This is a genomic window from Tunturiibacter gelidiferens, assembly GCF_013410115.1.
GTDB classification, from domain to species: domain Bacteria; phylum Acidobacteriota; class Terriglobia; order Terriglobales; family Acidobacteriaceae; genus Edaphobacter; species Edaphobacter gelidiferens.
In genome coordinates, this window is the sequence record NZ_JACCCV010000001.1 from 2,119,578 (window position 1) to 2,580,950 (window position 461,373).

The 461,373-nt window shown below is 57.0% G+C and carries 357 protein-coding genes, 6 tRNA genes, 1 other RNA gene and 7 pseudogenes (2 of these 371 running past the window's edge); 180 read left to right on the plus strand and 191 right to left on the minus strand.

Features of this window, described 5'->3' with window-relative positions; all coding sequences use genetic code 11:
* Both HDF12_RS09095 and HDF12_RS09100 read right to left on the minus strand, forming a co-directional pair.
* Window positions 1-737, minus strand: partial view of an anti-sigma factor gene (locus HDF12_RS09095; RefSeq protein WP_179582249.1) — the 5' portion only. 163 nt of this gene lie to the left of the window's left edge; 737 of the gene's 900 nt are visible here — the first part of the coding sequence; the start codon lies at window positions 735-737; its stop codon lies off the left edge, out of view.
* Window positions 734-1,300 (minus strand): RNA polymerase sigma factor, encoded by a 567-nt coding sequence (locus HDF12_RS09100; protein WP_179582251.1) that lies wholly within the window; start codon window positions 1,298-1,300, stop codon window positions 734-736. The genes HDF12_RS09095 and HDF12_RS09100 overlap by 4 nt, the downstream gene beginning before the upstream one ends.
* Window positions 1,301-1,536: 236 nt before the next feature.
* Between HDF12_RS09100 and HDF12_RS09105 the strand changes: the two genes are divergently transcribed.
* Window positions 1,537-2,331, plus strand: coding sequence for a TlyA family RNA methyltransferase (locus tag HDF12_RS09105; RefSeq protein ID WP_179582253.1), 795 nt, complete (start codon window positions 1,537-1,539; stop codon window positions 2,329-2,331).
* Window positions 2,332-2,643: 312 nt separating this feature from the next.
* Here HDF12_RS09105 and HDF12_RS09110 read toward each other — a convergent pair whose 3' ends face one another.
* Window positions 2,644-4,884 carry an AsmA family protein gene (locus tag HDF12_RS09110; protein WP_179582255.1) on the minus strand — a complete coding sequence of 747 codons (2,241 nt, stop codon included), beginning with the start codon at window positions 4,882-4,884 and terminating at the stop codon, window positions 2,644-2,646.
* Window positions 4,885-5,202: 318 nt separating this feature from the next.
* Between HDF12_RS09110 and HDF12_RS09115 the strand changes: the two genes are divergently transcribed.
* Complete coding sequence (locus tag HDF12_RS09115; protein WP_179582257.1) at window positions 5,203-6,060, plus strand: NAD(+)/NADH kinase; 858 nt, start codon at window positions 5,203-5,205, stop codon at window positions 6,058-6,060.
* A gap of 352 nt (window positions 6,061-6,412) precedes the next feature.
* Here the strand turns inward: HDF12_RS09115 and HDF12_RS09120 are convergent, their stop codons facing one another.
* Genes HDF12_RS09120 through HDF12_RS09135 form a run of 4 tightly spaced genes read right to left on the minus strand, consistent with a single transcriptional unit; the run spans window position 6,413 to window position 10,898 of the window.
* The gene (locus tag HDF12_RS09120) at window positions 6,413-7,186 is read right to left on the minus strand and encodes an ABC transporter ATP-binding protein (protein ID WP_373563880.1); all 774 of its coding nucleotides are present in this window, start codon (window positions 7,184-7,186) and stop codon (window positions 6,413-6,415) included.
* Between the two features lie 12 nt (window positions 7,187-7,198).
* Window positions 7,199-8,302: an ABC transporter permease gene (locus HDF12_RS09125; RefSeq protein WP_179582261.1), complete on the minus strand. Its 1,104-nt coding sequence runs from the start codon at window positions 8,300-8,302 to the stop codon at window positions 7,199-7,201.
* Window positions 8,302-9,612, minus strand: a complete 1,311-nt coding sequence (locus tag HDF12_RS09130; RefSeq protein ID WP_179582263.1) for an ABC transporter permease — start codon at window positions 9,610-9,612, stop codon at window positions 8,302-8,304. Before HDF12_RS09130 ends, HDF12_RS09125 begins: the two co-directional genes overlap by 1 nt.
* Window positions 9,613-9,623: 11 nt before the next feature.
* Window positions 9,624-10,898 carry a Fe-S-containing protein gene (locus HDF12_RS09135; RefSeq protein ID WP_179582266.1) on the minus strand — a complete coding sequence of 425 codons (1,275 nt, stop codon included), beginning with the start codon at window positions 10,896-10,898 and terminating at the stop codon, window positions 9,624-9,626.
* A 209-nt stretch (window positions 10,899-11,107) separates the two neighbouring features.
* On the opposite strand from HDF12_RS09135, the gene HDF12_RS09140 reads away from it, so the two are divergent.
* Window positions 11,108-11,800: a GNAT family N-acetyltransferase gene (locus HDF12_RS09140; protein WP_179582268.1), complete on the plus strand. Its 693-nt coding sequence runs from the start codon at window positions 11,108-11,110 to the stop codon at window positions 11,798-11,800.
* Window positions 11,801-12,016: 216 nt separating this feature from the next.
* Window positions 12,017-12,418, plus strand: coding sequence for a VanZ family protein (locus HDF12_RS09145; RefSeq protein ID WP_179582270.1), 402 nt, complete (start codon window positions 12,017-12,019; stop codon window positions 12,416-12,418).
* A gap of 80 nt (window positions 12,419-12,498) precedes the next feature.
* On the opposite strand, the gene HDF12_RS09150 is transcribed toward HDF12_RS09145, so the two are convergent.
* Window positions 12,499-12,575, minus strand: a tRNA-Arg gene (locus HDF12_RS09150).
* A 328-nt stretch (window positions 12,576-12,903) separates the two neighbouring features.
* Here HDF12_RS09150 and HDF12_RS09155 point away from each other — a divergent pair.
* From HDF12_RS09155 to HDF12_RS09165, 3 genes are read left to right on the plus strand one after another with little or no spacing between them, the layout of a single operon-like run.
* Window positions 12,904-13,557, plus strand: coding sequence for a (2Fe-2S)-binding protein (locus tag HDF12_RS09155; protein ID WP_246373493.1), 654 nt, complete (start codon window positions 12,904-12,906; stop codon window positions 13,555-13,557).
* Window positions 13,558-13,570: 13 nt separating this feature from the next.
* Window positions 13,571-14,578, plus strand: coding sequence for an FAD binding domain-containing protein (locus HDF12_RS09160; RefSeq protein ID WP_179582272.1), 1,008 nt, complete (start codon window positions 13,571-13,573; stop codon window positions 14,576-14,578).
* Between the two features lie 10 nt (window positions 14,579-14,588).
* A complete protein-coding gene (locus HDF12_RS09165) occupies window positions 14,589-16,841 on the plus strand; it encodes a xanthine dehydrogenase family protein molybdopterin-binding subunit (protein ID WP_179582274.1) in 2,253 nt (750 codons plus the stop codon).
* Window positions 16,842-16,846: 5 nt separating this feature from the next.
* On the opposite strand, the gene HDF12_RS09170 is transcribed toward HDF12_RS09165, so the two are convergent.
* Window positions 16,847-18,052, minus strand: coding sequence for a glycoside hydrolase family 99-like domain-containing protein (locus tag HDF12_RS09170; RefSeq protein ID WP_179582276.1), 1,206 nt, complete (start codon window positions 18,050-18,052; stop codon window positions 16,847-16,849).
* A 1,016-nt stretch (window positions 18,053-19,068) separates the two neighbouring features.
* Between HDF12_RS09170 and HDF12_RS22840 the strand changes: the two are divergent.
* Window positions 19,069-19,425, plus strand: a pseudogene (locus HDF12_RS22840) (recombinase family protein); the annotation flags it as partial.
* Window positions 19,426-20,125: 700 nt separating this feature from the next.
* Here HDF12_RS22840 and HDF12_RS09180 read toward each other — a convergent pair.
* The 3 genes from HDF12_RS09180 to HDF12_RS09190 form a co-directional block, all read right to left on the minus strand.
* Window positions 20,126-20,202, minus strand: a tRNA-Arg gene (locus tag HDF12_RS09180).
* 63 nt (window positions 20,203-20,265) lie between these two features.
* Window positions 20,266-20,550: a hypothetical protein gene (locus tag HDF12_RS09185; RefSeq protein WP_348641560.1), complete on the minus strand. Its 285-nt coding sequence runs from the start codon at window positions 20,548-20,550 to the stop codon at window positions 20,266-20,268.
* Window positions 20,551-20,656: 106 nt separating this feature from the next.
* Window positions 20,657-21,124 (minus strand): TlpA family protein disulfide reductase, encoded by a 468-nt coding sequence (locus HDF12_RS09190; RefSeq protein ID WP_179582278.1) that lies wholly within the window; start codon window positions 21,122-21,124, stop codon window positions 20,657-20,659.
* Between the two features lie 45 nt (window positions 21,125-21,169).
* Here HDF12_RS09190 and HDF12_RS09195 point away from each other — a divergent pair, with 45 nt between their 5' ends.
* From HDF12_RS09195 to truB, 5 genes are read left to right on the plus strand one after another with little or no spacing between them, the layout of a single operon-like run.
* A complete protein-coding gene (locus HDF12_RS09195; RefSeq protein ID WP_179582280.1) occupies window positions 21,170-22,261 on the plus strand; it encodes a glycosyltransferase family 2 protein in 1,092 nt (363 codons plus the stop codon).
* A 55-nt stretch (window positions 22,262-22,316) separates the two neighbouring features.
* Complete coding sequence (locus HDF12_RS09200) at window positions 22,317-22,727, plus strand: 6-pyruvoyl trahydropterin synthase family protein (RefSeq protein WP_179582282.1); 411 nt, start codon at window positions 22,317-22,319, stop codon at window positions 22,725-22,727.
* A complete protein-coding gene (locus tag HDF12_RS09205) occupies window positions 22,724-23,152 on the plus strand; it encodes a 6-carboxytetrahydropterin synthase (RefSeq protein WP_179582284.1) in 429 nt (142 codons plus the stop codon). The genes HDF12_RS09200 and HDF12_RS09205 overlap by 4 nt, the downstream gene beginning before the upstream one ends.
* A 14-nt stretch (window positions 23,153-23,166) precedes the next feature.
* Window positions 23,167-23,775, plus strand: a complete 609-nt coding sequence (gene folE, locus HDF12_RS09210) for a GTP cyclohydrolase I FolE (protein WP_179582286.1) — start codon at window positions 23,167-23,169, stop codon at window positions 23,773-23,775.
* A gap of 19 nt (window positions 23,776-23,794) precedes the next feature.
* The gene (gene truB, locus HDF12_RS09215) at window positions 23,795-24,667 is read left to right on the plus strand and encodes a tRNA pseudouridine(55) synthase TruB (RefSeq protein ID WP_179582288.1); all 873 of its coding nucleotides are present in this window, start codon (window positions 23,795-23,797) and stop codon (window positions 24,665-24,667) included.
* Window positions 24,668-24,669: 2 nt separating this feature from the next.
* Here truB and HDF12_RS09220 read toward each other — a convergent pair whose 3' ends face one another.
* Complete coding sequence (locus tag HDF12_RS09220) at window positions 24,670-25,458, minus strand: arylesterase (protein WP_257025443.1); 789 nt, start codon at window positions 25,456-25,458, stop codon at window positions 24,670-24,672.
* 11 nt (window positions 25,459-25,469) lie between these two features.
* On the opposite strand from HDF12_RS09220, the gene HDF12_RS09225 reads away from it, so the two are divergent.
* The 4 genes from HDF12_RS09225 to HDF12_RS09240 all read left to right on the plus strand — a co-directional run bounded on the left by HDF12_RS09225 (window position 25,470) and on the right by HDF12_RS09240 (window position 31,085).
* Entirely contained in the window at window positions 25,470-26,192 is a 723-nt protein-coding gene (locus HDF12_RS09225) for an ABC transporter ATP-binding protein (RefSeq protein ID WP_179583582.1), read from the plus strand.
* On the plus strand, window positions 26,192-28,774 hold the full coding sequence (locus tag HDF12_RS09230; RefSeq protein WP_179582290.1) for an ABC transporter permease: 2,583 nt from the start codon (window positions 26,192-26,194) through the stop codon (window positions 28,772-28,774). Before HDF12_RS09225 ends, HDF12_RS09230 begins: the two co-directional genes overlap by 1 nt.
* Before the next feature lie 74 nt (window positions 28,775-28,848).
* Window positions 28,849-30,024: a galactokinase gene (gene galK / locus HDF12_RS09235; protein ID WP_179582292.1), complete on the plus strand. Its 1,176-nt coding sequence runs from the start codon at window positions 28,849-28,851 to the stop codon at window positions 30,022-30,024.
* Window positions 30,021-31,085, plus strand: a complete 1,065-nt coding sequence (locus HDF12_RS09240; RefSeq protein WP_179582294.1) for a UDP-glucose--hexose-1-phosphate uridylyltransferase — start codon at window positions 30,021-30,023, stop codon at window positions 31,083-31,085. The genes galK and HDF12_RS09240 overlap by 4 nt, the downstream gene beginning before the upstream one ends.
* Here HDF12_RS09240 and HDF12_RS09245 read toward each other — a convergent pair.
* The 3 genes from HDF12_RS09245 to HDF12_RS09255 form a co-directional block, all read right to left on the minus strand.
* The gene (locus HDF12_RS09245; RefSeq protein WP_179582296.1) at window positions 31,063-31,650 is read right to left on the minus strand and encodes a hypothetical protein; all 588 of its coding nucleotides are present in this window, start codon (window positions 31,648-31,650) and stop codon (window positions 31,063-31,065) included. The two genes, HDF12_RS09240 and HDF12_RS09245, sit on opposite strands and share 23 nt — an antisense overlap.
* A 24-nt stretch (window positions 31,651-31,674) precedes the next feature.
* The gene (locus HDF12_RS09250; protein WP_179582298.1) at window positions 31,675-34,629 is read right to left on the minus strand and encodes a beta strand repeat-containing protein; all 2,955 of its coding nucleotides are present in this window, start codon (window positions 34,627-34,629) and stop codon (window positions 31,675-31,677) included.
* A 264-nt stretch (window positions 34,630-34,893) separates the two neighbouring features.
* Complete coding sequence (locus tag HDF12_RS09255) at window positions 34,894-37,563, minus strand: bifunctional YncE family protein/alkaline phosphatase family protein (RefSeq protein WP_257025444.1); 2,670 nt, start codon at window positions 37,561-37,563, stop codon at window positions 34,894-34,896.
* Between the two features lie 493 nt (window positions 37,564-38,056).
* Between HDF12_RS09255 and HDF12_RS09260 the strand changes: the two genes are divergently transcribed.
* From HDF12_RS09260 to HDF12_RS09270, 3 genes are all read left to right on the plus strand, one after another.
* A complete protein-coding gene (locus HDF12_RS09260; RefSeq protein WP_179582302.1) occupies window positions 38,057-41,773 on the plus strand; it encodes a TonB-dependent receptor in 3,717 nt (1,238 codons plus the stop codon).
* A gap of 536 nt (window positions 41,774-42,309) precedes the next feature.
* Window positions 42,310-43,512, plus strand: a complete 1,203-nt coding sequence (locus tag HDF12_RS09265; RefSeq protein ID WP_179582304.1) for a ferritin family protein — start codon at window positions 42,310-42,312, stop codon at window positions 43,510-43,512.
* A 251-nt stretch (window positions 43,513-43,763) separates the two neighbouring features.
* Window positions 43,764-44,639, plus strand: a complete 876-nt coding sequence (locus HDF12_RS09270) for a dimethylarginine dimethylaminohydrolase family protein (protein ID WP_179582306.1) — start codon at window positions 43,764-43,766, stop codon at window positions 44,637-44,639.
* Window positions 44,640-44,787: 148 nt separating this feature from the next.
* Here the strand turns inward: HDF12_RS09270 and aceB are convergent, their stop codons facing one another.
* The 3 genes from aceB to HDF12_RS09285 form a co-directional block, all read right to left on the minus strand.
* Window positions 44,788-46,383 carry a malate synthase A gene (gene aceB, locus HDF12_RS09275; protein ID WP_179582308.1) on the minus strand — a complete coding sequence of 532 codons (1,596 nt, stop codon included), beginning with the start codon at window positions 46,381-46,383 and terminating at the stop codon, window positions 44,788-44,790.
* A gap of 165 nt (window positions 46,384-46,548) precedes the next feature.
* Complete coding sequence (locus HDF12_RS09280) at window positions 46,549-47,316, minus strand: 2-keto-4-pentenoate hydratase (RefSeq protein ID WP_306458003.1); 768 nt, start codon at window positions 47,314-47,316, stop codon at window positions 46,549-46,551.
* Window positions 47,317-47,643: 327 nt separating this feature from the next.
* Complete coding sequence (locus HDF12_RS09285) at window positions 47,644-50,469, minus strand: PIG-L family deacetylase (protein WP_179582310.1); 2,826 nt, start codon at window positions 50,467-50,469, stop codon at window positions 47,644-47,646.
* A 351-nt stretch (window positions 50,470-50,820) separates the two neighbouring features.
* On the opposite strand from HDF12_RS09285, the gene msrP reads away from it, so the two are divergent.
* The gene (gene msrP / locus HDF12_RS09290) at window positions 50,821-51,813 is read left to right on the plus strand and encodes a protein-methionine-sulfoxide reductase catalytic subunit MsrP (RefSeq protein ID WP_179582312.1); all 993 of its coding nucleotides are present in this window, start codon (window positions 50,821-50,823) and stop codon (window positions 51,811-51,813) included.
* A gap of 151 nt (window positions 51,814-51,964) precedes the next feature.
* Here msrP and HDF12_RS09295 read toward each other — a convergent pair.
* Window positions 51,965-52,705: pseudogene (locus HDF12_RS09295) on the minus strand (YoaK family protein); the annotation flags it as partial.
* A gap of 126 nt (window positions 52,706-52,831) precedes the next feature.
* Between HDF12_RS09295 and HDF12_RS09300 the strand changes: the two are divergent.
* Window positions 52,832-53,542 (plus strand): protein-methionine-sulfoxide reductase heme-binding subunit MsrQ, encoded by a 711-nt coding sequence (locus HDF12_RS09300; RefSeq protein ID WP_179582314.1) that lies wholly within the window; start codon window positions 52,832-52,834, stop codon window positions 53,540-53,542.
* Here the strand turns inward: HDF12_RS09300 and HDF12_RS09305 are convergent.
* Both HDF12_RS09305 and HDF12_RS09310 read right to left on the minus strand, forming a co-directional pair.
* The gene (locus HDF12_RS09305; protein WP_179582316.1) at window positions 53,539-53,769 is read right to left on the minus strand and encodes a hypothetical protein; all 231 of its coding nucleotides are present in this window, start codon (window positions 53,767-53,769) and stop codon (window positions 53,539-53,541) included. The genes HDF12_RS09300 and HDF12_RS09305 overlap by 4 nt on opposite strands.
* Before the next feature lie 906 nt (window positions 53,770-54,675).
* Entirely contained in the window at window positions 54,676-55,197 is a 522-nt protein-coding gene (locus HDF12_RS09310) for a GNAT family N-acetyltransferase (RefSeq protein ID WP_179582318.1), read from the minus strand.
* A 598-nt stretch (window positions 55,198-55,795) separates the two neighbouring features.
* On the opposite strand from HDF12_RS09310, the gene HDF12_RS09315 reads away from it, so the two are divergent.
* Together HDF12_RS09315 and HDF12_RS09320 are read left to right on the plus strand one after the other, a co-directional pair.
* Window positions 55,796-57,919, plus strand: a complete 2,124-nt coding sequence (locus tag HDF12_RS09315; protein ID WP_179582320.1) for a DUF1800 domain-containing protein — start codon at window positions 55,796-55,798, stop codon at window positions 57,917-57,919.
* A gap of 21 nt (window positions 57,920-57,940) precedes the next feature.
* Entirely contained in the window at window positions 57,941-58,531 is a 591-nt protein-coding gene (locus HDF12_RS09320) for a cupin (RefSeq protein ID WP_179582322.1), read from the plus strand.
* Window positions 58,532-58,546: 15 nt separating this feature from the next.
* Here HDF12_RS09320 and pdxH read toward each other — a convergent pair whose 3' ends face one another.
* On the minus strand, window positions 58,547-59,143 hold the full coding sequence (pdxH, locus tag HDF12_RS09325; RefSeq protein WP_179582324.1) for a pyridoxamine 5'-phosphate oxidase: 597 nt from the start codon (window positions 59,141-59,143) through the stop codon (window positions 58,547-58,549).
* Between the two features lie 184 nt (window positions 59,144-59,327).
* Between pdxH and HDF12_RS09330 the strand changes: the two genes are divergently transcribed.
* Window positions 59,328-60,500, plus strand: coding sequence for a DUF2235 domain-containing protein (locus tag HDF12_RS09330; protein ID WP_179582326.1), 1,173 nt, complete (start codon window positions 59,328-59,330; stop codon window positions 60,498-60,500).
* On the opposite strand, the gene HDF12_RS09335 is transcribed toward HDF12_RS09330, so the two are convergent.
* The 4 genes from HDF12_RS09335 to trmD all read right to left on the minus strand — a co-directional run bounded on the left by HDF12_RS09335 (window position 60,497) and on the right by trmD (window position 63,453).
* The gene (locus HDF12_RS09335) at window positions 60,497-61,225 is read right to left on the minus strand and encodes a PIG-L deacetylase family protein (protein WP_373563881.1); all 729 of its coding nucleotides are present in this window, start codon (window positions 61,223-61,225) and stop codon (window positions 60,497-60,499) included. The two genes, HDF12_RS09330 and HDF12_RS09335, sit on opposite strands and share 4 nt — an antisense overlap.
* On the minus strand, window positions 61,216-61,992 hold the full coding sequence (locus tag HDF12_RS09340) for a ribonuclease HII (RefSeq protein ID WP_257025445.1): 777 nt from the start codon (window positions 61,990-61,992) through the stop codon (window positions 61,216-61,218). The genes HDF12_RS09335 and HDF12_RS09340 overlap by 10 nt, the downstream gene beginning before the upstream one ends.
* Window positions 61,993-62,089: 97 nt before the next feature.
* On the minus strand, window positions 62,090-62,449 hold the full coding sequence (rplS, locus tag HDF12_RS09345) for a 50S ribosomal protein L19 (RefSeq protein WP_218892334.1): 360 nt from the start codon (window positions 62,447-62,449) through the stop codon (window positions 62,090-62,092).
* Between the two features lie 179 nt (window positions 62,450-62,628).
* Entirely contained in the window at window positions 62,629-63,453 is an 825-nt protein-coding gene (gene trmD / locus HDF12_RS09350) for a tRNA (guanosine(37)-N1)-methyltransferase TrmD (protein ID WP_179582328.1), read from the minus strand.
* Between the two features lie 177 nt (window positions 63,454-63,630).
* On the opposite strand from trmD, the gene HDF12_RS09355 reads away from it, so the two are divergent.
* Entirely contained in the window at window positions 63,631-64,521 is an 891-nt protein-coding gene (locus HDF12_RS09355; RefSeq protein WP_179582330.1) for a hypothetical protein, read from the plus strand.
* A gap of 35 nt (window positions 64,522-64,556) precedes the next feature.
* On the opposite strand, the gene rimM is transcribed toward HDF12_RS09355, so the two are convergent.
* The 4 genes from rimM to HDF12_RS09375 form a co-directional block, all read right to left on the minus strand.
* A complete protein-coding gene (rimM, locus tag HDF12_RS09360) occupies window positions 64,557-65,162 on the minus strand; it encodes a ribosome maturation factor RimM (RefSeq protein WP_179582332.1) in 606 nt (201 codons plus the stop codon).
* Between the two features lie 54 nt (window positions 65,163-65,216).
* Window positions 65,217-65,516, minus strand: coding sequence for a KH domain-containing protein (locus tag HDF12_RS09365; RefSeq protein ID WP_179582334.1), 300 nt, complete (start codon window positions 65,514-65,516; stop codon window positions 65,217-65,219).
* 289 nt (window positions 65,517-65,805) lie between these two features.
* Window positions 65,806-66,054 carry a 30S ribosomal protein S16 gene (gene rpsP, locus HDF12_RS09370; RefSeq protein ID WP_179582336.1) on the minus strand — a complete coding sequence of 83 codons (249 nt, stop codon included), beginning with the start codon at window positions 66,052-66,054 and terminating at the stop codon, window positions 65,806-65,808.
* Window positions 66,055-66,203: 149 nt separating this feature from the next.
* A complete protein-coding gene (locus HDF12_RS09375) occupies window positions 66,204-67,001 on the minus strand; it encodes an alpha/beta hydrolase (RefSeq protein ID WP_179582338.1) in 798 nt (265 codons plus the stop codon).
* A gap of 144 nt (window positions 67,002-67,145) precedes the next feature.
* Here HDF12_RS09375 and HDF12_RS09380 point away from each other — a divergent pair, with 144 nt between their 5' ends.
* From HDF12_RS09380 to HDF12_RS09390, 3 genes are all read left to right on the plus strand, one after another.
* Window positions 67,146-67,856, plus strand: a complete 711-nt coding sequence (locus HDF12_RS09380) for an esterase family protein (protein ID WP_179582340.1) — start codon at window positions 67,146-67,148, stop codon at window positions 67,854-67,856.
* A 173-nt stretch (window positions 67,857-68,029) separates the two neighbouring features.
* Complete coding sequence (locus tag HDF12_RS09385; protein WP_179582342.1) at window positions 68,030-69,043, plus strand: ATP-grasp domain-containing protein; 1,014 nt, start codon at window positions 68,030-68,032, stop codon at window positions 69,041-69,043.
* A 212-nt stretch (window positions 69,044-69,255) separates the two neighbouring features.
* Window positions 69,256-70,359, plus strand: a complete 1,104-nt coding sequence (locus HDF12_RS09390) for a carboxylate-amine ligase (RefSeq protein ID WP_179582344.1) — start codon at window positions 69,256-69,258, stop codon at window positions 70,357-70,359.
* A 9-nt stretch (window positions 70,360-70,368) separates the two neighbouring features.
* On the opposite strand, the gene solA is transcribed toward HDF12_RS09390, so the two are convergent.
* Window positions 70,369-71,526 carry an N-methyl-L-tryptophan oxidase gene (gene solA, locus HDF12_RS09395; RefSeq protein ID WP_373563882.1) on the minus strand — a complete coding sequence of 386 codons (1,158 nt, stop codon included), beginning with the start codon at window positions 71,524-71,526 and terminating at the stop codon, window positions 70,369-70,371.
* Between the two features lie 480 nt (window positions 71,527-72,006).
* Here solA and HDF12_RS09400 point away from each other — a divergent pair, with 480 nt between their 5' ends.
* Window positions 72,007-73,065, plus strand: a complete 1,059-nt coding sequence (locus HDF12_RS09400; RefSeq protein ID WP_179582346.1) for an aminopeptidase — start codon at window positions 72,007-72,009, stop codon at window positions 73,063-73,065.
* A 51-nt stretch (window positions 73,066-73,116) separates the two neighbouring features.
* On the opposite strand, the gene HDF12_RS09405 is transcribed toward HDF12_RS09400, so the two are convergent.
* From HDF12_RS09405 to serS, 3 genes are read right to left on the minus strand one after another with little or no spacing between them, the layout of a single operon-like run.
* Entirely contained in the window at window positions 73,117-73,821 is a 705-nt protein-coding gene (locus HDF12_RS09405; RefSeq protein ID WP_179582348.1) for a LolA family protein, read from the minus strand.
* Window positions 73,822-73,864: 43 nt separating this feature from the next.
* Window positions 73,865-74,245, minus strand: a complete 381-nt coding sequence (locus HDF12_RS09410; protein WP_179582350.1) for a hypothetical protein — start codon at window positions 74,243-74,245, stop codon at window positions 73,865-73,867.
* Window positions 74,246-74,250: 5 nt separating this feature from the next.
* Complete coding sequence (gene serS, locus HDF12_RS09415) at window positions 74,251-75,579, minus strand: serine--tRNA ligase (RefSeq protein ID WP_179582352.1); 1,329 nt, start codon at window positions 75,577-75,579, stop codon at window positions 74,251-74,253.
* A 533-nt stretch (window positions 75,580-76,112) separates the two neighbouring features.
* Here serS and HDF12_RS09420 point away from each other — a divergent pair.
* The 6 genes from HDF12_RS09420 (at window position 76,113) to HDF12_RS09445 (ending at window position 89,976) form a co-directional block, all read left to right on the plus strand.
* Window positions 76,113-78,632, plus strand: coding sequence for a 3-hydroxyacyl-CoA dehydrogenase/enoyl-CoA hydratase family protein (locus HDF12_RS09420; RefSeq protein ID WP_179582354.1), 2,520 nt, complete (start codon window positions 76,113-76,115; stop codon window positions 78,630-78,632).
* Between the two features lie 95 nt (window positions 78,633-78,727).
* Window positions 78,728-79,906, plus strand: a complete 1,179-nt coding sequence (locus HDF12_RS09425; RefSeq protein WP_179582356.1) for an acetyl-CoA C-acyltransferase — start codon at window positions 78,728-78,730, stop codon at window positions 79,904-79,906.
* Between the two features lie 18 nt (window positions 79,907-79,924).
* On the plus strand, window positions 79,925-80,353 hold the full coding sequence (locus HDF12_RS09430; protein WP_179582358.1) for a hypothetical protein: 429 nt from the start codon (window positions 79,925-79,927) through the stop codon (window positions 80,351-80,353).
* A gap of 41 nt (window positions 80,354-80,394) precedes the next feature.
* A complete protein-coding gene (locus HDF12_RS09435) occupies window positions 80,395-82,215 on the plus strand; it encodes an acyl-CoA dehydrogenase family protein (protein ID WP_179582360.1) in 1,821 nt (606 codons plus the stop codon).
* 322 nt (window positions 82,216-82,537) lie between these two features.
* The gene (locus tag HDF12_RS09440; RefSeq protein ID WP_179582362.1) at window positions 82,538-85,486 is read left to right on the plus strand and encodes a protease pro-enzyme activation domain-containing protein; all 2,949 of its coding nucleotides are present in this window, start codon (window positions 82,538-82,540) and stop codon (window positions 85,484-85,486) included.
* Between the two features lie 206 nt (window positions 85,487-85,692).
* Window positions 85,693-89,976 carry an Ig-like domain repeat protein gene (locus tag HDF12_RS09445; RefSeq protein WP_179582364.1) on the plus strand — a complete coding sequence of 1,428 codons (4,284 nt, stop codon included), beginning with the start codon at window positions 85,693-85,695 and terminating at the stop codon, window positions 89,974-89,976.
* Between the two features lie 33 nt (window positions 89,977-90,009).
* On the opposite strand, the gene ppk1 is transcribed toward HDF12_RS09445, so the two are convergent.
* A complete protein-coding gene (ppk1, locus tag HDF12_RS09450) occupies window positions 90,010-92,175 on the minus strand; it encodes a polyphosphate kinase 1 (protein ID WP_179582366.1) in 2,166 nt (721 codons plus the stop codon).
* Window positions 92,176-92,315: 140 nt separating this feature from the next.
* Here ppk1 and HDF12_RS09455 point away from each other — a divergent pair, with 140 nt between their 5' ends.
* The 4 genes from HDF12_RS09455 to HDF12_RS09470 all read left to right on the plus strand — a co-directional run bounded on the left by HDF12_RS09455 (window position 92,316) and on the right by HDF12_RS09470 (window position 94,236).
* The gene (locus HDF12_RS09455) at window positions 92,316-92,912 is read left to right on the plus strand and encodes an RNA polymerase sigma factor (RefSeq protein WP_257025446.1); all 597 of its coding nucleotides are present in this window, start codon (window positions 92,316-92,318) and stop codon (window positions 92,910-92,912) included.
* A gap of 10 nt (window positions 92,913-92,922) precedes the next feature.
* Entirely contained in the window at window positions 92,923-93,261 is a 339-nt protein-coding gene (locus HDF12_RS09460) for a hypothetical protein (RefSeq protein WP_179582370.1), read from the plus strand.
* Window positions 93,258-93,464: a hypothetical protein gene (locus HDF12_RS09465; RefSeq protein WP_179582372.1), complete on the plus strand. Its 207-nt coding sequence runs from the start codon at window positions 93,258-93,260 to the stop codon at window positions 93,462-93,464. The genes HDF12_RS09460 and HDF12_RS09465 overlap by 4 nt, the downstream gene beginning before the upstream one ends.
* A 436-nt stretch (window positions 93,465-93,900) precedes the next feature.
* The gene (locus tag HDF12_RS09470) at window positions 93,901-94,236 is read left to right on the plus strand and encodes a hypothetical protein (RefSeq protein WP_179582374.1); all 336 of its coding nucleotides are present in this window, start codon (window positions 93,901-93,903) and stop codon (window positions 94,234-94,236) included.
* A gap of 67 nt (window positions 94,237-94,303) precedes the next feature.
* Here the strand turns inward: HDF12_RS09470 and HDF12_RS09475 are convergent, their stop codons facing one another.
* The 5 genes from HDF12_RS09475 to HDF12_RS09495 form a co-directional block, all read right to left on the minus strand.
* A complete protein-coding gene (locus tag HDF12_RS09475) occupies window positions 94,304-95,287 on the minus strand; it encodes a COX15/CtaA family protein (protein ID WP_179582376.1) in 984 nt (327 codons plus the stop codon).
* Between the two features lie 78 nt (window positions 95,288-95,365).
* A complete protein-coding gene (proC, locus tag HDF12_RS09480) occupies window positions 95,366-96,217 on the minus strand; it encodes a pyrroline-5-carboxylate reductase (RefSeq protein ID WP_179582378.1) in 852 nt (283 codons plus the stop codon).
* A gap of 37 nt (window positions 96,218-96,254) precedes the next feature.
* Complete coding sequence (locus HDF12_RS09485) at window positions 96,255-98,060, minus strand: DUF885 domain-containing protein (RefSeq protein ID WP_257025447.1); 1,806 nt, start codon at window positions 98,058-98,060, stop codon at window positions 96,255-96,257.
* 105 nt (window positions 98,061-98,165) lie between these two features.
* Window positions 98,166-99,182 carry a sigma 54-interacting transcriptional regulator gene (locus HDF12_RS09490; RefSeq protein WP_179582380.1) on the minus strand — a complete coding sequence of 339 codons (1,017 nt, stop codon included), beginning with the start codon at window positions 99,180-99,182 and terminating at the stop codon, window positions 98,166-98,168.
* A 117-nt stretch (window positions 99,183-99,299) separates the two neighbouring features.
* Window positions 99,300-99,725: a BrxA/BrxB family bacilliredoxin gene (locus HDF12_RS09495; RefSeq protein ID WP_179582382.1), complete on the minus strand. Its 426-nt coding sequence runs from the start codon at window positions 99,723-99,725 to the stop codon at window positions 99,300-99,302.
* A gap of 229 nt (window positions 99,726-99,954) precedes the next feature.
* On the opposite strand from HDF12_RS09495, the gene HDF12_RS09500 reads away from it, so the two are divergent.
* The gene (locus HDF12_RS09500; RefSeq protein ID WP_257025448.1) at window positions 99,955-101,046 is read left to right on the plus strand and encodes a UDP-N-acetylmuramate dehydrogenase; all 1,092 of its coding nucleotides are present in this window, start codon (window positions 99,955-99,957) and stop codon (window positions 101,044-101,046) included.
* Here HDF12_RS09500 and HDF12_RS09505 read toward each other — a convergent pair whose 3' ends face one another.
* From HDF12_RS09505 to modA, 3 genes are all read right to left on the minus strand, one after another.
* On the minus strand, window positions 101,047-101,766 hold the full coding sequence (locus HDF12_RS09505; protein ID WP_179582384.1) for an ATP-binding cassette domain-containing protein: 720 nt from the start codon (window positions 101,764-101,766) through the stop codon (window positions 101,047-101,049).
* 34 nt (window positions 101,767-101,800) lie between these two features.
* Entirely contained in the window at window positions 101,801-102,487 is a 687-nt protein-coding gene (gene modB, locus HDF12_RS09510) for a molybdate ABC transporter permease subunit (RefSeq protein ID WP_179582386.1), read from the minus strand.
* 93 nt (window positions 102,488-102,580) lie between these two features.
* Window positions 102,581-103,309 carry a molybdate ABC transporter substrate-binding protein gene (gene modA / locus HDF12_RS09515; protein ID WP_353073925.1) on the minus strand — a complete coding sequence of 243 codons (729 nt, stop codon included), beginning with the start codon at window positions 103,307-103,309 and terminating at the stop codon, window positions 102,581-102,583.
* 71 nt (window positions 103,310-103,380) lie between these two features.
* On the opposite strand from modA, the gene thrC reads away from it, so the two are divergent.
* The 7 genes from thrC (at window position 103,381) to HDF12_RS09550 (ending at window position 110,744) form a co-directional block, all read left to right on the plus strand.
* On the plus strand, window positions 103,381-104,769 hold the full coding sequence (thrC, locus tag HDF12_RS09520; protein WP_179582390.1) for a threonine synthase: 1,389 nt from the start codon (window positions 103,381-103,383) through the stop codon (window positions 104,767-104,769).
* Window positions 104,766-105,683: a homoserine kinase gene (thrB, locus tag HDF12_RS09525; protein ID WP_179582392.1), complete on the plus strand. Its 918-nt coding sequence runs from the start codon at window positions 104,766-104,768 to the stop codon at window positions 105,681-105,683. Before thrC ends, thrB begins: the two co-directional genes overlap by 4 nt.
* A 295-nt stretch (window positions 105,684-105,978) precedes the next feature.
* Complete coding sequence (gene trxA / locus HDF12_RS09530) at window positions 105,979-106,311, plus strand: thioredoxin (RefSeq protein WP_179582394.1); 333 nt, start codon at window positions 105,979-105,981, stop codon at window positions 106,309-106,311.
* 226 nt (window positions 106,312-106,537) lie between these two features.
* Complete coding sequence (locus HDF12_RS09535; RefSeq protein WP_179582396.1) at window positions 106,538-107,935, plus strand: hemolysin family protein; 1,398 nt, start codon at window positions 106,538-106,540, stop codon at window positions 107,933-107,935.
* Window positions 107,932-108,888, plus strand: a complete 957-nt coding sequence (locus tag HDF12_RS09540; RefSeq protein WP_348641555.1) for an ABC transporter permease — start codon at window positions 107,932-107,934, stop codon at window positions 108,886-108,888. The genes HDF12_RS09535 and HDF12_RS09540 overlap by 4 nt, the downstream gene beginning before the upstream one ends.
* Window positions 108,889-108,908: 20 nt before the next feature.
* Window positions 108,909-109,583, plus strand: a complete 675-nt coding sequence (locus HDF12_RS09545) for a hypothetical protein (protein ID WP_179582398.1) — start codon at window positions 108,909-108,911, stop codon at window positions 109,581-109,583.
* An 87-nt stretch (window positions 109,584-109,670) separates the two neighbouring features.
* Window positions 109,671-110,744, plus strand: a complete 1,074-nt coding sequence (locus HDF12_RS09550) for an aldo/keto reductase (RefSeq protein WP_179582400.1) — start codon at window positions 109,671-109,673, stop codon at window positions 110,742-110,744.
* Window positions 110,745-110,813: 69 nt separating this feature from the next.
* On the opposite strand, the gene HDF12_RS09555 is transcribed toward HDF12_RS09550, so the two are convergent.
* The 6 genes from HDF12_RS09555 to HDF12_RS09580 form a co-directional block, all read right to left on the minus strand.
* Window positions 110,814-112,085: a choice-of-anchor tandem repeat GloVer-containing protein gene (locus HDF12_RS09555; RefSeq protein WP_218892336.1), complete on the minus strand. Its 1,272-nt coding sequence runs from the start codon at window positions 112,083-112,085 to the stop codon at window positions 110,814-110,816.
* Window positions 112,086-112,343: 258 nt separating this feature from the next.
* Window positions 112,344-113,543, minus strand: a complete 1,200-nt coding sequence (locus tag HDF12_RS09560; protein ID WP_179582404.1) for an amidohydrolase family protein — start codon at window positions 113,541-113,543, stop codon at window positions 112,344-112,346.
* Window positions 113,544-113,561: 18 nt separating this feature from the next.
* Window positions 113,562-114,020, minus strand: coding sequence for a metallophosphoesterase family protein (locus HDF12_RS09565; protein WP_179582406.1), 459 nt, complete (start codon window positions 114,018-114,020; stop codon window positions 113,562-113,564).
* 103 nt (window positions 114,021-114,123) lie between these two features.
* The gene (locus HDF12_RS09570; protein WP_179582408.1) at window positions 114,124-114,603 is read right to left on the minus strand and encodes a hypothetical protein; all 480 of its coding nucleotides are present in this window, start codon (window positions 114,601-114,603) and stop codon (window positions 114,124-114,126) included.
* A gap of 56 nt (window positions 114,604-114,659) precedes the next feature.
* Complete coding sequence (locus HDF12_RS09575; RefSeq protein WP_179583602.1) at window positions 114,660-115,484, minus strand: ABC transporter permease; 825 nt, start codon at window positions 115,482-115,484, stop codon at window positions 114,660-114,662.
* Window positions 115,485-115,608: 124 nt separating this feature from the next.
* Window positions 115,609-115,944: an STAS domain-containing protein gene (locus HDF12_RS09580; protein ID WP_179582410.1), complete on the minus strand. Its 336-nt coding sequence runs from the start codon at window positions 115,942-115,944 to the stop codon at window positions 115,609-115,611.
* Window positions 115,945-116,179: 235 nt separating this feature from the next.
* On the opposite strand from HDF12_RS09580, the gene HDF12_RS09585 reads away from it, so the two are divergent.
* Window positions 116,180-118,030: a mechanosensitive ion channel domain-containing protein gene (locus HDF12_RS09585; protein ID WP_179582412.1), complete on the plus strand. Its 1,851-nt coding sequence runs from the start codon at window positions 116,180-116,182 to the stop codon at window positions 118,028-118,030.
* Between the two features lie 202 nt (window positions 118,031-118,232).
* Window positions 118,233-119,237: an NAD-dependent epimerase/dehydratase family protein gene (locus HDF12_RS09590; protein ID WP_179582414.1), complete on the plus strand. Its 1,005-nt coding sequence runs from the start codon at window positions 118,233-118,235 to the stop codon at window positions 119,235-119,237.
* 85 nt (window positions 119,238-119,322) lie between these two features.
* Here HDF12_RS09590 and HDF12_RS09595 read toward each other — a convergent pair whose 3' ends face one another.
* The 3 genes from HDF12_RS09595 to HDF12_RS09605 all read right to left on the minus strand — a co-directional run bounded on the left by HDF12_RS09595 (window position 119,323) and on the right by HDF12_RS09605 (window position 121,063).
* Window positions 119,323-119,904 (minus strand): TetR/AcrR family transcriptional regulator, encoded by a 582-nt coding sequence (locus HDF12_RS09595; protein ID WP_218892337.1) that lies wholly within the window; start codon window positions 119,902-119,904, stop codon window positions 119,323-119,325.
* Between the two features lie 156 nt (window positions 119,905-120,060).
* Window positions 120,061-120,447: a hypothetical protein gene (locus tag HDF12_RS09600; RefSeq protein WP_179582418.1), complete on the minus strand. Its 387-nt coding sequence runs from the start codon at window positions 120,445-120,447 to the stop codon at window positions 120,061-120,063.
* Window positions 120,448-120,664: 217 nt separating this feature from the next.
* Window positions 120,665-121,063 carry a hypothetical protein gene (locus HDF12_RS09605; RefSeq protein ID WP_218892338.1) on the minus strand — a complete coding sequence of 133 codons (399 nt, stop codon included), beginning with the start codon at window positions 121,061-121,063 and terminating at the stop codon, window positions 120,665-120,667.
* 369 nt (window positions 121,064-121,432) lie between these two features.
* Between HDF12_RS09605 and HDF12_RS09610 the strand changes: the two genes are divergently transcribed.
* The 4 genes from HDF12_RS09610 (at window position 121,433) to HDF12_RS09625 (ending at window position 124,705) form a co-directional block, all read left to right on the plus strand.
* Window positions 121,433-121,999, plus strand: coding sequence for a DinB family protein (locus HDF12_RS09610; RefSeq protein WP_179582421.1), 567 nt, complete (start codon window positions 121,433-121,435; stop codon window positions 121,997-121,999).
* A 269-nt stretch (window positions 122,000-122,268) separates the two neighbouring features.
* Window positions 122,269-123,027, plus strand: coding sequence for a WecB/TagA/CpsF family glycosyltransferase (locus HDF12_RS09615; RefSeq protein ID WP_179582423.1), 759 nt, complete (start codon window positions 122,269-122,271; stop codon window positions 123,025-123,027).
* Between the two features lie 563 nt (window positions 123,028-123,590).
* Entirely contained in the window at window positions 123,591-124,412 is an 822-nt protein-coding gene (locus HDF12_RS09620; protein WP_179582425.1) for a CAP domain-containing protein, read from the plus strand.
* 218 nt (window positions 124,413-124,630) lie between these two features.
* Window positions 124,631-124,705, plus strand: a tRNA-Asn gene (locus HDF12_RS09625).
* A 72-nt stretch (window positions 124,706-124,777) separates the two neighbouring features.
* Here the strand turns inward: HDF12_RS09625 and HDF12_RS09630 are convergent.
* Window positions 124,778-124,957, minus strand: coding sequence for a hypothetical protein (locus HDF12_RS09630; protein WP_179582427.1), 180 nt, complete (start codon window positions 124,955-124,957; stop codon window positions 124,778-124,780).
* 204 nt (window positions 124,958-125,161) lie between these two features.
* Here HDF12_RS09630 and HDF12_RS09635 point away from each other — a divergent pair, with 204 nt between their 5' ends.
* Complete coding sequence (locus HDF12_RS09635) at window positions 125,162-126,880, plus strand: alkaline phosphatase family protein (RefSeq protein WP_179582429.1); 1,719 nt, start codon at window positions 125,162-125,164, stop codon at window positions 126,878-126,880.
* A 327-nt stretch (window positions 126,881-127,207) separates the two neighbouring features.
* Here HDF12_RS09635 and HDF12_RS09640 read toward each other — a convergent pair whose 3' ends face one another.
* Window positions 127,208-128,128 carry a transporter gene (locus HDF12_RS09640; RefSeq protein ID WP_348641653.1) on the minus strand — a complete coding sequence of 307 codons (921 nt, stop codon included), beginning with the start codon at window positions 128,126-128,128 and terminating at the stop codon, window positions 127,208-127,210.
* 147 nt (window positions 128,129-128,275) lie between these two features.
* Window positions 128,276-128,941: a DUF2490 domain-containing protein gene (locus tag HDF12_RS09645; RefSeq protein ID WP_179582431.1), complete on the minus strand. Its 666-nt coding sequence runs from the start codon at window positions 128,939-128,941 to the stop codon at window positions 128,276-128,278.
* 280 nt (window positions 128,942-129,221) lie between these two features.
* Here HDF12_RS09645 and HDF12_RS22305 point away from each other — a divergent pair, with 280 nt between their 5' ends.
* Window positions 129,222-129,347: a hypothetical protein gene (locus HDF12_RS22305; RefSeq protein ID WP_257025450.1), complete on the plus strand. Its 126-nt coding sequence runs from the start codon at window positions 129,222-129,224 to the stop codon at window positions 129,345-129,347.
* A gap of 539 nt (window positions 129,348-129,886) precedes the next feature.
* On the opposite strand, the gene HDF12_RS09650 is transcribed toward HDF12_RS22305, so the two are convergent.
* Entirely contained in the window at window positions 129,887-130,393 is a 507-nt protein-coding gene (locus tag HDF12_RS09650) for a hypothetical protein (RefSeq protein WP_179582433.1), read from the minus strand.
* A 589-nt stretch (window positions 130,394-130,982) separates the two neighbouring features.
* Here HDF12_RS09650 and HDF12_RS09655 point away from each other — a divergent pair.
* Window positions 130,983-131,189: a hypothetical protein gene (locus HDF12_RS09655; RefSeq protein WP_179582435.1), complete on the plus strand. Its 207-nt coding sequence runs from the start codon at window positions 130,983-130,985 to the stop codon at window positions 131,187-131,189.
* A 63-nt stretch (window positions 131,190-131,252) separates the two neighbouring features.
* On the opposite strand, the gene HDF12_RS09660 is transcribed toward HDF12_RS09655, so the two are convergent.
* Entirely contained in the window at window positions 131,253-131,396 is a 144-nt protein-coding gene (locus tag HDF12_RS09660) for a hypothetical protein (protein WP_179582437.1), read from the minus strand.
* Between the two features lie 783 nt (window positions 131,397-132,179).
* Here HDF12_RS09660 and HDF12_RS09665 point away from each other — a divergent pair.
* On the plus strand, window positions 132,180-132,539 hold the full coding sequence (locus HDF12_RS09665) for a hypothetical protein (RefSeq protein WP_179582439.1): 360 nt from the start codon (window positions 132,180-132,182) through the stop codon (window positions 132,537-132,539).
* Window positions 132,540-132,629: 90 nt separating this feature from the next.
* Here HDF12_RS09665 and HDF12_RS09670 read toward each other — a convergent pair whose 3' ends face one another.
* A complete protein-coding gene (locus HDF12_RS09670) occupies window positions 132,630-133,352 on the minus strand; it encodes a DUF4410 domain-containing protein (protein ID WP_179582441.1) in 723 nt (240 codons plus the stop codon).
* Window positions 133,353-133,599: 247 nt separating this feature from the next.
* Between HDF12_RS09670 and HDF12_RS09675 the strand changes: the two genes are divergently transcribed.
* From HDF12_RS09675 to HDF12_RS09705, 7 genes are all read left to right on the plus strand, one after another.
* Window positions 133,600-136,020, plus strand: a complete 2,421-nt coding sequence (locus HDF12_RS09675; RefSeq protein ID WP_179582443.1) for a hypothetical protein — start codon at window positions 133,600-133,602, stop codon at window positions 136,018-136,020.
* Between the two features lie 141 nt (window positions 136,021-136,161).
* A complete protein-coding gene (locus tag HDF12_RS09680) occupies window positions 136,162-136,839 on the plus strand; it encodes a hypothetical protein (protein ID WP_179582445.1) in 678 nt (225 codons plus the stop codon).
* A gap of 65 nt (window positions 136,840-136,904) precedes the next feature.
* The gene (locus HDF12_RS09685) at window positions 136,905-138,263 is read left to right on the plus strand and encodes a TolC family protein (protein WP_179582447.1); all 1,359 of its coding nucleotides are present in this window, start codon (window positions 136,905-136,907) and stop codon (window positions 138,261-138,263) included.
* Window positions 138,264-138,266: 3 nt separating this feature from the next.
* Window positions 138,267-139,403 (plus strand): efflux RND transporter periplasmic adaptor subunit, encoded by a 1,137-nt coding sequence (locus tag HDF12_RS09690; RefSeq protein WP_246374154.1) that lies wholly within the window; start codon window positions 138,267-138,269, stop codon window positions 139,401-139,403.
* A 42-nt stretch (window positions 139,404-139,445) separates the two neighbouring features.
* The gene (locus HDF12_RS09695) at window positions 139,446-143,114 is read left to right on the plus strand and encodes an efflux RND transporter permease subunit (RefSeq protein WP_179582449.1); all 3,669 of its coding nucleotides are present in this window, start codon (window positions 139,446-139,448) and stop codon (window positions 143,112-143,114) included.
* A gap of 722 nt (window positions 143,115-143,836) precedes the next feature.
* Entirely contained in the window at window positions 143,837-144,265 is a 429-nt protein-coding gene (locus HDF12_RS09700) for a hypothetical protein (RefSeq protein WP_179582451.1), read from the plus strand.
* 144 nt (window positions 144,266-144,409) lie between these two features.
* Window positions 144,410-144,895, plus strand: coding sequence for a hypothetical protein (locus HDF12_RS09705; RefSeq protein ID WP_179582453.1), 486 nt, complete (start codon window positions 144,410-144,412; stop codon window positions 144,893-144,895).
* Here the strand turns inward: HDF12_RS09705 and HDF12_RS22845 are convergent.
* Window positions 144,860-145,222 carry a thiamine pyrophosphate-dependent enzyme gene (locus tag HDF12_RS22845; RefSeq protein ID WP_257025453.1) on the minus strand — a complete coding sequence of 121 codons (363 nt, stop codon included), beginning with the start codon at window positions 145,220-145,222 and terminating at the stop codon, window positions 144,860-144,862. The genes HDF12_RS09705 and HDF12_RS22845 overlap by 36 nt on opposite strands.
* 544 nt (window positions 145,223-145,766) lie before the next feature.
* Here HDF12_RS22845 and HDF12_RS09715 point away from each other — a divergent pair.
* Both HDF12_RS09715 and HDF12_RS09720 read left to right on the plus strand, forming a co-directional pair.
* Entirely contained in the window at window positions 145,767-153,902 is an 8,136-nt protein-coding gene (locus HDF12_RS09715; protein ID WP_257025454.1) for a galactose-binding domain-containing protein, read from the plus strand.
* Between the two features lie 1,042 nt (window positions 153,903-154,944).
* Window positions 154,945-155,826: a response regulator gene (locus HDF12_RS09720; protein WP_257025455.1), complete on the plus strand. Its 882-nt coding sequence runs from the start codon at window positions 154,945-154,947 to the stop codon at window positions 155,824-155,826.
* A 793-nt stretch (window positions 155,827-156,619) separates the two neighbouring features.
* On the opposite strand, the gene HDF12_RS09725 is transcribed toward HDF12_RS09720, so the two are convergent.
* Together HDF12_RS09725 and HDF12_RS09730 are read right to left on the minus strand one after the other, a co-directional pair.
* On the minus strand, window positions 156,620-157,342 hold the full coding sequence (locus HDF12_RS09725; RefSeq protein WP_179582455.1) for a prolyl oligopeptidase family serine peptidase: 723 nt from the start codon (window positions 157,340-157,342) through the stop codon (window positions 156,620-156,622).
* 253 nt (window positions 157,343-157,595) lie between these two features.
* Entirely contained in the window at window positions 157,596-158,618 is a 1,023-nt protein-coding gene (locus tag HDF12_RS09730) for a hypothetical protein (protein ID WP_179582457.1), read from the minus strand.
* A 419-nt stretch (window positions 158,619-159,037) separates the two neighbouring features.
* Here HDF12_RS09730 and HDF12_RS09735 point away from each other — a divergent pair, with 419 nt between their 5' ends.
* A complete protein-coding gene (locus HDF12_RS09735; protein WP_179582459.1) occupies window positions 159,038-162,826 on the plus strand; it encodes a hypothetical protein in 3,789 nt (1,262 codons plus the stop codon).
* Between the two features lie 350 nt (window positions 162,827-163,176).
* Here HDF12_RS09735 and HDF12_RS09740 read toward each other — a convergent pair whose 3' ends face one another.
* Window positions 163,177-165,147 (minus strand): right-handed parallel beta-helix repeat-containing protein, encoded by a 1,971-nt coding sequence (locus tag HDF12_RS09740; protein ID WP_179582461.1) that lies wholly within the window; start codon window positions 165,145-165,147, stop codon window positions 163,177-163,179.
* 184 nt (window positions 165,148-165,331) lie between these two features.
* Between HDF12_RS09740 and HDF12_RS09745 the strand changes: the two genes are divergently transcribed.
* Window positions 165,332-166,459, plus strand: a complete 1,128-nt coding sequence (locus HDF12_RS09745) for a serine hydrolase domain-containing protein (protein WP_179582463.1) — start codon at window positions 165,332-165,334, stop codon at window positions 166,457-166,459.
* A gap of 204 nt (window positions 166,460-166,663) precedes the next feature.
* Entirely contained in the window at window positions 166,664-167,674 is a 1,011-nt protein-coding gene (locus HDF12_RS09750) for a hypothetical protein (RefSeq protein ID WP_179582465.1), read from the plus strand.
* A gap of 378 nt (window positions 167,675-168,052) precedes the next feature.
* Here HDF12_RS09750 and HDF12_RS09755 read toward each other — a convergent pair whose 3' ends face one another.
* Both HDF12_RS09755 and HDF12_RS09760 read right to left on the minus strand, forming a co-directional pair.
* Entirely contained in the window at window positions 168,053-168,943 is an 891-nt protein-coding gene (locus HDF12_RS09755; RefSeq protein ID WP_373563883.1) for a hypothetical protein, read from the minus strand.
* A gap of 35 nt (window positions 168,944-168,978) precedes the next feature.
* The gene (locus HDF12_RS09760; protein ID WP_179582467.1) at window positions 168,979-169,722 is read right to left on the minus strand and encodes a hypothetical protein; all 744 of its coding nucleotides are present in this window, start codon (window positions 169,720-169,722) and stop codon (window positions 168,979-168,981) included.
* A gap of 674 nt (window positions 169,723-170,396) precedes the next feature.
* Between HDF12_RS09760 and HDF12_RS09765 the strand changes: the two genes are divergently transcribed.
* The 4 genes and pseudogenes from HDF12_RS09765 (at window position 170,397) to HDF12_RS09780 (ending at window position 173,025) form a co-directional block, all read left to right on the plus strand.
* Window positions 170,397-170,672 (plus strand): hypothetical protein, encoded by a 276-nt coding sequence (locus tag HDF12_RS09765; RefSeq protein ID WP_179582469.1) that lies wholly within the window; start codon window positions 170,397-170,399, stop codon window positions 170,670-170,672.
* Between the two features lie 34 nt (window positions 170,673-170,706).
* Window positions 170,707-171,634 (plus strand): annotated as a pseudogene (locus HDF12_RS09770) (ArdC family protein).
* Window positions 171,634-172,050 (plus strand): DUF6908 domain-containing protein, encoded by a 417-nt coding sequence (locus HDF12_RS09775; RefSeq protein WP_179582471.1) that lies wholly within the window; start codon window positions 171,634-171,636, stop codon window positions 172,048-172,050. The pseudogene HDF12_RS09770 and the gene HDF12_RS09775 overlap by 1 nt, the downstream one beginning before the upstream one ends.
* A gap of 87 nt (window positions 172,051-172,137) precedes the next feature.
* Window positions 172,138-173,025, plus strand: a complete 888-nt coding sequence (locus HDF12_RS09780) for a ParB/RepB/Spo0J family partition protein (protein ID WP_179582473.1) — start codon at window positions 172,138-172,140, stop codon at window positions 173,023-173,025.
* Between the two features lie 394 nt (window positions 173,026-173,419).
* Here the strand turns inward: HDF12_RS09780 and HDF12_RS09785 are convergent, their stop codons facing one another.
* On the minus strand, window positions 173,420-176,848 hold the full coding sequence (locus HDF12_RS09785; RefSeq protein WP_179582475.1) for a TonB-dependent receptor: 3,429 nt from the start codon (window positions 176,846-176,848) through the stop codon (window positions 173,420-173,422).
* A gap of 746 nt (window positions 176,849-177,594) precedes the next feature.
* On the opposite strand from HDF12_RS09785, the gene HDF12_RS09790 reads away from it, so the two are divergent.
* Complete coding sequence (locus tag HDF12_RS09790; RefSeq protein WP_179582477.1) at window positions 177,595-177,861, plus strand: hypothetical protein; 267 nt, start codon at window positions 177,595-177,597, stop codon at window positions 177,859-177,861.
* Between the two features lie 512 nt (window positions 177,862-178,373).
* Here HDF12_RS09790 and HDF12_RS09795 read toward each other — a convergent pair.
* From HDF12_RS09795 to HDF12_RS09805, 3 genes are all read right to left on the minus strand, one after another.
* The gene (locus HDF12_RS09795) at window positions 178,374-179,315 is read right to left on the minus strand and encodes a tyrosine-type recombinase/integrase (RefSeq protein WP_257025458.1); all 942 of its coding nucleotides are present in this window, start codon (window positions 179,313-179,315) and stop codon (window positions 178,374-178,376) included.
* A 366-nt stretch (window positions 179,316-179,681) separates the two neighbouring features.
* Window positions 179,682-179,756, minus strand: a tRNA-Cys gene (locus HDF12_RS09800).
* Window positions 179,757-179,823: 67 nt separating this feature from the next.
* Window positions 179,824-179,898: transfer RNA gene (locus HDF12_RS09805), tRNA-Gly, on the minus strand.
* A 160-nt stretch (window positions 179,899-180,058) separates the two neighbouring features.
* Between HDF12_RS09805 and HDF12_RS09810 the strand changes: the two genes are divergently transcribed.
* Complete coding sequence (locus HDF12_RS09810; protein ID WP_179582479.1) at window positions 180,059-181,513, plus strand: PAS domain-containing sensor histidine kinase; 1,455 nt, start codon at window positions 180,059-180,061, stop codon at window positions 181,511-181,513.
* On the opposite strand, the gene HDF12_RS09815 is transcribed toward HDF12_RS09810, so the two are convergent.
* The 6 genes from HDF12_RS09815 to smc form a co-directional block, all read right to left on the minus strand.
* Window positions 181,488-183,398: a type II secretion system protein GspD gene (locus HDF12_RS09815; RefSeq protein ID WP_179582481.1), complete on the minus strand. Its 1,911-nt coding sequence runs from the start codon at window positions 183,396-183,398 to the stop codon at window positions 181,488-181,490. The genes HDF12_RS09810 and HDF12_RS09815 overlap by 26 nt on opposite strands.
* Before the next feature lie 27 nt (window positions 183,399-183,425).
* Entirely contained in the window at window positions 183,426-183,704 is a 279-nt protein-coding gene (locus HDF12_RS09820) for a helix-turn-helix domain-containing protein (RefSeq protein WP_179582483.1), read from the minus strand.
* A gap of 51 nt (window positions 183,705-183,755) precedes the next feature.
* The gene (locus HDF12_RS09825) at window positions 183,756-184,292 is read right to left on the minus strand and encodes a CvpA family protein (protein ID WP_179582485.1); all 537 of its coding nucleotides are present in this window, start codon (window positions 184,290-184,292) and stop codon (window positions 183,756-183,758) included.
* Between the two features lie 4 nt (window positions 184,293-184,296).
* On the minus strand, window positions 184,297-185,208 hold the full coding sequence (locus HDF12_RS09830) for a phosphoribosylaminoimidazolesuccinocarboxamide synthase (RefSeq protein ID WP_179582487.1): 912 nt from the start codon (window positions 185,206-185,208) through the stop codon (window positions 184,297-184,299).
* Window positions 185,209-185,266: 58 nt separating this feature from the next.
* The gene (locus tag HDF12_RS09835) at window positions 185,267-185,899 is read right to left on the minus strand and encodes a hypothetical protein (protein ID WP_179582489.1); all 633 of its coding nucleotides are present in this window, start codon (window positions 185,897-185,899) and stop codon (window positions 185,267-185,269) included.
* Between the two features lie 167 nt (window positions 185,900-186,066).
* Window positions 186,067-189,954, minus strand: coding sequence for a chromosome segregation protein SMC (smc, locus tag HDF12_RS09840; protein ID WP_179582491.1), 3,888 nt, complete (start codon window positions 189,952-189,954; stop codon window positions 186,067-186,069).
* Window positions 189,955-190,704: 750 nt separating this feature from the next.
* Between smc and HDF12_RS09845 the strand changes: the two genes are divergently transcribed.
* The gene (locus tag HDF12_RS09845; protein ID WP_179582493.1) at window positions 190,705-192,015 is read left to right on the plus strand and encodes a hypothetical protein; all 1,311 of its coding nucleotides are present in this window, start codon (window positions 190,705-190,707) and stop codon (window positions 192,013-192,015) included.
* 109 nt (window positions 192,016-192,124) lie between these two features.
* On the opposite strand, the gene HDF12_RS09850 is transcribed toward HDF12_RS09845, so the two are convergent.
* The gene (locus tag HDF12_RS09850) at window positions 192,125-193,258 is read right to left on the minus strand and encodes a citrate synthase (RefSeq protein ID WP_179582495.1); all 1,134 of its coding nucleotides are present in this window, start codon (window positions 193,256-193,258) and stop codon (window positions 192,125-192,127) included.
* A gap of 117 nt (window positions 193,259-193,375) precedes the next feature.
* Window positions 193,376-194,455, minus strand: coding sequence for an NAD(P)/FAD-dependent oxidoreductase (locus HDF12_RS09855; protein WP_179582497.1), 1,080 nt, complete (start codon window positions 194,453-194,455; stop codon window positions 193,376-193,378).
* Window positions 194,456-194,577: 122 nt separating this feature from the next.
* On the opposite strand from HDF12_RS09855, the gene HDF12_RS09860 reads away from it, so the two are divergent.
* From HDF12_RS09860 to HDF12_RS09880, 6 genes and pseudogenes are all read left to right on the plus strand, one after another.
* Entirely contained in the window at window positions 194,578-195,405 is an 828-nt protein-coding gene (locus tag HDF12_RS09860; protein ID WP_179582499.1) for a TolC family protein, read from the plus strand.
* Window positions 195,406-196,166: 761 nt separating this feature from the next.
* A complete protein-coding gene (locus HDF12_RS09865; RefSeq protein ID WP_179583616.1) occupies window positions 196,167-197,348 on the plus strand; it encodes an acetyl-CoA C-acetyltransferase in 1,182 nt (393 codons plus the stop codon).
* Window positions 197,349-197,536: 188 nt separating this feature from the next.
* Window positions 197,537-197,929: pseudogene (locus tag HDF12_RS22850) on the plus strand (DUF937 domain-containing protein); the annotation flags it as partial.
* Between the two features lie 30 nt (window positions 197,930-197,959).
* A complete protein-coding gene (locus HDF12_RS21985; protein ID WP_218892339.1) occupies window positions 197,960-198,697 on the plus strand; it encodes an OmpA family protein in 738 nt (245 codons plus the stop codon).
* 197 nt (window positions 198,698-198,894) lie between these two features.
* A complete protein-coding gene (locus HDF12_RS09875; protein ID WP_179582501.1) occupies window positions 198,895-199,287 on the plus strand; it encodes a class I SAM-dependent methyltransferase in 393 nt (130 codons plus the stop codon).
* Between the two features lie 57 nt (window positions 199,288-199,344).
* On the plus strand, window positions 199,345-199,593 hold the full coding sequence (locus tag HDF12_RS09880) for a hypothetical protein (RefSeq protein WP_179582502.1): 249 nt from the start codon (window positions 199,345-199,347) through the stop codon (window positions 199,591-199,593).
* A 100-nt stretch (window positions 199,594-199,693) separates the two neighbouring features.
* Here the strand turns inward: HDF12_RS09880 and HDF12_RS09885 are convergent, their stop codons facing one another.
* The gene (locus HDF12_RS09885) at window positions 199,694-201,151 is read right to left on the minus strand and encodes an L-serine ammonia-lyase (RefSeq protein WP_373563913.1); all 1,458 of its coding nucleotides are present in this window, start codon (window positions 201,149-201,151) and stop codon (window positions 199,694-199,696) included.
* 564 nt (window positions 201,152-201,715) lie between these two features.
* On the opposite strand from HDF12_RS09885, the gene HDF12_RS09890 reads away from it, so the two are divergent.
* The 4 genes from HDF12_RS09890 (at window position 201,716) to rho (ending at window position 206,459) form a co-directional block, all read left to right on the plus strand.
* Entirely contained in the window at window positions 201,716-202,420 is a 705-nt protein-coding gene (locus HDF12_RS09890) for a hypothetical protein (protein ID WP_179582505.1), read from the plus strand.
* 322 nt (window positions 202,421-202,742) lie between these two features.
* A complete protein-coding gene (locus HDF12_RS09895; protein ID WP_179582506.1) occupies window positions 202,743-204,335 on the plus strand; it encodes a YifB family Mg chelatase-like AAA ATPase in 1,593 nt (530 codons plus the stop codon).
* A gap of 474 nt (window positions 204,336-204,809) precedes the next feature.
* Window positions 204,810-205,031 carry a DNA-directed RNA polymerase subunit omega gene (locus HDF12_RS09900; protein WP_179582507.1) on the plus strand — a complete coding sequence of 74 codons (222 nt, stop codon included), beginning with the start codon at window positions 204,810-204,812 and terminating at the stop codon, window positions 205,029-205,031.
* A gap of 177 nt (window positions 205,032-205,208) precedes the next feature.
* Window positions 205,209-206,459, plus strand: coding sequence for a transcription termination factor Rho (rho, locus tag HDF12_RS09905; RefSeq protein ID WP_174336882.1), 1,251 nt, complete (start codon window positions 205,209-205,211; stop codon window positions 206,457-206,459).
* A 98-nt stretch (window positions 206,460-206,557) separates the two neighbouring features.
* On the opposite strand, the gene HDF12_RS09910 is transcribed toward rho, so the two are convergent.
* Both HDF12_RS09910 and ribD read right to left on the minus strand, forming a co-directional pair.
* On the minus strand, window positions 206,558-207,217 hold the full coding sequence (locus HDF12_RS09910; RefSeq protein ID WP_179582509.1) for a riboflavin synthase: 660 nt from the start codon (window positions 207,215-207,217) through the stop codon (window positions 206,558-206,560).
* A gap of 4 nt (window positions 207,218-207,221) precedes the next feature.
* Entirely contained in the window at window positions 207,222-208,460 is a 1,239-nt protein-coding gene (ribD, locus tag HDF12_RS09915) for a bifunctional diaminohydroxyphosphoribosylaminopyrimidine deaminase/5-amino-6-(5-phosphoribosylamino)uracil reductase RibD (RefSeq protein ID WP_179582511.1), read from the minus strand.
* Between the two features lie 635 nt (window positions 208,461-209,095).
* Between ribD and HDF12_RS09920 the strand changes: the two genes are divergently transcribed.
* Both HDF12_RS09920 and HDF12_RS09925 read left to right on the plus strand, forming a co-directional pair.
* Complete coding sequence (locus HDF12_RS09920) at window positions 209,096-209,401, plus strand: hypothetical protein (RefSeq protein WP_179582513.1); 306 nt, start codon at window positions 209,096-209,098, stop codon at window positions 209,399-209,401.
* Between the two features lie 146 nt (window positions 209,402-209,547).
* Window positions 209,548-212,244: a beta-glucosidase family protein gene (locus HDF12_RS09925; RefSeq protein ID WP_179582515.1), complete on the plus strand. Its 2,697-nt coding sequence runs from the start codon at window positions 209,548-209,550 to the stop codon at window positions 212,242-212,244.
* Window positions 212,245-212,386: 142 nt separating this feature from the next.
* Here the strand turns inward: HDF12_RS09925 and ftsY are convergent, their stop codons facing one another.
* The gene (ftsY, locus tag HDF12_RS09930) at window positions 212,387-213,388 is read right to left on the minus strand and encodes a signal recognition particle-docking protein FtsY (protein ID WP_179582517.1); all 1,002 of its coding nucleotides are present in this window, start codon (window positions 213,386-213,388) and stop codon (window positions 212,387-212,389) included.
* A gap of 29 nt (window positions 213,389-213,417) precedes the next feature.
* Here ftsY and HDF12_RS09935 point away from each other — a divergent pair, with 29 nt between their 5' ends.
* Entirely contained in the window at window positions 213,418-213,930 is a 513-nt protein-coding gene (locus tag HDF12_RS09935) for a pyridoxamine 5'-phosphate oxidase family protein (protein WP_257025461.1), read from the plus strand.
* Window positions 213,931-214,185: 255 nt separating this feature from the next.
* Here HDF12_RS09935 and HDF12_RS09940 read toward each other — a convergent pair whose 3' ends face one another.
* The 10 genes from HDF12_RS09940 to HDF12_RS09985 form a co-directional block, all read right to left on the minus strand.
* The gene (locus HDF12_RS09940; RefSeq protein ID WP_179582519.1) at window positions 214,186-215,115 is read right to left on the minus strand and encodes a ketopantoate reductase family protein; all 930 of its coding nucleotides are present in this window, start codon (window positions 215,113-215,115) and stop codon (window positions 214,186-214,188) included.
* A gap of 201 nt (window positions 215,116-215,316) precedes the next feature.
* Complete coding sequence (locus HDF12_RS09945) at window positions 215,317-215,523, minus strand: hypothetical protein (RefSeq protein WP_179582521.1); 207 nt, start codon at window positions 215,521-215,523, stop codon at window positions 215,317-215,319.
* Between the two features lie 177 nt (window positions 215,524-215,700).
* Window positions 215,701-216,693 (minus strand): NAD(P)H-dependent glycerol-3-phosphate dehydrogenase, encoded by a 993-nt coding sequence (locus HDF12_RS09950; RefSeq protein WP_179582523.1) that lies wholly within the window; start codon window positions 216,691-216,693, stop codon window positions 215,701-215,703.
* On the minus strand, window positions 216,690-217,301 hold the full coding sequence (gene plsY / locus HDF12_RS09955; protein WP_179582525.1) for a glycerol-3-phosphate 1-O-acyltransferase PlsY: 612 nt from the start codon (window positions 217,299-217,301) through the stop codon (window positions 216,690-216,692). Before plsY ends, HDF12_RS09950 begins: the two co-directional genes overlap by 4 nt.
* A 101-nt stretch (window positions 217,302-217,402) precedes the next feature.
* The gene (locus tag HDF12_RS09960) at window positions 217,403-218,674 is read right to left on the minus strand and encodes a competence/damage-inducible protein A (protein ID WP_179582527.1); all 1,272 of its coding nucleotides are present in this window, start codon (window positions 218,672-218,674) and stop codon (window positions 217,403-217,405) included.
* Between the two features lie 78 nt (window positions 218,675-218,752).
* Entirely contained in the window at window positions 218,753-219,190 is a 438-nt protein-coding gene (locus tag HDF12_RS09965; protein WP_179582529.1) for a cupin domain-containing protein, read from the minus strand.
* A 67-nt stretch (window positions 219,191-219,257) separates the two neighbouring features.
* The gene (locus HDF12_RS09970; RefSeq protein ID WP_179582531.1) at window positions 219,258-221,072 is read right to left on the minus strand and encodes an ATP-binding protein; all 1,815 of its coding nucleotides are present in this window, start codon (window positions 221,070-221,072) and stop codon (window positions 219,258-219,260) included.
* 174 nt (window positions 221,073-221,246) lie between these two features.
* On the minus strand, window positions 221,247-222,320 hold the full coding sequence (locus HDF12_RS09975) for a gluconolaconase (RefSeq protein ID WP_179582533.1): 1,074 nt from the start codon (window positions 222,318-222,320) through the stop codon (window positions 221,247-221,249).
* A 64-nt stretch (window positions 222,321-222,384) separates the two neighbouring features.
* Window positions 222,385-222,894 (minus strand): phosphatidylglycerophosphatase A family protein, encoded by a 510-nt coding sequence (locus HDF12_RS09980; protein ID WP_348641553.1) that lies wholly within the window; start codon window positions 222,892-222,894, stop codon window positions 222,385-222,387.
* Window positions 222,894-223,130 (minus strand): DNA gyrase inhibitor YacG, encoded by a 237-nt coding sequence (locus HDF12_RS09985; RefSeq protein WP_179582537.1) that lies wholly within the window; start codon window positions 223,128-223,130, stop codon window positions 222,894-222,896. Before HDF12_RS09985 ends, HDF12_RS09980 begins: the two co-directional genes overlap by 1 nt.
* A 95-nt stretch (window positions 223,131-223,225) precedes the next feature.
* On the opposite strand from HDF12_RS09985, the gene HDF12_RS09990 reads away from it, so the two are divergent.
* A complete protein-coding gene (locus tag HDF12_RS09990) occupies window positions 223,226-224,032 on the plus strand; it encodes a hypothetical protein (protein ID WP_179582539.1) in 807 nt (268 codons plus the stop codon).
* A gap of 55 nt (window positions 224,033-224,087) precedes the next feature.
* Here HDF12_RS09990 and HDF12_RS09995 read toward each other — a convergent pair whose 3' ends face one another.
* The 4 genes from HDF12_RS09995 to HDF12_RS10010 form a co-directional block, all read right to left on the minus strand.
* Entirely contained in the window at window positions 224,088-225,887 is a 1,800-nt protein-coding gene (locus HDF12_RS09995; RefSeq protein WP_373563914.1) for a MiaB/RimO family radical SAM methylthiotransferase, read from the minus strand.
* Window positions 225,888-226,267: 380 nt separating this feature from the next.
* On the minus strand, window positions 226,268-227,017 hold the full coding sequence (locus tag HDF12_RS10000) for a hypothetical protein (RefSeq protein WP_179582541.1): 750 nt from the start codon (window positions 227,015-227,017) through the stop codon (window positions 226,268-226,270).
* Window positions 227,018-227,212: 195 nt separating this feature from the next.
* Complete coding sequence (locus HDF12_RS10005) at window positions 227,213-228,343, minus strand: serine hydrolase domain-containing protein (RefSeq protein WP_218892341.1); 1,131 nt, start codon at window positions 228,341-228,343, stop codon at window positions 227,213-227,215.
* A 682-nt stretch (window positions 228,344-229,025) separates the two neighbouring features.
* Window positions 229,026-230,486: a GH1 family beta-glucosidase gene (locus tag HDF12_RS10010; protein ID WP_179582543.1), complete on the minus strand. Its 1,461-nt coding sequence runs from the start codon at window positions 230,484-230,486 to the stop codon at window positions 229,026-229,028.
* A gap of 163 nt (window positions 230,487-230,649) precedes the next feature.
* Here HDF12_RS10010 and ffs point away from each other — a divergent pair.
* The 4 genes from ffs (at window position 230,650) to HDF12_RS10030 (ending at window position 233,423) form a co-directional block, all read left to right on the plus strand.
* Window positions 230,650-230,747: signal recognition particle sRNA small type (gene ffs / locus HDF12_RS10015), an RNA gene on the plus strand.
* Window positions 230,748-231,011: 264 nt separating this feature from the next.
* On the plus strand, window positions 231,012-232,028 hold the full coding sequence (locus HDF12_RS10020) for a beta-ketoacyl-ACP synthase III (RefSeq protein ID WP_179582545.1): 1,017 nt from the start codon (window positions 231,012-231,014) through the stop codon (window positions 232,026-232,028).
* A gap of 142 nt (window positions 232,029-232,170) precedes the next feature.
* Window positions 232,171-232,737, plus strand: a complete 567-nt coding sequence (locus HDF12_RS10025; protein ID WP_179582547.1) for a PadR family transcriptional regulator — start codon at window positions 232,171-232,173, stop codon at window positions 232,735-232,737.
* A complete protein-coding gene (locus tag HDF12_RS10030) occupies window positions 232,737-233,423 on the plus strand; it encodes a DUF2306 domain-containing protein (protein WP_179582549.1) in 687 nt (228 codons plus the stop codon). The genes HDF12_RS10025 and HDF12_RS10030 overlap by 1 nt, the downstream gene beginning before the upstream one ends.
* 10 nt (window positions 233,424-233,433) lie before the next feature.
* On the opposite strand, the gene HDF12_RS10035 is transcribed toward HDF12_RS10030, so the two are convergent.
* Both HDF12_RS10035 and HDF12_RS10040 read right to left on the minus strand, forming a co-directional pair.
* Window positions 233,434-234,138 (minus strand): YqaA family protein, encoded by a 705-nt coding sequence (locus HDF12_RS10035; RefSeq protein ID WP_246373481.1) that lies wholly within the window; start codon window positions 234,136-234,138, stop codon window positions 233,434-233,436.
* Between the two features lie 100 nt (window positions 234,139-234,238).
* Window positions 234,239-235,081 (minus strand): menaquinone biosynthesis protein, encoded by an 843-nt coding sequence (locus tag HDF12_RS10040; RefSeq protein WP_179582553.1) that lies wholly within the window; start codon window positions 235,079-235,081, stop codon window positions 234,239-234,241.
* A 60-nt stretch (window positions 235,082-235,141) separates the two neighbouring features.
* Here HDF12_RS10040 and HDF12_RS10045 point away from each other — a divergent pair, with 60 nt between their 5' ends.
* The 4 genes from HDF12_RS10045 to topA all read left to right on the plus strand — a co-directional run bounded on the left by HDF12_RS10045 (window position 235,142) and on the right by topA (window position 240,627).
* On the plus strand, window positions 235,142-235,336 hold the full coding sequence (locus tag HDF12_RS10045; protein WP_179582555.1) for a DUF3565 domain-containing protein: 195 nt from the start codon (window positions 235,142-235,144) through the stop codon (window positions 235,334-235,336).
* 59 nt (window positions 235,337-235,395) lie between these two features.
* Window positions 235,396-236,169: a DoxX family protein gene (locus HDF12_RS10050; RefSeq protein WP_179582557.1), complete on the plus strand. Its 774-nt coding sequence runs from the start codon at window positions 235,396-235,398 to the stop codon at window positions 236,167-236,169.
* A 96-nt stretch (window positions 236,170-236,265) separates the two neighbouring features.
* Entirely contained in the window at window positions 236,266-237,450 is a 1,185-nt protein-coding gene (gene dprA, locus HDF12_RS10055; RefSeq protein ID WP_179582559.1) for a DNA-processing protein DprA, read from the plus strand.
* A 270-nt stretch (window positions 237,451-237,720) separates the two neighbouring features.
* The gene (gene topA / locus HDF12_RS10060) at window positions 237,721-240,627 is read left to right on the plus strand and encodes a type I DNA topoisomerase (protein WP_179582561.1); all 2,907 of its coding nucleotides are present in this window, start codon (window positions 237,721-237,723) and stop codon (window positions 240,625-240,627) included.
* Window positions 240,628-240,721: 94 nt separating this feature from the next.
* Here the strand turns inward: topA and HDF12_RS10065 are convergent, their stop codons facing one another.
* Window positions 240,722-240,991 (minus strand): hypothetical protein, encoded by a 270-nt coding sequence (locus HDF12_RS10065; RefSeq protein ID WP_179582563.1) that lies wholly within the window; start codon window positions 240,989-240,991, stop codon window positions 240,722-240,724.
* Between the two features lie 236 nt (window positions 240,992-241,227).
* Here HDF12_RS10065 and HDF12_RS10070 point away from each other — a divergent pair, with 236 nt between their 5' ends.
* Window positions 241,228-241,512, plus strand: coding sequence for a DUF427 domain-containing protein (locus tag HDF12_RS10070; protein WP_158945193.1), 285 nt, complete (start codon window positions 241,228-241,230; stop codon window positions 241,510-241,512).
* 50 nt (window positions 241,513-241,562) lie between these two features.
* Here the strand turns inward: HDF12_RS10070 and HDF12_RS10075 are convergent, their stop codons facing one another.
* From HDF12_RS10075 to HDF12_RS10145, 14 genes are all read right to left on the minus strand, one after another.
* The gene (locus HDF12_RS10075) at window positions 241,563-243,062 is read right to left on the minus strand and encodes a sensor histidine kinase (RefSeq protein ID WP_179582565.1); all 1,500 of its coding nucleotides are present in this window, start codon (window positions 243,060-243,062) and stop codon (window positions 241,563-241,565) included.
* Between the two features lie 247 nt (window positions 243,063-243,309).
* Window positions 243,310-244,335 carry a ketol-acid reductoisomerase gene (gene ilvC, locus HDF12_RS10080; protein ID WP_179582567.1) on the minus strand — a complete coding sequence of 342 codons (1,026 nt, stop codon included), beginning with the start codon at window positions 244,333-244,335 and terminating at the stop codon, window positions 243,310-243,312.
* A 345-nt stretch (window positions 244,336-244,680) separates the two neighbouring features.
* On the minus strand, window positions 244,681-245,286 hold the full coding sequence (gene ilvN / locus HDF12_RS10085) for an acetolactate synthase small subunit (RefSeq protein ID WP_179582569.1): 606 nt from the start codon (window positions 245,284-245,286) through the stop codon (window positions 244,681-244,683).
* A 14-nt stretch (window positions 245,287-245,300) separates the two neighbouring features.
* Window positions 245,301-245,606 carry a hypothetical protein gene (locus HDF12_RS10090; protein WP_179582571.1) on the minus strand — a complete coding sequence of 102 codons (306 nt, stop codon included), beginning with the start codon at window positions 245,604-245,606 and terminating at the stop codon, window positions 245,301-245,303.
* Window positions 245,607-245,701: 95 nt separating this feature from the next.
* Window positions 245,702-246,241, minus strand: coding sequence for a hypothetical protein (locus HDF12_RS10095; RefSeq protein ID WP_179582574.1), 540 nt, complete (start codon window positions 246,239-246,241; stop codon window positions 245,702-245,704).
* A gap of 276 nt (window positions 246,242-246,517) precedes the next feature.
* A complete protein-coding gene (locus HDF12_RS22310) occupies window positions 246,518-248,398 on the minus strand; it encodes a thiamine pyrophosphate-dependent enzyme (protein WP_257025466.1) in 1,881 nt (626 codons plus the stop codon).
* Entirely contained in the window at window positions 248,388-248,804 is a 417-nt protein-coding gene (locus tag HDF12_RS10110) for a DUF4288 domain-containing protein (RefSeq protein ID WP_179582576.1), read from the minus strand. Before HDF12_RS10110 ends, HDF12_RS22310 begins: the two co-directional genes overlap by 11 nt.
* 99 nt (window positions 248,805-248,903) lie before the next feature.
* Window positions 248,904-250,604, minus strand: a complete 1,701-nt coding sequence (gene ilvD, locus HDF12_RS10115; protein ID WP_179582578.1) for a dihydroxy-acid dehydratase — start codon at window positions 250,602-250,604, stop codon at window positions 248,904-248,906.
* A gap of 134 nt (window positions 250,605-250,738) precedes the next feature.
* Complete coding sequence (leuD, locus tag HDF12_RS10120; protein ID WP_179582579.1) at window positions 250,739-251,377, minus strand: 3-isopropylmalate dehydratase small subunit; 639 nt, start codon at window positions 251,375-251,377, stop codon at window positions 250,739-250,741.
* Window positions 251,378-251,466: 89 nt separating this feature from the next.
* On the minus strand, window positions 251,467-252,903 hold the full coding sequence (gene leuC, locus HDF12_RS10125) for a 3-isopropylmalate dehydratase large subunit (RefSeq protein WP_179582581.1): 1,437 nt from the start codon (window positions 252,901-252,903) through the stop codon (window positions 251,467-251,469).
* On the minus strand, window positions 252,900-253,607 hold the full coding sequence (locus tag HDF12_RS10130) for a hypothetical protein (RefSeq protein WP_257025468.1): 708 nt from the start codon (window positions 253,605-253,607) through the stop codon (window positions 252,900-252,902). The genes leuC and HDF12_RS10130 overlap by 4 nt, the downstream gene beginning before the upstream one ends.
* 11 nt (window positions 253,608-253,618) lie before the next feature.
* The gene (locus tag HDF12_RS10135) at window positions 253,619-253,801 is read right to left on the minus strand and encodes a hypothetical protein (RefSeq protein WP_179582585.1); all 183 of its coding nucleotides are present in this window, start codon (window positions 253,799-253,801) and stop codon (window positions 253,619-253,621) included.
* 5 nt (window positions 253,802-253,806) lie between these two features.
* The gene (gene leuB / locus HDF12_RS10140) at window positions 253,807-254,916 is read right to left on the minus strand and encodes a 3-isopropylmalate dehydrogenase (protein WP_179582587.1); all 1,110 of its coding nucleotides are present in this window, start codon (window positions 254,914-254,916) and stop codon (window positions 253,807-253,809) included.
* A gap of 23 nt (window positions 254,917-254,939) precedes the next feature.
* Entirely contained in the window at window positions 254,940-256,115 is a 1,176-nt protein-coding gene (locus HDF12_RS10145; RefSeq protein WP_179582589.1) for a 2-isopropylmalate synthase, read from the minus strand.
* A 120-nt stretch (window positions 256,116-256,235) separates the two neighbouring features.
* Here HDF12_RS10145 and HDF12_RS10150 point away from each other — a divergent pair, with 120 nt between their 5' ends.
* From HDF12_RS10150 to HDF12_RS10160, 3 genes are all read left to right on the plus strand, one after another.
* Window positions 256,236-257,159 (plus strand): LysR family transcriptional regulator, encoded by a 924-nt coding sequence (locus HDF12_RS10150; protein WP_179582591.1) that lies wholly within the window; start codon window positions 256,236-256,238, stop codon window positions 257,157-257,159.
* A 116-nt stretch (window positions 257,160-257,275) separates the two neighbouring features.
* Complete coding sequence (locus HDF12_RS10155) at window positions 257,276-257,743, plus strand: Spy/CpxP family protein refolding chaperone (protein ID WP_179582593.1); 468 nt, start codon at window positions 257,276-257,278, stop codon at window positions 257,741-257,743.
* 167 nt (window positions 257,744-257,910) lie between these two features.
* Window positions 257,911-258,546 (plus strand): porin family protein, encoded by a 636-nt coding sequence (locus HDF12_RS10160; RefSeq protein WP_257025474.1) that lies wholly within the window; start codon window positions 257,911-257,913, stop codon window positions 258,544-258,546.
* 84 nt (window positions 258,547-258,630) lie between these two features.
* Here the strand turns inward: HDF12_RS10160 and HDF12_RS10165 are convergent, their stop codons facing one another.
* From HDF12_RS10165 to HDF12_RS10180, 4 genes are all read right to left on the minus strand, one after another.
* Window positions 258,631-259,158, minus strand: a complete 528-nt coding sequence (locus HDF12_RS10165) for an outer membrane beta-barrel protein (RefSeq protein ID WP_179582595.1) — start codon at window positions 259,156-259,158, stop codon at window positions 258,631-258,633.
* Window positions 259,159-259,260: 102 nt separating this feature from the next.
* Complete coding sequence (locus HDF12_RS10170) at window positions 259,261-259,803, minus strand: outer membrane beta-barrel protein (protein WP_179582597.1); 543 nt, start codon at window positions 259,801-259,803, stop codon at window positions 259,261-259,263.
* 114 nt (window positions 259,804-259,917) lie between these two features.
* The gene (locus tag HDF12_RS10175) at window positions 259,918-261,792 is read right to left on the minus strand and encodes a hypothetical protein (RefSeq protein ID WP_179582599.1); all 1,875 of its coding nucleotides are present in this window, start codon (window positions 261,790-261,792) and stop codon (window positions 259,918-259,920) included.
* Window positions 261,793-261,883: 91 nt separating this feature from the next.
* The gene (locus HDF12_RS10180; protein WP_179582601.1) at window positions 261,884-262,981 is read right to left on the minus strand and encodes an energy transducer TonB; all 1,098 of its coding nucleotides are present in this window, start codon (window positions 262,979-262,981) and stop codon (window positions 261,884-261,886) included.
* 376 nt (window positions 262,982-263,357) lie between these two features.
* Between HDF12_RS10180 and galE the strand changes: the two genes are divergently transcribed.
* The 3 genes from galE (at window position 263,358) to HDF12_RS10195 (ending at window position 266,599) form a co-directional block, all read left to right on the plus strand.
* Complete coding sequence (gene galE, locus HDF12_RS10185) at window positions 263,358-264,329, plus strand: UDP-glucose 4-epimerase GalE (RefSeq protein ID WP_179582603.1); 972 nt, start codon at window positions 263,358-263,360, stop codon at window positions 264,327-264,329.
* Between the two features lie 81 nt (window positions 264,330-264,410).
* A complete protein-coding gene (locus HDF12_RS10190) occupies window positions 264,411-264,998 on the plus strand; it encodes a DUF421 domain-containing protein (protein WP_179582605.1) in 588 nt (195 codons plus the stop codon).
* A gap of 260 nt (window positions 264,999-265,258) precedes the next feature.
* Window positions 265,259-266,599, plus strand: coding sequence for an amidohydrolase (locus HDF12_RS10195; RefSeq protein WP_179582607.1), 1,341 nt, complete (start codon window positions 265,259-265,261; stop codon window positions 266,597-266,599).
* Between the two features lie 79 nt (window positions 266,600-266,678).
* Here HDF12_RS10195 and HDF12_RS10200 read toward each other — a convergent pair whose 3' ends face one another.
* Complete coding sequence (locus tag HDF12_RS10200; RefSeq protein WP_179582609.1) at window positions 266,679-266,840, minus strand: MFS transporter small subunit; 162 nt, start codon at window positions 266,838-266,840, stop codon at window positions 266,679-266,681.
* Between the two features lie 53 nt (window positions 266,841-266,893).
* Entirely contained in the window at window positions 266,894-268,270 is a 1,377-nt protein-coding gene (locus tag HDF12_RS10205) for an L-lactate MFS transporter (protein WP_179582611.1), read from the minus strand.
* A 206-nt stretch (window positions 268,271-268,476) separates the two neighbouring features.
* Here HDF12_RS10205 and acs point away from each other — a divergent pair, with 206 nt between their 5' ends.
* Window positions 268,477-270,432 (plus strand): acetate--CoA ligase, encoded by a 1,956-nt coding sequence (acs, locus tag HDF12_RS10210; protein ID WP_257025476.1) that lies wholly within the window; start codon window positions 268,477-268,479, stop codon window positions 270,430-270,432.
* 7 nt (window positions 270,433-270,439) lie between these two features.
* On the opposite strand, the gene HDF12_RS10215 is transcribed toward acs, so the two are convergent.
* Together HDF12_RS10215 and HDF12_RS10220 are read right to left on the minus strand one after the other, a co-directional pair.
* Window positions 270,440-272,836, minus strand: a complete 2,397-nt coding sequence (locus HDF12_RS10215) for a PAS domain S-box protein (RefSeq protein ID WP_179582615.1) — start codon at window positions 272,834-272,836, stop codon at window positions 270,440-270,442.
* Window positions 272,837-272,902: 66 nt separating this feature from the next.
* On the minus strand, window positions 272,903-273,475 hold the full coding sequence (locus HDF12_RS10220) for a YybH family protein (RefSeq protein WP_257025477.1): 573 nt from the start codon (window positions 273,473-273,475) through the stop codon (window positions 272,903-272,905).
* Window positions 273,476-273,553: 78 nt separating this feature from the next.
* Between HDF12_RS10220 and HDF12_RS10225 the strand changes: the two genes are divergently transcribed.
* The gene (locus HDF12_RS10225; protein ID WP_179582619.1) at window positions 273,554-274,945 is read left to right on the plus strand and encodes a dicarboxylate/amino acid:cation symporter; all 1,392 of its coding nucleotides are present in this window, start codon (window positions 273,554-273,556) and stop codon (window positions 274,943-274,945) included.
* Between the two features lie 74 nt (window positions 274,946-275,019).
* On the opposite strand, the gene HDF12_RS10230 is transcribed toward HDF12_RS10225, so the two are convergent.
* Complete coding sequence (locus tag HDF12_RS10230) at window positions 275,020-275,379, minus strand: HU family DNA-binding protein (protein ID WP_179582621.1); 360 nt, start codon at window positions 275,377-275,379, stop codon at window positions 275,020-275,022.
* Window positions 275,380-275,630: 251 nt separating this feature from the next.
* Window positions 275,631-276,698: a signal peptide peptidase SppA gene (gene sppA, locus HDF12_RS10235; protein WP_246373476.1), complete on the minus strand. Its 1,068-nt coding sequence runs from the start codon at window positions 276,696-276,698 to the stop codon at window positions 275,631-275,633.
* A 143-nt stretch (window positions 276,699-276,841) separates the two neighbouring features.
* On the opposite strand from sppA, the gene HDF12_RS10240 reads away from it, so the two are divergent.
* On the plus strand, window positions 276,842-277,657 hold the full coding sequence (locus HDF12_RS10240) for a dolichyl-phosphate beta-glucosyltransferase (RefSeq protein ID WP_179582622.1): 816 nt from the start codon (window positions 276,842-276,844) through the stop codon (window positions 277,655-277,657).
* Window positions 277,658-277,868: 211 nt separating this feature from the next.
* Here the strand turns inward: HDF12_RS10240 and HDF12_RS10245 are convergent, their stop codons facing one another.
* The 4 genes from HDF12_RS10245 to HDF12_RS21990 form a co-directional block, all read right to left on the minus strand.
* Entirely contained in the window at window positions 277,869-278,324 is a 456-nt protein-coding gene (locus tag HDF12_RS10245) for a DUF3147 family protein (RefSeq protein WP_179582623.1), read from the minus strand.
* 10 nt (window positions 278,325-278,334) lie between these two features.
* Window positions 278,335-278,667 carry a DUF3147 family protein gene (locus HDF12_RS10250; RefSeq protein WP_218892342.1) on the minus strand — a complete coding sequence of 111 codons (333 nt, stop codon included), beginning with the start codon at window positions 278,665-278,667 and terminating at the stop codon, window positions 278,335-278,337.
* A 32-nt stretch (window positions 278,668-278,699) separates the two neighbouring features.
* The gene (locus HDF12_RS10255; protein WP_179582625.1) at window positions 278,700-279,233 is read right to left on the minus strand and encodes an inorganic diphosphatase; all 534 of its coding nucleotides are present in this window, start codon (window positions 279,231-279,233) and stop codon (window positions 278,700-278,702) included.
* Window positions 279,234-280,168: 935 nt separating this feature from the next.
* On the minus strand, window positions 280,169-280,312 hold the full coding sequence (locus tag HDF12_RS21990; protein WP_218892343.1) for a hypothetical protein: 144 nt from the start codon (window positions 280,310-280,312) through the stop codon (window positions 280,169-280,171).
* On the opposite strand from HDF12_RS21990, the gene HDF12_RS21995 reads away from it, so the two are divergent.
* Window positions 280,312-280,740 carry a DUF1254 domain-containing protein gene (locus HDF12_RS21995; protein WP_218892344.1) on the plus strand — a complete coding sequence of 143 codons (429 nt, stop codon included), beginning with the start codon at window positions 280,312-280,314 and terminating at the stop codon, window positions 280,738-280,740. The genes HDF12_RS21990 and HDF12_RS21995 overlap by 1 nt on opposite strands.
* Complete coding sequence (locus HDF12_RS22855; RefSeq protein WP_218892438.1) at window positions 280,703-280,900, plus strand: DUF1214 domain-containing protein; 198 nt, start codon at window positions 280,703-280,705, stop codon at window positions 280,898-280,900. The genes HDF12_RS21995 and HDF12_RS22855 overlap by 38 nt, the downstream gene beginning before the upstream one ends.
* Before the next feature lie 596 nt (window positions 280,901-281,496).
* On the opposite strand, the gene HDF12_RS10265 is transcribed toward HDF12_RS22855, so the two are convergent.
* Window positions 281,497-284,964: an outer membrane beta-barrel protein gene (locus tag HDF12_RS10265; protein ID WP_257025478.1), complete on the minus strand. Its 3,468-nt coding sequence runs from the start codon at window positions 284,962-284,964 to the stop codon at window positions 281,497-281,499.
* 193 nt (window positions 284,965-285,157) lie between these two features.
* Between HDF12_RS10265 and HDF12_RS10270 the strand changes: the two genes are divergently transcribed.
* Together HDF12_RS10270 and HDF12_RS22860 are read left to right on the plus strand one after the other, a co-directional pair.
* The gene (locus tag HDF12_RS10270) at window positions 285,158-286,603 is read left to right on the plus strand and encodes a sensor histidine kinase (RefSeq protein ID WP_179582627.1); all 1,446 of its coding nucleotides are present in this window, start codon (window positions 285,158-285,160) and stop codon (window positions 286,601-286,603) included.
* Window positions 286,600-287,295, plus strand: a complete 696-nt coding sequence (locus HDF12_RS22860) for a response regulator (RefSeq protein WP_179582628.1) — start codon at window positions 286,600-286,602, stop codon at window positions 287,293-287,295. Before HDF12_RS10270 ends, HDF12_RS22860 begins: the two co-directional genes overlap by 4 nt.
* A gap of 995 nt (window positions 287,296-288,290) precedes the next feature.
* Here HDF12_RS22860 and HDF12_RS10280 read toward each other — a convergent pair.
* Window positions 288,291-288,446, minus strand: coding sequence for a hypothetical protein (locus HDF12_RS10280; protein ID WP_179582630.1), 156 nt, complete (start codon window positions 288,444-288,446; stop codon window positions 288,291-288,293).
* A gap of 105 nt (window positions 288,447-288,551) precedes the next feature.
* Between HDF12_RS10280 and HDF12_RS10285 the strand changes: the two genes are divergently transcribed.
* On the plus strand, window positions 288,552-290,183 hold the full coding sequence (locus HDF12_RS10285) for a rhamnogalacturonidase (protein ID WP_179582632.1): 1,632 nt from the start codon (window positions 288,552-288,554) through the stop codon (window positions 290,181-290,183).
* Between the two features lie 293 nt (window positions 290,184-290,476).
* Here the strand turns inward: HDF12_RS10285 and HDF12_RS10290 are convergent, their stop codons facing one another.
* The 3 genes from HDF12_RS10290 to HDF12_RS10300 all read right to left on the minus strand — a co-directional run bounded on the left by HDF12_RS10290 (window position 290,477) and on the right by HDF12_RS10300 (window position 296,847).
* Window positions 290,477-291,493, minus strand: coding sequence for an MBL fold metallo-hydrolase (locus tag HDF12_RS10290; RefSeq protein ID WP_179582634.1), 1,017 nt, complete (start codon window positions 291,491-291,493; stop codon window positions 290,477-290,479).
* A 124-nt stretch (window positions 291,494-291,617) separates the two neighbouring features.
* Complete coding sequence (locus tag HDF12_RS10295) at window positions 291,618-295,373, minus strand: TonB-dependent receptor (RefSeq protein ID WP_179582636.1); 3,756 nt, start codon at window positions 295,371-295,373, stop codon at window positions 291,618-291,620.
* Window positions 295,374-295,929: 556 nt separating this feature from the next.
* On the minus strand, window positions 295,930-296,847 hold the full coding sequence (locus HDF12_RS10300; RefSeq protein WP_179582638.1) for a LysR family transcriptional regulator: 918 nt from the start codon (window positions 296,845-296,847) through the stop codon (window positions 295,930-295,932).
* A 391-nt stretch (window positions 296,848-297,238) separates the two neighbouring features.
* On the opposite strand from HDF12_RS10300, the gene HDF12_RS10305 reads away from it, so the two are divergent.
* Window positions 297,239-297,976 (plus strand): glutathione peroxidase, encoded by a 738-nt coding sequence (locus tag HDF12_RS10305; protein WP_179582640.1) that lies wholly within the window; start codon window positions 297,239-297,241, stop codon window positions 297,974-297,976.
* 35 nt (window positions 297,977-298,011) lie between these two features.
* Here the strand turns inward: HDF12_RS10305 and atzF are convergent, their stop codons facing one another.
* Genes atzF through HDF12_RS10330 form a run of 5 tightly spaced genes read right to left on the minus strand, consistent with a single transcriptional unit; the run spans window position 298,012 to window position 306,020 of the window.
* Entirely contained in the window at window positions 298,012-299,811 is a 1,800-nt protein-coding gene (atzF, locus tag HDF12_RS10310) for an allophanate hydrolase (protein WP_179582642.1), read from the minus strand.
* Window positions 299,812-299,836: 25 nt separating this feature from the next.
* The gene (gene uca, locus HDF12_RS10315; protein ID WP_179582644.1) at window positions 299,837-303,451 is read right to left on the minus strand and encodes an urea carboxylase; all 3,615 of its coding nucleotides are present in this window, start codon (window positions 303,449-303,451) and stop codon (window positions 299,837-299,839) included.
* A gap of 14 nt (window positions 303,452-303,465) precedes the next feature.
* Window positions 303,466-304,155 carry an urea amidolyase associated protein UAAP2 gene (locus HDF12_RS10320; RefSeq protein ID WP_179582646.1) on the minus strand — a complete coding sequence of 230 codons (690 nt, stop codon included), beginning with the start codon at window positions 304,153-304,155 and terminating at the stop codon, window positions 303,466-303,468.
* A 47-nt stretch (window positions 304,156-304,202) separates the two neighbouring features.
* A complete protein-coding gene (locus HDF12_RS10325) occupies window positions 304,203-304,916 on the minus strand; it encodes an urea amidolyase associated protein UAAP1 (RefSeq protein WP_218892345.1) in 714 nt (237 codons plus the stop codon).
* 60 nt (window positions 304,917-304,976) lie between these two features.
* Window positions 304,977-306,020 carry a Vgb family protein gene (locus HDF12_RS10330; protein ID WP_179582650.1) on the minus strand — a complete coding sequence of 348 codons (1,044 nt, stop codon included), beginning with the start codon at window positions 306,018-306,020 and terminating at the stop codon, window positions 304,977-304,979.
* A gap of 365 nt (window positions 306,021-306,385) precedes the next feature.
* Between HDF12_RS10330 and HDF12_RS10335 the strand changes: the two genes are divergently transcribed.
* The 9 genes from HDF12_RS10335 to HDF12_RS10370 all read left to right on the plus strand — a co-directional run bounded on the left by HDF12_RS10335 (window position 306,386) and on the right by HDF12_RS10370 (window position 317,512).
* Window positions 306,386-307,471, plus strand: a complete 1,086-nt coding sequence (locus tag HDF12_RS10335) for a putative urea ABC transporter substrate-binding protein (RefSeq protein ID WP_179582652.1) — start codon at window positions 306,386-306,388, stop codon at window positions 307,469-307,471.
* 6 nt (window positions 307,472-307,477) lie between these two features.
* Window positions 307,478-308,338 (plus strand): ABC transporter permease, encoded by an 861-nt coding sequence (locus HDF12_RS10340; RefSeq protein ID WP_179582654.1) that lies wholly within the window; start codon window positions 307,478-307,480, stop codon window positions 308,336-308,338.
* Window positions 308,323-309,246, plus strand: coding sequence for an ABC transporter ATP-binding protein (locus tag HDF12_RS10345; RefSeq protein ID WP_179582656.1), 924 nt, complete (start codon window positions 308,323-308,325; stop codon window positions 309,244-309,246). The genes HDF12_RS10340 and HDF12_RS10345 overlap by 16 nt, the downstream gene beginning before the upstream one ends.
* Before the next feature lie 74 nt (window positions 309,247-309,320).
* Window positions 309,321-312,506: a PSD1 and planctomycete cytochrome C domain-containing protein gene (locus HDF12_RS10350; RefSeq protein ID WP_179582658.1), complete on the plus strand. Its 3,186-nt coding sequence runs from the start codon at window positions 309,321-309,323 to the stop codon at window positions 312,504-312,506.
* A 66-nt stretch (window positions 312,507-312,572) separates the two neighbouring features.
* Window positions 312,573-314,051: a DUF1501 domain-containing protein gene (locus HDF12_RS10355; protein ID WP_179582660.1), complete on the plus strand. Its 1,479-nt coding sequence runs from the start codon at window positions 312,573-312,575 to the stop codon at window positions 314,049-314,051.
* 22 nt (window positions 314,052-314,073) lie between these two features.
* Window positions 314,074-314,439, plus strand: coding sequence for a cupredoxin domain-containing protein (locus HDF12_RS10360; RefSeq protein ID WP_179582662.1), 366 nt, complete (start codon window positions 314,074-314,076; stop codon window positions 314,437-314,439).
* Window positions 314,440-314,518: 79 nt separating this feature from the next.
* The gene (locus tag HDF12_RS22865) at window positions 314,519-314,980 is read left to right on the plus strand and encodes a c-type cytochrome (RefSeq protein ID WP_373563885.1); all 462 of its coding nucleotides are present in this window, start codon (window positions 314,519-314,521) and stop codon (window positions 314,978-314,980) included.
* Between the two features lie 553 nt (window positions 314,981-315,533).
* Window positions 315,534-315,668: a hypothetical protein gene (locus HDF12_RS22335; RefSeq protein ID WP_257025479.1), complete on the plus strand. Its 135-nt coding sequence runs from the start codon at window positions 315,534-315,536 to the stop codon at window positions 315,666-315,668.
* Between the two features lie 833 nt (window positions 315,669-316,501).
* Window positions 316,502-317,512, plus strand: a complete 1,011-nt coding sequence (locus tag HDF12_RS10370; RefSeq protein WP_179582664.1) for a LacI family DNA-binding transcriptional regulator — start codon at window positions 316,502-316,504, stop codon at window positions 317,510-317,512.
* Between the two features lie 171 nt (window positions 317,513-317,683).
* Here HDF12_RS10370 and HDF12_RS10375 read toward each other — a convergent pair whose 3' ends face one another.
* Window positions 317,684-320,074, minus strand: a complete 2,391-nt coding sequence (locus HDF12_RS10375; protein WP_179582666.1) for a glycoside hydrolase family 2 protein — start codon at window positions 320,072-320,074, stop codon at window positions 317,684-317,686.
* Window positions 320,075-320,476: 402 nt separating this feature from the next.
* On the opposite strand from HDF12_RS10375, the gene HDF12_RS10380 reads away from it, so the two are divergent.
* On the plus strand, window positions 320,477-322,099 hold the full coding sequence (locus HDF12_RS10380; RefSeq protein ID WP_257025480.1) for a carboxypeptidase regulatory-like domain-containing protein: 1,623 nt from the start codon (window positions 320,477-320,479) through the stop codon (window positions 322,097-322,099).
* Window positions 322,100-322,161: 62 nt separating this feature from the next.
* On the opposite strand, the gene HDF12_RS10385 is transcribed toward HDF12_RS10380, so the two are convergent.
* Window positions 322,162-323,889 (minus strand): CRTAC1 family protein, encoded by a 1,728-nt coding sequence (locus tag HDF12_RS10385; protein WP_257025481.1) that lies wholly within the window; start codon window positions 323,887-323,889, stop codon window positions 322,162-322,164.
* Window positions 323,890-324,003: 114 nt separating this feature from the next.
* Window positions 324,004-327,144, minus strand: a complete 3,141-nt coding sequence (locus HDF12_RS10390) for an FG-GAP-like repeat-containing protein (RefSeq protein ID WP_257025482.1) — start codon at window positions 327,142-327,144, stop codon at window positions 324,004-324,006.
* A 1,006-nt stretch (window positions 327,145-328,150) separates the two neighbouring features.
* Between HDF12_RS10390 and HDF12_RS10395 the strand changes: the two genes are divergently transcribed.
* From HDF12_RS10395 to HDF12_RS10410, 4 genes are all read left to right on the plus strand, one after another.
* Window positions 328,151-331,921, plus strand: coding sequence for a TonB-dependent receptor (locus HDF12_RS10395; RefSeq protein ID WP_179582670.1), 3,771 nt, complete (start codon window positions 328,151-328,153; stop codon window positions 331,919-331,921).
* Window positions 331,922-332,015: 94 nt separating this feature from the next.
* Entirely contained in the window at window positions 332,016-333,461 is a 1,446-nt protein-coding gene (locus tag HDF12_RS10400) for a tetratricopeptide repeat protein (protein WP_179582671.1), read from the plus strand.
* Between the two features lie 208 nt (window positions 333,462-333,669).
* Entirely contained in the window at window positions 333,670-334,725 is a 1,056-nt protein-coding gene (locus HDF12_RS10405) for a hypothetical protein (protein ID WP_257025483.1), read from the plus strand.
* 3 nt (window positions 334,726-334,728) lie between these two features.
* Entirely contained in the window at window positions 334,729-335,934 is a 1,206-nt protein-coding gene (locus HDF12_RS10410) for a hypothetical protein (protein WP_179582674.1), read from the plus strand.
* A gap of 220 nt (window positions 335,935-336,154) precedes the next feature.
* On the opposite strand, the pseudogene HDF12_RS10415 reads toward HDF12_RS10410, so the two are convergent.
* A pseudogene (locus HDF12_RS10415) lies at window positions 336,155-338,545 on the minus strand (outer membrane beta-barrel protein); the annotation flags it as partial.
* Between the two features lie 567 nt (window positions 338,546-339,112).
* Between HDF12_RS10415 and HDF12_RS10420 the strand changes: the two are divergent.
* On the plus strand, window positions 339,113-339,877 hold the full coding sequence (locus HDF12_RS10420) for a tetratricopeptide repeat protein (protein ID WP_179582678.1): 765 nt from the start codon (window positions 339,113-339,115) through the stop codon (window positions 339,875-339,877).
* Between the two features lie 128 nt (window positions 339,878-340,005).
* Here the strand turns inward: HDF12_RS10420 and HDF12_RS10425 are convergent, their stop codons facing one another.
* From HDF12_RS10425 to HDF12_RS10440, 4 genes and pseudogenes are all read right to left on the minus strand, one after another.
* Entirely contained in the window at window positions 340,006-342,225 is a 2,220-nt protein-coding gene (locus HDF12_RS10425; RefSeq protein WP_257025484.1) for a tetratricopeptide repeat protein, read from the minus strand.
* 249 nt (window positions 342,226-342,474) lie between these two features.
* Window positions 342,475-344,310 (minus strand): annotated as a pseudogene (locus HDF12_RS10430) (CRTAC1 family protein).
* A 211-nt stretch (window positions 344,311-344,521) separates the two neighbouring features.
* Complete coding sequence (locus tag HDF12_RS10435) at window positions 344,522-346,069, minus strand: CRTAC1 family protein (protein WP_179582682.1); 1,548 nt, start codon at window positions 346,067-346,069, stop codon at window positions 344,522-344,524.
* A 370-nt stretch (window positions 346,070-346,439) separates the two neighbouring features.
* The gene (locus tag HDF12_RS10440; protein ID WP_179582683.1) at window positions 346,440-348,095 is read right to left on the minus strand and encodes a cytochrome c3 family protein; all 1,656 of its coding nucleotides are present in this window, start codon (window positions 348,093-348,095) and stop codon (window positions 346,440-346,442) included.
* Window positions 348,096-348,264: 169 nt separating this feature from the next.
* Between HDF12_RS10440 and HDF12_RS10445 the strand changes: the two genes are divergently transcribed.
* Window positions 348,265-349,284: a LacI family DNA-binding transcriptional regulator gene (locus HDF12_RS10445; protein WP_179582685.1), complete on the plus strand. Its 1,020-nt coding sequence runs from the start codon at window positions 348,265-348,267 to the stop codon at window positions 349,282-349,284.
* Between the two features lie 123 nt (window positions 349,285-349,407).
* Here the strand turns inward: HDF12_RS10445 and HDF12_RS10450 are convergent, their stop codons facing one another.
* Window positions 349,408-351,096: an alpha-L-fucosidase gene (locus tag HDF12_RS10450; protein WP_179582687.1), complete on the minus strand. Its 1,689-nt coding sequence runs from the start codon at window positions 351,094-351,096 to the stop codon at window positions 349,408-349,410.
* Window positions 351,097-351,118: 22 nt separating this feature from the next.
* Window positions 351,119-351,664: an aldo/keto reductase gene (locus HDF12_RS10455; RefSeq protein ID WP_218892346.1), complete on the minus strand. Its 546-nt coding sequence runs from the start codon at window positions 351,662-351,664 to the stop codon at window positions 351,119-351,121.
* A gap of 160 nt (window positions 351,665-351,824) precedes the next feature.
* On the opposite strand from HDF12_RS10455, the gene HDF12_RS10460 reads away from it, so the two are divergent.
* Window positions 351,825-352,199 (plus strand): L-rhamnose mutarotase, encoded by a 375-nt coding sequence (locus HDF12_RS10460; protein WP_179582691.1) that lies wholly within the window; start codon window positions 351,825-351,827, stop codon window positions 352,197-352,199.
* A gap of 52 nt (window positions 352,200-352,251) precedes the next feature.
* Here the strand turns inward: HDF12_RS10460 and HDF12_RS10465 are convergent, their stop codons facing one another.
* Together HDF12_RS10465 and HDF12_RS10470 are read right to left on the minus strand one after the other, a co-directional pair.
* Window positions 352,252-354,198: an alpha-L-arabinofuranosidase C-terminal domain-containing protein gene (locus HDF12_RS10465; protein WP_373563888.1), complete on the minus strand. Its 1,947-nt coding sequence runs from the start codon at window positions 354,196-354,198 to the stop codon at window positions 352,252-352,254.
* A 336-nt stretch (window positions 354,199-354,534) separates the two neighbouring features.
* Window positions 354,535-355,797: a tagaturonate epimerase family protein gene (locus tag HDF12_RS10470; RefSeq protein WP_179582692.1), complete on the minus strand. Its 1,263-nt coding sequence runs from the start codon at window positions 355,795-355,797 to the stop codon at window positions 354,535-354,537.
* Window positions 355,798-356,214: 417 nt separating this feature from the next.
* Between HDF12_RS10470 and HDF12_RS10475 the strand changes: the two genes are divergently transcribed.
* The 7 genes from HDF12_RS10475 (at window position 356,215) to HDF12_RS10505 (ending at window position 364,023) form a co-directional block, all read left to right on the plus strand.
* Window positions 356,215-357,828, plus strand: coding sequence for a ribulokinase (locus HDF12_RS10475; protein ID WP_179582693.1), 1,614 nt, complete (start codon window positions 356,215-356,217; stop codon window positions 357,826-357,828).
* The gene (locus HDF12_RS10480) at window positions 357,825-359,552 is read left to right on the plus strand and encodes a sodium:solute symporter family protein (RefSeq protein WP_179582695.1); all 1,728 of its coding nucleotides are present in this window, start codon (window positions 357,825-357,827) and stop codon (window positions 359,550-359,552) included. Before HDF12_RS10475 ends, HDF12_RS10480 begins: the two co-directional genes overlap by 4 nt.
* A 31-nt stretch (window positions 359,553-359,583) precedes the next feature.
* Window positions 359,584-359,811 (plus strand): hypothetical protein, encoded by a 228-nt coding sequence (locus HDF12_RS10485; protein ID WP_179582697.1) that lies wholly within the window; start codon window positions 359,584-359,586, stop codon window positions 359,809-359,811.
* A gap of 28 nt (window positions 359,812-359,839) precedes the next feature.
* Entirely contained in the window at window positions 359,840-360,568 is a 729-nt protein-coding gene (locus HDF12_RS10490) for an L-ribulose-5-phosphate 4-epimerase (RefSeq protein WP_179582699.1), read from the plus strand.
* A 131-nt stretch (window positions 360,569-360,699) separates the two neighbouring features.
* Window positions 360,700-362,154 carry an L-arabinose isomerase gene (araA, locus tag HDF12_RS10495; protein WP_179582701.1) on the plus strand — a complete coding sequence of 485 codons (1,455 nt, stop codon included), beginning with the start codon at window positions 360,700-360,702 and terminating at the stop codon, window positions 362,152-362,154.
* A 103-nt stretch (window positions 362,155-362,257) separates the two neighbouring features.
* Window positions 362,258-363,358, plus strand: coding sequence for a LacI family DNA-binding transcriptional regulator (locus HDF12_RS10500; protein ID WP_179582702.1), 1,101 nt, complete (start codon window positions 362,258-362,260; stop codon window positions 363,356-363,358).
* Window positions 363,359-363,564: 206 nt separating this feature from the next.
* Window positions 363,565-364,023, plus strand: coding sequence for a tyrosine-type recombinase/integrase (locus HDF12_RS10505; protein WP_179582704.1), 459 nt, complete (start codon window positions 363,565-363,567; stop codon window positions 364,021-364,023).
* Window positions 364,024-364,243: 220 nt separating this feature from the next.
* On the opposite strand, the gene HDF12_RS10510 is transcribed toward HDF12_RS10505, so the two are convergent.
* Window positions 364,244-364,318, minus strand: a tRNA-Val gene (locus tag HDF12_RS10510).
* A 284-nt stretch (window positions 364,319-364,602) separates the two neighbouring features.
* Here HDF12_RS10510 and HDF12_RS10515 point away from each other — a divergent pair.
* From HDF12_RS10515 to HDF12_RS10530, 4 genes are all read left to right on the plus strand, one after another.
* Entirely contained in the window at window positions 364,603-365,253 is a 651-nt protein-coding gene (locus HDF12_RS10515; RefSeq protein WP_257025485.1) for an RNA polymerase sigma factor, read from the plus strand.
* A gap of 64 nt (window positions 365,254-365,317) precedes the next feature.
* Window positions 365,318-365,821 carry an anti-sigma factor family protein gene (locus HDF12_RS10520; RefSeq protein WP_179582706.1) on the plus strand — a complete coding sequence of 168 codons (504 nt, stop codon included), beginning with the start codon at window positions 365,318-365,320 and terminating at the stop codon, window positions 365,819-365,821.
* Between the two features lie 322 nt (window positions 365,822-366,143).
* On the plus strand, window positions 366,144-366,584 hold the full coding sequence (locus tag HDF12_RS10525) for a DUF3106 domain-containing protein (RefSeq protein WP_179582708.1): 441 nt from the start codon (window positions 366,144-366,146) through the stop codon (window positions 366,582-366,584).
* Between the two features lie 484 nt (window positions 366,585-367,068).
* The gene (locus HDF12_RS10530; RefSeq protein ID WP_179582710.1) at window positions 367,069-368,313 is read left to right on the plus strand and encodes a TlpA disulfide reductase family protein; all 1,245 of its coding nucleotides are present in this window, start codon (window positions 367,069-367,071) and stop codon (window positions 368,311-368,313) included.
* A gap of 234 nt (window positions 368,314-368,547) precedes the next feature.
* On the opposite strand, the gene HDF12_RS10535 is transcribed toward HDF12_RS10530, so the two are convergent.
* The 6 genes from HDF12_RS10535 to HDF12_RS10560 all read right to left on the minus strand — a co-directional run bounded on the left by HDF12_RS10535 (window position 368,548) and on the right by HDF12_RS10560 (window position 375,222).
* Window positions 368,548-369,993 carry an alpha-L-fucosidase gene (locus HDF12_RS10535; protein ID WP_218892347.1) on the minus strand — a complete coding sequence of 482 codons (1,446 nt, stop codon included), beginning with the start codon at window positions 369,991-369,993 and terminating at the stop codon, window positions 368,548-368,550.
* A 142-nt stretch (window positions 369,994-370,135) separates the two neighbouring features.
* Entirely contained in the window at window positions 370,136-371,071 is a 936-nt protein-coding gene (locus tag HDF12_RS10540; RefSeq protein WP_179582713.1) for a proline dehydrogenase family protein, read from the minus strand.
* A gap of 106 nt (window positions 371,072-371,177) precedes the next feature.
* Complete coding sequence (locus HDF12_RS10545) at window positions 371,178-371,720, minus strand: hypothetical protein (protein WP_179582715.1); 543 nt, start codon at window positions 371,718-371,720, stop codon at window positions 371,178-371,180.
* 52 nt (window positions 371,721-371,772) lie between these two features.
* The gene (locus tag HDF12_RS10550) at window positions 371,773-372,315 is read right to left on the minus strand and encodes a hypothetical protein (protein WP_179582717.1); all 543 of its coding nucleotides are present in this window, start codon (window positions 372,313-372,315) and stop codon (window positions 371,773-371,775) included.
* Window positions 372,316-372,594: 279 nt separating this feature from the next.
* The gene (locus HDF12_RS10555; RefSeq protein ID WP_179582719.1) at window positions 372,595-374,394 is read right to left on the minus strand and encodes an amidase; all 1,800 of its coding nucleotides are present in this window, start codon (window positions 374,392-374,394) and stop codon (window positions 372,595-372,597) included.
* 258 nt (window positions 374,395-374,652) lie between these two features.
* On the minus strand, window positions 374,653-375,222 hold the full coding sequence (locus HDF12_RS10560; RefSeq protein WP_179582721.1) for a hypothetical protein: 570 nt from the start codon (window positions 375,220-375,222) through the stop codon (window positions 374,653-374,655).
* A 166-nt stretch (window positions 375,223-375,388) separates the two neighbouring features.
* Here HDF12_RS10560 and HDF12_RS10565 point away from each other — a divergent pair, with 166 nt between their 5' ends.
* Window positions 375,389-375,883: a hypothetical protein gene (locus tag HDF12_RS10565; RefSeq protein ID WP_179582723.1), complete on the plus strand. Its 495-nt coding sequence runs from the start codon at window positions 375,389-375,391 to the stop codon at window positions 375,881-375,883.
* A gap of 52 nt (window positions 375,884-375,935) precedes the next feature.
* On the opposite strand, the gene HDF12_RS10570 is transcribed toward HDF12_RS10565, so the two are convergent.
* The gene (locus tag HDF12_RS10570; protein ID WP_179582725.1) at window positions 375,936-377,282 is read right to left on the minus strand and encodes a zinc dependent phospholipase C family protein; all 1,347 of its coding nucleotides are present in this window, start codon (window positions 377,280-377,282) and stop codon (window positions 375,936-375,938) included.
* Between the two features lie 61 nt (window positions 377,283-377,343).
* On the opposite strand from HDF12_RS10570, the gene HDF12_RS10575 reads away from it, so the two are divergent.
* Together HDF12_RS10575 and HDF12_RS10580 are read left to right on the plus strand one after the other, a co-directional pair.
* Entirely contained in the window at window positions 377,344-377,877 is a 534-nt protein-coding gene (locus HDF12_RS10575) for a TlpA family protein disulfide reductase (protein ID WP_179582727.1), read from the plus strand.
* Between the two features lie 134 nt (window positions 377,878-378,011).
* Window positions 378,012-378,671, plus strand: coding sequence for a cysteine hydrolase family protein (locus HDF12_RS10580; RefSeq protein ID WP_179582729.1), 660 nt, complete (start codon window positions 378,012-378,014; stop codon window positions 378,669-378,671).
* 47 nt (window positions 378,672-378,718) lie between these two features.
* Here HDF12_RS10580 and HDF12_RS10585 read toward each other — a convergent pair.
* A pseudogene (locus HDF12_RS10585) lies at window positions 378,719-379,006 on the minus strand (SRPBCC domain-containing protein); the annotation flags it as partial.
* Window positions 379,007-379,189: 183 nt separating this feature from the next.
* Here HDF12_RS10585 and HDF12_RS10590 point away from each other — a divergent pair.
* The gene (locus HDF12_RS10590) at window positions 379,190-379,510 is read left to right on the plus strand and encodes a helix-turn-helix domain-containing protein (RefSeq protein WP_179582731.1); all 321 of its coding nucleotides are present in this window, start codon (window positions 379,190-379,192) and stop codon (window positions 379,508-379,510) included.
* 2 nt (window positions 379,511-379,512) lie between these two features.
* On the opposite strand, the gene HDF12_RS10595 is transcribed toward HDF12_RS10590, so the two are convergent.
* Both HDF12_RS10595 and HDF12_RS10600 read right to left on the minus strand, forming a co-directional pair.
* Window positions 379,513-380,124, minus strand: coding sequence for a D-sedoheptulose-7-phosphate isomerase (locus HDF12_RS10595; protein ID WP_179582733.1), 612 nt, complete (start codon window positions 380,122-380,124; stop codon window positions 379,513-379,515).
* Between the two features lie 285 nt (window positions 380,125-380,409).
* Window positions 380,410-380,766: a cupin domain-containing protein gene (locus HDF12_RS10600; protein ID WP_179582735.1), complete on the minus strand. Its 357-nt coding sequence runs from the start codon at window positions 380,764-380,766 to the stop codon at window positions 380,410-380,412.
* A 242-nt stretch (window positions 380,767-381,008) separates the two neighbouring features.
* Between HDF12_RS10600 and HDF12_RS10605 the strand changes: the two genes are divergently transcribed.
* The 8 genes from HDF12_RS10605 to HDF12_RS10640 all read left to right on the plus strand — a co-directional run bounded on the left by HDF12_RS10605 (window position 381,009) and on the right by HDF12_RS10640 (window position 392,812).
* The gene (locus HDF12_RS10605; protein WP_179582737.1) at window positions 381,009-382,460 is read left to right on the plus strand and encodes an ammonium transporter; all 1,452 of its coding nucleotides are present in this window, start codon (window positions 381,009-381,011) and stop codon (window positions 382,458-382,460) included.
* 43 nt (window positions 382,461-382,503) lie between these two features.
* A complete protein-coding gene (locus HDF12_RS10610; RefSeq protein WP_158794762.1) occupies window positions 382,504-382,842 on the plus strand; it encodes a P-II family nitrogen regulator in 339 nt (112 codons plus the stop codon).
* A 94-nt stretch (window positions 382,843-382,936) separates the two neighbouring features.
* Window positions 382,937-385,582, plus strand: a complete 2,646-nt coding sequence (gene glnD / locus HDF12_RS10615) for a [protein-PII] uridylyltransferase (protein ID WP_257025487.1) — start codon at window positions 382,937-382,939, stop codon at window positions 385,580-385,582.
* Window positions 385,583-385,745: 163 nt separating this feature from the next.
* The gene (locus HDF12_RS10620) at window positions 385,746-386,363 is read left to right on the plus strand and encodes an NADH-quinone oxidoreductase subunit B (RefSeq protein ID WP_179582739.1); all 618 of its coding nucleotides are present in this window, start codon (window positions 385,746-385,748) and stop codon (window positions 386,361-386,363) included.
* A gap of 224 nt (window positions 386,364-386,587) precedes the next feature.
* Window positions 386,588-388,222 (plus strand): OmpA family protein, encoded by a 1,635-nt coding sequence (locus tag HDF12_RS10625; protein ID WP_179582741.1) that lies wholly within the window; start codon window positions 386,588-386,590, stop codon window positions 388,220-388,222.
* 114 nt (window positions 388,223-388,336) lie between these two features.
* Complete coding sequence (locus tag HDF12_RS10630; RefSeq protein WP_257025489.1) at window positions 388,337-390,367, plus strand: WD40/YVTN/BNR-like repeat-containing protein; 2,031 nt, start codon at window positions 388,337-388,339, stop codon at window positions 390,365-390,367.
* Window positions 390,368-390,405: 38 nt separating this feature from the next.
* Entirely contained in the window at window positions 390,406-391,557 is a 1,152-nt protein-coding gene (mqnE, locus tag HDF12_RS10635; RefSeq protein WP_179582743.1) for an aminofutalosine synthase MqnE, read from the plus strand.
* 622 nt (window positions 391,558-392,179) lie between these two features.
* Complete coding sequence (locus tag HDF12_RS10640; RefSeq protein WP_179582745.1) at window positions 392,180-392,812, plus strand: PEP-CTERM sorting domain-containing protein; 633 nt, start codon at window positions 392,180-392,182, stop codon at window positions 392,810-392,812.
* A 354-nt stretch (window positions 392,813-393,166) separates the two neighbouring features.
* On the opposite strand, the gene HDF12_RS10645 is transcribed toward HDF12_RS10640, so the two are convergent.
* Both HDF12_RS10645 and HDF12_RS10650 read right to left on the minus strand, forming a co-directional pair.
* A complete protein-coding gene (locus HDF12_RS10645; RefSeq protein WP_179582747.1) occupies window positions 393,167-394,378 on the minus strand; it encodes an MFS transporter in 1,212 nt (403 codons plus the stop codon).
* Window positions 394,379-394,385: 7 nt separating this feature from the next.
* Window positions 394,386-395,465: a LacI family DNA-binding transcriptional regulator gene (locus tag HDF12_RS10650; RefSeq protein WP_306458005.1), complete on the minus strand. Its 1,080-nt coding sequence runs from the start codon at window positions 395,463-395,465 to the stop codon at window positions 394,386-394,388.
* 636 nt (window positions 395,466-396,101) lie between these two features.
* Here HDF12_RS10650 and HDF12_RS10655 point away from each other — a divergent pair.
* Together HDF12_RS10655 and HDF12_RS10660 are read left to right on the plus strand one after the other, a co-directional pair.
* Complete coding sequence (locus HDF12_RS10655) at window positions 396,102-399,251, plus strand: TonB-dependent receptor (RefSeq protein ID WP_179582749.1); 3,150 nt, start codon at window positions 396,102-396,104, stop codon at window positions 399,249-399,251.
* 134 nt (window positions 399,252-399,385) lie between these two features.
* Window positions 399,386-399,862 (plus strand): GNAT family N-acetyltransferase, encoded by a 477-nt coding sequence (locus tag HDF12_RS10660; protein ID WP_179582751.1) that lies wholly within the window; start codon window positions 399,386-399,388, stop codon window positions 399,860-399,862.
* Window positions 399,863-399,871: 9 nt separating this feature from the next.
* On the opposite strand, the gene murA is transcribed toward HDF12_RS10660, so the two are convergent.
* Window positions 399,872-401,152, minus strand: a complete 1,281-nt coding sequence (gene murA, locus HDF12_RS10665) for a UDP-N-acetylglucosamine 1-carboxyvinyltransferase (protein ID WP_179582753.1) — start codon at window positions 401,150-401,152, stop codon at window positions 399,872-399,874.
* Between the two features lie 463 nt (window positions 401,153-401,615).
* Here murA and HDF12_RS10670 point away from each other — a divergent pair, with 463 nt between their 5' ends.
* The 3 genes from HDF12_RS10670 to HDF12_RS10680 all read left to right on the plus strand — a co-directional run bounded on the left by HDF12_RS10670 (window position 401,616) and on the right by HDF12_RS10680 (window position 404,582).
* Window positions 401,616-402,353, plus strand: coding sequence for a hypothetical protein (locus HDF12_RS10670; protein WP_179582754.1), 738 nt, complete (start codon window positions 401,616-401,618; stop codon window positions 402,351-402,353).
* A 128-nt stretch (window positions 402,354-402,481) separates the two neighbouring features.
* Window positions 402,482-402,940, plus strand: a complete 459-nt coding sequence (locus HDF12_RS10675; protein WP_179582756.1) for a sortase — start codon at window positions 402,482-402,484, stop codon at window positions 402,938-402,940.
* Between the two features lie 19 nt (window positions 402,941-402,959).
* Window positions 402,960-404,582: a hypothetical protein gene (locus HDF12_RS10680; RefSeq protein ID WP_179582758.1), complete on the plus strand. Its 1,623-nt coding sequence runs from the start codon at window positions 402,960-402,962 to the stop codon at window positions 404,580-404,582.
* Between the two features lie 41 nt (window positions 404,583-404,623).
* Here HDF12_RS10680 and murQ read toward each other — a convergent pair whose 3' ends face one another.
* The gene (murQ, locus tag HDF12_RS10685; RefSeq protein ID WP_179582760.1) at window positions 404,624-405,592 is read right to left on the minus strand and encodes an N-acetylmuramic acid 6-phosphate etherase; all 969 of its coding nucleotides are present in this window, start codon (window positions 405,590-405,592) and stop codon (window positions 404,624-404,626) included.
* 421 nt (window positions 405,593-406,013) lie between these two features.
* Here murQ and lepB point away from each other — a divergent pair, with 421 nt between their 5' ends.
* Window positions 406,014-406,514 carry a signal peptidase I gene (gene lepB / locus HDF12_RS10690; protein ID WP_373563916.1) on the plus strand — a complete coding sequence of 167 codons (501 nt, stop codon included), beginning with the start codon at window positions 406,014-406,016 and terminating at the stop codon, window positions 406,512-406,514.
* 24 nt (window positions 406,515-406,538) lie between these two features.
* Here the strand turns inward: lepB and tpiA are convergent, their stop codons facing one another.
* The 9 genes from tpiA to HDF12_RS10735 form a co-directional block, all read right to left on the minus strand.
* A complete protein-coding gene (gene tpiA, locus HDF12_RS10695; protein ID WP_179582762.1) occupies window positions 406,539-407,300 on the minus strand; it encodes a triose-phosphate isomerase in 762 nt (253 codons plus the stop codon).
* A 99-nt stretch (window positions 407,301-407,399) separates the two neighbouring features.
* Entirely contained in the window at window positions 407,400-408,086 is a 687-nt protein-coding gene (locus HDF12_RS10700) for a hypothetical protein (RefSeq protein WP_179582764.1), read from the minus strand.
* A gap of 11 nt (window positions 408,087-408,097) precedes the next feature.
* Complete coding sequence (locus HDF12_RS10705) at window positions 408,098-409,306, minus strand: phosphoglycerate kinase (protein ID WP_179582766.1); 1,209 nt, start codon at window positions 409,304-409,306, stop codon at window positions 408,098-408,100.
* Window position 409,307: 1 nt separating this feature from the next.
* Window positions 409,308-409,796, minus strand: coding sequence for a hypothetical protein (locus tag HDF12_RS10710; RefSeq protein WP_179582768.1), 489 nt, complete (start codon window positions 409,794-409,796; stop codon window positions 409,308-409,310).
* A 27-nt stretch (window positions 409,797-409,823) separates the two neighbouring features.
* Window positions 409,824-410,198 (minus strand): RidA family protein, encoded by a 375-nt coding sequence (locus HDF12_RS10715; protein ID WP_179582770.1) that lies wholly within the window; start codon window positions 410,196-410,198, stop codon window positions 409,824-409,826.
* Window positions 410,199-410,224: 26 nt separating this feature from the next.
* Window positions 410,225-411,355: an acyltransferase family protein gene (locus tag HDF12_RS10720; RefSeq protein WP_179582772.1), complete on the minus strand. Its 1,131-nt coding sequence runs from the start codon at window positions 411,353-411,355 to the stop codon at window positions 410,225-410,227.
* Window positions 411,356-411,409: 54 nt separating this feature from the next.
* Window positions 411,410-412,051, minus strand: a complete 642-nt coding sequence (locus HDF12_RS10725; RefSeq protein ID WP_179582774.1) for a pyridoxamine 5'-phosphate oxidase family protein — start codon at window positions 412,049-412,051, stop codon at window positions 411,410-411,412.
* Window positions 412,052-412,174: 123 nt separating this feature from the next.
* Window positions 412,175-413,185 carry a type I glyceraldehyde-3-phosphate dehydrogenase gene (gene gap, locus HDF12_RS10730; RefSeq protein ID WP_179582776.1) on the minus strand — a complete coding sequence of 337 codons (1,011 nt, stop codon included), beginning with the start codon at window positions 413,183-413,185 and terminating at the stop codon, window positions 412,175-412,177.
* Window positions 413,186-413,378: 193 nt separating this feature from the next.
* On the minus strand, window positions 413,379-413,612 hold the full coding sequence (locus HDF12_RS10735; RefSeq protein ID WP_179582778.1) for a hypothetical protein: 234 nt from the start codon (window positions 413,610-413,612) through the stop codon (window positions 413,379-413,381).
* A gap of 205 nt (window positions 413,613-413,817) precedes the next feature.
* On the opposite strand from HDF12_RS10735, the gene HDF12_RS10740 reads away from it, so the two are divergent.
* From HDF12_RS10740 to HDF12_RS10765, 6 genes are all read left to right on the plus strand, one after another.
* Entirely contained in the window at window positions 413,818-414,627 is an 810-nt protein-coding gene (locus tag HDF12_RS10740; protein ID WP_179582780.1) for an ATP-binding protein, read from the plus strand.
* Between the two features lie 36 nt (window positions 414,628-414,663).
* On the plus strand, window positions 414,664-415,413 hold the full coding sequence (locus tag HDF12_RS10745; protein WP_179582782.1) for an ATP-binding cassette domain-containing protein: 750 nt from the start codon (window positions 414,664-414,666) through the stop codon (window positions 415,411-415,413).
* Entirely contained in the window at window positions 415,410-416,042 is a 633-nt protein-coding gene (locus HDF12_RS10750; RefSeq protein ID WP_179582784.1) for an ABC transporter permease, read from the plus strand. Before HDF12_RS10745 ends, HDF12_RS10750 begins: the two co-directional genes overlap by 4 nt.
* Window positions 416,042-416,974 (plus strand): glycine betaine ABC transporter substrate-binding protein, encoded by a 933-nt coding sequence (locus HDF12_RS10755; RefSeq protein WP_257025492.1) that lies wholly within the window; start codon window positions 416,042-416,044, stop codon window positions 416,972-416,974. Before HDF12_RS10750 ends, HDF12_RS10755 begins: the two co-directional genes overlap by 1 nt.
* A 62-nt stretch (window positions 416,975-417,036) precedes the next feature.
* Window positions 417,037-417,534 carry a DinB family protein gene (locus HDF12_RS10760; protein ID WP_179582785.1) on the plus strand — a complete coding sequence of 166 codons (498 nt, stop codon included), beginning with the start codon at window positions 417,037-417,039 and terminating at the stop codon, window positions 417,532-417,534.
* 114 nt (window positions 417,535-417,648) lie between these two features.
* Complete coding sequence (locus HDF12_RS10765) at window positions 417,649-418,875, plus strand: DUF3179 domain-containing (seleno)protein (protein WP_179582786.1); 1,227 nt, start codon at window positions 417,649-417,651, stop codon at window positions 418,873-418,875.
* 1 nt (window position 418,876) lies between these two features.
* On the opposite strand, the gene ribA is transcribed toward HDF12_RS10765, so the two are convergent.
* Window positions 418,877-419,515 (minus strand): GTP cyclohydrolase II, encoded by a 639-nt coding sequence (ribA, locus tag HDF12_RS10770; RefSeq protein ID WP_179582787.1) that lies wholly within the window; start codon window positions 419,513-419,515, stop codon window positions 418,877-418,879.
* A 91-nt stretch (window positions 419,516-419,606) separates the two neighbouring features.
* On the opposite strand from ribA, the gene HDF12_RS10775 reads away from it, so the two are divergent.
* Entirely contained in the window at window positions 419,607-421,010 is a 1,404-nt protein-coding gene (locus HDF12_RS10775; RefSeq protein WP_179582788.1) for a sensor histidine kinase, read from the plus strand.
* Here HDF12_RS10775 and bshA read toward each other — a convergent pair.
* The 7 genes from bshA to HDF12_RS10810 form a co-directional block, all read right to left on the minus strand.
* Complete coding sequence (gene bshA, locus HDF12_RS10780) at window positions 420,968-422,119, minus strand: N-acetyl-alpha-D-glucosaminyl L-malate synthase BshA (RefSeq protein ID WP_179582789.1); 1,152 nt, start codon at window positions 422,117-422,119, stop codon at window positions 420,968-420,970. The genes HDF12_RS10775 and bshA overlap by 43 nt on opposite strands.
* Before the next feature lie 113 nt (window positions 422,120-422,232).
* Window positions 422,233-423,102, minus strand: a complete 870-nt coding sequence (locus HDF12_RS10785; RefSeq protein WP_179582790.1) for a ChbG/HpnK family deacetylase — start codon at window positions 423,100-423,102, stop codon at window positions 422,233-422,235.
* A gap of 71 nt (window positions 423,103-423,173) precedes the next feature.
* Window positions 423,174-425,393 carry a beta-glucosidase family protein gene (locus HDF12_RS10790; protein WP_179582792.1) on the minus strand — a complete coding sequence of 740 codons (2,220 nt, stop codon included), beginning with the start codon at window positions 425,391-425,393 and terminating at the stop codon, window positions 423,174-423,176.
* Window positions 425,394-425,581: 188 nt separating this feature from the next.
* Window positions 425,582-426,004: a VOC family protein gene (locus tag HDF12_RS10795; protein WP_179582794.1), complete on the minus strand. Its 423-nt coding sequence runs from the start codon at window positions 426,002-426,004 to the stop codon at window positions 425,582-425,584.
* Between the two features lie 53 nt (window positions 426,005-426,057).
* A complete protein-coding gene (locus tag HDF12_RS10800; RefSeq protein WP_179582796.1) occupies window positions 426,058-426,402 on the minus strand; it encodes a hypothetical protein in 345 nt (114 codons plus the stop codon).
* Window positions 426,403-426,517: 115 nt separating this feature from the next.
* Window positions 426,518-427,984, minus strand: a complete 1,467-nt coding sequence (locus HDF12_RS10805; protein WP_179582798.1) for an ATP-binding protein — start codon at window positions 427,982-427,984, stop codon at window positions 426,518-426,520.
* Between the two features lie 22 nt (window positions 427,985-428,006).
* Window positions 428,007-429,653: an NAD(P)/FAD-dependent oxidoreductase gene (locus HDF12_RS10810; protein ID WP_179582800.1), complete on the minus strand. Its 1,647-nt coding sequence runs from the start codon at window positions 429,651-429,653 to the stop codon at window positions 428,007-428,009.
* 240 nt (window positions 429,654-429,893) lie between these two features.
* Between HDF12_RS10810 and HDF12_RS10815 the strand changes: the two genes are divergently transcribed.
* Complete coding sequence (locus tag HDF12_RS10815) at window positions 429,894-430,550, plus strand: response regulator transcription factor (RefSeq protein ID WP_179582802.1); 657 nt, start codon at window positions 429,894-429,896, stop codon at window positions 430,548-430,550.
* 57 nt (window positions 430,551-430,607) lie between these two features.
* On the opposite strand, the gene HDF12_RS10820 is transcribed toward HDF12_RS10815, so the two are convergent.
* From HDF12_RS10820 to HDF12_RS10830, 3 genes are all read right to left on the minus strand, one after another.
* Window positions 430,608-431,036, minus strand: coding sequence for a hypothetical protein (locus tag HDF12_RS10820; RefSeq protein WP_179582804.1), 429 nt, complete (start codon window positions 431,034-431,036; stop codon window positions 430,608-430,610).
* A gap of 237 nt (window positions 431,037-431,273) precedes the next feature.
* The gene (gene pruA, locus HDF12_RS10825) at window positions 431,274-432,914 is read right to left on the minus strand and encodes an L-glutamate gamma-semialdehyde dehydrogenase (protein WP_179582806.1); all 1,641 of its coding nucleotides are present in this window, start codon (window positions 432,912-432,914) and stop codon (window positions 431,274-431,276) included.
* Window positions 432,915-433,032: 118 nt separating this feature from the next.
* Window positions 433,033-436,599, minus strand: coding sequence for a trifunctional glycoside hydrolase family 18/polysaccharide deacetylase/glycosyltransferase family 2 protein (locus HDF12_RS10830; RefSeq protein WP_179582808.1), 3,567 nt, complete (start codon window positions 436,597-436,599; stop codon window positions 433,033-433,035).
* A gap of 114 nt (window positions 436,600-436,713) precedes the next feature.
* Between HDF12_RS10830 and HDF12_RS10835 the strand changes: the two genes are divergently transcribed.
* The 8 genes from HDF12_RS10835 (at window position 436,714) to HDF12_RS10870 (ending at window position 444,871) form a co-directional block, all read left to right on the plus strand.
* Window positions 436,714-438,114 carry an ArnT family glycosyltransferase gene (locus tag HDF12_RS10835; RefSeq protein WP_218892349.1) on the plus strand — a complete coding sequence of 467 codons (1,401 nt, stop codon included), beginning with the start codon at window positions 436,714-436,716 and terminating at the stop codon, window positions 438,112-438,114.
* Between the two features lie 73 nt (window positions 438,115-438,187).
* Window positions 438,188-439,402 (plus strand): ATP-grasp domain-containing protein, encoded by a 1,215-nt coding sequence (locus HDF12_RS10840; RefSeq protein WP_179582810.1) that lies wholly within the window; start codon window positions 438,188-438,190, stop codon window positions 439,400-439,402.
* Between the two features lie 118 nt (window positions 439,403-439,520).
* A complete protein-coding gene (locus HDF12_RS10845) occupies window positions 439,521-439,847 on the plus strand; it encodes a PilZ domain-containing protein (protein ID WP_353071148.1) in 327 nt (108 codons plus the stop codon).
* Window positions 439,848-439,850: 3 nt separating this feature from the next.
* A complete protein-coding gene (locus HDF12_RS10850; RefSeq protein WP_179582812.1) occupies window positions 439,851-440,636 on the plus strand; it encodes a response regulator transcription factor in 786 nt (261 codons plus the stop codon).
* A 223-nt stretch (window positions 440,637-440,859) separates the two neighbouring features.
* Complete coding sequence (locus HDF12_RS10855; RefSeq protein ID WP_179582814.1) at window positions 440,860-441,642, plus strand: coiled-coil domain-containing protein; 783 nt, start codon at window positions 440,860-440,862, stop codon at window positions 441,640-441,642.
* Between the two features lie 5 nt (window positions 441,643-441,647).
* Entirely contained in the window at window positions 441,648-442,436 is a 789-nt protein-coding gene (locus tag HDF12_RS10860) for a tetratricopeptide repeat protein (protein WP_179582816.1), read from the plus strand.
* A gap of 133 nt (window positions 442,437-442,569) precedes the next feature.
* Complete coding sequence (locus tag HDF12_RS10865; RefSeq protein ID WP_179582818.1) at window positions 442,570-443,688, plus strand: beta propeller repeat protein; 1,119 nt, start codon at window positions 442,570-442,572, stop codon at window positions 443,686-443,688.
* Between the two features lie 415 nt (window positions 443,689-444,103).
* On the plus strand, window positions 444,104-444,871 hold the full coding sequence (locus HDF12_RS10870; RefSeq protein WP_179582820.1) for a phenylalanine 4-monooxygenase: 768 nt from the start codon (window positions 444,104-444,106) through the stop codon (window positions 444,869-444,871).
* A 119-nt stretch (window positions 444,872-444,990) separates the two neighbouring features.
* Here the strand turns inward: HDF12_RS10870 and HDF12_RS10875 are convergent, their stop codons facing one another.
* A complete protein-coding gene (locus HDF12_RS10875) occupies window positions 444,991-445,509 on the minus strand; it encodes a hypothetical protein (RefSeq protein WP_179582822.1) in 519 nt (172 codons plus the stop codon).
* A 487-nt stretch (window positions 445,510-445,996) separates the two neighbouring features.
* Between HDF12_RS10875 and HDF12_RS10880 the strand changes: the two genes are divergently transcribed.
* Window positions 445,997-446,758 carry a PEP-CTERM sorting domain-containing protein gene (locus tag HDF12_RS10880; RefSeq protein WP_179582824.1) on the plus strand — a complete coding sequence of 254 codons (762 nt, stop codon included), beginning with the start codon at window positions 445,997-445,999 and terminating at the stop codon, window positions 446,756-446,758.
* A 27-nt stretch (window positions 446,759-446,785) separates the two neighbouring features.
* On the opposite strand, the gene cobA is transcribed toward HDF12_RS10880, so the two are convergent.
* From cobA to HDF12_RS10905, 5 genes are all read right to left on the minus strand, one after another.
* Complete coding sequence (gene cobA, locus HDF12_RS10885; protein WP_179582826.1) at window positions 446,786-447,514, minus strand: uroporphyrinogen-III C-methyltransferase; 729 nt, start codon at window positions 447,512-447,514, stop codon at window positions 446,786-446,788.
* Window positions 447,511-448,152 carry a precorrin-2 dehydrogenase/sirohydrochlorin ferrochelatase family protein gene (locus tag HDF12_RS10890; protein ID WP_179582828.1) on the minus strand — a complete coding sequence of 214 codons (642 nt, stop codon included), beginning with the start codon at window positions 448,150-448,152 and terminating at the stop codon, window positions 447,511-447,513. Before HDF12_RS10890 ends, cobA begins: the two co-directional genes overlap by 4 nt.
* Window positions 448,153-448,161: 9 nt before the next feature.
* On the minus strand, window positions 448,162-449,886 hold the full coding sequence (locus HDF12_RS10895; protein WP_179582830.1) for a nitrite/sulfite reductase: 1,725 nt from the start codon (window positions 449,884-449,886) through the stop codon (window positions 448,162-448,164).
* A gap of 294 nt (window positions 449,887-450,180) precedes the next feature.
* Entirely contained in the window at window positions 450,181-450,855 is a 675-nt protein-coding gene (phoU, locus tag HDF12_RS10900) for a phosphate signaling complex protein PhoU (RefSeq protein ID WP_179582832.1), read from the minus strand.
* Window positions 450,856-450,970: 115 nt separating this feature from the next.
* Complete coding sequence (locus HDF12_RS10905; protein ID WP_179583648.1) at window positions 450,971-455,095, minus strand: sodium:solute symporter family transporter; 4,125 nt, start codon at window positions 455,093-455,095, stop codon at window positions 450,971-450,973.
* 122 nt (window positions 455,096-455,217) lie between these two features.
* Between HDF12_RS10905 and HDF12_RS10910 the strand changes: the two genes are divergently transcribed.
* Window positions 455,218-456,138: a BadF/BadG/BcrA/BcrD ATPase family protein gene (locus HDF12_RS10910; protein WP_179582834.1), complete on the plus strand. Its 921-nt coding sequence runs from the start codon at window positions 455,218-455,220 to the stop codon at window positions 456,136-456,138.
* A 38-nt stretch (window positions 456,139-456,176) separates the two neighbouring features.
* Here the strand turns inward: HDF12_RS10910 and HDF12_RS10915 are convergent, their stop codons facing one another.
* Entirely contained in the window at window positions 456,177-457,520 is a 1,344-nt protein-coding gene (locus tag HDF12_RS10915) for an Hsp70 family protein (protein ID WP_179582836.1), read from the minus strand.
* A gap of 54 nt (window positions 457,521-457,574) precedes the next feature.
* Window positions 457,575-459,734: a glycoside hydrolase family 20 zincin-like fold domain-containing protein gene (locus tag HDF12_RS10920; protein ID WP_179582838.1), complete on the minus strand. Its 2,160-nt coding sequence runs from the start codon at window positions 459,732-459,734 to the stop codon at window positions 457,575-457,577.
* Between the two features lie 254 nt (window positions 459,735-459,988).
* Between HDF12_RS10920 and HDF12_RS10925 the strand changes: the two genes are divergently transcribed.
* Window positions 459,989-461,373, plus strand: partial view of a hypothetical protein gene (locus HDF12_RS10925; RefSeq protein WP_257025495.1) — the 5' portion only. It continues 475 nt past the right edge of the window; 1,385 of the gene's 1,860 nt are visible here — the first part of the coding sequence; it begins with the start codon at window positions 459,989-459,991; its stop codon lies beyond the right edge, outside the window.

A 461,373-nucleotide genomic window follows, 5' to 3' on the forward strand; every position in this document is an offset into this window, starting at 1 on the left:
GCCGGAATCGGATTCTGACCTTCGCCGGCTGGAATCAGCCAAAGCTCATACGTCTTCGACGGCTGCAGCGGTTGAAGATTCGCCGCCAGGAAGATCAGCGTTCCCTTGCTCGCAACATAGGTTGCTCTGCCTTGCGGAACAGCCGGTGGCGCGCCCTTCACGTTCAGCGTCACTCTCAGCGCGGAGCTGTCGGTGATCGCATCCAGAACCTGGCGCGCCGCCGCCGCATCCGCGGTCAGGTGATCGATCCTGCTGGTCTGCTCGGTCACAGCGCTGCGAAGCGTCTCCCGCTCCTTGTAAAGATCGCCCGCTGCCACGGCCAGACCTGCGGCAACCGCCCAGCCGACCCACGGCAGAACCCCGCCGGCAAACCCGCGCTTCGGCGGTTCTTCCTCAGTCGAGTAAATGCTTCCCGCCCCACGTCCAAACCCTTCGTTCGCAGCAACGCTCCCACTCGAACTGGCAACAGCGGCAGTCTCGGCAGAACGATCGATCGGAATTGCCTTCTTCTCGCGGCCCACCTGCTTCATCAACCGCTCGCGAGAGTCTGCAGACGGCGACTGCATCTCCACCGTATGGGCATACACTGCGAGATCGCCTTGAATCTCGGCCAACTCCCGCCGCGCCTCCCCGGACCGCTCCACATAAGCGGCAATCTCCGCCATCTCTTCCGGGGGAAGGAGCTGCATGGCAAACAACGCAAGATCTTCTGATGTGATACGCCGTGGCTCGCTCATGCTGGGAACGCCTTTCTCAGCGAGGTCAGCGCGCTGCGGATTCTTGTCTTCACTGTCCCGAGTGGATCGCCCGTCATCTCCGCGATCTCAGAGTGCGTCAAGCCATCAAAAAATGCCATCTCCAGCGTCTTCCGCTGCTCCACCGGCAGCAGATTGATCACCGCTCTCGCCTTCTCCATCAAAGAATTTCGTTCAGCTTCGTTCGCCAGGTTGTAGTTCGAAGCCAGCGACATATCGTCGACCGATTCCATCGGGCGCTTCCTGCGCAGTGCATCGATCGACCGATTTCTCGATACCACCGCGAGCCAGCCACCAAGACTTCCGCGAGTTGCAACAAAGCCATCAGGATTACGCCAGATCTGCATGAATATTTCCTGGAGCACGTCCTCCGCCGCGGCCGGGTCTCTGAGGACCCGAAGGGCCACCGAGTACACAACCTTCGAATAGCGGTCGAACAGCGCCGCCATGGCGTACTCGTCCCCCCTCTGCACAAGGCCAAGCAGAACAGAGTCGTCCTGCCCCGAGGGTGGTGGTGAATTCACGAGTCCCGTTTCTCTGTACATAAAACGCACCCACTACAATTGCAGATTGCAAAAAGCGCCAAGTATTTAGGTCCCCTCAGGCAACCCTATGTAACCACAAAGAAGTTACTCTATCTACTGCACACCAGAGCTACTTTACCCGAAAAATCAACCTGCGGCAGACTTCATGCTTCCCGCGTATCGAATATGCAATGTCATTCTCATAAAGAAATTCAGCCGACTTTGTTCGTTCCGATTCAGACAGCAGACCCAACCCGATGAGCAATCCCATCCACCTTCAGCGCAGCAAGTCACCAAAGTCCCGCATCGACAAGCTTCTCGTCGATCACGGCCACGCAGCCTCCCGCGAACGTGCACAAGCTCTCATCCTCGCAGGCCGCGTCCTCGTCGACGAGCAGCGCATTGACAAACCCGGTACTCCTGTCTCCTCCGATGCAGTAATCCGCCTCCTCGGCTCCGACCTCAAATACGTCAGCCGCGGCGGCCTCAAACTCGAGCGTGCCCTCGCCCACTGGTCCATCGACCTCACCAACCTCCCCTGTGTCGACATCGGTGCCTCCACCGGCGGCTTCACCGACTGCATGCTCCAAAACGGCGCACAATCTGTCCTGGCTATCGACACCGGCTACGGCCAGATCGCTCAAAAACTGCGCGACGATCCCCGAGTCACTCTCCGCGAGCGCACCAACGCGCGCCTTCTCACCCCAGGCGAACTCCTCATACCCCACACGCCCACCCCATCCTTCATCGCGATGGACGTCTCCTTCATCTCCGCGACCCTCGTCCTGCCCGCAGTCCTCGCAGCCCTCAGCACTCCCGATCAACCCTGGCAGGGCACCACCATCATCCTCGTCAAGCCCCAGTTCGAAGCCGGTCGTGCCAACATCGGCAAGGGCGGCATCGTCCGCGATCCCGACGCCCGCCAGGCCGCCATCGAGCGCGTCCGCGAGTGTGTCGTCGAGCAGCACGGCACCGCCATCGACCTCATCGACTCTCCCATCCTCGGCATGGAAGGCAACCACGAGTACCTCCTCCACACCCGCTTCCTCTAGCGTTCTTTCGTTGTCATTCCGCATCGAAGCGAAGGAATCCGCCTTTGCCTTCGCCCTTCACCCATCACCCCTTGCCCTTCGCCCCTTGCCGTTGCCTGTTCTTTTGTTTGTCATTCCGCAGCGAAGCGGAGGAATCTGCGGTTGCCCTTGCCGTTGCATGTCCTTCCTATTTGTCATTCCGCAGCGAAGCGAAGGAATCTGCTTTTGCCTTGCCCTTCGCCGTTGCCTGTTCTTTTGCTCGTCATTCCGCAGCGAAGCGAAGGAATCTGCTTTTGCCTTCGCAGATCGCTCTCGCCTGTTGTAGCCAATCGATCAGTGCTTACCGAGCAAACCACCCAACGCATTGCTCAGAGGATCAGCAGCATTCGTTCCCTTCTTCTGCCCCTTCGCGCCGCCAAGCAGACCCTGCGCCGCACCAACTCCCACACCTGTCGCAAGACTCGCAACATTCGGGCTGAACGTAGGATTGCTCGTCGTCCCGCCAATGGCCACAGGAATCCCCGACTTCAGTACACTCCCCGCAATCCCTCCCAGCGCAGCTCCACCTGTACTCCCGCCCGGAATGAACCCAGACAGCGCCCCAGCCAGCCCAGCGGCGGTACCACCTCCAGAGCTGGCCTGCTGCGTCCCGCCTCCGCCAATTGACAAGCCCGTCAGCTTCAGCACCACGTTGTAATTCAACGCGCCCCCGGCACTCACACTCCCCGCGCCAGTCGCCGTCCCCACGCCCGCCACATCCAGGGCGATATTATCCGTCCGAATATTTCCGCCCTCTTCCCGCACATTCATACTCAAAGAACGAATCGTAGTCCCCGATCCGGTAGAAGAAGTAATCCTCCCTCCCGTAAACGACGACAGCGCCTGCAGCTTCGATCCCAGATCAAACCCCGCAAGCTGCGTGTTGTTAATCTTCACCGGACCGCTGATCACAGGAGTCGCCGTCGTCCCCGTCACTGCGAGCGTCGTCGTCACCGTTCCTCCCTGCAGCCGCGAGCCCTGCGGCAGATGCACTCCGAGCGCAGGCAGAAACGCCTCAAGCTCGTTGATCGAAAGCGCGTTGCCAACCACCTTCAGATTAAGCGCCGTTGAAGGTCCACTCATCTCATAGGTGCCCGAGAGATTGATCACCGCGCTACCAATCGTCACCACCGCCTGCTGCACCACGCCGTTCCTCGCCTGCTCATTCTGCGACAGCGTGAACTGCAACTGCACCGGCTTGGCCGACGGAACACCATCCTTCGCCAGCTTGATTCCCGCAACGCTCGCCGCTCCCTGCGCGTTCAACGTCTGCCCATTCGACTGAATCTTTGCTTGCACATCCGCCACGCCGCTAATCCCCGCATCCGGCGGCACCACTCCCGCCGTGCCAATCTCCACATGCTTCAGGTTCACCACCGCATTCAGCGGAGTGCTCGCATTATTCGCCTGATTGAACGGACCAGCCGTACCGTTCGCGCTCACGCTTCCGCCATTCGGCAACTGCCCGCTCAAGCTGAACGGCGAGGCGCTCTTCGGAGACAGATTCGTCACCTGAGCATTCACCTGGCTGTAGACCGCACTACCCTGTTTGCCCGCCGTCGCCAGCGTAATCGTTCCATTCTTCAGCTGCGCATCGTCGACAGAGAGGTTATCGAGCATCGTCGCCCCCTCTGCATTCGGATTTTTAGGCTTCGGCTGCTTCGGCCCATTACTCTGGACCAGCGTCAGCTTCGGAGTATCCACCAGCAGCTTCGTCACATGCATCTGCGTCCCGCTCCACGCCGCATCCAGCACCAGGTTATCTATCGTCCCGGTAACGCCATCGGAAGCGTCCGCAAACCCCGCGGCCAACGGGTCCAGATGTTTGATCTCAAGATGTCCCGAAAAAGGCGTCGCAGACGCATCCTGCTGATTGAACGGCCCCGCCGAACCCTTCAGCTCCACCGTCCCTCCAGCCGGCAAACCAGCCGAAGCCTCAAACGGAAACGACTTCGTAAACGCAAAGTCCTTCACCTTCAAGTTCACATTTTCGTACACACGATTGGGCGCGCTCGCCGCTCCCGTTGTTCCCGGCCCGGCCCCGACGGTAATCCGCCCATTCTCGACGTTCACCTCGCCCACCGTCAGGTTCGGAAACGCCTGCTTCGTCTCCTCACTCTGCGCCGGCTGGCTTCCGGTGCCAATCGTGGAGTAGTTCCAAGTGCCATTCGCCGCGCGCAGCAGCTGAATCTTCGGCGACTGCATCGAAAACCCGCGAATAATCACCTGTTTACTCAGAATCAAAGGAAACAGCTCCACCCCAATCTTCACCGTATCGGCCTGGATGAAGGGCTGCGTGCTGAACCGCGGATCATCGGCAACCACAGTATTCTCCGCCACCAGGCTACCCGTCAGCACCGAAAGATTCACTTTCCCGATCGTCACCTTTCGCCCCAGTGACTTGGTCAACGTCGACTCAATCTTTGCCTTGAAGCTATCCGTGTTGAGGAACAGCGGCACACAAACAGCCGCAAGGACGATCAGCGCCAGAACAGCACCCACCGCAATCAGGATCAACCGTGCCGGTTTTCCCATGCCATCACCTCGTCCGTACCGTATCCAATTGTGATGCCACCGCCAAAATCGATGTTGCACGCCAACTCGAAAGCGGTTCGAGACAGAAGGGAGTGCGGTTCGGAGAGGACCTCCTCTCCCCTCATCCGGCAAAGGTATAGCCGCCGTTTTCCTTCAGAGCTAGAGATTACGTCTCATGGCGAATCGACGCAAACGGACCGGCTCGCAAACTGACCCGCTCGCTGACCCGCTGACTCGCTGACTAGCTGACTGGCCCACCATCTTCGGCGCAGCAATCCTCTACGAAGCATTGCCACCCTACAGTTACACTAAAGATCCATGCTCCAGGCCGCCATTATCTCCAAGCCGCAGAAGCCGGAACTCGCCGGGATCCTCCGCGATCTCATCGCGTGGCTCGAAGCTCGCAACTACCACTACCTTCTCGACCCCGACAGCGCCGCCTACGTCTCGGGCGTCAACCCCATCGCCCGCGTAGACCTCCCCAACCACAAGCCAAACCTGGTCATCGTCCTCGGTGGCGACGGCACCCTCCTCGCGGCGGCCCGCGCCTTCGCCCGCACCACCACCCCCATCCTCAGCGTCAACCTCGGCTCCCTCGGCTTCCTCACCGAGATTCCCCTCTCCGAACTCTACCCCACCCTTGAAGCCTGGTGCGACAACTGCGCCGAAATCGAGGTTCGCAGCATGATGCGAGCCGAGATCATCCGCGACGGCCACATCGTCAAGCAGTGGGACGCCCTCAACGACGTCGTAGTCGCCAAAGGAACCATCGCCCGCATGGGCGACTTCTCCGTCGAGATCGACCAGCAGGCCGTCGCCACCTTCCGCGCCGACGGCATCATCGTCTCCACCCCTACCGGCTCCACCGCATACAACCTCGCCGCCGACGGGCCCATTGTCATGCCCAGCGTCAACGCCATGCTGGTCACCCCCATCTGTCCCCACCTGCTCACCATTCGCCCCATCGTCGTCCCAGGCGACTCCACCGTCAGCGTTGAAGTAGTCGGCGTCCCCAACGAGATCTACCTCACCGTCGACGGCCAGGAAGCAGTCCAGCTCAAGCTCGGCGACCTGGTCCACTGCCAGCGCTCCGAAGCCAGCGTCCGCCTCCTTCGCCACAGCCCCAACGGCCTCTTCAGCGTCCTACGCTCCAAACTCAAATGGGGCGAGCGCTAGCACTTCGTGCGGTATACCCTTCGGGTGGGCCTCCCGATGGTCGGCATCAGGGTCCTTCCTCCGAGCAACGCGAGGACCAGCAGCCATCATTCCAGAAAGAAAAGGTATACAAGTCACGAAGTGACCGCCCTCCGCGCAGGAGGCCCGTCCGGCAGGACACCCGCGCAGCGGGCTCAAAAATAAATTCGAAAAAGATGGCTTATTTTTCAGCGTCCAAAAAGTGACTGCTAAAACACCACATCAGCCACGCAATTCACCACAGTCACACCAGCAAAACACCACATCAAAGCACGTCTTTTCGCCAAAACCCCCAGCAAAAACGCGCATTCACCACAAAAAATAAAAAATCCAGTTACAAACGATCCGTCGCACGGCGCAGGGTGACCATCGGCCCACTGACGGGATGGCAGAATACCTGTCCATGGCTCAGTGCAATCCTTCTCTGCGCCAGTCCAGCCATCTCCGGATCATGCGTCACCATCACGATCGTGTGGCCATTCCGATGCAGATCCTGCAGCAGTTCCGCCACAATCTTCTGATTGGCCGCATCCAGATTCCCCGTAGGCTCATCCGCCAGCAGAATCGGCGGATTATTAATCAGCGCGCGCGCAATACAAACCCGCTGCTGCTCTCCCCCTGACAGCTCACTGGGCAGATGCGAGACCCGGTCGCCCAGCCCAACCCGCACCAGCGCCGCCCGCGCCTCCGTCTCATCCGTCATCGAGTGAAAGTACTGCGCCAGCATTACGTTTTCGAGAGCCGACAGGTAAGGAATCAGATGAAACTGCTGAAAGATAAACCCAATCTTGTCCGCCCGAAATCGATCAAGCTCCGTAGCAGTCATGGATGCCGTATCGATGTTGTCGATCTTCAGCTCGCCAGCCGTGGGCCGGTCGAGGCAGCCAATGAGATTGACCAGCGTACTCTTGCCCGAACCGGAGGGTCCGGTGATGGCGACCCACTCCCCGGCAACGATCGAAAAGGTGGCATCCCCAAGCGCACGCACGACGCCGCCATGCCCGGCGTACTCGCGGGTCACGTGCTTCAGTGCGATGACAGCGCAGTCGTCCCGCGTGCTTCCGGTTGGATCAGCCAGCGGCCCCGTGACTATCTTCGCTTCGCTCACAGTCATATCTTCTCACTCACCTTTCAGCAATGCAGCCGGCTGCAGCCCCCGCAGCACCCGGGCAGGGAACAGCGCTGCCATCGCGGCGATCGCCACATTCAGCAGCAGCACCAGCGGCAGGACCGACGGTCGCGGCCGTGTGGCCGTGTGGAAGTTCCCCTCGCTGATCGCCCATGCTGCTGCAGACCCGACGACGAAGCCCACCGCTACGCCTGCCAGCGCCAGCACCAAAGCCTCCAGCAGGAACATCCCCATCAACTGCATCTGCGATCCGCCCAGCGCCTTCATCAAGGCGAAGTCTCGCCGACGCTCCAGCACGCTCGCTGACAGCGTCGCCAGCACACTCACCGCCACCGTCAGCGCGATCAGCAGCACCGCTCCGTACATCAGCGCGTGGGTGCGATCGACGATCTTCGACTCTCCCTCAACCAGCTGCCGCACGGGCTGCACCTGCATCTCGGGGAAGTCCTGCTGCAGACGCGCTATGGTTGCCTCGACCTTCGTTGCGCCTCCCGGCACCTGCAGTTCAATCACGCTTGGTCCAACTCCGGTCCACGCGGTGAAGGCGGCGAGCGGCATATAGATGCGACTGTCTTCGTCGCCGCCGGTCTTGATCCGTCCTGCTCCGTTCAGCGTAATGGAGTGTCCCGCAAAGGTCAGGGCAACCGCGTGTTCATTCCCAACGAACTGCGCCGCCCTCTGACCAAGCAACGCAGCGTCCGAGGCTGTGGCATCAGGCCATGTCTGCACCTGCCACCACGAATCCAGCCGCCTGACCGCAGCAAAGTCTGTTCCAGCCACGACTACCGGTGTTCCGGTATCGGTCGTCGCCACGGCATAGGCAAACTCTGCTGCCAGCGCATCAGGCCCCGCCGCCTCCTGCACGCGGGCCAGAGCATTGGTGGGCAGAGGCGCAGAAGCCGGAGCAGAGAGGACGATGTTCGCGCCGAAGCTGCGAAACTCCTTATGCAGCTTGGCGTCGAGATCCGCGTAGAGCGTCAGAAGCGCTGTCGCCACACCAGCCGACACTGTCATCGCCACCAGGGCCGAGATGCTTCGCGCTCTGCGATGCACCAGCGACCGCCGCAACATTCCGAAGAGGCTCAGCTTGACCATCAGGCGTCTTCCCTCAGGATCGCCGAAGGCTCCATGCGCAGAGCCGTCCGGATCGACGGCGTACTTCCCGCAATCGCGACCACCAGCGCCAGCGCGACGACAACCGGCAGCAAGACAGGAATCAACACAGCCTCCGCCGCACCACCGTCACCGGCAAAGATCCTCGCGCCGAGCCAAGCGGCAAGCCCCGAACCAAGCAGATAGCCCATGCTCCCCGCGATCAGCGCCAGCAGACCTGCCTCAGCATAGAACAGCAGAGCAATCGAGCCTTTACTCGCCCCGAGAGAACGCATCAACCCAATCTCCCCACGCCTCTCAAGAATCGCCGTCGCCATCGCCGCGCTCACCGCAAACCCCGCAGCCAGCAACGCTGCCGCGCTGATCAGCCACATCAGCCCCGAGATTCGCTTCAGCACATTGCCTTCGCTCTGCTCCACGCGTCTTACTTGCTCCGCCTGCGCTCCGGGAATCGCCTCGCGAATCTGATAGGCAATCGAGTTCGCATAAGGCCTGCAGTACCAGATCTCTCGCTGCTTCGGGGGGAGGGAGTCAGGATCGACCCGCGCAAACGCATCCTCCGGCTTGGTCCGCGCACTTACTTCGACGCGGCGGACAGCATCGTTCGCGCCCACGAAGGCTTGCGCATCGTGGAGCGTAAGCAGAATGCCATTGTCATCTTCGCCGCCCGTCGTGACGATGCCGGCAACGTCTGCGGTCAGTCGGGAAGAGGGCGCGGCCTGCGTCTCTTGCATGACGAAGGTGTCGCCAATCTTGATGTTGAGCTTCTTCGCAAGATTCGTACCAACGACCACACTCCGGCTGTCCGGATTGCTCTGCGGAACAGGCCATGATCCTTCGAGATGCCACCACGGATGCAGGGCCGGCCCTCCAGTCTTCAAACCATTGAAGTCGTGATCGAACCAATATCCGACCGCATTAACGGCAACGAGCGGATCGCCTGCGTTCCGGGCAACCGCCATCTGGGCTGGCAACTCCGGCGAGACGCCAGTGATGTTGTTCGCCCAAAAGATTGTCTTAAGTTTTGCGAGATCACTCTCTTTCAGGTAAGCGCCACCCGAGGCCGGCTTCAGATCCACACCACCCACCTTCACGTCGAGCAGGTCGGCCTTGGGATAGACGATGATGTTGGCTCCGTAGACTGCAAGCTCTTTATGGATTCGATCGCCGATCGTGGTTGCGAGTGCGAGCATCGCCGTCACCGCCGTGGTTCCGAGCAGGATCGCTACGCCGGCCAGCATCTTGCGGCGGCGCTGTCTGCGAAAGCTCTCCATGAGGAGGCGAAAGAACATTTAGTGCTCCCTCATCGTTCGAAGACCGGAGCGAGCGACCGAAGATCCGCAGCCTCAATGATCAGTTGACCGCCACCGACGGTCGACTTCAGCGGGATGGGATTGCAGCCACCCTTCTGCCCCATCGAAGACACGTTCAGAGGCGAAGCGCACATCTTGCAGGTGACTCCCTGATCGCCGATGTAGAACCCAACCGGCCCGCAGATCTGGCAGGCATCCGCGACAGAGACTATGTTTCCGTCGGGCTTTTTGAAGAGCAGAAATCGAATCTCTACGTTCCCGCCCTTGCCGTCGTCAAGGTGAACGCCGTAGCGGTGCAGCTTGTCGTCGTTGACGTCAGCCGTAGGCAGAGTCACCTGGGAACCGACCAGCGTTACGGCAGCGGTTGGAGAGAGTGCGGTCGAACTCTTCGCGTAGATGAACTCTGCTGTCGACAGAAAGATGAAGACGAAGCACGTCGCAACAACGGCGGTCATCCACATCTTCTCGCGCCGCTGGGTCCACTCGGCGCGGCGCTTGTCGGCAGGAGTCGCGTTCGCGTTTAGCACGGGGGGAGTGCGGCGCTTGTACTCCAGAAGCATCATTAACCCCGCTAGCGCGAGCATCGTTACGAAGAAGAAGAGATCGTTGCGGACGATGGGGCCGATGAGACGCATCTCGGTCGGGCTCGACGGCAGCACGCCATTCTCGCTCAGCTCATGCAGACCGCTGACGATCAGCTGGAACGCAACGAAATAAAGGATGACCGTGGTGACGCGGAAAAACCGCTGCAGGTTGATCTTCACGCTGCCCCGAATGAACAGAATGCCGAACACAACGGCAACGGCGACTCCTAACAGTGTTCCGGTAAAGCTCAACAGCTCGGTCGAGTTCAGGGTGACTGCGGAAAGAATCAGAACGGTCTCGACGCCTTCGCGAAGGACCAGCAGAAACACAAAGAAGAACAGCCCCGCCTTCGATACGCCCCCCGCGCCGGTGTACTTGGAGATCTTCTCCTCGATCGAGCCCTTCATCGTGCGGGCCGTCTTATGCATAAACCAGATCATGCTGATGACGAAAGCGGCGGCGCCCAGCATCACCCAGCCCTCGAAGATGTCCGTATTGAACTGGCTCCGGGCAATTACCACTGCCCCCGCGACGCTGGCAGCAATTGCTGAGCCCAGGGCCCAGAAGACAGTCCGCTTCAGCTCCGGCCTTCCGATCTTGGACAGGTAGGCGAAGACGATGCCGACGATCAGCGATGCTTCGACCCCCTCGCGGAGCGTGATGATAAATGCCTGCAACATAACGTCTTTCTCTTCCCTGGCGGCGCTCCGGCAGGCCGGCAACCGCCAGCCCCGAGCCCATCTCCACGAGGTTGGATCAACCCCTCGTTCCACTACCTAGTGTAATGAGGACTAAATTGGTCGTCAATCAAAGCTGCCCGATTATCAGCCGGAATTTCTACCCGCCAGATACTCGAGCCAGACGGTCGAACACCGTATTCTCTATAAGAATGACCGATCTGCCCGAGAGCCTCTTTGCAAATCCGGTGTGGAATGCCCTCCATACGAAGCACCGCCGCTTCGCCCTTTCAGCTGGGGAGGCCTGCCGCTATCCCGCCGACGTCGCTCCCTTTGCAGCCGTAGCTTCGCCGAACGAAGCCGCACTGAAGCAGCTTCACTCTCTCCTGGTACCGGGCGAATCTGTCTGGATTGTGGGCGAAAGCTACCCCCATCTGCCGGAGCTCGTCTTCGAACAAAGGCTCGAGTGTCTCCAGATGGTCCTTCCCGCAGAGATAACATCGCCTGTGCGAACCGTCGAAATCGTCCCACTTACAAACGAAGATGCGCCAGAGATGGTAGCCCTCACCGACCTCGCATTCCCCGGCTTCTTTCGCACCAGAACCTGCGAGATGGGTTCCTACTTCGGGATACGATCTGAAGGCCAACTCATCGCCATGGGCGGCGAGCGTCTCACCCTCGACGGCTACCCGGAGGTCAGCGGAATCTGCACTCACCCCGACCATCGCGGCAAGGGCTACGCCGAAAATCTAATCTGGCAGCTTGTAAGAAACCATCGTCGCGATGGCCTCGTGTCCTGGCTTCACGTCACAGCCACGAACGATCACGCCATTCAGCTCTATCTTCGAATGGGATTCATCGAGGTCCGCAGAGTGATGCTTCACCGCATCTCTCGCAAAGTTTGAAAAGGGTTCAGTTATCGCAGTTTGGGCCAGTAGATTTCGATCGTTCGAGGCTTCACGCAAGCAGCAATTGGGATCGAATACGTCTAAACTTAGGGTTCGGGGGTTTTGCGGGCGAAGTTTGAGCCGCCTGCACACTTGCACTTTCGAAATGTCACAAAAGTCTCATCGACCGTGACACCACCGAATGAGACCATCGATAAATGAGACCATCGATATATGTTGGAAGAACGTAAGCATATGTTGGAAGAACGTAAGCGCCGCTCTACCGTCATCGTTCTGGGTTGCGTCTGGATGGTGATGCTTGCCGTCTTGTCCTTTTTGCCCAACCACGACAAGCTACTGTTACACACGACCGGGCACTACCATCGTTGGGGCCATGTCGTGGCCTTTCTTACCATGACCCTTCTGCTGGTCAGCAGCGTAACTTCCCTGCGGTCTCGAGTTGCTCTGGCCGCGGTCGTAGTGTTCTTCGGATATCTTCTAGAATTTCTGGAGCACGTAATCTACAACAACGCGTTTGAGCGGTCCGACGTGATGATAGACACACTCGGCGTCATCTTTGGACTGATCATCGTGCTGGTCCGCGATGAATACAAACGTCTCCGGCAGTTCGAATAGGGTCAGCAAGCTCTCACGGAAAGATCTTTGGCTGCGGCCCTAACGATTCTGGATTTTGAGATCTGGAATTTGGGATGGAATGGTGCGCCCGGAAGGATTCGAACCTCCGACCCTTTGGTTCGTAGCCAAATGCTCTATCCAACTGAGCTACGGGCGCACATTGCGTGGGTTGCAACCTTTTAAAGATATAGGATTTCGCTCTTTGCGGCAAGCCGAGCATACATCGAAAGTGAGTAACGACAAGTCCTTCCCGAAAAGCAAAGGCCCAGCGAAAGATCGGCCAACGAAGGGGAAAAATGCTGTGAACATGGGGACCCCTGAGAGATTTGATGTGCCGACCCTTGCGTGCTTGAATGACGACCGCTCTTCACCTCGATTCACCGACAGGAAATCAGCAAAAGTCTCCGGAGGTCACGGCAGTTGAGAAGTCGCTATGTATGAAATAATTCCGTACGTTCAAAGAGCGCCGTGTCCGGAGGTGGAACTTGGCCGTCGATGAAAGAGACACAAAAGAACCAACGTCTTCCTTAGGGAAGCTGAGCCGCAGATCGTTTCTGTCGCACATGGGAGCCGCAGGCGTTGCTACCGCCGCGACAGCGGTCACTCCGCTAGTCGTGTCTTCAGCGATAGCTGAGACGCAGGAGAGGACAGTTCATGACGCGCAGGCCATCCCAGGAACGATGCCAGTGACTCTCAAGGTGAACGGCCAGTCATATTCGGTTCAGATTGATCCGCGTGCGACGCTGCTGGACACCTTGCGCGAGACGTTGCATCTCACCGGCACCAAGAAAGGTTGCGACCACGGGCAGTGCGGCGCTTGTACGGTGCACATCAATGGCCGACGCGTGAACAGTTGCCTTACCTTTGCGGGCATGCAGCAAAACGTGGAGATCACCACAATCGAAGGTCTCGGCCAACCCGGTCACCTGCACCCAATGCAGGAGGCTTTCGTGGAGCACGACGGTTTTCAGTGCGGATATTGCACCTCCGGACAGATCATGTCTGCTGTCGCCATGGTGAAGGAGCCGTGGGGAACAGGGGATAGCGATGTGAAGGAGGCGATGAGCGGCAATATCTGCCGTTGCGGAGCGTATCCAAATATCGTTGCGGCAGTTCAGGCAGTTCGGCGAATGGCATAGGAGGAGATCGGCGATGGAACTCTTCGAACTGGTGACGGCCAACACGATTCCAGATGCGGTGAAGGCTCAGGCGAAGTCCTCCACGGCGCAGAATGGCGCAGAGGTGCGATTCATCGCTGGTGGCACCAATCTGATTGACTACATGAAGCTGAACGTCGAGCGGCCGACACGATTGGTGGACATCAACGGTCTGCCGCTTGACCAGATCGAGAAGACTGCAGACGGTGGGCTGAAGATCGGAGCTCTCGCACGAAACTCAGACGTGGCTCAGGATCGAACGGTGAAGGAGCAGTATGCGGTTCTGTCGCAAGCACTGCTGGCTGGTGCGTCTCCGCAGCTGCGCAACATGGCGACGACTGGAGGCAACCTGCTCCAGAAGACGCGCTGCGTCTACTACAGGGATACCGCGACTGCGTGTAACAAGCGTGAACCGGGCTCTGGCTGTTCAGCTATCAGCGGCTACAACCGCATGCTGGCGATCCTGGGGACAAGCGAGCACTGCATCGCGACGAACCCTTCCGACCAGAACGTCGCGCTAATGGCGCTCGATGCCTCAGTCCATATCGAGGGAGTAAAAGGCCAGCGGACCGTGCCGATTGCGGAGTTCTACCTTGTTCCTGGGTCTACCCCGCAGCGTGAGACTGTTTTGGAGCCAGGCGATCTGGTGACGCAAATCACGCTGCCCAAGCTGCCCGTCGGCGCAAAGAGCGTGTACTTGAAGCTGCGTGATCGCGCCTCCTATGAGTTCGCGTTGGCCTCAGCGGCAATAGTGATGAAGCAGGACTCAAGCGGAAAGATCGAATTCATTCGCGTTGCGATGGGCGGGGTTGGAACCAAGCCATGGCGCTCCACGGAAGCTGAAAAGGCGCTTCTCGGAAGGTCTGCGACCTCGTCAACCTTCCTGGCTGCAGCGGACGCGGCAATGCACGGCGCGAAGCCTCAGAGCCAGAACGGATTCAAAGTTGAACTGGCAAAACGCTGCCTGACGCACGCGATGGGACAGGCGAGTCAAAGCGCCTAAGGAGACGACGATGGACCAGGTAACGGAGTCGAAGGTGATTGGCGTTGCGACGCCCCGGATCGATGGACCGCTCAAGGTGAGTGGCTCGGCGATGTACGCCTCGGACTATAACTTTCCGGGCCTGCTCTACGCGTGGCCCGTCTGCGCAACCATCTCGAACGGGACGATGACACACCTGGACACGGTCGGAGCGGAGAAGATGCCCGGCGTTATTGCTGTCTATCATCGGGAGAACATCGGGAAGCTCTACCGAGTACCTCCTTCCACTGGCTTCACGCTCATCATCGATGAGAAGCGCCCCCCGTTTGAGGACGATACGATTCGTTACTACGGCCAGTACGTCGCCGTCGTCGTGGCGCAGACTGTCGAACAGGCGCGGGCCGCCGCCGAGAGTGTGAAGGTGACCTACAACAAAGAGAAGCCGGACACCGGGGAAAAGCTGCTGGGAACCCCGCTGACGACCGACAAGCCTGATGAGAAGAGCAAGCGCGGTGACACGGCTGCCGCGTTGAAGGTCGCGAAGGTGAAGGTGGATGCGGTATACAAGATTCCGGTCGAGACCCACAACCCGATCGAGTTGCATGCTTCGGTAGCAGTCTTCGACGGAAAGAAATATACGCTGTATGAGACCTCGCAGGCAGTTGTGAATCATCGCGATGTGATGGCGCAGATGCTGGGCGTTCCCACCGAGCAGGTACAGGTGATTACCCGATTCCTGGGCTCGGGATTCGGAGGCAAGTTGTGGCCGTGGCCCCATGGATTACTGGCTGCCGCGTGTGCACGCAACCTCGGGCGTCCCGTCAAGCTGGTGGTGAGCCGCCAGATGATGTTCCAGAGCGTCGGCCACAGGCCCGCAATCGACCAGCGAATTCAGCTCGCGGCCGAACCCGATGGCAAGCTAACCGCAGTGCAACAGGATTACGTCAATCACACATCGATGCTTGATGACTACGACGAAGGTTGCGGAGAGATTACGCCGTTCCTCTATAGCACGCCAAACCTGCTGGTGACCGGAGGCCTCGCTCGCCGTAACGTCGGCAACCCAACGGCGATGCGAGGGCCGGGTGCAGTGCCGGGATTGTTCGCGTTGGAATCGGCCATGGATGAGCTGGCGATCGCGCTGAAGATGGACCCGGTGCAGCTGCGCTTGAAGAACGAACCAGCGCTCGACGAGAGCCTGAATATTCCATTTTCTTCCCGTCACATGAAGGAGTGTCTGACGGTTGGGGCGGAGAAGTTCGGCTGGGCGAAGCGCACTCCAGAGATAGGCTCGATGAAGCGCGATGGCCTGACGCTGGGCTGGGGTATGGCCGCATGCTCGTGGCTGGCGGCGCGAATCGAGACTGAGGCGACAGTCGAGCTTCTCCAGGATGGCTCAGCGCGAGTCGCTTGCGGCACGCAGGACATCGGCGGAGGAACCTATACCGTCATGGCTCAGGTCGTTAGTCATGAGACGGGTATTCCGGTTAACCGGATCGATGTCGTACTCGGCGACTCCTCGCTTCCGCCGGGGCCGATCTCGGGCGGCTCCTGGGTCACGGCCTCCATGACGCCGGCAGTGCTTGGAGCAGCCCAGAACGCAGGCAAGGCTCTCTTGCTCGCAGCGATCAAGTCTGATGGGTCGCCGTTCAAGGGCAAGAAGCAGGAGGACCTCGAACTCGTCAACGGAACGGTTCGCCTGAAAGGACAAGGGCAGGACGCAGTGCCAATGGCCGAGATTCTGCGGATCGCCAAGGTCAACTCAGTCTCCGGCACCAATACGTCGGATGGCACCTTCGGAGCCGCTAAGCCAAAGGTTTCGTTCCACTCCTACGGTGCGCAGTTTGCCGAAGTGACGTGGCAACCAGAGATAGCACGCCTTCGTGTCAGTCGTGTCGTAACGGTCATCGACGCTGGACGCATTCTGAATCCGCGGCCGGCTCGCAACCAGATTGAAGGTGCGGTGGTGATGGGTGTCGGTATGGCGCTGTTCGAAGAGACGATGTACGACGCACGCTCGGGTGCTCCGATCAACAACAATCTCGCAGATTACGTCGTAGCCGTGAATGCGGACACGCCGGATATCGATGTCACGTTCCTCGACTATCCGGATTATCAACTCAATGCGCTCGGAGCTCGCGGCGTCGGAGAGATCGGTCTTGCTGGAATCGCCGCAGCGATTACCAATGCGGTCTATCACGCGACCGGTATTCGCGTGCGAGATCTGCCAGTGCGCATCGAGGACTTACTGGTTCCGGCGAGCAAAACCACGCATCTCGCTTGATCGGATCACGCCTTGCTGCCAAAGACTGCGTGGATCTGTTCAAGGTACGCATATCCGTGTTCCTTGTCCGGCTCAAGATAGCTCCCCTCAGTCCATTCGTTCCATGAGTTCACGGTGAGCAGCTTTGTCTTGAGGTCGGGAGAGTCGTCGAGGAACTGTTTTGCCGAGCGAAGGGCATCGCCAAACCGTTGCGGCGTGTTTCCTTGCACTACCGGCATGAAGGGATACGACGATTGGGTATAGATGTCTGATTGACATGCCCGTGGTGAGGAGTCCCATCCCATCGAAACGTTCGGGTAATAGGGTTTTCCCAGCTTGGCGGATGCTGTAGCTCGATAGACTTCGTAAGCGGAAGCGAGATCTTGGTACTCCGAGGCGGGAAAGTTTTTCAGCTGGGCGTGATGGATCCAGACATAGGAAGTAGTGCTGTCGACGTTCAAACGCGCGAGCAGATCCTTCAGGTCTGTCACCTCCGTCTGCCCCGGTAACAGTTGGACACCCCAGGTGACCGCATTAAAATGCAAGTCTCGGAACCCTGCGGCCTTCACCTTATCGCGAAACTGTTGTAGTGCTGCCGCGGCTTTTTCAACACCACCCATTCCGAGCACAAATCGATACAACTCATAGATGGAAAAGTAGGGACACCCATCCACCTTGAGATAGCTGTCCTGGCTGAAGTAGTTCTTGACGATGTGGGTTGTGAGCTTGTCAAACGTGGCAGCCGTGACCTCGCCCGGATACTGAAGGTGTGGCGGAGCCGTCAACTTCGCAGGATGCAAATCGAACCAGTCATGATTGGCCCACATGATGGCGAACTCGACATCTGCGCGGTTGATCGCGTGCAGATAGCCGTCTTCGAGAGCGCCCTGCAAAAAAGGGCCGTCGTTATACCAATACCAATCGAAGATGAAGGCGGAGATTGACGCACGAGCAGCTGCGCTGATCTTTTGTTCAAAGACCTTTGGATCAGACTCATTCCCGTACCCCCATAGCGGAACCTTTGGTTGTTTGTGGCCTGCAAAACGCGGCTTGGCGTCCTTTACCAGTTGCCACTCCGTCCACCCCTTGCCGTGGGCGAGATCATTGCGGGGATCCTGGTGATAGTTGCCGAAGTAGTAAGCGGCGACTACGTACTTCTCGCTCTCTCGATGAGTTCGAGACTGCGCAATCCCGCTCTTCGCAATTGAAAGCGCGATCGCATTTGACGCCATACTCTTCAGAAATCTCCTGCGGCTTTGGGTCGACATCTGAGACACGCTCCATTCGAGGTTGCAGACCATGTAAGACCCCACGCAGCAAGCAGGAGCCGACGATCTAGATTCTCATAACTGAAGGCAATCAACCGGACCGCAGATTTCAAGGTATATTCAGCGGCGCAATACAACATCAGAGCGTGCACAGCACGCTGCGACGATCATCGTCTCAAGGCACAACTGGCACCGATACGAATGTAGCGGTAAGCCTGACCAATTGATATTTGTGGTGCGCCCGAGTTCCGCTAGTTTGAACTCTCTGGCCGAATTGCTGCGTCAAGCTCAACCCCTCTACAGCGAATGTCGTTCAATTCTTAATCACCCACCTGCGAAGGATGAAATCGGACTCCTGCCTCCCTCGGAAGACCTCGCAATTGGCGAAGTTGGGCGCGTAACCAACAAAGACGGCGCTTATATAACCCGTACGATATTAAAGCCCATTCCACGTATCCGGAACAGGATCATGTAAGCGACCCCAGATAATGGGGTATACGATGCTTATGGGTGACGACTGGGTTGCGATAAAGCCACCGAAGAACCTCGAAGAGATGATCGACAGGTGGCTCTCCATCAAGGCGAGTCTGTGGGGTACCGTTTAGTGTGAGATTCGATCATCAAAAACGCATCCGAGAGGTGATGAAACTCAAGCTAACGGACGAGCAGTCCCGCAATCCAACAAATTAGCCGCGATTGAGGGGCATTTTTACATCATGTGGGGACTGTGGGATCGCAACAACCTCATCCGAGCCAACCGCGACGTCAACCTCATCTTTTACGACTATTCCCGGTTTGGCCGCAAGGTGCTTCCTGCGTTGGAGGCGTTTGACCGGCTAGACAAGCTAGGTGTGTTTACCATTGCGGCCAATAATCCGGGCATCGATTGCAGAACAGCGTCCGGTCGAACTGCCAGGCGGGATGAACTCAGTCGCGCAGAGGATTTCAGCGATCAGCATTCCAAGAAGACCTCGGCGCGAATGAAGGCCGCGTTTGAAGACGGACGGTGGTGCAGACCTGCTCCTTTGGGGTACCTCTCCGTCGGTACCAAAACGAAAGGGCAGCCAAATATCGTACCGCTGGAGGGGGAAGCGAATTTAGTGGTGAAAGCGTTTGACCTTGTGCTACTTGGCCATGACCGTCCCTCAGAAATTCTCCGCATGCTCACCGACTTGGGACTGCGGTCGAAGAAGGGAAACAAGCTCACCCTTCACGTATTCCTACAGGTGCTGCGCAACCCCGTCTACATCGGTCAAATGAAGTCTAAGAAGTGGGGGACACGAAAGGGCCTACATGAGCCGCTAGTTAAGGAACAAGTCTTCCGCAATGTGCAATTGATTCTTAAGGGCAAGAAGCCTGTCGTAGCTCCGTACAAGCGGAACCGAGAGGACTTTCCGCTTCGCCGGTTCTTGCGCTGCGGTGAATGCAACAAACCCTTGACCGGCGGGACATCAAGGAGCGAGACAGGGAAGACCTATAACTACTACTCCTGTTACAGCTGTCGCGCTGTGAAGTCGCTGCTTGCGAGTAGGGCGGCAGACGAATTTCTGGAGTTGCTGGGACGACTGCGGGTTGATGCGGCTTTTACTACCGAGTTCGCTGCTGTGCTTGCCCAAGAATGGACGAATATGACGGGCGAGAGTGCCAAGCTTAAGCCCCGGTTACTGGCGCAGTTGAAAGAGCAGCAGGAGTTGCAAGAGAAGCTGGTGGCGGCCTACCTGAGGGGCGACAAAGCCATCATGCCGGTCTTCGAGAGGATGAACGCCAAGTTTGGAGAGGACATCGCCGCCATCGAGAGTCAGATTGCCGAAGCGGACGTGGAAAAGGCCACGTTTCAGGAGTTCCTTGAGTTCTCCAAGTCAATGCTGGTGGACATTCCAATGGCTTGGGCGCACGCCGATCTCGACCAAAAACAAAGAGTTCAAAATGTTCTCTTTCCCGGCGGCTTAAAATACCACCCCGAAAAAGGGATTTTGAACTCGGACAACGACTGCCTATTCAATCAGTTGGAATCGTTTCTGGGTGGAAAAATGAGTATGGTGCGCCCGGAGAGATTCGAACTCCCGACCCTTTGGTTCGAAGCCAAATGCTCTATCCAGCTGAGCTACGGGCGCGCAAAACAGGGAAGTGAACTACAAGAGCATCCTAAAAATACCGGAGAAACAATCCTCTAGCAACTAGGTTGTAACCGCAGGCTCAGCCGGAGGGGGTGGAGTGAACATCGGCATCGTCTCGACGATATCCAGCCCAGCGCGACGCAGCAGCTGATGGATCACCGGCTCGGTCAAACGAGTCGCGTCGTATTCGATTCGCACTGTCTTCTTCGCCTCGTCCAGCGCCATGTGACGCACCCCGTACACCTCGCGCATCTTCGCCATCGCCACAACAGAGGCTTCGGTCGGCGGAACTCCATAGCGGTAAAGAACATCAAGCTGTGTCATGGCTTCGATGATACCAGTCACGCCGTCACCCGTTTCGCCATATCTGCCAGATTTCCCTTTGCGGCCGGTAGGACGAGGATTCAGGGGTAGTCGCTAATTTTGTGAAAACGGAAGGTTTTCAACGGCCTCACATCTTCGAGAGATAGCTGGTGATCTCGGGACTGGTCCATACCTGCGCTCCGATGAACTTCCGTCGCAACACGCCCTGCTTATCGATGATGTAGGTCTCGGGAATCTGCACCGTCCCATAGAGCGCGTTGACCTTCTGCTCCTCGTCGCGAACAGTCAATAGGTCGACATGATGGTCCACCAGAAACCGTTTATACACATCCGGATCCTGATCCATACTCACCGCGACGATCGCCAGCTCCGGCATCTGTTTTTGTAGCGCCAGCAGGCTGGGCAGCTCCTCGATGCAGGGCGCGCACCAGGTCGCCCACAGATTCAGCACCACCACCCGCCCGCGCAGCTTGCTCAAATCGACCGTCCGGGTGCCATCCCCCATCACAAACTGCGGCGCGGGCTTATCGATATTTCCGGGATGGCTGCCGCGGTCGCACCCCACCACCAGCAGCGGTCCCAACACTAAACTCATCAACAATCTACGCACAAGTCACTCCACTTCCTATAATACGAAGTCGTGAGCGACACCGACCCCGCGCAGGAACCGAATTCTACCGAAACACCCGACCTCGAACTCTCGGTCATCATTCCCGCCCGCAACGAGCAGCGCTCGCTGGCCGCCTGTCTGGCTTCTATTCTGAGCCAGTCTGAGCCCGGCTTCCTCCTCGGCCAGCAGTGGGAGTTGATCGTCGTCAACGATGACTCAACCGACAACACCCGCACCATCGCCGCCGAAGCAGCCTCTACCCACGAAGGGGTCCTCGTCTTCGACGCCCCTCCATTAGACCTTAGCGCCAACGGAGGATTCACCGGCAAGACCAACGCCTGCTGGACCGGCGCGCAGGCCGCACGCGGCAGATACCTCCTCTTCACCGACGCAGACACCATCCACCAGACCAACGACATCTCCCGGTCCCTCCGCGAAGCCGACCGCCATGACGCATCTCTGCTCTCCTACTCGCCCCGCCAGATCGTCACCGGCTTCTGGCAGCACGCCGTCATGCCGTTGATCTTCTCCGAACTGGCCTCCGTCTATCCTCCAAAGCAAGTCAACGATCCAGCCAGCCGCCTCGCCGCTGCCAACGGCCAGTTCCTCCTCGTTGAACGCGATGCTTACTTCTCCGTCGGAGGACATCGTGCCGTCGGCAGAAGCGTTCTCGATGACGTCGCCCTCGCCGAAAACATAAAACGTGGCTCTCGGACCATCCGCTTCCGCTACGCCCCCGAAGCCCTCTCCACCCGCATGTACTGGACGACCTCAGAGATGGTCGAAGGCTGGACCAAAAACCTCGCCCTCCTCTTCCCGAAGCCCGTCGCCCTGGCCCTCTGGCGCGTCCTCGACCTTCTTCTCTTCTTCGGCCTGCCCGTTGCGGCGTTTGGCCTCTACTGGCTGCAACCCTGGCAGAGAAACGTTATCCTTCTCATCTGGGTCAGGACGCTGTGGCGCTTCTACTCTCGCGTTGCCCGTTCCAACTTCCCGGCACTAGATATAGCAATCTCCATCCTTGGCGTCCCGTTTTTCGTTTACTTACTTTTGCGCAGCGTGAGCCGTCATCGTTTCAAGAAAATCGTTATCTGGAAGGGACGTAACTACAACACCTCCCCCTAGTTACCATGGTTTGCATCCGCCAATCCCACAAACACGTCTAACCACAGGAATAACGATGATCTTTCTTACTCGCAAAGCCGAATTCTCCTCCGCCCACTTCTACTGGAACGAAGCGTGGTCGCCTGAAGAGAATCAACGCATCTTCGGCAAATGTGCCAATCGCAACGGCCACGGTCACAATTACACCCTCGAGGTCACAGTCGCAGGCTCGGTAGATGCCACCTCCGGCTTCGTCGTCGATCTCAAAGAATTGAAGGACATTCTCGAGCGCGAGGTCGTCAGCGTCTACGATCACCGGCATCTAAACCTCGAAGTTCCCGAGTTCAAAACCGCCATCCCCACGACCGAGAACATTGCTATCGCGATCTGGCAGCGCCTCCACGACAAGATCCCTCACGCAAAGTTGCACCGCGTCCGCGTCTACGAGATGCCGGATCTCTTCGCGGACTACTATGGAGAATCATGAAGGCGCATCTCAATCGCCGCTACCACTTCAGCGCGTCGCATCGCCTTCACACCGAGGCGTACGATGCCGCGAAGAATCGTGCCGTCTTCGGGAAGTGCAATAATCCCCACGGCCACGGCCACAACTACACCGTGCAGGTAACCATGAGCGGTCCGGTCGATCCGTCCACGGGAATGGTCTGCAATCTCGCGGAGCTTGATGCCTTTGCGCAAACAAATCTTCTCGCCCGGTTCGATCACATGAACCTGAATACCATGAATTGCTTTGCGAATATTGTCTCCACGACGGAGAATCTAAGTATCGAGATCTATCGCATCTTTCAACACTTTCCCGCTGCTCATCTGGAGCGGGTTCACGTTGAGGAGACCAGCAACAACTCGTTCGACTACGCCGGCGACGCGACACCAACGCCAGGCACGATGTAAGAAAGGCCCGTCCTATGGCACGCACCTCGGCCACAATTGAACCATCATTACTCGACACCGTTTCGACTCAGGATCTCTACCGCGAACTGCTTCTCCGCATCGGAGAAGATCCCACGCGGGATGGCCTGCTACGTACCCCCGAGCGCATGGAAAAGTCCATGGCGTTTCTCACGCGCGGCTATTCGATGAACGTCACCGACGTCCTCCACGAAGCCCTATTCGACGTCGATTACGACGAGATGGTCATCGTAAAAGATATCGAGTTCTTCTCGCAGTGTGAGCATCACCTTCTCCCCTTCTTCGGCAAAGCTCACATCGCTTACGTCCCAAACGGAAAAGTCATCGGATTGAGCAAGATTCCGCGCCTGGTCGATGTCTTCGCCCGAAGACTGCAGGTGCAGGAGAGGTTGACCCGCCAGATAGGCGAAGCCATCACAGATGCAATTCATCCGCAGGGCGTAGCCGTAATCCTCGAAGCGCAACATCTCTGCATGATGATGCGTGGAGTCGAAAAGCAGCACTCCTCAACCGTCACCTCGGCCATGCTCGGCGTCTTCAAAACGCAGCTCCAGACGCGTAACGAGTTCCTTTCGCTCGTCCGCCGGCAGGGAAACTCGTTCTAGCGGCTAAACTGGAGACTGCATGAATGGTCTCCTTGTACTCGATAAGCCCACCGGCATTACCTCGCATGACGTCGTCGCCATCGTCCGTCGGGCCACTGGCGAAAAGTCTATCGGCCACCTCGGCACGCTGGATCCAATGGCCACCGGCGTCCTCCCCTTGCTCCTTGGAAAATACACACGCCTCGCGCAGTTCTTCGGGCAGGCAGACAAGCACTACACAGGCCACATCCGCTTCGGCTTCGCCACCGACAGCTTCGACGCAGACGGAACGCCGGTGGCTGAGCCACTTCCGCTGCGCCAGACGCTCGAAGAGCTACAGGCACTGAGTCAAAAATTCCGCGGGGAGTTAGACCAGGTCCCCCCAATCTTCTCCGCGAAGAAGATCAACGGAGTCGCTGCCCATAAGCTGGCGCGAGCAGGCGCCGAGGTCGCGGTCAAACCGGCGCGCATCACGATTCACAACTTCGAGCTAACCTCTCTCGAAGGCGACACCGCATCCTTCGTCATGTCAGTCTCCGCCGGCGGCTATGTGCGTTCTGTAGCGCACGAGCTGGGCCAATTAGCGAACTGCGGCGCGCATCTCTCCAGTCTGCGAAGAACCCGTGCCGGAGCATTCTCCCTCAAACACTCGATCACCATCGACCAGCTCAAGACAGCCTCGGTCGCCGAACTTGAGGGGATGCTGCCGCACCCGCGCACGCTGCTCCCCGAGATGCCGTCCGTTACCGTGGACGATCAGCTTGCCGGTCGATTGCGAAACGGAATGCAGGTCAATCTCCCCGATTTCTCGCAGGCACCTCTGGTTAAAGTATTCACTACTCCAACAGATTTATTGGCAATCACGCGCCGTATCGCCGGCACGTTGATGCAACCCATCGTCGTCCTCGGGTAGCTTTATTTTTTCAGCAGAGGCGTCACGAGAGGGAGCACATTCTTCGCGACGATCCGATTCCCCGCGCTCGTTGCGTGGGTCCGATCAGCCTGCATCATGCCGTCCACGCCGAAGACGTCCTTCAAAAGAAAGGGAAGTATCGGCACATGATACTTCGCTGCAAGCGTGGCGTAGGTGTCATTGAACTGCTTGATGTAGTCAGGGCCGTAGTCGGGTGGCAGAGTAATTCCAGCGAGAACGACCTTTGTTCCACTTGCCTTCAGCGTGCCGACAATCTTGTCCAGGTTTGTGCGTGAATCTTCAATGCGAAGACCGCGTAACCCATCATTCCCGCCAAACTCAACCACCACCACCGCAGGATTTAAAGCAAGCACCCTGTCGAGCCGCTCGACGCCGTCCTTGGTCGTATTCCCGCTAATCCCCTCGTTCACGACGCGGTAGTTATATCCTTCCGCGTTCAGATCCGTCTGAAGATAGTCAGGATAGCTCTGCCCGAGGTCCGTTCCGTAGCCTGCAGTCAGGCTGTCCCCGAAGCAAACGATGACCGGCCGCCCATCGTTCGCGGCTGCCGACGAGGGCCGGGAAGCAGGATCTGGAGCCGCGCTTTCGGCAACCGGCTGGCTCGAATCCGTCACCTCAGCCTGTTTCGCTGTCTTATCACCGCGGCAGCCACTCAGCGAAAGCGCCACCAAGAGAGACAAGACCGTTAGAATAGCTACAGATTCTGTTCTCCGCATCTTTACAAAGTAACAAAACCGTTGCCGAAGAAGGAGAGTCCCCGAAGTTGACATACCAAACTCCCATGATCGCTGTGAAAGACCTCCGCAAGTCGATCCGCAACGGCCCCCGAACCGTCGACATCCTCAAAGGACTGGACTTCACAGTTCCGAAAGGTCAGTTCGCCGCAATCATGGGCTCGAGCGGGAGCGGAAAATCCACTCTTCTCGGTCTGCTGGCAGGCCTCGACACTCCGAGCGCGGGCAGTGTTCGACTCAACGGCACCGAGATAAGCTATCTTCCGGAGGACAAGCTCGCCCAGGTCCGCGGAAAAACCATCGGATTCGTCTTTCAGTCCTATCAACTGATCCCAACGCTGACCGCACTGGAAAATGTCCTCCTCCCTCATGAGCTCAACGCCGACACAAAAGAAAGTGGCCTTGAACGCGCACGCGATCTGCTCACCAGCGTTGGCCTCGGAGACCGCATGGACCACTACCCCGTTCAGCTCTCCGGCGGTGAGCAGCAGCGAGTAGCTCTCGCCCGAGCCTTCATCCTCCGCCCCCCCATCGTCCTGGCCGACGAGCCTACAGGAAATCTCGACACAACCAACGGCGCGCATGTGTTGGAGCTTCTGCTAAATCTAAATCGTACTGAAGGCACAACCCTCGTCCTGGTCACGCATGACCCCATGCTTGCGACCTACGCCAACCGCCGCATTACTCTGCGCGATGGGTTGATCATCGCCGACGAGATCAACCCATCGCCGGCCGAGACCTCCCGCGAAGCCGCCTTGACCGAGGGCTGATGGCGACTCTCTCCTATCGTTCCGCCGCGAAGATCGCCGCCCGCGAGATGCACTCGTCCCGCGGAAAGTTTTTCTTCGTCATTCTCTCCGTCGCCATCGGCGTCGCTGCGCTAACTGGAGTACGCGGCTTCTCTTCGTCCTTTCGAAGCACTCTGCTCAATCGAGCCCGCAGCATCATGGCGGCTGACCTCTCCGCCAGGATGTTTCAGCAGCCGACCCCGGACCAGCAAAAAGCCCTCGACGAGATCGCAGCAACCGGCGTCGAGATAACTCCCGTCACAGAGCTGCTCTCGATGGCGTCATCCGCGAAGACACTCGATCCTCTACTCGTATCTCTCAAGTCGGTCGATCCCACAAAGTATCCCTTCTACGGACAAGTCGAACTCAGCCCGTCCGCTCAACTGAAGACCGTACTCAATGCGAACACGGTCGCAGTTGCTGACGACCTCCTCGTGCGCTTGAATGTCAAAATAGGAGATCAGCTGAAGATCGGGACACAGCTCTTTCGCATCGGGTCGGTTGTCGTCAATGAGCCGGATCGTCTCTCGGGCAACTTCGCAGCTGGGCCACGTGTACTCATCTCGCGGGAGGGCCTGGACGCAAGCGGCCTCCTCGCGCCCGGAAGCCACGCCGGACAACGCTATCTCTTCAAAGTTCCTCCGCCCAGTAACGGCGCACCTATCTCCGACAAAGCAGTGGCAGACCTGAAAGCCCGCCTGGAAAAGCTCCTTCCAGAGGCACAAATTATCGACTACCGCGAGACCAACCCAGCACTCACGCAAGGTCTCGATCGTGCCACCAGTTTACTGTCGCTGATGAGTCTCGTGGCCCTGGTCCTTGGCGCCATCGGTGTCGCCATGGCGATGCGAGCTCACCTCCAGCAACGGCTCGACACCATCGCAATCATGAAGTCCCTGGGCGCACGCTCAGGCCAGATCATCAAAATCTATCTTCTGCAGACGCTCCTGCTAGGCCTGGCCGGAGGTCTCCTGGGCGTTGCGCTTGGCGTCGCAGTGCAGCTCAGCTTTCCCCACCTTCTGGCGCGGCTCATCCACGTCGACACCGAGCTTCACGTCCAGCTTCGCACCGTCATCACTGGACTCGCAGCCGGCCTGCTCACGACCCTTCTCTTCACCCTGCCTCCGTTGCTCGACATCCGCGGAGTCCGTCCCATCTTGATTCTGCGCCGGGCAGTGGAAGATAACGACGACCCATTCGTGACCGCAGCCTGGCGCAAGATCACCAAAAATCTCGCGCAGGTCGCAGCCGCGGTGCTCATTCTCGCAGGACTTGCTGCCATCGCCACGACACTAAGCGATTCGCTTGTCGTGGGCGAGGTATTTTCGATTGGCCTGGTAGCCGTTCTTGGAGTTCTATTAGTCGCCTCCGTAGCCGTACTGGCCGGACTCCGCTTCTTCCTCTCCAAAACTCGTCTCCATCTGCCGTCCTCGCTTCGTCACGGACTCGCAAACCTCTATCGTCCGGGCAATCCCTCTGCAGCGTTATTGGCCGCACTCGGGTTAGGCGTGATGCAGATCATGACGGTCTACCTCGTTCAACAGGCCGTAGTCTCGGAGCTCCACGTTTCCGCCGCGCCGAACCTTCCCAACGTCTTCCTGATCGATATCACCAACGAAGAGATCGGCGGGATTCGTACGCTGCTAAAGTCACAGCCCAGCGTCACCGCACCACCGGAGCTCCTTCCCGTCGTCTCATCCCGCATCGTCGACATCGATGGCGTCCCCGCAAACGAAGCGAAGCTGAAGAACTTTCCCAAACGAATGTTGCGATCGATAAACCTTACCTGGTCCGCCGCCTCGCCCCCCGGAACGAAAACGGTGGAAGGGAACTGGTGGCCAACAGACGAAAAGCGTCCTGTAGTCGCCGTCGAAAAACGTCAGGCGGACAGGCTAGGCGTTCATGTCGGCTCGCACATCACCTTCGCCGCGCAAGACACTCAGTTCGTCGCCACGGTCGTCGTTCTCACTAAGTCCGACGGCCAGCACGCTTACTCGCGAGCGGAGTTTATTCTGCCGCAACCTGCCCTCGCAGGTCTGCCGGTCGTCTGGTACGGTGGCGTCCATGCCGATCCAGATCACGTTGGCGAACTGCAGCGCGCACTCTACAACTCCTACCCCACCGTCACCGTGATCAACGTCGCGCAGGCGCTCGAAACCGTACGAGCCGTAGTCCTCCAGATCACCTATGTGATCCAGTTTCTCGCAGCGTTCTCCATCTTCGCCGGCATCATCATTCTCGCCAGCTCGATCGCCGGAACCCGCTATCGCCGCATCCGCGAGGTCGTCGTCCTCAAGACTCTGGGGGCCACTCGAGCGCGTATCGCCTCCGTATTCTCCATCGAATTCGCCGTCCTGGGGCTCGTTGCTGGCATGGTCGGCATACTTTTCGCGAACATCATTGCGCGAGTGCTGCTAACCAGGCTCACCGTAACGTACCACTTCCAATGGTTGTGGACACTCGCCGCACTGCTCGGAACAGCCGCCTTGACGGTCGTAACCGGCTGGGTGGCAAGTCACCGCATCCTGGGCAGAAAGCCGCTGGAAGTCCTCCGCGAAGAGTGACGAAAAAGCCTTACGTGCACGTTCACGATTGTGAGATGATCTTGTCAATAACTTTAGGGATGCAGGTACTGTGAATGAAGACGTACAACGAAGATGCGCTGCGTCTTCATCATCAGCGATTCGGTCACGAGGGCAAGCTCTTCGCTGCTCCTGCGCGAGTCAATCTGATCGGCGAGCACACCGACTACACCGGCGGCCTGGTCATGCCCATGGCGATAAACTTTCGAACCGCCGCCGTCCTCAGTAAGAGAGACGACCAGCGCGCCGTCTTCTACTCGGCAAACTACGAGGAAGAAGCCTCCTTCGAAGTTGCCTCGCTGGAGCGCGCGCCGAAAGGGCATTGGTCCGACTATCCCGCTGGCGTTCTGTGGTCTCTCCAACAGCAAGCCATCAGGGTAAGTGGCTTCAATATGACCCTCGCAGGAGACGTTCCTCTGGGAGCTGGACTAAGCTCCTCTGCCTCCGTCGAAGTGGCGACGGCATTGGCACTCCTGGCCCACGCAGGAGCGGCCCTGCCCCTCGAAAAACTCGCGAACCTCTGCCGTCGCGCCGAAAACGAGTACGTCGGCGCAAAGAGCGGCATCATGGATCAGTTCGTCGTGGCAGGCGCCGTAACGCATCGCGCGATGCTGCTCGACTGCCGCTCTCTCACCTTTGAGCTTCTCCCCTTGCCGGACCAGGTGCGTGTGGTCATCTGCAACTCGATGGTGAAACATGCTGTGGCAACCGGCGAATATGGAGACCGTCGTGATGAGGTCGAGTCTGGTCAGTCGGTCCTGCAGCGCGAGCGGCCGGGTGTGCAGCTGCTGCGGGACGCAACGCTCGAAGATCTTGAAGCCTGCAAAACTAAGATGTCCGCGGCCAGCTTCGCGCGATGCCGGCACATCATCACAGAAAATCAACGGGTATTGGATGCTCGGGAGGCGCTGCTGCGCGACGATATGAAGCGGTTCGGAAGCATCATGGTTGAGGCTCACAAGAGTATGCGCGATGATTTTGCCGCAAGCTGTAAAGAGGTCGATACGTTGGTTGAGATCGCCACGCAGCAGCCAGAGTGCTTCGGGGCTCGTATCACAGGGGGCGGATTTGGAGGATGCACCGTGAATGTCGTCCGGACCGAGGCCGCGGAGCAATTCGTTACCACTTTGAAGAAACAGTACGCAGCAAAGACCGGAATCGAAGCACAGTGTTTTGTGAGTGCTCCCTCCGATGGAGCGCTCGCCATGGCTGCAAACGGCGGTGTCCTGTGATTTCGTTAGCGCAGCAGAACCCTCACCGTCGGTTCAATCCCCTCAAGCGCGAGTGGGTGCTGGTATCTCCGCACCGCACACAACGCCCCTGGCAAGGTCAAACAGAGGCGAAGACCGCTGAGGTCGCACTGACCTACGATCCAACCTGCTATCTCTGTCCGGGAAACGTGCGCGCCGGCGGAGTGCGAACCGACAAGTACACCACCACCTATGTCTTCGAAAACGACTTCGCCGCATTGAAGCCGGACGCTCCGCAATTCTCCAGCGATGAAGGCGGCAAAGGCCTGCTCCTTGCAGAAGGAGAGAGCGGCGTATGCCGCGTCATCTGTTTTTCTCCGCGTCACGACCTCACGCTGGCGAAGATGTCCGTACCCGAAATTTGCTCTGTCGTCGATGTTTGGAGCGAGCAGTACGCAGAGCTGGGCGCACGCGATGACATCCGTTATGTGCAGATCTTTGAAAATCGTGGAGCGATGATGGGAGCCAGCAATCCCCACCCGCATGGGCAGCTCTGGGCGAGCCGCTCTGTCCCGGACGAAGTAGTCTCAGAGCTCGCAGGCCAACGCGAGTACCTCGCAAAGAATCAGGCAGTTCTGTTGTGCGAGTACCAGAAGCTCGAGGAGTCGCTGGGCGAACGCGTCGTGGCGAAGAATGAGAGCTTCCTTGCCGTCGTACCGTTCTGGGCCGTTTGGCCCTTCGAAGTGATGATCCTTCCGCGCCGACACGTCACCACTCTGCAGGAATTCACGGAGACGGAACGGTCAGACTTTGCAGCCATTCTGCATTCCGTCACCACGACGTACGATCAGGTGTTCGATACTCCGTTCCCATACTCCATGGGCCTGCATCCCGCTCCATGCGACGGGGAGCAACATCCTGAGTGGCAGTTTCACGTTCACTTCTACCCACCGCTGCTGCGTTCGGCCACCGTACGAAAGTTCATGGTTGGCTACGAACTGCTAGGTTCTCCGCAAAGGGACCTCACACCCGAATCCGCTGCCACAACCCTTCGTGAGGCGCATCTGCGAACTCTTCCGCTCAGTGGAACCAATGAAAAGTAACTCCTGCGCCCAATAGAATATTGTTCTGGCGATTGTCTGCGGAGTTATCGAAACTGGTCATGTAGTAGTCGGCCTGTATAAGGCGGACAGAAATTCCGAGGGTCAAAGGGAGGTCGATTCCGCCGCCGAGACGACCAGCAAAAGCAGAGGTGCCATCCGCCACGCCAGCCATCCCACCGCCTGCGTGTGCTCCTCCGACCAGCACCTGTGCGAATGGTTCAAGCGCGCGATCACCATGATTCCAGAATCGTGGAAGGCGATAGCGAGCGCCGCCGAGATAGGAAGTCAGGGTAAGCGATCTGCTGGAGGAGAGCGCATTGCTGGTGTGGTCGACACTAAACTCTGCGACTGCGGCCAATCGAGTGCCAAGGTTCCAGGAGGCGGAGATGCCACCGCCATTCAGCGGAAAGCAGCCGCATCCTCCATTCGGAGGCGCGTTTGTGTGCACCCAGTGGTACGTCAAAGCAGCATCTCCGCTATGCGACGATCCCCCAGAGATCGCCTGGGCAAAAGCCGTACCCGCCGTTCCGATGATCCAAAAGCAGACTAGTAAAAACGATCGCATCTCTGGTTTCTCCTCGTCCACACGTTAGTTGGACGGTGCGGTAACAGTGGCTGAGAGGTTGCTGATGACCGTCTGCTCATCGAGAGCACCGGTGGAGGCGCTGAAGTAGAGGTAGGCCACAGGAGGGACAGAGACGCTGCCCGAGAAGGCCTGAGTGCCATCCATCGTCACAGTCATCATTCCTTGCACGATAGAAACGACATAATCGTGCGACACCGTGGCTCCTGCCAGAGCAAGCGGGGCGATGTTTGTGTTGACGTTGAAGTATGGCTTTTCCCACAAAGCGGTCTCGCCCCTGCCAACGCCAATATAAGGAACAGGTGGATCGCCTGGATCGTGATAATCGTCAAAGGCAAGCACAATTCCCGGAATTCCCTCCGCACCTAGTCCGCCTCCCGTAGCTCCAATGCTGTTGGTTGTCGCTCCGAGAGACGGATCGCCCAACACCATCGCGAACCCGTCCGCTGGAGGACTGCTCGAGTTACTCGTCGTGATCGTGAAGCTGAGTTGAATGTCTCCGGTGGAGATCAGATTAGGCCAGACGATCTCGCCTCGCTGACCAAGCACGGCCGCGGACAATTGAATCGCACAGGAAGAATTAGGGGGAAGGGCATTGCCAATCAACTTCCAACTCCCGCAAAGATTGCTGATGCCCGTTAGATCTCCAACAAACAGTGAAGCTGAGTTGCTAGTGACTGCAGCCGAAGATCCATTGCTCACGACAACATAGAAGACCGAGCCGGAATCGGAAGAGACTGTCGAAGCCTGGGTATAGGACGCGCTCGTTGCTCCCGGAATCGCGGAGAAAGTGGCGCCTCCGGGTGCAGCCTCAAACCACTGATAGGTCAGCGGAAGCGCCGAGGTAGCCGTTACTGAGAAGGTAGCCGAATCGCCCGCGTTGACGTAGACATTCGTGGGCTGCTTCGTAATCAGGATCCCACTGCCAATCGCCAGAGTAGCCGTCTCAGATAGCGCCGACCCGTAGCTGTTCGTGACGATGACATAGTAGCCGTCTTGATCATTATTGATCGTGGTCGCGGTCGCCGGAACAGTATAAGTGGACGACGTTGCACCTGACACAGCCGTCCCCGTCACGCTCCCCGCAGGTTTCTGATACCACTGATACGTGAGGGTAGGCGATCCGACTGCAACCACAGTGAGTGTTGGCGTGCTGCCAATCGCCGCGGTCTGGCTCATCGGTTGAGTGATGATCGTGGGTGGATCATTGCCGGGATTGACTGTCAGCGTAGCCGACGTGCTGGTAAGCACGCTTCCGCAGGTATCTGTGACCGTCGCGTAGTATCTGGCGCCGCTCGAACTCGTGTTCAAGACTGGCGACGTGTAGGTGCTGGAAGTAGCCCCGGCGATGGCAACTCCCGTCGAGCCGCCCGGGGCAATCACATACCACTGGTAGCTAAAAGGAGCGTCGCCTGTAGCCGCAACCGAGAAGGTCGCAGTCTGGCCCTGGACGATCGAAAGACTCACTGGATTCGACGTAATCGACGTTCCCACCACGACCTTCGCGGCGTTCGAGGTGACACTGCCCGCGGCATTTGTAACTGTGACTGTATAGCTGCCGACATCCATCGCAACTGCACTGGGGATGAAGTAGCTCGAGCTAGTTGCCCCGGCAATCGGCGATCCGTTGAAGAACCACTGATACGTACTCGCATACAAAGCGACGACAGAAAGAGTTGTCGAGGCGTTGTTGCAAACATTCACGCTCGGCGGTTGCCCGGTGATAACCGGCAAGCTGAGGGTCACTTTGGTGGTAACCGAAACAGAAGGCTCATCGACACTGGTAGCTGTGATCGTATAGGTGCCAAGGGTGTTGGGAGACGTCCATACATTACCGACGAAGCTCCCTGCACTGGCCGTCCATATCAAGCTGTTGGTAGCGCCTCCGGAGGCAGTCGCGGTAAAGGTCTGAGTCCCCGGCGCTATCGTCGAATTCGCAGGAGAGATCGGCGAGATCGTCACATTGGTGGGCGTCACCGTGCACGTTGTCGAAGCGACTGCTCCTCCCGTGCCCGTGACCGAGAGTGTGTACGTCTTGGGAGAGATAAGCAGCGGAGTCGAGTAGGAGTTCCCGCTAATTGCGGACAACGTGATATCGCTACTCCCAACTCCGGCCGATCCGATCACGGCCGTCCCGCCCGAAAAGGTGGGAATCAGAGTTGCAGAGGTGTTGTACGCGGGAGTAGCCGAGTTGCAGGCAAGACTAGTGGCAACAGGGATCGTATTGACGACCGTCAGAGTAGCCGGATTGCTCGTGGCTCCGCCGGCAGCGTTGGTTACAGTCACTGTGAACTGCGAGTTATTGTCGCCGATCACCGTGGCAGGCGTCGTGTAGCTACTCGAAGTAGCGCCGGCGATCACAGTCCCGTTTTTAGACCATTGGTAAGTAAGCGGAGCCGTCCCCGTGGCAGTAACGCTGAACGTCGCAGTCTGGCCCACCTGTACGGTCTGGTTTGCTGGTTGACTAATGACCAGTGGAGCGTTCGGTGGCACGGTTGTAGAACTCGCAGCCACCGTCAGGGTAGCTGGCATGCTGGTCACCGTTCCCCCAGCATTGGTTACAGTCACTGTAAAGACAGAGCCGCTATCGGTGCTCGCCGTCGCCGGGGTGGTGTAGGTGCTCGAAGTGGCTCCGGCGATCGCCGTTCCGTTGTCGAACCATTGATAAGTAAGTGTCCCGGTCCCTGTGGCGGTAACGCTGAACGTAGCGGTCTGTCCGACATTCGTTGTCTGATTTACCGGCTGCTTCGTAATGGTTGGAGGTTGACCGGAGTAGCCGTTCCACCCTCCGCCGCACGCCGTCATCACAATCAGCACGAGCGTCGCAGTCAGAAGCCGGAAACCTCCTGAGCGGGCCTTCATCAACCCGCTGGATCGTCGATCGTCAGGCCAAATAGCGAGGCGCAACTTCGAGAGCGACGAAGCGATAGACAAATTGAGGGATGCGGCTACTTTGAACATCGGGACTCCTGGAAAGGATCACAAACTTTGTCAGCTCGGGCCCATCACCCTCGCAAACAGCTCTCTACGTGCAGGAGAAAAACAAGTGTTCCAGGCCCAACGATCAGCAAAAGGTGAATCTCTAGAAAAGATATCCGCAAACACGCTCAAGTTCTCTACACCTTCCGTGCTACCCGCAGCACACTTCAGCCCCCGCAAGAAATCGACAGAACTGAAAAGTGCCTTCCAATAGGCGCAGGCAGTCCAGTCGCTTCCTCGTCGAAACTAATCGTCGTCGTTCTTCACCTTCTTGGGGCGAGCATTCAGCAGAGCGGGCACTGGGCTGTCACCCATCGCGTCCTTCCACAAGATCACATTCAGCTTTTGGGTATCCGCATGATCTGCATGACGAAAGTCCATCCTCTGAGACGCCTTTGCCCCGGGTGCAGTCTTTGTATTCGCCGTGTAGATCAGCCCACTATCCCGATTTCTGTAATCAGCCGAAAATGCCGCCTGGCCCCCATCTCCGGTAAACAACGACCCTATCATTGAGCTGAAGGCATCATTGTTATTCATCGGCGGCAGACCAAGGAGCGTCTCCATCGTCCGCAGGACACTGACAGTCGAGTAAAAGCGACTATCAACGAACGCTCCTCCACCCGCAGCCCTGGGCGAGTACTTGCTGACCACCAACGCAAGGCTGCGATGCGCATCCACATGATCCGCACCCGCCTGCGCATCGTCTTCCAGAATGAAAAATGACGTGTCGTCCCAAAATGCTGAATGGGATACCGCATCGACTGCGCGGCCGACGGCCAGATCGTTGTCGGCGATGGAAGACTTAGGAGTGGGTCCACCGGGAGTCGTTCCTGCTGTATGGTCATTTGGAAGCCGCAGCAGAATGAAGTTCGGCATGTCATCTTTGCCTGATTCACGGTCCGCAACCCATCTCTCAAAGTGTTTCAGGAAAACATCAACTCGAATCTGATCGGGAATTCTAAGATTGAAGTCTGGCTGCTCCACCGCAAAGTGCCCGACTAGCTCCGGCTTGGTTGCGGTGTTTGTCGCCAGAAGTGGGATCGGCCACGGCCACTTATTCACCCCGCCGCCCCACTCCACCGGCAGAGTTTCCCCCGGCAGGATCGAAGGCTTTTGACACTTTGCTCCCTCCAGCAGCGGGCCTTCCTGAGGACTTGCAGTCTTTTTGGCATCGCAGAATGTGGACGAGATGTACTCTCCGAAGTGGTAGTAACTTTTGCCTTGTCGTGCGAGGTTTCCCCACAGGTATCCACTGTTGGGTTCATTGACATCAGGAATTTTTTGCAGAAGAGGATAACCCTCAGCGACCACGCCTTCGAAGTCGTAGGTTCGCTCATCTCCCCGGTAGCTCTGCTGCCAGGTCTTCTCTAGATAGTCTGTGCCGATACCGGCGGTAGACCACACGTGCCCGTCGCCCGACACCTCACCGGAATCGTAGAAGTTATCCAGCACTCCGAACTGGAGAGCGAGTTTGTGCTGATTCGGTGTGATCTCCGCACCATACATCGTCAGGCTTGAGTCACCGTTGCCGACGGCCTTCCCATTTTGTTTAAGATCTCCTAAGATCTGGTCGTAGGTGCGGTTCTCCTTGATGATGTAGATCACATGCTTGATGCGATCCTGCTGATTACCTGCAAACCGGATCTTTTCTTCGGCCGCCTTCATCCGATTCGACTCGACCACCTCGGCCGTCCACTTAGGGAGGTCTCGCTCTATGGCCTTCGTGTCCAACACGGCGAGAGAACCATAGAGAAGCGTTGCGATGTAGCTGGAAGGGCCCGGCCTGGTGGCACTGGTGCCCTCGGACTGTCGCTGCGGGAAATTGTTCGGTCCCGTCCCCTTTCCTTTGGCGGTCGCGACATAAAGCTTTCCACCGGTGAGTCCGATCGACATCGGCATCCACTCCGTAGGCACAAAGCCTGAGGGTTCGACCATCCCCTCCTTCGCCACCTTCGCCGACAGCTTTCTCGTGTCAAGCACTGCGATTGCGTCGGTGATTGCGTTCGCTACATAGAGCCTTGAACCATCAGGAGACAAAGCCAGTGCCTCAGGCTCTGCTCCGAAGTAGGTCTGGTGCGGCAGTCGAGTGTCGAAGTAACCTTTTACCGCGAAATGGCCGTGATCCACGTCAACAGCCGCAACCGCATCGCGGTTCGCTAGCGCAACGTACATCGTCCGCCCGTCGCCCGACAACTCGAGCGCACAGGGATGAGTTCCGGCTGCCGTCTTACTGTCTGGTTTTAGCAGAGCAAGCTTACGGCCCACCACACCGTTCTTCAGATCCAGTTCGACGACCTCGCTCGCATTCCACAGCGCAATAAACGCGCGGCTTTCATCTTTTGAGACGCTCAGCGCGACAGGATACGTCGAAGGCACCGCATCGTTTTCCGCCAGATCGAACCGTATAAGAATCGCACCCGACGCCGGATCTATCAGCAGTACGTCGTCTGATAGATTGTCTGCCACCAGCAGTTTTTCTGAGCCTGACGAACCTATCACGGCGATCGCAGCCGGAAACGGAACGCCTTTATCCCCGGCCGTGCCGCCAATCAGCATCGTCCTCCGGCCCGCAGCCAACTGCTGCAGCGGGATCTTTATCATCCGTTCCTGTGAAATCTTGCCTGCGTTGAAGCCATAGACCACGACGCCGCTACCGGTATCGCCTTTCTCCGTGCCCAAAGGATCAGTCTCCGATCCCATGCTTGCGTAGATATGCCTGCCATCTCGGCTGAAGGCCAGCCCCGAATAGAGCGTCTGTCTGGCTTTGACCGAAGTCCTGTCGTCAGGAAAGTCTTCCACCACGCCGGTCTGAGTATCCAGCACCGCGAGCGACTGTTTGTATCCAGACTCGAAGGTTCCGTATCCCGCATTGACCGTGACCACAAAGCGCTGATCCGGCGATATGGCCATCGACATTGGCAGTCCATTGAGCCTTTGCGGGCTGCCCGGGACCGGCTGCAGAATCCTTTTGCTCGTGGGGAGATCGATAGCGGGCAAGCCAGATTGTGCTGACATTGAACCGGTCTTCAAGATGAGTGCCATCGTCAATAGGAACGCAGCATACTGTCGAACTGTCATTCTCCCAGCCTAGCAAACTCTTCGTTGATCGAGTGTTACAGCCAATCTCCCGTGTGTAAGAGAATCGGCGGCGTGAACCCGTTGCACCCTTGGCGAAGATCGCGACCAGCGCATCGAAATCAATTCGACCATCTTCCCTTTGCGTCCACCGGATGCTCCGCCAAATAAAAAAATAACGATCTATTGTTCATGGCCCGACACGACCGAGACAGTTGTCAACGTTATTTAACATATGACCGCTAGCTTGATTGAGATCATGGTGCAACCAGAAAAAATACCAACCGTTGCTTCTCGATCATAGATCTGTACCGCTTCCTGAAAGGCAGAGCCAATGATGCTGCGTAGAGCGATGCTTATCGCCCTGTTCCTCCTAGGTGCCCTTGTTCTTCCATGCGCCGACGCGCAACAAACCCTGGGATCCGTATCAGGCGTAATCAGCGACGCGACTGGAGCAGCGATCTCCGGAGCATCTATCGTTCTCGTCAACGATCAAACCGCAGCGAGCCGCACTACTGACACCAACGCACATGGCTCCTACCTGGTGCAAGGTCTGCCAATCGGCATCTACACGGTGACCGTTACAGCGAACGGCTTCGATACGGAAAAACTCACCGGCTTCCTGATCCAGGCAGACCGCACCGCCTCACTTGTCATCCGTCTCAAGCCCGGCCAGGTCTCCTCCACAATTGACGTAGCGGCGACGCCACAACTCGACGCGACGGACACCACCAATGGCTATGTTCTAGACGCCGCATCGATCGAGAAGGTCCCTCTCGGCACCGGTAGCTTCACGCAACTCGCCACGCTCAGCCCAGGCGTTCACGCGGATTTGCTCGCCGATACCGGCACGAACACCGGCCTTGGCAACCAGAACATCTACGCCAACGGCCAGCGCCTCTCCAGCAACACCTTCACCTTCAACGGCGTCGTCACCAACAACCTCTTCAACGGAGCCTCCTCCAGCCAGGTCACCGAGAGCCGCGCCGTTCTCAATACGGGAGAGTCCTTTCAATCCAATGGCGCCATCCGTACCAACACTTCCATCTACGACGCCATCGGCGAAGCCCTTCCCTCGCCGCCACAACAGACCATCGCAGAGGAGCGCGTCAACACCTCCATGTTCGATGCCGCTCAAGGAGCGACCGCCGGAGCACACATCGACGTCACTACTAAGTCCGGCGCCAATGCATTTCATGGCTCTGTCTACGGCAACTGGGAGACGTCTAAGCTGAACGCAAACCCTTTCTTCAACAAACAGGCCGGCCTTCCCACCCCCGATCTTCATCGCTACATCGCGGGTGCTGAATTAGGCGGCCCCATCCGCAAAGATAAACTCTTCTTCTACGGCAGCTATCAGTACACACGCGCCCGCGATCAGCTGAACTCGCTCACCTCCTACTTCACACCGCTCGGCCTCACCGACGATCGCAGCGCCGCCGGACTGCAGGCCGTCGTCATCGCAGCCGGCCTCCCCGCCGGTACCCCCATCGATCCCGTTGCACTCACCTTTCTTCAAGCCAAGCTCCCCGGTGGCCAGTACCTCATCGAATCCCCCGCAACGCCCGGAGCCCAGGTTCAATTCATCGGGCCCGCCTCAAAGTTCCTCGCCGATCAAGCTAACGGCAATGTCGACTACATCGTCTCGAAGAAGGACACCCTCGCCGCCAAATACTACTATCAGCACGATCCAACCGAAAGCCCGTTCTCGAGCGGCCCGCTGCTTGGATTTCCTCAAAAATACAACGCCGGAAGCCAGGTCTTCTCCTTGGAAAACACCGCGGTACTTTCCCCGCGCCTCACCTGGGAGCAGAAGGCGGGCATCGTTCGCATGACCGTAGGAAGCTTCACCGGACAACCCTTCGGTCCCTCCACCCCCGGAATCAATCTCTTCGGTAGCACCCTCTTGCCGGGCATCGCAGTTCGCAACGTAAACGGCTCCCCCGATAACGGTGGCGGAAGAACACTGAACATCGGTCCCACCTCCAACTTCTCCAACACCGGCTTCACACAAAACACCCTCGAATTCACATCAACACTCAACTACGTCGCAGGCAATCACTCATTCTCTTTTGGCGGCAACTACGACTTCACTCAACTCAATATCCTCAATCGCGCCAATCAGGTCGCCACCCTCACCTACGACAACATCGCGAACTTCCTCACCGGCGGACCGCTCAACAACTTCGCCGGTAACTCGGTCTACTTTCAGGGCGCCAGCAATCGCTACTATCGGTCTCCTCAGGTCGGAGCCTACGCGCAGGACCAATGGCGCGCTACACCTCAACTGACAATCACCGTTGGCGTTCGTTACGACTACGATGGCGGCCTCTACGAGAAGTACGGAAACCTCGTCAACTTCAGCCCCAGCCAGTACTCTTATGCCGCTGCCAGCGACACCATCCTCAACAGCGGTCTCATCGTTGCAGGCAACAACAAACAGTTCGCCAGCCCCGGCGCTTCGAAGTCGACGCTCACCAATCGTCAATGGGGAATCGGCCCGCGAATCGGACTCGCTTACAGCGTCAATCCCAGGCTTGTCGTTCGTTCCGGCTTCGGTCTTTACTACGACCGCGGCGAGTTCTTTACCGAGTTCTCTCCCTCTGCCGGCAACGGCTTCAACGGACCCTTCGGCGTTACCCTACAACCGCCTTTTGTGCAGCCCGTCAACTCGCCTGACGGTGCCACCTCGGAAAATCCCTTCGGCACCGTGCGTCCTCCCGTCGACACCAATCCCGCCGACTTCATCAACAATCTGCCCAACCAGAACGCACTTATCAACGGAGCCTCGCCCTACCTGTTCGGCGCGTACGCCGCTAACAATAGCTTGCCTTACACCGAAAACTGGAGCTTGGATATCCAATACCAGATCTCCAGGAACATCGTCGGAACGGTGGGATACACAGGAAACCACGGCGTGCATCAAACCGTCCCTCTACCTTTCAATCAACCGGGAGTCGCCACCCCTCAGTCGCCGGTCAACGGCCAGACCTACAGCTACGGCTTCAATGCAACAGACGCAAATGGCAATACGCTTTTGTCGGAACCCTACAGCACCTCCACCGGCGGCAACACAGACCTACGCGTTCCCTACATCGGATACAGCCCCAACTCGGTCGCTTGGACCACGGTAGGTTGGTCGCACTACGACGCTCTGCTGGCCTCCGTCCGCCAAAATCCATTTCACGGCTTCGAGTACCTTCTCTCTTACACCTGGTCTCACTCCCTCGATGCCTCCAGCGGCTTCGGCCTCTTCTACAACGGCAACGATCCGCGCAACCTGGCCTCGGGCTACGCCTCTTCCGACTACGACCGGACCCACGTCACCAGCTTCAGCTTCAACTATCAAATCCCGGACCTCAAATCTGGCAATCGCTTCTTCGATAAAGCTGGCAGCGGCTGGGGTATCAGCGGCGTCACCACTCTACAGAGCGGCCAACCCTACAACGTCTACGACTTCTCCGGAACCGTCGGAAGCATCTTCTTTTCATCAAATGACTTCCTCACCAACCCCGTTCTTCCATTGGCCCCGGGAGTCAGTCCGAAGCAGGCCCTCACCGGACACAGCGGTGCCTTCGTTAACCCGAACACACCCAACGGAACCTCTTCCAACCTGAACGATGTAGCCTTCAAACCCTTAGCCTTTGCCTATCCCTCGCTGGCACCAGGCCAATCCGGAGTTCCACCGTGCGGACCCACCTCCGCTGGCACCACAGCTTGCGATACCTTCGAGTCCAACTTCGGCACCGGAGGCCGCAACATCTTCCGCGGTGCCTTCCAGAAACGCGCCGATATGTCCTTCTTCAAGGAAACAAGGATCCATGAGCAGTACCGCCTTCGCCTCGCGATGGAAGTATTCAACATCACCAACACGCCCAGCTTCGATACCCCAGGCAACAACTTCAGCGGCGCGACCTTCTCCAACCCGCCTTCGATCACGCCGCTTCCAAACACGGACCCAACCATCTTCTCCAGTCAGGGAGTAGGAGCCATTACCAACCCGATCGGAAGCCCACGGCAGATTCAGTTCTATGGAATCTTCAGCTTCTGACGGCCTCAACCGCAACCGCCAACTTCGACCTCTTCAAGCGCGACTTCACTCCTCTTTGACGATCGCCGGATCAACACTCATCGCACGGCACATCGGCTACCAGGCTGTGTTGATGCCGATGGCCCACGGCCATTCGCGGAGCACCTGCGCTCCAACTCACCTGCTAAGAAGGATCAGCAGACATCAGCAGCGTTATTCTTGGCGTGCGAATTTGCTTCGCGCCCTATCATCCGGTTCGGCTACGGTCCCGGCTACCGAGTTGTGATTCGCGGCTGGCCCGTTCACGGCACTCAAGGTGCTCGATTCTATTAATGCAACTTCCACTGAATCGATCAGAGGAAATGCTCAGAAGAGCCAAACCAATCATTACAGCACCGTAACTCTCCGCATAGTCTCTGCGCTTACCAAATTTTTACTCGAGTCGACACTCTTTTGACTTTGCGCTGACAACAGTGACGAGTAGAACGCCTACTGTCTCGTCACCGGAGTCAGCAGTATTTTCCGGCTCAATAAAGTTCGACCAAAGGAGAAGTGAAATGTCACAATCTGAAACTCTGATCAAGAAATCCGCAAATCGACGCGAGTTCTTGAAAACGGGAATTACGGCGGCAGGCGTAGCGACCATAGGCACAGGCTTGTTGGGCGGTGGAGCATCCGCCTTTGGCCAGGAACATGACGGAGATGGCGATCTCACACAAGGCGACATCGCGATTCTCAGATTCCTGAATGCTCTTGAACAGATCGAAGCCGACCTGTGGATTCAATACTCCGAACTCGGAGGCGTTCAGGACAAGGAAGTCTCCGGAGTCAAGGGAGGGAACCCGCTCTACACGGCTGCCCTCTCTATTCTCGACGGCGATATGGCCCAGTACATCCACGACAACACCGACGATGAGATCAGCCACGCCGCCTTCCTGAAAGCATATCTCGAATCGAAGGGCGCCGAGGCGGTCGACCTCAGCCCCTTTGCCACCATCCCAGGCAGCACTGCGACCGGTTCCACCGGCAAGACACGGCTCACCAATCTGACGCAGCTAACCGTGGACACCAGCTTCTGGTCCAAGTACCGCAGCGTCACCAATCCTGACTTCGATCCCGGCGCACCGTTCGTTCAGGCAGTCCCCAGCCTCAACGTAGGAAAACACACAGCGATTCCAAGAACCGACGCTGACACCGCCGGCAGCTTCATCAGCAGTGACAACACCAAAAGCATCACACCGCACCTCCAGGCAATCGCGTTTACAGCAGGATTCCACTTTGCGTTTATAGAAGCTGGGGGAACCAGCCTCTATCCAACACTGGCCCAGAAGGTCAGCAATCTGGAAGTCCTACGGGTCTTGCTTAGCATCGGCCCCAGCGAGACCATGCACTTCCAAACCTGGCAGGATAAGGCAGGCAATGCGCTCCCATTGACCGACGTCGACAATGGACCAGGTGGAACCGGTGCATCCGTTACCTTTACAACACTCGCTAACGCCCAGGGAGAGACCAATCCCGAGTCCCTCAAAGGCGACACCTTGCAGGCCAACCTCATCATGCCCGAACCAACCCACTTTCTCAGCAAGAAGTTCCCACCCGTTGCAATCGTTCGCCCGACCTCTACAAAAAATAGTGGAGCGGTGGCCTCTCTCCAGGGCTTTGTGGATGACGGGCTCTTCATAGGCCAGAAAAATCCAGAGTTCCTGCGACTGATGTTCCGTCTGGCGGAGGAGGCGGACGAAGCTCGGCGCAGATCTTAAGCGGATAACCTTCTCTCACCCCGGATAGTTGTCCGGGGGCGAGAGAGGGAGCTCATCTCGAAAGCTCTTACACATCTTGCGTCGCTGGACAGAGGTCAAACAGATGTCGCCGCATCGCTTCTTCAGGCCGACTACTCAACCTCTCGAATATTTGTTCCACAAAATGTATCTTTATGCGTCATTGATGCATAATCATTAGTGTTGACGCGGCTTTTGTCATCCTCCATGCTCATCATGGAGAAACATTCAGTATGAGCACGCAGCCAATCGAGATCACCACCCCAGCGATCCTCACCACAATCCGTTCCACCCCGGCAACTTTTTTGATGTGTCCGCCCAGGCTCTACGACGTCAACTACGTCATCAACCCCTGGATGGCGGGCAACGTCCACGCCTCCTCCCGCACTCGCGCAGCCGAGCAGTGGCAGCGCCTCTACGAAGCCGTGAGCACCATCGCGGATGTCCAACTCGTCGAACCCGAACCCGGCTCCCCCGACATGGTCTTCACCGCTAACGCCGGCCTCGAGCGCAACGGCACCGTCGCCATCAGCAGCTTCTTTCACCCTGAGCGCCAGGGCGAAGAGCCGCACTTCCGTCGCTGGTTCGAGCTCGCCGGCTACAAGGTCATCGACACTCCGCGCGCCACGCCGTTCGAAGGCGAGGGCGACGCTCTCTTCTCCACCGACGGCACCCGTCTCTGGGTTGGCTACGGCCCCCGCACCGTCGCCTCCAGCCATCACACTCTACGCAGGATCTGGGGCATCGAGGTCACCTCACTCCACCTCATCGACCCGCGCTTCTACCACCTCGACACCTGCTTTGCTCCCCTCGAAGGCGGCTACGTCATGTACTTTCCCGAAGCCTTCGACCAAGCCTCTCTCGCCAGGATCGAAGCCTACTACCCACTTGAAAAACGGATCATCGTCACCGAGTCAGATGCCGTGTGCTTTGCCTGTAACGCCATCAACGTCGACCGCACCATCATCCTGAACAACATCAGCACCGACCTCCGCCACCAACTCGAATCACGCGGCTTCGACATCATCGAGGTCACTCTCACCGAGTTCCTCAAGGCCGGCGGCGCCGCCAAATGCCTCGTCATGAAACTAAGCCGGTCCGTACTCTAAAGGCATTCGTGCCCGAGCAGATGATCCCGACCAACGGGAGGACCGTAGAGGATCATCTCGCCAAGACCGGTACACACGCCACGAAGTGGCCGCCCCACGCGCAGTGGGCCCGTCCGGCAGGACATATCTTCTAAAGAAGAGCAGGGAACTAAAGCCCCTCCGCCAACACTCTCTCATAAGCCGGCACCGTCAAAAAATCCACAAACTTCTTCGCCCGCACCAGCTCCCCCATCAACTCCGCAGCCCGCACATAGGCCGTGTACCGCTTCGCATCAACGCTCGCCTTGGCATGCTTCAGTTCATCCCCGATTACAGCATCCACCATCTCCACCGTCACCGGCAGCCCATCGTCCATCACTGCCTTATGGTGAACCCACTGCCAAAGCTGAGCCCGGCTTATCTCCGCCGTAGCCGCATCTTCCATCAGATTGAACAGCGGCACGCACCCAATCCCGCGCAGCCAGGCCTCCACATATCCCAATCCAACCGCAACGTTTTGCCGAACCCCCGCCTCCGAGATCGTCCCCTCCGGCACCTGCAGCAGATCCGCAGCCGTAACTTGAAACTCCGGAAGCTGCTTTGAGATCTGATTCGCCTGTGGCATCACGCGGTCGAAAACCTCCAGCGCCACCGGCACGAGCCCCGGATGCGCGACCCACGTTCCATCGTGCCCGTCTGTAGCTTCACGCTCCTTATCGGCCCTCACCTGCGTCAGCGCCCTCTCATTCGCCACCGGATCGCTCTTGATCGGAATAAACGCGCTCATCCCACCCATCGCGCTCACCCCCCGACGATGGCAAGTCTTGATTGCCAGCTTCGAGTAGCTCCGCATGAAGTGCGTCGTCATCGTCACCTGCGCGCGGTCCGGAAGCAGCACGCTTCTATCACCTGCAAACTTTTTGATGAAGCTGAAGATGTAGTCCCACCGCCCGCAGTTCAACCCGGCCGAGTGGTCCTTCAACTCCCACAGAATCTCGTCCATCTCAAACGCAGCCAGAATCGTCTCGATCAGCACAGTCGCCTTGATCGAACCCGCCGGAATCCCCAACTCACCTTCCGCCTTGATAAACACATCGTTCCAGAGCCGCGCCTCCAGATGGCTCTCCATCTTGGGCAGATAAAAGTAAGGTCCCGAACCTCGCGCCAGCAGCTCCTTCGCGTTATGAAACGCATACAAACCAAAATCAAACAGCGATCCCGACATTGGCTCGCCATCCACCATCAGATGTCGTTCCTCGAGGTGCCATCCACGCGCCCGCACAAATAACGCCGCAGGCTTCTCAATCAATTTGTAACTCTTTCCGGTCTTTTCATCGTCAAACGCGATCGTGCGCCGCACCGCATCGCGAAGATTCGTCTGCCCTTCGATCACGTTCTCCCACGTAGGCGTCGTCGAGTCTTCAAAGTCCGCCATGAAGACCTTCGCACCCGAGTTCAGCGCATTGATGATCATCTTCCGATCCACTGGCCCGGTAATCTCGACCCTGCGATCAAGCAAATCCTCAGGCAACGGATCCACCAACCATTCACTCTCGCGAATGTTCTTCGTCTCTTTCAAGAAATCCGGCCGCTCTCCCGCATCCAGCCGCTTCTGCCGCGCCACGCGAGCCTCCAGCAGCTCCTTCCGCTGTTCGTTGAACGTCCTCTGCAACCCCACCACGAACGCCACAGCCTCCGGAGTCAAAATCTCCGCGTACCGCCCCGCCGACGGCGCAACAAACTCAACGCTCTTAGTCGATTTCATCCTTCATCCCTCTAGAAAAGATCTTCCGCACATGCGCAGAGTAAGCTTGTCATTCTGAACGGAGTAGAGTCCCCGCATTTCGTCTTTGCCATTGCTGCCGCTTCTCTCTACGCCGAGGAAATTCTCGGCTGCAATCAAAGGCGGAACACATCCTGCGTCTTCGATCTACTCAAACCGCAGATGAACCTCGCCCGCAACAGAAAACTTTACATTCGCAGTAGATCCCGGAACTGCCGAGGTCACACCGGTCCAGCTTCCCGTCGTCACCCACTGTCCGGCCTTCAATCCACCAGTCCTCGCAGCGCCCTCATTCGCCAGCCACGGCAGCAGACGCATCAGGTCCCCCGAAGTATTCGATCCCGTCCGCTCCACCCTCACCGCACCATCGACCGCAATCATCACATGCTCGGCCTTGAAATCGATCTTCTTCCAATCCGCTACTGCCGGCCCATACACAAACCCGCCATGCATCTGCAGATCCCCAAGCATGGACATCCGCGCCGCCTTCAACGGATCGGCCAGACCACTCTCGATCACCTCGATTGCCGGATGACAGCTCGCAATCGCGGTCGCCACCTCATCCCGGGAATACTGCGTGGCCCTCGGCGGCAGATCTTCACCAATCAAAAACGCGATCTCCGCCTCCAGCCCGCGATACCTCCGCACCCCACCTATCACGGCGCCATCCCGCGCAACCCACGCCAGCGGCATCGGCGCAAACAACGGTTCGGCCTCCGCACTGGGAGCTCCGATCTTCCATCCGCCAATCGCTCCATACGCCTCCGCAATGCGATCCTGCAGCGCATAAGCCTCGTCCATATTCTTCGGCTGCAAAGCCTCCGGCAGATCCTCGATCGGCACTCCGGTTCTCCGCGCATCGAGCAGCAGATCCGCCGCCTCAATCAGCTGTCGTTCTCTCTCGCCAGTCATCATGTCGTCCAGTGTCTCCCAACCAGCCCGCTTCTGTCTCGCCGCCACCCGAGTTGACGCATCGACGCAGATGCCACAGCGTCGGAAAAAATGTTGTCGTCATCCTGATCCTGGGCCTGCCGACTTTGTCTTTCCTGTCCTGAGCAACGCCACGACCTCCGCATGTCGTTCTTTGCTGTTGCATTTGTCTTTCTTGTTGTCATCCCCAAAGGGGATCTGCTGTTGTCTTTCTCTTCTGCTGTTGCCATCGTCTTTGTTCCACAACAAAAAACATCGTCATTGCAACCCAAGTTGTTTACAGGTGCTTGTCGGAGACCTCTACCCAACGGACTAATTCACCGCCGTATTCTTCCCCAGGCTCAACAGATTCGCAAACAATCGATAAGCTCCCGGCACTCCCTCCGGCAGCTCACGATACAGCGCAAGCGCCAAATATACATAAGCGCCTTTGCCCGTCTTCGCCACCAGCAGCCCACCCTTCTGCGGATCCTGTCCCGGATCATGCGTCTCCAGCGGAGCAACATACTGCGAGTCCCACGTCCCCATAAACCCGTGCCCGCGCTCCTCCACCCATCCATCGAAGTCGCGCTCCGTAATCTTGTTCGGCCAACTCAAGACCGGGCTCTCAGGCACCAGCAGCTGCACTGGCGCCCTCTCGTCCACCACCTTTTCAGCATCTCCCAGTGAATACGAGTACGGACCGTAGTCAAAGTTCCCCAGGTTGTACTGCACAATGACCACGCCACCATTCTTCGCATACTGCAACAGCTGCCCATTCGCCGCCGCCAGTCCCGGATGCGCCGCATAAGCTCTCACACCCAGCACCACCACGTCATACCCACTCAACTTCCCACCAGCAACATCGCCCATCGTCAACGTCGTCGCATGCACCCCAAGATTCTCAAGCGACGCCTGCACCTCATCCCCGGTCCCCGGCAGATACCCCACCTTCAATCCCGGAGCCACCTTCACATCCGCCCCTCGCGCCCGATACGTCGCCGGACGATAAAGATTCGCAGGCAGCAAACCCGCATACCCAACCGTCTTGTACCCCTCGCGATATTCTTTGCCTTCATAACTCGCAACCGCAGTCATCGTATAAGCCGTCTCCGCCATCTTCCCCGGAGTCACCACAAACGGCACATCCACCGAATCCCCATCCTTGACCAGCGAAAACTCCGCCTGCTCCGGAGACGCCGTCCACCCCTTCGGCAACTCCAGCTTCACCGTCCCCGTCGCAGTACCCTTCACATTGCTCTTCACCTTCGCCGTTACCATCAGCGTCTTTTCCGTCAGCGGCACCACACCCGCCGACGGCGACACCGCCACCGAGATCGCCGGAGCCACCACCAGCGGCTCATACACCGTTCCCAGCCCCGTCACCCTATGCAGCGTCTGCACCTCCTGCCCCAGCTTCACATCAACCCCGTCGTAGTCCACCGTCACCCACGCCGTCAGAGCAGGCAAGGCAAGCGAAGCATTCCGCATCGCCGGATCTGAAACATCGTAGTAAGCCTGTTCAATCCCCGGCCGCGTAAACGGAGGCCGCGTTACCGCAGCATCCGCAGGCAGCTTTACCTGAAACAGATCCTCAAACGCCAACCCGCTGACAATCGTCTTCTCCCCCGCACCAGCCTTCGCCCCCGAGTCTTCATAAGTAGCGCCCGCACTCGATGCCAACCCCGCAGCCTTCAACGTCACCGGCACCTTGCTCCCGTTCACCACGAGCATCTTCACCGCAAAGCTCTGCCCCGGCACCGCCGTCACAAACGTATCCGCACCATCTCCAAACCGCGCAAACGGCCCCGTCTCCGCCTTCCCCACCACCTGCGCCCGCAGACTCAACCCCAGGGCATGCACAATCGCATCATTGAACTGCATCCGCTTCACCCGCAGCTCATGCAGCAGATCGTACTTCTCCCGCGCGGTCAGCCCGCTCGCCTCCACCTTTGCAATCAACTCATCCGTAGCCTTCAATCCATCGCGCAAAAATGGAGCCGTCCTCTCCGGCGCAGCAATCTTGTAAACCGCCTCCGCCTGCCCCACCAACCCATCGATCTTCCCCAGATCCTGTTTCAAAAAATTACTCTCGCCCGGAGCAAGCGCGCTCATCCCCCCGAGCGAAACATCTACGCTATCAAAGAACCCCTTCTCCTCCTCACCCGTCTTCACCCGCGAAGCATACCGGTGATACGAGACATCGAACCTCCCCGCCGCCGGTATCCCCATCCCGCCGTTCTGAGACTTCTGCAACCCCAGCCCCATCCGCGCAAACTGCAAATAAGTCATCCCCAGCACCGGGCTATACTCGCCCTCCGGCACCGTCACATTCGCCTTCGGAGACTCCGTCGTCCACTCCTTCGTCACATAGTTATAAAACCGTGACGGAGCATACTTTCCCGTCGCATAGTCATACATCCCCTTCGACGTCACAGAAAAAAACGGCTCCCGCGCATAAACCTTCAGCGGACTCCACGGCATCAACCCCGCCGCAATCTGATCCGGAAACACCTTCGGATCACCCGCCGCATCGAACACCTCCTGCGCCATCTCACCCGACACCTGGTGCTGCCCATGCCCATCCGTAATCCCGCCCACAAACACCGCCGTTACCACCAGCGGCCGATACAGCCTCACCGCCCTCACCGCGTCGTACAGCACGCGATCATGCCCCCAGTTCTCCAGCGCCTCTTCCTTCGTCTTCGAGAACCCGAAGTCCACCTCCGTCCCCCACATCTGGTCGATCCCCATATACCGCCCAGCCGCCAGCAGCTCCTGCGTCCTCACTAAGCCCAGCGCATCATCAAAATCGGCAGACATCAAATTCTGTCCACCCTCACCCCGAGTCAGAGTCAGCATCGCCACATGCGCGCCCTGTCCCCGCGCCTCATACGTCAGCATCCCGCCATCCTCATCATCCGGATGCGCCACAATCATCATCAGGCTCGCCCGCGTCCGCAGCTTCACAAGACTCTGCCACAGCGCAGCCGACCCCTCATTGGCCGCAATCTTCTGCACCCCAACCGCTGGCCGTACCTGCTCCCCGGCAAGATTCGCCGTCTCCCGCAGCTCCTGGCAGCTCAAAACCCCACCCGCCACCACCAGCGCCATCACCGAAACCGCAGCCAGACCCGCCACAACCCGTTTAGAAGTCATTACTTTCTAATCTCTCACACCCAACCGCCCCAAATCACGCCAGAAATCCCACCATCCACCACTCAACCCCAGCCGTACATACTATGGGGTAATAAGATCTGAATCTTATTCACTAAAACCGTCATCTCGGCCGAAGCGGTTCACAGTCTCATCGTGAACCGAGCAGTGGATTGCGGCTACAGCTTTCAATTGCAGCGAACCGATCCATGCTGCGGTATCCGTCAAGACCCTGCTATTTCGCCTTTGCTTTCGCTTACTCGACTTACGAGACAGGCGGAGACTACCCTGTAACCCCAACGCACCTTTCGAGTCATACTCAACGTCAGTTATTCGTTCCGAGGGAACCACCCCATGCTTCTCCCCAAATCTCCCAGCCTCGAAGCCACCATCCGATCCTCCGAGATCACCCCCCAGCACGTCTTCGAGCAGCATCAACAGACCCGCCGCCGCTTCCTCACCTCCGCCGCCACCCTCGGCGCCGCCGCCCTCGCCGCCCGCACCATCCCCTCCCTCATCAACCCTCCAACAACGGTGCACGCAGCTGGCGAGCCGCTCAAAACAATCCCCAGCAAGTACACCCTCGACGACCCGCAAACTCCCCTCGCCAAGGCCAGCTCCTACAACAATTTTTACGAGTACGGCACCGACAAATCCGACCCATCCCACGAAGCCTACCGCCTCCAAACCCGCCCCTGGCCCATACAGATCACCGGCATGGTCAAAAAGCCCCAGACCATCAACATCGACGACCTCATCCACTACCGCCCGCTCGAATCGCGCATCTACCGCCACCGCTGTGTCGAAGCCTGGTCCATGATCATCCCCTGGGACGGCTACTCCCTCTCCGAGTTCATCAACTTCTGCCAGCCTCTCCCCAGCGCAAAATACGTCCAGTTCTTCTCCTACAACAACAAAAAAGTCATGCCCGACGAGCCCTCCGGCTACGACTGGCCCTATCGCGAAGGCCTCCGCATGGACGAGGCCATGAACCCTCTCACGCTCCTCACCTTCGGCTGCTACGGCCAGGTCCTGCCTAACCAGAACGGCGCTCCCGTCCGCGTCATCGTCCCCTGGAAGTACGGCTTCAAATCCGCGAAGGCCATCGTCCGCTTCCACTTCACCGACAAGCAGCCCGAGACCACCTGGAACGAAGCCGATGGCCGCGAATATGGCTTCTACTCCAACGTCAATCCAAACTACGACAACGCCCGCTGGTCCCAGGCCCACGAGCGCCGTCTCGACACCAGTCTCCTCCCACGCAACATCCCCACCCTCATGTTCAACGGCTACAGCGACCAGGTAGCCAGCCTCTACGCCGGCATGGACCTCAAAAAATTTTATTGAACTAAGCGGAAGTGCGCCCGGCTCGCGACCAACGGGAGCGCCACGCGAAGCGGTATACAAGTCACGAAGTGACCGCGGCCCGCGCAGGGCGCCCGTCCGGCAGGACACATCCTTAGTCCCTGTTCCTGAAGACAGAGTGTTAAGAAGCACTCCGCTCCCGCACATCGTCCATAATCGGAACAAACGCGAGCATCAGCAGCACTACAGCCAGCGGCAGCGTCGCGGCAAAGCCCATCCGCCTGAATCCCACCGCCCCCACCACGCCGCCGACAAAGAACAATCCCACCAGCGACACCAGCAGCCACAGCTTCTCGAAATCTGCCCGCACCGCGGTAAGCCCCTCATCCTCGCCGCGCCGGTTCCAATACAAAGCCTTCCCCAATTCAATTCCAATGTCTGTCACCATGCCGGTTACATGCGTCGTCCGTATCTCTGCCTGAGAGATCTTCGTGATAATCGCATTCTGGAGCCCCATCGTGAAACAGAGCAGCGCCACCGTCATTGGCACCACAAACCACTCATGCCGAGCCAGATGCCCACCCATCAACCCGAAACACAACAGCAGCCCCGCCTCAAGCATCATCGGCAGCGCATACTCGCTATTCAAATAACGTCTTCGCCCCCAGTTCACCAGAATTGCAGTACACGCCGCGCCCGCCAGGAACGCCAGCAAGGCACTTACTCCCGCCGCCAGCCACCCGAGATCCTGTGCCGCCGTCGCATCCGCCATCGCCGACACGATCCCCGACATATGCGAGGTGTACTGCTTCACCGCCACATATCCCCCGGCATTTGCCGCTCCCGCGATAAAAGCGAGGAAGTGCGCAAGCTGCCGGTTGGCCCTCTGGGTGCGTTCACTTCCCGTCAGTCTGCGAAGATAAGGAACTGGCATCGCACCGTCCGCCTCTATCATCGCAGTTTTTCCTGTCTCGCCCACCAGCCCCCTGACAACTCTGTAACTCAAATCCCACAAACGCGTCCCATTCAACAGCCCGAGCTAAACTAGCCCCAGTCAAAAATGTCCAAGCGCGCCATCATCCTCCTCAAAGTCCTCATACATCTTCTCTGCCTCGCCCCCATCGCATGGCTTTGGCACTTCTTCACCTCAGGCGGCCTCGCCCTCAACGCCGACCCTGTCAACTACATCACCCACTTCACCGGCGACTGGACCCTCTACCTCCTCTTCACCTCTCTCGCCATCACCCCCATCCGCCGCCTCGCCACCAGCCTCGGCTTCCTCATCCGCTTCCGCCGCCTCATCGGCCTCTACGCCTTTTTCTACGCCACCCTCCATCTCGCAACCTACATCTTCCTCTTCTCCGGCTACGACCTCACCACCGCCATCACCGGCCTCCGCACCGGACATCCCGGCGAGCTCGTCACCCAATGGAAGCTCATCTGGCCCCGCATGGTCGACGACGTCCTCAAGCGCCGCTTCATCCAGGTAGGCCTCTTCGCTTGGCTCCTCCTCCTGGCCTTGGCCTGCACCTCACCCGCCTTCATCATGCGCGCCATGGGAGGCAAGAACTGGCAGCGCCTCCATCGCCTCGTCTATCTCGCCGCTATCGCCGGAGTCGTCCACTTCTGGTGGCTCGTAAAAAAAGGCAACAACGCCCCCTGGAAGGTCACCGCAGTCCTGACCCTCCTCCTCCTCGCCCGCGTAGCCTACACCGTGATGAAGCGCCTCAAAAAGCCCACCCCCATCCCCGCCCGCCCCAGCTCCGTCTAGCGCACACAAGCACCAATCGCCGTTTTTAGTTGCGTCGCCGCTGTCTGTTCTTCGCCGTCATCCTGCCCCTGCGCAAAGCCGAATGGGGAAGGAATCTGTAGTTTCTTTTTGCCGTCATCCTGAACGGAGTGAAGGATCTCGACACCTTCCACCCACCGATACCGTCCGAACCTTCCGACCCAAACACTCCAACCGTTGCCGCTCTTCCATCCAAAAAAAATCGTCATCTCGACCGAAGCTGTTCACAGTCTCACCGTGAACAGTGCAGTGGATTGTGGCTACAGCTTTCAATTGCAGCGAACCAATTCATGCTGCGGTATCCGTCAAGACCCCCGTATTTGCCTTTGCCGTTGCTGTTGCCGTTGTCGTTGCCTGTTTTTTGTTTGTCATTCCGCAGCGCAGCGGAGGAATCTGCTGTTGTCGCTGCGGTCGCTGTTGTCGTTGCGGGCGCACCACAAGCCACCATCATCCCACCACAAACTCACCACGAAAAGACCACCATCAAACACCCGTGTAGTGGGCCAGTTTGGAGTAAATGACCGAAGTTGCCGATAATGCGACTTTGTGGGAGAGGTCCTATTTGCCTCTCCAAAATGCGAGGGATGGCTTCTTCGCCCTAGAGCCTTGGCACAAATCGCCCTACAGTTAGGCTTCTGATGAGCGTTATTTGGAACGAGTGCTGCTCGCAAAAACCTTCTCGGCAAGGAATACGCACCCCAATGCCATCAGAAATCCCGGGATGACAAATGCCATTGCACCGATTCCGGTCAAATGAGGCGCAGCCCACGGCATGAGGAATATGAGTGGTAGTTGTAACGCCGCTCCCACACATAGAGCAACCCAAACCACCATCTTCCGTTAAGATCCCAGCGAGCTTTGGCGGCGACTATCAGTGCGATAGTGCAGGCTCCTGTTCCCCAAGCCGCGTTACTATTCGTGTGCTGTTTCGCTATCGAAGAAACGATGACAGCAGCCAAGAAAATCAGCACCATGAACGAAAAAGGATATACATCTTTCTTCTCTTGATTAGCCAATAGCACCTGCCTTACACACAAACTGCCTCCATCATTCTAGTCAGCTAGTAGAAACGGGGTTATAGGTAACTTTGGTTGCCGGGAGTTCAAACTGATCCACTACCAAACACCTGCCCCAATCATCCCAAGATCAACCCACCCATAAGCCACCACAAGCAGCATCACCCCACCCACTTCCATCTCCTTTGAAGCTACTCGCACTCCTCCCGACCGCGTATAGAAGCCCCCGGAAGAGTTGTCTTCAAGCACCCAGGCCACCATGCTCCTGAACCCTCTCTCCTTCAACGACCCAGCCAGCCTCCTCAAAAGAGCCATCCCAACCCCACGCCCCTGCGCATCCTTCAGCAGATAGACAGCAAACAACTCCGCATCAAACCCCTCCACAGGCTCCCGTATCGCACCGCCACCGATAAACCCAACAACGTCGCCGTCCACCTCGGCAACAAACACATCGACATCAAGCGTCAGCCACTCCCGCCACGAGGCCTCGCGCTCCGCCACCTTCAAACTCGCAAGGTAGGCCTCCGGCACAATCCCCGCGTACGTCGTCCTCCAGCTCTCCACATGCACATGGGCAATCGCGCCTGCATCCTCACCCGCCGCCGCGCGAATCTCTGCCATGCGCCCACCATACCGTCCAGCCGCAGCACGATCAAGCCCGCCGGCTGTTGTCGATTTTGTTGTATTCGTAAGTTGCCATTATTTGTTCTTCGTCGTCATCCCGACCCTGAGCGAAGTCGAATGGGAAGAATCCGTAGTCTGTTCTTGCCGTCATCCTGAGTGCATCGAAGGATCCCGAGACCTTCCACCAACCCGTACCGTCCGAACCTTCCAACCCAAACACTCCAGCCGTCGCTGTTCTCCTCAAAACGTTCCAGATCAAAAAAACCTGTCAAGCCCCCAACTCACCAAAACCCGTGCCAATCCAGCAGATTCGCGTGGCGTATCAGTTACCCTCCACTAGCTATACTTGATATTAGGATGAAAGAAGGGAATCGCCGCCACCAAACTTCCCAGCTAACTCCCTGATAACAAGTATTTTGTGCGTAACCCTCTTATTTGCAATATTTTACAGGCAAGCACCACCCGCAAGCCAATGAATCGAAAGATTTTACGCCCAAAATACCCCCAAGGGGGGAGGGGGAGGTACCGCCACCTCTCTCAAGCCCTGGAGCGCAACTTCGAACTCGATGTCAGGTCTAATCAGCCAGAGGCGTCTATGCGAAGGTTCTTACCGATTCTCCTTGCTTTATCCGTCGCCGCGCCAGCCTGCCCGCAAACGCAACCTTCGCCCAAACCCTCCCCCAAGCCCACCAAACCCAAGGCCGCCAACCCGCCCAAATCCGCCCCACTCATCCCCCTCACCCAGCAGGAACGAGCCCAGCAGTTCCTCAACCGCTTCACCTTCGGCCCCCGCCCCGGCGACCTCGAAAAAGTAATCGCCCTCACCCCCGAAAAGTGGTTCGAGCAGCAACTCAACCCCGCTTCCATCCCCGACGCCGCCCTCGACCACCGCCTCGCCGACTACACCACCCTCAACCTCCAGCCCGACCAGGCCCTCCAGCTCTTCCCCGACCACTTCACCATCGCCATCACCGCCGAAGGCAAGCGCCCCTACCCCACCGACCCCCTCCTCCTCGCCATGTACGAGGTTCAGGTCTACAAACTGAACAAGGACATCGACAGTAAAAAGACCAACGCAAAGGGCCAGCTCATCATTCCCCCACCCACCGACGCCGAAGCCGCCGCCCAGAAGAAATCCGACCAGGACACGGCCGCCCGCATCGCCGGAGAGCTCTTCGCCCTCCCTAAAAATCAACGGATGGCCGCGCTGATCAAGCTCTCCGTCCCCGAGCGCATCGCCTTCACCACCTACGTCGCCGGAGACCAAAAAAATCTCTTGCTAGCCGACTTCAACCCCCGCGAGCGCGAGATCTTCAACGGCATGGCTGCGAACATCGGTGCGCCCCACTACATCGTCGATGAGCTATCCCAGGCCAAGATCCTCCGCGCCATCCTCAGCGAGCGCCAACTGCAGGAGGTCATGGACGACTTCTGGTTCAACCACTTCAACATCTTCATCGGCAAAGACTCCGACACCTGGTACACCACCAGCTACGAACGCGACGCCATCCGCAAACACGCCCTCGGCAAGTTCCGCGATCTCCTCCTAGCCACTGCCCAAAGCCCGGCAATGATGGTCTACCTCGACAACTGGCTCTCTATCGGCCCCGACTCCCAGGCCAACGGCGTCAACCCCGCCAACCCCAACTCGAAGAAGGGCAACCACGGCCTCAACGAGAACTACGGTAGGGAAGTCATGGAACTCCACACCGTAGGCGTCAACGGTGGCTACACCCAGGCCGACGTTACCGCACTCGCCGCCATCCTCACCGGCTGGACCGTCGATCGCCCCAACCAGGGTGGCCCCTTCCAGTACGACTACAAAAAACACGAACCCGGCCCCAAGCAATGGCTGAAGCGCACCATCTCCTCAGAGCCTGTCCTACCCAATGCATCTTCAGCGGCGACGCAAGTCGGCATGAAAGAGGGAATCGAAGCTCTCACCGTCCTTGCCGCTGACCCACACACCGCGCACTTCATCAGTTACAAATTAGCTCAGCGCTTCGTCGCCGACGACCCACCACCTGCTCTCGTCGACCGCATGGCCGCCAGCTATCTCGCCACCGACGGAGACATCAAAGCCATCCTCCGCACCCTCGTCCAATCCCCTGAGTTCAACTCGAAGAAGTACTTCCGCAACAAGGTGAAGACTCCGATGGAGTTCGTCGCCTCCGCCTTCCGCACCACCGCCACCGACCCGGCGAACCCAGGCGCCCTAGTCAATACCCTGAAGACGATGGGTATGCCCCTCTACTACGCGCTTCCCCCAACCGGCTACTACATCACCGCCGACCAGTGGATGAACTCCACCGCTCTTGTAGACCGCCTCAACTTCGCCTACTCCCTCACCGGCAGCAAGTTTGCCAATCAAAAGTTCGACTCAGCCCACGTTCTCGCGCTCGGCCTCATGTCTCAACCCGCCAGTTCACCATCTCCACAGATGTCCGAGACCGAAAAATCCAACCGCGCAAAGTTCTCCGAGGCTCTCCTCTCCGCCGAGATCCACAACGGCACCACGAACCAGCCTCCACCCGATGCAGCCGGCCAGGACATAGCCCTCCACGTCCTCGAAGACACGCTCATCGGTAACGACGTCTCCGCCCAGACCAATCAACTCATCCATAAGCAAATCACCGAAATTCCCACTACCAACTCCACCGACACCCTCAACCTGCTGACCGCTCTCGTCATGGGCAGCCCCGAGTTCCAACTCCGCTAACCTCCACGCCATCTCATTCACATGACATCAATTGACCGCAGACAATTCGCGACTGGCTTCGTAGCTGCCAGCTTTGCAACCACCAAAACCTTAGCGTCTGCAATCGAAACTCCGTTGACTGCAATGCCCGAACAGCTTCATCTCAAACCCAACGGCTGGATGCCGAACAGCCAATTGCCCGTCTTGTTATACCGAAAAGCGCTTCCACTAACAGGAGACCTCGCATCTGACATGGAGCGCATCTTCTCCGCCAACGGCTGGCCGCCACAGTGGCGCAACGGCGTCTACTCGTTTCACCATTACCATTCCACAGCACACGAGGTCCTCGGCTTTGCAGCCGGCCACGCCGACCTCGTCCTTGGCGGTGAAGGCAACGCTCCACTCACCGTACACGCCGGCGACGTCCTCGTCCTGCCCACCGGTACCGGCCACTGCCGCATCTCTGCCTCAGATGACTTCCTTGTGATCGGCGCCTATCCGGAGAACGAGCACTGGGACATCTGCCGCACCGCCGCCAGCCCGGAAACACTCGCAAGCATGCGCAAGGTCCGCTTTCCCCACTCCGACCCGCTCACCGGCCCCTCAGGTGCCCTTCCCAGACTCTGGATCTGATCCGTCGCCATCAGCCTAAGGAAACAATCGTTCCTTACGCCAACCCTCCCCGACTTTAGTAAACAGAAATCGGTCGTGCAGGCGTCCTTCCCCATCCTTCCAAAATTCAATTTGCTCCGGCCGGAGTACATAACCTCGCCAGTAAGCCGGTCGCGGAATCTCCCCCGGAAACTCTCGGTCCAACTCCTTCACCCGCTCCACCAGCACCTCCCGAGAGGCCACCACGCGACTCTGTTCGGAAGCCGCGGCACCAAGCTGACTCAGCCGCGACCGGCTATGAAAGTACTCATCCGCATCTTCACTCGACAACTCAGTCACCAAACCCGAGATACGCACCTGCCGCCGCAGCGACTTCCAGTGAAAGCACATCGCCGCACGCGGATTCTCCTTCAACTCCGCACCCTTCTGACTCTCCGCATTAGTGTAGAAGCAGAACCCTTGAGCATCGAACCGTTTCAACAACACCATCCGCACACTCGGCACACCCTCCCGTGTAGCCGTAGCCAGCGCCACCGCATTCGGATCGTTCAACTCATCCCTCTCGGCGTCCTTCATCCACAAGCCAAATAACGCAATTGGGTCGACCGCGTTTTCAACATCGATCTCACTCATCAAAACCTCGCTTCGCCTCAAGTCTACAGATGCAAACGACCATCTGATCGAGCTTTGGCGTGGGTCCCGCTTCAGTTTGCAATGCGTGGAACTTTTCTCTCCCGACCTTGCTCCCGCGAAACAGCTTTCTTTCCCAGCTTCCGGCAAATATGATTCGTCCACCTATTCTCCGAGGAGATCCTTCATGGCGAAGAACATCGTTATCTGCTGCGATGGCACCGGCAACGCGTATGGCGATAACAACTCCAATGTCGTCAAGCTCTACCAAACACTCCTCATCGACGGGAAGCGGCAGGTCGGCTACTATCATCCCGGCGTTGGCACCGAAGGCTCTCCCAACTCAACCAACAGGCTGACCGCCGCACTCTCCATCGTTGCGGGTCTGGCCTTCGGAGCAGGTCTCTTGGGCAATGTCTCCGATGCCTATCGCTACCTGATGGACGTCTACGAACAGGGCGACAACGTCTACCTCTTCGGCTTCAGCAGAGGAGCCTTTACGGCACGCGCCATCGCGGGCGTCCTTCAGATGTTCGGCCTTCTCTGCCCCGGCAACGATGGACTCATCCCCTACGTCGTCAAGATGTACGCGAGACGAAGCCGCAAGGCCGGCGGCATGACCCACACCTTCCACGTCGCCGAAGGCTTCAAAGCGACCTTCTGCCGACCATGCCCTTTACACCTGGTTGGTGTGTGGGACACGGTCAGCTCAGTCGGTTGGATCTGGGATCCCCTGAAGTTGCCGTACACGGGGCGCAACCCCGATATGGCCAATGGCCGCCATGCCATCTCCATCGACGAGCGCCGCTGCTACTTCCGCAATAATCTCTGGGGGGACCCCTTCGACGGCCAGAGCATCAAGCAGGTCTGGTTCGCCGGTGTCCACTCAGACATTGGCGGCTCCTATCCCAGCGCCGAGGCCGGCCTTTCGCAAGTCACGTTGCAGTGGATGCTCTGCGAAGCCATCTCACTCGGTCTGCTGGTCAATCCCAACCAGGCAAATCAGATTCTCGCAGAAGTAACTCCCTCCACTGAGGTGGCTCCGAATCCCGCACAGCGCCAACATAACTCCCTTACGGGGTTTTGGTGGATCCTCGAAATATTTCCTCACTCCTATTACGACGCAGCGACCAAGAAAAAGAGGTGGCGCATCCCTCTCGGCGCTCGCAGAGCGATCCCACCTGGCTCTGTTGTTCACGAAACAGTTTGGCAAAAGCTCGCTGTCGATTCGTCCTATCGCCCGCCCAATCTGCCCAGCGACTGGAGCACGAATCCCGCCTGGAGAAATAATGCGGAGCCTGACAGTCCATTCAACTGCTCGAGCACTGGCTCGCGTGCGGAGAGCGCAGAAGCGAACTAGGTCAATCCCTCGAACAGATCCGTCTGCAACTTGCAAGCCTGCGGCTCAGTCGTAGCCGCCAAGGCGTAGAACTCCTCAGCTCCATATCGCTCGAATATCTCTTTTGTCTTTTCCATCAACGGTGCCTGCGACACATGCTTCCGAAATGCCTCGCTCTTCCGCTCTCGTACAGAGCGGATATCCAGCGTTAGTGTCCAGGGCATCATCATTGCAGGCTGTCGATCGGGCATCAAGAAGTTTGCAGTCACGTAATACAGCCGTTGGGCTTTGTGCGGATGCCCCGCTTTTGGATACCGTTTTGGCTGCCCCGCCCAGTGAAACGCGGCGGTCGTCAGCATAGAAGTCATCATATGATCAGCATGGGTATTCTGGCCGCCGTCACCGCCGAAGGTAATCAAGACATCCGGCTTGAATCGCCGCATTCGTTCCACCAGCCTCTCGGCGGTCTTCGAGAATTCAACAAACTCTAGCTGCGCGTCCTGGTAATCCATCAGTTCACAATGCGTAACGCCCAGCACTTCACACGAGGCGCGAAACTCTTCTCTCCGCATACTCCCGAGCGCCTCTCCGTTCTCAGCGTCGCCTCGATTCGTTGCTGCCTGACCGTCCGTCAAGCAAACCACGTAGGTCTCAACTCCTCGATCCGCTGCCAGCGCCAACGCTCCACCAAAGGCGTAGCACTCATCGTCAGGATGCGCGACCACACACATCAACTTCAAGCCCACTCAGCTTCCTCCAGGCCTGCATCCAGATCGGCATCTTCAAACAGAAGTTCAGCCGACATCGCTTGTTCCAGCTCAGCATCCGGATCGACCCCGCGCACCGGCGCGAAGCTCCTCCTGTGTAGAGCACACGGCCCAATCTCAGCCAACGCCCGTCGATGCTCCGGCGTCCCGTATCCCTTATGCGAAGCCAGTCCGTATCCCGGATGCACAGCGTCCAGTTCACGCATCAACGCATCACGATGCACCTTCGCAATCACCGAAGCGGCGGCAATCGAAAGGCTAAGCGCGTCGCCATAGATCAGCTTCGTTTGCCGACAGGGATGATCGAGCCGCATCGCATCGATCAGCAAATGATCCGGCGCGAGCGTCAATCCCTTCACCGCAGCCAGCATTGCCATCCGTGTAGCTTGGTAGATGTTCACCCGATCGATCGTCTCGGCGTCGACCTCTGCAACACAAAAAGCAAGTGCCATCCCGCGTATCTGCTGGTTGAGAGACTCGCGCTCCTCCCGTGTCATCTGCTTGGAATCTTTCAATCCTGCGTTCGCCAACTCGTCGAGGCACTCCGGCAGAATCACCGCAGCCGCCACCACCGGCCCAAACAGCGCCCCACGCCCCACCTCATCCACCCCGGCGATTCGTTGAAAACCGTAATACCGCAGAGCCTGCTCTGGCGCATCGCTGCAAACAAGCATCTTCAACATGCGCTGCTTTGCGGTAGCAGCAGTCACCGTTCGGGGAGCACGAGTGGAGGGAGTCGAAGCCATGCCTTCAAGGTCGAGTGTAAACCCACCGCGCAAAACTAAGCCACGACCGAAGTCGTGGCTTAGTGTAAAGCTCAGTGGAAAACAGGGAACGAAATGCCTACTTGGCGGCGCGCTCAACCTCACGCAGACGAGCAGCCTTACCGCGCAGACCGCGCAGATAGAACAGCTTCGAACGGCGAACTTCGTAGGAGCGAACCTTCTCGACCTTGTCGACGACCTTGGAGTTGTACGGGAAGATGCGCTCGACGCCCTGACCGAAGCTCATCTTGCGAACAGTGAAAGATCCCTGCGCGCCCTTGCGGCAGGCAATGACCATGCCCTCGAACGCCTGCAGACGCTCTTTCTCGCCTTCACGAATCTTTACTTGAACTCGAACTGTGTCGCCGGGGGCGAACGCGGGTAAATCGGTCCGCTCTAACTTTGCGGCCAGCTTCTGCATAATCGGATGAATGGACATGACACAACTTTCCTATGTTGGACTCGACCTCCAGTGTACACGAAATCTCCGCAAAATGCCTCTAGAATCATCTCCTCCGCCCGGCGGGAGGGCCGCTTTTCTCAGTTCCCTCAACAGGATATACAAGTCACGAAGTGACCGCGCCACGCGTAGTAGGCCCGGCCGGCAGGCCAGATCCCTCAAAAAGATCCTGAATCGCCGCCCCGTAGCTCCGCCAGAATCTCGCGGTCTTCATCCGTAATCTCAATCCTCTCCAACAGGTCCGGACGGTTCTCCAGTGTTTTCTTCAGCGCCATCCTCCTCCTCCATCGTCGGATCACCTCATGATTGCCTCCAGACAGTGCCTCTGGAATCATTGTCCCCATAAAATCCGCTGGCCGCGTGTAGTGCGGGTAGTCCAGCAACCCTCCCGCTCCATAGGTTGACCGTGGTGGCCCACCCGCAGCGTCGGAAAGGTTCAAGACGTCCTCCGCGCCAAAACTTTCAAATCGCGATGAGTCAGGATTCCCCAGAGCCCCCGGCAGCAGTCGAACCACAGCGTCAACAATCACCGCCGCCGCTAACTCCCCGCCCGACAAAACATAGTCGCCAATCGAAATCTCCCGGTCGCAGAGCAGTTCGTTAACCCGCTCATCGACACCCTCATATCTTCCGCACAAAATGACAACCCGTTCCGTTGTCGAAAGCTCCTGCGCCAGCGATTGAGTGAATGGCTGCCCCTGCGCCGACAACAGAATCACGGTCTCTCTGCTCCTGTCCCGTTCAGCCTTCGGAGAGACATTCAGTGATTGCACCGCATCGTAGATCGGCTGCGCCTTCAGCACCATGCCCTCGCCCCCGCCGAACGGCCGGTCGTCCACCGTTCGATGGCGATCGTGCGTGAAGCTGCGCAGGTCATGTATTGCAATCTGCACCAGACCCGTAGTGCGAGCGCGCTTCAGAATCCCGTAATCGAAGGGCCCTGTAAAGAAATCGGGAAAGATCGTAATGATGTCAAAGCGCATAGACGATAAGAGCGGTACAGCCGCTCGTTTTTTGACTCCCAGGTTGCACCATATCACTTGGAAGTTGTGGAATCACGCGACTGATCTCAACGAAGATCTCATCGAGATGATCAGAGGACCTGGGCGCTTCTCCCGCCGTCTTTTCAGGTCATCGCGGCGAGCCGAAAGAGCATCCATATGCTTCAACGAAAACTCGCCGCTCTCCTGATCTTACTGCCGTCGTCTCTCAGCCTCACGGTTACAGCACAGCAACAGACGCCCTCGAATCCCGTTGCGCCCTCGCAACTCGCCCTGGCTCTGCCGGCAACGGCCAGCCTATCGACCGAAGAATTGCATAAGCCAGCCGTCAAATCCTCCAGCGCCGAAGGAGTCATCCGTATCACCCCTACACCCCAGCTCGAAAAAGAGCTCCCATCCCAAAGACCGTTCCGCACGGCAGCCTTTGGGATTAAAGCCAATACGTTAGGAGTCGGCGCAGAACTGGCTACGCCGCTCTTCGGCCGTTTCAATCTCCGCTCCGGCGTCAACTTCTTGGCCTTCGCCTACCCCTTTGGCATCGACGGCGTGAACTACAACGCGAATCTCCACTTCAAATCCTCGCAGAGCACTCTCGATTGGTTCCCCGGTGGTCACGCCTTTCACATTAGCCCAGGCATTCTCTACTCCAAAAACACAGTCTCCTCGACTGCGACGGTCCCTGCCGGCCAGAACTTCACCCTCGGTGACCAGAGCTTCATCAACAGCGTCGGCGATCCGGTCCACGGCAACATGTCGCTCGCGTATCCACGCACTCTGTCCCCCATGCTTCTATTAGGCTTCGGTAACATCCTTCCCCGCAACAGCCGCCGCCTCTCCGTCCCCATGGAGTTCGGGGTCGCCTACACCGGCGCGGCCACCATCAACGTCAATCTCACCGGAACCGCCTGCACCAACGATGGTTGCACCAGCTTCGGCGGCAACTCCGAGGTCCAGGCCAGCCTCACGCAGGAGATTCACAAAATCAACGAAGACCTGAAGAAGGTCCCCGTCTATCCGATCCTCTCGTTAGGAGTGGCCTATCACTTCTAGCTCTCTGCTTTGAACTTTGCGCTGATGCTTCGAACTTAGCTCTCGTCGCCCGAGCTTCGATTGACTTCGACTAAACCATCAGGCAGCTTCATCTCGATGCGTTTCGCCTCTGTATCCACCGCCAGTAAAAACGCCTTCGCAAACGGGATGAGAATCACATCCCCGGCGAGCGACCTCACCTCCAGCAGCGGTGCAGCGTCGGTCAGTCGGCGCGCCCCATCTGCGGTTGTAGCGAATTGAACATCTTCTACAACACCCACCGCCGTTGCTCGGTCATACACCGTACAGCCGATCAACTCGCTGATGTAGACCGAATCGTCATCTAACGGAAGCCGTTCCTCTCGAGGGACGAGCACGTCTAATCCGGCGACCGCCTCAGCATCCGAAATCGTCTCAATACCCGACAACTGCAGTACGACGCGTCCCTGGTTCTTCCCAACGGGCAGCCAGAACGCCACAACCTCTATAGCACGTGCCTCCGACTCCTCCCCTTCAAAGCCCGAGGGCGCGAGAAACACTCTCGTCTGCTCCTCAAACCGCTCGGGGAAGTCGGTAAACAGCTCCGCCAGAACCTCACCCTTGCGACCTTGCGGCCGAAGTAGATGTGCCAACACAATCCAGGCTGGAGTAGTTTGCGTCATAGAGCAAAATCTGAGGAGAAGCAAAAAACCAGATCCTGCAAGCTGCTCTGAGCTTTATGGTGCAGGGGGATGGTCCTCTTCAACGATGTCGAGCGAAAAGCGGTGTTTCAGCTTCATGCTGGCTGCGCTAAGAATCGTGCGCATGGAACGCGCTGTCCGTCCTTGCTTCCCGATCACTTTACCGACATCGCTGGCAGCGACCCGCAAGCGAATCGCGGTGCATTCGCCATCTTCTATGGCCTCGACCGAGACACTGTCCTGGTCGTCTACCAAGGCACGGGCTATCTCTGCTACAAGGTCTGTCATGTTCTTTACAGGGTTGTCCCCTGCAGGAAACTGGGTTGCCTGGGTCATCACACACCTTCTGGGTCTGGGAGTCACGGAGGAACGCTCAAGCTCTTTCCCTTTGTCTCGTCTACTGCGAGATCTTCCAGGAAGTGCTGCAACGAGCGATACACCGGTCGCAGGAAGTCCAGGGCAATAAACCCCGGGCCTTCTGCTTTGCAAGGCCACTGCAGTTCGACTGTGCAATACCAAGGAGTCTACGTGAAACGGTACCAGGACGTGCTTCAAGGAACCTATTGTGTCAGCTATCTTTGGGAACCATTACCTCATGCCCAAAGATAGCATTGACCAGTAACTCCTAGGCTACCGCGACTGCCTCTGCAGGCTTCTGCGCCATCAGCTTACCCACGCGCTCAGACAACTGTGCTCCGTTTCCGGTCCAGTAGTCGATGCGGTCGCGCTTCAAATCAACCGTCGCAGGGTTGGTGCGCGGATTATACGTCCCCACTACTTCGACCGAACGGCCGTTACGGGCGCGGTCCTTCTCGATCACAACGATGCGGTAATGTGGCTGCTTACGCGCTCCAACGCGCGCCAAACGAATCATCAACACGGGCAATGCCTTTCAGAACATTATTGGTTTGGGTGACATAGCCGCGCTGTCGATCCTTCTCGGACAGGGACTTTAGATACATTACCCAACATCTAAGTATGGCTGAAAACGCGCCTTTCCGCAACGAAGAAGCGCAAACTCTCTTACCCTGACGGAAAAAGAAACCGCAGCACATCCCCAAAGCGCTTCGACCAGGCATTTTCATCGTGAACTGCTCCGTCAACCTTCTCATAGATAAGGTCTTTCCCGGGCCGCCAGCCCCGATTCAGCAGCACGCGCTCCAGCATGTCCGTGTCTCGAACATGACGAACCCCCTCCGCCGTCCCTATATCCAGCCAGAGACGAAGCTCAGGCTTCGAGTCCGTTCGTTCGATCACCTGCAAAATGCTGCGCTGATCCCACCACAGCGATGGCGAAATGACCGCCAGCTTGCCGAACACCTCCGGGTACGAAAATCCCAAATACAGAGAGATCAGTCCGCCCAGCGACGACCCGCCCAGCCCGGTATTCTTTCCATCGGTCAAGGTCCGGTAGGAACGGTCAATCAGAGGTTTCAGCTCCTCGACCAGCAACCGCCCATACTTCCGTCCCTCTCCCCCGCCCATCTTCAAGTCACGCGTCGGCGTGTACTCTGCCATCCGGCGAAGTCCTGTATTTGCAACGCCTACCAGGATCACCGGCTCAATCTCCCCGTTCAGGCTCAGCTCGTCAGCCGTCGTATGCGCATTCCAGGTCCGCCCCGCGATGTACGACGTCCGCCCGTCAAACAAATTCTGACCATCGTGCAGATAAAAAACAGGGAAGCGCCGCTCCTCATCCTCCAGATACTGCGGTGGGAGATAGACCGAAATCATCCGGTCGTCCGGCAGAATCTCCGAATGAAACTTACGTACGCTATATCTCGGATTGGAATCCAGTTCGTCTGCGGTATGCTCTGTCATCGCCTCTTCGGGCAAACCGACGGACGCAAGCTCGCGCTCAAGTGGCTTAAGCGCAGAAATTGAATGAGATGGCGATGTTTGTTTCAATGCGAAAGAAGCTGCTCCAATAAACTACGATTGCATCAGACTAGCAGAGGGAGCTCGATGAAGCGCGAATACCACAAATGGTTCTCTCCCTCCCTCGGGCGCGATATGGAACTGCTCGTCTTCGGACACGCAGGGTATCCCGCCGTCGTCTTCCCCACCTCCCAGGGCCGCTTCTACGAGTTTGAAGATCGCCAGATGGTCAGCACCGTGCAAGACAAGCTCGAGCACGGCCACCTCCAGCTCTACTGCGTCGACTCGGTCGATGGCGAAAGCTGGTACAACCGCGACGTCCCACCCCGCTGGCGAATCGCCCGTCAGGCGCAGTACGGCAACTACATCATGAATGAGGTCGTTCCCCTCATTCGCCAGATGAACCAGTACTCCGGCATCGGAACCATCGGCACCAGCTTCGGCGGCTACCACGCCTTGAACATCGCCCTCCGTCACCCCGACGTCTTCACCGGCATGCTCTCCATGAGCGGAGCCTTCGACCCATCCCACTTTCTCCGCGGCTACTACGACGACGACTGCTACTTCAACATCCCCATGCACTACCTCCCCAACATCGGCGACCCTTGGTATCTCGACCGTTACCGCCGTAATAACTACGTTCTCGCAACCGGCGTCCACGACCAGTGCTGGAACGAGAACGAACGCATGGCGCAGATCTTCCGCGCAAAAAACATCCCCTGCCGCCTCGATGTCTGGGGCGACAACACAGGCCACGACTGGCCCTGGTGGCAGAGAATGCTGCAGACCTATCTCTAAAGCCAGGCCTTGATCCCGACCAACGGGAGGAACCAAGCATCAAAACAATCAAGACCGGTATACACGTCACGAAGTGACCGCCCCACGCGCAGTGGGCCCGTCCGGCAGGACATTGCAGGAGAAACGACTCGAGCCGCACCCTAACCAAACCCAAAACCCGTATGGAGGATTCAGTGAAGAAGATCGGTGTTCTGTTCGGAATGGAAAATACCTTTCCCGGCGCATTAGTCGATCGCATCAACGCGATGGAGATCGAAGGCATTCACGCGGAGTTCGTCTGCGTAGGCGGCGTTCGAATGGCCGCGCCCTCGGGCTACGCCGTTATCCTCGACCGCATCTCGCACGACATGCCCTTCTACCGTTCGTTCCTCAAAAACGCGGCTCTCAGCGGCACACAGATCATTAACAATCCCTTCTGGTGGTCCGCCGACGACAAGTTCTTCAACTACGCCCTCGCCTCAAAACTAGGCGTAGCCGTCCCTAAGACTGTTCTCCTTCCGCACAAAAAATTTCCACCACAGATCAACGAGCGCTCCCTACGCAACCTGCAGTTTCCTCTCGACTGGGATGGCATCTTCGACTACGTAGGCTTCCCGGCCTTCCTCAAACCGCACGACGGCGGCGGATGGCGCGATGTCTTCCACGTCCACAATCGCGACGAGTTCTTCTATGCCTACGATCAGACCCGCGACCTCTGCATGACCCTCCAGGCTGCGGTCAACTTCAAGGAGTACTTCCGCTGCTACGTCGTCGGTCAAACTGACGTCCGCATCATGCCCTACGATCCGCGCCGCCCACACGAGCACCGCTACGTCCTCGACCCACCGGAGTACGACAAGAACCTCCTCAAGCGCGTCGAGAAAGACGCCCTCACCCTCTGCAAAGCCCTCGGCTACGACCTCAACACCGTCGAGTTCGCCGTAGAAGACGGCATCCCCTACGCCATCGACTTCATGAACCCCGCACCTGACGCCGACCTTCACGCCGTCGGCAAGGAGAGCTTCGACTGGATCGTCGACAAGGTCGCGAAACTAGCTGTAAAAAAGGCGCAATCCTCCGCCAAAGTGAAAACGGAGATGAACTGGTCCGCGTTCCTCGCCCCCTCGAGGAAAAAAGAGATATCTAAATCAAGCGCCAAATCTGCACCAAAAAAAGCGGTGAAGAAGAAAACAAAAAAAGAGGAATAGCTACAACAAAAAAAAGAATAACCACTACTGGCGCTCCTCAAGAATCGTCATCTCGACCGTAGCAGTTGGACAGTTTTGTTTTTGCCGTTGCCCGTTCTTTTGTTGTCATTCCGCAGCGCAGCGAAGGAATCTGCTGTTGTGCTTGCCTTTGCTTTTCCACCACCCTTGCTTCAAGTGGTACGCTTCTGACTCAATTGAAAGACGGAGAGCATATGCGGCCATCGTTTACGCTAGGCATCGAAGAGGAATACCAGACAGTCGACCCCGAAACACGCGACCTGCGCTCCCACATCGCGACCGAGATGCTCGCCAAGGGCAAGCTTCGTCTCGAAGAGCGCGTCAAGGCCGAGATGCATCAATCCGTCATCGAAGTAGGCACCCGCATCTGCAGCAACATTCAGGTAGCGCAAGAGGATCTCTTCGATCTCCGCCGCAACATGATCGCCCTCGCCGAAGAGCATGACCTCCTCCTCATCGCCGGCGCAACCCATCCCTTCGCCGACTGGCGCGTTCAGGAGATCTACCCCGACCCTCGCTACGCCCAGGTCGTCGAAGACCTCCAACTCGTAGCCCGCGCCAACCTCATCTTCGGCCTCCACGTTCACGTCGGCATCGAAGACCGCGAAGCCGCCATCCGCATCATGAACTCGCTCCGCTACTTCCTCCCCCACATCCTCGCCCTCTCCACCAACTCCCCCTTCTGGCTCGGCATGGAGACCGGCTACAAGAGCTACCGCGCCAAGGTCTTCGAAAACTTTCCCCGTACTAACCTCCCCGACAGCTTCGCCAGCTACTCGGAGTTTGAGAGCTACGTAAACCTACTCATCAAAACCAACTCCATCGACAACGCCAAAAAAATCTGGTGGGACGTCCGCCCACACCCCTTCTTCGACACCGTTGAGGTCCGCATCTGCGACATCCCCCTCCGCGCGCACGAGTCCATCGCCATCGCCGCGCTCATCCAGGCCACCGCCTGCAAGCTCTGGCACCTCCACTCCCGCAACATCGACTATCGTCAGTACTCCCGCGCCCTCCTCATGGAGAACAAGTTCCGCGCCGTCCGCTACGGCCTCGACGGCAAGATGATCGACTTCGGTAAACAGGCCGAGGTCCCCGTCCGCGAGCTCATCCTCGAATATCTCGCCTTCGTCGATGACGTCCTCGACGAACTAGGCAGCCGCACCGAGATCAACTACATCCACACCATGCTCCGCGAAGGCTCAGGAGCCGACCGCCAGCTAAAAGCCTTCCGCGAAACCGGGAACCTGAAATCCGTAGTCGACTACATGGCCGCCGAGACCCGCGCCGGCCTCTAAGATAAGAAACTACCCACGCTTACGGAATCGGGAACCTGAGAAGATGCGGATATCCGTTGAAGTCTCTCGTGTCATTGCGAGGTCGCAAAGAATCTCTCCTACTACGGAAGAAAATTTGAAACCATGACCGGAGAATCCGGCAGCAAGGCTCACCTGCGGATAATTGGGGTGCGTATCGATAATAAAGTGTTCGTCAGGCGTCATCGTATACATGCAGGTCGCCGTGTGAGAGATCTCCCCGTTGAGCGCGGGAATTCTAGTCCCGATAGCAGACCTGATTGCTGATGCATCACGCGGATGGATGCGCCGATCAATTGTCGACGGAGTGCATGTCTCATTACCAGAATGAATCCCCACCTTTGGGCTCCCATTTTCGCTTATTCGCGGAAGGCCATAGAACAACGGAGATCCCTCAGGCTCCCACAGGAAGATCGGGAACACTCCACGATCAAAGTTGGAAGATTCGTAAAGAGGCTTAAGCCAGAACAGCACCCTGCGCGAGACGACGACCGGCATCGCAACGTCTGGTAACAGCTCCGCGAACCACGGACCAACAGAAATCACCAGCGATCTGGCATGGTAAGTCTGCTTTTCTGTCGTAACGCTTATACCGTCACCCTCTTGAGAAGCCGTCCACGAAAGCACTGGTTCTTCGAAACGAAGATCTGCACCGCGCCTGGATGCACCGCGTAGATGCTGTCGGATACATTCCTCGGGCTTGAGGTAGCCTGCCTTCTCTTCGTAGAAAGCGACTTCGTCCTCTGTCAGGGCAAACTGCGGAAAGCGACGGCGCATCTCTTTGGCGTCGAATAGGTCGTGTCCGAGACCGTACTTTGTCGCGCTTCTCAAGCAGCCCGTCACCAGCGTTCCTTTGGTCGGTCCAATAGCAACGCCACCAGTGATGGTCAAGAGGTTCTCGTTGCTTTCCTCTTGCAACTGGTCCCAAAGCTCATATGCCCGTAGAACGAGCGGAACATAGGCAGGGTCTTCGAAGTACGCCTGCCGGATAATGCGCGACTCCCCTTGCGACGACCCCTTATCATGAGCGGGAGTAAAGGCCTCCAGCCCCAACACCTTTGCGCCTCGCTTAGATAGTTGGTATGCCGTGGCGCTTCCCATAGCGCCGAGGCCGACGACGATAACGTCAAATGTGCTTTCCAGCGTCACCCTCCACGGTGCAACAGTTCAAGGATTAAGGGACCAAAGTCTCCTTCTCTAACGATATGTGGTTAGGAGGATCTTTTGCAGGAGCGTTTCCTTTTGGACAAACCTGTCAAGCCCTAAAATCGCAAATCACCGCGCCAGACAAGCAGATTCGCATGGCACAATACCCCACCAAACCCAATATAATTAAAACAGGACCAAAGAGTGCCCCGACCCAGTGTCGGGGTTTTCGTTTTCTACAGGCCAATGAAATGAGGACTTTACAGACAGTAATCGAAAGAAGCATCTGTCTTTTCAAGACTTTGCTTCTAAGTCAATCTAAGTCAAAAAGGAAGTCCAAACCTAAGCCTCAAAGATGGAAGACTTTAGCGCCAAAGTGCCGGGGAGGGGGAGCAGTAGATACCCTCTCAAACTCCTTTTTCTCCTGTAACTCCTCAGTAACAAGCTATCTTAGAAAGAAGTTTTATTCGGAAGGCCGCACCCATGGTTGATCAAGCAACGCAGGCAGCACCAGACCTCCGCACCACCGCCTTCCCCCCTGAGTTCACCCCCGGTGCTCGCAACGCCGTCACTACCTGCCTGCGCATCCAACCCAACGAGAAGGTCACCCTCATCACCGACGAGCGCTGCCTCACCATCGCCGCCTCCCTCGTCGCGGAGCTAGACCAGATCGGCTGCACCTGGAACGCCTTCGTCCTCGAAGCTCTCGCCCCACGCCCCCTTACCGATCTGCCTTCAGCCATCCTCGAAGACATGGAGTCCTCGCAGGTCAGCATCTTTGCCGTCGAAGTCCAGCCCAACGAACTCCACAGTCGTATGCAGATGACCGACGTCGTCAATCGCCGCCGCATGCGCCACGCCCACATGGTCAACATCACCCCCGAGATCATGACCCAGGGTATGCGCGCCGACTTCCTCGCTATCGACCGGCTCTCCCAGGCCGTCCTCGACAAGGTCCGCGCCGCCACTTACGTCCGCGCCACCACCCCCGCCGGCACCGACATTCACGCCCAGCTCAACCCCGACTATCGCTGGTTCAAAACCTCAGGCATCATCAGCACCGAGAAGTGGGGCAACCTCCCCGGCGGCGAATGCTTCACCGCTCCCGGTGAGGTCAACGGCGTCTTCGTCGTCGACGGCGTCGTAGGCGACTTCCTCTGCGCTCGCTACGGCATCCTCCGCGCCCATCCCCTCACGATCAACATCGAAGGCAATCGGATCACTCGTGCCTCCAGCGAGAACAAAGCCCTCGAGCGCGATTTTTGGGCCTACACCCACACCGACGAAAACTCCGACCGAGTGGGCGAGTTTGCCATCGGCACCAACATCGGCGTCGACCGCGTCATCGGCAACATCCTTCAGGACGAAAAATTCCCCGGCATCCACATCGCCTTCGGCGACCCGTACGGCGCCCACACCGGCGCCCCCTGGAAGTCCTCCACCCACATCGACGTAGTAGGCCTCGAGTTCAGCATCTGGCTTGGCGACGCGCAGGGTGAAGAGCAGATCATGCGCGACGGCCAGTTTCTACTCGACGCCTGAGCGGGCTGTACTGAAGGAGTCCGGTCCGCGTTACAGTGCTCCGCGATAACCTCAGTGCGAATCAGTCGTCGTCTTACTGTCAGTCTTTATCTGATAAGGCTTGGTATCTACACCCTGGTTGTATCTGATGTTGGCGTAGACGGCAGTTCGATAGTCATCGGACGGCATGTAGAAGCTTTGTTTCAGAGTAATGCCGCGGACAGGGTCTACCCAGATCGTCATATGCGTGCAATTGTTGCGGACAGACGGATCCTTCGGCACCAGATCCAGCTTAGCGGTCTGCACTCCGTTCAGCATCTCATCCCCTAGATCTGAGATTGCCCATGCTTTGGCCATCTCTCTGCCACTGCCACCGAAGCCAAGCGTGAGAAAGCTCTCCATCTGAGCCTGGTTCCCCTTAGGAGTAATGATGGTCTCGTGGTCGGTGCCAGGGTCAAACAGAGTCAGAATCCCGTTGCGGTATTCAAGAACCTTGATCGAGGGAGACGCAACCTTGGCTCCCATGACGGTCTTCACGCCTTCCTTCTTGAAGTAAATGGTGCCCTTCTGCGTGGTCGTCTGCTGCACAACCTTCTCGTAGAGGTCCCACTGAAAATCCGCCTCAGCCGACTGGAACTTCAGGCTCGCCGCGTCCATCTGACGAAGCACTTCATCCAGGTGGCCAGGCTTCGGCTGCGCAACACCAAAAACTGTGGCGAGACCTGAAACAACAGATGACAGGAAAAGTGATGCAACGATACGACGGAATGTGGTCATAACTCAGGTGCTCCTGGAAGTTGGATGCATTATGTGTCAGAAGTTAACGAAGCACCCAGGCGTTGTAGGCGATGATCTTCCCCTGTGCGTCGTGGACGGCCTCGTACCGCTGGATCGATACCTCGCCAGATATCGGTTCGATCACGCGCAAGATCGCGGCGCGGCGCTCGAGGTCAGTGCTAGCGCCGCTCATATCATCAGCGCGAACCTGGTAGATGAAGCGGCTGCTTCCGCCGGAGGTCCCAGCTTCTCGGACCAGCACCTCGCTCGCATGGAGAGCGATCGTCTCAACGGGTTTGTCCTTGAAGTCAATCAAGCGGGGCGAGACAAACATGAAGACGAGAATGGCTGTCACCATGACGTCATAGTGGAAGCTGCCTCGCTCGTAGGCCCAGAAGATGTAGCTGCGGATCAGTTTGAACATGGTTGTTAGCTCCTGCCTTGCTGCTTGCCGATGACTGTATCGCCGTTCATATACGGAACTAACACGGATGGGATCTTTATCGTTCCGTCAGCCTGCTGGTAGTTCTCCAGAATCGCAAGATAGGTGCGGCCTACGGCTAGTCCGCTGCCATTCAGGGTGTGAAGAAACTCACTCTTCTTTGCTTGGGCCGGGCGGTAACGGATATTTGCCCTACGAGCTTGGAAGGACTCAAAGTTGGAGCAGGACGATATCTCGCGATAGAGCTGTTGACCGGGCAACCACACCTCGAGATCGTAGGTTTTAGCAGCAGAAAAGCCCATGTCGCCCGTGCAGAGCAGCATTCGCCGATAAGGGAGGCCGAGACGCTCAAGCACGGTCTCGGCGTGACGCGTGAGACGTTCATGCTCAGCGTTGGAGTCTTCGGGGCGTACAAATTTGACCAACTCGACCTTCTGGAACTGATGCTGGCGGATCATGCCACGAACATCCTTTCCGTAAGAGCCTGCCTCGGACCGGAAACAAGGGGTGTAGGCGCAGAAGGATATTGGAAGCTGCGATTCTTCGAGCGTCTCATCGCGGAATAGATTCGTGACTGGAACCTCAGCAGTAGGGATGAGCCAATGATCGTTCTCCTGGTAAACACCGGTCTGGTAGGAACCCTTGTCGTCGCAATGGAAGCTATCTTCGGCAAACTTCGGCAGCTGGCCCGTGCCAAAGAGGGACTTAGAGTTGACCATATACGGTGGAAGGACTTCGGTATAGCCGTGCTCGCCAGTGTGAAGGTCAATCATGAAGTTGGCGAGGGCGCGTTCGAGCCGTGCTCCTTGGCCGAAGTGGACAACAAAGCGCGAGCCTGAGATTTTGGCCGCGCGACCAAAATCGAGGATGCCCAGCGCTTCGCCGAGGTCCCAATGAGGTTTTGCGGGGAAGTCGAAGACCGTTTGCTCGCCCCAGACCTTCTCCTGTCGGTTGTCGTCCGCCGATTTGCCGATGGGTACGCTGTCCTGCGGCAGATTGGGGAGGGCTTGCAATATCTCTTTCAATCGCTCGTCGGCAATTGCTGCGGAGTACTCAAGCGACTCTGCTTCAGACTTCAGGGCGCGTGTCTGATCGGACTGTGAGGTTGCATCTACTCCTTCACGTTTGAGCTTTGCGATCTCTTCCGTTAACCTGTTTCTCTGGGCCTTGAGCGTCTCCACTCGAGTGATAGCCTCTCGCCTCTCGCGATCGACTTCGACGAAGTTACCCAGTGCAAGTTCGGGATCTATTCCCCGATTACGCAACTTCTCTTTCACAAGGGCCAAATTAGCCCGAACAAATGCAAGATCAATCATCACGTTACATTTTAGCGTCTTCCCGCTGGAACACGGACCAGCGATGTCTTGCCATACTCGCCCTTTACCTTCAGTTGACTACGAAAGTCGATTTTTTCCGGTTATCTCGGCTCCCCGGCTGCACGCTCACGTAAAGCTGAAGTTGGTTATCGATCAGTTTCGAGCCGGCTACCTCGGATCGCACGGGTTCAGTCTTGTGCTGAAACGAGCATCTACTTCAACTCTTGCCAGCTTTAACTATGCCAATACCAAGACAGCACGGGACACGACACCACTGGAACGGGTTATACAGACAGACGGCAGGGCATCGCAGTCAGGAGTGATGAGATTTGATCCGCAACCTCCTACCTACGACCCAAATGAGCGAAGAAGATTCGCTTCGGCCGTGACAAGTAAAAGGGCTAACGGGCCGCGGGATTGAGTCCTAGAATGAATGAATTAGTGAATCGAGTGGCTATCCACTTGACGGACTGAATGGTCATTCAGTATGCTTCGCATCGTTCGGGTATTCCTGCCCGCCGGAGCCTTTGACCATGCCTTCCAGCACTATCGAAGCACCCACGCCGCAGAGTGCGGCAAAGCCCAGCCAGTCTAGGGAACATAGACAGATCACCAAGGTTGCCGTTCTTGGAGCGGGAACCATGGGTTCGCGTATCGCAGCCCACATCGCCAATGCCGGGTTGCCGGTGGTTCTGCTGGATATCGTTCCGCTGGGTACGGATGCCAGTGCCCCGAAGCAGGAGCGGAACAAGTTTGTCCTGGCGGCCATGGATGGGTTGAAGAAGTCGAAGCCTGCGGCGTTTTATGCGGTCGAGAGCTCCCGGCTGATAGCGATTGGCAACTTCGAGGACGATCTGGCTCTGATCGCGGACTGTGACTGGATCATCGAGGTAGTGGCGGAGAATCTTGAGATCAAGCGGGCTCTGCTGGATAAGGTGCAGCAACATCGCCGTAAGGACACGATCATTACGAGCAATACGAGCGGACTGCCGATTCACAAGATCGTGGAAGGAATGCCGATGGAGTTGCGCCGCCATTGGTTTGGAACGCACTTCTTCAACCCGCCCCGGTACATGCGACTGCTCGAGATTATTCCGACTCCAGACACGGATCCGGCGGATATTGCGGCGGTGGAGCGCTTCTGCGATCTGCGGCTGGGGAAGGCGATTGTTCATTCGCACGATACGCCGAACTTTATTGCGAATCGGATTGGTACGTTCTCGATGGGGAATGCGATTCGCCTAATGCAGGAGCAGGGTCTGTCAATCGAGGAGGTTGATACGTTGACTGGCTCTGCGCTAGGTTGGCCGAAGAGTGGGACTTTTCGACTCGGCGATATGGTCGGCGTGGATGTACTGGCACATGTGGCGACGAACTTTTCCGCGCAGGCCACAAGGATCAAGGACGAGCGTGCCGAGGTGACGCTTGCGCCTTTTATCGGCAAGATGCTGGAGAAGAAGTGGCTTGGAGACAAGACAAAGCAGGGTTTTTATAAAAAGGAAGGCAAAGACGCAGAGGGTCGGGATCTGCGCCATGTTCTGGACTGGCAGACGCTGGACTACAAGCCGAGTATGCGGCCGAAGTTTGCTGCGATCGAGATGGCGAAGAATGTGGAGTCGACTCACGCACGCATCGCGCAGCTGCTGCATGCGGATGCGACGAAGGACAAGGCTGCTGCGTTTTACTGGCCGCTGCTGACGGAGCTGTTTACGTACAGCGCGAACCGGGTGCCGGAGATCGCGGACAATATAGTTGAGATCGATCAGGCTATGAAGACGGGTTTCAACTGGGAGCTTGGCCCATTTGAGATGTTCGATGCTGCGGGTGTGCTCGCCACGACGGAGAAGATGCGCGCTGCTGGTGCGCAGATCTCGGCGAACGTGGAGAAGCTGCTTGCTTGTGCAGAGAAGCGCGGGGAGGCTAATCCAGCGTGGTACAAGGATGATGCTTCGGTCGCTTCGGGGCGGCTCTTTTTCGATTCTGTCAGCGGGGAGTACAAGCCAGTTGTGACAGCGGAGGGAGTGACCTCGCTAGCGGTGATCAAGAAGGCGAACGGAGTGGTGAAGAAGAACCCGGGTGCTTCGGTCATCGATCTGGGTGATGGAGTGGCGGCCATTGAGTTGCACTCCAAGATGAACGCACTGGGCGATGACATCGTCAATCTAATTACACAGACGCTAAAGCCTTCGAGCGAGATCGTAAGCAACTTCGAGGCTTTCGTCATTACGGGTGACTCCACTAATTTTTCGGTCGGTGCGAACCTAATGCAGCTTCTCCTTGGGGTTCAGGAAGAGGAGTGGGATGAGGTGGAGATGGCAGTGCGCGCGTTCCAGAATATGACGCAGGCCATCAAGTTCTGTCCGCGCCCTGTGGTGGTTGCGCCATATGGAATGTGTCTGGGAGGAGGCGTGGAGATTTCGCTTCATGCCGCTGCGCGTCAGCCTCACTCTGAGCTTTATATGGGTCTGGTGGAAGCCGGCGTTGGGCTGATTCCGGGCGGCGGCGGTTGTAAGGAGATGACGATCCGGTCGGTAGAGGCTGGATCGAGCATTCGTCCGGACGCACGCGGCGAGGGCGTCGAGATATTTGAAGCGCTTAAGAAGAACTTCGAGACGATCGCGATGGCGAAAGTTTCGACCAGTGCGGCGGAGGCTCGTTCGTTCGGCTTCTTCAAGCAGTCGGACAACATTACGATGAATCGCGAGCGGCTGCTGACGGATGCGAAGACGAAGGCCCGCGCGATCGCCGATGCTGGCTATAGTGCGCCCGCCCCGCGTACTGACATTGCAGCTCCAGGAGAGAATGCACTGGCTACGCTGAAGCTGGCGGTGTGGACTATGCGGGAGGGGCAGTACATCTCTGATCATGACGCGAAAATTGCGAACTGGGTGGCGTATGCGTTGTGCGGAGGTAAGGTCACACCGGGTACACCGCTTACAGAGCAGTATCTGCTGGACCTTGAGCGTGAAGCTTTCCTATCGCTTTGTGGAGAAAAGAAGACGCAGGAGCGAATTGCGTTCACTTTGAAAACGGGCAAGCCTTTGCGGAATTAGGAGCGGGTTCCTAGCAGTTAGTTCAAGTCAAAAGATACCTTTCATTTACGGTCTTCGGATTAAATTCGGAGACAGAGATCGGGAGTTAGTTGGTTATGAAAGAAGTTATTATTGCCTCCGCTGTTCGCACCGCCGTCGGAAAAGCCCCGCGCGGCACCCTTCGCACCACTCGCCCGGATGATTTGGCCGCCTTTGCGATTAGTGGTGCGTTGGAGCGTATTCCGCAGCTCGACAAGTCGGAGATCGAAGATGTGATCCTGGGCTGCGCCATGCCCGAGGCGGAGCAGGGAATGAATGTGGCGAAGATTGCCAGCTTTCGGGCGGGTTTGCCGATTACTAGTGCCGGGATGACGATCAACCGATACTGCGCGTCAGGTTTGCAGTCGATTGCTCTAGCTGCGGACCGGATTCGTGGCGGGTCGGCGGATTGTATTGTTGCGGGTGGCACGGAGAGCATGTCGTATGTTCCGTTTGGCGGCAACAAGATCTCGGTGAACCCCTGGCTCGTGGAGAACTATCCGGGTTCATACATGTCGATGGGGCTGACGGCCGAGCGGGTGGCGACTCACTATGGAATCACAAGAGAACAGATGGACCAGTTTTCGTATGAGAGTCATCGGAAGGCGCTGGCTGCGATCGGCGGAGGGAAGTTTGAGGACGAGATTGTTTCGGTGACGGTTACAAGTTCTGTTCCGAATGGCAAGAAGGCTAAGATAACTGAGTCGACGTTCAAGCAGGATGAGGGCCCGCGTGCTGATACTTCTCTTGAAGCGCTGGCGAAGTTGAAGCCTGTGTTCCACGCGAAGGGAACGGTGACGGCGGGGAACTCGAGCCAAACCTCGGATGGAGCTGCGGCGGCAGTTGTGATGTCGGCGGACCGTGCCGCTCAGCTTGGCATCAAGCCGATGGGAAAGTTTATTGCGTTCGCTTATGCGGGATGTGACCCGGAGGAGATGGGGATTGGGCCGATCCATGCTATTCCTAAGGTGTTGAAGATGGCGGGGCTTTCGGTTGAGGATATTGATCTGTTCGAGTTGAACGAGGCGTTTGCGGCTCAGTCGCTGGCGGTGTTAAAGGTCCTGGGGATTGATCCGGCGAAGGTGAATGTGAATGGGGGAGCGATCGCGCTTGGGCATCCGCTTGGTTGCACCGGCGCAAAGTTGACCGCCACGCTGCTGCGCGAGATGCCTCGGCGTAACGCGAAGTACGGGATTGTCACAATGTGTGTAGGCGGCGGTATGGGAGCGGCTGGGATCTATGAGGCGATGAGTTAGGCAATGAGTCGAGACTCCATGTCGGATCGAAGTAGCTGGTCAAAGTTGCGGCCCGGCAGCTGTGATGGCTGGCATTCGATTCGAGTAGTGAGTGGATATATCGCACTGGCTGCGGTGTTTGTCGCAGTAGCTTTCTTTATCAAACACCGGCACCATCAAGAGATTCAACAACGCTGGAAGTGCGCCACAGCCATTGTCGAAGAGGTTCGCCCTGAGGTGATCGAGACGGTGAGCAATGCTAAAGGTAGCAGAACGGCGCTGTACGAAGTTTCAATTCTGGCGAAGTATGTTTCGGACGGTGTAGAGCATGAAAGGTGGATTACCGTGGAACAACCGCCGGTATCACTCGCTGAAGCAGAATTGCAGACGTTTCGCTGGAAGGGCCAACATTGTGTCGTTCGATGGAAGGCCGCCGCACCTGAAGATTTGATCGCTGAAGTGGATTAGTTCGCAATTTTGAGCCCAGAAGCTGCAGAAGGAGTAACACCATGGCAACGATGACGACCCCCGACCCGACCACCACTCCCCGGATTGCTGGTGGCAGCTTTCTTATCAGCGATCCGACGCCTGCGGATTGTTTCTTTCCTGAAGATTTTACCGATGAGCATAAGCAGATTGCTGAGACAACCGCGAACTTTGCGGTCAACGAGATTATGCCAGCGTCTGACTCGATTGAGGCAAAGGACTTCTCAGTTACGAAGCGTCTGCTGAAGGAGGCCGCGGAGCTTGGACTCACCGCGATTGATATTCCTGAGGAGTACGGCGGCTTGGAGATGGACAAGGCTACCTCCGCTATCGTCGCGGAGAACATCTCGAAGCAGGCTAGCTTTTCGGTGGCGTTCTCGGCACATACCGGCATCGGGACTCTGCCTCTGGTCTGGTACGGCAACGCGGAGCAGAAGAAGAAGTATCTGCCGAAGATTGCATCGGGTGAGATTGTTTCGGCGTATGCGCTGTCGGAGTCGACGAGCGGTTCGGATGCGGTCAATGCGAAGACGAAGGCGGTGCTCTCTGCGGATGGGCAGACCTACACGCTGAACGGCGAAAAGATGTGGATTTCGAATGCGGGATTTGCTGATCTGTTTACCGTCTTTGCGAAGTGTGCGATTCCCGACGGTCCGGATGCAGGGAAGGAGAAGCTCACGGCGTTTTTGATCGAGCGAGGAACGCCTGGTTTTACGCAGGGGAAAGAGGAGCACAAGCTGGGAATTCGCGGTAGCTCGACGTGTCCGCTGATTCTTAACGACTGTGTGATCCCGGCGGAGAATCTGTTGGGCGAGGTAGGAAAGGGCCACCACATTGCATTCAATATTCTGAATGTCGGGCGTTACAAGTTGGGGAATGCCGCGATTGGTGGCGCGCGGATGGCGTTGAATAATGGGATTAAGTATGCGATTGACCGCAAGGCGTTTGGAAAGTCGATCTCCGAGTTTGGGTTGATTCAGGAGAAGATTGCGAACTGCGCCACTGGCATCTTTGTTGGCGGTGCTGTGTGCTATCGCACGGTGGGGCTGATCGATCGGGCTTTGGCAGGTGTGGACAAGAACGATACGAAGGAGATTCAGAAGCGTATCGAGGACTACGCGGTCGAGTGTTCGATTGTGAAGGTGTGGGCGAGTGAGATGCTGGACATGGTCGTCGACGAGACGCTTCAGATCTTCGCGGGCTATGGCTATGTAGAGGAGTTTCCGGCCGAGCGAGCTTACCGCGATGCTCGAATCAATCGAATCTTCGAGGGAACCAATGAGATCAATCGCCTGATCATTACAGGCTGGCTGATGAAATCTGCCATGAGTGGCAAGCTGGCTCTGATGCCTGCAATCAAGAAGTTGATGGACGAGGTGATGTCAGGGCCGAGCGAGAAAGTGGAGCGCGAAGGGCCGCTGGCTGACGAGCGCAATCTCTTGGCGAATGCAAAAAAGCTGACGCTGTTTGTCGCTGGAGCGGCTACGCAGAAGTATATGGCACAGATCGCAGATGAGCAGGAGGTAATGGGGGCCATCTCGGACATGATCATTGAGGTCTTCGCGATGGAGAGTGCGATTCTACGCGCTGAGAAGATCGCGGCAGGCCAGTCGGCGGAGGCGTCGGTTATGCCTGTTGCGATGGCGCGGATCTATGCTGACAAGGCCATGGCTACGGTCGAGCTGGCAGCGCGGAAGGCAATAGCGGCGGTGGCTGAGGGAGATATGTTTCGGACTCAGCTTACGATTCTTCGCCGCCTGTCCAAACATGACTCCGCCGATACGATCAAGCTGCGCCGGCAGGTGGCTCAGCACGTGCTGAAGGCAGGAAAGTACAGTATTTAGGGGAATGTGATTTTGAAAAAGGACTAGTTGAGCGATCCTCGGCCAGTCCTTTTTTGGTGGGAGTGAGGGACAAAACGATCCGATGTGGAGCCATTGAACATCTGCCAAAGGTTGCGGCTCTAGGTTCCAGCTTTTCTTCCTGAAATGGCACAATCAGAGAGACGAAATAATCTCTTTACATCTGTAAACGCAACATTTCGTTTTATCGTCTGTCTAAGCATGTACCTCACCTCGGTCCCTCTCTGGTTCGTCGGGCCAGTCGATCTCAGTGTGTGGACCAGCAGGCCACCCCGTAACCCGGTAGTAAGGTAGAAGATATCCAATGCGCAGCCGCCTTCTCTCTCATCTGATTGCCCCCATTACCCTCCTTGCCTCCGCGTTTAGCCCTCTTAGCCAGGCTGCAGTCCAGAGCCGAATTGCCAGTGCTGTCGACGGCGGTTCTCGGACCCCTCTGCCCGGCACGATTATGAGCCGGGCGCGGCGCGCTACGGATCTTGGTGCTGCGCCGGCGGACAAGAAGCTCGAGTCGATGTCACTGCGTTTCAGCATGACTTCCGCCCAGCAGGCAGGTCTGAGCCAGTTGCTCGCCGATCAGTTGAACCCCAGTTCGGCGAGTTATCACCAGTGGCTGACTCCGGAGCAGTTTGGGACTCGGTTTGGACTCAGCAGCGCGGATATTGCCAAGGTTTCGACGTGGCTCACCAGTCAGGGCTTAACCATCACCCGGACGGCTCGGAGCTCTACCTTCATCTCTTTTTCAGGCACGGTTGCGCAGGTGCAGCAGGCTTTTGGGACCTCGATTCACAGTCTTTCGCTCAACGGCGAACCGCATATTTCGAATGTCACTGATCCCGTGCTTCCGTCAGCCATCGCCGGGGTGGTGACCTCGATTGTTGGGCTGAATGACTTTAAGGCGAAGCCTCACTCGCGTGCGCGCAATGTCTCCCCGATTGACCCGTCCCAACCGCTTTACACGCAAACTCTGAACGGAGTTACGAGTCACTACATTTCGCCGGCTGATTTTTACACCATCTACGACGAGAATCCTCTGCTTACCGCTTCCACCCCGATTAATGGCACGGGCGTAACGATTGCTGTGATGGGAAATACGGATCTTACCTCAGGCAACGTCCTTCCCGACGCAAATGTTGCGCAATTTCGGTCGGCGGCTGGCCTTCCCACAATCAATCTCAAGCTGCAATCCGCTATTCCTGCCGGCGGCTCTGACGCTGGCGTTTCGGCGAGCGATATCGATGAAGCGCATCTTGATATTGAGTGGTCGAGTGCGGCCGCTCCGGGAGCCACGATTCTTTATGTTTACAGCAGCAGTAACATCTTTGCGGACTCTCTGACTTACTCCATCGACAACAAGGTGGCTCCGATTATCACAATCAGCTATGGCTTGTGCGAGAGCGGTTGGGGTACCGCAATGCTGTCGAGTTACAATAGTTTGCTGGCGCAAGCGAACGCGCAGGGGCAGACCGTAGTCAGTTCATCTGGCGATGCCGGTGCTGCCGACTGCGATGCAGACGGTCTGGCTACTGAGGGGCTTAATGTCGACTTCCCCTCCAGCTCGCCTTATGTCACATCTGCCGGCGGTGCCATGTTCAGTGGAGATGTGAACACCCCTGCGACCTATTGGAGCAGCAGTAATGGAACCAACGGCGGCTCCGCTCAGTTGTACATTCCGGAGCAGCCTTGGAACGAGACAACATCCAGTGCTGGTCTTGGCTTCGGCAACGGAACCGGGGGCGGCGCTGGGGGCGGCGGAGCAAGTGCTTTCTTCTCTAAACCTGCATGGCAGACAGGCGCCGGAGTTCCGAGTGACTCTTCGCGGGATCTTCCTGACATCGCGCTCAACGCTGCGGCTTTGCACGACGGATATCTGGTTTGTAGCTCAGGCGATGGACAAGGCGAGACACCTTGCGTAAACGGCTTCCTTTCCTCCAACGGCGACCCAAACGTGTTTGGAGGGACCTCATTCGTTGCTCCCGTCTTCGCCGGTATCTTGGCTCTGGTAGAACAGAAGACGAATCCGACCGGCGCAACGACGGGCTGGCTCGGCAATGTTGGACCAACTCTCTATGGCTTCTTGAACGGGCCAACTTACAGTAGCGTCTTCCACGACATCATCTCCGGCAACAACTCCGTTCCCTGCACCCAGGGAACACCGAACTGTCCAAACGGTGGATCGATCGGCTTCACCGCAGGGAATACGTACGATCAGGCGACAGGTCTCGGCAGTTTTGATGTAAATGCGCTGGTCACCGGTTGGAGTGGCGTGAAGCCAGTCGGCACGGGCGTCGGCAGCGGGATTGGGACGAGCGTCAGTACAACGGCGCTTACCACCACCGCCTCTCTGTGCGCTGTGTCGGCGGGTACTCTGGCACTCAATGTGACAGTTGCGGGGACTGCTTCGGGTCCAACGCCAACGGGCACAATCCAATTCTTTGTCGACAACGTGGCTGTCGTGGGCGGCACTGCTACTCTGTCGAGTGGAACCGCGAGCTATAGTCTTGTCACCTCCTCGCTTTCTTCTGGGGGCCACAACATCAGCGCGGTTTACTCCGGCGATGGCAACTATGCTGGGTCTAAAGGGACGCTTCTGGGGCCAAACATCAACGCCAGCTTCTACCCGAACGGACCGATCGCGTCAGTCGACATAGTCTCGTCCTCATCTTCCGGCAAGCCCGATTTTTCTTTCGCCCCTGCGACCTGCGGCGCGACGACAACCGTACAACCGGGGGCTACGGCCTCGGGGGTTATCTTCACGATCACACCGGTTAACGGCTTTACGGGTACGGTCAGTCTGACGGCGACCAACAATGATGGAATGGCTGCAACGCCTAGTTTCTCTGTGTCGCCGGTCGCAATCACTACTTCTAGTGGCGTGACCACTTCGTTTGTTGTGGTAGCTTCTGAACCGACGACGGTCGCGAATTCAATCCGACCCGGACTGAAGCCTTCCGGTCGACGTCCCTCGGCTAAGATGCCATGGTATGCGGCTGGTTCTGGAGCTACGCTTGCTGGATTGTGTTTGCTTATGCTGCCGCGTCGCCGTCGTTGGGTCGCTCTGCTTGCTGCTGTGATTAGCATCTCTGCTCTAACAGCGGCTGGCTGCGGATCCAGCACCTCCAACACCGGCGGAGGCGGCGGGACTACTCCTCCTGCTGGGACGACAAATGCCTCTAAGGGCATTTATACGTTTACGGTGACTGCAGTAAGTGGCACTCTGGTGCATAGCACACAGATTTCCTACAACGTACCGTAGACGAAAGTACGTTTAGTCTTTTCCTGCCGCGCCATTGAAGGCGCGGCCTTTTTCCCTTAATAGAACTGTTTCTCCGAATATTCCTATCTTGCTGACTATCTTTCGTTGACGCTCGATGTTGAGCACGACAGAATCAGGCCTGTAGTCCTTGTCACAATTTATCTGCTAAGAATTTTTCTGTTTTCTCAGCAGCAGGAAACGAAAGAATGTTTCGTATCATCCGAAAGCTGCTATTTCTTGTTCCGGCGATTTTGCTGTTGCTCGCCGATTCTGCATCGACGTTCGCGCAGTTGTCGTTTCCTACGCCGCGTTCGAGGATTTTGCAGCCCGTCGAGGAGAGTCGCCGTACGACGCTCGCCGGGAACACTCATCCGATGGCGCGCGCGGAGTTCGACCAGGGCGCGATGGCCGATGCCGCTCCCCTTCGCAGCATGGTTTTGATTCTTCAGCGCGGTCCCGAGCAGGAGGTTGAGCTGCAGCGGTTAATCGATCAACAGCAGGACAGGAACTCCTCGACTTACCATCAGTGGCTCACTCCAGAGAGCTTCGGTGCAACGTTTGGCCCATCCGACCGGGATCTGTCCTCGATTACTACGTGGCTCTCAGGGCACGGCTTCGGCGACGTTCGGGTCAACTCCGGACGAACGCTGATTGAATTCAGCGGAACGGCGGGGATGGTCCGCACAGCGTTTCGCACAAACATGCACAGGTACGTTATTCGGGGCGAACAGCATTTCGCGAACGCATCCGATCCGCAGATTCCACTTGCACTAGCACCCGTGGTGTCAGGCATCGCGTCGCTCAACGACTTTGGACGCAGGCCTGCAAGCCGTAGGGTCGGCAGCTTTCGACACGATGCGGCGGCGAACCTCACGACTCGCCTGCCGGATCAAGCTACGAGCAAAGGTAGGCCTGCCTTCACCATTGCCAGTGGCGCCAATACCCTCTATGGCGTGACTCCGTATGACTTCGCCACAATCTATAACGTGCTGCCGCTGTGGAACGCTAGCACTCCGATTGACGGTACTGGCCAGACGATAGCCATTGTCGGACAGACCGACATCAATCCCGCCGACTTCGTCAACTTTCGCAAGCTCTTCAGCCTTCCGCTTGGCAATACTGCGACACCAACTGGAACTGAATACCTCAACATCATCTACAACGGCCCCAACCCCGGCGTCACTGCGGACGAAGGGGAGGCGGACATCGACACCCAGTGGTCGGCTGCAGTCGCAAAAGGTGCGACCATCGATTACGTTGTTTCGGAGGGAACTGAGGTCACCCAGGGCACCGATTTGTCGGCCATCTACATCGTCGACAATAATCTTGCTCCTGTAATGAGCTACAGCTACGGACAGTGCGAACTTTTTCTAGGGTCTACAGGAAATGCCTTCTATAAGGCGCTCTGGCAACAGGCCGCTGCCCAGGGGATCTCGGTTCTGATCGCCAGCGGCGACTCCGGGGCAGCGGGTTGCGACACGGCAGACGATACCGGAGCGAGCTATGGTCTTGGGGTCAACGGACTTGGCAGCACACCTTATAACATTTCCGTGGGCGGGACTGATTTTTACATGCCCCAGGGCGGGACTGCGTTCTGGAATGGCATCAATAGCTCCACCACCCAGGCCTCGGCGAAAGGCTATATCCCCGAGGTTCCATGGAACGAGAGCTGCACCAATACGGTCTTCGCTACCTCCCGTTTCTTCTCCGGTCAGACTACCGAACAGATCTGTAATACTGGCGTCGCGTTGACGGACGGACTTCTTTCTGTCGTTGGGGGCGGCGGAGGCGCGAGTTCCTGCACTCAGTCCAATGGATCGTCGCCTTTGAGTTGCAAGGGATACTACAGCAAGCCATCCTGGCAGATGGCTGCTGGAGTTCCTTCAGATGGGGTTCGCGATATTCCCGACGTCTCTCTCTTTGCCGGCGCGGGTTTCTTCAACGCGTTCTATGTCGTTTGCCAACAGAGTACGAACGCGGATGGCCGGCCCTGCAACCTCGCCGCTCCGACCTACGACTTTGCAGGTTACGGTGGGACTTCGGTTGCTACTCCCGCGTTTGCCGGCATCCTCTCGCTGATCAACCAGAAGACCGGCAGCCGGCAAGGTAATGCCAACTATGTTCTCTACAATCTTGCCAGCCAGCAGCAAAAAGCTGGAAAGACTTGCAGCGCAATCTCGGGAGTTCCAGCCGCCGGCTGTGTCTTCAACGACATCACGACCGACACCATTGCCATGCCTTGTCTCAAAGGCAGCCCCAACTGCACCGTCACCAACTCAGCCGACCGATATGGCGTGCTGTCGGGGTACAACAGCGGCGCGGGATACGATTTCACTACAGGCCTTGGCAGCGTAAATGCGGCTAACCTCGTCAACAACTGGACGAATGCGAACTTTACAGCCAGCTCAACGACCCTTACGCTCTCACCTTCAACCATTCCCCATGGCAGCCCTGTCTCCGCGGTCGTTAACGTAACCTCCGTTGCAGGAACCCCGACCGGCAACGTTTCAGTCAACGCGCTGACGGCAAACGGCTCGGTTCAGACAGAGACTCTCCAGAATGGCAGCTATAGCGCGCTGCTCAGCAGTTTTCCCGGAGGCTCCTACTCGGTCCAAGCACACTACAGCGGTGATGGAGTCTATGCGCCAAGCGATTCCAATGCAGTCGCGCTCACGGTAAGCCCGGAGGACAGCATGACGAGCCTACAGCCTCTGCTCTACAACCCAGCCAACGGTGCCGTCACGCCGGTGCAGCCTGGCTCTACGTACCCGTATGGAGGATTCTTTCTTATCCGTGCAGAGGTCGCGGGCGTTTCTGGACAGGGACTGGCCACCGGCAACATCATGCTGACCGATTCAGGTCTCGGGCTTGATGGCGGAATTTTTCGACTCAACGCCGCCTCGAATACCGAGGATCAGACACGCTCGCTGAGCCCGGGCACCCACGTATTAACTACGGCTTACTCTGGCGATGCGAGCTTCAATCCCAGCCAATCGCCTCCGTTCGCGTTTACTATCGTCAAAACGCAGACTGATAGCCTGCTTCAAACAAACGCAGGTTATGTGTCCGCGGGCACAACGGTTACACTCACCGCTCAGATCAACGCACTGGGCTTTGCAACGGGTGGACTAGGAGGTTTCGGTGCCGCGGCTCCTGGTGGTACGGTGACCTTCACCGCTGGTGGCCTTACGCTCGGCAATGCAGTTGTCACGCAAAATGCCTATCCCGCATTCACCACAGACTCTGGGCTGGTGAACTTTAGTTTCCCTGCCAGCCAACTCTCAGCTGGCAACAACACCATTACGGCCAGCTATTCGGGCGATATAAACTATCAACCGTCTAGCTCCACCCCGGTCGGCGTCTATGTTACCGCCTCCTCCCTTGGCCTTAGCACTACAGCACTCAGCTTATCGAGCGCGAGCATAGTTCCGGGAGATTCGTTCGTCTTCTCCGCTACCGTCTCTCCTAACAGCCCGCTACCTACCGGCACCGTCGTCTTTCTCAGTGACAACCAGGTCGTCAGCAAGCCGCTGCCACTCTCCTCCGGGACAGTGAGCGCGTCCAGCCAAGTCATTACGATTACTCCGGGCTCGCACCTCATCACCGCGCTTTACTCTGGCGATGCCACACATCAGGCCTCCGTTTCTGCACCGGCGTCCTTCACCATCGGTGCAGCTCTCCCAAGCATCGCTACCATCAGCGTCTCGCCCGCCACCGTCGAACAGGGAGCTGCTGTTACCGTCGCCACTACCATCTCGCCTGCGTCCCCTATCCCCGGCGGTGTGACGCAATTACTACTTGATGGCAATCCCTACGGACAATCCGTTCCACTTACCAGCACTACCACTATCCTCCCTCTTCTTACGAATACGCTCCAGTCCGGGGCTCACGTCCTTCAGGTCAACTACTCCGGCGACAAAAATCATTCCGCCAGTACTTCCGCGGCCGCCACGCTCACCGTTATCGCTCCAAGCGGCACTTTTACTTTGTCTCCTTTGACGTCATCGACCACCATGGCCGAGGGCAAAAGTTCCAATGCGATTACGCTTACTGTCGCTCCAGTCGGCGGCTTTCACTCGGTCATCATGTTTGCGTGCACCGGAGGCCTGCCCGCGGGGGCAACTTGTCTCTTCTCCCCGGCTTCGATTACGCCCACCAATTCCACCCCCCGGACCACGGTGCTCACCATCTCATCTACTGCGTTGTCCAGCCGCACCGTGGAGCCATCGACCTCTCATGACCTGGTGCCGGTTTTGGGCGTAGCCTGCGCAGGTCTGATTGTTTTCATGGTGCCGGGCCGGGGCACTCGTAGGTGGGGTGCCTTCGCTCTGCTTGCGCTCTCCACGCTGGGCGTCCTAAGCGGTTGTGGCAGTGGTGGAGTCGACCCTAATGCTGCGAAACCTCTCTCGACCGGAAGCTATGCAGTCACCGTGAGAGCCACCGGCGGTTCGACCATCCAGACCGCTGCCATCAATTTGACGATTCAATAGCTCAATCCTTATCGCGTTCAGACTTGCGAAGCACTAATGAGTTGTAATCTTTTCATGTTTCGCAGCTTCGGGAACCTTCTCGTCTGCGCCATCGGCTACTCCCATCAGATAGTTTTGTGCACTGAACGGAGCTCCCGTCTTCGGAGCCCTCTCATACTCGCCGTCCGACCGTAGGAGTCTTGCCTTGGTGTTGTCCGCTAGATAGGCGGCCAGAATCTCTTCGCGCAGCCGTTTGTGGAGGTCTGGCTGGGCTACCGGAAATACCACCTCGCATCGTTCGATCAGATTTCGGGGCATCCAGTCGGCGCTTCCGCAGTAGACCTCTTCCTTGCCGCCGTTCGCGAAGCAGAAGATTCGACTGTGTTCGAGAAAGCGTCCGACGATGCTTCGCACCCGAATTCTCTCGCTCACACCCTTGAGGCCGGGCCTTAGGGAACACATTCCGCGAACAATCAGGTCGATCTCGACGCCAGCGTTCGAAGCTGCATATAAGGCCTCTACCGTTCGCCGATCTAGTAGGCCGTTCATCTTGGCGATGATGGATGCAGGGCGACCGGCCTTGGCATGGGCCGCCTCTCTTTCGACGAGCGCGACAAGGCCGTCGGCGAGTGTCAACGGTGCGACCAGGAGAGGCTTATAGGACTCTGACTCGGTTTCAGCGGTGAGGTAATTGAAGACCTTCTGCACCTCGCCCGTTAACTCCGGCTTCGAGGTCAGGAGACTGATATCGGTGTAAAAACGCGCCGTGACAGGATTATAGTTCCCCGTTCCCAAGTGCGCGTACCGTCGCACCACGCCATCGGGATCGCGCCGCACCAAAAGGGACAGCTTGCAGTGGGTCTTCAAACCGAAAATGCCGTGAAATACCCCGACACCTGCGTCCTCCAGTTCTCGTGCCCAGCGGATGTTCGAGTCTTCGTCGAAGCGTGCCATCAATTCCACGACGACAGTCACCTCCTTACTCTGTCCGGCGTCGGTAAGAGCAGTAAAGATAGGCGAGTCTTTGCTTGTGCGATAGAGTGTCTGCTTCATCGAGATCACACTGGGGTCCTGCGCTCCGGCCTCGATAAACTCCTCAACGGTCTTGTACGAATCGAAGGGATGATGCAACATCACATCCCGTTTCCGCAGTTCGTCGAAGATATCGGTGGACTTTGCGCTCAGCTTGAACTCTTTCGCAGCGAATGCTGGATACTTCAGCTGGGGCTGCTTCACTTCGGAATAAAGATTCATCAGGCGCGAAAGATTTACGGGTCCGTCGGTCCTGAAGACCTGCTCCGGCTCGAGCTCGAAGTTGATCCGCAAACGCTCGACCATCTCTTCGACAGCGGAACTTTCAATCTCCATCCGGACGGCATCGCCCTTGCGTCGATTATGTAACTCCGCGCGAACACTTTCCAGAACAGAGCGCGACTCTTCCTCTTGCATATAGAGATTGCTGTTGCGCGTGACTCGAAACGCCGACCGAGACAGTACTTCGTACCCACGAAACATCCGCTCTACTTGAGACTCGACCAGCTCATGCAAAAGGATGAAGTCGCAGCTTCCGTCTGCGCTCTTAAACGGGACCAGTCGCGGGAGGGCGCGAGGTACGGTCACCACGCCCAGAGCCGTCGCAGCCTTCAGGCCACGCCGCTTATGTCTCAGCAGGAGACCTATGCAGAGCGCCTTGTTCAGCACTCGCGGAAAAGGGTGAGAAGGATCGATGGTCACAGGGGTTAACAGAGGATCGACCTCATTGTCGTAGAAATCCAACGCCTGTTTCCGTGCCGCATCGTTCAGCTGACTCCACCGCAGCACACGAATCTTTGCTGCCTGCATCGCTGGTAACAGTTGTTCATTCCAGCACTGGTATTGCGCCATTACGAATAGATGAATTCGCTCCATCAATCCATCCAGACGTTCCTGCGGGGTGAGTCCACCCTCATCTGGTGGCTGCGCGAGATTGTAACCATCCTCGATCCGCTGGAGGAAGCCAGCGACCCTGATCTCCACGAACTCATCCAGGTTGCTCGCAGTGATGGCCAGAAACTTTACTCGCTCCAAAAGTGGATTGGTCTCGTCCTGCGCTTCTTCGAGTACACGCTGGTTGAAACGCATCCAGGACTCGTCGCGGCTGAAAAAAAGATTCTCGACCACCTTCGCGGCGGCTTTTTTGGCACTGGCAGAGCTTCCGGCAGTTCGCTTCGTAGAAGTCATAGAGGTCTAAAAGATTACCGCAATGGTATGAATCCCAAGTATGAAGAACCGAGAAATATCGGCGGTTGCGCCCTCGGTGGTCCTCTCATACCCGCAAACGGACGCAAAACAAAATCCGTGGCCATAAAATATTCAAGCGCTTGATCCGTCTACACCTACAGATGAGTGAGATTCCGGGCAATTGGACAATTATCGAGCAGAACCAGCTCATCTCTCAGGCGCTGGAGAGAGACAGACCCAGGCTGCGAAGCTTCATCCGTAAACATGTCGCCGACACTGGCGAAGCGGAGGACATCCTTCAAGACGTCTTTTATGAACTTCTTGAGGCCTATCGTCTGATGAAGCCCGTAGAGCATGTGACTGCGTGGCTCTTTCGTGTGGCCCGGAATCGGATGATCGATCTCTTCCGTAGAAAAAAGCCCGCCTCGCTCAACAGCCCGGCGTCCGTCGAAGAGGATGGGGACACACTCGAAGACCTGCTTCCTTCGGCCGACGCGGGACCTGAAGCAGCCTATGCAAGGAATTTACTCCTCGATGCGTTGGAAGAAGCTCTTGAAGAGTTGCCGCAAGCGCAGCGAGAGGTATTCATCGCTCATGAATTGCAGGGCCAGAGCTTTAAAGAGATATCCGCCGAAACTGGTCTCAGTGTCAACACTCTGCTTTCGCGCAAGCACTATGCCGTCACGCATCTGCGCCAAAGACTGCAGTTGATCTACGAAGATTTTGCTAAGAAATAAGGAGTCATATATGGGGCATCATCCAGCAATCAAAGTGGTAAAAATCGCATTATTCTCCGTAGTTGCCAGCGCAGCGCTTGGCTTCCTGATCAAGAGCCTGTGGAACGTTCTTATGCCGCCGATCTTTGGATGGCACATGATCACCTTTTGGCAGGGCCTCGGCCTGTTTTTGCTCAGCAAAATTCTGTTCGGAGGCTTTCACCGGCATGGCGGGGGAGGCCGCAATCGTTGGAGACAACGCATGAAAGATCGCTGGGATCACATGACACCCGAGGATCGCGAGAAGTTTCGTAAAGGTGTGCGTTGCGGCCGCGCGCCCTTCGCTTCACACGCGGAGACGCAGATATGAACGAGATCGAAACAAGTCGCATCGACACTGAAGAAGATGCGGAGCCTGGCGGTTTTAGGCAATCCTCTTCCTCGATTTACAGTCGACAGTCCGCCGCCCACTTCAAGGACCGCCTCGGCGAACTCGAGATGGAGAACGCTCGTCTTCATCGCCTGGTCGCAGAGCTTTTGATCAAAAACCAGCAACTCCGCAGACCTGACTAAATGGCAAGAATTCTTCCCTTACCGGTTCCGATCATCTATCCAAGAATCCAGCCAATGCTTGCGTTGGTTTTCCAAGAAAATTTACGCCGTCAGTTCTACTGCGTTTCAGACGTTCACCTTCGGCTTCGAATGTCTGTATAGTTTTAAAGAAGATCGCTTTATGCAGCCGTTCAAGACGGGCCATCTGACCTTCGAACTGATCACCTCTCGAACGTTGCAAATATTCAACAGCGATTTTTCAGCCACCGTGACTCGATCAGCGTGCCTATTCGACACTGCGCGGGCTCTTATACGATTCGCTTCGCTGGGCGGATCCGAGAGCCGGACGCCGTGTCGTTATGAATCGCTTTTCCTGAACCGATACTCTATCCGTAAGGGGGTTTATGTGAACCTCAAAAGGAGAAATATGCACGTTAGAAAACTAGGATTTATCATTTTGGCATCCGCGCTCGCTGTATCCACTTCAGCCAGCTTCGCCCTCGCTCAGGATAGCGCCGGGCACGACCTGAAGGCTGCCGGAACTGACACAAAAGACGCAACCAAAGATACAGGTCACGCTATCGCTACCGGATCCAAAAAGACCGCCACCGGAACGAAGAAGGTCTATCACAAGACCGTCAGCGGGACGAAGACAGCGGCCGATAAAACCGCTGAAGGAACCAAGACCGCAGGTAAGGATATTGGTCACGGCACCAAGGTCGCGGCGAAGGACGCTGCTCACGGAACCGAAAAGGTCGGCGATAAGATCGCAGGCAAGCCAACTCCGCAGTAGCTCCGCTTGCCCAATAGCGCTATCTCTTTGAGCCTCTGTTTCATCGAAGGGGCTCAGAGGTAGCCGTTCAATCGGCGGTGCACGCTCTGCTTGGGGATTGTTGTGGCCACATCACCATAGCTGCAAGCGTCACCAGTGTGACCCAATAGAGATCGGCTCCCAGCAGATGCAGGATCTGCATCCACACTGGCGCCAGCAGCAGAACGTCCGCTAGTCCAAGTGCGAACTGTAAGCAAAGAAAAGATAGCACCAACCCGGCGATGCGACTCGCGCCCGCGCGCCTGGCCTGTCCCGTCAACGAAAGTACGAATGCTGCTGCAATCACTGCGCTGATCGGATGTACACCTCGCAACCGTAAAAGCCAGGGAGAGCCCGCTGCAAAGTCCTGTGTGAACGCCGCCCGCAGAGAGGAAGCAGGGAACAATGTATCTCCCAAAGCTGCAAGCGACCCGCTCACACCGACAACCAGCGTTGCCCCAAGCCCCAGCAATGCCCACAGCTTTCTCGCTCCGCTTACCCTTAACTCAGCCCATCGTTGTCTAGTCCCCAACAGCCGCGCCGTCAGCGTCAATGCGGCGAGAAGTAACAGAGTATTACTCAGATGAATTGAGAGCACAACCACTCGTCCCATCGACTGATTGCCCGTGACATACCCCAACTTGACCAGCAACGCGCCGAGGAACGCTTCGTTCAGCAGTAATACCATAGACGCGACTGCTAGCCCTCGTGCTGCCTGCCCCTTCAGGGTTCCCCGAAACGTCCAGATCAGTAGCCCAACGACAAGAAAAGTCGAACCGCCGGTCATGCACCGATGAGTGAACTCAATGACCGTGTCGATGCGCGGCGACAGCGGAATCACCTGACCATTGCAAAGCGGCCAGTGGTTCCCGCATCCGGCGCCGGAACCTGTAGCCCGCACCAGATCTCCCCAAAGGATCACCAGCACGTTGTAGCCGACCACACCCCAGGCAAACCGCACCAGCGCTCGAGACGCTTCAAGCCTCGTCGTTTTCAAACCGTCCGGCGTCTTTACCGTTCCAGCCGTAGCCATATCATCATTCTACGCAGCTTTGACGCCGCCGTTTCAATCGCGGGTGTCGTGCGCTTTCACGCGAAGAACGAACCAGGACTATCCGTTCGCTAACTCTTTCGCCCGCTGGGTCGCTCGCTTTACAGCCTTGATCAAGGTCACGCGCAGTCCACCCTCCTCGAGTTCCAGAATGCCATCCACCGTGCACCCGGCAGGTGTCGTCACAGCGTCCTTGAGTAGCGCGGGATGGTATCCAGTCTCAAGCACCATCCTCGCCGAACCCAGAGTCGTCTGCGCGGCCAGCAGAGTAGCCACATCGCGCGGTAGCCCTACGTTCACTCCCGCCTCGGCAAGGGCCTCGATGATGATGTAGAGGAACGCGGGCCCAGAACCTGAAAGACCGGTCACCGCATCCATGTGCTTTTCATCGACCACAACAGTCCGGCCAACCGTCTGGAAGATCTTCTGCGCCATTGCCATCTGTTCAGCCGAGACGAACCGCCCGCCGCAGAGCGCCGTAATACCCGCAGCCAGCATCGCCGGAGTGTTTGGCATTGCGCGGATTACAGCAAGTTCGCATCCCGCGCCGTCCTCGATACTGCGCGTCTTTACGGAAGCCGCAAACGACAGCACCGTCTTCTTCGGAGTCAGCGCAGGCCTGATCTCCTCGATCAACGCGGGCACCTGTGTGGGCTTTACTCCAAGCAGAATCACATCTGCCTGTTGCGCTGCGGCAAGGTTGTCGGTCGTTACCTCGACGCCGAACTGCGCCGACAACGCCTGCGCTCGCTCCGCGTGTTGCACTGTGGCAAAGATCTGCTCAGGCGCAAGCAGGTTGTTCTTCAAGAAGGCCTGCAGCAGAATGCCGCCCATCTTTCCTGCGCCCAAAACTGCTACCCGCAGCCCCGGCATCACCGGAGCCGGAACCATCACTTCATAGCTCTCGCTCATCTTCAAAGGCTATCAGACAGCGCTTTTTCCACGCAGCCTACTTTTTCTCTGCGGCGATCCAGGCGTCGACGCGCTGCTCCAGTACGTCCATTGGAAGCGCGCCGGAGTCGAGCACTTGATCATGAAACGCCTTGATATCAAACTTTGGGCCTAGCGCCGTCTTCGCGCGCTCCCTCAACTCGAGGATCTTCAGTTGTCCCATCTTATAGCCCAACGCCTGCGCCGGCCACGCTATGTAGCGATCAACCTCAGCCTGGATATTCGTCTCGTCAATGGCCGAGTGATCGTGAAAGTAATCGACCATCTGCTGCCGCGTCCAGTGCTGCGAGTGCACGCCCGTATCCACGACCAACCGGATTGCGCGCCAGATATCCGCCTCCAGCCGGCCATAGTCGCTGTAGGGGGCCTTGTAGAACCCGACGTCCTTACCAAGCCGCTCGCTGTACAGTCCCCAGCCCTCGGTATAAGCCGTGTAGTAGGTGTACTTTCGAAACTCCGGAATCCCGGTAAGCTCCTGCGCAATCGAGATCTGCAGATGGTGCCCTGGAATGCCCTCGTGATACGACACCGCTTCAACTGGGGCGAGCGAGCGCTCCGCAAAGTTATACTCGTTGACATACACTCGGCCCGGCCTACTTCCATCTGGCGTACCGTTGTCGTAGTAAGCAGCCGATTGATCCTTCTCCATATACGCGGGCACCGGCACAATCTCCAGTGGAGCCTTCGGGAGACGGCCGAACAGCTCCGGCAGCTTCGGCTTCATTCCAGCGATGTATCCCTTGTAGTCATCAATAAGAGCGTCGGCGGAGGCAGGGTGCTCCTTTGGATTGGACTTCAGCGCGGCACTCAAGCTCTTGATATCAGCGAAGCCAAGGCTCTTCACAATCGTCAGCATCTCGGCCTCATCGCGCTTCACCTCGTCGAGCCCTATCTGATGGATCTCAGCGGCGGACTTGCTCAACGTGGTGCTCTGTCGAATCCGAAACGCATAGTAGGCATCTCCGTCCGGCAACGCTGATGCCCCGATCTCCTTGCGCGAGTTTGGAATGTACTCGGCCTTCAGAAATCCGGCAAAGCGTTTGTACGATGGAAATACGTCAGCAGAGATCGCGTCGATCGTCTCCGCTGAAATCCGCTTCTGCTCAGCCGCGCTTACTGTCTTCGGAAATTTCTTAAGAGGCTGCGCAAACGGACTCTCCTCCGCCTTCTGATTCGCCAGCGCTAGAGTCTGCACCAGCACCTTCTCCATCAGATACTGCACCTGCACCCGGCCTTCGTCCGCTCCCAGCTGCATGTTCGTCATGATCTGCGAGAAGGCATTCGGAACTTTTTTGAGCCGCGTAATGTAGTCGTCGTAGTCTTTGACCGAGTCAAATTGAAGCCGGTTCGGAAGCTGCGGAAGCTCGGTGTGAAAGCCGTAGAACTGGTTGACTGGCATCTCCCATTCTTTGAACTTCGCCGCCTCCTGCTCCTCGATCAGTTGACGCAGCATCAGATCTGCCGACAGCTTCTCCTGATCTGTCAGCCCGGTCGTATCGATCTCCGAAAGCTTTCGAATGTATTCGCGTCCGCGTGCCAGCGCAGCGTTCAACGCCTGGGTCGAATAGTCCGTCAATTGATCGTTGTAGCGTTTATCTCCGATCGAGGAAGCAAACTCGGGCGAGCGCTTCAGCCGGTCCTCCCAGATCTGCGTGAAGAGTGTGGATAACGCTTTGCTCTGTCCCGCAATCGAAGTGGCGGTTGACGCCGCAGCCGTCAACTGACCCTGCACCATCTTCGGCGTTACACTCAAACAGCAAACAAGCACCCACCCACCTGCGCGACCCAGCCACAATCTCGTCATATCTGTCCTCAACCTTGACCTTCAGTCTATCGTGGCGAGCGGAGCATCTGCACTCCGTCTGCCGCTTCTACTGAAGCGCTTTTCACAGCAATACCAAGATGAGGTTTATTGCAAAACCGCCGATGCCGAGGCATCCAGCATCCTGTAGAGCGTTGAGCGGCTGATCCCCAGCATCTCCGCCGCGCGCACCTTGTTGCCACCGCAGTCCTTCAGCACGCGAAGTACGTGGTGCTCGACCACATCCTCCAGCCGCAAACTTTCTGTCGTTCCCTCTCTTATGAGCGTTGTCTCTTCAGCCAGCGCGGGAAGATGATGCGATTCGAGTACGTCGCCCTCAACTCGCGATAGGCTGCTCTGCACAATGCCTTTCAGCTCCCGCACATTCCCCGGCCAGTTGTACCTCTGCATGCGTTCCATCGCTTGCTCAGACACAGCGGGCATCTTTTTCTTGTAAAGCGGCGCAAGCTGACACATGAAATGTTTCGTCAGATCCGGAATATCGTCTCTGCGAGCCCGCAGCGGTGGCAGGGTAATCTCCACCGTGGCAAACCGTTGGTAGAGCTCCTGCTGAAATCGTCCGGCAGAAGCTAATATCTTCAGGTTTTCGCTTGTTGCGGCAATCATCCGCAGATCGGACCGGAGGTCGTGCCTGCATGTTTCCTGCTGCTTCTGCGTCGAGTCGAAACGTCGCAGAAGGCGTAGCAGACGAAGCTGTGTCTGCAACGGCATCTCGTGGATTCCATCGAGAAAGAGCGTCCCTCTGTGCGCCATCCTGGTAAGACAACAGATTGCATCGGAGTGGTCCAAGCCCCCATCGTTCTCCTGCAGGCGTCCGGCGACTGCTTCTTCAAGAGCGGCTCCGTGACAGACCACAAACGGGCCGTCGGCAGCGTGGCTCATTCCATGCAGCGCACGAGCCACCTGTTCCTTGCCGGTCCCGGTCTCGCCATGGACCAGCACCGTTCGGAAGTGCGGGCCGATCCGTCGCACCTGCAAACGCAGCCGCCGTATCTCCGCGCTCGAGCCCACAATCTCGAGACCGTTCCCCTCGGGCCATGGCTCTTCGACAAGCCCATGAGAAGGATCAATGAAGATGGAGGAATCAGATCGTGTGATCGACATGGCTGTCTCTTACATCGGCACAATTCGCCTTCCGTTGAGTCCGAAGACACGAAAAAGCCGGAGACCGCTCGATACAGCAGCGAGTCTCCGGCTTTTAGATTTCAACAACTTCCTAGCTTATGCAGTCGTTGGCGCGCAGTAGGTATCGAACGCACGCTGAAGCTCCTGGGCAATCGCCGGAGCGGTCGAGGTCTCGATTGCCGAACGCTGCATCAGGTAAACGAGCTGGCCGTCGCGCAGAATCGCAATCGCCGGCGACGTCGGAGGATGTCCGCCGAAGTAGCTGCGCGCCTTCTCGGTTGCTTCGCGGTCCTGGCCTGCGAACACCGTGACGGAATGATCGGGCTTCGCGCTATGCTGCATCGCCAGACGAACTCCCGGACGCATCTTGCCGGCTGCACAACCGCAGATGGAGTTCACCACCACCATCGTTGTTCCCGGCTTTGCAACTGCTGCATCCACCTCGGCCGCACTGCGGGCCTCCGTCAACCCAGCGCGCGTCAGCTCCTCGCGCATCGGAATCACCATAATCTCTGGATACATAACACTCTCCCTTTAACCCTTTTGCTCGCGGGTAAAAGCCGCGCTTGTTTCGATTCTACGTTCTACTTACGAGCCTTGCACCCCACCCCCGGCAAAAAGTACGCAAAGTATTCGAAACAAAACAGATAGCTCTGGACTTCGAGTGGACCTTTTCACCTGGGAAGGAGCTAGCGCCAAAGCGAACCACCATTTGAAGGTATCAGGTGTGTCAAATCCCAGTAGCCGGGCGATGTTGTACTCTCAAGCGGTGCTGCGTCCCATGATCGACCTCCGCGAGTTCGTTCCGCTTGCCCCCTACACCACGCTTCAGATAGGGGGTCCGGCCCGCTTCTTTATAGAGGCGGCGAGTGAGGATGAGGTGGTAGAGGCAACCTCCTTCGCGCGGGATCGAGGTATGCCGCTGTTCGTTCTGGGCGGCGGAAGCAATGTGCTGATAAGCGATGCTGGATTTGACGGCGTGGTGATGCGGGTTGGCGTACCGATCTCCAGACGGGAGCTGCACGAAGGCGAGAGTGTTCTTCTCGAAGCCGGCGCAGGCGAGAGTTGGGACGATGTTGTGCTCTACGCCGTCGATCGCGGGTATGCCGGCATCGAGTGCCTGGCGGGCATTCCCGGCGATGTCGGCGGCACTCCGGTCCAGAACGTCGGCGCGTACGGGCAGGAGGTTGCCGAAACCATCGTCAAGGTTCGTACCTACGATCTCAAGAGCCAAAACTTTGTGGATCTGGATCACACAGCCTGCCGCTTCGGCTACCGGCGCAGCCTCTTCAACACGGAGCAGCGCGGCCGATACATCGTAACGGCTGTGACCTATAGATTGCGGCCCGGGGGAGAGGCCGCACTGCGGTACGCCGATCTCTCGCGATACTTCGCGGCCACGCTCGAAGCAGGGGAGAAGCCCACGCTTCGCCAGGTTTACAATGCAGTCCGTTCGATCCGCGAGCAGAAGGGAATGCTGGTGGGACAGGGGGGAGCGGATGGGAGAAGCGCCGGCTCGTTCTTCAAGAACCCCGTGGTTCCCTCTGCCGTTGTTTCGCAGGTCGCTCTCGGCGCCGGTTGCAGGCCCGATGAGGTTCCGCAGTATCCGGCGGGTGATGGCATGGTGAAGCTACCTGCGGCGTGGCTCGTGGAGCGGGCCGGGTTTTACAAAGGCTTTGCCATGGGACGGGCAGCAATCTCCTCCCGCCATACCCTCGCTCTGGTGAACCTGGGCGGCGCGAAGGCTGCCGAACTGATTGCACTTCGCGACGCTGTGGTCGAGGGCGTAGAGCGGAAATTTGGTGTTCACCTTGAACAGGAGCCGGTGCAGCCCGGCGAGTGATTACGGCTCGCGAAGCTGCCCGATTAACCGCCGACGTTCCTCCGCCAGCACGTCCGCCGCCGGCCCCTGTTTCACAATCTCTCCCTCCGCGATCCTGATCACTTCAGCTCCAAGCTGAAACGCCTCCCCAACATCGTGTGTCACCGAAAGCACCGGCGTCTTCCACCGCCCCAGGTACTCCCGCAATCCGTCGACAAGTCCATCTCGCATCGCGTAGTCCAGTCCAGAGAATGGCTCATCGAGCAACAACAACGCTGCTCCGGCTCCTTCGTAAGTGATCGCAGAGATTGCTGCGCGTGCGACCGAGACTCTCTGCTTCTCCCCTCCACTCAGATCATGTGGCTTTCGATTCACCAGCTCCCCCAAGCCGAATAAACTGATGACTTCGTCAACAACCTTACTGGCGTCGTCAGGTTTATCTCTCCATCCAATGCCATAAATCGCATTCGACCGCACGGTCAGATTGGGGAAGAGCCGGGCCGTCTGCCCTGCGCTCCTCACCGGTCGAAGGTATGGCGGAACAAACACACCCGAGGCCCGATCCACCAACACACGGTCTCCTCGCACAATCGATCCCGCATCCGGCCGCACAAAGCCGGCAATGGCCCTCAGCAGGGTCGTCTTGCCGCTCCCGGACGGCCCAAACAGCACCGTCCACGGTTTGATCAACGCGAACCTGACATTCAGCGAGACGGTTCCGACCCGATGTTCCATACTCATCGTCAGCACTCGCTCCGGCGATTCACACGGCAGACTATCGGACAATGTCAGCCTGCCTTCCGTCCACCTTCCGCATCGAGGGCAGAAGATAGATTGTCAGCAGCGCCACCGTCGCAAACCCGATCAACACCAGCGCCGTCCGATTCGCAGCCGCATAGTTTCCGTCCTGCACGAGATCGTAGAGCGAAATCGACAACGTCCGCGTCGCCCCAGGGATATTGCCGCCAAGCATCAGCACCACGCCGAACTCGCCCACCGTGTGCGTGAATGTCAGTACTGCGCTCGTCAGCAGGGAAGCGCGCGCCATCGGCAGCACCACCGTCGTGAACACCTTGGTCGGCTTCGCACCCAGCCCCGCCGCCGCCTCGACGAATCCTCGATCCACTGCCTGAAACCCTGCCACCAACGGCTGCACTGCAAACGGCAGACTGTAGAGAATCGACCCCACCAGCAGGCCGCCAAAGCTGAACGCCAAAGGATGCCCAAAGACTCGCATCAAGAGCCTTCCCGGCGCGGTCAGCGGACCCATCGCGATCAACAGATAAAACCCAAGCACCGTCGGAGGCAACACCAACGGCAGAGCCACTATCGACTGCACGAAAGCACGCCCAGCCCCATGTCCTGACGCGATCCACCACGCCAGCGGCAACGCTACCACCAGCAGAATCGCCGTCGTCCCGACTGCCAGCCGCAACGTCAACCAGAGCGCCTCAAAATCCATACAGCGCCAGTCTATGACACTCGAGTCTGCACACTCGAATGCTGTCGACGACCCTTCACCGTTCGTCTCGACGGCTAACCCGCGCTGAACCGCTTACTTCACCGCACCCAAGCCCGACTTGCTCAAACTCCCCTGAACCTCCGAAGACAACATCCAGTCCAGAAAAGCATGTGCCTCTGCCTTTCGGTCCGACTTTGTCATGATCACCGCGCACTGTCGTATCGCCGGATACTGCGAGGTCGGCATCAGCACGTAGGTCCCGATCTCCTTGAAGTGTTCGGTACTAGCCGCCGTCAACGATATCAGCCCCAACTGCGCATTGCCGGACTCCACAAACTGCGCCGTCTGCGAGATATTGTCTCCCACCACAAAGTGCGGGGCTAACTTGTCGTAGAGCTTCATATTTCGCAGCGCCGCGGCCGCCGCGCGCCCATAGGGCGCATGCAACTCGTTCGCGATGGCGATTGTCTTCACTCGCGGATCAGACAGCGTCTCCAGACTAAGCGGCAGCAGGCCGGAGTCTTTCCGGGTCCACAACACCAGCGTGCCCTTCGCGTAAGCCGTTGGTTCGCCCCCATCTGCCAGCCCGGCAATCACAACCTTCTCTGGAAACACATAATCCGCCGCCAGAAAGATATCAAACGGAGCGCCATTCAAAATCTGTGTCACCAGCGTCGACGACGACCCAAAGCTAACCACCAGCTTCACGCCCGTCCCCTTTTCGTACTCCTGCGCCAGCACAGGCATCACCGGCTGCAGATCCGCCGCCGCCGCCACCCGTAGCTCCTTCTGTCCCCAGGCATGCTGACCGCCCAAAACCACGCCCAGACACACAACAAGGCACACCAAGGCCGCAGACGCACTTCGACCTTTACGATAGGCTAGTAGCAACCATGAAAGTAGCAACACATCACCTTAGATGCACCGAATGCACGACCGTCATCGGCAAGGATGAGGTCAGCAGCAACTTTCGCTGCCCGCTCTGCAACGGTCTCTATGAAGTGGTCTACTCGTGGACCAACGCCGCAGCCGGTCCCGACAGCAGACTTCCCAATCCCAGCGCCCTCCGCTGGCTCTGGCAGGAGCGCCGATCGTCTACCATGCCCGTCGACCAATCCGGCGTCTGGCGCTTCCGCGACCTGCTGCCCATTGTCGACGACCTCGAAAAAGTCATTACCCTCCGTGAGGGCAACACGCCTCTCTACGATCTTCCTCGCTGCGCCAAAGCCGCCGGCATCGACTGGCTCCTCGCCAAGCACCAGGGCATGAATCCTACCGGCTCCTTCAAGGACACCGGCATGACCGCGGCCCTCTCCGTCGCCTCCCAACGTGGCTTCGAGTGGGTAGCCTGCGCCTCCACTGGCAACACCTCCGCAGCCATGGCTGCCTATGCCGCCCGCGCTGGCCTCCGCAGCATCGTCTTTATCCCCGAGGGCAAGATCGCCTGGGGCAAGCTCTCGCAGTCGATGGACTACGGCGCTCTTACGATCCAGCTCAAGACTGACTTCGACGGCTGCGTCAAAATTCTCGGCGAACTCGTAAAACAGTTCCCCATCTACCTTCTCAACTCCGTCAACCCGTACCGCCTCGAAGGCCAGAAGACGCCCGCCTTCGAACTCGTCGAACAGATGGAGTGGCAGGTTCCCGAGCACGTCATCGTTCCCGGCGGCAATCTCGCCAACTCTTCAGCCCTGGCCAAAGGCTTCGCCGAGATGCGCGAGCTTGGTCTCATCCCGCGCACTCCCAAGATCAGCATCATTCAGGCCGAAGGCGCCAACCCGCTCTACCGCAGCCTGCAGGAGAACGGCGGCGAAAGCCTTACGCCGGTCGTTGCCAACACCCGCGCCACCGCCATTCGCATCGGCAACCCAGCCTCCTGGCGTAAGGCCGTCAACGCCCTCCGGACCACCGGCGGCTGGTGCGACCAGGTCAGCGAGCAGGAGATCGCCCTCGCCAAGGCCGAGATCGGGGCCGAAGGCGTAGGCTGCGAACCCGCCTCGGCTGTTACCCTCGCCGGCCTCAAAAAGCTCGTAGCCCAGGGAAAGATTTCCACAGAGGAGCGAGTCGTCCTTATCCTCACCGGCCATACCCTCAAAGACTCCGCTTATACCATCGACTATCACCGTAACGAATTGTTCTCAGATGCTGAAAAAGCTCAGCTTAGCCCCGGGGAACAACTCCAGCATGCGGCTCTGCGCAAGCCCCCTATCGTCCTCGACGCCGACCCCAGTCTGGTTCTCCGTACCCTCGAATCCCACATGCATCAGCCTCAACCAGCATGAGTCAAAGCACTGCAAAAAGCCCAGCCAAACCTTACCACCTCCGTTTGCCTGCTACCTCGGCTAATCTGGGGCCCGGGTTTGACGCCCTTGGCCTGGCCATGGCTCTTTACCTCACCATAGACGCCACAGTTGCCGACGCCTTCCAAATCGACGCCACCGGTCGCGACGCCGACCAGTGCGCCAAGCTCGAAGACAATCTCATCTTCACGACCTACATCGACGTTCTGGCCAACGCCGCAATCAGGGCTCCCCGCCTTCACCTCCAGCTCCACAACGAGATCCCTCTCGGAATGGGGTGCGGTTCGAGCGCCTCCGCGCTGCTGGCCGGTGTCTTCCTGGCAAATCACTTTGGCAACCTCGGCTGGTCAGGACAACAAATCCTTGAAGAGGCCTGCCTTCGCGAAGGCCATCCCGATAACGTAGCCGCCTGCTATCTGGGTGGAATGACCGCATCCGCAATGAGTGAAAACTCAGTAACAACAGCGAGTTGTGGAGAAAATATAATCTGGGGGTTGAATTTGACGCTGCCCTCCCACAGCCTCGCCACAAAGAAAGCCCGAGCCCTGCTCCCTGCCACCTACTCCAGGGAAGATGTAGTGGCCAACATTCAGTCAACCGCTCTGCTTGTGGCCGCCTTCGCCCAGGGACGCGGCGATCTCCTCCGTACCGCCATGAAGGACCGCATCCACCAACCCTACCGGATGAAGGCCTGCCCTCTGCTCCCGCTGTTGCTGCCCCTGGCCAGCCATCCGGCGATCCTCGGCGTCGCTCTCAGTGGCGCCGGCCCGTCTGTTCTGATCATCACCCAGGAGGCAAGACCCTCGGTCCTTCCAGACATCATCCGCCAGGCTGCTGGCGACCGATCACTTGAAGTTATTCAGACCACGATCTCTACGGGAGCACTTGAAGCCTGACACCCATCCCTCTCTCGCAAAAGGAATTACAATACGCAAGTAACATATCAGTAATGATCATTTTGTTACCTAAGAGTTCTTTACGAATCGCAAAAAGCCTCGTACTTTAGCCGAGTGGGCAGTTCTGGGGAGGGCTGCTACGCCGCCCGTTGACCTCTTTACAGAGGTCCGGGCGTTTACTCTTTAAGTGGTATTTCGCTCGCTGAAACTCCCGGTTCAAAATTGCATCTACTATAGAGAAGACTGCGCCGCACCGGATGGGTGTAAAAGTGCAGAGCATTCTGGAGGAAGATAAATGGCTGGACAGTTCATCACCGAAGTAAATGATGCAACTTTTGAAAAAGATGTTCTACAGTCGACCGAGCCCGTTCTCGTCGATTTTTGGGCTGCCTGGTGCGGCCCCTGCCGCGCTCTCGCTCCGGTCGTCGACGAGGTTGCCACTCACTATCAGGGCAAGCTCAAAGTCATGAAGATGGACGTCGACTCCAACACTGCGACCCCGATGCGCTATGGCATCCGAGGGATCCCCGCCCTGCTCATCTTCAAGGATGGCAAGGTCGCCGAGCAGATCGTTGGCTTCGTCCCCAAGGACACCATCGACAAGTCCGTGAATAAGGTTCTGGCGTAAGTTTTAAGCAACGCCAAGGGACGGCCCGTTGAGTTCAGCTCGCGGGCCGTTTCGTTTGCCTGGAAAGTGGACAGGCTTGCTACGCGCGAGGCAGTCACTTCGTGAGTGATATACCCCTTCGGTCGGACGCTTCCGGTGGCCGCGATAAGAGATTTTCCGCCGACCAACGGAAGGCCCAGTGCGAAGCCGGTATACACCCCACGAAGTGGGATAAACTCAAGCCTTAATGCTCGAGTGGATGCTCTTCCGCATAATCATGGTGGCCTTTTTCATTCTGGCCAGCAGCTTCTTTGTGGCTGCGGAGTTCGCCCTGGTCAGCGTCCGCGAGACTCGCATCCAGCAACTTATCGCACTGGGCCGTCCCGGCGCCCGCACCGTCCTCAAACTCAAACACTCCATCGACGAGTTTCTTCCCGCAGTCCAGTTGGGCGTTACCGTCGCAGGTCTAGCCTTGGGATGGATCGGTGAGCCCGCCGTCGCCGAGATTATCCTCAACTTCCTTGGCGGTCCGCTCCATCGCGTGCCACCTCATGCTGTCCTCTACGCCCACACCGCGGCAGTCATCCTTGCTTTTTCGCTGATCACCTACTTCGAGGTCCTCCTCGGCGAACTCGTCCCCAAGTCCCTTGCACTGCAACGCACTGAGCGCATTGCCCTGGCCGTAGCCGGTCCCATGGACGTCTTCATCCGCCTCACCCGGCCCATCGTGAAGCTGATGAACTCCTCCGCGGCGCTCGTCCTCCGGCTCTTTCGCGCCCCCCTGCGCGGCGAAGGCGCAGTCCACTCCCCCGAAGAGCTAAAACTCATCGCCACCGCCACCCGCCGCATGGGCCTTCTCCCCGTCTTCCAAGAGGAGATCATCCATCGCGCCATCGAGCTCAACCACGTCACCGTCCGCGAGATCATGACCCCTCGCGGCAGTATCTTCTCTCTCTCCGCGGACCTGCCGCTCCAGCAGGCCTCCGCCCGTATCGTTGAGGAGCAGCACTCCCGCGTCCCCGTCTACGACCCCGCCAGCGGCCCCGAGCACATCATCGGCATCGTCTACTCCAAGGACATCTCGCGCCTCATGCACTTCCGCACCGTCGCTCTCTCGCTCGGCGGCAAAGGCGAGTCAACCCTCACCCTCCGCCAGGTCATGCGCGAGCTCACCGTTGTCCCCGAGACCAAGCTTGCCATCGAGCTCCTCCAGGAGTTCCAGGAGCGCCGCCGCCACATCGCCATCGTCGTCGACGAGTTCGGCTCAACCGTCGGTCTCGTCACCGCCGAAGACGTCCTCGAGCAGATCGTCGGCGAACTCGAAGACGAATTCGATATCAGCAAATCTCCTCTCCTCAGCACCACCGGAGCCATGCTGCTCGATGGCAGCACCACCCTCCGCGACCTCGGCAACCAACTCCACTGGACCTTCCCGCGCGAGCCCGGTGTTGAAACTCTCGCCGGCTTCCTCCTCGCCAACCTTGGCCACATTCCCAGCGTCGGCGAAAGTGTCGAGCATGGCGCCCGTCGCTACGAAGTCGCCGAGATGGCCGGCCGCCGTATCAGCCGTGTCATCGTAGAGGACATTGCTCCCCCGCCCAACCAGATCCAGGACGAAGCCGACAGCAGGGAAGCCATCCAGTGACCCTGAATCGCGCGGCCATCTGGCGACCACTCCGCCGTATCCTCCTCACTCTGCCGGTCCTCTGGGTCGTGGTCTCGGTGGTCTTCCTCCTCATCCACCTTGTCCCCGGCGACCCCATCGTCCAGATGCTCGGCGAAGGTGCCACCGCCTCCGACATCGACGCCCTTCGCCACTCCTACGGCCTCGACGCCCCGCTCACCCAGCAGTATGCCCACTACTGGCACGGCATCCTCCACGCCGATCTCGGGCAGTCCCTCCGCCTCCATGACTCGGTCGTCCACCTCGTTCTACAGCGCTACCCCTACACCTTGGCTCTCACCGCCGCGGCGTTGCTCATCGGCATCGCACTCTCCATCCCCGCCGGCATTGCCTCTGCCCTCCATCGCAACCGCTGGCAGGACCGCACCCTCGGCGTCGTCTCCCTCGTCGGCCTCTCCTTCCCGAACTTCGCCCTCGGCCCCATCCTGATCCTGGTCTTCTCCATCCAGTTCGGCTGGCTTCCCGTCTCCGGAGCAGGCACAGGCGACGCCACCAGTTTCATCCTCCATCTCATCCTTCCCGCGATCACATTAGGCCTGAGTCTCGCCGCCATCCTCACCCGCATGGTTCGCACCGCCATGCTCGAAGAGCTGAGCCAGGACTACATCCGCACCGCCCGCGCCAAAGGCCTCACCCAGAACGCCGTCGTCTACCGCCATGCCCTGCGCAACGCCCTCATCCCTGTTCTGACCGTCATCGGCCTCCAATTTGGCAGCCTTCTTGCGGGTGCGATCGTAACCGAAACAATCTTCAGCTGGCCCGGGATCGGCCGCCTCACCCTCTCCGCCATCTCCAACCGCGACTACGCCTTAGTCCAGGGCTGCATCCTCGCCGTCGGGCTAACTTATGTTGTAGTGAATCTCCTCACTGACATCGCCTACACTATAGCCAACCCGCGCATGCGCGCCCAGTAGCCGCGCCCAGAGAAGGAAGCATGAGACCCAGCCCCCTCGTTCGCTGCACCACTGCCGTTCTGATGACCGTCTTCGTTTCCATCGCCGCTTCGGCGCAGGCCAAATCCGCCGGCTCCGAGCCAGTTCCCCCCATGTTTCGACCCAAGCCCCCGGCCGTTGAGCCGACCATGCCGCCCGCCCACCCCTTTCACGACACCCGCTACGGAGTCACCTTCACCGTCCCCGCGGCCTGGGAGCTCAATCGCAAAGACTCCGAGGTCAGCACCTTCAACCTCGACGCCCGATCCATCGCCCACACCACCCAGATGCGCGCCGTCGCCAGCATCGGCTTCAACCCGCACCCCAACTCCACTTTCAGCGGAGCCTTCTTCTACTTCAGCGTCACCCCACACCTCAGCTCCGCCGAGTGCAGCGCGCAGGCCACCGTGCGCGATCCTCACACCGCCTCCAGCGCCGAGATCGGCGGCATACCGTTCACCCACGGCTACGACGAGCACGGCGGCATCTGCACCGAATCCCGCGACGAGATCTACACCACCGCCCACAACAACGCCTGCTATCGCTTCGACGCCGTCATCAACACCTTCTGCGGCGGCGACGTCAGCGGCGTACAGGACATCTCCCCCCGCGAACTCGACGCCGTCCGCCATCGCATGCAGAAGATCCTCGACTCCGTCCACTTCGACACCAACTAAAGATTTGGCAAAAGTAGCCGGAGGGCGACGCCGTTCCCGGAAGACGCTAAACTGTCCGTGGACAAGGCTTGACCCGAGGACTCCGCGATGAAGAAGAATCTGCCCACTACTCCTGACCGCCGCACCTTTCTTAAAACCGGAGGCGTCGCCGCCGCAGCCCTCCTCACCAAAGGCGCGATCGCCGCGCAGACTCCGCACACCCTGCCGCCTCTGCCGGTCAACGAGCGCACCCGCACCGCGATGCCCACACGCAACCTCGGCAAGACCGGCTACAAGGTAGGCATCTTCTCGCTTGGCGGCCAGGCTGCCTTGGAGAAGCACGACAACTTCGACGTCGCCGTCCCCATCATCGAGCGCTCGCTCGACCTAGGCGTCAACTACATCGACACCTCTTCCATCTACGGCGGCCCCGAGCGATGGAGCGAGCAGTACGTCGGCCGCGTCATGAAGACCCGCCGCAACGAAGCCTTCCTCGCCACCAAGACCAAAGAACGCACCCGCGACGGCTCCCTCCGCATGATCGAGAAGTCCCTCCAACTCCTCAACACCGATCACGTCGACCTCTGGCAGCTCCACGACGTCGGCCTGCCCGAAGACGTTGACGCCATCTTCGCCAAAGGCGGAGCCATGGAAGCCCTCCTCGAGATGCAGGACCAGAAGGTCGTCCGCTACCTCGGCGTCACCGGCCACTACCGGCCCGAAGCCCTCATCGACGCCGTCAACCGCCACAACTTCGACGCCATCCTCATGGCCATGAACGCCGCCGACACCCACATCCACAGCTTCACCGACAAGCTCCTCCCGCTCGTCGTCGAAAAGCAGATGGGCATCATCGGCATGAAGGTCCCCTCGCGCGGCCGTCTCCTCGCCTCCTGGACGCCACCGTCCCTCGACGCTCAACGCCACTCATGGGAGGGCTCCGCCATCGCCCATCGCCCCGGCGTCATGACCATGAAGGACGCGATGAACTTCACACTCTCGCACCCGGTCAGCACCGTCATCATCGGCTGCGACAATATCGCCCAGCTCGAAGAAAACGTAAAGATCGCCCAGAACTTCACGCCCCTCTCCAACTCCCAGATGGCCGCCCTCAACGAACTAGCCGCCCCCGTAGCCGAGCAATCCCTCTTCTTCCGCTTCACCGACCGCAGCAAAGGCTGATGCTCAACAGAGACTTCAAAGAGTGACTTTTCCGGTCCACCATCGACCGGAAAAGTCACTCGTGTCTCGTTAGGGATTAGTCAGCGTAAAAGTGTAAAGAGTGCCGCAACCTATATTTATATTTTGTCCGCAGGACTGATTAGGGGCAGAGAGAGCGCCTCCTCGAGCGGTCGCACCCCAGAAGTTCCCATTCGCATCCACGACGAGTCCGCTGGACGGTAGCGACCCGTCGCCCCCGGAACTCGTGAATGCGTGGAGAACTGTCTCGGTTCCATTGAGATCGAGCTTGAACACCACCCCGCATCCGCCGGAGCATATCGACTTGGCGTCATAGCCTCCCGACTGAGTCGCACCATAGATGCTGTTTCCAATCAGGAGTGGAACCCCAACCGGGCTCGCCCCGTCTGGTCCGCCTGTGAAGGTGTACACGACCGAAAACTTTCCAGTTGTATCGTACTTAAACACGAGGCCGCAGCCACCTGTCTCGTTACATGCCACCAGGCTGGGTCCCGCTTTGGCGCAGCCATCTGCTAACGTACATCCTCCCGCTGAGGCGTAGCCATACAAATTGCCCTGTGGGTCACGAACAAGGTTCGTCGGCGTGGCACCATCAGTTGTGCCATTAAAATAGTGAAGCACCGTCAGCTTGCCGCTCGGAGCCAATTTAAACAACACGCCAGAGCCCGAAGTGTCATTCACATTCGCATGGGTACCGCCGAAGGAAGTAGTCCCGTAGAGATTTCCCTGCGCATCTTGAACAAGAGCGGATTGTGGATTAGACCCTTCGTTTCCGCCAGTAGGGAAGGTGTAAAGAACAGTCTCAGAGCCAGCAGGATTGATCCTGAACACCTCCCCGCAGCCGACGCCAGGGTTGCAGCGACCGTTAGTAACGCCATAAAGGTTTCCGGCCGCATCCTGAATCAGGCCGCCGCTCGGCCAAAACTCCTGCTCAGTAAACGAATGCAGCACATTGATATTGCCTAGCGTATCCAACTTGTAGACTGTCCCAAAATCGCCGTTCGTCTCTCCGTAAAAATTACCTTCCGCATCACGAATGAGGCCGGAGTCAGGAAAATAGATGCTGGGGTTCTGGCCCGTAAAGTCATGCAAAGTGGTAAACCGGCCATGGCCCCACTTATAAAGAACACCGCAACCAGGCCCGGGAGTGCACTCGCCATAATCGGCGCCACCGTAAACCGTCGTTCCGTACACAAACCCTTGGCTGTCCAGAAAAAGCTCTCCGACCGGCTGAGCTCCATTGAAGGTGCCATTGAACTTAAGAGCGACGGTGTATTTAATCTCCGGCGGCGTCTGACAATAGAGGGATGACGCCGCGAACATAACGACACCGATAACTGTCGCAACTGCGGACGGCAATTTGCGCGGATGCTTGCTCCGAGAACTTGCAGATGATACCCCGTTGATCAACATTTGGCCTCTCCAGTGTTTGAAACGCGTTCAGCTTGCGCTAGCTTCTGGGCTGATGTCAAATGCATATTTCTGAATGCTTGATCGCCCACGAACGCAGTCGAAACTCACGTCGACGGCTTCACCGACCGCAGCAAAGGCTGATGTTTTGCTCAAGGGAACCCGCCGCACTTAGCGCGCCGGAGCTGAGGCGATCACTCTTCCGTCGCGAATAGTAAAAAGCACACGCGTGAATGCAAGCGGATCGGTGGCCGGATCGACCGACAACACAGTCAGGTCGCCCGCCATACCGACCGTAATGCGCCCTTCGTGATCGGCCACTCGAAAACGCTGTGCGGGCGCAGTCGTCAACATCCCCAGCACATCCCGGTAAGACAATCCGGCAAGCGCGAGCTGACGATACTCCTCCTTCACGTCATAGTCGGTAAGAAAGCCCGTGTCCGTGCCGAACAGAAGCGGCCCTCCAAGCTGATGAAACCTGAACACAACTGACCGTATCGCCGCGATGTTCGAATCACCGGAAAAAAGCTTGAGCGTCGGAATCATAGCCATATGATGAGCGACCATCTGATGAAGAAGAGCGTCGTCAATCCCTTCAAGTGCCTCTGGGGAATGAGCTAAAACATCCACTCCGCTCTCCATGGCCACGCGAGTCCCCGCAAGATCCGAAGGATGAGCAAAGACAAGCTGGCCGTGCTCGTGACCAGCCGCCGCAGCCGCCGTAGCAATAGCAAGCGGCATAGGGACGATATGTCCGGGAGCTACGATAGAACCGGTAAAGAGCTTCACAATATCCGCACCCGCCGCGATGTTCTTCCGCACATCGGCTGCAGCTTCAGCCGGAGTATCAGGCTGCGGCAGTTGAGCCAGCACCTCCGGCGGCATGTCTTTCACGTAGTAGGGAAGCGCGTGTGGCGGAAAGAGCCCCGCGCCAGCGGTATAAATACGCGGCCCCATCACCTCTCCGGATTCAATGCGACGACGAAGAGCAACGGTGTTGTCCGGAATCGAAGCAGTATCGACAACAGTTGTAAAACCGGAAAGAGTGAGCATCTCCCGCAGCTGTTGCGTCAGCTTGTCGGCAGGCTGGCTGGCCGCGCCCACCCACTTCAGCTCCGTGAAATGAACATGGGTATTCCAGAAGCCTGCAAACACAATGCAGTTCGCGCATTGGAGCGCATCAACGCCCTGAGGAACCGGGACATGTTGACCAACCGAGACAATCTTCCCGCCACGTATCAGGATCGTTGTGTCTGCGACTCGCTCCGCAGTGGGTGACGCGTAAACCGTCGCGCCAACAACCGCGAGGTCCTGAGCACGGAGGCTTTGGGATGAAAGAACCAACATAAGGATTGGGAACATTTTGCGCATGCCCAAACTCTACGTAATTCAACCCACCAAAAGTTCCCGCACACTAGCCTCCACCCCCTCCTCCACCGTCACAAACCCCACCGTAACCGGCAGCGAAAATCTCCGCGGCCCCGCACTCCCTGGATTGAAATAGATCACCCCATCCTTTGCCTCAACCTTGGCCTTATGCGAGTGCCCACTCACCACCATCGCTACCCCCGCCGCCTTAGGGTTGATATCCAGATCGTGCACTGAGTGCACCATATAAAAAAGTTGCCCACCTAACTCCACCACATCGGTCGCAGGCAGCTCCGCACAAGCCCCGGCCAAATCCACATTTCCACGAATCGCCGTCACCGGAGCAATTTCGCGCAGCGCATCGAGGACCGCAACATCCCCCACATCGCCCGCATGCAGAATATGCTCTACCCCACGCAGCGCAGCCAAAGCCTCCGGCCGCATCAATCCATGCGTATCCGAGATCACCCCAATCAACATATCTGCACTCTCTCGAACGCAAAAATTACGTCACCTGGACCGAAGGCGGCCTACTCTGCCGCCGCAGTGGAGAGACCCCCGTATCTTGTCGTGGTCATTGAGTCTAAGCCAGCTTCAGACTCTGCAGCGAGGCGTACTCTTTACTCGCCTTCGGATCGTGGCTCCGGTCAGGATCGATCCGCAGCTCAAGCGTAGTAATCCCGCTCAGGCTCTCCGCGTAGTCCTCAATCTCTTCCGTCGAACCACTCGGACTAAACGTCCACTGCTGTCGCACAATCTCCTTCAACTCGGTCCCCGCACCCGCATACAACGCAAACTCCTGCGACCGCTCTGAAGTCTTATCCACAAAGTGCAGCTGCAGCCGCTTGATCGTCAAGGGCTCATCAAAGTGCAGGCGGATCACCTGCGGACCCGTAGTCGCAGCTCTCCATCCCGTCGTTGCCTTCTTGCCCAGCGCCTGTTCAATCGGGAACTTCTCGTCTTCAGAACTGATCTCGACCCGCGCAATCCTCTCCAGATCACGCCACAGATCGCTGATAGGAGTTGCCGTCGTAGTCGAAGGGGAAACGATACTCTTGCGCATTAGTGTTGCCTCACAGTTCCAAGGCCAAGCATATCCGATAACCCAACCCGCCGCTTTTACAGCCCCGTCCCGAGCTGCGTCCGCGGGTCGAGATAATCCCGCAGCGCATCGCCGATAAAGTTGAACGAGAGCACGCAGAGCATCACCGCCATCGCCGGAAAGAACACCAGATGCGGCGAGTCGAACAGATGCGATCGTGCATCATTCAACATCGAACCCCAGCTCGCTGCCGGCGGCGGAACCCCCAGACCCAGAAAGCTCAGAGTAGCCTCCGCCAACACGGCCCCCGCCATGCCAATCGCCGCCTGCACAATCAGCGGCTGCAGGATGTTTGGCAGAATATGCCGCGTCATGATGCGAAGATCCGTCGCCCCCAGCGCCCTTGCTGCCTCCACAAACTCCCGTTCCTTTACCGCCATTACCTGCGCCCGCACCAGCCGCGCATACCCCACCCACCCCGAGATCGCCAACGCAAGAATCACATTTCCCAGCCCCGGCCCCATAAACGCAACAAAAGCAATCGCCAGCAGAATCCCAGGCAGCGCCAGAAAGGCATTCGTCACATAGATGTTCACCACCGTGTCCGTCCACCCGCCATAAAACCCAGCCAGTCCACCCGCCACCAGCCCCACCCCCAACGACAACCCCACCACACTCACCGCCACCACCAGCGAGATCCTCGCGCCAAACAGCGTCCTCGAGAGAATGTCCCGCCCCAGCTCATCGGTCCCGAACCAATGTGCCGTCGAAGGCCCCATCAGCCGTCCCGTCAGATCCAACTGAGCCGGATCCCACGGCGCCAGCCACGGAGCAAACACCGCGCACACCGCAAACACCACCAGCAGCGTCACACCCACCGCCGCCAGCGGCTGTCTCCGCATCGCCCCCACCAGCGATCGCCCAGGAGCAACCCCGGCGTTTGCAACAGAAGTCTCCACGCCCTAAATCCTACATGCACAATGTCCTGATAAACATCCAGACTCAACCGCCCGCGACACGCGCAACCTAGGACGCGAACAGATTCGTAAGACTCGTAAGTTTCAGCAGCTCCTGGATGCGGGGCGACAAGTTCTGCAGCTTCAACGTGCAGTACCCTTCGTTGATCGCCGAAACCTTCAAACCTACCAGCGTTCCCAGTCCCAGACTATCCAGAAACGTCACCTCTGCCAAGTCGATCACAATCTTTCCGCCCTGAGGAATCAACGGCTTAACGATCTCCTTCACTTCACCAGCGGTCTGGTTGATCAGGCGGCCATGGCAGCGAACCGTCGTTACCTTGACGCCGTTTTCCGTCGAATTTTCTACCGCACAATGAAAAGGAACCTCTGATGTATTCGTCACAATAATCTCCCGGAGAAGCACTACCGAAGCAATGTACCCCTGCGGCCCCTCCAGGATTTGTTAAATTCCCGTTACGACCTGCTTTGCCCGTCCCGTAACCCAATTTTCTTTGCACAAAGACGTCCGGCCGTAACTGCGGCATCTGCAACACATGTCTCCCCAACCCAAAACCCTGCATGCGCAATGACCCTAACGGGGCTTTGAAGCTAACTGAAGGAGCATGTAGGGTTAAACGATGAAGGATCTCCGTCGTCTCGCCATCGCCCTTCCCGCCTCCCTCCTCGTCCTCTGTCTCGCAGCGGCCTGGTGGACGCGCGGCGCCATGGCCCACATGCCCTTCCTCAAAGCCAACGGCAGTCATGCCGGAGCCAACAACCTGGTCGACCAGCGCCCGTGGCAGACAATAGAGTCCCTCGCCCCCCTCGCCGTCTCCGCCGAAGAGCAATCCTTCGCTCACGAGGCTGCCCGTCTGGCCGACCACGAGGTCGATCAGGCCTTCGCTCTCGCCCTTCGCCAAGCGGCGTTCCAGACCCGCACCCTTACCGGCGACGCCCTCGCCCTCCAGGACAAAGTCGCCCAGGTCCAGTCGCTCGTCAAAGAAGATCAGGGCAAAGTGGACGCCCTTACCACCTCCCTCAAACAGCCCAACGGCTCCATCGCCGACTCCGACGACCTCGACGTCGCCAAGGCCCAGCTCCAGCTGGACACTGACGAACTCGCCGACCTCACCGAACAGCTCGCCCGCCTCAGTGGCGACCAGCGTGGTGAGCTGCAACAGGAGCTCACCGCCCGCGAAGCCGCCATGAAGAAGTACGACGCGGCCCAGGGAAACACCGGCGGTCAGATCGCCGTTCTCTCCGCCCGCCGTTACGGTACCCTCTACGGCCGCGTCTCCGCTTGGTTCGATCAGCGCAGCCGCATCGACCTCATCCGCCAGGCCAAAGCCGAGACCGACAACGACATCGTCGCCCTCACTGCAAAACACGCAGACTTCGAAAAGAAAGCCTCAACCGCCGCAGCCAGCATCAACGCATCCAGCATCAACCCATCCACCGCCCAACCCAGCACCGCCCCTCCGCAGGACGCCATAAAGAGCCGTGTAGCCCGCATGGCCCAGGCCCATGCCTTCTCGCAGATGCACAGCATCGTGGAGGACCAGCTCCAGACCCAGCAGCAGCTCTCCGCCGTCTACGGCAAATGGCTCGCGCAGGTCGAGCTTCAGCACTCCATCGTCACTCACCTCGCTCTGCAGTCGCTCTCCCTCATCGCCTTCCTGATTCTTTGCGGCGTCCTCCTCGCCACTTTTGTCGGTCAGCTCATCGACCGCTCCCGTATGGAGCAGCGCCGGCTCCACACCCTCCGCACAATCATCGGCCTCGGCATCCAGTTCGTCACACTGCTGCTCGTCTTACTCGTGATCTTCGGCGCACCCAGCCAGGTCCCCACCATCCTCGGCCTCGGCGCCGCAGGCCTCACCGTCGTCTTTCAGGACTTCATCCTCGCCTTCTTCGGCTGGTTCATCCTCATGGGCAAAAATGGAATCCGCGTCGGCGACTGGGTCGAGATCAACGGCGTAGGCGGCGAGGTCGTCGAGATCGGTCTCTTCCGCACCGCACTCCTCGAGACCGGCAACTGGACCGACAAAGGCCATCCCACCGGACGCCGCGTCACCTTCATCAACAACTTCGCCATCTCGGGTCAGTACTTCAACTTCTCCACCACCGGCCAGTGGATGTGGGACGAGATCACTGTCAACATCCCACCCGGCGTCGACTCTTACAAAACCATCGAAGCCATCCACAACACCGTCCTGAAACAAACCGAACGCGACGCCAAGCTCGCCGAGCAGGAGTGGCAGAGCGCCACGCGCCAGAACGGCCTCAGCCAGTTCAAAGCCACCCCATCGGTCGACATGCGACCCGCAGCCTCCGGCGTCGACATCGTCGTCCGCTACGTCATCCGCGCCGGCGACCGCTTCGATGTCCGCAACCGCCTCTACCAGTCCGTCATCGATCTCCTCCACAAACCAGTAAACACAGCACCCGCGCGATCCACCATCGATCAACGAGAGCTGACGAAAGTCTGATCTCAAATTCAATTCACGCTACCAAAAATTCGAAAAGTCAATCCCTCCCGTTAGGAGTTATTTCTCATATCAACCCCCTATCCCTCCAAGCTATACTTGGCACTTGGAAGCAAAGCGGGAAATGCACTGCCAGAGCGGTCTAACGGATAACCTGAACCACTTCAATAGCTTCTAACCTAAGACCCCAAGGAGTCTCTACCCTATGAAGCTCAAAGGACAGAAAGCAGTCGTCTGCGGTGCCGGTGGATTCATCGGCGGCCACCTCGTTCAAAGCCTCCTCGCCAATGGCGTCGATGTCATCCGCGCCGTCGACATCAAGCCCCTCGACGAGTGGTATCAAGTATCCAAAGGCGTCGAAAGCCTCTCCCTCGACCTCAAGGATAAGGACAGCTGCCTCCAGGCCGCCGCCGGCACCAACGTCGTCTTTCAGCTCGCCGCCGACATGGGTGGCATGGGCTTCATCGAAAACAACAAAGCCCTCTGCATGCTCTCGGTCCTCACCAACACCCACATGCTCATGGCCGCCCGCGAAAAGGGTGTCGAGCGCTTCTTCTACTCCTCCTCCGCCTGCGTCTACAACGGCGAAAAGCAGACCAACCCCGACGTCGTCGCCCTCAAAGAAGAGGACGCATATCCCGCCCTCCCCGAAGACGGCTACGGCTGGGAGAAGCTCTTCTCCGAGCGCATGTGCCGCCACTTCGAAGAGGACTACGGCCTCCAGACCCGCGTAGCCCGCTATCACAACGTCTACGGACCCCTAGGCACCTGGACCGGAGGCCGCGAGAAGGCTCCCGCCGCAGTCTGCCGCAAGGTCATCGAAGCCAAGCACTCCGGCAAGCACGAGATCGAGATCTGGGGCGACGGCAAACAGACCCGCTCCTTCATGTACATCGACGACTGCACCAAGGGCACGCAGATGATCGCCGAAAGCGAGATTCACGAGCCCCTCAACCTCGGCTCCGACGAGCTCGTCACCATCAACCAACTCGTCGACATTGCAGAAGACATCGCCGGCATCAAGCTCAAGCGCAACTACAATCTCAGCGCCCCCAAGGGCGTCAACGGCCGCAACAGCGACAACACCCTCATCCAGGAAAAGATGAACTGGGCACCGTCGATCAGGCTTCGCGACGGCCTTGCAAAGACCTACGCCTGGATCGAAGACGAGATCCTCGCCGCCAAGCCTCTGGCTGCCGCTACAAGGTAATCGTCGAGAACGAAAACAATACGGCCCCCGAAGCGCAACAACACTTCGGGGGCCATATCGTTTCCCTCAAACAAAACGTGAGAGTCTAAATCAGGATCGTCGAATAAAGAATGCGCTTGTAGCGATCCATCGCCACGCGACTCTGTTCTGCTCTCGACTGCAGCAGAGCACCCTCCAGCGACGCATGAATAAAGGTCGCAAGATCCTTCGCATTGGTCGACGGAGGCAGTTCCTTCGCCTTCACCGCGTCTCGCACACAGTCTGCGATCTCCTTCTGCACCTCCGTGAAGAGTTCAGCGAGACGTCGCTGGATCATAGGGCTCTGTTCGCCCGACTCCAGGCTCAGGTTGCCCATCAGGCATCCGTTCAACTCGTCTTTTTTGAGGAGCGATGCGTCCACGTCCTCTACATAAGCCCGGATTCGCGCCAGCGGAGCAAGTTCTTTGTTGTGGAGCGTCTTCCTGATAATCTCCAGCGTCTGCTCGAAGTACAGGTTCAAAATCTCGACCCCGAACGCCTCCTTCGAAGCAAAATGGTTGCTGAACGAGCCCTGCGGAACGCCGGCCGCCCGAACGATATCCCTCACACTGGCCCCTGTAAAGCCGCGTTCGTGCACAACCCGTAGTCCGCTCTCTAAAATCTTGTCCCGATGTGAATGCTTAGCCATGGTCCATCCATTCATAGGTACTCTACCCACCCACATAGAGACCTGTCGATTAGATGGACGGAGGGTAGCTCGCGATTCCGTTCAGTCAAACCGAACACGCGCTTATCAGATCCACTCAACGACCTCAAACCCAGAGGCCATCACATCGTAAGGAACTCAGTTCGTGCGCTGAGCATGCCACTCAGCGTGCCTGCCCCTGATTCCGTAGAGTCCCGACATGGTGTCTCCCTGAATCTGTCCACGGAACGTCAGCACCTCACGGGTGTCTGTACTGAACTCGACGTGATGCACATGGACCCATCCTTGAAGCTTCCCTGACTGATGTGGACCTTTGAAGCGACCCGTCAGAATGCTGCCGTTCTGAGTGATCTGAACGGTCTTCAAGGAGCTCCCGGCCTTATCGATATTGTTGGCGTAGATCGTCCAGTTGCCTGCAACGTTGTCCGGCCGCCCCTGTTGCTCCGGCCCCTGAGCCATTGATAAAACACATAAAGAACTCACCAGAAACAAAACCGCAACCGCAAGCGACCGAAACCTACCCATGACGATCTCCTACATCAAAACTCACAATTTTTACCCAGCGGCTACACAACAATTGGTGCTCGAAATCGATCTGTTGGATGGAGTTTGCGACTCAAGACGTGGACCCTCTCACCATGAGACGCCTATACGATGGTCTACTCTCACAATGCAACTGAGTCAGGAACACGGTTAGTAATGCTTCTGTCAGGGCGGCAGCTGGATATACGGGCCGGATTAGTTAGTGCCTTCGAAGGGCTACAAGCAGTCCCAGAATGGCGATAATAGAACTCAAGATAGGGCTAATGACCGAAACCCAATCTTTGACTGTTGACAGTTTGTTCTTTCCTATCTCTCGTACAAGCCAGCTATATCCCTGATGATTGAGTGGCTTGTAAGAGAGGCCGAAATTTCCGGGTTCCCAATAGCTTTCGGGAATATCAATACCGAGCTGTGTAGCTCTGGCGATTAATGGCATTTGTCGAAACGCCTTCCGTTGATACTGCATTTTGGCCGTGGCTTCGCTAGCCTTCTCGATTCGTGCATCCATTTCCCCCGATGCAATTTCGTCCGGTCCCGCGTCGCCGATCATCAACGTGTATATCTTATTGATCTCTAAATCGAGCTCCTTGACCTTCATCGCGTAAAATTTTGCGAGTAACGCGTTAGCACGTATTGGCACGCTTACTTTCATGCCATGAAGGTTAACATAATCGGCTTTCCGAAGACTCCGCCGGGCCAAGGATGGGGGACGAGGTACCGGGCAGCCGTTTCAATGCGCCGGGAGCCCCATATCTCGATTCTGAGATGTGGGGCATTTCGCGCCTCGCGCCAAACCGTTTTACTCTTCACCTCAAACTGCCTGACGACTCGCAGGCACTGTATCAAAGCGAACTCTTATGGCGACCCCGCCAGGCGAGCGTACGATTTTCGATCACACACTCGGCAACCATTGTATTTTTGGCTAAGATGATTGGACTGCAACGGCAGAACTGCCGGAGGTTCGTAAATGAAGAAGATTCTCATAGCGCTCTTTCTCGCCCTGATCGTCAGCCCACATCAAGCGCATGCACAGGATGACGCGAAGAAACTCACGCCAAAACCACCGGCAAACCCTTCACAGGTATTGTTGGACGCCTGGAACGATGTCGGGCGAAAGTTAACCGCGATGGCAGAAGATTTTCCTGAAGACAAATACGATTTCAAGCCCGTTCCTGTCGAGCGAAGCTTTGCCGAGCAACTGCTCCATGCGGCGAGCGCGAACTACTATTTCATTAACCCACTCCTCGGGAAGAAGGTTCCTGAGGGTGATCCCAAACGGGATCAGTACAAAAGCAAGGCTGAAGTGGTTGCCTTTGTGAAGAAATCCTTTGCAGACGGTGCAGCGCTCCTCAAGCAGAAGGGCGATTCGGGCATGAGCGATCTGATGTTGGACCCCTTCTCCAAGGATCAACAAGTTCGTCTTTCGGATCAGGCTTGGGGTTTCATCGAACACTCGGGCGAACACTACGGCCAGCTCGTCGTCTACTACCGCGTCGCCGGCCTGGTCCCTCCTGAATCACGCCCCAAAAAGTAACCAACCTGTTGCCAACTGGGGAGTGCAAGCTCTGTACTCCTCAGTGGGAGGCCGCGCAGGTCCAGCGCGATGAGACATCCTCGTGGTCGCCCACCAGCTGGGTGCCCCATATCTCGATTTTGAGATGTGGGTATTCGCGCCCTGCGCGAACCGCTTTTCTCTCCGCTTGGAATTAGCTCGTCATCTTCCGGGCCACCCTCGCATGCGTGTAGTGACACGAACTAACAAAGAGCGAGCCCGTCTTCGAATAAGATAGAAGCGAACTATTCATGTCGACAACTCCTCCCACCCACCGTATCCTCGGCATCGACTTCTTCGACGGCTCCGCAAAGGAGGCGATCGACATCATGCGCACCAAAGGCGGCCTCCTCGTCGTCCCCGCAGCCCCGGCCCTCAAAGACCTCGACCGCAGCCCCGACTATCGCGACGCACTCCTCAACGCGGACCTCGCCATCACCGACTCCGCCTTCATGGTCCTCATCTGGAATCGTCTCCAGCCCACTCCCATCAAGCGCCTCTCCGGACTCGAGTATCTCCGCGAACTCCTCCTCGCATCCGACATTCGCGAACCCGGCAACGTCCTCTGGATCATGGCGAGCCCGGTCAGCGCAAAACGCAATCTCGACTGGCTCGCAAGGCAGGGAATCGTCATCCCTCAGGACTATGTCTACATGGCCCCTATGTACGGCAGCGCTCCTATCGACGATCCAGCTCTACTCGAACGCCTCAACCGCCTTCGCCCCCAGCACGTCATCGTCACCATCGGCGGCGGAACCCAGGAGCGCCTAGGCCTCTACCTCAAACGCAACCTCGCCTATCGCCCCGCCATCCACTGCATCGGTGCCGCCATCGCCTTCCTCAGCGGCGATCAGGTCCTCATCCCCGTCTGGGCCGACAAGTACTACCTGGGTTGGCTCTTCCGCTCCTTCGCCGAACCGAAGCGCTACATCCCCCGCTACTGGGACGCTCGCAAGCTCCTCGCCATCATGCTCCGTAACCGCGGCCGCCTCCCCGCACTCAAGTCCTAGACCAACTCCCTAGACCAACTCCCTAGACCAACTCCCTAGACCAACTCCCTAGACCAACCTCCTGTTGTTACAGAGGGTCTTATCTGCTCCTCTCATCGCCATCTGCACACTGAGCGGAGTCGAACGCGAGGAATGCTTTTCCCCCTGTTCGGCAGCTTGAGCAACAAAGAAATCCCGCTCTCCGGGCAAAAACCAATCCCTATCCCATGACTACCCTGATGCGAGTTCCAAAAAGAGATCCCCCGGTCAACAGGTCGAAAATAAACTTGAAAAACATGGCGTGTTTTCTATCTCCATAAAAGACCCCGTCCAGAACACCACGTTCACCACGCAGTCCACCACAACTTCACCACGATTTCACCACCACAAAACAGTCAAAATCTACAAAACCCCCTGCAAAAGTGAGGTTTTACCTCTGCGAATTTTCTAGTACTAAAGTTTGCAACTGCAGGCATCGTTTCCTCACCTTCGCAGCGTCCCAACCGATAGGCAGGGCAGGGGACCTCATGCTAACCATAAAGTTGTATTACCCACCCCGGCACCCCAAACCTAGAATGAGCCTCATGCCGGCCCTCTTCGTAGCGCGCGCCAAGTCTCTGATTTCATTGCAGAAATCTCGCCTGTGCTACTTCTCGTTGGCCGCGTTGCTGCTTTTATCGTCGCGCGCCCTTACTGCCCAAAGCTTCGAATCCTCAGGCAATCTCACCGTAGCCGAGCAGTATCTCCTCGCCGCCGCAAACGAAGACCGCGTCAATCAAGGACTTCAGCCACTCCGCTTCGACCCGGTCCTGGCCGAAGCCTCCGCCATCCACGCCCGCGAGATGGCCGCGCACGCCGAAATCTCCCACCAATTCGATGGCGAGCCCGCACTCGCTGCTCGCGGAGCCAATGCTGGCGCACACTTCAGCCTCATTACAGAAAACGTAGCCGAAGCCCCCACCTCTGTCATCATCCACAATCTCTGGATGCACTCGCCCGGCCACCGCGCCAATCTGCTTGATCCCAACGTAGATTCAATCGGAATCGCCATCGTTACTCGAGATCATCAACTCTACGCAGTAGAAGACTTCGCCAGCAACGTTCAAACTCTGTCGCTCAACCAGCAGGAGCGCACCGTTGCCAGCGTAATCGCACAGTCGGGAATGCACGTTACAGAAACCACCGAAGAAGCTCGTCAGACCTGCACAATGTCCACTGGCTACGCGGGTTCCCGCCAACCTTGGTACATCATGCGTTACACCGCTGGAAGTCTAAATCAGATCCCCAGTCAGCTCAAAAGCAAACTGGCATCCGGCAAATATCATCAGGCCGTCGTCGGAGCCTGTTCCGTAACACGAAACAGCCCCTTCACGGCCTACAATATCGCAGTCCTTCTCTACCCCTGACAACGGAGAGCAGCCAGCACCCGGCTGTCATGAGTGGCTGAGATCGCATCGCGTAGTAGTCTGAGGACGCGTGGGCGTAGGCAGCAGCCCTTTCAAAAACATTTCCCGTGCATCGTAATGCCACTGTGTTGACGCTGGCTCCCAGGTGGCCTTTGACCCCTCTAACCTGATTTGTTATAACTGAGAGAGCGCGTGAGTCCTCCGCGGTCCAAAGACGTTCCTGAGTAGCTCAATGGCAGAGCATTCGGCTGTTAACCGAAGGGTTGTAGGTTCGAGTCCTACCTCAGGAGCCAAAAAATCCAGACTTAGTTCTTCTCTCAAGCACAATCCCACACAACTTCACACACTAAGCGCACACAGTCTTCTTAGGCAGGATCATCTGTACTGAGTGCTGGCTTGCTGTTTTTGCGCCTGCTTCGGCCCAATCGCAGTGTATTCACCGTCGGCCCAGAGACGATCATGAAGCGGCAAGTGGTGACGATCGTTCCCGAGTTAGCGCGCTGTTCCGCGTTGAAGGAATCGAAGCCGAGCTCATCTAGCATCACGATTTAGCGATTTCCATTCCCGGTTTCGGCCGCTGTATCCCGCTTAGTTGCCAATCCGTTATTTCAAGCAGGCACCAAAATTCGCGGGAACTCGGCTCTCTCTTGTCGCCCGCATGCGGTCGCTAAATTAGTTCATCGAATTTTTACACCTCGACAATGTCAGAATCCCAATGACTAGCCAATGATTATCCGCGGAGGATATCAATGAAAAAGTTAGTTGCCTTACTCTCCCTCGCGGCCGCGTGTTCGGCAGTCTCTGCGGCAGCACAAGACCATGACGATGACCATGACCACTTCGGCCGTGACCGCATTAAGCACGTTCTTCTGATCAGCGTCGACGGCATGCATGCCGTCGATTTTGCAAACTGCGCGAAAGGTATTAGCACCGTCAACGGTGGCCAACCTTACTGTCCTGCGCTGGCTGCCCTTGGCAAGACTGGCATCAACTATGTCGCCGCCAGCACCTCAAAGCCCTCCGATTCCTTCCCCGGCCTGACCGCGATCATCACTGGCGGAAGCCCAGCCCTTACGGGCGTTTACTACGACGTCGCGTATTCCCGGAACTACGACGCTCCCGCCAAGACCACCGGTAACGGTCTCGCGGCCGGCTCTTGCACTCCCTACGCCGCCCCGACCGGGACGACCACCGAATATGAAGAAGGCATCGACATCGACCAGAGCAAGGTAAACGGCGGCGCGCCTGGTGCAGCGCTGACTGATGGGGGCCTCGCCTCTATCGATCCCAAGAGACTGGTCCGTGACCCAGGGAAGGGCTGTGCACCCGTCTTTCCGTGGGAGTTCGTCCGCGCAAACAGCATCTTCAGCGTCATTCACAAGGCGGGTGGCTACGCGGCCTGGTCCGACAAGCACCCTGCGTACTCGTCGGTAGCATCTGGCATTGGCCCTAGCGCGCTCGACGACTTCTACGCGCCTGAGATCAACTCGAATGTGATCGGTCTCCCCGGCGTCAAAACCCCTACCGGCGTGTCCTGCTCGACCGTCCTCGATCCAGGCTCGGACGTGTCGGCTTGGACAAACAGCTTCCAGAACATTCAGTGCTACGACACCTTGAAGGTAGACGCGATCCTCAACGAGATCGATGGGAAGAACCACCTCGGCACTAGGAAGACCCAAGTTCCCACCATCTTTGGCTTGAACTTCCAGGCCGTCAGCGTGGGCCAAAAGCTCATTGAGAAGAGCAACGGCGTGACGGGCGGATATCTGGATGCCACTGGCACGCCCAGCGCGGCGTTGCTGGACGAGTTCAAGTTCGTCGACGCCTCGATCGGGGCATTCATCGAGGAGCTAAAGGACAAGGGCCTTTATGATTCGACCCTGATCGTGATCACTGCCAAGCACGGCCAGTCGCCTATCGATCCCAACCGTTATGTCGCTCAACTCAAGGTCGGCACCTCGCCTGCTACCTTGCTCTCCAATGCAGGCTTCATTCCGGACTCTGAATCGACCAACGGCAGCGGCATCGGACCCACGGAAGATGACGTCTCGTTGCTCTGGCTGAAGAGCTCCTCCGACACTGACGCCGGAGTCAAAATCCTCGAAGACAATGCTTCCGCCACCGGAATCGCGCTCGGGCAGCTCTACTATGGCCCGTCACTCGCGATCAACTACAACGGCCCAACCAAGGACCCGCGTTCGCCGGACATCATCGTGACCCCCAACGTCGGCGTTACTTACTCCGGCAGCAGCGCAAAGCAGGAGGAGCACGGCGGGTTCGCCCACGACGACACGAATGTCATCCTCCTGCTCTCTCATTCGTCTTTCGAACCCAGCACGGTCCGCGCCGCAGTGGGCACCGTCCAGGTAGCGCCTACCATCCTCAAAGCTTTGGGTCTCAATCCTTGGGAACTCGATGCCGTTCGCGCGGAGGGAACGAGCGTTCTTCCCGCGGTCCAACTCAAGTAAACCTGTCCGTAAGAGCGGGATCAACGACGGATGCTCCTTCGTGGGGCGTCCGGTTTTTTGCGCCGAAGAACGCCAAAATGGGCGATCAACTCGAGGCCCTGGTGGGAGTCCGAGCCTGGGGTCGCTGCCTCAGTTTGTGAAAAATCCCCGAGTCACTTAGTTCATCTCCTCCTATGTCCAGGAAAACTACGTTCTTTTGGAGAGGGTTGACGTGCAGCTTATTGCCAGGAAGTCCGGGCCGTTCGGTCAAGGCCAACAGCAGCAACCTTTGCAGGAAGATTCCCACGCTATGGGCGTCTCCCCTCCACTCAAATTGAGAGCACCGAGCTATCTAAGTTTCCCGATCCAGGAATACTGCCATGCTGCCGAAACGTTCTGATAATTACCGCCAAACCGAATATAGGTGCCATTGCTATAGCTAACCTTTATTGATTGATGCTTGGTGATGGGCATCGAAAATGTGCCCCCGAGCCGCGAGTTGCTCTCCTTGCTCAGAGAATTTTTTACTCCGCCAATACTAGTCTCCCCGCCAAACCAGTAGTTCCCATCGAGAGATATCCAAAGCCGAGGTTTGATGTCGTAGCTCAAATGTCCTTCAAATGCCCCGATCGGACTCTGCGACTGAGTTCTGGTGCCGGAATAATAAACGTTGCGCGACCAGAAGTCGGAGTTGCTGGTAAAGAACCAGACCCCCGCATATGAATCTAGGACGAGCGCCCGAAATCGCCGGGAATACCCGAGCTCCGGCTTGAAAGACCATCGGTTCGTGCCCCAATTGATGAGCTTGGTCGGATCGTATTGGCCGGTAGGCGGGACCACCTTGACACTGACGCCCAAAAGGGTTTTCTGCTTCCATCGAGAAAACTCCGGAATCGGCATCGCCCGACCACCCATAAGATTCACCGAAAGGCGATAAACCGAATCCAGCAGACCCGAACGATAGAGCCGCAGTCCGGCTCCTGTAACGGTTCCCTCGAAGGTTCCTCGTCCGTAAGGTAACGAGGCGACCGCGTTTGCCGAGCGGCCAAACATACTAAAGGAACGGTAATAGGTGAGGCTCGGAACCTGATACGTTCCCACAGCGCCACTTACCGGAAGCGACCCGTTATAGTTGATAGTCCCGTCATAGAAAGACCAAGTCACGGTAACTACATTCAATTGCGAAGGAGTAATGACATAGGCCCGTGGCGCAAGTTCTTGCGCGCTCACCATGCAGATCCACAGGGTCTGCGCCGCGGCAAGAAACACGAATCTCAAGAATCCTCTACCTCTATTCTCAATTTGCTCCCAGTCCCATGGCGGTGCGGATCTCTGGCACTTCGGCGGACCATGATAACTGTCATGGGCCCTGCCCGGGAATACATCGATTCATTGCAAGTCATTCACAATTTTTATTTACCGCTTCGTGGCAGTGAAATAGAAGTTCGCAATCAGTCCCAGCTGATTCAACTGCTGATTTGGCTTCTTGCCGGTATTGTTCTGATGATCGTAGTAGGGGCTAAGTTCCAGATGGCTTCGGATAGGGAAGGTAGCGCCTAGGTATAACGCTGTGGTGCTCCATTTCTGATATTTGCTCTCGTAGAACTCCTCGGCGCGGAGATAGATTTTTGGGTGATAGGAGTGAACGGCAAGCGACTTTTGCAGTGAAATCCGATTACGGTATCGCCAGTCGTATTCTCCGTTAGTCCAGTCATTGTCGGCGCGACTTCGATCGGAAAGCAACAGACCCCACTGGAGAGGAAAATTGGCCGTGGCGACCAGTTGCAGTCGCTGTACGGTACTAGCGTCCGCCGAGGGAAGAATGCGGTAGCCGGCAGAGAAGATCAGAGCGCGCTTCTCGGCTTCGTCCAGATCGAACGCGGTTACGCTCTTAAGCCTAATCCACGGTTTGAGGTAAAAATCCACGCTGGGGCCCAGTTCAGCCTGGGTTGGGTCGCCACCCTCGCGGGTCTGTTTCGCCTGAAATCTGAGGCACACCAGCGGGTTGATCGAGACAGAGGAATCGATTTCAGGCAGGAACTGGGGGGACTGCGCCGTTGCTAACGAAACCGTTGTGATCAAGATGAAAAGGCCAACGCACGGAAACGAAGGCCATCGGCGCTTTCGATGATCTCTGCTATCGGCCAATACGAATAACATTTGATGTTCCAACAATCTATGACATAGAGAGTATGCACCTCTGCCATCGACCGCAATGAGTAATTTTCCGGATGTACAACTGCTGAGTTCGCGATGTTAGGGTTGACGCAGAAGCCACACCTCCGCAACATGGCGGTAGCCGGCTGGGCGGCTTCTATAAGGTTCGTTCAATACAGTTTGTAGTGCGGGAAGAATGATTGTAATGGATAACCCCTTTACACCTCGCGGCCAGAGCAGAGATCCGATTCTGGAGCATGAGCGCCCCATGGAAGTCGCTGATGATCTTCTCAAAGTCATCCACAGCACCACACGCCTTAGATTCAAGTGACACCCATCAGCCAGACCCAAGCGACGGATTCTTACGATGCGCTTCCCCTTTGTCAACGCGAGTTAATGCGCCACGGTCGCCCCGGCGGTCACAATCTCTCTACTGAGTACGCGATTGGCTTGCGGCCGAGTGCGTGTAAATGCTCACAAAGTCACTCAGCGTTTAAAACTCTCGTGTGATCTTAGGGAGAGCCACAAACATACCCTTTCCGCCACGAACCTCGACGAGACCACGGCGAAAGATAAACCCACCGAAGTCAGCCGCCTCCGAGATCGCCGACGAAACCCTGACCTCAGACCGGCCGCATTACCGTTTATCGGCCTATTCAGAATCTTATACGTCAGTTGGCAGCCTTATTGCCGGCTTAGGTAGCGGCTTTATCAGTTGTCTAAGTTGTTGAGAAGATTATGGAGGCGCGGGTCGGGATCAAACCCATGTTCCGCAGTGGAGCCTCGTAACTTATTGATTCTAAAAACACACAAAACACCCAAAGTGGCATGTTTCGCAGGAAGCTAGCACAAATTAGCACAAAATCGCTTTCACTTCCGAAGCGCGGGTTCTTCCCAGACCCACGCTTCGGCGCGCACCTCATAGCCTAGGTTGTGCGCCCGATTTCTAGGCTGAGCGCATGCTGCTCTCTTAGTAGTAGAGCCGACATCATCTTTTGGGTAGGAGGTTGTGAGGGAGGCGGAGAAGACACGATAGCGTGACCTAACCGAAGGCTGTTGAGGTCCGGTCACGAAGCGAGACAACAGCCAAGATTCAGGCAACCCCTTGGAGTCGCCGGTTTCCTGGAGTGCGATCCGTTCCGGGATTCTTAGGGAGATATAGCGCCGCTTGAATCTCGTCTCCTCATGAGCAATCTTCAGGACCCCTGGTTCATCGATGAAGAGCCGCCGGATGGTGCTTTCGCTCAAACCCCACAGCTGCGCGATCTCAGCCACACAGTAGTGCCTTTCAAGCGCCGTCACGGAGCCCGGCCGGAATTTAGGAGGAGCTTCGAGCGAGGCAAGTTGAGTTCTCTCTGCTGGCAGATAGGTTCCCATCTCTAACTCCAATTCTGGCGGTTATAGACGCGCCGTGTGATAGCTATGCCTTGTCACCCAACCTCTGTACCTTTGATTGTGACGAGCCTGCGATTCTCTCGCCGTCTAGAGTGCGGCCATTTGTAATGAGCCTTATTGGCTAACCGCATTCTTGGACGTGAGTTCATCACAACATCCTGTGAGGCCCGCGGCTTTCTACCAAGCTAGGACTGTCTTGAGATTCCAGCTTATTGACGATTCCGTCCAATACTTTTCAGTTATCAGGTGATATCAAAAAAATATCAGGCAAAGTCTCTGCCGCATTTTCGTGCAGGAACGAAAGAGTTTACCGTTCTCTAGACATACAAATCGTATTTGCCTCAGGTGGTTGAACGATCAAGTTCGCGCATCGGATTGGCGTTGCGCAGCATCTCTCACCAGCAAAAGCAGCGAATGGCGCCAGATTGTGGCTTGTATGATGCTACGCATATGTCTTGAAACCCATTGATCGCTCGTTCTGAACTGGCAAGCCGCTGAAAAGCTGTAGCTCCTGTTTTGCTGTTTTCTCTTGCGACTCCCGTGCTGAGACTTTTCGAGGAGGCTGCTCACTGTGTACAACTTCGTTCCACGCGAGCAAATCGGTGATGCGCTCATCCATCTCCGAGGGCTCTTCCGCGCACTCCCGCTCTCCAGCGAAGAGGACGTTCGCGCGCAAGAGAAGCGAGAGATTCTGACAAAGAACCTACTTTCGAATTTCTCTCGCACCAAGGAACACCCAACCCTCCACGCCGTTCTGGAGGTTGCGGATGCCTTTTAATTGACGCTCGATGGTGCTCACCGACTCTTTGGATACGAGTTGGAGCGCATTCGAGAGTATGACCTAAAGTTGAATGCTGGCCGCACTCACATCATCGAAACCTATCCGTTCGAACGTGATCGCCTGGTGGATCTGCCGTTTCAATGCGGCGGCGACGAGGTTTTTACCAGGAGTTCCACCCTGCAGGATCTTGTTCCGGAGTGGCAAGGGAACGTCCCGATCCGCGCCTTGGAGGATGCGGGTTGGCGGCAGCCGGGTACATTCTATGTGCACGTAGGGACAGAAGATAGTCTGGGCTCCAGCCTGCCGCCGGGCGCAAGCGCTCTTGTGGTGCCTATTGACGAAGTGGAACGAATGCGCCCGAACCCAAGAGCGATTTACTTGCTTCAGTTTGGCAACGGATACCGCTGCAGTCGCTGTGTCGTCACCCGAGGCAAACTCCTATTGTTAGTCTCCGGCCGGAGATACAACGGGCCCCAGGAGTTTGCTTATCCGAAAGACGTCGGATCGCAGGACGAATACGGATGTTCGCGTTGGGCCTTCCGCTGCCGGACTATCCGTTGCTGCGTTCACTTCCAACGTCTGAGCATAGTGCATCGCTGGTCCTGCCCTGGGAGCATCCGTCTATGGATCGGCTGTTTGCGACCAAGCATCGCCGGTTTCGGAGATCGCGGCAGGACCTCCCACGCATTCAGGAGGCAATGGAGTCGATCTTCCACACGAAGCTCAGTGGGAGGACGGAGCGGCGCTATCGGTGGCCACGTCGTCGGTGCCCCATGTCGATGCACTGATCCAACTCTCTGTGACACATCTGACGCGCTACACCGATGCGCTCCGTATGCAACGGCCTATGGCGTCTGATCGGGGAAGGTATTCTCTCGACACGCTTCTCAACACAAGACACCTTGCGGATTTATCAGGAACGTTTCGCAGGCCTCATATACCTGTCCCGCAAGATCGGTGGATGGCACTCCGTAAAGAGTTTGTTGAATGGCCCATGTTGCTGTCGCTAAGGTTTCGCAACTCCGGTCTTTGGACGAAAGAGTCGTCCGACTTCCGCACGGGAGCGCCCTCCAAGGCATCGATCCACCGATCTCTCCGGGCTCACTCATTCTTTTGGAGGAGATCCCCGGCATCCCTGAGATCGAGAGCGATACGACGAAGACCGGTTGGAGTCGTCGCGTCTATGCACTTCGTAAAGGCGCAGATCTACGATGCGGCTACTTGGATCGAAATGACAATCAGTACGTGCTTCTGGCCGGCGCCCACGGGGCCGGGGAGGCGATTTCGGTCCATCAAGATGAATTAAGTCAGCTAAGCTACATCATCGGCGTCGCTGTACCCGTATAACAATCTGGGTTGGCGATCTGTATTTATGGCCAGTTTTCGTGGCCATTACACACGAACGACCTCAGATATCCACTACAGCTCACGATCTCATTAAGTTTGGTTAGCGGTGGTTGGGAGCCCAAGTGATATCGGATTCGGTTGCAGATGCTGTATGACGTCCTTTGAAATTGCTGAGGCGGTACTTTTGACCGTTTTTTCGGGCGCTTTCTTTTCCATGACAAACTTAGCTGCGGCTACATAAGGATTCAGGGTGATTACGGCACCGGCTTTGTTTTTGCTTGCGCCATCTTCAGAAGCTTCGTAAAGCGGCTTCTGGGGGGTCGCCAAATTGCTTAGGGTTACAAATAGCTCCATTGTTGCCTTACCGGATCCAAAGCCAATTATCGCGCGATGAATACGACTCCCTTCATCCACCTGTGTGAACACTCCATGCACCCACGCCCCGGTGGCAGGCTTCAGATCGTTCGCTGCCAATCTTTGCGCCTTGTAGCCGGCCTTTTGGAGATCACTGACGATACTCGTCGACATCGTCTCGACCAGCTTTTTTGCCTGGGCCTCTGGGTCCCGTTGCTCTCTCTTCGAAGGTCTTTCCAGAATTCCGGGTCGCGCTTGACTGATCGCCGATCCCTTATCGACCTGAACATTCTCAGCATCCAGCTCAAAGTCGCTCACGTAGATAGTCATGTCTTTTGTGAAGGAGAACGTTGGCAGCTTCTGCGGTGTAGCAGCGTCTTGTGTCGGTGGAACCTGAGCGACAAGATTGAAAGCCGCGAAGAAGAGGGATAGTGCCAAAAGCCGTCGCATGAATTTCATTGGGGCCTCAAGTTAAAATTGCCAAGATAATTGGCGATACTTCGGGGCCCGGATGCACGTTGTGCTTTGAGAACGCGCCAATTCTACGAGGTTGATCTTTTTTTCTCAATTTTTTTTGGCTCTCTTTTTTCGGTTTTTTACACACAACTTCAAAAAAATGCCATGAACGTGTAAATAATCGGTTTACAATCGTTCACGCACAAAAACGGGCCGGGTTCTACCCACTTCGATCAAAGTAGGCCATTTTTTGAAAGAACTTAAAGGCTATGCAGTTCTTGCGATGATGACCTGCCTGCTAAGCGGGGCAACCTCCGCCGCCATGGCCCAGAAGGTCTCTGCGACAACTAACCACCCCGTCGGTTCTCCAGCTTCTATTCCTTCGTGGCCACGAGTCTTCAACCGCAACGGGTTGCAGCTCGTTGTCTACCAGCCGCAACTCAAAGCCTGGCAGAAATATCGCACGATGGTCGCGGATACGGCGATTTCAGTAACAGACAAAGGGCAAAAACCTGTCCTAGGAGTTATCTCCTGGCGCGCTGATACCCTCGCTAACGTAAGCGCGCAGACAGTCTTCGTAAACGACATCGTAGTGCTCGACGCCCGCTTTCCTTCGCTCAACGCAGCGCAGGAAGCTGAGATGAAGCAGCGTGCCCACCAGCTCTATCCGACCATAACGTTCACTATCGGATTGCCTCGCATGATCGCCAGCCTGGAGAAGGTAAATGAGCCGGTAAGGACGGTTGCTACCAATACGCAGGCGCCTGTGATTCTCGTCTCCACAGCGCCATCGATTGTGCTCCTGGTCGATGGAAAACCGGTATTGGCTCCCATTCAGGGCACGACCTTGGAATACGTCGTCAACACTAACTGGGACCTCTTCTTCGATAAATCTGACTACTACTTACTAAACGGCAAGACCTGGCTCAAAGCGAAAGATCTGCATGGGCCATGGGCGGCAACTGTAAAGCTGCCACCAGACATAGGCAAACTGCCCGCTCATCAGAACTGGGATGACGTTTTGAAAGCCGTGCCGCCAGTCTCCAGCAGTCAAGTTGCACCTCAGGTTTTGTTCACCGAGAAACCGGCTGAGTTGATTGCATTCGTGGGTAAGCCGGTCTACTCGAAGATTCCCGGCACCAGTCTCAGCTATGGGACCAATACAGAGAACAAGGCGTTCGTTCATCAGCCTGACGGTCAGATCTACGTCTTGATCTCCGGACGATGGTTTCGCGCTGCCAGCCTTGCAGGCCCATGGACCTATGCAGGTGACTCACTGCCCGCGGACTTTGCGATGATCCCAAGGAGCAGCCCAGCTCACGATGTGCTTGTCTCCGTGCCGGGAACGCAAGAAGCCAGTGATGCCGTGTTGCTGTCGCAAGTGCCCACAACGGCAGTCGTGAATCGCGCTGCTGCAGAGGCGCAGGTCAAGGTCTCGTATGCTGGGCAGCCTCAGTTCAACAAGATCGAAACCACAACGCTTTATTACGCGGTGAATACGCCTGACAAAGTAATTCGTGTTGGCGATCTCTACTACCTCTGCTTTCAAGGTGTCTGGTTTATCTCCCGGAGTCCTAGTGGCCCATGGAAGACTGCGGATTCAGTGCCGCAGGTCATTTATACGATTCCGCCAAGCTCTCCTATGTACAACGTGAGTTATGTCGTGGTCTCAAACCCGACACCAACGACCGTGCAGACAAGCTACTCGAGCGGCTATCTCGGTGTCTTTGTCATTGGGGCGGCAGTGGGAGCAACTGTCGTGTACGGCACAGGCTACTACTACCCGCCCTATGTTTACTGGGGACCACACCCCATCTACTATCCCTATCCCTATAGCTATGGAGTGGCGGCCGTATACAGTCCCTACACCGGAGCCTATGGCGTAGGGCGGGCCGTGTACGGGCCATATGGTTCAGCTGGTTCAGCAGCCTGGTACAACCCGACCACTGGGACTTATGGACATGCGGTTACAACTCAAAATGCTTATGGCGGCCATACCTACGCCCAGACCTATAACCCATGGACAGGAACTTCGGCCGCGACCTCGCAGGGCCACAATCAATATAGCCAGTGGGGAAGTTCGGTGGTTACCAACGGAGACAACTGGGCCCAGGCACAGCATGTAACCAACAGCAACGGGACGGCAGGATCCTTTCAAACCTCCGAAGGCAGCGCCGGTGCCGGCTATTCGGGTGCTAACGGAAACAGCGGCTTTGTTGCAAAGGATGCGAATAACAACAACGTCTATGCTGGAGCCGATGGCAACGTCTACAAGAAAGACTCCAGCGGAAACTGGAGCAAGTACGACAACGGCGGCTGGACTCCTGTAGATCCGTCCACGGGCGCAAACCAAACTCGGCAGCAGAAGCAGAACTCCACCAGTCCAAATCAGCCTCAGTCTTCAACTCTTGGTTCGCAATCAGGAAACACGCCATCGGCGAGTGGTCGAGGGTCCGATCAGACAAACTCTCGTGGTGCGGGACGAGCCATCCAGAACCAGTCTGGTCAGTTCCCGACACAGACTTCTCCTGGCAGTTCGACCTCGCCCGGCACTATGAGTCAACTGCAGAATGATTCGCGATCTCGCTCGCGCGGCGATCAACTTGAACAAATGCAAAACCGTGGAGGAGCCAGCGGCGGCGCACGTGGCGGTTCGCGCAGGCAACGTTGAGCGGGAGCGAAGTGAAGGAGTCGGCCGTGTCATTCTCCGCCGAATTGCTTGCATTCGTTCAAGAAGGCGGAACAGACTGTACTCCCGCACCTCGGTACTTCTGTTGCTCTTAGTGCACAGAACTTTCAGAAAGCAGGATCTATGAAAAGCCAGCGTAAGGCAATCATTTTCTCCGCCATCCTAATGATGACTTTGATTGTTTCAACTTCAGTATTCGTCAAAGGCCAGAATGAGACTAACCCTGTTAAGGAAAAGTTCCAGGAGGATCTCAAGGCTGCAGTCATGAGTGAAAGCATCACCGTCGCTCAGCTGAAGGAGATAAAGGAGAACCTCGCGATTCTCAAAGAGGCAAAATCCGAAAGACAGCCGGGCGCGCCCGTCGACCTGATGACGCCTTATTCAGCTGTCACCAAAATCAGAGCGACCATGGCTACGGTTAAGGAGCCCGACCGGACCACCCTGCGTCAGGACTTTCAGCTTATGATGGCTACGAAACAACCGGAGCCCTCTGCCGAACCTGATACGCCAGGGAAAAAACTCGGTGAAGATATCTTTGCCGCGGTCATGCATGGAGAACCGACGCCTCCACAGGTGCAGCAGCTTCAGGACAGCCTGAACTCTCTGGAGTCTATCAAGACGAGCGGAGGAAGCATGCTGGAAAAGTTCCGAGCGATGAAGACCGCCAAGTCGCAGATCGAGGCGACGATGAACGCTGGCTCGTTCCGACCGGAGGATAAGCAAGCGGTTCTCGATGACTTAAACAATCTCGGAGGTAGGGGAGGAGGCGGTGGCGGTGGACTGAGGAGACAAGGATTGTAGTCGGATTGCGTGCGGGCTTTGGAGCCCTTCTCAATCGCCGTGTAACCGTGTATCGCCCAATTGCAATGAGACGAGCAACGCGCGCAAGATTCCTCGCCTGCTTCTCTGTCACTCTGGCCTCGTTGTGGAGCGTATCTGGCCTTGGCCAGAGCCCCGTAGAGCAGCCGCAGGAGCTCGCACTCGTTGACGCTATTCAGATCGCATTAGAGAACAACAGGCCAACCCAGATTGCGCGGTTGGACATTGCAAAGTCCGCATGGGAAGTTGCCGAGGCTAAGACCCATCGATTACCCGAAATCAAAACGGAGCTACTTGCTTCAGGAAATATTGACTCTCCCAGCTTCACCTTTCAGAAAGGCATCTTCGGAACGGTAGATAATCAGCCTGTTCCATCCACAGACACAAAGGTTAGCCTCTCAAGCGGGTTGACCGGATACGCCATCGCAACGGTGGCTCAGCCAATCTCGCAGCTATATCAGATACACCTTATGGTTCGAGAGAAAGAGCTCTCCGTCGATCTTGCAGGGGAAAAATATCAGCAGAAGAGGCAGAACACAGTGATAGATGTAAAGCAGGGCTACTACGCGATCGTTCAGTCCGAGAGCGCTCTCGAGGCAGAGCGGTCATTGATAAAGGAATATGAGGAGACCGATAGGGTCACCACGGACTACCTGAAGAAAGAGTCCGTCTTGAAATCCGACAGCCTGCAGATCAAAGCTCAACTGGCCCAGGCGAGACACCAGCTCATCACGCTTAGCGACGATCTGCAAACCCAGAAAGAACACTTTAACGATCTTCTGGGGCGCGATCTCGATATACCTTTTCGCACTCAGCCTGTCCCACCGGCCTCAACCGACGAGATGGATCTGAAAGCTGCCAGAAAGACTGCGCTCGAGCAGCGACCCGAACTCAAGGAGGCAAAGATCAACGTCGAGAAGGCCGGCTACGACCGCAGCCTCGCGAAGGCCGAATATATTCCCGGAATCGGCGCACAGCTCCAATACCTCACTCCGATCAATACACAGATTCTTCCGCAAAACATTCTCACTGTCGGTTTGAAGATGACCTGGGAGCCATACGAATGGGGTCGTCGGAAAGACAATGTAAAAGGAAAGGACATTCAGCTTCAACAGAGTCAATACCAATTGGACCAGACGCGCTCTCAGGTGCTACTAGACGTCGACAACACATTTCGTAAATTGGCCGAGAGCCGTTCAATGCTGGAGGTTGCACAGGCTGCCCGCGACGCTGCGAAGGAGAAGTTGCGCGAAGTTAATGACCAATTCAAGAAGGTCGCCGTGTTGCTGCGCGATGTCCTTAAGCAGGAAGCCGCGGTCGCAAACGCCGATCACGAATACGAAGAGAGCCTGTTAGCGTTTTGGAACGCAAAAGCAGAGTTCGAGAAAGCCCTGGGAGAGGAGTAAGCGATGACTCCCCTTGTCATGCTGCGTGGCCTGAGGACCGCAGCTCTTGTGAGTTCTCTCTCTCTCTTTGTCACCGCATGCAAAAAGGAAACCCCGGCGGCAGCGCCTCTGCTACCCGTGCATACGGCTGTAGTGCAATCAATATCCGCCGACTCCGGTACGAAATACTCCGCTAACATCGTCCCGTACGCGCAGGTGGACCTGTCGTTCAAGTCGAACGGCTACGTAGAGCGCATCCATCAAGTTGAGAATCCAGGCGGCGGCATCAGGAATGTAGATCAGGGCGACCGAATCGCGCAGGGAACAGTGCTTGCCGTGGTCAGCCAGCAGGACTACATCGATAAACTTCAGCAGGCTGAGGCTCAACTGGCGCGTGGCCAAGCCGAACAAGAAAAAGCCAAGCTCAGCTTCGAAAGAGTTTCCTCGCTCTACTCGACGCAAAGCGCTACCAAGCCCGACTACGATTCCGCCAAAGCACAGCTGGACAGCACAAATGCCTCGGTCTCCGGGGCGCACGCACAGGTCAGTGAAGCGAAGGTTGCTCTCGCTTATTGCTCCCTGCGAGCACCTTTCAACGGCTGGCTGGTAAAGCGCAGCGTCGATATGGGAAGCCTCGTTGGCCCAACCACTAACGGCTTCACTCTGGCCGATACCAGCTCAGTGAAGGCAGTCTTCGGTGTACCCGATATCTTCATCAGTCGCGTCAGACTGGGCCAGCATCTGGTCATCTCCACTGACGCACTATCGCACACGGTGGATGGCCGCGTCAGTGCTATTTCTCCGGCTGCCGATCAGAAGAGTCGCGTATTCTCCGTCGAAGTCACAATCCCAAATCCAAAAGACGAGTTGAAGTCTGGCATGATCGCCTCGCTCAGCCTCGATGGCGTGAGACAACAGCAGTCCGCCCTGGCCGTGCCGTTGGCCGCGGTCATCCGGGATCCGGCGCATGCAAATGGCTTTGCCGTCATGATCGCTGATGGCAGTGGAAATCTCGTATCGGCGCGCTTGCAGCCGGTAGACCTCGGGGATACCTCTGGAAACATGATCGTCGTAAAGGGAGGACTCACCTCTGGAGAGAGAGTCATAACTACAGGCGTCACACTGATCAGGAACGGTGACAAGGTCCGCGTCATTCCGTAGTCAGCACATCAGTTGAACTTGAACCAAGGGTGCTCAAATGCTATGAGCCACAAGTCTGAAGCCGAGTACATCGCTCACACACACAACACGGCGCGCTTCTTCGTGGACAACCGACAGCTCTCGCTGGTCATTCTTTTCGCGCTCTGCATGTGGGGCTGGTATAGCTTCCAGCACATGACCAAACGCAAAGACCCGAAGATCCCCGTGCGTGTAGCCGTCGCGTACACACAATGGCCCGGAGCAACTGCGCAGGAGGTCGAACAACTCGTCACTCGACAGGTTGAGCAGACAATGGCGCAGAACTCATTACTCAAGCCGCCATCTGCCTCCGATTTCGGCATTCGCTCTTTCAGCTTTCCGAATCTCTCAATGGTCTACGTTCAACTCGATGACCAAGTGAGTGATCCAAAAAAACAGTTCACCGAAATAAATCTGAAGCTGAATGCGCTCAACAGCAGTTTGCCGCAGGGTGCAGGCCCCATTCAGTTCAACAGCGACTTCGGAGACACCGCAGCTCTAATGCTCACCGTCGCTAGTCCTCCAGCGAATGAGGTCGAGGTCGCTTTGCGGGCGCGATCTGTTCGCAGTGCAATCGTGGAAACGCGTGCCGCTGAGCCACGAAAGTCCGCTCAGCCGAGGGTGACCATCGTCAACGCATTCCCCCTCACTATCTCCGCCTCTTTGATGCGCGACTCTTTCATCTCATTCATCCAGTCCGCTATACAAACCAGAATGATCTCCGATCCCTACTTCTTCGAAGGCAGCGGTTTTATCGGCGTCGATGTCGGCACTCTCCTCACTGACGAAGAACTACGCAGAGGCGGAGACCAATTGGTATTGGAGAAGCTGCACCGCTCCGAAATTCATCCCGATGCGTGGCCCGCCGTCTTCATCCGTAGTCCCGACGATGCCGAGACGCGACTCTCTGCGGTAGCAGGAGACAGATATTCGTATCGCGAGCTCGATGATTTCACCGACCTTATAAGCAGGACCCTGCAGGGGGCCCACGAGGTCGCCAAGATCGAGCGCAAGGGAGTACTACCCGAACAGATCTATCTCGATTACTCGCAGGAGAGGCTGGCGCAATATGGGATGACTCCCTCCAAACTCAAGGACATATTGACCGCTCGCAACACGACGCTGCCAGGCGGCCAACTTGAGGTCGGGCCCGCCAGCATTCAAATCAATCCTTCAGGAAAGTTCACTGACCCGCGTCAAATCGGCGATGTTATCGTCGGATCCTCCTCATCCGCCGCACAGAGCCCCGTCTACCTTCGCGACTTAGTGAATATCTCTCGCGCCTACCAGAGCCCCGCGCGCTATCTGAACTACCTCACATGGGCGGACAAGCAAGGTCACTGGCACCGCAGTCGCGCGATCACCATTGCGGTTCAGGTGAAAGACGGCGAACAGATCGACGCTTTTGGCCGAAGTGTGTCGGACAAACTAGCTGCCGTAAAACAATATTTGCCAGAAGACCTGGTCTTTGCTCGCACCTCCGATCAGCCGTTGCAGGTGAAAGAAAACATCAGCCTCTTCATGGATTCACTCTATGAAGCCGTCGTCCTCGTAGTGCTGGTGTCGTGGATCGGCTTTTGGGAGTGGCGTTCCGCACTGCTAATGGCGATTGCCATTCCCATCACTCTGGCCATGACCTTCGGGGTCCTGTATCTCATTGGTATTGATATCCAGCAAGTTTCGGTAGCCACTCTCATCATCGCGCTCGGGCTGTTGGTCGATGATCCCGTAATAGCTGGCGACTCTATTAAACATGCACTCGCCGAAGGCCATCCGAGCATCATTGCTGCTTGGCTTGGCCCTACCAAGCTTGCCAACGCTATCGTTTACGCAACCGTCACAAATATTGTGGCGTACCTGCCCTTCCTCATGATCACTGGCAGCACTGGCAAATTTCTCTTCAGCCTACCTATCGTCATGACGGTCGCACTGGTCGCATCGCGCTTCGTTTCGATGACTTTTCTCCCCGTGCTCGGGTATTACCTGCTGCGCCCGGAAAAATCGGCCGAGAGATCGTTGGAGGAGCAGCGCAAGCAGGGCTTCTTCGGTGCCTACGCGCGTGTTGCGAAATACTCCATCGAACATCGTTGGAAGTTCTTCTTCTCTTCCCTCTTGTTCCTAGCAGCCGGGATCTTTATCTTTTCGAGGCTTAGCACCTCCTTTTTCCCAGAGGATGTACAGTATTGGTCTTATATCGACGTTTGGTTGCCGAATGATGCGAATATTGGAACTACCAATGCGACCGCACTTAGGGCGGAACAGATCATTCGCGAGCAGGCCGCGCGCTTCACCAAAGAACACGAGCATCAGTTGAAACAGCATGACCTGCTTCGTTATGTCACAACCTTCGTGGGCGGCGGAGGTCCGCGTTTCTGGTTCTCCGCTTCTCCGCAAGGCCAACAGTTGAACTATGCGCAGATTCTGATTGAACTTCGCGACAAAGAGATGACGCCTGAGTTCATAAGGACACTGCAGCCCATACTGACCTCCTCCATTCCGGGAGCGCACTTGGATGCGCGTCAGTTGCTGACAAATCCCATGGATTATCCCATCGAAATTCGCATCTCCAGCACCGCTGACCTGAGCGCGCAACAGGAGATCGAAGACACTCGCAAGCTGCAGGCTGTCGCATCCAAAGTGGAAGACATCTTCCGTTCGATTCCAATTGCGGAGCGCACTCGCAACGAATGGGAACAGCCGAACGCGCAGATCGCCCTTACCATCGATCCGGACCGCGCCAACCTGGCCGGGATCACCAATATGGACGTAGCGAACTCGTCGACCGCAGGAATCAGTGGGTCGACGGTCGGCGTCCTGCAGGAAGGCCAGAAGCAGATTCCGATCGTAGCTCGTCTGCGTATGAATGAGCGCGCACAGCTCTCGGACATTCAGGACCTCTACATCTATGGCTCGCAGGACAACAACAAGATTCAGCTCGCGCAGATTTCGGATATCAACCACGACCTGGTGACTGGGCGCATCGTCCGCCTGGAGCAGTTCCGCACCATCAATGTGCGCAGCTTTCCTATCGCGGGGCATCTGAGTTCCGAAGTCTTGAAAGTCGCCATGCCAAAGTTGCGCGAGCTTGGAGCGTCTCTGCCGCCCGGCTACAAAATCCAGATTGGAGGCGAATACGATAAGACAAAGAATGGCTTCCGCAACCTCGCCATGGTCATGATGATCTCAGTCGCGTTAGTCTTCCTGGCCCTCGTCTTCCAGTTCAAGAACGCCATCAAACCCGTGCTGGTCTTAGCTGCAACCCCCTACGGCATGATCGGCGCCTTCGCCGCGCTATGGATCATGGGTGAACCATTCGGGTTTATGGCGTTTCTTGGCGTCGCAAGCCTTGTCGGCGTCATCGTCAGCCACTCCATCGTTCTCTTCGACTTCATTGAGGAGCGGCGCATTGCCGGAGACGACTTCGAGCTCGCTCTGATCGACGCGGGCATCCTCCGCCTTCGTCCTGTGCTGATAACCGTGTTCGCAACTGTGCTGGCACTTGTGCCCCTAGCGATGCATGGTGGCCCGCTTTGGAAGCCACTCTGCTACGCGCAGATAGGCGGGCTCCTGGTCGCAACCGTGGTTACGAAACTTCAGGTGCCGGTAATGTATGCAATCTTTGTACTCGACCTCAAAATCTTAAAGTGGGACGTGGCCGAGAAGGAATCCGTCGCTCAAACTACCAGTGCCTGACTTCTCCTACAAACTCGCAAGCAATAGTCATAAAATCCCAACTCTCCTTATTCCTATGATGCTGAGCGTTACCGCGCCCTGGCCGTTCTTAGCCAGGAAACTCCAGAATCAGCTGACGCCGCCACACCTTTTATCGAAGAGCCTAAATTCGCGATGAGGATTATTATCGGCGACTGAATCTGATGAGCTCTCGAGCCTTACGAGGCAGAGTCTGAGGAGTTCTGGAGCGCTCAGAACTTTGGCGGTTGCTTCCAAACTGAATCTGAAGCTTGCCGAATTGCTTCTGTTGGTGAATCCGCCGGCGAGTGTAAAGCTAGGAGCTTGCATCGCCAACGATGAAATCTGCTATCCGTTACTGACATTGGTTCTCCACCGCTCGTCCTACTGTTTACAATAGTCAACCAACCCTCTTTCCCGTCCCATCCTGATGTCCGCTACTCCTGCAAAGTCACGTTTTCGGCAAGTTCGCCACGAAGCTTCCGATAACCCCGTTTTGCGGGCACAACGTTATTAGGCTGTGCAATACACTTGCGATCATGGCGTACTCCCGACTTTCGAAGTTAAAGAACCGGCTTCATTCTTCGTGGAAGTGGCTTCTTTCCTTCAGAACAAATGATTGGCAACTGAACGACTACCCGGTAGAAATACGGGAGCAACAGCACAATCGCAGTCCACCCCTCCCAGCTCCGCGCTTTATCTCACACAGGTACGTCGCTCAGATCTTGAACGCGGCGATCACCGGAAGCGGCGACACACCATCGGCTGCCAAAGAGAAACTCAAAGAGAGCTTCGGGACGGTCCGGAACCGACGGCTGGAAGATGGTAAACCCTTAGTGCGTCCGGGAAGGTCATGGCCGGTCGAGTTCGCTTCTCAAGAGCAAGTAAATGAGTATGAGGCGCTGAGCGAGGATTTTATCCATCGCGTTCTAGATTTGGATTGGGCCTGGATTTCAGACCAATCCAGCTTGTGGGACTTCAATGAGGAAGGTGACAACAGCCGACTGAACGCGAAGATTATGGAAGTCTACGGAGTGGACGTGTCAGACATTCAGTCGGGCCGACTCGTGGCCATATTCGAGCGAATCGTGCAATCGCGATCGGAACCGGCCCAATCGATAGGTACGCCTCACCGGAATGCTGAGTCCCGTTAGAGGGTCTCTATTGAGATGCGCCAAAGACTTCCCTGAAAGGGAGCTTAGGCGACTCAGCCGATACACGGGGTGGATTGGTGCAGCTGCGCCATCGGCTCAGGAATTGTTGCAAAATGAATTACTAGGACGAATCGGGAGCACTCAGTGTCTGGAACACCGCCGCCATTGTCGAATCTCGATCCGATATTGCTTGCTTCACGTTGGCTGCGTGGAGACCTGCTCCCTGAGGATGTCCCCCAAATTGCTATCGAACTCATCGAAGCAGGCCGCGAAGAACCATCGATATATCGAGTGGCTGCTGAAGTCAACGTGAACAGCCGGGATGATGTGGAGGCGCTCCTGGGACGAATGTTCGCGGCCCTAGGCGTGGAGTATCCGATGTCGTTAGAAGTCGCTCGGCAGACGGTTGCTCGGCAGATCGCAAAAGAGGTCGTGGCTGGTAGAAGAGATCCTTGGACTGCCGCAATGCGGCTGGACAGAGCCTTTCCTCATTGGGAGACAGAAGACCAGAACATCCTAGACATTTACTGCGCTGCGGATGAAGCCGACTGGAACCCAGGTTATGGACGAAGCGACGCTATATTGAAGCAGGAGTTAATCCAAGCTTTCGAGAGATTGGCTGGCTCCTAGATCTCTAGTGGTCAGATGCTTCCTGAAAGTCACGTTTTGAGCAAGTTCACGTGGCCAGAAGGTTCGGTGCGTCGAACTTGGTGAAAACCCCGTTTTCAAGGAAATCCGTTTCAGCTTAGAGGCTCTGAGCTCCATACTGGAAAAGAGAAAGCCACCGTCTCCTGAAATTGAGAGGACCTTCTCTGATGGGCGAACAAGAGTCGCTGCGATAGCCAGGGTAGAGCGACACCCAGTGTCTGTTGTCCATTGATAGGTATCTGGCGCGAACGGAAGCTGTAAAGGTGACGCACAATGCCTCCAATCATTTGGCGGTAATCTCGAATGCAATACATTGAGTTAGCAAGCTTACTAAAGTAACCTAAACTAAGTCACTAAATAACGCTTGAGTAACACACTTACGGCTTACTTGTGTAATGATCTTCCTTGTTCGAGGTAGCTACGCCCATAGCCAGTCTTCGCCGCATGGGTTCCCTTTATGGATCACAACCCTTTATAAGGACGACCAGTGAGACTGCACGCACGTTGTGTTTGGTTCTTATCTGCTTGGTTTTTTTCCTTCTTTGATTTTTCCCCTACCGCGATTGCGGATGACGCCCCGCCCGCGTCCTCAAACAGAGACGTAACCAAAATAGGAAGAGGCTGCCGCAGTTTCTGCGGCACCGATGGAATAGTCCCGCCTACGGTTGAAGACTGTTACAAACCTGCCATGAAATGAACCGACCCTAGCCGCGCTGCGACTAAGGATGGCGAAATCGCGGATATCCAGCGAGTCGGGTTACGGAATGGCTTCCGTCAAGCTGCCGGACAGGTCGGGGACCTGTATTTTACGGATTCCAAATTGTAGATGAAAGTGTTCAAACAAAGGAGCATCATGTCCGTCCTCGTCTCCTCGCTGCAAAACAAATCCAACACGGAAACACTTGAAGTTCTTGTCGTCGTTGGGCAACTCCGTTCAGAATTCGTCGAAGTGGAACCTGTTGTTCCACGTTCCCTGAAGGGGAGCAGGATGCCCGCGATCGCTGCGATGCTCCTGTTTCTATTCGCAATTCTTAGCCCATGCCTGGCAGGGGCGCAGCAGCAGGTGGAAACCTCGCTGCCGCTCTCGCAGCGATTCACGATCAATCTGGCGGCGGGTGTGCCGGAATACGTCGGAGATGCCTCCTCAACGTCGAATGCGCCGCAGAGCCAATGGTGGTTTGAGAATACAAAAAACTCGACGACGTATTCGACCAGTAGTTTTGTGGAGAGCTCGGACCCAGCCTGGCATCAAGTTGGGCTGCCCTATGATGCGAACATAGCGCGCACCTTTCTCAATCAAGACTCCGGCGGCGGACAGGGATCTCTGAACGGGCAGGAGAACTGGTACCGCCTGCACTTCAAAGTGGATCCAAAGTATGCCGGCCAGAAGTTTCTGCTCAATCTCGAAGGCACGCATACCGGCGTTCAGGTCTTCATCAACGGTACTTTGCTGCAAGGTATCAGCGCCGTCGCTGCCGATGCGCAGGCGACGCACGTCGTCGGTTTTGTTCCTGTTGTCGTTGATCTCACGCCGTACCTGCATACTGACGGTGCCACGGACAACGTGATCGCAGTTGATGTGTCCAGAGGCGATGCGTGGTTTGAGCAGCCTAATTTCTCCGGCGCCTTTCGCTTCGGCCAGGCCATGGCCGGCCTGTTCCGCAATGTCTATTTATATGTAACCAATCCAGTCCATATTCCACTCAATGTGTACTCCAACCAGAAGACCTGGGGCACCTACGTCGGCACGGTCTCCGAGGTTCCTGCTGGGGAAGGGACCGCGACTGCGGCTTCAGCGGTTGTCGAGGTGCAAACGAACGTTGTCAACGAGACAGCATCGACCCAGCAAGTTACCTTGACCACGCAGATTGTCGACGCGAGCGGCAATGTAGTCGTGACAGCACCGCCCATCACGCAATCGGTGTCACCAATGACGTCGAACACATTTCCTTCGACGCCGGCGCCGATGTTCGATCAATTGATCACGGTTACAAATCCAACCTTGTGGTATCCGAATAACTCGACCTACGGCAAGCCGTATATGTACAAGGTCTACCACATCGTCAGCGTGAACGGCGTTGTAGTGGATTCCTTCCAGAGCCCGCTGGGCATCCGTACGATCACTTGGGATGCAAACTTTCCTTACTTCAACGGTCATGCCATGTATCTTTGGGGCGGCGCGAGCCGGTACGACTACCCGGCCCTCGGCTCCTCGGTGCCGGACGAGCAATGGTGGCGCGACATGGCGCAGATTGCGGCCCAGGGCGGTAACATCTGGCGCCCCGGCCACTCCACCAGCAGCGAGGAGATGGTGGAGGCTGCCGACGCCTTCGGCATCATGATCGACCAGCCCAGCGGAGACGGCGAAGGCTATTGGAATGCCTCATCCAATCCAACGGCGGATGACCTTCAGTTGAAGCAGGAGGTGCATCGCGACATGATTGTTCGCGATCGCAGTCATCCTTCGATTCTCGCCTGGGAAGAAGATAACGGCGGAATGAATCAGACGCTGGCCAACGAGCTTGCGACAATAGAGACTTCATGGGACAACATCAATCCGCGCGTGCAATCCGACCGCACCTACTCGCCTTCGTACGCCTACATGGGCGAATGCGACGGTGCTGGCTGCGAGGCTGGGATCAAGGGGCAGAATCCGAATAACCCTGCCTTTGGCGCCGAGTATTGGGACAATATGGGCACCGGCCGCGGTACCCAAACGGGTACGGGTGCCAATACGGTCTACGCCTACGACTACGAACTGGCTTTTGCGGCGCCGTATCTGGACGATTGGCGTCAAGGCAAAGAAGCCAATGCCTTCGGTATGGCGCAGTGGTACTTTGCGGACACTCCAGGCGAGGACAGTCTTTGGGCGGAGTTTCAAAATCAGCCCGCGATGGTTCATCTCGTGCGTTCGCTCGGCTACTCCTCTGTGGATCAAAACCGCTTTCCCCGACTGCTCTACTATATCTATCAAGCTAACTGGGTACCTTACTCGATCCAGCCGGTAGTTCACCTGGGGCACCACTGGAATCGCGCCTACGAGTACACCCCGGGAACCCCAATTCAGGAGAATGCCTTCAGCAACTGCCCCTCGGTTCGCCTCCTGATCAACGGCGTAGCCAAAGATCCGGTTACGGGAGCCGCACTCGCGGATCAGGTTCCCAATCCATGGAACATAAACTCGCACGCAGATCTAAGCCAGAGCAGTACAGTGATTCCTGGCCAGGTTCACTGGATGGTGAACTGGGCTCCGGGCACGGTTACAGCAGAGTGCCTGGACATCAACGGCAACGTGGTTCCGGGCGTGACGCACACGGTGACGACAGCCGGCGCCGAAAACAAGATCGTACTCTCGGTCGTTCCTGAAGTCGTCAAGCCCGACGGCACCAGTTTCAAATGGACCTCGAACGGCTCCGACGCAGCGTTCGTGCAGGCAGAAGTGCAGGACGCAAACGGCAACCTCGTACCAACCGCAGCCGACAACGTCACCTTCACCGTAACCGGACCGGCAATGTACATGGGCGGCACGCAACAACTCGTCGCCGATCCATCATGGACCAACTACTACCAGGATGCATTTTCCGAGGCGCACAGCACGGATATCGGCGGCTTGCCTTACGGATTCTTCCACGCGCCGGGCGACCCTGAGCTTAACTTCGACGGTGGATTGCAGAAGATCGCTCTCCGCAGTACTTTCACTCCTGGAACCGTGACCGTGACGGCAACAGCACCTGGGCTCGCGAGCGCCAGCGTTCAGCTGACCTCTGTAACGCCACCAGCTCCTTCTCAATCGCAGCCGCCGGCGATCATTGTGCCACCTGTAAACACCTCGGTCACAGTCGGTTTTCCTGCAACCTTTACTGTTGCGGCTAGCGGTTCCGGAACGCTCACATACCAATGGTCTGTGGCTGGAAGTGAAGTCGAGGGAGCAACCGGCCCCACCCTCACCACGCCGTCCACCACGCTCGCGCAAAACGGCGAGAGTGTCACAGTAACCATCAGTAGCAACTTCGGCCAGGTCACATCGATCTCCGTCACACTCACAGTGGATCAGGCGGCCCCAGTCGCCATCACCGCGCAACCTGCCCCGCAGACCGCCGTCGTCGGACAGGCTGCAACCTTCACCGTAGGTGCCACCGGTTCGCCTCAGCTCAACTACCAGTGGTTTCAGAATGGTGTGCAGGTCGCAACCGGCCCGCAACCCAGTTACACCACGTCCGTACTTACGTCTGTCGGAACGGCCAGCGTCTATGTCATTGTCAGCAATCCCCTCGGCCAGCTTCAATCGTCGACGGCGACGCTCACAGTCAACGCCCCCACTCCGGTGAGCATCACCACCTCGCCTGCTAGTCAGATCGTTGCGGCCAACCAGCCGGTGCAGTTTACCGCTGTAGTAGCCGGCTCTGCGCCCTACACGTATCAGTGGCAGTTCACTCCCAAGGGAGGCAACGCCACCATCCTTGTCAGCAACACGCAAGCCTCGAACATCATCACCTTCACCATCCCCGCCATGAGTGCCGCCAATGTTGGTGCGTTCACAGTGACGGTCAACAACGCTGCCAACGCTCCCGTCACCAGCGCCGCCGCGCAGTTGACGCTTGCGCCGCCAGGAATCAATCTCGCGTTAGACAAGCTCGCAACCTCCAGCACCTCGCAAAACGCCTGCAACGATATAACGACAACGCCACCTCTCTCCGGCGCAGGCTGCCTCGGAGCGGAGAACGCAGTCGACGGCAACCTCAACACTCGTTGGGGATCGGCGACCGCAGGGGCAGCTCCAACGCCTCCCGTCACAGGTGTCGACCCATCCTGGCTGCAGGTGGATCTAGGTTCGGTGCAGGCCTTCAATACGGTCATCATCAACTGGGAAAATGCATACGCCGCGCAGTACCAGATTCAATACACCAACCAGGATCCAACGACCAACCCAACCTGGAACGTAGCATTCACCAACAACGCCGGAGCAGGTGGAACGGAGACCCTTAACTTCCCAACCGTTCAGGCCCGCTATATCCGGATGTTCGGCACACTGCGTGGCGGGAACTACGGCTACTCGATCTACGAGTTCCAGGTCTACAACGTCGCTCAATGCGGCGGCCCAAACGAGCGCTACACGATCAACACCAGCAACCCCAACTTGGTGCTCGATAACCTGCTAGGTCTCACTTGGACCCGCACCATCCAGACCGACAGCGCAATCGGCTCGCAGTTCACCGGCGTAAGTGCCGCGGCTTATTGCAAGAGCATCAACATGCGCCTCCCCACCGAGCCTGAAGCGCTTGGCATCAGTGGCAACAACAACGCGTCGTGTGCCTTCCCCGGTACGTGGAGCACATGGACCTCAACTGTCGATCCGAATGATGCAAGCGAAACCGCGATCGTCAACTTCGACGGCAGCGCTACAGAGAACGTAACCAACAACTTCCCAGGCGCCACCCTCTGCACTGTGGGCACATCCGCAGCTCAGGCTCCAGCTATCCAAACGCAGCCACAACCCACTACGGTCAACGTAGGACAACAAGCAACCTTCACGGTGGTCGCTACCGGGACACCTGCGCCAACCTACCAGTGGCTCAACAACGGAAATCCCATCACAGGTGCGACCGGTGCTGTTTACATCACGCCACCAACAGTCGCTACCGACAACGGCACCTCCTTCAGTGTCACCGTCTCCAATGGAAGCGGCGACATCACCAGCAACGCTGCTGTACTCACGGTAACGAACAACACAGGCGGAGGCGGTACCGGCGGCAATCCGCCTCCTCCTCCGCCGCCACCTCCGGCCTGCGGCAATGCCACAGCCTGCACCGGCAATGGCAGCGGTCCCGCTCCAGTCGGTTCCAACCTGGCGCTCAACATGACAGCAACCTCCAGCGACAATGAGAGCGAATCTTTCCCGCCGACGAATGGCGTGGATGGCAACTTCAACACGCGCTGGTCGTCTGCCTTCGAGGACAACGAGTGGTTCCAGGTAGATCTCGGCTCGATTCAGCCCATCGGACAAGTCCTCATACGGTGGCAGAGTGCCTTTGGCACGTCTTACCTGATCCAAACCTCCACCGATGGACAAACGTGGGCTACGGCGTTTCAACAAAAGAATGGACAGGGAGGAATCGATAACCTCACCTTCCCAACCGTGAACGCGCGCTATGTGCGGATGCAGGGGCAGACCCGCTCTTCACAGTACGGCTACTCGTTCTGGGAGTTTGAAGTCTACGGGCCTCTCGCGCCGACGATCGTAACCCAACCTATCAACCAAACCGTAGTTGCTGGTGCCACGGCGCAGTTCACCGTCGTGGCGGGCGGTATTGGCCCATTCACATACCAATGGCTTCTCAATGGGGCCAACATCCCTGGTGCGATAAGCGCCACCTATACGACACCTGCTCTTTCGGTGGCGGATAGCGGCAGCTCGTTCAGCGTAGTCGTCAGCAATGGACTCGCTTCGACTACCTCATCGAATGCTCTACTGACGGTCAACGCACCGCCTCAAAACCAGACAGCCGGCATCGCAAACCTGGCGTTGGGCAAACCTGCAACATCCAGTGGCAACGAGAACGCCGGACTTGGCCCGCCCAATGCCGTGGATGGCGATCTCACCACTCGCTGGTCGTCGGCCTTCACCGACAATCAGTGGCTCGAAGTCGACCTCGGCTCTCCAATGACCATCAACAAGGTGGTGATCTATTGGGAGGCTGCCTACGGCAAGGCATACGATATTCAGGTCTCGAACGATGAGCAGACCTGGACCACCGTAGCCACGCAGAACGCAGGCGCCGGTGGTGTGGAGACGCTTACCTTCCCGAGCGTCGTCAACCGCTACATCCGTCTGGTGGGCATCACCAGGGCTACGGCGTATGGCTACTCGCTCTTCGAGTTCCAGGTCTACGGCGCAGATGTCCCGGCAATCCTCACGCAGCCGGCCAACCAGACAGTGAACAGCGGCAGCACCGCAACGTTCAGCGCCACGGTTGGCGGCGACGGCCCCTTCACCTACCAGTGGCTGAGAAATGGCGTCGCCATCCCGGGCGCCACAACAACCAGCTACACCACGCCTTCCGTGATGTCGACGGACAACGGCAGCACCTTCGCCATCGCCGTCACCAACAATAGCGGCACCACCACCTCCACCGCGGCGATCCTGACGGTCAACTCCAGTACGCCTACGGGCACAAACCTGGCGCTCAATCAGCCGGCAACCTCGAGCGGCAACGAGAACGCCGGCCTGGGGCCAGCCAACGCGGTCGATGGCAATGCAACCACTCGCTGGTCTTCGGCCTTCGTGGATCCCTCATGGCTGCAGGTCGACCTGGGCTCCACGAAGACGATTGGGCAGGTCGTAATCCAATGGCAAAACGCCTACGGTAAGGCCTACCAGATTCAGGTCTCGAACGATCAACAGAGCTGGACAACCGTCTACACGCAATCTTCCGGCACCGGTGGAGTGGAAAACATCACCTTCCCACCCGCAAGCGGACGCTACGTTCGTATGTTCGGAACCACTCGCTCGTCACCATACGGCTACTCCATCTATGAGTTCCAGGTCTACGGTGCTGGCAGTGCTCCAACCATCACCACCGAACCCGCTAACCAGACGGCCAACGTCGGCGGAACTGCCACCTTCACGGTCGTCGCCGGTGGCACAGGCCCCTTCACTTACCAGTGGCTAAAGAACAACGCCCCTATAACGGGCGCCGTCTCCGCGAGTTACACCACTCCTGTTCTTGCCGCGACCGACAACGGGAACCAGTACAGCGTCATCGTTGGCAACAGCAGTGGAACTGTCAATTCAACACCTGCGACTCTTACGGTTAACAACTCCGGCTCGGGTTACACCATCTATCCGGGCTTCATCGGAGTCGATCTGAACAACAACACCGGCGGGGTGTGGGCGGACAACCAGGTGTACGTCACTGTTATCGGGATCGATCCCAACACTGGGAAGTTCTCCTATCTGACTCCAGACGGCACGATCGTTGACTTCACCCTCAACGACAGCTCCGCCACCGGTCACCTCACCAAGAACGGTAAGAACTACGGCAACTACTCCTTCAACCTTGCCCAAAGCAAGCTGTTGAAGATTCCTACCTTCATCTCAGCCCGCGCGTACATCTCGCTCGGCCAACCTCTGTACGTTCAGGTCAACGGAGACGGCAACGGCAACGTAACCGGCTACGCAGGCCCTAACCCCCAGAACGCCACCGACCCCAACATCAACACCAACTTCGACTGGTACGAATTCAACAACCAGAACGGTATCTTCATCAACACCACGCAGGTTGACGAGTTCGGCCTGCCCCTACTCCTCGATGTCTGGGGTGCAGGCGGAACATTCCACCAGCAAGTCGGTATTACCGAATCCATCGCACAAATCGATAGTGAGTTCGCCAGTCAGGTCCCGGCGCAATTCCAGCCACCCACAATGTCGAACCTTCGCATCCTCTCGCCGTCCAAGCTCTCCATGGCCTCCGGCGGAGCGAACGCGAACTACTTCGACAGCTACATCGCTGGAGCCTGGAAGTCGTACAATACCACACCGCTCTCGATAACGCTCAACGGTCGAACATTCACAGGCACGTCTTCGGCATCGACACTCACGTTCACCGAGACCAACCCATCCTCATCTCACACTGGCGAAGTCTTCGTCGTGCAACAGCCGTCAACGCAAGATGTGCTCGAATGCGCTGGCACCATGGCCAGCGGGGTTTCAGGTACGACTCCGCAACTCCAAGATGAAAATGCTGTCCAACTGCAGTTGGAAAACCAGATATGCTCGGCGACCAACCGCGGTGTCCTCCTCACCCCAGCCAACTGGGCCAGCGTCTCGGCCTACTACAACGCGTCGTCAGCCAACTTCTACTCGCAGTTCTGGCATAAACACTCAATTGGGGGACTAGCATACGGCTTTTCCTACGACGACAACAACAACCAAAGCACCACAATCACCACACCAAAACCAGAACACATGGCGTTCGGCATAGGGTGGTAGGAAGTCTGGCGAAATGTAGCGTGGCGCCTTCGCAAGCTGCGGGCGTCACGCTGCGACCGCCGATCCATTCTCAACGACGAAAGGTGACGATGATGAGCGGTCCATGCAAGCGAGATAACCTCCGAAGAACACCCAACTGGAAGCGATTACATCTTCCCTCGACGCTCTGAAGGCTTATCACGGGCAAACCGGAAGCGATCCACTTGTTTGTCGTATGACGGGCAAACCGCACCTTACTGCCCGGTGCTCCGACGGAGTCGCCATGCCGCCGCGGATCGCTGGGTTTGGTAATCGAGACCGCTTCGAATAATTGGCAAGATTGGATCGCACGGGGCGGCAGGATAACAGTGCATCCGGAATGCCGCCAGTGACAACATAATGTTGCACTCAGCGGCAGCATTCCATGCAATCTGCAGTTAACGGACAATAGAGCATGCTAAGGATCATTCGGTTTGCGGAGCGTCTAAACTGATCCTGTGCGGGCCCTGTAATGGGATAGCGTGCCCGGCCATAAAGGAGGGGCCAACTATGAACAACCTAAGCAATTTGTGCTTTCGCCCCCATCCTTTGCGCACTCTGTATCCGGGTGGAGCTCTTATCGTTTGAAGATGCGATAGCGTTCTGTCTTGCATCTCGCTTGTATATCTAGAGCTACAACGGAATTATGATCGGCTGCATCCAACAGCGCTGAGATTGCTAGGACTATGAAGCCAAGGGATGCAGTAATCTCTTTCGAGTGTTTGCCGCCTAACTAGCTCCAAGTCACTGAAACGGTCGAGGGCGGAGACATTCGTCACCCGCAGGTGACACGAAATCCCAATGTTGTGACGGAGATGGAAAAGAAATATATGTTCTTCGCAGAACAGGCTAATACCGCGAGAAAGCATATTAGTCGAGGACAGTCTTGCGTTTTCAACGTCTACTATCGGGAGGCTTAATCCCCAGAAGAGACGCTACCCCCGATAAGTCCTTTAGACAACGTATCTCCGGAGCCTTGCGTCTAATTGGGGTGGGAAGTAGAGCAACGATCCCACGGTGAGCGATGCCCCATACGAAAATAGAGCACTCTATCGTAGACGATGAGATATTGGCTACACCAAAAATATTGCTCGTTGATGATGACGAAACCACCCGCGAAATCCTTAGTGCAATTCTTGAAACTAGTGGATTTCAAGTCGTTGTGGCTGCGAATGTCAACGATGCTCTCAGCCTTATAGGCGCTCAGACTTTCGACGTATTGCTAAGCGACCTTCACATGCCCAATCCAGGTGATGGACTAACTGTGGTCAGCGCCATGCGCCATGCTAATCCCAAAGCCGTGACGCTCATCCTCAGTTCGTATCCCGCAATGAAAGAGGCTGCGGAGGCGATTTTGCTACAAGCGGATGGCGTTCTGGTAAAACCGATGGCGGTAGTCATGCTGGTCGATCTAATCAGAGGACGGCTGAAGCAGAGGACAATTCCTGCGCGAGTTATAGCGAGCGTTGCCGATATCCTCGAAGAGGAGACACAATCGACAATCAGTGATTGGCTTCTGCGTGTTGAACTTGAGCCTGACATTATTACTATCCCTTTGGGTTATGACGACCGTACCGCACACCTCCTAGACCTATTCAGTGACCTTGTTTGTCGTCTTCGCTACCCACTACCATTGGGTACGCGTGCCCTGGTGTCCACCGCAGCAGCTCAGCATGGGGTAGACCGACGTAGGCAGGGCTATACGGCAGCGATGATGGTGGAAGAATCGCGAATGGTGCAGGTAAGCATCTTCCATACCTTGCAAAATAATCTGTACAGAGTGAACTTTAGTCTGGTCTTGGTGGGAGTAATGACGATAGCAGACGAGGTAGACTCGCAACTCGCTCAGGCGATGGCGAGCTATGTTTCAGAGTCAAACCTTGACGCTCTACCTGTAGTTGCCTAGCCCCTACACGGTGCATTAAATACGCGCTGTTCAATACAACGCCGCATCACTCTGAGGATTGAGTAATGCGGCGTCTTTTTGCGTTTGGGGAGAGCTACTTGGAACGAGGCTCTGCCTGGGCATTTCTTCAGGACGAATCACGTCCACGCCTACTGTAATGGAACTCGCCGGACTGCTCACAAAAACCAGAGTACCGTGACGATCAACTTTTGCAACAACGCCAGAGCTTCGCCTTACACTATCTTGATTTAAGGAAACACTGTCTCTGAATACTATTCGCAAAGCCTCTGACTCTTCCTCTAAGCAGGATTGCGGCAGGGGCTTTTTTCGTTTCGGGAGAACTATTTCTCATCAGGAATGCGCCAACGGTAGAGTCGGAGTTGCGGTCGCGCGGCTTGTCTCCATTAGGCGACAATGACGGCAAAGGATTCGAGAGTTTCCACGTGAAGGACCCCAACGGCTTGGGTAAGGTACTCTCTCGTCCTGGGCAATCTGTTTGATCCTATCCTCCGTGATGTTCGTCGCCTGTCGCTGGCCAAATGGCGCGTGATACGCGGTGCATATTGCGAGCTCGCCTCCGACTGTAAGCGGCGTTCGTACTGGAGCAGACGGTCATTGGCAGAAAAGTAGTCGATGAGAGCGTCTGCGACAGCTCGATTGTCGAAGCTGGCATAGTTTCCGACAATCTCGGTCGCAGCGGGTAGGCCATCAGAGGAGATGAGCGCTTCCTTCAGTACATTTGTTGCATCTTTTTGGAAGAATAGTCGGAACGACTGGATTCCAACTAGCGACCTCAAGGCGGAATCGTTCCGCTCTTGTCAGAGCGAAGACGGAAGAGACGCCACCGGTCATATTGTTCGCGATCCGCCGGCATTTCTCTTTCGCTCCCCAGCAGCCAAAAGCTGTACCAGTCTAGGTTTCGTTGGAGGCTCTCCAGCCTCGCCTGAGGGTGGTCCGGTTGGTGCTGTTCGTAGGGATAGTAGTACAGCTCAACTGCGCGGCCGAGCCGGTTCAGACCGGTGAATAGCTCATAATTCTGCATTAAATTCAGTGGCGGGGTCTGTTCATTATCGTCAGTGATGCCATAGCCCATCTCTTCCATGAGAAGCGGCGTGTGGATCTTGTCTATATTGAAGGAAATGGAATACCGCAACCAGTTTGGCAGGGTCGCGCCATACGGAGGCCCCCCGTAGATCGTCTCCCATCCGCGAATGGTGCTATCCGAGTGCAGCAGCCAATACTCGCCCAAACTGTATTGAACATTGTCCGCGACCGTTGCCGCACGGTATCGGGTTTTAGAGTGCGAAAGAATAAACTCCGTGTACCATCCGGAGCGGCTGAACCCGATGATGCCAACTTTTTCAGGGTTGACCATCCCGTCTGAGACTAGTTTGGCAACGGCGCTGTCCCAAACATCCATGTGAAACGCCGCTTCTCCTATTCCATCGGGATACCCTTCAGGGGCATTTGCAATCTGGTCTTCGATCGACTCCGATCCATTGCGAATCAAATACATGATTCCCGCGTTTGCGATGGGTTGGGGTGCGAAGGACGGGTAATGGTCTTGGCCGCTATCGCATACGAATTGACCAGTGGTTGGCTTGGTCTGAATCACCAACGGGTATCTCGTGCCGCGGACATAGTGTGGAGGAACGAAGAGAAGTCCCTGGACTGCATAGCCTGTCGACGTTTGCCAATCCAGTTCTACTGCTGGAGCGATCGTCAGGTGCTGAAACTGAGGGTTCAGTATGAATCGACGGATAGCACTTTCATGATCGAACGAATACGAAAACACTTCCGGGGGGGCTTGTCGGCGATTCAACATCACCAACTACATACTTTCCGTTGGTGGTTAATTCGCGTACCAGACCGCGGAGCGGGATATGCGCAGATGACGCATTCTGCCACACACCGTTCTGATAAAGGAAGCGTGAAATCTCGTCATTCTGAGTTTGGACAAAAACCTCGCCAGTGGGACTCCAGAATAGCGGTTGTTGGACAGGGTTGGCCAAATGGACCGCCACCTCCTCCGCTTTTCCACTCGTCACGTCGATTCGAAATAGATGGATGGATCCTCTGTGCTCGCGCTGATCCTGGATCTCCGACTGACTACCCACTGGGGATTGAGCCGACATTAGAAACGATCGGCTGTCCGACGACCAGAGGGGGACTCCGTGATTCCACGGGGTCTCAAATGGAAGAGCCGTTTTGCCCGTTTTCAGGTTATAGAGGACGGTTACGTGCATACCCGGAAAACCGGAGACGACTGTTGCTTGTACGAATTTGCTGACCTTCCAACGCTCTGGTATTCGGCCCGTGTCGACATAGGAGATCAGCAACATCCTTCCGTTTGGCGACAGGCTGAGCCGAAGATACTCCTGGCAATACATGGAGGTGAGCGTTGCGTCTGTGAATGGAGATTGAATGACAGTCCTTTTTGGCAGGGTCCATCTCCCGTCCTGGAGGCGACTCGAGACGAACAAGCTCAGTTTTTGAAATCTTGCTGAGCCGGGACGCTGGAATGGTACTCGATATCCCCGCGAAAGTTCCTCTCTGGTCTGGCTTTTAACCTTGATTGGAGGCAGTTCGGATGGAACAGCGAAGACCAAGATACCGCCGTTGCCATCTATGCTGAACTCTTTGACGCCTTCCTGCGGCTTCGCCAATACTTTACGCTGAGAGGTACGGGTATCAAGTTCAACAATTTCAGAATGGATTCCCTCATTCAGAAGGGCAACGATGTGTCGGCCGTCATCGAGCCAACGCAGTTGCGATATCTTGGATTCGGTCACCAAAAGTCGACCTGGATCGTCAGATTCCGTTGAGAGTTGTTTTATGTAGAGCCGGATATCGTTCTGATTCGTGGAGAGGTTCGGCGACTTTACGAGATAAGCGACTTGAGCTCCGGATGGACTTATTTGAACGGCATGATGGTACGAATCGTCCACGACGTATTGCACCGTGACACAATCGGCCGGTCCTATAGGGCGCGGTGACAGGCTAAAGTCACGTAAAGGAAGGAAGTCTCCTCCCTCGCTCCAGCCGAGATCGCAAATAAGAGCCAATCATCTAACCCGGACAACTTAGGACCGCATCCGTAGCGTGTACGATTTCGTGTGGCGACTTCTTTGAAATTTGGGTCACTCCCGGTTGCTCTTCAGATGAGGGCGAAATTGAGGAATCTGCGCGCTGTGACGAAAGGCTAGAGCAAATGAGATGGATCGACGCGAAGCAACTTTCTACTTGGGCCTCAGAACGTATAGATGCGAGAAGCGCACTCCCTCGCCTTGTGGGGCAGCTCATCCGGGCATCCGTCACTGACGTTACCGCATTCCGTTTTCCATCTGGCGACAGCGCTCAAATCCAAGGGTGGGACGGACAACTCGTCGCGCGACCAGAGGGCGCTTTCAGAACGTACATACCCGAAGGATCATCGGTATGGGAATGGGGAGTTGCCGAGTCGCCGGGAACCAAAGCACAAAGTGACTGGAAAAAACGTAAGAAGGATCCGGGAGACGGAATCAATCAGGCAGAAACCACGTTTGTATTCGTTACACCCCAAACTTGGCCAAAGTCCTCGACCTGGGTTGCCAAGAAGAAAAAAGAAGGATCGCCATGGAAGGATATTCGGATCATTGATGGAGTCGCGCTGGAAGAATGGTGCGAACTTTGTCCAGCCGCCTCCGCTACCTTCGCCCGCGAGAATGGCTTCGCCCCAAAGGAAGATGTACAAGACATTGACGAGTTTTGGGAGAGCTATGCTTCGCACTTCAATCCAAACTTAACCGAAGCGGTTCTTCTTGCTGGCAGAGGCGAGCAGAGTCAAGCACTTCTCCAAACTTTGTCTACGGCCACTGGCATTCATCGGTATAGAGGAGATTCCCTTGATGAGGTGCTAGCGTTTGTCGCGGCCGTAATTCGATCCGCCAGCGATAGCGAGCGCGAATATCTTCGTGCGAGGACGCTCGTTGTTCAATCTGAGAATGCCGCAAGACTGCTGAAGGCAAGACCCAATCTGATCTTTGCGATGCGCGGGGAAGGGGTCAGATACGGCGGGTTACTGGACGATCGCTGCGTCATTGTTCCGATTGGCAGAGACAGCACGAAGCAATCCAGCGCAATCGCTCTGATTCGTCCGTTGGTCCACGAGATGAGCGAGGCACTCTGCACTATGGGAATCGCGGAGGATAAAGCTCTTAAGCTCGCCTATGGATGCGGACGCAGCGTCAGTATTCTTGCTCGCACGATCGCTAGCGCAGATTCCGAGCGTCCCACTTGGCGGAATTCTCGTCATCTGATTCCGGCGTTCTTAGCTGGTGCATGGGATCAATCGTCGGAAGCGGACAAAGCTGCTGTCCTCGCGCTTTCGGGTTTTCCCACCTATGACGACTTAGAAAGTTCTTTACGGGCGTTTCTAGCGTTGCCGGACGCCCCTTTAGAGACAGTAGGGGCGGTCTGGGCAGTGCGCGCACCGGTCGATATGTTCGTTCATGTCGCGCACTTGATCACGAACACAGATTGGGTGCGCCTCAAAGAAACTGCGAAGAAGGTGCTGTCGGAAATCGATCCGTCACTCGAACTGCCACCCGGAGAGCGTGCGTATGCGCGACTCCGAAATAAAGTCCTCACGCATTCATTGTGGCTCCGAGACGGAATTACTACAACGTTGCTAATACTCGCGGCGTTAGGAGTTGAGAACGACACCCTGATTAACGGAGGGTCGCCTCAAGATTTCGTGAATCAACTGGTTGCGGACATCCCGGGCCTGCGCGATGACTATCGCGTCATAGCTAGTCTTTCTGCGCAACTCCCGATGCTAATGGAGGCATCTCCCGTCCCTTTGTTCTCAGCCCTTGAGCATTTGCTTGAGGGCGACGGGATGAAACTCAAGCCGATCTTCCGGGATACCAAGGATCAGAACTGGCTATTCGGAAGCAGCCCTCACACGGGATTGCTCTGGGCTTTAGAGGTTGCTGGCCAAGACCCGCAACTCTTGCCAAGGGCCGCCGACATACTAGCGCGCCTCGCGGAGATTGATCCGGGGGGCACTTACTCGAACCGGCCCCTAAATAGCCTGCGCGCCTTGTTTCTCACCTGGAAGCCGCTTACCAATGCATCGCATGAATTCCGGCTCGCGGTGATCGATACCCTCGTGGCTGCCCATCCAGAAATTGGCTGGAAGCTGCTTCTTGCACTCATGCCGAAAATACTTGACACCGGCGTTCAGTCAGTTAGCCCTCACTTCCGAGATGCGGGCGCTTCAGAGCGTGAAACTCTCACATGGGCAATTCTCTATAAGACAATAACTGCCATCGTGAGCCTAGCGGTGCGACTAGCGGGCACCGACCCAATGCGTTGGGAATCCGTTCTCGACTCGCTGGGCTCCCTATTGCCCTCAGATCGTCAACTCGTTATTGCAGCTTTCTCCAAATCTGTCTCGCTCATGCATGAACAAGACAAACAACGACTGTGGCAACATCTCGCTGACTTTGTCAGGCGACACAAGACGTACGCGGGAGCGGACTGGTCGTTACCCTCGGAGGAGTTGGCGCCTCTTGAAAGGATATTGAAAGAGATTGCCCCGAAGGATTCAGAAATGCAAGACCAGTATTTATTCAAAGAGGTCTTTCCTGATATTCCTGGCGTCGAACCCGAGAACCTCTTAACTCGCACTGAAGAACTGAGAAAAGAGGTCGTTGCACGCATCCTACAAGATGGTGGCGTCGGTCGAGTCATTCAGTTCTCTAGCGATGTAGAAGCGCCTCGCTACGTTGGGGCTGCTTTTGGCTTGGTCGGTCAGGACATGGCGACTGTTATGAATGGCGTCCTGGCGAAGAATGACTCAGGCAAACCGGACTTGGGCTTTTCAGGGGCCGCATCGAGCACAGCCTATCAGAGATTCGGTGAGAATTGGGCTGACCTCATCCGGGCGGAATTCGGACAAGGAAAACTCACCGAAAGTCAGTTACAAGAACTGATTGAGTGGTGGCCTCACAATCGCTTTACATGGGAGTGGATTGCAGGATTCGGCGACGATGCGCGGAAACATTTTTGGGAAAGGAGGCGGGCCTGGGGCATTCAAGCGACCGGAAAAGACTTCGACGATGCGATTGATAACTATCTCGAGGCCGAACGCCCGGAGTTCGTTATCGACGCGCTGTACCAGCGAGCAAATGAGATTTCCACTTCGAATTTAATCAGGCTGCTCGAAGAATTCGAGAAAAGGTTCGCGCAAAATCCGAAGTTACTGAACGACAACGTTCTTGATTTTAAGATGAAGTTCATTTTCAAGGCGCTCCAAAGCCGCGATGACACGTCGCTCGAGGTAGTCGCTGGCTGGGAGTACCGGTACCTACCCTTACTTCGAGAATCGTGGTCTACTTCCGATCCAAACTCCGCGTTAGACCGATACTTAGTCAGAAGCCCAGAGTTTTTTGTTCAGGTAATCTCGCATGTTTTCCGGGGAAAGGCTGATCGCGGCGAGCCCACGGAGGACATTTCGTCACAGATGCGTGCTCGCGCTCGAACTAGTTTGACGCTGCTCGAAAGCTTCACGACCATTCCCGGGGGAGACGGTGCGTCAATTGATCCGCTCGCGCTTGATGCTTGGGTGGAAGAAGCTCGCCGGCTCGCCAAAGCAGCAGACAGGCTCGCAATCGCGGAACAATACATCGGGAAAATGCTCTGCCATGCACTCCCTGATCCAGAAGACAAAGTGTGGCCACATCAGGCAATTCGGGACGGCTTGGAGACATGGAAATCCCATGAAATCGAACGAGGCATCGTTATCGGGAAATTGAATTCGCGAGGCGTGACTAGACGCGCTCCACTCGACGGTGGCAAACAGGAACGTGCTCTTGCAGGTAGCTTGCGCGAGGACGCTTTGAAGGTCAATGCGTGGCCCCGAACCAAACTAATGCTAATCGGACTCGCAGAACATTGGGAACATTCAGCAGAACGCGAAGACCAGCGTGTGGAGGAGATGCGTCTTCGAGAATAGTACTCACACAGATTGAGGAAATTCTTATAACTGGTTGGGGATAAGGGCGTTAGTCACGCATGAAACCTTACCAGCTGACTAGCCTAGATGGAATCCCCAACGGCGCACTGTGCCATCTCGAAGTGTCAACTTCCAGTGGCCGGCCTCCGAGGCCCCACCAGCCGCGAACCCGAAATTCCGGCTTCGATTGCGTCGGCGTGCGCCCGCACGTCAGCCCCTCGTCATCACCCGCACTCGATCACGTCCAGAGGGGAAGACATAACGCTTACGAAGCATGGACGCCCCCGTCATGCTGGTCCGGTTGGGGGGAGGGGTGTGGATATTATCCAACGGCGACTATATGCCCACGGTCAGCGTTTGATTCCATCGGTTGATTTTGAGTCGATTGAGATAGGGCCGGTGGTTGCGCCCTTCATGGTGTTGTTTGAGAGGAAGATGTTGTGTGCGTGGTCTATGACGATTGAGCCACCGAGGTTGGCAATTCCGAGGTTCACAAACGGTAAGCGTGAAAGATTGGTGTTGGTGAACTGGTTGTTGACTACGACGACATCGTTGGCGCGGGTGATGAACAGGCCGGGCCCGCGGAGATTGGTGAAAGTGTTGCTATCGAGGACGAGATTGGCGTGTACCGGAACCTGCGAAGTCACGTTGTTTGCGTCGCCCTGCACGGAGATCATCATGGCACCGTAGGCGGCATCGGGATCTGGCAGTGGTTGAATCTGCGGGATACTGCCGACATTGGAGAAGTGGTTGCCGCGAACGATGACGTTCTGCACGCCGGGACCCTCACTGTCGGGTGCTACGCCGAGGATGAGGCCATGGAGGGTCTGGCCAATGAAGGTATTGTTTTCCAGCAGGCCGAAGGACGACTGAAGCAGGATGCCGCGTGCGCGGTTGTAGAGGTATTTGTTATTGCGGATGACGAAGCGCGCACCGACGTGCGAGAGATCCGAGACCCTGGTTGTGCCTGGGGGTGCCTTGTCTTTCAGGTTGATCTGAAGGCCGGAAGGCGCATGGGAGACGGACTGAAACGGCGTTGTGCCGTGGAAGCCAAGGACGTTGTCGAACCAGCCGATGGGGTCTTCCTTGGCCCAGCCGTAGGGAGCCCAGGAGCCTTCACCGCCGACGGTCCAGTGAAGGAAGTTCTGGCCTGCTTTGGCGGTGCCGCCGATGGCGCCGTGGATGTTGAGGCCGTCGTCGCCCTGGTAGGCGAATGTGCTGTCTTCGATGATGATGTCGCCGACGGTGTCGGCGGCGTGCACGGCATCGGCGGCGCTGGAGATGAGCCGTGCGGCGCTGAGGCGGGTGACGCTGCAATGAGACAGGCGGTAACCATTGCCACCGGAGATCGAGAAGCCCATGAGAGGGCTGGCGTAGACGTTGACCTGCTCGAAGTCGATGTCATGGCCGCCGACGGAGATGGCGCTCATCCAGGGGGCCGCGCCGAAGTGGCGGACGAGAAAGACGTCGCCCACCTGGATGAAGTGGTTGTAGTAGGGGATTTCGAAGGTCTGGTTGCCGACGAAGCGGGTACCAGTGTTGTTGGTGTACTGCTCCTTGTAGAAGGAGGTCAGGGAGAAGTGTGGGTTGGCGGGGTCCGACTTCGCGTCCCAGGGCGTGAGGGCGATGATCTGGGTGGAGGACTCGACGTGGTACTGGGGCGCGATGCGGACGCGCAGGGTGTTGGCCTTGTTGTTGATGGAGACGATGGTGCCGATGGAGGCCATCAGGGTCTTGGGCCAGTCGAGCTTGAAGCGCTTGAAGACGAGCCGCTGGGAGCTCGCGATGCTTACTCCGCCAGACAAAGGCGAGGCAAAGTTAAGCGTGGAGTCCTGGCCGTCGATGATGAGGTCGTTGGCGCCCTTGATGAGGACGTGCGATGCGCCTGCGTGTGTGGGCGCCACAAAGTTGTAGGTGGCTTTGGGGAAGACGACCTGAGCGTAGCCGCCGGAGATGGCCTGGGTGATTGCGGTGGCGAAGTAGTCGTTGGGCGTTTGGGCCGGGGCGATGGGGGCGAGCTTCAGGATTTTGGCTGGGTTGGCCGGGGCGGGGGCTTTGACCAGAACGCGCACTTTGGTTCCGTCGGGGACCTGAAGGTCTTCGACAAAGTCGTGCGGCGCGGCGGTTTCGGTGTTTTTGCGGGAGATGGCGTCGGAAAATAGCGGGCCGAAGGCGTGGATCTTTTTGACTAGGCCCGGGTCGTAGTCGGCGAGTGTGTTCCTGGGGGTGCTGGCGGGAGCGACGGTCTGGCTGACAGCGAGTGCGGTGGTGAGGAGTGCAACAGCGAAGGCTGCGACCATCTTCGTGCTGAACGGGAGCATTCGTGCCTCCGGAGGTGGGGGAAGAAACGAGACCACGGTATCACGGTGGCCTGCCCGATCTCTGTGAACCAATTTGTTTGTCAGTGTAGGCATTTCTGAAGGGCGTAGCTTTTCCATACTAGATTAGAGGGTTAGTTCTCGGCCGCGAAGTCTGATACAAAACTTCTATTGGAGGATTGGCGCTATGAAGCTCTTTCGCGCGCTGACCTATGGGATCGTCTCCCTGACGAGCCTGTCCGTTGCCGCCCAGACTCCCCCTGCAAAGCACATCACCGATAGCGTCGTTCCCGGCGCGGAATGGGTGACAGCCGCACCCGAGTCCGTCGGATATTCAAGCGCCAGGCTGGAGGCCTTGCGTGGCTGGGTGAAGACGCAGGACACGGGTTCCATGATGGTCATCGTCCAGGGTCGGGTAATCTTTTCCTACGGCGACGTCAGCCACACCAGCAAGATCGCCTCCGTCCGCAAAAGCGTGCTCAACATGCTCTATGGCGCTGACGTCTTCAAAGACCAGATCAAAGACGATGCCCTCAACAAAACTGTTAGGCAACTCGGCCTCGACGATAAGGTGCCGTTTCTGCCAATGGAGGAGAACGCGACGCTCATAGAACTGATGGGGTCTCGCTCCGGCATTTACATCCCAACGGGCAATGACGGCCAGGCGAAGACCATGCCGCCTCGAGGTTCGGAGCTTCCCGGCGCCCACTTCATCTACAACAACTGGGACTTTGATGCGGCGGGAACGGCCTTCGAGAAGCTTGCTGGCAGGGACATCTTCAAGGCTCTGCAAGATGACCTAGCAAAACCCCTCGGTATGCAGGATTTTGTCCTCGGCCAACAGAAGAAGAATTATGCGCCGGAAAGCGTCCCTCCCGAATTTGCCATGTATCTTTCGACGCGCGACATGGCCAGACTCGGCCTGCTAATGCTGGACTGCGGTCAATGGAATGGCAAGACCGTGATCTCCTGCGACTGGGCGCGTTACAGCACTTACGTCGCTACGCAATTCCGAGACATCAATCCGACAGGCTTCCGGAACTATGGCGAACCGGAGCGTTGGGGCTACGGTCTACTCTGGTGGGTCTGGGACGAACAGATGTTCCTCGGTAATGCATACATCGGATTTATGCAAGGTGCGTATACAGCCGCTGGCACGGGTGGCACGTACATCACTGTGCTCCCCGCGAACGGAATGGTCGTCGTTCACCAGGTCGACATCGATAAGAACTACCGTGCTTACGTCTCTCCCTCGAGCTACATGGCGATGCTTTCCATGCTTGCGAACTCCTGGTGCGGCGACGAGTGCAAGTAGGGTCACTACACACCGAACGTCCAAAGTTCGTCCGCTGCATAGATCGATCCTTTTCCCTCAGCGGCAACCCACTTGTACACCATGAAACCACCGTTTCTGATGCCTAGGCTGTTCCGCTCTTTGGGTAATGAACCAAAGGGTTATCCCGCCGCGGAGCCGGCCATCCGGAGAGATCGTGATATTTTGTCTGCACGAGGGATGACAATGCGTTTCAGAAGGCGGGTCTCTTGTTTCATAGCTTTTGCATTGACGCTGTGCCTCGCTATGGCACCCGCCGGGGTAGCCGCGCAGAACCGGCTAGATTCATCTTCGGAAGTGTGGCTGTCCGGCGTCCCGCCATTCGTGCGTCAGCAGACGTTCCAGGAATCGGATTCCGACTATATGGACCTTTTCAAACCGGATGCGCCTTGGTCGAAATCGGCGCAGACGGTCAGTGTGTTCATGATCAACGGCGCTCTTGTCATGCATCAGTCGGACGAGGAGTTGAAAGCCGTTTTTTCGGATTTGAAAAGACGGAACATCGCACTGGCCATCGAAATGGGACTGTTGTCAGGAAAGGATAGTGCCGGCCAGCAGGTATGCGGAGTGGGTGTCGAGGGGTTCGCCGCACCGGACAACGCCAAGGTGGTCGCCAATCGCATTCAAAGAGCTGGCGGCGTGCTGGCCTATGTCGCGATGGATGAACCGCTCTGGTACGCGCATCATTTTTCCGGAAAGAACGCCTGCGGGTGGACGATGGAGGACGTCGCTCGGGATATCGCCCCGCGCGTTGCTGCACTCCGTGAGAAGTTTTCTGCTGTGCAGATCGGCGACATCGAGCCCGTCGGTACTGCCCAACCTCCTGATTGGGTGGAGGAGATCTCGCAATGGACTCAGGTCTATCGGAAAGTGGTGGGTGAGCCGCTGAGCTTCTTCCATGCTGACGTGGCATGGAATGGGCCTTGGCAACAACAGTTACCAGCAGTCAAGAGTCGCATTATCGCGGCCGGTCTGAAGTTCGGAATTATCTATGACGGCGGCGGGGCAAAGGAGGAAAGCGATGCTGTATGGACTCGAGAAGCAGAACAGCGCTTTCGCATGGTTGAATCCAATCCTTCCATGATTCCCGACCACGCGATCATACAAAGCTGGGCTCGATGGCCAAAGAAGATGTTACCGGAGGACCAACCAGGTACGCTCACCAATTTGGTTCTCAAATACAGCAACGCGCGCTGAGCGCTGACCAACGCTTGCCGGCTGCTTAACGGCCACCAACAGACAGACCCCAAGCGCCGTGTTAAGGCTCAGGAACAAAGCCTAGACAAGGGAGAGAGAATCTCAGCGGGACGTTCCTTCCCGCACGCCCTCCCCAATGGATCTTGCGTGCGTACGCACGCGTATACGGAAGCCATGTACAACCCGCTCCCGCACAGCCCTACCCCACAAAGGCCGGACCAGATCAAAGAGGGTTAGCCAAGTGCGTCCACGAAACGGCTGAGCCTATTTGACTGCGCACCATGAAACTTCGGCAGTGTTACGCATTGGGTTCACCGAGTAGAAGCCAAAATCATCAGGGTTGGATGTTGCGACATTTGGAGCCTCGATAAACGTTATTCATCCAATCCGAGATAGCGGGCGTCGGTGTCGATGGCCATAAAAGACGAAGGCTTTCGCCTCTGGTCGGTCATCAAGTTGTTTAGAAATGACATCCGATAGCTTCCTCGATTCGTTGGGGTCATTTCGCAAAAAGATCGCGAGAAACCAGTCGCTTTCATATAATCTATCGGCCCACGCTATAGGATGTCTCAAGTCCGAAAGGTGAAATGGAAACGCTAGATCACTATGCTGACGAATCAATGGGTGGTGCATCGTGAAAACCCAATTGTTCACCGATGGGGGCAATCCGTTCAATAGCTTCCTGGCCCTAACAATCTGCTCCTCGCTAATCTCGCCGATTGCATTATCGCCGACCGTGTCGCTGTGATAAAGGGTGCTAGCAAAAGAAAGGAAGGCGATACCTCGATCATAATCCACATACACTAAAGGGAACATATCCCGGAATGAGTAGAGGTAATCGAAGCGCGCGAACTGCCAATTCTGGCGGCAGGAAGCAAAGCACTGTTGTGTTTCGTGCATTCCCGGTCCCCATAGATCCTTGCATTGCTTGAAGCACTTTTGTTCCTCCTCCGGGGTAATGGTGGATTTCTTTGGAATCTCCGCGACAAGCTTCGAGAGTGAAATGTTGTTATACGTCTGCAATGACGGGAACAGAAGGGATTGATAAACAATAAAGCATGACAAACGTGGCATCTTTTCAATGTCCGTTGTGATCTCGTCGTCCTTTTCTCGCAACTGCTGCTGGGTTGGATCGAGACCGAAAAACTCGTTTAGGTCATGATTACCGGGCGTTGCGATCACGCGGGTTCGTGGTAGCCCCTTTGTGAGAATCGAACTGGTGATCTTCCAAGCACTAGGACTTCCCGAGTCTGTGAGATCACCGGACACGATCAGATAAGCCGCATTGGATCCGTCAATTCGACTTAATAGTGGCGGAAGACGTTCGTTTCCGCGAAGCTTTCCGTCGCGTGTTCTCTGTTTTCGGTTATGTGAAGGTCGCTAATATGAGCAATTACGGCGTTGTTACTATTGCACGGCGATGGGGTAACAAGCGTCGGGACGAGAAAGGAATCATCCGCCACGCGCATTGTTATATCTGCCCAGAGGATCGGGAAAATTGTGAACACAGCACTCGTCAAAAGCATTGCTGCTAATGCGCCAAGACCGAATACATGTTGCCGTGTCAAGAAACTAGCTCTACGTTTCTGATTGAACCGGATGACAAAAATCAGAAGTGCCAGATAAATACAGTAATAGAGGAAGGATCGACTGGGTGGTATTCCCAATCGGATCCAGATAAAAATCCACAGTACAGGCGATGCGGCGATCAGGGCAGATACCGCTCTCGCCATGAAACTTTCGCGAGCGAATGTGCGACCCGGAAGATGAATAGACGGATTGTCATCAAACGAGAGAATCAACGCAACGCCGAGCCACAGCACTGTACCAAGGGCATAGAGAAACACTCTAGAAAACGCCCATCGCTGATAGTAGTCTGTCTGCCTGTCGAGCCAGAAGATTGTTCTCAAGAAAACGATCGGGAAGACGAACCAAAGGAGGGTTAGGAGGACTTGGAGGATCTTCCCAATGGTTTTCACGACGCGATCCCGGAAATCCCGGATATGATCACCAGTCCCGCCTGGGTTAGCGAAATCTTTTCGAGGCATTCGCGTATCCGTCAACTCTATCGCCAGATCGAAGTTTCGGTTCTATCACGTCTTTTCACAGACCAACAGTGCATCTCAAACGTCCGCTTTCGAAGCCGCGGTACCAGACTCATACAACGGAAAGTGCCGCGGTGTCGCTCAAGGATGAGTGACAAGGATAACGCTTGGCTTGTAGAGAGCAATTTAGCATGAGCACTCTTCCGTGGCATACGGAAACGCTACGTTTTGTCCACTGCCTGGAGGCGGATGTACAACACAGGTCCCCTACTGACATCTCTTCCTTCTGATAACTCGACAAAAACTGCAGACGTTGATCCAAGATCCGACTCTCTTTCCAGGGTATAAAACATCGTCGTGCGTTGCGCAAACCTGAGGAACCGTCGCCGTCGCGCTTCGCTGTAAACCATGTCTCCGCTCTGTTTTGTAACGGAAGTGCTAAGTACGCTCAGGAGCTCTGCCCCCCGCGCCCGTCAAGGGGTCTCCCCAATCTTCCGCGCTTCGCTTGTGCAGACCTCCGCTGCGCTGCGCCCTATCCACTCCCGCTATCGCTCCGTTCCAAGGGTGAGAGATACCCCTCCCCTTGACGCTTGCTACCCCCGCCTTCGCCAGGTGGCGTTCGGCATTTACATGCCGCGTTTCAACGCGGACGTGCAAAAGCAGAAGCGGGAGGCCAGATGCGAACCACAACACCAGCCACACCAAACCCCTTCCCATGGCGGCGTTTCGCCAACGTGCGGATGGGCGACTACCTCCTCGGCGAGGACACCGTAGACCTCGCGCAATTGGGCTTTTGCGGCGATACGGTCAAAGTCTGTTGCCCCACCTGCGGAGAGGTTCTTGGGAATGTTCCCGTGGAATTTCTCTGCGATGGTCTGGAAGACCTCACCACAACCCATATCACCCCCGCACTCGATTGGCATGACGCGAAACACCATCCGCGTCTTGCATAAGCCACCGCTCCATAACCCTAAGGAGGAAGCACCCATGAACACCCCAGCCGCCAACAGCAACCGTCGCTCCACCACCGAAAACCCGAAAGAACAGCAGCAGCCGCAACAGCCACAGACGGCGAAGGAGATCATCGCCGCCAACGTGAAAGCCCTCATCGAGCAGTTGGAGGCCGGACACTCCGACGCACTCACCGCCTACCTCAACGCCATGAAGCCGTTTCCATCGCTACAGCTTCGGCAATGTGCTGGAGATTGCTCGGCAGATGCCCACGGCCACCCGTGTGGCCGGATTCTGGGCTTGGAAGCAGCTAGGCCGCTCGGTTAAGTCTGGCGAGAAAGGGATTCGCATTCTCGCTCCCATTGTGGGCATCAAGCGCAAGCCCGATGCCGAAGCAGAGAAGGACATCACCAAACAGAACACCCGGTTCTTGGTTGGTTTCCGCAGCGCCTTCGTCTTCGACGTCTCGCAGACCGATGGCGTCGACCTGCCCGAACTCCACGGCATCTCCGGCGATGTCGGCGCGAACCGCGACCGTCTTCTTGCTCTGCTTGAGAAGCAGGGAATTGCACTCACCTATACGGAGAAGATTGCACCTGCACTCGGCATGAGCTACGGCGGACGTATCGCCATCCTGCCCGGACAGTCCAAGGCCGAGGAGTTCTCCACGCTGGTACATGAGTTGGCGCATGAGATGTTACACAAGGCCGAACGCCGGACGGCGACCACCAAGGTAGTCCGCGAGACGGAGGCGGAGGCGATTGCATTTGTGATTGGGAGGGCTGTCGGCCTCGAAACCGGAACCGCCTCGGCGGACTATATCCAGTTGTACCACGGCAATGCGTCGTTGCTGGCCGAGAGCTTGGAGGTCATCCAGCAGACCTCCGCCATCATCCTCGCCGCATTGGAATCGTTCGCAACCGCAGAGACGATGCCCGATGCAGAACTGGCGAAGGTGGCGTAATGCAAACCATCCTCGACATTCTCAGGAAGGCCGGAGGCTGGCACCACGGCCTTTATCTCAAGATCGATAACCCTCCCTATATGGAGTTGGTCATCGAGGCAATAGACGAGTCCGGCCCGATGGGACTTCCCGCGCTCTCCGTGGCCCACTACGGCGAACAGAATGGCGACCTCATGCGTGACCCGGAGATGTGCTTCGAGCTTAGTCTCGCCGGGGGCACACATCTGGACGCGTTCTATTGGCGGAACGACTACGTGGCCGTCGAGCAGTGGAGCCGCAATATCGTTCGCGACCGCTACGTCCACCTCATCGAGTTGCTTGAGCAGCACCAGCGATTCGCTGTGACGTGGGACAACAACCTTCGCTTGCAAGGCTTCGCCGAAGCCTTCGAACCGCACAAGCACATACGCGGTTAGCCCAAGTTCCCCGCCCACCGGAGCGGAGACAGGGAAGCGTTTTCGCTCTACAACCTCACCGCACAACCACGCCCAAAGGAGGGCACCATGCAGGACAGCAGCGCATTCCAATTCATCGCCATCGACCAGATTCACGAGTCCACCACCAACCCGCGCCTCACCTTCGAGCAATCGAAGCTGGAGGAGCTTGCGGAGAGCATCCGGCAACACGGCCTCATCCAGCCCGTCACCGTTCGACCAGCCGCCAAAGGCTTTGAGATTGTTGCGGGTGCTCGACGATTCCGTGCCTCACAGTTAGCCGAGTTGTTTTCCATCCCTGCCCGCATCGTTGAGTTGGACGACGCAGCCGCCATGGAATGGCAGCTCGTCGAAAACTCTCAACGTGTGGACGTGCATCCTTACGAGGAGGCGCAGGGCTTCCAACGCTTGCTCGACATGCCCGGTTACGACGTGGCCGCGCTTGTTCTGAAATCGGGCAAGAGTGCATCGCACATCTACGCTCGTCTGTCCCTGTTGCAACTCATACCTGCCGTTGCCCAGGCATTTGTCGAGGAGCGCATTACCGCCAGCCACGCCAACCTCATTGCCCGTCTGCCGCAGGAGCATCAGGCCGCAGCCTTCGAGCAGTGCTGGCGCAAGGACTGGAACGACAAAGAGCCGCATCTGCTACCCGCCAGCCACTTCGCCGGGAACGATGAAAACGGCCAGCAGACCGACGAGGAAATCGTACTCGCCGCACTCGACAACACCGCAGAGGACAAGCTAACCGGCTTCGCCCTGCGTCTCGCGCTGACCGATCACGTCGGCATTCCGCGTGAAAACGAACCAGACCCATTGTCCGAGGCCGAGGCTGCATTCGCTCCACCGCAGCCGAAGTCTTCCAAGCCGAAGAACAGCAGCAAATCCAAGGAGACGCCCACACTCACCAAGGCTGCTCCGAAAAAGAGCGCAACCAAGAAGCAGAAAGCTGCCTAACTGCATCGGGCCAGCAACGCCCTTCTTCTTCAGCCCCGGATTCGTCCGGGGCTTTCTTTTGCAACGGCACCGGCGCTTCCGCGCCGCGCCGGGAGAAACCGCTTTGGTTTCTCCCGGACTCTCATCTCGCCCCCCCGCCTCCGCTCGCCGGCTGCGCGGCAGAGATGCCGCAGCAAGGTCAAACCTAGGTGTCGTCTGTCGGTTTGTATTAAGCGACTGTCTTCGCTTTGGCGGTGAAGATGCCTGCGAAGTTAGCTCGATAGGCATAGATCAGGATGATCTCAAGCAAAGCGACAACGAAGTATGGCCATGAGAATGGAATCGACAGCAAAGAGATTGAACGACGAAAGGCCCCGCCCCCGCGATGGAGGATGGGGCTTTTCTGTTGTTCGAGCTAGAAGAGGATCTTCAAGGCGAATTCAACATTGAGAGGCTCGCCCGGCCCGATGGTGGGGTTGCCGAGATAGGGTCCAAGCGTGGAGCCGATTGCCCCGACCTGACCAGTCGATGGAAAACCTACCGGTGCCAGATTCGTGGTGTTGAACAGATTGTAGATATTTGCCTTGAACTGAGCTCTTACTCTTTCGGTGATCGCTGTCGTCTTGATGACAGAGAGGTCGAACGCCTTATAGCCGGGATTGTAGTTCTGTCCGCGGCGTGTTGGGGAGTAGGTTCCGGGCGCGGGGTCAACAAAGGCAGCGGGATTGAACCATTGAACCGAGCCGTTGACGATGGCGTGGGAGACACCGGCTGTGGGATTAGCAATCACCTGTACCGCCCGGTCCGCAAACTCCCCGTTTCCGCTGACATTCGAACTCGCAGTGACGGTGTAAGGTGTGCCGCCGTGGAAGGAGAATCCGGAGTTCAGCTCCCAGCCGTGAATGAGCCGCTCTGGCCCGCGGAAGGTTGGGATTGCGTAGTTGAAGTACCCTGTGAAGGTGTTGCGAACGTCGAAGTCGGAGTTTCCGTACTCTCCTTTTTCATTGGTGGGGTCTTGCGGGACATAAGGCAGAGCTCCGGTCTCATAGTCGAGCGAATGCGACCAGGTGTAGGCCAACTGCGCGGTTAGACCGTGCCATCCCTGGAGGCGCAGGCTTGATTGAAGCGAGTGATATATGGAGCCGAGATTGCTTCGGGCTGCGTCGATCACGCCGAATGCTGGAAACTGGGTGTTGTAGGGGCGGGTGAGCTGCTGGGGATTGACGCTGCAAGAACCTCCGGGAAGGACATCTGGGGGTGGGCAAGGGTTGTAGGCGCTTCCCAGAGCGGCGGCGTTGATGTCGAACAAGCCCATGAGATGAGTTCCTTTTGAGCCAACGTACCCTATCTGGGCAATGACTGAGTTTGTGAGGCTGCGCTGAATATTCAGGTCAAATATCTGCACATTGGCAGGCTTGAAGTTCTTGTCAAAGGTGGAGATGGTGATGCTACCCGGCGCAGCATCGGCAAGGATGCTTGAGGGATTGAAGGCAGGAAAGATGTCAACTCCTGACTGAACCACCTGGTTGAGACCCTGTGCGTTCACGACCTGATCAATGCCTGCTGGATTCTGGCCTGGCCCGAAGACGGCGATGTTCTGCGCGCCGTTATTCTGCAAGATCGATTTCATATAGACGGAGTCGTAGTAAAAGCCGTAGCCACCGTGAAGGACCGTAGTGCCGGTGCTATCCAGTTGATAGGCAAACCCGAATCGCGGGCTTACACCGCTCCAGAATTTGGGATAGACGTTTGCCACGCCCTGCCCTGCGACTGAAAGACCGGTTGGGCTCGATGGGTTGAAGATCGAGAGGTTGGGGTAGTCAGAGTGCACAGGGCCTTCATAGTCGTAGCGCAAGCCGTAGTTGAAGTTGAAACGTTTGGTGATTTGCCAGGCATCCTGAGCGTAGAGGGCAAATGTGTTCACGAAAACCTGTCGCTTCGGATTTCCCTGAACGATGCTCGAAGACGTTGGATTCAAGCATCCCGCCAGGAAGTCTGCAAGGAAAAGGACATTGGATGTCGTGTTCAGATTAGCTCCGGGAGCTACTCCAAGGTTAGTTGTAGCTAATGCAGAGCACGGTGTCTGCGCCACTCCGTCGACAAAGTTTGTCGCGTAGTTCCATGGGCCCTGAGAGCCGTCGAAGTAGATGGTTCCGCGCTGTCCGGTCTGATAGAAGTCGTCAACCTGAGCCTGGCGGATCTCACCGCCGAAATGGAGCTGATGCGCCCCTTTGGTCCAGGTTAAATCGTCGTCAAGGTGGCCGGTGATGTCATTCCTTCCCGAAGGCGCAGTGACACCGGTCGGATCGAATCCAGTGTTGCCAGCGGAAAGGCCATTACTGCTGCTGGTGGGACCGATGACCAAATGGGGGGAGCCCGGCAGAGCTGGATCGGTGACACCTGTGTTGAATCCGAGGCCGATGGGATTGAATCCTGTATCGGCATCGCCAAACACCTGGTTGAAATAGCTGACTCCCACAGCGACCTGATTGGCCATCGAAGAGGTAATAATGCGGTTGTAGATCAAAGAGTAGTTTTGAACGTGGATGGGTGCGTTCTCGAAGTACGGTGTCAGATCGGAGGAGGTTGGCGCGGTCTGCGTGCCTTGACCCACGTACCACCTGGCGGAGAGATGGTCTTTGTCGGAGAGCTTGTAATCCAACTTGATAACGCCGTTGAAACTATGCCCGGTAAGATTTCCTGAGGCCTGGTAGTTTTCCGGATTGGCAGGTCCGGTGAGTGCAGCGGCTGGCCAGAGGCCCCGGAGAGTGCCGTTTCCATTCAGCAAATTTACCGACACGGTGTTATGGGGTACGCCGTAATAATCGAGGAGCGCATAGGCAGCGCTCTGATAGGCAGCCGATGGTTCGGTCGCGTGATTTTCAGCGCCGATCAAAAAGTTCTGATGTTCACCGGACAGAAAGAAGAAGAACTTGTCCCTGAGAATCGGGCCGCCAACGGAGAATCCGTAGTTTTGATTCCGCGATGCAGCCTTGCTGGTTAAGAAGGGATTCTGCCGCTCAAAGAACTCGTTATGGTTGAAGTAGTAAGCTGTGCCATGAAGCTGGTTGGTGCCGGATTTGATGGTGAGGTTTGCTGTTCCGCCCGGATTGCGCCCAAGCTCGGTCGCGCCCGTGGTGACAAAGGAGAAGTTTTCAATGGCATCGATGGGAAAGATCACGCCCGCTATTGCAGAGACTCCGCCCTGATTGACTGCGGGAATGTTCCACCAAAGATCGTTGTTGTCCGTGCCTTCGATCTGCCAGTTTACCGCGTTGGACCGGGTTCCGTTCACACTGGCATAGAGTGCGCCGCCTCCGGTGGACAATCCAGCAAATCCTGTAGTTTGAGCGAGCATTTGCGTAAAGTCGCGGCCGCTATTGGGCAGATTCTGCACAACCGTTTCCGGAAGAACTGTAGCCTGCACATCCGTCTCAGTATCGAGCGCCAATGCGGCAGCTGTCACCTCCACCGTCTGGCCAGTTGAAGAGAGGGTCAGCTTCGCGGATAGCGTGTAACTCGGGCCGGCAACGACCTGCACCTTGTCGTACTTCGCGGTCGCGAAGCCGGGAGAACTGATGGTGACGGTGTAGCTGCCCAAAGGCAGATTCGAAAAGTTGAATTCGCCCGAGCTTGAGGACACGGTGTTGTAGGTAAGGCTCGTAGCTGTGTCTACGGCAGACACAGCTGCACCGACGACGGCCGCATCGGTAGAGTCAGTGACGGTGCCTCCAATGCCACCGCGGTAGATCTGGGCGTTGAGGGCAGGCAGGGATGTGATGGTGAGGATGACGGCGAGGCTGTAGAGAACAGCCTGCAGGAGACGTGTTCGTAGTCGTTTCATATGACCTCCAAAGGAAAGCAAAGGATTCGCTGGTCGCCTTGAAGGGTTTTTTATACTGAACGAAAAAAGAAGCCAGCTTCGTGGCGGTAGGCTGCGGTGCTTCAACATATTCCGTATTCCAAAAACCGAACGGCTAATAGAAGTGTGGCGCATCTAGAGAAAGATAAGGCGATAAACCTAATCGTCCTCTGCAAACATTGCAACATTATTTTGGAAGTATCACGGAAACCTCAAAAAACGATTGCTGCGTACGTGAAGGGTTCCGGCCTAACAACTCATGCGTTTTCACGAGGATAGAAACCGGTAGATCCTGAACATGCTGTTTGCGAACCCGCGTGCGACTGACCCTGTAAGCCATTGAAAACACAAAGTAGCAGGTACGTATCCCGAGCCCAGTTCGTGGTTCCTGTTTCTAAGTGACTGTGCGGTTGCGGCGCTTGATGTCCATACGGGGAGCGCTCGGCCTTTTTCACGGCTGCGTAATCGCGTCAAGGCGACTAATACCTGATTTGTCAAAGAGTGATAAATCGCTGAGTCACTCGTTGAGTGAAGTAGATCAGTGACTTGACCTGTTATCGACAACTGGGGGTCGAACGATTGCGTTTGTTAGTAAACCAAGCCGAAGTGCAGTTTACCTGAGCCACGGCGGCCCGCGCCTGCTCAAGGCGCGGTCACATAGAACACTAGATTCAAAAGACAAGAAAAGAGTATGTGGACAACTCATTGGGAGGCATCTAAGCGCATTAGTGCCTTCTAAGAAGAAACCGCCGGTGATGACCGAGTGCGAGGTGAAGGTGCGTGGACGCTGGCTCCCATGCACCCTCTACCAGGCGCTTGCAGAACGCGACGAGATCATGCGCTGCAAATATTGCCACGGCCCCGTGCAGGCGCTCAAAGAATCCAACACCGGAGCCAGAGCCCACATCGAACATCTTCAAAAACACACTGGCTGCCGGTTCCCGGTTAGCACGTTCAGTGGAGTCGAATCGGAACATCCGCTCTCATTGAAGTAGGCGAACCACCGCAGAGATAAATGCTACAGATGAATATCGCTGCCGGCCTGGCGGAACCAATGGGTTCAGCGGATCGCGTGACGCCGCAGTGAGAGTCAATTCATACCCCCAAGGGGGCCAAGGATATCCACGCCGGTCGCTGCGACGATCTCGTCCCTTCGATCAAGACCTGCGAGGACCTTTGTGGCGGATCATCTAGCCGGTAACAAGCCGATGGGAACCACCGATCTGTTTGTTCGCTGAGTCCAAACTGGTCCAAAAAAGTCCGACGAAGTGCGCGGGAAATCAGACGATAAAATATTATTTTTTTGTGTGGGAATTTTGTGGGGATCATCGTCGAATATCGACATATCTTCTTGATTTTTCAGAATTAGTGAATCCCTGGGGGGCAATACCATCTACACTACCTTTGGCGATTCTAACGATCAGGGGAAGGGAATTCGATCAAGCTGTCCTACGGTTGAAGGTGACCATGGATCTGCATATTGACAAAGAAAAAAAGCAGTAACGAGTCAATGGCCAGCCTTCGCACCGTGCTCCGGCGTGACCCATGTCGCCACGACTAGAGAGTCGAGCCGATCCTGCCTCGCCTTCGCCCATTTCGCGTAGAACCTCTCCGTCGTTTTTATCGACTCGTGCCCTAACAACTTCGATACTTCCTCCAAAGGCACTCCCTGCTCCAACAACCCCACCGCAAATGTATCTCGTAGTTGGTGTGGATGCCCGTCTTCCATTCCTGCAGTTCTAAATATCTGCCGAAGGTCGTGTTGCCAATTCGTAACGGCGGTCTGCGGCTTGCCGGTTCCAGTATTCCAGAAGGCGTACTTAGGATTCTCATTCAATTTCATCGCAACTATAACTTCCGCCGCCACGTCCTGAGGGATCGGTACTGATACGTGTGTGCCCGTCTTCTGACGATTGGTGACGACACGATGAAGCTTCGCTTCGTTATCCCACTTCATTTCTTCTCTCTCCAGGGTGACCGCATCGCGGATCGCAAGGCCACTGAAACGCATGAGTCTCACGAGCGCATGGGCTCGGGTTGCCTTATCGTCGGTGAACTCGTCACGGATCACTTGGAGCAGCTTTGTGTATTGTTTGTTTGTGAGGGGGAGCGTGGGAGGTTCATCTACCTTGATCGGGGATAGCTTCGGCACCCTGTCAACTAACTGCGATTCGTAGCAGTAGCGCAGAAACGCCCTCAAACGCTCTTGAACTTTGGAGCGGGTAGTAGAAGAAGGGTAGAGGTGCAGCCAACCGGCCCGGAACTCTGTGAGATCGTCCAATGCAATCTCGCGAGGAAATAACTTAGATCGCTTCTCCATGAATTGACGGAACCGCATAAGTTCACGGTCGTACTTTTTTAGCACGTCACTGTCGATACCCTGCGAACCCTTGTCACTGAGAAAAAGTTCAATCGCTCGCTCGATTGTTTTGCCGGATAGCTCTTCCAATCGGACGACCTCTGCGGGGCGCGTCGGATCAGCCGCCGCGAACTGCGCTTCTATCTCCCGCCGCCTCTCCTCCGCAATGGACCATGTACGCGTCTTCGCGGCCTGACGATGTTGCTTGCCGCCGGTTGACCAACGTAGATGCTTCGAGCATCGACAACCCTTATAGAACTCATCACCCGCACGCGGGCAGTCGCCCCTGTGTCGAACAAAGATAGTGATGGTAGGGATGTTGGAGACTTGGACTGTATGGACATTTATGCGCTCGATCCGGAGGTTTTCGGGATAACCACGCCAAAACCTTAGCACAAATTTAGCACAATTCTCTACCAGCAACTCAAATCTATTTGATTCTAAAGGATAAGATTATGGAGGCGCGGGTCGGGATCGAACCGACGCATAAAGGTTTTGCAGACCTCTCCCTTACCACTTGGGTACCGCGCCTCGGGTGGGCTATGTAATTCTGCCCTGCTGGATTGTAGGAGAAGTGTACCGCAGGCAGGATGTGATTTGGAGCGGGAGACCGGGGTCGAACCGGCGACATCTTCCTTGGCAAGGAAGCACTCTACCACTGAGCTACTCCCGCTCTTCAGGTTCAAGTATAGCGGCCATGTTCAGTATGGTCAACGAGGTGTGACGTGCAGTCGCAAATGCGTTTCTTTTTCTGAGCGTCATACCAGACAAAAAACTGCATCTCATTTGTTGACTGGCTCAGAGTTAGCGAGTGCCGTACAGGAATGAGGTAGATGACGCAGCCATTACTACAAAACGTGGGGCAGATGCAGCATTGGCAGGCCCTACTCGATTCAGCCGGAGAGGGCATATGGGGGCTGGATCTTGAAGGGAACTGTACGTTCGTTAATCGTATGGCGGTGAATTGCTTTGGCTTTGCCAGCGAGGAGATGCTGGGCAACAATATGCACGAACTTGTGCATCACCACTATCCGGACGGGCGTCATTTTCCTGGCTCCGAGTGCCCGATCTATGACGTGGTGCGGAAGAGTAAAGCTTTGAGGCGGCTGACGGACACTATGTTTCGAAAAGATGGAAGCAGCTTTGTCGCAGAAATCTCCGCACAGCCGGTGGTTATAGAGGGACGCGTTGCAGGCGTAGTGGTAACGTTCCGAGAGGTGACCGAACTCCGGCAACAACAGGAAAATCTTCGCAGAGCCTATGAACTGGCGGAACAGAAGACGGCCGAGTTGGATGCCGTAATCGAGAGCATGCCGCATGGGGTCTATATAGCGACTTCCGATGCGAAAGTCCGTTCCAACCACGTTGCCAAGATGATGAGTGGCGGCACGTTTCCGGCGGAGTTGAAGACGCTGGAGACAGCGCTGGCTGGGAAGTGGTCCACAGAGACGGTAAAAACGTCGGATCGCTGGATTCGAAGTGTGGCAGCGCCGATTTTTCTAAATGGAAAGATACTTGGCGGCGTAGCTGTGAATACTGATGTCACGCAGGTGCGGCTGCAGGACGAGGCGCTGAGAAAATCAGAAAAGCTGGCTGCGGTGGGGCAGTTGGCTTCGTCCATTGCCCATGAGATCAATAATCCGCTCGAGTCGATTACAAACCTACTGTATCTGATTCGACAATCGGAATCGATGGAAGATACGCAGCACTATGCGGCCCTGGCTCAAGGTGAATTGGCTCGAGTCACTGAAATCACGTTGCAAACATTGAGGTTCAACCGACAGCATAGCAAGCCGACCTATGTGGATATGGCGGAGCTGTTGCGAACGGTCATGGCTCTATATACGGGACGGACTCTCGTTCGGAACATAGAGATCGATTTAAAGTTGATGGCGACTCCAAGGGTGAGAGTGCTCGAAGGAGAGATTCGCCAGGTGATTAATAACCTTGTCAGGAACGCGCTCGACGCCATGAGTAAAGGAGGGCGGTTAACGATAAGGTTGCATCCGCAGCGGGATGGTCTCAGTGGAACTCCCGGGGTGCGTCTGACGGTTGCGGATATAGGAGAGGGGATTAAGCCGGAGATGCAGGAGCACCTTTTCGAAGCGTTCCAGACGACGAAGGAACTTACCGGAACAGGACTTGGACTCTGGGTGAGCAAGGGCATCGTCGAGAAGCACGGCGGCCGAATCAGGGCAAGAACACGGCGTGGTGAGAGACATGGCACTGTGTTCTCGGTTTGGTTGCCGGTAGAGGGAAGTCCTAACCTGGTGGCTCAGGTAAATTGATTGCGATTCTAGGACCGACCGTTAAATTGGATCGGCGACGAGTGATGTGAGGCGTGAGGAGAAGGAGGAGATCGCTGGAACTCGTGTCTGTCACACGATCTGCCGTAACGGTTTGAAAGCCTGGTAGCTCGCTCAACACGGGATAGCCGTTGATACTTGCCGCTTCACTTTTGGCGAGGCTGCTGACCATGAGCGCGGTATCTCCGTCATCGAGAGTTACATCCGAGGCGAACTGCTGACTGTTGAGGATTGGGATGTTGTTAACAGTACCGCCGCTCAGTGCTTCAATCTTAAGATCGATGTGCATTTTGATTGCGCCTGATTTTTGAACAGTTGGAGTTGCTTTCAATGTCAGACCGAGATCTTCGTATTGAATCTGAGGGATTGTGGCCGAAGTACCGGCTGCGGAGTTGAGCAGGCTCGAGACAGAAACCCCATTGATGGTAGCGTTGGATGGTACGGATGAGTTGCTAATTCCAGAGGAGTAGGTCGCCGTAGTAATGGGGTAGCGTTCCCCGACCCGAAAAGTGGCAGATTGACGGTCCCCGACTCGGATCTGGATATCATTGAGGGCGCGAGTGTCGCTGCAAGTAAGCGAGAGATTAAAGGCGGCGAACTGATTTGTAGTAACGCCAGTTTGGGTGAGTCCGCCGCCGAAAAAGCCAACCGTATTGGAAAGTAAAGTGCTCTGGACGAGGCCTGAGGCGATGAGCGCAAGCGCGATAACGATATTGCTTGATCCAGCCGGGACCAGACCCTGGGCAATGGCTTGGTTTACGAGGCTTTGATTGGAGCTGACGATACTTTGCGCTGCTGAAGCTACGTTGTAGATACCAACCTGCTGGGGAAGCTGCGCGCCGATGTTTCGTTGATTAGTCGTATTGACGGAGTAAAGTTGAAGGTCGATCATGACCTCACTGCCACCGTCGATAAGATCAGCGAGGGTGAGGTTGATATAGGTCAGGGTCTCTTGGGGCGCACGGAGGACGAGGGTGCCGGAGGCCTTACCAACCGCAACTTCTTTGACGTCGAAGATATTCTTCACAAGAGTGCCGAAACTGTCCATGTCTTCATTGGTCATGCCCGGGATGTAGATGGTCTCTTGCAACTGACGCTCAAGACGTTGGCGATTATCTACGGTGTCTTTAGCTATAAAAACGCTTTTGGCGTCCAGAGGTACCGCGAATAGGTGGGTAATGTTTAGCAGAACAGGGATCGACTGCTGGTAAGTCGAGTCGTCGAGATCGAAACGCAAATTTTCTCTTTGGACCGATTCATCGAATACTGGACGGATCCCGTACCCTGACAGAACCTGACGGATAACGTCTTGCTCGTCGGAGTGAAGATGGAAGCTCTTCTGACCGGCATTGGGCTCGAGGGTGACGGGGCCAGCGATGGCAGGGCCTTCGCGAATCCAAGGTTCTATCTCCGGATGGAAGGCCCTTGGGAGTTCGCCGTTGTCGACTTGGGATCCTACCGTCTTGTTCTCAGGATCTAGAAGGCGAGCTTCAGCCAGGAGTGTTTCGGCCTTTTCATGCTGCCCTAAGAGACGCGCTTTACCAGCCTGCTGTATCAGTTCGGTGACGTGGCGTTGGTGGGTGACGCTTAGCGCCAGGGCGTAGTCATGATTGGAGGAGTTGAGAGTGGTTGCTTCACGGAATTTCAACTCAGCGCCTGTTAAATCGTTATGATCCAGTAGTCGCGCACCAGAGAGGTAGGCATCTTCAGCAGCCCGAACGTTTCGTTTGGAGACAACTTCGGGGACGCTGGCGTTTGGGCCCAAATTGGACTGAGCCAGGGTGGTAAAAGAGACTGTACTGATGATGGCGAGCGCGGCAGTGTATTTTGCAAATGTGGACGCACGGGTTTGGAAGGTGGGTCTCATCGACTGCTGATTAGACGGAGGCGGAAGTTAACGGGCGCTGGCAATATTCTGAATGTGTGGGCGCTCGCTCCTGGGGGGGCGACGCATGCCGTTGCGGATCTGCGCGGTGTCCATGTCAAGCTCGGCGAGGGTACGGCTAAGGGTGTTGCGGTGCATCCCGAGTTCGTCGGCGGCCTTGCACTGGTTTCCCTTGTGATGCGCCAACACTTCAAGGATGTAGCGCTTCTTGAACTGACGTACGGCCTCCGAGTAGGGGATGCCGGCGCTGTGCATCTGTGTGATCAAGCCGTCCATTTCGCGCTTCAAGGTTATTCCTCGCTGGTGGCCCCTTTGTGGAACCACACTCTCATTGTGCCTCTACCGTAGCGGTTTGATCCAATAGGGCGCGTTGTGCTTGAGTTGAGCGGCGCCATCCAGAATCCGTTGCTGAAGGTCGTAAGGTACAACGAAGGATACCGCATGCGCCCCCGCAAGGAAATAGGAAGATAGCTGCGAATTTTTAATCCAGCTGGGATGAGGGAGGAAGGCGGCGATAGCTGTCAGGATGGCTACCCCCAAGAGGCAACCACGCACAAAACCGAAGACTGCTCCGAGCATCCTGTCGAAGAAGCCGAGTCCGATGGCGTGAGCGGTGCGGTTGAGAGATTTGCCAAGCAACGCGCTAAGCACCATGACTCCTATCACGAGAAGGAGAAAGGAGACGATCTCTGCGGTTGATGGTGTGACGATCAGGCGCTCAAGATACACAGTCAGGCGGTTGTAGTTCCAGCTGGCGATCAGGATTCCCGCGATCAGGCCGCCAAGTGAGAAAAGCTCGAGGATAATGCCGCGCAGGAAGGCGACGATGGTGGAGTAGGCCAGAATTGCGATCAAGAACCAGTCGAAGAGGTTCATGCGCCTAAAGGTTTGTACGGCCAGTGAGCAAGCGATAGGCCTCGAGATATTTCTCGCTGGTGCGGACGACCACCTCACGCGGTAACGCGGGTGCGGGAGCTTGCTTGTTCCAGTGGATCGATTCGAGATAGTCGCGGACGTATTGTTTGTCGAAAGAAGGTTGAGGACCGCCAGGGTTATAGGAATCCGCTGGCCAATATCGCGAGGAGTCGGGGGTTAGTACCTCGTCGGCAAGAATGATCTGCTCATTTCCCGATTCGTCGGTGGTGAGACCGAATTCAAACTTGGTGTCGGCTAGGATTAGTCCTTTACTGGCTGCATGCTCGGTTGCTTTCTCATAGATTTTGAGCGTGAGTGTGCGCAGCGCATTGGCATTGGTAGCGCCGATCGTCTTCTCGACCATTTCGTAGGAGATGTTTTCGTCGTGGCCGCCAGAGTGAATTTTTGCCGCCGGGGTGAAGATTGGCTCAGGCAGACGATCTGACTCTCGAAGACCGACTGGTAGTTTGATGCCGCAGATCGAACCGGTTTGCTGATAGTCCTTCCAGCCGGATCCGGAAAGATAGCCGCGGACGACACATTCGACGGGAAACATCCTTGCTAGCTTGACGAGCATACTGCGACCTTCCAGCTGGTCAAGGAACGGCTGGAGTTCTGGGGGAAATTGTGTGGAGTCGGCGGTGAGCAGATGGTTTGGGACGATCGGCTTGAGGAGATCAAACCAGAAAAGCGACAACCGGGTCAGAATCCTCCCCTTGAACGGAATGCCACTGCCCAGGACATGATCGAAAGCAGAAATGCGGTCACTGGCTACGAAAAGGAGCTGGTCGGGGGAGATGGCGTAAATGTCACGAACCTTGCCGCGGGCGGTAAGGGGAAGTGATCCAAGATTGGTCTGTAGTAAGGCTGCTGGCATTGGGTCGACGGTACCACCTTTTGGGTTTTGCGATCAGACTGAAACAGACAGTAACAGGCTAGGACAGTGGGAATAACTTGTCGACAGTTCCCTCGGACTCGGACGGCCAACGCGGGCAGCGGCCGAGAACGGTTTTCGTTGCAGGAAAAGGTATAGCGATGGCGGCATTTGAGTTACATTCGCGATCATTAAAAGGAATGACCCGGACTTTATGGCGGAGAAATGGGGCGATTGGGGGATGATAGGAGACGATGAGATCGGCCCCTTTATTGCCACTGCCGGGGTTACCCCATGGTTTGACTTCATAGAAGAGGTTACCGCCGATGGGTACTGTCTTGTAGGAAGAAGGGTCGAAGAGTTCGGCAAGTGGGAGCATAATACTCGCTCCAAACACGGGGATTAATAAAATCGTCGCGCTGAAATACGTCAACCATCTTGGAGATAGTCGCGTGAAGAGGAGAACCAGGATTTCGTATGCTGCGACGGCTAACCAGTTAATAAAGACATTCAATCTGTCGGAGGTCGTTCCCCATTTGGAAGCAGCGAAGAACACCTGAATCAATACCAAGGCTATGGATGCTGAGACGATGCTGAGCTTGAGGCGAGAGTGGATCCTGTCCCAAAAGATCCGCACCAGAAGCATCGCTCCTGACAACAAAATAAGAACGGCAGTTGTGAGCGGTATGTTCATGCCGTTTTCAGATTAGCTGCTTTCGTCGGTGCGTGTAGAAATACTCATTGATTTCTGTTTTTGTCAGTGACAATCTACCGGGAGCGATAAGACGGACAATTCAGCGACACTGGAAAAAAAGCTGGAGCGAGTGGTGAATCGCTCCAGCTGCGCAAAGGCTTGGGGCATCACGCCACGGCGCGACGATTGTCGGCGGAGTCGCGGCGATTAAGGTTGACGCTGACGATCTTAGAGACGCCCGGCTCCTGCATGGTGACTCCGTAGATGATGTCCGCCTGGGACATGGTGCGTTTGCTGTGGGTGATGACGACGAATTGTGTATTTGCACTCATTTCGTGGATGAGTTTTGCGAAGCGGCCTACATTAGTTTCGTCCAGCGGTGCGTCGACTTCGTCGAGGATGCAGAAGGGGGCGGGTTGGAACTGGAAGATTCCAACGAGGAGGGAAAGAGCGGTGAGCGCTTTTTCTCCTCCGGAGAGCAGGAGGATGTTTTGAAGCTTCTTCCCTGGGGGGGAGGCAATGATGTCGATGCCGCTCTCGTTGGAATTTTCGGCATCGGTGAGTTTCATGAGGGCCTGACCGCCACCGAAGAGCTTGGTGAAGGTGACGGAGAAGTTTTCGTTGATGACCTTGAAGGCCTCATCAAACTTGAGACGGGATACGTCGTCAATCTCCTTGATGGAGGCTTGTGTGTTCTCAATGGAATCGAGCAGGTCTTTGCGTTGCGTTTCGAGGAAGCTGTGACGGGTGACTGTTTCGTTGTACTCGTCGAGGGCCATCATGTTGACCGGACCCATGGCTTCAAGTTTTTGCTTGAGGGCACGGGATTCTTCCTCCTGGGTGTGGAGGTCGTCGCCTTCGATCCGGGTGATGGTCTGGTCTTCGCGGAGCGTGATGGCTTCGGCGCCAAGATCGTTGAGGCAGGTGGCGTCGATGTGCTCAATGTCGGAGGTGAGCTTTGCGGCGCGGGCAGTTAGAGCTGCACGCTGCTCGCGGAGGGCTTCGGTCTCGTGGCGAAGGGTGCGGAGACGAACGTCGAGGTCGGCCATAGAGACGCGCAAAGCGTGGGCCTCTTCCGTGAGGCGTGCGCCTTGAGCTACGGCATAGGCGCGAACGTCTGAGAGTTCGGTGTGCTGGACCGCGAGAGCGGCGGTCTCTTCTTCGCGGCGGAGTCTCTCTGCGCCGGCAGAGGAGATTTGCTGGTCGAGTTGCTGGATACGCTGGTTTTGACCGTTATATAGGCGCGTCGTTTGCTCGAAGTTTGCGGCTGCGTTGCGGCGACGCTCTTCTAATCCGGCGAGCGCGGCGGAGGCGGCTGCTGCGCCCTGTTGAAGATCTTCGCGTCGGGCGCGGAGCTCTTCGAGTTGCTCTTGAAGGGCGGCCAGGCTGGCTTCCAAGGTGCTGCGCTCGTTCTCGAAGGCTTCCGCCTCCTGCTGACGACGCGCGATCAGGTCCGCTTTCTGATTGCGTGCTTCCCGATTGCGTTCGTTGGTGAGAGCCCAGTCCTGCAGGCGGCGCTCAATGCGAGCGACCTCCGACTCCATTTGCCGGAGAGCTGCTCCGGAGTTTGCGGACTCGCGCTCGGCGTCGCGGCGTTCGTGGGTTTTGCCTTCGATCGTCGCATTGAGAGCGGCCATCTGGTGCTGCAGTTCGATGGTGTTTCGGTCTGTCTGAGCCAGATCGCGCTCGACTTTTTCCAACTTCTGCTGCACCTCTGCGAGTTCGCGTTTGAGAGCGAGGGGCCCTTGCGTGCGGGGGCGTCCGCTGGTGACCGTGACGTTGTGGAAGGTCTCACCGGTGGGGGAGAGGAAGAATGCCTGGGGGTTTGAGAGGGCGAGCGAGCGGGCAGTGTAGGAGTCTGGAGCGACGAAACCCTCACGGAGTTTGGGCAGAATAACCTCGAGGGATTTGCCGAAGCCGTCGAGAACACGGACGCACTCCTTGAGGGGGACGACGCCTTCGATCCCTTCGATGTTGGTCTGGGCGATGCTTGGCATGCCTTCGGCAAAGGCGAAGTTAGCCTGGGAGTCGTTGGGGTGTACGAGGAAGGTGGCGCGGCCTGTGACGTCGGTCTGCAGGAGATGCATTCCTGCGTTCGCGGCGTCCCAGGATTTGACCACGACGTAGTTGAGCTCGTCGCGGAGGAATTCGTCGACGACATTTTCGTACTTGCCGTCTACTTCGAGGAAGTCGGCGAGAGTGCCAACAGCCGCCATGCCATTGGCATTCTGCTTATAGGCGTCAGTCTTGAAGAGATTTCGAACGGTATCGGTGGAATAGCTGTGTTCGCGAATCAGCGCTTCGAGGGAGGTGCGGCGGCCGGCGAGGGATGCTACCTCGCCTCGCAACTGGTCGCCGCGGCGTTTGGACTGAGACTCCTCGTTGCGGCGGGCTTCTACCTGGAGGCGAAGTTCGGCGATCTCGGCCTCGAGACGCTTAAGGCGCTCGGTCACCGACTCGAACGACATCTTGACCTGCCCACGCTGCAGACCCAAAGTTTCGAGTTCCTGTCTGGCGATCTCCGACTCGGAGAGGAGCCGTTCCGCTTCACGGTCGAGACCAGCAAGAGCTGCTGCCGCCTGAGCCTCTTCGTTGCGAGTCTGGGCGATGCGTTGGACGAGTTGCATGGTGGAGCGGCGGTTTTGTTCAGCCTGCTGCTCGGCTGCCGCAACGCTGCGGACGGCCTCCTGCGCCTGCGCTTGATGGCTCTGGGCGGCCTCTCGTGATTCAGCGGACTCGACCGTAGCGCTGTTGAGGAAGTTGCGATGCTCTTCAAGTTCGCCGGCGAGGCTGGCAAGCTGTTCGCGGGCCTGAGCGAGATCGTCGGCGCCAGTTGCGATGCGGTTGGTGAGTTCGGCGATGCGGTCGGCGTTCGAGGCCGAGCGGGCAGAGATGCGCTCGAGTTCGACGGCAGACTGGTTCGCCTGAGCTCCGGCTTCGCGGATCTGCTGATCGAGACCGTAGCCGAAATTGACGCCCTCAGTGTGCTCGGCGTCCATCGCTTCAACCGTGGTGGCCTGTGTGTCGATCTGGGCAGCGAGCGCGGTGATCTTCTCGGTGGTGGCGGCCTGCTCGATATCTAACTGCGACATGCGGCTGGCGAGGACGACACGAAGGCGAGTGCGGAGTTCATCGCGGAGCGCGCCATAGCGTTCAGCCTTGGCGGCCTGGCGCTTCAGAGTGGTCATCTGACGGGTGACCTCGTCGAAGATGTCGTTTACGCGGGCAAGATTCTGGCGGGCGGATTCTAGACGCAACTCGGCGAGGCGTTTTTTTGTCTTGAAGCGAGTGATGCCTGCGGCTTCTTCGATGATGGATCGGCGGTCGTGAGGCTTGGCGGAGAGGAGCTGACCGATGCGCTCCTGGCCGATGATGGCGTAAGATTCACCACCAAGGCCTGTGCCCATAAAAATGTCCTGAATGTCTCGTAGGCGGCAGATCTTGCCGTTAAGCAGATATTCGCTGTCGCCGGAGCGGAAGAGGCGGCGGGTGATGGTGAGTTCGCCGGCGCGGACGGGGGCGCGGCCGAACTTTCGGCGACGAATCTTGAGGACGACATTGTTGGGATTGGCAAGTTCGGCTGCCGCGTCTGTCTCGGTTGGAGGTGGAAGGATTTGTGGGCCCTTGGCCTCGCCCTCGATGACAGTGCCGGGTTGGGCCTCGGCGACGGCTTCTTCGGTTTCTTCGGAGCGCTGCTGGCGCAAGGTGGTCTCGTCCCAGTCGGTGGGAAGGTTTTCATCGATGATGATTTCGGGGTCGTCCTGGAGGCTGGCTCCATCGTAGACCTCGGGGTCGACGAGGGTCAGCGAGACCTCGGCCATGCCGGTGGGCTTGCGTTCTCGGGTGCCGGCGAAGATGACGTCCTCCATCTTGATACCGCGGAGGCTTTTGGCGGACTGTTCGCCCAAGACCCAGGTGATGGCGTCGGATATGTTGGATTTCCCGCACCCGTTGGGGCCGACGATGGCGGCGATGCCTTCGCCGGAAAGCTGAACTTCGGTGCGATCACAGAAGGATTTGAAGCCGAGTATCTGGACTTTTTTGAGCTTGAGCAAGTGCACCTCTATGGGGCGGACCGATGAGTCTTGAGAAACTTTCCCCAGTCGAATAAGACTGATTCAACTCTAGCTCCGGTTCGGTATGGAATCAACGGGTACAACACTACATATTGTGGATAATTGGACTGAAACGCAATAAATGGGTGGCTTAAGCAAGATTCAGGATTGTCATAGTGAGTTTGTATTCCCTGGATTTCACCAAGTTGATGGGATCGTAATGTGGGACATTGCATGAGATTTTAATCAGCCAGCGATGCAGCCGAAAGAGAGCACCATGCGGCCGCCTAGCACCACGTCAATGGCAATCATGAGGCCGCCCATGAGCACGCGGTCACGGCGCACCAACACTCCACTCAAGCGCACGAGTATTCGACAGATGCTCATCTTAGTCAGCAGCGCATAAGTAGCTTGCTTCGGTAGAACAAGACACCTGACCGACGCGAGTTGGTCGGGGTCTCTGTTTTGGGGCTGCTTGTTCGCTATGAAGTCCCCGGACGCGATTGTTCGTGTATAACACTTTTATTGCTGCTAAAGGTTGGGTCAGCTTGCGTTTTGAGCAACGGCGTTTCTATAATCCGCATCATCATCCCGGATTGCTACGAACACTTCAACCGTCTGGCCGAAGGGTTAGGCACGGCGAGGACAACCACTGAGGCATTATGATCGGTTTCTGTTTCGTCTTATATCCAAGTGGCCCCGGAAGCATCGGTGACACATTTGAAAGAAAGATTTATTGAGGAGTGTGGAATGAAGAAGGTAGTCGTTGCGTCTCTCCTGGCGGTCGCTAGCATGGCAAGTGCTGCGGGACCCCTTGTGGCACAAACCCAGGTCAATCTTGGTTCCAACGCGCAGGCCGCGAGCGGCGGAGTACAGCTGTCGCCTGCTGAATATAAAGCCTATAATGATGCGATAAGCCAGACCACGCCCCAGACCAAAGCATCCGCAATTGAAGCTTATCTGACGGCCTATCCGCAGTCCCCGGTGAAAGCATCCGTGCTGGAGCAGCTGATGCTGGCGTACGCTGCATTTGATCCAGCTAAGACCCTGGATGCAGCGGATCGGCTGTTGCAGGTAGACCCGAACAACCTGCGCGCCCTGACCTTTGAGGTTTACTTCCGGAAACAGCAGGGAGATCAGGCGACTGACCCGACCGCAAAGCAGGCGGCGCTGGACAAGGCGGCCGAGTTTGCGCAGAAGGGGCTGGCGGTCACTACCAAACCGGCAGATATGAGCGACGCAGACTTCGCCAAGGTCAAAGACGCAGCGACTCCTGTGTTCTACGGCGCGATTGGTGCGGCTGCTTTGAACAAGAAAGATACCGCTACCGCGATTACAAACTACAAGTCTGAATTGGGTAGCGTTCCAGTCGCGCAGACCCAGACCCCCGGCGTGCTCTTACAGGACACCTTTATTCTGGGGCAGGCTTACTACCAGTCGACTCCTCCCGACTATGTGAACTGCACCTGGTACGCATCGCGTGCCGCGGCTTTTGCGCCCGAGCCCTACAAGAGCCAGATGTTGCCGCTCGCGAAGTTCTGCTACAAAAAGTATCACGGTGCTGACGATGGCTACGATGCAGTCACGGCTGCCGTGCAAACGAATCTTAATCCACCTGCCGACTTTAAGATCAAACCGGCGCCGTCGCCAGCCGATATTGTCGCCGGTGTTATCTCAAGCACGCCAGACCTTTCTACACTGGCGATCAGTGATAAAGAGTTCATCCTTGCCAATGGCAAGCCTGAGGATGCTGCAAAAGTCTGGGATACCATGAAGGGTAAGTCAGTCCAATTCCCAGATTCGACTGTAATATCTGTCTCCGATACTGCGCTGCAAGTTGCTGTTTCTGACGATGCCGTGCAATCCAAGACGGCAGATTTTATCTTCCAGCTGACGGCGCCGTTGAAGACGCCACCCGCGGCGGGAGCGAAGGTCACCGTGAGCGGCACTTACGCGTCATTCACCCCCAGCCCCATTTTGATTACGATGAGCGATGGAGCTGTGGTCGAGCCGAAGAAGACTCCGACCAAAGCACCCGTGCATCATCCTGCTCATCACTAGACCCCTATAGCTTACAAAAGGCAGCCCGCAAGGGCTGCCTTTTTGTGTTTAGGAAAGTCGGAAAATCGGTGGGATTCTACGTGCCGTAGTTAGTAGGAAGGTGTAAAAGTTAACGTTTTTCGATGGAGGTGTAGCTCGCCGGGTAGGCCGGGCCGGTGTAGTCGGCGCGTGGGCGTATGAGGCGGTTGTCGTCGTGCTGCTCTATGACGTGGGCGGCCCAGCCTGAGATCCGGCTGATGGCGAAGATGGGCGTGAAGAGATCTATATCGATACCGAGGGTGGTGTAGGTAGAGGCAGAGTAGAAGTCGACGTTGGCGTTGAGTTTCTTTTCCTGCTTTACGAAGAGCTCAATCTTGCGGGATAAGTCGAACCACTTGGTGTTGCCGGCGGCTTTGCCCAGTTCCTCGGACATGCGGCGGAGATGGGTCGCCCGGGGATCTTCTGTGTGGTACACGCGATGGCCGAAGCCAGAAATCTTTTTCTTTTCGGCGAACATCTGCTTGACGTACTCGACGGGATCAGCACCTGCCTTATCGATGGCGTAGAGAAGGCGCATAGTCGCCTCGTTCGCTCCGCCATGGAGAGGGCCTTTGAGGGCGCCAATGGCACCGGTGATCGCTGAGTGGATATCGGCTAGGGTAGCTGCGATGACACGCGCAGCGAAGGTGCTGGCGTTGAGCTCGTGGTCGGCATGAAGGATCAGGGCAATGTCAAAGGCACGCGTAGCAGTGTCGGAGGGCTTTTCGCCGTTGAGCATCCACAGGAAGTTGGCGGCGTGGGAGAGAGACCTGTCGGCTTCGACGGGGGGCTTGCGTTTGCGAATGCGGTCGAAGAGAGCGACAATCATCGGGATTTGCGCGGTCAGGCGAAAGGATTTGCGGACGTTAGCGTCGTGAGTGCAGTCGGCCTCGTCGGCGTCGTAGATGCTGAGAAGAGAGACAGCGGTTCGGAGAACCTGCATCGGTGTGGCATCGGCAGGAACACCGCGAAGGAAGTCGACAATTTTCGGATTCAGTTCGCGTGCGGCGGAGAGATGCTTGATGAACTCAGCTAGCTCGGCCGCGTTGGGGAGTTTGCCGAACCAGAGGAGGTAGGTAGTCTCCTCGAAAGTGGAGAGCTGCGCGAGTTCGTGGATATCGATGCCGCGGTAGGAGAGAACGCCAGCATCGCCGTCGATCCAGCAGATGGCAGACGTGGTGGCTACGATGCCTTCCAGGCCTTTCGGTGCGACAGCGGTGGACATAAGGCGCTTCTCCAGGAGCGAATTTGATGCGGGCTCAAACTAAGTACATCTGGTTATAGCGCAGCGGAGAAACGGTTGTCACGACGGGATGGGCGAATATCGGCGATGTTGTGCGAACTAGGGTGACGGAAGCAGAGATAGGGATCGTGCTGGAGAGTACGGCGAGAGGTCTATGGGAGGTCTTTCGCCGACGATTAATTCTGCCATGACGTGTGCGGCGGCTGGCGCGAGGAGGATACCGTTGCGATAGTGGCCGCAGGCGATGAAGTGATTCGGGTGACCTGGGATCACTCCGAGGAGGGGAAGACCGTCGGGAGTCGCGGGACGCAGTCCTGACCAGGCTTCTAGTTGAGGAGCGTGACCGATTGCCGAAAGGAGAGAGGAGGCCAGGAAACGGAGACGGTCTATATCAATTGAGTGGACGGTCTTGTCGAAGCCGACATCTTCGACCGTGGCTCCGACGATGGCACGACCCGCAGCGGGGCCAATGGTGCGGGGCACAATGTAAATGTCGGGGGTACGGACGACGAACTGCAGAGGAAGCGAGGAGGGAAGGGATACGGAAAACATCTGACCCTTCTTGGGCACCACCGGAATATTCAGCAGGCGCGAAGCAGCGGCCGCCCAGGCTCCGGCGCAGTTGATGAACTGTGCCGCATGAATGACGCCAGTGGGATTTGTGATCTCAACCTCGTTGCCGATGGAACGAGCGAAGAGGGCAGGAGTATGCGGTCGGAGATCGATCTTGGTGGCACCGATCGCGGCGAGGACGGCTGAGGCGAGTTGCCGGGGGTCGAGGCTGTGTTCGTCGAGAAGAATGAATCGATGGTCCCCCGGCGTGAGAGCGGGAAGCAGATGAGCTAAATCTTCGTGGGTCAGCTCGGTGTTTGCTGGGGTATTGGGAGAAACGGATTGTAGGGTCGCGTGGGTCTGGAAGGGGATGTCGATGCCGGAGAGGGCGCGGACACGATCGAGGAACTCTGGATAGAGCGAGAGGCTGAGATTGGCCAAAGTCAGGAGCTGCGGCGGGTTTTCGGGATCATGGGCGGCCAGCATACCGGCAGCCGCAGTGGAGGACTCGGCGAGGGGAGCGCCCCTGTCAAGTACGACGACGCGGTAGCCGCGGCCGTGGAGCTCAAGGGCGAGAGAGAGGCCGATGATGCCGGCTCCAGCGATGCACACGTCGGGGTGATTCATGGAATTAGTTTAGTTGGCTTAGGGAGAGGTTATAGTTTGGGTGTGTCTGTTTTGCGCGAACGAGCAGTCTATGAAAGCGTAGTTCACGATGTTTCAAAGAAAGAGAAGCTTAGGAGAGAGTGATGAGCGAAGAGTACGTGGAGCAGAGGTCGATCTCGGGAGCACTGCTTGGAGTGGTAGCGGCTGCGCTGCTGGCGGCGCTGGGTGGACTGGTGTGGTGCTACGGCTTGCAAAACCATCTGGCCGCAGCAGAGCAGAAGATCGTGGCGGCCGACCAGAAGAACACTGAACTGACGGAAAAACTGGAGGCGACCAACGCGCGGCTGCGAGCGACGAGCGAGACGCTTGGGCAAAGCGTTGGAGTTGCGCAGAAGCAGATTGAGTTGCGGACGCAGAGCATCATTGCTCAGCAGAAGGTTGCCACGGCAAAGCTGGAGGAGGAGGCGGCAAAAAATTCCAAGCAGATTGGCGCAGTGTCGACCGATGTTGCCAGTGTCAAGACGGATGTAGGCGGTGTGAAGACCGACGTTGCAACTACAAAATCTGACCTTGAGGCGACCAAGACGCAATTGAATCGCGTGGTCGGCGATGCCGGTGTGATGAGCGGGCTGATCGCTACGAATCATGATGAGTTGGAGGTTCTAAAGCACAAGGGTGATCGTAACTACTTGGAGTTCACGCTGCAGAAGGGCGCGAAACCTACGCTGTTGTCGACGGTCAAGCTGCAACTGAAGAAGGCGGACGAGAAACATTCGCGCTACACATTGAATGTGAGCTCGGACGACCGGACGATTGAGAAGAAGGATAAGGGGCTGGATGAGCCGGTGCAGTTCTATAACGGCAAGGATCCGGTGCTGTATGAGTTGGTGGTGAATGTAATCGAGAAGAATAAGGTGTCAGGATATCTATCGACGCCGAAGAACGCGGCGAAGGCGGTTTCGACACCATAACTACAGGCTGTTTCAAATGCAGAAAGGGGGACGCTTATTGCGTCCCCCTTTCTGTTTGCCTTGGTTGGATTACTTTTTGGTTGCCTTTTTTGCTGCCTTCTTCGCTGGTGCTTTTTTTGCGGCTTTCTTGGTTGCCATGTGCCTATTCTCCCTAGTGATTAGACATTGACTCTACAACTAGCTGCAATGCAGCTAACGAAGGTATAGATTTACGAAATTTCACTGTCAAGCAAAAAATGAAGGTAAGGCAAATTCTTTTTGCATGGGGACGTTCGAAACGACTGCCACGTCTGCTTTGGAAGTTTGTTCTGGAGTTGTGCGGAGCGAGGGCGGCCCGTGAATGCTGAGAGATGAAACGCTGGTGAGAGTACGACCTTTGTGTGATCGGAGCGATGGAAAGAATTACAAAAGTTGTCATGCAAGCCGAGGCTCAGGAGATTGAGTTGAAGAGGAGAGCTCTTGTTGCATACGAAGAGAACGTCCAAATGTGTGTCCTCCTTTGCAAAAAACGCGGTGATGAGGAAAGCTCACTGAGCGAAGGTATGTGTCTACTTGCGATGGTTTGGAAGAACCGCAGCATTGCCGGAATGTTACTGATTCAAATTTTTGTTATAGGCATACGAATTCGAGGATAGACAGATGGCGGGGATTAAGAAGGTTTGTCTTATGAACGGGGATCTGTCTTCGCTTCGGGACACGGATTGCCGATTGGTGCGAAGTCCAACCAGAGGAGTAGAGTTTTTCTCGAGGTATTTCGATCGATGAAGGATGTTGTGATTGTTGCTGCGGTACGGACACCTGTGGGCAAGTTTCAAGGGGCGTTTGCGGAGATGACGGCCGTAGAGCTTGGTGCCATCGCAGTTCGCGAGGCGGTGAAGCGGGCTGGGATTGATGCGGCGAGCGTGGACGAGTGTTTAATGGGCTGCGTGCTCCCTGCGGGGCTGGGACAGAACCCGGCGCGACAGGCAGCGTTACGAGGCGGGCTGCCGGATACGGTTTCGGCGATGACGATCAATATGGTGTGCGGGTCGGGTTTGAAGGCTGTGGCACTGGCGGCGCAGGCAGTGATGGCTGGCGATGCCGAAGTTGTGGTGGCAGGGGGGATGGAGTCGATGTCCAACGCACCTTATCTGCTGCCGCAGGGGCGGAAGGGATTCCGTATGGGCGACTCAGTCGTGGTCGATTCGATGGTGAAGGATGGGTTGTGGTGCGCTTGTGAGGACTACCACATGGGCATCACAGGGGAGAACGTCGCGGAGAAGCATTTAATTACCCGAGAGGAGCAGGATGCCTATGCGCTGGCTTCGCACCGCAAGGCGAGTGCTGCTTGGAAGGAGGGGCGGTTCGATGCGGAGGTGGTGCCGGTGAACGTGCCGGGGAAGAAGAGTGCAGTAACCGTGGTGTCGCGGGATGAGAGTGTGCGGGAGGACGCTTCGGCGGAGGCGCTTGCTGCTTTGAAGCCGGCCTTCAGGAAGGATGGGACTGTGACGGCGGGAAATGCTCCAGGAGTGAATGATGCGGCTGCGGCGGTGGTGGTGATGTCGGCAGAGCGGGCAAAGGAGCTGGGCTTGAAGCCGATGGTGACGATCAAAGCGCAGGCTACGAGCGGAGTCGCTCCCAAGTGGGTGATGCTAGCTCCAGTAACCGGGGTGCAGAAGGTCCTGAAGAAAGCTGGGTGGGAGCGGGATGACGTCGATTTGTTCGAGTTGAATGAGGCGTTCAGCGTTCAAGCGTTGGGGGTGATGAGGGAGTTAGGTCTGGATGCCAAGAAGGTGAATGTGAATGGCGGTGCGGTAGCGATTGGGCACCCTATTGGAGCGAGCGGTGCGCGGGTACTGGTTACCTTGATCTACGAGATGATGCGAAGGGATGCGAAGAAGGGGATAGCTGCGCTTTGTTTGGGTGGAGGAAACTCGGTCGCGTTAGCGGTGGGACGAGGGTGATGTTTCACTACCAAAAATTTCCGTATGAGGACAACTGGAGTTCGTGAAACGGACATCTTAAGCCCCTATTTATAGATTTCTGAAATGAGTGTCAAAACCTGGGCCCCTTTTAGTTTGATTCCTAATTTGAATCAAAAATCATTGTCTAAAAAGGAGAACTTATGGCGGGTTCTATCGTGGAAAGCCTCATGGGTCTGCTGGGTCCTCAGGTGATTGGCCCAGTGGCTTCGCAACTTGGAGAGTCTACTGATACCGTCCAACGCGGCTTGCAGACTGGGTCCGCTGCTATGCTCGCGGGTCTTGTCGCGAAGATCGGTCAACCTGGATTTCTGGGACAGGTATTTAGTCTCATTACAAACCCCGCGAACGGTCCGAGCGCTCTTTCAAACCTTACGTCGAATCTGGGATCGTTGGCCTCGGGCGCTACGTCCTCCCCAGTCGCAAATCTTGGCAGCCAGTTTCTATCAAGCATCTTCGGTTCAAATACGTCCTCAGTGACCGATTCGATCGGTCGTTCCGTAGGTCTTTCGAGCGGTAAGGCTGGGTCGCTCCTGGCTATGGCTGCTCCACTGGTTCTTGGAGTTTTAGGGCAGCACGTTCGACAGAACAATTTGAGCGCTGCTGATCTTGGTTCAACGTTGAAGGCGGAGGCCCCAAGCTTCCAGCGGTTTCTGCCAGCCGGACTTGGTAGCTTGTTCGGTGGCGCTTCGAATCTAACCGCGGCGGTTCCGGCAAAGGTTGCTACCGGCAATCGTTGGTTGTGGCCTGTCGTTCTGCTGGTCGCATTGTTGCTATGCCTGGTTTGGTTTTTCAATCGAACCAAGGCGCCTGTTAGTGATGCAGTCCAAACTGCTTCAACTGCGGCTGCAAATGCAGGCACTTCGGCTCTTGGAGACTTTTTTAAAACGAAGCTACCCGATGGGGTCGAACTAAATATTCCCCGCTTCGGTATTGAGAGCAAGCTGATCAGTTTTCTGGGGGACTCGTCCAAACCCGCAGATACAACAACATGGTTTAATTTCGATCGCCTGTTGTTCGACACTGGTAAAGCTGAACTCCAGCCATCTTCACAGGAACAGTTGGGCAATATTGCTGCGATTCTAAAAGCCTATCCCAACGCTCACGTAAAGATTGGCGGCTATACCGATAACACGGGGGACGCAGCTGCAAATGTTGCTCTCTCAAGTGCGCGCGCTAAGAACGTGATGGATGCTTTGGTGGGGGCAGGGATCGATTCGTCGCGGCTCGAGTACAAGGGGTACGGAGATCAGTATCCGGTTGGCGACAATGCCACTGAGGAGGGACGCGCTCAAAATCGCCGCATTTCTCTGCTGGTGACTCAGAAGTAGACCTGCTGTTGCATGGTTGATCAAGTGTTGTAAGGGGCCGATGCAGAGATCACATCGGCTCTATTTGGAAGACGAAGACAGCGATTGGCCCATAACGCGGGAAATCACCCCTTTTACCTTTCACGATGAAGCATACCGAAAGATTTACCGGGCGAGTTGAGGACTATGAGCGGTATCGCCTACGATATCCGACAAAGGTGATCGAGATCCTGACAGATCATTGCGGACTGCAGCGGGAACATATGGTTGCAGATATCGGCGCTGGAACAGGCATGCTGGCTGAGCTTTTTCTGGAAAACGGGAATGCCGTTGTAGCGATAGAGCCGAATGATGACATGCGTGCGGCTTGCGAGCAAATGGCAACGGCCTGGCCCGGGCTGACGGTGAAGAAGGCCACGGCTGAAAACACCGTTCTAGCAGACGCCTCGGTGGATTTTATATCTGTGGGTCGGGCTTGGCATTGGTTTGACCGAGAGAGGGCCGTGAGGGAGTTCCGACGAATCCTCAGACCGGCTGGTTGGGTCGTTCTGGCGAGCAACCGTCGAAGCCAGGATGGGTCGGCTGAGGCGGAGGCGTATGAAAAATCTTGATGAAGTTCGGAAGGGACTATCGCGAAACGCACCAGCCGACTCGAAGGATGGGAGAGGTTGCACCTGTTTGCTGAGGGAGAGGTGGTTCGTCAGGAGGTGTCTGGGGAACAGGTGCAGACTCTCGACGAGTTCTTGGGGCAGACACAGTCATTTTCCGCAACTCCGAAGCCCGGAGATGGGGGGTATATGGGGATGCAAGTTGCGCTGGAGGATTTCTTCGCGCTGTTCGAGCATGACGGGTTGCTGCACACAGGGACCATCTGTTCGGTCATGGCTTGTCAGGGGAATGGGAGGTCTGGCAGCTAATCATGAGAGGCTATGAAGTTCTGTTCTGTGCAACGCGTCTTATGGTGTCATGCCACCCACCTTTCGCCGGCGCAGCGTGGTCAAAGAAACCGCGACGTCACTAACACTCGATGATGTTGAGGGCGAGTCCGGCAAGTGAGGTTTCTTTGTATCGAGATTGCATGTCGAGGCCGGTCTGGTACATGGTGGCGATGATCTGATCGAGTGAGAGTTTGTGGTCGCCGGTTTCGTGCATGGCCATGCGGGCGGCGTTGATGGCTTTGACGGCACCCATGCCGTTGCGCTCGATGCAAGGAATCTGGACAAGGCCGCCAATGGGATCGCAGGTCATGCCGAGGTTGTGCTCCATCGCGATTTCGGCTGCATGTTCGATTTGGGCATTCGTGCCATTGAGTGCGGCGACCAGCCCACCCGCGGCCATGCTGCAGGCTACGCCTACCTCTCCCTGACAACCTACTTCGGCGCCCGAGATGCTGGCGTTTTCTTTGTACAAAATACCGATAGCTGCAGCGGTAAGAAAGTAACGGAGGATGCCCTCTTCCTTCTCTGCTTCGGTTCCATCGATGAAGCGAAGGTAGTAGTTACCGATAGCAGGAATCACTCCGGCGGCTCCGTTTGTGGGAGCGGTCACCACTCTGCCTCCGCCGGCGTTCTCTTCGTTGACGGCCATGGCGTAAACGGTAACCCAGTCGATGGGAGCTAGAGGGTCTTTGGAGCCGATCGTGTTAAGGCGCTCTGCGAGGCGATGTGCGCGGCGGCGCACGTTGAGTCCTCCCGGAAGGATGCCTTCAGTGGCGATACCTCGCTCGGTGCATTGTTGCATGATTTGCCAGAGGGCGAGGATGCTGGCGCGAATCTTTTGTTCGGCTGAAAGATTGATCTGCGATGAAGCGGATATTGTCTGCGGGCGAGTAATAGAGATTGCCGGGTCGTTTAGCAGCGCGACTTCGTTGGCGAGCATGAGGTGCGCAATGGTGAGATTGTGTTGTTTCGCCAAGGCGAGGAGATCGGCGGCACTGCGGAAAGGATAAGGAACGGTGCGCGTATCGGTTGCGGATACTGCGGTGCGTTCGGCCTCGGAGACGATGAAGCCGCCGCCGATGGAGTAGAAGACTTCTTCGGCGAGCTTTCGGCCGGCGTTGTCGAAGGCGGTGAAGCGCATGCCGTTGGGGTGCGAGTGCACGGCGGGATCAGGGTACATCTGGTTGCGGCGGAAGTTGAGGTCTTCGGCTTCGGAGAAGGGGATGGTTTTGCTTCCGCCGAGAGCGAGGGTGTTGGTGTTGCGAATGGCGGCGATCTTTGTTTCGACGGTGTAGGGGTCGACGGTGTCAGGCGCTTCGCCGAGGAGGCCGAGGAGGATGGCGCGGTCGGTTCCGTGGCCGATGCCGGTGAGAGCGAGCGATCCGTAGAGGTCGACGTTGACCCGTGCGGTCTGTTCGAGGAGATTTTTTTCCGTGAGTTCGCGGGTGAAGCGGAGGGCGGCACGCATGGGGCCGACGGTGTGGGAGCTTGAGGGGCCGATGCCGATTTTAAAGAGTTCGAAGAGGCTGGTGTTCACAGAGGTTATTGTAGGGGGCCGCAGTTGGCTTTGGCTGAAGGTGCGGACCTGGGGGATTTCAGCTGCGGCTCGTGGGTGCTCGAGGGCGAGGCGGCGGAAGGGGGCTATGCGTGATTTTGCTGCCATCTTCGTCCCCCTTCTGCTCCTTCTGTCCTTGGGGTGGTACCCCCCCCATATTACCCGCGTGTAAGTATCTTCGTTTCAATGATTTACGGGTAGTCATGATCTGTAAAATATTGCAAGCAAAGAAGTTACCTGCAGAATATTACAAACAAACGAGTTAGCGCGTAATCCTGTCTGGAACCTGCGCTTTATCTCCACTATTTAAAAGTATAGTCAGTCAGACCTAACTAAAGTGCCAAGTGGATCTACTTGTGATTCATGGGTTTAGATGGTTTTGGGCTTGACATGCGATTTTTGGGTTAGATTTGAAGAAATATTCGTGGGACTCTGTTTGACTTAGGCTCGGGTTTTTCGTCTAGAACCGTTTACCTAAAGGCCCGGTGTGTCCTCTGTTATCGAATCAATTCGACTTGATTTCAATGCGATGAGAGCATTGGAAATATGCTCGCAGATGCAATCCGTCAAGTATTCGAAAGTCCGATTACAGCTCTTCTCATTTGCTTATTGCTTGGTGCCGTTGCAGTGAGCGGAAGGTTTAGCCTCAAAATTGCTCAGATATTGCTTGTAAGTGCTTTATTTGTGGGTTTGTTCGGTATTTGGAGTCACGATCTAACTGTTAGCCTCTCCCTATTATGGTCTGTAGTTCTATTACTTTTGCTTCTTGCGACGGGGTGGTGGCTACGTCAGCCCGCCAGAACTTTGGAACTTCGAGTCTCTGATATCAAAGTTATTTCCCTTCCAAAGAGTTTGGGCGAAATGTTGACGGTCCAAGTCTTCTTTAAGAATCTATCGGAGCGCACAATAGCGATGCGAAACATTGTGTGGGCACAAACAAGACAGATACCATCAACGCTCGACGAGGAAAAGATAATCGAAAACGAGCTTTGGGAGATCGTTTCGGAAAGCCTTTCGACTCGGGGCAGAGACGCAGACATGCCGACTGTAAATGACGGCGAATCGAACCAAGTTTTTGAATCGTCAACCTTTGGAGCGGAAGAATTGATGTCTTTTGCGAAAGGAACTCATGCCGTCTACTTCGGAGCGATCATGCAGGATAGGAAAAGACGAAAGAACCTAATTGAAATGCTCTTTTTTGTTGGCAAAGATGGAAGAGTTCACTATTGTTCGCAACACAACAAGCCATAAGGGGCGAAGGTCGAGCGATGAAGAACATAACCGTAGACGCAGACCAGTATTGCGCCGAATGCTCGAAATGAAGCCTATCTCTAAAGCAGAGGTTAGCGCGAAGATCAAAGCGGAGAAGGCTGCGAAGGCTAAAACTGTCCAGAAAATGGACAAAGGCCCGAAGAATGCTTAGAAAATCTTGCGCTTCATTCGCGAGCGTCCCACCCAACCAAATAAGAGCCGCTATGGAAACCCATGACCGATGAGGAATGAGCCGGTGAGGTGATGAGGCGGGTGCTATACTCGGCAAAATCTTCCGCCCCAAGGGTTTATCGGCTTATCAATGCTTTTCAAGGCTCGCAGTGCTGCAGTGTATGGGATTGACGCCCACATCATCGATGTAGAAGTCGATTTTTCCAACATCAAGTTAGACCAGGAACAGTTTCACACGGTGGGATTGCCGGACGCAGCTGTGCGGGAGAGTCGTGACCGTGTGCGTTCTGCGATCAAGAACTCTGGTTTCGAAATCCCGCCCACGCGGATCACGATCAACCTGGCTCCCGCAGACTTAAAGAAAGAAGGTTCGGGATTCGACCTACCTATTGCGATCGGGATATTGGGAGCCTATGGCTCACTGCACATCAAGGATCTGAGCGATTATCTGCTGGTGGGGGAGTTGGGGTTAGATGGCAGCCTGCGGGCGGTGCAGGGGATGCTGCCGATTGCGGTGGCGGCGCGCGCAAAAGGGATTCCGAACCTCATTATTCCGGCGAGCAATGCGCGGGAGGCGGCGGTAGTTGAGGGTGTCAACGTTTATCCGGTGAAGTCGCTGCTGGAGGTGCGAGAGCTGTTGAACTCGGCGGTGCTGGGTGGCATCAAGGCGACTCCGCTAAAAGTGGAGACGACTGATCTGCTTAACGAAATGCAGCACTTTCCATTCGACTTCAAAGACGTGCGCGGCCAGCAAGTAGCGAAGCGCGCTCTCGAGGTAGCGGCCGCTGGCGGACACAATATTTTGATGATTGGACCGCCAGGATCGGGCAAGACGATGCTCGCCAAGCGACTGCCGTCCATCCTCGCTCCGCTTAGATTCGAAGAGGCGCTTGAAACGACGAAGATTCACTCGGTTGCAGGTGTTTTGGATTCTGAGCAAGGACTGGTGGCCCATCGGCCGTTCCGGTCGCCCCACCACACGATTTCAGACGCCGGTTTGATTGGCGGCGGGATGATGCCGCGGCCGGGCGAGGTGTCGCTGGCCCACAACGGGCTGCTCTTTCTGGATGAGCTGCCGGAGTTTCCGCGAAACGTGTTGGAAGTATTGCGCCAACCGTTGGAGGATGGCCATGTGACGATCGCCCGGGCGGCCATGAGCCTGAGTTTTCCGGCGCGGTTCATGCTCGCAGCAGCGATGAATCCCTGTCCTTGTGGATATTTCAACGACAAGTCGCGGGAGTGCATGTGTACGCCGCCGATGATCCAGCGATATGTTTCGAAGGTCTCCGGGCCCTTACTTGACCGGATTGATATTCATATAGAGGTTCCCGCAGTGCAATATAAGGAGTTGCGGGGTGGGGCTGCGGCGGAGGGGTCGGAGCAGATTCGTGGGCGCGTTCTGGCGGCGAGGGAGCGGCAGCATAGACGGTTCGCGCAGGCGGGGGATCGGACCAAGGGCTCGGCGAAGGCGGTTTCGCGGCAGATATTTTCGAACTCGCAGATGAATACACAGCAGATACGTTCCTACTGCGAGCTATCGTCTGATGCTGAACGACTGCTCGAACGCGCCATGCAGCAGCAGGGGTTGAGTGCTCGGGCACATGACCGTATCTTAAAGGTAGCAAGAACGATAGCAGATTTGGGAGGGGAGCAGGATATCGCAGTTAAACATATCGCAGAAGCAATTCAATACCGCACTTTAGACCGAAGTTACTGGTCCTGAAGAACGGATGTCTCCCATTTCTGGAATATCTTTATTCGCTGGTTCCCGAAAAAAGTATTGACCTTGAGCGTCGAACAGTTTACTTTCCTTGAAGTCGTAGTTTGCTCTGGGTCGCAGGATCTCTTAAACACGAACCGGTTTCTACGATAACTTCTGGGTTTGCCAGGTTTCTGGCGAGCTTCCTGTTTCACACTTGGGCGCGGCGAGCGCTGAATCCTACGGAAGAAACAGATTCAGCTAAGAACGCTAACTTAGCTAACAGGGCAGGTTGTTGTCTTGCAGACGCAATATGTCAGATATCAAGATAGTCGAGATTTCTGACGAATTGCGGAGTCCCCGGATGGATTCTCTGCGTCTAATGTGTGAGGCTTAAACACGGTAGCGATCTCTAGATCGGTTGCCACATTTTGAATGATTTCGGGCGAGTTAGCGCTAACAAGACGCTTCAGCTTCGGAAATTGAAAGGGAGAAACTATGCGCTCGGATCTGATTTTTGGAGCTCTCACGCACGTGAACAACCGCTATGAGCTTTGTCAACTGGCGTCGAAAGCGACGCGTAAACTGCATAAGCCAAACACGCGGTTGCAGGACACCACCAACGAAGTTCTGGATCGCTTCAAGGACACCATTCCAATGGATGAGTCTGGCGAAGCTGTCGTAGAAAAGGTACAATTACAAGAGCGCCGCGCGGCATAACGCGCGGCTGTTTCACCTCTCCAACTTTTGGATCAATCTAACCTCTAATCCGCTCTACAATCCATCCGCTTTTCGAATTTTTCACCACACATCCGGCCTTCCGCACGACCCTCTGTCAAGCAGATCCCGCCTCAGTTCCAAACAATCCCTCCTAAAATTCAAATTTCCAGGTAAAACATGACTATTTCCGAGTTAAAAGAACACAACATCGCGGAGCTGGGTAAACTAGCGCGCGGTCTCGACATTGCCGGAACCAGTGGTCTCCGCAAGCAAGACCTTATCTTCAAGATTTTGCAGGCGCAGAGCGAAAAAGAGGGGCATATCTTTGCAGAAGGTGTGCTTGAAATTCTGCCCGATGGTTACGGCTTCCTTCGCTCTCCCGACTACAACTATCTGCCCGGTCCCGATGACATCTACGTTTCTCCCTCACAGATTCGCAAGTTTGACCTGAAGACAGGGGACACGATCAGCGGCAATGTCCGTCCGCCGCACGAGGGCGAGAAGTACTTCGCGCTGGTCAAGATCGAGGCGATCAACTTCGAGTCGCCGGAAGAGACACGAAATAAGATTCTGTTCGACAACCTGACGCCCTTGTATGCGCAGGAGCGGGTGAAGATGGAGACGGTTCGCGAGCATATCTCCGGCCGGGTGATGGATCTGTTGACGCCGGTGGGCAAGGGGCAGCGCGGGTTGATTGTGGCTCCCCCGCGTACTGGCAAGACGATGTTGCTGCAGTCGATCGCTAATAGCATCACGGCGAATCATCCGGAGGTGGTGCTGATCGTTCTGCTGATCGATGAGCGCCCGGAAGAAGTGACCGATATGCAGCGTAGCGTCAAAGGTGAAGTGATAAGCTCCACCTTCGATGAGCCGGCGGCGCGTCACGTCCAGGTTGCTGAGATGGTGATCGAGAAGGCCAAGCGGTTGGTGGAGCACAAGCGCGATGTGGTGATCCTGCTGGACTCGATCACGCGTCTGGCGCGTGCGTACAACACGATCGTTCCACCTTCGGGCAAAGTGCTCTCAGGCGGTGTGGATTCGAATGCTCTGCAGAGGCCGAAGCGCTTCTTCGGTGCGGCTCGCAACATCGAGGAAGGTGGTTCGCTGACCATCATCGCGACTGCGCTCGTTGATACCGGCTCGCGCATGGATGAGGTGATCTTCGAGGAGTTCAAGGGAACCGGCAACATGGAAGTGATTCTGGATCGCAAGCTGGTAGATAAGCGCGTGTTTCCGGCGATCGACATTCAGCGTTCCGGGACACGTAAGGAAGAGCTGCTGATTCCGAAGGAGGATCTGCAACGGACCTGGATCTTGCGCAAGGTACTCAATCCGTTGTCGCCTGTTGAAGCGATGGAGCTGCTGACCGACAAGCTGGCAAAGACTCGGAACAACCAGGAGTTTCTACACAACATGAGCTCGATCTAACTTCGAGGTAAGAAGCACGCAAGAGCGCGGCCTTTTGGCCGCGCTCTTTTTTGTTTTCTGCTTGATTCGCTCAGATTCGTCTCAAGCATCACGCTCTGTCAGTAGCCGTTGACGATGAGGTACTGCTCGGTCAGGGTGAATTTTTCTGGTGAGTGTTGGCGTTCGGCGTATTTGCTGAGGACGTCTACCTCGATGTTGAGGGGGGCGCCGGGCGTGAGGGTGTGGAGGCTGGTGGAGGCGTAGGTGTGGGGGATGATGGCTACCTCGACCACGTTGTCCACGATGGAGGCTACGGTGAGGCTGATGCCTTCGATGGTGATGGAGCCCTGGGGAACTACGTATCGGGTAAGCGTGTCGGGGAGCTGGATGCGGAGACGCCAGTCGGTATCGGGCTGGTTGGGCGTGATGGGGGCGAGGGAGATGAGGGTCGCGGTTCCGTCGACGTGGCCTTGAACGACGTGGCCTCCCAGCGGCGAGCCTGCTGGTGTCGGGAGCTCAAGGTTGACGATAGCGTCGGGGCGCAGGTGCGTGAGGGTGGTGCGGGCGATGGTCTCGGCGGCAAGGTCGGCGGAGAAGCGTGGGGGAAAGGCGTTGGGCTCGATGCTGAGAGCCGTCAGGCAGACGCCGTTGACTGCGATGCTATCGCCGGTGTTGAGGCGCGCGGTGAGCGTGGGCGAGGCGATGGTGATGCGGGTCGCGCCCGCGGTTGGAGTGATGGCTAGAAGCTTGCCGGTGGTCTCGATCAGTCCAGTGAACATGGTCTTAGCTTATCGCTTTCGATGGTGGTGGGACGGGGTTGGGCCATGGGTCGTGGAGGTAGCCGGTGACGCAGGCATCGGGGCCGTAGTTGGCGCGGGTGACACGGTGCAGGGACTCTTCGAAGAGGTAGGGGGAGCCGATGCCCTGGGCGAAGGGGATGGCCTGGTCGCCTAGCTCGGTCTCGGCGTAGATGAGGACGGCTTTGTCGACCAGGTTTTGCTGAAGGAAGGCTCCGTTGAGGTGGGAGCCGCACTCGAGCAGGAGGCTGAGGATGTTGCGCTCGGCGAGGGTGGAGAGGACGGCGGGGAGGCTGAGGCGTCCAGCGTGGTCGGGGAGGGTTTCCACCTGTATGCGGAGGTCGGTTAGAGCAGTGATCCTGGCATTTGGCGCATTCTTACCGCAGAGGATGAGCAGGTCTGGCTCGCCTGAGTCATGAGTGTTATTGGCGGAGCGAACCAGTTGCGAGGAGAGAGGGATCCGGAGTTGGGTGTCGAGGATGACGCGGAGGAGTGGGCGGCGGCGGGGCAGGTTATTCGGGCCAACTAGGCCGCTGCGGTCGGTGAGTTGAGGGTCGTCTGCAAGGACGGTGCCGATGCCGGTGAGGACGGCGTCGGAGGCGTGGCGAAGGAGTTGGACTTCGTAGCGTGCGGCGGGGCCGGTGAGCCAGTGAGGTTGGTTGGGGAAGCGGGAGGCTGGTGGCGGTGCGAGTTTGCCGTCGACCGAGAGCGCGGCCTTGAGTGTCACGAAGGGAGTGCGGTGCTGGATGAAGTGGGCGAAGGCATCGTTCAGGTCGCGGGCGTGCTGTTGGAGGAGGCCGACGGTGACCTCGATGCCTGCTGCGCGGAGCTTGGCTAGTCCCTCGCCGCTGACCTGCGGGTTGGGGTCCTGGGTGGCGACGACGCAGCGACTGACGCCGGCGGCGATGAGGGCGTCGGCGCAGGGGCCGGTGCGGCCGTGATGGCTGCAGGGTTCGAGGGTGACGTAGGCAGTAGCTCCGACGGTGGAGAGGCCGCGCTGGGCAGCTTGTTTGAGGGCTACGATCTCGGCGTGGTCGCGGTTGGCGTAGAGATGCGCTCCTTCGCCGATGATCTTCGGGACGCCTCCGCTGGGTGGCGTCTGGGTGAGGACGCAGCCTACCTGCGGGTTGGGCGAGGCAAGGACGATGGTCTCTGCGGCGAGCTTGAGCGCTTGCTGCATGAAGGCCTGATCTTGGGCGGCGCGGGTTGGTTGGGCAGGCTGCATTCGGTCTTCGGGTTGTTCCGTCTTCAGGGGGTCCCCCCTGGGGGTATCTCCGTGGAAGTGACTTCTTTTCATGCACTTGCAAAAATGGATGTCTGTAAAATTGTCTATCTAAATGGCTTAAGGCTAAATTCGTCTTTCCAGAGGGGTTAGCTCCTTAATCAAGAAAGGGCTCCGAAACTCGGAACCCTTTTTCTTTTCTTAAACAAGTATAGCGGATTGGACATAACTGATACGCCACGCGAATCTCCTTGTCTGGCGCGGGTTTTGGTGGGTAGGGGGCTTGACAGGATTTTGATGGCCGGGCTTTGCGACAATGGCGAAGGTAAAGCGGGGTGATGGAGGGTTTGGGTTGGAAGGTTCGAATGGTATGGGTGGGTGGAATGTGTTGGGATCCTTCACTTCGTTCAGGATGACGGCCAAGGGGCGTGCAACGGCAATGGCTAGTACGGCGGTTTTTCGGCTGCGTTGTTCACGGTGAGGCTGTTAGCAGTTTTGGTTGAGATGGCGATTTTTTGCGGGTGGAGGAGCGGGAACGGTGGAGGGTTTGGATTGGAAGGTTCGAATGGTATGGGTGAGTGGGATGTGTCGGGATCCTTCACTTCGTTCAGGATGACGGCCAAGAGCGGGCAACGGCAATGGCGAAGGCATTAGCAAAAGCAAAAGCAACGACAACTGCTAAGGCAACGGCAACAGCAGAAGTAACGGCAACAGCAACAGCTGAGGCAACGACAACGACAAAGCAATGGCGACAGCGAAGGCGAAATGCGGGGGGTTCTTCGACTGTGTTGCTCACAGAAAGCGTGAGCGGCTTTGCTCAGAATGAAGGGGTGTTTTTTTCTGTGATTTTCAGTTGGTTTTGGTTTGGGGTAGAACAGAGCGGAGCCGTTTCGGCTACAATCCTCGAACTTGAAAAAACAGTTTGCTTTGGCGTTGAAGCCTGAGCGTGTTATGGGGAAGGCACTGTGTAACCTGCCCGACTGGCTTCAGGCAAAGCTGTAGTTGGCATCTCTGGGAGGGCTTTCTCGTTGCTCTCTTGTCGTTGGCGAAGAATGAACCGTTTCGGCAGAAAGAGAAGGAATATCGGGCTATGGCTTTGAAGAAGAGCAAGTATCTTGCAGTCGCTTTTTGTCTGGGTGCATTGAGCGTTGTGTCTGTTGCCTCGTGGGGACAGGCGGTTCCGGCAGAGAAGGCCGATGAGGCGCGGGTGGATCGGCTGCTGAAGCAGATGACGCTGGAAGAGAAGATGGACCTGATCCGCGGGGGGCTTGAGGATCCTTCTGTTTATCAAGGGCAGGCGGGATATCTGCCGGGAGTGCCGCGGCTGCATATTCCTTCGCTGCGCATGGCCGATGGGCCGCCGGGCCTGCTGACGCGGGTGGCGGGGCAGGCGGAGACGGCGACGATGGGTGTTGCTGCGACCTTCAGCGCGAAGGATGCGGAGGCCAATGGCGCGGTGATTGGACGTGAGGCGCGATCGCTGGGCATCGATGTGGTGCTGCAGCCGTTTATCAATATCGATCGCGATATTACGTTTGCGCGTGCGTACAACACGTTTGGCGAAGACCCGATGCTGAGTGGCGCGATGGGCGCGGCTGAGGTTCGCGGAGCGCAGGCGCAGGGTGTGATGGCGATGGCGAAGCATTATGTGGGGTACGACTCGAATGGCTACAACATCTTCATCGATCAGCAGACGCTGCATGAGGTTTATGCGGCACCGTTTGTGGATGCGATTGGAGCAGGCGTGTCGTCGGTGATGTGCTCTTATAACCGCATCAACGGGCCGTTTGCTTGCGGCAACAGCGATACGCTGAAGACGATTTTGAAGGAGGAGATGGGGTTCAAGGGGTTTGTGACCTCGGACTGGGGCGGCGTGCACAGCGTTCTGTTTCTGAACGAAGGGCTGGATATGGAGATGCCTGGCGCGGCGGAGGCGGATAGTCCGTTCAAGGCGTTCATCAACAATTATTTTGTGACGGCTCCGCCTGACACTACGCCGGTGAAGCCTCTCGACCCGGAGGCGCTGGCGGGAATTCTTGGCGGGCCGATTCCGGAGGAGCCGCAGGGGAATGGGCTGGACCTGGGTGGTTTCCCGCGCGATAACGACAAGACGACGATGCGGGAGGCTTTGAAGAACGGGACGGTGACCGAGGCTACGATTACGGCTGCTGCGCGGCGCGTGCTGTATGAGATCGATCGGTTCGGCTATCTGGATGGCAAGCAGAAGCATACGGTGACGGCGCAGGATGTGGAGGCTAATGCTGCGGTGATTCGGAAGACGGCCGAAGATGCGGCGGTGTTGTTGAAGAATGAGCACGCGCTCCCGCTGGGCAATGATGACTTGCAGTCGCTGGCGATGATCGGGCCGGGGGCTGGTCAGGTTGCGGCGATCGGGACGTTCGGAGAGCGGAGTCCGGGGTTGACGGAGCGGCAGATTGGTCCGCTGGAGGCGCTGAAGAAGGGTGCTCCCACGGCCAACATTACGTATGCGGTGGATGACGATATGACTGGCGTGCCGGTTCCGGCGGCGGCGCTGTCGCATGATGGGAAACCGGGGTTGTTGCGTACTGAGAGCAAAGGCAGCAAGGTAGTGGATGCGCAGCTGGACTTTACGCATAGCAACGGCAGGACGTTGCCTGCGAACGAGACGGTGACGTGGAAGGGAACGCTGACGGTGCCGAGCGCGGGGGAGTACTGGATGTACCTGCAGGTGCTGGGTGCGCGTGGAAGGCTGATGATCGACGGCAAGCGCGTGGGGCAGACGGGCGCGGCGAAGGGTACGGTGCACGGCGATGTGCAGTACGCGACGCAGGATAATGGATTTCCGACGGTCGATGGGCTGGACAATGTTCGGCGTGCGGTGCAGCTGACTGCGGGGCCGCACTCGATTACGGTGATGGCGAGTAGCGATACTTCGAATAAGCCAGAGCAGATTCGGTTGAACTGGACGACGCCGGAGCTGCGGGAGAGCAACCACAAGGCGGCTATCGATGCAGCGAAGAAGGCGCATACGGCGGTGGTGTTTGTGTGGACGCGAGGCAAGCCGGACTTCGCACTGCCGGGAGAGCAGGACAAGCTCGTGGATGAGATTGCGGCTGTGAATCCGAACACGATTGTGGTGATGAACGTCAGCCAGCCGGTGGCGATGCCGTGGTTGGGCAAAGTAAAGGGCGTGCTGCAGATGTGGTGGACGGGGGATGAAGGCGGATGGGCTACGGCAGATGTTCTGCTGGGCAAGGTTAGTCCGGCTGGGCGGTTGCCGTTTACGTGGGCGAAGCAGCTGACGGACTATGCGGCGAATGATCCGGCGCATCCGGAGCGGTCGGCTAAAGGTGTGGATGGGAAGACGACTTACTCGGAAGGCGTGGATGTGGGGTATCGGTGGTTCGATAAGGAGAAGATCGAGCCGCTGTTTCCGTTTGGATTCGGGCTCTCGTATACGAGCTTTGAATACTCGGATCTGAAGGTGGCGAAGGCTTCGGATAACGGGCTGGATGTTTCGATTCGGGTGAAGAATACGGGCGCGGTTGCGGGGGATGAGGTGCCGCAGGTGTACCTGGATGCTCCGGAGCAGCAACCGCAGGGGGTGCAGTTTGCGCCGAAGACGCTGGCGGCGTTTGATCGCGTTACGCTGGCGCCGGGCGAGAGCAAGGATGTGACGATGCATGTGTGGCCGCGTGCGCTCGAGTACTGGTCGGTTGCGGAGAAGAAGTGGGTGCGGTCGGATGCGCGGCGAGTGCGGGTGGGGTCGTCTTCGCGGGATTTGAAGCTGACTGCTGAGAAGTAGACGGCTGGGGTCTGTCCGGCGGGAATGCTTGATTGTGTCCTGCCGGACGGGCCTCCTGCGCGGAGGGCGGTCACTTCGTGACTTGTGTACCGGTCTTGGCGGGTTAGGTGCTTGGTCCTCCCGTTGGTCGGAGGGGAGCGCTTTAGTCGAGGAGCGAGTCGATGAAGCTGGCGCTGTCGAAGGGGATGATGTCTTCGAGCTTCTCGCCGATACCCGCATAGATGACGGGGAGTTTTAGTTCGGTGGCGATGGCGAGGACGATGCCGCCCTTGGCGGTGCCGTCGAGCTTGGTGAGGACGATGCCGGTGACGTGGGCGGCTTCGGTGAAGAGGCGGGCTTGGGTCAACCCATTTTGACCTGTCGTTGCGTCCATGACGAGGAGGGTCTGGTGCGGAGCGCCGGGCACCAGCTTTTCTGCCGTGCGGCGCATCTTGTCGAGCTCCTTCATGAGGTCGGTCTTGGTGTGGAGGCGGCCGGCCGTGTCGACGATGAGGATTTGGGTGCCACGGGCCTTGGCGGCGGCGCAGGCGTCGTAGAGGGCGGCGGAGGGGTCGCCACCTTGTTTGGTCTTGATGATCTGAACGTCGGAGCGCTGAGCCCAGACTTCGAGCTGCTCGATGGCGGCGGCGCGGAAGGTGTCGGCTGCGCAGAGCAGGACGGTGCGGCCCTGGCCGGTGAAGTGGGCGGCGAGCTTGCCGGTGGTGGTAGTTTTGCCGGTGCCGTTAACCCCGACCATCATGATGACCTCGGGCGGCGTGGCGGGGTGGGTGATGGGGCGGGCTACATTGTCGAGGACCTGCTTGAGCTCGGCCTTGAGTAGGCGCTTGAGGTCATCGCCACCCTGGATGCCGACGCGGAGGGCGCGCTGGCGGAGGTTCTCCATGACGAGGGCGGTGGTGGGGGCGCCGAGGTCGGCGGCGAGCAGGAGAGGCTCGAGGTTGACCAGGGTGGTCTCGTCGACCTCGCGGGTGAGGGCGATGACGGAGCTGATCGACTCGGAGAAGGACTCACGGGTGCGGGTGACCGCCTGCTTCATGCGGTCGAAGAGTCCGCGCTTCGGCTCCTGCGGTTCGGGAGCTACTGCGGTGGGCTGGTCGGGTTGCTGGTCGGGTTTGTCGCGTTTGCCAAAGAGGGAAAAAGCCATGCTCTTGCTAGTTTAGCAATGTTGGAGATATGGCCCGATGGCGGGTCTTTCGTGCTCCTTGGATCGTTGACTTTCGCGGTGGCAGGCTTATCGTTGATGATGATGAATCGTTGACGATTATGACGAAGGCGGAGCTTTACGAGTTCCTGGCTGCGCATACGCTGGGGGTGTTGGGAAGCATCTCGGGGGAGGGTGTGCCGCAGTCTGCCCTTGTCGGGATTGCGGTGACGGAAGATCTTGAGATCGTCTTCGACACTCTCAACATCACGCGCAAATACCGGAACCTTACCTCGAATCCAAAGGCCTCCCTGGTGGTGGGGTGGGAGGGAGAGAGGACGGTGCAGTTGGAAGGTGAGGCGTTTCTGCCGGTGGGGGAGGAACTGACGCAGTACAAGAATATCTACTTCTCGGCGTGGCCGGATGGAGTGGATCGTCAGAACTGGCCGGGGTTGGTGTACTTCGTCGTTCGTCCGCGATGGATTCGATTCAGCGACTTCGATCAGCGGCCACCGCGGATCGAGGAGATGGTGTTTGGAATGTGAGGGTTCTCGCGCTGATGGCGAGGATAAGCATTGCGGAGGCAAAGACGAAAATACAGGGATCTTGACGGATACCGCAGAATTCATCGGTTCGCTGCAACTGAGAGATGTGGCCGCAATCCACTGCGTCGCGCGATGAGACTGCGCGACTTCGGTCGAGATGACGAGTCCCAGAGAGTACCGGTCTTAGAAATTAACGTCTACGTCGGACCGGAGACAGCCTGAAAAAGCGCGAAGGCGAGTGGGTGCAGGCGAGTGCTAATGATTTTTTGAATTTATCGAGTTCTGATAGACGCGGAGGTGAACGCAACAGGCCTGGAGCAGAGGGGCTTCGATGTGGTGGGCGTGGCCGTGGTCGAGCAGGTCGCCGAGGATGGTGTCGACTTCCACTGGAGCGCCTTTTTGCAGGTCGCGGTACATCGACGAGGTGAACTTTGAGTTTTTGTCGGTGGCTAGTTGGCGGACATATTCGAGGTGAGGCTGCGGGGTAGGGAAGCCGCACGCCTTCGCGATTGCGGCGCATTCGTCTATGGCCTGGAGGGCGGTCTGTTTGCCGTCGGAGACCGCGTTAATTTCGCCAACGGGACCACCCAGCAGACAAGTGATGAGACCGAAGGAGGCGATAGTCACCCACTTGTCCCACATTGCCTGAGTGATGTTGGTGGAGAGTTGAGTCTCGAAGCCGGCGTTGCGCAGGGTTTCGTCGAGGGAGCGAATGCGAGTAGTGATCTCCCCACTGCGCTCCCCGTAAATGATCTTGTCCAGGGGGGTGAGTTGCACGATGCGGCCTTGCTCATCGAGGTCGGTGGAGACAAGGCAGACACCGCCGAGGACGGGTTGCTTGCCGAAGCTATGCACGAGCGAGTCCATGTGGCGCATACCGTTGAGCACGGGATAGATCATTGTGTCGGGGCCGACGGCGGGGGTCATATCTTTGATCGCCTGGTCGAGGGCCTGGGCCTTGACGCTGAGAAAGACGACGTCGTAGGGGCTGGTGATCTCGGTGCTGGTGGCAGTCTTTGGCTTGAGAATGGCGTCGCCGTGAGGACTCACGATGCGGAGTCCATCGCGTTGAAGCTGCTGCGCTCGAGCGGGACGAACGAGAAAGGTGACGTCCCGGCCTGCCTGAATGAGACGTGCTCCGAAGTAACCGCCGACTGCTCCAGCACCTACGACCAGAATCTTCATACTCGTCCTTGTAGTTTTCGAGACACCGTGTTCCGGACCACAGTGTGTCTCAGCTTAGTCTGATTGCGTCGGCCGGGCTCATCGATGGGCCAGCTGGCGTGACCTGCGAGGTTGGGTGCGGGTCCTTGGATTGGAAGTTGGATGCGTGAGCTCTCCGTTGGATTTGCATAACTGAGGCGATTCGATGCGACACGGTGAAGGTTAGTTTGGCGCAGGGCTGGATGCTGGAGTTGGCGCGGGGTGAGGCGCGGAGGGCCAGACTGAGGGGCGCACGAGGAGGAGGAGGTAGAGGAAGAGGATTGCGATAAGGACGAGGCCGCCGATGAAGATGTGGGGACGGAATCCCATGTAGGTTTTGTGTTGGGGCAGGTCTGGCGGAGGGATGTGTCCGTGCTCGTGATCATGCATGCGTACCAGCTTAGGCGCAAAACGATCTGCGTGCCAGCTACGGGAGCGTCCTGCCGGACGGGCCCACTGCGCGTGGCGCGGTCACTTCGTGACTTGTGTACCTTGTCTCGGCGGGGCTGATATCTTTGGTTCTCCCGTTGGTCGGAAGAAGAGATAAGGCTTACCCATCTGTAGAGGCTATTCGTCGCGGCCGGGGCGTGCCATGAGTTCGCGAATGGCTTCTTTGGGGCTTTTGTTTTGGTGGAGGATTGCGTCCACCTGCTGGGTGATGGGCATCTCGACGGCGTAGCGGGCGGCGAGGCCGAGGGCGGCGGCGGTGCTGCGTATGCCTTCGGCTACTTTGCCGTTGAGGCTGGCGATGATGTCGGGAAGCTGGCGGCCACGGCCGAGTTCTACGCCGACGGCACGGTTGCGGGAGAGAGAACCGGTACAGGTGAGGATGAGGTCGCCTGCGCCGGAGAGGCCTGCGAGGGTTTGACGGCGGCCACCGCAGGCTACGGCGAGGCGGGTCATCTCGGCGATGCCACGGGTGATGAGGGCCGCGGAGGAGTTGTGGCCGAGGTTGAGGCCGTTGGCAACGCCTGCGGCGAGGGCGATAACGTTTTTGAGAGAGCCGCCGAGTTCGACACCGGGTACGTCTTCGTTGGTGTAGACGCGCAGGCTTGAAGAGGTGAAGTCGCGCTGGATGGTCTGAGCTACGTTGGGAACCTCGGAGGCGACGACGACTGCGGTGGGCATGCCGGCTGCGACCTCTTGCGCGAAGGAGGGACCACTGAGGACGGCGAAGGGATTGCGTGTAACGGAGGCGACGACCTGCGACATGCGGAGATAGCTGGTTTCTTCGATGCCCTTGCTGGCGCTGAGAATGATCTGGTCGCGGGTGAGCAGAGGGGCGATGTGCGTGAGAACTCCGCGCAGGTGTTGCGAGGGGGTGACGCAGAGGAGGATGTCGGCTTCGAAGATGGCGCGCGGGAGGTCGGAGGTGACGTGGATATCGACGGGTAAAGTGAAGCCGGGGAGGTAAGGCAGGTTTTCGCCTGCTTCGCTGAGCTGATCGGCGAGGGCGGGGGAGTGAGACCAGAGGAAGAGCTGGTGCCCGCCGCGACGGGCGAGGGAGAGGGCGAGGGCGGTGCCCCAGGCACCAGCTCCCAGGACGGCGATTCGGCTCATGCTACCGCCTTTTTCTTGCCGAAGCGGCTCTCGGTGCCAGCGAGGAGGCGGCCAATGTTTTGATGGTGCTTGACGATGACGAGGAGCGGAATGAAGACCAGCCCGGCGATGACAATGGGGGTTCGCTGAGGAAGGAAGTAGAGGCCGAAGAGAGGGAAGGTGGCTGAACCGATCATCGAAGCGAGAGAGACGTAGCGGGTGAGGAGGACGATGACCAGAAAGATACCGAAGGTGCAGGCTGCTGCGGCAAGACTGAGGGCCAGCATGACACCAAGGGCGCTGGCCACGCCTTTGCCGCCGCGGAAGCCGAGCCAGATGGGGAAGACGTGTCCCAGGATGGCGGCGACGGCGGTTGTGACGGCGAGGTCGTAGTTGCCGGGTGCGAGATGCTGGGCGATTTTGACAGCGAGGAAGGACTTGCCGATATCGAGCAGGAGCGTGGCGATGCCGAGGCCCTTGGCTCCGCTGCGAGCTACGTTGGTGGCACCGATGTTGCCGCTGCCGGTGGCGCGAATGTCTTCGTGGCGAAAGGTTTTTACGAGCAGATAGCCGAACGGAATAGACCCAAGAAGATACGCGAGCGGAATGGAGAGGAGCCAGGGGTTCATTGTCGTCCGAATGAGTCTACCAAGTGCGGAGGAGGATGGTCTTACGGCGTGCGTGTGCGTGTGCGGGCTCGAGTGTGAGTGCGGCGGGGGTGGAGTGCAGGCTAGAGGATGTGATGGCGGATCAGTTCGAGGGCGTGCTGGCTGGCCCACCAGCGGATCATCTCGCGGTCTCCGCGGAGGTTGAGTTCCTTGACCTGGGTGGTTTGTGCGCTGGCGAGTGCGATGTAGACGAGGCCGATGGGTTTGTCGGCGTCTGGGCCGGGAGCTCCGGGGCCGGGCCCGGCGATACCGGTGATGGAGATGCCGAGCGAGGCTCCGGTGCGGGTGCGGATGCCTTCGGCCAGGGCGCGCGCTACCTCGGATGAGACGGGGCCTTTGGTTGCGACGAGTTCGGCGGGGACGTCGGCGAAGGTGGTTTTGAGCGCGTCGCTGTAGACGACTGCGCCGCCGAGGAAGTAACGCGAGCTGCCGGGAATCGCGGTGAGACGCTGGGCGAGGAGGCCGCCGGTGCAGCTTTCGGCGGTGGCGAGGGTGAGGTCGCGGAGGCCCAGGTTGAGGAGAACCACCTCTTCAAGGGATTCGCCGTGCGAGGAGAAGATTGTGTCTTCCATCTCGGCTTCGACCTTTTCGGTGAGTTCGTCGACGCGGCGCTGGGCTTCGGCGAGGGTGGGTTTGGCGCAGAGGAAGTGGAGCTGGATCTCGCCTGAGCCGGCGAGGATGGTGGTCTCGACGTCGGGGTACTGCTGGTAGATTGGCGCGGTGCGCGAGTCGACGTGCGATTCCGGGATAAGGGCCATGCGAAGGAGGCGCTTGGCGAGGTGACGTGGGGGGAGAGCGGCGGCGAGGCGCGGTTTGACCTGGGTGTCGAAGAGGGGCTTCAGCTCTCTGGGCGGGCCGGGGAGGAGGATGACGATCTTGCGGATGGGCTGGTTGGAGGCGTCGAGGACGGTGGTGTCGAGGAACTGGCCGGGGGCGCTGCCGGTGGGGTTATCGAGGATGATGGCGCGGTCGAGCACGTCGGCCTGTTTGGCGTTGTTGGGCGGCATGACCATCTGGCGTGCGGCGAATCGCTTGTAGAGCTGGGTAAGGATGGCGGGGTCGGAGCGTAGCTCGATGTTGAGTGCGGCGGCGGCGGCTTCGCGGGTGAGATCGTCTTCGGTGGGGCCGAGGCCGCCGGAGAAGATGACGATGTCGGCGCGGGCGATGGCGATGGAGGCGGCGCTGGTGAGGTGGGAGAGGTTGTCGCCGACGATGGTCTTGAAGGCGACTTGTACGCCGAGGTCGTTGAGGCCGTCGGTGAGGTAGAGGGAGTTGGTGTCCTGACGGTAGGGCGTGAGCATCTCGGAGCCAGCAGCGATGATTTCAGCGATCATGAGTGGTGGTGGGCTTTCCAGGCCGTGTCGGTGGCTCTGTCATTGATGATATGGGTTGTGCGTGAGTTTTGTTGAGCTTCAATACAGATGCTTGCTCTCGATGAAGCTTTCGGCCGTTCCGTCGGTGGGGTTTACGAAGTGAACGTCGCTGGGGTCGCGGCGCGGAGTGTCAACGGCGAGGACGACGAATGGCTCTTCGAGAATCTCCGGTGTGCCGTGAATGGTGCCCTGTTTGAAGAAGATGAGCTGGCCTGGGCCGACTTCGAAGGGCGGGGCTTCGCCGAGGAAGAACTTTGCGCGGCCGGAGAGAACGGAGAGATATTCGTCGCAGGTTGCGTGATAGTGGGCCGCGACTGGACGGTAGACGCGAAAGACGCGGGAGCTGGCGTGAGGCTCGTCGGTGAGACGAGTGTCGATCAGCATGGTGTCGGCACTGTCTGGAAAGCTTGCGGCGATTTTTTGGATGTTGAAGACAGCGGTGTCGGCGGGTGAGGCGTGTTCGGTGTTGTTCGGCATCAGGAGACCCCCCTTATGCATAAGATGACGCACAGGGGCCTGAGGCCGCGAGCAATTTAGCTCGCGGCTAATTTACGGCTAGGTCGTTTTGTGGCTGGTGTCCGTTGAGTTGGGCGGCTGAGTGCGGGCCTCCCTGGAGCGGCAGGAAGATGGAGAAGACGGTGCCGCATCCTGGAGTGACGGTGCGGGAGCGGACGCGGAGACTGCCGCCGTGCTTTTCGACGAGTTCGCGCGAGACCCAAAGGCCGAGGCCGGTGCCGGTATCTTTTTTCGTCGTGAAGAAGGGTTCGAAGACGCTGTCGAGATGCTCGGGAGGGATGCCTTGTCCCGTGTCCGCGATGGTGATGCGAACGCCCTGGCGCGTGGAATCGCGCGGGTCGGTGGCGGAGTTTGCTTCGAGGCGGATCGTGTCTCCCCTGGAGCATGCGTCGAGGCCGTTGGCCAGGAGGTTGGAGAGGACCTGGCGCAGCTCCCCGGCGGTGCCGAGAACCTCACGCTCCGTGGTGGTGTTGACGACGAGGGCCACGCCGAGAGTTGCCGCCCGGGCGGTGTAGAAGTCGCTGACCTCGTGGACGACGGTGGCCGGCTTGAAGTGCGCGGCGATAGCGGTCTCGCGATAGAAGCCCAGGGACTGGCGGGTGATGTGGGCGATGCGGCCAAGTTCGCTCTCGGCCTGCGAAAGAAGGTGGCGGATCTCGTCGAGTTCGTCGGAGCGGCGAGCGATGTAGACGAGATTGGTGAGGCCTTCGAGGGGATTGTTGACCTCGTGTGCGACCGAGGCGGCAAGGCGACCGGCGGCGGCGAGCTTTTCGGCACGCATGAGAGCGCCCTCGGACATGCGCCGCTCGGTGATGTCGCGGAAGACGAGGACGATGCCGATCATCTTTCCGGAGCTGTCGCAGATAGGCGCCCCGCTGTCGTCGATGCAGATCTCGCTGCCGTCTTTGGAGACGAGAAAGGTGTGGTTGGCAAGGCCAACGATCGTGCCGAGGCGGCGTACCTTGTCGACTGGATTTTCAACGGCGGCGCGAGTGTCTTCATTGAAGATAGGAAAGACCCTGTGCAGCGAGATCCCGTGGGCCTCTTGTTCCTGCCAGCCAGTGAGTTCTTCAGCGACACGGTTCATGAAGACGATGGTGCCCTCGGTGTCGCAGGCTATGACGGCATCCCCGATACTTCGGATGGTGGTGTTCAGCCACTGCTCGCGCGCATAGGATTCGTCGACGCGTTGCTTGATCTCTTTGATCTGCTGGTTATAGGCGGCGGTGAGGACGCGGAAGATTCTTCGCGTCTCCCAGACAAGAAGACCCGCGATGAGTGCGACGGCGAAGAGGAGCAGAATCCTTGCGTTTCGGTTGACGAGAATATCTTCCGCAGAGCGCTGGGCGCGGCGGCCGATGAAAATATTCAGGAACTCATCTATCTGGACGCGCAGATCGTCCATATCCTGCTTGCGCTGGAGCATATGTTGCTCAAGCGTGGACTCATCCTGGGGGAAGGCATCGATCTCGTGGTAAGCCTCTAGCTCCCATTGCTTGTGGGAGGCCTGAATACGATGCAGCCGGGCGAGCTGATCGGGACGTTGAATCAGTGTAAAGAGGGTGTCGAACTCGGGTTCGATCTGTAGATCTGCTGAGTGCAGAGGCTGCAGGAAGACCGGATTGCGTGTCAGTAGAAATCCGCGCAGGCCGGTCTCTTCATCGAGGATCAGTTTGGTTAGCCGGTTGCCGTGGAGGATGACCACGTCGGCCCGGTCGATGGCCTTTGCGCTTTCTTCGACACGTTGGAGACCGTATCCAAGGATCAAAGCGAGAAAGGCAAGTGCTGCAACGGGTAAAGCGAGGAGTCGAAACAAAAGTCTGTTGTAAAGCCGCGATTCCAAAGTATTGTCCTCACGCGTGCGCTGCACATCCAGATCGTGTCCAGAGTAGAGGATTCCTGGCGCTTCTTGATTTTACTGATGCGGAGTCGATCTGGCGACAGAATCGATGGTGACGTTACAACATACTCAATAACGGAAGCGAAAGTTTTATAGCCGTAACGACCTGAGGACAGGCTAGATGAGCCTGCGGCCTTCGATGTCCACCGCAACGTGGTAGAGCGCGTCGCGCGTGGCGAGGGTGGCGTTCCCGTCTTCGAGGAAGGCGAGGCCTACGAGGTTGTTGCCGGAGACGACGAGAGAGGCCTGATGGTGACGGTCGATGCGAATGATGCCGCGCTGGCCGTGGAGGCTGGCGGCCACGTAGAGGTTGTCGTCAACGTCGAAGGCCATGCCCTGGGCGCGACCGAGACCCTGATAGAAGACAGTAGCGTTGCCGTCGCGGTCTATGGCGTGGATGACCTGGTTCGAAGAGGTCGTGGGGCCAGTGACGAAGAGCGTGCCGGCGTCGTTGAAGGCGAGGTGGTAGGCGGCGATGCTGGGCTCGAGCGTGGCGTAGACGAAGATCTCGCCGCTGGTGCCGTCGATGTTCCCGCGGCTGATCTTGAAGATGGTGCCTGAGCGGTCGCCGACGTAGAGGTTGCCGTCGCGGTCGAAGGCGATGCCGGTGGCGATGCCCATGCCTTCGGCGTAGGTGGAGGTGGCTCCGTCGGGGGAGATGCGGTAGACGGTGCCTTCGGCACGAGAGCTGGCGTAGAGGTAGCCATCGGGACCGAAGGCGAGACCGGTGACGTTCATCACGTCGCGGACGAAGGGGCGGATCTGGAAGTCGCGTTGAATTTGGAAGATCGAAACCGGAACGGCCTGGCCGCGGGAGCCCGAGACCGTGGCATAGACGTTGCCTTCGGCATCGACCGCCGGGTTGGCGACGGGGTGAAGATTTTCCGCCATGGGCACCGCGATGCGAACGTGGAGCGGGTTGCTGGCGTGGCTGCCGTGGTGCAGGATGAGGTCGCCGGTGATGGTTCCTTCGGGAATGCGAATGGTGGCGCGGGTGGGGCGGCTGAGCAGGAGTGGAGCGGAGATGTCGCCGATGGTCGCGCGGGGCAACAGGGCGCCGTGGGGCTCGAGGTGCGCGCCGTGGACGTCGATCTCGCCGCCGGGCATCGCTGCGAGTGGCGTGACGCGGTCGAGATGCGGCGGGGGTGCATCGGGCTTATCGGATGTCAGGAGCGAACGGAGTGTGGTCATGGGCCTGAAAGCTAGCGTAGACGGCTGCGGGGGCGAGCGCAACTAGGGCCTGGCGAGATGGAAGTTAGAAGCGCAGGTGGATGAGTTGCGCGACGGCTAGCGCGAAGAGGCCAGCGCCTACGTCATCGAGCATGATGCCGGTACCGCCGTGGAGGCGTTCGAGTTGGCGGATTGGAGGGGGTTTGAGGATGTCGAAGAAGCGGAAGAGAAGGAGTGAGAGCGCGGCGTGTTGCCAGTCGGCTGGGATGGCGATGAGGGCGATAAGCTGGCCGGCGACCTCGTCGATGACGACGTGGCCGGGATCTTCGCGGCCTGATTCGTTGGCGACGATGGTTGCTGCGGGGATACCGACGAGCGTGGCGAGAGTCGCGGCAATGGTGGTGCCGACTGCGAGTGCGATTGGAGCCGGGTGGAGGATGTGGGCAGCGGCGTACCAGAGGAGGACTGCTGAGATGCTGCCATAAGTGCCGGGGCCGGGCTTCAGCAGGCCTGCTCCGAAGAAGGTGCCGACAGCCCACGCCCAGAGGGTCTTTGTTTCGGACGGAGGATGAGTCTGGATGTTGGAGTTCGCCACTAGTTCACGTCGTCGTCGTTCTGGCGATTGTGCTTGTTGGAACGGGCCAGCTCTTCGAGCAGATCGGGATCCTGGATGGGCGTGGAGATCTTGTAGTCGCCGCTGGCCCATTTGCCGAGATCGATGCGGCGGCAGCGATCGGAGCAGAAGGGGAAGTCTTCGCCTGTAGCAAGGACGATGTTACGGCAGGTGGGGCAACGGAGGGTTTTGAGTTTCGGGTTGGCGGCTTTCGACATAACAGAATTAGTTTAATACTTTTGGTCTGCAAGAAGACGTGGCGAAGTGTGGGGAGTTGAGCCTGGAGATACGTCTAAAAAGGGTAGAGGTCTTTATGCGCTGGGTTCGTAGCGTTCACAAGATGAAGTTGGGCGTATGGTGCTTCGGTTTCTTGCTGATGTTTCAGGCCTTCGGGGGGAGAGCAGCAGAGGCTGAAACTCATGGTCAAGCCATTACGGAGTTGCAGCCGCTGCCGGGAGGCATTACGTTGCCCGTCGCCATGGGGCGAACGCTTCGCGCCGGAAAGACGAGGCCTGGAACCGCCTTTCAGGTGAAGACGACGCAGCGTGTGCCGGTCTCGGAGACGGCCTATCTGAAGCGGGGAGCCGTGGTGCGTGGAGAGGTGGTTGCGTCGGACGCCGGAGATGGATCGGCGCTGCATCCGTCGACGCTGACGATCCGGTTTACGCAACTGAGCTATGGAGGCAGGACGGTTCCATTGATGACGCGGGCGGTTGCGATTGCGAACCTGATGGTTGTCGACGATACGTTTCTGCCGGCGACGGGAAGTACGGACCGCGGAAATCCGAATCCGGCGAGCTGGACGACGAGGCAGGTTGGGGGCGACGAGGTTGCCCGGTCGGGCTGGGTGGGGCCTGTGGTCGGCAGCGGGACGCAAACGGTGGGGAGTGCGGACTTCTACGGTGTCTACAGTCTGCCGGCGAAGCTGGAGGGAGCCAATGGCGCGTTGGTGCCGCGCGCGATGGGCGTGTTTTCGACGACTGCTGAAGGACTTTACGGATTCGATCAGGGGGCTCAGCTGTCTTCGTCTGGGGGATTGATTACGATCACCGATCCTAAGGGGCGAGCCGCGATTCGGAATGGAGATCATCTGCTGCTTGAGGTGGTGGCGGGTCGATGAGTGAGCTTCGACTGGTGAGTCAGACAGTGCGGATCACTGCGCGAAAGATCTTCTCCTACTCGAGGATGCGGGCGACTACGTCGTAGTCGTGGGACTCGGTGATCTCGGCGCGGTAGAAGGTGCCGGGGACGAGGGTTTCGTGCGGGCCGAAGTCGTTGATGAAGACCTTGCCGTCGATCTCGGGGGCGTGGAGCGAGGTGCGGCCCTCCCAGAGGAGTTCAGTCTCTTCGGATTCGCCTTCGACGAGGAGATCGATCTCGCGGCCTACCCATTCGGCCTTGGCGTTGGTGCTGATCTTCTGTTGGAGCTTCATCAGCTTGCGGCGGCGCGCCTGGATGGTGCGGTTGGGCACCTTGGTGTCATCGGCGAGGTTGAAGGCTGCAGCGCCCTCTTCGTCGGAGTAGGTGAAGACGCCGAGCCAGTCGATCTTCGCGGCGGTGATGAAGGCTTCGAGTTCTTTGTAGTCGGCTTCGGTTTCGCCAGGGAAGCCGACGATGAAGCTGGTGCGGATGACGATGCCGGGGACGATACGGCGCGCCTTGGCGATGAGGTCGAGGAAGATCTGCGCGTTGCCTCCGCGCTTCATGGTCTTGAGGACGCTGGCGCTGGCGTGCTGTAGTGGGACATCGAGGTACTTGGAGATGGTGTCGTGCCTGGCCATCGTCTCGAGCAGGCGCGTGGTGACTTTGTTGGGGTAGGTGTAGAGGAAGCGCAGCCAGCGCAGGCCGGGGAGTACGGCGAGGGCATCGAGGAGAGTCGCGAGGCCGTCGGTGAAACCGAGGTCTTCGCCGTAACAGGTGGTGTCCTGGCCGATGAGTGTGATCTCGCGGACGCCTTGCTTGATGAGGTTTTCGGCCTCGGCGATGATCGATGACATGCGGCGTGAGCGGAACTTGCCTCTGAGTTGCGGGATGATGCAGAAGCTGCAGGGATGGTCGCAGCCTTCGGCGATCTTGATGAAGGCGGACGCGCGGGGGGTGGTGAGGATGCGCGGGGTGGCGTCGTTGTAGAGGTATTCGGGGAGGGCTGCGGTGGCTCCGTCCCACGACTCGCGGGAGAAGCGGCCCTGCTGCTGGCGGAGGTCGCCTTCGGGACGTGATGTGTTGCCTGCATCGATGCCGATGGGGAGATGAGCGATGTGGTCGCCGGCGTGGTTCAGAGGCTCGTCGCCGTGGGTGGTGCCGGTTTCGGCGAGAGACTGGACGATGCGGAGCTGGGGGGCGATCTCGCGGTCGTGTTCGGGGTCGGCGAGTGGGCGTGAGTGTTGGGAGACGGCGCTGGCGGCGCGGTCGATGAGATTCTGTCCAGCCTGCTGCATGCTGGTCGCTTCGAGTTGCGCGACCTCGCCGTCGGTCTGGGACATGCTGATGGCGTGGGTGTGGATCGTCGCCTCGGGTGTGCCCTGCGGGAGGATATTGAAGGGAGAGTTATTGTTCGCGTGGCCGCTTGGGGTGAGGCCTGCTGCGGCGAGGATGGCTTCGAGCTCGCCGGTGCCGACGACGGCGTCTACCTCGGGAATGTTCTTCTGGATCTCGTCGCGGTAGCGCTCGACGAGGCAGCCGGCGACGACGATGCGCTGGGCCTTGCCGCCGAACTGACGCTTGTGCTGGACCATCTCGAGGATGGTGTTGACTGACTCCTGCTTGGCCGAGTCGATGAAGCTGCAGGTGTTGATGACGATGATCTCGGCGTCTTCGGCGCGCGGAGTGAGCTCAGCTCCATTGTGGTGGAGGAGGCCCATCATGACCTCGGAGTCGACGAGGTTTTTGGGGCAGCCGAGGGAGACGAAGCCTACCTTGGGGCGAGGCGCAGCAGCCTGGAGGGGTTCGGCTTCGATGGTTGCCTGATTGGTCACAGTCTTATAGTGTACCAACTTTTGCCTGCTTCCTGCGCAATCTGCCGGTATCTCCCACCCTGCGTTTTGATGTCAAAGTCTTCATTCTTTTCGGGTTAAGCGTGTACATGGACTTGCGCCGAGGAGCCAAAGTCCTAATTTTATTGACAGCGCCGTTGCAAACTATTCATTCTGCTTGGGTTGTATGCCTTCGGAGGCTAACTTTTTGTTTGCGAGAAAGTCTCGGGATTTATCCCGGCGCTTTTCACCCTCTTTCAGGATAGCTGTTGGGGTAGAACTAATGCGCCACGCGGATCTTCTTTTTTATGAGCTAGATAGGGTCGAATGGGCCTTGACAGCGTGGATTGGGCGTAAAAAGTGTCTGGCTTGCGCTTGGAAGGCTATTCGGCGGGTGGAGTTTCGTCGACGACCTTGTAGGTGGGAGGAACGGCGAAGACGGAGGCGTCAGGTTCGTGGCGTACTACGTTGCTAACGGCTACGATCTGCTCGCCGGTGCGTGGGTCGTTGTGTTTGATGATCATATAGATGGAGAGATCGGGCGAGTACCAGTACTCATCGACGATGACGATGTCGTGGCCGGTGCCACTCATGGTGGCGGGGATAGTGTGGGACTTGCGAATGCCGGTGAGCGTGAGGCCGCCGAGGGGCTGGGTGCCGATGTCTTCCTGCTTGAAGTAGGGATCGTTGACCGGAGTGCGGGAGGGTACGGCGTTTGCCGGGGCTGCGGGAGGCTGAGCGAGGATGGTCTCTCGGGCGAGGCGCTCGTAGGGGTTATAGAAGATGCTGAGGCGGCTTGATGGGTCGTAGATGTGAGCGGAGAGGAGCTGAGGTTCGCCCTTGAGGTTGGTGGGGACGAGCTGGCGACGCTCGTTGTAGATGCGTCCCGAGGAGGAGCGGGCGATATGGGCGGAGGTGGTGCGGGTGTTCACGGAGCCGTCGGGGAGGTTCTCGTGCGAGAGGATGTCGATGGTGGCGCTGAACGGGGCGTTGGGGACGGGTGTGACAAAGATGCCGGGAACGACAACCTGGACTCCGCGATAGTCGCGGGGCATCTGCTGCTGGTTTTGTGCGTGGGCGGGGATCGCGAGAAGAAGACTGACGACAGCGTGGCCGGAACGGAAGCAGCGCATGAGTGACCTCCCGATGAGCATGAGGATAGCGCAAATGGTGTGGATGGACAGGTGAATTTTGAGGTAAGCGGCGGATTCTGCAACTCAATGAGTGACTCGGCCTGAATGCGTCGACTGAAATCCGCACCGGGTATTTGGTGGATGTGAACCGACATTCCGGACCGGATCAAATTGGTTGATCCGATCCGACGACGATTAATGGCCGGTTTGCGCGTCAAGGATCAACTTCACCAGATGACCGAATTGTGCCCGGTTCTCGCTAGCTGGCGACGCTCGGTTCGCAATTTCCGTAATGGTCTTGGCATCCTTGACCGGAGGATCGTTGTCCGTGCGATGCACGATGACCATGTCCAAGGTCGGAATGATGAAAATGTAATGAGCCCCGTTGCCCCGCGCGGAATAGATTCCGGGAAGCGAGACTTCCGGGAAGTGAACACCGCCGTAATCCACCCACCAGAGATACTCGTAACCGCCGTGATCCGCGCCATCGGACTTCACCATCTCATTGGCGTGACTGCTTTTTTCGATCCAAGCTTCTGGCACGATCTGTTTTCCGTTCCATCGACCATGACGGAGATAGAGCAAGCCGAAACGCGCCATATCGCGCGCAGTAATCTCAAAATGATAAGCGGGATGGATGGAAAGTGGTCCACCAAAATAGAAGACGTCGTCTGGTCGAAAGTCCTGCATGCCGATGGGCTTGGCGATGCGCTCATAAAAGGCCTGGCCAATCTTCAAGCCAGTCTTTTTTTCAAAGATCGTGCCTAGGACATTAAAATCCCAGTTGTTGTAATACCAGAACGTTCCTGGCGCGTGACTCCCGCGGGCCGGCCGGCTCTTCTGCATGGACGCAGTTTCAAAATCGACGAGGTGGTACACACCCGAACGTGCGCGCAGCAGATCCACGACGCGCGCCTGCTTTTCTTCTTTAGTTAGCGGATCGGGAGAATCGTCGATGCCGAGCTGTTCAAGGGTCTGATTGACGTCAATGACGCCTTCAGCCGAGTAAATTCCATAAAGAGCGCTCAGTAGGCTCTTTCGGATGGAATAGCAGTCAATCTTTTTGTCGAAGTCTCCCCACTGATCGACAACCTCTCCGCCCTGAACAATCATGACCGCGGAGGTGTGGATCGAATCGGTCTCGGCGAATTGACGCGCGGCGAGAAGCTTCTGTTTTGACCAGCCTGACTTTTCGAGCGACGCGACCTGCGGCCAGGATGAACCAGGGAGGCTTTCTGGTGATTTTCCTGTCGCCGATTGCCCAGAGGCATATGACGGCAGAACCAGCACAGCGCAAAGGAGAAACGAGTTCAGAGATCGGATCACGAAGCACCTCCTGGAGTTTGAAGCGATTCTGTGGTCAATCCGTCATTGCGATGTTCATGGTTAACGGGCGATTTCCCGTCATCGTCCATCCTTGATGGTAGTACACGCTGAGATAGCGAAGGCGAATTTTCCCTTTATAGCTATCCCGTCAACCGCAGCCCGGAAAACCAACCTGGTCGTGTAGCAACTTCAGAGAAACGATACACGTTTGTTTCGTCCTGGCAGGGCCGTTCTTAAGGACGCATTCGGAATTTCCCCAACACGTGCCTGCGATTTGGGGATTGGCCACCGACAATCTGCGCCTCGCCGCCCGGAACCAGCGCGATAAAGAGCAAGGAAATAAGGGCAGTCGCCACTGATCGGTTGATACTTGCTCTGGGCATAGGTGTCTTCTGTATGGAGACGGTTGGACGGAGGAATCGGTTTGCGGAGGTGAAGCTCGATTGGCGACTTCAGGGCGAGTCGCTTATTGAGCCGCAATATAATATCGAGACCCTTTCTGCGTTCCCAGTGGATTGTCCGCGATCCAGAAGTTATCACTCCGTTGTCCCAGTTGGTGCTAAATCGCCAACGCACTCAGCCAGGGCTTCGACAGCTGCGGGGCAGGAGATACTGACGCTCGCACTGAGGCCCAACTGCGGGCAATCCGGAGATGATCGTCCGGTTGCCCGTCAAGAGTTCTTTAAGCAAGGCCGTTGCGGGCGATGACCTCGCGGTAGAAGTGCGCGCTAGTTTTGGGTGTGCGCTTCTGGGTAGCGAAGTCGACGTAGTGGATGCCGAAGCGGTAGGCGTAGCCGTCGGCCCACTCGAAGTTGTCCATCAGGCTCCAGAGGAAGTAGCCGCGGACGGGAACGCCCTCTGACACGGCGCGGTGAAGCTGCGTGAGGTAGTTGCGGAGATACATGACGCGATCGGAGTCGTACACATGACCGTCCGGTGTGAGGACGTCGGTCGAAGAGGCGCCGTTTTCGGTGATGTAGATCTCCTTGATGTTCCAGAGCTGCGCGGCGAGCTTTGGCCCCCAGTAGAGCGCCTCGGGGCCGACGTGCAGCCAGGGGCTCATCATGTGCGGGTAGGATTCGGGCGAGGGGATGCGAGCGAAGCCGGCCGGGGAGTCGTCGGCACGGACGTAGGTGGGGGTGTAGATGTTGAGACCGACGAAGTCGACCGGTGTGCCGATGCCCTTCATGTCGGCGTCGGTAAACTTCGGCGCGTCGGCTCCGGCGTGCGCGAGGTAGGCGTCGGTGTAGCGGCCTTCCATGATGACGGTGAGATAACCGGCGTTGACCTCGCGCATGGCTTTGGCTGCAGCGGCGATGTGCTCTGGCGTTTCGATGATGGGGACGCAGGCGCTGGCGTTTTCGGCGAGACCGACCTTGGTGCCCGCTTTCGCGTGAGCGCGAATGGCTTGCACTCCGAGGCCGTGGGCGAGCACCGCGTGATGACGAACCTGGTTGACGCCAGCGGGTGGGAGCGTGAGTCCGGGGGCGTGGCGCGGCGTGGCGTATCCGCTGACGAAGGAGCTCATCTCGTTGAGCGTCATAAAGTGCTTGATGCGGTCGGAGAGGTGCTCAGCGACATAACCTGCGTAGTTCGCGAAGGCCTCGGAGGTGTCGCGCGACTGCCATCCGCCTTTGTCTTCGAGCGCTTGCGGGAGATCCCAGTGGTAGAGCGTGCAATAGGGCTGGATGTCGGCTGCGAGCAGCTCATCGACGAGGCGATGGTAGAAGTCGAGGCCTTTGGGATTGGGTGTGCCTGTGCCCTGAGGGAAGACGCGTGGCCATGCGACCGAGAAGCGGTAGGTCTTGAGGCCGAGCGCCTTCATCAGCTGCACGTCTTCTTTGTAGCGATGGTAGTGGTCGTTGGCGACGTCGCCGGTGTCTCCGTTTTTGATCTTGCCCGGGATGTGGGAGAAGGTGTCCCAGATCGAGGGGCCACGGCCGTCTTCGTTGACGGCACCTTCCACTTGATAGGACGCTGTAGCGGATCCCCAGAGGAAGCCTTTTGGAAAGGCTCGCGCAGCAGGTGCGGAGGGAGCGACTTCGCCGGAGGCCGGTGTGGCGATGGTTGTGAGTGCGGTGGGGGCGAGTGCGGCAGATCCGAGCAGACGGGCGAAAGTGCGGCGGCTAAATCGATTGAGCAAAATAGACCCTCGTGAAGATGCCAAAAATTGTAGCTGCTTCAAACAAGAGATGACAACGACGGCGAGTGAAAAAGATTCGCCGACGATTTGTCGCGAAGTTTTGCACCAGATGGAGATAGCGGTGCGAGCACAGCTCGTGTTTGAAGTGGTAAACTAACTCATGTGCCGGGTCCTACGCGACGTAATCCCGCCAACCCCGCCAGGTCCGGAAGGAAGCAACGGTAACGGGTCATTACGGGCGCAGTAGGTCGCCCGGTGCACTATCCTCGCCCTCCATCTACTTTTGCCGTAGCCTCCCGCAATGGCGCAGTAGGTCGCCCTGTGCACAATCTTTCCTCTTGCCTTTTCCACTCACAACAATGCGAAATCTTCCTGCTACGGGTGAAGTGTGTCTTTTTCAGCACCTTGCTCGTCAATGGAAAGGTGACACGCGTACGCTTCTCAGAGAGAATGGTCTCCGACGGTGAACGCCGGTTCATTTTTGAGTCGGTTCTTATTAACTGTGGCACTAGATGAGGTGAGAGTTTGAGTTTGACGTTGAGACCGCAGACGCGGGTACGCGCGAAGATCAGTTCGGTAGGGGCGTATGTTCCGCCGCGTTTGTTGACCAATGCGGATCTGGAAAAGATGGTCGCAACCAACGACCAGTGGATTACCGAGCGGACTGGAATTCGTGAGCGTCATATTGTGGATGCGGGTGTCGCAACCAGCGATCTGGCGGTGGAGGCGGCGAAGAAGTGTCTTGCGGCTCGCGGCATCGAGGCCAGTGAGCTGGAGGTGATCATCGTCGCGACGGTGACGCCCGATATGTTCTTTCCGGCGACGGCGTGCCTGGTGCAGGACAAGCTCGGTGTAAAGGGAGCATGGGGGTTCGATCTTTCGGCAGCCTGCTCGGGATTTCCCTATGCCTTGCAGGTGGGGGCGAAGCTGGTCGAGAGCGGGATGCACAAGAAGGTGATGGTGATTGGAGCGGATGTGATGAGCTCGATCATCGACTACACCGACCGTGCGACCTGCGTGATCTTCGGCGACGGCGCCGGTGCGGTGCTGCTGGAGCCATGCGAAGAGGACGAGATCGGGCTGGTCGACTACTGGCACGAGATCGATGGCTCCGGTGCGGCAGCGCTGAATATGCCGGGTGGGGGAAGTTTGAATCCGCCGACTGCGGAGACGGTCGCAGCGAAGATGCATTATGTCCATCAGGATGGGCAGGCGGTGTACAAGTTTGCGGTGCGCAAGATGGCGGAGGCCGCGGAGATCATCCTGACGCGCAACGGCGTGGAAGGGAAGGACCTTGGCTGCTTTATTCCGCATCAGGCGAATAAGCGGATCATTCTTTCGACGGCGGAGCGGCTGGGCATGCCGGAGGAGTCGGTGATTATCAACATCGATCGATATGGCAACACCACGGCGGCCACGATTCCGATGGCGATGCAGACGGCGCTCGAAGAGAAGCGGTTGAAGAAGGGCGATCTTGTTCTGCTGGCGAGTGTTGGAGCTGGCTTTACGGTGGGAGCGACGTTGTTGCGGTGGGAGTTCTAACGCGCAGACTCAAAAAGATTTGGAGCGGGTGAGGCGGAGATGCTTCGCCCGTTATCTTTTTAGCTTGTAATTTCGTCATTTCCAAATTCAGGAATTTTCTTGCTAAATATATCTGCTAGATATATATCTTGGAGCTATGAAAATGGAAGGTGGTTCCACCCCCAACGCTCTGCTTGGACTTTTGAGCTTGGGACCCATGTCTGGATACGACATTCGCCAGTTGGTTTCGCGTTCCATCGGGCACTTCTGGAGCGAGAGTTATGGACAGATCTATCCAGGGTTGAAGCGCCTTGCGGCAGCGGGTTTGATCGAGAAGAAGACCGAGCGCAACAAGGGAAAGCCTGACCGAAACCTGTATTCGCTTACGGCAGAGGGACGAGAACGGCTGCAGGAGTGGCTGAAGATTCCGGTCTCCGAGGAGGTGGCCAGGAACGAATTGTTGTTGAAGCTCTTCTTCGGCGCGCATGTCTCGACGAGCGTCAATCGGGAGCATGTGATCTCGAACATGGAGTTTCATCAGCGGGCGCTGAAGGTGTACACGGCGACGGCGAAGCAGCTGCGGCGGGACGAAGCGAACGATCCCAATCTGCCCTACTGGTTGATGACGCTGAACTACGGACGACATTACAGCGTAGCGATGTCGAAGTGGTGCAGGGAGACGCTGGCGGAGTTGGATGAGATAGAGAGCAAGGAAAAAAGGAGGCGGTGATGCATGCACTCGATCCGTTGTGGGTAAAGATCTTTCTTGCGATTCATATTGCTGCGGGCGCGTCGTCGTTTCTGCTTGCTCCCGTTGCGCTGGCTACGGCGAAGGGCGGCAAGCAGCATAAACGCTGGGGGAAGGTTTATTTGTGGTCGATGGGGATCGTTGCGGCGACTGCAATCCCTATGGCGTTCTTCTTCCCGGTGCGGTTTCTGGCCCTGGTGGCGGTGTTTAGCTTCTACTTTGCGTTCTCGGGATTTCGCGTTCTGAGGTTGAAGGAGCTGGCGCGCGGCGGAGGCGCGGAGCCCATCGACTGGATCGCCGGGGTCGTTACCTTTGCGACGAGCGCTCTGCTGGCCTGGCTGTCGTGGTTTCGTCCTGCATCTATCGAAGTGCTTCCGCTGGTGGGCGTGGTGTTTGGATTCATAGGAATGAGGGGCGCGGCGACGCAGCTCATCTCGTTCGTGCGCAAGCCGAAGGAGAAGATGTTCTGGTGGTACACGCATCTCGGAAATTTTATTGGGAGTTACATTGCGGCCTGGTCCGCCTTCAGCGTGGTCACGTTGACGCGAGTCGTTGGCAATCATTGGTACGTGTGGCTGTGGCCGACGATGATCGGTGTGCCTGCAATTATTCTGACCACGGCACACTACCAGCGTAAGTTCGCTCCGCGGGCGAAGGCTGTGACGTAAAGGCTTGAGCTTAGGCGGTGGTGTTAGAAGGCTTGGCGAGGCCTCGAGAGCGGGGGTGGACGGCACGCGAGGTCTTATAGAGCTTCCAGAAGGCGAAGGCGCAGCTTGCGAGAATCCCGGTCCAGATGACGACGAGAACAGGGGTCGCGTACTTGTCGGAGAGATTGTTCCAGAGATGGAGGATGTGCCGTCCGTAGTGGATCCCAAGCCAAGCCGCAACCGTGTGCCGCAGGCATCGGCTGATAATGAAGGTGGTGAGAAATTTTCTGCGCGACATATTCAGCGCGCCAGCCGCGAGGACGAAGGGGCTAAGCGGCATCGGCGGTGGCAGGATCGCCGGCAGGGCTACGGAGAGGATGGCGTGGTTTTCCATCCATTCACAGACGCGCTTGAAGGCACGAGGTGGAACGTGCTTTTCGAGGAAAGCCATGCCTCCGGACTGGCCTACCTGGTAGCTGAACCATCCACCGAGTCCTGAGCCTATTGTTGCGAGCAGGATCAAGAGAAACCAGCTTTGATGCTGCGCGGAAAGCACGATGATCATGATGTCGGTGATGCCGGGCAGAGGCAGCGGAACGAAGGAGCTGTCGACGATCGAGACCAGGAAGACGCCGAAGAGGCCGAAGCTGAAGAGCAGATGGAGGAACGGACTGCGCGCGCGGTGTGCTGCGGCAGCCGTCTGCGCTGCTGCGGCGAGGCTCTTGGATAGGGTCATGGCAGCTGCGCGCAGGCTCATAGAGATTAAGACGCGACCCAGGGAGGAGAAGTCGCTGAAATTCTAAAAGATTGGTTGAGCCGCGAGTATAACAGAGGACTTACAGAAAGCGGAGATCGGGCAGCGCGGGAAGAACATCAACCTCCGCGGCGTACTGGCGAAAGAGTTTGATGGCACGCATGCAATCCGTATTGAGAACATAGTGGATGTTGCTGGAGAGATAGTGACGAATGACAGCTGGGCTCAGGTTGATTCGTGGAGTCCACTCTTCGACCAGATCTTCGATGTGCAGGAGGCCATGATTGCGCGAGGCTTCAAGGTCTTCGACGAGTTGAGCGGCGGAGAGGCGAGGGGCGCCGAGGGACTCTGGCCGCACGGCCCAGACTGCGGCAACCCAGGGTACGTTGGTGCGGATGTGCCACTCGCGAGCGAGATCAAACCACTGGCACGGGCCAACCGCCGCTTCGATCTGCTCCCGGTGTTCGAGGGCGAGCAGGGCAGGATCACCGATCAGGATGGCAGCATCGGACTGTTGCAGCATCGCGATGGGGTCGGCTGGAGCGGGCAGGAATGCCGGATGATTGTTGGCGAACTTACGAAAGAGGATCTCAGCGTAGGCGAGCGAGCTGCGAGAGGCTGTGTCGGCCGAGACCGTCTTCACGGTGCTGAGGGTGTGAGGAGATTTAACGATGAGCTGAATAGAACGAACTTCGTTCAGCGAAGCGATAGTGCAGCCAGGGACAACTGCCAGCTCCGGCGTGAGCGCTGCGATCGGGATAAGCCCGAGGTCCGCGCGGCCTGCGAGAAGTTCGGCGGCGCACTGCGAGGGCTGGGTGTAGTGCAGCGAATAGCGCTGTGCCAGCTCCTGCGCGAGAGGTGCGTGCTCGAAGTCCCACATCAGCGGTGCGGGGTTGAGAAAGTTGATGGCAGCGACACGAAGCATGGAAGATGAAGACGAAGTGTTCAAAGGACTAGTTTATTGGATGTGGAGGAGGCGTGCTCGATGCTGAGGCGAGTGGTGGGTTTTTATCAGGATGAACAGCAGCACTGGGCGACCCGGCTGGACTGCGGTCATGGGCAGCATGTGCGGCATGATCCCCCGTGGACGGTGCGCGAATGGGTGACGACGGAAGAGGGAAGGGCTGCGCGAATCGGGAGTTTGATGGAGTGCAAGAGGTGCGATGAGGAGGAAAAATAGCAGGTTGGTAGTAGGATTCTCGCGAGACTGCACAGTTCATTCGGAAGGGAGCAGAAAGAATGGATGGATTGTTGAAAGCTGGCCGCCTCTTCTTTGCCATCGCAATGGCCCTCTTCGGCGTGGAGTATTTCATCTATGTCGCAGGGTTGAAGGGCCCGATCCCTGGCCCTCCGTGGATACCGGGGTCGCACGCGGTAGCTGTGCTGACCGGTGCCGCGCTGATCGCGGTTGCGGTCTGCATCGTGACGGAAAAACTGGCGCGGCTGGCGGCGGCGCTTTTGGGTGTTGCTCTGTTTTTGTACGTCCTGTTTCTGCAACTCCCCAGGCTCATCGCGCAGCCGCATAGTCCCGATCCCTGGACCAGCGGCTTCGAGCTTCTGGCTTTGATGGGTGGCGCCTTCGTGCTGGCCAGGATCGAGATTCCGGACGGGCTCAGGCTTGAGCCGACCAACAAGGTCTTGTCACATTTAGCCATCTTCGGGCGCGTCGGGTTTGCTCTCGCGCTTGTGGTCTTCGCCGTGCAGCATTTCCTGTATGCGAAGTTTGTGGCGACAATTGTCCCCGCATGGATTCCCGCGCGCCTCTTCTGGTCGTACTTTGTCGGAGTGGCGTTTGTCGCAGCTGCTCTGGCGATCGTTACCAGGCAGATGGCGCGGACTGCCTCAATCCTGTTGGGCACAATGTTTTTTATCTGGGTCGTTATACTTCACGTGCCCCGCGTCGCAGCCCAACCGCGCAATGGCGACGAATTCACTAGCCTTCTAGTTGCATTGGCGATGAGTGGCGCGTCTTTTATTCTTGCGGAGAGTTTCGCACCCGACCTCGTCGCGTGAGATGCGATACAGTGACGGTGAGCCTCTGTCAGCGCTGATTCTTGAGAATCGTCGAGGGCGGAGGCTTGCGAAGCATACCGATGAAGAGGACGATGAATGGCTTTGGCGCAGCAGGATGCAGCAGTAGTAAAGGAACAGGCACGTTTGGCATGGGTGGCATTGACGCTGACGCCGGGAATGGGACCCACACGAATCTGGAAGGCGATGAATCGGCTGGGCGCAGCGGAGCGGGTGCTTGAGGCTTCGCTTACCGAGCTGGAAGGCGCGGGGATGCCGGCGCAGTCTGCGCAGTTTGTCTTCGAAGGCAAAGCGAAGGCAGCGGCTGAAGACGAGTTGAAGCGTGTAGGCGAAGCCGGCGGCAGTATATTGACGCCTGAAGACGAGGCCTACCCTGAACGGCTGCGTGAGATCTACGATCCACCGTCGACGCTTTGGATTCGCGGGGACCTCTCTCTGCTGGCCCGGCCCGGAATCGCGGTTGTCGGAACGCGCCAGCCTTCGCCGTACGGAGCGGGCATGGCGGAGCTGCTCTCGCGCGATCTTGCGAATCGGCGGATGGTGATCCTGAGCGGCATGGCTCGCGGGGTCGACACCGCAGCGCACAAGGGAGCGATCGAGGCAGGCGGCAAAACCGTCGCTGTCTGGGGCACGGGCATCGACGTCATCTATCCCAAGGAGAACAAGAAGCTGGCTGAGCAGATCGTCGCAACCGGTGGAACGATCGTGAGCGAGTATCCGCTCGGAACCTTTCCTGCGCCGCAGAACTTTCCTATTCGCAACCGGATTCTGAGTGGAATGAGCGTCGGCGTGCTGGTCATCGAAGCCGCCGAGTACAGCGGAACCAGAATTACGGCGCGGTGCGCGATGGAGCAGAATCGCGATGTTTACGCTGTCCCGGGGAACGTGACGAACAAGAACGCGTGGGGGCCTAACACCCTGATAAAACAAGGAGCTAAGCTGACTGCGACCTGGGAGGATATCTGGGAGGATCTGCCCTCGCAGATCAGGCTGGCATTGGAGGACGAGCAGGCAGCGGCTGGCGGAGGGTCTGAATCGAAACCGGGAGGGGCTGCATCTCTATTTAACGATACGCCGCTTCCTGAGCACGAAAGGATCGTCTTCGAAAAGCTGCGGCACGATGAGTCGACGCAACTGGACGAGCTGATCGAACAGTTGGAGGCGGAGTTGGGATCCGCAGAGATCTTTACCGCGCTTTTTGAACTGGAGCTTGCGGGGCGTGTTCGGCAACTGCCCGGAAAAAATTATGTGCGGGCGTTCTGAGTCTCAGTAGCAAGGTTGATTCCTGCGCCGAAGCGGATGCCGCAAAGATAAACGTAAGCTCAGGGTTTCGTTCGACTTGGCGAGTTATCCACAGAGTGGGTTGGCTCATCGATTTGAGTTGCTGTGCTATGACCTTCTCAGTCCGGTTTCGTCAGTTGAGGAATCATGGAGAGATGACGCGTTTGCAGAACTCGTGTTAGGTTCGCAATGGAATAAGGAAGTGTGGAACGTTTCGCCTCGGCGATGCGTTCTGGTGGATGAAGGGAACAAATGGGTAAATCATTAGTTATCGTCGAATCGCCGGCGAAGGCGAAGACGATTGGGAAATATCTCGGCAGCGACTACGTGGTGGAGGCCTCGATTGGCCACATCATGGACCTGCCGAAGAACGACATCGGCGTAGAGCTGAAGAGGCGGACGTTCGAGCCGACGCTGATTGTGTCTCCAGGAAAAGAGAAAGTGGTGGATCGGCTGAAGAAGCTGGCGGCGAAGGCGGACATGGTCTACCTTGCGCCGGACCCGGACCGCGAAGGCGAGGCGATTGCCGCGCACCTCTCGATCCAGCTGCTGCCGATGATGAAGGACAAGTCGAAGGTTCGGCGTGTCACCTTTAATGAGATCACCAAAAAGGCCGTGCAGGCTGCGTTTTTGAACGCTCGCGATATAGATGAGGATCTGGTGGATGCGCAGCAGACGCGGCGCGTGCTGGATCGGTTGGTGGGCTATCAGGTATCTCCGCTGCTCTGGGACAAGGTGCGGCGCGGGCTTTCGGCGGGACGTGTGCAAACGGTCGCGCTGCGGCTGATCGTCGAGCGGGAGCAGGAGATCAATGACTTCAATCCAGTGGAGTACTGGACCATCGATGCACAGCTTGAGCCCACTGCGAACAAGCAGAGCTTCACGGCACGATTTGTCGGTGTCAATGGCGTTTCCGCCCGTGTTGCAAACGGAAAAGATGAAGAGGGCAAAGAGCTCTTTCTGTCGAACGCGCTGCCTGATCACGAGGCGGTAGACGAGGTTGTCAGCGAGCTGAAGGTTGCAAAGTGGAGTGTTCGCTCGGTTGAGAAGAAGGAGCGCAGGAGCAATCCGAAGGCTCCCTTTACGACGAGTAAGCTGCAGCAGGATGCTGCCGGTCGTCTCGGCTTCAATGTGCGGCGGACGATGGGTGTCGCGCAGCGTTTATATGAGGGCGTAGAGATTGGCGCAGAGGGCACGGTCGGTCTGATCACCTATATGCGTACCGACTCGACCCGCGTCAGCGCAGATGCGATTGCAGAGGCTCGCGAATTTATTGGCAAGCTGGGCGCGAAGTATCTGCCCGCAACCCCTAACGAGTATCTCGGCAAAAAACAGGTCGAGGCACAGGACGCACACGAAGCCATCCGGCCGACGAGCGTAAAGTACACGCCGGACTCGATCAGAAAGTATCTGAGTGACGAGCAGTACAGGCTTTACAAGCTGATCTGGCAGCGCTTTGTCTCCAGCCAGATGACGCCTGCGGTCTTCGACCAGACGACTGTGGATATTGTTGCGCAGGCGAAGCTCGCCTATGACTTCCGCGTGACCGGCAGTGTGTTGAAGTTCGAAGGACACCTGAGGTTCGAAGAGGAAGACAAGCGCGCACGCCAGGCAGCCAAAGATAAGGCCGCGAAGGAAGAGGCGTCCGCAAAGCCAGTTGTCGATGCCGGGGCAGCCGCGCAGGGAGGGAGTGAAGAAGAGGATGAGGCAGAAGCAAGGTTGCCGGAGTTGAGCAACGGAGAAGCACTGCGTCTGCAAAAACTCGATCCGCTGCAGAAGTTTACCCAGCCGCCGCCGCGCTTCAACGAAGCTAGTCTCGTGAAGACGCTTGAAGAGAAGGGAATTGGCCGACCTTCCACCTACGCGTCCATCATTAATACGATTCAGGATCGCGACTACGTGAAGAAGATCCAGTCGAAGTTTGTGCCGACCGAGATTGGTACGGTGGTTACAAAGCTGCTGGTGAAGAACTTCCCCTACATCTTCGATACCGCATACACCGCGACGCTCGAAGGAGAACTCGATGCCGTTGAAGATGGGACGGAGCGATGGACGGATCTGCTGAACGGGTTCTACGACCACTTCGAGAAGGAGCTGAACGTCGCCAGCGACAACATGGAAGACGTGAAGCGGATGGAGCAGAAGACCGACGAGGTCTGCGACAACTGCGGTAGTCCTCTCATTCTGAAGTGGGGCAAGTTCGGCAGCTTCTACTCCTGCAGCAACTTCACCAAGGTCAAGCCGATGACGATTGCGGCTGGTCCCTGGAAGAAGGATTCCAAAGGTGTAACGAAAAAGGTTACAAGTGCATTTGCGTTCCCGCTGATTGTAAAAGCGACGACCGAAGACGTGGTCGAGTACTCCAAAGAGGTTGGCGACGCGAAGGAGATGACGTCAGCAATCGCCGAAGCCGCCGAACAGGGCAAGAAGGTCACCGTCGAGCCGGTAAGTTGCGACTTCACCAAGGAGAACTTCGCGGCAAAGCCCGACCTGAGCGCCCCCGGAGCCGACGAGACGCCCGAAGAGGAGGCCTGCGATAACTGCGGACGCACGATGGTTTTGCGCAACGGCCCCTGGGGACCGTTTATGGCCTGCCCCGGCTACAACGAGGATCCGCCCTGCAAGACGATTCGCAAGCTGAACCAGAAGGTACAGCAGAAGCCGCCGGTCCAGCTGGAAGAGTCCTGCCCGAAGTGCGGCAAACCTCTGCTTCTCCGCAACGGTCAGTACGGCGAGTTCATCAGCTGCAGCGGATATCCGAAGTGCAAGTACATCAAGCAGGAGCTGCTCGACGTAAAGTGCCCGAAGGATGGCGGCGATATTGCCGTCCGCAAGACCAAGCGCGGCGATCTCTTCTACGGCTGCGTGAACTATCCCAAGTGCGACTTCGCCTCGAACCTGAAGCTGGTGAACCAGACCTGTCCGAAGTGCGACAGCGCCTATGTTCTTGAGGTCGTCAACGACAAGGGCACCTACCTCGTATGTCCGAACAATCGTGAGGCGCTTCCGAAACGCCGCAAGAAGAAGGGCGCTCCGGAAGAAGAGCCGACGACTCCGCCGTGCACTTACGAGAAAAAGATTGCCGGGCCGGCTCCGATACCCGTCATCGAACGGCCCGATCCTGAGAAGACCCGGGCAGTTGTCGAGAGCGTAGCTTAACAGAAGGCAAGGGAACGACGAGATGCGCTGTAGAGGACTCCTGGACCGGTCAGCGCGCCTTCGCGTGATCCAAGCCTGAAAACTCGGTAGTGGGTCAGTTTGGACTCGAGCGAACGTGGTAATACTGCCGCGTGGTTTCCACGATGACACCGGCCAATGCATAGGTTGCGGCATTTGCAATCAGGACGAAGTAGAAGCCCTGCGGGTGTTGGCGTGCCATCGCGATCGGGCAGGTTAGATAGACGAGAGCCCGTCCAAGGCCGCCTGTACCAAGCGGATTCGAAAGAGTCGCCGAGATATAGACTCTCCAGACGAAGACAACGATCGCGCCCACGGTGGCCCAAATGGCGATTCGGCTTTTCATGCAGCAGCTCCCTCTACCTTAGCTCCAATTATCCTCCTGACACCGCAATCTTGCAGACTGGTCGACCCGCGGGCAATCTGAAACTGCGCCAAGCCTGAAAATCCGCGACTTTCCTTTTTTGCATCGTTTCTGTTACAAATGCATCACGGCCTCACGGTTTCTTAATGTCCCCGGCAATGATCGCCGGGCGTTGGCTAACGAACGTAACTCGTTGAAAAGAATGCAGGTAGTGGACTATGGCGAAGGCAGTTTGGAATGGCCAGACACTGGCCGAAAGCGAAACCTATGAAACGGTCGAGGGAAATATCTACTTCCCCGAAGAATCAGTAAAGCGAGAGTTTTTGAAGCCCAGTTCGACCACCTCCAGTTGCCCCTGGAAGGGCCAGGCCCGCTACTACACCATCGTGGTGGACGGCCAGGACAACCCGGATGCGGCGTGGTACTACCCCGACCCGAAGCCGGCGGCGCGCAATGTAAAGCACCACATAGCCTTCTGGCGCGGTGTCGAAGTCACGAAATAGCTAAGGTAAAAGAATAAAGGGGATGGGCTAAATACCTCTCCCCATTTGCTTTAGTAAGCCTGGAGACGATCGAGTGGCAACCGGACCTGGAAACAGGTAGCTCCCGGCTTCGATTCAACCGTAACGAACCCAGAGTGCTTATTGACGATGCGTTGAACGGTGTCGAGTCCAAGTCCAAGCCCGCGGCCCGGCGCCTTGGTGGTGAAGAATGGCTCAAAGATCCGCGACTTGATCTCCGGCTCGATTCCAGGCCCCGAATCCCAGACTTCTACCAGGGCCATCTGGCCACCTTTGTGGGTCGTCAGCCGCAGCGTTCCCATATCATTCATGGCGTCGAGCGCATTTTCGATCAAGGCGGTCCAGACCTGGTTGAGTTCGCTACCGTAGGCGCTCACCGGCTCCAGATCCTGATCGAACTCAAGCTCCACCTTGACGTTTCTGAGCCGCGAGTTGAACATTACCAGCGTATTTTCAAGCGATTGCGCAAGGTCGACGTCCTGGATCGGCGCCTGGTCCATGTACGAGTAGTCCTTGATCGCGCTGATCAGGTCAAAGATGCGCACCGTGGAATCGACTACCGTCTCAGCCATACGCTCCACCCGCAGGGAGCTGGCCACCGTCGCAACGGCGACCGGAAGCACCTCAGGGCCGACGATCGCCGCGAGCTCATCGAGCAGGTCAAACGCCAGCGTCGTCTCCGACAGCGCGGGTGCGATCGTCCACGGATTGGGAACGTTATGAGCGTTGAGCCACTGAATCAGCATCTCCTCGCGGTCCGCGTTCGCCAGCGGATTCTGCGAGCCCTTGGGCAGGTTGGAGTAGGCGGACATGCGCGCCCGCGCATTCTTGATCCAGTCGCGATACCTCTCCGTCGTCTCCTCCGGCAGGCAAAGCTTGCCCATACGATACTTCTGGTCGCCATACTCGCGCAGTTCGCCGAACAGGCTGGCGGCAGAGCGTTGCGCTGCGGAGGCGGGATTGTTCAGTTCGTGGGCTAGATTCGCAGCGAGCTTTCCAAGTGCATTGAGCTTCTCGGACTGCTGCTCAATGCGGGTCACCTCGCGCACGCGGTCCAGCAACTGTGAGACGCTGCGCTGCGCCATCGATGGGATCGCGACCATCATCTCCGGAAACAGAGACTCATGAACATCGATCGCCCATACCGGACCAACCGAGTAACCTTCGCCGCCGTAGGTCTTCATGCGAGAGAAGGGCAGCTTGCCCGTCATCGAGCCGGCCCGGCCGATAAACAGCGCAGCATTCGAGTGGCGACGGCGTACCTGCACCTCTCCCTGGAGGATGAAGTTCATATTGCAGGCAGGTTCACCCTCGCGGAAGACGATGGAACGATCCTGGCCAACGCGCTCGGTCCCTTTTGTCGCAATCCAGGTGTACTCCTCGTCCGTCAGACCGTCGAGCGGAGCAATGGTGCGCAGCCCGGCGACGATATCAGCAACGGGGGACGGTTGAGCGGGAGGACCTGCCACCTGATCTGCCGAGGGAGCGGGAAGTGTCGATAGGAGGCTTTCAACGTTGTTCAAAGTGGCCATTCCTGGAGCTCCTTCTGTCGCGCTGGCGTCTGAATCGGTTCAGTTAGATCTACATCTCCATTGTTACAGAGGTTCCGCTTGATGGTTGTTCCTGGCTCATAAATTTCAAGCAGGCTGGTCCAGCCGACGCGATATTCGCGGGTTCGAGAATCATTCTGAGATGGAAACAGAGGAAGCGACACCCTCTTAGATGCCGCTCCTCGTCTCTTCGATTGGTAAAAACTTGCAGCTGTTTAGACGTGCAACTCTACGCTTTGTAAACCTGACCGTCTTTTACGACGACCGGGTCGAGAAACGGCATAGATTTACGAAGCTCGGCCCCAACCTTCTCGATCTGGTGAGCGGCCTCCTGCTTGCGGATGCGGGAAAACTCGTGGCGGCCGGTCTCGTTCTCCTCGATGAATCGTTTGGCGAAGCTTCCGTCCTGGATATCGTTCAACAGGCCCTTCATCGCCTTCTTCACTTCGGGCGTGACGATGCGTGGTCCGGCCACATAATCGCCCCACTCTGCGGTGTCGGAGATGGAGTGGCGCATATACTCCAGGCCGCCCCGATACATCAGGTCGACGATCAGCTTCAGCTCGTGCAGCACCTCGAAGTACGCAAGCTCGGGCTGGTAGCCGGCCTCGACCAGTGTCTCGAACCCTGCCTTCACCAGCGCACTGGTGCCTCCGCACAGAACCGCCTGCTCGCCGAAGAGGTCGGTCTCGGTCTCTTCGGTAAACGTGGTCTCCAGCACGCCGGCGCGGGTGCAGCCGATCCCCTTGGCGTAGCTCAGCGCGAGCGCCAGCGCGTGACCGCTCTTGTCCTGCTCCACCGCGACCAGCCCCGGAATGCCGCCGCCCTCGGTGAACACCTCGCGAACGCGATGCCCAGGGCCCTTTGGCGCGACCAGCGAGACGTCGGCCGTCGCAGGAGGAGTGATGGTGCGGAAGCGAATGTTGAAGCCATGCGCGAACATCAGTGTCACGTTCGGCTTCATGTTCGGCTCAATCTCCGCGTGGTAGACCTTCGCCGCCGTCTGGTCAGGCGTCAGGTTCATGATGACGTCCGCCCACTTCGAAACGTCGGCGACGGTATCGACCTGAAGCCCGGCCTTGCGTGCGCGGTCTGCGTTGGGCGAGTCCTTGCGCAGCCCCACGCGAACATCAACGCCCGAGTCCTTGAGGTTCAGCGCGTGCGCATGGCCCTGCGAGCCATAGCCGATGATGGCAACTTTCTTTGCCTGGATAAGAGAGAGGTCTGCGTCTGCGTCGTGGTATGCCTTAGCCATTGTGTCGTTTTTCCTTTTTCCTATTCTGATCATTGGTTAGGGTTTTGTGAAGTCTTGAACGTCGTGAGCTATGCTGCGGCTCGTGGAGTTGAGGTCGCGTCGTAATCCGGCGGTAGATCCAATCACCGGCAGGCAGAAACGCGAAGAGAATAAAGAGAGCGCCTGTGCCAATCGCGCCTCCTGCATAAACTGTTTGGAGATATCCGTTTCTGTAGACGAGAACGTTTCTATGGATCTGATTCACGCCGATGAGGATGCACGCGCAGCCGCCAGCCACCAAAAACAATCTAGGTATCAGAGAGGTTTTTGTCTTGATCTGCTTCTTCGGTTTGTTATCGAAACGGATCACGACTCGTCCTCTGCAAACTCGGTCGGCAGAATCTCGTCCGCCCCTGGCTTTTCAGGAAACGACGTCTCATCGTGGTGGTCAGGGTCAGGGGTACCGAGCGCCTTCAGCACGCGGCTGGTGTGGTGGCCGCGACGCATCGCCATACGCCCCGTGCGCGAGACCTCGAGGATCGTGTAGCCGCTCTCGGTGAGCACCTGGATCAGCCCTTCGATCTTGCTGGCCGCCCCGGTCATCTCGAGCATCACGGACTCGGGCGCAAGATCGACCACACGCGCACGGAAGACGTTGGCAAGCTCGAAGATCTGCGACCGGGTCTTCGGGCCGGCGGCAACCTTGATCAGGCAAAGCTCGCGGATGACGGCGTCGGCGCGCCCCACCTCATCCACGTCCACTGTGATCTCCAGCTTGTACAGCGAAGCGCGAATACGATGCGCAGCGTGGTCCGGCGCCTCGCAGACGATCGTCATGCGCGACACTTCGGCCCGCTCGCTCTCCCCCACCGTCAGCGAGACGATGTTGATGTTGAGTCGGCGAAACAGGGAGGCGACACGCGTCAGCACGCCGGGTTTGTCTTGTACCAGAGCTACAAAGGTGTGGAGCATTTCCGAATCCTTATCTATGCATCGTGATTTTTGAACTTATGCCAAGTACCGCACACGACAGACTCTTTATCTCTGCGGGCTTGAGGAATTAGCTCCGCAACCGCTTCTGACAAGTCGTCTTCATTGAGGACTTTTTGTACCTGCTCACTGTCATTTATGTTCAATCCAAGTTTCTGCATGGCGTTTTCGACTTTCGCGATTAGTTCTGCTGAATCTTCTGCTTGTGAAGCTATCCATATAAATGCACCCGCATTTCCTTCCAGCATCCAGTTGTCCTTGGGACCAGAAACCTGAAATAAACCGATCCAAATCGAATTCACTGACGTCTTTCATAAGCCGGATTTGATACGTGATTTACGACAACTAACACTACAAAAGTTTGGAACATAAGTGCCTTTCAACGGAGTGCTGCGTTTTAGTTTGGACTATGGGGCAGGGAATCGACAGGCGGTGCAGGGTACTGGCGAAGATAGGTCTTGGGCACCTCATAGAGGATCAGTTCGCCGGGCTTTGCCTTCGAGCTCGCGTTGCTGCAAAGATTGCCCGTTGTGATTCCAGTGCTGAGAATCGCAGCGACGGAGTAGTTGGTATAGAGCTCGCTCCGCGGCCTGCAGTCCGCATACATATTCGCGAGGATGCGCAGAATCGTCGCCTTCTTCGCATCCACCAGGATGATCCCGTTCTTGTCTGTGGCCATGGCGACCGACCCGATCTGATCCTCGCGAAGAGCCACATTCAACCTCTCGTCGTGGACAGGCGCGTTGGTGAGCGCATTGATCACCTTAATGTGAATCTCGCCAGCCTTAGGCGGCGCAACAGCCTGAGCAGACTGCGTCGATGAAACGGGGACAGTGGATTGAACGGGTTGAGCAGCTTGAGCCGAAGCAGCCACAGACGCCGAGACGGCGAGAAACGACCAGACCACGCATGCGACGACTCCGAGTTTTCTACTCACTCCAGCTCCGAATCGACTCGGCATCTGCAGCCCCTCTCTCAAAAAAGATCAAAACCGTGCAGCGGTCAAAAATAAACTTCAAAAACGTGGCGTATTTTTCGATGGTCAAAAGACACTGCTAACGCACCACGTTTACCACGCATTCCACCACGTTCTCACCATCAAAAAACCACGTTCAAAACGCCGTTTTTTCCAAAACACCCCTCAAAAACAAGGGAAAAACAGCGATCTTCGCTCCTGCACCACAGCCAGAATTTTTTCTGCGAAAATGAAAGATTATTCATCCTCCGCCGTCTCCAGAAGCGGATCATTCGCCGGCCGCCGCACCATCTCATGGAGCGCCGCCCCGGGAGCGATCATCGGATAAACCCCATCCTCTTTCTCAACCTGGAAGTTGATCAGAAACGCCTTACCGCTCGTGCGCGCTTTCGTAACGGTGGGAGTCACATTCTTTCGCTCGCTAACATGCGCTCCATCAATGCCATGCGCGCCAGCCAGCTTCACAAAATCCGGCGACAGGATCGGCGAAGCAGCGTAGTTCTTCTCATAAAACGCCTCCTGCCACTGCCGAACCATACCCAGAAAACCGTTATTGATCACTGCAATATTGATCGCCAAACCCTCTTGAACAATGGTCGAAAGCTCAGCCGCAGTCATCTGAAAACCGCCGTCACCAGCGATCACCCAAACATCTTTTTCAGGACAAGCCACCTTCGCTCCAATCGCCGCAGGAAGCGCAAACCCCATAGTGCCAAGGCCTCCGCTGGTGATCAGCGAACGAGGCGCGTCATGTTTGTAGTACTGCGCCTCCCACATCTGATGCTGCCCAACATCAGTCACGATGATGGTCTGATCGGCCCTGCCCGCAGCGTGTGCTTCACGCCAGATGTCGTTGATGACATGGGCGGCATAAAGATGGCCATTGTCGGGCAGATTGATGATGTCGCGGACGGCGGCGTCGCCCTTCATGGCGTTGATCTCGCAGAGCCAGTCGGTGGTTGCACATGGCACGTTTCCTGCTGCTCCGCCGCCTTGACGGGAGCCGCCCGGATTGCCGGACGGGGGACGCTTGCCGGTGACTCCATCGCCGAATCGGATGGTGCCTTTGTCGCGATCGAGTGTGTAGCCGGTGGAGTCGAGAAGTGGGAGCAGCAGTTCGAGGACCTCTTTGAGGTCGCCGATGAGGGCTACGTCGGCGCGGACGTTTTTGTTAATCTCCGACGGATCGATCTCGATGTGAATCTTCTTCGCGTTGGGTGCATAGCGGGCGAGGTTGCCGGTGACGCGGTCATCGAAGCGCATACCGAGGGCAAGTAGCAGATCGGCTTGCTGGATGGCGTTGTTGACCCACGATTCGCCGTGCATCCCCATCATGCCGAGCGAGAGCGGATGATAGGTCGGGAAGGCTCCAAGGCCAAGCAGCGTGCTGGCGACAGGAATCTGCTGGCGCTCTGCAAAGGCGAGAACTTGTGCTTCGGCGCCGGAGTGCGTGATGCCGTGACCGGCGAGAATGACGGGTTTCTTTGCTGCTTTGATGAACTCGATGGCTTGCTGGATGGAGGAGGACTCCGCGCGCAGCATGGGGTGAGGGCGGTAGGACGCGGGCGCAGCAGCTTCAAAGTTGAAGGCGGCGGTGTTCTGCTGTGCATCCTTGGTGATGTCGACCAGCACGGGGCCAGGGCGGCCGTTGGTCGCAACCTGAAAGGCCTCGCGCAGTGTTGGTGCAATATCTTCGGCGCGCGTGACGAGGTAGTTGTGCTTCGTGATCGGCAGAGTGATGCCTGTGATGTCGACTTCCTGAAAGGCGTCGGAGCCAAGGACCTTGCTGCCTACCTGTCCGGTGATGCAGACGATCGGGATGGAGTCGAGCATGGCGGTTGCTATGCCGGTGACGAGATTCGTCGCACCGGGGCCGCTGGTGGCAATACACACACCGACCTTCCCCGAAGCACGGGCGTAGCCGTCAGCCATATGCGATGCGCCCTGCTCGTGGCGGACGAGGATGTGGTGGATAGGGAACTTGCGCAGTGCGTCGTAGGCGGGAAGGATGGCTCCGCCAGGGTAGCCGAAGACCTTGTCCACGCTCTCGCCGACGAGTGTGGCCCAGATGATCTCGGCTCCAGTGAGTTGGGGGTGGTGATTTTTATTAATTGACATGATTGCTACCTCCCGTTGACGCTTTTCCTCGCTTTGCTCCATGTGCCTCAATCGCTCCTAGTTGCGCTCTTGGCTTAATCATTTCTTGAATGCTTTGTTCGCTGACGTCTTCTTGCTCTTCCCACATAATCTCCGCGCCGTCTTCAAGCTTTTCGTAAACCAGAAGCAGGTCACGAAGTCCTCTAAATTGTGAGACGACCTGCTCCCCACTGGTGTTGGTCCAAGAATCCTCGTAGAGTTTTCCGCGATTCAACGCCTTCTCGTAGGCTTCATCCGGCGAACTTGCTCTGATGAGATGTGTATTGATCCAAACGGTGGAGTCTTCCGCACCTGCGACCTTCAGTTCTTGAATCATGTCGGCGAGGAACCACTCCATGTCCTTCGGAATCCATTTCGTTTTTGACATAGAGCGGTTACCTCATGGGCTAAAGCCAGGTTTTGTGTGCAACCTCAAGATCGAGAAGCAGATTCCTCCGCTTCGCTGCGGAATGACAACAAGGAAAAACTAGATTGTTACCGCTCCTTCGCTGGCGCTGCTTACTGAGTTGGTGTACTTGGCGAAGACGCCGCGTTTGAAGCGGGGTTCGGGGGCCTTCCATGCGGCGAGGCGAGTGGCGATCTCGGCTTCGGGGACGTTGAGGGTTAGCTTGCGGTTGGGGATGTCGAAGGTGATGGTGTCGCCTTCGTGCACGGCTGCGATGGGGCCGCCGAGTTGGGCTTCGGGGGCGACGTGACCGACCATGAGGCCGCGGGTGGCTCCGGAGAAGCGGCCGTCGGTGAGGAGCGCTACCGTTTCGCTGAGCTCTGGGATGCCTTTGATGGCGGCAGTGACGGCGAGCATCTCGCGCATGCCGGGGCCGCCGCGTGGGCCTTCGTAGCGAATGACGCAGACGTCGTTGGGGTTGATCTTGCCGGCTTCGACGGCGGCGTGACACTCGTCCTCGGACTCGAAGACGCGAGCTACTCCTTCGTGGAAGAGACGCTCGTGGCCGGCGACTTTGACGACGCAGCCCTCGGGCGCGAGGTTGCCCTTGAGTATGACGAGGCCGCCGGTGGCCTTGAGTGGGTGCTCGGTGGTGTAGATGACGGCCTGGTTAGGCGTCTCGACGGCGGCGGAGGCCTCTTCAGCGAGGGTCTTGCCGGTGACAGTTATCTGGCTGCCGTCGATAAGACCGGCGTCGAGGAGGCGCTTGGCGAGGAGGCGGCTGCCGCCTGCATCCTGATAGTCCTTGGCGGCGTATTTGCCACCGGGGGAGAGGTCGCAGATGTGCGGTGTGCGGTCGCTGATGGCGTTGAAGTCGTCGATGGTGAAGGGGATGTTGAACTCGCGCGCGATGGCGAGCAGGTGAAGTACGGCGTTGGTGCTGCCGCCTGAGGCGCAGGCGGAGACGTAGGCGTTCTCGATGGCCTTGCGGGTAACAATCTTTGAGGGGCGGAGGTCATTCTTTGCGAGATCCATGACGATGCGACCGGCTTCGCGGCTGGCTGCGGCTTTATCGGGAGACATGGCGGGGACGCCGGTGATCTGGATGGGAGAGATGCCGAGGAACTCGCCGGCCATGGCCATGGTGTTGGCGGTGAACTGTCCGCCGCAGGCTCCGGGGCCGGGACAGGCGGCTGCTTCGAGGGCTTCGAGCTCATCATCGGTGATCTTGCCGGCGGCGTGCGAGCCCATGCCTTCGAAGACCTGCAGGATGGTGATCTCCTTGATGGTGCCGTCGGGCTGGGGGAGCTTGCCGGGGGCGATGGAGCCGCCGTAGAGCATGAGCCCCGGGATGTCGAGGCGTGCGAGGGCCATGATGGCGGCGGGCATGTTCTTGTCGCAGCCGGCGATGCAGACGAGGCCGTCGAAGGAGTTGGCGCGTGTGACGAGTTCGATGGAGTCGGCGATGACCTCGCGGGAGACGAGCGAGGCCTTCATGCCCTGGGTGCCCATGGTGATGCCGTCGTGGACGGTGATGGTATTGAACTCCATGGGAGTGCCGCCGGCGTCACGGACGCCCTGTTTGACCGCCTCGGCGACTTGGCGGAGATGGAAGTTGCAGGGACCGACCTCGGTCCAGGTGTTGGCGATACCGATGATGGGCTTGTGAAGGTCTTCTTTCGTGAAGCCTACGCTGCGCAGGTAAGAGCGAGCTGCGGCGCGGGATGGTCCTTCGGTGAGGACTTTGGAGTACTTCTTTGCGGGATTGAGTTCGTTGCTCAATTCATCTCCGTGTTTGAGTGTTTCGGGTTGAAAAGGTTCGAGCGGTCGTGAGATCCGAGAGATCTTCGGGATCCTTCGCTCCGCTCAGGATGACAGCAACAACAAACTGCGGTGTAGATATGCAGCGGGTTTATCTATGCGGCTGCGCTGCTGCGTGGTTTCAGCCAGAACTCGGCGTCATGTTTGTTTTCGAAGGCGTCAAGTTCGGATTCATGGCGCAGCGTCAGACCTATGTCATCGAGGCCGTTCAGGAGGCAGTATTTGCGGAAGGGGTCGATTTCGAAGTGTGCGCTGAAACCTTCGTCGTCGGTGATGGTTTGGGCTTCGAGGTTGATGGTGATCTTGTGCGCTGGATTTTTTTCGGAGCGATGCATCAGGGTTTCGACGTCGGACTCGGGGAGGCGAACGAGAACCATGCCGTTTTTGCCGGCGTTGGAGAAGAAGATGTCGGCGAAGCTGGGGGCGATGACGGCGAGGAAGCCGAAGTCGGTGAGGGCCCAGGCGGCGTGCTCGCGCGAGCTGCCGCAGCCGAAGTTTTTTCCGGCGATGAGGATCTTCGCGCCCTTGTGATGGTGTTTGTTGAGGACGAAGTCGGGGTGGGGTTCGCCCGCGTGTGGGCCATCCTGGATACGGCGCCAGTCGTAGAAGAGGAAGTCGCCGTAGCCGGTGCGCTCGATGCGCTTGAGGAACTGCTTGGGGATGATCTGGTCGGTGTCGACGTTTGGGCGATCGAGCGGGACGGCGTGGCTGGTGAGAACGTTGATGGGATGCATGAGTTCCTCGTTTGGCAGAAGGCTCGGGGCTAAAGCCCCTCAATTATTGGTTGATGTTTCGTGGGGCTAAAGCCCCACGCTCCCTTCGACTATTTACCCTTGAACTGCCAGGTGCGGATGTCGGTGAAGTGGCCGGTGATGGCGGCTGCGGCGGCCATTTGCGGGCTGACCAGATGAGTGCGGCCACCACGGCCCTGACGGCCTTCGAAGTTGCGGTTGCTGGTGGAGGCGCAGCGTTCGCCGGGTGCGAGGATGTCGGGGTTCATGCCAAGGCACATGCTGCAGCCGGGCTCGCGCCAATCGAAGCCAGCCTCAGTGAATACTCTGTCGAGACCTTCTTTTTCTGCCTGCGCTTTGACGGACTGCGAGCCCGGTACGACCATGGCGCGGACCGTGGTAGCGACGTGATAACCGCGAACGACCGAGGCTGCTGCCCGAAGATCTTCGATGCGTGCGTTGGTGCAGGAGCCAATGAAGGCGCGATCAATTTTGATCTCTTCGATCGGCTCGCCAGCGTGGAGACCCATGTATTCGAGGGCGCGCTCGAAGGCCTTCTGATCGGCTTCGCTGGCGGTGGGATCGGCCAGGGGAACTGTGCTTTTGACGCCGGTAACCATGCCGGGAGAGGTGCCCCAACTGACGGTGGGAGTGATGTCGGAGGCGTTGAGGGTGAGTTCGCGATCGAAGATTGCTCCTTCGTCGGTTACAAGTTCAAACCAGTGCGATGCGGCTTCGTCCCATGCGGCGCCGGACGGGGAGAAGCGACGGCCTTTGAGGTAGGCGAAGGTTATGGCGTCGGGCGCGATCATGCCGGCGCGTGCTCCGGCCTCGATGCTCATGTTGCAGATGGTCATACGGCCTTCCATCGATAGAGCACGAATGGCGGAGCCGGCGTACTCGACGACGTAGCCGGTGGCTCCGGCGGTGCCGATCTCGCCGATGATGTGGAGGACGATGTCCTTGGCGGTGACGCCGAGGGGAAGTGTGCCTTCGACGTTGATGCGGAAGGTTTTTGGCTTGTCTTGTGGAAGAGTTTGCGTGGCCATGACGTGTTCGACTTCGCTGGTGCCGATGCCGAAGGCAAGGGCGCCGAAGGCGCCGTGGGTGCTGGTGTGGGAGTCGCCGCAGACGATGGTCATGCCGGGTTTGGTGAAGCCAAGCTCGGGGCCGATGATGTGGACGATGCCCTGGTTGGGCGACTGGACATCGTACAGTTCGACGCCGAAGTCGGCGCAGTTCTTGCGCAGGGCTTCGATTTGTTTCGAGGCGATCTGGTCGACGATGTGGAGTCGGTCTTCGATGCTGCTGGTGGGGACGTTGTGATCGACGGTTGCTACGGTGCGATCTGGGCGGCGGAGTTTGCGGCCTGCCATGCGAAGACCGTCGAAGGCCTGCGGACTGGTGACCTCGTGGACGAGGTGCAGGTCGATGTAGAGGATGCTGGGTTCGCCTGTGGGCTCAGCGACGAGATGTTGGTGCCAGACTTTTTCGAAGAGTGTCTTGGGTGATGTTTGGGGTGTGCTCATGGTTGTGCCTTTTGCTCTGTTGATGGAGGGAGGGTGAAGGTGTTGGCGCCGATGGCGGCCGGTTTGATCTGATGCGGCGTACCGTCGGGGTCGACGAGAATGGCGTTGGCGATCTGCTGGATCTGTGTGTTGCCCTGCGGCGGATGCGCGGTCCAGCGGGCGACGCTGTTGGTGAGCGCTGCCGGAATGTGGTCGGGGTCGATGGGGTGATTCGGGAAAACCCAAAGAGTGTACTCGGCCCCGGACTGATCGGGGGTCCTGCTGTCTTTGATCCAGTCAATTGCGGCGAAGACGATGAGCGGATGAGGGCCGTTAAGATCGACCCAGATCAGACCGCGCTCAGGACAGAAGCGGAAGACGCAGCCGGTGATGGAGAGGTACCGGTTGTTGTCGGCGAGCACCTTGTCGGGGACTGAGATGAAGTCGAGTGCGGTCTCGGCGAGAGTCTTGTAGCCCGTCTTGGGATTGCCCCAGAAGGTTTGTGGAGCGGTGAAGTACTGCTCGAGGAAGGGACGGAAGCGCTGGTCGAGGACCAACTGTGTCTCGCGGCCGTCGGCGGGTGGAGGGGCGTATTGCCAGAGCCACTCAATGTTTTCCTTTGGCTGCTTCTTGTCTTTTTTGATTTGCGGCGAAGAGATTTGCGCGCGCGCGGCCGGAGCTGCGAAGAGCAGGAGAGTGGCGGCGAGTTGGATAGCGTGGCGCATCTTCATTTTGTTTAGCGACTGCGTCTGGGTTGATTGAACTGCCGTTGGCTGAGCCAAAGCAGACCGTTGACCAGAGGAAACATGATGATCGCCGTGATGAGGAGCACCATCGGCGGTGCTCCCCGCAGCCAGCGATAGACCAGCGCTGCGGTGATTGCGAGGTTTGCCAGGGCCGTCTTGAATCTCGGACTCATGTTGTTTAGACGGCGTGCATGGCCTGGCGGCGGTCGATGGACTCAGCCAGAGCCTGGTGAACGAGCTTACCCATCTCCTGCGTGCTGACTGGAGTTTGCCCGGGCTGCTGTCCGCGCGCGATGTCGGCGGTGCGATAGCCGGCGTCGAGAACTTTGTTGACTGCGAGTTCGACCGCGCGCGCGTCCTGCTCAAGATTGGCGGAGTGGCGGAGGATCATTGCCGCAGTAAGGATTGCGCCAAGAGGATTGGCTTTGCCGGTGCCGGCGATGTCCGGCGCGCTGCCATGAACCGGCTCGTAGAGATTGACCGCGCCGCCGATGGTGGCCGACGGCAACATCCCGAGGGAACCGGTGATGACTCCGGCTTCGTCGGACAAGATGTCGCCGAAGAGATTTTCGGTGAGTACGACGTCGAAGTTTCGGGGGATGTTCATGATGTGCATCGCCATAGAGTCGACGAGCTGATGCTCAAGCGTGACGGAGGGATAGTCTTTTGCAACCTCGGTGACGGTGGCTCGCCATAGTTGCGACACCTCGAGGACGTTGGCCTTGTCGACGGAGGTTACCTTCTGGCGACGATTGCTGGCGAGCTCGAAGGCCACGCGGGAGACGCGTACGATTTCGTCGCGGGTGTATCGCATGGTGTTGATAGCCTCGTTACTCTCGTGGTCCCACCAGCGTGGGGCTCCGAAGTAGAGTCCGCCGAGGAGTTCGCGCACGAAGAGGATATCGACATCTTTGGTGACTTCGGGGCGCAGCGGGGAACTTTCGCTGAGCGCGGTGTAGGCGATGGATGGGCGCAGGTTTGCGAAGCCACCGAGAGCCTGGCGGATTTGTAGGAGGCCGGCTTCAGGGCGCTTGTCCGGCGGGAGAGCGTTGAACTTGTTATCGCCAACGGCGCCGAGGAGGACGGCATCGCATTCCAGCGCGGCGTCGAGGGTGGCGGTAGGTAGCGGCGAACCGGTCTCTGTGATCGCTATGCCTCCTATGAGGCCTTCGACGAAGGTGAATTCGTGACCGCCCAGCTCGGCTACAGCGCGAAGAATGTTTGTGGCCTGATGGGTGACCTCGGGGCCGATGCCGTCGCCGGCGAGAACTGCAATTTTGAGGCGCATGGTGCTCTTTCCTTTGCCTAGGTCTAATGCGTGATGACGGTTGACTTGTCTGGCTGCAGCAGGCCGAGCAGATCCTGGTCGTAGATGGATTTTTTGCGATCGGCGAGCTCTGTGAAGCGGTGGTAGACGTCGTCAAGCTGAGTGCGTGTGAGTGAGTGACCGAGTTCGGTGAGGCGTTGCTCGAGGAGGCGACGGCCGCTGTGTTTGCCGAGCACCATATTGGTGGAGGGGACCCCGACCGATTCTGGCGTCATGATCTCGTAGGTGAGTGGGTTGGCCATCATGCCGTGCTGGTGGATCCCGGATTCGTGTGCGAAGGCGTTGGCACCTACGACGGCTTTGTTGGGCGAGCAGCCGAAGCTGATGAATTCGGCGAGCATCTGGCTGGTGGGATAGAGCTGATTGAGTTTGATGTTGTTTGTGTAGGGCAGCTTGTCGCGGCGGACCATGAGAGCTGCGGCGATCTCTTCGAGTGCGGCGTTGCCGGCGCGCTCTCCGATGCCGTTGATGGTGCACTCGGCCTGACGTGCTCCGGCGTGTATGCCCGCCAAGGTGTTGGCGACGGCCATGCCCAGGTCATTGTGACAATGGGTGGAGAGAATGACGTCGTCGATGCCTGGGACCTTTGCGATAAGCATGCGGAAGGTGGCGGCGTACTCGTCGGGCGTGGTGTAGCCAACGGTGTCGGGAATATTGATGGTCGTGGCTCCGGCCTGGACCGCTACTGTAACGATTTCGACGAGAAAATCGGGGTCGGTGCGCGTGGCATCTTCGGCGGAGAACTCGACGTCGTCGGCGAAGGTGCGGGCGAGACGGACGGACTCGGCGGCTTGATGGAGTGCCTCGGCGCGAGTGATCTTCAGCTTGGCTTCGAGGTGAAGGTCGGAGGAGGCCAGGAAGGTGTGGATGCGAGCCTTCTCGGCAGGCTCGATGGACCGGGCGGCGGCTTCGATGTCCTCGCGTTTGCAACGAGCGAGTGAGGCGATGCGCGGGCCGCGAACCTCGCGGGCGATCATGCGGATCGAGTCGGAGTCGCCCTGGCTGGCGATAGCAAAACCGGCCTCGAGGACGTCGACGCCAAGGTTTGCCAGCTGATGGGCCATGCGCAACTTTTCGTCGTGGTGCATGGTGCAACCGGGAGACTGTTCGCCGTCGCGAAGGGTGGTGTCGAAGAAGACGATTTGGTTATGCGAGGACATAGGATTTGGCACTTTCGATCTGGACGTTATCATAATGCATGCTTATGATGACTTGAAGGTATATCAGAAAATCTAATTGCGGCATTCGATCTGGAAATCTCTGCCGCACGGAGGTAAGGCTTGGACTTAGTCCAGATGGAGACATTTCTGGCGGTGGCAGAAGAGCGTAGCTTTTCGCGAGCAGCAGCACGGCTCCATCGTACTCAGCCAGCGGTGAGTCAGGCAATTGCCAAGCTGGAGGGGGAACTGGGAGAGGTTCTGTTTGAGCGCTCTTCGAGAGATGGGACACTGACCGATGCAGGGGAGGTTTTGCGGGAATATGCCGCTAAGTTACTGAATCTGCGGAATGAAGCGGCGGGGGCGTTGACCGAGCTTCGGGAGCTTCACCGTGGCAGGCTGAACCTTGCGGCGAACGAGTACACATGCCTCTATCTGCTGCCATTGCTTGACGAGTTTCGACGGCAGAATCCTCGGATCAAGCTGGCGGTGCAGCGCACCCTGGCGAGCCGGATTTCGGACGAGGTGCTGATGCACTCGGTGGAACTGGGGGTGCTGTCGTTTCGTCCTGACGATACTCAGGTGAAATCAATGGTCGTGTACCGGGATGAGCTGGCCTTTGTAGTGAATCCGCGACATCCCTTGGCTGGGGCCGGGAAGGTATCGATCCGGCAGCTGGGAGGGCAAAACTTCATCGCGCATAACATTCCGTCACCGCAGCGGCAGAAGGTCATTCAGGCATTCAAGCGCCACAAGACTCCGCTGCAGATGGGGGTGGAGTTGCCATCGTTGGAGGCGATCAAACGGTTTGTCGAGATGGGGAACGGTGTGGCTCTGGTGCCGGGACTGACGGTGCGTACCGAGCTTGAGAGCGGAGCGCTAGTGCGGGTTCAAGTGCCGGAGTTGCAGATAGAGCGCAAGCTGAGGCTGGTTTATCGGAGGCAAGCTAGTCTGTCGCATGCGGCGCTGGCCTTTCTCAAGGTGGTGGAAGCCTATGCGGCGGCGAATGGCGACCCGTACTGCTTTCAGGCCGAACGGGGAATGTAAATGAGGCTGTGAAATTTGCGAGACACCGGAACCTTTGCGAAAAAGGAGCGTCTGTACCGGTAGATTGACCACCGGAGAAACTCTTCCGGAAAATGCAGTATGAGAGTGAGAATCCGATGACGACGTTATTTCGCAAACCAGTATTGCAAGCAGCTCTTCTGGCGCTATGTACCACGGCGCTCAGTGCACTTCCCGCGATGGCACAAGACCCTTCTCCGCCGCCAACGCAGGATCAGGCAGGCCCGCCTAACGGCGGCCACCGGAATCCTGGTCAAAGGGAGGAGCATCAGATTGAATTCCTGACTAAGAAGCTTAATCTGACGCCAGACCAAGTGACCCAGGTGAAGGCGATTGATGACGCTTCACGAACTCAGATGATGGCTTTGCATCAGGACACGACTACTCCTCAGGCTGACAAGCGGGCGAAGATGATGGACATCCACAAAGCATCGCAGGACAAGATACGGGCCGTCTTGACCGACGATCAGAAGACGAAGTACGACGCTTTGCAGGCCCAGATGAGAGAGCGCAGAGAGAGCCGTGAGAGTGGGCAGGGAGCACCGCCTCCTCCTCCACCGCAATAATGTGTTGTCCGCCGACGATGGAGATGGGGCCGGAGAGATTCACATCCTCCGGCCTTCTTGCGTCGGTAAGTACTCCTTCGGGCAGCGGTGCGGTTACAATGAAAAACAGTGATTACGGCGTCCTATAACTTTTGAAACGCGTTGCCTGCGGGACAGCGTAGGAAGTTATGGGCGAATTCGAAGGGATCCAGCGAAGAATGAAGAAAACGATGTTGTTGTTTGGCGCGCTGATGTTATCTGCGGCAGCCGGTTATGCGCAGGAGAGCCGGCAGGACGTGAGCGTAAGCGCCAGCGCTGCGTTTGCCCCACAGATTACCGGAAACAGCGTGCAGAAAAACACAAGCACGACTATGGGACTGGTTGCCAGCTACCGCTATTTGTTGACGCCTCGGAGCGGACTCGAAGTTAACTACGGATATCAACAAAACACGCAGTATTATCAGGTCTTCGGGAAGGCTAACGGCGGAATACATACGCTCCAGCAGGAGGTCAGCGCTGCCTATGTGTTCAACCTGAACTTCAAAAACTTTAATCCGTTCCTTGAAGCCGGTCCGGGTGTAATGTTCTTCTCGCCCTTCAAGGATGCGGGATCGACGAACCTTGACGCAAAGCGGAATACGAACATCGGAGCGCTCTTTGGCGGCGGTGTGGCCTATGAGCTGAGCCCGAGCTTCGACATCCGCGCGGAGTACAGGGCATTCCTGGTAAAGACTCCGACTTTTAGCCTTCCAGGCAATATCTTCAATACCAATCGTTATGAGATCATCTCGACTCCTTCGATCGGCATTGCATATCACTTCTAACGATTGGCAGCTTTAACTTGAAACGCCCCGGCGTTGGCCGGGGCGTTTCAAGTTTTGGATGACCAGCGTTGAATTAACGAGCTTCTACCGGAAGTGATAGGCTGCGCCCACCGTAAGGATGTTGGGGGTAAGACTGGATCCCTGGAAGCCAAACCATTCCTGGTATTCCCAGTCGGCGCGAACGTAGAGGTAAGGTTTCACTTTGTAATCGGTACCAATACCAGCCGCTATAAGGTTATAGGCGAGGTTCGCCCGAAATCCATCGGGGTTGACAGGGAAGTTGAAAACGCCGCGTCCATAGAGGATCTTGCCGTAGGGAACGAACCGGTGATATTCGCGAAAATAGCGTCCGCCTACCTCGTATGTCTTCTCATAGAGATCGTTCTGATCCTTGACGAAATGAAACTCCCCCGTTATTCCGATGTGGGGGAGAAAGTCGAAGTCGAAGTATGCTGCGCCACCATTAAATCTATTTCCGTAGTCGGAGTCAGCTGTGGAGAAGCCGCCGCCGATCTTGAGATCCCCTGCGCGAGTCGCCGTAGGAGTGGCCTGCGCGCTTAGTGTGGATGCGGCCCCCAGCAGGCCCAGAAAAACAACAACCTTTGTCAGCACGTGCACTCCTGTCGAACAGAATATTCCTCATCGCAGGCTTGACAGCGCAACGACAGGACATTGCGGTGAAGCAACATCTTCATCATGAGACATATTCGTTGACTAACGCAAGGTATAAGCAACACCTATTGTGTAGGCGATAGGGGAAAGGCCATTCGGAGCGAAGCCTGGCCACTTCTGAAACTCAACGTCGAAGGCCCGGACGTTGATGTGTCGCGTTGCGCGTATATCCAGTCCGCCGCCAGGTGCAAATTGGAAATATGTGTAGGATGTCGGCACTGGGAAGCTACCGGACTGGAATCCGAAGCGACCAATACCGAACAGCACTTTGGCGTAGGGCTCAAAGCGCTTATGGTGCCATTTGTAACGTGGTCCTAGAAGGTAAGAGTTTTCGCTGAGGTCGGCCGGCGTGATGACGGAGTAGTGGAAGTCCCCCTCGACTCCGAGGTGCTGGCCAATATCGTAATTGCCGTAGATGGAGATACCCTTCATATAGTGCTGCGTATAGTCGGGGCTGATGAAGGTTGCTCCGCCACCGATCTGGATTGCGCCGGTGCGAGAGGCGGTCGGGACAGCTTGCGCATGCGACCGGTAAGTCAGACTAAGGACGCAGACGAAACAGCCGATAAGAATATGCCGCTTCAACAGTGTGCCTCCTTGTCAAAAGATATTTGATGCATAGGTTGTGTCAAAGGGAGTGCCCGAGACAGTAAAAGCGTGGATGGTCTCAACGACCCAGATCCATCCACGCTCTCAGGTTTAGTTTTGTTGTGCGTTGGTCGGTGGGGGAGTGGCAGCCGGTGCTGCTGCGGCTGGTGCTGCTGTGTTGTCGGCAGGCGCAGCGGTCGCCGGTTGCGTGGCGGCTGGAGCGGCTGCAGGTTCTGCGGGGGCCTTGTAGTAGCTAAGTTTCAAATAAACCGGTTCAACTTCAAAGGGCATCTTGTCGGCTGCTGTGAGTAAAGGCTCGAAGGCCGAGTGCAGGACAAATACCTGGTCGGTCCACGGGTCGAAGCGGAGGAAGCTGGCCAATGGCATGGCTGCCTGTTGCTTCAGGTCCTTCATGTCCAGCTTGGGGCCCTTTGTGGTGATGGCCTGCATCCAGAATGTCGGATCTGTGTCGCTCTTGACGAGACCGTCACCAATCATCGGCTCATTGAGTGCCTTCAAATTCTTAACTCGCTGCTGCAGTTGCTGGAGGTAAAGGCTGAAGTACTGCTGTCCGCCTTCCAACTCTTTCGCGTTGAGCAATTCCATAGCTTTTTTAGCTGCTGCCGCGTTGTCGGCGTCGGTGTGGTGCATGGGGATGCGGTTGAAGACCGTTGTAGAGGGAAAGAGCAGACGGTCGTTGAAGGCGTACTTGGTGTCGAGACGGTGAGCAAGAATGATGTGTGCAATCTGGAAAGCCAGGATCGCGTTGAGGTTGCCCATCTGCTGTGCGCCGTCCTGAGTGACAACACCCGTCGTATCCAGCAAGCTCTTCGAGATAACGATGGTATTGCCGATTGCGAGGGACTCCAGCGGTTCGGTCAGCAGTGTGCGGCAGCGTATCGGTCTTGAGAGTGTGATGTTGTTGTACGCCAGAATGTTGCCAGCGAGCGCTTCAAGAGTTTTGTCGAACTCGCTTGGTGCATCGAGCAAGCCTGCCTGGAAGAGGCGCTCAACGATGTTGTCCTCTGCCTGCTGGACCCATGCACGCTGAGCTCCGAGAGGGCTGACGTCCTGTGCATCGTTGCTGACGTCGGTTGCTCCGACGACGTCCATCGAGGTGTTTTCGCTCTCGGGTGGAGGAACCTTCAGCACATAGCCCCAGATGTGGTTAATGGCTTTGAACTTGAGAGTGCGGGAGACGCTCTTCGGATCGCTCTCTTCAACGTAAAAGGAGGTGGGGAGCCAGAGATCGGGCTGGACGTTGGTCCGCCAGCTGTCAAAGTGATAGAACTCCTTCTGATCCTCCTGGGTTCCTGCGAAGTCGCCGTTGAAGCGAACAACGTTTCCGCTTCGCGCCTCGATCCAGATGCGTCCGAAGAAGCGACCAAACGATTTCTTGCCTTCAATCGGCGTCACGTCAAAGACCGCCGTGGGAGTGTTGCCGAGGAAGTCGTTGCGTACGTAGCCGAAGGTATAGTGCTGACGATCGAAGCTGTTGGAGTCCATCAGCAGCATCTGTACAAAGCCGGACTCGTGGAAGTTCAGGTGCAGGCTGTTGCCGAGGCCACCGACGAAAGAGACGGAGTGCTTGAAGAAGCCAAGCTTCCCATCGTTGCTGGTGCCCTTTGAGGTCTCTTTGTTCACCGCATAAGAGTTGTCGCCGATGACGCTTTTGAAGTCGACGCGGCTGAGGAAGTGTTCATCAGATTCGGGAACCTGACCCAGAAGGGGATCGGGCTTCATCGTCTGGATGTAAGTCTCCACGAGAGGAGCCCGCTCTTTGACCGTTTTGACGATCACCTTTTCACGGGCAATCGCCTTATCGATCAGCGCGTTCTGCGCAGCGGTAGGCTTTCGCGTTGTGGAGAGGTCCTCATCCATCTTCTTCTTTTTGCCAGGATGTAGGATGCCTGCTCCAGCGGGGAGAGTGGTTGCGACTAGAAGTGCCAGCAGCAGACCGGCGGTAGACTGTTTCCCGAGAATCATGATTTACGGCTCCTACGGTGACCCCTGGGGTCATCCTGAGTATGGACTAGATGCTATTTCAGTGCTGCGACAACGGAACAAAAATTGTTTCTTATCCAGCGAGCTGGAAAGCTACATTGACAACACCTTCCCAATCGATCGGGTGACCCGATGCGTCGGTGGCAGGTTGAAAGCGAGTGGCCTGTACGGCGTGGATGGCAGAGTCGCCAAGGCCGTGGCCGAGATCGCTGGTGACGCCCAGAACCTGGACAGCACCAGAAGAAGAGACGCGGAGCCTAACGGAGACGACGCCTTCGATATGAAGGCTGCGCGCCTCAGCGGTGTACTCTGGCTTGGGTTTGAAGAGAACCTTGGGTGCAGTCTTAGCTGTTGGGGCAGTTGGGCCGCCGGGCTTGGGCATCGGTGGAGGAGTGTTTTGGCCGAGGTTGACGACACCGGCTGAGCGGCCTGGAGCATTCATCGGTCCGGTGCCACCAGTGACTCCAAGCTTGACGCCAACAACGCCAGCCGAGGCGTTATCTCTGCCGTGCATGTTCTGACTGCCGGCTGAACCGGAACCAAGATTGACAACGGTTGATTGTGCTCCCATGCCGTTATTTGAAGCCGGCATGCCGGACATTCCCTTGTTGCCAAGGTTGATAGCAGTGGTCGAAGGACGATTCGAGGGTGCTATGGGGTTGGTCTGCGAACCAAGTGCAACAGCAGTTGGATGAGGAGAGTTGTTGATCAACGCAGCGGGCTGGGCCTGGGCGAGGCTGACGACCTTAGGAGCCGGCGGAGGCTGAACCAGCTTAGGAGGCGCGGGAAGAACGACCGGCATTGGCTGCGCCATCTTAATCTCAGGTGGCTTCGGAACGTCGGGCAACTTCACATCGGGCAGCTTGATTTTTGGTGGCTCGACCTTGACTACCGGCGTAGGCGGGAGTTTTGGCGGCTTGATCTTGATCGGCGGCGGCTCATCGGGCTTCTTCATCGGAATCGGCTCGGTCAACTCGGTGAGCTTGTGACGCGTGTCGATCGTCTTCTTCGCGGCGGCGCCGATGATGATAGCGCACAGCGCGAGGATGACGTTGAGAGCAATGGAAGTGAAGAGCGAGGACTTGCTCTGGTTGCCGTCGTTCAGGACGCCGAAGTGTGCGAACTGCATATTCTGCGGTGTGGGATCATCACTGCGAAGCGGCTTTGCCATAAAAAAAGTCCTTGAAGTGCCTCGTGTCGAGGACGGGAGAGTTACACCAGTACTGTCATGGAAACAGAACCGGTGCGAAGGAGGAATAACTCCGAGGTGCTATGCCGGAGCGCCATAGGGTGATTCGAACCTGTGGTCTTTGACTCAATGCAAAATTTCAATATCACCAAGGGGAGGTTGGAACGCTGCGTCGGCCCGACTTAAGAGACGCAAACGACAAAGAAAAAGGTTGTAGCAGGCGCCGTGCTTTGGAGAGGTGTCTTTTTTTTCAGGGCCGGGGCTCTGCTCTTCTCTTACTGCAAGTATAGTGCCGTAAGCGTAAGTGATTGACACTGGCACTTTTGTGGTATCCAAGAAGGGTACGGGGAGACAATTCATGAGGATTCTGATAACGGGCGGAGCGGGCTATATCGGCGGCACGGTGGCGCGGATTCTGCTGGCTCAAGGCCATGCCATCACGGTGTTCGATAACCTTTGCCACAGCAAGCGTTCGGCAGTCGCTGAAAACACCACGTTTATCGAGGGTGATATAGCGGATCGGCCTTTGATCGAAAAAACCCTTCGCGAAGGCCGTTTCGATGGTGTGATGAACTTCGCTGCGCTGATCGAAGCGGGCGAAAGCATGAAACGCCCGGAGATTTATTTCAGAAACAACACGGCAGCAACCTTGACCCTCCTGGAGGCGATGCTGGCTACTGGGCATGATCGGTTGGTCTTCAGTTCAACTGCCGCGTGCTACGGGGAGCCGGAGAAGACACCGATTCTCGAGGACGCAAGATTGCAGCCAACCAACCCGTATGGGGAGAGTAAGTTGCTTGTAGAACATATGCTTCGGTGGATGAACCTCATCCATGGGTTCAAGTATGCGAGTCTGCGCTACTTCAACGTCGCTGGAGCCATTGAAGGGTACGGGGAGGCGCATGAACCGGAGTCGCACCTCATTCCGCTGATTCTCGATGTGGCGCTAGGGAGGCGGGCGAATATTAAAATCTTTGGCCGTGATTACCCCACCCAGGATGGAACCTGCATTCGGGATTACATCCATGTACGTGATCTCGCCGAGGCCCACCTTCTGGCTCTTCAAGCGCTCAGCGACGCGAAGAGCCGGCTGATCTACAACATTGGCAATGGACAGGGATTCAGCGTTCTTGAAGTCATCGAGTCGGCCCGTCGCGTTACGGGAAGGCCCATTGCTGTCGAGGAGTGTGATCGTCGGCCTGGCGATCCTGCGGTCCTTGTGGCAGGTTCCGCGAAGATCAAAGCCGAGTTGGGGTGGGTACCGAGGTTCGCGGAGCTTGATCAAATTATGGCCAGCGCCTGGGAGTGGCATCAGAAACGATATGCGTAACAATGTTTGGAATTGGAGGGCGTGGGCGTGGCACGCCTCCGTTCTGTCTCTGATGTTGCAGGGGGTTAGAAGGAGAGCATCTTGATCGAGAGCATGTTTCATATGCATCTGCCGCTGCTGGAGAAGATTCTCCGACCAGTCATCGTCTACCTTTTTCTTATTGGGTTTCTGCGATTATTCGGCAAGCGGGAGCTGGCGCAGCTGAACCCGTTCGATCTAGTGGTGCTGCTTAGTCTCTCAAACACCGTGCAAAACGCGATGATCGGTGACGACAACTCGGTTTCCGGCGGCGTGATCGGCGCATTTTCGTTGCTGACTATCAATTGGCTGCTCTCGAGACTTCTATTCAACATGCCAAGGCTGAACAAAGCCTTCGAGGGTTCCGCGTCGGTCTTGATTCGTCACGGGGTAGTCGATTGGGACGAGGCGAAACGTGAAGCGCTGACTGAGCTTGAACTGCGATCCGTGCTTCACAAGCAGGGATTCAACGACTTCAGCGAGGTAGAGAAGTGCGTTCTTGAGCCGAACGGAAACTTCTACCTCGAAGGGATTAAATCGATGAGTGACGACGCGCAGCGGGCGGAGTTGAGAAAGGCGATCGAGGAGCTGCATGTCGAGGTTAAGCAGATGCGTACCGAACTTGCGGCGCGGGGGGCGTTGCCGATTTGAGTTAGGAGTTTGCTGAGTTCTTTTCAAGCGCTTTCGTGTAGCGTTCCGGTGGGACTGGAAGTTGGGAGTCGCGTACGGCGGCCCGGTATCCTCCCAAGTAAATCGAGTACATCACCGCCAGCGCACAACCCACCCCGAAAGCGAAGCCAAGAAAGAAGCCGATCAACGATGGCCAGTAAAAATTCACGATAACTGGAGTCTACAGCGGCCAGCATTTACAGTTCAGTACAAACAAACGATCGACAACCTGGGAGAGTGTGATGCAGAGATGGCGGCGAATAGCGGCATACGGGATCACTGCGGCGGCAGTTGGTACGGCAGCGACCTCAAACGCGCAGGAAGTCCCGGCGATGGTCGAGAAGCAACTCCCGGATCTTTTGATGACCTACAAAAGTATTCACGCTGCACCTGAACTGTCTCATCATGAGGCGGCGACCTCAGCCTTGCTGGCAAGCGAGCTGCGCAAGGTGGGCTACACCGTCACAGAGCGCGTAGGAAAGTATCCTGACGGCTCGCAGGCGTATGGTGTGGTCGCGATTCTCAAGAATGGCGCGGGTCCTACACTACTGGTCAGGACGGATCTTGATGCTCTCCCTGTGACGGAGAAGACATCGCTGCCTTACGCAAGCTCGGTTCGATCGAAGAATCCTGCAGGACAGGATGTCGGTGTCATGCATGCCTGCGGCCACGACATTCATATCACCACGATGATCGGCGTAGCGCGGAATATGGCGGCTTTGAAGAGTCAATGGCACGGGAGGCTGATGCTGATCGGACAGCCGAGTGAAGAGACCATCGATGGGGCAAAGGCGATGTTGGCCGATCATCTGTATGAGCGCTTCGGTCAGCCGGATCTGGCGATTGCACTCCATGATGCGAACTTTGCGGCAGGCAAGGTCTCAGTTGTGTCGGGACCGGCCCTGGCCAGTTCTACCTCGATCGATGTGGTGATGCGCGGTGTCGGAAGCCACGGTGCGGCTCCTGAAGCAGGCAAAGATCCGATCGTAATGGCGAGCGAGTTTGTTGTGGCGGCACAGACGATCGTAAGTCGGTCGATCCCTCCCGATCAGCCGGCAGTGGTGACCGTAGGGGACATTCACGGTGGCACAAAGCGCAACATCATTCCAGACGAAGTGAAGTTGGAGCTGACGACCCGCTGCTACAGCGAGGCTGTACGGCAGACGATCATCGAGGGTGTCCGACGCACAGCCAAGGGGATCGCCATCGCAGGCGGGGTACCTGACGACAGGACGCCAATCGTAACGGTGCTTGAGGGCGAGTCGACTCCGGCTACGGTGAACGATCCGGCGCTTGCGGCACGACTCCAGAAGATATTTGTTGCGAAGCTTGGTGCCGAAAACGTGATCGAGAGAAAGCCAATTATGGGCAGCGAGGACTTCGGGATATTCAGCCTCGATCACAAGATTCCAGCGGTCATCTTCTGGCTCGGCGCCTATGATTCGGCGAAGGTGGCCGAGAGCGAACGCACTGGTGTGGCACTGCCTTCACCTCACTCTCCCTTCTTTGCTCCGCTGCCTGAGCCGACCCTCCGTACTGGTGTGGCAGCGATGACTGACGCTGCGGTCGCGCTGCTGCAATAAAAGACTGACGCCGGTTGAATGGGTCTCGGCGTCAGTCATGTGACTTAATCTGCTGAGAGATGGTTTGGTAATGCTCGAGTTACTTTGCTGGAACGGTAGGCGCAGGCGTGGCCGTCGCGAAGATCTTCAGGGCGTTTTTGACGGTGTAATCCAGGCCCCATGCCGTCGGAATGATCACGATAATCCACGCCGCCGCGATCAGCAGGGGGGAGGACTTTTTGATATTGGTGGAATCTGCCATGAGAGAACTCCTGGGTGTTGGAATGGGGCGGAGACGAGGTCCCCGCCGGGCGGTTAGTGAGCAGCACCTTCTGGGACGACGACGTTCTTGTCTTTGAGCCAATACTTTTCAGCAACCGGGCGTACCATCAGGTTTGCCAGAAAGCCAACAACCAGCAGGCCGCACATGATGTGCAGGATGAGCGGGTAGGCTTCCTGTTTGTTCATGTGGTTTTCGACGTAGTGGTCGAGGATGCCGTTGACGATGAGCGGGCCGATAATTCCGGCAGCCGACCATGCGGTAAGCAGACGGCCGTGGATAGCTGAGACGTTGAAGCCGCCGAAGAGATCCTTCAGGTAAGCGGGAATGGTGGCGAATCCTCCCCCGTACATCGAGATGACCATCGCGGCGATAGCGACAAAGAGCGGGATGGAGTCGATCTTGTCTTGCCGTGAAAAGGGAAGAAAGAAGTAGAGGATGGCGCCGAGTACGAAGAAGGTGAAGTAGGTTCCTTTGCGCCCGATGAAGTCCGAGACCGAAGCCCAGAGAAATCGGCCGGCCATGTTGAAGATGCTAAGAATTCCTACGAAACCGACGGCGGCTGCGGGGCTGATCTGACCTTTGAAGAGATCCTGAATCATGGGCGCTGCCTGTTCCAGGATGCCGATGCCTGCGGTTACGTTGACGAAGAGCATGACCCAGAGAAGCCAGAACTGTGGCGTCTTCCATGCCTCGGTGACGGCGACGTTGTGACTCGAGATCAGCGCGGAGTGCTTGACCGCGGGCACCCAGCCGTCAGGCTTCCAGTCTGTTGGCGGGACGCGTATCGTGAAGACGCCGAACATCATGAAGACAAAGTAGAGGACGCCCATTGTGGACATGGTGTAGGGGATTGAAGGCTGTCCCGCGGCTTTGAAGTGCGCCATCAAGTTGTTGGCGAGGGGTCCCCCGATCATCGCGCCGCCGCCAAAGCCCATGATGGCGAGGCCAGTGGCCAGGCCCGGACGGTCGGGAAACCATTTGATGAGGGTGGATACGGGAGAGATATACCCCAGTCCAAGGCCTATGCCACCGACGACTCCGTATCCCAGATAGATCAGAGCGAGTTGGTGCGTGCTGGCTCCAACAGAGGCAATGACGAAGCCTGCGCCGAAGCAGATTGCAGCGTAGAACATCGCGCGACGGGGACCTGCCTTCTCAAGCCACGCTCCGAAGAGAGCGGCCGAGATGCCCAGGAACGCGATCGCGATCGAGAAGATATAGCCGACTTCCTTGAGGTTCCAGGCGGAGCCATCAGCCGCGTGCAGGGCCAAGAGGGGATTTTTGAAGACGGAGAAGGAGTAAACCTGTCCGATGGAGAGATGAATTGCAAGGGCTGCGGGCGGTACCAGCCAGCGGCTATATCCTGCGGGGGCTATAGAGCGGTCACGGTCGAGAAAAGCCAGGGCCATTGAGAACCTCAGGAGTTGATAGGTCGTACATCGTCGAACAGAGGACAGCGGTAAGCTGATCGTTCATTGAATATCTAGATGCGCCAACTACCATACATGATTCCGACGGCGCAGGTGTCACCTAAATGTAACGGCGGGTTGCTCGGGTTGAGTTGTATAGGGTACCTTCACCTTGCGAGATGAAATCACGGAGGGTTGTGCTGGAGATGTCCGAAGAGAGTACGAATCTGGATTCAAGTCTGCGAGAGAATCGTGTATTTCCTCCCCCGTCGGAGTTTGCAGCGAAGGCTCAGGTGAAGAGTCTTGAGCAGTACGAGACGATGTACAAGCACAGCGTGGACCATCCGGAGGAGTTTTGGGCCGAAGCCGCTCATGAGCTCGAATGGTTCTCCCCCTGGACAAAGGTGATGGACGGCGAAGCGGCGCACGCAAAGTGGTTTGTCGGGGGCAAGCTGAACCTCTCGCACAACTGTGTCGATCGTCACGCGCTGGGAGCCCGCAAGGATAAAGTGGCTCTGCTTTGGGAGGGTGAGCCAGGCGAGGTTCGCAAGGTGACCTTCGGGGAACTGCATGAGCAGGTGCAGCGTTTCGCAAATGTGCTGAAGTCGCTGGGTATCAGGCGGGGCGACCGGGTTGCGATCTACATGGGGATGGCCCCCGAACTGGCGATTGCGCTGCTCGCCTGCGCACGAATCGGTGCGGTACATTCGGTGATATTCGGCGGCTTTGCGGCCCACGCTATTTCGGATCGTGTTAACGACTCCAGCTGTGTCGCCATCATCACGCAGGACACGAGCTATCGTCGCGGTGCCGAGGTGCAGTTGAAAGCGATTGTTGACGAGGCGCTGGAGAAGTGTTCCACGATCAAGCATGTTGTCGTCTTCCGACGCTCGGGCTCCCCGGTAAAGATGCGGTCCGGTCGCGATCTGTGGTGGCACGAGGAGATGGGGAAAGCTTCGGCGGAATGCCCTGCGGAATGGATGGATGCCGAGGATCCGCTGTATCTTCTCTATACCTCTGGAACCACTGGCAAGCCGAAAGGGCTGCTACACACTACCGGCGGCTACGCTGTGCAGACTTATCTGACCAGCAAATACATCTTCGATCTCCGCGATGAGGATGTGTACTGGTGCACCGCCGACATTGGCTGGGTCACGGGCCACAGCTATGTGGTCTATGGTCCACTGCAGAACGGTGCAACCGTAATGATGTATGAGGGCGCACCCAACTGGCCGGAGTGCGACCGCTTCTGGAAGATTATTGATAGCCACAAGGTCACCGTCTTCTACACCGCTCCAACAGCGATCCGGGCCTTCACAAAATGGGGGAACGAATGGGTGCAGAAGCACTCTCTTGCCTCGCTGCGGCTGCTGGGCACGGTCGGCGAGCCTATCAACCCCGAGACATGGATGTGGTATCACCGCGTGATCGGCAAGGAGCGCTGCCCCATCGTTGACACCTACTGGCAGACCGAAACTGGTGCCATCATGATCGCGCCAGTCCCCGGCGCTGTAGCGACCAAACCGGGATCCGCCACAAGACCTTTTTTTGGAATTGTTCCCGAAGTGGTTACAAAAGAAGGCAAACCTATTCCCGACGGCCACGGGGGACTTCTGGTTATACGCAAGCCCTGGCCTTCCATGGCTCGAACAATCTACGGCGATCAGGCCCGCTACGAGGCGGCTTACTGGAGCGAGGTTCCCGGTAGCTATTTCACCGGCGACGGCGCGCGCCGCGATGCGGACGGTTACTTCTGGCTGATGGGACGCGTCGACGATGTGATTAACGTTAGTGGTCACCGGCTTGGGACGATGGAGGTAGAGTCGGCGCTCGTAGCTCACCCCAAGGTTGCGGAGGCGGCTGCGGTCGGCAGGCCCCACGAGATGAAGGGTCAGGCGATTGCCGTGTTTGTCACGCTTGAAGGTGGTCACGAGCCGAGTGAAGAGCTGCGGCAGGAGTTGCGGCAATGGGTCGCGAAAGAGATCGGCGCGCTCGCCCGGCCTGACGATCTGACCTTCACTCAAGCGCTTCCGAAGACACGCAGCGGAAAGATTATGCGGCGGCTGTTGCGCGAACTCGCGACTACAGGTGAAGTGAAGGGCGATACCACTACGCTTGAAGACTTCACCGTGATCGCTAAGCTGCGCGAGGGCGATGAGTGAGGGGACTCTAGCGTAGGTTGGTGCTGGGTTTGGTGGGTAGTGTGAAGTGGAAGATGGTGCCTTGGTCGGGCGCGCTGGTGGCCCAGATGCGCCCGCCATGCTGGGTTATGATGCTGCGACAGATTGCGAGGCCGAGCCCTGTGCCACCCATCGCGCGTGAGTCCGAGGCATCGCCCTGCTGAAAGCGGTCGAAGATGTGTTCGAGCTTATCGGCAGGAATGCCCCGGCCCTGATCGCGAACCTCGATCAGCGCTTCATTCTCGTCGAGATTGCGCGCTGTTAGGTGAATTTCGCTGCCTTCCGGGGAGAACTTGATGGCGTTCGAGATCAGATTGTTCAGCGTCTGCAGAATACGGTCGGGATCGGCCCAGACGTTGACACCATGAGCGGCGAAGAAGATGCGGATGTTGGGGCGGGGAGAGCGCGTTTGTTGAACGCTAGCGGCTCGCCGTAGCAGATCTTCGGCACTGCACATCGTCGAATGCAGCTCTGTTTTGCCGCTGCTGATGCGCTCCAGATCGAGAATATCGTTTACCAGCCGCACCAGCCGATCGGAGTTGCTGATGGCGATCTCGAGCATCTGCTGGGTCTTCTCCGGGCGGTTGGTGAGCGCGCCTCCGGCGAGCAGCCCAAGCGCCCCACGCAGCGAGGTAAGCGGCGTGCGAAGCTCGTGGGAGACTGTGGAGATGAACTCATCTTTCATGCGGTCGAGGGCGCGGCGCTCCGTCGTGTCGGTGAACGCAACGACTACTCCGAGTGCCTTGAGGCCGTTCGAATCGGAGGACTGCGAGTCGACCTGCGGTCTTGCGACATACTCCACTGGGAAGCAGCTGCCATCTTTGCGCCAGAAGATCTCGTTCGAGATGCGGACGGTGGCGAAGTTGGTAAGGCTCTTGCGGATCGGTGAGTCGGCAGAGGCGTAGGGTGTGCCGTCGACGCGTGTGTGGTGGATCAGTTGATGCATGTTTCGGCCCAGCATCTCCTCCTGCTTATAGCCGAGCATCTGAGCCGCGGCGGAGTTTACGACCGTTACCTTGCCTTCGAGATCGATGCCGTAGATGCCGTCGCCGACCGACTCAAGGATGGAATCTGATTGCCGCGTAAGAGTGCGAAGCCTGCCTTCTGCGCGAACCTGCTCGCTGATGTCGACACCGAAGCCGAGAACGTACGGTGCACGCCCGGGCACGACGATGAGCTTGTTCCGGTAAGCGACCACACGCATGTCTCCGTCGCTGTGGGAGAGGTGAAGAAGGCCCTGTGCTTCGCCCGTCTCGCCTATTTTTTTCAGGTAGGCAGGCATCGCAGCTTTTTTCTCCGGCACGATGAACTCGTCGAGATTGTGACCGGTCATCTCCTCGACGGTACGCCCCAAGGTCTCCGCGCCGTGGGTGTTGATCGACAGCAGAGTGCCGCGGAGGTCGTGGGTGCAGACCATACCCAGCGAACCTTCGATGAGTTGGCGGTAGCGGGCTTCACTCTCGCGCAATGTGGCTTCAGCAGCGCGCTGGGTGGTTACATCGATGCCGGTTGCGATGATGAACGCGACCTGTCCCTGCGTATCGGTTAGTGCAGTCGCCGACCACGCGATGCGTCGTATGCTGCCGTCACGGTTGAGCCATTGATTCTCGTAAGCAGCAGGGAAGTGACCGGAGCGTAGACGCTCGAAGGTCTCGATAGCTTCGGGAATCTCCTGCCGCGGAATAAGTTTGTCCCACGCATAGCGGCCGACCAGGGTAGGGAAGTCGTAACCTGACGCGTTTTCGCAGGCGCGGTTGAAACGGACGATGCGGCCGGCCGGATCGAACACGGCGACCAGCGCACCGACGGTGTCCAGGACCGCCGAGACAAAGTTCCGTTCCACGGTGAGAGCGGACTCGACGCGTTGGCGTGAGCGCGCTGCGCGGTCCATCTGTCGGATGCGACCGTTGAGTTCCAGCCGGGTGATGACCTGGCGGCTCAGGACGCTGAGCGCGGAGGATTGAGCTGGGGTTAGTGTGCGGGGATGGCGATCCAGGACGAGCAATGCGCCGATGGTCACACCGCCGGGAGTCGTCAGGGGAGCGCCGGCATAAAATCGGTAGAGACGGCCTTCGAGCAGAATGCCATCTGGAGCGTATTCGGGGTCGCTGCGTGCGTCGGAGATCTCGTAGACGGTGTCGCCGAGGATAGTCGTTTCGCAGGGCAGGCTACCAAGCGCGACGTCAGGCGAGTCGATGCCAAAGCGCGAGCGCAGCCAGATGCGATCCGAACCGATCAACGAGATAGCTGCGACAGGCGTGTCACATATTTGGGCAGCCAGGTTTGTCAGGTCATCCAGGATGGGATCGGGCGCAGAGTTGAGTACCTCGTATTGGTTGAGGGCCTCGATTCGCAGCGCTTCGTCTTTGACCAGGAGAGCGTTCATTTCAACAGTTCAATCGTAGGTTATGTGCAAATGGTTGCGCACTCCTACTTTTGTTGCAGCAATGGTTTACGGCTTTGGAAGAGTGCAACACTCCCCTGTTGCGGGCGGCTCATCCGCACTCGCGTCCAAGGCTACCTTCCACGTGCCGTTGGGTAACTTCTTCCATACGGTGAAGTAGCGGCCCGAGATCACCACGGGCTCGCCATTTTTATCTTTACTACGACCCTCATAGTGACCCCAGGTAAATCCCATGTCGTTCGAAGGGCCCATCTGGGCACCCTGCGGAGTCCAGCTAAGCTGATAAGTCTTTGGGTCCCACTGAGCCTGTGCCGCGATAGCGGTGCGACCAAGAATCGCGGGCTTACCGTTGTTGAGAGTAACTCCGTCCTCTGCGAACCAGTTGCCGAAAGCCTTGCCTCCGCCTTCGGCAACCGCCTGCGAAAAGCGGCCCTCCAACTCCAGCAGAACCAGGGCTCCTGGCGTTAGTGTCGGCTGAGAGAGCGGATTGGAGATGATTCCGGGGGTCTGTGCAAAAGCGTCGTAGCCAGATGCGGCAACGATCCCGGGTCCGGTCTGTGCGATCAGTGGAGAGGAAGCGATAGCGCAAAACAAGATGCTGTTGAGGGTTACGCGATGCATAGAGAGTATGCTATCAGCGCTCGAAGATGATCTATAGAGCATTGGCTTTCTGTTGAAGACTGATATTCTTCGCACCTGATGTTAAAGACGAACTTTCAGCACATTCTGTTGCTTACGGCGGCGATTTTACTCTCTGTCGGAGTCTCGCTGGGCTTGATCCATGGACCCGAAGTGCACCATGCCGGAGTTGCTTTGCGGTGTGTCGCGATTGTTCTCCTGGGCCTCTTTGCGCTGCGGCGCCGCTCCCTGACGCCGTGGATCTTTGTTGCGATGGTTGCGGGGGCGGAGCTGGGATTCGATGCGCCAATGCTGGCGACGAGCCTTCGCGTCTTCAGTGATATCTTTTTGCGCCTCATCAAGACCATCGTCGCGCCGCTGATTCTCGCGACGCTGGTGACCGGCATCGCTGGCCATGGCGACCTCAAGAGCGTCGGACGGATGGGGATCAAGAGCCTGATCTACTTCGAAGTCGTCACCACTCTGGCGCTTGTCATTGGCCTCGCGGCAATCAACCTCAGTCGTGCCGGAGTTGGCCTCTCTCTGCCCCCGGCTACCTCCAGCGAGACGATAGCCTCGCCCCCCCCCACTCACTGGCAGGATTTTCTGCTTCACATCTTCCCGGAGAATATCGCTAAGTCCGTAGCTGAAGGCCAGATCCTTCAGGTCGCCGTGTTCGCGGTCTTTTTCGGGATCGCGCTGGCCAGCCTGGAGGAGAAAAAACGTACTCCGGTTTTACGGCTGTTCGAGAGTTTCAGCGAAGTCATGTTCAAGTTCACCAACGTTGTCATGTACTTCGCCCCCATTGGCGTAGGCGCTGCGATGGCCTTCACGGTAGGTCAGATGGGCCTTGGAGTGTTGGTGAATTTAGGCAAGCTTCTCCTGACGCTGTATGGCGCCTTAGTAGGCTTCGGCTGTCTTGTTATGCTGCCGGCGGCGCTGTTCTTCGGTGTCCCGGTGCGTCGATTCCTCGCGGCTGTTGCAGAGCCTGCAACGATTGCCTTTGCTACCTCCACGAGTGAGGCGGCTCTTCCACGCGCTATGGAGGCGATGGAAGCTCTGGGCGTCCCGCGGCGGATTGTAGCGTTCGTCATCCCAGCGGGCTACAGTTTCAACCTGGACGGTTCCACCCTGTATCTTGCGGTAGCCAGCATCTTTGTAGCGCAGGCAGCAGGAGTTCATCTGTCGCTTGGCCAGCAACTTCTGATGATGGTGACTCTTATGCTGACCAGCAAAGGAGTAGCTGGCGTCCCGCGAGCAATGTTGGTCGTTCTGCTCGCGACTGCGGCAACCTTCCGCCTTCCCACCGAGCCAATCTTCGTTATTCTCGGCATCGACGCGTTGGCTGACATGGCGCGCACGACCGTCAATGTTGTTGGTAACTGCCTTGCCAGTGTCGTGGTCGCCAAGTGGGAGGGGGAGTTTGGCGCTGAGCCGATTTCGCCAGTAGTTTTGGAGGGTATGGCTGAGTGACACATCCTGATTTCAAAGCAACATAGCAGATGCCGGAGCACCTGCTACTCGTACAGATTGCAGTTCTGCCACGATTACATCGCTGGCGGATGATGTGGATCGATGTGTTCCTTGTCGACTGCCTTTTTGGAGGCTGTGGGTCTGGACTTCGCCGCCCCATTTGGGTTCACCGAGTCACGCAGCTCCTTCGATGGCTTGAAGAAGGGAACTCGCTTAGCCGGAACATCGACCTTGGCCCCAGTCTTCGGGTTTCGGCCGGTTCGGGCATTACGTTGTCGGGTCCGGAAACTTCCGAATCCGCGAATCTCGATCTTGTCACCGGTTTTCAAAGCTCCGATGACAGCGTCGAAGAGGGTATCGACGATAACTTCCCCGTCACGGCGGGTCAGGTCTCCAAGAGCGGTCACTTTATCAACAAGGTCGGCTTTAGTCATAGTGGGTTCCTTTCGTACTGGGGGGAGGGCGATAGGGCCGGGTGAAAGCAATCCGTTGTTGTTGATTGTAGACGGGATGGAGGCTAAAAGGTTGTGCAAGAAGTCAAAAGAATGAACACATTGGGCATTGCCCCATAAGATGCAAAATCTGTCCGAAAGGTCAAAGGATCAACAAAAAGAGCCCCATTTTTTCGGGGCCCTGGTCGTGTTTTGGCAGTGGTTTGGCAAGGTAAATACTGAAGGACCGTACCTTACTTCCACATGAAGTAGAAACCCGGAGCATGGTTCAGCATCTGGCTCGGGTTCGGGAACAGGTCTTCGCCGTCGTCGGTAAGCAGTGCAAACAGCCCTCGTTTATTTTTTGCGGGTCGCACCACATTTGGTTCCCCGGAGATTCCGGCCTCCTTGGCCGTCTCCATCAGGGCTACACGGTAGCCGCCGACCTTATCGATGAGGCCCAGGGGAAGGGACTGCTGTCCTGTCCAAACCTGGCCGGTCGCGAGCGGTTTGATCTTGTCATCAGAGGTATGGCGACCCGTCGCGACATCGTGCACAAACTGCGTATACATGTTATCCACCAGCGACTGAAAGTAAGCCTCTTCCTTAGGCGTCAGATCGCGGCTCGGATCGCCGGCGTCCTTCAACTCTCCGGCATGGATGACCACATTCTTCAACTTGGCCCATCGCAGCAGGTCACCGTAGTTTGTCCACTCCATGATTACCCCAATTGATCCGACAACGGAGGCATCGTTCGCGTAGATCCTGTCGCAGGCGGTGGCGATGTAATAGGCCCCTGAAGCGCCCACCGACTCAATTGAGGCGACGACCTTCTTATGACTCTCCTGCCGCACCCGCAGGACCTCATGGTAAATCTCCTGCGAGGCAGCCGCGCCACCGCCCGGCGAGTTGATATGAAGAAGAATCGCCTTTACCGACGAGTCATCCCCAAACTTGCGCAGCTGACTGTCGATGATTTCAGGAGACAGGATCGCACCGGAGATGTCGATCACGGCAATGCTGTCCGAAGCTAATCCCAAGCCTGCCGAATTTCCGGTGACCGAACGCGCCGTGAACCAGACCATGAGCGTTACAAGGAGAAACACCGCGGCCAAGGAGCCGGCGATGATCCCGATGTAGAACCATGCCGAGCGTTGGCGCGGGGGCGGGAAGCCTTGACGTTGCGGATAAGGGTAAGGCGGAGTTTGAGTGTAGGGAAACGATGGCGGTGGTGGAGGCGGTGGAGGTGTTGAAAAGTCTTCCGGCATGCTGTGGAGTTTAGCAGGACCGCTGATCGCGGTGCATAGTCGAGGCTCGAGCATGGGCCGCGAAAAGAAATGTAGACAAAGTGAAAAATAGAGCCAATCAGGGCGGTTCATGCGTCAAACATTGCAGTATGATAAATCGCGACACCGTCCGTGTATCTCTCAGTAATCAGTAGAAGAAAGAAAGTCTGTCGATCGCTATGGCACATCCACAGTTGAGCATCGTAATCCCGGCATACAACGAGAGCGCTCGTATCGAGCATGCTCTGGATAAGGTGCTGTCGTGTGTCGCGGAACAGGGCTGGGATGCGGAGGTTCTGGTCGTCGACGACGGTTCGATCGACGACACCGCTGCGATCGTACAGCGTTGGATGATGCAACATCCGCGACTTCACCTCGTCAAGAACCCGGGTAATCGCGGCAAAGGCTACTCCGTGCGCAACGGCCTTTTGCAAGCCGCAGGCGACATCGTCATGTTTACGGATGCTGACCTCTCGGCTCCCATGGAAGAGGCGGAACGCCTTATCGCCGCACTGAACGATGGGGCGGATGTGGCAATCGGCTCCCGATGGATGGACCGCACCCGTCAGACAATCCACCAGCCGCTCTACCGGCAGTTCTTCGGTCGCTGTTTCAACTGGGTCACCCGAACCGTTATGGGCTTGCCTTTCAAAGACACTCAGTGCGGTTTCAAGGCGTTCAAACGCTCCGCTGCCCAGGTCATCTTTCGCCTGCAAACCATCGAACGTTGGGGCTTCGACCCCGAGATCCTGTTCATCGCTCGCAAGCTGAAGTATGTCGTCCGCGAGGTCCCGGTCACCTGGGGCCATGACGAACGCAGCCGTATGAGCTACCTGAGAGACGGCATTAAAATGCTCGAAGACATGGCACGCATTCGCGGTAATTTCATGGCCGGCCGGTATGACAAGGCCATCGCGGCTATAAAGGATACGAGTGCAATGGTGACCCCACAGGTAGAGCAGGTCGTCAAGGCGGCCAGCGCTGAAGTCCGCTAACCGCTTGTGAGTCCTTCTTTCATACGTTAGATTGCCATGCGATTCTGAACCGACCGAGGGCCAACCTCGGCCTAGACTATCCATTTGGCTGGTCTTTTATTCTGAGCGCTCATCAATACTGTTCATTCGGTACTTGTTTCACACCCCGACCCGTTTCCTTTGTCCATTTCTCCCTCGATTTTCCTATTCCGTGAGTAGGCCGGCGCAGATATCAAACATCCTGGCGCCGCTGATCCGTCTGTTTCTTTCGCTTATGAAAGATCCGATGTCGGCTAATACTCCACAAAAGACTTGAGATGGTAATCCAGACAACACTGGCAGCTACGAGGGTGTGAAGCGCAACATGGCCGGGGAGGGCCATCCGCAGAGTCAGAGCGAACATTGCGAGGCCGATGCATCCGAGCGATGCGCCGGAGGCGTCGATACTTGCGGCAAGCCTACCTCGAATCGTTCCATTGAAACCATGTTCGGCCTTGCGTTTCTTTTCGTGGTTCTCGATCAGGCTAGCGCTGGCAGGAAAGATGGCTGGAAAGGCGAGAAAAAGCCCACCTATTCCCGGCCCATAACGCTTCGCAATGAGTCCAGCCGAGACCGTACACACGCCGCCGAACAGAAATCTTATGATGTATTCGTGGGGCTGAGTCTCTCGCAAAGAGGAAAAATCCATTCTGATCATCTTAGGAAAACCTTCCCCACCATCGCCATAGTCCAATCGATACTGCAAACCACACTGACATCAGAATGATTGTGGTCGGGAGTGCGGCTGTCTTGTATCGCGCCAATACTCTCGAAACAGAGATCGCATAGATGAAGAATGCGATCGCTCCAAAGATCATTGAGTGAGCTTCAGCTGCTGCGTATTGCGAACCCTGTTTGGAGATAGTGAGACCAACTGTGGCGAGAGCGATTGACGGGGCAGCCCCAAACAGTCCGGCGAAGCTTTTTGGGCGCAGCACGTCGCCAATGGCCGCGAACAAGCTGACAACAGCACCGCCGATGAGAAATCTCATAACAAATTCACTCATTCATCGCCCCTACAATTTCAAACTGCTTTGCGAGCTTTTTCGATCAGACTGCGGGCTTTTTTGGCATCCTTACAACCCAGGAGCTTGTATTTCTTGCCCTCAAGTTTGTGATAGTTGACAAAGAAATCTTCTAACTCATCCAGAAACTGCTTGGGCAGGTCCGACAGCTTTCGAATGTTCGCGTAGCTATGGTTGGCCTCAGCCACCGCAAGCAATCTGTCATTCCGCACCTTCTTCTTGCCATCTAACTGCTCGCCTTCGATCACGCCAATCAAAATCGCGTGCACAGCACAGCCGGTAAAAGCGGGTTCGTCCATCAACAGGAGGACGTCGATCGGATCTCCGTCGTCCGCAATCGTTCGAGGCAAAAAGCCGAAATCATAGGGAAATACCATTCCCGCAGGCAACACCTTTTTCAGGGCAAAGATCCCCTGCTCGGGATCAAATGCAAACTTATTCCGGCTACCTTTAGGCGTTTCCACGATCACCTGAAGCATCCCGTCCTGTTTGCTTACGGGTTTCAACTTTGTTGGATCGACAAGCGATTTCATTTTCTCCCTCACTCTTCTCTAAACCGAACGACCACATCGCAACCAAAGAGAGATTATGGAGCCCGTCCTCTTCGTCTAATGGTGCGACATTGATGTGAGAGGAAACGACTGGTTAAAGTTGCATATTCCGAAGTTTTGAGTACGAAGGGCATTCAGATTTGATTGAAATCTGCCCGTTCAGATTCTCAAGAGGGTAAAGTGCGTTCTTTCGCCCGCCCGGCAAGCTGCCGGACCGCATGCCCCGTGCCAAAAACCGGGTCGAGCGACATACTGAAGCTCCAACAGCATCGACTTCAGCGACAACGGCGTCCTGGAAGATCGCTTCACTCGTGTGGTCTCGCTAGATGCCTTCGTCTTCTATCCTGTTTCGGATCCGCTATTTTGAATTCAGAATGCCTCAATAGGTGCCGAGGATTTATCCCCGGTGTGCGGAATAGGAATATGGGTTTGCTTTAGGACGTTGGGGACTTGAGAATCTGAACCGAGCCGATAAATCATGCATGAAGAAGCCCCTACAGCCCCAGTTACTTGCCTTGAACGGAACCTCGATCCAACTGATCGCCAATCTACTAGGCTATTCTGGAACTCGCATAGCTGAGAAACATTATGCACACTTCTCACCGTCCTACGTTGCTACGACCATCCGGGCGAACAAGCCCAGCTTTGGGTTTGAGACAACGAGTGAAGCGCCGCGTCGTATAAGAAGACAAAAAGCATCTGACAAACACGAAGGTTCCCGGTGAATGCTCGCCGCCACCAACGTGAGGTATTCGGCTGTGTGGCAGAATTTCGTGGCGTCCTAAGAGTGTTTCCGATCAGAATGGACTAACGGCCTTCGTACCACATACCGGCGGGCGCGGCGCTGAGAAGCATGGTATGGACTGAAGGATCTTGAGAGGAATAGGCAGAAAAGCTCGACATGTCGTTCTCCGATTTCATTGGTGATGGTGCGAATGATTGCGCAGCTTGTCGGCATCCGCTCGCTCCCCGTCGGCGGCGATGTCCCCGCCGCCATCGAACGCATCAAGACCGTCAAGGTCCATCCACTCAAGCCCACTCCCGGCTGGCCTGAGCTCCAATGGCTCGACCTCACCCCCACCCTACCACGCCCCTCGCCTGGGACAACAACATCCAGTTCTGGCAACAGCTCTACAACGTCATTAGCTCCGAACCATCCAACCCGCGCGTTCATTACTTCTACGGCGAGCTAGCCGCCCTTGGCATCGAGCAAGGCAAGCCCTTCACCCCCGACGCCTGCATGACCGCCATCCTCGAAAAGGCCGCCAAAATCGGCAACGCCCAGATGCGCGTCGAGTCCTTCGGCGACAACCGCCCCAACCGCATCGTCTGGCCCGATCGCAAGTGGGAGTGGGCCGCCCTCCGCTTCGAAAACGGCGACTTCAACACTCCCAACTACGGCAACCTCTACGCCCGCGATAAATGGTTCTATCAGGCCATCGGAGCATCGCCTGCCATGTTCAAGCGCGACCCATTGCAAGAGCTATAAGCTCACCGTTCCGCAGCCGGTAACGGGTAAGCTCTTCTGGTCCGTCACGGTCTATGACACCGACACTCGCAGCCAGGTCCAGACCGATCAGGCAAGGACGTCTCCAAAACCCAGCCGACCGAACTCTACTTCGGTCCCAACGCTCCCACAGGGACATTAGAACCAGTGGATCAAAACAATCCCCGGCAAAGGGCTGGTTTGTCTACTTCCGCGTCTACGGTCCTGAAAAAGCCGCCTTTGACGGAAGCTGGAAACCAGGCGACGTCGAAGAGGTGAAGTAACCAATGCCCACAGTACTGACCCAGGACAGGATTGGCAACGAAAAACGCGCTTGTGTTGCTAATCCGTCTAGAATTCCTCGAAAGTCCGGTTTTCGGCAACTTCACATCTGTAATTGCTGCAAACCCCGTTTTGCAGGCACGACGCTTTTGTAGTCCATCGCTGATCACTTCTCATAAGCCGCCTTCTCGGTACCGATTGTTTGAACCAGAAGCCCGGCTCCATCGAAGCGTCATTCGCTAAGGTGGCGTCGCCGTCTCGAAGCCGACGCCACTAGCGCTTACTTGCTCTGGATGAGGAGGCCAAGCGGCTTAAGCGTACCGACCGCAATGAACTCAAATTTGAGGAAGCCGTAGCCAGCAGCTCCAGCCCCTTGGATAATTTGAGTTTACGAAACGGGCACTTCAGCGTGTAGATGATATGAATGAAAGGGAGGCGATAAGAAATCTCTTCACCTCCCTAAAACGGGCAATCGAATTAGAAATCGATTCTGAGCGCCGCCTGTCCCGTCCGATTTCCAGCATTCTCCGCCGTTTGCGGTCCAGTCAGCTGCCCGAATAGCGAGTTGTCGATCGCCGTCACGGGTGGCGCAAAGTTGGTGTGGTTCAGAACGTTCGTGAAGGTCGTCTCGAACCGTGCATGCACCTTCTCGGTGATAGCGAACCGCTTTGCCACACCAAGGCTCACCGTCGCCGTGCCAGGACCCTGAATGATCCCAACTCCTGCACTCCCGAAGCGACCTGCTCCTGCCGGGGTCGCCAGGAAGGACACGTTGTTGTAGGTCACGGCTCCGGCCGTACCCTTCGGTACCCTATCCGGACGCAGCACAGCGCTGCGATTGACGACGTTCGTGTTCGACTGATCGGCAGAACCGCTAATGCTGGGCGTAAGCCAGGGGCCGGTTTCAAGCAGTGTGACCGTTGTCAGATCCCAGCCACCAAGAAAGAGGTCCTTGGCTGTACTGGTACTCATGTACTGTCGGCCTTTGCCAAAAGGCATCTGATACATCCCCGTGAGCAGCATGCGGTTGCGACGAGTACCGGAAACATTACCGAGATTCTGTTTGATATGAAACCGATCGGCAATGGGAAGTCCATAATTGACCTCACCGGCGAACGCGCTTGGCGCATCACCCTGATTGTCAGCCTGACTTTTTGCATAGGTGTAGTTTGCATCCACGTAGAGCCCACGCTCCAAACGGTGCGTCGCCTGCAGCTCGAACGCGTGATAGTTTGCCTCACCTGCATTGAACGTGCTGAGCAGCGTCGTCCAATTCTGATACGGCGCGCGGGAATCCACGAAAGCCCCAGCCGTTGCTCCGGTGTTGTACGGAGTCGTGCTGGCGGGAATCTGGTTAAGATCCTCAGTGATACTCAACCGGTAAGTGTGCATGCCGACGTAGCTCGCGCGAAGCGATGTTGCGTCGGTTAGCTGGCGCTCCACGGTCACATTCCATTGGTTTGATTGGGGGTCGCGGAAGTTGGGATCAACGCCCTGGTCCAATCCGCCACCGCCAAAGGTTGGCCCCCCGGAGCTCGCAGGAGCGGTATTTGGAAAGACGATCTGTGGCGTATTTGGCCCGGCGCTGTTGGAGTTGGAATACGTGTGCAGATTTGAGGCTGGGTTGCCGCTGTTATTGAAGGAAAGCGGTCCCAGGTTGGTCATCGTATAGACGCCAAATCCGGCACGTACCACCGTCCTGGTGTCGTTGAATGGACGATAGGCAATCGCGATGCGCGGCTGGAAGTCTCCTTTATAGGTTTGGCGCAGACTTTGCGGCAATCCATCCTGGCTGGCCGTGATATATCCGGTGCACGATAACCCGTGAACGGTCGATCCGGCAGCCGTGCCGGACGGGCACGCATTGAAGGACTGCTGGAAAGCAACATTGGAAGAGGTAATATTCTGGCTGGTAAGGTATCCCGCCAAAGCATCAGGAACGACAATCGAGTTATTCCGTTGATCGAAGTTTGCCAGATTGCCGCCGTCCTCCTGGAAGCCGGGGAGAATCTGCCAGCGAAGACCGTAGCTGAGCGTCAACCGACTGTTGACCTGGAATTCGTCCTGAGCGAAGAAACTATATTGCGTGGCGGTTCCTCCGACATCCGGACTCGAGACAGCGAAGTAAAGTGTGGTTGGCGCGCCTTCGAGGAAGTCGCCAAAGGCATTGCCCGTAAACTGATCGCCTGGGGCGTTTCCATACGATGGTTGAAATAGGAAGGCCCCGAAATCATCTGAGGCGAATTGTGGGGCAAAACTCTCCAGATCGAAGTACCGAACGCGACGGATATCGATCCCACCCTTCACGGTGTGCTTACCGAAGCTGTAAGTCAGGTTATCGCTGAACTGCGTCGTCTTCGACTGCGTGACCCCTGCCTTGTCTCTTCCAATGACTGGAAACGGAGTGCCCGCGCTGAAATTGAAGGTGGGGAATGCGTGGGTTAGTGGATGCTGACTGATATCGACACCCGTGAGATCCAACTGACTCAGCGCAGTGGAACCTTGAATCGGGAAGTTGACGTTGGTCGTAACGTTCGTGAAGCCGTAGCGGAACTCATTCAGCAGCTTTGGAGTAATCGTGTAGGTGTGCGAAATCAACAAGCTCCGATTGTGAATGGAATCCGAATCATCCGGCAGAAAAAGATTCGCGAAGTCCGTCGTGATGTTCTTGCGGCTAAAGCGCGCATAAACCGATTGCTTGGACGAGATCGTCTGATCGACCCGGATGTCCGCGCCGTCGGTGCTTGCCGGCGTCGCCTGAAAGTTCTGATAGTTGATGGCCCGCGTCTGGTTAGTAGCGCCTGCCGCATTCGGCAATGGATAATAGGCGAGGAGTGCCTTTGCTGTCTGGCTAATCTGGGTAGATGGAATTGTAGGGCCACCTATATCGGAGAGGTTGCCGCCCCGGTCTGCGACCGTCGGAACTACATATTGCTGGAACACCGCAGTGCTGCGCCGGTTGCCCTCATAGTCCGCAAAGAAAAACGTCTTGCTGTGCCCGTCATACAGATGTGGAATCACAATGGGCCCGCTCAACGAGAAGCCAAACGTATTGAACTTCTTGGGGGCTTTGCCGCTAGCGCCATACGGATCGGCATCCAGCGCCTGATTTTGCAAATATTCGAAGACACTCCCGTGATACTGGCTTGTCCCATTCTTGGTGGTGAATGTCACATCGCCAACCTGGGAAAACTCCGCACTGTTGTTGAATGCGGTCACTTTAACTGCAGCAATTCCTTCCTGTGAAGGATAGGCGTCCTGCAGCGCTCCATTCTGCCGCACGTTGGCAGTTGAAATACCATCGACAGAGAAATTCACCATTGAGGAGCTCGCTCCGCCGAGAGCGATATTGCCAGCACTATCTGTCTGAATGTTGGGAGACAGGCCAAGCGCCCCGAGCGGACTTGTAGTATTCGCGCGGTTATTCAGGGGCAGCTGCGTCATTTCGATATTCGTCTTCGAATCGCTGATCGTTCCATTTTCCGTATTGATCTGGTCCGCCGCACCGGATACCTCCACAGTTGTCGACTGTGCCGCCACGTTGAGTGTGGCGCCAAGTCTCAAGTCCTGTCGCGCTTCTACTGAAATTCCCGACACAACAGTATCGGCAAAGCCATCGCGATGAGCACGTAGCGTGTACTTGCCGGCCTTTACGTTCTCAAAGACGAAGCCGCCTGAAGTATCCGTATTGACCGCGCGTTCTGTATTTTCATCTGAGTTGTGCAGCACAATCTGCGCATCTGGAATGGCCGCTCCGCTCGCGTCCACTACATTGCCTCTGACGCTTCCAAACGTCGACTGCGCATGGGCTAACGGCCCCGCAACCAACAACAGGCCGCACATAATCAGGGAGATGACGCTGCATGAAACGCGTCTCAGAGCGCTCCGCCCCTCCCGCCTGTGAGTGTGCTGAACCTCGTTCTGCTGTTGAAGCGATACCGCCATATCCTCTACAAGGGACGCGCGTGCTGCTGTGTCTAGTGAAAGAAGGCCTCTAAGTAAGTTCATGTCGAATCACCTCGTATGCCGGAAAAGACAGACACTTTCAGTGAACCGTGAATACCATTAGCAATGCATAAGCTCCTTCTTAACGGTTTGTTTATGCCTCAATCGCTATAGTTCCGGCAGGGGCGACCGAATGATTGCCAAACCAATCCAGGTGGTCCTACGCAGGATTGCCGGTGGCTGTGCCGCTGGAATGCTGTTGACGCTTCTCTCCTACCGCCTTCACTTTAATCTCTCCGCCGCAACCTCCATCCACCTCTTTCTAGTGGTGGTCATCGCGCTTCGTTGGGGTTTATTCGAAGCGAGCGTCGTTTCAATCCTGTCCGTTGCCTGCCTCGACTACTTCTTCACCCAACCTTTGTTCCAGTTCTACATCACAGATTCGCACGACTGGATCGCGCTGCTGGTCTTTGAAGCAACGGCTTTGGTCGTCAGTAGCCTCTCAGACCGAGTGAGCCACCACGCTCGTGAGTTAGAGCGGCGCCAGGCTCAACAGCAGAAGCTTTACGAACTCAGCCAGAATATTCTGCTCCTCAATCGGGACGACGCAGTCGATCAGCAACTCGTCGATCTCATACGCTCCAGCCTGCGAGTGAAAGGGGTAGCCCTTTGGAACGCGTATGAGGTGCATCAGTGGAAGAGTGGAGATTGTGATTTCTCCGATGACGAAGTGCGCTCCGCTTACTTTCTCGAAACAAATGACGATGACTTGAGCACAGGTGTTTCCCGGCGTGTCCTTCGACTAGGAACCCGGCCTATTGGATCCCTCTTCCTCTGCGGGCATTCGCTCGACTCTGCCTCGATCAATGCAGCCTCCTCGCTTGCCGCAGTTGCAATCGAAAGGGCACGCTCCTTCTCGACTGAAGCAAATGCAGAAGCGGCAAAACAAAGCGAGCAGCTACGCTCCGCCATATTGGATGGCCTGGCACATGCTTTCAAGAGCCCACTTACAACGATCAGAGCTTCGAGCTCCGGTCTGCTCGCGATGAACACCCTGTCGGGCACGGAAGAAAAGTTGGTTGGCCTGATTGATCGCCATGCGGGGCACCTTAGCGACCTCGCCACCCATCTGCTCCTTACCGCGAAGCTGGATAGCGGCGATCTAAAGATCAAGCGCGAGCAAGTCGACGTAGCTCGGTTGATACACAGCACCATTACGGAATCATCACAGGAACTGGATGGGCATTCCATCGACTTCCAGGTGAGCTCGGGGCACAACGCCGTATATGGGGATGGAAAGCTTCTTCAAATGGCCCTCTTCCAAGTCCTCGACAATGCTGCAAAGTACGGCCGTCCCAACTCTCAGGTGGCCATCGTGGTTCACGAAGAAGAAGCGGAACTGGTTATCAGGATCAAAAACGAAGGCTCGTTTATTCCGGATGACGAAAAAGAGAAGGTGTTTCAACGTTTTTATCGTTGCTCTGGGTCGGTGAAGACGATCTCCGGCACCGGGATCGGTCTCTCCGTAGTGAGGCGCATCGCTGAAGCGCATAGCGGGCGAACATGGGTTGAAAGCGATCAAGTGAATGGAACGACGTTCGCTATCGCACTACCCCGCATGGCAAAGGAGAAAGCGTGAATCAGAAAAGCAAGGTGCTCGTTGTTGAAGATGATGCAGGAATACGCCAGAGCCTGTTCGAAACCTTGGGGGCGCTAGGATTTGCAGTTGGGGAGGCTCATAACGGGGAAGAGGCCCTCGTGCAATTGCGCATGGTCAGCTATGACGCGGTCCTCCTCGATATCAACATGCCGGGCATGGGAGGGAAGGATACGTGTCGAAGAATCTGCCAAACCTTTCCGGGACTCCCGATCATCATGCTCACTGTTCGTGACGATGAAGAGGATATCGTCGAGTCGTTAGACGCGGGGGCTTTCGACTATGTCACGAAGCCGTTTCAGATTCGTGAGCTCACCGCAAGGTTACGATCAGTCATCCGGCGTCGCCATGCTCCGATGGGAGAACCAGATCTGATCAGCATAGTGGGCGACATCACGCTCGACGCCAATCGCCGCCTTGTCGAGAAAAAGGGTGAACAGATCCACCTCGCTCCAAAAGAATACGAGACCCTCCGTTGTTTGATGGAGCATGCCGGTAGACCCGTCAAGCACGAAAATCTGCTGCGATCGATCTGGGGACCGCCCTACAGCAACGAACGTGAATATTTGCGAGTTGTCATCAATCAACTTCGAAAGAAAATTGAAGACGACCCTGCACACCCCATTTATATCTTGACCGAGAGCCATATCGGCTATCGCTTCCGTGAAGAATAACGGACCGCGATGTCAACGCGGGTGCTCAGACACGTGATGACAGAGTGGCGAATCGTTTGGTTCCGTTATTGCAAACGGGCAATAGAGAAAACTCGAAGATGCAGTTTCTAAGGACCAGAATGAATCAACTTGCTCAGATTGTCTCCACCCGCCGGCACATTCGCCGTTCTTGCCCTCGCAGCGTATCTCGAGGTCCAGGGTGATGCTTGTTTTCAATCTGGCCTTTACCATGCCTCAGGAATGAGACGCGCCGGGTGGTTTCTTGCAGGCGCGGCAGTGCCAAAGTTGTGGATGCGTTGTTTTCTCGGGAACGGTTGGAGATTGTGGCATGAAAAACGGGCAACCACAAGATGTTGTTGGTGTTTTGTGCCCATTTTGCGCCCTTTTCGAAGGGCCATAGCTTGTAACTAACTGATTCATATGGTGGGCACAGCAGGAATCGAACCTACGACTCCCCCTTGTGAAGGAGTGCTAAAGTTGGACGGCTAAACATTCTAAAGGGGTTAATAGCCGGTAGGGCCGGTAAAACCGGTATTCCGGGCTCTGTTTGGCATCAAATTGGCATCAACTTTGGGCGTGGGCTGACCGTGGGGGTTCAACCCATTTCTTGGCCTTATTAACTTGGAGACATCTAGCGCTTTCGACGTGACTTTGCACCGCTTATCAAATCGACCACGCTTGCCAACGCGCCCGTTGGCTCGTGATATGTGACGTCACTCGACGTTTCAACACTTCCGTCCTTTTTCACAACCCTAGGCTTAACAATCCGAACTGGTTTATTACCAGGCGGAGTAAGCAGATACAAGTCGTACATGACAACGAGTGCCACGATTGCAGTCTCGAGTACAGGGACGTTTGCCGTCGCTTCATCAAATGCCCGTTCGATTGCAGGTGCATCATCTTGTCGCTCCTGCAACGCGGAGTCCAAAAATGAGAAGTGATTCGTCTTCAAGGGAGGCTAAATCCGATTCGAGCTTCATAATCGAAGAATCTAGTTACGCAGCAGTGATCCCACTTTCCAGCAAAGTCTCTCGCATGCCAGAGGGAGGGACATCTCCGAATTTTTCTGCGACAAAATATCGTGCTGCGTGAAGGACCGAATCAGTATTTGGATTTTTTTCGTTCAGAATTTGTGTCAGTGTCAATTTCATCTCCAATCTCCCTTTGCCTCAGAGTGAAGGAAATTCTGACTAGTCGATTGCGGCTCGTATGAAGCGAGGTGTTCTCTTCACTCAGGGCTTGGTAAGCTTACTCGAATGAATAAGCAGCGCCGCAGCATGCTCAAATTCGCTCCGTTTGCTCTCGCCGGGCTCACCAACAAGCCCGTTTCTGGCCAGACCGACTCAGCCAATCCTGTGATGACTCCTTTGTTCTTCGACGTTCGGGTTTATGGAGCGACCGGATCGGGCAGAACTCTGGATTCCCCGGGCGTTAACGCAGCGATTAACGCCGCAGCGGCTGCTGGGGGCGGGACGGTCGTATTTCCAGCCGGGACCTATCTCTGTTTTTCCATACGCCTCCGCAGCCAGGTGCATCTATATATCTCGCAAGGCGCAACCATCCTCGCTGCCGCCTCCCCGTTACCAGGTCAGACGACAGGTGAGATGGGAGGGAAGTACGACGCCGCGGAGCCGAAGACCGCATACGACGCCTACCAGGATTACGGTCACAACCACTGGCACAATTCACTGATCTGGGGAGAGGATCTCCATAACGTCGGAATCAGTGGTCCTGGCCTCATCTATGGCAAAGGGCTTTCGTTCGGTGGATGGATCAAGGGGGAGCGCCGCGGCGACTACCCGATCTACGAAGCAGAACAACCCGGCGTTGGCAACAAAACCATTGCATTAAAGAACTGTCGTAATGTCATTTTTCGCGACCTCAATATCCTGAAGGGCGGCCACTTCGGCCTATTGCTTACCGGCGTAGACAATCTAACCATCGACAACCTTACAATCGACACCGATCGCGACGGGATCGATCTAGATTGTTGTAAGAACGTACACGTCTCGAACTGCATCGTGAATTCGCCCTGGGATGACGGGATCTGTCCTAAGTCGAGCTATGCGCTTGGTTATGCGCGATCGACGGAAAACGTCACCATCACGGGCTGCACTGTTACTGGCTACTACCAGCTAGGCAGTGTACTCGACGGAAGCTACAAGATCTTCCCGCCGGGCGAGAATATCTACCGTACCGGCCGTATCAAATGCGGGACCGAATCGAATGGCGGCTTCAGGAACATCACGATCACAAACTGCGTCTTCGAGGGTTGCAACAGCCTTTCGCTCGAGAGTGAAGATGGAGCTTTGTGCGAAGACATTACCATCTCTAACATCAGCATGCGCAATCTGATCTACGGGCCTTTGTTCTTCCGTCTCGGTGCGCGACTTCGTGGACCAAAAGATTCAACGAGAGTGGGCGTACTGCGTCGCATCCTGGTGTCCAACATCGTGTCCTATAACTCAGAAGCAAGCATCGGCAACATCCTCTCAGGAATTCCGGACTATCCGATAGAAGACATCAAGATCGCAAACTTTTACATGCAGCACAAGGGAGGGATTAGCCCCGAACAGGCAAAGATCGTGCCACCTGAGGATGTGGACAAGTATCCGGATCCGGGTGTATTCGGTCCCATGCCAGCGCATGGATTCTTCCTGCGACACCTGCGCCATCTTGAGATGAGCCATGTTGAGATCGCTCCTATGGCAATGGATGGGCGGCCCGCGGTCGTTCTCGAAGATGTGGAGCGTGCTGACTTTTTCGCGATTACCGCCCCAACTTCACCGCCCGCGTTCGCGTTACGCCACGCTGGAGATATACGCATCAGCCTGAGCCGCGCCGCCAAGGATGCGATTCTGGGCAGGGTAGTCAATGAAACACTCTAGGTGCTGCAAATCTGTTACCTCTGTTCGGTTGCTATAGGGCAACTGCGCCTTCACAACACCATCTTTCTCGTTTTTGAGACTGCGCGTCGCGAATCGTCGTGATTTCATTTATGTTCAACAAGCGCGATTTGCAGGAAGCTGAGCTCTAAGAAATTTCTCTCTCCTGCCGCACTCAAAGCTGCTTTAAGTTTGAAAGAGATATGCCATGGACTTCGTATTTATTTTGCAGGTTTCCGTCTTTGCGATGCAAACACTCGCATTAACGGAATGTGTGGCAGAGGGTTGCTCAGCTGCTACTGAGGGGCGTGGTTCCACATCTTGTCTTTCTCTTCTTTTTCGTGAATTTTGAATTGGGCTTTCTCTGCAGGGCTCATGAAGTCTGGACCGACCGGCCAAACGGAGAGATCCCGCAGCGCAAGTCGTTTTGGAGTTCCGTGCATGGAGAGCAGGGCATCTTCAAGCTCGAGCAGCGCGCCGCGTGAGAGTGCAAGTTCATGTTCGTTGGGTTGGTACATGGTGCCGACCGGATAGTCGAGATAGGGAGTGCTGGTCTGCTCGATGTGATTGCCGAGGATCTGTGCCACTGGTTTGCCCTCGGTGAATTTGATCAATCTCTCCACACTGGCTTGAAAGGCGGGGAAGTCTGCTACGTAGAGTCGTCCTGGATAGACGGTGTCTCCGGCGAGGAGGATTGCTGTCTTCCGGTCGTAGAGGGCGACGCTCACCGCGCTGTGGCCGGGGATCGGGATGATGTCAATGATGCGGTCGCCGAGGTCTATGTGTCCGATGTCCGTGGGCCAGTGTTCGATACCGTAGAAGCGCTTCGTTGCTTCTACCTCCGAGGGGATGAACGTCACCGGCATCGCGGGATTGTTCATCGCCTGCAGTTCTTTGTCGCCCCAGGTGTGGTCTTCATGTTCGTGAGAGTGCACCACGATCAGCGGGATACTGGTGCGCCCGTTGCGTGCGAGCCAGTTCTTCACCGTTCGTTGAAGCGCTGGCGCCAGGTTGCCGTCCCTGGACCCGGTATCCATCAGAAGGGCCTTATCCTTGCCGAAGAGGAGGTAGATGAACGGCTTCTCGTAGTCGGTACAAGGGGACTGTCGGAGGATGTAGAGGTTGGGGTTGTACTCATGGACCTGCCACTCGGGGATTTCCATGCACTTCGGCTCCTGAGATAACCAGTGGGCAGGAAGGACGCCTCGCTCAATGGTGCCGCCATTCGGCTGCGGAAGCTGCGCCAGGACGGACCCAGAAGAGAGAGACAGCGCAACGGTCAGGGCCGTTGCAGCCAGAGCGACTCGAAACATTATGACCTCGATTGTGGAGCTTGATAGTGGAAGAGGCAGTTAGATCGTCTCACGAAAAAGGTGTCATCACCGAGTATGGCGCGCATCCCTTTCGGTTTGCGCGCCATTGCTGCTTTCATCGCGTCTAGAAGGTGTACTTCCCGGAGAACTGCATCTGACGTGGCTGCAGCAGGAGAGAGCTGGGCGGGGTGGCGTTGCCGGTCGAGATGCTGTTCTGGTAGACCCCGAAGTTGCTGCTGGTTCCGTCGATCTGCACAGTTGCGAAGCGGTTTGTGTTGATGATGTTGAAGACCTCAACAGAGAGCTTCAGCTGTTGCTCGCGCCATGTGTGGAAGGATTTCGACAGACCATCATCGATGGAGAGGTAGCCGTCGGAGCGGAAGTTGTTACGCTGTCCGCTCTCTCCGACGTAGGCGAATCGCAGATTGGCGTGGGCGGCGGCGGAGGTGATTCCCTTAAGCGCAGTCTCCTCCAGGTTAGCGGCGTCGTAGTGATGGCCGCCGGTTGGGATTGGACCAGTCTGAACCATGTTGCTGTTGAAGGCGAAGTTGGTCCCCCAGTTGCCGCTTGCCACAGCGCTAAAGGGAAAGCCGGTGCTGTAGTGGACAACTCCATTCAACTGAAATCCTCCGACGATCCGATCGAGGATGCCGCCGCCGTTGAGGAACGGGGTGCCTCTACCGAAGGGGAACGGTGCGGTGTAGTTCGCGGTAATGTTGTGGCGCACATCGAAGTCGGATGGGCCGTACCACTGGTGTGGGGAGAAGGAGTTGATGATCGGGCTGCCGGTTGTTCCATTCCGTTCCGGATCGGAGCCCTCGTCCATGGACTTGGAGTAGCTGTAGTTGACGTCATACTCCAGGCCGTAGCGGAGAGCCTGACGAACCGAGAGCTGGAGAGCGTTGTAGTTGCTGACTCCTGTGCTGGACTGCGCGTAGATCGAGGAGGTTTGGGGGTAGAAGAAGCGGAAGCTTTGACCTGACGGCGACGCGGTCGGATCAGTGTCGGCAGCGAAGAGAGCGTTAGTTTCGTTGCCACGGTTTGCAGCAAAGTAGGCGTAGTAGGCCTGTGCGCCGGCGTACCCGTTGAAGCTGAAGTTTGGAAAGACGTTGTGGAAGTAGCCGCTATCCGGGACCGTTCCTGGGTCTATACCGGCGTCAACCATCTTGTCGTATGTGGTTGCGGCCTGGAAGTAGTTTTGGCCGCTGCCGGCATCGTAGAGATTGGTGGGCATGGCGACATCGATATTCTGGATGAGGTGGCGTCCAAGCCGTCCGACGTAGGATGCGGTGAGCGCCAGATTGTGCGGGAACTCGTGCTGGATCGTAAGGTTGAAGGCTTCTGCGTAAGGAGTCTTCTGCTTGTCGTTGATGCTGTAGTCGAAGGTAAACGCACTGTCGGCGGGTGTAAACGGCAGCTGAAGAGGAGTGGTAGCGCCCGCGACGGCTGGAACGTCATGGTAGCCGGTGAAACGCGGGTTGGAGTTGATGTTGGTATAGGTAGCGAGATTGACCTGCGAGAGAGAGAGGAGCGATTGCGGGTTGGACTGGTAGGAGTCGATCAACCCCGAGCCGAAGTGGTCGTAGGCAAGGGAGAATCCGCCACGAACAGAGGTCTTGTTGTCTGGTGTGGTGTAAGCGAAGGCGATGCGCGGAGCGAAGTTCTTCTTCTGTGCCGTCCAAAAGTCGGGCTCGCCGTTCTTCGAACCGGCGGCGCGGAAGGCAACGCGATCGGTGTACGCGTTGCCTGCAGCGGCAGCGGAGGCGCGATCGGCGAGGAAGGTATTGAGCGGGATGGTGGGTGCGATCTGCTGCCCATTTTTCTCGGACGGTACACCGAGATAGACATAGCGCAGGCCGAAGGTGAGAGTGAGCCGCGGCGTCGCCTTCCACTGATCCTGAACGTAGTATTCCTGTTCGACGTTACGGAAGGTGTGGGTAGGGACGACGCCTGCGCCCTGAGGCACAAGCTGGTTGTTCTGTACGAGGAACTCGGTACCGGTCTGTGCTGTTTCGATAGCGCCAACGTTCGAGATGACGGCGTTGTTGTAGAAGTTCGAGAAGGATGCTGAGACTGTTCCGCAGTCGGGACAGTTGAAGGCGGCCGGGTCGAGGCTTCCACCCTGATTGGCGATGGCGGCCGTTGCCAGAAGGTTCGGGCTTACGTTCGCGTAGGAGAGGAGAGGTGCATCGAAGTACTGGCCGTTTGAAACGTAATAGATGTTGGCACCGGCCTGGATTGTGTGGTGGCCTTTGGTGTAGGAAATGTCGTCTACAAAGTTGTTGGTAGTGAGGGCGTAGATGGTACTGGTTGTGGTTGCCGTGATGGTGCTGAAGGCGCCGAACGCGACGTAGGGTTCGCTGCCTGTGCCGCGAGAGGCGCTGCCCAGGCGGGTAAGACCATAACGGAAGTTGTTGGTCATGCGATCGTTGATGGTCCAGATATGACCGGCGGCAATGCCTTTGTTATTGGAGAAGACGCTCGAGGCAGGGGGCAGACCGGGGAACTGGAGAGCTGTTACCTGGTTATCGCTCTGCAGATTACCGCGCACGAATAGGGATTGCCTTGAGGTCAGGTTGTAGTCGAGGCGGGCGATGTTGGTGATCTGGTGGATTGGTGCTGGTGAGACGAAGTTGTAGCCTCCGGTGTTGTAGCCGTCGCCTGCGCCGTTCGAGTTTGAGAGCGGGAAGGTTTTGAAGTAAGCGATCGCTGCGGCGTTGGTGGAGGGAGCAAAGCAGGTGGTCGTGGCGCAGGTCGGGTCGGAAGACCGTCCATCTAGCTGCGCGATTTCGGCAGAGGTGAGCGTTTTATAGGTCGTGCCGTTCTGGCAGGTCGCGGATGTTGGACAAGCCTGATAAGTGACATTGCCGGTGACGAGACCACCACCGTTCAAAGTAGAGGGCACGGTTTGACCGACAGTAACGTCGCTGGCTTGTTTGAAGCCCTCATAGGCCCCGAAGAAGAAGAGTTTGTCTTTCTTGATGGGGAGGCCAAGGGAAGCGCCGTAGGTGTGCTCCAGCACCTTGGCTGCGACGTTGGGTTCTCCGGAGTTCAACTGAGCTTGTTTGTTGAACCAGTTGTTGGAGGTGGTGCCAGGATCGCGATAGTACTCGTAGGCGCTGCCGTGGATCGAGTTGGTGCCGCTTCGGGTGATGAGCGAGACCTGCGCGCCGGAAGATCTGCCGGAGTCGGCGTTGGCATTGGTGGTGGTGACGCGGAACTCTTCGACTGAGTCGCGTGTGGAGCGGAGCGCGCCGTTAAAGGCAAAGCCAAAGATCTGATCGTTGTTATCGACGCCGTCGAGCGTGAGGTTGGATTGATCCTGACGGGCGCCGTTGACGATGCCGGTGCGGGGATCGGTGTTGAGGCCGCCGGTCTGAGCGCCGCTGTCGAGTGCAAGGACGCCGGGTTGCAGGGAGAGCAGATAGGTGATGTTGTTGGCGAGATAGGGGAGATTCTGGACTTGAGCGCGGTCGAAGGCCTTGCCGAGTGTTCCGTCGGTGGTATTCAGGTCTGCGAGATTTGTCTCCACGCTTACGACTTCGCTGGTTCCGACGCTGAGCTTGATGGGCAGATTCGCAGGGGTGGAGACGAGGAGTTCCACCTTTGTGACCTGTTCGGAGAAGCCGGGGAAGACCGCCTTCACTTGATAAGTCCCGGGCGGGATCTGCTGGAAGCTGTACTCGCCTCTTTCATTGGTCTTATGGGTCTGAGTAAAGCCATTCGAGCTCTCCGCGAGAGTGATGTCGGCTCCGGCGATTACGCCTCCTTGCACATCGACTACTACGCCGTGGAGCGAGGTTGTTGCGGTCTGCGAATAACCGCAGGTTACAAAGGCCAGGAGAAGAAACAGAATCGACGAATAGCGAATACAACGCATAGAGGGAGACTCCAGAATTAGATTCGACTGACGGATGATGGCGCGTTCATCTCGGCGAAGAACGGCTCAGGGGCGATGACTGTTGCGTGGACATTTAGAAAGCGGCGGCAGATACACGTTTGCCGCTGAAGCTAGTCAGGGTTTGCAGGACTCAGAATGGTGCAGCTTGTGAGGCGGTGTAGAGCGATTATGCACAGGGGTTTTGTCGAAATCAATCGAATGAACGTTCGGCTATGCTCCCAATAAAAGATGCCGATACTGAAGAGTTTGGAATCAAGGCTCATTCAAAATGAGAGCAGTGGTACGCGAGTCTCAAGCCTCCCGGATCCAAGTCGCTGAAGAGGTTCGATTCCGAGACAGCACAAGCCATCTGCTCCTCGTCAGAGGAACGATTGCATTTCTAACTTTGTGTCATGTCGTAGTCCAGGCCTTTCTCTAGACGTTTGAGGCTGGCACTCAGCGACCAGCCGTCTACCTCCCAGGCGATTGAGGAGCTACCAATAGGGTGGAACTGATCCCCTTGGAGAGGCGTCGGCGGTTCGTGGCGAGCCAAAACTTACTGTCCGTCGTCGTGGGCTTCGGGATCGGGCGAAGGGCGGACGCTCCCTATAGCAAAGGTAAAGAAGGTGTTGCCGGCACGCGTCAGCGGCATGTCACGACGGGATATGAGCCCTAGGTTCCGCGGGATGTTGACATCTTTTATGGCGACCGTTTGCAGCCGACCTTGATTTAGTTCGTCAATGACGTTGATGCGTGGTAGAAAGCTGATACCCAAACCCGCTAGAATCAAGCGTTTCAGTAACTCACTCGAATCGACTTCCATGGCGATGCGTCTAGCTGTCTTGTTCTGAACGAACAAGTGGTCGATTAGCTCACGGCGTCGGCCCTCTTTGGGTACGAGAAATCCAAACTTCGCTGCGTCCGACAGTGTCGCGCATTTGACCAACGTAAGCGGATGTCCGGCAGGTACTACAAGTACCAGGTTATCCTCGTGAATAATCTCCACATGAAGCCGTGGATCTTTCACGGGCAATGAGACGATCCCAAACTCCACTTCGCGGTCCAATACCAGTTCAAGCGTCTTGGAGCGTTCGGCACGAACAATGTTGAGCGCAACACGCGGGTATTGCTTCTTGAACTTGGAGATGAGGAGCGGCAAAACGTAAAGCGCCGTGGAGTCATTCGCGCTAACCGTCAGCGTACCTCGCGGCAGCCGTTCGGTGTCTGCGAGCATGAGGCTCACATGTTTCAGCCGCGACAGACAATCCTCCGCAAACGGCTCGAAGACTCGGCCGGCAGCTGTGAGCGTCACCTTACCGCCGCCTCGCTCCATAAGACGATAGCCCAGATAGGTTTCGAGGGATCTGATTTGGGCAGAGACGGAGGGCTGCGTGACATGTAGTTTCTCCGCGGCCCGTGAAAAACTCTTCTGACGTGACACTTCAAGAAACGTCTTCAGTTGATCTATATCCATTTCGGCCTCGGACCTTCTTCTTCAACAATCTGTTCGGTTTCTAGAGGCGACTTGCGGGCGCGGAGATCTTTGTGGCCCATCTGTCGGACTGATTTGTGATCGTGCTGCTTCCTTTAAGGTATAGAGAAAAACCATACCTACAACACAGGATTGGCAATAGACGATTTTTTTATGAGAGGCATAAGGAAAATATATAGTGAGTTGGCTGTATCCCTCTTGGGAGCTACACTCCCGTTATCGTCCATGCGAAATGTAGATCTTTTGGTTTCAGTGGTGCCTTTGGCTGCGTGAAGGATTCAATATCAACGCAAAGGTGTAGGAGGCTGCCCTCCGCTCCGACTCTTTACGACTTGACTAGACCTTCACGTATGTACAACTAAGGAGCGATCAGGTGCTAAATCCGTTAGTGAAGAAGATTTGCGCAGCTTATGCCTGCTCTTTTGTCTTCTTCCTTTTGATCGATGAGATACCAGCGTTCGGATATCAACCACAAGATGCGGGGCGGGCTACCGGGAATGATGGCAAACAGAAACACCCGTTCAAGGTCGGCGATACCGGGGGCAAGCCAGCAAAGCCTGAGAAGACTGCGTACGACTACAACCTTCCGGGTCCAGATGGGAAGGATGTGCCACTCTCGAGCTTCAAGGGTAAATACATTTTGGTTGTGAATCTAGGTCGCAAATCGGAGTACCACGCTCAACTTCCAGCCTTGATCAAGGACGCGGAGACTTACAAAGATAAGGGCCTCGTGATTCTTGGAGTTCCGTCAAACGACTTTGGTGCGGCTGAGCCAGGTACCGACGCGGAGATTCAGAAAGCCTATGCCGATGCCAAGGTTTCCTTTCCTGTGATGGCGGTTTCGAAGTTGAGCGGTGACGCAGAGATTCCTATCTACCTCTACTTGACGAAGAGCAAAGGCGCGCCCGCCGGAGGGCCTGTCCATTGGAATTACACCAAGTTTTTTATCGATAAGAACGGCAAGGTCATTGCGCGGCTCGACCCTGATGTTACGCCGGATTCCCCCCAGATGATCTCAACGATTGGGCAGATCCTCGAAGGAAGGTACAAGCCGAAGAAGGAAGGCGAAAAGGACGCTGCGGCGCCTGGGGACGATGATGACAATGATTAATTCGTAGCGGATCTTCGCGTCCGTTAGAGCTATGGCTATTTCAAACTCTGCAGGTAGCGACGCCATCCGCCAAGCTCCGTGATGTCAAGGGCTCCTTCGGTGCCCGTGGGCTCGACGAGGAAGCCCTTTACCAGGGTGCCGTCTTCTAATTGAAGCGTACCGATTGATAGCGGCTGCGGAACTCCTTCGACGAAGGTGCCGACCGTGTTTGCAGGGAGCGCCCAGACCTCAACCTCTATGCCCGGCCCCTGGAAGCCGGGGATACGGACGAGACCAGGCTTGGGAGGGGTTGTATTCTTCAAGGCGTAAAACATGTACTGTGGGCTTGTTCTGCATGTTCTGACCAGTCTGCCGCCCCGTTGCGTCAACTGCCAGTTCAGTGGCTGTCCGGAGAGATGCGCCCCCACGACTGCCATGAGCAGACAACCATGCGGCGGCTGCGATGCGGCAAGTGCGGGAGCGTCCGTAAGACTGCGATTGGATCCTCCCAGCGTCTTCGCCAGGTTGCGGTGCAGTTTGTCCGCAATCGGAAGCAAGGCGGTTTCACTGAACGCCTGTCCGATCAGGCTCACTCCGAAGGGCAGCCCGTCCGGACGCATACCCGCGGGGAGTGCGACTGCTGCCAGGTCCAACAGATTTACAAAGTTTGTGTAATGACCAAGAATGCTGTTTCGCTCGATGGGCTTTTCTGCGATCTCCTCGATCGTGAAGGTCTTTGGCGCGGTCGGGAGGAGCATCATGTTAATGGTGTTCCAGACCGGCTTGGTTGCGCGCTTGAGCGTCTCCAATGAGTATGAGGCTTCGAAAGTATCGACCGCGGAGTAGTTCGCTGCACCCGAGACGATCTTTGCGACGGTTGGGTCCATCTCGTCTTTGTGTGCGCCTATAAATGTTGAGATGGCTGCATAGCGTTCTGCGACCCAAGGGCCTCTGTAGAGCAGTTGCGCTACCTGCAGAAAGGGAGTGAGGTCAAACTCGACCGGGGTGCCACCGAGGGCTATGAGCGCTTCAACTGCGGTTTTATAGAGCTGCGGGTTGAAGTGGTCACCATAGAACTCGAGTGTCGCGGCGGCAGGGACGCCGAAGCGGAAGCTAGTCGCCGCTGCCCAAGGGGAAGCTCCATCCCCCGTCTCAGGGGCTCGGGAGTACGGATCTTTTTCGTCGTAGGCACCTGCCACTGATAGCACCAATGCTGCATCGAGTGCGGTTTCGGCAAAGACCGAGACGCAATCGAGGGTGCGACACGCAGGCACCACACCATTCGTACTTACCACGCCCCGCGTCGGCTTTAGCCCGATGATGTTGTTGAACATGGCAGGCACGCGACCTGACCCGGCGGTATCGGTTCCTAGCGAGAAAGAGACCAGTCCACTTGCCACTGCGACTGCCGAGCCAGCACTGGAGCCACCCGAGATGTAGCGTTTGTCGAAGACACTTGAGCAGATGCCGTAGGGAGTTCTCGTGCCGACCAGACCGGTGGCGAACTGATCCATGTTCGTCTTGCCGATGAGGATCGCGCCTGCTTGTTGGAGTAGTGTGACGACGGTCGCAGATTCTGCGGCGAGGTAGGAATACGCTGGACAGGCGGCCGTCGTTGCCATGCCCGCTACGTCGATGTTGTCTTTGACGGCAAAGGGAATTCCGTAGAGCGGCAGCTTGCTCTTGTCTTCCGCAGGCAATGCCTTTGCGCGTGCCAATGCTTTCTCTCGGGGAACGATCGAGATCCAAACAGGCTGCACACCCTCGGCCTCGATTCGGCTGTAGATCGCCAAGACTACTTGTTCGGGACTTTCGTGTCCCATCGCGTACGCTGCATGAAGCGCTGCAATGTTCATCGTTCTCCTGCGGTGTCTTGTGAATCTATGGCTGTGTCGGACGCACCGAGAGCAGAAGCTGGCCCGCCTGGACCAATGCTCCCTGTGCGCAATATATCTCTTCGATTGTTCCGTTTATATGGGAGGGCACGGTGATCTCTGTCTTCATGGCATCGAGCACGATAAGCTTTTGTCCATCCGTCACGGTCTGGCCTTTTTCGAGCACGATTTGAAAGACACTGGCGGTCACTGGTGATGCGATTCCCTCGCAGCCGTCGGCTACCACTACGGTCGTTTCGACTTCGGGTTCAGTCTCCGGTTCGGCCTCGGTCATCAGTCCGGCCTGCTGCCAGCGTTCGCGCTCAGCGTTGAAGGACTCTTTTTGATGCTTCTTGAAGGCTGCTGCCTCTTCGCTGATGGAGTCCAAAAACTTTTGATACTCCTTGAGGTTGAAGGTGGTCTCCTCGACGCGCAGTTCGTATTGTCCGTGGGGAAACTTCTCTCGTGCTTCGAGAAGCTCCTCGGCGCTGACCGGATAGAAGCGTATCTGGTCGAAGAAGCGAAGAGACCATGGGGTTCCGGGCGCAAACGCGGGCGTCGACTTCCATGTGTTCCACACCTGAATCGTTCTTCCGACTAGCTGATAGCCACCGGGACCTTCCATGCCATAGACACACATGTAAGCGCCGCCGATGCCGACTGCGTTTTCTGGCGTCCAGGTGCGGGCGGGATTGTATTTGGTCGTGACCAGTCGGTGGCGCGGATCGACCGGTGTCGCCACTGGGGCACCCAGGTAGACGTCGCCGAGACCCAAGACCAGATAGCTCGCCGCATGCACGATGCGATAGACCTCATCGATTGATTCGAGGCCGTTGATGCGGCGGATGAACTCTATGTTCGAGGGGCACCAGGGTGCGTCAGGCCGAACCGCCTGCATGTACTTCTGCTGTGCAAGCTTTGCCTGCGGGTCGTCCCAAGACAGAGGGAGATGAACAATCCGAGACGGCACCGTGATGTCGCTTAGCTCTGGCATGGTGCGGTCGATTTTATCGAGCAGTTCGATGAGCTTCGCGCGTGCTACTTTGCGGCTGTCGTAGTGGATGTGCAGTGAGCGAACGCCGGGTGTGATGTCGATGATGCCAGCGAGGTTAGCTGCGCGTAGATTCTGTTCCAGGATGTGGACGCGAAACCTGAGATAAAGGTCGAGCTCGAGTTTCCCGTACTCCACCAGAAGGTACTTGTCACCGTCCGTACGAAAGACCATCTTCTGTGGGCGGTCGACAAACGCTGCGATCACCGCGGGTTCAGGTAAAGAAGCGCTGGGAAGGGAAGGGGGCGCGGTGGAAAAGTTCTCGAGGAAGGCGTCCTGGGCGCGTTCCATCGCTTCAGCCTCGGCGAGCGTGATACGCCTGAAGCGGATCAGGTCGCCTGCCTTGAGTTGGCCTAACTTCCAAAGCTCAGCCTGAACGATGGTTGCAGGACATACGAATCCACCGAGGCTTGGACCATCGGGGCCAAGCAGGATTGGCATATCTCCAGTGAAGTCGATTGTGCCGATCGCGTAGGCATTGTCGTGGATGTTCGAGGGATGAAGGCCAGCTTCGCCGCCATCGGGTCGAGCCCACTTTGGTTTTGGGCCTACGAGGCGTACACCGGTGCGATCGCTTTGGTAGTGGACCTTCCAGTGGGTGGTAAAGAGCGTTTCGATGTCTTCTTCGGTGAAGAAGTCGGGGGCCGCGTGCGGGCCAAAGAGTACGCCGATCTCCCAGGTTCGGGTCAGCGTCGGGATGAACAACGCCGGAAGGTGTGCGGGAGTCTGGAGTTTTACGGTGGAGTCTTTGGCGGCTGTAACCAAGTGCACTACGTCGCCTGATCGTAAGGCACGTCCTGCATGTCCGCCGAACCCACCCAGCAGAAAGGTGCTTCTGCTTCCCAAATAAGGTTGCGTGTCGATACCGCCTTGCAGTGCGAGGTACGAACGGATTCCTTCCTTCGATGATGCCCCCAGAGAGAGGACGCTGCCTGCTTTTACTTCAATGGCCGTCCAGCGGTTTATCGGGCTGCCGTTCAGCTTTGCGCCCATGTCGGCGCCCGTGAGGGAGATCAGTGCGTCGGAGTGGAAGCGGATACGTCCGCCCATCGTCGCGAATTCGATTGCTGCAGCGCCTTCGTTGTTACCGACCAGGCGGTTTGCGATGCGAAACGATTGGTGGTCCATTGGTCCCGAAGGTGGGACGCCGATGTTCCAGTAGCCTGTCCGTCCGGGGTAGTCCTGGATCGTTGTCTGGGTCCCGCCGTCGAGGATCTCAATTGAATTTCGCGTAACCGCAAAGTTGCTTAAAAATGATGTTGTAACTTTTCCAGATACAAATTCTGGAGATGCCGCGATCTCGCGCAGATACCGCAAGTTCGTCTCGGTGCCGTCGATAGAGCTTGCGTCAAGCGCGGCGCCGAGCTTCGCGAGTGCCTCAGTGCGATCTTTGCCGGTGACGATGATCTTTGCGATCATCGGATCGTAGTAGGGCGTGATGGTCGAGCCTGATTCGATCCACGTTTCTACTCGAGCCAGCTCAGTGCCGGGGAAGTTTACGAGGGTTAGCTTGCCTGGCGAGGGCTGAAAATTTTGCGCGGGATCTTCTGCGTACACGCGGGCTTCGATGGAAGCGCCGACCGGTCTGATAGTGAACGAGTCCAGAGGGGCGAGGTCCCCGGATGCCTGTAGCACCATCCACTCTACGAGGTCGATGCCAGTCACCTGCTCAGTTACTCCATGTTCGACTTGCAGCCGCGTGTTCACTTCAAGGAAATAGAATTCGCCGGTATCGTCGTCGTAGATGAATTCGACTGTGCCCGCTGACGCATAGTTCACTGCCTTGCCCAGCAGAATTGCCGAGGCGCACAGTTTTTCGCGGGTGGCGTCGGTCAGTCCCGGCGCGGGTGTTTCTTCCAGGACCTTTTGGTGGCGGCGCTGGGCCGAGCAGTCGCGTTCCCCCAGAGCGATCACCTGGCCTTTGCCATCGCCGAAGATCTGTACCTCGATGTGGCGGGCTTTAGCGACGTACCTCTCAAGGTAGACTCCGCTATCACCGAAGTTTGCGCGGCTAAGACGTAGGACGGAGTCGTATGTTTCGCTTAGCTGTTGGGCCGAGAGGCAGAACCGCATTCCGATACCGCCTCCTCCGCCCGAACTTTTCAACATGACGGGATACGTGAGCCTTTCCGCCTGGGCTAATGCGTCGTCCAGGCCGAAGAGCAGACCAGTGCCTGGCAGGAGAGGAACTCCGCAGTGCTTCGCTGTTTCCCGAGCGGTGTGCTTCAGTGCAAATGCTTCAATATGTTCCGGTTCGGGCCCGATGAATGAAATTCCCTGGGCTGTGCACGCTCGCGCAAACTGCACATTCTCGCTGAGAAATCCATAGCCGGGATGAATCGCGTCCGCTCCAGTCTGCTTTGCCGCGTCGAGGATTTTCTCGAAGGACAGGTAGCTCTGTGCCGCTGGTGCAGGTCCGATCGCAATGGCCTCGTCGGCTTCAAACACATGCAGGGAGTTGGAGTCTGCGGCGGAATAAACCGCAACCGACATGATTTCCATTCTTCGCAAAGTGCGCTCGATGCGGCAGGCGATCGCACCGCGGTTCGCAATCAAAACCTTCTTAAACATCCCACTCCTCTAGTTTACTTTTGATCCATAGATTCATTGGTCGCGGCGTCCCATATCAACAACCTTACCGGCGTGGGGTTATACGCATTACACGGATTGTTCAACTGGGGACAGTTCGAGATGACGATAAGAGTATCCGTCTCTGCCTGCAGTTCTACATACTTGCCGGCGTTGGAAACCCCATCTTCGAAGGTTAACTTGCCTGAAGTAGTTACGGGTACGTTCATGAAGAAGTTGATATTTGCGGTGAGATCCCGCTTCCCAAAATCGCGCCCGGTCTTATCCGACCATTGGATCGCGCCTTTCAGGAAGCTTTGGCGGCATGCATGCATGGAGCGCTTTTCGATCGCATACCGGACCATGTTGCTCTCTGCAGAGCAGGCTCCGCCCAGCGTATCGTGCCGACCGCAGGTATCGGCCACAATCGTCAGGAGCACATTACGAGCGGTTGAGATCAATTTCGTTCCGGTCGTCAGATAGATGTTGCCTTGCGCGCGGATTGTGTCCTGCGCGCTATAGCGGTCAGCATAGTCATGCGCGTTGTAGAACAGCGTATCCACTGCCTGGTTGCCTTCGATGTCAACGATACGAACGAATTGGCCACGCTTGATCTCGTGGACAAATGAGGCCCCAGCCTCGATATCCACCATAAAGATGGCCTCTGTCGGAGTTCGTGGGCTTCTCGTTATCACTGCTTCTGTCATCCTCAATTACTCCTGCGTCTGGAAACTGATTTACGCCTGGGAGGCGGTTATTGGAAGTAGCGCTCGGTCAAGAGGAAGCCGCGCTCGTTCTCGGGCCGGAACTTGCGGCAGATATCCTCGCTTCCCGGCGCGGGTACTCGCTTCAACGTCAGAGTGACTGGCGTCTGTCTATATTCGCGATCGGAGTCCATAGGATGCTGACATGTGTTGAGGATTACCAGAGTGTTCATCTCCGCCCGCAACTCTACCGTGCTGCCGTCCTTCGCGTGTCCTTCGACGAACTGCATGCTGCCGTCCTCCTGCACTTCGACTTTGCTGAAGAAGTTCACGTTCATCATCAGATCGCGACGGTTGAGGCCGTACTTTTCCAACTCGAGCAAAAAGCCATCGAGAGCATTCTGGTGCCAATCGTTGTGTGCTTTCTGGTAGGTCAGAGCTCCATACTTCTCAGCGACCAGCGTCGCGTCGGAACACCCGCCTAATGGGTCGTGCCAACCGAGAGTGTCGTCCGTGATTGAACAGAGAATCCGACCCATGTCGGAGAAGAGCACCGCACCAGTCGTAAGCCGAGCAATATGCTGCGCCTTCAAGGTATCTGGCAGATTCAGACGTTCTGAAGGATTATCGGCGTTCAGAAATATTGCACCTACGTTGGCGTGGTCGCCTCCGGCAGTGATGCGCAGCGCGGTTCCGCGCTTCAGTACGTGCGACCATGTGGAGGACCCGCTTAGCGTCTCCTCCCAAAGAACTTCAGAGCTCAAACCAACCAACCTTCCCGGCATTTATGCCGTTTCACTTACTTTAAAAGTGTGCGCGGTCTTTCATTTTTGATCCGGGGAGATTCTCCACACGGTGCCCTGCATCAAGTTCGAAAGCCACACTGAACCGAAGCCGAACCTTACGCCGTCTCCGCCCTTGCCTGCCCATTGCCTAACTGGGAGATTGTTCGTGGCGTCTACCTGGGTGAGGGGAAAGTCAAACAACGCCGTCCATACTGAACCTGCGCCAAATGTGATCTCGCCGCCCTCGCCGGGGATGCCGCATGCGATCGTGGCGACGAGTTTGTCAGTCTTCATGTCAACCCGCGAGATGGTTCCGTCGCCCTGGTTCAGCGTCCAAACCGAACCTGCTCCAATCGTAAGAAAGCGTGGCTTTGGGCCGACCGGGATCGTTGCAATTACTTTGTTTAACTTCGGGTCGATCTTTAGCAGTTGATCATGACCAAAGGAGGAGATCCAGACGAACCCGTCCCCAAAGGCTGGGTTCTCCGAAGCTGTCGGCAGCTCTAGGTTTGAGACGACCGTGTTTGTGTTTGGGTCAACTCGTACCAACATGCTTGGCTTTACGACCATCCATATGGACTCATCCCCTACCGTGATACCGCCTTCGGAGTTTGCGGGGTCTGCAGGAATCTCGGCTATCACATTGCCGGTGGCTTCATCGAGTCGCACGAGTTGATGCGTTCCGCAGCTTGGAACCCACACCGATCCCCAGCCGTACGCAAGCCCGGAACAGGGCCGTTGCACCGTTGCGATAAGGCCGGGTTTGCCGGTCGAGGGAAGTAATTGCACAACGTGATTTACGCGCGCGCTCGATACCCAGACAGCATCCTTCGTCGCCACGGACCAGTCGGGCGATCCTTCGACGGTATATATCGTTTCCGGCTTGAGATCGCTGAGTGGACGAGCCACGCCTGATGTCGTCACCCCCGTCCGAACCACTTTCGGTGGCCGTGACAGGGCGGCTGCCGGCGGAGTTGCCTGTTGTCCCCGTGTGGAGATAGCCGCTATTGCTCCATTGGCAATCAGACTGGCCGCAATCGCAAACCGGGCTCCTCTCGCTTTTCGATGATTGATTGAAGTCATGATCGTTCTAGACACTCCGCGTAGCACCCGCTGGTTTATGAGGAGAGGAACAGGTTCTGATTGAATTGGCTTCCTTCTACTAGAACAAAGGTTCATCGATTTTCTGTTTGACATGGGATTTCTCTATTCGTCGCATAGAAAAAATTATTTCCATAGCAATTCTCTATCGCATCAATCGACTGCTGCCATAGGCAGTTGATTTCGGAGAGATTCGGACTACACTCGGAGTCACTCAGAGCCACTACGCAGTACTTCCATAACAGTTAAATCACTCGGAAACGCATCTAGTGGTTGGGACCAACCTAACCTCCAGAAGAGGGCAGCTGAACCATAAAGGTCAGTGAACTATCGAAGTACAGGAGCCAATGAAAACGACGAAGCACCGTTTTTTCGCCCTAGTCTTTACTGTCTTTCTGCTAATCGGGTGTTGTTTGCCTGCAAGTGCGATAACAGAGCCGCCGACCTTCACCGTCGGGTGGTCGGTCTACGCGGGCTGGAATCCTTACTTTTACATGCAGAAGTCCGGCACTATGAAGAAGTGGGCGGATAAGTATGGGATAGTCATCAAGGTTCAACGGTTCGACTATGCCGCGTCTCTGGACTCGTTTGTCGCAAAGAATATTGACGCCTGCACGATGACTAATATGGAGGCATTGGACATGCCGGCCGCCGCTGGCGTGGACTCCACGGCTATCATCGTTGGGGACTACTCTAACGGGAACGACGCTGTCCTAGTCCGTAACGGGCTGACATTTGATAAGCTCCCTGGCCAGCGCATTATGCTGGTGCAAAAGACAGTGTCCGAGTACTTACTCGAGCGAGGGATGGTGCTCAACGGTCAGCAGGCCCAACTCTCCAAGCTTCGGTTGATTAACACCTCGGACTCGGACATCGTTCCGGCGTTCATGAATAATACGTCGAACCCTGCGGTAGTTACGTGGAAGCCTTTGGCTTCGCAGATTCTCGCTGACAAGAGCGTCCACTCCATCTTCGATTCTTCGAAGATTCCCGGCGAAATCCTTGATCTGCTGGTTGTTCGTACCGAAGTGTTGAATCGCCCTGATGGATCCGGACAGAGATTCGCCAAGGCGATTAGCGGGGCCTGGTACGAGACGGTGCAGCAGCTGGCCTCAGGGCAGTCACAGGCGATCAAGGTTTCAGCCGCCGCGTCCGGCGACTCGATCGACTCGTATAAGGAGCAGCTCAGGACTACTTCGCTTTTTGCCACACCAAAGTCTGCTGCCGACTTCACTACCGGGCCAAATATCAAGCAAAAGATGGAACTCGTTCGCCAGTTCTGCTTCGCACACGGACTACTTGGTCAAGGCGTCAAGTCCGTCGACGACGTTGCCATCGTTTATCCAGACGGCTCTGTCCAGGGCCACAAAGAACGAGTACGTCTGAGATTCAATGCGGCCTATATGCAGGCTGCGCAACAGGGAAAGCTCTAACATCCTATGGCAAACTTCTCTCCATTTGATATTCAGGCGAGGCCAAACCGACTGATGACCCAGGGACTCTCCTGTTTGTTGTTCTTTGTTTGCGTTGGCCTTTATATGCAGACATCGATCAGCCGTCATCGTGAAAATGTTGAAGACCGCGTGGTCCCGAACGCGCGTCAACTCGCCCTGGGCATTCACTCTTCTGTCTTGGAGCCGGCGGAAGAAGACGATTATGTTGCCCCTGACAACGCTTCGAAGTGGGAACGATTTCATCACTCGATGATATGGAAGGATACTGTCTCAAGCGGCCGTCGCTTTTTTATTAGCCTCTTTCTTCTTATTCCGGTTGTGCTCCTCGCTCTCCATATTGGTCTCTTCCCTTGGTTTGGCGCTGGATTCCTTCGCTTTGTTCTTTTCTTTGATAAGATCGTCGCGCTTTCTCTGCTTCCGATTCTGTTCATCGTCTTTGGAATCGACGAGTGGTCGAAGATTGCGTTGATTGTGATTGGAGTCGCTCCAACGATGATTCTCGATGTGACGCAGATGGTGAAGGCTGTCCCGCAGGAACAGATCGTCAAAGCGTTCACGCTAGATGCGAACAACTTCGATGTCGCCTATCGCGTGGTTTTCCGTCAGGTGCTGCCGCAGGTGATCAACAGCCTCCGTCTCAATCTGAAGCCGATGATGCTTTTTCTGTTTGCCGGTGAGATGATCGCGGCGTCGGACGGACTCGCTTACCGCATCGCAATCATGAGACGACATATGGGCATGGACGTCATTTTGCCTTATGTCCTTTGGGTTGCATTTCTGCTGTTTCTGATCGATCTTTCATTGCGAGTATTGAACAGGAGGCTGCATCCATGGTTTCAAGTTTGAATGCTCCTCAGATAGGCGAACTGACGGTCACGACGCTCGGCGCACCAAACGCTATCCGCATTGAGCGCGTTTCGGTTTCGTATGCGGTTGGCAAACGAAGCCGCAGAACCGTTCTTGAAGGCATTGATCTTGAGATTGAAGAGGGCGAGTTTGTTGTTCTGTTGGGTGCGACTGGCTGTGGCAAGAGCACCCTGCTGCGCATGATTCTCGGCCAAGAGCGGCCGACCAGCGGCCGTATCTCTGTCTCCGGAAGCGCGGTCGAGCGGGTTGATGCACGATCCGGATACGTTCCGCAGAAGTATTCTCTCTTCCCGGACCGTACGGTTCTGAACAATCTGGCGATGGGGCCGGAGACCTCGAAGTACCATATTCTTGGTCGACTGCGTCCCAGCTTTCGAGCGTTCCGCAGACAGGTTCGAGAAGAGGCTCTTCGTCAGCTACAGCATATGGGTCTCCAGGCTTCGGACGCCGCCAAGTACCCTCATCAACTTTCGGGCGGAATGCAGCAGCGTGTTGCGATTGCCCAGTCCCTGATGATGAAATCGCGCGTGCTGCTGATGGATGAGGCTTTCAGCGCACTTGACCCTGCTACGCGCGCGAGTCTCCAGCGTCTGCTTCGTTCGGTGTGGAATGAGCTGAAACCGACAGTCGTCTTCGTGACGCACAATACCGCGGAGGCGCTTTTCCTCGGCAGCCGACTCATCGTTCTCGCCCGCGCCGGTCGAGAGGATCACTGCGGCTCCCGAGTAGCGCTCGATATAAAGTTGCCGGCATCTGGAATGAGTTTGCGTAAGAATGGCCAGGAGTTCCTCGATCTGGTCGACTATGTAGAGCGGTTCTCGCGAGGCGACCAACATACGACGTCCTCCCCGGATGCTTTTCCCATTGACGGAGAAGACGCGTTATGAAAAACCTCTGGATTCGCGGTCGGATCTCGGACGTGTGCATTTTCGTCGCCCTTTTTGCTATCGGTAGTTTCAGGATGCACGGTCAAGAAAAGACCCTGAATAAGGTCTCGGATAAGACGATCGCCCCAACGCCCTCAGAAGAAGACAATACGCAGTTCTTCACACAAAAGGTGCGCCCTGTGCTGGCGCAGAATTGCTATAAGTGCCATACCTCCGAGGGTGCCGGTGGGCTACATCTCGACTCACATGCGGGGGTGTTGAAGGGAGGCGAATCTGGTCCCGCCATCGTTCCGGGAGACCCCGAAAAAAGTCTTTTAATTGAAGCGATCCGTCAGACCGGTGATCTCAAGATGCCTCCGAAAGGTGACAAGCTGCCTGACGGCGATATCGCGAATATCGTTGAGTGGGTGCGACGTGGTGGCGTTTGGGACAGCGCAGAACCAACGAAGCCGGTTGTTGCCCTGCTCACTGCTGCCCAGGCGAAGAGCACCCCCGGCGATGATTTCTTCGAAAACAAAGTTCGCCCTGTGCTTGCGACGCAGTGCGGATCCTGCCACCAGGAGCGGGCTTCTGGTGGGCTTAGTCTGTCGTCACGCGAGGCACTTCTCAAGGGAGGAGACTCAGGCCCGGCGATTGTAGCTGGCGATCCGGAAAAGAGCCTTCTTCTTACGGCGGTTCACCAGACGGGTTCGCTTAAGATGCCGAAGGGCGGAAGCAAACTCTCGGCTGGGGATATCGAGACACTTGCTGAGTGGGTTAAGATGGGCGCGCCGTGGCCTAGGACCTCGGCTCCCGTTCGTATAGCCGGCAAGCAGATTACTCCCGACATGAGGAAGTTTTGGTCATTCCAGCCGCTGAAGGACTATCCCGTACCAGTGATCAAAGATCCCGCGCTTCGGTCGTGGGCAAAGACGGACATCGACCGCTTCGTGCTGGCCAAGCTTGAAGAGAAGGGGCTCAGACCCGCCCCCATGGCAGACAAGCGCACTCTCCTTCGCCGCGCTACTTTGGATTTGACCGGTCTGCCGCCTACACCTGAAGAGATTGTGGCCTTCGAGAAGGACTCTTCTTCAGACGCCTACGCCAAGGTTATTGACCGTCTGCTTGCTTCCCCTCGTTATGGCGAACGATGGGGCCGCCACTGGCTCGACGTCGCCAGATATGCAGATGATGACATTCGCGGCCTCGATCCGCGTGGCCGGGGCTACATGCCGTTCGATGGTGCGTGGGTCTATCGCGACTGGGTGATCAAAGCGGTCAATGATGACGTCTCGTACGATCGGTTTGTAAAGATGCAGCTTGCGGGAGATCTGCTTTCCAAGCAGCCCACGCCAGATGACCTGAAGGCCACCGGGTTTCTTGGTGGTGCGCCGTGGATCTGGGATCAGGCCGAGCCGATTCAGGGTCGCGCTGATGAACGTAACGAGCGCATCGACGCCGTCACGCGAGGCTTCCTCGGTCTAACCGTGGCGTGCGCACGTTGTCACGACCATAAATACGACCCAATCCTAGCCAAAGACTACTACGCGCTTGGAGGAATCTTCGCCAGCTCTACTTATAAGGAATACAACTTCGTTCCTGAGTCCGAGGTCGATTTCTGGCACGAGAGGTTCAAGGAGGCGAACGATAAGGACAAAGCGGCCCAGGACTACACGAAGACTGTCAGCGCGGAACTCGCCAAGGCACTCGCGGCTCAGACCTCTGCGTACATGGTCGCTTCGTGGCAGGTGGCAGGAAAGCCCAAGAAAAAGATCGAGGAGGCTGCGGATGCGGCACGTCTCGATCCTGAGTTCCTGGATCGTTGGGTCAAGTTCCTGGCGAAAAAGCCAACGTTCTATCCCTATCTCAAAGACTGGCAACTCATGATCGCCCAGGGCGGCGCGGAAGACCAGGCCAAGTTTCTCGCAGACTCCTTTCAGCAGCGCATCCTCGATCTCCAAATCGAGAACAAGGCGGTTGAGAACGAGAATGACAAGATTAAGGCCAAAGCCGGGGTTCCAACCGAACGCGAAAAAGATGTGAAGCCCTCGGACTTCGATACCTACGATCAGTTCTGCCCAGGGTGCACGCTTGAACTCAAGGTTCTGACGCCGGAGAAGGCGAACCTTTATGAAGACCTCTTCATGCGCCAGCTAGGCACGGGGGTCTTCGACGAGCGCGGTGAGCCAGGCCTCTTCGTCTTTCGTGGATGGGACCTGATCCGTCGCCTTGGACCAGCCGAACAAGCCTACTTGTCCACGCTTCAGACCGAACGCAGCCATGGCGGCTACGTGAAGTCGGTCGGTCAGATCTACCCCTTTGCGCATGGTATGGCCGACAAACCCCAGGCTGTGAATATTGCGGTAGACCTTCGTGGAAACCCGCACTCGCATGGTGATATTGCGCCTCGAGCCTTCCTCACCGTGCTTGGGTCGCCCGACAAGAAGCCATACACGGAGGGTAGCGGCCGGCTGCAGTTGGCAGACGACATCGTCGCGAGTCCGATCGGCTCGCGAGTTTGGGTGAACCGAGTTTGGAAGTGGCACTTCGGCACCGGCATCGTCAACACTGCCGACAACTTCGGCGCGGTTGGCGATCCACCGTCTGATCCGGAGCTCCTCGACTATCTCGCGATTCAGTTTCAGAAGAATGGCATGTCGCTCAAGAAGCTTCAGCGCACGATCATGCTCTCAGCCGTGTATCAGCAGAGCAGCAAGGAGACACCGGAGGAGCATGTCGCCGATCCTCTCAACCGCTTCTACTCTCATTTTGCTCTGCAGCGTCTCGACGCCGAACAGCTTCGTGATTCCGTACTCTTCGTTGCCGGCGACTTAGACACGAAAGAGTCGAGTGGGCCTTCGACGGAGCTAGGCATCGATAACCATCGGCGAACTGTCTACGCGAAGGTGAGCCGTTTCCGAATTGATCCTTTTCTGCAGGCCTTTGATTTTCCCAACCCCACGTTTACTGCAGAGCAGCGCTTCTCTACCAACGTACCGGTGCAGCGTCTTTACTTCATGAATAACGCCTTCATCTACGCGCAGGCGGGCAAGCTGGCCGAGCGTGTCTATGACAAGGGAGACGACACTGCCCGCATTAACGAGATCTATCGCTTGCTCTTCGGACGAGGTCCAACCCCGGCGGAACTGCAGGCGGGACTTGATTTCTTGAAGAACACTCCGGAGAAACCCGGCTACCTTGTAAATCAAGAACCACTTACCGCGTGGAAGCAATACTCGCGCGTACTCTTCAACTCGAACGAATTTGAATTCTTGAATTAGCAGTCCGAATGGTTCTTGAAGCTTTACAGGCAGGTTCCAAGAACCACGAACAAAGGAGACACTCCAATGGCTTGTGAGAAACCGAAACCAATCAATCGCCGCGACGCCCTCCGTTGTATCGGCGGCGGATTCGCCATGATGAGCTTCGCCAGCATGGTCGGCGAATCGCTGGCCCAGGCTGAGATCCTGAACGCAAATACTCCGGGTGCCGCGGCCGCCACAACCGCCGCCACCAATCCCTGGATGCTTCGCGACCCCAACTTCAAACCCAAGGCAAAGCACGTCATCTTCCTGTTCATGAATGGCGGCCTGTCTCACGTCGACAGCTTCGACTACAAGCCGATGCTCGAGAAGTACCACGGCCAGCCGATGCCCGGAGGTGATCTCGGCCACGAACGGAAGACTGGCACACTGATGAAGTCGCCGTTCGAGTTCAAGCGTTATGGCAAGAGCGGGCTTCAGGTTTCGGAGCTCTTCCCGAACGTCGGGGCCTGCGCCGACGATATCTGCGTTGTTCGATCTGTTTTTACGGAGATCCCGAATCACGAGCCCGCGCTTATTATGATGAACACTGGCGCAAATGTCATCGGGCGCCCCTCGATGGGCTCCTGGCTTACGTATGGCCTGGGGACCGAAAACAAGAACCTGCCCGGTTTTGTTGTGCTTTGCCCGCAGGTACCCACGACCGTAGGTCCGCCGCTCTGGAGCTCGGGATTCCTTCCCGCCGTCAACCAGGCGACCTACGTCACCACCGATACTCGCCAGAAAAATTTCGATCCTTACAAACTCATTCCGAATATTCATAACGACGGCTTCGATATCAAGCAGCAGCGCCACGAGCTGGATCTTGTGAAGAAGCTTGACGAACTCAACGAGACTGAGACTTACGGCCACGGACCAGCGGACCCGCAGCTTGAGGCCACCATTGGCTCAATGGAGACTGCTTATCGCATGCAAACCGAAGCGCCGGATGTGTTCGATGTGCGCAAGGAGAGCGAGGCGACGATCAAGATGTATGGCGAGGGCTCAACGGCACGTGGTTGCCTGACTGCGGCCCGCTTGATTGAGCGCGGCGTCCGCATGGTGCAGGTCTATTACTCGATGGGCGACCCGTGGGATGCTCACCAGGATATCCAGTCTCACCGCAAAAACGCCAAGGACTCGGACCAGCCCTTCGCCGCGCTCGTCAAGGACCTCAAAGCGCGTGGTCTTTTCGACGAGACCATCATCGTCTGTGGCTCGGAGTTCGGTCGTACGCCGGTGGTTGAGCTTGGAGGGGCTGGAACTCACGCTGGTCGCGACCATAATCCGCATGGTTTTAGCATGTGGCTTGCGGGCGGCGGGATCAAAGGCGGCATGACTTATGGTGCCACCGATGACTTCGGCTGGAAGGTCGTTGATAAGCCTGTCCATGTCCATGATATCCATGCGACGATTCTGTATCTCATGGGCATCGACCACACCAAGCTGACGTTCCGCTCCAGCGGCCGCGACTTCCGTCTGACTGACGTCTCGGGAAATGTGATCCACGACATCATTGCTTAACTGCTCCACCGAAAGGGAACACATGAAGTCCAGGAAATGGTCCGCTGCATGCGGTCTTGCAGTCATCTTTCTCTTTGCCAATACAACGAGTTCGCGTGCTCAGGATCCGGAGCCTAAGGTCATCGAGATCCACGCCAAGAAGTTCGCCTACGAACCTGCAGAGATTACGCTGCACAAGGGCGAGACGTATAAACTGCACCTCACCTCTGACGACTCCCCGCATAGTCTCCGGATCAACGCGCTCAACCTGAATGCGAAGATGAAGGCTGGAGAGTTTAACGATGTTCTCCTCACTCCGGATCAGGTGGGCGATTTCAAAGCCGACTGCGGCGTGTACTGCGGTGCGGGACACAAAACGATGTCAATGACGGTGCACGTGATCCAATAGTGAGATGAGATCACGCCGCTTCTCTTCGTTGATTCTGCTTTCGATACTGTCGACTGGCCTTGCGGGATGCCGTGTCAGCATGCCGTCCGTAACCGAGACCAAGGTTATCAACTGGACGAAGCATATCACTATCGGGGGCAAAAAAGACGCCAATCCGGTAGCTGCAAGTGCGGAGAATATTGAGGATGGCAAACAGAGCTTTACCTCGTACTGCATGGTTTGCCACGGGCTTGACGGCCAGAACACGGGCGTTCCTTTCGCTGCGTCTGTTTCTCCACCCATCCCCTCGCTTGCCAGCGCCGAGATTCAGTCTTATACGGATGGACAACTGAGTGGATTATCAAGAACGGAATTGCTCCTTCGGGTATGCCCGCCTCTGACAAGGATTTTTCCGATGAGGATATATGGCGCATGGTGCTTTATATTCGGAACCTGCCGAGGGCAGGCAGCCTGGGTGAGCCTGCCGTATATGGCCGTTCAGCGAAATGATGAGGTGGCCATTGAAACGTGGGAAAACAGCCATTTCGGTCTAAACATATAAAAATATCGATGTAATAGCTTTGACTTTTCCAGCCTCAGGCTTGAGGCCGTTCTAGCTGACACCCGGAGTGGCCGCCTACGAAGGGAGGCCGTACGCCGGCCTTTGAAGATCTCAGAACCAGGAGTTACGGCAGGGAGCCGCAGAAAAACAACTCCATGTTTGACAACCTCTCTTCGCATCTCTAGATCACGAAGGCAAGCGCTTCTCGTGCTCAGTTACGAGTCACTCCGTCGTTCCCGCTTCAGAAGCGCCTTTAACACGGTGCAGGATTAGAGTTCCGTGCCCTCGCCCGCGCAATTCTTAGTGCCGAGTGGAAACCTGTAAAGGAATGCTTCCTAGTGGCCGCAATCTTCGAGCCTATCGAGCTTCGGAGCTGTCTGACTTTTAATCGCATTCGATCTCTCCGAGGAACGTAGAGCGCAGTCGTGATGAACGTTGTCCGCATTGAGTACGCCGTACAGCCTCAGAGGATACTCAATGCTCTGGCATGCCAGGAATTGTGGTTCATTTATCCTGCATTAGAGAACCAGTGCTTTATATTATGAGAACCTAGATGGACGGTGACGACATATCGCTCTATATCGGCAATCCTTCAATGATCTTCCCGCCAATAGTCGGGAAGACCCTGTTGATAGAGGCTTCTCCTGAAAAGAACGACAGCGGAATGGCAAAGAAGTTTATACGTTAACTGTAAGGTTTACGCAAACCTATTTACATGCACAATAAGACTTCTGTCAAGCAACGATTTGTTAGCCGAAGTTACGTTCAAATGAAATCGCATCTGCTACCCGTTGCACTGTAAGTTTGTGATATGGATCGTTCTTATGAGGGCTGGTAGAGTTATGTCTCCACGTAGCGTGATGTGGAGACGAATTGGTAGGGTTGTCGTGGGGGTGTCGAGCGAGGCATTCCATGACGGCAGCTCGTTGATTTTGCTTATTGGATGGCCGCGGTCTGACCCGGGACGCGATAGTAGGGTTCCGGGTCGAACCCGTTGAACTTAAATGAGTTGACCACGGAGCAGTTGGCGGCACCTTCCCCGCTTGCATCCGTTGCGCCGAAGATGTTTTGCAAGAGTCATTCCTACTCCTCCTTCCCCTATATTTCTTGTCAGTGGCGCGTCTGTTTACTCTAAGGGGCGCTGTGTTGGCCGGGTGTACACAGCATTGGTGTGCCATGATGGTGTGTGTTGGTGTGGTAGTTAGGGGCTGGACCTTCAGCTGTCCGTCCGGTGGCGCGTGAGCCCGAATCGCCGCAGCCGTATCGCACTTGAGTGAGTGTTTAACGGACATGGCTTCGAACAAGGTGCTTATGGTGTTGAGCAGAGGTCTTGCTTGCTTGACCGTTCCAATCTCAAACGCAAGAACATATCCCAGAATCAACTTCAAATCGGCATTTGGGCTCAATCTTCCGAATGCGTTGATAGAAGATATATTCAATTCATGTTCGGCTGCTGTCAGCATCGGTCAAACGATGATTGCGAAAATCGGCTATGGCTAAATGCCGTTCTCGCGGGGATTTATGAATATTGAAGCTGTCGCCAGACGCGCCAACGTCTCAACTGCCACGGTTAGTCGGGTAATCAATCGACCAGAGCTGGTGCGGGCATCGACGGCTGCGGCGGTTCTGGAAGTCATTCGTGAGTTGAACTTCTACCCCAACCGGAATGCGCGAGCGTTGGGAACTGGCCGCAGTAACATGTTTGGGCTGATCATTTCCGATATTACCAATCCTTTTTTCCCTGAGTTGGTGAAAGCGTTCGAGACCATTGCGGTAGAACACGGACAGGAGGTGCTGGTTGCGAACACTGACTACAATCCGGTCAGGATGGAGCATTGCCTGAGCCGTATGCTGGAGCGCAAAGTGGACGGGGTCGCCATTATGACCTCCGAGATGGATGAGGCGCTGATAGGACCTTTCGGCAGACGTGGCATTCCGCTGGTGTTTTTAGATGGCGGGAAGCCGGCGCTTGGAGTCAACACTATCAGTGTGGACTACAAGACAGGCATCGGCCAGGCGATGAAGCATCTGAGAACGCTAAATCATCGCCGGATCGGATTTATCAGCGGCCCACTAAGGCTGATCTCGGCGCGGAAACGTCTGGACGCATTCATGAAGGGCATGGCAGTCGATAAGCCCCGCATGAAAGAGACATGGATTGAGGAGGGAGATCATCGGATCGAAGGTGGAAAGATTGCGATGAGGCGCATGCTAACTTCTAAGAAGTTGCCGACGGCCGTGATGGCGTCGAACGATCTCACTGCGATCGGGGCGATCGACGAGATCCATGAACAGGGTTTCCGGGTGCCGGAGGATATCTCGGTGATCGGCTTCGACGATATTCACATGAGCGCTTTTACCTATCCTGCGCTGACGACGATCCGCCTGCCCAGAACGCAGATTGCACAGATTGCCTTTCAGTCTCTGTTTGAAAGTTATGATGGGCATCAGATTGAACCGCGTCCGGGAAGAAACCGCGTGATCGAGCCTATGCTGGTGGTCAGGAAGTCGACGGGACCACCGAAAAAGTAAAGTTGGTTTTGTGTGAGATCTGTAGTGCGGCTCAGGGAAGGCTTCGGCACAGGACGGTTTTTACTGCGGTCCGTGCTTTCGCACGAATATCCCACCCTATCGCGATGGGACTGCGAAAGGATCGGGCACCCAGTCTCTGTGGAACTAGCGTTGCGGCAATGAGTGAGTTGGTCAGGCCTGTTCGGGTGAGGCTGCGGAGCACTGGATGTCGATGGTCTGCTCGCCGAGGAACGGGTGAGTGGCGCGCAGGCGGAGACTGCCGGGCTGTTCTTTGGCGCGGATCCAGATTGCTCCGGTGCCGCCTATAAGGGCAAAGGGGTTGTCGCCTATGATCTCCCCGGGGCCTTCAAGTTCAAGGCGGATGGCGTCATTGGCGAAGGGGCGTATCTGGCCGAATTCATCGTTGACCCGTAAGACGACCCGTGTTGTGTCCGCGCCGTCTCCGATCAGTTCGCGATCGTCGGGCAACAGCACGAACTGCTGGTCGACGCCCTTGCCGGAGTAGCGTTTGGATACGACTTGTTTACCGCCAATGTAACCCTCGATTCGGAGATCGCCCCAGGCGCGAAGACCTTCGCCGAGAGGGATGGTGAAGGGCGGATGTTTGAGGGAGGGAAACTGCTTGCGATCGGGATCTCCTTCGCCGACCAGGCGCTCGCCTTTGGCGTTCTCGACGAAGAGCTTGAGGTGGTCGCAGTTGGAGGAGATCATCGCGGTGGTGAAGCCTATCGACTCGTCATTGCGCGACCAGTGGAAGGCGGGCTCGAGGACGATCTCTTCGGAGGGTTCGCACATGGATTTATAGAAGCCTGCGGCGGACTTAGGAGTGCGGAAGATGTCCATGACGCCGTGGTAGCAGATGCGGTCGCCGGAGCCGAAGTTGTTGTGGGTGTTGTAGTCGAAGGCGCACCAGCCGATGCCGCCGGCGTATTGGGGGTTGGAGGCGAGGGTATCGTGGACGCGGGCGTGGCGGACGACAAACTCCTGCAGGCGCTCTTTGCTATCGATGGTTTTGGCGGGGAAGGTGTGGCCGACGAACTCCGTGTTGAGGTAGCGGGGATGGTTTGGGGCCTTCAGGGGCCAGCCGAAGTCGTTCATGGTGAAGACGTCTTCGAGGAACTCGGACTCCTGGAAGTAGCGGATGCCGCCGGTCTGGCGCTGCTGGTCGAGGGCGTGCGCGAGGGCGTTGGTGCGGGTGTAGAAGTCGTGGTTGTCGCGCGACTCGTTGATGCGGACGCCCCAGAGGATTATGGAGGGGTGGTTCCAGTCGCGCCGGATCATGCGGCGGACGTTATCGACGGCGATATCCTGCCAGGGCTTGTCGCCGATGTGCTGCCAACCGGGAATCTCTTCAAGGACTAGGAGGCCGATTTCATCACAGGCGTCGAGAAAATGCCGGGACTGTGGGTAATGGGAGGTGCGGACGATGTTGCAACGAAGGTCATGCCGGAGGATCTTTGCGTCCTGACGCTGGACGCGCGCAGGCATCGCCTGGCCGACGAAAGGAAAGGTCTGGTGGCGGTCGAGGCCATGAAGCTTGACGATCTTTCCGTTGAGCGAGAAGCCCTGTGGGGTGAAGGTGGCCTCGCGGAAGCCGATGCGGCGGCCGTCTTCGTCGATGACTCTGCCGTTCTCGAGGAGTTGAACGTGAACGGTGTAAAGGTGCGGGGTTTCAAGATCCCACAGATCGAGCTTGCCCAGTTTATCGAGCGTGAGAGTGTAGGAGCCGGGGACCGGGGTGGGGAGCGGAAGCGCGCCCAGGGTTTGGTCAGCATCGGCCTCGTGGTGATCGATGGACGTGGGTTCGGAGATCTTGCGGGTGGTCGAGGAGCAGACGTTGCCGTCTGGGTTGCGGCGGAGTTCGGCGCGGAGCGAAAGTGCTCCGAGACGAGAATCGGGAGCGCGGTCGAGGAAGCATTCGACCTCGACGGTGGGGGAGGCGCTGAGCACGTTGGTTGGGCGGGCGCAGATGTTTTCGAGAAAGGTCTGGGGGACGATGCGGAGCGCGACCTCGCGATAGATGCCGCCGAAGGTGAGGTAGTCGACCTCGTTGCCGAAGGGCGGGATGTCGGCGCGTTCGGTGGAGTCGACGTCGAGGGAGAGAAGATTTTTGCCGGAGGGGTCGAGATGCTGGGTCAGCTCGAAGGAAAACGGCGTGTAGCCTCCGCGGTATTCGCCGAGCTTCGTGCCGTTGAGGTAGACGGTGGATGCGGTCATAACGCCTTCGAAGTCGACGAAGACGCGCCTTCCGTGAGCGGCGGGGATGTCGAGCGGGCGACGGTAAAGCGAGATGAACTCATAGGTCTTGTCGTCAAAGCTGTGCCAGGGCAGGCGAACGTTAGTGTGCGGGACGACGACGCGGGTAAAGCTGGAGTCGTCGAAGCCGGGATTGTGACCTTCGCTTGAGGTTTTTGTGCTATAGCGCCAGCCGCGATTGATAGGCAGGATCATGCGGCTGCCACGCGTGGTGACGGGGGCGAGAGCCTGACTTGTGGCTGCTGGCGCGATGACGCCGGCGGCGAGGACTGTTCCGGTGGAGGTGAGAAAGTGTCTGCGGTTCATGCTTTACGTCCAGGCAAGAAGAGCTCCTTAATTGGGAGAGTCAAAGTATCTGCGCGGCGCAGAGCTCTGGTTCGTTCGATCCTGTCCAATGTACGCGCATACATTGCAGGCTAGCAATCGTAATTTGTGGATGCTACAAGGGATCGTGATTGCAGTTCGCGTTTATATGATGATGGTGCTATTGCCAAGTCGAGAAATGCAATTCAAAACAAGGTAAACGCGATTCACCTTCCGCCTGAATGAGACGGAGTTATAGTTGCAGTCAGGTACATGAAGAAGCACACTGACAACCTGTTTAAGACGAGTGCAGCGAATTTACCGACGGTAATATCGCGCGAATTGCTTTCTCACTCCAAAACGAGTACTGCTAGTTGGTTTCGCGGTGTTTTGGTGGCTGTCGCTATGCTTCTGTTTGTCGTCTCCATTGGCGTGGCGGTTGCGCAGCAGATCTCTGCTGACGTGACGGGGGTCGTGCAGGGAACTGTCCATTCTCCAAGCGGTAAGCCTGTCGACGGCGCAGTCGTGAGGCTCGAACAGAAGGGGGTTCATGGTGGTGTCGAGATTCAAACCAACGCAGATGGCACGTTCGCGTTTTCGACCATTCAACCGGGAATATATCGGCTGAGCGCAGAGAAACCAGGATTCCGCGGCCGCGCTGTAGCTGTCACACTATCTTCAAAGGGCACCCAACAGAAGGTTGATCTGGTCCTAGAAGATGGAGGTTCAGTTCAATCAACTCCCGGGGCAACCTCATCGCCTTCCGAACAAGCTATGGCTTTCGCCGATAAGCCGAACTTCACCGTTGCAGGAGTGACTGATTGGACGGCGGTCGGGGGGCATGGATCGGACTCTATGCTGCGGACCAGCGAAGCGCTCGCGAGTGAAACAGTTACGCTCAAACCATGGGATCAGGCAGGCAGTATTGGAACAGCCGATGCTGCTCCTGTTTGGAAGGAGACCGAAGGCAAGTTACGCTCAGATTTGGAACATTCTCCGGGAAACTTTGAAGCGAACCATAAGCTTGGTGAATTCTATCTTCGAACTGGCCGATACGGCGAATCGCTAGCGCCCCTACAAAATGCATCTCGGATTAATCCGGAAAATCTCAAGAACCAGTACGACCTTATTCAGGCTTATGACCGGAGTGGTCGTACTGCGGCGGCCCTCGATCGCGTCCATGAGCTACTCAAGCAACATGGGAACGGGAAGCTATATCGGCTTGCGGGTGAGTTGGATGAGACATCAGGCAATCCTCTAGCCGCCGTTCATGAGTATGAGGAGGCGGTCCAACTGGAACCCAGTGAACAGAATTATTTTGAGTGGGGTTCTGAGTTATTAATTCATCGAGCTGTTTGGCAGGCACAGGAGGTCTTTCGCAGAGGGGACGAAGCCTATCCGAGGTCGGCCAGAATGCTGACGGCCCTGGGTGCGGCTCTCTTCGCCGGCGCGCTGTACGAGGAGGCTGCCGTTCGCCTGTGCCATGCTTCCGATCTTGACCCGATGGACCCTGAGCCGTATATGTTTATGGGTAAGATGCAGACTGTGGCTCCCGATATATTGTCGTGTGTTGAGCAGAGGCTGGCACGGTTTGTGAAGGAGCAGCCTGACAACGCTCTTGCCAACTATTTTTATGCGATGGCGATCCTGAAGCGGCAGCAACATTCGGCGGAGACCCAGACCATGAATCAGGCCGAGGAGCTGCTTGCAAGAGCTGTCACTATCGATGCAAAATGCGGCGACGCTTACCTCCAGCTCGGGATACTGTCTGCGTCTCGATCCAAATTTTCCGAGGCGATCGATTTTTATAAAATGGCAATCGAAGGGGAGCCGCAGCTGGGCGAGGCCCATTACCGGCTCGCGCTAGCCTATGACCGAGTCGGAGAACGAGCGAAGGCTGAAGAAGAGTTCAAGCTTCACGATGAGATCAAGAGTCAACAGGCAGAGGCCGTTGAGAAGAAGCGTCGCGAGGTCAAGCAATTCCTGATCGTTCTGCCAGATCAGCCTGTTCCTTCGACGGCACGATAAAAGCAAACAGGCTGATCCAGCAACTGTCGACGGCGGGTTCCTGATGAGAACCTATCTACCTTCTAAGTGGAGCGCGAGGAGGCGGCCTTGGAGATTGCGACGATTCCGTTGCCTTCGCGGATGGTGAGTATCTGATTCGCTTTGACCTGCATGAATCGTTCTATCTTTTGCGTCGTCGGCCACTTCACTTCAATGACATCCACTACATCTGCCTTGCCAAGACCGAAGTGAATGCGCAGATCGCTTTGCGACATCACGCTTGTACCGCTATGAACTTCGTCCATTTGAATGTGCTTACCGGTTATGACGCGCACGCGAGCTCCAATTGCGGTGCGATTGCATTTTACGCCTAGCAGTTTGATTTTGATCCAGTTTTGTTTGTTTCCTCCGTCGTTGCGAAGGAGCGATGGCAAATCGTTCATGTTCAAAATCAGCGCATCCAAGCCACCATCGTTGTCATAGTCTCCGAAGGCCGCGCCCCGGCTGGAAAAGCGTTCTGCAATTCCGGGCCCCATTGACGACGAAACATCCTTGAAGCGTCCATTGCCGAGGTTCTTGTAGACCAAGCGCGGATTCTTGAAGGTTTGATCGAAATGGTAGTTGTCGATCTCAGGGTAAACATGCCCATTTACCTGAAAGATGTCCGGCCAACCATCGTTGTCATAGTCAAGAAAAGCGCATCCCCATGCGACATAGCGGTTATTGATTCCTACGCCGGAAGGAAACGTAACATCGCTGAAGGTTCCATCGCCGTTGTTGTGGTATAGGTTGCAGGTGTCGTCCGCGAAGTTGGTCTTGAAGATGTCGAACCAGCCGTCGCAATCGTAATCGGCGACAGCGACACCCATTCCGGCCTGCTCATGACCGCCATCGCTGTAGGCGCAACCGGCAATAACGGCAACATCGGTGAACGTTCCGTCGTGATTGTTCTGGAAGAGAATGCTCGGTTGTGAGTCCACCGCAACATAGATGTCCGGCCAACCATCGTTGTCGAAGTCGTAAGAGACGGAGGTGATGGAGTATCGCGGGCCCGGTTTCAGAATGCCCGACTTTTGCGAGACGTCGGTAAAGGTGCCGTCTCCATTGTTGTGATAAAGAATGTTCGTGTCGCCGGGAAGGCCGCGGGGGCCGCACATGATGGGGACACCCTTCCACTGACAATAATGCGTTTCGTCTGCCGCTGGAATGGTCTCCGGATTCAGCTTGAGATAGTTACAGACGAAAAGATCGAGATGGCTGTCCCTGTCGTAGTCGAGAAAGGTGCAGCCAGCGCCCCAACGGAACTGTTCCTGATAGAGGCCGGCTTTGTGAGTAACATCAGTAAAGGTTCCATTTCCATTGTTGTGGAAGAGGATGTTATGCCCCCAGAAGGTGCAAAACAGATCGTCCCATCCGTCGTTATCGTAGTCGCCGATGCAGACGCCGGTCTGCCAACCGGTGACACCCAGACCCGACTTCTCGGTGACATCGGTAAACGTGCCATCGCGGTTGTTCTTGTACAGATGAGATATAGGCGCCTTTCCGGCAGACCATTGAGCGTCAAGTCGATTTCCATTGGTGAGATAGATGTCCAACCAACCGTCCTGGTCGTAGTCAAAAAAAGCCAGCCCACTTCCCTTGGCCTCGATAATGCTGCGCTTGTGGTCAATACCGCCCCACACGTTTGGGATTGTCAACCCGGCTCGCTGCGCGACATCCACAAACTGCACTGGGGGCGCAGGATTCGAGGTTGCGGCTTGGATCAGCGTTGGATCTCTCCATTGCCAGAGCGGGGTCGTTAGCGCGTCCATCAACGGGGTACCGAGCATAACAAGAGATGAGCAGAGGAAACGCCGTCGGGGAAGATTCATAGGTTGCGATTATAGAGGGATAGGATTGGTTCGGCGTTGGTTTTAAGACTTTGATCAAGGCTCTGCGTTTAACATCTCCGTTGCCTTAATAGCACTCGGGTTCTGCGGCTGAATGCGCAGCAGATCCTGCAAAACCTCTTTGGCCTTTTCCTTGTCGTTGCGTAGTGCGTAGAGTCGAGCAAGATTGAGATAGGGCTGATCGAAACTCGGGACGGTACGGATGCAAGTCTTGAACTGCTCTTCTGCCTTCGCGTAGTCCTGTTCCCTCACGAAGAGAACGCCGAGGTTGTTCAATGCTTCAGGATAATCGGGACGCAGTTCGAGAGCTTTTTGCAGATAGTTCGATGCGTTTTGCATCTGGCTTTGCTGAGCGTAAAACATGCCCAAGCTGTAGTTGACTTCAGGATTGTCGGGTTCAATTTCACGTGCGTGGTTCAGGCAATCCTGTGCCTTCTCAAAAGCTCCCTGCCGCCGGTAGACATTTCCCAGGTTCAAAAGGGCAATCGCGTAGGTTGGTCTCAGGCGTAATGACTGTTGGAAGTTCTGGATGGCTTCGTCAGGCTTACCTTGCTGGGCAGCCATCATTCCAAGGTTGTTCCACGCCTCGGGATAGTTTGGTCGTAGCTTTAGCGTTTGTTGAAGATATTGGCGTGCCTGTTTAAAGTCATTTCTTCGCAGGCTAAGCGTTCCGAGGTTGTAATAGCCTTCCGGATCATCCGGCTTTGCGGCGATGACCTGCTTGAATGACTCAGCGGCCTGTTCGAGATAGCCGTGCTGAAAGAGCGCGACCCCGTAAGTAAAGTCATTGCGTTGGAATCCTGCCCGGTAGAGCATTCCGCCTAAAGGCATCGCCTTTTGTATGCGCCCCTCTGCTGTAGTTGGAACAGAGCTTACATCCTCGAGCAGACGCTCGGGGGCAAGCGGTCCCTGATAGATCTTTACGATCATGCCTTCTCTGTCCAGCAGGAAGGAGGTTGGAATCGCGAGGTCTCTGCGACGATCGAACAAGTAGCGGTAGATGATGTTATAGATACCGGCTACTTCTGCTGTTGCGAAGACAAGAGGGAAGACAAATTTTTCTTGTGCCGCGAAGGAGCGAGCTTTGCCGAGATCGTCCGGTTCGTCGACGCCTATTGCGAGAATCTTCAGTTGGCTTGCGGTGAAGGCTGACTCATATTGATGAAGAAGTCTCAGTTGGCCGCGAGAGAGTGGTGCTGTTGTTGACCAGAAGTTGAGCAGCACAAAATTACCCCGTAGCGCCTGGAGAGTTCGAATGCTGCCCGCGAAATCAGTTAGAGAAAACTCCGGGGCTTGTAAGGGCTCAATTAGCCATGTGTCTGTCTGGGATGGGAGAGGCTCTAACTTTGACGCGGGGCCCGCTCGAGTTAAGGAAGGGTTAGGGGCGGCGAAGGGCTTGGCGAGAAATGTGGTGGCGCCCTCTTCGATTTCGATACGATGGTTTACCGGTAGGTTCTCGAATTTCTGAGAGAGCCCACTCGGCCAGCAGATCGTGGCGCGGATCGGTCCCTCCAGCCTCCCAACGCCAAAGAACACCTCTTTGGAATGCTGAGCCAGAAACCCGGAGCCTGCTTGCAGATACTTTATCTGCCTGATAGTTCCAGCTTCTACTTTGATGGCAGCTCCGATAGCATCGCGATTGCTCTTGATCCCTCGTAAACGGAATGCAATCGAGGCGCCGATATCGTTCATAACGTTATGAAGGATCCGTAACTGGGGAGCGTTGCGGTTTTTGAGGATGAGCTCCAAACGTCCGTCGTGGTCGAGATCGGCGAGAACGAAAGAGCGGCCGTCCTCTGGGAAGTCCAAACCGAGCGTCCCCGAAACCTCAGAAAATGTGCCATCGCGGTTGTTGACGAACGCTACGTTTCTTTCCTGGCCGCTCCACGAGCTGTCCGATCGGATCAATTCGTTGAGAGCGTTCCATCCACGCTCGTAGGCCAAAGAGGGCGTGGCGTCTATGGGCGACTTCGCAACCACTTGCCGCCAGAAAAAACTGCCGAGATCACTTCTCGCTGATTGGCCTTCAGGGGCGGTGATATACCCATTGACGACGTAGAGGTCAGGGTAGCCGTCATGATCGAAGTCCCACAGATCCGAGCACCAGGCCCATCGGCCCATCTCTACTCCTGCTTGCCGGCTGATGTTTTGAAACTGCCCATTCCCCTGATTTCGATAGAGAGCATTTCCGCGCGCGTGCCGTTGATAGAGTGCACGGATGTCTTCCGAAGCTTTTTCCTGAAAGTGTCTTTGTGTTGAAACCCTTTGGCCCGCCGCCGACCACATATTGGCGACATAGATATCCTGATTTCCATCGTTATCAAAATCGGACCAGCAGGCACTCATCCCTGCTCCCACGTTCTCAACGTTGGCCGAGCTCGAGGCTACGGTGAACGTTCCGTCTCCGTTGTTCCGATACAAGTTATTGCGCCCGAAGTCATTGGCCACGTATAAATCGGGCAAGCCATTAGAGGTGGATTCACCCCAGGCGCACGCGAAACTGTATCGGTTGTTATCAACGTTCAATCCTGTCGCTTCGGTCTTCTCGACAAAGGTACCGTTCCCCTGGTTGTGCAGCAGGCAATTGGCTGGGCCATTACGGGCGTCGAAGTAGGGCACCGGATAGTGATACTGATCGAGGCCTAGGTAATAGCTGTACAGGCAAAAGTAGATGTCGAGAAGTCCGTCGCGATCGTAGTCGGCAATCGCAGCATGCGTGAACGATCCCTGAGGAGGATTCGTAAATTGAAAGGCGTCACGCTTGATCGCAAACGTTCCGTCCCCTTTATTTAGGAATAGCAGGGGGCCGCTGCCGCAAACCACCAGAAGATCCTGAAACCCGTTATTCCGAAAGTCGGCGAACAGAGCGCATGCAGTATTGTCCAGCACTCCAACTCCCGATCCTTCTGTTACATCTTCAAAGGTACCGTCACCCCGATTGCGGTACAGGCGGTTCGGCAGACCTGCCGGCTGACAGACATAAAGATCGTCGAATCCATCGTTATCGAAATCCCCCGCGGCTACACCGTTGTTGCCGTAAACGTCGATGCCGCATGCGCCATCCAAGACCGTACGCCAATAGTCGGATCCGCGAAGCATCTGCTTTGTATACGAGTCCGTTCCAGCGAGAGCTTCATGGGTGACATCAATAAAGGCGAGCCCGTCAGTGACGCTCAAGATCTCTTCTGTAGCCTCCCATCTTTGTGCCTTCCAAGTTTCCAATGCGTTGCGCGATTCGTCGTAGGACCACTCGGTGCGCCACGATCCAACTCGCTCCTCGCGGTGTCGATCCTTTCGACTGGCGACGATGTCGTATCGGATATCCAGGCGAACCGTCAGGGGAGCGCTCGACACTTCTTTGATATCAGTGATTTCGAACTCCGCGGTTTCCACGCGCGAGACCTGCCCTAGCCATCTTTGAATCTCCTTGAGAAATCGCTCACGTCCAGGGACAACCTGGGACGTAAACTGTCGCTTCACGACATGTATCGCATCAGAGGAGCCTAGCCTGATCTCTTTGGTGGGAGTCAGTGACGAGGCTTCCACGGAAGAATCCAAGGAGCTGGCTAAGGCCGAAAGATCATTGGCTGATGCCTCGAGGGCTCGGCTCCAATGATTGAGTTGTGACCCGATTTCAAAGGCGTATTTCTCGGTGATGTACTCATCTGAACCCGGAGGAACTAGACGGAGAACATCTTCCAATGGAGATTTTGTGGGGTAGTGGGGTTTGAGCCTTATGTCGGCATAGGAGAAATTTGAAGCTTGACTCGGGAGGGTCTCCGGGGGGGCGAGTAGGAATGAAGATGCATGGAAGGCAACTGGACGGAACAGGACAGGTGCCAAGCCTAAGCTTTTGAGGAGCTTTCGCCGTGAAAGAAAGTGACTTCCGCTTTTGCGATGCGACATTTCGGCTAGGTCCGTGTAGACGGCAATGTTAGCACCGGACAAGGACACAGCTAAAATCGTGCGCGGAAACACACTACTCACCGCGGCAGAAGTCCATCTATCTGCAGACGGCAGTTTCAACCTTTTGGTTGACAATAGTTATCCGGTTGTACTAGATTCCTCGTCGACAATGTAAACGCTTACTTTTACTCGGAAAAGCTTTACGTGTCTATCCAATCAGCCTTTCAGGTTCGGCGAAGCGCAATGACCATGGAACGAAAAAACTGAGGTAATTCGGATGGCTTTTGATCGCAATGCTATGAGCTGGTATGGACGTTTCGGCTTTATAACCCTTTCTTACTTGTGCCTTCTCCTGGCCCAGACCCAATGCGTCTTTGGGCAGGTCGACGAAGGAGCAATCAACGGCACGGTCGTAGATGCCGCAGGTGCGATTGTTCCGAATGCTCACGTGACCTTATTGAACACGGACCAAGGGTTGTCTCTGGAGACCGTTACGAACGGGGCCGGCGTATATATCTTCTCGCCGGTAAGGATCGGCAACTATACGGTTACGGTCACGAGCCCGGGGTTTTCTACGACCTCTCAGAAAAATCTTACGGTGTCTGTCGGGCAGAACTTGCAGGTAAACATTGAATTGAAGCTAGGCGCAGAGACCACGACGGTGGAGGTTACTACCGCGCCACCGCAGCTGCAAACAGACGAATCGTCGGTTGGACAAGTTGTGTCCGAGCGCACGGTAAATAGCCTGCCTTTGAATGGGCGCAACTTCACCTTTCTTGCTCAGCTTGGCGCCGGCGTGAATTCGTCGCAGGCGGACACACGCGGAAACGCGGCCTCCGGAGCCTTTACCGCGAACGGTCTGCGGCCGGCGCAGAACAACTACCTGCTCGATGGTATCGACAACAACTCCAACGCAGTCGACTTTCTCAACGGAACGAACTTTGTCATTCTTCCTCCGTTGGACGCGATCGCGGAGTTCAAAGTACAGACGGCAGGCTTCAGCGCTGAGCTTGGTCGTTCGGCCGGCGCCGTTCTGAACGCCACGATCAAGTCCGGCACAAACAGCCTCCATGGCGCGGTCTGGGAGTTCTTCCGCAATGACAAGCTGGACGCGGCAGACTATTTCGAAACAAAAAAAGGAGCGTTGCGCTTTAACCAGTTCGGAGCGACCATCGGTGGGCCAATCATCAAGAACAAGCTCTTCTTCTTTGGCGACTATGAGGGTTTTCGGCGCGTCCAGGGTAATACTCAGTCTGGTATTGGCGTGCCGACAAACCTGGAGAGAAGCAGCGGCTACACAAATCTCTCTGAACTGATCACTGATCAGACGAAGCTGCGTACAGACAATGTGGGCAGAAAGATACCATTTGGCACGATCCTGGACCCGGCAACAACGCGTGCGGTTACGGCAGGTACGGTTGACCCTATCTCAGGTTTCCCAGTGTCAAAAAGTGGCTACGTTCGCGATCCGTTCGGCTCTTGCGGGCCAGGTACCCCGTCTTTTTCACCAGCAGCCTGCAACCTGAATCAAATCCCTGGCTCCCGCCTGGATCCGAATGCAATCGGCCTGCTTAATCTATATCCATCGCCAACCGGTTCGGGCATCGCCTCGAACTTTGTAACAAGTCCAAAACTGTATGAGCATCGCAACGCCTTTGACGTGCGCGGTGACTACAATCCCACGCAAAAAGAGCAGATATTCGTTCGCTTCAGCTACGTGGATGACCCACAATTTATTCCGGGGCCTTTTGGAGGTATTGCCGACGGCGGCAGCTTCCAGCAGGGCCTCCAGACGGCGAAATCCGATCAGGCTGTTGCCGCCTGGACCCACGTGTTTACTCCCGACATCGTCAACGTAGGGCGTGTTGGCTTCAACCACCTGCACACCACTCGATTTGGCCCAGAGGGTAGCACTACGGGCCTCCCGGCAAAATATGGGATCCAGGGCGTCCCGCAGTCGTCTGAAAACGGAGGCCTTCCGGCAATCGTCATCGGCGGCCTACAAACGCTGGGCAGCAATGACTTCCTGCCTTCCGACGAGGTCAGCCAGACCCTCCAGATCACGGATGACTTTACCAAGATCTATGGAAAGCACAGCTTTAAGATGGGCGTCGAGTTCCAGAATGTCCACTTCAACACGTTACAACCCGCGTACTCCCGAGGTGAGTTCGACTTCAATAGTGGCAACTACGTAGGTGTCCCGGGCCAATCCGGGGACCAGAACGGTATTGCACAATTCCTGCTGTCACCACAAGCAGCAACCTATCCAGGTGGAGTCGGTTTTGTGGGAGGGGCGAACGAGATACACGCTTCCAACATCAGCAAAACCTACGATACCAGGAAGTACCTCGCCGTATACTTCCAGGATGACTGGAAGGTCACTCCGAGGTTGACCCTTAATCTCGGCCTTCGCTGGGATTACTTCAGTCCAATCTCCGAATCAAATGGCGCCCAGAGCAACTTTGTTCAAAGCGGTCCTCCAAACGGAGTGCCGACCTATCTAGTCCCGGCGTCAGGGAAGGCCGATAGGTCTCTGTCTTCCACCTCCAATAATCCCTCTCTTAACGGCAACGGCTTCCTCGATCTGTTAGCCAAAGACGGAATTACGCTCGAGGAAACCAACAGATACGGGAAGGGACTCACCCAGAATCAAAAGAATAACTTTGCGCCGCGCGCAGGCTTCGCCTATCAAATTACCCCGAAGTTTGTAATGCGTGGCGGCGTTGGGCTCTTCTACAACGCCTTTGAGAGTCAGGGATACGGACCCAACATCGGTGAGAACTATCCCTTCGTCTACAACTTCGACTACAAGGGAACCACAGACTCCGCAGCCTTCGGTAGCGGTTCTAACCCCTACGGCAGCTGCGCGACCGCAGGTCCGGGCGGAAGCGCACCGATTGGTAGCGGTTTGTCCTGCAGTTCCTTTACGCCTCTTGCGGTGAATGCTAAAGGCCTGGGTCTTCAGGGGCTTCAGTTCAAATTCATAACACCGGTTACTCTCAGCTCCAACTTCACTCTCCAATACGCGATCACTCCCTCTATGTCGGCGCAGGTTGCTTACGTATTTACGAACGTCAATAACCTGCAGGTTGGTATCGGCAACAATAACGTCTCTCAATTGATACCAGCCAACACCAGTGTGCTTCCTTTCCTGCCGTTTCCAGATTTTGGTCAGAATGGGAGCTATCAGCAAACTCTCGGGATCAGTAACTACAGCGGCCTGCAAACCAAACTTGAACAACAGTTTTCTAGTGGGTTGAATTATCTTGTCACCTACACCTATTCGAAGACGCTTTCGGATGCCGCCGACCTTCTCAACGGAGGCAGTACAGGCAATTCAAGTGGATTCCGGGCCGCGTATGTCCCGGGGCTTGGTCCCAGATTTGACTACGGGCTGGCCGACTTCGATATCCGAAATGTGGTCCATTTGAGCGGCGGCTATCAACTACCGTTCGGCAAGGATAAGAAGTTCATGGCCGACGCTGGCAAGCTCGGGAATGCAGCCATTGGTGGGTGGAGCGTGAACTGGATCGTAACCCTTCAGGGCGGCCAACCGATCACTCTCACTTGCCCGAGTCCAACAACCTCCGGAACGTATTGCAATGACGTGCAGGTGCCTGGGCAGAGCCAGAAGCTTGGTCTGCATAAGGACTCGAACGGAAAACTCAGCTGGTTTGGAAATCCGAACGCCTTCCAGCAGCCTTGCCCTCTGGGGGCAGTTGCACCCGCCGGATGCTTCCCTCTAACCGGAAGTGCAATTTTGGGTGCCGGGCCCTCAACCACCACAGGGCCGGGATTCCATCGGTTCGATTTCTCAACGTTCAAGGCCTTCCAGCTTAGCGAGCGCTTCTCGATGCAGTTCCGGGCCGAGTTCTTCAACATCTTGAATCATCCGAACTTCAATGCGCCTAACTTCGGCGGCAACGGAGTCATTGCGATCGGAAACTCGGGCAACTTCACCGACCCCAAGTTTGGCGAAATCGGATCGACCCGCGATGCACCGTATGATCCAAGGCAGATTCAATTCGCTCTCAAGCTGTACTATTAGGTTGAGTTGAAGCTCGCGGGAAAGGCGTCTCGAGACGTGCCTTTCGAGTTCGAGGTATTCTAGTGGGTGTGTTGTTGTCCTCACGCGGAGGATTATGAGCAAGGCGCATCAATTGCGGCTTGTAGTTCTTTGCGGATGGTTTCTGCTTTGCGCGGCATTTGCAGTCCGTAATTCGGAGGCTGAGGCTTTAGCGGCCCAAGACGGCCCAAGCCAAAATCTAGATCGCCAGTTTCAGTCAGCGGTAGCCCAGTACCACGCAGGGAAGTACACCGAGGCCGCGGTCCAACTGGAAAGTATTTTACCCAGTGTCCCGAAGAGCTTTGAAGTTCGCGAGATTCTAGGGCTGACTTATGCTGCGCTGTCTGAAAACGAGAAGGCTGTAGAGCAACTGGCAATCGCGGTACGATTGAAACCGGATTCGGGGGCAGCGAGAACGAATCTAGCAACAGCTCTGGCTAGTTCTGGGAAGCTGGAGTTGGCCGAGGCGCAGTTTCGCAGGGCACTCGCTCTTGAACCTGGGGATTTCGGCGCGAACCACAATCTGGCTGACTTCTATCTTCAGACCAATAGGATTGCGAATGCGCTTCCTCTGCTCGAACAAGCGCAACGGATCAACCCTTCCTCTTATAGCAACGGCTACGATCTGGCTCTCGTTTACTTTCTTATGGGACGGCTCGAAGACGCGCGGCAGCTTGTTCAGAACATGGTGAAACAGAAGAACACCGGCGAACTGCACAACCTGCTGGGTCAGATCGAGGAGAAGGACGGAAGATATCTTCAAGCGGCGAACGAGTTTCAAATTGCCGCTCAAATGGATCCGAGCGAGGACAATCTGTTTGCCTGGGGAAGCGAGCTTCTTCTCCACAGGACGTATGAGCCAGCCATCGACGTCTTCCAGCAAGCTACCCGGCATTATCCGAATTCCCCACGTCTACTCATCGGGTTAGGAATGGCGCTATATTCACAGGGCAGGTATGAGGAGTCGATCAAATCTTTGCTTACAGCAGCGGATCTCGACCCTACCGATGCCCGATGTTATCTGTTTTTGTCCAAGTCGTACCTTAGCTCTCCCAATCAGGCGGATGATGTAATCGAAAGATTTCGGCGATATTCGGAGCTGCAGCCAGACAACGCGCTGGCCAAGTATTATTACGCTGTTAGTTTATGGAAGGGGAAACGGCTGGAAGGACCCAGTGTGGATTTTCGGGCGGTGGAGTCTTTGCTGCATAAGGCGATTGCATTAGATGGAACACTCGCCGACGCGCATTTGCAATTGGGCATTCTGTACGCAGATCAGCATGAGTTGTCAAAGTCGCTTCCTGAATATCGGCGGGCACTGGAATTGAATCCTAGTCTTCCAGATGCTCATTACCGTCTCGGCCAGTATTATGTTCGCGCCGGACAGAAGGACCATGCACGGGAGGAGTTCGCCCTCTATCAAAGACTGCAGGCACAACATATGGCCGCAGTTGATAAGGAAAGGGCCGAGGTCCAGCAGTTTGTGTATTCGGCGAAGCCCGGCTCGGTAACCAAGCCTTGAATGCCGGCATCGGCGATCGCATGTCGAACCAAGAGAGAAGAAGTTGCGCATGATCGAAGTTAGGAGGACATAAGGTGGATTTGAGTTGAGGGCATCATCGTCATTCAGCGAGGCGACTCTTGTCCGATCTCGCACTGCACAGCGTCTTAGTCGCAGCAGGCGCGACTTCCTGCGCAGTACGGCTGGACTGGCGTTGGGAAGTGCGCTGATGGGAGGCAGCCCCTTTGTGCATGGAGAGGCTGCGGCAAAGAAGCGGAAGATCATTGTCATTACGTTTGGTGGAGGCGCTCGGGATCAAGAGACATTCGCTCCGGAAGGGCAGGAGAATATACCGCACATGCTCCACGAGCTGGCTCCGCAGTCCAGTTTTTTCACGCATGTGATAAATCAGGGGATATTGGGCCACTACGTGGCGACCGCAAGTCTGGCGACCGGCGTTTATGAAACGCTCAATAATTTTTCGGCGGTTCCACCTGAACATCCTACAGTGTTCGAGTATTTTCGCAAGGACCTGAATCGCCCGTCGTCGAGCGCATGGGTGGTCGCGCCCAGCAATGGGTTTAACCGAATTGGCGAAAGCGAGTATCGTTCCTATGGTCCTGGCCTGGGAGCGAAAGTTATTTTACCGAAGCATCTACTGAGTGCGGCAACATCTGGAGCGGGTGCGGATTTCAACCATTTGCTTCGTGATAATTATGAGACACCGCTATATGCACCGCAAATTAGAGGCGGCGAATTCGAACTGCAGCAAATGGAAAGAATATTGAAGCTCTCGGTCGATGATTTCATGGTGCATGCACGAACTGTCTCGAGCGCGGATGAGCTTTCCGTATACATTGCGAAGCGTCTAATGCAGCAGGAATCTCCAAGTCTGCTTTGGATTACGATGCACGATATCGATGTCGCTCACACCGGTGCTTACTCGCTCTATATTGAGGCAATTCGGCGCACAGACCGTCTTTGTGCGGAGCTTTGGAAAGCGGTTCAAGCCGAACCCGAATACGCGGGCAATACGACGATGTTTATCCTTCCAGATTTTGGACGCGATGCCGACGAGGATGCCGGCGGGAATGGATTTCAGCACCATCGCACGGGTGACGCGGCGTCACGCACGACCTGGATGATGGCTCTGGGCACAGGCGTTCGACAGGGGATGGTGTATGATCGTTCGCTGCAATCGATCGATCTTGTCCCCACTCTCGGCGCAATGATGGGATTCTCGCCGAAGCTGTCACAAGGCGTGCCGATCCACGAGTTGTTGTAGGTTATGCTGCCAAGGGACCTCAAAGCCGAACAGTTCGCTGGGTATCCGCCCGAGGCAAGAAAGCTCGTCGTGGCTCACCTGGGAGCAGTGAAGCAGCTGCCGCTGAGCTTCGTGCCAAGCTTACTGCGGGAGGTCATCGAATACGATTACAAGTTTCCCGCAGAGCATGCGGCAATCGATCGGGAACTTGCTGCTCTTAGTTCTCTAACGCCCGCGCAGATCCATGAATGGTTTCAGGCATTCTGGCAACTTTCTCTGTCGGGGAAACTTGAGAGCCTTGATTGGATCAACCAGCCAGCCCAGTTTGTCGAACAGTTATCGGCATACCTTTGGACAACTCATCAGCTAGATGCGTTCACGGACGCAGCGATCGCTTACGGCAACCGTACCCGCATAGGGACGGCGCCCCAACTAAATGCCATGCGCAGGCTTGGAGTTGCGGTCATCGGACAAGGCGTTTTGTCTTATGACGGGCCCCTGTTCCGTAATCTGCGCGAGCATGGAACTTATTTCAGGCAAGTCAAATCTGAGAACGGAGTTAAACTTCTGCTGGCCGCAGTTGAAGCCAGGGCAAAGACACATCCGGTTCCTTATGGACATTGGTATGTCGATGGAGGGCAGGCAGCGGAACACAGCCCATTGCTCACTTGCGTGTCCTTTCAGAGGCTGGAACCCGTACGCGCCGCATTGCTGAAAAATATTCAAATGGAGATTGGAAGGCCGGGAATGGGCCCTGAGGAACTGCGCACACACATGGCGCGTCTATCTCCAACGGACCTCGGTCTCGATAAAGGAGGAGACGAGGTGTTGCAGCGCTTTCAGGTCAAGCTGCTCACAGAGGGTTCCGGGACCCAGATATTCAGTACGACCTTTGCCCAGTGGACGGCTCGCGAAGCTTTGCGAAGGGCGCAACCCCTCACCTTATTCGTGCGTTTTGCCCCTCGGCAACGGCAGAAGCCAATGAATGAGCTGATGTCCGGTGGCGAGAGCAATCCCGAACTCGATCTCAGAGGCTCCTTGATTGATGCCGATATGGGCGCCTACTATCATTGGATCAACCAGCAGCGACTCCCGGGATCTGAACAGTCTTCGTTTTTGGTTTGGTTTGAGGACCACAGCGAGGCCCTCGTGATTGCTCCATCACTGCCTCGGGGCACAGAGTCGAACTCGATGCTTAATCTCGCGGAGTTGCTTTCAGTTGCCGGATGATCGCCGGGCAATCCCGACGGCGAGGCGTTGTACGGCCCAAGATTCTAAAGCGGCTCCGAATAAATGGCGCCCTGAATGACCAGCTTATCTCTGAGGCTAAGCCCATTTCACTGCAAGCAATTTCCGGGCACAGCTTGATGGCGTGCCCGTAGCCGGACCTGATTAGAGCCTGGGAACAGGAATATTTCTCTGCTTCCAGGCTCTAATCTTCTTTCGACAGTTAGAACTCCGCGCGGAAGGTGAGTTGAAGCGAACGCGGGCTGTTGGCAGTGCTGCCGACCGTTCCGAAGCCAGCATCGTGCGGGTTGTTGTCGGGATTACCGAAGACGTGGCGGTTGAAGGCGTTGAAGGCTTCGGCACGGAACTGGAAGGCTACGCGTTCGGTGATGTGAGTCCGCTTGATCAAGCCGAAGTCTTCTTCGAGATAGCCGAATGAGCGATCGTCGGACTCATAGGCGGGTTTGTCGCCGAAGGCATAGGAGATAGTTCTAGTGACGTCGGCATTGGGATCGCGGACGCCGGCAGGGTTGTACCAGAGGTTCGATCCAGCGAGTGCAGGATTGAACGATTCGTTCCTCCTAGCACTTGAACGCAGATTCTGTCCGGGCACGAAGTTGTAGCGAATGCAGTTGTCGTATCCGGGGATCCCGGTTGCGCAGCCGAAGCCAGGTGGTTGGCCACTTTGATATCTTTGGATGCCGCTGACTGACCATCCGCCGACAAGGTAGTTGACTACGCCGCCGCGGCTCAGGAAGCTCTTGTCCTTGCCGAAGGGCAGGTAGTAGATGTAGCTAATAACGAAGATCTGCGGCGTATCCTGCGGGGAGATGGCCTTTTCTGCTTTTAGGTTGAGTGGGTTCTGAATGCTGGCGGTGTATGAGCCTCCGAGGCTGCCACCGATGATGTTACCAGTGTCGATAAGAATCTTGGACCAGGTGTAGGAGGCAAGGAGGTTGAGTCCGTTGTGATAGCGGCGTTCCAGCTTAGCCGTCAGCGCGTTGTAGGAAAGCTGGCCGTGGTTTTCGCCATAGGCACCGGTGTTAACCAGGTGATATTGAGGGAAGGGTCTGAGAGCTTGTGAGACGGTTCCCTGAAAGCCAGCGTAAGGAGCGGAGACTCCGTCGACCGGCGCACCGGAGCCCGTGAAGGGATCGCTGAGCTGGGAGCCGAGGGCGAAGTTCTGCTGCGTAATATTGTTGAGGTAGAGCAGGTTGGAGCCGAGGTGAACGCCCCGCTCACCGAGATAGCCAAGGGTAAGAATCAGATCGGTTGCGAACTGCTGTTGAACGGTTGCGGTCCAGGTCTGGTCGTAGCCGGGTTTGCCGAAGTCGCGGCGGGTGTAGTTGACGTTTTGACCGTTCAACTGACTACGGTCGAAGCTGGGGTTGGTGGGTATGTTTGGTACGCCGAAGGCTCCTGGGTTGGCGATACCGGGGCTTTTGAGCGAACCGGGATCGAGCAGTTCGCCTGTGGTGAAAGGGTTCGCGTTATTGTTGATCTGGCTGATGGAGGAATAGCCAGCAGGCACTCCGCCGTAGATCTGTTGCCATTGGAGAATCGGAGCATTGAGGCCGCTGTAAGCAGCGGAGAAGACGCTCTTGTGACCGAGCGAGCTCGGAGACCAGGTAATGCCTACGCGTGGCTCGACGTTTTTGTAGTAGACGTTGGAGTAACGCGAGCTGATGCCGTCCTTTCCTGCGCCGTTGCCGGCGAACTCCAAAGCTCCGGGGGTGTTGGTGCCCTGAGCGCCGGTGTTGATAGTCGTGGGGTTGAACTGCGACCCGAAGTTGTGGAGCTCTTTGAAGGGAAGGTCAACGTCATAGCGAAGTCCAAGGGACAGGTTGAGATCCCTGTTGGCCTTGAACTCATCCTGTACGTAGAGCGCGCTGTATTGGCCGACGTTCCGGATAGTGACGAAGTTCTGCTTGACGGTGGCCTGGGCGACCTGCCCGAGGAGGAAGCTGGCGAAACCGTCTCCGCTGTTGGCGGTGGTAGTGGCGGTTCCGGCTGTCTGTGCGCGGCTGAAGACAAAGCTACCGCTATCCACGTTGGTGAAGCTGGAGATGGAGACTGCGTAACGGTATTCGCCTCCGATGGTGAGATTATGCTTGCCTTTCGTCAGCGAGATGGCATCGCTGACGTAATAGGAGTTGTCGGAAATTTTTGAGTTGAAGCCGTTGTTGTTTGGATCAACGTAATCGCCGAGATTTACCCGGCTGCTTTCATTGCCGGTGACGCCATTAAGGATGATGCCGGGAAAGTAGTTTCCGGTGCCTCCTGGAAGTCCGACGAGCTGAGAGTAGTCTTTGCCCTGCGATGGCGTGATGAAGCCTTCCTTGTTGAGCACGCGGGTGAAGGCGATGAGGGCGTGGTTTAAGAGGGTTGGCGAGAAGATGTGATCGTATCCGACGCGGACCAGGTGTGTGGGAAGATCCTGGGAGGTGAGGAACGAAGTTACCGGTAGCTGGAACTGCGGAAGATTGTTGTTGTTCCGAACGTTGTCGCGGACGTTGTAGGAGACGAACACTTTGTTGTTCTGCCCGAAAGCCTGATCGATGCGAATGGATTCCGCAGTGCTGATTATGGGATAAGTTCCGGCGAAGACGAAGTTATTAGTGAGGGCGTTGGAGGCCTAGGGGATGTAGGCTGAGATGGCGGTTGCGACAGGGCTCAGCGGCGAGGTGATGATGTTGTTCGGATAGGCGGTGCGGCACTGCTGGCCATTGACGGTCCGGGTAGTGGCTTCAGCGTAAGCGGTTTGGTATGGTGCTAAGCAACTGTATCTATAATGTTCGGGATGAAATCGCATGGAATTTTTCGGTGCACGTTCATTCGCTTTAAGACCTTTTCAGAAAATCTTTACTCGCAGGCCTCGACAACTAAGAGGAAGCTGGAGCTGGCCCTTTTGAAGATCTTCGTTGATACAAAAGTTCCTCGTTGAGATGGATTAGGTCCGTCGCTTTTCTGCCGCTGACGATTTCGGCGGTGGGTCAATCGCCGCCGATGCGGATGGTCTTGGTTGAGTTGAATGGATTTTCAGGTTTTTGGGTGTTGCATGGAGATCTTTTCGATCAAACCAGCGGAGCGGTGGCTAGAGCGGAGGCTTCGTTGCAGCAAGCACGGGGTCAAATAAAACGGTCAGAGTTCGCTGCTGCAGAGCAAGTTCTGCGGACGTTTTTTGCAGCGCGAGCCTACTTCCGCCGATGGGCTTTATTTGCTGGGCGAGGTGTTGATGCGAAGAGATCAGCCGAAAGAGTCGTTGCGGGTTTTCACCGAGGCTGCTGCAGAACGCCGGCCTACGGGCGAAGAGTTGCGCATGGTGGGGCTGGATTACGTTCTGCTGCAGGATTACGCCGACGCAATTCGATGGCTGAAGCAGGCGACGGATCTCTCTCCGGACGATGCGGACACCTGGTACAGCTTGGGACGCGCGCAGTACAGCAAAGGAGATTACGGCGGAGCTGAAACGTCCTTCCGGAGGGTGCTTACCTTGGATAGCCGCAGCGTAAAGGCGGAGAACAACCTGGGGCTTACACTTGCGTCTCATAATCAGCTGGAGAAGGCGATGGAGGCGTACCGCAAGGCCGAAGCGCTGCAGCAGGGCTCGGCGTCACAGAGCGAACAACCGCTACTAAATCTTGGGCTGTTGCTACTGGATCGAAATCAGCCGCAGGAGGCCGCTGAAAAACTAGCGCGGGCAGCCGCGATTGCTCCGTCGTGTGCGCAGTGTCAAGAGGCGCTTGGCGAGGCCTTGCTGGCTCTCAACAGGCTGCCAGAGGCGGAAGCGGCGCTGGAGAAAGCGGTCGCGCTGGAACCGAAGAATCCGCGGTTCCACTTCGTGCTGGGGCGCGCCTACAAGCAGAGCGGCGAGGTGGAAAAGAGCAGAATCGAACTGCAGAGGAGTGCAGAGCTATATGGTTCGCATTCCACTCCGGCGCAATAGGAGACAAGTGGGTTGCTTTGATGCGGTGGCGGCGGCTGGATCGGATCTGTCCGGGTGGGTTGGGCTTTGGGATGTACTCGCCTGGGTCAGTCGAGGGTGACGTTCTGTCTAAATTTACCTTGCGATTTTCAGAAGCTGCCGCCGCTCATCGAGCTGGAAGTGGGAGCGACGGTCTGTGGTGGCTGCAATCCCGGTTTGAATGGCATGTCTAATTCATGGGTATGCCATATGACGCTTTCATTTGCGATTTCAGTGTGCTGGCGGAGGTACTCAAGTGCATAGGTGCTGGCGGTGGGGTCGTCCTTCTGGTCGGCGAAGATCGCGGCCTGTTGCTGGGCTTTGTCTTTCAGGCCCAGACGGCGGTAGAGGATTGAAAGGTTGTAGTGCGCAGCGAGGTCATCAGGATCGATCGTTTGAACCTTCTCGTACTCTGCGCGGGCGAGGTCATACTGATGCAGCTGGTAGTAGGAGAAGCCAAGTTCGCGATGGGCGTCGCGTGACTCCGGGAAGCTGGTCACGACTTTCTGAAGGTCGGCGATGGCCTCGCTCATATTGCCCAGATTGCGCTCGACGAGAGCTTGATAGTAAAGGGCGCGGGCGCTCCCGGGAGCAAGCGTGAGAGCCTTCTGCAGATTGGGTCTAGCTTCGTCGTACTTTTCCCATTGAATTTGGACGATAGCGATGTTGGTGTAGACGTCGGCGTAGTCAGGGCGGAGCCTGGCAACGTGCTGGAAGGCGTGAGCCGAAGCGGCGTACTGCTGCGCGTCCAGCATCGCGACGCCGTAGTTGTTCCAGCGCATCCATTCCTTGTTCTCAGTAGCGCCGGGAGCGATTGGCTTGTTCTCCCCGACGACGAGAGTGCGGGTCTCAGCGGACATATCAACGATAGGCTGCTCATAGTGCCTATTCATGCCGAAGTCGATGAAGTGCTGATCGAAGCGTCTGTATTTGACGGTCGCCGTGATCGTGATAGGGCCGCCGGACGCGGGCGGCATAACGAACGAGTAACGCACAAGCTGCGAACGGCCGGACTGGATCGTGTTGTTGTAGGCGACGACGCGGTTTGTCCAGACCTGATGCAGATCGTTGAGGCCGCCTTTGACGTTGACGAGGCGGTTGGTGAAGCTGTGAGCACGTTCGTCCAGATTGCCGTCCGGCTTGATGAAGCCGCTTTGATGAAGAATCCTGCCTGAGGCGTCCTTGACCAGAAACTCGACCCAGGACTCGTACATGTCGCGCTGCTCGGGTACGTGACTGTGAGCTATGCCCTTGTTCTGAATGACGACGTCTGCCGTGATGGTCTCACCTGGAGCGATCGTGAATGGGGTGAGACCGAGCGGTGCGACGAGCTCCTTTTCCGAGGCGCTGTCGACCATTTCGCCATGTTCCAACGCGAAAATGTCGACGTTGAAGACACTGTTCTGCAAGAACTGAACGATGCGTGTAGCCTGCTCATCGAAGCCGTAGATTTTGGGGATAAGCGTGTTGGCTCCGAGCCAGCGATGCGATGCGAGCTGACCCTCCTTGGCACCTGAGTCGGTAAGCGTCAGCTTCTCGCGCTGCATGTGACAGGTCTGGCAGGAGGAGACAGAATCTTTGACGTAGAAAGGCAAAGGAGACTGCTTTGCGAAGGAGGAATTCTGCCACTCGTCGTAGAGAGAGATGGCGCGCTGCCACTTGTAATCGTTCAAAGTCCGGGGCAGAGCGGCTTTGTGGCAGGTAGCGCAGAACGCAGAGGTGCGATAAAAGTCCTTCATGACGGCCTTGCTGTGGCGGTCGAGATGAGCAAGGATCTCGCCGTCAGACACCTTGCGTGTGACGGGTTGTCCGCCTTCGTCGACCAGCACGGCGGGAATGCCCATGACGTAGCTGCCCGTGCCGCGGGTGTCGATGGCCTGTATGGAGTGGCAAACCGTGCAGGTTACGCCGTCCTGATCGTAGGGACGCTTCTTCGGGCCTGCCTGCGTCAAAGCACCTGAAACGAGTGCGATTGGATCATGGCAGCCTTCGCAGTGCCGGGAGAACTCGATACCTTTGGAGTCATTGAGGAGGGCGACGTTGCGGAGGTAGTAGGGAACGCGGTTGGCGTTCGAGTGGGCAGATTCGCGCCACTGTTTGTGACTTTCCCGATGGCAATGGCCACAGTAGTCGGCGGTGGGAAAGAGTCTGGGGTCTAGGAACTCGCCGTTGACCGTGGTGGCATTCGACGGCAGGAACGGCAGTTCTTTTCCATAGCGATAGTTGTACTTTTCGGCGACCTTTTCCGAATAAGCATGGCGAGTAGCCGCGCCCTCCTCGACTTCGCTGCCTGCTTTTACTGCCTGCAGGTGAAGAGAAGCGGACGTCAAAACGCAGAAGCCAGCAACGAGGGCGAAGCATCCCATGCACTTTCGAGTCGAGTTCGTTTTGTCAGGTATCACCGGTCGTTCATCCATCTTTATATGATCAGACGATTTCCAGAAAATAGACTGCGGAAAGCATTACTGAGTCTGCTTCGCGAAGCAAAATGTCGAACCGAGAAGAATGGTAGTCGTTTTGGCTCCTCTGCGCCACGTCTTGGCGCGGATATCGCTAAGTCTGCTCCTGCGATAGCACAGCTACTTGCTGACGTGCTCGTGAGGGTTTTGGATTCCCTTCCCTTCAACGATGGTGAAGATACGGTCAACCGCAGGCGGCACGATCTCCTCTTTGGCTCCGCTAGGCCAATGGATCTCTATCTTATCAACGCGGGCGGCAGAACCGATGCCGAAATGCGGACGCGGGTCGGAGGACGAGGCATAGCTGGCTCCGCTAAATACATCTTCACGTTGGCGTATGCCTCCTGCGGTCAGATAGATGGTTGCGCCGGTGGAGTCCCTAGGGCTTTTTGGCCCGCCGACCAGGCGAAGCTCGATCCAGTGGTTGCGCTACTCGGCGACATTCTGCATGAGTGCGGGAACCGAGTCGATGTTGTTGATCACCGCATCGATTTTGCCGTCGTTGAAGATATCCCCGAACGCCATCCCGCGGGAGGTCATTACCTCAGCGAGGCCTGTACCTTCGACAGCTGGAACGAGATCGAACTTCGTACCCTGCAGATTATGAAACAGCAGCGGCCGCTGTGCCCAGGTGGTGCCCCAGGAAGTTTTGTCCACACCGCGATAGACGTGGCCGTTCACGACGAACGGATCCTTCCAGCCATCGTTGTCATAGTCGAAGAAGGCAGCTCCCCATCCGAGGAACGGAATGGAGATTTCGCCGAGATTGGCTTCATAGCTGATATCTGTGAAGTTGGCATCGCCATCGTTGCGGTAGAGCGGCTTGTAGTCGTCGGAGAAGGTGGTGTGGTAGAGATCCAGCAGGCCGTTGTTGCGGTAGTCGCCAACTGCGATGCCCATGGAAGCCGTTTCGCGCCCCTCCTTGTTCAAGGCGTAACCGGAGGCATAGCTGATGTCCTCGAAGGTTCCGTCTCCCTTGTTCAGATACAGGTAATTCGGGGTAGAGTCGTTGGCGACGAGCAGGTCAGGGCGGCCGTCGTTGTTGATGTCTATGAACACAGCTCCAAGACCGTAGAAGGCCTGTGGATCACTGACCCCGGCTTTGACGCTGACATCGGTGAACGTACCGTCGCCGTTGTTGTGGAAGAGGTGGTCCCGTTCGCCGGGAAGGCCGCGTGGGCCGCACATCACCTTCTCACCGCGAAATTCGCAGAAGCTGAGCGCCTTGCCGCCGGCGTCGAGTTGATCGCGGATGTCGTAGTGGACATAGCCTGCAACAAAGAGATCGAGACGGCCATCGCCGTCGTAGTCGCCCCATGTGACGCCGGTTGACCAGTTTCCAACTGTGACACCTGCCTTCTCGGCTACATCTGTAAAGGTGCCGTCATGATTGTTGTGATAGAGCCTGTTCTTGCCAAAGTTCGAGACGTAGAGATCGGGCCAACCATCGTTATCGTAGTCGCCGACGGCAACGCCGAAGCCCCATCGGTCGTTTTCTACACCCGCCTTCGCCGTGACATCGGTAAAAGTTCCATCGTGATTATTGTGGAAGAGAGCGGCGTGGGGCGCGGGCTCTTTACCAAGAAGTGCTTCGTCGGTAGAACCGTTGACAAGATAGATATCGAGCCAGCCGTCGTTGTCGTAATCGAGCAGGGCGACACCCGAGCCGACCGTATCGAGGATGTACTTCTTTTCTGGGGAACCCATTTTGTGACGCTAGGTGGTGAGTCCCGCCTTTACTGCGATGTCTTGAAAGACAATGGAGCCCGTCTTCACAAAACCGCCGGCCGTGATGGGGCGTCTTTCTGCATCGAGGACTGCCGAATGCGCGGCACCGGTGCTGGCACCTCCCTTGGCAGGAGGTTGAGCTCCTTCCTGCTGCTTGGCGTCCTGGGTTTCCAAAGGATTTTGAGCGGAGGCGCCGGGATGTACCCCAAAGGGGACTGCTAGAACCATGAACTGAATGACCTCTTCGAAAAATCATAAGCGGGGTTGCACTCTTCCTGAAGACTGAATCGCCAATGTGGGGTCTTCGCGATTCCATCGCATGTGTCAGCGATCAAGATGATATAACCTTTTCTAACACCTGGGGCTGCTACTCTCCATGAGATGTACTAGCTCGCGCTCTTTTCCCACGATTCGTGAACTGACGAACGCTCCTCGAAGATCAACGCCTAGAGGACTTTGATGGAGTGGTCTCCGCGGTCGATTGAAGAGGTTCGTCCACCTGAAGAATTCGGTCGGACTTTACCTCACCTAACTTCTGGACGACACCACTGGGCCACCGAATTTCAATCTCCTTTGCGACTGTATCCGTTCCGAGGCCAAAGTGCGCGCGCTTATCGTTAGAGGAGAGATAGCCCCCCGCGGTCGAGACGGTGACATATTGAGATCCTTTGGATGTTGTCAGCTTTATCTCTGCGCCGATGGCATCCCGGTTGCTGCAGTGGCCGACGAGGCGCAGCGTGAGCCAGTGATTCTGCGTCGCCGTTTCGTTATGTAGGATGTGGGCGGCTCCGCCGTTTGTCGTGACGACTGCGTCGATGCGGCCGTCATTGTCGAAATCGCCCACCGCCATTCCGCGACTGACCCAAGGCTGAGCAAAGACGCTTCCTGAGGCCTCGGACACGTCGACAAAGCCGTAACCAGTATTGCGGGCAAGAAGCATCGGCTCTTTGTAGTGAAGTTGCGGCGAAGTGAGTTCGATGGTGTCGAGATCATGTCCCTGGGCGATGAGTAGATCCTTGAGCCCGTCATTGTCGTAGTCGAGAAAGTGAAGACTCCAGCCGGAGTGAAGGAGAGTGATGCGGCCAATGCCTGACATGTAGGTGTCGTAAGTGAAGCTGCCGTCGCCGTTGTTTTTGTAGAGGGCGTATCTCTGGTTGGCAAGATTAGTGATGATAAGGTCGGGAAAACCATCGTTATTGTAGTCTTCAAAGTCGATGCCCATACCGGCGTAGGTGCGGCCATCGCCGTCGACTGCGATCTCAGCGTTGAGCCCCATCTCCTCAAAGGTGCCATCTCCCTTGTTGCGGTAGAGGAACTCCAGCATGGAATCGTTCGCGACGGCTATATCGATCTTGCCGTCACGGTCAAAGTCGGCGAGCGCGATCCCAAGACCTTTGCCGGGGACAGAGAGGCCGATTTTTTTAGAAACCTCGGTGAAGTGGCCGTTTCCGTCATTGTGATAGACCAGGGGAGCGATCGCGGGGAAGATGTCCGGATGGCAATAGGCGCGATAACCGTCGCGATGCTCGCCGCACCAGACGTCTTCAAAGTCCCATTTGACGTAGCGGAGGACGACGAGGTCGAGCAGGCCGTCATTGTCGAGATCGACCCAGGCCGCGCTGGTCGACCAGCCACTGCCCGCGGTTCCGGAGCTGTCGGTGATGTCGGTGAAGGTGCCGTTGCCGTTGTTGTGATATAGGCGATTGCCGCCATAGGCCGTCACGTAGAGATCTTCAAAGCCGTCATTGTCGAAGTCTCCCACTGCGACACCCATGCCGTAGCCGACGCCTTTGAGCCCAGAGCGCTCGGTGACATCCTCGAAGGTGCCGTCTTTTTTCTGGTGATAGAGGCGGTTCCAATCTTGGGGGCCGGACTTCTGCGGAATGGTGCCCTTTGTTGTTGGGTTGTCAAGGTGAGTTCCATTGACGAAGAAGATGTCAAGAAGGCCATCATTGTCGTAATCAAAGAACGCGACGCCAGAGCCCATCGTCTCGAGCAAATACTTTGTCGAGGTGTGAGAAGCGACGCCTTGAAATTGGACGCCGCTGCTTTGGCTGATATCTACAAATTTGCCGGGTATGGCGGGCGGATGTTGTGTGACAACGTGAGGAGGTGGTGAGGTCTGCCCGAAGACAACTGATGCAGTCAGGAAGCAGAGCGAAACCGCACTGCCGATGCATACGGATCGCGCAGCGAAAAGAATTGGGAATCGTGTTCTGAGTTTCCGGGCCTGAGATGAATCTGCTAAGGACACTGTTCGCTCTTTCTGCTTCTTTGATGTGCGATCTCGATCTATTATCTCGATCTATTTCTTTGACGATTGGACAAGACTCACCTGACAAAATCCCAGTCCTGGTCTACCTGTTTTCTTTCGCTTCGGGAGCAGGACACGACTGACTGCCGTCTTCCAACGCTGTGAGGGTATGGCGCACCTCCCCCATTCCAAGGCTGTAGACCAGCACAGTTCTGAGCGTGTCTTCTGCGGCTTCTTTAGATCCAAGCATGCACTGCGCCTTGGCGAGATTCTGTCCTAGGGCGGGGATGTCCGCGTTTTGACGGAAGGCTCGCTGCCACGAATTTGCAGCTGCCTGGAGGTTGCCCGCTCGAGCGAGGAGAGTATCTAGGTTCGTTGTGGCTGCCAGGTTCTCGGGCTCCTTTTTCAAGACATCCTGGTAGTAGGTCTTGGCGTGAGCGTAATCCTGATTCAATTGGGCTATGATTCCGAGCGCGCGCAGCACTGCAGCATCCTCGGGATCAAATTTTTCCGCCTGCCATGCACGCGATCTTTCGGTAGTGAGTCCTTTAACCACAACGAGGTTGTAGTACGCCAGAGCGAGGTCGCGCGATTTGCTCGTGCTGGCTAGAATTGGAATCAGATCCGGGGTCCGAGCCGGAACAGCTTCCAGATCGGGTTGGCCGGGATGCTGTCGGATGCGGTGATCGGTCCATGCTACATGGGGGATGTTCTGCGCTCCGGTTTTAGGCATATGGCAGCTGGTGCAGTCACGAGTTGCGACGTAGTGCTCGGCGACGTATTTGTCCTGAGTGTGACAAGTGAGACATTTGGCGCGATAGAAGTTGGTGCGCTCTTCAGCCGTTGGCGAAGCGTGAGGATTGTGACAGGTCATGCACGACATGCCGGGCCCGCTCGCGATCCTGCACCTGCTGGACTGGCACTGCTCGATCTCGCTGACGGCGCGCTGGGTCGTGTTCTCGCCGGCATAGACGAAGTAGGACATGAAGGCGGTGAGATCGGCGCCCGGTTTGAAGTCGAGTACGGACCGGTCGCGGCGTTCGACACTTGTATCGCGTTCGAGATGACAGACACTGCAGATACTATCTCTCTTTACAGGCGAAAGCTTGACGGGGTTGACGACAGCGGTGCGTCCGCTGGAGGCAACATGTTCGCGGCTATCCCCGTGGCAGCTCTCGCAGGTTATGCCTACGTACTCGAAGGGCAGTCCGCGATAGAGATTGTCGGTTCCCTCTACCTGCTTGTTCACGCTGCTCATGTGGCAGCGCAGACAGCTTGGGTTAAGCGTGAGCGCTGCGGGGAGCTCCTGCGACCGCTGAAAGCCGGGCTTCATGGCGTAGCCTTTGAGTTTTGCGTAGTAGGCAATCGGACTTTCCAGCAGGTATCCGTTCTTCGAATAGAGGTAGGTCAAACCGAGGTGACCAGAGCCTAGGAAGTAATGAAGCCGCTCTTTGATTTCGATAGGAGGCGACGTGGGAAGGGTATAGTCAAGTGTAGGGTGCGCCTGATTGCTTACTGTGTAAATGACGCCGGATGGAGCGTGCCGAAACGATCCTGGGGTGAGTCGTTCGCCGGCTAGTCCGCTCGCGTTGGCCATAGGTGTCTTGAGGTAAGTCTTGAATATCGTACGGTGACATTGGCTACAGGCGGCGTCGGCGTCGCGCACTGGTGTAGCTGCCTTGTCCTGCGGTAACCCACGCAGTGAGAATGCGGCAGCTAAGAAGAGCGGCAACGCCCGCAGCAATCTCCTTAGAAACATAAACTCACTTTCCATACAGCATGCTCGCCCAAGTCTTCAAACTGCGCTTCAAAAGTTGAACCACAGTTTGGGTAAAGCTTATCTCGACCTGAAAGCTAGAAGATGCAACGGCGTTTGTCAATAATGAGCAACGCTTTCGAGGCCAAAACGTATCTTGTATATTCACTCCATGGCTGTCCGAATGAAAGATGTTGCGCAAAGTCTCGGCGTCTCGATCGTGACGGTCTCAAAGGCGCTTAAGAACCATCCCGATATTGCGAAGGCAACACGCGAACGAGTGATGGCGAAGATCAAAGAGCTCAACTACCGGCCGAACCTGATGGCTAGGAGCCTGGTGACCGGGCGCAGTTCTCTCGTTGGTCTCATCGTGCCGGACCTAATTCACCCCTTCTTCTCCGAGATCGCGAAATCGCTCTCAAGTGCCCTGCGCAAGAAGGACTTCTTCCTGCTCGTAGCTTCCTCCGAGAGTGACGCTGTCCTCGAAGATGCCGAGATCGAGCATATGCTCGCTCACCGGCTGGATGCCCTGGTGGTAGCCACAACACAGTCGACCTCGGAGAAGTTGCGCAAGGTCAGCGAGAATGGGCCGCCGCTGATTCTTCTCGACCGCGACTTTCAGGATTTTCGCTCTAACTTCCTCGGATCGAACGACTACAAGGTTGGTGAGTTAGCAACGGAACATCTCATCGCCATCGGTCGCAAGAAGATCGCCCACATCCGAGGTCCGGAGAACAGGGTAGGGAAGAGCCGTTTCGAGGGATATCGAGATACTCTCGAGCGCCATGGGGTTGCCATCGATCCTCGGTATGTGATCGCACCGCTCGGCTCAGTCGATGTAGATGGCCGAACGCGAGGGGAGACGGCGATGAAAAACCTGCTAAGCCTGAAGATGCGTCCGGATGCGGTTTTCTGCTTCAATGACATGATCGCGTCCGGTGCCATAATGGCCGCTTTGGACGCCGGCCTAAAGATACCTCGTGATCTCGCAGTTATCGGTTGCGGAAACTATCACTACGATGAACTGCTTCGCGTCCCGCTTTCAACAATAGACCAGAGGATTGAGCCCCTAGGCCTTCGGACCGCGAAGATGATCTTCCGTCTCGTTGAAGCAGAAGGGCCGATTCGTCCCCAGCGCGTCATACTGGAGCCAGAGCTTGTGGTTAGAGAATCTTCCAGAGTTGTGAAGTAGGAAAGCAAAGTTCTCCAGAGTCTCGGGTCAATCCACATCTCATGCCGAGAGATGGTCGCGATTGATATGGTAAATGAATCCCGTGTGTGCTTAGACCAGAAAGATCTACAAACGTCTCAAGCCTCAGGTGGACATATTAAGGCGAGACACCGCAATCCGAAATCCGTACGCGATGTCGTTCGGCTTCTGTGTCGGCAGCTTCACAACCAGTTCGTTCGAGCTCCGCTCGAACGAACAGGGCTCTCCGACGCCGAGCATCTCGACTTTGCTGATCTCGCCTGGAAGCTCTTTCGATCCGCGAGCGAACGTCTTGATCTTAAGCTTGCCATCTGCCGGCCAACCGAGCGCGATGACGTAAAGACGGCCATCCTTCACGGTGAAGCGCATGTCCTCAGAGGTATAAGGTCGGCCATTTCCCTCGTTGAAGTTACCAGTTTTCACCGGGTCCGGTGGGCCTTCACCATAGACGGTGAAAGGCCGCGTGCCGAAGATAGCCTCTCCGTTTATCGGCATCCAGGCTGCTAGGTCAGCAAGGATTTGCCGCTCGTCGGAATCGATGGTGCCGTCACCCTTCAACGGGATATTCAAGCACAGATTTCCGTTCTTGCTGACGACATCCGCCAACAGATGAATCACTGTCTTTGCAGATTTATACTTGTGCTGCTCAAAGACTTCACGGCTATAGTGCCAGTCGCCGATGCAGGTATCGGTCTGCCACGGAAGCTGAAGAATGTCATTCGACCTGCCTCGTTCGAGATCGAGCGCTGCGGCTCCTCTATGCTGTGGAACAAACTCTTTCCCGAAGACAACTGCCTGATTGCGTCCTCCATGAAGGGCTATATTCGAGTTGTAGAAGTGGGTCGTAATATCGACACCGGTTTGGCCCAGCGGAAGCCCGGTATCGTCGAAGTAAAGCATGTCCGGTTTATAAGTGTCGAGAAGATCCCTGCAGCGCAGAAACCAGGTATTGGTAAAGTCGGGATTTTCAGCTGGAGGAAATTCATCCCAAACGCGATCGTTCGCATTGTGCCAGCCAAGCATCTTCTGGGCTGATGTGAACCCATCCGGGACGACCAGATTGGGTCCTACGTAGAGCTCTTGTGGATTTAAGCCGGCCAAGCTCTTCTTTGCGAATCCGTCATACCGCACGCCCGCCAGCGGACCTTCCGCATCGTAGCCGTAGGCGGTCTGAAACCAATGCCACGCGTGAGCCGAGTGGTTACTGACCCCGTATCGCAAGCCGCGCCTTCTGCAGATCGCACTCCACGTCCCGACGATGTCCTTCATCGGACCGACTCGCGTCGAGTTCCAATTGTGATACTTGGAGTTGTAGTTGTCGAAGTTATCGTGATGATTGGCAAGTGCCATGAAGTACTTTGCGCCAGCAGCCTGGTACAGGTCCATTAGGGCCTCGGGATCCCAGCGCTCTGCCTTCCACATGATGTCAATATCCTTGAAGCCGACCTTTGAAGGGTGACCGTAGGTTTTGACGTGGTAGCAGTAAGCCGGATCGCCCTGAAGGTACATCCGGCGGGCGTACCAATCCCCCTGCTCGGGCACGCATTGTGCCGTCCAATGGGCCCAGATCCCAAATTTCGCATCCCGAAACCAGTCCGGTATCTCGTAATGCGCTTTAAGCGACTCCCATGTAGGTTCGAATGGCCCCTTTGCAAGACTGCGCTCGAGGCTGGTCGCAACCCTGCCGACCGGGTTTGCCGGGGAATTGATAACGGCGCCGAGAAGTCTTGACGTGACGGCGGCTTGTCCCGCGCCCGCGAGAAGACCGAGTGCACCTCGTCTTGAAAGTTTCATGAACTCTCCTGCTGATTCCGTTTCAATGTTTGGCTATTTTGATCGTAATCGTCGTTACGATGACTACCGGTTCAAGCCGTGCAACGTGCGTCAGAACACTTGGCCAATAGCCGGTAATACCCACAAACCTGGCCTTGCCTTGCTCTTGCAGACGGCGGAGGGCAGGCAGCGTCTCGAATATGATCTGCTGAATATTCCCGAACTCGATATCATGCACCTGAAGCAGATCAACATAGTCCGTGCGCAGGCGCCGCAAGGAGTCTTCGAAGCGCTCCGTAACCCCGCGTGCAGAAAAATCGAACTCCTCCAATCCATACCTGCCGCATTTGGTAGCGAGAACGACCCCATGTCGCAGCCCTTCCAATGCCCCGCCTAGTCGCTGCTCCGCCTGCGTGATCCCGTAGTAGGGCGAAACGTCGAACAGATTAATGCCGCGGTCAACCGAGTGGCGGACTGCACGCTCTCCACTCGAGGCACCAACTTTTCCGAATACATTCCCCAGCGTAGAAGCCCCAAAACCGAGCACTGAGACGCTCAGACCGGTCGTTCCAAGATCACGATAGCGCAAAGGAGTCTCATTCCCGAAAGGAGGTATTAGCCCGAAAAGCATAACATTTAACGTTAACTATCTGCAACGCCGGAGGTTCTCGCCGTCCTGCTAACGTGGTAAATCTAAAGTCTGACGGCGCCAACCGCCTTCAGGCTTTTTCCGAATAGAGGAGTGAATCATGAAACGCTTCTGTCTTACGTTAAGTCTTCGTCCTGACCCGGAACTCATTGCCGAATACATTGAGCATCACAGAATTGGCCGCCCGGAAATTCACAAGAGTATCCGCGATGCGGGTGTTCTAGATATGGAGATATTTCATTCGGAAGGAAGCCTCTTCATGATCATGGATACGACAAACGACTTCACGTTCGAGCGTAAGGCAGAGATGGACCGCCTTAATCCGGCAGTGCAGGCATGGGAGAGCTTGATGTCGAGCTACCAGAATGTCTCCTCCGGGTCAGACCCCACCACGCGTTGGAGGCAGATGGAGAGAATCTTCAAGCTGGCACACACAACCAACCAACCCTCGCCTGTAGATCGCAGGGAATTTTAAACAGGTGGTATCCCGAGCAAGCTATCAACCAACTCGGTCAAAAGGCGTGTACCTAGTGAGCCTCCAACTCAAGCACTTGCACACTGTATGGTGGGATGGTGTGGGAGAAATTCGGCCCCTCGATTCGCGTGGACGTCTTCACCGGCACGATCTGCTTCGGAGCGCTGATCGAATTGGTCTCTGCGTTCGTCTTGCCGCTGAGCGAGATGAGCATGGCTTCTGGCATGACCTTGTTCATACCGGAGAAGTTGATGTCCAACGCTTGTGGAAGGGATGAAGCGTTGACCATTTTGAGGTAGATTTTTCCAGTACGCGAATCACGGGTGACCGAATAGAAGAAAAGTTTGCCCTCGCCGGTAATGGAAGAGGTGGGAACTTCGTCGCCCAGATACTCTCCGAACATGCACTGCGCGTAATAGCTCGGCGCGCCGTAGCTCTTCAGCGCGTCATAACCGATCAGATCTGACTCCCACTGCATGCCCCCTGGATTCACATTCACGAACAACGGCGCGTAGGAAGCCATCACAATCAAGTCGCTGTTCCTCTCCATGCCGGTCATCCACGCCGCGTCTCCCAAGGCGGCGCCCATGTTTGTCGTGGGTGAGCCCTCCCGAGTCGCCCATTCGCCGACGAAGATCTTGGGTCCGTTGCGGTCAGTCTGGTCATAGTGCTTCACATCGTCAAAGAACTCGTCCGCGCGCCTATAGTAGTGGTCGTCGACAACATCAGGCCTCGTTCGTTTGAGTGGAGTTGTCGCGATTAGTTGAAGCTGTGGATATTTTGTTTTGATGGCTTTGTAAAACTGCGCATAGCGACCCTCATAGCTGTCGGAGTGATCGAACTGGTCTTCGTTGCCGATCTCGACATAGTTCACGTGAAACGGTATTGGATGACCGAGCTTCGCGCGCAGCGCACCCCATTGAGTCGAGGTATCACCGATCGCAAACTCGATCTCGTCGAGCGCATCTTGCACGTGCGGTACTAGCGCTGGTCCTGCCTGAATATGGTCCCCCTTGAGTGAGTAGCCGGCATAGACCGCGAGCACAGTCTGAATCTTTAGGTCCTCAGTCCACTCCAGAAACTCTAGCAAGCCCATGCCGTCTGACGACTGGTAGTTCCACGGACTGCGATGGGTAGGTCGATCAACCAGCGGACCAATCGTGTTCTTCCAATCGAACCTTTCATCAATCTGATCTCCCTCAAGATAGTTGCCGCCGGGAAGTCTGAGGAAGGTCGGATGCATGGCTGCCATCTTCTCCATCAGATCAGACCGATTGCCGTTCTCCCGATTGTTGAAGGTTGGTGGCATCAGCGAGATCAGGTCCAGCCAGATCCTGCCCGTATGGCCAGCAGTCAGCAGCAGATGATTTTCAGACGACGTCTCCAAGTCACCCGTCTTGAGCGTGAATTCATATCGCTTCCACTCTCTCGTCAATGCTGGAGTGTCCGTCGACGCGGCTGCCTTTCCCGTGTTGTCGTTGATCAACGCTAAATTCAGAGTCCCCACAAACGTCGAGTCAGCCTTGGCATACAACGAACCCTTATATGTGGTGTTCGGTCGGAGCGCCATACCCCAATAACCTTCATTCCGCACACCCGCTCTGTTCGCGGCGTCGGCCTGCGTGATCGTCAACGCCAGACTATGAGAGAGCGCTGCGCTCGGACCCTCTGCCGGGTCGATCTCCATCGAAGCTCTCGAACTTCCATAGTGTTCGATATTCCAGTGTGCGATCCCTCCGAATCCATGGTCCTGAAATGTCCGGTTTCTCACAAGTTCTGCATACAGGCCGCCGTCGTAGGAGAAGTTGATCTCCTCGGTCATCAACCCGTATAGTGTTTGGCTTACGGCATGAACAGGTTTGTCCAAGGCAATCTTCAAGGATGCGGGTGTTGTTTGTGCCGCGCCGGTCGAGATGAATGACGTGGCAACGATGAGAGCCGCGGCCTTCAATCCTAAGAGGCGCGCGAGAACTGTTTTTTCTAAATGGATTGACTTCACTGGCACTCCGACTTTCCTCTGTTCCTGCAAAGTTATAAAAGTTTGGTACCTGACAACCCGCCTCTCACGCTTCCGTATCAGGTTTATGCGGGCGCGGTTGCTATGGCGTGTACGAGGCCCGATCAACTGAGCAGGGCGATTTCAGCGCAACAAACACGTTTCAGCTGCACTCTCCCGCATGATTTGGGAGCCTAACTGTAGCGTTAACTGGAAACAACAGAACGGTAGCCAATGTTTGTCCTAATTGTCAAATCGACCGGCGGCAGAAGCGAGGGACTGAGACCGATGGCAGAAAAGAAAATCACAAAATTTCGCGTGTTCTGCAAAACCACACCACTAGACTCCCAGAAACACGGGCTTGATATGCCGAATAAAGAGGTTTTCTGTCACGTTCTTTGCGATAACTTCTTCGTTGGCTTCGAGTGCCATTAGATACCTGTTACCCATCTTTGCCGCGACTTTGAAGCCCACATGCAATAGCTGCCTGAAGCTCTCGTTGTACGAGCTATTCCCTGGGTCGTGCCGCAGCGTCGAGGTAAACTGCTCGCTCGTCCACTCATTAACCTTGTCCGGCATTGGCAGCTTCGTCGGGTGGATATCGATAACAGCGGCGTAAGGCGCACAAAGCTCCTCGCGGTGCGCGTAGGCCCCCCCGTATATCTCTTTCGCGATCTCGAGCCCAGGGCCACCCGACTCAGCGAGGCCGATCACCTCTTCCAACCAAGTTGTTCCGGCGGTCTTCAAGTGAACTCCTGCATCGAATTTCTTGATTCCTGCGTGAATTGCTTTGTAGATCGAAAACTTGTCTGATCCGGAGTGAACGCTTAACTTCAGATTATCCGGTAGATCGTAGGTTTTGATCGCAAACGCGATCGTCGCCAAATCCTCCTCGAACTCTTTTGAAAACTGCATCACATCGCCAGCGTAATCAACGCCTTTATTGAAGCGGCCGGTGAACTTCGGCGCCACCGTCTGGATCGGGATATTCTGGTCAGCGATGGCCGCGAGAATAATCAATAGCTCCAATGGTGTCTGAGGAGAGTCCGTCTCGTCCATCGAGATCTCAGGCACGAAGTTTCCTTCGCCCTTCTTCTCCACGAGCAGACGGTAAATCTCCCCTGCATGTTGGATGGCCGCCAGAAATTTGTTGGCCACGCCCTCAACAAACCCTTTATCCGTCTGGAACGGTTCAGCGATATTCGTGATCGTTACTGCTCCCACAAGCTCTTGATGCCGCCTAACAAACGCGGCTACATCCGCTGGCCTGGCGGCTTCTCCAATCAAGTCCGCGACGTCCAGAGTAAAAAAGTCGCAAGGCTGAATGCATCTCTCAACCGTCTTCTCGTTGATATGGTCCGCGTCGAGGAAGTATGGCTTGACCCATCCCAACTCCTTTACGGCAGCGTCGGCCGCAGCCCGCGTCTGGAGTGGCTCTGACCCAATAATCAGGTGCTCTCGATTCGACTTATTCCACACCGGCACCACATCGATTCCGGCCTCTCCCGCATTGACGCATGCTTTCAGCTGCGCTTTTGCCTGGTGAGCAAATCTGTCACCGACTCCGATCGAAAACTTTGGAAGCCTCAACTGCTTGTTCATCGCAACATCCCTCTCCTGTTCCACAAAGCGGTTAGTCCAATAGATCGATTACGTCGTTTCTACCTGCAACGCGGTCATGGCGCCAAGGCTAGATTGCAAAAGCTCGATACGAGCCGTGGAGCGACTGAAGCAGACACCCCTAGCCAAAGCCGCCGAGAAACTCGAACCTACCCTTGACAGCCCTGTATGTATACCCTACGATTCGTCCCAGTGAAAAGCTTTTCATGCTTCCGCATAAAACGGTAACTTACAGGAGTCGATTTGTAAAATTTACGGTTGCTAAACAACATGTCTTCACCTTGTAAAAAACTCGCCTGTTGAACTCGGTCAGTCTCTGTGCCAACCACCCTCTTGAACTCGCAAAGTCGCTTTTGCCGAGCAACCTGGATTATGCATGAGCCATGGAGCAAACCATTGATGCGGATAGTTGCAGGAGTAGATTTTGGAACGCTGAGTACCCGCGTAACCCTGCTTGATAGCAAGACTGGCCGGATAGGTACTGCATCTGCCCCATATCCTTTACATCGCAAGCGTGAGGATCCCGATTTCGCCACTCAGTCCCACGACGATCAGATGAACGCCCTGGTTCAAGCAATGCACAAGGTGCTTTCGGAGACCGGAATTGAGGGCAATACGGTCGAGGCGCTCGCTCTGGACACAACAGGCTCAAGCGTCATTCCAGTAGATACCGAGATGAAGCCACTAGACGACTATTATCTATGGTGCGATCATCGTGCTGTCAAAGAAGCGCAACAGATCACTAAACTGGCGCATGCACGCGGGCTTGAAGCGATTCAGTGGTGCGGTGGCGTGTACTCGCACGAGTGGGGCTTTGCTAAGTTACTCCACTGGCTGCGGAATAATCCTGAGAAGCGAGCGCTCTTTGCATCCGCCTTCGAGCATTGCGACATGGTTGCCGCCACTCTGTGCGGAATCACAAGTCCGCAGCAAGCAAAGCGCAGTGTATGCGCGCTTGGGCACAAATGGCTCTGGAACCCGAAGTGGGGCGGTTTTCCGCCGCAGGAGTTTTTCACTGAAATCGACCCCCTGTTTGCAGGAATCCGCGAAAAGCTAGCAGGTGAGGTGCTCACCTCCGATCACTTGGCCGGGACCTTGTCTCCAACGTGGGCTGAGCGCCTCGGTTTGAGCGCAGGCATTCCGATTCCAGTCGGAGCATTTGACGCGCATTGGGACGCGATCGGTGCAGGATGCCGCGAGGGAGACGTGGTCAACGTCGTTGGCACCTCCACTTGCATAATTGCAATGCAGAGCCGCACCCAGATCATCCCCGGTGTATGTGGTGTCGTACCTGGCAGCGTTCATCCAGCGTACACAGGGGTGGAGGCGGGCCTGTCCGCAGTGGGGGACATCTTCGAAGCGATCGCACGTAGGGCCTGCACCGACGTGCAAACTCTGTCCGAAGGACTTGAAGAGTACCGCGCCGGCCAGACCGGATTGATGCGGCTGTCCTGGGACAATGGCGATCGCACAGTGCTCGTCAAATCAGAACTTGGAGGCATCACGATCGGGTGGAATCTTCTCCACACCGCGCAAGACGAGCTATTTGCCGCCATTGAAGGCACCGCCTTCCATACGCGCATCATTCTCGATCGCTTCGCCGAGAACGGTGTTCCAATCAAACGAATCATCAATGCCGGGGGCATCCCGCAAAACAACGCCACTCTCAATCAGGTCTACGCGGACGTGCTCAACAAGGAGGTGCTGGTTCCCGACGGCATCCCAACCAGTATCGGGTCGGGCATCTTCGCCCAACTCGCCGCGGGGATCTTTCCAAGCATCGAGGACGCACAGAATCATATGTGCCTGAAGCACAAATCGTTTCTTCCCAATCCCGGCAACGTTGCGCTCTATGAGCAGCTTTATCGTCTCTACCGCGGCGTCTACTTCGCGTTCGGCGATGATTCTACATCCCCCTTTAGGCTTGCCGAGGTACTTCCCAAGCTCCGCGAGTACGCATCCAGGACCCACTTAGAAAACTTCAAACTTCCGTCAGCTATCGAGAAACCATGACCGCCTTGGCCATCCTGCTCACTACGCAACTCACCCATCTCGCACCGATCGACATTTTGATACTTGTCCTTTATTTTGTCGTCGTACTCTTCATCGGCTTTTATGTGAAGGGGTCTACCAGGACAAGCGAAGAGTTTTTCCTGGCCGGCCGCGAGATGACTGCCTGGATCGCCGGACTCAGCTTCGTCTCGGCAAATCTCGGCTCGCTGGAGTTGATGGGATGGGCCGGCGCTGCCTACCAGTACGGAATGCTCGCAACTCACTGGTACTGGATTGGGGCCATTCCTGCGATGTTGTTTCTCGGCATCGTCATGATGCCCTTCTACTACATCTCTAAAACGCACTCAGTGCCCGGCTACCTGCAGCTTCGCTTCGGTGAGGGCGCGCGTGGAGTCAGTGCCGTCAGCTTTGCCTTCATGACCATTCTCATGTCGGGGGTCAATATGTACTCTATGGCACTGGTCATGAAAGTCGTGCTCGGATGGAATATTAGTTTCTCCATCTGGATCGGCGCAGTCACAGTCGCCATCTACGTCATGCTTGGTGGGCTGCGGTCGGCCATTATCAACGAGGTGTTGCAATTCGTTCTCATCTGGGCAGGAGCCGCGCTGATTCCGATTCTCGGCCTGTGGGAGGCGGGCGGATGGACAAAGCTCAAAGCACAGATTGCTGTAAACGTCGGGTCGAACGATTACACGCACCTCTGGACCACTCTGGGATCCTTCAAAGACAATCCCATGGGCGTGCACTGGACAGGCATCGTCTTTGGGCTCGGCTTCGTTATCAGCTTCGGCTATTGGACGACCGATTTTCTCGTAGTACAGCGCGTTCTGAGCGCCAACAATCTTCGCGCCGCAAAGATGGCGCCGGTGATTGGCGCTGCATTTAAAATGGCAGTCCCATTCATCGTCATCGTTCCCGGTCTTCTAGCGCTCGCAGTTCTGCGCGACCCTCATACCCATCAGATCATTCGGCTTGTCGGGGAAAATCAAGTCGATGCAGCCCATCCTTACAGCTACAACGAAGTTCTTCCTCTCATGCTGATTCGCTATTGCGGTCCTGGCCTTCTCGGCTTGGGCATCACAGCGCTCATCGCCGGGTTCATGAGCGGCATGGCAGGCAACGTCAGCGCGTTCTCCACAGTCTGGACCTACGACCTCTACGGTGCCTTCTTTAATAAGAAAGCAAGCGATAAGCACTACGTCTCCATGGGCCGATGGTCAACCGTCGTTGGTATGATTGCATCGATCGGCACGGCCTATCTAGTGATGCATGCAGCTTCCATCATGGATTATGTCCAGGCGCTCTTTAGTTTCTTCATTGCACCGCTCTTTGGCACAGTTATTTTGGGGATGCTCTGGAAACGTGCCACAAGATCTGGCGGATTTTGGGGACTGCTTGCCGGAACCGTCTCCTCGATAGCAATGTGGCTTTACACCACATACGGCGGGCAGCAAGCTCTGGCACACATCGCATTGTCCCTGGACGCAAAACCAATGGCAGAGAATCTCTACCGCGCCTTCTGGAGTTGGCTCATCTGCGTCGTTGTCACGGTCTCGGTGAGCCTTGTTACGCGTCCTGTGCCGGAAGCTCAGCTCGCAGGCTTGGTCTACGGCGCTACGACGATCCCTGACGACGGAGCAAGATCCCTCTGGCAGAAACCGATCTTCTGGGCAGCGATCGTCATCACGATCTTCTTCCTTTTAAACATTATTTTCTTCTAAAGTTCGGGCACACAGTATCGGAGATTTTCATATGGCGGAAGGTACAGGACGTGGCGAATCACTCTCGATTTGGTTCTTCGTTGGAGGCCTCACTCTGCTCTACGGCATCATTCTTTTGCCGTATGGCGCGTATGAGTGGTTTAGTGGACATGAGAGTTCCACCGTACTCAGCAACCTTCATCCCACTTTCTGGTGGGGTCTGCTGCTGACACTCTTTGGCGGGTTTTACACCATCCGCTTTCGCCCGGGAAAGGGATGAAGCTCGAAGCGACAACTGGAGACAGGACATGCGACTTACACAACTACGCGAGGAAGTCCTCGAAGCAAACCTGGAACTGGTCCGTGGAGGACTCGTGCTCTACACCTTCGGCAACGCTTCGGGCGTCGATCGCGAGCAAGGCCTCGTCGTCATCAAACCCTCCGGTGTTGACTACGACGAACTCAAGCCCGAACACATGGTGGTAACCGATCTGGAGGGAAACATCATCGAAGGGAATTTGCGGCCTTCGTCCGATCTCGATACCCATACCCTGTTGTATCGGGAGTTTGGAGAGATCGGAGCCGTCGTTCACACACACTCTGAGTTTGCTACCAGCTTTGCGCAAGCTGGACTGCCCATTACGGCATTCGGCACAACCCACGCGGACTACTTCCACGGGCCGGTTCCTGTGACGGCACCACTCTCCGACGAAGCGATCGAAGGGCAATATGTTCGCGAGACAGGTGTGGCGATCGTGGCCAGATTTCGCGGAGAGGAAGACCGCGCCGCTATCGATCCTCTTGCAGTCCCTGCATGCCTCGTCCACGGACACGCCCCCTTTGTATGGGGAAGAACGCCACACGAAGCCGCCCATAACGCTGTAGTGCTCGAAGCGGTTGCGCGCATGGCATACCGCACTCTCTTACTCGAGGCGAACATGCAGCAGGTGTCACAGACCCTACTGGATCGACATTACTTTCGAAAGCACGGTGCCAAAGCCACCTACGGACAATCAAGGAAGGAGCAGGACCTTTGAGCGGGCCAATTGAGTTGACGCATCTCCTTTAATGCTTATAACTTGTCAGGAAAGCTTTTCCGAAGAAATTTTGGTTTTTCTTCACTCAGCAAAATTGAACGTCTCGAGCCGCAAGCCTTAGAGGGGGAGCTGTGAAAGTCTCAAAGAGTCTTAAAATCTGGTTTGTTACAGGCAGTCAACACCTTTATGGAAAAGAGGCGCTCACGCAAGTAGCGAATAACTCAAGAGAGATCGCCGGTTCCCTCAACGCCGGATCTGTCATTCCCTACGAGATCTTTCATAAACCGACGGTAACAACTTCCGAAGAGGTTAAAGCTCTCTGCCGGGAAGCAAACGCCGATGAAACCTGCCTTGGTCTCGTGCTTTGGATGCATACCTTCTCGCCGGCGAAGATGTGGATCGCCGGCCTGATTGCGCTCAACAAGCCGATCCTGCACCTTCACACGCAGTTTAATCTCGCTTTGCCTTGGTCTTCCATCGACATGGATTTCATGAATCTCCATCAGGCTGCGCATGGAGACCGCGAATTTGGCTTCATCACGGCACGATTGAAGTTGGCCCGGAAGGTGGTCGTAGGTTTCTGGCAGGATCCCGATACGGTGCTTGAGATCGCCGCCTGGACGAGAGCGGCTGCGGGCTGGCATGAATCGCAAAGTCTGAAAGTCGCTCGCTTCGGGGACAATATGCGGGAAGTCGCAGTCACCGAAGGTGACAAAGTCGCGGCTCAAGCCCAGCTGGGATACAGCGTGAATGGTTACGGAGTCGCCGATCTCGTCGATAGGATTCAACAGAGCTCCGAGACGGAGGTGGCAAAACTTGTAGATGCCTACCGCGAAGATTACTCCATTGCCAAAGAGCATGATCGTCCGGAGGCTCTGCGCGCTGCTGCAAGAATCGAGCTGGGACTTCGCGGCTTTCTGACCGAGGGCGGCTTCGGTGCGTTCACCGATACCTTTCAGGATCTGCATGGCCTCGACCAACTGCCCGGCATCGCAGTTCAGCGTCTGATGGCGGATGGATTCGGTTTCGCTGGAGAAGGGGATTGGAAGACAGCCGCGTTGGTACGTACCATGAAGGTTATGGCCCTAGGCCTACCTGGAGGCACCTCCTTCATGGAGGATTACACCTACGATTTCAGCGGCACGCCCAAGGTCTTGGGTTCGCATATGCTCGAGATCTGTCCTTCCATCGCAGCTGGGAAGCCATCTCTGGAGGTGCACCCGTTAGGAATCGGAGGCAAGGCCGATCCTGTCCGGCTCGTCTTTACTGCTCCCCCTGGTCCTGCCGTCGTCACCTCTCTCGTTGATATGGGCGATCGTTTCCGAATGATCGTCAACGAGGTGGACGTGATCCAGCCTGAGCAGCCGCTTCCGAAGCTGCCAGTAGCACGTGCCGTATGGGTGCCTAGACCAAGTCTCAAAATTGCTGCTGCAGCCTGGATCTATGCGGGAGGAGCCCATCACACAGGCTTTAGTCAGGCCCTTACTCTCGAACACCTTGAAGACTTTGCAGAGATTGCAGGCATCGAGCTGGTCATCATCGACTCGGAGACTCGCATACGAGACTTCCGCAGCCAAATCCGGTAAGCGATTTTTGAGTCTCTGATCGCCCAGGGCTCCTAGCGGAGCTTGTCTTCTGAAAGACAAGGATCGTGGCGTAGAGTACTAACGTAGACGGAGGCTTACTGACTTGCCCGCATCGAAGAGCATCTCTCGGCTGAAAACACCTATCCCAGCATCCTCCAAAGGGACCAAACGGGGCATCCACGCTGTTGCGGAGCGTGCTGGCGTTTCTATCGCAACGGTCTCAAGAGTAATGAATGGCGTCACAAACGTCGATGCAAAGCTCGCGCGTAAAGTTTGGAAAGCCGTTTCTGAAACGGAATACGTTCCGAATCGCCACGCTCAAGCTTTAATCTCCGGCCGCACCCGTCTCATCGGCCTTCTTGTCCCCGATATCATGAATCCGTTCTTCCCCGAGCTCATCCATGGATTCGAACAGGCAGCGACCGCTCAGGGCTTTGGAATTCTCATTGGCTCGACTCACGATGTAGCTAGTGAGACCGAAGATTGGGCCCGACGCATGTTGGAGCACGGTGTCGAAGGACTGGCGCTGCTGACCTTCAAAGAAGAAGATCCCCATCTCTACGATCTTCTAAAAAAGACGCCGATGGTTCAAATCGAAGCTGGTAAAACACCAGACGGGCCCGAAATCATCGCAGTAGATTACGAAACTGGCATTCGCCAAGCCGTGCAGCACCTAGCCGCGCTCGGACATCGCGACATTGTCTTCGCGGCCGGATCGCCCGATAACTTCACTGCCGAACTTCGTCGAACCTGCTTTAGGAAAGCGATGCGCGAGATCGGAATTGTGGTTACCAACGCGATCTTCGACGAGGAGCACACCCTTGAAGGCGGCATCGCTGCAGCGCACAAAATCCTTGGACGAAAGATCCTTCCCACCGCCATGATCTGCTCCAACGACCTTATGGCTATTGGAGCCCTTAAAATTCTGCACTCCAGAGGTCTCGACGTCCCAAAAGACATGTCCCTAATTGGTCTCGACGATATTCATCTTGCGGAGTTCACTTCGCCCCCGCTCACGACGGTTCGAATTCCTCGTACACAACTTGCCGAAGCATGTTTTGATCTACTCTTCCGAAAACTAAGGCCGTACGAGGACGCGCCCACGAGACAAATTGTGTCTACATACCTCGTGATTCGCGAATCGACAGGATTCCCTCCTCATGCTTTACAGGCTGCTGCCGCCAAGGGTAAAGAACGATCATAAAGAAAAAAATCTTGTGCGGTTTTCCCGCGATCCTGGTCATTTGTTCTTTGCCTCTCTATGTCGGAGTCATTCCGGTTTCGTACCACTCGCTTACAGTCGCGATGGTGATGCTCGCGTACCAACACGCACTGCGCTATGGATGGGCGGAACGAAACCCGATCAGGGAGGTGAGGCAAAGTGCTAAGCGCCAGCAGGAGCCAGACGTATTGACCCCTGAGGAAGTAAGAGCACTCTTCCGAACGATTCCGGGTTATGCGCGTGTGATGGTTGTCGTTGCGGCCGTTACGGGTCTGCGACGCGGCGAACTTGTTGGGTTGAAGTGGGAAGATATCGACTTCCACAACGGCAAACTTCATGTTCGCCGATCTCTCGTGGATCAGAAGGAAGGTCTTCCAAAGACTCAACTTTCGAAAAAGCCTGGTGCGCTAGAAGGAGCACTAGCCTTCACGCTAAAGGAGTGGAGTCAGCAAACCAGCTACTCCAAACCATCAGACTGGGTTTTCGCTAGCCCTTATCGGGCAGGACGAACTCCATACTGGCCCGGCACCGTGCTAGAGAAGGTCATTCAGCCTGCAGCACGGGAAGCAGGAATTACGAAGACAATAGGGTGGCAACCTTTCGGCGCACGATTGCAACACACGTTGTGGCGAATGGAGAGTCAATAAAAACTGCTCAGGAGTATATGAGACACGCCACGCCGACGATGACCCTAGGAACATACGCGCAAGCGATACCAGAGGAAATCAGAGCGGCACAGAACAGGATCGCGTCGCTCTTTGGATTGGGTATAGATGGCACAGTCGTAACTGACTGTGCCTAATGTTCCTTTCCGTTCCCGGAATAGTTCCCAATTATGGGGTTTTAGCGTCTAAGTTGTTGATTTTATGGTGGGCACAGCAGGATTCGAACCTACGACTTCCACCGTGTGAAGGTGGCACTCTACCGCTGAGTTATGCGCCCGGAACGGCTTCGGCTGACTACGCGAGCCGCTAGCCTAAGCTTTTGTATAGAATAGCATTCCTCATTTCTCAAGACCAGATTCCAACTAGCCAGCCATTAGTTATGGGCAATATTTGGGTATGGCTTTCGATGACGGTACAATCGACCAGCAGATGTCCGCTCCCTCTCCGAATTTTGGTCACCGAGACCCCCATGATCCCCTTGAGCGAGAAGGCTCTGAGGAGATTCCGGCGAAATTTGATCAAAAGGCGCAACCCCACGAGAAAGATGGGGTTGAGGATGATATGGCTACGCTGGCGATCAATCCGAGACTCTTTGAAAACCTTCAGGTTGCAGAGACGCATCGTGCGACCGGCGACTTTGGACAGATGGATGACGCCGCAATCATGCTCGAGTTGCGCGCCGGAAACATGGCCGGGTTCGATTTTCTCATCCAGAAATACCGCAAGCCCATTGTTCACTTCATGTATCGCATGGTTCACAACCAGGCGGTCGCAGAAGAGCTGGCTCAGGAGGTCTTCCTCAGGGTCTACCGTTCGCGCGAGACCTATCGTGCCGAAGCTAGGTTCAGTACCTGGCTCTACCGGATCGCCACCAACCTTGGCGTCAACTATGCACGCGACACCAGGCACGAACGGACCGCTTCTACCGTCTATCTCGATGAGGCGGATTCCGAAACCGGGACAACGCCCGATGTCGCGGACTCTACGCCGGATGTTGAAGCCAAGCTCCTGAGACAGGAACGTCTCAATGCTATTCGCCAGCATGTACTCGCGCTTCCGGAACGGCAACGCATGGCGGTACTCATGCACAAGTATGAGGGTATGGATTATAAGCAAATTGGTGACGTTCTCAAATTGAGCGAGTCCGCCACGAAGTCGTTGCTCTTCCGCGCCTACCAGACGCTGCGCGACAAGCTGAAGGCTTTTGTTTAGGTTCGCTGGAGTTTTACGCGCGCATCTTTGACGCGCTGCCGAAAAGAAATTGGAAAGGTTCACAATGATCTGTAAAGACTGCCAATCCGCAATCGTCGATCTTCTTCTGGATCCGGGCGCGCCTGCGAGTCGAGACATGCAAGCCCATATTGAGTCGTGCCCCGCCTGCGCTCAGGAGTTTCAATCGATGCAGGCTACCTTCGCACTGCTCGATACCTGGCACGCTCCAGAGCCGTCCCCGTACTTCGATCAAAAGCTGGCTGTGCGACTCCGCGAAGAGCAGACACTTGCGCCGGCCGGTTGGTTCGAGCGGCTTAGGTCTCGTCTGCTTTTCAATACGGGGCGTCAGCTTCGCCCGGCGCTTGCTGGAGGCCTTGCGTTGGTTCTCTTGTTGGGCGGCGGAGCTGTCGCCAATTTCACCGGATTCCCTCACTCAACCCCCGAGACCTCGGCGACGGTTCAAGACCTGCAGATCCTCGATAAGAACGATCAAGCGCTGCAAACGATGGATCAACTCTTGCAGGACGACGCTCCGGCCGATGATTCTACCGCCCCGCCCAGCAGCTAGTCTCCCGGGCAGGATGTTCGACTTCAAGAAAATTCGATTGAAGGGAGATGGAACACGATAAGCTGCTCTGAACACAAAGTCTTATGAAACTGCATTTCTTTTACACGTTGAAAACATGCCATCTTTCTTTCAGTTACGGCCTTCTGCTCGACTAGTTTTTGCCGGGATGATCCTGTCATCCGCGACGATGATTGCTTTGGCCCAGCCGGGACCTGCGCATAGAGCGGGGGTGGCTTTTCGTGCGCCTATTGGTCAGTCGCGTCCAAGCCCTCCTGTGCCGGCGCCAGCGCCGAAGAGGAATCAGGAACACCTGGCCCAGTGGATGGACCGTCATAGCAACCTTCCTCTTGCGGAACAACAGCGTGCTTTGGAAAATGAGCCTGGCTTCCGCGATCTTCCCCCGCCGACTCAGCAGCGCATGCGCGATCGTCTGACGCAACTGAATAACATGTCACCGGAGCAGCGCCGAAGAATCCTTGACCGCACCGAAGCGATGGAGCGTCTCACGCTGCCGCAACGACAGCAAGTTCGCGGCGCCATGCAGCAACTTGGTGGGCTCCCTGAAGACCGTCGCCGTCTCGTTGCGCGGGCCTTCCGCGATCTTCGCGAGATGCCTCAACCTCAGCGCCAGGCTATCCTCGACTCTGACCGCTTTCGTGGGCAATTTTCAGATCAGGAGCGGAGCACACTCTCCAATCTTCTCGCTGTCGAACCATATCTTCCGGTTCGGCGGCCAAATGACGGTACTTCCTACGGAAAATGATTCGGTAGCGCATGTTTTCTACAAGGAGGTAGCCGCCCGAAGGCGGCTATTTTTGTTGCAGGGAAGGGGCAGGGCTATGGGTGAGGGACACCGTCTGCTTTTTGGCCCAGCTTCTAGAGGCTATCTCCGGAGGTAGACGATCAAGCCAATCAGGATTGCGGCGAGGTGATCGCAAAGTCCAAACAGATCCGAGATATCTCCTGAACGGTCTCCCTCCCCATAGTGGATACAGTCTGCGCTGGTCCCGGTTTACTATCCATACAACTTTGGAAGAAGGATTGTGGTTCCTTTGCGCAAGGCGCAGGGGGTGCCCCTTGACCTGGTTGCTCTGCCCGGCCTAACCTATGGGTATGCACATGCAGCACAGCTTCTGTTGTTGTCGCCGCTCCCCGCTGGCCTGACACCTGTGCTCCGGGTCTGCTGTTCAAGCCGACTCCGATTTAGACTCGTCTCACATAAATCTAAGAAAGAATCGAGATCTTCCATGAAGCTCTTCGCCAGTCTTTTTCTGGTCGCAGTCTCTGCCGTCGCTCAGGGTTCGAAGCAAGGTGCAATCGTCGGTCCGTGGGTGGGCGATGCTACGGTCCACGGACAGCAGGTTCCTGTTCGTCTCGAAATTACCGGTAGCGGTAATGGTCTTCAGGCGGCTCTACTTAACGGCCCGGAACGCAGCCCCGCGTCTGGCGTCAGCTATGTTGGCAATCATCTGGTGGTCACGTTCAACTACTACGCGAGGACGCTTGACGCGACGGTAGCTGATGGTCACTTGACGGGGACGTTCGGCACGATTGCTACACGCTATCCGGTCAGTTTGAGTTTGCATGGGGCGGCTGCCGGCGCGGTTGGAGCGGGGGGCCAGGATATTCACGGGGATTGGGAGGTCGAGGTTAAATCGTCCAAGGGCGAGTCGGCGTGGCAGCTTCGCATTGAACCTGCTGCTCAATCGAACCAGGTGAAGGCGGTGATTCAGCGCATCGATGGAGATACTGGTGCTCTTTACGGCAGGTGGACAGGGCACGAGTATGTGATTGGGCACTTCACTGCTGCTGGGCCTGCGGCTTATAGCGTGGCTCCGCAGACGGATGGGACGTTGCTGGTTTCGAATATGCTGCGGGCGGATGTGAATGAGCAGCAGAATTTGGTGGCTCGCAGGCCTGCACAGGCGCGGGCCGCGGCGCTTCCCGGGATGACGGATCCTACGCAGCAGACTACGGTGAAAGACCCCTCGGCGCGGTTTGCCTTCAGCTTTCCGGATCTTAGCGGGAAGTTGGTTTCTAATACCGATCCGCAGTTTGATGGGAAGGTTGTGATCGTTGCGATTGGCGGGTCATGGTGCCCGAACTGCCACGATGAAGCGCCTATGCTCGAGAGCCTTTACAAGCAGTTTCACAGCCAGGGCCTGGAGATTGTGAACCTCTCGTTTGAGGAGGCGGACCAGTTGAAAGACCCGACGAGACTACGTGCTTTCATTGAGAAATATGGGCTTACTTACACGGTTTTGGTGGCGGGAGAGACTGAGCAGTTGAACGAGAAGATTCCGCAGGGGGTGAACTTGAACTGCTGGCCTACTTCGTTTTTTCTGGGAAGAGATGGGCGGGTGAGGGAGGTCCATGCGGGGTTTGCCGGGCCGGCGAATCCGCCGGCGCATGAGGCGCTGGTGAAGGAAGTTACTGAGCTGGTGGAGCGGCTGCTTGAGGAGCTGGTTCCGACTCAGTCTGCTTCGCGCTGATTTTGCGATTGTTTTTAGAAAAAAGTTTGACCCCGGGGAGACCCGGGGTTTTGCTGTTTTTGCTGAGGTTTTTGAGGGTATTTTGGAAAAACGTGGTGGCTGGACGTGGTTTTTTGGTGGTGAGAACGTGGTGGATTGCGTGGTAAACGTGGTGGGAAAGATGTCGTTTTTTTGGCGATGAAAAATACGCCAAGTTTTTGAACTTTATTTTCGGATGGCCCGCCTAGGTGCGGTTCAGGTTGTGATGGGTTCGTTGTAGACTCCGAATTCGGCTATGCCGGGAGGGCGGCCGATGCCTTCGAGGGTGAGGCGAACGCGTTGTGCAGTGACCCGGCGAAATTGGTGGAGTTGGAAGGTGGAGGGGGTTCGACCGTTTAGGATGTCGGTCCACCTTCCGTTGTCCCACAGTTGCAGACGGTAGGAGGCGATTCTGCTGTCTGGTCCGTACTGCTGGAGGTAACGAGGTTCGACGATGGAGATCGTGTTGAACGCGGTCGGTCTTTCGAATGCGATCTCGAGCCAGTGGGAGTTCTGGCCTTCGTCGCAGATCCAGTAGGTGTCGAACTTATTATCGTTTGCGAGGTCGGGTCCGATGGTGTCGGGGCTGCTGCTTGCGAAGGATGGCTTGGCGAAGGCGAGGTTGGGGGTCGTGATGGCCACCGACGGCTGCAGGCGGGGCGAGGTGCCGGGGTGCTTCCAGAGTTGGCCAATCTCCGCGAGGCGCTTGATTGCGTTGTCGTCGAATCGGCCGTCTGGGTTGGGCGCGACGTTGAGGATGAGATTGCAGTGCTGCTCGTTGAACGGGATGAGCCAGTCGTTCACGATCTGCCGGGCGGAACGAAGTTCCTGCGTGGGGTAGTCGCGCTTCCAGAACCATTCGCTCTGGAGGGTGGTGGCGGATTGCGAGGGGACGAGGCTGTCGGCGGGGATCTTCTGCCCGGCGTGCTGCTCGTATTGGCGGATGTCGGTGTAGTAGAGCGCGGAGCCTGGATACTGGCTGGCGTTGTAGTCGGTGACGAGGCAGTTGGGCTGGAGATGTTTGACGTGATCGTAGATTTCGCGGAAGGGAAGCTGGTCGTAGGTGATGCGCGTCCAGGGGGCGTTCCAGCCGTCGAAGATCATGGCTGTGATCTCGCCGTAGTTGGTGAGGAGCTCGGTCAGTTGTGCTTTGATCAACTCGACTTTGCGGGGAGTGATCTGATATGGGCGGATGTCGGCGCGAAGATCGAAGATGGAGAGGTAGAGGCAGACCTTGAGGCCGTGACGACGGAACGAGTCCACGTAGGCGCGGACGATGTCGTGTTGGAAGGGAGCGTCTTTGACGCTTGGGCTGGTGGTTGCGGTGGGCCAGAGGCAGAAGCCGTCGTGATGCTTGGTCGAAAGACACCCGTAGGTCATTCCGGCCGAACGAGCTGCCTGCGCCCACTGATCGGTGTCGAGATGCGCGGGGTTGAAGAGTTGAGGTGAGGCTTTGGGGTCTCCCCACTCGCGCTGCTCGAAGGTGGCCATGTTGAGGTGGATGTACATGCCGAATCGTAGGTCGAGGAACTCCTGCTGGAGCTGGAGCATCGGCTTGTGCGGCTTCGCCTGTGTTTGCGCGATCAACTGAGTTGCGCTTGGGATCGATCCAGCTGCTGCGATTACGCCGTAGGTGAACTGACGCCGATTGATTGCTGACAAGGCGGGGCTCCTGTTTTCGATAGCTACGGCTTTTGTCCTGCCGGACGGGCCCACTGCGCGTGGGGCGGTCACTTCGTGACTTGTGTACCGGTCTTGGTGAGTGAAGTGCTTGGGGCCTCCCGTTGGTCGGCTGAGAAAGAGGCTAGTTTTTGAAGAAGTTTTTGGCTAAGAAGATTACGTTGGCGGGACGCTCTGCCAGGCGGCGCATGAAATAGGGGTACCACTCGGGGCCGAAGGGGACGTAGACGCGGACGCCGAAGCCTTCGGCGGCGAGACGGCGCTGGAGGTCGCGACGGACGCCGTAGAGCATCTGGAACTCGAAGGCCGACTTGTCGATGTTGTGCTCACGGACGAAGGTTTGCATCTGCTCGACGATGGCTTCGTCGTGGGTGGCGATTCCGCAGAAGACACCTTTGCCGGTGGTTGAGCTGGAGAAGGTGACCATGCGTTTCATGAGTTTGACGTAGTTGGCGTCGACGTCTGATTTGGCGGGGAAGGCGATCTCGGGGCCTTCCTTGTAGGCTCCCTTGCAGAGGCGGATGCGGATGTTTTCGTTGAGGAGGCGTTCGGTGTCGGCTTCGGTGCGGAAGAGATAGGCCTGGAGGACGGTGCCGACGGCTCCGGGGAATTTTGCGGCGAGGTGCTCGGTCATGACGATGGTGGCTTCGGTGTAGGGGGAGCCTTCCATGTCGATACGGACGAAGGATTGGACGTGGGCGGCGTGCTCGACCATCTCGCCTACGATGCGCTCGGTGAGGGCGGGGTCGAAGTCCATGCCGACCTGAGAGAGTTTGACGCTGACGTTGGCGTTGAGGCCGCGGGTGTGAATGGCGTCGAGGAGCTGGTGGTAGATGTCGGCGGACTTGCGGGCTTCGGCTTCGGTGGTGACGGATTCGCCGAGGGAGTCGAGGCTGACGGCGATGCCTTCTTTGTTGACACGCTGGCAGGCGGCGAGGGCTTCCTCGACGGACATGCCGGCGACGAAGCGGCCGGACATCTTTTTGCCTACGGTGGAGCGCTCTGAGAAGGAGCGCAAAGACTTGTTTTGAGAGAGAGCAATGAAAGCAGATCGCAGCAAACGTGGTACCCCTGAATTCGCCAATTGGCGCGAGCTCTATTGTTTCACGGGATGAGTGCGAAGGGCGAGGCGGGGGTGGTGCCTCAATGGCGTCGGGAGGGATCGTCTATTCGGAGGGATGAAGGGGCTGCTCGCCCCAGTGATCGGAGTGGATTGGTTTAACGTTCTGCCAGTCTTTGAGGCCGCCGGCCGACGTTACCTTCGGCGTCACCAACTGCCGTATCCGCGCCGCGGTTTGGATGGGATAAAGAAGTAAGTAGAGCAAAGCGATGTGGCCGGTACCGGATGTACGGGCACTGAGAATTACGGCGACTGCTGCAACGCCGATCAGGAGCCAGCTGGTCCAACTCCAAAGTGGCTTGGCGACCAGCACGCGCACCGGTTCGAGTTCAGCCTCGCTCCAGATTTCACCCTTGAGGCCACGCTTGAATCGGTGTTCTGCCCAGAGGGAGAGAGCTAATCCGATGGCAAATGGCGCGAAGTATGCGAATCGCAGACGATCAGTCCACAGGACAGCCCAGAAACCTTCCCCGTTTGCAGTCAGGCGTGGGATATGTACGAAGGACAGGAACCATGTGCTCGCTGCTATCACTGCGCCTGCGATGGCCCAGGTTACGAGCTGCTTCGGGTCTGGGCTTCGCTTCGCCATGGCGAGATTATAGACAGCTGTGAGGTGCTCTGAGACCCGGGCGCCAGTAAATTCAGTTATCCATTCTTATCAGGTATCGGCTTTCGCGGAGGTGTTGATGCAGGTCGGCGAGATGGGTGAGGTACTGATTGAATCCTGTGGCTACGCGTTTCATCATCTTCTCTCTCTTTCCGACGGCTGCCATGAGATAGCACTCTTTGCCCATGGCCGAGTAGAAGTTGATGTTGTGGCGGTGCTTGTTCTGGGTTTGAAAGAATCCGGCGTAGAGAAGAATGTGCGCGCCGGCTGACTCCATCCATAGCGGGTTCTTCGCGCTGGTTAGCTGTCGCATCATGAGCTCGGCGATCTGGGTGAGATCTGCGAACTGGCGGAACTCGTGATCGCCGGGGTTGTAGTCAGGAGAGAGGAGCTCGGTTCGATCGACTGACTGCAGGCAGAAATGACCAAGCACGCTTGCGAGATAGACTCCGGTGGAGTCGGAGATCTGGGACCACTGCTCACTTCCTATCGCTTCGTGGAGATGGGAGGCCCAGAAGTTCAGCGCACGTTCTTCGGTGACCCCGTACAGCTCGTCGAAGTAGTTGGTAGATGACATATCCGAACCCCCGGCCCTAGGTTTGCGAACAGTGTGTCCTTGTTATCGGCTATCTCTCGTGCGCGGAGAGTATTTAATTGGTTGGACGTAATCAAGTGATTACCTCCTCCCTCTATTTATTTGTTTTTGGCGGCAGCTTGATATCGATGGCCGGGCTGTGTGTTATTGGCTCTGCGGGGGGAGGCGCTCGCGGCGTAAAGGGTCGGGTGTGATGATGACGTTGGTGATTCCGGTCTCGTCTTCCATGGAGAGAAAGATGAAGCCCTTTGCGGTGTCTGGTTAGAAGCCGGGTGGGTTTTCGTGGGCTACGTTGAAGTGGCGCTCGAGGGCCAGGCCAGCTCGGGCGATGGTGCCCTCGTCGAAGAGGCGGCCGATGAGGGTGACTCCGTGTGGGACGCGGCGGGGTGGGTTGAACTTGGGGAGGGGCTTGGCGGGGTCGGGTGCCCAGTCGCTGCGGGCCTCGGAGACTTCGACGAATCCGGCGCGGAGAGTGAGGGAGGGATGGCCGGTGAAGTTGGTGATGGTGAGGATCTCGTCGCGGAGGGAGGGGACTAGGAGGAGGTCTGGTGCGTTGGGGCCAGAGCTGAAGATGCGGGCCATCTCGATGGCGACCATGCGGCGGAGGCGGTCGGCCTGGACGTAGTCAACGGCGGAGAGGAAGCGGGACTGACGGAAGGTGTTGGGCCACGCGTCGGGGACCTGGGCTTTGAGCTGGTCGAGTTGATGGTTGAGGGTGATCTCTTCGAAGGCGGCGGCGGATTCGGCGAAGAGGATGAGGTCGAGGTTGTCGTAGGGCCAGTCGGGGAGGGTGACTTCGACGGGGGTCATGCCGAGGGTGGAGATGGCGGCGAGGGCGGCGCGGTCTACGTCGGTGGCGGGGGCTTCTTTCATCCACTGGGGGAAGTAGCCGATTTTTAGATTTTTTATTGGGGCGGTTGCGTCGAAGTCTAGTTTGCTGGGGACGCAGGCTACGTCTTTGCCGTCGGGGCCGGTGATGGTGTTGAGGACGAGCATGGTGTCTTCGACGCTGCGGGCCATGGGGCCGAGTTTGTCGAGGGACCAGCAGAGGGTCATGGCTCCGGTGCGGGGCACGCGGCCGTAGGTGGGGCGAAGGCCGGTGACGCCGCAACGCATGGAGGGGGAGACGATGCTGCCTCCGGTTTCAGAGCCGATGGCGAAGGCTACGAGGCCTGCGGCGGTGGCGGCTCCGGGGCCTGCGCTGGAGCCGGAGGAGCCTTCTTCGAGGAGCCAGGGGTTCATGGTTTGGCCGCCGAACCAGACGTCGTTGAGGGCGAGAGCGCCGAGGGAGAGCTTGGCGATGAGGACGGCTCCAGCTGCGTTGAGGCGTTCGGTGACGGTGGCGTCGGCGGTGGGGATGCGGTGCTGGAAGGGCTCGGCGCCCCAGGTGGTGGCGATGTTGGCGGTGTCGAGGAGGTCCTTTGCACCCCATGGGATGCCGTGGAGTGGGCCGCGATAGTGGCCGGCGGCGATTTCAGCGTCGGCGGCTTTGGCTTGCGCGAGGGCGTGATCGCGGGTGAGGGTGATGATGCAGTTGATCTTGGGATTGAGGCGTTCGATGCGCGCGAGATAGATCTCGGTGAGGCGCGTGCTGGTGAGCTTGCGAGTCTCGATCCAGCGGGAGAGCTGGTGGACGGGGGCGAAAGCGATGGCTTCGTCGGTGGTGGGGAGTGGGGCGTCGGATTGTGTTCGGAGGAATTCGTTTTTTGCGGGGAGGGTGGGCTGGCCGGGGAGGATGGAGTTGACGAGGGAGTACGGCGCTGTGGTGGTGGGGATGGCTACTTTGCGGGGGCCGGTGCGGCGTTCGTAGAGGGGAGCCATCGCAGCGCGCCAGTTGCCGGCGGCCTGGGCTCGGTCTTTTTCGGTGAGAGGGAACTGGACGAGCTTTTCGGCTTCGGCGAAGGTGGCGGGGGAGACCTCGGGGCCTACGGAGGGCGAGGTGCCGAAGGCTGGTGGTGCGCCGGGAGTGGTTGGGGTGGAGGGGGTTTGGGCGAGTGCGGAGGCGGAGGCGAGCAGGGTGAGGGTGCTTTGGGTCAGGAATTCGCGGCGGGATTTCGACATTGGTTCCTCTGGGGAGGATTGTAGCGGGAGAGGCGCGATGAGATGTCATTCGATTGTGGATTCACGATGTGAGCCGCTTTGGTCGAGAGGACGGCTTTTTGCGATGGAAGATGGAGAAAGAGCCAGAGCAGATTCCTTCGCTTCGCTGCGGAATGACAACAAGAAGGACATGCAACGACAAGTGCAACCGCAGACAGCAGCGAGCGACAAGAGACGACAGCGGGCAGCAAGGAGGAGCTGGTGTGTGTTGATTGATGGCTAGTCGGGGACCTGCCAGCCTACTGGGGATTGGGCGAGGGTGATGGTGGTGGTGGCCTGGCTGGTGGTGGCATGGGCCATGGCAGGGAAGGCGGCCTGAACGTCGTGACTCTCCGCCCAGACGGGGACTTCTTTCATGGTGTAGCTGTAGGTGACTGTGGTCTCTTTGAAGCCGTTGGCGACTGCGACGGGGGTGAAGCTGCCGATGCTGGTGACTTCGCGGTGGCCGTAGCAGAAGCGCGGGGCGTAGCGGGTTCCGGCAGGGGCTACTGTGTAGCGGCTGACGTGGATGCTGGTCTCGACGGACTTCTCGAGGAGAAGATTTTTGACGAGGGTGTCCATCTGCTTTGTTTTTTCAGGGTCGCTGGTCTCAAAGGGAAAGCGTGTGTCGGTGAAGAGGCACTCGGGATGGTCGAGGTAGTGGTTGTTGATGCCGGTGGTGAAGTTGGCGGGGGTCGCGGCGGCTTTCCCGGTGTTGTTGCATCCCGTAAAGACGAGAGGGGCAATAGTTAGAAGGCTAAGTGCGGCGGCGAGTGCGGTTGAGGCGGGCTTGCATTGAACGATTTTCATCGCTTCTCCTGTCACTTTTACTAGTTGGATGCAGCTGAGAGGGATGAGAGAGTTGTGGGAGCGTTTGTAACTGAGAGTGGTTCAGGTTTTTCGATGTGTGAGCGGGTGCGCGAGTCGGCGTACGCTTATTCAACCAAGGGGACAAAAGAGAGCGGAGGAGATTGCGATGAAACTTATGAAAGGGCTGTTGATAGGTACGGTTGCTTTGGGGACGTTGAGTGCGCTGGGCCAGGCTCCCGCCGATGCGAATACGGGACGGCCGACGACCGAGGATGATATTGCGGTTTTGCGGCAGGATATTCAGGCGGATAAGACTGAGATTATCACTCGCAGTATGCAGTTTACGGACGACCAATCGAAGGCCTTCTGGCCGGTGTACCGCAACTACGCGCATGATCAGCAGGTGATCGGGGATCAGCGGGTGTCGTTGATCAAAGACTATGCGGCGAACTATGACCATTTAGACGACACCCAGGCGCAGTCTTATATCGAGCGGGTGTTGAAGTTCGATGAGGACAGCCTGAAGCTGCGAAAGAGTTACGTTTCGAAGTTCGAGAAGGCGATCGGAGCGAAGCAGACCGCGAAGTTCTATCAGGTCGATAACCGGTTGAGTCTGCTGGTGAGTGTGCAGCTGGCAGCTTTGTTGCCGATTATCAAATGACGCGATCGGGAGAATAGGAGGTACCTGCTTCTTGATAAGCCGCTTGTGCAGGCTAGTCTGCGTCTAGGATTCCATCGGGGACGGGGTCGAGCACGCCTATGGTCTTCATGGTGTCGAGTGTCTTTAGATTGGCCTGGACTGCAGCCCACTTCTCCGGATCCTTTTTTGTCTCGATGGGGGATTGCGGGTCGGCGTAGTAGGCGATGAGGTCGTGTTTGACCTGGAAGGGAACGACGTTGTCGGGGTTCTTGGTGATCATGGCTAGAAGCTTTGCGTAGGTGATGTCGGTGAGTCGGTAGCCACCGGGTCGAATGACTTCGCCGGTATCGAGGTCGCGGTTGGCGATGTAGTGATCGATGGTGTCCCAGTTGGTGAGGACCAGACGCATGGCCTTGATGGATCGGTTCACGCTCTTGATGTAGAGGTCTTCGGTCTGTTGATTGGGGCCTTTGATAGCGAGGAGTTTGAAGACCCCAAACTTGGGCAGGATGTAGATGAAGCCTGCATAGAGATGGCTGCGGACGCCGGGCTTTTTGCGGTAGGCCTCCCAGTTGTTGTCGGTCGCGGCCTGACGGAGGTCCACGGTGAGGGCGTCGAGATCGGGGCTGGGAAGATCGTCAGGGAAGTTCTTTTTGTGGAGGATGGTTTCGGCGCGGGCGATGTTGGGAAGGAAGCGGCGGACAGCGTAACGGTAGACGCGGATGGAGGTTTGTTTGCTGCCGATGATGTCAGGGAGGCGGAGGCCGTAGGTCTCGAAGAACGCCTTGCGGAGAAGGACGATGGGAACCTCGAGGCCGACGAACTTGGTGTAGGCGGAGGGCGCAAAGCGCGCCTTGCTCAGCTGGTTGATGTCGAAGGCGAACTCTGTCTGGACGTGGGCGTGGGGATTCTCGGCGTAGTTCACCGAGCGACCGTATCTCTGCTCGAGCTTGGGGAACTCGATGGGGACAGATTCGTTGACGGCGTATTTGTGGCCAATGTTGTCGCCGATGTAGTGGGAGAGAGAGCCGATGGCGAACGCCACTTCATCGGGCGTGCCGGCATTGTGGATGAGAGAGAGAACGAAGTCGCCGGAGCGGACGTAGTGGGTGAGGTCGGAGAAGAAGGCGTTGCCGAAGGGGTAATAGCCGAAGTCCTGGATGGCGCTGCCACCGTAGGCGTAGGCGTGCGCCTCCTGGAGCTGGGCATCGGTGAGGGTGGGGAATTTTCTGAGCAGGAGCGGCCGGATGGACTGCTTCCAGGCCAGGTCGATGATCTCCTGATGGGTCTGCACAGAGTAGGGAACGGCGGGGATTGCCGTGAGAAGCAGAGCCGCGAGGATTATTGTTTTGAGCAGGGTGGTACGGCGGTGGGTGGGAATGATGGTGTTCGTCCCTTCTGGCTTTTGGTCCTGCAGCATCTCTCACACTGTACATAGCTCGGGGGACGGAGGAAAGAGTTAGGTTGGTGGAGGGCAGTGGATGATGCGGTCGAAGTGGATACGATATGGGGCTGGACTGATTGCGTTCGCCGTGCTGAGTTGGGCGTGGTACTTTGCCACGGGGAAGTCGGGCGGGATCGCATCAATGGCTGATAGGAAGGCGATGCCGGAGCTGGTGATGACACAGCTCGATGGCGGCACGTGGCGGATGGCGGAGCATCGGGGCCAAGTGGTGCTGGTGAACTATTGGGCGAGCTGGTGCGGACCGTGCTGGGAGGAGACGCCGGGGTTGATTCGATTGTCGAAGGAGATGGGGCCGCAGGGACTGGCGGTGGTGGGAGTGGCCGTCGATGAAGGTGGAACGGCAAAGGTGAAGAAGTTTGTGGAGGAGTTTCATGTGCCGTATCCGGTGACAGTGCCGGAGTTGGGATCGCAGATGGCCTATGGGATGGCGGGTGTGCCCACGACGGTGTTGGTTGATCGGCAGGGGCGGGTGGCGAAGACTTATGTTGGGGCGGTGAGGCAGGGAGATTTCAAGAAGGACGTAGAGGAGTTATTGGCAGAGGGAAGGTAGAGTTCAGTGTCTGGCCGATTGGTTGATTGACGGTTAGCCGGGCTACTGCCGAATGCGATGCTTTTCATCGTCACATGACCCGATAAAGCGTAATGTGGCGTCCGAATGATATCTCTCATTGAAAAAGGAGGTCTATGAACTTCGACAAGAACGACACCGCAGTAGTCTTTATCGATCCTCAGAATGACGTGTTGAGTGAGAAGGGCCTGAGTTGGCCGCTGCTCCACGAGAGCCTTAAAGAAAACAACACGATTGAGAATATGGAGCGCATCTTCAAGGCTGCGAAGGCCTATGGATACGAGGTTTTTATCTCTCCTCATTATTTTTATCCCACCGACAAGGGATGGAAGTTCAATGGTCCCCTCGAGACCGATGAGGTTATTCATAACGAGTTCGGTCGCAAAGGTGTCATGACTCTCGATGGCTTTGAAGGATCGGGGGCAGACTGGCTGGAGCGATTCAAGCCGTACATCGAGGATGGCAAAACCATCGTAGTTTCACCGCACCGAGTATGGGGACCGGAGAGTAATGACCTGGTTCTGCAGCTCCGCAAACGGAGGATCAGCAAGATCATTCTTGGCGGAATGCTGGCCAACATGTGCGTCGAATCTCACCTTCGCGAGTTGGTCGAACAAGGCTTCGAGGTCGCCGTGGTTAAAGACGCTACGGCAGGGCCAAAGCACCCGGAGTGGGGCTATGGCTACACGGCGGCACTCGTTAATTATGCGTTTATTGCACATGCGGTTCCGACGACGGAGGAGGCGGTGAAGGCGATGGAGCGCGGTTCGCAGTAGGGCAAGCTTTTTTTCGCTAGTGAGTCGCCTTCATCATTCGGCGAGGTTTAATACGCGCCCTTGCGGAGGTTGATGCCGTACTCGAGGAAGGCTTTGAGGGCGCAGCTCATCTGGGTCCAGCCCTGGCAGTTTTCGTAGGAGCCGTCGAGGCCTGACTGCGTGTCGCGCCATCCGGATTCGATGATGCGGACGAGGGTGTTGGAGGGGTCGAGCTGCTCAAAGGTCATCTCGACGGTGGTTTTGTAACCGGCGGAGGGCGGCAGTTTGTTGAGGAGAAGATCGACCTTCTCGTGGGCGTCCCACTCAAGGATGATTTGTTTGCCGGGTACAACTTTTTTGACGGAGACGGGGACGTCGCCGGGAAAGTCGGCGAGGCGTTGAGTTTGGTGGGGTTGTAGACGGCGTCAAAGACCTCGGCGACGGGCTTTTGGATCTTGGTCTGGACTTGAAATTTGAGTTGCATGGGCTGGTTCACCTCGCGATGGATTGGCGATATTTATATGTTATGTTTTTATAACATGTCAAGAAAAGATTCTCAGGGCGCGGTGTTCAAGGCGCTGGCCGATGACCGGCGGCGGGAGATTCTGGATCTGCTGCGGGATGAGCCGAGGACGACGGGGGAGCTCTGCGCGCACTTCAAAAAGGTCGATCGGTGCACGGTGATGCAGCATCTTGGAGTTTTGGAGGGAGCTGGCCTGGTGATTGCGAAGAGGGAGGGGCGAGTGCGATGGAACTATTTGAATGTGGTTCCGGTGCAGGAGATCTACGACCGGTGGATCAGCCTGTTTGCGCGGCCTTCGGTGGAGTTGCTGACGCGATTGAAGCGGGATCTGAAGTAGAACTATTCGCTGAGGATCTGGTGCTTGTGGTCGAGGTCGTGGCCGAAGGCGAAGCGCTCGACGAGCATGCAGAAGATGTGCTCGAGGGCGAGGTGGGACTCCTGGATGTTCTGGGTGATGTCGGAGGAGACGACGATGCTGTAGTCGCAGAGGGGGCGCATCTTTCCTCCGCCTGCGCCGGTGAAGCCGATGGTGGGGATGCCGATGAGTTTGGCCTGGGTGATGGCGCGGAGGATGTTCTTCGAGTTGCCGGAGGTGGAGATGGCGAGGAAGACGTCGCCGGGTTGGGCGAGGGCTTCGAGCTGGCGGGAGAAGAGATGGTCGAAGCCGTAGTCGTTGCCGGCCGCGGTGAGGATGGAGGTGTCAGTGGTGAGGGCTATGGCGCGGAGGGCGGGGCGATTGACGGTCAGGCGAACGACGAACTCGGCTACGAGATGCTGGGCGTCGGCTGCGGAGCCACCGTTACCGGCGACGAGGAGCTTGTGGCCGGATTGCATGGCTTCGGCGGTAAGTTTGGCGATTGAGACGAGGGTGTCGGAGATGTTTTCATCGGCGAGGACGGCTTGAAGTGTGGCGATGGACTGAGCGAGTTGCTTTTGGACCAGGTGCTTCATGAAGTCTCCGGCGTGGTTTTGGTTGCTGATGCAAGGGTACGGGATTGTAGGTGTGATGTCGAAGCAGGGTATGTCCTGCCGGACGGGCCCGCTGCGCACGGGGCGCCCACTTCGTGGGGTGTGTACCTTGTCTGGGCGAGTGAGAAGTATGGGTGCTCGCGATGCTCGCTCCGACCAACGGGAGGACCGAAGAAGATAATCCTGCCACGTCCGGTATACGCGTCACGAAGTGACCGCTCGCCGCGCAGGCGGCCCGTCCGGCAGGACAGATCTTTCTTTTCTCCGTTAGCGGAGGTAGCTGTCGTCTTTGTCGATCCAGTCCTGACGGGGTGGGGCGAAGATGTCGAAGTCAATGGTGTCTTCAAGGGCGGTGGCGGAGTGGGGAAGGTTGCCGGGGATGACGAGGATCTCGCCTGCTTTGACGGTGTGCGAGGTGCCGTCGTCGTAGTCGAAGCGGAGGGCGCCTTCGGTGATGAAGGTGATCTGCTCGTTGGGATGGGAGTGACGAGGGACGATGCAACCCTTGGCGAGTACAACACGGGCGAACATAGCGAGGCTGCCAGTGACGAACTGGCGGGTGAGGAGGGGATTGAGTTGTTCGGGTTCGATTTCATTCCAGCGATGGAGAGTTGCGGTCGACATGGTGAGCGCCTTTCGAAGAGTGGTGAGTGCATGTAGGGTTGCGGATGAATTTCTTGCTTTGTGATGCGCGCCGCCTTGTGTAGAGTAAAGCGAACCGAGGCGGTGCAGAGGTGCTTCGCTTCTTTTGACGTTAGAAGATTGAGTCGTAGGTTGCCAGCGTGGCGAATTGACGGCGTATCTCTTCTCTTCCTGATGGCTTCGTTTATTTTGAAATGACTAACTTTGAAACGGGTGATTGAACCATGCGTCTTCCAGTGGCGAAGGTGTTTCTGGCTTTTCTGTTTGCGCTGATTGTCGGCGGATCGGTAGTGGGTGGATCGCGGGTGATGGCGCAGACGGCGGCTCCTGCAGCGTCAACAGCGACGCTGGGTCAGGCGGACCGGATTGCGGCGCTGGAGAAGCAGAACGCCGATAATGCGGCGCTGATCGCTGCGGCGCAGACCTCGGGGGATAACGCCTGGATGCTGGTTTCGGCAGCGCTGGTGTTGATGATGAGCGGGCCTGGGCTGGCGCTGTTCTACGGCGGTCTGGTGCGAAAGAAGAATATTCTCGGCACGATGATGCAGACCTTTGCGATGATGGCTGTGATTACGGTGCTTTGGGCGTTTGTGACGTATTCGCTGGCATTCGGCGAGGGAAATGCGTTTATCGGCGGGTTGCACAATGTGTTTTTGAAGGGTGTGGGGCTGGCCCCGGATGTGAAGTATGCGGCGACTATTCCGCTGCAGACGTTCATGGTGTATCAGCTGATGTTTGCGATTATCACGCCGGCCTTGATTACGGGAGCTTTTGCGGAGCGGATGAAGTTTTCGGCGATGCTGGTGTTCATGGTGCTGTGGGCGCTGATGGTTTATAGCCCGATGGCGCACATGGTCTGGGGCAAGGGTGGTTTGTTGAATGCTTCGCTGGGCGGAAAGTTTCCTTGCCTGGACTTTGCAGGCGGGACGGTGGTTCATGTGACTTCGGGGGTCTCGGCGTTGGTGACGGCGCTCTACCTAGGTAAGAGGTTGGGGTATCCGAAGGTGCCAATGCCTCCGCACTCGGTGGTGCTGAGTTTCATTGGAGCTTGTCTGCTGTGGGTGGGTTGGTTTGGGTTCAATGCCGGTTCGGCGTTGAGCTCGGGGACGTTGGCGACTTCGGCGTTTGTGGCGACCCACTTTGGAGCTGCGGCTGCGGCCATCGGCTGGAGTGTGGCGGAGTGGATTCGGCAGGGCAAGCCTTCGGCACTCGGAGCGATCTCGGGCGCCGTGGCTGGTTTGGTGGCGATTACACCGGCTTCGGGGTTTGTGACGCCCATGTCGGCGTTGTGGATTGGACTGATCGCTGGGGTGTTCTGCTATTTGATGGTCGTGAAGGTGAAGGCGGCGTTTGGGTATGACGATTCGCTGGATGCGTTTGGCGTACATGGTGCGGGCGGAACGATAGGCGCGATTCTTACTGGGGTGTTTGCCAACAGCGTGATCAATCCGATCTTTGGAGTTGGCAAGGCGACGGGGCTTCTCGAAGGAAATGGGCACCAATTGCTGAACCAGCTGGTGGGCGTGGCGATTGCCTGGAGTCTTTCGATTGTGGGAACGCTGGTGATTCTGTTTATCGTCGATAAACTGATCGGGCTTAGAGTGAGTGAAGATGCAGAGCGCGAAGGACTCGATCTTTCGCAGCACGGCGAAGAAGGATACGATTGGGCGCACTAAAGTTTCGGCGGTAGAACGATCGGCTCGAGAGGAAGATACAGATATGCAGAAGATTGAAGCGGTGATTCAGCCGTCGAAGCTGGACGCGGTGAAGGATGCGCTGGTGGAGATTGGCGTTGAGGGGATGACGATCACCGAGGCTCGGGGGCATGGGCGGCAGAAGGGGCATACGGAGTTCTACCGCGGGCGCGAGTACTCGGTTGATCTGCTGCCGAAGGTGAAGCTTGAGGTGGTGGTGACGGACGAGATGCTGGATAAGGCGATTCTGGCGATTACCAGCGCGGCTCGGACGGGGACGATTGGGGATGGGAAGATCTTCATTTCGAAGATCGATGAGGCGATTCGAATTCGTAACGATGAGCGTGGAGAGATCGCGCTCTAAGTAATTCGGGCCAGATGAATGTGGTTGGCGCCTTGGCCGTGTGGGGATGGGCACGGCTGTCGGAATGCTTAAAGTTCTTTCGAGCAAAATGGCCATGCAGGGAACTGAATACCCAGGAAGTTTAGGGCGCGGGGTTTACCAGCGGAAGATGCTGGAGATTCGTGGCGCGTTTGAGGCGGGTGGCGCTTCAGGGGCGGTAACGATTGCAGCGCGAGCGGCGGCGTTGGACGAGTTGGTGCACGGTTTGTGGGCGCAGGCAGTTGAGCGCGATTCGCGGTTGAGCAATGGGATCTCTGTGGTAGCGATTGGCGGGTATGGGCGAAGCGAACTGTTTCCTTACTCGGACGTGGACGTGCTTTTCCTGCTGGATGGGAAGCTGGCTGAGAAGGATGTCAAAGACGCAATTCGGCGCGTGAACCAGGAGATGTGGGACTGCGGGATTCGAGTTTCTCCTGCGACGCGGAAGCTGGCGGAGTGTGAGAAGTTCGATGCCGAGAATGCCGAGTTTGCCTTGTCGTTGATGGACCATCGCTGGGTGACCGGAGATGCAACGCTCTATGACAAGCTGTCGGAACAGAGTGTGCCGAAGCTGCTGCAGCGCGAGCACAAGGCCTTGTCGGTTCGTCTGTTGGAGCTGACTCGGGCGCGCCATGCGAAGTACGGAGATACGCTGTTTCACCTGGAGCCGAACATCAAAGACTGCCCAGGTGGACTGCGGGATGTGCACGTGTGCGGTTGGATGACGAAGCTGGGAGCGGCCGCAGCGTTGGCACAGAAGAAGGGCGGCGTCGAGGCCGATGGCGGGCCGGTCGCCGACGCCAAGGAGTTTCGTAAGGCGGTGGATTTTCTTTGGCTGGTGCGATGTTTTCTGCACTATCGGCACGAACGGGACGACAACACGCTGGATTGGCAGGCTCAGGATGCTGCGGCTGAGACCGCTGTGGGAATGACGGGTCGCAAGCCGAAGAAGGCGGATGCGGCGTATTGGATGCGGCTCTATTTTCGACATGCGCGCAGCGTGGAGCGCCGGGTGACGCAGATGCTTGATGAGGTGCCAGCGGTCACCGCGTCCCGGCTGCTTGGATTGAAACGCGATCGGAAGCCGGAGGTGGTGCAGCATGGGTTCCGCCTGGAGCGCGGCCGGGTGGTGCTTGAGACTTCGGCTGAGTTCGGTCATGATCCGGCGGAGGATCCGGATGTAGTGCTGCAGGTGTTTGCGGCGATGGCGCGTACGGGGGTGACGCTGGGGGGAGATGCGGAAGAGCGCTTGTCGCAGGGGCTGCCGTTGCTGTCGGCGCAACTCGAGGAGGGGCCGGCGCTGTGGCATCATCTGCAAGGGATCTTGAAGGGGGCTTATGCCGGCGATGCGCTGCGGTCGATGCATGCTCTGGGCGTGCTCGAGCTGCTGATCCCTGAGTTTCACGGGATCGATGCGCTGGTGATTCGGGATGCGTATCACCGATACACGGTCGATGAACACACGTTTGTGCTGATCGATACGCTCCATGGATTGGAGAGCGCACAGTCGGGTGGGATGGCGGAGTGGGCGACGCGGTTTGGTGGAGTACTGCGGGAGCTGCCGCACCCTGAACTGCTGTACCTTGCTGCGTTGCTGCATGACACCGGCAAAGGACGAAGCACGGGCGATCATACGCGGGAGAGTGCGCGGATGGCTGAGAGTGTCCTGGAGCGCCTGAATCTGGATACGTATGAGAGCGGGCTGGTGGTGAACTTGATCGCGAATCACCTGGAGATGTCGGCTGCGCTGCGGAGAGATATTTTTGATGAAGAGACGGTGCAGGCGTTTGCGGGGAAGATGCAGACGCCTGAAGCTCTCCGGATGCTGACGTTGTTTACGTATGCGGATATCAATGCAGTCCATCCGGATGCGTTGACGCCGTGGAAGGCTGAGAATCTCTGGCGGCTCTTTATTGCGACGGCGAATTATCTGGACCGCAGCGTGGATGAGGAGCGGTTAGGTGCTCAGGAGGAGAGCGAGCTGGTGCATCGTGTGGTGGCGCTGCTGCCTGGCCAGAAAGCCGGGGTGCTGGAGTACCTGGAGGGCTTTCCGGAGCGCTACGTACTGACCCGGACTCCAGAGCAGGTACGAACGCACTTCAAGATGGCGACGGGTTTCGCGAGCGACCCGGTACAGCTTGATTTTCGGTATGCGACTACAGTGAGCGAGCTGACGCTGGTGACGCGCGACCGGCCACAGCTGTTTGCGACGATGGCCGGAGTGCTCGCGGCGTGGGGAATGAATATCGTAACGGCGGATGCGTTTTCGAATCGGCAGGGCGTGGTCGTGGATACGTTCCGGTTTACGGACAGCTTTCGGACGCTGGAGATGAATGCCTCCGAGCACGAGGCGTTCGTGAAGAGCGTGCACGATGTGATGACGGGGGCTGTGTCGGTTGAGAAGCTGCTGAGCGGGCGGCGGAGAGGGAGGCGAAAGGCGCCGCTGATGGTGGTGGAGACCCGGGTGGAGTTCGACGATGAGGCTTCGTCGCACAGTACGCTGCTGGAGGTGGTGGCTCAGGATACGACTGGACTGTTGAGAGCGTTGAGCCTGACGCTGGCGGCACAGGGTTGCAATATCGAGGTAGCGCTGGTGGATACGGAAGGGGAGACGGCTATCGACGTTTTTTACCTGACGCGAAGTGGGGCAAAGCTGGACGATGAGGAAGAACAGAAGCTGCGGGAGGCTCTGTTGCGGGCCATGGAGGAGAACGCGCGCTAGGTTTTGGAAATGGTTCACGCTTCCGATGCCTGATCTCGGTCTAAGCAACCTGGCGAGGGATGAAGCGCATCTCAGCCGCGACCTTGAATTTGCTCGCCGGTAGGCCAATCGAAAGCGCGGAATAAAGCTATGCGGCGCTTGTATGGAGTTTTATATTAGAGACATGAGCACAGCTACCAGCGACAACACAAGTAACGGCCGCCCGACAGCCACTCCGCAAAGGACTGATCGCTACCTCTTCGGCAACCTGGAGAGCTCCGGCAAGAACCACGAGAAGGTAACCGAGGTGAGCTGGGGAGACGAGCAGCCAGAGGGGATTGTGCTGGCTTCGATGGACGCAGCGATCAACTGGGTGCGCAAGAACTCTATCTGGCCGATGACCTTTGGACTGGCGTGCTGCGCGATCGAGATGATGTCGATGGGCGGGTCGCGGTACGACATTGCGCGGTTCGGGGCGGAGGTGTTTCGACCGTCGCCACGGCAGAGCGACCTGATGATTATTGCGGGGCGGGTTTCGCAGAAGATGGCGCCCGTGATTCGACGGCTATACGAACAAATGCCGGAGCCAAAGTGGGTGATCTCGATGGGGGCGTGCGCGACATCGGGTGGGGTTTTCAATAACTACGCTCTGCTTCAGGGTGTCAACCAGATCATTCCGGTGGATGTATACGTTCCGGGGTGTCCCCCGCGGCCAGAGCAGCTGCTGTACGCCATCACGCTTTTGCAGGAAAAGATCCAGCAGGAACGCGGATCTATGCGAAAAACGCTGAATTTGAGTTAATGCATCAACAAAAGTGCAGTTACTGGATGGGTTCGCCCTTCCCAGCCAAAGACCGTTTTTACCTTTCTCGCTGGTAACCTATTGAAAATAGTGTCATCGAAGAGTATTTTTTTACCGGATGCATTAGCAACTGAAGTAAGCTGTAGAGAATCGAACCAACAAAACGACCCCGTAGATGATATGAAGGCTCGTAAAAACGCAACACTTTGAGTGGAGGAACTCGAATGGTTTATCGCCCGTTTCGTAGTACACGCCGGTACTTACTGGCTGCATGTGCAGTCGGCCTCGGAGTTGCCAGTGTCAGTGCACAGACTCCCAGCACAGCCGCCCCGGTGGGGCCGAACCCTTCGCGCGTCGACGTATTTATGGGGTACTCCTACTTTGGGGCTCACGGTCAGGTAAAGCCGGCGGGTATCAATTACTCGTCAATTGACACGGGCGCGATGGGCAGCGGCGCGTACTACTTCAACAAGTACGTTGGTGGCGAGATCATCTTCGCGGCGCATCCGGACGGTCATAACGACGGGTTGTACACGGCATCTGCTGGACCAATCTTCCGTGCTCCGATGCAGAACTTCACGCTGTTTGCGCATGGTTTGGCGGGTGGTGCTCGACTTGGTGGACCGAACCAGTCAAATCCATTTATCTATCACGAACCCTACCAGTGGGGCCCGACCCTTACGGTTGGCGGCGGTATGGACTACGATCTTCCCTTCTTGAACAACAGATTCTCTCTGCGGCTGTTCCAGGTTGACTATCGCTACGTTCATGCGAACTACGGTCCACCAGTGCCGATTCCGACTAGCGGTGTGCTAGGTGGCCGAGCGAACCTGAGCGGAGCTGAAGTGAGCACGGGCATCGTGGCTCATTTTGGCCATATCATTCCTCCTCCGCCGGTGACCTACTCCTGCGCGGTCTCTCCTGCGACGGTCTTCCCTGGCGATCCCATTACGGTCACCGGAACGCCTCTGAATCTAAACCCCAAGAAGACGGCGACCTACAGCTGGACTGCTGATGGCGGTACGATCTCGGGAACCTCGACGACGGCCAACATCGATACGAAGTCTGCGAATCCCGGCACCTACACGGTGAAGGGCCATGTGACCGAGGGTCCCAAACCCGGCGAGATGGCGGACTGCTCGGCCAGTTATACGGTGAAGGCGTTTGAGCCGCCGACCTTGAGCTGCTCGGCCAATCCTTCGACGGTTGCCCCGGGAGACTCCTCAACGATTACAGCGAGCGGGGTAAGCCCACAGAATCGTCCTCTGACGTATAGCTACAGCTCGTCGGCTGGAACTGTCTCAGGGAACGGCTCGACCGCGACGCTGACCACGACTGGAGCAGCACCTGGTACGATCACGGTGACCTGCAACGTTGTTGATGACAAGGGTCAGACGGCCTCCGCGACGACCACTGTTACGGTCAACGCACCGCCAGCACCTCCAGCACCAACAACCAGCCAGCTGTGCTCGATCAACTTCGATCGCGACAAGAAGCGCCCCGCTCGTGTAGATAACGAAGCCAAGGCCTGCCTGGACGATATCGCTCTCAACCTGCAGCGCACTTCCGATGCGAAGCTAGCTGTGGTTGGCGATAAGGACAGCGCCGAGAAGAAGGGTGACAAGCTCGCTGCAGAGCGTGCCGTCAACGCCAAGGCCTACCTGGTAACGGAGAAGGGCATCGATGCCGGACGTATCTCGGTCTACACCGGTTCAGAGAACGGTAAGACTGTGACGACGACGTTGATTCCTGCCGGCGCAACCCTGAGCACGACGGGCATAACCCCCGTGGACGAAAGCGCAGTCACCGCCAAGCCCCGGACCGCACCAGCCACCCGTCACCACAAGAAGCAGCAGTAACCATTAGCCGTAGACGTGCACAAAAGCTGACTGGGAATATTCCCAGTCAGCTTTTGTGTTATAGACATCCTTTCGCGTAAGTTCGATAATTCTCTACAGACTGGAACCCCTCCCTTGAGCCGATTTCTTCGTTTCCCCATCACACTCGTAGTCTTTTTGATCGTTATATCCTGCCTTCAGTTACATGCGGCAAGCTGGCTGCCGTACGGTCCGGATGGAGGGGACGCGCGAGCATTCGCGATCGATCCTCATGATCACTCTCATCTGTATCTGGGCACAGCAACGGGCTGGATGTATGAGTCGCGAAATGGCGGCGGCGATTGGAAGCGGCTCTCGTGGATCGGCAAGCGGGATGATCTTGTGTTGGATTCGATCGTGGTCAGCGGTGCCGATTCGAAGCAGATCGTAGTGGGTGCCTGGGTACTTGGCAGTCCGGATGGAGGGATATTCCTTAGCAAGGACGGTGGTGCGACGTGGGAGACTGTGGGCGATATGCAAGGTCAGTCCATTCGCGCGCTTACTCCTTCTCCCTCCGATCCAAAGCTTCTGGTGGCGGGCACGTTGAAGGGAGTCTATCAATCCACCGACGGCGGAGAGCGCTGGAAGCTGATTAGTCCTGCCGGAAGCCAGGAGCTGCACGAGGTCGAATCAATTGCAATCGATCCAGTGGATCCGCAGATTATCTACGCGGGGACCTGGCATCTTCCATGGAAGACAGTCGATGGTGGACAGCATTGGGCCAACATCAAACAGGGCGTTATCGATGACTCGGACGTGTTTTCGATCATCGTGGATCCAAAGGACCCGAAGACCGTGTATGCGAGTGCATGCTCGGGAATTTATAAGAGCCAGACCGCTGGACAGGTCTTTCAGAAGATCCAGGGAATTCCCTCGACGGCGCGCAGAACGCGTGTGTTGATGCAGGACCCCACCAATCGGAATATTGTCTTTGCGGGAACCACGGAGGGTCTGTGGCGTACCGTGGACTCGGGCGCTACATGGCAGCGAACTACGGGTCCGGAAGTGATTATCAATGATGTGTTCGTCGACCCGACCAACACGAACCGGGTAATGCTTGCGACGGACCGGGGTGGAGTGCTGGCCAGCAACGATGGAGGAAACTCCTTTGTACAGTCGAACAACGGGTTTTCGGCGCGACAGATTACTTCTTATCTCGCGGATGCTTCCAATCCCAGCGCTGTTTATGTAGGAGTAGTGAACGACAAAGCACTGGGGGGCGTGTTTGCCAGTACGAATGGCGGCTTGAACTGGTCGCAAACAAGTTCCGGACTGAACGGGCACGATGTATTCAGCCTGGCCCAGGGCCCTGATGGCACATTGCTGGCGGGGACACGACATGGAATCTATCGGCTGCAGGGGGCTACCTGGAGTCGTGTGGACAATGTGACGCTGAACCCCCCGCCTGCGCCGCCTGCTAAGACGGGAAAGAGGACCGCGCATACCGGTGCTGCTGCTACGGCTGCGCATAAATCGCCTGAACCCGTGGCACACAAAAGCACTGCCTTGCAGACCGTTCATTCTTTCGAACCGGCGATCAACGCTTTTGCCCGTGGAGGAGACACGCTCTATGCGGCAACCTCGGCTGGCCTCTTCGAGAGTGCTACGTCGGGTCAAAGCTGGAAGGAGGTTCCTGGCTTCGAACCAAGGAGCTGGAACTTTGTTGCTGCCCGGAAGTCAACTGTTCTGGCGTCAAATTTGAACTCCGCGGTGCTTTCCTTGGACGGTGGTCAGCAATGGACCCCGATCAAGCTTCCGGAGACCCTTGATCAACTGTCTGCGATGGCTGTCGATGATGCCGGTGGACTTTGGGTCGGAGGGCGGCAGGGCATCTACGTGTCCGACGACAAGGGAGCTTCATGGCAGACGGTGAAGAACCTGTATCTGCGAGATGTGAACAGCATATTTTATGACGATGCTTCTCAACGTGTACTGATTGCCGCGGGTAGCAAAAATACGATCGCATTCGCGGTCCATCTGCCTGATCGGAAGATTCAGTACTGGAATACCGGATGGAATCTCAGGCTGGTGCGTCCAATGGGTGATCATCTAGTTGGAGCGACCTGGTTTGATGGCGTAGTGATCCAACCGCGGATGGTTGATTCCAAGGAGATGGCTAGCCACTGAGATGTGCCTCAGCGACCGATGAGGACTAGAATTGGAGTATGAGTTTGCAACCATCCAGCTTGCCCGCGCGACACTCCTTTCAAACAGACGATGCTGCACTTTTGCCGATCGCGACAAAGGTGCAGCAGGGGGAGCGTCTCAGCTTTGACGATGGAGTCGCGCTGTACCGAAGCGGGGATATTCTGGCTGTGGGCTGGCTGGCCAATCTCGTGCGGGAGCGGATGCATGGGGATATTGCCTACTTCAATGTGAACCGGCATATTAACCCAACCAACGTCTGTGTGGCCTCCTGTCGGCTGTGTGCGTTTGGACGGAAGAAGGGCGACGCAGGCACCTACACGATGGCGCTGGAGGAGGCTTGGGAGACCGCAGCTACGGGGCTTACGGAGGCGGTGACGGAGTTTCATATCGTAGGGGGGTTGCATCCCGATCTTCCGTTTGAATACTTCATGGATCTGGTGCGGGGGTTGAAGGTTCGTTTTCCGAAGGTGCATATCAAGGCGTTCACCATGGTGGAGGTGGCGTTTCTGGCCAAGCGCGGAAAGATGACGATTCCTGAGACGTTGGAGCGTATGAAGGCAGCAGGCGTGGATTCGATGCCGGGTGGGGGCGCGGAGATCTTTGCGGATCGCGTGCGGCATATCATCTGCGACCACAAGATCGACGGCAGCGAATGGCTGGACACGGCTCGGATGGCGCACCGGATCGGGCTGCGATCGAACGCGACGATGCTGTACGGGCACGTGGAGAACGAAGAGGACCGCGTGGACCACCTGCTGAAGCTGCGCGCGGTGCAGGACGAGACCGGTGGCTTTCAGACCTTCATTCCGCTGTCGTTCCACCCGGACAATACTGCGCTGGCGCATATCCCCAGGACGACGGGGATGCTTGATCTTCGTCAGATCGCCGTCGGCCGGCTGATGCTGGACAACTTTCCCCATATCAAGAGCTATTGGCAGATGGTCTCGCCGAAGATGGCCCAGATCTCGCTGCGATTCGGCGCGGACGATATCGATGGCACGGTGATTGAGGAGAAGATCTATCACGACGCTGGCGCGACGACTCCGCAAGGAATGCGGCGGGCCGACCTGGTTCGCCTCATCACTGAGGCGGGGCGTGAACCCTTTGAGCGCGACACAATGTACCGAGCCGTGACCCGCAGTGAAGATAGTTTTACCGTTGCAGTTTGAATTGACGAGATAAGCAGCAGATTCTGATCTAAGAGCCTCTCGCCTCTTCCTATGGGAAGGGGCTTTCGTTTTTAGAGGCGCGCTTCTGACCCAGTCCCTCTTGCGCCTTGTGCGACAGCCCCAGTTAGCACACGTTCGAGGGGCGGGCTGAGCTGGGCTTGATCAATTGAAAGTCGAGTCGGGTTGATCAATTGCAGTCCTTCAAATCCTCTCTCCCGGTCGCCGGACGATCTGTCCCCGTCTGATCGACTTATTTTCGTGACAAATCAACGCATGAGACCCATGCGAAAGATTGCAGACCCAAAGTGGAAAAGATTTTCATTTTGGGCAATCTTTTAGCGTTCTGCAGTCGAAGGTTTGCGCACTCTGTCTCTGACGACGGTAGAAAACTCCCAAAATTGCAGAATTCTCTAATCCTTTGTGAATGGTTCGCGACTTGCAATGACGAAGGGCGAGGTAAGCATTTCGCAATGAATGGCCAGAAGTCACGGACCAAAACGGGAATGGACGCTGGCTCAACTAATCGATATTTCTGCAGATTCGAATGCCCGAACCCGGGTGGGATTTGCGGAAACAGGGTGCGGTACGGCTCTGCCAACAGTTTTTTCTGGGAGTTTTCTTGATGAAATTTGCATTGCTTGTTCCAATCCTCTGTCTTGGTGTTGCTTCAATGGCCGCGAAAGCCGACACACTCACTCTCAACAATGGGACGGTCAATCCTTCCGGCGGCAGCGCGGAGATCTATCCCTATTCGTTTCAGCTTGGTAATTCCTCCGGCACGTCGACGGTGAATCTGATGTGCCTCAACTACAACCGCGAAATCTCCGCCGGTGAGACCTGGAGCATCACCGAAGAGAGCATACCCACGGGAAACTCCGTGACGGATCAGGACTACCGCGCCGATGCGATTCTCTACTCCGAGATTCTTCATCCACAAGCGGGAGTGAGCGCAAGCGAAGTTCAGTACGCCGAATGGAGCATCTTCGATTCGGCCGACCTGACGGGAAATTCGTTATTTGATTCTACGGCGCAAATCCTGGCCAGCAATGCATTGAACGCAGCCAACAACCAGCAGTTGATCAACTCCGGCTACTTCAATCAGTTCACTCTATACATTCCTTCGGACGACACGTCTTCGGGGCCACAGGAGTTTATCGGTACAGCGACGACTCCAGAGCCCTCAAGCCTGATGTTGTTCGGTTCGGGATTGATCGGAATGGCAGGAGTGCTCCGCCGTAAATTAGTTCGCGCATAAGTTGAGTCAAAGTTTTTGGCCTTCTAGTTGCTCTTACACAGTCGTCTGCTTCGCTGTTGGAAAGCAAATGTTCAGCGGTTACACCAGGTTAAGAAATCTATTTCAGTTACATACCCACTCTTTGGGGAAGGAGGCAATATGTATCTTTTGTTCTCGCCAGCGATGGCAGCAGTTCTGGTCATCGGCGTTATTCAACTTCGCGATCATTTTGTAGCGGCAGCCAAATAAGTTCGTAGCGCGTAATCCCTCACGGAGGTCAGGCTTAGCCTGGCCTCTTTTTCCAGGCTCTCGAGGAGCGATGTTCTGACCGCTCCGATGTGCTGATCTTGTCTACGACGCTGAAGGCCGGTCAGCTCACGAATTTGTTTCGAAAGGCGTGTTAGCTTTGGCCGTGACGATGCCGGAGAGAAGAAGAAGAAGAGCTGATCCTGCGGCTGGTACAACCAACCCGACGCGAAGACCATGGAAGTAAGTGGAACACACGCCGGTCAGCCAGGGCAGTACTGCTCCTCCGACAGAGGCGCTGGCGAAGAGAACGCCAAGTCGTTTGTGATTTCCGGTGCGGGCAAGCATGAAGGAGACCAAAAGCGGAAAGACCGGGGCGAGGGTGAATCCACCGAGAATTGTAAGCGCGATGACCCCGGACCCCGAAGGATGTGCGATGGAACAGAACAGTCCTTCGGTGATAAGAAGCAGCAGCAGGCAAAGCCTGTATAAAGCTCTCTCGCTGAGGACGGTCATGAGGGCTGCCACGAGCAGTCGGCCAATCAGCTCTGCGATCCAGAAGTAGGTAGCGATAGAAGATGCCTGGAGCGATGAGCTGGAACGAATGGCGTAACTGGGTAGCCATCCGCCGAGCGAGTTCTCGACACCAACATAGAGAAACATTGCAGCGGCGAAGGAGATCAACGGCAGCAAAGGCAGGGGGAATCGCGGATCTGTCATTGCATACTCTGATCCAGACAGCTCCGATGCTGCGGAAGACACGAAAGAGGTTCCTGCACGAGGCAATGCGATTGAATACAACGAGGCTGAGACAAGAAGCGTTGCGATAACAAATAAGAAGCGCCGCATGCCGCCGGCTGCTGTGACGTATATCAGGAGAGGGCACGCGATTGCACCTAGCCCCCATGCGACGTTTAAGACGGCAAGAAGCTTCGCACGGATGGCAGGAAGTGTGGTTCCTGCGATGATATTCCCGGCGGTGAGACCGGTCCCGAGGCCGACTCCGATACAGAAGAGGGCGATGTGCGCCGCCCCGAAGCCTAGCCAGGTAAGTGCAATGCATCCAGCTGCGGAGAGGATCGATCCGTAGATCAGGCTTGCGCGAAGATTGCGAGCGGCGATCCACGCGCCGCAGAGTTGGCCGATAAAGTCAGCGGTGAAGAGGGTGCCTGCCTGCGCGTCCTGAATCTGCCAATGCTGGATGAGCTGCGGCAGCAGAGGGCCCAACATAACCGTGACCGTGCCAGCTACGAGAAAATAAAAGTAAGCTGGGCCAAGCGTGCGAAGGATTATCGGGCGGTTCGGGCTCAGTTGGGAGGCTTCCGACTGGACTAGTTGCAAAGCTCTCCTATCGACCATCGCCTCGCCGTGACCGGGATGTGCTTGGAATGGCTGCGGTCGATTCTCTCACGACCAGCTCTGGTTCAAACCATACTTCATGTGGATACGGTTCGTCTGGGCACTGAATCCGTTTGATAAGCAGTTGTGCGGCCGCCCAACCCATCTTATGGAGAGGCTGGCGAACGGTGGTGAGGCGAGGGTTGAAGTATTCAGCAACGATAATATCGTCGAAGCCGATGACCGAGATGTCGCGCGGACAGGAGAGGCCGGCGTCTTGAATTGCGCGAATGGCCCCGATGGCGGCGGTATCGTTGAAGCAAAAGAGGGCAGTGAAGTCATGGGTGCGAGCGAGCAGCTCTCGCATGGGCGGGTAGCCAAGCTCGGGCGACCAGAGGTTCTTCTCCAGATAGATGCAAAGCTCAGGGCGTATCGTGATCCCAAGGTCGTTCGCTGTGCTGACGATGGATGCCCACCGGGCTTCGGAGTCCAAAGAGTAACGCTGGCCCTTCATGAAAGCGATCTTGCGATGGCCGAGGTCGTAAAGGTGGCGGAGAGCTTTTTTAGCCGCAAAGTCGTGATCGAGCATGATGTTGGAGACGCCCGGTTCCTGGCTGTGGGAGGAGACTCCGACGACGGGGAGGGAAACGTTGACTGAGAGTTCCGTGTTGACCAGGAGAAAGCCATCGACGCGGCGGCTCATGAGAAGCTCCTGATACTCCTCCCGCAAGTCGGCGCGGCCGAGGTGGCTGACGGTGAAGTAGAGAAAGCCCTCCTGAAGGAGATATTGCTCGACGCCGAGCATAACGCCGGTGAAGTAACCTTCGCTGAGTTCCGGGACGATCACACCGATGGTGTTGGTAAGGCGAGTGCGGAGCATGCGGGCATGCAGGTTGGGACGGTACTCGAATTTCTTTGCGGCGTCGAGAACTCGCTCCCTGGTTGCCGGTGAAATCGACTTCGCGACGGGGGAGTTATTGAGAACGATCGAGATCGTTGCCGGGGAGAGGTCGAGATACTCTGCCAGAGTCTTGAGCGTTACGGGTTTGCCGGCGTCCGGCTTGCTGTCCTTACTTTGTACTTTCATCATGCTCCGGCAAATCTTCCTTTTACGTACGGCAACAGTTGTACACCCTTGATCCGAAAGCGGGGAACAGGAACCTGACAGGGTTGAGAGAGTAGTAACGAACCATACCCAATTACAGAAAAAAGACAATTCAGGGATTTCGGGGTGACAAAGCTGCAGGGGTATCCTAATAAATTTCTCTATATCGACCGCTGTGGATCTCTTTTCGCGAGCGGAAGGACGTCGGGATAGCCGTCGGCAATCATCGCCCATCGGTTCGTTAGCACATGGCTCTAACCTTCGTCTTAGAGAGCGCTGAGGCGGGAACAAATCGTTCTCGGAAGGCGATACTGCGTAGAAATTGTCGCCTGACACGAGATTTTTTAGAAAAGAAATATGAGTGTAATGACGCTGAAATATTGACAGCTTTCAGCTGGCATGAAACTTTATATATCACACAATAGATTCCATCGTGGGATCGGTCGCAGCCCCGGTTTTTGATAGATAAACAGAGGGCAAACAAGACCGGACCACCGGCGTTGCTTAGGGCCATCGGGTGTGTTCTTGCACACTTACAACGATCAGAAGCTCTATTTCATCAGCCGTATTTCTTCCGAGTGAGTTGCCGGAGGGGATACGTGTATCCGCAGGAGGCTTGAAATGAATGCTTCACGGAAGTTCTCAAACAGGTTGTTCATCCTGATCGCGTTACTGACGGTGAGCGTTGGTATCTGCTCTGCGCAGTCGACAGCGACCTTGTCCGGTACGGTGACCGATCCAAGCGGCGCCGTAGTGCCGGGAGCGCAGGTAAAGGTCCATTCGGTTGCGACGGGGCTTGATCGCGTGGTCGTGACCGATGGATCGGGAATCTACGGTGTTCCGTCCCTCCAACCTGGGATGTATGACGTGCAGGTTTCTGCGGATGGGTTCAGTCTCTATACCCTGCAAAGGGTCAATCTGGAGGTCGATCAAAAAGCTTCGGTCAACGCTCAACTCTCTCTGTCGTCAACAGGGGCCGTTGTTCAGGTTGATAGCGGCGCTGTGCAGATCGAGACGCAGACGATGACTGTTGGGCAGGTCATCGATAAGACCACTGTTCAAGAGATTCCGTTGAATGGACGTCACTTTCTCGATCTGACGGTGCTAACCCCTGGGGGTGTGGTCGCCCCCACTGCAGGAAGTTTGACAGGGGCAAGCCGAGGATTGGGAGCCAACTCCTTCATCACCGCTGGAAATCGGGAAGACTCGGTGAACTTCCAGATCAATGGCGTGAACCTCAATGACATGAGTCAGAATCAGATCACCTTCCAGCCCTCCATCAATACGACCTCCGAGTTCAAGATCGATAACTCGACCTTTAGCGCGGAGTATGGCAGAAGTTCTGGTTCGATCGTGAACATTAGCACGCGGTCGGGTACGAATGAGTTGCATGGGGAGGTGTTTGACTACTTCCGCAACGAAGCCCTGGACGCACGGAACTACTTCAATCGGCCGAATGGTACGTCGAGTGGCAATAAAGCGCCCCTGAAGCGAAACAACTTCGGAGCTGCCGTTGGTGGACCCATCTGGAAGGGTCACACTTTCTTCTTCGCGAGCTATGAGGGTCTGCGTCAGCGTCAGGGGATTCTGCAGAACGGCACGGTCTTCTCGCCTGCGGTGCGAAATACAATCGCGACGAGCGGTGCACCGGCTGCACAGTCTCTTCTGGCTCTGGTTCCTGCTCCGAACAACGGGAACCAGTACGTTGCATTTACGCCGGGACCAGTAAATATTGATCAGGGCACCATCGACATCCTTCATCAGATCAGTTCTAATGATCAGTTGCACGGGTTCTATGCGTACCAGAAGGACGTTCGCACGGAGCCAAACCTCCAGGGCAATACGATCCCCGGCTTCGGCGATCACCGTACCGGAAGCCGGCAGATTTTGACTCTAAATGAGACACACGTCTTCAATCCGAACTTCGTGAATGAGGCGCGTCTCGGATTCAACCGGATCGTCATTAGCTTTACACCCGCAAATCAGCTGAATCCTCAAGACTTTCATATTGGCGACGACATCACCTCTGCGATAGGGATTCCGCAGATCACCGTCACTGATGTAGGCACCGGTCTGAACTTCGGTGGTCCTTCCGGCTTTCCGCAAGGCAGGTCCGATACATTCGGTGTCTTCTCCGATGCTGCAACTTTTCTGAAGGGGAGACATAGCATCAAATTCGGCGGTGAGTTCCGTCGCTTTCTGGGGGCGAGTTTTGCCTCCGACACCGGAACCATTACCTACGACACGACAGCGCATTTTGAACAGGATCTGGCTACAGGCTTCACGATCACGCCGCAAACCATCGATAGCCGTATCTATGTGAACGCCGCAGGTCTTTTTGTTCAGGACAACTTCAAACTGACGCCAAGCCTGACCCTGGAGTACGGCTTGCGGTTTGAGTGGAACGGTACCCCGACAGAAGGCGCGAACCGCCTAGTCATCTTCAATCCTAGTACCGTGTCGCTCATCCAAACTGGAACGAATGGTGTGGGTGGCATCTACCCGCAAAATTACAACTACGAGCCTCGGCTGGGCTTTGCGTGGGACGTCTTCCGCACCGGTAAGACGGTCGTTCGTGGTGGCTACGCCTACATGGCAGATCAGCCTGTGTCTGGCGTTGTAAGTGGTCTAGCGTCGAATCCACCGTTCAGCACCAAGGTTAGCTATGCCAATACGAAGGCGCCTATTCCAGTGGAGTCGCTTTTTGCATCGGCGACGGCGGCTGGTATCGCGATCAGCTCTACTAATCCGAATCTGAAGAATGCTTACACCCAGACCTACAACCTGAACTTGCAGCAGGAGGCACCCTGGGGGATTGTGACGTCGATTGGCTACTACGGATCTGTCGGAAGACATCTCCGTGCGCAGACCAACGAGAATCAACCGAATGCCGCGGGTATCCGACCATTCCCAGTTCTCTCCAGTACCAGCCCGATCAAGCCGGGAATCTCGTCGAACTCGAACATCGCGGAGATCAATGACGTAGGGTCATCGAGCTACAACGCGCTTTGGCTAGTCGCGACCAAGAATGCCGGCCATGGATTGCAGTTCAATATGAACTACACATGGTCCAAGTCGCTCGATACCAATTCGTTGGGATCGCAGGGAGGCTATACGTTCCAGGATAGTAATAATCCCGCCGGCAACTATGGTCCCTCCGATTTCGATACGCGGAACCACTACGCTGGAAATGCGATCTATAACTTGCCGTTCAAAGAAAATCGCTTTGTTGAAGGTTTCAGTCTATCCACGATCGTTCAGTATCAGACTGGCAATCCTATCAACCTGACCTACAACACATCGACCTTCACTGGAGTGGCTAACGTGATTCGGCCGAATCTTGTGGGTCCGGTAGCGACAAAGAAGATTCAGACCGGAATCGCAAATGTCACTTTCATTCAGTCCAAAGTGTGTCCAATCGGTCCGACCCTTGCGGTTCCTGCCGGATGCAGCTTCCAGAATCCGGCGACGCGGGCTACTTCTACTTCCGCGGTCGTGTCAACGGGGTTAGGAGATATCGCTCGAAATGCCATTACGGGGCCTGGATTCGCGGATGTCGATATGTCGCTTGAGAAGAATACGAAGATCACGGAACGTGTGACGTTCAAGCTTCGCATCGATACCTTCGATATTCTCAACCATCCGAACTTTGGCCAGCCCTCGGGGAATACCGCGGGATCGACCTTTGGGCAGATCTCCTCTACTCGCTTCGCGACGAGCGACGGCGGATCTTCTCGTCAACTTCAGCTAAGCGGCAAGGTCGTCTTCTAAGGATGACATCAGCCACCACCCGCCTCGCTGATACCACTCAGCGAGGCGTTTTTTATGCCTGTGTCTCGCACTTTGAGCGGTCCATGGAATTATTGCCAGATGGTAAGGTCTGCTGCCGTTAGTCTGGATATCTGATGATTGATGAGATCTCTCTTTGTGATTATCGTACGACTTATCTCGATGCGATGCATCGCCTGGATCAGGACTGTTTCTCGCCGGAGTTTCGGTTTGATAAGGAGTCGATGAGGGTTTTTGCCGAGGAGCCGGATGCCGTCGTTCGTGTCGCGGTAATTACGAATGGGGAGATTGTTGGTTTTGTAATCGTTCACATCGAGCAGATTGAAACGGAACAACGAGCTTATGTCGTGACGTTGGATGTGGCAGAGGGGTACAGAAGGCGGGGATTGGCTGGGAGACTTTTGCGGGATGCCGAGGAGCGCGCAACCGCTAGGGGAGCGCGGTGGATGGAGCTGCACGTGTTCTCAGGCAACGAGGGTGCAATCCGGTTCTATGAGCGCTCAGGGTACGGGCGAACCGGAGTAAGGCGCAGGTTTTATGGCAAATCCGGACTGGACGCTTTTGTATATCGCAAGGATCTGAAATTTGTGTGACTCTATCGGTTACTTTCTCCCGAAGACGTCTCCCATGCGGCGGATCTGAGCACCGACTCCGCGGAGTTTCTCTTCGAAGTGCTCGTAGCCGCGGTCCAGGTGATAGACACGGTCCAGGATGGTCTCGCCGTCGGCGACCAGAGCAGCCAACACAAGGGAGGCGGAGGCGCGCAGGTCCGAGCACATGACCGCGGCCGACTGCAGAGGAGTTTTGCCGCGGACGGTTGCGGTGCGGCCTGAGATGGTGATGTTCGCGCCCATGCGAATCAACTCCTGCACGTGCATGAAGCGGTTTTCGAAGATGTTTTCGATCACGGTGCTGGTGCCTTCGGCCTGGGTGGCCAGCGCCATGTACTGGGCCTGCATGTCGGTAGGGAAGCCGGGGTACTCCTCGGTGGTGATGTCGGCGGCTTTGAGTTCGCCGCCGGAGCGGACGCGGACGTGATCGGCGCCGACGTCGATTTTGACGCCGCACTGTTCGAGCTTGGAGATCAAGGCGCCGAGGTGTTTCGGTTCGCAGCAGTCGACGTTGAGGTCGCCACCGGTGATGGCGCCCGCGATGAGGAAGGTTCCGGCCTCGATGCGATCGGGATTGATGCGATGGCGTGCGCCGTGGAGCTTAGCTACGCCCTGAATACGGATGGTGCCGGTGCCAGCGCCTTCGATCTTCGCTCCCATCGCTATGAGCAGAGCGGCGAGGTCGGTGACTTCTGGCTCGCGGGCGCAGTTCTCGAAGATGGACTCTCCCTCGGCAAGAGTCGCGGCCATCAAAAGGTCTTCGGTGCCGGTGACCGTGATCTTGTCGAAGACGATGTGCGCGCCCTTCAGCCGGTCGGCACGGGCTTCCAGGTAGCCGTGATCTTGCGTGATCGTGGCGCCCATGGCCTCGAGACCGTTGATGTGAAGGTCGATGGGGCGGCCGCCGATCGCACAGCCTCCTGGCATGGCAACGCGTGCGATGCCGGTGCGTGCGATGAGCGGTCCAAGGACCAGGGAACTGGCGCGCATCGTCTTCACGATCTCGTACTTTGCGACGGGATCGGACAGAATGGCGCACTTGATGTGGGTACGGTGTTGGGCGCGGCCATAACCCAGTTCAACCTCGGCGCCCATGCTGGTCAGAAGTTTGCGCTCAGTCTCAATGTCCTGGACTTGAGGGATGTTTTCGAGGATAACCTCGTCTTCGGTGAGGATGGCGGCGGCCATGCAGGGGAGAGCGGAGTTCTTTGCTCCGGAGACTTTGATAGTGCCGAGAAGGGGATTGCCGCCGCGTACTACGAACTTGTCCATTTTGACAGTCTACGGAGATTCGACGTGGAAATGAGTAACGGCGGTGGTTCGGCCGCTCTTCTGACGAGTGAGAGACTCTTTTTCTTGATCAGATCATTGTCGCTAAATCAGTAAGCATCAAGGGTGCCTGCATTTAAGTGGCTCATTTCAAATAGCTTGACTGTGAGGCTTTCGATCGGAAAGCTGACCAATCATTGCGGATGACAGACGCGAAGCTCAAGGGCACGCGAAAATCCAAAAAGCTGACGGTTCGCTAGAGCCCGAAATTGTTTATGTGAAAAGTCTTTCAACTTCGATGGGTGTCGTAATCGGCCATTCGATTACCAATCGAATCAAATTCGAATTTCACGATTACCCGTGCCAAAAAAGTTGAGTTACTCGCATCTTCTCTTAACTGAGCGGCTAACTTTTCGCGTACACCTTGCATATCACGGGACGTAAGTTGATCCTGCAAGGAGAAACGATGCGACTCAAATCTCTCATGCTGTGTGCTTCTTTGTGCTCTTTCAGCGCGGTCTTATGGGCTGCCGGTCCGGCAACTTCCACCGCTGATTTCACGATCTCCAACCCGTCACATATTCCCGGGGCTACGCTGGAACCCGGCTCCTACACGATCCACATTGTGAACCGTCTGTCGGACCGAGTAATCCTGAAGGTTGATTCGGTGAAGGGCGACGTGCATTCAACCTTTCTTGGTATTCCAAACAGCGAGATTCAGAAGCCGGCCGCCAGTGGTCCTGTAAAGTGGGCCAACCCGGCTGACGGCTCTCTATATCTCAAGGGGTGGTATTTTGCGGGCAGCTCTTCGGTCGTAGAGTTCGTCTATCCAAAGGCTGAGGCCGTTGCGATAGCAACCTCGAATCCAGCCAAGGTGCCTGCGGTTGATCCCGCCTCCGAGGGAAAGGTCACTGATAACACGCTGTCTCAGGACGACATGCAACTGCTGACGCTATGGCTTCTGTCGCTCGAGCAGGTTAGCGGAACGGGCGACGCCGCAAAACCAGGCATCAAGGCGGAGCGATACACGCAGGTGGCCAGCGTCCAGAAGCCGGTGATCAAAGCGCTGCCTCATACCGCCAGCCCGGTTCCACTGGTATGGCTGCTTAGCTTCTGCTCCTTGATCGCTGCAGCGCTGCTGCGGCTGATCGCATCGCAGAGTCGGGTCTTCGGTCTCAATCAGAAACTGTTGCTCCGGAAGTAAGTATGCGAGTGCTCGCATACGCTGAGCGTCTTCTTTGGACGTGTGGTCTCCTTTGCGCCGGATACTGCCTGATTCTGGTTGTCCAGGCAAAGGGGACCCATAGGTTCGCGGACCGGATCGACCAGCCTGTGCCAACCAGAATCGCCTCTTCCGCCGCGCACACGACTGAGGATGTGATTGGCAGGATTGAGATTCCAGCACTCGCGTTGTCAGCACCGATCACGGCCGACTATGATGGGAGTAGTTTGCATCGGGGAGTGGGACATATTCCCGGGACCGCGGTGCCGGGTGGCCTTGGAACGGTGGGGCTGGCAGGTCATCGCGATTCGTTCTTCCGGCCGTTGCGCAGGATCGCCGCGAAGATGGAAGTGCGGTTGATCGATAAGAGTGGCACCTATCACTACGTCGTGGATTCGACTGAAATCGTGAGTCCCGACAAGGTAGAAGTGCTGAATATCGCCGCCAGGCCAGAGCTAACGCTCATCACCTGTTTTCCGTTCGACTATGTGGGCGCAGCGCCGGAACGTTTTATTGTTCATGCTCACCTTTTGTCGGCTTCCCCAGACGGGGTTTCTGCCATCCATTAAGAAGTCGGGAAGAGGTGCTATGAGATTTGAGATCCACGAAACAGTGCAGACTCCGGATCCAGAGATGGTTTTGCGCGCATTGGAGATGTGTTCACGCGAGATCTCCAGCGAGGTGGTCCGGTCTGGCGACCGACTTACGTTACGAGGTGTGGGACCGTCGCCACGATCGAAGAACAAACACGACACTACGGTGTTCCATGTGAATGCCCAGAACAACGAGACCGTAATCCAGGGAGAGGTGAACTTCCAGGCGTCGGCGCTCCTGGGAGATACGTCGCAACAGGAGGTTGTGCGGTCCAAACTGGATGATCTGTTTGAACAGATGAAGGCACAGATTCATCTCGATTCCATGCGTGTAGCTGCTTATACAGCAGCAAGAAGATCGGCCTCATCGTCAACAACCGTTTTAGACAGGCCCGATCAGAGCGCGGTCAAACTGCGGGACTTGGATCCGTCTGAAGAAAAACTGTTGCCGTCGGAAGAGAAGATTCCGCCGGTTGCGGTTCCAAAAACGGTGATTGAGGCCATTACGGCTGCTCCTGATGCAGGATGGGGTGCGGCTGCTCTCATAGGAGAGCCGGAGGAGATTGTTCTGCCCGAACGAAGTGGCGACTCTAGCCATGCCCGTATCGCGGAGCCGACCGCTGCCCCACCGGTGGCGCACCCTCTTGCAGATGTAACGAATGTCAAAGATGGTCCAGAAAGAGCCATCGATTCGGCACAGACCGTAACCCACACTGCAGAGTCAGTGCGCCCGACGGAAGCGAAGCAGACTCCTGCGAAGGGGGCTGCGCGTAATCGGGCGAATAATCCAAAGCCCGACGCTGGATCGGGACTCGAAGAAGAACTGTCATGGGAAGCTCGAATACCACCTTACCGACTTCAAGTGGAAGAAGATCGGACCCCAGGCTGGAAACGGCTTGCGTTGGGAACAACTGTGGTGGTCATGCTGTTGGCGTTAGCAGCAGGGACGTATCGTTTGTATTGGTTGCAACGGAAGGTCACCGTCAATCCCGTCTCAACCGCAGCAAAGTATGTTCCGGCTCCAGCGATTGATTCGCCGGTCGTTCCGGCACCCTTACCAGTCATGCCGAAAGCGCCCGAAGCATCATCTCCAGGCAGTACGCCTACTAAGTCAGACACAAATACCGAGACTCCCGCCAGCAGTGTGGAAGTGAAGCGATGGCTGCAAGGATGGGCGGCTTCGATGCAAACCAGAGATGCAAATGCTCAAGCCTCTTTCTACGCAGATAAGTTGGATCGCTATCTCGATCAGCGAAACGTCGGACGAGGTGCAGTCTTGCGGGACCGCGAGGCCACAATCCGCATGCGGAAGGGCCTGTGGACCGTGAAGATGGAGGACGTTATCATAGAACGGCAGACAGATTCTGAGGCTGAAGTTCGCCTTATGAAACACTTCATCGACGAACCTGAACAGTCGGAGATTTTAGAGTCCTATGTGCCGACCCGTCTCACGCTCAAGCGCATTAACGGGCAGTGGAAGATCACATCGGAGCAGGATCAACCTACCATTTCGGTCAGTCCGTGGAAGGCGCAGGGCGGAATATTGAATGAGGAAGATAAGCCGGAGATCAGGGACGAGCAGGGGAACGCCGCATGTAGGGGTGCCTGCGCTTCCTGACAATCGATGATCCCGACGACTGACGATCAATCTTTGAGCAATCAGAGTTCGAGGCGAGAGTCGTCAATCGCGAGCCGAACGTTGCCATCGGATTTGGTGAGGCGGCGTACTGCCTCCATCTTGTCAACATTAGCCTTGAGCATAACGACGGCGATGGGAATCGATTTACCCGCGGACTTGATGGTGCGGATCGCGGTATCGCGGTCAATATCGCATACCTTCATCAGGACGCGAATGCCACGCTCGACCAGTTTCGCGTTCTTCATATGCACGTTGACCATCAGGTTGTCGTAGACGTAGCCGAGACGTGTCATGGCGCCGGTGGTAATCATGTTGAGCACCATCTTCTGCGCGGAAGCGGACTTCATGCGCGTGGAGCCGGAGATGACCTCCGGTCCGACCTCGGTGATGACGGTGGTGTCAGCGACATCGGAGAGCGGGGTGTTGAGATTGCAGGTGATTGCGGCGGTCTTTGCGCCACGGGCGCGGGCGTACTCTACGGCACCCACCACGTAGGGCGTGCGGCCGCTGGCGGAGACTCCAATGACAATGTCCTTGCGAGTCGGGCGCCGACGGGCGATGTCGCGCTGGCCGATCTCTGGTGAGTCTTCGTTCACATCGGAAGCGGAGGCAAGAGCCTTGGGGCCGCCAGCCATAATGTACTGGACTTGCGAAGGAGCCGTGGAGTAGGTTGGTGGGCACTCCGAGGCGTCCAGGGAGGCGATGCGGCCGCTGGAGCCGGCTCCGACGTAGATAAGCCGGCCACCATCGCGCAGGGAGCGCGCAACAGTATCGATGACGATGGCGATCTCAGGCAGCGCTTTTTTGACTGCGGTTGCGATTTTAGCGTCTTCGTGATTTATGATTCGGGCGATCTCGAGAGCGGACTTGGTGTCGAGTCCCTCCGAGGCGGCGTTGGCGGTCTCCGTGGTGAGATCGTTGTAGTCTGCTGCGCCACGGTTGACGGGTTTGGGTGTCGGGGCCTGCTCAAGCATGGTAAGGGTTGCCATAGGTATCCTACTGTTCTGCTGGGGCAATTCTAGTCCTAACCTTCTCGAATGCGTCAAGAAAGGTTTGCCCTATGCGAGTTATCATAAAGGGTCGGGTCTATGCCGGATGATGATTGGGATGGCAAACTAAGTCGACCTGTGATAAGCAAAGTATTCTGGTTCAAGCGTGGAGTTCTCATAAATTTATGAGGCTGAACCTGGAGCCTCTGCTGGATATATGAGATGCATCTCCGCTTAATTGGTTACCCGTGCCGGGCGCTTGCGGACGGGTCGCCGGCGAGTAGGCTAGTGATTGCAACTCTTTGATTGGTGCGTCTAAATGTTAGAGGATTCAGAAGATCGCGTGGAGACCAACGGCAAGCTTCAGCCGGAGCCAGACAATCGACAGCAGATGGAGCCGACAGGCCAGCGGAAGGGAGTGATGCACTCCTGGTTGCGCGACTTGGTGATCTCCGTGGTGGTGTCGGCGTTCATCATCATCTTTCTGTATCAGCCGGTGCGAGTAGAAGGAACCAGCATGCTGCCTATGCTGGAAGACCAGGACAGGCTGTTCATCAACAAGATGGCGTACCGGGTAGGGGAGATTCATCGCGGTGACGTGGTGGTATTTCTATATCCGCATGACCACGAAAAGAGCTATATCAAGCGGGTGATCGCGCTGCCAGGGGATACGCTGCGGATCGATCATGGGCAGGTAATCGTGAACGGAGCGCGGGTTGCGGAGAGTTACGTGCCAAAGCGGTTTGCCGATGACAGATCGCAACCGGAGATGACCGTTCCAGGACACGAATATTTTGTGATGGGGGATCATCGGTCGATCTCGAGCGACAGCCGCGACTTCGGGCCGGTCGATCGAGATTTGATCTACGGCAAGGCGGCCTTTGTGTACTGGCCGATGGACCAGGCTGGGGTAGTCCGCTAGACAGAGCAGTACTGCGAAGAATCTTCAGGCAGTGGTGGAGTTGTGGATGATCTCGGCGAACGATCTGGCTTGCAGGCTCGCCCCTCCTACCAGCGCGCCATCGATCTCGGGCTGGGACATCAGGCTGGCGACATTGTCGGGTTTAACGGAGCCGCCATAGAGGATACGCATGCCGCTGGCGCAGGGAAGGCCGAGATGTGTGGCGACCTCGCGTCGGATGATGGCGTGGGCTTCGTTGGCCTGCTCCGGCGTAGCGACGCTGCCAGTGCCGATCGCCCAAACGGGTTCGTACGCAATAACGACGTTCCCGCAGGAAGCTCCCTTGATGCCGTTGAGCGCGCAGGCGATCTGCCAGCGGAGAACGGCTTCTGTCAGGCCCGACTGTCGCTTGTCAAGCGTTTCGCCAACACAGACGACGGGGATAAGGTCGTGATCGAGGGCGGCCTTTAGCTTGAGATTGACCATGTCGTCGGTCTCGTGGGCGTAGATGCGGCGCTCTGAGTGGCCCAGCAACACGCGGGTGCAGTCAATGCTTTCGAGCATGGTTGGAGAGGTCTGACCGGTGTACGGTCCTTCGTTCAGCCAGTGCATCGTCTGTGCTCCGGCGGTAACGTTCGTGCCCTTTGTCGCCTCGATGACATAGCCAAGTGAAGACATCGTGGGGAAGATCGCGATCTCGCTGGCGGTGTGGTCCTTGACCAGGGGAAGGAACTCGTTAAGGAAGGCTAAGGACTCTTTGGGCGTCTTGTACATCTTCCAGTTGGCGGCGATCAATGGCTTTCGCATGTGCGAATCAGTATTCCATCTTCACGCCTTCAAGGGAAGGGAGGGAGAGCCTGAACGGGTGGAGCTTTATGTCGGTAGGCATGGCCAGGGTTGGTGAGGTCATTTTGAATCAGCCTCAATTTGGATCGAAACTGGACAACCTTCCATTTCTCGCTCGGATATGAAGGTCACAAGATCGAACACGAAGGCGCGAACCTCGGAGTTAGCAGACTTTAAATTGCGGATCAACAGCGTGTAGGGAATCTCTACGGCGTTGATGCTGCCCGTAACGATGCTGTCATTCAAAGCGCTAAAACTTTTTCCATGCCAAGATGGAGAACCTAACACTGTAAAGAGTGATTCGTAGATGTCGTCCTTCTTTTTCCAGTTAGAGGCGTCAAGGTGCAGACGTGGAACGTTCCGCAGCATGTCAAGGGGTCTGCGAAAGGCAATCGTACCGGGCCATGTTGCCATTGCCGGAATGAAGTCGAACTCATTTACTCCGGTGCGAAGGGAATCCGAGTCATCGACGCCGACGAAGTTCAACTTAGCCATTTTCGGGTGGTGCAGATCGACTGCACTAAGCTCACTCAAACTGTTATATTCGCGAGCGCTCAAGTCTTTAACTGTGAAGGTCGTACAAACTGCTTCAGGCAGCCACATTTCGCCGACAGCTTTTCGCACCGACAGCGCACGTTCCTTATTCTGTGGGGTGTCGACCATCCAGATAGGCATATATCTGGCAAGAGTATCGACCGCGGATTCGCTGCAGTCAGGATCGACGATAACCGCTATTTCCCATGCCATTAGCGGAATCCCTACTTATTCGTCAGCGCGGCGACGCCGGGCAGGGTTTTGCCTTCGAGGAATTCGAGGCTGGCCCCGCCGCCGGTGGAGATGTGGGTGATGCGGCTCGCGACTCCAGACTGCTGGATGGCCGCGACCGAGTCTCCCCCGCCGACAATAGTGGTCGCGTCATGATTGCGTGCAACGGCGGCGGCAATCTCGTTGGTGCCGCGAGCGAAGGCGGGCATCTCGAAGACTCCCATGGGGCCGTTCCAGATGATGGTTCGAGCTTCGGCAATCTCTTCTTCAAAGAGCGCAATGGATTTGGGGCCGATGTCGAGCGCCATCAGATCTTCTGGAAAGGAGCCATCGCCAGCGAAGACCCGGGTCTTTGCGTTAGGAGCGAACTTGTCGGCCAGAATGTGGTCGACGGGGAGAAGGAAGCGGACGCCCATGGTCTTTGCCTTCTCAAGCGCGGCCTTGGCGACGTCGATCTTATCGGGTTCGACGAGAGACATGCCAGTGCTCTGTCCCTGCGCGTTGAGAAAGGTGTAGGCCATGCCGCCGCCGATGATAATCGCATCGGCCTTTTCCAACAGATTGTCAATGACCTTGATCTTGTCCGACACCTTCGCTCCACCAATGATCGCGACAAACGGTTTGTCGGGTTCAGCAAGGGCTTTTCCGAGGTAGGTCAGCTCTTTCTCCATCAGAAGACCGGCAGCCGATTGTTTTACGAAGTGAGTGACGCCTTCCGTCGAGGCGTGAGCACGATGTGCGCTGCCAAACGCGTCGTTGACGTAGATGTCACAGAGCGAGGCGAGCTTTTGCGCGAAGACAGGATCGTTGGCCTCCTCCTCGGCGTGGAAGCGGAGGTTCTCGAGCAGGAGCGGCTGGCCGGATTCGAGATTGAGCGCCATTTCGCTGGCGACGATGCCAATACAGTCAGGGGAGAATGCTACGTTTTCGTCATCGCCCAGGATGTGGTCGAGTCTGGTGCGGAGATGATCGACGAGAGGGCGAAGGCTCATGGAGGCCACCGGCTTGCCTTTGGGTCGGCCGAGATGGGAACAGAGGATGACCTTGGCCTTGTGGCGGAGGGCGTACTCGATCGTGGGCAGGGTCTCCCGAATGCGAGTGTCATCGGTGATGATGCCGTCTTTGAGAGGGACGTTGAAGTCGACGCGAATGAGGACGCGCTTGTCGGTTAGGTCGAGGTCGCGAATCGATAGCTTGGCCATGTCAGTTAGAGGATACCCGAGATGATGGCGCGAAGCGTTGGTTGGCCAAAGATATCGGCAGCCCAACCAAGAGGACCATGGCGCCGATGCTATTGATAAGGACCGCGAGAGTGGGCTCGTTCTTAGGGTAGAGGTTCGTGTGTGGAAGCACCAGATAGTACATAACACCGTAGATAAAAGCTCCGTAGAGCAGCCCGGCCAGGATGGCGTGGCGAGTAAGGAAAGGCAGAACACGTGCCACGAGGACGAAGAGCGTCGCCCATACTAGTGCGATGAAGAGATGCGCCGCCAGGCCGAGTAGAACGCTGGGGATGCCGTCGGAGTATGAGGCGCGGCCAAGGATGCCGCTCGCGATCGCCTGCGGTATCTGCCTGGGAGGTATTCCGCGCAGGCCATAGAAGATGATCGGATCGACCATGTCGAGGAGAGCGGCCACCATCGCGCCGATCAGGATTGCCTTCGGGACGGAGCGGCTCAAGTCGTTTGGCATGGGAAATTCTAAAGCATCCCGAGAAGATTATTCGGGGATGAAGGCGTCGACTTCGATCTCGATGCGCCAGGCTGGGTTGAGCAGCGCGGCCACGACCACCATGGTGGCGGCGGGAAGAATCAGGCCAAAGAATTGGCCGTGAACACGGCCAGCGGCCTCCCAGTCTTCCGCGCGGGTGAGATACATACGGGTGCGGTACACATGATCAATCGAGCTACCGGCGTTTCTGAGCGCGGCGGCGATTAGGGTCAGGCATTGGTCAGTCTGTTCCGCGACGTCCGCCGCGTCTGCGCCTACGGGGCCGGTGCCGGAGACGTGGACATGGTTGCCGATGCGGACGGCGCGGGAGAAGCCGATGACTGGCTCGAAGGGTGACGTGCCGGGGATATTTTTTCTGATCATATTGTGCCTGCGATGTCCTTTCGAGGCTAAACGGCCACTTTGGCCTCGGTCTTTTTGCGGAGAAGCAGATTACGAACGACGTCGCGCATCGGCTCTTCGTAATATAGAAAAATCAAGCAACAAAGAATAATGAGGACTAACGGAGAGAGAACCGCGTCGAGACCTGGGTGGGAGCGGCTTAGCAGGCGGTGAACGCCTTCGCGGACGAGTGCTTGCAGAAGATAGATCGAGAAGCTGGCGCCGCCCAGCAGAAGCATTGGCCGGCTGGAGAGAAGATTGGTGAGCCATCCACGGCCATTGGCGAGACGATAGATTGACCAGCCGAAGCAAAGGACAGCAGCCAGCGAAGTCAGCAAATCTCCGACCCCGCTGGCAATCAGGACGCAGCACGGAAGGATACCGGCGGCCGTGATCCAGTCGTTGGTTGGGACATCAGGTTCGCGGTTGCGCTTCTCCAGGAAGAGCGCCCCAAGAACCATGCCAAGCGCAAACTCTGGCAGACAGAGGACGGGGAGGATGATTGAGCGGGTAAGCCATGTCGCCGTCATCAACGGATGGAAAAGGGGGGTGCGGAGGGCCACATTGAGGAGAAAAAGCGCTGCCGCGCAAAGCCAGAGTGTAGCCGTGTTCCGGGCGCGGCGCAGGGGGAACAGAAGTAGCGGGAAGCAGATGTAGAAGAACGCCTCCACGGAGAGCGTCCAGGCTTGAATGATCCACGCGTAGCCAGTACCCGAAACCGGAGGCACCCACGATTGCAGCATGGGGAAGATCAGGAGTTCCCCGCGGTCAGGAAGACGCCCATGAAGGGGGATACTGATGGCGATGGCCAACAGATAAACCGGGTAAAGCCGGGCGACACGCGCAACGAAGAACTTGTAGATGTCGCGAGGAGTCTGCAGATTGCCCTGGTATGTGTAGAAAAGAATAAAGCCCGAGAGCATGAAGAAGAGCGCGACGCCGAGCTCGCCGTGCTGCAGGAAGACCGTGATGGGATGCGGCATGTGGGCCCGTTCGGTGAAGGCCGCCCCAAAGTGAAAAGCCAGGACCCAGATTGCCGCGAAGAAGCGAATCCCGGTCAGAGCGTGAAGGCCGCCCCGCCGAATTCGCTTTCCGGGCGTTGGAACTAGACCCTCGTGAAGCAACTCTGCAGTGGACATGGCGCCAAGTATATAGGGAGGCGGATCGTGACGGGAGCCGCTAACAGAGGCGCTTCAGGTTCGTTCGATCTTCGATCGGGCGTGGAGCTCCTCACGTAGCTTTGCGTTCTCTGCATCGAGCTTAGCGAGTCTTTGAGAAAGCGGTGCGATGACCTGCTGAATCTCCTCCGCCGTGTAGCGAGGAGTGATGTGTTGCGGACAGTTCCAGTCAAACGCTTCAACGTGGACGAGGATGACTCTCTCGATGACCGAAGACTTGTCCGTAGGTCGGAAGGATTCGATCAGCGCCGGGGTTTCGGAATCATGCTCATGGACCTCGACGCGGCCAAGAACTTTGAGACGCGTCTGGTTTGGATAATCCATGAAGAAAAGTGCGACACGTGCGTCATGGTCGAAGTTTCCCAGGCTGATGTACTGCTTATTCCCGCGCAAATCCGCGAAACCGAGGAGGCCCGGCTCGATGACCCGGACGAAACCCTTCGGACCACCGCGGTGTTGCACGTAAGGCCAGCCCGTCTCGCTGACCGAAGCCATGTAGAAGCTGTCCCGCAGCGCGATGAAAGCCTGCTCATCTCGGGCAAGAGTATTGCCCGACGGCGAATGCTCCGTCATGCGCTCATACTGGCGTCTGCTGCCGTGCTCCTGCTGATGTTGTTTGACGAGTGGGGTGAAGGCTAGTTCTTGAAAGCGACCCATAGTGCACGCTCGATCCGGGCAGGTGGACTCGCTGCCAAGAGATTCGATTCGAGATGGGTTAGAGATGATGCAGAATGTGCCCAGGCAGCAGCGGGAACTGCCACTACCCGGGCGTCCTCATGTCTAGAGGCCTTTTTTTACAAGGAAGGTAATGAGATCTTTCACGCGGTTGGAGTAACCCCACTCGTTGTCATACCAGCTGATCACCTTGCCGGTGTTCTGGCCGACGACCTTGGTCAGCTTGCTGTCGACGATGCTGCTGAGGGGGTTGCCCTTGAAGTCGGAGGAAACAAGTTCCTCGTCGGTGAAGCCCAGAATTCCCTTCAACTCACCATCAGCGGCCTTCTTGAGAGCTTCGTTGATCGACTTATCAGTGATGGGCTTCTCGGAGACGAACGTGAGGTCAACCACAGAGACATTCGGGGTCGGAACGCGCATCGAGAAGCCGTCGAGCTTCCCGTCCATTGCAGGAACGACGAGCCTCAGGGCTTTGGCGGCTCCAGTGCTCGATGGAATCATCGAGAGGGCGGCAGCGCGGGCGCGACGCAGGTCCTTGTGTGGGGTATCGAGAATGACCTGATCGTTGGTGTAGCTGTGGATCGTGGTCATGATGCCGGAGGCGATGCCGAAGGTATCGTGCAACACCTTGACCACCGGCGCGAGGCAGTTGGTCGTACAGCTCGCATTCGAGATGACGTTGTGCTTTGCAGCCTCGTACTTGCCGTCGTTCACGCCGAGCACAAGGGTGATGTCCTCGTTGGTCGCAGGGGCAGAGATGATGACCTTCTTTACTGTGCTGCCAAGGTGCGCCTTGGCCTTCTCGGCGTCGGTAAAGAAGCCGGTGGACTCAACCACAATCTGCGCTCCGACCGAGGCCCAGTCCAGCTTGGCCGGATCGCGCTCAGCGAAGACTTTGATCTTCTTCCCATCGACCGCGATGAAATCGGATCCGTGGGTGATCTCGTTCTTCAGGTTGCCGAGGATGGAGTCGTATTTGAGGAGGTGTGCCAGCGTGGCGGGGGTAGTTAGGTCGTTTACGGCTACGAATTCAATGTCAGGGTTTCCTAAAGCGGAGCGGAATACGTTGCGTCCAATGCGGCCGAAGCCGTTGATGCCTACCTTTACAGCTGCCATGATTGTCGGTTACTCCTGTCGTGTTTGCTGCGTTATCTATCCGTATGACCATTGTAGAGCGCGGCGAACGGCTCTGCACGCCATCAGAGCGGGATGCTACCACTCGAGCCGATGCGGCGCAAACTTCGGCGCGGCTTCTCGCGACCACGCAGCAGTGACAGACGGCGAGACGAATCGCTCATCAACCATTTATTTAGAAGTTGAAAAACTTTTCGCGAAGGGCGTCTTCGTAGTTTTTCTTGGCCTCTTTTGCCTTCTCTCGAGCATCTTCCTCACGCGAGTCGGCGGCCTCCCAGGCATCAATCTCTGCCTCGGAGTGATTGACCGATGCGAGCGCCTCTTCTTCGCGGATGGCGGTGACCCATTGATCGACAGCTTCTTTGTATGCGGCCTGCATCTGGTTCAGATCGGACACTTCAACAGCCATGGTCCACCTCTTTTACTTGCGACACTACTGCAGATATGTGAAATGACGATGTAAGCCGCTGAGAAAAAGAGAGATGAGAGTGTCAAGTTCGGATCATCGGGGTGGTCGGCGGAGTATCGCAAGAGGTGCGAGGGATTTGCGGGAGGCTTCGGCGCTGTGTTACAAGCGTCCTATGCGCGAATTGCGCGAATGGATAAGCGAAAAGATGAGACGACGCCCTAGACGTGGACCGAATGATTCGGAGTCCACGGGGAAAAGTGGGCAGGAGTTGCCCTCGAACCAGCCAGCTCCCCTAAGACCAACCTACCCGGAGGCTGCGCCGGTACGCGCCGCAGAGTCCGCGCCAGTCAAGGCTGAACAACCCGTTGAACCAACCGCCGCAACCGAACCCATGGTGACCGCGACCGTGACAGCAGCGGAGCATTCAGAGCCTGCTGAGCCCAAGATGGTGATGGAGACCCAGCCAGAGTCGCTCGGAACGCCACCTGCAGAGTTGACGGCGACGAAATCCCCGAAAGGTTACGTCGTGCTTGCGATCGGTCTGCCCGGCTCGGGTAAGACGACCTGGTATAAGCGTCGGGGCGTAACGCCTCTATCGAGCGACCTGCTGCGCACTCTCCTATTCGACGACATCACCGAACAGCGCTATCAGGGACTCGTATTTTCGACGTTGCGAAGCCTGCTGCGGGCTCGCCTGATCGCCAAGATGCCGTGGAACTACGTCGACGCGACGAACCTGTCACCTCACGAGCGCAGGCAGTGGATCAAGATGGCTAAGAGCTTCGGCTACGAGGTTCAAGCGGTGTTCTTCGACGTGCCATTGGCTGTATGCATGGAACGGAACTCGAAGCGCGATCGCCAGGTGACCGACGAAGTGATGCAGAAGATGGCCGAGCGCCTCAAACCGCCCACCTTCAAGGAAGGTTTCGAAAAGATCACGGTAGTGCGCGTAAAGGGTCAGCCCGGCACGGCAGGAGAGCCAACGGCTGATACCGTCCCGGAGACCGCAGAGTAGCGTCGCAGCTCGCCACAGCAGGTTAGAGTAAAAGACATGCCCACGGTTGGCGTTGAGTTCGCGAAGGTGAGCTATACGCTGGCAGGTGGGCGTGTTTTATTCCATGACGTCTCTTTGCAGCTCGAGGCGGGAACGACAACAGCCCTGCTGGGACGCAGTGGATCTGGCAAAACCACACTGCTACGCATGGTGAACAGGCTCGTGACGCCTAGCGAAGGTGAGGTGCTGGTCGCAGGTAATCTCATGCAAAGTGGCGACATCGTAGCGCTGCGGCGCAGTATCGGGTACGTCATCCAGGAGACGGGACTGTTTCCCCACATGACCGTGGAGCGTAATGCCGGCATGGCGCTCGAACTCGCAGGACGTTCCAAGCAGCAGATCGCAGAACGCGTTCGCGAGGTTATGTCACTCGTGGGACTCGAGTATGAAGAGTTTCGCGGACGCTACCCATGGCAACTCTCAGGCGGCCAACGTCAGCGTGTGGGGCTCGCACGCGCGCTTGCAACCGACCCCACCGTGCTTTTGATGGATGAGCCATTTGGCGCGCTCGATCCGTTGACCCGCGCCGAGATGCAGACCATGCTGCGAGATCTGCTGAAGAAGGTAGGGAAGACGGTCTTGCTGGTGACTCATGATCTCGATGAAGCTCTCTACCTGGCCAGCCGAGTAGTGTTTCTCTCGGAAGGTACAGTGGTGGCAGATCTCAGTGCGGGAGAGGTTGCGCGGTCAGAAAACCTTCATGTGAAAGATTATGTTAATGCCGTACATCGCACGGTGCAAGCATGATGAACTTTCTCCGACAGAACGGATATGACATAGGTCGGCTGACGTTCGAGCATCTCTGGCTGACCCTGTCAGCGATGTTGTTAGCAGCGGCGATTGGATTGCCGCTGGGAGTCCTGCTGACGCGAACGCAGGCGCTCGCCAAGCCCATCATCGGTTTTGCGAATGTCCTGCAAACCGTTCCGAGCCTCGCTCTCTTTGGGCTGTTGCTTCCAGTCCCGTGGTTGGGAGAGAACGCGGCCCGGCTGGCGATCCTGGCGCTGACCGGGTACGCCCTGTTGCCCATTCTGCGGAACACCTACGCAGGGATTGGAAGCGTGGACCCTGCACTGGTAGACGTGGCTAACGCGATGGGGATGACCTCCTGGCAGCGGCTGCTGAAGGTGGAACTGCCGCTGGCTGCGAGCGTGATTCTCGCCGGTCTTCGAACGGCGACCGTGACCTGTGTGGGTGTCGCTACCATTGCAGCCGCGATCGGAGCGGGTGGCTTGGGAGAGCTCATCTTTCGCGGCGTCGCCAGCGTCGATAACGGGCTGGTACTGGCAGGCGCGATTCCGGCAGCGCTCTTGGCCTTAGTCGCGGATGCGGGACTGGGCTTATTGGAAAAACGATTGGCCGTGAGGAGAGTCTGATGGATGCCGATTGCATTCTGCGCCGGCTGGCTTCGATGATTCTGTCGTTGTTCCTCGTCGGGTTCCTCGTCGGATTGATCGCCTGCGCCCCGCCGAGATCCTCACGAATTACGATTGGTGCGAAGAACTTCACCGAGCAGGTGGTGCTGGGAGAGATGCTCTCCCAGGAGATCGAGGCGGTGACCGGCGAGCAGGTGGATCGGCGATTTTATCTGGCCGGAAGTTATCTCTGCCAGCAGGCGCTGGTCAGTGGACGCATCGATGGATACGTGGAGTACACAGGGACAGCGTTGACGGCAATCCTGAAGCAGCCACTTCCTCCGATGGGCCAGCGGGATGAGGCGACGGTATTTCGTGAGGTCAGCAGTCTGTACGCCTCGAAGTACCGGGTGAAGGTAGGTCCCGGACTCGGGTTCGAAGACACATTCGCAATGGTGGTGCGCGGTGACGATGCGAAGCGTCTGGGCGTGAAGACGATCTCGGACGCCGTGAAGACTACGCCCGATCCTAGCGGTTGGAGGCTTGGGGTGGGTTATGAGTTTCAATCACGGCCCGATGGTCTGCGCGGCCTTGAGGCTACCTATGGACTAAAGTTCGCAGGCGATCCTCGAACGATGGATCTAGGACTGCTCTATCGCGCACTGTCGAGCAATCAAGTCGACATGGTCGCGGGCAACTCAACCGACGGGCCCATACGAGCACTCGGATTCGTGGTGCTGGAGGACGACAAGCACTACTTTCCGCCGTACGAAGCCGTGCCGTTGATACGCCAGGATTCTCTGCAGCGGCATCCGGGAATTCAGATCGCAATGGACCGGCTGGCAGGCAAGGTGAGCGCAGACGAGGTACGCGGAATGAACTATGCGGTGGACTCCGAGCACAGGGATGTGGCGGACGTGGTGAGGGAGTTCCGTAAGTCAAAGGCACTCTGAGTTGGAGGTTATCCGCAGCGCCGACTCCGGACTTTCGCGGTCGAGCGACGGGAGGGATGTTGATGGTTGAACCATGGTTGCGTGGGACGTTGACCGAAATCGACGCAGTGCGGCGACAGGTGCTGCACGCTCTGGAACTGGCGGCGGAGGACGTCGAGCGGTGGTGTGCAGGATTGAGCGATGAGGAGATAAACGCGCGGCCGTTTGGCATAGCTCCGGTGGCGTTTCATCTCCGTCACATCGCGCGAAGCCTTGATCGTCTGCTGACTTATGCGGAGGGTGGGGCTTTATCCAGGATGCAAATTGATGCGCTGGCCAGCGAGATGCAGGGCGGTGCATCTGCCGAGGTTGTGCTCGTTGAGGTTCGGGCTGCATTGGGGGAGGCGCGGCAGCGCGTGTTGATGGTCTCGGAGGGAAGTTATGAAGATCCGCGTGGAGTGGGCCGGGCGCTGTTGCCCAGCACGGTAGGCGGACTGCTTGTCCATTGCGCGGAGCATACGCAGCGGCACATCGGACAGGCTGTGACAACCGCGAAGGTCGTGATGGGAGCGCGTAGTTAAATGGCTCATCTCTTGTTAGAAGGGCTATGTCATCCGATAGATGGATTGAAAGATCCTCCGTTTGCACGGTTGACTGTTTTCAATGGACCGCGTTGAATCGCTGCGAGGAAGAACATGCCACAGACGCAAGAGATACAAGCGGTACGAAACAAAACCGGATATTTTTTCGCCCTTGCGTCGGTGTGCACCATCATTTCGGCTGCCTGCGTCGCCATTCCGTTGTTTGTCATTCGCCCATTCCGCCCTCAGGGTGCGCGCGAGTTGGAGATCGCTCTGGCCGTTCGTCACGCCGGCCCCTGGCTTGCCGGCTTGTGCGCTATGGTCATATTGCTGCTGGTGTTTCGCCTCTGGAAGTCCGCACGGGTTGGCGCTCGGATCGCACTAGTCTGCTTGCTTCTGCTTACATTCGCGAGCGCTGCATTTACCCATGTCAACATTTTCGAAAAGATGTTTCACCCCTACGATTTGCCCTCATTCGAAAGCGCATACGAGGCAAAAGTCGACTCCGACGACAAGGTGCTCGCTGTCAGAGTCGGACAGGAAGCACGAGCCTATCCGATCCGCACCATGGGCTATCACCATATTGTGAACGACACGGTAGGCGGTGTCCCGATCGCCGTGACCTATTGCACGTTGTGTCACACAGGGCTGGTCTGGAGCCGAGTCGTCGATGGAAAGCTACTGCATTTTCGTCTTGCCGGCATCAACAACGGCAACGCTCTCCTGCGGGATGAGCAGACCAGCAGCATCTGGCAGCAGAGCACCGGCGAAGCCATCTTCGGTCCGCTGAAGGGGCAGCAACTCAAGCTCGTTCGGAGCAACGAGTTGACCTTCGCTTTGTGGAAGAGCGAGGAGCCGCATGGGCAGGTACTGAAGTCGGACCCATCCTATGCAGCAGAGTACGACCCGAAAGACTGGGAGAAGCATGTCGCCAAGACAACAACAGTGGTCGACACAACACGCTCCGGGATTGGACCGCATCAGCTGATGCTGGGAGTCACCGTGGCAGGGCAGAGCAAGGCTTATCCGATTGAGGCGGTCCTCGCCGCAAAACTGATTCAGGATAGGGTTGGAGGCGTGCCCGTTATCGTGGTGGTCGGGCCTGACGGCGCATCAATCAGGGTGTTCGAAGGAGCGCTCGAGAATAAGCCGGTGGCGTTTGCGCGAGGCCCAGGCGACGAGGGAATGAGCGATCTCAACACGGGCAGCTACTGGAGCTTTCAGGGTTGCGCCGTAGAGGGATCGCTTAAGGGACGCTGCTTGGTGGAGATCGACGCGCACAAAGACTACTGGTTCGACTGGATGAATCACCATCCCGAATCAGCGGTATTCAAGAATTGAGCTAGCTGACGAGGTGGCCCATCTTCTCGCGCTTGGTCTGGAGGTAGCGCTCGTTGGTAGGTTCGCTCGGGACCTCGGCGGAGATGCGCTCAATCACCTTGATGCCGGCAAGCTCCAGAGCTTCCACCTTCTCTGGATTGTTGGTGATAAGCCGGACCTCAGTGATCCCCATCTGCTTGAGGATCTGCGCAGGCAGCTCAAAGTGGCGGCAGTCGGCCTCGTAGCCAAGTTCAAGATTTGCCTCGATCGTGTCGAGACCCTTGTCCTGCAACTCATAGGCACGCAACTTCGCCATCAGTCCTATTCCGCGCCCCTCCTGCTGTTCGTAGAGCATAATGCCCGTGCCTTCGTCGGTGATCAGGGCCATGGCGAGTTCGAACTGCTGACGGCAGTCGCACCGCAGGGAGTGGAAGACATCGCCCGTAAGGCACTGCGAGTGGATCCGCACAATCGGAGGTGCTGCGTGAACGTCGCCCATCACCAGAGCGACCGCTCCCTCTACGCGTATGGCCGGCGGAGGGATGTTGTCGTTGCAGGCGGCTGGGTTTTCGATCACACCCTCGAAGCCGAGGATACGGAAGTGCCCCCAGCGGGTTGGAAAGTCGGCGTCGGCTACTTTGGTAACACTTGCGAACGGCATCTCTTGATTATACGTTTCCTGCTTCATGGACATTAGATTGCTCAGACAGGCTGCTGGATGCGAAGTTGCATTAGGGGCGTAAAGTAGTGGTGTGACTCAGCCCGATCCCAAGCTGATTTTGATTACGCTGTTGATAGAACTGGGCGTGGCCGCAGCGGTTTCGAGCTCGCTGGCGCGATCGACCCGTTTCAAAAATCTCCTCCTGTTGCCGCGTCGAACTCCACGGCAGACGGCCTGGCTCGTCATCATCATCTGCGTGCCGCTAACTCTTGGCGTATGGGTCCGCACCGCCGTCCCCAACTTCCTGGCCGCCGATCTCTCCTTCGAAACCACGATTTTATTGGGAATTCTAGTGGGGCCACTCGCTGCAATGGCGGGCGGAGCGACGCTTGCAATTCCAGCCGTACTTCACCATGAGTACTGGACTCTCCCGGTAAATCTTGCGATTGCCGCGATCGCCGGAGCCTTCGGCCGCTTTGCTGACCCCGAAGACGTGTGGTCGTTCTCCCCCATGATAGACCTGAGCATCTATCGCTGGGTCACACGTAACCTGCGACGGCCGCAGCTCGATCGTCAGATTCTGTTGCTTCTCCTGGTAGCCGGTATGCAGCTCGGGACCAGTGCGCTATCGCATTACTTCCCGAGGTACTTCTTCGAACTGAACTCCAGAGAGTGGTGGGTGCAGTTGTTGATCTGCGCCACCGCGCCAATCGTCGTCGGAATTCCACTCAAGATCTGGAATGCGATTCGCGTCGAAAGAAAGCTGGAGGAGCAGGGAAGGCTGCTGCTCGAGGCTCGCCTGGATGCGTTACAACGACAGATCAACCCACACTTTCTGTTCAACACCCTGAACTCGATCACCTCCCTGGTCCGCTCACAGCCGGAGTTGGCGCGAGAGATGATCGTCAAGCTGGCCAACATCCTGCGCGTGCTCTTGAAAGACCGCGAGGCCTTCCTGCCGCTCAGCGAAGAGCTGCGCTTTACCGACGATTATCTGGACATCGAAGTAGTGCGTTTCGGTGACAAGCTGAAGGTCGTCAAGGAGATTGCCAATAACACACTGGACATCGTGGTGCCCGGAATGCTCCTCCAGCCGCTTATTGAAAACAGCATCAAACATGGCCTCGAGCCGCGAATCAGCGGTGGCACTGTTACGATCCGCAGCCGGATTACGGAAGAAAGAAGGCTGATGGTCGAGATAGAAGATGACGGCGTCGGAATGGCTCCAGAGCGCATCGACGTCTCTCTGGTGAGCGGCCTGGTTCGTCCCGGAAACGGCATCGGGGTACGCAACGTGCGCGAGCGCATGCAGGTTTTATACGGTGACCTGGCGACCGTCGATATCAACAGCCGTCCGGGTCGAGGGACAAAGGTTACGCTGTTGATGCCGATTCTGGACGCAGGCGCCGAAACCTGGGGACCGATCGGTGGCGCGGCGGGGCAGGCCATCAGTCACATGGTCGAAGACGCGGTGCGCGCAATGACCCGGTCGTAATAGTCCTCGTAGAGCGGAATCACTCGAGAGGCGCAGAAGTGATCCTGAGCAGTCTTACGACCTGCTCGCGCCATAGCGTCGAGACGCGGCTGATCGCTTAGAAGCGAGATCGCGGCGGCGGACATCGAATCGACGTCGCCCACATCAAAGAGGAGGCCGTTATGTCCGTCTTGAATAAGCTCCGGAACTCCGCCGACGCGTGTCCCGATGGTGGGAACGCTGCACGCCATGGCCTCAAGCGCAGCCAGTCCGAACGACTCCATCTCGCTGGGCATCAGCATTAGATCAGCCAGCGGCAGCAACTCGTTGACGTTATCCTGTTTCCCGATGAAATGTACCCGATCCTGCACGTTGTGCTCACGTGCGAGATACTCGGCGACGCTGCGGTCGGGGCCGTCGCCAATCAACATCAGGCGAGCCGGCATGCTCTTCGCGACGCGGGCAAAGACTTTCACGACGTCCTGTATGCGTTTGACTGGCCGAAAGTTGGAGAGGTGAACCAGCAGCCGTTCGTTCGGCTCTGCGAACCGCGGACGCATCGCAGCCACCAAGTCTGGATCGCGAAGGTAGACATCGCAGTTCACAAAGTTGCGGATCACCTCGATCTCGGACGTGATCGCGAAGGCCTCGCGTGTGCGGTCGCGGAGGTAGCTCGATATGCTGGTGACCCCGTCCGACTGTTCGATACCGAATCTTGTTATAGGAAGATACGAGCGATCCAGTCCGACCAACGTGATGTCGGTGCCGTGAAGCGTCGTGATGAATGGCAGATGAATCCCCCGCGTGGCGAGCATCTGTCGTGCCAGCAACGCACTCACCGAGTGAGGAATCGCGTAATGAACATGCAGCAGATCCAGCGAATAGAACTCAGCAACCTCGGCCATCCGAGTCGCGAGCGCAAGATCATACGGCGGGTGTTCAAACAGCGGGTAGTTTGAAACCGCAACCTCGTGAAAATGAATATTCGATTCCCGGCCGCTGAGACGAAAGGGTTGCGAGTAAGTGATGAAGTGAATCTCGTGGCCACGCGAAGCCAGTTCAATGCCGAGCTCAGTAGCCACGACGCCGCTGCCGCCGTAGGTGGGATAACAGGTGATGCCGATCTTCATAGTCTTCCCTTACTTTTCGCCTGCATGCATCACTCCTGCTATTGGACGAAGCAAAGGTCTCGTTGGACTCCGTCGCGTCCGGCGGTTCATCGGCTTTTCGCAAACAAGCACCGCTAGACTGCAAGGTCCCCGTAGTTGATGAGCTGCGGCGCATTTGGTTGCAAAGACCTCGCGGGAAGCTCGGTGAGCAAGGCATTTCGCTCGACGTCACGATGAGTGCGCAGTCGAGTGGTGACGCGATCTAAGTCCCCGTCGTTGTAGCCGGGATGGCAGCACAGCTCGAAGGTTCCCTCCGCAGGCAGAGCAAGCAAAAGTTCGTGAAGGGTTTGGGAGTCCAGATGGCCTGTCGCGGAGATTCCAATGGTTCCGTCCGTGGTCAGCACGCGGGCCTCGCGAATCTGCGGTTGGCGCCCGAACCTGCTTTTGAAGCTCCCGAGCAAATTTACCTGCAAACGGCGGAGGCGGTTCCCGTGGCCAAGTGCAAGACTCCAGTTCTGCTCGAAGGGATTGCGAATCGCACCGATGGAGCAGCGTTCAGCGACACGCAAAATTGGGCGGGTGACAGCAGGGAAGAGATGCGTGTGCTTGTGCGTATCGAGATGAGTGATCGCGATGCCGGCACGACGCAGCTTCTCCACCTGTGCAAGCGCCTCCCGTTCCATCTGCTCTTCGCTGATCTTGCCGCGCAGGAGTGCCTGTACGAAATCAACCAGCGAAGGACGAAGTGTTTTGCCATCGGGCCCCAGTAAGGTAGAGATACTCTGCGGCGGCGAGACCGGGATCCCGTCTGTGAGTGTGACATGACAACCAACGCCAAGGGTTGGGTTAGCACTGGCTATCGCGACAGCGTCGTCGAATGCGGCGCCGGTCGCCATCAGCGTTGCAGAGGTCAGCGACCCAGCCCGGTGAAGCTCTGCAATCGCGCGGTTAACTCCACGAGTGACACCGAAGTCGTCCGCATTGATGATCAGTCGCGCAGGCATAAGTACTTATCATAATGACGTCCAAAGGGAAGCGCCTGAGCCAGCATCAACAGGCTCAGGCGCGCCCACGCCTACTGGACGTGCATCATCGCCTTCAGCGGAGTATCACTGGAGGACGGCCCCGCCGTCACCTTGTACTCTCCCGGAAGCAGTTGCCATCCGTTCTGATCCGTATTGAAGACCGTAAGCGAGAGCGGATGCAGCGCGAGCGTGACCTCCTTCGACTCGCCAGGAGCCAGCTTCACCCGATGCCATGCTGCAAGCCGCTTATAGTCCTCCTTAGCAGCGGCAGGCAGCGCAACGTAGACCTCGGCGATCTCAGTGCCCTCATGCGTTCCCGTGTTGCGAACCGTGAAGTGAACCGTGCGCTTGGCATCATCCACAGTCAGGCCAGAGTAAGCATAGGTTGTGTAAGACAAGCCGAAGCCGAATGGGAAGAGTGGCTGCTTGTTGGTCGCCTCAAACCACTTGTAGCCGACCTTAGCGCCCTCTGAGTTGTAGTTCACGTCGAACGGTTGAACTTTATGCTCTTGATTTGGGCCAGGTGGCACGCCCTCAAGACCCGGTACCACCGGATGCGGCAACTGTGCCTCATCTTTTGCGAACGTGACCGGCAGCTTGCCGGAAGGATTCACCTCGCCGAAGAGGATGTTTGCCAGAGCCTGCGCACCGCCAATGCCCGGATACCACATCTCAACCACGCCCTTCACACGTTGAACCCACGGCATACTCACCGGTCCGCCGTTCTCAAGCACAACGATGGTGTTCGGATTCGCTGCTGCGACCGCCTCGACTAGAGCGTCCTGATTGTCAGGCAGCGACAGGGTCACCGCATCCATCCCCTCCTGCATCGGCTGGTTCACAAAGACAATGGCCACAGAAGAAGACTTCGCGAGCTTCACCGCCGCGGCAGTATCCAACCCATCGGCGTATCGAACTGACCCCTGAGGCGAGTGCGCCTGAATGTTCTTGAGCGGCGAAGAAGGGAAGTAGACATGCTCGGTCCAGCCGGAGCCGCCTGCCTTCGGATCCGCAGCATTACCGCCCGGCGCATCTACCTGGGCCGATCCGCCGCCCGAGAGAACACCCACATCTGCATGCGAACCGATGATCGCAATCGAGCTCGCAGCCGTCGCCTTCAGCGGAAGAATATGATCCGCGTTCTTCAGCAGAACGATGCTCTCTTCAGCAATGTGCTGCGCGTCATCTCTTCCACGGAACGGATCGACGACAGTACGGACCGGCGGATCATCCACCACGCCCGCTGCAAACATGCTGCGGAGAATGCGATGAACCATGTCATCCAGTCGAGCCATGGGGACCTGCCCCCCTTCAACAGCCTTCTTCAACGGCGCATTGAAGTAGTTTTCGTCGCCTGGCATCTCCTGGTCCATCCCGTTCAGCGCTGCTTTGACGGTGCTGTGGGTCGCACCCCAATCCGACACCACCCAGCCCTTGAACTTGAAGTCCTTCTTCAAAACTTCGTTTAACAGGTAATCGTTCTCGCAGGTGTGGTCACCCTCATAAAGGTTGTAGGAGCACATCACCGCCGACGGCTCCGCGATCGCGATCGATACTTCGAAGGCAAGCATGTCCGACTCGCGTAAAGCCTTCTTGTCGAGCAGCGCATTGACAACAGTCCGCCCCGTTTCCTGGTCGTTCAGCGCGTAGTGTTTGATGTCGCTCATCACATGCTGTGAGAAGACTCCCTTTTCGAGATTGCCAGTCATCGTGCCAGCGAGGATCGGGTCTTCTCCGGCGTACTCGAAGTTGCGGCCGTTGCGCGGTTCACGCGTAATGTTGACGCCGCCGCCGATCGACATATTCGTGCCCCAGGCGCGAAGTTCGCGGCCGATCACGGAGCCGTAAAGAAAAGCCGAATCAGGATCCCAGCTTGAGGCGGCGCCAAGCGTCGATGGCAGCAGCGTCGCATAACGGGACTGATACGCCGCCATGCGGGCTCCGACCGCGGAGTCCGCAAGATCGATGCCAGGAATACCCAGCCGGTCAATACCCGCCATATACCCCGCGGCGAAGTTCGATTTCGCCGGCACCGGGTCGCCCGCGCGCAGAACACCCCAACCCGTTCCGTGAACCATCTGAATCTTTTCATCGAGAGTCATCTGTCCGAGCACCATGCTGGCGCGCTCATCGGGCGAGAGAGCCTTATTCATCCACGGCATCTTCGAGATATCGGGTGTGGTCTGGGCCTGTGCTGCCGGAGAGCTAAACGAAACCACTGTGACCAAAGCAAAGATCGACAAAACGCTGAACCGTTGAAAAGATAACATCCATGCTCCTTCAAGCTGAGTGGCGACGGTCTCCCAATAACAGACCGTCGCTTGTTTACTGACCGTTAGAGAGTCTATATGAACTAAAACGTTATAGGTAAGGGCTTTCGCGCTTTTTGGGGCCAACGCTACCCAACTGCCAGGCAAACAGGAACTTCTCAGTGTTTCGCGCGAAGCTGTCCGATTGATCACTTCGCAAAGAGTTGTCCAATGTCCGCGAATGCCTTGAACTCAAGCGCATTGCCTGCAGGGTCTAGAAAGAACATCGTAGCCTGCTCTCCCACTTCCCCTTTAAAGCGAATGTACGGTTCAATCACAAACGTGACCCCCGCACGCCGAAGCCGCTCAGCAAGGGTCTCCCACGTCTCCATCGGAAGCACCACACCGAAGTGAGGAACTGGAACGTCGTGTCCGTCGACGGGATTGTGGTGAGCCTTGCCGTTCGAGGAGCCGGGCTTCAGATGCGCGACGATCTGGTGGCCGAAGAGATCGAAGTCGATCCACTGCGCCGAACTGCGGCCCTCCGCACAGCCAAGGGTGATTCCATAAAAACTACGGGCAGCGTCCAGGTCGTCGACTGGAAAGGCAATGTGAAAAGGTGTCAGCGGCAAGGTGGTCTCCTGCATCGATCATACGACTCGAGCAGATCACCCGTCGCACGCGGCTACCCGCGATGAAATCCCTGGTCGTAGCCGCGCAGGTAGGCTCTCTGGAACGCATCGCGATAAGGCTCAAAGGGTCCGAGCGCGGAGTCGTAACCAGGAGTGGTGTGAAACTTCCGATCATGCTGCGGATGGTAGCCGAAGCCGTTGTAAGAGTCGCGCGCTCCGTCCTCGTTGCCCGAGCGAAACCCCACCTGATCTGCCCTTGCGATCAGCGGAGGAACGCTGGTGTAGCCGGCTGGCGGAGGAGGTGGTGGCGGGGCGTAGTAGGCGGTGTGTGACGCGCAGCCAGCCGTCAGCAGACAGGCGGCGGTGACAACAGGTAGAGCAAAATAAGAGAGCTTCATAGCGTCCTCACAATTCTGTTCGCGCGCAACCATCGGTGGGCGCACGTTCGAAGGAGTAAACGCTACTCAATGAAAAATGTTGTCGTCGTCGACGGATCTTAACCAGCAGCGATTTCTATTCGTTGTCGCTCGGAAGTCGCACAACAAACTCTGTATTGCCGGGTTCGGAGCTGAAGCGGATGACCCCATGGTACTGGTCGACGATGCGCTGTACGATGCCCAGACCGATCCCTGTTCCCACGCCCACCGGCTTGGTTGTGTAGAAGGGATCGAAGATGTGTTCCTGGCTCTCCAGCGGAATGCCCGAGCCGTTGTCGCTCACGCTAATGCAGAGATCCATGTGTGGATTCTTCGCGTCCGTCTTCGAATTCTCCGCCCAGGTATGCACGCTGATCCGTCCGTGCTGCGGCACCGCGTCGATCGCATTGTCCAGTAGATTCGTCCAGATCTGGTTCAGTCCCGTGCACTCGCTATGCAGCGGAGGAAGATCCGTGGCGAAGTTCTTCTCGAGCACAATCTCCTTTTCGCGCAGCTTATGTCCGAGAATGATTAGCGTCGCGTGAATGCTGTTGTTGATGTCGATCGTCTGCTTCTGGCCCTTGCCTTCATAGGCGTACGACTTGACGGCGTGCACCAGGTCCGTAACTCGCCCGATACTCTCCTCGATGGTGCCTACCAACTGCATGCTTGAGGCCATCGCCTCCAGCCAGCCCAGTGCCTCTCCCAGCAACGGTCCGTCAAAGTCGTTCTTCACGCGCTCCAACTCAGCCGCGTTCATGCCGATCGAGACCAGCGTAGGAGCCATCTTCCACGCGTTTTCGATGTTGGCTGACTCCATCCACTCCGCCAACGCCTCTTCGGCATCGCTCTGGTCCAGCGAGTTCATCATCAACGGTTGCTTCATGGCAAGCGCCTGCTTCTGCATATCGAACATGCAGTGCTTCTGCTCTTTCGAGAGATCGCGCTCTTTGAACTTGAGAGACAGCTCATGCATTCGCATTAGATTGTCGCGCAGCTGAGACGCGGCACGGCGCGCGGCAGAGCCGGGATTATTCAACTCATGCATCAAACCCGCAGCGAGCGTCCCCAGCGACGCCATCTTCTCCTGCTGTACCGTCGTACTCTGAAGCTTTTGAAAGCGATATGCCATGTTGCCCAGAATTGCCTTCCGAACCTGCGGGCAACTGGTCATCAAACCCCAGAACTGCTCTTCGTCGAGCTCCAGCAGGTGACTTGGCGTCGTCGCCTCGACGCTCCCGAGGTTCGGAACGTTGGTCAACAGTGCCATCTCTCCAAAGGCGCTGCCGGCTTCGATCTTAGCCACAGTGAATTCATTTTGTTCGGCTGTCTTCTGACTCACTCGAAGCTCGCCGTCAAGCAGTATCCAGAAGGAGTGCGCCAGCTCACCCTGCCGTGTGACGACTTCGCCCTTACCGATGTGGAAGTCCCGCACGCCGTCAAGACAATGCAGCTCGTCATCTCGCAACGAGGACAGAATGGGAACCTTGCGCAGAAGCGCGACTAGATCCTCACTGACTTTTTCCATGACGTGACTTTGGACGATTTGGGTTTGTTCGCTCATCGGGTTATTGGTTGGTTGCCTTTCAAAGCGTAGCTAAATACTGGTGCACAAACTGGATTGCGATCGAACCTTCGCCTACGGCGGATGCGCATCGTTTGACCGAGTTGAATCGTACATCGCCCGCGACAAAGATGCCGGGAACGCTCGTCTCCAGCAAATAAGGGTCGCGCTCCAGCTTCCACGACTTGGGCGACTGCGCCTTCAAATCAGGACCGGCAAGAATGAATCCCTTGCTGTCGCGGCAGAGCTCCGCAGGCATCCAGTCCGTCTTCGGCGCCGCGCCGATAAAGATAAACAGGGAACTGGCCTGTCGAGCCTCTTCTCCGCGAGGTGTCTTGAGAGTCAGGCACTCCAGGTGAGTCTCTCCCCCCATCGCAACGACCTCTGTACCGGTCTCGACCGTGATATTCGGGGTCGCCTCGATCTGGTCGATCAGGTACTTCGACATGCTGCTTTCGAGCGACTTCCCGCGGACCAGCATGTGAACATGATCGGCATAACGGGAGAAATGCATAGCAGCCTGCCCGGCCGAGTTCGCTCCGCCCACAATGTAGACGGCCTCTTCCTTGCACGACATCGCCTCGGTCAGCGCCGCGCCGTAATAGACCCCCGCTCCGCTCAACTTGTCTGCTCCCGGCACATCCAGCTTGCAGTAGTCGACACCTGTAGCCAGCAGGCACACATGGCAGGTCACCTCCTGCCCATCCGCCATCGTAAGAATGCGGTACTGATTCTCGGCGCGGATGCAGGAGACCTTCTGCGTAAGGAACTCGGCTCCGAGCCGATTCGCCTGCAGAAAGGCTCGCTTGGCCAACTCCTCGCCGCTGAGTCCCTCCGGAAAGCCCAGGTAGTTCTCGATCTTCGAGCTGGAGCCGGCCTGTCCGCCAGGCGCCGCTGCCTCGATCACCAGCGTCCGCAGCCCCTCAGAGGCCCCATACACGCCCGCCGCAAGCCCCGCAGGACCCGCGCCTACCACGACCACATCGTAGAACTCCTGCTGAGCCTGGGTGCGAAGCCCGACCTTATTGGCCATCTCCGTCGAAGTCGGCTGCACCAGCGCCGTGCCATCTCCAAACAAGATGACCGGCAGTTTGGTATCGTCGATGCCCTTTTCCTTCAGCAGCGCAAGCGCGTCCGGATTCGTCTCCGGGTTCAACCACTGGTAGGGAATACGGTTGCGCGAAAGGAAGTCACGGACCGCATGGTCCATCGCCGACCAACGCACCCCTACGACTCGAATCCCCTCAAACGGCGGCCTGTAGCCTTCCTTCCAGCTTCCCAGCAGATCGTCGAGCACCGGATAGAGCTTCTCCTCCGGCGGATCCCAGGGCTTGTTCAGGTAGTAATGAATCTTGGCCGAATTAATGGCTCGAATTGCCGCTTCCGTGTCGGCATAGGCCGTCAGCAGAACGCGTTTTGCGTTGGGATAGATGCACAGCGCCTGCTGGAGAAAGTCAACCCCGGTCATTCCCGGCATACGCTGGTCGGAGAGAAACAGCGCGACCGTGTCTTTTCTTTCCTTTAGCTGGTGGCAGATATCCAGGGCAGCAGCGCCGGAGGCAGCACGGACGATGCGATAGTCCTGACCGTAGTGACGGCGCAGGTCCTGGACCACCGCTTCCAGCACGCTGGTGTCGTCATCGATAGCTAGCAAAATAGGCTTAGGCATATCCCTTTATACTTCGTTGACGAGCTTTGAGACACTCCACGTATGATTCGATTGTGGTTAATGCCCGCAAGGTTCAGAAAGTTACTTGCCCGGATGGCAGAGTTTCTCCCTCCAAAGTGGCATCGACGGCCCAAGTTGTCCGAATTGAAGACATTGCCTCTTCTCCGCTGCAATCCACCGATAAGGGAATAGCCAGAGGGATTGCGGGTCGTTTGCGCCCGGCAGGAGATTACGACACTTATGAACCGAATTATTCTCGCTGATAACCAGGCAATCTTCCGCGCAGGCGCAGCCAGAATGCTGTCGCTCGAGGAAGACATGCGGATCGTCGCCCAGTGCGAGGACGCGCCCAAGCTCTTCGCCGCCGTCGACGGGCTGCGCGGCTCGGTCGTGCTCCTCTCCTCCAGCCTGCGTCTGGAACTGAAGGATCTTCTCGCCCGCACCCAGGCGGCAGGCAGCCGGACCGTTCTGATCGCCGAGAACGCCGAACTCGTGCCCGAAGAGATCGCTGTGCTCTTCGACGGGATTCTCCACCGCAACGTCGCCGGCAGCGTGTTGGTCGACTGTATCCGCCGCGTCGCTCGCGGCCAGCGCTTTGTGCAGCGCGCCAACGTCACCACCATGCAAAGCTCCGACAGCGTCGGTACGCGCGTCCGCGACCGGCTGACTCCGAAAGAGATGCAGATCGTCGCGCTGATCGTTCAGGGCTGCAAGAATAAAGACATCGCCCAACAGCTCGGCACCAAAGAGCAGGTCATCAAGAACTATCTCCGCAGCATCTACGACAAGTCAGGCGTCTCCGACCGGCTCGAACTGGCCCTCTTCACCATCCACCACCGCGTCCTCGCCGAAGCTGCGGCCAAGGCCGGCCATCTCATCCAGATGAAGTCTGCCTGACAGCCGCAGGATAATCAGCAGAACAGCGTCAAGTTGTAGCAGTAGGCTTTGCAAAGCCTAATTGCCTTTTTCTTGTTCTTCAATTCGTTTTTTGAACTCATCAATATCTAGGCGCGTTTGACTATGAAACGGCTTGTCCTTAGATACAGACCAGAGTTCATTATTAGCTTGGTCGCGTACAGAGAAAACTACGGGGGTAGGCGATACGTCTATATCATTGCCTGGTGGGGTGGGTCTGCCATTGGTGTTTGCTGTGAACCGAAGGACCAAATCGGCGTCCTTTGCGTCCTTCAAGATTTTGAATCGCCCCCACTTACTTAATGCATCGTAGGCACGGTCTGTAATCTCTGAGTGGCCCGTTTGATTGTCAATGTACACGGTTTTTGCAGCTATCACGCTGGCCGGGAGCGGAGGACGTTTGTCCTTCGCATGAATCGGGGACACGATGAGAACGAGGGCAAGTGCTACTTTGCTTGCTGCTTTCATGCGATCTCTCCTTAGAGAACTATAATCCACAGATTTGTGCAGCACACTCACTGCAACCACATAGCAGGCGATATCATTGGGGCCCGCCATGACCAAGGCACAGATACCAGACTCGATTCCGTACACCGCGCCACAGTGCGGACAGCGGGAACAATGCGGACAGCGGGAGTAGTCGCGGTCTAACCGGACGTGTTCTCGCGGGTGGATTTCCTTCTCACAGGTCCGAGGCCCCCGTCTTTACATCCCCATCTGCTCGCTCTGTTTCTCATCCGCCGCACTCGCATGCCCAATCTTCTCCGCAATACTCTTGGCCTGCGTAAACAGCAGCAGATAATCGGGACCACCTGCCTTCGAATCAGTCCCGCTCATATTGAACCCACCGAACGGGTGAGCACCAACCATGGCACCGGTGCACTTCCGGTTGAAGTACAAATTGCCAACGTGGAACTCCTCGCGCGCCCGATCCAGCTTCTCCCGCGAACCCGTGTAGATAGCCCCCGTAAGCCCATACTCCGTGTTGTTCGCAATCCCCAGCGCATCGTCGAAGCTCTTCGACTTGATCACCGCCAGCACCGGCCCAAAGATCTCTTCAAGCGCAATCCGCGCCGTCGGAGCCACATCCGCAATCACCGTTGGAGCGATGTAATACCCGCCCTCCGCCGTTTCGATTGCGTGACCACCGTTCAGCACAGTACCTTCCTTCTTGCCGATCTCAATGTAATCGAGCGTCTTGCGGTACGCCTTCTCACTGATCACCGGCCCGGTATAAACGTTCTCCGCCGGATCACCCGTCTTGATCTTCGCCACCCGCTCCTGCAGCCGATCGCAGAACACATCATAGATATCCGCCGCAACGATCGCCCGCGAACAGGCGGAGCATTTCTGCCCATTGAACCCGAACGCGCTGGCCACCACACCATCCACCGCAGCGTCCAGATCGCAGTCCGCCTCAACGATGATCGAGTCCTTCCCGCCCATCTCCAGAATCGTTCTCTTGATGAACACCTGCCCCGGCTGTGTCTTCGCCGCACGCTCATGAATCTCCAGCCCCACCGCCTTCGATCCCGTAAACGCAATAAACCGCGTCTGCGGATGCGCTACAACCTCACTCCCAAACTCAGGCCCCTCACCGGGACAAAGGTTCACAACACCATCCGGTAGCCCCACCTCTTCCAGTAGTTCAAAAAACTTCGCCGCAATTGTAGGTGCATCCACCGAGGGCTTCAAGATCACCGTGTTCCCGGTCACAATCGAAGCCGCCGTCATCCCCGCCATGATCGCGAAAGGGAAGTTCCAAGGTGGAATCACCGCACCCACGCCTAACGGGATATACCGCAGCTGATTCCGCTCCCCCGGAAACTGAATCGGCGTCTTCGCCTCATTCAGCCGCAGCGCCTCGCGCCCATAGAACTCCAGAAAGTCGATCGTTTCGCCCACATCCGCGTCTGCCTCGCCCCAGTTCTTACCCACCTCGAACGTCAGCCAGGCGCAAAACTCAAAGCTGCGCTCGCGAATCAACGCCGCCGCACGAAACAGCAGCGCAGCCCGCTCGGTCACAGGCACCTTGCTCCAACTCAGGAACGCAGTCTGCGCCGCCTTCATCGCGCCCTCCACATGCTCCGCAGCGGCGCGTTGATGAATCCCAATCACCTCAGCCGGACGCGCCGGATTCTTCGAGACGATCTTGCCCACAGTCTTCAAACGCTTTCCGCCGATGACAATGTCATACTCGCGGCCAAGCTCGCTCTCGACCTGTGTCAGCGCCTCCTGCATCTTTCGCTTGTTGTCAGCCGTTGAAAAGTCAACAAACGGCTCGTTGGAAAATAGTGTCTTCGGCGAGGTCGCCGGGGCGGAGTGCGTGAGATTCATAGTAGCCATAACGCGTCGATTCTAGCGCGAGTCTTACTCCCTCGTCGCTCGTGAGATAGGGATAATCACAGTGCGTCTCCTATTGGATGCACTGCACAAAGAGTTCGATGGAACCGCTCAAAATCAGCTAAGCGCCTTCCGTAAGCTTCTCCGTTGCCTTCGACATCTGCGCCGTCCGTTCCAGTTTGTCCCAATTAAACGGCTTTCCGTCGATCGCGCGCTTCACCGTCTTGAACAGCACCACCGAAAACAGCTGCCTATACGTAAACCGCTGAATCCAGATATGGAATAGCAGCCATCCATCGCCCTTGCTCGCCGGATGCTTTCGTTCCAGCGCAAACGCCAGCGCCGAAGCCGCAAAATCGATTACCAGGAACGCCGCAAAGAAGGCCAGCAGCTTGTAGAAGCTATCCGTCGAGGCCGTCTCCGGATGAAAGTGTTTATCGATGATGTAGTGAAAGACGCCAACCACAAACATCAAATCAATCAGCGGCGACACCAGCGGCAGAACAATCTGGAAGATCAGAATATTCGGCAACGCAAACAGTCCCATCGCCCTGTGTTTGCTGATAGCGCCCTTGTGTTTATAGATTGCCTGCAAGATCCCGAACGACCACCGGAATCGCTGCCGAATCAGTCCATCTGCATTCACGGGAGCCTCAGTAAACGCCAGTGCCTGATCCTCGTAGATCACGCAGTACCCCTGCTCGAGCAGGTTCATCGTAAGGTCGGCGTCCTCTGCCACAGTGTTTGAGTGGTACCCTCCGCCAGCCCTCACCGGCGCAGTCCGCCACGCTCCAATCGCACCCGGAACCACCATAACGACATCAAACAAATCCAGCGCGCGCCGCTCGAAGTTCTGGCTCGTGATGTACTCAAGCGCCTGCCACCGGGTCCACAGATTCACCCGATTGCCGACCTTCGCATTGCCCGCCACCGCCCCGATCTTCGGATTCGCAAAGTGCGGCACCAGCCTCGCAATCGCATCATGCGCAATCACTCCATCCGCATCGATCCCGACGTAAATCTCCTCGTCGAGCCGCTCCAGCGCATAGTTCAGCGCATCCGCCTTACCCCCGTTCGGTTTGCTCATCACCGTCAGCCGACCCGAGGCGATATCTGCCGGATAAGCTTCGCGCGCCACATCAAACGTATTGTCCTTCGAACCATCGTCAATCACGATAATGCGAATGTTCTTGTAGGTCGACATCATCACCGAGCGAATCGTCCGAACGATCACCTTCTCTTCGTTGTACGCAGGAATCAGCACCGCAACCCTCGGCTGATACTCCGGCGTCGCAAAATTCTTTCTCTTCCGAAAACGGTCGATGATCGCGAATACGCCGATGATGATCAACCGCGCACTCATCAGAATGTCGCCGACGAAGAACACACCCACCACAAAATAGTGGAAGAAACTATAAAAAAAGAATGTGAGCGAATCGGCGCGAGCCTGCCAGCGCTGATGCGGCGTCAACTCCGGCATTACCTCAGCACGCGTCTTACCCACCAGTTCCGACACCGGAACGATCTGGTATCCCTTAGCCTTCAGGGCTTCGATCAGCACAGGCAATGCTGCAATCGTTGCCGAACGGTCCCCTCCGCCATCATGCAACAGAATTACCGAGCCCCGATTCCACGGCTTCGTCTTCATGTCCTCGATCTGTTGAAAGACGCTATCGGTAATCTCCTGCGGAGACTTCCGCGGATGTTCATCCCAATCATTCGTGTCGATCTTGTTGCCGACGATCACATAGCCCAGGCCCTGAATCTTCTCCACCGGCGCAGCCTGATCATTGGTATCCGGTTCCTGGTCGATTGAATAAGGAGGACGGAAGTAAAGCGGCTGCACCCCAAGCTTCGACGCAAATAACCGCTCCGTCAGGTTCAACTCCAGATCCACCTGCCGGTTCGAAATCTCGCTGATGTCCGGATGAGACCACGTGTGATTGCCGATCTCATGGCCCTCGCGAAAGACACGCTGCATCACACCTACGTAGTCTTCGGCCACCTCGCCAATCATGAAGAACGTACCCTTCACGTTGTACTTCTTCAGGATGTCCAGAATCTTCGGCGTCCACTCCGGATCAGGCCCGTCGTCGAAGCTAAGCGCAACCTTCTTGTCGTTATAGCCATACTGCTCGACCGTGTACGAGAGCGGGTACGACTGCATCGACTCCTGCGTGACCATCCGGTACTCCAGTGGCACGGAGTCATCATCATCCAGCGTCACCACGCGATCCCCAACCTGCGGCTTACGCGTCACGCGAAGAATGTCGCCCTGACCCTCCGTATCGACGTCGTACCCAGGCTCAACCTGCGCCAGATCCTTCACCGGATCCGAATGCTGCGGATGATCCCAGATCTTCCACATGGAGTTGTCTTCCGAGCCCAGGCGCCACAGCGCATACGTCTGGATGCCCAACTCGCGCGCCGCCCTCATCTGGTTCAACATCGTGACAGAGTCGAGAAACCACACCTGATGACGAACCTGGGCGTCCTCGTCGTCGTACGCAAAGTGCACGTTCATCGAATCGTCGTCGAGATCAATCTGAGAGTCGGAGTCCGATGCCGCCTGCCAGGCATCCTGCGTCGAAAGGTCATGCGCGGACAAAATCTTTTCAGGAGCCGCCTTCTTCTTCGGCGCTACCTTCTTCGCTCCCGGCTTGCCTACAGGCTCCGGCGGAGGCAGCGCTGTCGTCCAGTCATAGCCGTAGCTACCCAGCGCGCAGATGATCTTCTCCTTAGGAACCGTCTTGAGCACGTTCTTCAGGTTGTCGATGAACCAGTCCTGCGAAGCGATCGGCCCTGGCCCGCTGTCGGTCTGGTGCTCGTCATAGTTCATCAGCAGCAAACCATCGGAGTGGTCCGCCATGAACTTCAAATCCCAATCATCATCGCCTACCGGTGTATTCACGTAGAGCCGCAGATTACGCGGATGGAAGTCCTCGTACAACGCCGCAATCAAAGCTCTGAAGCCGGGCTGCGCGTTCGTCGGAATCTCTTCGAAGTCAAGCGACAGCCCGCGATAGTTGGGGTTTCCCGCCAGAAAATTGTGAATCTGTTGAACGAAGGATGCTCGAGCCGTGTCGCTTGAAAGAAATCCGCCGATCTCCGGCACCCACAGTCCTCGCCTCGGGTCGTAGTTATTTACCAGCGGAAAGATGTCGAGGTTCACATGGTTGGCCGCGACGGTTCGCGCAACCTTGCCTTCGCGATCGACTTGGTGCACCCCAGCCTTATCCACCACGTCGTACGCACGATTGTCCTGTGTATAGGAGACCACCTCGCCGCTCGTCGTAACCACGTGCAGCCACTCAGGAAACAGCAGGTCAACCTGGGCAATGTGCTGCTTTAATGAGGAGTAGCTCGCCGGATCATCCTCCACGTAGTAGGCCGCGCGCAGACCTTCGCCCGAGTTCAACGGAACGTCACCCGGTTTCACATCGGTCTTCCGATGGGCGGATCGGTGCAGCTTCTGCCCCGGCTTCAACAGTGGAGTCGTCTGGTTCGCCAGCGCCCGGTAGTTTCGCTTCTGCGCCTGCAGAAACAGCTCCGGCAGAGGCTTCATCCTCAGTAGGCCAATGACAAAGACAGTCCCCAGCACCAGTCCCAACAGGGCAAGTACGTCAAAAATTCGGCGCAGCCGCTTCCAGCGCTTGCGTTGTGGATCGTAGAAGACTTGTCTATTCATTGAGTAGTACTGGCGACTCTGCGCATGCGGCTGTGTCCCATCGTATGCAGGTCAAACCCCTGAGTCAACGCATCCAGCGAGAACCTCCTCCCGCAGCAGTATGATGCAAAAGACATGATCAAAGGAAAGCTGAGGACAGTTCTCTGGGCTGCGCTCCCGCTCGCAGCAGGGCTCACCCTGCGCCTTTGGTATGTGCTGCATGCAGGCCGCGTCGAAGGCGACACGCTCATCTACGGAAGCATCGCCAAAAACTGGCTCCAATACGGCATCTATGGATTCACCCTTGGGCAGGACATCCCCAAGCCGACGCTGATCCGCCTCCCAGGCTACCCACTCTTTCTCGCCGTCTGCTTTCGTCTCTTCGGCTTCGACCGCTACGTCGCCATCATGTACCTTCAATGCGCGATCGATCTCGGCACCTGCCTCCTGATCTCCGCGCTCTCGGGCAAACTCTTCGGACACCGTTCCGCCAAAGCCGCACTGTGGCTCGTCGTCTTATGTCCCTTCACCGCGATCTACGCAGCGGCGCCGCTCACCGAGACCCTCACCCTCTTCACCATCGCCCTCACCTGGTACAGCCTCGAGCGCTGGCAAAGCACTGGCGCAGCGTTCAACCGGTGGCTCCTCGCGATTACCGTCGCCATGGCCTACTCCGTTCTACTCCGTCCCGAGCAGGGCCTCCTTCCCGCCACAGTCGTCCCGGCGATGATCTGGATCGTCTGGCAAAAATCCGGTCGCCGTCTCTCCCTCCGAAGCCTCCGCCCCATCGCAGTCTCGGCAATCTGCATCGTGCTCCCGCTGGCACCCTGGGCCATCAGAAACTGGCGCACTTTTCACGTCATCCAACCGCTGGCCCCACGCAACGCGACCGATCCCGGCGAAAACGTCCCCACAGGCTTTCAGCACTGGTATCGCACCTGGGCCATCGACTTCGCCTCCACCGAGCAGTTCTACTGGAACTACGACAGCACGGACCTCCGCATCGACGACCTCCCCACGCGGGCCTTCGACTCCGAAGACCAATACGAACGAACCGCCGCTCTCTTATCCGCCTACAACGAGAAAAACAACGCCACCCCCGCCTTCGACCAGCGCTTCGAGGCCCTCGCCGAGCAGCGCATTCAAGCCCACCCCCTCCGTTACTACATCACCCTCCCCGTCGCCCGTCTTGCGAACATGCTCTTCCGTCCGCGCCCCGAGATGATGCAAATCGGCCTCGACTGGTGGAACTGGCATGAATACCGCGGCAAGACCCTTCTCGCCTATGCCTCCGCAGCGCTAAACCTCGCCTACTTTCTTCTGGGCGGCATCGGACTCTGGCTCTGGCGAAAGAACCCAGGGACCTACCACGCACTCGCCTGTGCGATGACAGCCTTCTTCGTTCTGCGCTGCGCCTTGCTCCTCACCCTCGACAACTCCGAACCCCGCTATACCCTGGAGTTCTTCCCCCTGCTAATCGTCTGGGCAAGCTGCATCTTCCGCACCGACTCCAGACAGCCGGCAACACCTAGCTGAAATCCGCGACCCAACTCAGCCAAACCCTCAATCCCTGCACCTTACAATCCGAACAGCGGCTACACTAGCTCCCATGCTTCAGCCCTATCGCGACCGCTTCAACGCGCAGTTCACGTCGTCCAAATACGAAGAACTCCTCGCCCACCTCAACCGCCGCACCCGAACCAGCGTAGACTTCCGCGTGGCCGAAACGCCCTGCTTCTTACCAAACTCCCTCATGGAAGAGTTCTCGCAAACCGGAGCCCAGCTCACCCATCAGCTTCTCGACAACCCCGCCTACCTGCTGGCCTCCGAGCAGTGCGTCCCTGCACAGTACCGCATGCCCAACGAGAACCCCCAGCCCAACTTCATGACCGTAGACTTCGGCCTCGTCCGCAACTCCGACGGCACCCTAAGCCCAAAGCTAGTCGAACTCCAGGCCTTCCCGTCCATCTTCGGCTATCAGGACATCCTCTGCCGCCAGTACATCGAAACCTACAACCTCGACCCCACCTTCAGCTGGCACCTCGGCGGCCTCAACGAGCAGACCTACTGGCAGCTTCTCAGCAAAGTAATCCTCAACAACCACGCCCCCGAAAACGTAATCCTCCTCGAGATCGACCCCGACCACCAGAAGACTCTCCCTGACTTCCACATCTACGAGGACAAACTCGGAATCGCCACCGTCGACATCACCACCCTCATCAAACGCGGCAATCGTCTCTTCTACCATCGCGACGGCCGCGAGATCCCCATTCATCGTATCTACAACCGCGCCATCGTCGACGAGCTCGAGCGCAACAACATCAAGCTCCCCTTCGACTACCGCGACGAGCTCGACGTCGAGTGGGCCGGCCATCCCAACTGGTACTTCCGCATCAGCAAGTTCTCGCTCCCGTACCTCGACCACCCCTCCGTCCCCAAAGCCGTATTCCTCGACGAATGGTACGCCCGCCCATCTCTCTCAGGCCTCCCCGAAGACCGCGAAAAACTCCTCCTCAAACCTCTCTACTCCTTCGCAGGGAAGGGAATTCAGTTCGCCCCCACCGACGACGACCTCAACGCCATTCCCCCCGACCAACGCCACCTATACCTCCTGCAGCAACGCGTCTCCTTCGAGCCCGTCATCGTCACTCCCCACGGCCTCACCCAGGCCGAGATCCGCATCATGTACCTCTGGCCCGACGGCGAAGCCCTCCAGCCAGCCATCGCCCTCGTCCGCCTCGGTCGCGGTCTGATGATGGGCGTAGACCACAATCGCAACCAGCTCTGGGTAGGTGGCTCTGCCGCGCTGTGCCCATTGGGGTAACCTCGTATTCATAAAAAAACTGCCGCTTGGGAAAAGCTGGGGTAAACTCCACAGTGTCAGTCATTGGCGGGTTTGCGCGTTTATGTCCTATCTGCAATTCAGGTCCGGAGGAGGTCGAGTGGCTCAGTGGCAGATGCCAAATGGGGAAAATCCAGTTCGTACCGCAGTACGTTTCCCTATGAGACTCCCGATTAGGGTGCAGACGGAGAACGGCGAACTGGACGCGATGACCGAGAACATCTCGGCCAATGGGCTGCTTTTTGTAAGTGATCAGTTGCCGCGGGTGGATAGCAGAATTGAGTTCACGATAGCAATGCCCGCTGCAGTCATGGGCGCCGCAAACGATGTCACCATTCATTGCATTGGCCGCGTCGTACGCCACTATTTGCAGAATGGAACGAAAAAAGCCGCCGCTGTGATCGACGAATATTCTTTAAAGGCTTGATCTATGACCGTAGTTAATTTTGACCCAATCCGAAGCAACGATGACCTTCCAGAAGAGGAGTCCACTCCTACCGCGGGAATTCGTGTCATCCTCGCAGACTCGCAGGCGATCTATCGCGTGGGAATGAAGAAGGTCTTTGCGCTCGAAGACGACATCCGCGTCGTCGCCCAGGTGGAAACGCTCCAGAACCTCTACGCCGCTCTCCAGCGCTACCCCACCGACGTCGTTCTCCTCGAGGGCCAGCTCATCTCCGGCACCATCGACGCCATCCCCGAGCTCGTCCGTCAGGCCCCCGAAGCCAAGCTCATCGTCCAGGTCACCGAATCCGACGAGTCCAACACCGTCGAGCTCTACCGCCGCGGCGTTCGCGGAGTCGTGCCCCGCTCCATCTCCCCCGATCTCCTCGTCAAATGCGTCCGCAAGATCGCCGAGGGCGAGACCTGGATCGACAACCAGTCCATCAGCTGGGTCATCGAAGCCTACCGCTCCCAGGCCACCAGCCTCACCGACCCCAAAGTCCAGCCCAAGCTCTCCAAAAAGGAGCTGGCCATCATCAGCTGCATCACCCGCGGCATGCGCAACAAAGAGATCGCCTACCAGATCGGCACCACCGAGCAGGTCATCAAGAACTACCTGCGCAAGGTCTACGACAAGCTCGGCGTCTCCGATCGTCTCGAGCTGGCTCTCTATTGCCTCCACCACGAGCTGCTCAAGAAGTACCTGGGCGATGCCGAAGGTCAGATGGCCCCGCACACCGAGCCCTCGCAACCCCTCCGCGCCAAGATGTAAACCCCTCACCGCCCCTGTTCGTACCCGGCACTCCGATGGTCGGTTCGCGGAAGAAATTGTCCGCGCGCGTCTCTCGGCACCAACCATCATCTGCGGCAACGCTGTTCAGGTTCGGGGCGAAATCCCCGAAAACCTTCGCCACTGCCCGGCTTCTCGAGACACTCCTCTACGAAAAGCAGAACCCCGCTCAGCTAAACTAGAACTTCCCCTCACGGGAAGCCGCATGCCAGCCGAAATCATTCTCCAGCAAACCCCGGAAGACGCCGCCCTCCTCGACAAACGAGAGCAACTTGCCATCGTTCGCACCACGCTCGCCGAGCGCGAATCCGAGCTTGCCCAAATCCGAGCCCAGCTCAAGACCTTCGAAGGTCGATACCTCCGCCAGGTCGGCATCCTCTACGCCGAACTCGACGACCTTGAAGCGCGCATCGCCGAGCGCGAAGTCGACCTCTACGACTCCGACTCCGCCCGCCGCCACGCCGAAGAAACCCGCCAGCGCGCGCAGGAAACCCACGATGCCGCATTTGGCGATGCCCGCGAAGCCGAAGAGTTCGACCCACCGCCCAGCCTCAAGACCCTCTTCCGCGATGTCGCTAAACGCATCCACCCCGACTTCGCGCGCGACGACGTCGAGCAGAAGCACTTCACCCTGCTGATGGCTCGCGCCAACCAGGCGTACAGCCGTGGCGACACCGAAACCCTGCAGCGTCTGCTCGACGATCACCGCGAAATCAACGCCTCCATCGCCGGCGAAGGTGCGGCCGCAGAGCTTCTCCGCATCACGCGCCAGCTCCAGCACGCCGAGCGCGACATCGCCACCTTGGACGCCGAGAGGCGGACGCTGCTCGCCAGCGAAATCGCTCAACTTCACCTCGACGCCGAAGCCGCCGCCCGCGAACACCGCGACTTCCTCACCGAGCTCGCCACCAGCCTTCGTGACCAAATCGCCGATGCCCAGCGCCGCTTCGAGCTTATCGACCGCCAGATCAGCGCTCACGGAAGATAGCGGCCATGGACGATAGACCCAAGGCCGGCCTGCAGCACATCCCCACCGGCGCCGCGTTGTCGCTCCATTCCACGCGCTCCAGCATAATCGCCCGCGGCCGCCGCGACGCCGCCAATGCCGCCTCCAACCCGCACTACCGGCAGGCCGTCACCGACTTCAACGCCGGCAACTTCACCGCAGCCGCAGCCGGCTTCCAACTCGCTGCCGAGCAGAGCCACGCCGAGTCGCAGTACCTCCTCAGCACCATGTACGACGCGGGTCAGGGCCTCCCGCAAGACAACACCCAGGCCGCCTACTGGGAGCGCAAAGCCGCCGAGCAGGGACATGCCTACGCGCAGGCCAACCTCAGCTTCCGCTTCTACGCCGCCGCCAACTTCCCTGAAGCCTTCGCATGGTGCAAGCGCGCCGCCCACAGTAACCTCGCTTGGGCCCAATACAACCTCGGCCTCATGTATCGCAAGGGTGAAGGGGTCCAGCAAAGCGACCTTGAAGCCGCCCACTGGTATCGCCTGGCCGCCACTCAGAACTTTCCCGAAGCCCAGCAGAAGCTGGCCGACCTCTATTACACCGGCCAGGGCGTTCCACTCAGCCACACGCAGGCCGCCGCGTGGTATCGCAAGGCCGCCGATCACGGAAACGCAGAAGCCCAGTTTCAGCTTGGCCACCTCTACGCCATCGGCCAGGGCGTTGAGCACGACTACACTCAGTCCCGCCATTGGATTCGTCAGGCCGCGCTTCAAGGCCACGAACAGGCTCTGCGCGAACTCAAGCGCCGCGAGTACCGCGACCCATAACTCTCGCTTCAACACTCGATGATCTTCACCGCCGTCCGCCCACCCGCAGTAGTCAGGCGTCCTAATTTGACGCGGCTTCTGCAGCGTTCCTATACTTCATCACGCTCGAAACGGCGGTTCAAGGAGGAAGTCTATGTCAAAGCGTTTGCTGTCGGTCATTCTCTTGATTGCCGCCGCTACTGGCGGGTATGCACAAGACGCATGGAAGAAAGGTCATCAACCCACTCTCGTTCCGCAACAGAGCGGCACGACGCAGCTGCTGATTGCCGTCAGTCCGGTGAACTCCCGCGTCGTCTGGGCAGCCGGGACCGGCGGTACGTACGTGGTAACGACCGACGGCGGTTCGACCTGGAGATCCGGCGTAGTGCCGGGAGCCGAAAGTCTGCAATTTCGCGATGTGCAGGGCGTAAGCGATCGCGTCGCTTATCTCATGTCGATCGGCAATGACACCGGAGATTTTCGCATTTACAAGACCGAAGACGCCGGCGCACACTGGACCATTCAGTTTACGAATAAGACGCCGAACGCCTTCTATGACTGCTTCGCCTTCTGGGGGCCTGATCGCGGCGTCGCGCACAGCGACTCAGTCAACGGAGTATTTCCCGACATTCGCACCAACGATGGCACAACCTGGCACTCCATCGCCCGCAATATGCCGCCTGCACTGCCAGGCGAAGCTTCGTTCTCCTCCAGCGGAACCTGCATCACTACGGAAGGATGGCAAAACGCCTGGATCGCCACCGGCGGCTCAAGCATAGCTCGAATCCTGGCGACTCGGGATGGCGGCTACACCTGGAATGCGTATGACATTCCATTTGTGAGCAACGCCAATGCTGGCGCCTTCTCGGTAGCTTTCCGCGATCCATGGCACGGCATTGTAGGTGGCGGCGACTTGACCAACGACAGCGCCACGCAGGCGGCCACCTCGGATAATGGCGGCCAAAAATGGACCCTCACCACCAAACCGCCCATTTCGGGAGCGATCTTCTGTCTCGCCTATGTGCGCGGCGTTGAACACAACGACGATTGGCGTCATCGCGACGACTTCGACCATGAACACGACCGCAGTGTGGTGATCACAACTGAGACTCAGCCGAACTTCTCCTCCGGCGCAGCCGCCTGGAGTCCGGATGAAGGACAAACCTGGATCGCACTGCCGACCGTGAGCGGATATTGGGCAGTCGCTTTTGCGAATCCCGAATCCGGATGGTTCGTCGGTAACAACGGCCAGATTTTGAAGATCAGTTTCTAGTGCCCTGGTCTCTTTCACACGAGACAACAATGCGTTGCATTAGCGTGATCTCTTCGCACGAGGGTGATCCCGTCTGTCAAGTCCCAAAACATCCTAACTCGTTGACACTAAAGGAGATCCACGTGGCGCATGAGTTTCTCTCCGCCAGCTATACTTAAGGCAGAAGAAAGACGCGAGCGAATTTGGGATTGGCGGCAAGGATGGGCGTCGCTAAGTAGCTCAAACAAAGTATTTTAGCCGCAACCCCTTTATAATGAATATTTTGCATGCATGGACCCTCGTAAGCTATTGAAAATAAGTATTTTACGCGCAAGATACCCCACCCCCCCGGGGGGTGCCCAGGTACCCAGACTGACACAATCGTCGTCATAAAGATGTATTCTTCTGCTGGCAGAAGGAGCCGAGTACACAACCCATGGGAATCGCAACCTCAACGCTGAATCTGGCACAAGGCAAGCTGAACGTCGCCGCACCCTACCTCATCGAACAAACCTGGGCGGACTATACCCCGGAGCAGCACGCCGTCTGGAGCGAACTCGTAACCCGCCGCATGCCCCAGCTTCGCAACCATGCCTGCCAGGAGTATCTCGACGGCTTCCAGCAGATCGGACTCCGCGAAGACCAGCTGCCCAACCTCTCCGAGGTCAGCGCTCTTCTCCAGCCGCGCACCGGCTGGCAGTCCACCCCCGTCAGCGGCTTCCTGCCCGCCGACGCCTTCTTCGAGATGCTTGCGGCCCGTATGTTCCCCACCACCACCTGGCTCCGCTCGCGCGACTCCATGGAGTACACCCCGGAGCCGGACATCTTTCACGACGTCTTCGGCCACGTCCCCATGCACGCCCACCCCGTCTTCGCCGACTTCCTCGAACACTACGGCAAGGTCTGCGCACGCCTCACCGACCACCAAGCGCTTGAGCGCATGGGCCGCCTCTTCTGGTTCACCGTCGAGTTCGGCCTCATCCGCCAGAACGGCGAGATCAAGGTCTACGGCAGCGGCCTCATCTCCTCCCACGGCGAGTGCTCCCGTGTGCTCGCCGGAGGATGCGAGGTCAAGGACTTCAACCTCGACGCCGTACTCAACCAGGAGTTCCAGACCAGCGAGATGCAGCCCATCCTCTACGCCGTCGAATCCTTTGATCAGATCTACGAGGCAACCAAGCAGGCCGAAAGCAGGCTGGCCTGAGACCATATAGGAGTAATTGACAGGGAGCGACCGGAAGACATGCGGTCCTTCATGGCTAAAGAAAAGCGGCTGGGGCATATAGCCCACAGCCGCTTTTTTATGTATCAACGTACCAACCGTTACCGGTGTCCACCACCACCGTGACCGCCTCCGCCACCGTGGAATCCGCCACCACCACCACCGCCATGGAAGCCTCCTCCGCCTCCACCACCGTGGTATCCGCCAACGGAGGCGCCACGATATCCGCCGCCATAGCCGCCACCGAGGTATCCACCGCCGTAGCCGCCACGGTATCCGTAGCCTCCGCGGTATCCAACACCGCCACGATAACCGTAACCGTAACCGCCGCGATATCCGTATCCATAGCCGCCACGATATCCGTAGTAGCCACCCCGATACCACGGACCGGCACCGATGAAGAATCCGCCGCTAAACCACGACGGGCCATAGTAGCCATAAGGAGCGCAGGCATAGGGGTAGTAGCCGTAGTATCCGTACGAGCATACTGGCGCGGCATAGCCGTAGCCTCCATATACGGGGCCGCCAATGCCGACGCCAACTGAGACTTGGGCGTGGGAGTAAGCCGCTGCCGGAACGATCAGAATAGCGAGCAAAGCGAGGTAGCGTAGAAAGCGCATTTCAATCTCCTGAGCGAAGCCCAGTACGCCGTCAGGCGTCAGTGGCCTTGCGGGATCCGGTACTTTGAAGACGGCCCGGCATCCTGATTTATAAGAACGCAAAACTGGAGAAAATGTTGTGTTCAAGCGCAATTTGGTGGTCGGCGTGCAATCAGGGGTGCAAACAGTTGCGGAACCACCACGCACCGTTCTTTTTCAAATCGGCCGAGGTCAACTGGTGGTCCAACACAACTACGCCGTGACCTGATCTATGAAGAATGAGGATCGGTCTTGATGGAATTCTCCCATTTGATAAATAAAAAGAGAGAAAAAGAGAAAACAATTCCCTAGTACAGGGTAATATATTCCCAACTGTGCAAAGGTTTTACTGGAATACTGCAATATCTAGCAGGTTGAACGAATTCATCTGCTTTGGCCCACTGATTGCACTAGCATCAACGTTCGTCCAAGCCTTATTACAAGGACGAGAACTTCCCTAGGGTGAACTATGCGTCGCTTTGCCTATCTTCTGCTTCTGGTGATCTTTGTCAGTGTATCTGCATCATGCGTAAGCGCATCGACCGACTGCGAGCGGTGGTTTGTCGCTTATCGCCACGAACTGGCGCACTCCCGTCAGCTCCAGCGCATCGCTGCTGCAAAGCGTCGCGCCAAGCTGTACGCCCAGGGCAAGATCCAGGTTCAGCCGAAGCCGAAGCTTGTTCCTGCCGTCGCAAGTGGTCCCCGCATGACCCGCCCGCAGACGCTCCACCGCATCAACCTGGCGTGCGGCGTTCTACCCGACGGTGGCGGCGATGAGCCTCTCGTGGCAGAGGAGACACCTGTTCCCTTCCACTCCGAACTCCGTCCCAACGACGGTATAGATCTGCTGCCATCCGGTCTCGGCGAGATGGTTGCCGCCAATGACGTTCCACCTCCTCCTTCCTATGAAGGTGTCTCCCCGGAGACTCCATCGCAAGGCGGCCCACCCGTCTACTTCCCAGGCTTCGGCGGCGGTGGAGTCGGACCCGGCACTCCCGGAAAAGGGGTGACGGTTCCTCCCGGTACCACCGGAACTCCCGGTACACCCGGAACTCCCGGAACCCCCGGAACCCCCGGAACCCCCGGCACACCCGGGCTGCCTGGAACTCCCGGTACCCCGAGTGCGCCTCCTCCGACGATTCCGGTTGTTCCAGAGCCTTCCAGCTACGTCCTCGTGCTGACCGGAGTAGTCGGCGCAGCCGGTGCGATTCGCCGCAGATTCAAAGCCTAAGATTGTCTCTCAACTGCCTGTGACCTGCTACGGTACCTGAATGGCATTGCCAATCAGCAGGATTACCGGCGCTGGACCAACAGCCCCATCGTCGAGTCGGGCAAGAGTCGTACTGTAAACATGCTCATCGAGAGTGGTCGCCTTGCTGATCGCAACACACGGTGTCTCGCCGGCGATCCCGGAGGAGATAAGATCCTCAGCCAACACGCGAAATCTGCGGCCCGGCATGTAGATCACAAGAGTAGCGTCCTTAGGAAGAGCCCCCGCCCACTTCGGCGTCAACTCCAACTTCTCCGCTGCATGGTGCGCCGTAGCTAGAATCAACTTTGAAGCTGCACTACGATCCGTCAACGGCGTTTTTAGTCTCGCGGCCGCAGCAAATGCAGTCGTAATGCCGGGGACGATCTCGAACGGAATCTTCGCCCCACGCAGCGCAGCGATCTCCTCGCCCGCCCGCCCAAAGATCAGCGGATCGCCGGACTTGAGCCGCAGCACGGACCTGCCGGCCTGTGCCGCCTCCAGCATAAGAACGTGAATCTCGGCTTGTGTAATACGAGGCTGCCCACATCGCTTCCCGACCGGAATAACCTCAGCCCCGGCGTGGGCCAACGACAAGATCTCAGCAGAGACCAGATCATCAGGCAGGATCAGATCTGCGGTTTCAAGCAGCCGAAGGACCCAAAGTGTAAGCAGGTTCGGATCACCGGGTCCTGCACCTGCTAAGTAGACGGTTCCAGGCTGGGCAGCAACATTCACGATTTCTTCTCAGGTAATGGATTCTTCAAAGCATGTTCGCGGGCAATCAAACGAGACGGGCAGGCCTCATAACCGCATACCTCACGCTGCGCGAGTTGGTGAAGCAGCAACTTCCGTTCTTCATTTAGCGGCTCTACCTGTGTCACCTCGCGCCGCAGATTACCGAGGTCGGTAAGCCAGTCGCCAACGTCGAGCGGCAGTTGCGCATTGATCTCTTTGCGCAGCCTCTGGGCCAGCGCAGGACTGGCCCCTGCGGTCGAAATAGCGATTTGTAGATCGCCGCGCCGCACCACGGAAGGAAAATAAAAATCGCAGAACGGTGGATCGTCCACTGCATTGCAGAGGATGTCGTTCTCGATCGCTTCCGCAAAGATGGCTCTGTTTACCGCAGGATTATTGGTCGCGGCGACCACCAGGAACTGCCCCGATAGGTCGCCTGCAATGTAATCTCGGCGCAGCCATTCGATCTCGCCTGCTGCCGCCATCTCAACGACGCGAGGACGGGCCTCCGGCGCAATCACCGTCACCTTGGCGTGGGCTGCCAGCAGGGAGTCAATCTTGGCTTCAGCAAGATTTCCGGCCCCAACCACGACGCATGGCCGGGCAGCAATCTTCAGAAAGATAGGAAAAAGATCCATGGAACTAGGCTACTCCCCCGGCGCGTGACGGCCCGCACCGACCGGCGGAGCGTCGCGTTCCACTGGATCGACAACCGTACCCGCAAGTTGAGCGCGAAGGCTGTCGTCATCTGTGCGGGCAAAGTAAGCTCGCAAATCTTCCTCCGGCCGACGAGCCTCAAGATAACCGCGTAACAATCGCTCAATAGCATCCGGAACATCTTCCGCGGCAGCGCGATAGCCTAATGGTCGAGCGGTCCGGGCAAACTTACCGACCGCTCCTCCGACGCAGAAATAGAAGGCATCCACCGATCTCCCGTCTTTCTTGATCTTCTTGCCCTCAAGCCCAATATCAGCAATCCAGTGCTGTCCGCAGCTGTTGGTGCAACCGGTCACGTGGAGCTTGATCTGTTGGTCGAAGCCCGGAAGTCGCTCTTCCATCTCACTGACCAGCCATTGCGAAAAGCCCTTCGTCTCCGCAATCGCCAGCTTGCAAAATTCGGTGCCGGTGCAGGCTATCGCTCCCCGCCAAAAGGCTGAAACATCCACGTGTAGTTCCATCCCATTCAATGCCAGTACCAGAGCCGCCGCTTTCTCGTTCGGCACATTGATGATGAGGATGTTTTGCATGATCGTCGTGCGAAGTTCTCCGCTGCCATACTGATCGGCCAACTCAGCCAATTGATGAAGTTGCTCACCCGAGATGCGACCACGCAATACACTGGCTCCCACCGACGACAAACCAGCCTGACGCTGTGGCGCGATGCCAATGTGATCGCGATAGACATCATCAGGGATCACATCTTCAGTGACAGGACTAGGATCCAATTTATAACCCAGCTTGGCCTCTAATGCGTCCAGGAAGGACGCCGCAGTCCAGCCATGCCGCATAAAAAGATACTTGATGCGAGCTCGAGTGCGGTTTTCACGAAGCTCCTGCTGCTCACGGAAGATCTCAGCCGTAGCATGCACAGCCGCGTAGGCCTGATCTTGCTGGATAAACGCCGGAATACGTACTGCAAGATGCGGCTCTGTCGACAGGCCTCCGCCCACCCGCAACGTATAGCCAATCTCTTCCTTGCCATCGACAGTACGCTTGATTGCCGTCAGCGCAACGTCATTGATCTCCGGGTACGAGCACCACAGGGGGCAGCCGGTCACAGAGATTTTAAACTTGCGTGGCAGGTTGTAGAACTCAGGATTAGCCGTGAGCTTGTGCGCAATCTCCACAGCCAGCGGTGAAGCGTCGATAAGCTCGTGTCCATCGATTCCGGCGAGCGGGCAACCGGTCACGTTGCGAACTACATCACCACACGCACCCTTTGGACTAAGCCCAACTGTAGTGAGCGCATCAACCACCTCAGGTAGTGCTTCAATGGTCAGCCAGTGCAGTTGTATATTTTGCCGAGTCGTAATATCCGCGAGATTTCGTGCGTACTTCTTCGTAAGGTCTGCAATGACCCGCAACTGAGCGCTGCTCAGAATACCGTTCGGCAGGCCGATACGCATCATGAAGTACTCGGTGGCCTTACCCTCGCCACCGACACCTCCAGTAACTCCCACACCATCGCCCTGTGTATAAATCCCCCACCACTTGAAGTAGAGGTTCGCCCACTCCGGAAGCACCGACTCTCGGCCCTCTTTGGCGAACTGGCGGACCTCCTCCCAGGCCTCCCACGGATTTTTCTCCAGCTTCAGACGTTCGGACTTTTGTGCTTTAGTCTCTTTGACGGCGGGTATACCGGCGGTGCTCATGATGATTGTCCTTTGTTCGGGGCAGAAACAAGAAAGCCCACTGTGTCAGTGGGCGCTGGTGGCTTTGCTAAGAAAGGGGGGGACTTATCAGCTAAGTCCGCCGCTCAGGCAAAGGCGACAACGCACGCGGTCGCGACAACATGTCCGACAAGCGACTGATACATGCGGAGTCAAACTCACCATAACTCTAAGGTTAGTTGTCATGGAACCACACGTCAAGCAGGCCACCGCATGCCAGCCTGAGATCTTTTCGCAGAAGCGCCCCTGCTGCAAATTTCCAGTAGGACTAAGAACTTAGTCTGCTTCCGCGAGTGAGAGCTTGTGCCGGACATCCGAACCACGAATCCAGAAAATTACATCCTCGGCGATGTTGGTGGCGTGGTCTGCTGCGCGCTCCAGGTTACGCGAGATGATGATCGCATTCAAAGCCTGTCCACTGACCACCGGATGCTGTTGCATCACCTCGATCAACTCATTCTGAACGTCGCGGTTCATATCGTCGATCTCATCGTCCATTGCCAGCACAGACTCCGCAAGCCTGGCGTCCGCCTCCAGCAGCGATTGAATCGCCCGGCGGATCATAACTCCAACTTTCTCGCCCATATCGGGGATATCGATCGGCAGGGAGATCTTCGGCGAGTCATGCAGGTACTGGGTACGAGAAGCAATGTTGGTTGCCTGGTCCCCAATGCGTTCCAGGTCGCCGTTGATCTTAATCACAGACAGAATGAAGCGAAGATCGATCGCCATAGGCTGCTCTTTGGCCAACAGGTCGTACGCCATCTCATCCACGTCACGCTCCGCCGCGTTGATCGCCGCTTCGATCTCCTTCACATGGTCGCAAAGGCTCAGATCTCCGGTCAGATAAGCCTCTAACGACAAGGAGAGAGCCTGCTGCGAGAGCGCCGCCATGGCGAGAAGCTTGTCTTTGAGAGCTACCAATTGCTGTTGAAAATTTATGCGGGGCATCGGGGTCCCTCGATCTAAGGCCGTTCTACTATTGTGACGTAAATAAAGCTCAGAGACCAATGAATATTGCGACTTCCGGTTGCGCGCGTGGTACACAATTCGTGTCACGAGCGGACTACTTGTAAAGCAAGTAGCTTTGGCGATGGCGCTCAAAAGTAGCCAGGTCCGCCGCCCATCCAGCTGCGATCTTACTTGGATCGTCCATGTTGGTCAGCGCCTGCATCGTATCCACGTTCGTCACCAGGTACGCAGCCTTTGCCATCTGAAACTCTGGATAAAGATGGTGCAACGCGCTGATCAGTTCGATGCCCATCTCAGGTGAGTTGAACGCACTTCGGTCGGTTACGGTAAAAGCGATCCCAGGGATAGTCTTCCCATGAGATGGATAGTGGTTGGAATCCTCCGCAACCGCAAAGTTAGTCGGCATGAAACTCACACCGGGAATCTTTCGCGCGGTCAGGTAAGCCGCCAGCTCCGGCGCATTGATGTACGGTGCGCCAATATGCTCATACGGCTTGTCCGTTCCGCGACCAACAGAGATGTTGGTCATCTCAGCCAAACCTACGGCGGGATACAGTGTAGCCGCCGTAGGAGTGCGTAGATTCGGGCTGGGATTTGTCCATTTCAGACCGGTCTCATCGAAATACTGTGCCCGAGACCAGTTCTGCATTGGCACAACGATGAGCTGCGCATGAATGGGGAGCAAAATGTTTGGAGAAGTTGGACCCGGGATTCGTCGTTCGCTGTTGAAGTAGAGAGCAAGCTCCCCGAGAGTCATGCCATTACGAACGGGCATCGGCATGTAGTTGTTATAGGACTCCGCCCCCGCATCAGACACCGGTCCCTGTACCGCTATACCGCCGTTTGGATTCGGACGATCGAGCAAAATAATCTCGATATGAGCCTGCGCCGCCGCCTCGAGAAAGTATCCAACCAACGTTTCATAGGTAAAGAACCGAACTCCCACGTCCTGCAGATCAATCACCACAGCATCAAGATCTCTCAGGGACTCGAGGCTCGGGCGGCGTTGTTCAGGCTTCGCGCCATACAGACTTAGTATCGGAAGCCTGGTTGCAGGGTCCACATCATTGGCGATCTTCACAATATCCTTGGTCCCCAGAAGGCCATGCTCAGGAGAGAACAACGTCTTCAGCTCAACCTCCGGCAGACTGTGCTGCAGGATGTCGATTGTCCGTCTGCCTTCGCGGTCGAGTCCGGTCTGGTTCGTCAGCAACCCCAGCCTCAGGTGATCGCCATGACGTTTCGCAGCCTGTGCCAGAACCTCGAAGTGACTCACCTCCAGCACATCGACTCCGGTAAGCGTCTGAGAACTCGCAATGGTGGTCAGGTGTTCCACGCCAACTCGCAACGCCCGAGCCGCAGCAGAAGCCACTTGCCCCCGCAGCATCGAGATTGGCGGCTCCCCACGCGGATGAATCGCATTCGACAGAATGACGACGAAGCTGTCGCTCTCCGGATCCATCCAAAGAGATGTCCCCGTAAACCCCGTATGCCCGAAGCTCCCAATCGGAAACACCTCGCCCCGCGGCCGCGAAAACGCCGAGTTGATATCCCAGCCAAATCCCCGCGCCGCCACGCCCGTAGTCGTCTTTCCATCTGGCGTAAAGATCGTTGCCCCAGTCACCGCGGTAGACGGCTGCTCCGGCTGCGTCATCAGCTTGAGTGTCGCCTGACTCAAGGGAAAATTGCTCGCTCTCCCCGCGAGCCGGTCAAGCAAACCCTGCGCAAACAGCGCAACATCCGCAGCCGTAGAAAACACTCCCGCATGCCCCGCAACTCCACCCATCCGCCGAGTCGTCGGATCATGCACGGTCCCACGCAACATTTTGCCAAAGTCAGGATTCGTAGCCGCCGTACCCTGATCGTCATAAGCCGTAGGTGCTGTCCTTGGAATCTCCACTCCAGCTATCCATGGCGCAGGAGATTGATCGTAGCAGTCAAGAAGGGCGGGTTGAGCCTTCGGCATCAACACCGCAGCTCCAAGTATTTCTCCATGACCACACATCGCAGAGAAGGCATGAAACCGGGTATGAGTCATCCCGAGTGGAGAAAAGATATGCTCCTGCGCATACTCTTCGAGCGGTCGCCCACTTATCCTCTCTACCAGCGCCCCTAAAGTAATGAAGTTAATATCCGAATACTTGAAGTGCGTTCCCGGCACAGTCTCCAGCGCGGCATTCATCGCCCGCCGAATCCCCTCCGCTTTATCCGGAGCAGCCAACCCCCACGCATCCTTCAGCTCGATATCCTCCGGCAAACCCGAGTAGTGCGTCAGCAACCCCCGAATCGTGACCGCCTGTTTCCCATTGGTCGCGAACTCTGGCAGATACTTCGCCACCGGATCGTCAAACAGAAGCTTGTGCTCCTCATAAAGCTGCATCACCGCCGTAGCTGTCACCAGACACTTCGTCAGCGAAGCCATATCGAAGACTGTATCCTCGGTCATCGCCTCCACAACAGGTTCAAGCGCGCGATTCCCATACGCCTTTTCAAATACGGTTCTTCCATCGTGATTGACGAGCACCACTGCACCCGGCAGCTTCTTCGCTGTGATCGCCTCATTCACAAGCGTCGAAACCGCGCTGAACTCGTAGGTTTCGTGCGCAGCAGTCTCCTGAGCGTCATCGGCGGCTGCGCGCGAACAAAATAAAAACGGAATGAAACACGCGAGCACCAAGCCGGCAACCTTCGCGATGCGCGTTCTTCGCCCCTCTGCGGTCCTGCCTCCCTTAAACAAAACGCTGCCAATCGAACCAACCACGAACGTAACGATCGAGCCGATCAGGACATACCAGGTAAACGCGATATGCGGAATCGTGATCGGTCCAACCTTGATCACGCCCGGAGAGAGCCACAGCAAAAGATTCAGCGCGAACCCGCAGATCATTCCTAGAATCGCTCCCGTCTGCGTAGCGTAGCGAGTCAATGTACCCAGCAAGAACACGCCGAGCAAAGCACCATAGGCTACAGAAGCAATCGACAATCCCACCTCCACCACGTGGCCCTTCCCACCAGCGAACACGCTATACATCGCGACTCCAAACAGCACCAACGCCCATACAACAGTGCTGGAGCGCGAGATCATCATCCGTTCGCGGTCATCCGCCGCCGGCCGCCAGTGCATATAGAAATCCACCACCGTCGTCGAGGAGAGTGAGTTCAACGCCGCGCTCAAGTTCGACATCGCAGCCGCAAGAATCGCCGCCACCAGCAGCCCCGCAATCCCAAGCGGCATCTCCCGCACGATGAAAGTAGGGAAGATTCGATCTGCCGAAGCGAACACTGCCGGATGCAGCCCGTAGAAGACATACAACCCCACGCCAATCAGCAGAAAAAGCGTGAACTGCAAAAAGATCACAGCTCCGCTCGCAAGTAGCGCCAGCCGTGACTCGCGCAGGTTCCTCGCCGCCAACATCCGCTGCACCATCAACTGATCGGTGCCATGCGACGCCATCGTCAGAAACGTTCCCCCCAGTACACCGGCCCAAAAGGTATAGCTCTGCGTCAGGTTCAGCGCGAAGTGAAAGAGCCGAAACTTGCCTGCCGCGGCTGCAACTTCGTGGATCTGCGACCATCCCCCCGGTACATGCGTTCCCAGCGTAAAGATCGCAACGATCGTTCCCCCAATGTAGATTGCCATCTGCACCACATCGGTCCAGATCACCGCCGCCATTCCGCCCTCGAACGTATACAGCAGCGTAAGCGCCGAAATAATCCCGATCGACAGCACATCCCGCGTTCCAATCGCGATCCCCACGACGATGCTCACCGCGAACACCCGCACTCCCTCCGCCGCCGCCCGCGTCAACAGAAACAATCCCGCCGTCACCTTGTGCAACGTATGCCCAAAGCGCTGATCGATCAGTTGATACGCGGTCAGCATCCGCCCTTCAAAATACTTCGGCAGAAAGATCAATGCCACTACCACGCGGCCCAGCATGTAACCGATGACAATCTGCAGAAATCCGAAGTCCCCGGCAAACGCCACACCCGGAATGCTGATAATCGTCAGCGTACTCGTCTCCGCAGAGACGATCGACAGCGCAATCGCCCACCATGGGATCGTTTGATCAGCCAGAAAATAGCTGCGCAGCGACCGCGTATTCGGATCTCTACTACTCCGAAAGCGAAGCCCAAACAGCGTAATACCAATCAGGTAGACGACAATCAGACCAAGATCGAAGGGATGAAGGCGCGTTGGAAGTACGGCAGCATGCATTCGTGCAAGTGTATAGCGACAGCGCGCATGCACGCAGCATGCCCCTTCCATCAGATGTTCCGAACGAAGGTTGCACCCGGAGAGGCGTCGGCTCCCCAGAACCTGACATATCATTTCAGGCTATGGCTCTGTTTCTGGCGATCGACACAGGTGGTACGAAGACAAGATGCCTACTGGCAGATGAGAACAAGATCCTGGGCCGCTCCAGCACCGGAAGCGTGAAGCTGATGCGCGTCAGTGAAGCGGAGGCCTCCTCTCGTCTGCAAGCGATGCTGGCTGAGGTCTCTCAGTTGGCCAACGTAAACCTGGGTGAAGTCTCGCAAACCTGTGTCGGGCTCGCCGGTCTATCCATCGACGCCGTTCGCGAGTGGGCCGAACGCGAGATCGGAGCCCTCGTCGGAGGCGACCTGCATCTCGTAGGCGATGAAGAGATCGCTCTCGATGGCGCCTTTCGCGGCGGTCCTGGCATTCTCATCATAGCCGGCACCGGTTCCAATATCATGGGCCGCGCCGCCGACGGAGCCATGTATCAGGCTGGCGGCTGGGGTCCGGCTCTGGGCGACGAAGGCTCCGGCTTCTGGATCGGACAAGAGGCTCTGCGCGCCGGATTTTGGGCCAAGGATCGCGGCATCACGACCACCCTGCTCGCCGACATCGGTGAATTCTGGGGACTCAAATCTCTCGGCGAAATAGTAGAGATGGCCAATGTCCGCCCCGGTCCAGATCTTCCAGCGCTCGTTCCGGTCATCGTACGATGTGCGGAGGCCGGGGATGAACTCGCCATCGCCGTCCTCGAGCGCGCAGGCGTAGAGCTTGCGGAGCAGGTAGCTCTTGTCGCCTTGAAGATGAAGGAGTCCGGTGGCAGACGCAAGATCGAAGCAGCCTACACCGGAAGCATCCTCGAGCACATCGCACTTGTTCGCGCAGCGATGATAGCGGCCCTCAAAACATCCTCGCCCAGTGTCAAAGTCATGGAAGGCGTTGTCGATTCTCTGGAAGGCGCGCTCTGGCGGGCAAGGGAAGCAGGGAAGCTGGTTTCCTAGTGCCTTTTCCCAAGTAGCGACCCGTCTCAGCAACAGCATTAGAGTGCCGTTAGACGAACCTCCTCAGCTCGCAGCGCTAGCCCCCGCGCGACTGACGTAAACTCATTCCCACTTCGCACACGCGATGCACCAAACCGTGATTCGAAGATGCGACGAACCGCAGGTACGAAGCTGGTTCCTCCAGTCAGGAATACTCGGTCTACCTCGAGCGCAGCAATGTTGCTGGTCGCCAGGAGCGTATCGACGCACCGCTCAATCGACTGCAGGTCTTCCGCGATCCAGCCTTCAAACTCCTTGCGCTCAACCGTCGCAACGAGATCCATGCTTCCGTCGCGAAAACGAAACTCGGCAGACTCATGATGTGACAGATCAACCTTCAAACGCTGGACCGCCTGATGAAGCTGGTATCCGAGGTCCTCTTCGATCAAATTGATCAGCGCTTCGATCTTCTCTGGCTCCTGCGCCCGGGCGCGTGCACTCTTTAGGATCTCCGCCACGTTTCGCGTCTTCAGAAATGAAAGATAATGCCACCGCTCGAGGTTGGCGTAGATCCAGGCCGGCGCCGCCGGAATGATGCTTGCCGGACGGTCCGGAGCCTGCGCGTAGGACCGTTCAAAGCTGTCTGATCCCAACGCTGGAGACACTAGCTTGCGAACAATTCGTGCATCGAAGCTATCGCCCGCGAGTCCCAATCCACTGTTACCCAGAAGATCCTTCGCCGTTCGACCTCGCGCGCGAACGCCTGGCCCAACATGGAGCAACGAGAAATCGCTCGTACCCCCGCCGAAGTCTCCAATCAGAATCAGCTCATCGTGATCTAGCGTGGACTCGTACGCGTAAGCCGCCGCAATCGGCTCCATCTCGAACTCGACCGACTCAAAACCAGCATGAACAAACGCTTTTCTAAGCCGCTGCACGGCAAAATCGTCATCTTCCACACTCTCCGCACCGACGAACCGCACCGGCCGCCCCACGGTGGCATGGCGCACTGGACGGCCCAACTGCCGTTCGGCAGACAATCTAAGATCGGTGAGGATGCGAGCAATCAGGTCTTCAATGGTGTACCGCCGTCCAAAAACTTCAGTCCCAGTCAACGTTCGGCTGGTGAGATAGGACTTGAGAGATTGAATCAGCCGGCCCTTATGCTCAGCATGAAGATAGTGCTCGATCGCCTGCGGCCCGGTGAATCCTTTAATCTGCGTGCGACTCGCATGTCTCTGTTGCTCCAAATACAGTACGGAGCGGAATGACTCCGTTGTGGCGGCTCCCGAAGGGAAGGAGACCAGCTCCACCTCGCTACTGTCGCAAGTAGACGCAATGGAGCTGTTCGTAGTGCCGAAATCAATACCGAGTGAGGGGCCGATGGAGTCCGTCGAAAGCATGATCTTCTAGATTGCCAGATATTCCGACCTCAGCGCTACCGCCTCCACAGATACTTACTTTGCAGCAGGAACTGGTGGAGGTATACCCAGATCGGCGGCCGGCGGAAGCGTGTGAGTGTCCGACCACTGACGTTGCGCACTCCGAAGTCTGTCACTGCGGCCTTCCCAGATTCCAACCGTATAGTCGTAGTGCTCCAGCACAGGCCGCAACGCATACGCGCGATTTGAGCGATACCAAGCCTGCTCGTACAAATCCCGCAGCAAGGAATAGGCGTCAATGAAATCCTGAATCCGGCCATTCACCCCGTTGATATCCGAGAGTTCACGACTTACGTTCAAGCGCTGCTTCTTGTCCGTCGTGTTCTGCATTGCATAAGCGCGTTCATAACCCTCCGCAATCTCCTCAGACAGCTGAAACTTCAACCCGATCAGATCCATGCGCCGAGCGCCGAATTCAAGCGCGTCGATCGCTGCAGTCTCCCGGAGCGTCGTAGCCGCGCTGGGATAAGAGTCCGCAGGATCATAAGTCTTGGGCCCCGTCGAAACTCCTGGCGCCGCGGGCGCGGCTGCTCTCGCCTGTGCAATCAGAGTCAGCGCTCGTTCCGCATGCAGCCGCAGCTCATGCGCAAACGGAAGCACCTGCGCCCCAATCCTCAACCCATCCTTCGACATCGGGTCCAGCCAGAAGATGCTGTTGGTTCCATCCCCCTCCTTCGCCTGGTCCTTCAACACAGAGTGCGCCAGCATCATCTCCTTCTGCGCCTCATTCAGATCCCCCGTCGCGTCTCCATGAAACACCTGGGCGTAAGCGTTCTGAAAGTCAGGGATGGAAGACTCTCCCTTCTGCCACGCCGCCGCCGCGCCGAACAGAATCCCATACCAATCCTGATTGAAGAGCCCCTCCCCGTCATCATTCCAGATCGTGTTCAGCTGTCCCGTCGACCCCAGCCGCTGCCCATCGGCCGTAAACCGCTGAATATTCGCCAGCGCATAGTTGTTGTTCGGATACACCTTGCGAAAGTTGTTCACACTCGGAGCCACCCAGGTCTCCATCCCCGCATTCGTAAACGGAGTCAAAAACCGGTCATAGCCACGAGCCTCCGGGCTGTACACCCACGCAACCGCAATCGTGGAATCCTTGAACGACTGCGGCAGATCCTTCAGCAGATCGGGCGAATCCTGCGCGATATCCCCCCAGAACAGGAACCTGCGATTCAGCGGTTTCAACTCGGCCACAATCCGCTGCAGAAAATCCAGATAAACCGCTCCAAGCCCCCGAGAATCCACGTCCGCCTTAGTCTGCCCCAGTCCCAGATCAACTGTCTCATCCGCGCCGATATGCAAAAACGGCCCCGGATACAGTGCCGCTAGCTCGGTGAACATCTGCTTGATCAGCGCAATCGACCCCGGTTGCCCCGGAGCCAACACCGCCCCATGGGGAGTCTCCGCCAGCGGCTGATACTGCTCCCACGTCAAATTATGGTGCAGATGCCCGAACGCCTCCTGCTCCGGCACCACGTCGATGTGGTAAAGCCGCGCATACTCCACCAGCTCTCGAGCCTCCCCAGCCGAAACACTCCCGCCCGGCGGAGCCATCAGCGGATTCGACGAGTACTGCTGCGTATGTTCAAAGTAGGGCGAGTACAAGTTCACCTTATAAGCCGCCAGCGTCCGAATCAGATGCTTCTGAAACTCCAGCGTCGTCACCGGCCCTCGCGACAAATCATCATCCAGCCCGCGATACTTCATCGCCGGCCAATCCCTCACGTTGGCCCCATGCAGCACCGCGCTCTCCCCATTCCCCTCGATCAGCTGCTTGACCGTCTGCGCCCCATAAAACACCCCCGCCGCCGAGTCCCCAATCACCGTCAGCGTCTTCCCGATCTTGGTGATCACATACCCTTCGGCCCTCATCTCATCGGTGAACTTCACCTCCGGGTGAGCGCTCGCCCGCGCCAGCTCGATCACAACCGCGCCCGGCGAACCCACAATACCCCGCGCCAAAAGCGACCCCGTTAGATCGTCCGCTGCGAAACGGTCTTCCACAGCACAAGGAGCTGTGCAAAAAACGCCCACGCCATGAGTCAGCGCCTCCTCCCCCGTCGCATGAATCTCGCGCGGCATCGGAATCAACTTAATAGAAGACTGTGCCGAAGCGACAGCAGCAAAAAGGCCAAAGCCTACCAGTAGAGCGCCAAGACGGGAGAAGTGCATGAAGATAACGGTAAATCAGTTCTGCCACCCCCGTGGTTTACCTATCGAGTTCAACCAAAAACAAAAAATCACCAAAGTTCATGAAATATCCACAGAGAAACGTATTTTCTCCGTGAATACCGCACAAATTATTCCTCTGTTCACATGAGTTTGTGAGCATAACTCAAAGAGCAAAGGAAGAATGTGGAGTGGGCTGAAACGCCCCGCACCCTTTCTTGTTGTCCTTATGCCTTTTCATACTTTTGCGAGGTTCCATGACGAAGCAACTACGAGCGACTATGGCGGCGATATTGGTTATCAGTTCAATATCTCTCCAGGCGCAAACCGGCACGGCAACGAAAAAGACGACCAGCAAGGCACCCGTTCACAAGAAGGCGCCCGTCGAGACCCCGCTGGCACGCCAGATCCGCGAGCTGCGCGAGCAGATGCTGAGCCAGCAGGCCCAGATCGATGCTCTCAAACAGCAGAATGCCGATAAGGACGCGAAGCTTGCGGCCGCTCAGCAATCCGCTCAGGATGCCCAGACAGCCGCCGCTAGCGCTTCAGCCAAGGCTGACAGCCTCAGCTCCAGCCTCTCGACCAACACCGAAGCCGTCTCCAGCCTCAACAGCACCGTGACCGATCTCAAGACCACCAACGTCGGCCTCGCTCAGACCATCAGCGACACGAAGAAGCAGATGACAGACGCCATCGAGTCGCCTCTGGCAATTCACTACAAGGGAGTCGAAATAACTCCAGTTGCCTTCTTCGCGATTGAAAGTGTCTACCGTCAGCGTTCGCTCAACTCCGACGTCAACACCCCTTTCAACGCCACCCCGTACCCCGGCGCAGCCCAGGCCCACACCAGTGAGTTCAACTTCTCTGGTCGTCAAAGCCGCGTCGGAGCACTCTTCGTCGGAAACCCCGGCCCCTTCAAGCTGTCAGGCTACGTAGAGGCTGACTTCCTCTCGGCCGGCGCCACCAGCAACGAAAATCAGAGCAACAGCTACACCCTGCGCCAACGCCAGATCTGGGGCCAGGTAGCCACCAACAAGGGCTTCACCCTCACCGGCGGTCAGATGTGGTCGCTCGTCACCGAAACCAAAAAAGGAACGGATAACCGCACCGAGGTTCTGCCCGCGACCGTCGACTCTCAGTACCATGTCGGCTTCAGCTGGGAGCGTCAGCCCGGCGTAAGGTTCCAGCAGAAGATCGGTGGACTTACCGCCGCAGTCGCCGTCGAACAGGCTGAGATCATCTACTCCGCAACCAACGCCAATGCGAACTTCTTCATCGGCAACGCAGGCGCAGGCGGCGGTCTCTACAACCTCACTGCCAACTACTCCAACAACGTCGCACCGGATGTCATCGTCAAGTTTGCCTATGACGCGAAGTACGGTCACTTTGAGGCCGGTGGCTTGGCTCGCTGGTTCCGCGACCGCTACTACCCCAACCAGACCCTCACCGTCCCATCTGCTGTGGGTGGCAATAACAACACCAAGGTTGGTGGCGGCTTCTTCGCCAACGCCCGCACGCCCATCACTCACTATGCGGACTTCGGCCTTCACTTCCTTGGCGGCACCGGAGTAGGCCGCTACGGTACCTCTACCTTGCCCGATGTCACCGTGCACCCCGACGGAACTCTGGCTCCCATCAAGAA

Bases quoted from the DNA above. Each gene is read 5' to 3' on its own strand.
- HDF12_RS09650 (WP_179582433.1), bottom strand. From the start codon at position 130,393: ATGGGAACCTATCTGCCAGCAGAGAGAACTCAACTTGCCTCGCTCGAA.
- HDF12_RS10640 (WP_179582745.1), top strand. From the start codon at position 392,180: ATGAAATTTGCATTGCTTGTTCCAATCCTCTGTCTTGGTGTTGCTTCA.
- HDF12_RS09545 (WP_179582398.1), top strand. From the start codon at position 108,909: ATGAGACCCAGCCCCCTCGTTCGCTGCACCACTGCCGTTCTGATGACC.
- HDF12_RS10810 (WP_179582800.1), bottom strand. From the start codon at position 429,653: ATGCCTAAGCCTATTTTGCTAGCTATCGATGACGACACCAGCGTGCTG.
- HDF12_RS09850 (WP_179582495.1), bottom strand. From the start codon at position 193,258: ATGTCCACCGCTGTCGCACCGAAAGGCCTGGAAGGCATCGTAGCCACC.
- HDF12_RS09425 (WP_179582356.1), top strand. From the start codon at position 78,728: ATGAAAGAAGTTATTATTGCCTCCGCTGTTCGCACCGCCGTCGGAAAA.
- HDF12_RS10145 (WP_179582589.1), bottom strand. From the start codon at position 256,115: ATGTCCTCGCATAACCAAATCGTCTTCTTCGACACCACCCTTCGCGAC.
- HDF12_RS09390 (WP_179582344.1), top strand. From the start codon at position 69,256: ATGCGGCCATCGTTTACGCTAGGCATCGAAGAGGAATACCAGACAGTC.
- trmD (WP_179582328.1), bottom strand. From the start codon at position 63,453: ATGCGCTTTGACATCATTACGATCTTTCCCGATTTCTTTACAGGGCCC.
- HDF12_RS09490 (WP_179582380.1), bottom strand. From the start codon at position 99,182: ATGTCGATCACACGATCTGATTCCTCCATCTTCATTGATCCTTCTCAT.
- modB (WP_179582386.1), bottom strand. From the start codon at position 102,487: ATGGATTTTGAGGCGCTCTGGTTGACGTTGCGGCTGGCAGTCGGGACG.
- HDF12_RS10065 (WP_179582563.1), bottom strand. From the start codon at position 240,991: ATGAAAAGCCGAATCGCCATTTGGGCCACCGTGGGCGCGATCGTTGTC.
- HDF12_RS10565 (WP_179582723.1), top strand. From the start codon at position 375,389: ATGAAACTTATGAAAGGGCTGTTGATAGGTACGGTTGCTTTGGGGACG.
- leuC (WP_179582581.1), bottom strand. From the start codon at position 252,903: ATGAGCACACCCCAAACATCACCCAAGACACTCTTCGAAAAAGTCTGG.
- HDF12_RS09205 (WP_179582284.1), top strand. From the start codon at position 22,724: ATGAAGGCGCATCTCAATCGCCGCTACCACTTCAGCGCGTCGCATCGC.
- HDF12_RS10375 (WP_179582666.1), bottom strand. From the start codon at position 320,074: ATGAACCGCAGACACTTTCTCACCTCCACCGGAACAGTCCTCGCCGCC.
- HDF12_RS09810 (WP_179582479.1), top strand. From the start codon at position 180,059: ATGACGCAGCCATTACTACAAAACGTGGGGCAGATGCAGCATTGGCAG.
- HDF12_RS21995 (WP_218892344.1), top strand. From the start codon at position 280,312: ATGGCTCGACCTCACCCCCACCCTACCACGCCCCTCGCCTGGGACAAC.
- HDF12_RS10815 (WP_179582802.1), top strand. From the start codon at position 429,894: ATGAACCGAATTATTCTCGCTGATAACCAGGCAATCTTCCGCGCAGGC.
- HDF12_RS09305 (WP_179582316.1), bottom strand. From the start codon at position 53,769: ATGACGATTTTTTTTGGATGGAAGAGCGGCAACGGTTGGAGTGTTTGG.
- HDF12_RS10805 (WP_179582798.1), bottom strand. From the start codon at position 427,984: ATGAGCGAACAAACCCAAATCGTCCAAAGTCACGTCATGGAAAAAGTC.
- HDF12_RS10040 (WP_179582553.1), bottom strand. From the start codon at position 235,081: ATGCTTCGTGTCGCTGCCATCAACTTTCTCAACCCCGCACCGCTGATG.
- ribD (WP_179582511.1), bottom strand. From the start codon at position 208,460: ATGCAGCCTGCCCAACCAACCCGCGCCGCCCAAGATCAGGCCTTCATG.
- HDF12_RS09105 (WP_179582253.1), top strand. From the start codon at position 1,537: ATGAGCAATCCCATCCACCTTCAGCGCAGCAAGTCACCAAAGTCCCGC.
- HDF12_RS09100 (WP_179582251.1), bottom strand. From the start codon at position 1,300: ATGTACAGAGAAACGGGACTCGTGAATTCACCACCACCCTCGGGGCAG.
- HDF12_RS10400 (WP_179582671.1), top strand. From the start codon at position 332,016: ATGAGCAAGGCGCATCAATTGCGGCTTGTAGTTCTTTGCGGATGGTTT.
- HDF12_RS10620 (WP_179582739.1), top strand. From the start codon at position 385,746: ATGAGCACAGCTACCAGCGACAACACAAGTAACGGCCGCCCGACAGCC.
- bshA (WP_179582789.1), bottom strand. From the start codon at position 422,119: ATGAAGATCGGCATCACCTGTTATCCCACCTACGGCGGCAGCGGCGTC.
- HDF12_RS09575 (WP_179583602.1), bottom strand. From the start codon at position 115,484: ATGCGGAGACAGCCGCTGGCGGCGGTGGGTGTGACGCTGCTGGTGGTG.
- HDF12_RS09925 (WP_179582515.1), top strand. From the start codon at position 209,548: ATGGCTTTGAAGAAGAGCAAGTATCTTGCAGTCGCTTTTTGTCTGGGT.
- HDF12_RS09950 (WP_179582523.1), bottom strand. From the start codon at position 216,693: ATGAGCCGAATCGCCGTCCTGGGAGCTGGTGCCTGGGGCACCGCCCTC.
- HDF12_RS10035 (WP_246373481.1), bottom strand. From the start codon at position 234,138: ATGACCCTATCCAAGAGCCTCGCCGCAGCAGCGCAGACGGCTGCCGCA.
- HDF12_RS09380 (WP_179582340.1), top strand. From the start codon at position 67,146: ATGAAGCGCGAATACCACAAATGGTTCTCTCCCTCCCTCGGGCGCGAT.
- HDF12_RS10395 (WP_179582670.1), top strand. From the start codon at position 328,151: ATGGCTTTTGATCGCAATGCTATGAGCTGGTATGGACGTTTCGGCTTT.
- HDF12_RS09410 (WP_179582350.1), bottom strand. From the start codon at position 74,245: ATGTTCAAACTGATCCGCAGCTACATCTTCTGGGCCTACGAGCGAGGC.
- HDF12_RS09220 (WP_257025443.1), bottom strand. From the start codon at position 25,458: ATGTCAACTTCGGGGACTCTCCTTCTTCGGCAACGGTTTTGTTACTTT.
- HDF12_RS10680 (WP_179582758.1), top strand. From the start codon at position 402,960: ATGAGATTTGAGATCCACGAAACAGTGCAGACTCCGGATCCAGAGATG.
- HDF12_RS10650 (WP_306458005.1), bottom strand. From the start codon at position 395,465: ATGATGAAAGTACAAAGTAAGGACAGCAAGCCGGACGCCGGCAAACCC.
- HDF12_RS09315 (WP_179582320.1), top strand. From the start codon at position 55,796: ATGCGAAGGTTCTTACCGATTCTCCTTGCTTTATCCGTCGCCGCGCCA.
- HDF12_RS09460 (WP_179582370.1), top strand. From the start codon at position 92,923: ATGGGGCATCATCCAGCAATCAAAGTGGTAAAAATCGCATTATTCTCC.
- HDF12_RS10110 (WP_179582576.1), bottom strand. From the start codon at position 248,804: ATGTCAAAAACGAAATGGATTCCGAAGGACATGGAGTGGTTCCTCGCC.
- HDF12_RS10160 (WP_257025474.1), top strand. From the start codon at position 257,911: ATGGGCGAATTCGAAGGGATCCAGCGAAGAATGAAGAAAACGATGTTG.
- truB (WP_179582288.1), top strand. From the start codon at position 23,795: ATGAATGGTCTCCTTGTACTCGATAAGCCCACCGGCATTACCTCGCAT.
- HDF12_RS09310 (WP_179582318.1), bottom strand. From the start codon at position 55,197: ATGGCAGAGATTCGCGCGGCGGCGGGTGAGGATGCAGGCGCGATTGCC.
- HDF12_RS09250 (WP_179582298.1), bottom strand. From the start codon at position 34,629: ATGTTCAAAGTAGCCGCATCCCTCAATTTGTCTATCGCTTCGTCGCTC.
- HDF12_RS10890 (WP_179582828.1), bottom strand. From the start codon at position 448,152: ATGGATCTTTTTCCTATCTTTCTGAAGATTGCTGCCCGGCCATGCGTC.
- HDF12_RS09190 (WP_179582278.1), bottom strand. From the start codon at position 21,124: ATGAGTTTAGTGTTGGGACCGCTGCTGGTGGTGGGGTGCGACCGCGGC.
- HDF12_RS09695 (WP_179582449.1), top strand. From the start codon at position 139,446: ATGAGCCACAAGTCTGAAGCCGAGTACATCGCTCACACACACAACACG.
- HDF12_RS10180 (WP_179582601.1), bottom strand. From the start codon at position 262,981: ATGGCAAAGCCGCTTCGCAGTGATGATCCCACACCGCAGAATATGCAG.
- proC (WP_179582378.1), bottom strand. From the start codon at position 96,217: ATGAGCGAGAGCTATGAAGTGATGGTTCCGGCTCCGGTGATGCCGGGG.
- HDF12_RS09735 (WP_179582459.1), top strand. From the start codon at position 159,038: ATGAGATGGATCGACGCGAAGCAACTTTCTACTTGGGCCTCAGAACGT.
- HDF12_RS10245 (WP_179582623.1), bottom strand. From the start codon at position 278,324: ATGGATTTTTCCTCTTTGCGAGAGACTCAGCCCCACGAATACATCATA.
- HDF12_RS10320 (WP_179582646.1), bottom strand. From the start codon at position 304,155: ATGACAGAAGCAGTGATAACGAGAAGCCCACGAACTCCGACAGAGGCC.
- HDF12_RS09965 (WP_179582529.1), bottom strand. From the start codon at position 219,190: ATGCCGAACAACACCGAACACGCCTCACCCGCCGACACCGCTGTCTTC.
- HDF12_RS09780 (WP_179582473.1), top strand. From the start codon at position 172,138: ATGCAGGACAGCAGCGCATTCCAATTCATCGCCATCGACCAGATTCAC.
- HDF12_RS09600 (WP_179582418.1), bottom strand. From the start codon at position 120,447: ATGGGTAGGTTTCGGTCGCTTGCGGTTGCGGTTTTGTTTCTGGTGAGT.
- uca (WP_179582644.1), bottom strand. From the start codon at position 303,451: ATGTTTAAGAAGGTTTTGATTGCGAACCGCGGTGCGATCGCCTGCCGC.
- HDF12_RS09605 (WP_218892338.1), bottom strand. From the start codon at position 121,063: ATGAAGGTCAAGGAGCTCGATTTAGAGATCAATAAGATATACACGTTG.
- msrP (WP_179582312.1), top strand. From the start codon at position 50,821: ATGCTTCTCCCCAAATCTCCCAGCCTCGAAGCCACCATCCGATCCTCC.
- murA (WP_179582753.1), bottom strand. From the start codon at position 401,152: ATGGACAAGTTCGTAGTACGCGGCGGCAATCCCCTTCTCGGCACTATC.
- leuD (WP_179582579.1), bottom strand. From the start codon at position 251,377: ATGCATCCCATCAACGTTCTCACCAGCCACGCCGTCCCGCTCGATCGC.
- plsY (WP_179582525.1), bottom strand. From the start codon at position 217,301: ATGAACCCCTGGCTCCTCTCCATTCCGCTCGCGTATCTTCTTGGGTCT.
- HDF12_RS10205 (WP_179582611.1), bottom strand. From the start codon at position 268,270: ATGGCCCTGGCTTTTCTCGACCGTGACCGCTCTATAGCCCCCGCAGGA.
- HDF12_RS09620 (WP_179582425.1), top strand. From the start codon at position 123,591: ATGCCGGCCCTCTTCGTAGCGCGCGCCAAGTCTCTGATTTCATTGCAG.
- galE (WP_179582603.1), top strand. From the start codon at position 263,358: ATGAGGATTCTGATAACGGGCGGAGCGGGCTATATCGGCGGCACGGTG.
- HDF12_RS09855 (WP_179582497.1), bottom strand. From the start codon at position 194,455: ATGAATCACCCCGACGTGTGCATCGCTGGAGCCGGCATCATCGGCCTC.
- HDF12_RS09670 (WP_179582441.1), bottom strand. From the start codon at position 133,352: ATGAAATTCATGCGACGGCTTTTGGCACTATCCCTCTTCTTCGCGGCT.
- HDF12_RS10895 (WP_179582830.1), bottom strand. From the start codon at position 449,886: ATGAGCACCGCCGGTATACCCGCCGTCAAAGAGACTAAAGCACAAAAG.
- HDF12_RS09245 (WP_179582296.1), bottom strand. From the start codon at position 31,650: ATGCGATCGTTTTTACTAGTCTGCTTTTGGATCATCGGAACGGCGGGT.
- HDF12_RS10240 (WP_179582622.1), top strand. From the start codon at position 276,842: ATGGCACATCCACAGTTGAGCATCGTAATCCCGGCATACAACGAGAGC.
- HDF12_RS09615 (WP_179582423.1), top strand. From the start codon at position 122,269: ATGTCGACAACTCCTCCCACCCACCGTATCCTCGGCATCGACTTCTTC.
- HDF12_RS09890 (WP_179582505.1), top strand. From the start codon at position 201,716: ATGCTCGCAGATGCAATCCGTCAAGTATTCGAAAGTCCGATTACAGCT.
- HDF12_RS10600 (WP_179582735.1), bottom strand. From the start codon at position 380,766: ATGTCGACCGCAACTCTCCATCGCTGGAATGAAATCGAACCCGAACAA.
- HDF12_RS09225 (WP_179583582.1), top strand. From the start codon at position 25,470: ATGATCGCTGTGAAAGACCTCCGCAAGTCGATCCGCAACGGCCCCCGA.
- HDF12_RS10490 (WP_179582699.1), top strand. From the start codon at position 359,840: ATGCGACTTACACAACTACGCGAGGAAGTCCTCGAAGCAAACCTGGAA.
- ftsY (WP_179582517.1), bottom strand. From the start codon at position 213,388: ATGGCTTTTTCCCTCTTTGGCAAACGCGACAAACCCGACCAGCAACCC.
- pdxH (WP_179582324.1), bottom strand. From the start codon at position 59,143: ATGAGTGAGATCGATGTTGAAAACGCGGTCGACCCAATTGCGTTATTT.
- HDF12_RS09550 (WP_179582400.1), top strand. From the start codon at position 109,671: ATGAAGAAGAATCTGCCCACTACTCCTGACCGCCGCACCTTTCTTAAA.
- HDF12_RS10920 (WP_179582838.1), bottom strand. From the start codon at position 459,734: ATGCACTTCTCCCGTCTTGGCGCTCTACTGGTAGGCTTTGGCCTTTTT.
- HDF12_RS09535 (WP_179582396.1), top strand. From the start codon at position 106,538: ATGCTCGAGTGGATGCTCTTCCGCATAATCATGGTGGCCTTTTTCATT.
- HDF12_RS09300 (WP_179582314.1), top strand. From the start codon at position 52,832: ATGTCCAAGCGCGCCATCATCCTCCTCAAAGTCCTCATACATCTTCTC.
- HDF12_RS09555 (WP_218892336.1), bottom strand. From the start codon at position 112,085: ATGTTCGCGGCGTCATCCCTCTATTGTCAGACGCCGCCGGAGATTAAA.
- HDF12_RS10000 (WP_179582541.1), bottom strand. From the start codon at position 227,017: ATGCGCTGCTTCCGTTCCGGCCACGCTGTCGTCAGTCTTCTTCTCGCG.
- HDF12_RS09715 (WP_257025454.1), top strand. From the start codon at position 145,767: ATGTCCGTCCTCGTCTCCTCGCTGCAAAACAAATCCAACACGGAAACA.
- HDF12_RS10295 (WP_179582636.1), bottom strand. From the start codon at position 295,373: ATGCGTTGTATTCGCTATTCGTCGATTCTGTTTCTTCTCCTGGCCTTT.
- HDF12_RS09940 (WP_179582519.1), bottom strand. From the start codon at position 215,115: ATGAAGATTCTGGTCGTAGGTGCTGGAGCAGTCGGCGGTTACTTCGGA.
- galK (WP_179582292.1), top strand. From the start codon at position 28,849: ATGAAGACGTACAACGAAGATGCGCTGCGTCTTCATCATCAGCGATTC.
- HDF12_RS09485 (WP_257025447.1), bottom strand. From the start codon at position 98,060: ATGACGAGATTGTGGCTGGGTCGCGCAGGTGGGTGGGTGCTTGTTTGC.
- HDF12_RS09765 (WP_179582469.1), top strand. From the start codon at position 170,397: ATGCGAACCACAACACCAGCCACACCAAACCCCTTCCCATGGCGGCGT.
- sppA (WP_246373476.1), bottom strand. From the start codon at position 276,698: ATGCTCGAGCCTCGACTATGCACCGCGATCAGCGGTCCTGCTAAACTC.
- HDF12_RS10715 (WP_179582770.1), bottom strand. From the start codon at position 410,198: ATGATCAGAAAAAATATCCCCGGCACGTCACCCTTCGAGCCAGTCATC.
- HDF12_RS09435 (WP_179582360.1), top strand. From the start codon at position 80,395: ATGGCAACGATGACGACCCCCGACCCGACCACCACTCCCCGGATTGCT.
- HDF12_RS09760 (WP_179582467.1), bottom strand. From the start codon at position 169,722: ATGCCTCGAAAAGATTTCGCTAACCCAGGCGGGACTGGTGATCATATC.
- HDF12_RS10720 (WP_179582772.1), bottom strand. From the start codon at position 411,355: ATGTCCACTGCAGAGTTGCTTCACGAGGGTCTAGTTCCAACGCCCGGA.
- HDF12_RS10705 (WP_179582766.1), bottom strand. From the start codon at position 409,306: ATGGCCAAGCTATCGATTCGCGACCTCGACCTAACCGACAAGCGCGTC.
- thrB (WP_179582392.1), top strand. From the start codon at position 104,766: ATGAGTCAAAGCACTGCAAAAAGCCCAGCCAAACCTTACCACCTCCGT.
- HDF12_RS10460 (WP_179582691.1), top strand. From the start codon at position 351,825: ATGAAACGCTTCTGTCTTACGTTAAGTCTTCGTCCTGACCCGGAACTC.
- HDF12_RS09750 (WP_179582465.1), top strand. From the start codon at position 166,664: ATGCGTTTCAGAAGGCGGGTCTCTTGTTTCATAGCTTTTGCATTGACG.
- HDF12_RS09110 (WP_179582255.1), bottom strand. From the start codon at position 4,884: ATGGGAAAACCGGCACGGTTGATCCTGATTGCGGTGGGTGCTGTTCTG.
- pruA (WP_179582806.1), bottom strand. From the start codon at position 432,914: ATGGCTACTATGAATCTCACGCACTCCGCCCCGGCGACCTCGCCGAAG.
- HDF12_RS09500 (WP_257025448.1), top strand. From the start codon at position 99,955: ATGTTGTACTCTCAAGCGGTGCTGCGTCCCATGATCGACCTCCGCGAG.
- HDF12_RS10345 (WP_179582656.1), top strand. From the start codon at position 308,323: ATGGTTTCAAGTTTGAATGCTCCTCAGATAGGCGAACTGACGGTCACG.
- HDF12_RS10910 (WP_179582834.1), top strand. From the start codon at position 455,218: ATGGCTCTGTTTCTGGCGATCGACACAGGTGGTACGAAGACAAGATGC.
- HDF12_RS10440 (WP_179582683.1), bottom strand. From the start codon at position 348,095: ATGTTTCTAAGGAGATTGCTGCGGGCGTTGCCGCTCTTCTTAGCTGCC.
- HDF12_RS09560 (WP_179582404.1), bottom strand. From the start codon at position 113,543: ATGCGCAAAATGTTCCCAATCCTTATGTTGGTTCTTTCATCCCAAAGC.
- HDF12_RS10655 (WP_179582749.1), top strand. From the start codon at position 396,102: ATGAATGCTTCACGGAAGTTCTCAAACAGGTTGTTCATCCTGATCGCG.
- HDF12_RS10555 (WP_179582719.1), bottom strand. From the start codon at position 374,394: ATGTCGAAATCCCGCCGCGAATTCCTGACCCAAAGCACCCTCACCCTG.
- HDF12_RS10880 (WP_179582824.1), top strand. From the start codon at position 445,997: ATGCGTCGCTTTGCCTATCTTCTGCTTCTGGTGATCTTTGTCAGTGTA.
- HDF12_RS09265 (WP_179582304.1), top strand. From the start codon at position 42,310: ATGTCACAATCTGAAACTCTGATCAAGAAATCCGCAAATCGACGCGAG.
- HDF12_RS10575 (WP_179582727.1), top strand. From the start codon at position 377,344: ATGATGCGGTCGAAGTGGATACGATATGGGGCTGGACTGATTGCGTTC.
- ribA (WP_179582787.1), bottom strand. From the start codon at position 419,515: ATGCCGTTCGCAAGTGTTACCAAAGTAGCCGACGCCGACTTTCCAACC.
- HDF12_RS09405 (WP_179582348.1), bottom strand. From the start codon at position 73,821: ATGACCACATTCCGTCGTATCGTTGCATCACTTTTCCTGTCATCTGTT.
- HDF12_RS10155 (WP_179582593.1), top strand. From the start codon at position 257,276: ATGACGACGTTATTTCGCAAACCAGTATTGCAAGCAGCTCTTCTGGCG.
- HDF12_RS10340 (WP_179582654.1), top strand. From the start codon at position 307,478: ATGGCAAACTTCTCTCCATTTGATATTCAGGCGAGGCCAAACCGACTG.
- HDF12_RS10255 (WP_179582625.1), bottom strand. From the start codon at position 279,233: ATGAAATCGCTTGTCGATCCAACAAAGTTGAAACCCGTAAGCAAACAG.
- HDF12_RS09430 (WP_179582358.1), top strand. From the start codon at position 79,925: ATGTCGGATCGAAGTAGCTGGTCAAAGTTGCGGCCCGGCAGCTGTGAT.
- HDF12_RS10410 (WP_179582674.1), top strand. From the start codon at position 334,729: ATGCTGCCAAGGGACCTCAAAGCCGAACAGTTCGCTGGGTATCCGCCC.
- HDF12_RS10735 (WP_179582778.1), bottom strand. From the start codon at position 413,612: ATGGCTGTTGAAGTGTCCGATCTGAACCAGATGCAGGCCGCATACAAA.
- HDF12_RS09745 (WP_179582463.1), top strand. From the start codon at position 165,332: ATGAAGCTCTTTCGCGCGCTGACCTATGGGATCGTCTCCCTGACGAGC.
- HDF12_RS09900 (WP_179582507.1), top strand. From the start codon at position 204,810: ATGCGCTCGGATCTGATTTTTGGAGCTCTCACGCACGTGAACAACCGC.
- HDF12_RS09320 (WP_179582322.1), top strand. From the start codon at position 57,941: ATGACATCAATTGACCGCAGACAATTCGCGACTGGCTTCGTAGCTGCC.
- HDF12_RS10350 (WP_179582658.1), top strand. From the start codon at position 309,321: ATGCACGGTCAAGAAAAGACCCTGAATAAGGTCTCGGATAAGACGATC.
- HDF12_RS09230 (WP_179582290.1), top strand. From the start codon at position 26,192: ATGGCGACTCTCTCCTATCGTTCCGCCGCGAAGATCGCCGCCCGCGAG.
- HDF12_RS09495 (WP_179582382.1), bottom strand. From the start codon at position 99,725: ATGTATCCAGAGATTATGGTGATTCCGATGCGCGAGGAGCTGACGCGC.
- HDF12_RS10405 (WP_257025483.1), top strand. From the start codon at position 333,670: ATGGGAGGCAGCCCCTTTGTGCATGGAGAGGCTGCGGCAAAGAAGCGG.
- HDF12_RS09825 (WP_179582485.1), bottom strand. From the start codon at position 184,292: ATGAACCTCTTCGACTGGTTCTTGATCGCAATTCTGGCCTACTCCACC.
- HDF12_RS09590 (WP_179582414.1), top strand. From the start codon at position 118,233: ATGAAGCTCAAAGGACAGAAAGCAGTCGTCTGCGGTGCCGGTGGATTC.
- HDF12_RS10590 (WP_179582731.1), top strand. From the start codon at position 379,190: ATGTCAAGAAAAGATTCTCAGGGCGCGGTGTTCAAGGCGCTGGCCGAT.
- HDF12_RS10280 (WP_179582630.1), bottom strand. From the start codon at position 288,446: ATGAAATTGACACTGACACAAATTCTGAACGAAAAAAATCCAAATACT.
- folE (WP_179582286.1), top strand. From the start codon at position 23,167: ATGGCACGCACCTCGGCCACAATTGAACCATCATTACTCGACACCGTT.
- HDF12_RS22335 (WP_257025479.1), top strand. From the start codon at position 315,534: ATGGACGGTGACGACATATCGCTCTATATCGGCAATCCTTCAATGATC.
- HDF12_RS09985 (WP_179582537.1), bottom strand. From the start codon at position 223,130: ATGTCGAAAGCCGCCAACCCGAAACTCAAAACCCTCCGTTGCCCCACC.
- HDF12_RS22305 (WP_257025450.1), top strand. From the start codon at position 129,222: ATGGATAACCCCTTTACACCTCGCGGCCAGAGCAGAGATCCGATTCTG.
- HDF12_RS09720 (WP_257025455.1), top strand. From the start codon at position 154,945: ATGCCCCATACGAAAATAGAGCACTCTATCGTAGACGATGAGATATTG.
- rimM (WP_179582332.1), bottom strand. From the start codon at position 65,162: ATGACGCAAACTACTCCAGCCTGGATTGTGTTGGCACATCTACTTCGG.
- HDF12_RS10270 (WP_179582627.1), top strand. From the start codon at position 285,158: ATGATTGCCAAACCAATCCAGGTGGTCCTACGCAGGATTGCCGGTGGC.
- HDF12_RS09475 (WP_179582376.1), bottom strand. From the start codon at position 95,287: ATGGCTACGGCTGGAACGGTAAAGACGCCGGACGGTTTGAAAACGACG.
- HDF12_RS09785 (WP_179582475.1), bottom strand. From the start codon at position 176,848: ATGAAACGACTACGAACACGTCTCCTGCAGGCTGTTCTCTACAGCCTC.
- HDF12_RS09160 (WP_179582272.1), top strand. From the start codon at position 13,571: ATGGAACTCTTCGAACTGGTGACGGCCAACACGATTCCAGATGCGGTG.
- HDF12_RS10550 (WP_179582717.1), bottom strand. From the start codon at position 372,315: ATGTCATCTACCAACTACTTCGACGAGCTGTACGGGGTCACCGAAGAA.
- HDF12_RS10135 (WP_179582585.1), bottom strand. From the start codon at position 253,801: ATGAGTCCGAGATTCAAGACGGCCCTGGCAAACCTCGCAATCACCGCA.
- HDF12_RS10835 (WP_218892349.1), top strand. From the start codon at position 436,714: ATGATCAAAGGAAAGCTGAGGACAGTTCTCTGGGCTGCGCTCCCGCTC.
- murQ (WP_179582760.1), bottom strand. From the start codon at position 405,592: ATGGCAACCCTTACCATGCTTGAGCAGGCCCCGACACCCAAACCCGTC.
- aceB (WP_179582308.1), bottom strand. From the start codon at position 46,383: ATGAAATCGACTAAGAGCGTTGAGTTTGTTGCGCCGTCGGCGGGGCGG.
- HDF12_RS10380 (WP_257025480.1), top strand. From the start codon at position 320,477: ATGCTTCTGTTTGTCGTCTCCATTGGCGTGGCGGTTGCGCAGCAGATC.
- HDF12_RS10050 (WP_179582557.1), top strand. From the start codon at position 235,396: ATGGATGGATTGTTGAAAGCTGGCCGCCTCTTCTTTGCCATCGCAATG.
- HDF12_RS10860 (WP_179582816.1), top strand. From the start codon at position 441,648: ATGGACGATAGACCCAAGGCCGGCCTGCAGCACATCCCCACCGGCGCC.
- HDF12_RS10820 (WP_179582804.1), bottom strand. From the start codon at position 431,036: ATGAAAGCAGCAAGCAAAGTAGCACTTGCCCTCGTTCTCATCGTGTCC.
- HDF12_RS10745 (WP_179582782.1), top strand. From the start codon at position 414,664: ATGCCCACGGTTGGCGTTGAGTTCGCGAAGGTGAGCTATACGCTGGCA.
- HDF12_RS10450 (WP_179582687.1), bottom strand. From the start codon at position 351,096: ATGAAACTTTCAAGACGAGGTGCACTCGGTCTTCTCGCGGGCGCGGGA.
- HDF12_RS09860 (WP_179582499.1), top strand. From the start codon at position 194,578: ATGAGCGAAGAGTACGTGGAGCAGAGGTCGATCTCGGGAGCACTGCTT.
- HDF12_RS09400 (WP_179582346.1), top strand. From the start codon at position 72,007: ATGGTTGATCAAGCAACGCAGGCAGCACCAGACCTCCGCACCACCGCC.
- HDF12_RS09465 (WP_179582372.1), top strand. From the start codon at position 93,258: ATGAACGAGATCGAAACAAGTCGCATCGACACTGAAGAAGATGCGGAG.
- HDF12_RS10725 (WP_179582774.1), bottom strand. From the start codon at position 412,051: ATGGGTCGCTTTCAAGAACTAGCCTTCACCCCACTCGTCAAACAACAT.
- HDF12_RS10610 (WP_158794762.1), top strand. From the start codon at position 382,504: ATGCAGAAGATTGAAGCGGTGATTCAGCCGTCGAAGCTGGACGCGGTG.
- HDF12_RS10570 (WP_179582725.1), bottom strand. From the start codon at position 377,282: ATGCTGCAGGACCAAAAGCCAGAAGGGACGAACACCATCATTCCCACC.
- HDF12_RS10830 (WP_179582808.1), bottom strand. From the start codon at position 436,599: ATGAATAGACAAGTCTTCTACGATCCACAACGCAAGCGCTGGAAGCGG.
- HDF12_RS09835 (WP_179582489.1), bottom strand. From the start codon at position 185,899: ATGAACATACCGCTCACAACTGCCGTTCTTATTTTGTTGTCAGGAGCG.
- HDF12_RS09685 (WP_179582447.1), top strand. From the start codon at position 136,905: ATGAGACGAGCAACGCGCGCAAGATTCCTCGCCTGCTTCTCTGTCACT.
- HDF12_RS10850 (WP_179582812.1), top strand. From the start codon at position 439,851: ATGACCGTAGTTAATTTTGACCCAATCCGAAGCAACGATGACCTTCCA.
- HDF12_RS10560 (WP_179582721.1), bottom strand. From the start codon at position 375,222: ATGAAAATCGTTCAATGCAAGCCCGCCTCAACCGCACTCGCCGCCGCA.
- HDF12_RS10045 (WP_179582555.1), top strand. From the start codon at position 235,142: ATGCTGAGGCGAGTGGTGGGTTTTTATCAGGATGAACAGCAGCACTGG.
- HDF12_RS09280 (WP_306458003.1), bottom strand. From the start codon at position 47,316: ATGATGACTGGCGAGAGAGAACGACAGCTGATTGAGGCGGCGGATCTG.
- HDF12_RS09340 (WP_257025445.1), bottom strand. From the start codon at position 61,992: ATGGCTTCGACTCCCTCCACTCGTGCTCCCCGAACGGTGACTGCTGCT.
- HDF12_RS10785 (WP_179582790.1), bottom strand. From the start codon at position 423,102: ATGCCTGCGCGACTGATCATCAATGCGGACGACTTCGGTGTCACTCGT.
- ilvN (WP_179582569.1), bottom strand. From the start codon at position 245,286: ATGCTCCACACCTTTGTAGCTCTGGTACAAGACAAACCCGGCGTGCTG.
- HDF12_RS10905 (WP_179583648.1), bottom strand. From the start codon at position 455,095: ATGCATGCTGCCGTACTTCCAACGCGCCTTCATCCCTTCGATCTTGGT.
- HDF12_RS10435 (WP_179582682.1), bottom strand. From the start codon at position 346,069: ATGGGCTCTGGCGTCGCGTTCTTTGATTACGACAATGATGGCCTTCTT.
- HDF12_RS10755 (WP_257025492.1), top strand. From the start codon at position 416,042: ATGGATGCCGATTGCATTCTGCGCCGGCTGGCTTCGATGATTCTGTCG.
- HDF12_RS09285 (WP_179582310.1), bottom strand. From the start codon at position 50,469: ATGACTTCTAAACGGGTTGTGGCGGGTCTGGCTGCGGTTTCGGTGATG.
- gap (WP_179582776.1), bottom strand. From the start codon at position 413,185: ATGGCAGCTGTAAAGGTAGGCATCAACGGCTTCGGCCGCATTGGACGC.
- HDF12_RS10220 (WP_257025477.1), bottom strand. From the start codon at position 273,475: ATGCATCGCGTAACCCTCAACAGCATCTTGTTTTGCGCTATCGCTTCC.
- HDF12_RS09595 (WP_218892337.1), bottom strand. From the start codon at position 119,904: ATGGCTAAGCATTCACATCGGGACAAGATTTTAGAGAGCGGACTACGG.
- HDF12_RS10385 (WP_257025481.1), bottom strand. From the start codon at position 323,889: ATGGACGCGCTAACGACCCCGCTCTGGCAATGGAGAGATCCAACGCTG.
- HDF12_RS22310 (WP_257025466.1), bottom strand. From the start codon at position 248,398: ATGTCAATTAATAAAAATCACCACCCCCAACTCACTGGAGCCGAGATC.
- HDF12_RS10285 (WP_179582632.1), top strand. From the start codon at position 288,552: ATGAATAAGCAGCGCCGCAGCATGCTCAAATTCGCTCCGTTTGCTCTC.
- HDF12_RS10790 (WP_179582792.1), bottom strand. From the start codon at position 425,393: ATGTTATCTTTTCAACGGTTCAGCGTTTTGTCGATCTTTGCTTTGGTC.
- HDF12_RS10915 (WP_179582836.1), bottom strand. From the start codon at position 457,520: ATGCTTTCGACGGACTCCATCGGCCCCTCACTCGGTATTGATTTCGGC.
- HDF12_RS10670 (WP_179582754.1), top strand. From the start codon at position 401,616: ATGCGACTCAAATCTCTCATGCTGTGTGCTTCTTTGTGCTCTTTCAGC.
- HDF12_RS09690 (WP_246374154.1), top strand. From the start codon at position 138,267: ATGACTCCCCTTGTCATGCTGCGTGGCCTGAGGACCGCAGCTCTTGTG.
- HDF12_RS09845 (WP_179582493.1), top strand. From the start codon at position 190,705: ATGAAGAAGGTAGTCGTTGCGTCTCTCCTGGCGGTCGCTAGCATGGCA.
- HDF12_RS09355 (WP_179582330.1), top strand. From the start codon at position 63,631: ATGCTTCAACGAAAACTCGCCGCTCTCCTGATCTTACTGCCGTCGTCT.
- HDF12_RS10470 (WP_179582692.1), bottom strand. From the start codon at position 355,797: ATGAACAAGCAGTTGAGGCTTCCAAAGTTTTCGATCGGAGTCGGTGAC.
- HDF12_RS10215 (WP_179582615.1), bottom strand. From the start codon at position 272,836: ATGAACGCTCTCCTGGTCAAAGACGAAGCGCTGCGAATCGAGGCCCTC.
- rplS (WP_218892334.1), bottom strand. From the start codon at position 62,449: ATGTCCATTCATCCGATTATGCAGAAGCTGGCCGCAAAGTTAGAGCGG.
- HDF12_RS10625 (WP_179582741.1), top strand. From the start codon at position 386,588: ATGGTTTATCGCCCGTTTCGTAGTACACGCCGGTACTTACTGGCTGCA.
- HDF12_RS10250 (WP_218892342.1), bottom strand. From the start codon at position 278,667: ATGAGATTTCTCATCGGCGGTGCTGTTGTCAGCTTGTTCGCGGCCATT.
- HDF12_RS09865 (WP_179583616.1), top strand. From the start codon at position 196,167: ATGAAGGATGTTGTGATTGTTGCTGCGGTACGGACACCTGTGGGCAAG.
- HDF12_RS09935 (WP_257025461.1), top strand. From the start codon at position 213,418: ATGGCCCGATGGCGGGTCTTTCGTGCTCCTTGGATCGTTGACTTTCGC.
- HDF12_RS10545 (WP_179582715.1), bottom strand. From the start codon at position 371,720: ATGGCGAAGCGAAGCCCAGACCCGAAGCAGCTCGTAACCTGGGCCATC.
- ppk1 (WP_179582366.1), bottom strand. From the start codon at position 92,175: ATGACTTCTACGAAGCGAACTGCCGGAAGCTCTGCCAGTGCCAAAAAA.
- tpiA (WP_179582762.1), bottom strand. From the start codon at position 407,300: ATGCGAAAGCCATTGATCGCCGCCAACTGGAAGATGTACAAGACGCCC.
- HDF12_RS09165 (WP_179582274.1), top strand. From the start codon at position 14,589: ATGGACCAGGTAACGGAGTCGAAGGTGATTGGCGTTGCGACGCCCCGG.
- HDF12_RS09145 (WP_179582270.1), top strand. From the start codon at position 12,017: ATGTTGGAAGAACGTAAGCATATGTTGGAAGAACGTAAGCGCCGCTCT.
- HDF12_RS10230 (WP_179582621.1), bottom strand. From the start codon at position 275,379: ATGACTAAAGCCGACCTTGTTGATAAAGTGACCGCTCTTGGAGACCTG.
- HDF12_RS09895 (WP_179582506.1), top strand. From the start codon at position 202,743: ATGCTTTTCAAGGCTCGCAGTGCTGCAGTGTATGGGATTGACGCCCAC.
- HDF12_RS10855 (WP_179582814.1), top strand. From the start codon at position 440,860: ATGCCAGCCGAAATCATTCTCCAGCAAACCCCGGAAGACGCCGCCCTC.
- HDF12_RS10765 (WP_179582786.1), top strand. From the start codon at position 417,649: ATGCCACAGACGCAAGAGATACAAGCGGTACGAAACAAAACCGGATAT.
- HDF12_RS09830 (WP_179582487.1), bottom strand. From the start codon at position 185,208: ATGCCAGCAGCCTTACTACAGACCAATCTTGGATCACTTCCCCTTACC.
- HDF12_RS09200 (WP_179582282.1), top strand. From the start codon at position 22,317: ATGATCTTTCTTACTCGCAAAGCCGAATTCTCCTCCGCCCACTTCTAC.
- lepB (WP_373563916.1), top strand. From the start codon at position 406,014: ATGCACTCCTGGTTGCGCGACTTGGTGATCTCCGTGGTGGTGTCGGCG.
- HDF12_RS10265 (WP_257025478.1), bottom strand. From the start codon at position 284,964: ATGGCGGTATCGCTTCAACAGCAGAACGAGGTTCAGCACACTCACAGG.
- HDF12_RS10330 (WP_179582650.1), bottom strand. From the start codon at position 306,020: ATGACTTCAATCAATCATCGAAAAGCGAGAGGAGCCCGGTTTGCGATT.
- HDF12_RS10175 (WP_179582599.1), bottom strand. From the start codon at position 261,792: ATGATTCTCGGGAAACAGTCTACCGCCGGTCTGCTGCTGGCACTTCTA.
- HDF12_RS10525 (WP_179582708.1), top strand. From the start codon at position 366,144: ATGGACCGTCATAGCAACCTTCCTCTTGCGGAACAACAGCGTGCTTTG.
- leuB (WP_179582587.1), bottom strand. From the start codon at position 254,916: ATGCGCCTCAAAATTGCAGTTCTCGCCGGCGACGGCATCGGCCCCGAG.
- HDF12_RS09140 (WP_179582268.1), top strand. From the start codon at position 11,108: ATGACCGATCTGCCCGAGAGCCTCTTTGCAAATCCGGTGTGGAATGCC.
- HDF12_RS09775 (WP_179582471.1), top strand. From the start codon at position 171,634: ATGCAAACCATCCTCGACATTCTCAGGAAGGCCGGAGGCTGGCACCAC.
- HDF12_RS10840 (WP_179582810.1), top strand. From the start codon at position 438,188: ATGCTTCAGCCCTATCGCGACCGCTTCAACGCGCAGTTCACGTCGTCC.
- HDF12_RS10700 (WP_179582764.1), bottom strand. From the start codon at position 408,086: ATGGCATGGGAAATAGCGGTTATCGTCGATCCTGACTGCAGCGAATCC.
- HDF12_RS09990 (WP_179582539.1), top strand. From the start codon at position 223,226: ATGCGCTGGGTTCGTAGCGTTCACAAGATGAAGTTGGGCGTATGGTGC.
- HDF12_RS09815 (WP_179582481.1), bottom strand. From the start codon at position 183,398: ATGAGACCCACCTTCCAAACCCGTGCGTCCACATTTGCAAAATACACT.
- HDF12_RS10870 (WP_179582820.1), top strand. From the start codon at position 444,104: ATGGGAATCGCAACCTCAACGCTGAATCTGGCACAAGGCAAGCTGAAC.
- HDF12_RS10515 (WP_257025485.1), top strand. From the start codon at position 364,603: ATGGCTACGCTGGCGATCAATCCGAGACTCTTTGAAAACCTTCAGGTT.
- HDF12_RS10445 (WP_179582685.1), top strand. From the start codon at position 348,265: ATGGCTGTCCGAATGAAAGATGTTGCGCAAAGTCTCGGCGTCTCGATC.
- HDF12_RS10370 (WP_179582664.1), top strand. From the start codon at position 316,502: ATGAATATTGAAGCTGTCGCCAGACGCGCCAACGTCTCAACTGCCACG.
- HDF12_RS09270 (WP_179582306.1), top strand. From the start codon at position 43,764: ATGAGCACGCAGCCAATCGAGATCACCACCCCAGCGATCCTCACCACA.
- HDF12_RS09975 (WP_179582533.1), bottom strand. From the start codon at position 222,320: ATGACCACACTCCGTTCGCTCCTGACATCCGATAAGCCCGATGCACCC.
- glnD (WP_257025487.1), top strand. From the start codon at position 382,937: ATGCAGGGAACTGAATACCCAGGAAGTTTAGGGCGCGGGGTTTACCAG.
- HDF12_RS10290 (WP_179582634.1), bottom strand. From the start codon at position 291,493: ATGTTTCGAGTCGCTCTGGCTGCAACGGCCCTGACCGTTGCGCTGTCT.
- HDF12_RS09440 (WP_179582362.1), top strand. From the start codon at position 82,538: ATGCGCAGCCGCCTTCTCTCTCATCTGATTGCCCCCATTACCCTCCTT.
- HDF12_RS09680 (WP_179582445.1), top strand. From the start codon at position 136,162: ATGAAAAGCCAGCGTAAGGCAATCATTTTCTCCGCCATCCTAATGATG.
- HDF12_RS10200 (WP_179582609.1), bottom strand. From the start codon at position 266,840: ATGGCAGATTCCACCAATATCAAAAAGTCCTCCCCCCTGCTGATCGCG.
- HDF12_RS10660 (WP_179582751.1), top strand. From the start codon at position 399,386: ATGATTGATGAGATCTCTCTTTGTGATTATCGTACGACTTATCTCGAT.
- serS (WP_179582352.1), bottom strand. From the start codon at position 75,579: ATGATTGATCTTGCATTTGTTCGGGCTAATTTGGCCCTTGTGAAAGAG.
- acs (WP_257025476.1), top strand. From the start codon at position 268,477: ATGTCCGAAGAGAGTACGAATCTGGATTCAAGTCTGCGAGAGAATCGT.
- HDF12_RS10070 (WP_158945193.1), top strand. From the start codon at position 241,228: ATGGCGAAGGCAGTTTGGAATGGCCAGACACTGGCCGAAAGCGAAACC.
- HDF12_RS09665 (WP_179582439.1), top strand. From the start codon at position 132,180: ATGGCCCATGTTGCTGTCGCTAAGGTTTCGCAACTCCGGTCTTTGGAC.
- HDF12_RS10360 (WP_179582662.1), top strand. From the start codon at position 314,074: ATGAAGTCCAGGAAATGGTCCGCTGCATGCGGTCTTGCAGTCATCTTT.
- HDF12_RS10030 (WP_179582549.1), top strand. From the start codon at position 232,737: ATGCATGCACTCGATCCGTTGTGGGTAAAGATCTTTCTTGCGATTCAT.
- HDF12_RS09740 (WP_179582461.1), bottom strand. From the start codon at position 165,147: ATGCTCCCGTTCAGCACGAAGATGGTCGCAGCCTTCGCTGTTGCACTC.
- HDF12_RS10580 (WP_179582729.1), top strand. From the start codon at position 378,012: ATGAACTTCGACAAGAACGACACCGCAGTAGTCTTTATCGATCCTCAG.
- HDF12_RS09505 (WP_179582384.1), bottom strand. From the start codon at position 101,766: ATGAGTATGGAACATCGGGTCGGAACCGTCTCGCTGAATGTCAGGTTC.
- rho (WP_174336882.1), top strand. From the start codon at position 205,209: ATGACTATTTCCGAGTTAAAAGAACACAACATCGCGGAGCTGGGTAAA.
- ilvC (WP_179582567.1), bottom strand. From the start codon at position 244,335: ATGGCTAAGGCATACCACGACGCAGACGCAGACCTCTCTCTTATCCAG.
- trxA (WP_179582394.1), top strand. From the start codon at position 105,979: ATGGCTGGACAGTTCATCACCGAAGTAAATGATGCAACTTTTGAAAAA.
- HDF12_RS09130 (WP_179582263.1), bottom strand. From the start codon at position 9,612: ATGTTCTTTCGCCTCCTCATGGAGAGCTTTCGCAGACAGCGCCGCCGC.
- HDF12_RS10475 (WP_179582693.1), top strand. From the start codon at position 356,215: ATGCGGATAGTTGCAGGAGTAGATTTTGGAACGCTGAGTACCCGCGTA.
- HDF12_RS10595 (WP_179582733.1), bottom strand. From the start codon at position 380,124: ATGAAGCACCTGGTCCAAAAGCAACTCGCTCAGTCCATCGCCACACTT.
- HDF12_RS09115 (WP_179582257.1), top strand. From the start codon at position 5,203: ATGCTCCAGGCCGCCATTATCTCCAAGCCGCAGAAGCCGGAACTCGCC.
- HDF12_RS09565 (WP_179582406.1), bottom strand. From the start codon at position 114,020: ATGTTGATTGGGGTGATCTCGGATACGCATGGATTGATGCGGCCGGAG.
- HDF12_RS09365 (WP_179582334.1), bottom strand. From the start codon at position 65,516: ATGACCCAGGCAACCCAGTTTCCTGCAGGGGACAACCCTGTAAAGAAC.
- HDF12_RS09610 (WP_179582421.1), top strand. From the start codon at position 121,433: ATGAAGAAGATTCTCATAGCGCTCTTTCTCGCCCTGATCGTCAGCCCA.
- HDF12_RS09635 (WP_179582429.1), top strand. From the start codon at position 125,162: ATGAAAAAGTTAGTTGCCTTACTCTCCCTCGCGGCCGCGTGTTCGGCA.
- HDF12_RS09170 (WP_179582276.1), bottom strand. From the start codon at position 18,052: ATGGCGTCAAATGCGATCGCGCTTTCAATTGCGAAGAGCGGGATTGCG.
- HDF12_RS10865 (WP_179582818.1), top strand. From the start codon at position 442,570: ATGTCAAAGCGTTTGCTGTCGGTCATTCTCTTGATTGCCGCCGCTACT.
- HDF12_RS10760 (WP_179582785.1), top strand. From the start codon at position 417,037: ATGGTTGAACCATGGTTGCGTGGGACGTTGACCGAAATCGACGCAGTG.
- atzF (WP_179582642.1), bottom strand. From the start codon at position 299,811: ATGAACATTGCAGCGCTTCATGCAGCGTACGCGATGGGACACGAAAGT.
- HDF12_RS09920 (WP_179582513.1), top strand. From the start codon at position 209,096: ATGGCGAAGGCATTAGCAAAAGCAAAAGCAACGACAACTGCTAAGGCA.
- HDF12_RS09125 (WP_179582261.1), bottom strand. From the start codon at position 8,302: ATGGTCAAGCTGAGCCTCTTCGGAATGTTGCGGCGGTCGCTGGTGCAT.
- HDF12_RS10875 (WP_179582822.1), bottom strand. From the start codon at position 445,509: ATGCGCTTTCTACGCTACCTCGCTTTGCTCGCTATTCTGATCGTTCCG.
- HDF12_RS10075 (WP_179582565.1), bottom strand. From the start codon at position 243,062: ATGGCCACTTTGAACAACGTTGAAAGCCTCCTATCGACACTTCCCGCT.
- HDF12_RS09445 (WP_179582364.1), top strand. From the start codon at position 85,693: ATGTTTCGTATCATCCGAAAGCTGCTATTTCTTGTTCCGGCGATTTTG.
- mqnE (WP_179582743.1), top strand. From the start codon at position 390,406: ATGAGTTTGCAACCATCCAGCTTGCCCGCGCGACACTCCTTTCAAACA.
- HDF12_RS10225 (WP_179582619.1), top strand. From the start codon at position 273,554: ATGTTAAAGACGAACTTTCAGCACATTCTGTTGCTTACGGCGGCGATT.
- HDF12_RS09135 (WP_179582266.1), bottom strand. From the start codon at position 10,898: ATGTTGCAGGCATTTATCATCACGCTCCGCGAGGGGGTCGAAGCATCG.
- HDF12_RS09725 (WP_179582455.1), bottom strand. From the start codon at position 157,342: ATGTATTTGATTCGCAATGGATCGGAGTCGATCGAAGACCAGATTGCA.
- HDF12_RS10530 (WP_179582710.1), top strand. From the start codon at position 367,069: ATGAAGCTCTTCGCCAGTCTTTTTCTGGTCGCAGTCTCTGCCGTCGCT.
- topA (WP_179582561.1), top strand. From the start codon at position 237,721: ATGGGTAAATCATTAGTTATCGTCGAATCGCCGGCGAAGGCGAAGACG.
- HDF12_RS10195 (WP_179582607.1), top strand. From the start codon at position 265,259: ATGCAGAGATGGCGGCGAATAGCGGCATACGGGATCACTGCGGCGGCA.
- HDF12_RS09570 (WP_179582408.1), bottom strand. From the start codon at position 114,603: ATGCGCAAGAGTATCGTTTCCCCTTCGACTACGACGGCAACTCCTATC.
- HDF12_RS10740 (WP_179582780.1), top strand. From the start codon at position 413,818: ATGAGACGACGCCCTAGACGTGGACCGAATGATTCGGAGTCCACGGGG.
- HDF12_RS09255 (WP_257025444.1), bottom strand. From the start codon at position 37,563: ATGTCGATGGCCATATCGCCGGATCAGCGCTTTGTGGTCACGGTCAAT.
- HDF12_RS09910 (WP_179582509.1), bottom strand. From the start codon at position 207,217: ATGTTCACTGGACTGATCGAGACCACCGGCAAGCTTCTAGCCATCACT.
- rpsP (WP_179582336.1), bottom strand. From the start codon at position 66,054: ATGATTCGTTTGGCGCGCGTTGGAGCGCGTAAGCAGCCACATTACCGC.
- HDF12_RS09585 (WP_179582412.1), top strand. From the start codon at position 116,180: ATGAAGGATCTCCGTCGTCTCGCCATCGCCCTTCCCGCCTCCCTCCTC.
- dprA (WP_179582559.1), top strand. From the start codon at position 236,266: ATGGCTTTGGCGCAGCAGGATGCAGCAGTAGTAAAGGAACAGGCACGT.
- HDF12_RS10750 (WP_179582784.1), top strand. From the start codon at position 415,410: ATGATGAACTTTCTCCGACAGAACGGATATGACATAGGTCGGCTGACG.
- HDF12_RS10335 (WP_179582652.1), top strand. From the start codon at position 306,386: ATGAAAACGACGAAGCACCGTTTTTTCGCCCTAGTCTTTACTGTCTTT.
- HDF12_RS22865 (WP_373563885.1), top strand. From the start codon at position 314,519: ATGCCGTCCGTAACCGAGACCAAGGTTATCAACTGGACGAAGCATATC.
- HDF12_RS10485 (WP_179582697.1), top strand. From the start codon at position 359,584: ATGGCGGAAGGTACAGGACGTGGCGAATCACTCTCGATTTGGTTCTTC.
- thrC (WP_179582390.1), top strand. From the start codon at position 103,381: ATGAAAGTAGCAACACATCACCTTAGATGCACCGAATGCACGACCGTC.
- HDF12_RS10480 (WP_179582695.1), top strand. From the start codon at position 357,825: ATGACCGCCTTGGCCATCCTGCTCACTACGCAACTCACCCATCTCGCA.
- HDF12_RS10520 (WP_179582706.1), top strand. From the start codon at position 365,318: ATGATCTGTAAAGACTGCCAATCCGCAATCGTCGATCTTCTTCTGGAT.
- phoU (WP_179582832.1), bottom strand. From the start codon at position 450,855: ATGCCCCGCATAAATTTTCAACAGCAATTGGTAGCTCTCAAAGACAAG.
- HDF12_RS10300 (WP_179582638.1), bottom strand. From the start codon at position 296,847: ATGGATATAGATCAACTGAAGACGTTTCTTGAAGTGTCACGTCAGAAG.
- HDF12_RS09945 (WP_179582521.1), bottom strand. From the start codon at position 215,523: ATGCATGATCACGAGCACGGACACATCCCTCCGCCAGACCTGCCCCAA.
- HDF12_RS10025 (WP_179582547.1), top strand. From the start codon at position 232,171: ATGGAAGGTGGTTCCACCCCCAACGCTCTGCTTGGACTTTTGAGCTTG.
- HDF12_RS09330 (WP_179582326.1), top strand. From the start codon at position 59,328: ATGGCGAAGAACATCGTTATCTGCTGCGATGGCACCGGCAACGCGTAT.
- HDF12_RS10130 (WP_257025468.1), bottom strand. From the start codon at position 253,607: ATGCGCCACGCTATCCAACTCGCCGCCACTCTCCTGCTCTTCGCAGCT.
- HDF12_RS09960 (WP_179582527.1), bottom strand. From the start codon at position 218,674: ATGATCGCTGAAATCATCGCTGCTGGCTCCGAGATGCTCACGCCCTAC.
- HDF12_RS09420 (WP_179582354.1), top strand. From the start codon at position 76,113: ATGCCTTCCAGCACTATCGAAGCACCCACGCCGCAGAGTGCGGCAAAG.
- HDF12_RS10355 (WP_179582660.1), top strand. From the start codon at position 312,573: ATGGCTTGTGAGAAACCGAAACCAATCAATCGCCGCGACGCCCTCCGT.
- HDF12_RS10800 (WP_179582796.1), bottom strand. From the start codon at position 426,402: ATGAAGCTCTCTTATTTTGCTCTACCTGTTGTCACCGCCGCCTGTCTG.
- HDF12_RS10605 (WP_179582737.1), top strand. From the start codon at position 381,009: ATGCGTCTTCCAGTGGCGAAGGTGTTTCTGGCTTTTCTGTTTGCGCTG.
- HDF12_RS09375 (WP_179582338.1), bottom strand. From the start codon at position 67,001: ATGACAGAGCATACCGCAGACGAACTGGATTCCAATCCGAGATATAGC.
- HDF12_RS10710 (WP_179582768.1), bottom strand. From the start codon at position 409,796: ATGCCAAACGACTTGAGCCGCTCCGTCCCGAAGGCAATCCTGATCGGC.
- HDF12_RS09260 (WP_179582302.1), top strand. From the start codon at position 38,057: ATGATGCTGCGTAGAGCGATGCTTATCGCCCTGTTCCTCCTAGGTGCC.